The sequence below is a fragment of the Pseudomonas sp. BC42 genome, assembly GCF_021560055.1.
In the GTDB taxonomy this organism is placed as follows: domain Bacteria; phylum Pseudomonadota; class Gammaproteobacteria; order Pseudomonadales; family Pseudomonadaceae; genus Aquipseudomonas.
Genome location: NZ_CP091067.1, coordinates 4688802 through 5145512 on the forward strand (window position 1 = coordinate 4688802; position 456711 = coordinate 5145512).

Genomic DNA, 456711 nt, shown 5'->3' on the forward strand with positions numbered 1-456711 from the left:
AGTCCAGGATACGGCGCCGCTCACTCTCGCTGCCCCGACGGTAATCGGTGAACTCATTGTCCAGTCTCTTCAGGCGCCAGTCGGCGCTACTGTCGAATTCCCTCAAATCATTGCCAAGCATCATGCACTTGCGGGTAATGCTCGCCGCCAGATCGGTCGATACCCCAGAGATACCTTTGCTGACCCGATAGCTGAAGAAACACAGAGCCACAAACACCCAGAACATCCCGCCCATGCCGTCCATCAGCAACGCAGCCGCAAGCGAAGCAAACGCCAACACTAGAAGCGTTATTGACTGCGCATGATCGAACGCCAGGCCGCCGGGGAATACCTCCAGCCGGTCAAGCACCTCAAGCAGGTCCGCCTTGGACTGAGCGTTGATGACTCGCATCTGGCAATCGCCCAGCAGGCGTACCAGCGCCTGGTCACGCAAGAAGAACAACATGCATCTTCCTTGATCAATTGAAGGCGCCGCCCATCAAGCGACGCTCAGGCTCAACACTCGTTCAAGCCATCTCGAAAACGAATGGCCAGGGCCTTGAGGCTCTGCCGCCAGCTCTCCAGTTCTTCCCGAGTCAGTTCCGGCGCCGGCTCCGCCTCGTCCAGATTGACCGCCACAATCAGCGGCTGGGTCACGTCCCCCTTGGGCTTGTGCGGCGCTCGCGGCGGTTGAAACAGCTCGTTGTAAGCGGACAACAGTTGCGCCAGCCAGGCCTGTGGACTCTGCGCCAGCTCCAGCAGTTCCGCCAGTTCGGGAATGGCAATGCTGTCCAGCACCTCACGATTAAGGATCTGCTCGACCCGGGCAGCACTGGCCTGTGGCAGACGGTAGAACCCGGCGATCTCGTGGCATAGCCCCAGCAAGGCACCGTAGAGATGGAACAGCACCGACTCGCGCCCCGCCTGGACCAGCGCCTGGGCATTCATCGCCCGCCCCTCTTCGGCCCGAGCCAGGGCTTCGAGCGCCAGGCCGGCAAAGTAGATTTTCTGATTGGTACGGGTATAGAGCTCGTGGGCCATGTAGGCAGCCTCCACTACAAGAAGAGAACCAGATGCGGATGGCACAGTTTCAAGGATCACTCCCGCGCACCGCAAGGCAAAAGAAAGGCCGCATGACTCCCGGCGGAATCATGCGGCCCTGTACGGCGCCAATGCGAGGAGCAAGCCCCTCGACACAATCAGTGCCTAGCGCTTGTCTTCGACCTTCCAGGTGCCGCCGTCGTAGAACGCGCGCCAGCCGGTAGGCTTGCCATCAACCTCGGTCTGCACGTACTGCTCCTTGGTCTTGCGGCTATAGCGCACCACCGCAGGACGCCCCTCTGGGTCCTTCTTCGGTGCTTCGCAGAGGAAGTGGTACTTCGGATCAATCTCGTCCTTGTGCGGGATCAACTCCAGCACCAACGGCGCCCGGGTTTCACGGTTTTTCGGGAACTGGCTGGCAGCCAGGAACAGGCCCGAAGCACCGTCGCGCAGGATGTAGGTGTCGTTGACCTTCTCGCATTTCAGCTCAGGCATCTTCACCGGATCCATCTTCGGCGGCGCCGCATCACCGCTTTTCAGCAGCTTGCGGGTGTTCTTGCAAGTGGCGTTGGTGCAACCGAAGAACTTGCCGAAACGACCGGTCTTGAGCTGCATCTCGCTGCCGCACTTGTCACATTCCAGGCTCGGGCCCTCGTAGCCCTTGATCCGGTAGCTGCCCTCTTCGATCTCGTAGCCGGCGCAATCCGGGTTGTTGCCGCAGATGTGCAGCTTGCGCTTTTCATCCAGCAGGTAAGCGTCCATCGCCGTGCTGCAGATCGGGCAACGGTGCTTGCCACGCAGTACCAGGGATTCGGATTCGCCCTCGTCGTCCGCGGCGATCTCGTCGCCCGGCACCAGGTTGACGGTGGCCTTGCAACGCTCCTTGGGTGGCAGGCTGTAGCCCGAGCAACCGAGGAACACACCAGTGGAGGCGGTGCGAATCTGCATCGGCCGACCGCAGGTCAGGCATGGAATATCCGTCATGACCGGCTGGTTGGCGCGCATGCCGCTTTCGGCGCCCTCGGCCACTTCGAGTTTCTTCTTGAAGTCGCCGTAGAACTCGTCAAGGACGTTCTTCCAGTCGCGCTCGCCCTGGGCCACGTCATCGAGGTTCTCTTCCATGCCGGCGGTGAAGCCATAGTCCATGAGATTGGAGAAGCTTTCGGAGAGACGTTCGGTGACGATGTCACCCATCTTTTCCGAATAGAACCGACGGTTGTGCAGGGTTACGTAGCCGCGATCCTGAATGGTCGAAATGATCGCCGCATAGGTCGAAGGACGACCGATGCCGCGTTTTTCCATTTCCTTCACCAGGCTGGCTTCGGAATAGCGCGCAGGCGGCTTGGTGAAGTGCTGGCTTGGGTCGAGCTTGATCAATTTCAGCACTTCGCCCTGGGCCATGTCCGGCAGTACATCGTCATCACCTGGCTTGCTGATCTGCGGCATGACCCGGGTGTAGCCGTCGAACTTGAGGATGCGGCCCTTGGCGCGCAGCTCGAAGTCCCCAGCAGCCACGCTGACGGTGGTGGACAGGTATTGCGCCGGCAGCATCTGGCAGGCGACGAACTGGCGCCAGATCAGCTCGTAGAGCCGCTCGGCGTCACGTTCCATGCCCGACAGTTTGCTTGGATGGGTGTTGACGTCGGACGGACGAATCGCTTCGTGCGCCTCCTGGGCCCCTTCCTTGCTGCTGTAGACGTTGGGCGAGGCCGGCAGGTACTTGTTGCCGAACTCGTCTTCGATATAGGTCCGCGCCATCGCCACGGCATCAGCCGAGAGGTTGGTGGAGTCGGTACGCATGTAGGTGATGTAGCCGGCTTCATACAGACGCTGGGCCATCATCATGGTCTTCTTCACCCCGAAGCCCAGGCGGTTGCTCGCGGCCTGCTGCAGGGTGGAGGTGATAAATGGCGCTGACGGCTTGCTGCTGGTGGGTTTGTCTTCACGCTTGGCGACGCTGTAGGCCGAAGCCTTGAGCTTCTCCAGGGCAGCCATGGCCTGGGTTTCGTTGAGCGGCTTGAAGGCTTCACCGTTCTCGCGAGCCACTTCGAAGCGCACCTTCGAGCCCTTGGCGGTGCCCAGGTCGGCGTGGACTTCCCAGTACTCTTCCGGAATGAAGGCGCGAATCTCACGCTCGCGCTCCACCACCAGCTTCACGGCTACCGACTGCACACGACCGGCGGACAGGCCACGGGCAATCTTCGCCCACAGCAGCGGGGAGACCATGTAGCCCACCACACGGTCAAGAAAACGCCGGGCCTGCTGAGCGTTGACCCGATGAATGTCCAGCTCGCCCGGCTGGGAGAAGGCTTCCTGGATCGCCTTCTTGGTGATTTCGTTGAACACCACGCGCTTGTAGCGGCTGTCATCACCGCCGATGGCTTCCCGCAGGTGCCAGGCGATGGCCTCCCCTTCGCGGTCCAAGTCCGTTGCGAGATAGATGGTGTCGGCATCCTTGGCAAGGCGGCGCAGCTCTTCGATGACCTTTTCCTTGCCAGGAAGGATTTCGTACTTGGCCTTCCAGCCGTGCTCGGGGTCGACGCCCATGCGCGACACCAGCTGCTTGCGCGCTTTTTCCTTCGGCGACAGGGCCGCAGTTTCGCCCGCAGCGGCCTTGCCACGCTTGGCGGCCGGCTCTTTGGCGGCACTGGCCGAACCGCTGGTGGGCAGGTCTCGGATATGGCCGATACTCGACTTCACCACGTATTGGTTGCCCAAGTACTTGTTGATGGTCTTGGCCTTAGCCGGGGATTCCACAATGACCAGCGATTTGCCCATGGATCGGAAAATTCCTGAATTCGAGAAGAGAAAGGCGGTTGGCGCCTGACGCGGCCCCGCTATATATAGTGGCAACAAGGTGAGGTCAAGCGCAGGGTACTGCGCGACCGGCACTTATGCCGGTGAAAAAAGACTGGGTTCGGCCTGCACCAAAGCAAAGCGTGGGACCTGCTCGCCGTCAACTTCGACCGACTCCAGGAACATGCTCAAGGGGCGTACCCAAAAACCGTAATCCCCATACAGGGCTTGATAGAACACCACTTCTTCTTCCGTTTCCGAGTGCCGCGCCACGCTGAAAACGCGGTACTGCGGCCCCTTGTAATGCTGATAGAGCCCGGGTTGTAACTGCATGCTCTGGCCCTCGTGCAATTCTTTTCAAAATAAAAACAAATAAATCCGCAGAAAAACAAAAACCGGGGCACAGGGCCCCGGCTTCCATCCACCCAACGCTTAAACGCGTTCGAAGACGGTCGAGATGCCCTGGCCAAGGCCGATGCACATGGTGGACACACCGAAGGTGCCGCCATTCTGCTTCATGACGTTGAGCAGGGTCCCGGAGATACGTGCACCGGAGCAACCGAACGGGTGACCCAGGGCGATCGCGCCGCCGTGCAGGTTAACCTTCTCGTTCATCTTGTCGAGCACTTTCAGATCTTTCAGCACTGGCAGGGCCTGTGCGGCGAAAGCTTCGTTGAGCTCGAAGAAGTCGATGTCGTTGATGCCCAGGCCTGCGCGCTTCAGGGCTTTCTGCGTGGCCGGTACTGGACCATAGCCCATGATCGCCGGATCCACACCCGCCACGGCCATGGAACGGATCACCGCCATCGGCTGAATACCCAGATCCTGAGCCCGCTGGACCGACATCACGATCATGCACGAGGCACCGTCGGTGATCTGCGACGAAGTACCGGCAGTCACGGTACCGCCCTTGGGGTTGAACGCTGGCTTCAAGGCCGCCAGGCTTTCCAGGGTGGTTTCGGGACGAATGGTTTCGTCGTAGTCGAACAGTTTCAGGAAACCGTTCTCGTCATAGCCCTGCATCGGGATGATTTCGTCCTTGAACTTGCCTTCCACGGTCGCCTTGTGGGCGAGCTGGTGGGAACGCAAGCCAAAGGCGTCCTGCTGTTCGCGGGTAATGCCATGCATCTTGCCCAGCATTTCGGCAGTCAGGCCCATCATGCCCGAGGCTTTCGCCGCGTACAGGGACATGTGCGGGTTCGGATCGACACCGTGCATCATGCTCACGTGGCCCATGTGCTCGACGCCGCCCACGACGAATACGTCACCGTTGCCGGTCATGATCGCCTGCGCTGCAGTGTGCAGCGCACTCATGGACGAACCGCACAGACGGCTGACGGTCTGGCCAGCCGAAGTATGGGGGATCTGGGTCATCAGCGACGCCATGCGCGCGATGTTCCAGCCTTGCTCCAGGGTCTGGTTGACGCAACCCCAGATCACGTCCTCGACTTCCGCCGGGTCGACCTTGGTGTTGCGCTCCAGCAGTTTGCTGATCAGGTGCGCCGACATGTCTTCGGCGCGGGTGTTGCGGTGCATGCCGCCCTTGGAGCGGCCCATCGGAGTACGACCGAAGTCGACAATCACGACGTCTCTAGGATTCAAGCTCATATGTTCACTCTCGCTCTAGTGTGGGCGCTTAACCGAAGAAGCTCTGGCCGTTCTTGGCCATTTCACGCAGCTTCGCGGTCGGGTGGTACAGCGCGCCCAGATCGGCGTACTGGTCGGCCAGGGCAACGAACTGGGCAACACCGATGGAATCGATGTAGCGCAGCGCACCGCCACGGAATGGAGGGAAACCAATGCCGTAGACCAGGCCCATGTCCGCTTCGGCAGCGGTTTCGACGATGCCGTCTTCCAGGCAACGAACGGTTTCCAGGCACAGCGGGATCATCATCCAGTTGATGATGTCTTCGTCGGTGACTTCACGCTGCTCGTAGACAATCGGCTTGAGCACTTCCAGTACCGATGGATCGGCGACCTTCTTCTGCTTGCCCTTCTTGTCGGTTTCGTAGGCGTAGAAACCCTTGCCGTTCTTCTGTCCCAGGCGCTTGGCCTCATAAAGCACGTCCACGGCCGAGCGGCGGTCGTCCTTCATGCGATCCGGGAAACCTTCAGCCATGACGTCGCGACCGTGGTGGCCGGTGTCGATGCCAACCACGTCCATCAGGTACGCCGGGCCCATTGGCCAGCCGAATTTTTCCATGATCTTGTCGATGCGTACGAAATCCACACCGGCGCTGACCAGCTTGGCGAAGCCGCCGAAATACGGGAACAGCACGCGGTTGACCAAAAAGCCCGGGCAGTCGTTGACCACGATCGGGTTCTTGCCCATTTTCTTGGCGTAGGCAACGGTGGTGGCAACGGCCAGCTCGCTGGACTTCTCGCCACGGATCACTTCCACCAGCGGCATCATGTGCACCGGGTTGAAGAAGTGCATGCCGACGAAGTTTTCCGGACGCTTGAGGGCCTTGGCCAGCAGGCTGATGGAAATGGTCGAGGTGTTGGACGCCAGGATGGTGTCTTCCTTGACCTGAGCTTCCACTTCGGCCAGCACGATCTGCTTGACCTTGGGGTTCTCGACCACGGCTTCGACCACCAGGTCGACGTTGCCGAAATCGCCGTAGGACAGGGTCGGACGAATGCCGTTGAGCACTTCAGCCATCTTCGCGGCGGTCATGCGACCCTTGTCAACGCGGCCCACCAGCAGTTTCGCGGCTTCCGCCAGACCCTGCTCGATACCGTGCTCGTTGATGTCCTTCATCAGGATCGGCGTGCCTTTGGACGCCGACTGGTAGGCGATGCCGCCCCCCATGATGCCGGCGCCGAGTACGGCGGCCTGCTTCACGTCCTTGGCGATTTCGTCGTAGGCCTTGGCCTTTCTCTTCAATTCCTGGTCGTTGAGGAACAGACCGATCAGGCTTTGTGCGGCCGAAGTCTTGGCCAGTTTGACGAAACCGGCTGCTTCCACTTCCAGGGCTTTGTCGCGACCGAAGTTGGCCGCTTTCTGGATGGTCTTGATCGCTTCGACCGGTGCCGGGTAGTTCGGGCCGGCCTGGCCAGCCACGAAGCCCTTGGCGGTTTCGAACGCCATCATCTGCTCAATGGCGTTGAGCTTGAGTTTTTCCAGCTTCGGCTGACGCTTGGCCTTGTAGTCGAACTCGCCGGAAATGGCGCGCTTGACCAGGGCCAGAGCGGCATCCTTGAGTTTCTCGGGCGCAACCACAGCATCCACGGCACCGACTTTCAGCGCGTCTTCGGCACGGTTTTCCTTGCCGGCGGCGATCCACTCGATGGCGTTGTCGGCACCGATCAGGCGCGGCAGGCGCACAGTACCGCCGAAGCCCGGGTAGATGCCCAGCTTGACTTCCGGCAGACCGATCTTGGCGCTGGCGGCCATGACGCGGTAATCCGCTGCCAGGCACATTTCCAGGCCGCCCCCCAGGGCGATGCCATTGATCGCGGCAACGGTCGGCACATTGAGGTCTTCGAAATCGCTGAAGATCTTGTTGGCTTCGAGGTTGCCAGCCACCAGCTCGGCATCCGGCAGCTTGAAGTTATCGACAAACTCGGTGATGTCGGCGCCGACGATGAACACGTCCTTGCCACTGCTGACGATCACGCCCTTGATCGAAGCATCTGCCTTGATGGTGTCAACAGCCTGACGCAGTTCGTTCAGGGTTAGACGGTTGAACTTGTTGACGGACTCACCCTTGAGGTCGAAATTCAATTCGACGATGCCACTTTCAAGAGCCTTAACCGTGATGGCTTTACCTTCGTAAATCATCAACTGATCTCCACGATATGGAAGCTGAACAGTACACGTCGGACGCTGACTTCTGGCTTGGCACTAACGTCACCGTCGATGCTAACGCCATTCCGCCAGGCACACCCGCCAACGCGATAGTCGGGATTCTGTACAGAGCCGCCTGCGATGCAAACGCTCATTTCATACGCCCGTTTGATTTGGGTACGCCACATTCAGGGAAAATCCGCCAATTGTCAATCGTACAAAACACTGTTTGAAACGCGACTTTGCGGTCACTTCATCGCTCCCCGGACCTTCAACACGGCCCCGCATTCAAGGCCATTCATAGGATCAATATTTAGAAAAATCGCCCTAAATCCCCCGACCTCAAGGAGCAAGTACGACTAAGCTGGGGATATATCTGAAGAAATGACCAGAAAACATTTATCGAATAAAGCCACTGCCCAGATAGCAAAAAGCCACCCGAAGGTGGCTCCAACTCGATTACCGGCCTGCCTGGCCATCCTGCCCGATGTTGAGTCGGGCTTTTTATTGCCCAGCGCCCAGCCCCACCCTGCCCCGGACGCGCTCCTCGAAGGCCTCAGGCCAAGGCCTTGAGCACCGAGGCGATGTTCTCCAGGACACTGACCTCGCCACGCTCGTTCCAGTACAGGGCAATCAGCTGCTTGTCCGCTTCAACCTTGAACACCCCGGACGGCAACGTCTGCAGGTGCTGGAGCAACAGCTCGTCAACACAAGGCTCACGCCATTGATTGACCCAGCAACCGGGAGCTGTCTGCCAGTAACTCCAGCAAGCCGATTGCGCGCTACGCCGCGGGCGGTGGTACTGCGGGCACGGATTGGGGGGCTCCTGCCCCAACCAATGCGGCCACTCCTGAGGCGCCAGCTGCATGGCCAGGCCCATGCGCCGCGCCTCCATGCGCAGGGCGATCAGGCCGCTCTGGCGGCGCGAGGGACGCAACCACGCCAGCGGACTCAGGACCACCGCAAGGATTGACACCACTATCCAGACCGTCATATCAGTACTCTCGATTTTTTGATGAGCGGGGCCTGGGTAAAACCAACCCGCTTGAAAGCAGCCATACTTGAAGCTATTGCAATCCTCAGGAGGAGCGCCTCATGTCCTACCACCATATTCTGGTCGCCGTAGATCTAACCGAAGAGTGCGATCCTGTTATCCACCGCGCTCGCGAGCTGTCGGTGAGCAATGGGGCCAAGCTGTCCCTGGTGCATATCGTCGAACCCATGGCCATGGCCTTCGGCGGCGATGTCCCCATGGACCTTTCGCAACTGCAGCAGCAACAGTTCGACCAGGCTCGGGAGCGCCTGGATCGACTGATCCACAAGTACCCGGAGCTGACCAAGGAATACAGCCACCTGACCTACGGACAGCCGCGCCAGGAGATTCACCACCTGGCCAAGGAGCAGGAATGCGACCTGATCGTGGTCGGCAGCCATGGCCGCCACGGCCTGGCGCTGTTACTGGGCTCCACCGCCAATGACGTTCTCCACGGCGCGCCTTGTGACGTGCTGGCGGTGCACCTGGTCAAGCGCTGAATACCGCCACCGGCACGCCAGTGGCCTCGACAAAAAGCCCGACTCTGAAGTCGGGCTTTTTTTATTGCTCAGCGGTCATTCAGGCATCCAGCTCGGCCCAGCGCTCGACCATCTGCTCCAATTCGGCATTCAACTGCTCCAGCCGGGCGATGACCGCAGCGGTTTCCGCCACCGGGCGCTGATAGAAACCGGCATCGGCCATTTCCGCCTCGACCCCGGCAATCTGCTGCTCCATCGCTTCGATCTGCCCCGGCAACGCCTCAAGCTCACGTTGCAGTTTGTAGCTGAGCTTCTTCTTCGCCGCCGGAGCCTCTTGTGCGGGGGCCGGCGCCGCTGCTTGCACCGGCGCCACCACGGCGGAATTCAGCTCGGCCTTGCCGGACTTGTTCTCGGTCACGCCCAACAACCGCGGCGAACCGCCCTGACGCAGCCAATCCTGATAACCGCCAACGTATTCGCGAACCTTGCCCTCGCCTTCAAAGACCAGGGTGCTGGTCACCACATTGTCGAGGAACGCCCGGTCGTGGCTGACCATCAGTACCGTGCCCTGGAAAGTCAGCAGCACTTCCTCCAAAAGCTCGAGGGTTTCCACATCCAGGTCGTTGGTCGGCTCGTCGAGCACCAGCAGGTTGGCCGGCTTGCTGAACAACTTGGCCAGCAACAGACGGGCACGCTCACCGCCGGACAGCGCCTTGACTGGCGTACGGGCACGTTGCGGGCTGAACAGGAAATCACCCAGGTAGCTGAGCACGTGACGGCTCTGGCCATCGATCTCGATGAAGTCGCGACCTTCGGCGACGTTGTCGATCACGGTCTTTTCCAGGTCCAACTGGTGGCGCAACTGGTCGAAGTAGGCCACGTCGATCCGTGTACCCTCTTCCACCTTGCCGCTGCTGGGAACCAGGCCACCGAGCATCAGCTTGAGCAAGGTAGTCTTGCCGGTGCCGTTGGCGCCCAGAAGGCCGATACGGTCGCCGCGCTGCAGGACCATGGAGAAGTCCTTGACCAGGAACGGACCATCCGGGTGAGCGAAGCTGACGTTCTCCAGCACCATCACCTGCTTGCCGGACTTGTCTGCGGTCTCCAACTGAATATTGGCCTTGCCGGTACGCTCGCGGCGCTCACTGCGCTCCACGCGCAGCGCCTTGAGCGCACGCACGCGGCCTTCGTTACGGGTACGCCGGGCCTTGATGCCCTGGCGAATCCACACTTCTTCCTGGGCCAGGCGCTTGTCGAACAGCGCGTTGGCGGTTTCTTCCGCCGCCAGCATGGCTTCCTTGTGCACCAGGAAGCTGGCGTAGTCGCCGTTCCAGTCGATCAGGCCACCGCGATCCAGTTCGAGAATGCGAGTGGCCAGGTTCTGCAGGAAGGAACGGTCGTGGGTAATAAAGAGGACCGCGCCCTGGAAATCCTTCAGCGCCTCTTCCAGCCAGGCAATGGCGCCGATGTCCAGGTGGTTGGTCGGCTCGTCGAGCAACAGCAGGTCCGGTTCGGACACCAGGGCCTGGGCCAGCAGCACGCGACGACGCCAGCCGCCGGACAACTCGGCGAGGGTCTTGTCGGCGGGCAGTTGCAGACGGCTCAGGGTGCTGTCCACCAGTTGCTGCAGGCGCCAGCCGTCACGGGCTTCGAGGTCGTGCTGGACGTGCATCAGTTTTTCCAGATCGGCGTCGGTGACGATGTTCTGGCTCAGGTGGTGGTACTGGGCCAGCAGCTCGCCGACACCGTCCAGGCCCTGAGCAACCACGTCGAACACGGTCCGCTCGTCGGCCACCGGCAATTCCTGGGGCAACTCGCCGATCTTCAGACCGGGTGCGCGCCATACGGAGCCGTCGTCGGGCTTCTGATCGCCCTTGACCAGCTTCATCATGCTGGATTTGCCAGTACCGTTACGGCCGATGATGCACACCCGCTCACCACGGGCGATCTGCCAGGACACCTTGTCCAACAACGGCATGGCGCCGAAAGCAAGGGACACATCGCTGAATTTGAGCAGGGTCATGTTCTTCTCCAAAAACCGGGCGCGCATTCTACCTGACTTGAGCCCGCAGAAGGCCGGCTATTTCGCCGTCGGCCACCCCTGAGGCACTTTTGTTGCCAACTGATGCCAAGGGTTCGGCAAAGCTTTCACCGGTTGCTGGCAAAAGGCTAAGCTAGTGAGCAATCAGTGTTGGCCTTGTCGGCACTTGTCATGATTTCTCTGCCCGGATGTCTCATGCGCAGTCGCCTTTTCAGTGTTTTATCTTGCCTGCTTCTCACCGCCGCAGCCGTCCAATCCGCCCAGGCGGCAGACCTGACTCTACAACGCCAGTATTACGATGAAGCCAAGCGCGCCCTGGCCAAGGGTGATTCCGGCCCCTACTTCCGTTACGCCGATGCGCTGCGTGACTACCCGCTGGAACCCTACCTGGCCTATGACGAGCTGACTGCCCGGCTGAAATCCGCCAGCAACGCCGAGATCGAGAAATTCCTCGCCGAACATGGCGATCTGCCCCAGGCCAACTGGATGAAACTGCGCTGGTTGCGCTGGCTGGCCGAACGCGGCGATTGGGCGACCTTCACCAAGTACTACGACCCGAAACTCAATTTCACCGAGCTGGATTGCCTCAACGGCCAGTACCAGCTGGGACACAATCTCAAGGCCGAAGGCTACGCTGCCACCGAAAAGCTCTGGCTGACCGGCAAATCCCAACCGGCCACCTGTGACGCCTTGTTCGCGCAATGGGCCGCCGAAGGCCAACTGACCGAACAGAAACGCTGGCAACGGGCCAAACTGGCGGCCGAAGCCCGCAACTATCCTCTGGCCAACAGCCTGGTGAAGAGCATGACCAGCCTGGCGCCTCAAGGTCGCCTGCTGGTCGATGTGGCGCAAAAACCCGAACTGCTGAGCCAGCCCTCGCGCTTCCAGCCGGCCGATGAGGCCATGTCCGATGTGGTCGGCCTCGGCCTGCGCCGACTGGCACGCCAGGACCCTGACAAGGCCATGGCCCTGCTGGACGGCTATGCCAGCAGCATGCACTTCTCCCGCGACGAAAAAGTGGCGATTGCCCGCGAAATCGGCCTGACCCTGGCCCGGCGCTTCGACAGCCGCGCCCTGGACGTGATGACCAAGTACGACCCGGAGCTGCGCGACAACACCGTGTCCGAATGGCGCCTGCGCCTGCTGTTGCGCCTGGCACGCTGGGAGGATGCCTATCAGTTGACCCGCAAGCTGCCTCAGGACCTGGCCAGCACCAACCGCTGGCGCTACTGGCAGGCTCGCAGCCTGGAGCTGGCCCAGCCGCAAAACCCTCAGGCCCAGGCGCTGTTCAAGGGGTTGGCCCGGGAGCGGGACTTCTATGGCTTCCTCGCCGCCGATCACGCCAAGGCCCCCTATCAGCTGAACAACCAACCGCTGATGCTGAGCCAGGCGGTCATCAACAAAGTCCGTAATACCCCGGGCGTGCGTCGCGCCCTGGAGTTTCATGCCCGAGGCCAGATCGTCGACGGGCGCCGCGAGTGGTACCACGTCAGCCGACACTTCAACCGCGACGAAATGGTGGCCCAGGCCAGGCTGGCCTACGACCTGAAGTGGTACTTCCCGGCCATCCGCACCATCAGCCAGGCTCAATACTGGGATGACCTGGACATCCGTTTCCCAATGGCTCACCGCGACACCCTGGTGCGCGAAGCCAAGGTCCGCGGCCTGCATTCCAGCTGGGTGTTCGCCATCACCCGCCAGGAAAGCGCCTTCATGGACGACGCCCGCTCCCACGTCGGCGCCAGCGGCCTGATGCAACTGATGCCCGGCACCGCCAAGGAAACCGCGCGCAAGTTCAGCATCCCCCTGGCCTCGCCCCAGCAAGTGCTGGACCCGGACAAGAACATCCAGCTGGGCGCCGCCTACCTGAGCCAGGTGCACAGCCAGTTCAACGGCAACCGGGTGCTGGCCTCCGCGGCCTACAACGCGGGTCCCGGGCGGGTGCGCCAATGGCTCAAGGGCGCCGATCACCTGAGTTTCGATGTGTGGGTGGAAAGCATCCCCTTCGACGAAACCCGCCAGTACGTACAGAACGTGCTGTCGTACTCGGTGATCTATGGGCAGAAGCTCAATTCACCGCAGCCGCTGGTGGACTGGCACGAGCGCTACTTCGACGACCAGTGACCCCGCCCCTCCACAAGCCCGCAACGATGCGGGCTTTTTATTGGGCCAGCTCCTGGCTCGCCCGCGAAGAAACCGTCGAACTGGGCGCCAGCCTGTTGGACGCTTTCGCCGGCAAGCCGGCTCCTACACCGCTGCCTGAGGGCCGTCGCTGAATTGCAGGGCCGCCAGGCGCGCATAGAGCGGACTGTTGGCGATCAGTTGCTGATGAGTACCCACCGCCACCAGCTTGCCCTGATCCATGACCGCAATGCGGTCGGCATTCTTCACCGTGGCCAGGCGATGGGCGATCACCAAGGTGGTGCGGTCCTTCATCAGGCTGGGCAAAGCCTGCTGAATCAGATGCTCGCTCTGCGCGTCCAGGGCGCTGGTGGCTTCATCCAGCAACAGGATCGGTGCGTCCACCAACAATGCCCGGGCGATTGCCAGGCGTTGCCGCTGGCCGCCGGAGAGCCCCAAGCCGCCATCTCCCAGATGGGTCCGGTAGCCATCGGGCATCTGCTCGATGAACTCGTGGGCATAGGCGATCTTCGCCGCGTCCTGAACCTCGGCCAGGGTCGCGTCAGGCTTGCCGTAGCGGATGTTCTCTTCGATGCTGCCGTAGAACAGCGCCGGGTTCTGCGACACCAGGGCAAAGCAGCGGCGCAGATCCTGCGGGTCGAGCTGGGCCAGGGGGACGCCGTCCAGCAGGATCCGTCCCCGCTGTGGATCGTAGAAACGCAGCAACAGGTCATAGAGAGTGGATTTGCCCGCGCCCGAAGGCCCCACCAGCGCCAGGGTTTCCCCGGCCCGCACCGTCAGAGTCAAACCGTCGACGGCATAGCGATCCGGTCGCGACGGGTAGGCGAACCCCAGGTCCTCCAGTTGCAGCTCACCACGCACCCGCGCCGGCAGGCTCACCAGCCCGCTGTCGGGCGGTTGGATGCGGCTGTCCGCCCGCAGCAATTCGGCAATGCGTTCCGCCGCCCCCGCGGCCCGCTGCAACTCGCCAATCACTTCACTCAAGGTGCCGAAGGCACTGCCGACGATCAGGCTGTAGAAGACGAACGCTGCCAGCTCACCGCCGGAAATGCGCCCGGCAATGACATCCATGCCGCCGACCCAGAGCATCACACCCACCGCTCCCAGGACCAGGACGATCACCAGGGTAATCAGCCAGGCACGCTGGACGATGCGCTTGCGCGCCGTATCGAAGGCTTCCTCCACTGTCACGGCGAAACGCTGCTCGTCCTGGGCCTGGTGGTTATAGGCCTGGACCGTCTTGATCTGGCCGAGGGTTTCCGAGACGTAGCTGCCAACATCGGCGATCCGGTCCTGGCTCAGGCGCGACAGGCTGCGGACCCGGCGACCGAAAATCAGAATCGGCGCCAGCACCAGCGGCAAGGCCACCACCACGATACTGGTGAGCTTGGGGTTGGTGACAAACAGCAAGACAATGCCCCCCAGCACCATCAGCGCATTGCGCAGGAACAACGACAGCGAGGAGCCGATCACCGACTGCAGCAAGGTGGTGTCCGCCGTCAGCCGCGACTGGATCTCCGAACTGCGGTTGTTCTCGTAAAAGCCGGGGTGCAGGTAGATCAGGTGATTGAACACCTGGCGCCTGATGTCCGCCACACAGCGCTCGCCAATCCACGACACCAGGTAGAAACGCACAAAGGTGCCCACCGCCAGGGCCAGGACCAGCAGCAGGAACAAGCCAATGGACTGATTGAGCAAATGCGGCGACTGGGTCATGAAGCCCTGGTCCACCAACAGCCGAATGCCCTGCCCCATGGACAAGGTGATGCCGGCAGTGACAATCAACGCCAGCAAGGCGCCCAGCGCCTGCCAACGGTAAGGAGCAATGAAGCGGCTGGCCAGATGCAGCGCCCGGCGGTGACGAGAAGAGAGCATGCAGTTCATCCATTGACGCGCCGGCGACTGATCCGCTGCAGCGGCGGCAACGAGATGAATTCGCAGGAACTTTGCTAAATCACAATGAGTCAGGTTGATTATGACCGCTGACACTAGAGCCTAGAGATTATCGGTCTAATCTGTGGCTGGCACTCCCTGGACATTTCTGGTGGAGTGAAGTGGCCGGGCCAGTCCTGGTGGCGGTCTGTAACAGCTTGGTCACCCGGCCATTCTAAAGTAAGCACACAACCTGATGAGGAGACAGGCCATGTCCTTGCAACACAGCAGCAATGACAAGATTCAAGTGATCCGTACCCAGCCGAACCAGTCTCTAGGGTGTGCCATCATCGACGCTCAGGGTCGCGAAGTACCTATTACTGAAGACATGATCCAGAACGCCTGCCGCGAACTGGAAAAGCGACTGGTCAAGCCTGCTCGGCAAGATTGACACACAGCCTCACGTCCTCTTGACCCGGCCTTATGGCCGGGTTTTTTATGCCCGCGCCCTGGGCTGCGAACGGGTTCAGACCTGGCTGGCGCCCAGGGCCCTGACGATCCGGCTCAGCACCGGCGACTCCCCTTGAATCCGCACTTGCAGGCCGTCAACTTCGCGGCGCTCCGGGTAATGCTTGCGCAAGCCATCGAAGGCACTGCGTTGCCGGGCGACATCGTCCACCAGGCTGCGGCGCAAATCCGCATCATCACGGCGCGGGTCGTACACCGCCCGACAGATCATCGCCAAGGCCCAGGCCGGGTCGGCATTGGCATTGAGGCTCACCTGCGGCACCCAGGGCGCCGGCAGCAAGCTGGCCAGGCTGACCTGTTCGGCCTGACCGAGGAAGCGGCAATAAGCCTGGTAGATCTGTGCCGTGCCACGCTGCTTGCCGTCCAGGCTGTAACCGGCGATATGGGGCGTGGCCAGCACGCACAGGTCCGCCAGTTCGCGGTCCACGGTCGGCTCCTCTTCCCAGACATCCAGCACCGCCTGCAAATCCTCACGCTCAAGCAGGACTTCACGCAGCGCCCGGTTATCCACCACCGGACCGCGGGCGGCATTGATCAGCCAGGTGCCCTGCTTGAGCCGGTCCAGGCGCTGCCGGTCCAGCAGGTGCCAGGTGGCATGCTCGCCGTGGCGGGTCAGCGGGGTATGCAGGCTGATGACGTCACAACGCTCGATCAACTGCTCCAGGCTGACATAGTCGCCGCCTTCTGCCGCCTGGCGTTGCGGATCACAGACCAGCACCTGCCAACCCAGGCCGCGCAGGACCTTGATCAGGCGCCCGCCAACTTCACCGGCCCCCACCACGCCATAACAGCGTTGCGCCAGGTCCGCCCCTTCGATCTCGGCCAGGGTCAACAGGCTGCCCAGCACATAGTCCACCACGCCCCGGGCATTGCAGCCCGGGGCACTGGACCAACTGATCCCGGCTTGCTGGAAGTAGTCCAGGTCCAGGTGATCGGTGCCAATGGTGCAGGTGCCGACAAAACGTACCGGACTGCCATCCAGCAGTTGACGATCGACCTGGGTCACCGAGCGCACCAGCAGCACATCGGCCTGCTCCACGGCCGCCCGATCGATGGCGCGCCCGGGGAAGCGCCGAATCTCGCCAAAGCCGGCAAAGAACTCGTCAATCAGGGGAATATTTTCGTCGGCAACAATCAACATGGCAGGCTCCTCGTGCGGAGCCGCAGTGTAGGCGCAGATGCCAGGGCGAGCCAGCACCGCTTGAAGTCCAGCGCCCGTTTGCAGCGCAGGCGCCCTTACAAATCCACAACACTGGATTTTTTCCTGACCACCATGTCAACGAGTAGACTGTCGCGTCCTGCGCAACACACCTATGGACGCTCCGCCCCGTGAATTCCGTGACCGACACCCCTTCCAACACCGCCATCAGCCGCCCTGCCCGGGTCGGCCGTGAACTGCGGGACCTGCTGCAACTGGCCCTGCCCATCATGATTGCCCAGGTGGCCACCACTGCCATGGGCTTTGTCGACGCGGTGATGGCCGGCCGGGTCAGCTCGCGGGACCTGGCGGCCGTGGCCCTGGGCAACTCGATCTGGATTCCAGTGTTCCTGCTGATGACCGGCACCCTGCTGGCCACCACGCCCAAGGTGGCCCAGCGCTTTGGCGCCGGCAAGCTGCACGAGATCGGCCCGGTGGTACGCCAGGCCCTGTGGCTGGCCGTGGTGGCCGGGATCTCGGCGACCCTGATGCTGGTCAGCGCCGAACCGATCCTGCACCTGATGAACGTCGATCCCGAACTGATCAAGCCCTGCATGGGCTATCTGCACGGCATCGCCAGCGGCCTGCCGGCGGTGGCGCTGTACTACGTGCTGCGCTGCCTGAGCGACGGCCTGGGGCGCACGGTACCGAGCATGGTCATCGGCCTGTGTGGCCTGGCCCTGAACATCCCCATCAACTACATCTTCATCTATGGCCACTTCGGCGTGCCGGCCATGGGTGGCGTGGGCTGTGGCTGGGCCACGGCCATCGTCATGTGGGCCATGATGCTGGGCATGGCCGGCTGGATTGGCTGGGCGCAGGCCTATCGCAAGATCCAGCTGTTCAGCCAGTTCGATTGGCCGCAAGGGGCAGTGATCGGTCGCCTGCTCAGCGTCGGCCTGCCCATCGGTATCGCGGTATTCGCCGAGTCGAGCATCTTCGCGGTGATCGCCCTGTTGATCGGCAGCCTGGGAGCCACGGTGGTGGCCGGACACCAGATCGCCCTCAACGTCAGCGCCCTGATGTTCATGATCCCCTACTCCCTGGCCATGGCCGTGACCGTGCGGGTCGGCCAGTCCCTGGGACGCCAGCAGCCGCGTGACGCACGCTTCAGCGCCGGGGTCGGCATGGGGGCGGCCCTGGCTTATGCCTGCCTGTCGGCGAGCCTGATGTTTCTGCTGCGCGAACCCATCGCCTCGATCTACACCAACGACCCGCTGGTGATCCAGGTCGCCTCGATGCTCATCGTCTACTCGGCACTGTTCCAGTTCTCCGACGGCATCCAGGTCACCGCCGCCGGCGCACTGCGGGGCTATCAGGACACCCGGGTGACCATGATCCTGACCCTGTTCGCTTATTGGGGGATTGGCTTGCCGGTCGGCTACGCCCTGGGCCTGACCGACTGGTTCGGCCCGGCGCGTGGACCGAGCGGCTTGTGGGAAGGCTTGATTGCCGGCTTGACCTGCGCCGCGCTGATGCTGCTGATCCGCCTGACCCGCAGCGCGCGCAAGCAGATCCGCATCAGCCGTTCGGCCGGTTAGTCGAGCTTCTTGCGAATCCAGTAGAGATAGGTCCCGGCCTCTTCCTGCTGCGCCACCAGTTCGTGATCGAGAAACACACAGAACTTGGGAATGTCACGGCGGGTGGAGGGGTCGGTGGCGATCACTTTCAACAGCCCGCCTGCCGGCAGGTCACGGATGTGCTGGTGCAGCATCATCACCGGCTCGGGGCAATTGAGGCCGGTGGCGTCAAGGGTGCCGTCGACCGGCGTATCGATGATTTGACTCATGGTTCACTCCTGAAACAGGCGGGCATTGTCGCGCAATGGCGCCATAGGGTCATCTGTTGCCGTCGTTCCACGGCCCCGGTCCTGCCGTAGGAACTGGCTTGCCAGCGAAGGCATCCTCACGCCTTGCACAGCTGTGGGCCTTTTTCGCCGGCAAGCCGGCTCCTACCAGGAAGCGGGCGGTGTTGCGGGTACTACGCCGACTTGGGCTTTTTCACATCCAGGCGCCGCAGGTGGCAGGTCACTTCCTCGCGGTCGTGATACAGCTGCTTGCAGCCAATGGCCACGCGAATCCCCCGGGCCTTGAAGCCTTCTTCGATCCGTTCCAGCAGACGCTTCACTTCGGCGTAACGCTGCTTCATCGGCAGCTTCAGGTTGACCACTGCTTCGCGGCAATGGCCCTCCCCGATCCAGGTTTCCAGCAGCGCCGCGTTGCGCGCCGGCTTCTCGACGATGTCGCAGACCATCCAGTCCACCGGCTGCCGTGGCTTGAAGGTAAAGCCGTCCGCCATCAAGTGCTGCACTAGGCCGGTATCCATCAGGCTTTCGGCCATCGGACCATTGTCGACGGCAGTCACCAGCATGCCGCGATTGACCAGTTGCCAGGTCCAGCCTCCCGGCGCCGCCCCCAGGTCAACCCCGGTCATGTCGCTGTGCAGGCGCTCGTCCCATTGATAACGGGGGATGAAGTGATGCCAGGCCTCTTCCAGCTTCAGGGTCGAGCGGCTCGGCGCTTCCCGGGGGAATTTCAGCCGCGGTATGCCCATCGGCCACATGGCCGAGTTACCGGCATCCGCCAGGCCGACAAAGACCTCGCGACCGCTCTTGAAGGTGAGCAACAAGCGTGGCTTGGCGGCATCCTCCACCAGCTTGCCGGCGGCGCTCAGGGCCTTGCGCAGCGGTCCTTCGAACTTCTTGCAGAAGTTAGACAGCTCCTTGCCGTCATTGGTATCCACCACTTCCAGCCACAGGCTGCCACACTGGGGAAAAGCGGCCAGATAGGCCAGGATCACGCTGATGCGGTCGGTTTCCGGCAACTCGATGAAGCCGCCACGGGCCCACTGCCGGGGAAAGATCAGTTCCGAGAAGCGCAACCCCTGCATCAGGCGCTGGGCGCCGTCGTCCTCGGTGCAGATGAACTCGGCGCAGGCGCTGCTGGGTTTGGCCTTGGCGTAGCCGGCGACATTCAAGCGAGCAGCGTGATCGGCGATCTCGGAGCAGACCTCGCCCTCGAAACCGGGCCGGCAGTGGATAAACAGGGTGTTCATTGAATCTCCTGGGCAAATGGCGACGAATCGATGCGCAAACCTGCCCTGTAGCAAAGCCTGTCACGAAAACCGGCGCATCATAACCGAGTTCGGAACCTTGGACTTGCGCCAGCAGTCCAGTGATTAGCCATAAGCCCCAAACAGAGCTAGGTTAACTCTCTGTCCGTATCACAGGCCCGTAGCCGTGCGGGCCACAAGGAGTCATTCAATGCCATCCCTCGATAGCCTGAAAACCCTTAAGACCCTGAAGGTCGATGACAAGACCTATCACTATTTCAGCCTGCCGGACGCCGCCAAAAGCCTGGGCGATATCGATGCCCTGCCCATGTCGCTGAAAGTCCTGCTGGAAAACCTGCTGCGCTGGGAAGACGACAAGACCGTCACCGGCGCCGACCTCAAGGCCCTCGCCGCCTGGCTGAAGGAGCGCCGCTCCGACCGCGAGATCCAATACCGCCCGGCCCGGGTGCTGATGCAGGACTTCACCGGCGTGCCGGCGGTGGTCGACCTGGCCGCCATGCGTGCCGCCATGGCCAAGGCCGGCGGCGACCCGCAGCGGATCAATCCGCTGTCGCCGGTGGACCTGGTGATCGACCACTCGGTGATGGTGGACAAGTTCGCCAGCAGCAGCGCCTTCGAACAGAACGTCGACATCGAGATGCAGCGCAACGGCGAACGCTACGCCTTCCTGCGCTGGGGCCAGAGCGCCTTCGACAACTTCAGCGTGGTGCCGCCGGGCACCGGCATCTGCCATCAGGTCAACCTGGAATACCTGGGGCGCACGGTCTGGACCAAGGACGAGGACGGCCGCACCTACGCCTTCCCCGATACCCTGGTGGGCACCGACTCGCACACCACCATGATCAATGGCCTCGGGGTGCTGGGCTGGGGCGTGGGCGGCATCGAGGCAGAAGCGGCGATGCTCGGCCAGCCGGTGTCGATGCTGATTCCGGAAGTCATCGGCTTCAAGCTCACCGGCAAGCTCAAGGAAGGCATCACCGCCACCGACCTGGTGCTGACGGTGACCCAGATGCTGCGCAAGAAGGGCGTGGTGGGCAAATTCGTCGAGTTCTATGGCGATGGCCTGGCCGACCTGCCCCTGGCGGACCGCGCCACCATCGCCAACATGGCACCGGAATACGGCGCCACCTGCGGTTTCTTCCCGGTGGACGACATCACCCTGGATTACCTGCGCCTGTCCGGGCGCCCTGCCGAGCTGGTGAAGCTGGTGGAGGCCTACAGCAAGGCCCAGGGCCTGTGGCGCCTGCCGGGCAAGGAGCCGGTATTCACCGACAGCCTGGCCCTGGACATGGGCAGCGTCGAAGCCAGCCTCGCCGGACCGAAACGGCCGCAGGACAGGGTGGCACTGCCCAACGTGGCCCAGGCTTTCAGCGACTTCCTCGACCTGCAGTTCAAACCCACCAGCAAGGAAGAAGGCCGCCTGGAAAGCGAGGGCGGCGGCGGTGTCGCAGTGGGCAACGCCGATCTGGTGGGCGAAGCCGATTACCTGGATGCAGGCCAGACCTATCGCCTGAAAAACGGCGCGGTGGTGATCGCCGCCATCACCTCCTGCACCAACACCTCCAACCCCAGCGTGATGATGGCCGCCGGACTGGTGGCAAAGAAAGCCGTGGAAAAGGGCCTGCAACGCAAGCCCTGGGTCAAGAGCTCCCTGGCTCCTGGCTCCAAGGTGGTGACCGACTACTACAAGGCCGCGGGCCTGACGCAATACCTGGACCAGTTGGGCTTCGACCTGGTGGGTTATGGCTGCACCACCTGCATCGGCAACTCCGGACCGCTGCAGGAGCCGATCGAAAAAGCCATTCAGCAGGCCGATCTCACCGTGGCTTCGGTGCTGTCGGGCAACCGCAACTTCGAGGGCCGGGTCCATCCTCTGGTCAAAACCAACTGGCTGGCCTCGCCGCCGCTGGTGGTGGCCTATGCCCTGGCCGGTACGGTGCGCATCGACCTCAGCAGCGAGCCCCTGGGGCACGGCAAGGACGGCCAGCCGGTATACCTGCGGGACATCTGGCCCAGCAGCCGGGAAATCGCCGACGCCGTGGCCCAGGTCAACACCCGGATGTTCCACAAGGAATACGCCGAAGTGTTTGCCGGTGATGCGCAGTGGCAAGCCATCGAAGTGCCGCAAGCGGCCACCTATGTCTGGCAGGACGACTCGACCTATATCCAGCACCCGCCATTCTTCGATGACATTGCCGGCCCGCTGCCGCAGATCACCGATGTCAGCGGCGCCCGGGTCCTGGCCCTGCTGGGGGACTCGGTGACCACCGACCACATCTCCCCCGCCGGCAATATCAAGGCCGACAGCCCGGCTGGCCGCTACCTGCGGGACAAGGGCGTGGAACCGCGGGACTTCAACTCCTACGGCTCACGGCGTGGCAACCACCAGGTGATGATGCGCGGCACCTTCGCCAACATCCGCATCCGCAACGAAATGCTCGGCGGCGAGGAAGGTGGCAACACCTTGTACATCCCCACCGGCGAGAAGCTGGCGATCTATGACGCAGCCATGCGCTACCAGGCCGACGGCACGCCGCTGGTAGTGATCGCCGGCCAGGAGTACGGCACCGGCTCCAGCCGCGACTGGGCGGCCAAGGGCACCAACCTGCTGGGGGTCAAGGCGGTGATCGCCGAAAGTTTCGAACGGATTCACCGCTCCAACCTGGTGGGCATGGGGGTCTTGCCCTTGCAGTTCAAGCTGGATCAGAACCGCAAGAGCCTGAAGCTCACCGGCAAGGAAACCCTGGACATCCTCGGTCTGAGCGATGTGGAACTGACACCGCGGATGAACCTGCCCCTGGTCATCACCCGTGAAGATGGCAGCCAGGAGAAAATCGAGGTGCTGTGCCGCATCGATACCTTGAATGAAGTGGAGTACTTCAAGTCCGGAGGGATCCTGCACTACGTGTTGCGGCAATTGATTGCATCCTGATCCGCCACGAAAACAGACACCGCCTACGGGCGGTGTTTTTCGTCGGGCTGTCGAACAAAACGCAGCTGGTTATACTTGCCGCCCGCCGGAACTGACCCACCGGTCGCAAAAACGACTACAGATCCGGCGCTGTACGACGTCTCTGCAATACCCATTCTTCGCAACAAGGATTCCACATGACCGCTCTGCCATGGATGTATCTGGCACTCCTTTCTATTGGCTACGCACTGGCCCTGAGCTATGGCCAATTGGGACTGCTGGCTGCCCTTTCGATCCTCCTTCTGCTCTGTGCCGGCCTTGCCGTGCGCCAGCAACGCAGCCGGGTCGGCCAGTATCTGGGCCACGGCCTGTTCGTGGTGCTCGCCCTGGCCCTGGCCATGCACTGGCTGCCCGGCTTCTACAACGGCCGGGCCATCGACCCGCAACGTTTTACCGATGATGCCGTGCCGTTTTCCATGTACCTGAACCAGGACAAGCCGCTGATCGGTTTCTGGCTGCTGCTGGTGTGCCCGTGGATCGTTGGCCGACGCTCGTTGCGCCTGTCGCTGTATGCCACCGCCGTGGCCCTGACTCTGTGCGCCGTGGCTGCGCTGGGTGGCGCACTGCTGCTGGGGATCATCAGCTGGACCCCGAAATGGCCGGATCAGGCCTGGCTGTGGGTGCTCAACAACCTGCTGCTGGTGACCCTGGTGGAGGAAGCGCTGTTCCGTGGCTATATCCAGGGCGGTCTTAGCCGACGCTTCAAGGCGCTGCCCTACGGCGAGAACCTGGCGCTGCTGTGTGCAGCCCTGCTGTTCGGCCTGGTCCACCTGGGCGCGGGGTGGCAATGGACCCTACTGGCGGGCATCGCCGGGGTCGGCTACGGTCTGGCCTATCGTTTTGGCGGCCTGAGCGCGGCGATTGCCACTCACTTCGGTCTCAATCTGCTGCATTTCGGCTTGTTCACCTATCCGATGCTGGCCGGATAAGCGGCCGGTTATTTAGCCAAACCAGTACTTCAGAAGTATTGACTGCCAAGGAAGAAGGTCAATGATTAGCCCCTCGCCAACGCCTGCTGAAACCCGCAGGCGTTTTTTGCAAGCGACACATTCTGCCAATAAGACCCAGAGCCGATTATTGAAAAATAATTTCAATAATCGGTTGAAGCGGCCGACAACCCATCAAAGCCTTGCGGATTGAAAAACCATGCGTAATAACCAGCCTGTCACTCAGCGCGAACGTACCTTCCCGGCTCAACAACGGTTGATTTCCACCACCGACGCCAAAGGCGTGATCACCTACTGCAACGACGCCTTTGTCGAGATCAGTGGGTTCTCCCGTGAAGAACTGGTTCGCGCACCGCACAACCTGGTACGTCACCCCGATGTGCCGGCGGCGGTGTTTGCGCACATGTGGGGCACCTTGAAACAAGGCTTGCCATGGATGGGCATCGTCAAGAACCGCTGCAAGACCGGCGACCACTACTGGGTCAACGCCTATGTAACGCCGGTGTTCGAAGGCAACCAGGTGGTGGGCTACGAGTCGGTACGGGTCAAACCCACCGCCGAGCAGGTACGCCGCGCCGAAGCCCTCTACCAACGCATCAACACCGGCAAGTCGGCCATTCCCAAGCGTGACAAGTGGTTACCGGTGCTGCAGGACTGGCTGCCGTTCATTCTGGTCAGCCAACTGAGCTTCATGATCGGCGCCTGGCTCAACTCCCATTGGGGCTTTGCCCTGGCTGCGGCGCTCTCGGTGCCGCTGGGCCTGCTGGGCCTGAGCTGGCAGCAACGCGGCCTCAAGCGCCTGTTGCGCCTGGCCGAGCAGACCACTTCCGACCCGCTGATCGCCCAGATGTACACCGACAGCCGCGGCGCCCAGGCACGCCTGGAAATGTCGATCCTGAGCCAGGAAGCGCGCCTGAAGACCTGCCTGACCCGCCTGCAGGACACCGCCGAGCACCTCAACGAGCAGGCTCGCCAGTCCGATACCCTGGCCCACAACAGCTCCAGCGGCCTGGAACGTCAGCGGGTCGAGACCGAGCAAGTGGCCACCGCAGTCAACCAGATGGCCGCCACCACCCAGGAAGTGGCCAGCCACGTGCAACGCACCGCCGACGCCACCCAGGAAGCCAATCGCCTCACCGGTCGTGGCCGGGACATCGCCGGGGAAACCCGCGAAGCCATCCAGCGCCTGTCGGTGGTGGTGGGCGAAACCGGCCTGACCGTGACCCAGCTGGCCAAGGACAGCGACGAGATCGGCGGCGTGGTGGACGTGATCAAGGGCATCGCCGACCAGACCAACCTGCTGGCATTGAACGCGGCCATCGAAGCGGCACGCGCCGGAGAAATGGGTCGCGGCTTTGCCGTGGTCGCCGATGAAGTGCGCCAGTTGGCCCAGCGTACCAGCGAGTCCACCGGGCAGATCCACACCCTGATCGCCAAGCTGCAGCAAACCGCCGCCACTGCCGTGCAGACCATGGACGCCGGTCATCGCCAGGCCGAAGAAGGCGTGGCCCGAGTCCTGGAAGCCGACCAGGCGCTGGTGGGCATCAGCGAAGCGGTCGCCAATATCACCGACATGACCACCCAGATCGCTGCCGCCACCGAAGAGCAAAGCTCGGTGGCCGAAGAGATCAGCCGCAATATCAGCACCATCGCGCAACTGGCGGACCAGACTTCGGAGCAGGCCCAGCACTCGGCCGCACTCAGCGAAGCCCTGACCCTCACCGCACACACCCAGTACTCGCTGGTGGAGCGTTTCAACCGTTAAGCCCGCCCGGGCTGGCGAGAAAAACCGCAAGCTCCGGCTTGCGGTTTTTTTATGCCCGCGAACCCGCCCAACGACCGTGGGAGCGAGCTTGCTCGCGATAAGTCTTCAGAGGTTCGAGGGCCGGGTGAGCGCTTCGCGAGCAAGCTCGCTCCTACAGGATCAGGCCAGTGTTTGCAGGAACGCCGCGACCTTGGCCGCCGCAGACTCCAGATGCTGCTCATGGGTGAAGCCTGAGGCCTTCAGGGGCTTGAGATCGTGATCAGCGGCCGCCAGCCAGTACAGCTCGATACTGGGCGCCAGCGAGTAGGCTTCGACCGCCTGGCGATTGCCCAGGGCGTCACGCTCGCCCTGCACGATCAGGCTCGGCGTCGCCAGTTCGGCCAGGTGCGCCACCCGCGGCTTCTCCGGCTTGCCCGCGGCATAGAAGGGATAACCCAGGCACACCAGGGCGTCGGCCGCCAGTTCATCGGCCAGCAGGCTGGCCATGCGCCCGCCCATGGACTTGCCGCCCAGCGCCAGGACCCCAGTGACATAAGGTCGCACCAGAGCATGCACCTCACGCCAGCATTCCAGGAGTTTGCTCGCCGGGTTGGGCGGCCGCTTGCCGCCGTCCAGGCGCCGCTGGGCCATGTAGGGAAACTCGAAGCGCAAGACGTTCACCCCATGCCCGGCAAGGCGTGCAGCGATGTCGTTCATGAACCCGCTGTCCATCGGCGCGCCGGCACCGTGGGCCAGGATCAGCGTCGGTGCTTGCAACGGGTCGGCAACAGCGGCGACCTCCCATAACCAGCCGCGCTCCTGCACGCACTGCGCCCATTGATCCCCGTCAATACTGGCCTTGTGCTCATTGCTCATGCTTGCCTCGCTTTTAGTCTGCCTATAACTCCAGACGAAGTGAGCGCGCCTTGCCGTGCGCAGTCGCTTTCACTTCAGCTGAACCGTGGATGGGGAACCATGAACACTTCTATCAGTACCGCCTACAACTACAAGGTGGTCCGCCAATTCGCCATTATGACGGTGGTGTGGGGCATCGTCGGCATGGGGCTCGGGGTTTTTCTCGCTGCCCAGTTGGTCTGGCCTGAACTCAACTTCGACCTACCGTGGACCAGCTTCGGCCGTCTACGTCCGTTGCACACCAACGCCGTGATCTTCGCCTTTGGTGGCTGCGCGCTGTTTGCCAGCTCGTTCTACTCGGTGCAACGCACCTGCCAGACTCAGCTGTTCGCGCCGAAAATCGCCGCGTTCTGCTTCTGGGGCTGGCAACTGGTCATCCTCCTGGCGGCCATCAGCCTGCCATTGGGCTACACCAGCTCCAAGGAATACGCCGAACTGGAATGGCCGATCGATATCCTGATCACCATTGTCTGGGTGGCCTACGCCATCGTGTTCTTCGGCACCCTGATGCAGCGCAAGACCAAGCACATCTATGTGGGTAACTGGTTCTTCGGCGCCTTCATCATCACCGTGGCCATCCTGCACATCGTCAACAACCTGGAACTGCCGGTCAGCTTCACCAAGTCCTACTCGGTGTATGCCGGTGCGACCGATGCGATGGTGCAATGGTGGTACGGCCACAACGCCGTGGGCTTCTTCCTGACCGCGGGCTTCCTGGGGATGATGTACTACTTCGTACCCAAGCAGGCCGAGCGTCCGGTGTACTCCTACCGCCTGTCCATCGTGCACTTCTGGGCATTGATCACCCTGTACATCTGGGCCGGTCCGCACCACCTGCACTACACCGCGCTGCCGGACTGGGCTCAGTCGCTGGGCATGGTGATGTCGCTGGTACTGCTGGCGCCAAGCTGGGGCGGCATGATCAACGGCATGATGACCCTCTCGGGCGCCTGGCATAAGCTGCGCAGCGACCCGATCCTGCGCTTCCTGGTGGTGTCCCTGGCGTTCTACGGCATGTCGACCTTCGAAGGTCCGATGATGGCGATCAAGACCGTCAACGCCCTCTCGCACTACACCGACTGGACCATCGGCCACGTACACGCCGGCGCTCTGGGCTGGGTAGCGATGATCTCCATCGGCGCCCTGTACCACCTGATCCCGAAAGTCTTCGGCCGCGAGCAGATGTACAGCGTCGGCCTGATCAACACCCACTTCTGGCTCGCCACCATCGGCACCGTGCTCTACATCGCCTCGATGTGGGTCAACGGTATCGCCCAGGGCCTGATGTGGCGTGCGGTCAACGAAGACGGCACCCTCACCTACTCCTTCGTCGAAACCCTGGTGGCCAGCCACCCAGGCTTCATCGTGCGACTGGTCGGTGGTGCGATCTTCCTCAGCGGCATGTTCCTGATGGCTTACAACACCTGGCGCACCGTGCGTGCCGCAGTGCCAGCCGAAGTTAACGCCGCTGCGCAGATGGCCTGAGGAGTCCGCAATGAAACACGAAACGATTGAAAAAAACGTCGGCCTGCTGATGCTGCTGATGGTCTTCGCGGTGAGCATCGGCGGTCTGACCCAGATCGTCCCACTGTTCTTCCAGGACGTCACCAACAAGCCGGTGGAAGGCATGAAGCCCTACACCGCGCTGCAACTGGAAGGCCGCGACATCTACATCCGCGAAGGCTGCGTACAGTGCCACTCGCAGATGATCCGTCCGTTCCGCGCCGAAACCGAACGTTATGGCCACTACTCGGTGGCCGGTGAGAGCGTCTGGGACCATCCGTTCCTGTGGGGCTCCAAGCGTACCGGTCCGGACCTGGCCCGGGTGGGCGGCCGCTACTCCGATGACTGGCACCGCGCGCACCTGTACAACCCGCGCAACGTCGTGCCCGAGTCGAAGATGCCGGCTTATCCGTGGCTGGTGAACGCACCGGTGGATAGCAGCCATACCGAAACCAAGCTCAAGGTCATGCGCACCCTGGGTGTGCCGTACACCGACGAAGACATCGCCGGCGCTACCGCCACGCTCAAGGGCAAGACCGAGATGGACGCCCTGGTGTCCTACCTGCAAGTGCTTGGCACTGCGATCAAGAGCAAGAGGTGAGCCATGGGTTTTGAACTCGATAGCGGCATGATCCGCGGGCTCGGGACCCTGGTGGTGATGATCGCCTTCGTCGGCCTGTCGATCTGGGTGTTCAACTCAAAACGCAATCCCGAGTTTGCCCAGGCACGCCTGCTGCCCTTCGCCGACGACCCGATGCCGGGTACGGCACCGGCCGGCAACACAACTGATGACGCTCAACCTCAAGAGCCTGCAACAAGGAGCATTCGGCCATGACCACCTTCTGGAGTACGTGGATCTGCGTACTGACCATCGGCAGCCTGATCGGCCTGACCTGGCTGCTGGTCGGCACCCGCAAGGGTGAAACCAAGGGCAGCGTGGACCAGACCATGGGCCACGCCTTCGATGGCATCGAGGAGTACGACAACCCCCTGCCGCAATGGTGGTTCCTGCTGTTCGCCGGGACCCTGGTGTTTTCCGTGGGCTACCTGATCCTCTACCCGGGTCTGGGTAACTGGAAAGGCATCCTGCCGGGCTATGAAGACGGCTGGACCCAGACCAAGGAATGGGAAAAGGAAATGGCCAAGGCCGACGTGAAATTTGGGCCGATCTTCGCCAAATTCGCGGCCATGCCCGTGGAAGAAGTAGCCAAGGACCCGCAAGCACTGAAGATGGGCGGACGCCTGTTCGCGTCCAACTGCTCGGTGTGCCACGGCTCTGACGCCAAGGGTGCCTTCGGCTTCCCCAACCTGGCGGACGACAACTGGCGCTGGGGCGGCAGTGCCGACACCATCAAGGCCACCATCATGGGCGGCCGCATGGCGGCCATGCCGGCCTGGGGTGACGTGCTCAAGGAAGCAGGCGTGAAGAACGTAGCGGCTTATGTCCGTCACGAACTGGCCGGCCTGCCCCTGCCTGCCGACAGCGATGCCGACCTGGTAGCCGGACAGCAAGCGTTCAGCACCACCTGCGTAGCCTGCCACGGCGCCAACGGCAAGGGCACCCAGATCATGGGCGCGCCCGACCTGACCCAGCCGGCCGGCTTCATCTACGGCACCAGCCTCGCGCAACTGCAACAGACCATCCGTCATGGTCGCCAGGGCCACATGCCAGCGCAGAGCGAATTGCTCGGCAATGACAAGGTGCAACTGCTGGCCGCCTACGTGTACAGCCTGTCCCACAACAGCAGCAACAAGCCACAAGCTGAAAGCGACAAGTAAGGGATCAACGGCAAGCTGCGAGATTTCACTTGCAGCTTGCCGCTTGAAACTTTCCCCCCGCCTCTTTGCGACCAAGTGTCGCACCCTCTCTCCCCCCTTCGTTTGCACTCATCCGATTCAGGTCTAAGCTTGCCCCGATGGGGACTGGCAAGGGCTGGTCACAGGCCAACGGTATCCGTGACGTTCGAAGCTTCTGCTCGATGACAGGCCGCAAAGGCTGGTTTATACCGGCTGTCGACTCGCTTACCGCCTGTCAGCTGATCCATCAGCTTCCACACACCCGGTTACAACCAACCTGACACCCCCCGAATCCTGTCCACTGCGACAGTCTGTCCGAGGGCATTTTTTTGTCCCTACTCGGCATAGGGAAAGGCCGCAGAATCAGGCATGGAACGCATTGACCCAGGTCATGGCGCGTTGCAATGACCCCCTGCTTTCTCCATACTTGCGGCCGATTTTTATCCCTAATAAAACACCCAAACCGTGGAACCTTAGAATGAGCACAGCAATCAGTCCGACTGCTTATAACTATAAGGTAGTCCGCCAGTTCGCCATCATGACGGTGGTCTGGGGGATCCTTGGCATGGGGCTCGGTGTCTTCATCGCGTCGCAACTGGTCTGGCCGGAGTTGAACTTCGGTCTGCCATGGACGACCTTTGGACGCCTGCGCCCGCTGCACACCAACCTGGTGATCTTCGCCTTCGGTGGATGTGCATTGTTTGCCACCTCTTACTATGTCGTGCAGCGAACCTGCCAGACGCGACTGATTTCCGACAGCCTCGCGGCCTTCACCTTCTGGGGCTGGCAAGCGGTGATCGTCGGTGCGATCGTGACCCTGCCCCTGGGTTACACCACCACCAAGGAATACGCCGAACTGGAATGGCCCCTGGCTATCCTGCTGGCGATCGTCTGGGTCACCTACGGCCTGGTGTTCTTTGGCACCATCACCAAGCGCAAGACCAAGCACATCTATGTCGGTAACTGGTTCTACGGTGCCTTCATCGTGGTGACCGCGATGCTGCACATCGTCAACCACGCTTCCCTGCCGGTCAGCTTCTTCAAGTCCTACTCGGCCTACGCCGGTGCGACTGACGCGATGATCCAGTGGTGGTACGGCCACAACGCCGTGGGCTTCTTCCTGACCACCGGTTTCCTGGGGATGATGTACTACTTCGTGCCCAAGCAGGCCGAGCGTCCGATCTACTCGTATCGCCTGTCCATCGTGCACTTCTGGGCGCTGATCACCCTGTACATCTGGGCCGGTCCGCACCACCTGCACTACACCGCGCTGCCGGACTGGGCCCAGTCCCTGGGCATGGCCATGTCGATCATCCTGCTGGCTCCGAGCTGGGGCGGCATGATCAACGGCATGATGACCCTGTCGGGCGCCTGGCATAAGCTGCGCACCGACCCGATCCTGCGGTTCCTGGTGGTGTCCCTGGCGTTCTACGGCATGTCGACCTTCGAAGGTCCGATGATGGCGATCAAGACCGTCAACTCGCTGTCCCACTACACCGACTGGACCATCGGCCACGTACACGCCGGCGCTCTGGGCTGGGTAGCGATGATCTCCATCGGCGCCCTGTACCACCTGATCCCGAAAGTCTTCGGTCGTCAGCAGATGCACAGCATCGGCCTGATCAACACCCACTTCTGGCTGGCTACCATCGGTACCGTGCTGTACATCGCCTCGATGTGGGTCAACGGCATTACCCAGGGCCTGATGTGGCGCGCCATCAACGACGACGGCACCCTCACCTACTCCTTCGTCGAAGCGCTGCAAGCCAGCCACCCGGGCTTCATCGTCCGTGCTCTGGGCGGTGCGTTCTTCGCCACCGGCATGCTGATCATGGCGTACAACGTGTTCCGCACCGTTCGCGCCTCGAACCCGGCTGAAGCTGAAGCCGCCGCTCAGATCGCTGTAGTTGGAGCTCACTGATGAAGCACGAAGTAGTCGAGAAGAACATTGGCCTGCTGGCCTTCTTCATGGTCATCGCCGTCAGCATCGGCGGCCTGACCCAGATCGTCCCGCTGTTCTTCCAGGACGTCACCAACAAGCCGGTGGAAGGCATGAAGCCGCGCACCGCGCTGGAACTGGAAGGCCGCGACGTGTACATCGCCAACGGCTGTGTCGGCTGCCACTCGCAGATGATCCGTCCGTTCCGCGCCGAAACCGAACGTTATGGTCACTACTCGGTGGCCGGTGAAAGCGTCTGGGACCACCCGTTCCTGTGGGGCTCCAAGCGTACCGGTCCGGACCTGGCCCGAGTGGGCGGTCGTTACTCCGATGACTGGCAGCGTGCGCACTTGTACAACCCGCGCAACGTCGTCCCCGAGTCGAAGATGCCGGCTTATCCGTTCCTCGTAGAAAACAAGCTCGACGGCAAAGACACCGCGAAGAAAATGGAAGTCTTGCGCACGCTCGGCGTCCCTTACACCGACGAAGACATCGCCGGCGCCAAGGATGCTGTGAAGGGCAAAACCGAAATGGACGCGCTGGTGGCCTATCTGCAAGGCCTGGGCACCATCATCAAAAGCAAACGGTGATCTAGATGGATATCGGGATGATTCGTGGCCTGGGCACCCTTGTTGTGATGGTGGCCTTCATCGGTTTGGCGCTCTGGGTGTTCAGCCCCAAGCGCAAGTCCGAGTTTGAAGACGCAACCTTGCTGCCGTTCGCGGATGATCCCGACGCCATCAAGCACGTCGAGCAAGCTTCTAGGAGTAACAAAGAATGACTACGTTCTGGAGTCTGTACGTCACAGTCCTCAGTCTGGGTACCATCTTCGCCCTGACCTGGCTGCTGCTGTCGACCCGCAAGGGCCAGCGCGCCGAGCAGACCGACGAGACGGTCGGCCACTCCTTCGACGGGATCGAGGAGTACGACAACCCGCTGCCGAAATGGTGGTTCATGCTGTTCGTCGGCACCATCGTCTTCGCCCTGGGTTACCTGGTGCTGTACCCGGGCCTGGGCAACTGGAAAGGCGTCCTGCCGGGCTATAACTACCTCGATAACGAGAAGCAGACCCCATTCGCCAACGGCCAGTCCGGCTGGACCGGCGTGCACGAGTGGGAAAAGGAAATGGCCAAGTCGGACGCCAAGTTCGGTCCGATCTTCGCCAAGTACGCTGCCATGCCTATCGAGGAAGTCGCCAAGGACCCGCAAGCCCTGAAAATGGGCGGTCGCCTGTTCGCTTCCAACTGCTCGGTGTGCCACGGCTCCGACGCCAAGGGCGCCTACGGCTTCCCCAACCTGACCGACGCCGACTGGCGCTGGGGCGGCGAGCCGGAAACCATCAAGGCCACCATCATGGGCGGTCGCCACGCGGTGATGCCGGCCTGGCTGGACGTGATCAAGGAGCAAGGCGTCAGCGACGTTGCCGCCTATGTCCTGACCAACCTTGATGGCCGCAAGCTGCCGGAAGGCATCAAGGCCGACCCGGTCAATGGGCAGAAGCTGTTCGCCGCCAACTGTGCGGTCTGCCACGGTCCGGAAGGCAAAGGCACCCCAGCGATGGGCGCGCCTAACCTGACCCACCCGGCAGCCTTCATCTACGGTTCGAGCTTTGCGCAACTGCAGCAGACCATTCGTTACGGCCGCCAGGGCGTGATGCCTGCGCAGGAACAACTGCAAGGCAACGACAAGGTTCACCTGCTGGCCGCTTATGTCTACAGCCTGTCCCACGGTGACAAGCAGGCCGACGCCGAGTAAGACCGACGCCTGAAAGCAACACCCGACGGCCCCGCCAATGAGAATTGGCGGGGCCGTTTTGTTTACGCCTTACATCGGCTTGCCTCGGCAGAAGATTGCTCCTGGCAGCAACCAGGTAGTAACGCTCCTACATGGAGTGCTTCAAGCAGGTGCCCGGCATGACCATCACCACCCTTTCCAGCCGCGAGTTCAATCAGGACACAAGCGGTGCCAAAAAAGCCGCGCTTACAGGCCCGGTCATCATCACTGACCGTGGCAGACCGACCCATGTACTGCTAGGCATTGAGGCGTACCAGAAACTTAGCGGCCTGAACCTGAGCATCGTCGAGATGCTGGCGATGCCGGAAGCCAAAGACATCGAGTTCACCACGGAGCGCGCAGTGATCACTCCACGCGAAACAGATCTGTCCTGATGTTCCTGCTCGACACCCACGTCATCTCCGAGCTGCGCAAACCCAAGGCCAATCATGGGGTCAAGGCCTGGGCCCATGGCATCGCGCCCACCAGCCTGTTTCTCTCGGCGATCACGGTGCCAGGGCTGGAAACGGACATTCTGCAGGTGGAGCGGCGCGCCCCGGATCAGGGCAACCTACTGCGCAACTGGCTGGAGCGCCGGGTTCTTCCCGCCTTCGCCGGCCGCATCCTGGCCATCGACAGTGCCGTGGCCTTGCGCTGCGCCCAACTGCATGTCCCGGACCGCAGCAATGAATGCGCTGCACTGATTGCCGCAACCGCCCTGGTCCATGGCTTGACCATGGTTACCCGCAACGTGAAGGACTTCGAGACCTGTGGCGTACGCCTGCTCAACCCATGGAAGAATTGAACGGCGCGACGTGCAAAAGGGTCCATAATCCACAAGTCAATTGATTCAAGTCATTACACCATCAGTTGATTTCCCCCAACGCGACCAAAGGTCGCACCCTTGCGCTAGAGCTACAGGCGTATCATTGCGCCACTGCAACACCTCTTTTGACCGCGGTCGGCACGTACTGACCGAGGCATTTTTCCACTGCCGTGGGATGCAATGATGAGCAACCAGATTCCCGTACAAGACGTTACCCCGCCTGCCAAAAACGCGACCAACAGCGTCGATCTCTACGCCTCCAGGGAAAAAATCTACACCCGCGCCTTCACTGGCCTGTTCCGCAACCTGCGCATGCTCGGCGGCGCCGGATTGTTCCTGCTGTACTTCGGTACCGTCTGGCTCAACTGGGGCGGCCACCAGGCCGTCTGGTGGAACCTGCCAGAGCGCAAGTTCTTCATTTTCGGTGCCACGTTCTGGCCCCAGGACTTCATTCTGCTCTCGGGCCTGCTGATCATTGCCGCCTTCGGCCTGTTCTTCATCACCGTCTATGCGGGACGTATCTGGTGCGGCTACACCTGCCCGCAGAGCGTCTGGACCTGGATCTTCATGTGGTGCGAAAAGGTCACCGAAGGCGACCGCAACCAGCGGATCAAGCTGGACAAGGCGCCCATGAGCGCCAACAAGTTCCTGCGCAAGCTGAGCAAGCACAGCCTCTGGCTGCTGATCGGTTTCGTCACCGGCATGACCTTCGTCGGCTATTTCTCGCCGATCCGCGAACTGGTCATCGACTTCTTCACCGGCCAGGCCGATGGCTGGTCGTATTTCTGGGTCGGTTTCTTCACCCTGGCCACCTACGGCAACGCCGGCTGGCTGCGCGAACAAGTGTGCATCTACATGTGCCCCTACGCGCGCTTCCAGAGCGTGATGTTCGACAAGGACACCCTGATCGTCTCCTACGACCCGCGCCGTGGCGAAAGCCGTGGTCCACGCAAGAAAGGCGCCGACTACAAGGCTCAGGGCCTGGGCGACTGCATCGACTGCACCATGTGCGTCCAGGTCTGCCCGACCGGCATCGACATCCGCGACGGCCTGCAGATCGAATGCATCGGCTGCGCCGCCTGCATCGACGCCTGCGACAGCATCATGGACAAGATGGACTACCCCCGCGGGCTCATCAGCTACACCACCGAGCACAACCTCTCCGGGCAGAAAACCCATAAACTGCGCCCACGCCTGATTGGCTACGCCCTGGTGCTGCTGGCCATGATCAGCCTGCTGATCAGCGCATTCTTCATGCGCTCGCTGGTGGGTTTCGACGTCAGCAAGGACCGCGTGCTGTACCGCGAAAACGCCGAAGGGCGGATCGAGAACGTCTACAGCCTGAAGATCATGAACAAGGACCAGCGCGATCACACTTATGTGCTTGACGCAGCCGGCCTGCCGGATCTGAAACTGCAGGGCAAACGCGAAATCCACGTGGCGGCCGGCGATATCGTCAGCATGCCGGTGGAGCTGTCGATTGCTCCGGATCACCTGCCCTCGACCACCAACGAGGTGAAGTTCATCCTTGAGGATGCCGACGACAGCAGCGTCCACGTTGAAGCCAAGAGCCGATTCATCGGCCCACAAATCCGTTAAGAGCCAAGAGAAGTGATCATGCCCGCAGCTACCGCCACCAGCCCCTGGTACAAACACCTCTGGCCCTGGATCATCATTGGCATTCTCGCCTGCTCGGTGACCCTGACCCTGTCCATGGTGACCATTGCCGTGAACAACCCGGACAACCTGGTCAACGACAACTACTACGAGGCCGGCAAGGGCATCAACCGCTCCCTGGATCGCGAGCTGCTGGCCCAGACCCTGAAGATGCGCGCCAGCGTGCATCTGGACGAGCTGACGGGCGAAGTGGAGCTGCGCCTGAGCGGCGACAGCCAGCCCAAGACCCTGGAGCTGAACCTGATTTCGCCGACCCAGCCGGAGAAAGACCGCAAGATCACCCTGGCCCGCAGCGAAAGCGAACACGGTCGCTACATCGGCCAGTTGAACGACCAGGTCGAAGGCCGACGCTTCGTCGAGTTGCTGGGTGTCGAAGGCGACAAGACCTGGCGCATGTTCGAAGAGGAACAGGTCAGCCACGACAAGGACCTGCTGCTGGGTGACGAGCCGCTGCAAGGCGCGGAAGACCTGAACTGATTCACCCCCGTCATCCATCGCCGGTCCGCCGCCTCCGACCCTTTTTCCAGGACTGGAGTCGAGCGGCCGGCGATGAGTTTTTCCCCGACCACAAAGATCGCCGATGACCACGCCACTGCCCTGCTACCACTGCGCCCTGCCGGTTCCCGCCGGCAGCCGGTTCACCGCCGTCGTGCTCGGCGAATCCCGGGAGTTCTGCTGTCCGGGCTGCCAGGCAGTGGCCGAGGCCATAGTCGCCGGCGGTCTGGAACACTACTACAGCCATCGCAGCGAAGCCTCGGCCAACCCCGAAGCCCTGCCCGTGCAGTTGATTGACGAGCTGGCACTGTACGACCGTGCCGATGTGCAACAGCCTTTCGTCCGTCACCAAGGCGAACTGGCCGAAACCACCCTGCTCATGGAAGGCATCAGTTGCGCCGCTTGCGGCTGGCTGATCGAAAAACACCTGCGCAGCCTGCCGGCCGTGGCCGAGGCCCGTCTCAACCTGTCCAACCACCGCCTGCACGTGCGCTGGGCCGACAGCCAACTCCCGCTGAGCCAGGTGCTCAGCGAACTGCGTCACATCGGCTACGCGGCCCACCCCTACCAGCCGGACCGCGCTTCCGAACAACTGGCCAGCGAGAACCGCCTGGCCCTGCGCCAGCTGGGGGTCGCCGGGCTGCTGTGGTTCCAGGCAATGATGGCAACCATGGCCACCTGGCCGGAATTCAATATCGACCTGAGTCCGGAACTGCACACCATCCTGCGCTGGGTCGCGCTGTTCCTCACCACCCCGATCGTCTTCTACAGCTGCGCGCCCTTCTTCAAAGGCGCCATGCGCGACTTGCGCACCCGTCACCTGACCATGGATGTCTCGGTATCCCTGGCCATAGGCGGGGCCTACCTGGCGGGAATCTGGACCGCCATCAGCGGTGTCGGCGAACTGTACTTCGACGCTGTCGGCATGTTCGCCCTGTTCCTCCTCGCCGGCCGCTACCTGGAACGTCGGGCCCGGGAACGCACCGCAGCGGCCACCGCGCAGCTGGTCAACCTGTTGCCTGCCTCCTGCCTGCGCCTGGGCCAGGACGGCCAGAGTGAACGCATCCTGCTCACCGAACTGCGCCTGGGCGACCGGGTGCTGGTGCACCCCGGTGCGGTGCTGCCGGCCGACGGCAAGATCCTCGATGGCCAGTCGAGCATCGACGAATCCCTGCTCACCGGCGAGTACCTGCCACAGCCACGCAGCCAGGGAGATAGCGTCACTGCCGGCACCCTGAACGTCGAAGGCGCGCTGACGGTGGAGGTTCAGGCCCTGGGCCAGGACACCCGGCTGTCCGCCATCGTCCGCCTGCTGGACCGGGCCCAGGCGGAAAAACCCCGGCTGGCCGAAGTGGCCGACCGTGCGGCCCAGTGGTTCCTGTTGTTCTCGCTGATCGCGGCTGCGGCCATCGGCCTGCTGTGGTGGCAACTGGACGCCTCGCGAGCCTTCTGGATTGTCCTGGCCATGCTGGTCGCCACCTGCCCTTGCGCGCTGTCCCTGGCCACCCCGACCGCCCTGACCGCCGCCACTGGCACCTTGCACAAGCTTGGCCTGCTGCTGACTCGCGGCCACGTGCTGGAAGGCTTGAACCAGATCGACACAGTGATTTTCGACAAGACCGGCACCCTGACCGAAGGACGCCTGGCATTGCGCGCTATCCGCCCCCTGGGGCGTTTGTCCAGCGATGACTGCCTGAGTCTCGCTGCCGCCCTGGAGAACCGCTCCGAACATCCGATCGCCCGAGCCTTCGGCCGCGCCCCGGTGGCCGCGCAAGACGTCACCAGCAGCCCGGGCCTGGGCCTGGAAGGCCTGGTGGGCGAACAGCGCCTGCGCATCGGCCAGCCGACCTTCGTCTGCGAACTCAGCGGCTGCCCGGTGCCGAGCATGCCCGACGAAGCCGGGCAGTGGCTGTTGCTGGGGGACAGCCAGGGCGCCCTCGCCTGGCTGGTGCTCGATGACCGGCTGCGCAGCGACGCCCCCGCGCTCCTGGCCGCCTGCAAGGCTCGCGGCTGGCATACCCTGCTGCTGTCCGGAGACAGCTCGCCGATGGTCGCCAGCGTCGCGGCCGAACTGCAGATCGATGAGGCCCGGGGCGGTCTGCGTCCGGACGACAAACTGCAGGTATTGCAACAACTGCATCAACAGGGCCGCAAAGTGTTGATGCTCGGCGATGGCGTCAACGACGTCCCGGTGCTGGCCGCCGCCGATATCAGCGTCGCCATGGGGTCGGCCACCGACCTGGCCAAGACCAGCGCCGATGCGGTGCTCCTGTCCAATCGCCTGGACGCGCTGGTGCAGGCCTTCAGCCTGGCGCGCCGGACCCGCCGGGTGATTATCGAGAACCTGCTCTGGGCCGGACTGTACAATGGCCTGATGCTGCCGTTCGCCGCCCTCGGCTGGATCACCCCGGTGTGGGCCGCGGTCGGCATGTCCATCAGTTCCCTGACCGTGGTGCTCAATGCCCTGCGCCTGACCCGCATGCCGCGGTCGGCCGCCAGTGCCAGCACCCCCGAACCCCGCCCGTTGCCGGCCTGAGCCGCCGGGCCTGGAGTCCAGATGCCAGCTCTTTACGTGATGATCCCGGCCGCACTGCTGATCGTGGCCATCGCCATCTACATCTTCTTCTGGGCCGTGGACAGCGGTCAGTACGACGACCTCGACGGTCCGGCCCACAGCATCCTGTTCGACGATCAGGACCCCAGCCACACCGCCGCGGTGGACGAAGCCAAGGGCCAGCCCGACGCCCCCACCGAAGCCACCCGCAAAACGGAACCACCCCATGCTTGAACTGGCGCCCCTGCTGGTTTCGGCTGTGATACTCGGCCTGCTGGGCGGCGGTCACTGCCTGGGCATGTGCGGCGGCCTGATGGGCGCCCTGACCCTGGCGATTCCCCGGGAGCAGCGCAGCCGGCGGTTTCGCCTGTTGCTGGCCTACAACCTGGGCCGCGTCCTCAGCTACGCCCTGGCCGGCCTGTTGCTGGGCCTGGCCGGCTGGGCGGTGGCCAACAGCCCGGTCGCGCTGTTCATGCGGATACTGGCCGGGCTGCTGCTGATCGCCATGGGCCTGTACCTCGCCGGGTGGTGGAGCGGCCTGACCCGCATCGAAGGGCTTGGCAAAGGGCTATGGCGGCATATCCAGCCAGTGGCCAGTCGTTTGTTGCCGGTTTCCAGCCTGCCTCGTGCATTGCTCCTGGGGGCGCTCTGGGGCTGGCTGCCTTGCGGCCTGGTGTACAGCACCCTGCTGTGGTCGGCGAGCCAGGGCAATGCCTTCGACAGTGCCCTGTTGATGCTGGCCTTCGGCCTGGGCACCTGGCCGGTCCTGCTGGCCACCGGCCTGGCGGCGGAACGGGTCACGGCCCTGTTGCGTCGACGCAGCGTGCGCCTGACCGGCGGCCTGCTGGTCATCCTCTTCGGCCTCTGGACCTTGCCCGGCCCTCACCAGCACTGGTTGATGGGCCACTGACCCCGGGGCACTGCCCGGCAACCGGGCCCACACGCCCCGCCGGCGCTAGCCCGGCAGCTCCCGAACACCCTTGATACAAGTCAAGATGGCCGCGCCCCTAACCTCCTAGACTCGCGAACACTGCCAGCCTATCCGGGGGAATTCCCGCATGCTCGACGCCATTCGTTGGGACACAGATCTTATCCGCCGCTATGACCTGGCGGGACCGCGCTACACCTCGTACCCGACCGCCGTGCAATTCAACAGCCAGGTGGGTGCCTTTGATCTGCTGCACGCCCTGCGTGACAGCCGCAAGGCCCAGCGCCCGCTGTCGCTGTACGTGCACATCCCGTTCTGCGCCAACATCTGCTACTACTGCGCCTGCAACAAGGTCATCACCAAGGATCGCAGCCGGGCCCTGCCCTACCTGCAACGCCTGGAACAGGAGATGCAACTGATCGCCTGCCACCTGGCGCCCAACCAGCGGGTCGAGCAGCTGCATTTCGGCGGCGGCACCCCGACCTTTCTCAATCACGACGAGTTGCGCCAGCTGATGGCGTTGCTGCGCAAGCATTTCAACCTGCTCGAGGATGACTCCGGCGACTACGGCATCGAGATCGACCCTCGTGAAGCGGACTGGTCGACCATGGGGCTGCTGCGAGAGCTGGGCTTCAACCGGGTGAGCATCGGTCTACAGGACCTGGACCCGGCGGTGCAGCGCGCCGTCAACCGCCTGCAGAGCCTGGAGGAAACCCGAGCGGTGATCGAAGCGGCTCGCACCCTGCAATTTCGCTCCATCAACATCGACCTGATCTACGGCCTGCCCAAGCAGACCGCGGAACACTTTGCCCGCACCGTGGAAGAAGTCATCAGCCTGCAGCCCGACCGGCTCTCGGTGTTCAACTACGCCCATCTGCCCGAGCGCTTCATGCCGCAACGACGGATCAACGGCAGCGAGCTGCCGGCGCCGGCGGAGAAACTGGAAATGCTGCAACGCACCATCGAGCAACTGACCGCCGCCGGTTATCGCTACATCGGCATGGATCATTTCGCCCTTCCCGATGATGAATTGGCGATCGCCCAGGAAGAATCGACCCTGCAGCGCAACTTCCAGGGTTACACCACCCACGGTCATTGCGACCTGATCGGCTTGGGCGTTTCCGCGATCAGCCAGATCGGTGACCTGTATTGCCAGAACAGCAGTGATCTGACGCACTATCAAAATGCTTTGGCAGGTGCACAACTGGCCACTAGTCGCGGCCTGGTCTGTAATACCGACGACCGTCTGCGCCGGGAAGTTATTCAACAACTGATCTGCAACTTTAGTCTTAAATTCGAAGATATAGAGCAAGCCTTCAATATCGACTTTCGCGGCTATTTCAATGAACTATGGCCAGACTTGCAGGAAATGGACGACGATGGACTGATTCAACTAAGCCCCGAGGCCATCACCGTACTTCCGGCGGGACGCCTGTTGGTGCGTTCGGTATGCATGATCTTCGATGCCTACCTGGGGCAGCAGAATCGCCAGCGTTTTTCCCGGGTCATCTAGGATTTCATGAGCAAAGCAGAGGCTTTCACCACCTGCTCGGGACTCAAGCCGGCCTCCCTCATCGCCTTGGCCAATGAGGCGTTGGCGGTCAGCAATCCGCTATTGAGGGCCGCCAGGGCCGATTGCAGGCTACCGATCCTGGCCTTGGCCTCCTCCGGCCCCAGGTGCTTGTCGGCCATGACGGCCTGAAGCTGGGCCAGCTTTTCAGCAATCTGTTGTTGCAATTTTCTGATCATTTTGAGGAGCTGTTGAATATTTTCGGGCAGGCCGCTTTCCTCGATGTCACTGTCATCGCCCGCAGCACTGGAGGATTTCTTCAGTCCGGCCCCCGACAGCGACACTTTGACGCCCTCTCCAACCATAGGTTCTGCAACTAACGGCGAACCCCTTAGTTCATCCGCATCGTTGCTTTTCGAAGATTCAGAAAGTGGCTGCAAGTTATTGCTGCCATTAGTAATACCGCCAACAAAGGACATAGTTGCGGCGCTCCAAGTTGTTTTCGTTAACAGGTTATCGACCCACAAAAGGATTGCTTTACGACTCACAGTTAATACGGCACGGACTGGCCGGAACCTCCTCCCGTGAGTTACCCTTACGGCTTATGTGTGTTTTCCCACAAGGATTCTAGAATGTCCGAGCCAGTTAAACTGCGCGCTCATAACCAGGCCCATTGCAAGGATTGCAGCCTGGCCCCTCTGTGCCTGCCACTTTCCTTGAATTTGGAAGACATGGACGCGCTGGACGAAATCGTCAAACGTGGCCGCCCATTGAAAAAAGGCGAATTTCTGTTCCGTCAGGGTGACGGCTTCGACTCGGTGTATGCCGTGCGTTCGGGCGCCCTGAAAACCTTCAGCCTCAGCGACAGCGGCGAAGAGCAGATCACCGGTTTCCACCTGCCCAGCGAGCTGGTGGGGCTGTCCGGCATGGACACCGAAAGCCATCCGGTTTCGGCCCAGGCCCTGGAAACCACTTCGGTGTGTGAAATCCCCTTCGAACGTCTCGACGAACTGGCCCTGCAACTGCCGCAACTGCGCCGTCAGTTGATGCGCGTCATGAGTCGGGAAATCCGTGACGACCAGCAGATGATGCTGCTGCTGTCGAAAAAGACCGCCGACGAACGCATTGCCACCTTCCTGGTCAACCTGTCGGCCCGGTTCCGCGCTCGCGGCTTCTCGGCCAACCAGTTCCGCCTGAGCATGTCGCGCAATGAAATCGGCAACTACCTGGGCCTGGCGGTGGAAACCGTGTCCCGGGTGTTCACCCGGTTCCAGCAGAACGAACTGATTGCCGCCGAAGGCAAGGAAGTGCACATCCTCGATCCGATCCAGCTGTGCGCCCTGGCCGGGGGCTCGGTGGAAGGCTGATCCACGGTGCTCGCGACTGAGCCAAGCCGCTCGGTCGCGGCTATACTGGCGCGGCCCAAATTGCCCGCCAGGACACCCGCAGATGGCCTTCGACTCCTTTGACATCAAATCCCTGATCCGCCCCGTCATCGACTTCCCGAAACCCGGGGTGATCTTTCGTGACATCACTCCCCTGTTCCAGTCTCCCCGGGCCCTGCGCCTGGTGGCCGACAGTTTCGCCCAGCGTTATGTCGAAGAAGACTTCAGCCACATCGGCGCCATGGATGCCCGAGGCTTCCTGATCGGCTCGATCATCGCCTACCAGTTGAACAAACCCCTGATTCTGTTCCGCAAACAGGGCAAGCTTCCGGCCGATGTACTGGCCGAGGGTTACCAGACCGAGTACGGCGAAGCCTTCCTTGAAGTGCATGCCGACAGCCTGTGCGAAGGCGACTCGGTATTGATGTTCGATGACCTGATCGCCACCGGCGGCACCCTGATCGCCGCTGCCAACCTGGTACGACGCATGGGCGCGAAAATCTACGAGGCCGCCGCCATTATCGACCTGCCGGAACTGGGAGGCTCGCAGAAGCTGGAAGACATGGGCATCCCGACGTTCTGCCTGACCCAGTTCTCCCTGAGCGAACGCTAGAGCCCCATCTGCTTGCTGATGATTTCGTTCATCACTTCGCGGGTGCCGCCGCCAATGGAGAGGATGCGGTTATCCCGGTACAGGCGCTCCACCAGACTGTCGCGCATGTAGCCCATGCCGCCGAGTATCTGCACCGCATCGTGGGTGATGCGGTCGGCGGTGTCGGTGGCGAAGTTCTTGGCCATGGAAATCTCCTTGATCACGCTTTTGCCGGCAGCCATCTGTGCGGCCTGGCGATAGGTGAACTCCCGGGACACCTCCAGGGCCGTGGCCATTTCCGCCAGACGATGCTTGAGCACCTGGAACCTGGCGATGGGCTTGCCGAACGCCTCGCGCTCCCGGGCCCACTTCAGGCTCTCCTCCAGCGCCATTTGCGCGGTCATGTTGGCCATCAGCGCCAGGGCCAGGCGCTCGCTCTGGAAGTTGCCCATGATGCAGGCGAAGCCCATGTTCTGGGCACCGATCAGGTTGCCCACCGGCACCCGACAATCGTCGAAAAACAGCTCGGCGGTGTCCGAGGCCCACCAGCCCATCTTTTTCAACTGCCGGCCCACCGTGAAACCGGGACTGCCCTTCTCGATCAGCAGCAGGCTGATGCCGCCATAGCCCGGTTCTCCGGTACGCACCGCAACGGTGTAGTAATCGGCGCGCACGCCACTGGTGATGAAGGTCTTGCTGCCGCTGACCCGATAATGATCGCCGTCGCGCACGGCGCGGGTCTGCAGGTTGGCCACGTCCGACCCGCCACTGGGCTCGGTCACCGCCAGCGCGCAGATCTTCTCTCCGGACAGCACCTGGGGCACAACCCGCTCGCGCACTTCGGGGCGGGCCCATTTGACGATCGGCGGCAGGCCGATATCCAGCGACCCCAGCCCTGCCACCAGGCCGCCGGAACCGCTGCGCATCAACTCTTCGCTGGCGGCGATCTTGGCGAACAGATCACCTTCGTGACTGCCGCCCAGGGCTTCGGGATAGCCGATGCCGAGAATCCCGGCGGCACCGGCCTTGAGATACAGCTCACGGGGAAAGCTTTCAGCCTCCTCCCACTGTTGGATCTCGGGGAGAATTTCGCGCTCGACGAAGCGTCGCACGCTGTCGCGGACCAACTGGTGGCTGGGGTCGAAGTATTCCTGGCAGGCAGACATCGGCAAGCTCCTCTGAAGGGTCGAGGGAACTTACCAAGCGCTTGCTTGGTTTTCAAGGCGATCCGTATCTCCGCCCCCGCCGGTACGCCGGCGCCGGCCCACCAACGCTACAGGGCTATGGGTTTGCGACCGGCAAAGGAGTGAGCAAGGGTGCCGCCATCCACCAGCTCCAGCTCGCCACCCAGCGGTACGCCATGGGCGATGCGCGAAGTGATCAGGCCTTTGTTGGTCAGCAGCTGGGCAATGTAGTGGGCCGTGGCTTCGCCCTCCACCGTGGGGTTGGTGGCCAGGATGACCTCGGTAAAGCTGCCCTGCTCCTCGATCCGCGCCAGCAACTGCGGAATGCCGATGGCTTCCGGCCCCAGGCCATCCAGAGGCGACAAGTGGCCTTTGAGCACGAAGTAACGACCGCGATAGCCGGTCTGCTCCACCGCATAGACATCCATCGGACCTTCCACCACGCACAGCAGCGTGTCATCACGGCGTGGATCGGCACATTGCGGGCACAGTTCGTCTTCGGTCAGGGTCCGGCATTGACGGCAGTGCCCGACCCCTTCCATGGCCTGGCTCAGGGCCTGGGCCAGGCGCAAGCCGCCACTGCGATCACGCTCGAGCAGTTGCAAGGCCATGCGCTGGGCGGTTTTCTGACCCACGCCCGGCAAAGTGCGCAGGGCGTCGATCAGTTGGCGAATCAGGGGGCTGAAGCTCATGGGCAAATGTCCGACAAAACGACGAGACGCGGTTTATACCCGCGCCTCGGGATAGCGTCAAATGCTCGCGTCCGGCGCAACCTTGACCACCAGCTTGCCGAAGTTGCGCCCCTCCAACAGACCGATGAAGGCTTCAGGGGCCTGCTCCAGGCCCTGCACCACGTCCTCCTTGAACTTGACCTTGCCTTCACGCACCCAGGGCGCCATGGCCTTGATGAATTCCGGGTGGCGGTCGCCGTAGTCGTCGAAAACGATAAAGCCCTGCATCCGCACCCGCTTGGTCAACAAGGTGCGCTGCAACAGCGGCAGGCGATCCGGCCCCGGTGGCAGCTCCTGGGCGTTGTACTGGGCTATCAGCCCGCACAGGGGAATGCGTGCCCGGGGATTGAGCAGGGGGACTACCGCATCGAATACCTGGCCGCCGACGTTCTCGAAATAGATGTCCACCCCCTTGAAGCAAGCCTGGGCCAGTTCGTCGGCAAAATCCGCACGCTTGTGATCGACACAGGCGTCGAAGCCCAGTTCTTCAACCACATACCGGCATTTCTCGGCGCCACCCGCCACACCTACCACCCGCAGCCCCTTGAGCTTGGCCACCTGCCCCACCACCGAGCCCACGGCGCCGGAGGCCGCGGCCACCACCAGCGTTTCCCCGGCCTGGGGCTGGCCGATGTCCATCAACCCCATGTAAGCCGTCATCCCGGGCATGCCCAGCACGCCCAGGGCCATGGAGGGACTGGGCAGGCCGGAAGGCACGGGAATCAGGTTGCGGCCATCACTGATGCAGTGGCTCTGCCAGCCGGTGGCGCCCACCACCAGATCGCCTTCCTGAAACTTCGGATTCAGCGAGCGCTCGACCCGACTCACCGCGCCACCGGTCATGACCTCATCGATTTCCACCGGAGCGGCATAGGACGGCGCGTCGCTCATGCGTCCACGCATGTAGGGGTCCAGGGACAGGTAGAGGGTCTTGAGCAGAACCTGGCCGTCGGCCAGCTCCGGCAAGGCCACCCGTTCCAGGCGGAAGTTCTCCGGGACCGGCGCGCCCTGAGGGCGCGAGACCAGCACCACGCGCTGGTTGAGGGTCAATGTTTGCGGCATCACAGACACTCCTGTTTCGAGGATGGAAGAGGACGGTATAGGGTGCAGACCCCGAAGGGACAATGACGTTCGATCTTTCCAACCAGGGGATGCCTGCACAGCGGGGCTGATCGACGGCACAAAAAAGCCAGGCTCGAGGCCTGGCTTGTGTGCGTCCATCCGAAGCGCCGGGGCGAATCAGAACGGCAGCTTCATGCCTGGAGGCAGTTGCATGCCGGCGGTCATGCCGGACATTTTTTCCTGGCTGTTGGACTCGATCTTGCGCACGGCGTCGTTGACCGCCGCGGCAAACAGGTCTTCCAGCACTTCACGGTCATCTTCGCTGACGCCTTCGAGCAGGCTCGGGTCGATGCTCACGCGCTTGATGTCATGACGGCCGGTCATGACCACAGTGACCATGTCGCCGCCGGCCTTGCCGGTGACTTCAGCGTTGGCCAGTTCTTCCTGCATCTTGGCCATTTTTTCCTGCATCTGCTGTGCCTGCTTCATCAGGCCGGCCATGCCACCTTTCATCATGGGAATTACCTCAAAGTACGGGGATGGAAACAGCGCCCGGCCCGCGGCCCGGCGCCCTTTAAGCAATCAACCCTGCGCGGCCGGGGCCTCGACAGGTTCAATAGTATCGTGGCGCACCAAGGCGCCGAACTCCTGGACCATCTGCTGGATGAACGGATCACCGTGGATCGAATCCTCCGCCTCGCGCTGACGGTCGGCGCGGCGCCGTGAAGCCGCCTGGGCCGGGGTTTCCTGCTCGGGCTTGATCAGCTCGATGGCCAGGTTCAGGGGGCGGCCATGGTACTGGTTCAACGCGTCGTTGAGACGACGCTGCTGAGTGGCGTTGAACAGGGCGCTATGGGCCGGGTCCAGGTGCAGCAGCCAATTGTCGCCATCCACAGCCATCAGGGTGCAGTTGGCGGCGATGCTACCGGTCATGCCGGAAATCGGCAGCTTGGGAAACAGTTCCAGCCACTCCAGGGCCAGGCCGGTGGCCGGCTTGGCGGCGGGCTCCGGCTCGGGTTCCGGGGCCGGTTCGGCGGCGTGCTCGCTGGCCAGTTCGTCGAGGTAGCTGTAGGCCGAATCCATGTCCGGCTCGATGTAGTCCTCGTCCAGGGGCGGTTCGTCGTCCAGGTCGATTCCCGGTGTGGCGGCATCGATCTCGGCCACACTCGGCTCGGGCACCGGCGCACTGACCCACTCCGGCGCGTCCGGCACCACGCTGTCCGGCGCAGGAGTCGGCATCGGCGTCAGTTCGGGCTGTTCGGCAACCACGTCCAGCAGCGGCTCCACAGCGGCCTGCTGCTCGGCCGGCGGCTCTACCGGATCATTCCAAGGCAGGTCGATCACTTCTTCAGCGACCGCCGGCTCAGGTTCAACGACCAGCGCTTGGGCCACCTCCGGCACGACAGGTGCTGGAGCGGCCGCCGGCGCTGGAACGGGCGCGGCAGCCGCAACCGGCGCGCTGGCAATCGGCGCAACGGCAGCCACAGGCACAGCAGGAGCTGGTGCCGCCACGGCTTGGGCGGAATCAACTGTGGCCTGGCTGATCCCCACTGGCTTTAGCGGCTGTCTCGGCGCATCCGCCGTATCCGCCGGGCGGAAGGCCAGCATCCGCAGCAGGACCATCTCGAAGCCCCCCCGCGGATCCGGCGCCAAGGGCAGGTCGCGGCGGCCGATCAGGCCCATCTGGTAATAGAACTGCACGTCTTCGGCCGGCAGCGCCTGGGCCAGGGCCAGCACCCGATCGCGGTCGCCATGACCGTTGTCGACCCCTTCCGGCAGGGCCTGGGCGATCGCTACCCGGTGCAGCACGTTGAGAATTTCCGAGAGTACGCCGTTCCAGTCCGGACCTTGCTCCGCCAGATGACGTACCGCTTCCAGCAGCGCCTTGGCATCGCCATTGATCAAGGCATGCAGCACGTCGTAGACCTGGCCGTGATCGAGGGTGCCGAGCATGGCCCGCACATCGGCGGCCATGACCTTGCCCTCACCGAAGGCGATGGCCTGGTCGGTCAGGCTCATGGCGTCGCGCATCGAGCCGTCGGCGGCGCGGCCCAGCAGCCACAGCGCATCGTCCTCGAACGGCACGTTCTCCACCCCCAGCACATGACTGAGGTGCTCCACCACCCGCTCGGGGGTCATGTTTTTCAGGGAAAACTGCAGGCAGCGCGACAGGATGGTCGCCGGCAGCTTCTGCGGATCGGTGGTCGCCAGGATGAACTTGACGTAGGGCGGCGGCTCTTCGAGGGTCTTGAGCAACGCGTTGAACGAGTGACTGGAGAGCATGTGCACTTCGTCGATCAGGTAGACCTTGAAGCGCCCGCGGCTCGGTGCGTACTGCACGTTGTCCAGCAGTTCACGGGTGTCCTCGACCTTGGTCCGGCTCGCGGCGTCGATCTCGATCAGGTCGACGAAACGCCCCTCATCGATCTCGCAGCACACCGAGCAGGTGCCGCACGGCGTGGAAGTGATGCCTGTTTCACAGTTCAGGCATTTGGCAATGATCCGCGCGATGGTGGTCTTGCCCACCCCGCGGGTGCCGGTAAACAGATAGGCGTGGTGCAGCCGCTGGCTGTCCAAGGCATTGATCAGAGCCTTGAGCACATGGGTCTGGCCGACCATTTCGCGGAACGAGCGCGGACGCCATTTACGTGCAAGAACCTGATAACTCATCGAAAACCGTCGCAACTGGAAAGCGGAAGCCGGTAATGCTAGCGGAGCAAGGGCGAAATTGCATCCGGCGCGCTTGTCTAATCTGTCTAAGCTGCATTTTGCCAAGGATGGCTCGGCCGTTTGAACCGTGGGAGACCGTATGCGTTTGACTTGGGGCGCCCTGCTGCTGTTGAGCGCCAGCCTGGAAGCCGCCGAAGCGCCTTTGCGCTTTGTGATTGCCGACAGCTGGGCCATGCCGACCATCGAGATCGAGGACGAGCAACCCACCGCCGGCATCCTTTACGACACCATGAACAGCCTGGCCCGCCACCTGGGCACCCGCGCCGAGTTCCACGTCCTGGCCCGGGCCCGGGTGCAGAACGCCATGGCCCAGGGCGAGGTGGACGTACGCTGCTTCGCCGCCCAGGCCTGGCTGCCGAACCTGTCCGGGGACTATCTGTGGAGCGTGCCGCTGTTCGTGCAACGCAACCTGCTGGTGAGCGACCGCCCGCATCCGACACCGCTCAATCCCCAGGACTTGCCCACCCAGCACATCGGCACCGTGCTGAGCTACACCTACACCTCCCTGCAAGCGCTGTTCGACAGTGCCCGGCTGATTCGTGACGATGCGCGCAACGAGGAGCAGGTCCTGCAAAAACTCCAGGTCGGGCGCTATCACTACGCAATCGCCAGCCAATGGACCCTGGACTGGTTCAACCAGACCCAGGCCTCCGGCAAACCGCTGTACCGCGTTGCCCTGCTGCAGGAGCAGGCCGTGAGCTGCTACGTGCGTAACGACCCGGCGGTGCCGGCCCGGCGCATCCTGCGCGCCCTGCTGCAGATGAAAATGTCCGGGGAAATCGACGCCATCGTCCAGCGCTACGTCGCACCGCCCTCCAGCGCCAGCACCTACGACACCGCCGCGCCCTGAACTTCGCCCTGGCGCCATGCCTGCGGGGGCTGGAAAGCGCCCACCCACTGCAGCACCGCATCGGCCGGCATGGGCTCGGCGATGAAGTCGCCCTGAGCCACCTCGCACCCCAGATCCATCAAGCGCTCTCCGTGGGCCAGGCTTTCCAGGCCCTCGGCCACCACTTGCCGACCAAAGGCCCGGGCCAGCCCTATCAGGGCCTGGATCAGCGCCTGATCGTCCTGGTCGTGCAGCATGTCGCGGACAAACAGACGATCGATCTTGATGGTCTGGGTGCGCAGGCGCTTGAGGTAACTGAGGGACGAATGCCCGGTGCCGAAGTGCCCCAGGGAGAACTGCACGCCCAGGGCCTGACAGGCATCGAGGCAATCGCTGACCCGCTGGATGTTCTCGATGGCCGCCGACTCGACAATCTCCAGCTCCAGCAACGCCGGCGAAACCTGCGGGTATCGTTCGAGCATCTCCTTGAGCCGCTCGACAAAATCCGGGCGCTGGAAATGCCGGGCCGCGACGTTCAGGCTCACCGACCAGCCATGGCCTGCCGCCTGCCAGTCCTGCAGGCGCGTCATCACCTGATCCATGACCCATTCGCCAATGTCGACGATCAGGTCGGTCTCCTCCACCTGAGGCAGAAACTCGTGGGAGCCGAGCATGCCCCGTTGCGGGTGCTGCCAGCGCAGCATCGCCTCGAAGCCCACCACCGCGCCGCTGCGCATGTTGACCTTGGGCTGGAAGTACAGCTGCAACTCACCGGCGTTCAGCGCCTGGCGCACCTGTTCGACGGTCTGGTAGGTGACCATGACCTCACGATCCCGCAACACATCGAACAGATGGAAACGGTTGCGCCCGCTCTGCTTGGCCACGTACATGGCCTGATCGGCATGGCGCAGCAGGGTGTCGGCGTCGTGGTTATCGTTGGGAAACAGGGTCACGCCGATGCTGGCAAAGACATTGATGTCCTTGCCCTGGATCGAATAGGGCTGGGAGATGGTGGCCAGCACCCGTTGCAACGCCGCACGCAGCTCCAGCATGTCGCGCACATAGCGCAGGATCAGCACGAACTCGTCGCCGGCCAGACGCGCCACCACATCCTCGCCACGAATGATCGAACGCAGACGCGCCGCCACTTCCACCAGCAGCAAGTCGCCACAGGCGTGCCCGTAGCCATCGTTGACGGCCTTGAAGCCATCGAGGTCAAGCATGCACACCGCCAGGGGGATGTCCTCACGGCGGGAGAACTCCAGGGCCTGATGCAGCAGGTCGGAAAGAAAGGCCCGGTTGGGCAGGCCGGTGAGCACGTCATGTCCGACCCGCCATTGCAGCGAATGCAGCAACTGGCGCTTTTCGCTGACATCGAAGCGAATCGACACGTAGCGCATCACCTTGCCGGAACGCTGATCCATCAGGGGCACCATGGTGCTGTCGACCCAGTACAGGCTGCCATCCTTGGCCCGGTTACAGATCTCGCCCTTCCACACCCGGCCCTGCGAGATGGTCTGCCACAGCTCGTTGAAGAACTCCGGCGGGTGCAGCCCCGAGCTGAGCATCCGGTGGTTGGCCCCGATCAGCTCATCCCGGCTGTAGCCCGAGATCTGGCAGAACAGGTCATTGACATAGGTGATGCTGCCGCCGAGATCAGTCTCGGAGAAGATGGCGGCGGCATCGACGGCCCTGCGATATTTCTCATCCATGAGTCGAGATCACTGTCGCTAGCGGTTGAACCGCTCGACCAGGGCACGCAGCCCGGAAGAGATGTTTTCCAGCTCGGTGCCGCGGACCACCCCGGCGCTGGCGTTATTGGCGGTGCGCTGCACCGTGGCGGCGACGCGGTTGATCTGCTCGGACACCGACTCGGCCACATGGGATTGCTCCTGGGAGGCCGCCGCCATCTGCTGGCTCATGTCGGTGATGCGCTCCACCGCAGCGCCGATGCCATGCAGGGCCTGTTGCGCCTGCAACACCTGCTGCACACCCTGCTCCGCCTCTTCGATGCCGAGGTTGGCGATCTGCACCGCCTCGTCGGCACCGGCCCGCAGGCTCTGGATGATGCCCTGGATCTGCTGGGTCGATTGCCGGGTCTTGCCCGCCAGGGCCCGCACTTCATCGGCTACCACGGCAAACCCCCGTCCCTGCTCGCCGGCTCGGGCGGCTTCGATGGCAGCGTTCAGGGCCAGCAGGTTGGTCTGGTCGGCAATCGCCTGGATCATGCTCGCCGCCACCATGATGTCCTGGGTCTGCCCGGCCAGGTCGCCCACCGCCTGGTTGATCTGGGTGACCGTGCGAGCCAGCAACTGGATGGCATCCCGGGAAGAACCCGCCACCTTGCTGCCTTCCCGGGCCAGGAGGTTGGCGGTATGAGCCTCGCTGGCGGTGTGCTGCACGTGCTCGGCAACCTCGGCGATCGAGGCGGCCATCTGGGTCATGGCGGCGGCCGTCATGTCGGTCTCGGCCCTCTGCTCCAGCAGGGCGGTCTCGGTGCGGCTGGACAGCTGGCTGGAGTCGGAGGCAGCCGTGGCCATCTGCCGGGCCAGATCGCTTAGGCGCGTCAGGGCAGTTTTCAGCCGCGCCTCCTCACTGATCAGGATCATCTGTAATTGCCCCGCCGGTCCCAGCGCTTCGCTGTAGGCCAGGGCACAGATCGGATCGGCGAAGGTATTCGGGGTGCTGCTGAGGATGTGCTTGAGCTGCTGTCGCAAACGGCGCTGGGCCGACAGTCCGACGGCGATGAAACCGGCGACGGTCAGGCCCTGGGCCGCCAGCGTTGGCAGCCAGCTGAACGCGCCCAGGCACGCCACTGCCAGGGCCGCCGGCAACAGCAATGGCCGGGCTCCAGCCTCCAGCCGACGCCAAGCGCTGACCGGCGACTTGTTGGCGCGCATGCGGGCATACAAGGCTTCGGCACGACTGACCTGCTCCCGGGTCGGCTTGACCCGGACCGACTCGTAGCCCACCAGTCGCCCTTCCTCCAGAATCGGCGTGACATAGGCGCTGACCCAATAGAAATTGCCGTTCTTGCAGCGGTTCTTCACCACCCCCATCCAGCTCTGACCGGCCTTCAGATACCTCCACATCGACTCGAACACCGCCGCAGGCATGTCCGGGTGGCGCACCAGGTTGTGGGTGCTGCCGATCAGTTCGGCCTGGCTGAAACCGCTCATTGCAGCGAACTCGGCATTGCAATAGGTGATATGGCTGCTGGTATCGGTGGCGGATATGAGCCGCTGCTGGTCGGGAAAGGTCTGCTCAACAGAGTTGACCGGCAAATTGAGACGCACTTTAGAACTCCATAGACAGCCTGCGATCAACAGTACCGGGAGGCCGGCAGCAGGCTGATTCGCGATGTACTTTCCTGGCGGTACGACTCAATCGGAAGGTTCGCCCTGATTGCAGCCGTACAGCGGTTTGCGCGGCAGATGACCGTCGATTCGACGAGGATCAACTAGGATCAGATAAGGCGTCAGGTGGGGACGGCGGACGGAGCGTTGGCGGGATTTACGAGACGTTCGAGCCTCTGCCAAGCCCTCGGTTTAGGTGAACAAGGGAAATGCAATGATTTCTTGTTTCATAAACCTGCCTGCTGAAACTAGATCACCAAATACCTGTCCGAAGCGCCGATTCTACGAAATGCATCACATTTTGCAAAGCAAGGTGATGAACCATGGTGTTGTCTAATGCCAATATTTATCGTTAAGTTCTTGATTCTAAATGGGAATTGAGCGATGCAAATTTCAAGTTTGGGTGCAGCCATCAAGCGTTATCGAAAGGTAGCGGGGCTTACTCAGGCTGAACTAGGTGAAAAAACCGGTTTTGACCCAAAAACCATCAGCCGCTTCGAAACCGGCACCTACACCCCCAGCGTTGAAGCTCTATTTCTGCTAGCCGAAGTACTGGGAGTGAAGCTGAAAGCCTTCTTCGCCGATCTGGGCGATGAAGAGGAACAGCGGGCTTATTTGTTCGGTGTCATTCACAAAGCCACCCCTAAGGATCTGGGAAAGCTGATAGCAGCGGTAGACCAGGCCTTGTCCAAGCCTTGAGCCCCGCAACAAATCAATCGGAAGAGGCCTGCTTATCGAACCCGACAAGCAGGCCTCTTTGTCCATTCACGACTCCTGACAGGATCTGACAGACCCGGCACATAAGCTTGTGCCCACAGCACACAGCCCTTTGGAGTCGTCATGACCAGCAACACCTACTTCCTGCTTTATGTAGACAGCCCGGCCATCAGCGCGCAGTTCTACAGTCGCCTGCTGGACAAGCAACCGGTGGAATCCTCCCCCACCTTCGCGCTGTTCATCCTCGACTCGGGGATCAAACTCGGCCTGTGGTCGCGCCACACAGTCGAGCCCAGCGCCCAGGCGACCGGCGGTGGCGGCGAACTGGGCTGGGCCTTGGACAGCCGCGAAGCCGTGGACGACCTGCACCGCCACTGGCAGAGCCTGGGCCTGACCATCGCCCAGCCACCCACCCAGATGGATTTCGGCTACACCCTGCTGGCCCTCGATCCGGACGGACACCGCCTGCGCGTGCTCTATCTCAGCGTCGACTGAACTTGCCTGCGCCACCACCCCACAGAGAGAGCGGCGCTGCCACCAGCGCCCTCCTCGCTCCTGTTTTGAAATAAATAGAAACGTCTCATTGAGCCTCCAGGCACTCATCGCTATCCTGCCCGCCGACTTGTCACAATTTGTAAGGGAATACGATGAAGTACCTGCGTCTATTACTGGCGATGGCCATCCTCTGTGCCACGCCATTCTTTGCCTGCGCCGCCACACCGAGCCAAGGCAAGGACAGCGAACCCCAGACAGCCGAACAGTTTCTCGCCTCGCTCTCGCCACGCCATGGCCAGGTCAAGCTGCCCGGGGATATCGCCAGCCTCGACCTGAGCCAGGAGTTTTACTACCTCAACCCCAAGGACACCGAGAAGCTGCTCACCGAAGGCTGGGGCAACCCGCCCGGCTTCACCACCCTGGGCATGATCGTGCCCAGCGCCGTCAGCCCGCTGTCTGCCGAAGGCTGGGGCGTGATCATCAGCTACAAGAATGATGGGCACATCTCCGACGACGACGCGGCGAAGATCGACTATCAGGACCTGCTCAAGCAAATGCAGGAAGCCGACGAGCAAGACAACAAGCAGCGCAAGGAACAGGGCTATGGCGCCATCCACCTCCTGGGCTGGGCCGAGCAGCCCAGCTATGACGCCCAGACCCACAAAATGTACTGGGCCCGCGAACTCAAGGCCGAAGGCGCCGAGAGCAACACCCTGAACTACAGCATCCGCGTGCTGGGTCGCGAAGGCGTGCTGGAGCTCAATGCGGTCGCCTCCATGGACGACCTGGCCACCATCAAGCGCGAGATCCCCAAGGTGCTGGCCTTCACCAACTTCACCGACGGCAACCGCTACGCCGACTACAACCCAAGCACCGATAAGCTGGCGTCCTACGGTCTGGCCGCGCTGGTGGCCGGAGGCCTGGCCAGCAAGGCCGGGTTGTTTGCCAAGCTGGGGGTACTGCTCCTGGCCGGCAAGAAATTCATTGTCATCGGCGTCCTCGCCCTGGCCGCATTCGTCGGCCGGCTGTTCAAGAAAAAAGGCTGATCCCCGAGCGCAACGCCCCTGCCTGACGGGGCGTTGCACCTCACGAATCACCCAGCTTCACCCGCCCACCCCGCTCCAGCCCAGGCAGGATCCTCGATCGCCCGAGACGCCATTGCCGCCAGCGCCCCTCCAACTGCATCGCCATCACGCTACCCAGCACCACCGCCGCCCCCAGCAGCACGGCAGACTGCACCACCTCCCCCAGCACCGTCGCCGCCAGCAACATCGCCACTGGCGGTATCAGGTACAGGGCCATCGAAGCCCGACTGACCTCCACCCGCGCCAGCACATAGGCCCAGGCCAGATACGCCAGCGCACTGGGAAACAGCCCCAGCAACAGCACCGCCAGATTCACCCGCCACGGCGCCTGGACGACCTCCCGCGCCAATCCCGGCGCATACACCGACAACAGCAAGGTGCCGCCCCAGACCATGTAGCACACGGTGGTCAGCACCCCGTAACGCCCGGACAGACGCCGCTGCAAGACGAAGTACAGCCCCCAGGAAAAAGCCGCCAGCAACACCAGCAACCCGCGGGGCTCGATCGACCCCAGCCCCTTGTCGGCCACAACCACCAGCACGGCACCAAACAACCCCAGCACCACGCAGCCCCAGCGCCAGGCACTGACCGCCTCCCTGAGCCAGAAGCAGGCGATCAGCGTGCCAAATAACGGCGCCGTCTGTGCCAGCACGCTGGAAGCGCCGGCACTCAAGCCCTGCTGACCATAATTGAGGCTGACGTGATGCAGGGCGATGGCAAAGAACCCCAGCACCAGCAGCCCGGGCAAATCGCGCCAACGTGGCAGGGATATTTTCAGCACCACAGCCATCGCGGCCATCAACAGCGAGGCAACCAGGAAACGCAACAACGCCAGATGCCCGGGACTGTAGCCCTCAAGGCCAATGTGAATGCCCACCGGCGAATAGGCCCAGCACAAAATCACCGCAGCGGTAGCCAGCAACAGTTTGAATCCTGATGAATGTTTCACGGCACAGGCGCCCGGACAGAGAGAGGAAACCCAGTCTCTCGCCCTCCACAACTCACCACAACTGACCGATACTGAGGCCATTCCTCACTGGAAATGAGCAATGGAACTGAGCCAACTGAAAATGGTGAACGCCGTGGCCCGCACCGGCAGCATCGCCCGCGCCGCCGAACAACTGCATTGCGTGCCCTCCAACATCACCAACCGCCTCAAGCAGCTGGAAAGCGAACTGGGCACCCCGCTGTTCACCCGGGTCGGGCGCGGCCTGAAGATCAGCGCCGCTGGAGAAATATTCTTAGGCTACAGCGAACGCATTCTGGCGCTGGTCGATGAGGCCAAGCGCGCGGTGGACGACCAGGCGGAGCCCAGCGGCCTGCTGCGCCTGGGCGCCATCGAGTCTTGCGCTGGCGGGCGCCTGCCACCGCTGCTGGCGCAATATCACCGACGCTACCCCAAGGTGAGCGTGGAGCTGGTGACCGGCACCTGGTCGCAGCTCTTTACAGAGCTGCAACACCAACGCATCGACGGCGCCTTGGTGGCCATCGACACCTTGCCACCCAGGCTCAAGCAGACGGTGCTCTACCACGAGCCCCTGGTACTGATTTCCAGTGCCGGCAGCGCTCCCATCCACAGCGCCAGCGATCTGCAGGGGCAAAACCTGTTCATGTGGCCGCAGGGCTGCCCCTATCGCCGCGCCCTGGAGAACTGGCTGGCCAGGCACGGCCTGAACCTGCCCATTACCGGGTACGCCAGCTGGGGCACCATCATCGGCTGCGTCAGTGTCGGGGCCGGCGTGTCGCTGATTCCGGAGGGCGTATTGGAACGCTATGCACAGTCGGCGACCCTGAACATCCAGCGTTTCAGCGACCTGCTACCGGTGGACAACCGCTTCGTCTGGCATCAGGACGTACAGCGACACAACGCGCGGGATGCGTTTGCCCGGCTGTTGCAGGAGCATCTGGGAGCATGACAGCCGCCTCGTCGAACCAGCGAGCGTTTCGGCACAATCCTCGAGCGCCACGGCACAGCATCCGGGTCTGCCCGCCCATAGACTGGCCCTTCATTCCCACCAGCCAGACCAACCCGCCATGAACAACCGTCTTTTTCTTAGCGCACTGTCCTTGAGCCTGAGCCTTGGCGCCCATGCCGCCGAGTTCAGCATCAGCAGTCACGACATCCGCGATGGCCAGCCCTTGAGTCAACGGGAAGTATTCCGCGGCTTCGGCTGCGAAGGAGACAACACCTCTCCTGAACTGTCCTGGAAAAATGCTCCGCCGGGCACCCGCAGCTTTGCCATCACCGTCTATGATCCGGACGCCCCCACCGGCAGCGGCTGGTGGCACTGGACCCTGGTCAACCTCCCCAGCACCACCCAGGGCCTGCCCAGGGGCGCCGGCAGCCCCAATGGCGAACAGCTGCCCCCGGGAGCCGTCCAGGGACGCACCGATTACGGCCAACCCGGATTTGGTGGCGCTTGCCCGCCAACGGGCGACAAACCTCATCGTTACCAGTTCACCGTCTGGGCGCTGAAGGTGGATAAACTGCCCCTCGACACCCAGGCCAGCGGAGCGATGGTGGGCTACATGCTCAACGCCAACGCACTGGCCAAGACCACACTGACCGCCACCTACGGACGCTGACGATGAACGCACCGGCTGGCCTGCAGCATCACGAAAGCCGTATCGACGCTTGCGTCATCCGTGCCAGGCAAGCCCACGCCCTGCAACGAGTACCGATTTTCGTCAGCGCCCTGTGCCGGGTGCGCCAGGGCGAAAAACGCATGGCCTGGGACGATCGCGAAATGCGTGTGGGCGGCCAGCACCTGATCCTGCTGCCGGCCGGGCGCGAAGTGGGCATCAGCAACTCTCCAGGGGCGCAAGGCCACTACATCGCCGATGTCGTGACCTTCCCCGCCCCGGCCTTGCGCGCGTTCAGCCTGCGCTACCACCCACAGATCGTCGCCCGCCCCGGACGCAGCGGCGCAGACCTGTGCGTCCCCCTGGAGCGACACACGGCCCAGGCCTGGGACAACCTCCTGCAATGCATCGCCAGCGATGCGCCGGATGCCCTGCGCAACCACTACGGCGAGGCGGTGCTGCTGGCCCTGGCCCTTGGCGGCTGGGCCGGCCCTTTATTGCTGGACCGTCACGACCCGCTGTGCGAACGGGTGCAGCAGGTCCTCATGAGCAATCCGGCGCGGGACTGGACCGTCGCCTGCGTCGCCGAGCGCCTGAACCTCGGGGCTTCGACATTGCGCCGCCAGCTGGCGAACGAGAACGACAGCTTCAGCAACATTCTCGAAAACGTCAGGCTGGGCATGGCCCTGCAATGGCTGCAAACCACGCCACGCCCGATCGGCGAAATCGCCGCAGCCAGCGGCTACGCCTCGGCTTCTCGCTTTGCCGTGCGCTTTCGCAAGCATTACGGGCTGTCGCCCCGAGAGTTGCGCGCCGCGATCTAGCCCTGGCGCGCCATCACGGCATCGATGAAGGGAGCCTTCTGCGCGAGATACTCGCCAATCCCCCCGCGATTGTCGGCTTCAAGCGCCAGCTTCAGATCCTGGTATTGCTGGCGCAGATCGCTGTCTTGCCGCAGCAGATCGCGAAAAACCAGCATGCGCCCTATCTGCTCATGACCACAGATGCAGACATGCACTTTATGGGTGCGCACGCCCTCGACATCGCGGCGGTAAAAGTGATGCCCCGGGGATAGATTGCTGCCTCGGACATAGCCCAGGGTCGCCATGAAGGCATTGCGCGCCGCCTCATCCCGATGCTCCACGACCACCAGCAAAAGATCGATTTCCGGCTTGGCCGCCAGCCCCGGAACAGCCGTGCTGCCCACGTGATGAACAGCCATCAGCTCATCGCCGAAGCCCTGGACGATGCGCGCTCGCTCGGTACTAAAGGCCGCAGGCCAGTGATTCTCGTAAGCACAGATTTTACTGGTCAGCGCCATTGGCACTCCGTCCCTGGTAGAAAAAGCGCGAGAGCTTAACCGCGATAGGCATTGGCGTACCACAGCTACGCCGCCGGAGTATTCATGAGGAACGCGAGACGCACGACGATTCGCCCGCTTTAGACCGGCTTGCGGGACAACAACAGATAGAAGAGGAGAAATCGACACGGCTGTCTCACGCCTTGTACCACCACGTGGCAGCTGCTGCCTTCCGGATCTGACCAGATTCACGGGTAATGGTTGCGGGGGGACCGATGGGACCACCATAACTACGCTTGCCTGTCGGCTTCAAGAAGGGCGCCACCGGATTCTTCACCATCACGCGAATGTGAATTAGGGTTCACTGTACGCTGGGTATAAGGATGCTCGGCCGGGTGTTTGCCTGCCTTTTGTACCACCTGAAGGCGCCCTCTCGACGAAATCCCCAGCAAACCCGGTCGTCGCACGGGCAATGTGCTTTGCAGACCGCCCGTTCTCTTTCGATCCCGAAAAAAGGAAGTATTCAGTGATGCGCTGGGCTACTGTTACTTGCGCAAAATACACCGACGCACATTTTCAAGGATTGAAATGAAAGCCACATTGCTTATGTTTTCCGCCTTCTTCCTGCTCTATGGCTGCACCACGCCGCTCACCTCCGACATGTCTAGTCCGTCAATTGCCGACACCAAAACGGTGATGTTCGGCGGCAAGGCGTTTGTCCTGAAATTCCAAAAACCGGGCTTGTGGGAGTATTTCCCTGCCGAGGAAAGCATGGATGCCTGGAATGAAATGGTGGACTTTATCGTCGTGCCTCCCGAGATGAATCACATCAAACCCCTCGACCTCGCCAAACGCGCCATCCAGCTTCATCAACAAGAAAACCCGAATATGCCGGCAGTCCTGCTGACCGACAATAAAACCGGAATCGATTACGCGATGATGTTTCATCCCAATTCATTGCGTAAAGACGGGCAATTCTCGGAGATCAGCTATTTCAAGTATTACAAGGATGGCGCCTCCGGCCAGACCATCATCTTTCACTTCGCCCGGAATATTCCAAAACCGAGCAACCCCTCTGAAAGCGCAGCAGAGATAGGCCAGGAGATACCACCGCTAATGGAAGCATTCCCGCTTTATCGGCCGTAATGCCGCTAACCGGACTTGATTCGAATGGCTGAACAACCGCGGGCACTGCCACGACGGATGCCACAGCAGGAAGCTGAAGAGGACCTACGAACCGTTCTGGCGCTAGTGAAGGCACAGGAATCGCGGCACCTATCAACTGCTGCTGTCGCAGCCACGACGCCCAACTAGCGAGACGCTTTCCGCCCACTTCCCAGGCCCCGCGAATGAACTCAAGCGACGGCCTAATCCCCTGGAACGCTTGCGTAAACAGCCCCTGGACTTGGGCCAGAATATCCCGCCCACGAATCAGTGCCTCCCGTTTGCAACGAGTTTGCAGGGAGCGACGAATTTCTCTTTGGGGAACAACGGGCGAATGACATCCGGCACCACGATTCGGAAGTAATAGACCGAGTGGCGGGACAACAAAAGGTAGGACGGGATGGTCGACACGGATGTATCACTTCTTGTACCACCACGTGGCAAAGGGTGAAAAACCGTTAAGAATCAATCGCTTGAAAGATTGGAGGCAACCCCACCAGCCACACCCCGGCACACAATGTTCCCGCTGTGGCTGCTTCCTTCCGGATCTGACCAGGTTCACGGGTAATCGTTGCGGGGGGACCGATGGGGTCACCATAACGACGCTCGCCTTTCGGCGAGCCGCGCCATTGTACCTATCTGAGTCGAACTTACAACCGCTCGTTGCAGATTAAAAAATCCGATGAGCTTCAAGCACTTGGATGTGTTCCGGGATACAAGCGCCATCCAACCGCCGCTACCGCCGAAGCACGCCGGTTCGCGGGGCAGGCGCCGCGCCGGATCAGGTACATCGCCCTGGCAAGCTCGCTCCTGCAGGACGGGGGATCATCCGTCCAGGGACAGCGCTTCTTCGGCGCGACCGCCTTCCTGCTGGATCACCAGGTGGATGAAGTGCAATTTGCCGATCACCGCCGGCGGCAGGATGAACGGATAGAAATCCGGCTGTCCCATGCTGCGGGACAGTTCATTGAGCATGCCCGCCAGTTCGATCCAGGCATTGACGAAGGCCAGGAACGCCGGACCGCCGGGATGCTGCGGGTCGTAAAGACTGCTCAGGGGAAACGGCTGGTAATCGAGATCGACGTCTCGGGCACTCATGCCAAAGCCCAGGGCCGTATCCACCGCGTCCATCATGTGCAGGTAGTGAGCCCAGGTTTCCGCCCAGTCTTCCCAGGGATGCATGGTGGCGTAGGCGCTGATGTGGCTTTGCTGCCAATCACTCGGTGCGCCTTGCTCATAGTGGCGCTCCAGGGCCTGGGCATAGCTGCCGCGCTCATCGCCGAACAGGCGGCGAAACGGCTGCAGCCAGGGGCTGTCGGCAATCAGCCGATCCCAATAGTAGTGCCCCACTTCATGTCGGAAGTGCCCGAGCAGGGTGCGATAGGGCTCACGCATCTGCGCTCGCACCTGTTCGCGGTGGGCATCGTCGGCCTCCTTGATATCCAGGGTGATCAGGCCACCGGCGTGCCCGGTCATGGGCGCCCTGCCCTGGAGATCGACACCGATAAAATCGAAGGCCAGGCCCCGCTCTTCATCGTCACTCTTGGGCAGCAGTTGCAGCCCCAGAGCAAGCAACTGCGCCACCAGGCGACGCTTGGCGATTTCCACCTTGCGCCAGCGCTCAGGGTTCTCGGGGACGGACAGGTCGGGAATGGTGCGATTCAAGCGGCAGGCTATGCACAGGCTGCCCGTCAGGTGCGCGGGCAGCAGCCAGTTACAGGCCGCCGCCGTATGCAGATTGGCGCAGCGCTTGAACGCGCCGGCCTCGGGTCTGGCATCGAGCACCCAGGTTTGCGCCACAGGTCCCGGCCGCAGGGAAGACAAGCTGCCCAATTGCGGCGCATAACCGAGCACGGCCGCACAGGCCAGGCATTGGCTGTTGCGAAAGAACAGTGACTGCCCGCAGCGACAGGCCCAGAGCTTGCCGCTGCGTGAACGATCACCGACAAAGGGCGCGGCGATGCGGGAACTGAGCTGCTCGAAGAAACGGTACATGGCGCATCCTCCGTGGGGCCTGCCAAGACTAGATCATCCTGGCTGCCCCATCGTTCCCTCGGCCCGGCAGGAGCCCGCCGGCCGGTTTGCCATCACTGGCAGGTCGGCGGCCACGCATCACGCAGGGAGGGGGACGCCATGCTCACTGAGAAAGGCCACGAAGGCAGCTTCGTCCAGAACCTTGAGCCCCAGCTCATTGGCCTTGGCCAGCTTGGAGCCGGCGCCGGGCCCCGCCACCACGCAGTGGGTTTTCGCCGACACGGACCCTGCCACCTTGGCCCCCAGGCTTTCCAGCTTTTCCTTGGCCACATCGCGACTCATCAGCTCCAGCGAGCCGGTGAGCACCCAGGTCTTGCCAGCCAGGGGCAGGCCTTCGACCACTTTCTTCTCACTCAGCCAGTGCATGCCAAACGCCGTGAGCTGGTCTTCAATGGCCCGGGCCAATTGGGCATTGGCCGGGTTGTCGAAGAACTCGCGCACCGCCTTGGCCTGCTTCTCCGGCAGGGCCTGGCGCATGTCCAGCCAGTCCGCGTCGATCACGCCCTGCAGGGAGCCGAACTTGTCCGCCAGCTTCTGCGCGGCTCCTGGGCCCACCGAGGGGATATTGAGCTTGTCGAGCATGCCGCCCAGGGTGGTACTGGCGGCGAACTCGGCCCCGAGCTCGCCCTGATCCTGCAGTTGCAGGCCACATTGGTCCGCGGCCAGCAAGGCACCGATCACCTGGCGGTTATGGCTGTCCTGGAAAAAGCTGTGGATCTCGTGAGCCACCTCCAGCCCCACATCCGGCAGGTAGGTCAGGACCTGCGGCAAGGCCTGCTGGACACGCTCCAGGGTGCCCAGGGAGCGCGCCAGGACCTTGGCCGTTTCCTCGCCGACATCGGGAATGCCCAGGGCATAGATGAACCGTGCCAGGGCCGGACGCTTGCTGTCCTCGATGGCCTTGAGCAGCTTGTTGCTGGAGACTTCGGCGAAGCCTTCCAGGTCGATGATCTGTTCGTACTTGAGCTGGTAAAGATCCGCGGGCGAAGCAATGAGCTGTTCGTCCACCAGTTGCTCGATGGTCTTGTCCCCCAGGCCTTCGATGTCCATGGCGCGACGGGAGACAAAGTGAATGATCGCCTGCTTGAGCTGGGCGCCGCAGGCCAGGCGACCGACACAGCGATACACCGCGCCCTCGCTCACGGTTTCCCGCCCCTTGCTGCGCTTGACCAGTTGGGTGCGCTCGACATGTGAACCACAGACCGGGCAGCTTTCGGGAATCTGCACCGGTCGGGCGTCCTGCGGACGGCGCTCGACGACCACCTGCACCACTTGCGGGATCACATCGCCGGCACGGCGGATGATCACCGTGTCGCCGATCATCAGCCCCAGCCGCGCCACTTCATCCATGTTGTGCAAGGTGGCGTTGGACACCGTCACGCCCGCCACTTTCACCGGCTTCAGACGGGCTACCGGGGTAACCGCACCGGTGCGGCCGACCTGGAACTCCACATCCAGCAGCTCGGTCAGCTCTTCCATGGCCGGAAACTTGTGGGCAATGGCCCAGCGCGGCTCGCGGGCACGGAAGCCCAGCTCGCGCTGGGAGGCGATGCTGTTGACCTTGAACACCACGCCGTCGATTTCATAGGCCAGCGCGTTGCGGCGGTCGCCGATTTCACGGTAGTAATCCAGGCACTCGTCGATGCCCTTGGCCAGACGCAACTCGCGGCTGATGGGCAGCCCCCACTGCTTGAGCTGCTGCAGATTACCGATGTGGGTGTCGGCGATGTCGGCGCTGACCTGGCCCAGACCGTAGCAGCAGAATTCCAGGGGCCGACTGGCGGTGATCTTCGAGTCCAACTGACGCAGGCTGCCCGCAGCGGCGTTGCGCGGGTTGGCGAAGGTCTTGCCGCCCGAAGCCAGTTGCGCCTCGTTCAATCGCTCGAAGCCGGCCTTGGACATGAAGACCTCACCCCGCACTTCCAGGGTCGCCGGCCAACCGCTGCCTTGCAGCTTGAGCGGGATGTTGCGCACGGTACGTACGTTGACACTGATGTCTTCGCCCGTGGTGCCGTCGCCACGGGTGGCACCGCGCACCAGCACGCCGTCCTGGTACAACAGGCTCACCGCCAGGCCATCAAGCTTGGGCTCGCAGCTGTACTCCACTGCGGCGCCAGCACCGAACAGGTCGCCCGCCGGCAGGTCCAGCCCCTCGACGACCCGACGATCGAATTCGCGCATGTCGACTTCTTCGAAGGCGTTGCCCAGGCTGAGCATGGGGATCTCATGGCGTACCTGGGTGAAGGCCGAGAGCGCCGCACTGCCGACCCGCTGGGTTGGAGAGTCGCTGGTGACCAGCTCTGGATGCTCGGCCTCCAAGGCCTTGAGCTCGTGGTACAGGCGGTCGTACTCGGCGTCCGGAATGCTCGGTTCGTCCAGTACGTGGTAGCGGTAGTTGTGTTGATCCAGCTCGGCGCGCAGCTCAAGAATGCGGGTTTCAGCGGCGGTCATGGGGTTCTCTCATAAAGCAAAAGAGCAGCCTAGGCTGCTCGATCTGAAATGGGGGCGTGGGCCTCGCTGGCAAGCCAGCTCCTAAGGAAGGAGCTGGCTGTTGAAGCTTAGCGCTTTTGGGTCAGGGCGCGACGTTCGAACTCGACGATGCGCTGACGGTAGTGCTCGATGGTCTGGGCAGTCAGAACGCTGCGCTGATCATCCTTGAGCTCGCCATTGAGCTCCTGGGACAGCTTGCGCGCCGCGGCCACCATCACATCGAACGCCTGTTTCGGGTGACGCGGGCCTGGCAAGCCGAGGAAGAAGCTCACTGCCGGGGTGCTGAAGTGGTCGATATCGTCCAGGTCGAACACCCCCGGCTTGACGGCGTTGGCCATGGAGAACAGCACTTCACCGTTGCCGGCCATGCTTTCGTGACGGTGGAAAATATCCATCTCGCCAAACCGCAGGCCGCTTTCGAGGATGTTCTGCAGCAACGCCGGGCCCTTGAAACCGGCGGCATCACGGCAGATCACGCTGATCACCAGCACCTCTTCGGCTTGCGGCTGCTCTTTGTCGCCGTGACTGGCCGCCTTGTTGCCTTCCTCAGCCGGGAAGTCATCGTCGCGGCTGCTGAAGCTTGGGCCGTTGTCCAGGTCCAGATCCAGGTTGAGGTCGCCCTGGTGAGGCTCGCCGCCACGCTTGCCGCGCTTGGAAGACGAACTCTCCCGAGGCTCGCGGACCGGCATGCTCACCGACGGCAGGTCATGCTCGTCCAGTTGTGGCTCTTTATGAGTATCCAGCACCCGGGGCGGACCCAGGAGTTCGGCACTGCCTTCGTCATCCGGCAGGTTGGACAGACTTCGATCAAGACGGAACTTCAACTTCCCCTTGCCGCCGCGCATACGCCGCCAGCCATCAAAAAGAATACCGGCGATAACAATAATGCCGATGACGATCAGCCACTCGCGCAGACCGATTTCCATGTAATCCCGTGCCTCTATGAAAAATGCTGAAAAATAAGGGGTTTACAATCTGCAAACCGCTTTAAAACGTGGCGCCAACTCTATGTTCTGAATGGCGTTTTGCCCACGCATAGGAAAAATTGACATTAAACTAGCACGACCAAAGGCAACTTTACACCGTCTGTCGCAACGGTTACGGCCAATATGCCGGCTGGTCAGGTTGGCAAAAGGGAAAATTCCCCGACTTGCCCCCAACTAGCGCCTCAGTCGCACGGACTCAAGCGTCCACCATCGCCATCGCCTCCTCGACATCCACGGCTACCAGGCGCGAACATCCGGGTTCGTGCATCGTCACACCCATTAACTGATCAGCCATTTCCATAGCGATCTTGTTGTGGGTGATATAGATGAACTGCACTGTCTGCGACATTTCTTTAACCAATCTTGCGTAGCGTCCAACGTTAGCGTCATCCAGCGGGGCGTCAACTTCGTCGAGCATGCAGAACGGCGCCGGATTCAACTTGAAGATGGCAAATACCAGGGCCAATGCAGTCAATGCCTTTTCGCCACCCGAGAGCAAATGAATGGTGCTGTTCTTCTTCCCCGGAGGACGAGCCATGATCGTTACCCCTGTATCGAGTAGATCTTCGCCCGTCAGTTCCAAATAAGCGCTGCCACCACCGAAAACTTTTGGAAAGAGTGCCTGCAGACCGCCGTTGATCTGATCAAAGGTATCTTTGAAGCGATTACGGGTTTCCTTGTCGATCTTGCGGATCACGTTTTCCAGGGTTTCCAGGGCCTCCACCAGGTCAGCATCCTGGGCATCCAGATAGCGCTTGCGCTCGGACTGCTGCTGGTATTCGTCGATGGCCGCGAGGTTGATCGCGCCCAGGCGCTGGATCCGCGCGGCAATACGCTCCAGTTCCTCTTCGGCGGCCTGTTCGCTGGCTTCTGCGGTCAGGGTCGCCAGCACGCCGTCGAGGTCATAGCCATCAGCCAGTAGCTGCTCCTGCAAGGTCTTGCGGCGCACGGTCAGGGCTTGCCACTCCATGCGCTGTTGTTCCAGCTGGCCGCGAATCAGCTGCGATTGCTGCTCGGCCTGGTTGCGGCGCTTCTCGGCGTCACGCAGCTCGCGGTCGGCATCTTCCAGGGCGATCTGCGCAGTCTTGAGTTCGACATCCACGGTCATGCGCTTTTCCAGCAGCTCTTCGAGCTTGAGACGCAACTCCTCCAGAGGCGCCTCCCCCTCCTCCAGATTGAGGCTGAGCTGCTCGCGCTTTTCGGTCAGGCGCTCGGATTGCAACTCCAGGCGCTCCAGGGCCTGACGAGTGGAATCGTGCTGGGCCTTGAGGGAGCCCATGCGGACTGCCAGTTGATGAGCGTGATCCTTGTGCTGGCGCGCCTCCTGGCGCACCCGATCAAGGCGCTCGCGCAGGCTGTCGCGCTGGGCCAGCAGCAGCTCACGCTGCTCGGTATCCAGGGCCATGCTGTCGAGGGCTTCCTGCAACTGCAGGCGCGCCTCGCCGACCTGTTCGTGCTCCAGCTCACGCTGCTCACCCAGCTCGACCAGTTCTTCATCAAGACGGGTGCGCCGCAGGTTCAGTTGTTCGGCCTTGGCTTTGCCGGCGGACAGCTTGGCTTTCAGTTCACCCTGCTGGCGGGCTTCGTCCTGCAACAGGCGGCGCAGATGTTCACGACCGTTCTCCTGCTGACGCTGCTGGGCCCGCAGGTTGAGCAACTGGCTTTCCAGGGCCTCGACACTGGCTTCGCGCTCATCGCGCTCCAGAGTCAGTTGCTGGATTTCCTGGCCCCGCGCCAACACGCCACTTTCCGCTTCGCTGGCGCGACGCACCCGCAAAAAATGCCGGCCAACCCAGTAGCCATCACGGCTGATCAGACTCTGTCCGGCACTCAGTTGCCCACGCAAGGCCAGGGCCTGTTCCAGGCTGTCCACCGGCTTGACCTGGCCCAGCCAGGGCGCCAGATCGACCTGGGATTCAACCTTGTCCAGCAGGCTGCCAGGCATGCGCGAAACATCCCCTTGCAGGCTCAGCAGACGCAGATCGCCCTGCTGAAAACCGGCCAGATCGATGCCGGAAAAATCGTCCACCAACACCGCTTGCAGATCGGCGCCTAGCACGGTTTCCACCGCCAGCTCCCAACCCGGCTCCACGTGCATGCCATCGGCCAGGCGCGGACGCTCGGCCAACTGCTGCTCGCGCAACCATTGCGCGGTACCGGTGCCCGGGTCGAGTGCCGCTTGCTGCAAGGCCTCCAGGGAAGCCAGGCGACCATTGAGCCGCTGCAGTTCACCCTGGGCCTGCTGCTGAGCCTGGGTGGCCTGCTGCAATTGCTGACGCAGCTGTTCCAGGCGCTCGACCTGTGACTCTTCGCTGGCCTGCAGGTCTTCCAGGGTCGCTTCGCTGGCGGCCAGTTGCTCGTTGAGTTCGAGAATCGCCGCATCTTCCGGGTCCGCCGAGAGCAGCTCGCGCTCCTCGGCCAGACGCCGCTGACGCTCGGACAGGCGTTCCATGCTGCCTTCGAGCTGCTGGATGCGCGACTGCTGCACTTCGGCCTGGCGTCGCGGCTCGGCGGAACTCAGGTTGAAGGCGTCCCACTGCTCCTGCCAGCCGTGCATGGTGGTTTCGGCTTCTTCGAGGGTCGCGGCCGCTTCCTCGGCCGCGGCGGCGGTGACTTCCTGCTCGGGTTCGAGCATGGCCAGCTCTTCCCCCAGGGTCGCCAGCAAGGTGCGGTCGTGGCCCAGGTGGGACTCGGTCTCCAGGCGCGCGCGCTCGGCCTCCTTGAGGTCGTCCTGCAACTGCCGCAGACGCTGCTGCCCATGCTGGATGCTTTGCTCGACCCGGGCGATATCGCCGCCCACCGAATAGAAGCGCCCCTGCACCAGATTGAAGCGTTCGGACAGTTCGTGATGCCCATCGCGAAAGCGCTCAATGGCGGCATCGGCGTTGCGCTGCTCGGCCACCAGCGCCTCGAAGCTGACTTCCTGGCTGCCGATCACTGACTCACGCTGGCCCACCTGCTCATTCAATGCCTGCCAGCGCAGGGCCGACAGCTGCGCCTTGAGCTGACGCTCCTCGGCCTTGTATTCCTGATACTTCTCGGCGGCCTGGGCCTGGCGATGCAAGCGTTCGAGCTGGCGCTCCAGCTCTTCGCGCAGGTCGGTCAGACGGGCGAGGTTCTCGTGGGTGCGGCGGATGCGGTTTTCCGTTTCGCGCCGACGCTCCTTGTACTTGGAGATACCTGCGGCTTCTTCGATGAAGTTGCGCAGGTCCTCGGGCTTGGCCTCGATCAGCTTGGAGATCATGCCCTGCTCGATGATCGAGTAGCTGCGCGGCCCCAGGCCGGTGCCAAGGAAGATATCGGTGATGTCCCGACGGCGGCACTTGGCGCCGTTGAGGAAATAGCTGTTCTGGCTGTCGCGGGTCACCTTGCGGCGGATGGAGATTTCCGCATAGGCCGCGTACTCCCCCACCAGGGTGCCGTCGGAGTTGTCGAACACCAGTTCGATGCTGGCCTGGCTCACCGGCTTGCGGCTGGTGGAGCCGTTGAAGATGACGTCGGTCATCGACTCGCCGCGCAGGTTCTTCGCCGAACTCTCGCCCATCACCCAGCGCACGGCGTCGATGATGTTCGACTTGCCGCAGCCATTGGGCCCGACCACCGCCGCCATGTTACTGGGGAAGTTCACCGTGGTCGGATCGACGAAGGACTTGAATCCCGCCAGCTTGATGCACTTGAGTCGCACGTTTACGCATCCGCCAACGCAGACACCACCAGATCGCTGCTGCGCTGGGCGTAGGCCGTCAACACCTGGCGGATCTCCGGCAGATCACGAGCCAGTACCGCAGCCAGCAACTGTTCGAACAGCGCCAGGTACTCGCTCATCGAAGCCTTGCGCTGCTCCAGTGCCAGGTAATAGGCCCGGCTCATCGCCGGCTGCAGGTTCTCGACGGTTTCCTGCAGGTACGGGTTGTTGGCAAAGGGATAGGCCGCCCGCATCACGCTGAAGCTGTCTTCGACGAAGGCGCGGATGTCCTGGCGCTCGTAGGCACTCTCCAGACGCTGCTGGATCTGCAGGAACGGCGCCATGTCGCTCTGCTGCACCCAGCCGCTGGCCACGGAATTGCCCAGCAGGATGTACAGCTCGCTCATCAGGGTGCACAGGCTGCGGACCTTGTGCTCGGTGAGCTCGGTCACATGCGCGCCGCGACGCGGCAGGATGGCGATCAGATGGCGACGCTCAAGAATCAGCAAGGCCTCGCGGACCGAACCACGGCTGACATTGAGGGCCAAGGTGACCTTCTGTTCCTGGATACGCTCCCCAGGCTTGAGATCCCCGCGAATGATACGTTCGGCGAGGTGGTGAGCAATCTGCTCGGCGAGGCTGTCCGGCGCCTTGAACGTCATGGTTTTCCTTCAAAATCTTTAAACGGCACAAGCGGCGAAGTGTAGCGCAATTGCTACATCATCGCGGAGTGCCTCGACAGGGGAATTTGGCATGAAACAAGCAGAAGGATGCCAATCAAGGGGTTTCTCGAATGCCGTTCATACTTGGAATGTTGAGCATGGAAAATTCCTGACCTGAAAGTCAGAAAGTCGTTGACCGAAAAGTCAGACATGACTAAATTCGGCTCAGTTCGCTTAACAACAATAAAGAGTCTGCGAGGCCTTCCGTGATCCAGTTTTTATTCAACCAGGAACTCCGTAGCGAGCACGCCCTGGACCCGAACCTCACCGTGCTCAACTACCTGCGCGAGCACCTGGGCAAATCCGGCACCAAGGAAGGCTGCGCCAGCGGCGACTGCGGCGCCTGCACCGTGGTGGTGGGCGAGTTGCAGACGGATGCGCAAGGCCGCGAAAGCATCCGCTATCGCAGCCTCAACTCGTGCCTGACCTTCGTCTCCTCCCTGCACGGCAAGCAACTGATCAGCGTCGAGGGCCTCAAGCACCAGGGGCAACTGCACAGCGTGCAGCAGGCCATGGTCGACTGCCACGGCTCGCAATGCGGCTTCTGCACCCCGGGCTTCGTCATGTCGCTGTTCGCCCTGCAAAAAAACAGCAGCCAGCCCGACACCCACAAGGCCCATGAAGCCCTGGCCGGCAACCTGTGCCGCTGCACCGGCTACCGGCCGATCCTCGCTGCCGCCGAGCAGGCCTGCTGCGGCGGGCAGAGCGACCAGTTCGACGCGCGCCAGGCCGAGACCATCAGCCGCCTCAAGGCCATCGCCCCCAAGGACACCGGCGAGCTCAACAGCGGCGACAAGCGCTGCCTGGTGCCGTTGACCGTAGCCGACCTGGCCGACCTCTACGACGCCTATCCACAAGCGCGGTTGCTGGCCGGCGGCACCGACCTGGCCCTGGAAGTGACCCAGTTCCACCGCACCCTGCCGGTGATGATCTACGTCGGCAACATTGCCGAGATGAAGCGCATCGAACGCTTCGACGATCGTCTGGAAATCGGCGCCGCCACCGCCCTCACCGACTGCTACGACGCCTTGTGTGCCGAATACCCGGACTTCGGCGAATTGCTGCAACGCTTCGCCTCGCTGCAGATCCGCAACCAGGGCACCCTGGGCGGCAACATCGGCAACGCCTCGCCCATCGGCGACTCGCCGCCGCTGCTGATTGCCCTCGGCGCGCAGATCGTTCTGTGCAAGGGCGAAGTGCGGCGCACCCTGGCCCTGGAAGACTATTTCATCGACTACCGGGTCACCGCCCGCCAGGAAAGCGAATTCATCGAGAAGATCATCGTGCCCCGGGCCAGCGCCGAGCGACTGTTCCGCGCCTACAAGGTGTCCAAGCGCCTGGACGATGATATTTCCGCGGTCTGCGCCGCCTTCAACCTGCGCATCGACAACGGCGTGGTCAGCGATGCGCGCATCGCCTTCGGCGGCATGGCGGCCATTCCCAAGCGCGCCCGTAGCTGTGAAGCGGCGCTGCTGGGCGCGCCCTGGAACCAGACCACGGTCGAACGCGCCTGTGCCGCGCTGGCGCAGGATTTCACACCGCTTTCGGACTTTCGAGCAAGCAAGGAATACCGCCTGTTGAGCGCACAGAACCTGCTGCGCAAATACTTCATCGAACTGCAAACACCGCACATCGAAACCCGGGTGACCGCTCATGTCTAATCATCACAAGGTCGAGAAGACTCAAGCCGAACTGACCGCCCTGTTTCAACAGGACCTGAGCACCGGCGTCGGCCGCAGCGTCAAGCACGACAGTGCCGACAAGCACGTGTCCGGTGAGGCCGTGTACATCGATGACCGCCTGGAATTCCCCAATCAGTTGCACGTCTACGCGCGGCTGTCTGACCGGGCTCACGCCAAGGTCATCAGCATCGACACCGGCCCCTGCTACGCCTTCGAGGGCGTGCGCATCGCCATAACCCACGAAGACATTCCCGGCCTCAAGGACATCGGCCCGCTGCTGCCCGGCGACCCGCTGCTGGCCATCGATACCGTGCAGTTCGTCGGTCAGCCGGTGCTGGCGGTTGCCGCCCGTGACCTGGAAACCGCGCGCAAGGCGGCCATGGCCGCGATCATCGAGTACGAGGACCTGGAGCCGGTACTGGATGTGGTGGAAGCCCTGCGCAAGCGCCACTTCGTGCTGGACAGCCACACCCATCAGCGCGGCGACTCGGCCGGCGCCCTGGCCAGCGCCGAACACCGTATCCAGGGCACCCTGCATATCGGCGGCCAGGAGCATTTCTACCTGGAAACCCAGATTTCCTCGGTAATGCCCACCGAGGACGGCGGCATGATCGTCTACTGCTCGACCCAGAACCCCACCGAAGTACAGAAGCTGGTGGCGGAAGTGCTCGACGTGTCGATGAACAAGATCGTGGTCGACATGCGTCGCATGGGCGGCGGTTTCGGTGGCAAGGAAACCCAGGCCGCCAGCCCCGCCTGCCTGTGCGCAGTGATCGCCCGCCTCACCGGCCAGCCGACCAAGATGCGCCTGCCGCGGGTCGAAGACATGCTGATGACCGGCAAGCGCCACCCCTTCTACATCGAATACGACGTGGGCTTCGACAGCCACGGGCGCCTGCACGGCATCCAGCTGGAACTGGCCGGCAACTGCGGCTGCTCGCCGGACCTCTCGGCGTCCATCGTCGACCGGGCGATGTTTCACGCCGACAACGCCTACTACCTGGGCGACGCCACCATCAACGGCCATCGCTGCAAGACCAACACCGCGTCAAACACCGCCTACCGCGGCTTCGGCGGCCCGCAAGGCATGGTCGCCATCGAGGAAGTGATGGACGCCATCGCCCGCCACCTGCACCTGGACCCGCTGGCGGTGCGCAAGGCCAACTACTACGGCAAGACCGAACGCAACGTCACCCACTACTACCAGACCGTCGAGCACAACATGCTCGAGGAAATGACCGCAGAACTGGAAGCCAGCAGCCAGTACGCGGAACGCCGCGAAGCCATCCGCCTGTACAACGCCAATAGCCCGGTCCTGAAAAAGGGCCTGGCGCTGACCCCGGTGAAGTTCGGCATCTCCTTCACCGCCAGCTTCCTCAACCAGGCCGGAGCGCTGATCCACGTCTACACCGACGGCAGCATCCACCTGAACCACGGCGGCACGGAAATGGGCCAGGGCCTGAACACCAAGGTGGCGCAAGTGGTGGCCGAGGTGTTCCAGGTGGACATCGGGCGGGTACAGATCACCGCCACCAACACCGACAAGGTGCCCAACACCTCGCCCACCGCCGCGTCCAGTGGCGCCGACCTCAACGGCAAGGCCGCGCAGAATGCCGCGCAGACCATCAAGAACCGCCTGGTGGAATTCGCCGCGCGCAAGTATCAGGTCAGCGAGGAAGACGTGGAGTTCCACAACGGCCACGTGCGGGTTCGCGAGCAAATCCTGACCTTCGAGGAACTGATCCAGCAGGCCTATTTCGCCCAGGTGTCGCTGTCCAGCACCGGCTTCTACAAGACCCCGAAGATCTACTACGACCGCGCCCAGGCCCGGGGCCGGCCGTTCTACTACTACGCCTTCGGCGCCGCCTGTGCCGAAGTGATCGTCGATACCCTGACCGGCGAGTACAAGATGCTGCGCACCGACATCCTGCATGACGTCGGCGCCTCGCTGAACCCGGCCATCGACATCGGCCAGGTCGAGGGCGGCTACATCCAGGGCATGGGCTGGCTGACCACCGAGGAGCTGGTGTGGAACGCCAAGGGCAAGCTGATGACCTGCGGCCCGGCCAGCTACAAGATCCCGGCGGTGGCGGACATGCCTGCGGACCTGCGGGTCAAGCTGGTGGAAAACCGCAAGAACCCGGAAGACACGGTGTTCCACTCCAAGGCCGTGGGCGAACCGCCGTTCATGCTCGGTATCGCCGCCTGGTGCGCGATCAAGGACGCGGTGGCCAGCCTCGGCGACTACCGTCACCAGCCCCAGATCGATGCACCGGCGACTCCCGAGCGGGTGTTGTGGGGCTGCGAGCAGATGCGCCGCTTGCAGGTGAGCAGGGGCACGGATCAGCACGTCGAGCTGGCACCGCTGTAATGGCCGCCGCGGGCCGGCCCGCTCCTGCAACAGCCGTGGGAGCGGGCCTGCCGGCAAAAGACTCGGACAGACCACCAAGATGTCGAGGTGAACATGTACAACTGGATCAGCGCCCTCGCCGACCTGCAGACCCAGGGAGAGCCCTGCGTGCTGGTGACCATCATCGAAGAACTCGGTTCGACGCCGCGTAACGCCGGCTCGAAGATGGTCGTCAGCGCCACTCGGGCGTTCGACACCATCGGCGGCGGCCACCTGGAATACAAGGCCATGCAGATCGCCCGGGAGATGCTCGCCGCCGGCAAGCAGGCCACCCACCTGGAGCGCTTCAGCCTTGGCGCCAGCCTTGGCCAATGCTGCGGCGGTGCCACGGTGCTGCTGTTCGAGCCCATGGGCCAGGTACAGGCGCAGATCGCCGTATTCGGCGCCGGACACGTCGGCCGCGCCCTGGTGCCGCTACTGGCGAGCCTGCCCTGCCGGGTGCGCTGGATCGATTCCCGGGAACAGGAGTTCCCGGAACAGATTCCCCCGGGCGTGCACAAGATCGTCAGCGAAGAGCCGGTGGAAGAAATCGACAACCTGCCTCCTGGCAGCTACTGCATCGTCATGACCCATAATCACCAACTGGACCTGGAGCTGACCGCCGCCCTGCTCAAGCGCAACGACTTTGCCTATTTCGGCCTGATCGGCTCGAAGACCAAACGGGTCAAGTTCGAGCATCGCCTGCGCGACCGCGGTTTCGACGCCGCCACCCTGCAACGCATGCGCTGCCCGATGGGCCTGGGCGAAGTCAAAGGCAAGTTGCCTGTGGAAATCGCCATCTCCATCGCCGGTGAGATCATCGCCACCTATAACGCCCATTTCGGCCAGCCCAGCGCCAGCGCCGAACCCATTGCCAAACTGCTGCCGGCTTCGCGCCGCAGTCAGGCTTCGAACTGAAACGCCACACACCGAGAATCCCCATGCCTTTAACTCGCAAAGCCTACCGAGCCGCCATCCTGCACAGCATCGCCGACCCGGCCGAAGTCGGCATCGAAGCCTCCTACGAGTATTTCGAAGACGGCCTGCTGGTGGTCGAGGACGGCCGGATCAGCGCCCTCGGCCACGCCAGCGAACTGCTGGCCAACCTGCCCGCCCAGGTGCAGGTCGAGCACTATCCGGATGCCCTGATCACCCCCGGCTTCATCGACACCCATATCCACCTGCCCCAGACCGGCATGGTCGGTGCCTACGGCGAGCAACTGCTGGACTGGCTGAACACCTACACCTTCCCCTGCGAAAGCCAGTTCGCCGACCAGGCCCACGCCGATGAAGTGGCGGACATCTTCATCAAGGAACTGCTGCGCAACGGCACCACCACCGCCCTGGTGTTCGGCAGCGTGCACCCGCAGTCGGTCAACGCGTTCTTCGAAGCCGCCGAGAAACTCGACCTGCGGATGATCGCCGGCAAAGTGATGATGGACCGCAACGCCCCGGACTACCTGACCGACACCGCCGAATCCGGCTACCAGGAAAGCAAGGCGCTGATCGAGCGCTGGCACGGCAAGGGCCGCCTGCACTACGCCGTCACTCCACGCTTCGCGCCGACCAGTACCCCGGAGCAACTGACCCTGGCCGGCCAGTTGCTGACCGAGTACCCCGACCTCTACATGCAGACCCACATCAGTGAAAACCTGCAGGAAATCGAATGGGTCAAGGCACTGTTCCCGGAGCGCAAGGGCTACCTCGACGTCTACGACCACTACCAGTTGCTGGGTGAGCGTTCGGTGTTCGCCCACGGCGTGCACCTGTGCGACGAGGAATGCGCTCGCCTGGCGCAGACCGGCTCGGCCGTGGCCTTCTGCCCGACCTCGAACTTCTTCCTCGGCAGCGGCCTGTTCAACCTGCCGATGGCGGAAAAGCACAAGCTCAACGTCGGCCTGGGCACCGACGTCGGTGGCGGCACCAGCTTCTCGCTGCTGCAGACCCTCAACGAGGCCTACAAGGTCATGCAACTGCAAGGCGCGCGCCTGAGCCCGTTCAAGTCGCTGTACCTGGCAACCCTGGGCGGCGCCCGGGCCCTGCGCCTGGAGGACAAGATCGGCACCCTGCACCCGGGCACCGACGCTGACTTCGTGGTCCTCGATTACCACGCCACACCGCTGCTCAGCTACCGCCTGAAGCAAGCCAAGAGCATCGCCGAAACCCTGTTCGTGCTGATGACCCTGGGGGATGATCGCACCGTGCTGCAGACCTACGCCGCTGGCCGGCAGGTGCACCAGCGCTAACCTTGCGAAAACGAAAATCCCCCGTTCGACAGCGTCGCACGGGGGATTTTTTGTCTGCACCCTGAAGCGGGTTGCACGGAACCTAGAAGGTCACTTCCAGGTTCAGGGTGGGCGCCGAGGTCCGCGTGCCACGTCCGCCGTCCACCCCGAACTTGTTATGCCAGTACTCGTAGCCAACCCCCAGGTACAGGTTGGGCTTGACGTTCTTGCCCGGCAGCACGGCCACCATCAGCGAACTGCGCAGCAGGGTTTCCGGAGCAGTGTCGCGGTAGTTGTAGTCGTGGCCCTTTTCCCCGGTGTAGTTGATGAAACCCTGGAACTTGGCCGCGTGGCTGCCGACTTCGAAAGGTCGCATCCAGGCCAGGTTGAGCAGGTAGGTGTCATCGAAGGTGTGGTCCGGATCCTTGGCCCCGGGGATCCCCGAATGGTTGTTTTCCTTGTAGTACAGCAAGCTCAGGTCAAGGACGCCGACGGTGTTGAACTTGAGGGTCGGACCGAAGACCAGGGCGCGCTTCTTCGCCGATCCCAGGTTGTTGTTGCGGCTGGCGTCAAACCCCAGGGTCAGCGCGTAGTCCTTGATCAGGCCGGTGCCCAGAGGCGTATCCAGGACCCGGGAGGCAAAGAGCTGGTGACGGTAGACACCGTAGACTTCGCTGCTGCCCTTGTCGGTGCCCTTGCGCGGATCGTCGCTATCGGAAAGCAGCACGTCCAGGTGCAGGTAGTTGCTGCCGTACTGGTAGCCGCTGGCGTGGGTGAAGCTGTAGATGCGCTTGCTGATGTAGTGCGGGTTGTTCGGATTGGTGAACTCCTTGCCGTACCGAAAGCCGACGCTGTTGTTCATCCACTCCAGGGCGGCCGCTTCCCCTGCTCCGATCAACGTCATCAGCAGGGTTGCGCCTTGTAATGCCTTTTTCATTTTTATTATGTCCTGTGGCGGTGTGGCGTTAGGCAGCTTCGCTGGCTGCCGACCGCACGCAGTATCGGCACAAGCGCCATAGGGCCCAAAGAACAGAATATCGACCAGGGCGCTGCCAAAACGGCAACAGCGCCTGTAACCATGGACTCAGAGCACCGGCTGGCCAAAGACCCGCTCGGCCCGTTCACGAATGGCGATCTCTTCGCTGAGCAGATGGGCCAGCGCCTCCACCGCGCTGGGCAGTTCGCGCCCGCTGCGGGCGTAGAGTCCCAGGTCGCTGTAGATCCCGCCCTGATCACTCAGGGGGATGTGCACCAGTTCGCCCTTGCTCAGATCGGCCTCCACCCCGACCCGGGTCTGGAACGCCACGCCCATGTTGTGCCGGGCCATCTGCCGCGCCAGTTCCATGGAGTTGCTCTGCAACGGCGGCTTGTCCAGCAGCCCCAGGCGCTTGTGCAACGGCGCCAGCAGGTGATGGATCGACAGCTCGCTCTTGGCCAGGATCAGGCCGTGCTCGGCACAGGTGGCGAAGTTGACGCTGCCCCGCTCGGCCAGGGGATGGTCGGGACTGACCAGGGCCCCCAGGCGAAAATGCCCGACACTCAACGGGCGAATCTCCGGGGCGCGGGGCAAGGCGAAGGCCAAGCCCAGGTCGGCACGACTGTTGATCAAGGCCAGGGGAATCGATTGCGACCCCTGGACCGTGACGCCGATGGTCACCTGCGGATAATGCTCGCGCATGCGCTTGAGCACCGAGGGCAGCAGGTCCACGGTGGCGCCTTCCACGGTGGCGATCTCGACGTGCCCGCTGCGCAAGCCACGCAGGGCGTCGAACTCCAGGCGCACCCGCTCCAGGTCCTGCAACACCAGATTGACGTGGCGACTGAGGATCTCCCCGGCCAGGGTCAGGCGCAGGCCACCGGGCAAGCGCTCGAACAGCGGCGCCCCGATTTCGTCCTCGATCTTCAGAATCTGCCGGTTCACCGCCGAAGACGCGACATTCAGGCGCCGGGCCGCCTCGCGAATCGAATGGCAGCGCCGCACCATGTCGAAGTAATGGATGGCGGAGGAATGAATACGTAGCGTTCTGCCGCTCATGCCGCAGGCTCCTTGCGCAGGACCAGAGGCGCACGGACTCGCCTGCCATGCGCATTGAAGCAGGCACTGTATACAATACTTGCACAAAGTTAAAACAATCTACCGGACGCGCCGGCCAACCTGAGGCCAAACAAAAATCCCCCGCTGCGCGAGCCGCGCGGCGGGGGATTTTCAGAGCGGATCCAGGCTTACAGCTTGGCGCTGGGCCGTCCCGGCTTCTTGGTCTGCAGCAGGTGCGAGAACACCGCGTGCAGGTCGTCCGAGGCGCTTTCCTCGTCGAGATTGAGCTTGCTGTCGATGTGATCCATGTGATGCATCATCAGGTTCACCGCCAGCTCGCCATCCCGGGCTTCGATGGCGTCGATCAGTTGAGTGTGCTCATCGTAGGAACAATGGGAGCGGTTGCCACTTTCATACTGGGCGATGATCAGCGAGGTCTGGGACACCAGGCTGCGCTGGAAGCTGATCAGCGGAGCATTCTTCGCCGCCTCGGCCAGCTTCAGGTGGAACTCCCCGGACAGGCGGATGCCGGCGCCACGATCACCCCGGGAAAAGCTGTCGCGCTCCTCGTTGACCATCTGCCGCAACTCCAGCAGTTGCTCGGCGGTGGCATGCTGCACCGCCAGCTCGGTGATGGCCCGCTCCACCAGGCGCCGGGCGAGGAATACCTGACGGGCTTCCTCGACACTCGGGCTGGCAACCACCGCCCCACGATTGGGCCGCAGCAGCACCACGCCCTCATGGGCCAGGCGCGACAGGGCGCGACGGATGATGGTCCGGCTGACTCCGAATATTTCTCCCAACGCCTCCTCGCTCAACTTGGTGCCGGGCGCCAGGCGCTGCTCGAGGATGGCCTCAAAGATGTGCGCGTAGACAATATCGTCCTGGGTTCCGCTGCGACCGGCTTTGCCTGCTCGCGGTTGTTTCTTGAGAGGTTGCAACTGTTCGTTCATGGGCACTCGGGTCGGGAGGACTGCGGCGATTTCGGCGTGACTGTAATACGTCACGGTGGGTCGCTGGCAAGTATCGCGTTAAAACAGGGGCACATTGTACACAACCACTGGGGATCATTAGTAAAAAGTGTTAATGGCCCCCACACTCTTTCAACGACTGTACGGCTATTTGTAGTCACGGCTGTATTGCAATGCAAAGTTGCTTTTAAGTTTAGGCTTGAACCCTGAACCCCTTCACCGGCCCATTGCTCGCGCATGATTCGAGCGATGTTCGCTGGACGTGGGTTTTGTGTCTTTCAAGAACAAGGAATAGCAGTAATGTCCGACGCCACACCCGCGCAATTACGCCCCCTGGCGGACACTTCGCCCTCAGCCATCGTGGCCGGTTTCATCGCCATGATGACCGGCTACACCAGTTCGCTGGTGCTGATGTTCCAGGCCGGACAAGCCGCCGGCCTGACCAGCGGTCAGATTTCTTCGTGGATCTGGGCCATTTCCATTGGCATGGCGATCTGCAGCATCGGCCTGTCCCTGCGCTATCGCACCCCGATCACCATTGCCTGGTCGACACCGGGCGCCGCCCTGCTGATCACCAGCCTGTCCGGCGTCACCTACGGCGAAGCCATCGGCGCCTACATCACCTGTGCCGTGCTGGTTACCCTGTGCGGGCTCACCGGCAGCTTCGAGCGCCTGGTGAAAAAGATCCCGGCTTCCCTGGCAGCGGCCCTGCTGGCGGGGATCCTGTTCAAGATCGGCAGCGAGATTTTCGTCGCCGCCCAGCACCGCACCGGCCTGGTCCTGGGGATGTTCTTCACCTACCTGGTGGTCAAGCGCCTGTCGCCGCGCTACGCGGTGCTGGCCGCGCTGCTGATCGGCACGGCCCTGTCGGGCGCCATGGGCCTGCTGGACTTCAGCGACTTTCACCTGGAAGTGGCGACACCGGTCTGGACCACGCCACACTTCTCCCTGGCGGCCACCATCAGCATCGGCATTCCCCTGTTCGTGGTGGCCATGACCTCGCAGAACATGCCCGGGATCGCCGTGCTGCGGTCCGACGGCTACAAGGTTCCGGCCTCGCCGCTGATCACCGCCACCGGCTTTGCCTCGCTGCTGCTGGCGCCATTCGGCTCCCATGGCATCAACCTGGCGGCCATCAGCGCCGCCATCTGCACCGGGCCCCACGCCCATGAAGATCACGGCAAGCGCTACACCGCGGCGGTGTGGTGCGGGATTTTCTACGGCATTGCCGGGGTCTTTGGCGCCACCCTGGCCGCGCTGTTCGCGGCCCTGCCCAAGGAGCTGGTGCTGTCCATCGCCGCCCTGGCACTGTTCGGCTCGATCATCAACGGCTTGAGCATCGCCATGAGTGAAGTGAAGGAGCGCGAGGCCGCGTTGATCACCTTCATGGTCACGGCCTCGGGGCTGACGCTGTTTTCCATTGGCTCGGCGTTCTGGGGAATTGTCGCCGGGGTAATCACCTTGATGATTCTGAATTGGCGCAGTGCCTGAAGGGCTTTGCCGGCCAATAGCGCCCACGACGAAACCCGGGGCTGGCCCGTGGCAGTGGCGAGAAACACAAGGGAAAATTCGACAGGCCGCCCAAGCAGGACAGCAACGCATGAGCGGCCCGGACGGGCCGCTCATGCATGACATCACGCGACTGGGTTGATCGCGTTGTCCGGGTACCAGACGTCCAGCAGCGGGCTGACTTCAACGTTGGTCAGCTCGGTGCGTGCCTTGAGCCAGGCTTCAACGGTGGCGCGCTGCTCTTCGCTCACGGAACCGCGCTTGCTCAGGCAAACCAGACCGAAGTCGTCGCCGCCTACATAGCCCAGGCCGTTGGCTTCCATCGCTTCTTTGAGGAATGCGTCGAGGAAAGCGTCAATAGCTTCGTCAGCCAGATCTTCTTTGAAATCCAGGTTCAGCTCAAAACCCAGCTCCTGAAATTCATCTACGCAGAGTTTTTTGCGCAGACGGCGGGAACGGTTAGTGGCCATGGAACAATCCTCATAAGTAATAACGGGCGGCACTTTACCAGTTTAGGCGGGCGATTGCCTGACTCTATGAGGACGCGGTCGTGCCATTGGTAAAAAAAATACCGCCCCGGCGGGCCGTGGCACGGCACAAGCCGCTATACCTTGGGGCATAATGCCGACACTTTCATGACCACTGAGGGATTTTATCTGCATGCCCTCGCCTTTTTTCCCCTCGACTGCAGGGTTCAATTTCATATGATCAAATCGTTGCGTCCTCTTCTGCTGGCCAGTGTTTTCCTCCCCCTGGCCTTCCCCGCCTCCGCGGCCCCGGTCAACACCACCCTGACACCCAAGGTTCAACAAGCCCTCAAGGCCAGCAAACTCCCGGACAACGCCCTGTCGCTGGTGATGATTCCGCTGAACGGCCCGGGCACCCCGACGATTTTCAACGCCGATGTATCCGTCAACCCGGCCTCCACCATGAAGCTGGTCACCACCTACGCGGCCCTGGAAATGCTCGGCCCGACCCACCAGTGGAAGACCGAGTTCTACACCGACGGCACCCTCAGCGGCGGCATTCTCAATGGCAACCTGTACCTCAAGGGCGGCGGCGACCCCAAGCTGAACATGGAAAAGCTCTGGCTTTTGATGCGCGACCTGCGAGCCAATGGCGTGCAGCAAGTCACCGGCGACCTGGTGCTGGATCGCAACTACTTCGTGCAACCGCAACTGCCGGAGTTCAATGACGACGGCAATGACGAGAACAAACCCTTCCTGGTCAAGCCCGATGCGCTGATGGTCAACCTCAAGGCCCTGCGCTTTGTCGCCCGCAACGATTCCGGGCGCGTACTGGTGTCGGTGGAGCCGCCGATCGCCAAGATCCGCATCGACAATCAGGTCAAGGCGGTCAACACCAAGCAATGCACCGGTGACGTGCGCTACAACCCGGTCACCCAGGCCGATGGCAGCGTGATCGTCACCGTCGGTGGCCAGTTGGGCGATGGCTGCAGCTCCCAGACCTACCTGTCGCTGCTGGACCACGCCACCTACACCGCCGGCGCGGTGCGGGCGATCTGGAGCGAACTGGGCGGCAGCATCCAGGGCCAGGACCGCCTGGCGGTGGTGCCCAAGGACGCCAAGGTGCTGGCCCGGGCCTTCTCTCCGGACCTGGCGGAAATCATCCGCGACATCAACAAGTACAGTAACAACACCATGGCCCAGCAGTTGTTCCTGAGCCTGGGAGCCAAGTACCGCAATGAAGCCGATGGCGATGACGCCAAGGCCGCCCAGCGCGTGGTGCGCCAGTGGCTGGCGAAGAAAGGCATCACCGCGCCGCACCTGGTGATGGAGAACGGCTCCGGCCTGTCCCGTGCCGAACGGGTCAGCGCCCGCGAAATGGCCGGCCTGCTGCAAGCGGCGTGGAAGAGTCCCTACGCCGCCGAGTTCATCAGTTCGATGCCGATTGCCGGCATGGACGGCACCATGCGCAAGCGCCTCAAGCGCACCGCCATGTCCGGTGAAGCCCACATCAAGACCGGCACCCTGAACACCGTCCGCGCCATTGCCGGCTACAGCCGCGATGACAACGGCAACACCTGGGCGGTGGTTGCCATCCTCAACGATCCACGGCCGTTCGGCGCCTCTTCGGTGTTGGATCAGGTGCTGCTGGATCTGTATCGCCAGCCCAAACTGGCCACCAGCGCTTCGCCGCTGTAACGCCCCGGGCCGACGGCGGCGGCCCCGCGTCGCCGTCGCCGTTCAGGGAAACTCGGCCTGAACCCGGTCGCGGCCGGCCTGCTTGGCGGCATAGACCCCGGAGTCGGCCCGCAACAGCAAGCCATCGGCCCCCTCGCCCTCACGCCAGCTGGCGATACCGAAACTGGCGGTGACCCTGCCCACCGGCGCGATCGGCGAACTGCGCAAGCCTTGCCACAGCTCCTGGGCCAGGATCAGCGCCTGGCGGGCGCTGGTGTCCGGGCACAGAACCATGAACTCCTCGCCCCCCAGACGGCAGAACACATCGGTGCGTCGCAGCCGCCGGCCAATGCGCTCGCACAGCCCTCGCAGCACCTGGTCCCCCACGCCGTGGCCGTACTGGTCGTTGATCCGCTTGAAGTGGTCGACATCCAGCATGATCACCGCCATTTCGCCGCCACCCCGCTCCAGGCGCTGCATTTCGCTCTGCAACTGCTCCTGGAAATAGCGCCGGTTGTGAATTCCGGTCAGCGAATCGGTGACCGACAAGGCCCGCAGTTCTTCCTCGACCCGCTTGAGATCGGAGATATCCGAGATATAGCCGTGCCATAGAACCCCACCACCACTCAGGCTTTCCGGGGTCGCCGCCCCGCGCATCCAGCGCAACCCCCGTTGCGGCAGGCAGACCCGGTATTCCTCGCGCCATGGACTCAACTGCTGGGCGGAAATCCGGATCGACTCGCGTACCCGTTGCACATCCTCGGGATGGATCCGCCCAAACACCGCCTCGGCATCCTCCTGCAGCAACTGCGGCTCGATCTCGTAGATCTCGCGAATGCCATCGCTGGCGTAGGTAAAGCTGGCATGGCCATCGGCGTCCAGCTTGAACTGATAGATGCCGCCGGGAACATGGGCACTGAGCCTGTTCAGCAACCGGTCCCTGGCCGCCAGGGCTTCATGCACCCGCTTACGCTCGGTGATATCGATGCAGATCGCCAGGTGGCCGATCCACAGCCCCTGATCGTCCAGCACCGGGGTCGCCAGCATGTTCACTTGCAGGTGGCTACCGTCGCGTCGCACCAGGGTCCATTCCCGGGCCTCATGCCCACCGGCCATGCCCTCTTCCACCAGCATCGCCCGGGACACCTCGATGGGCTTGCCATAGCGCTGGCTGAGGCTGTGGGCCCATGCTTCCAGCTCCTGGGGCAGGTGCAGGCTTTCCAGGGTCAGGTGCCCCACCGCCTCGCTGCTGCGGTAACCCAGCATCTGCTCGGCGCCGGCATTGAAGGTGCTGATGACCCCGCGCAAGTCGGTGGCGATGATCGCCACCTGGGTGGCGGCATTGAGCACGCTGCGCAACTGACTGTGGGTCCCGCGCAGCTCCTGCTCGCGACTGCGCAGCTCACCGGTGCGCTGTTCGACCAGGGCCAGGGCCCGTTGCCGCTGACTCACCAGCACGTAGAGCAAGGCGCTGAGCAGCAGGCTGAGCAAGCTGCCGAGGATCACCAGGCTGGTCAATGAAGAATGATTGGCATGCAGGAACGCCGCGCTGGGGCGGATTTCCACTTGATAATCCCGATCCGCCAGCCGCAGCAGACGGCTGGCACTCAGGTGACTGGTGACCGGCAGGTTGTTCGATTCATACAGCACCTCATGCTGGCCCTCGGCGGACAGATCGAGGATCCGCACCGACAGGTTGTCACTGGCCGAGGCCGGCAAGCCGTCCGCCACCAGTTGCCGCAGGCTGATCACCGCCAGCACATAGCCATAGGGCCTGCCCTGGGGCGATGGGTCATCCAGGGCGCGCCTGACCGGCGCCGCCAGCAGCACCCCGCGGGCATAGGCCGGATCCACCGCCACCAGATGCATCGGCGGCGAAACCGCCAGGCCATTGAGCACCCGGGCACGCTCCAGCGTGGCCCGACGCAGCGGCTGGGCCAGCAGGTCATACCCCAGGGGCGAGCCCAAGGGACTCTGGGTCTGGCTGTAGAGCACCGGCGCGTACTCATCCTGGTCACCGGCCGGCTCCATCTGCCCCGCCGCGTTCAGTTGCACGATGGCAAATCCCGGCTGCCCCTCACGGCGCACCGCCTGCTCGAAATCCGCCCGCTGGGCACGACTGATCAGCGGCGCAAAGGCATAGGCCTGAGTACGACGCAGCAAAGGCTTGGCGTACCCCTCGAAGTCCTGGCGAGTCACATGATCGGAATTGACAAAGAAACGCCGCAAACCGTCCAGGCGTTGCTCCTGGTCTTGAAAGCGCTCTTCGATGCGGCTGTAGCGTTCGCTGACCAGCAACTGAAAGCGCTGGCGCAACTGCTGCTTGTTCAGGTTGTAAGTGGACCAGGCCAAGAGTCCGGTGAGAATGCTGCCCGCGAGCAACACCAGCACCGCCACCAGCCAGGCCGAGACCTCTTCACTAATGAAACCCAGGATTTTCGGGCGTACCACATGCAACGGCATAAGTAGAACTCATCACGCCAGCGAGTTTGGGTGTCATCCGGATCAAGTGAGAGTTATAGCCATTAGCCATTAATTTGACCAGCGCTAAACAGCCTCCAAAGCCCGAAAAATCGGGCCTTGGGGGACTTATCCGGCCATCAGCGGGCGGTGATTTTCCAGGCCCGGTGAATCTTGCTGTTGCGGGCAAAATCCGGGTCGATGGTTTTTGCCGTGATCTCTTCGACCTGATAACGCGTCGCGAGGTTCTCATCCAACTGGAACTTGCGGAAGTTGTTGGAGAAGTACAGCACGCCACCTGGGGCCAGGCGCGCCATTGCCAGGTCCAGCAACTGCACCTGGTCGCGCTGCACGTCGAACACCCCTTCCATGCGCTTGGAGTTGGAGAAGGTCGGCGGGTCGATGAAGATCAGGTCGAACTCGTCGCGGCAGCTGTCCAGCCAGGCCATCACGTCGCCCTGCTCCAGGCGGTTCTTGTCGGAGAAACCGTTGAGCGAGAAGTTGCGTCGCGCCCAGTCCAGGTAGGTTTTCGACAGGTCGACACTGGTGGTGCTGCGCGCCCCGCCCTTGGCCGCATGCACGCTGGCCGTGGCGGTGTAGCAGAACAGATTGAGGAAGCGCTTGCCGGCGGCCTCCTGCTGAATCCGCATGCGCATCGGCCGGTGATCGAGGAACAGCCCGGTATCCAGGTAGTCGGTGAGGTTCACCAGCAGCTTGACCCCGCCTTCGCGGACTTCGGTGAACTGGCCCTGGGCACTCTGGCGCTCGTATTGCTTGGTGCCGCTCTGACGCTCGCGACGCTTGATCACCACCCGGCTCTTGTCCACGTTCAGCGCCTGGGGAATCGCCGCCAGGGCATCGAACAGACGGGCCTGGGCCTTCTCCGGGTCCACCGACTTGGGCGCCGCGTATTCCTGCACGTGCACCCAGTCCTGATACAGATCGATGGCCAGGGAGTATTCCGGCATGTCGGCATCGTAGACCCGGTAGCACTCGACGCCTTCGCGCTTGGCCCATTTGCCCAGCAGCTTGAGGTTCTTCTGCAGGCGGTTGGCGAACATCTGCCCGCCTTCGCTCAAGCGTGCCTGTTCGACCACCGGGGCCGGAGCCGGTGCCGGCTTGATCGGATTGCCATTCTTGTTGAACTGGCGCACTGGTGCCTCGTCCGCGGCGGCCTGGGCCTGCTCGCGTTCCACCTGACGCTGTTCGGCGGTGCGCCGCTCGCCGGTGACGAACTGATCCGGCAGGACCTTGATCAGCAACAGCTTGCACGGCAAGGCGCCGTTCCAGAACGAGTACTGCTTGTGGCTGCGGATGCCCATGCGCTTGCCCAGGTCCGGAGCGCCGGTGAACACCGCCGCCTCCCAGTTGAGACAGGCCTGACGCAGGCGTTCACCGAGGTTCTGGTAGAGGTACAGCAGGCTGGCTTCATCACCCAGGCGCTCGCCGTAGGGCGGGTTGCAGATCACCAGGCCTTTCTGGTTCTGGTCCGGACGCGGTTCGAAGGTGCCGACTTCACCCTGATAGATCTTGATCCAATCGCTCAGGCCGGCACGCTCGACGTTGTTGCGACCCGGCTGGATCAGGCGCGGATCGGCCTCATAACCACGGATCCACAACGGCGGCCTGGCCAGGCCGGCCTGGGCCCGGGCCAGCGCTTCGTCATGCAGCTTGCGCCACAGCGCCGGCACGTGGCCGAGCCAGGCGGTGAAGCCCCACTGCTCGCGCTTGAGGTTGGGCGCGATGTCGGCGGCGATCATCGCGGCTTCCACCAGGAAGGTGCCGACACCGCACATCGGGTCGGCCAGGGCGCCGCCCTGGGCGGCAATACGTGGCCAGCCGGCACGGATCAGGATCGCCGCCGCCAGGTTTTCCTTGAGCGGCGCGGCGCCTTGCTGCAGACGATAGCCACGCTGGTGCAGGCTGTGGCCGGACAGGTCCAGGGAGAGAATGGCTTCGCCGCGATCCAGGCGCAGGTGGATGCGCAAATCCGGGTTGAGCTTGTCCACCGAAGGACGCTCGCCGGTCGGGGTGCGCAGTTTGTCGACGATGGCGTCCTTGACCTTCAAGGCGCCGAAGTGGGTGTTGTCGATCCCCGAACCATGGCCGCTGAATTCCACCGCCAGGGTGCCGTCAGCCAGCATGTGGTCCTGCCAGTCGACATCCAGCACGCCGTGGTAGAGGTCCTCGGCATCCTTCATCGGGAAGCGCTTGAGCACCAGCAGCACCCGGTTGGCCAGGCGCGACCACAGGCACAGGCGATAGGCCGTCTCCATGTCGGCCATGCCGCGCACGGCAGAAGTGTGCTCACGCGCTTGCTCAAGGCCAAGCCCGACGGCTTCCTCGATCAGCAGGCCTTCAAGGCCTTTGGGACAGGTGAGGAAGAGTTCGTAACGATCCGACATGGGAGTACCAGGGCCTTTGGCAATAAGTGAACGGGCAACGCATCGCCCGCTCGGTTTTCAATCAAGCGCTTTTCTTCAAGAGCGCTCGTGTGGCACGAAACTGTGCCGTCCCACCCCGGCAGGCAGGCTTTCTTGCAGGGCAAAAGAGCTTTGAGGCCGGGACAGATAAAAAGTCAGGGCAACAAAATGACATAAGTCGACCCTTCGTCGAATAGTAGTTGAGTGCAACCGTTCGACATTCTCACTAAAGCATTAACCTCATCATCTAGTCAGAGGCTGATCACAGCGGGCTTCGCCTGACAAACAGGCGACAAAACCACTCCCGGCTTATGGCCTGGACAGCAATATCGTTACGTCCTTATGACAAAACGATCATTCACTTGCTGTGACCTATTGGTTAGAACTCACCACAGGTTGACGCCGCAATGACGTCAACATCAAAGCTCGCCACGCCGGCAGCGAGCACCAACGGCAGAGACATTCTGCCCGACCTCAGAAGAAGGTCGACGGGACATAAAGCAGTCAACAAGTGAGGGAAACACCCTATGAGAAGACTAAAGCGTGATCCGTTGGAAAGAGCATTTTTACGCGGATATCAGTATGGCGTTAATGGCAAGTCCCGTGAGCTTTGCCCATTTACTCTACCGTCGGTACGCCAAGCCTGGATCAACGGCTGGCGCGAAGGACGCGGCGACAACTGGGACGGTATGACAGGCACTGCGGGCATCCACAGACTCAACGAACTTCGCGCTGTCGGCTGATCAGGGCACATTCCGACACCTACAACTTGAATAGATGACGACTTAACCACGCACGCCCCATCCGGGCGGCGGGCTTCGGCCCAGGGGCTCCTTCGAGGAGCCCTTTTTTATGCCTGCCGTCCTTGCCCTCTCAGCCCATGGCCGCGATAGCGTCCACCGACTCGCGAATCAACGCCGGGCCCTTATAGATGAAGCCCGAATACAGCTGCACCAGGCTGGCACCCGCGGCGATTTTCTCAGCCGCGTGCTTGCCTTCGGTGATGCCGCCCACGGCAATGATCGGCAAACGGCCGGCCAGCTCTGCGGCCAACACCTTGACCGTATGGGTGCTCTTGTCGCGCACCGGCGCGCCAGACAGGCCGCCCGCCTCATCACCATGCTCCAGGCCTTCGACGCCTTCGCGACTCAGGGTGGTGTTGGTGGCGATCACCGCATCCATGCCGGTTTCCAGCAAGGCCCGGGCCACTTCCACGGTTTCTTCATCGCTCATGTCCGGAGCGATCTTGATCGCCAGCGGCACCCGCTTGCCGTGGATAACCGCCAGCTCCTGCTGGCGCCGGCTCAGGGCCGCCAAAAGCTGCTTGAGCGACTCGCCAAATTGCAGGCTGCGCAGCCCCGGCGTGTTGGGCGAGCTGACGTTGACCGTGACATAGCTGGCATGGGCGTAGACCTTGTCCAGGCAGATCAGGTAGTCGTCCACCGCCCGCTCCACCGGGGTATCGAAGTTCTTGCCGATATTGATCCCCAGCACGCCCTTGTATGACGAAGCGGCAACTCGCGACAGCAGGTTATCGACCCCCAGGTTGTTGAAGCCCATGCGATTGATGATGGCTTCGGCCTGGGGCAGGCGGAAGATCCGCGGCTTGGGGTTGCCCGGCTGCGGACGCGGGGTGACGGTGCCGATCTCGACAAAACCGAAACCCAGCTGGGCAAAGCCGTCGATGGCCGCACCGTTCTTGTCCAGGCCAGCGGCCAGACCCACCGGGTTGGCAAACTCCAGGCCCATGACCTTGACCGGCAACTGGGCCGGCGCCTTGCACAGCAGACCGTTAAGCCCCAAACGCCCGCCCGCACCGATCAGGTCCAGGGACAGATCGTGGGAGGTTTCCGGGGAGAGTTTGAACAGCAGCTGGCGGGCCAGGGTATACATGGGCGGGATGAACTCGGTTGGCGGCGAAATTGGCCGCCGATTATAGCCGCGCCCGGGGCTTGCAGGCGAGGCGCACAAGCAAATCCCCGGCAATGGCATATGCCTTGCACCCCTTTTGCGCATCAAACCCGAGCCAATGGCGGCCCGGGCTCAAGGACAACGGCGTCGTCACCTGCGCGGGCTTGGCCCGGCCTGCGGGTACGACGCTTTTTTATGCAAGGTGCCCCGTCATGACTGAACGCCCCAACACCCCGCTGGCCTGGGTCAACGGCAGCGATGCCCCGGAAAAGTCCGCCATCGACCTGGGCTTCATGGCCCTGACCGATTGCGCCTCGGTGGTGGTCGCCGCCACCCAGGGCTTCGCCCAGCCCTACGGACTGACCCTGAACCTCAAGCGCCAGAGCTCCTGGGCCAGCCTGCGGGACAAGCTGGTGAGCGGCGAACTGGATGCCGCCCACAGCCTGTACGGCCTGATCTACGCGGTGCACCTGGGCATCGGCGGGACCAGCCCCTGCGACATGGCGGTGCTCATGGGCCTGAACCAGAACGGCCAGAGCATCAACCTGTCCCGCGAGCTGCAGGCCCTCAAGGTGACCAGCCCTGAAGCACTCGACCGCCACGTGCACCAAAGCCGGGCGCGCCTGACCTTCGCCCAGACCTTCCCCACCGGCACCCACGCCATGTGGCTCTACTACTGGCTGGCCAGCCAGGGCATCCACCCGCTGCAGGATGTCGACAGCGTGGTGGTGCCGCCGCCGCAGATGGTCGCCCACCTGCAGGCCGGGCGCATCGACGGTTTCTGTGTCGGCGAGCCGTGGAGCGCCAGCGCGGTACAGCAGGACCTGGGCTTCACCCTGGCCACCAGCCAGGCGATCTGGCCCGACCACCCGGAAAAGGTCCTCGGCTGCACCCGCGCCTTCGTCGAGCAATACCCCAACACCGCCCGCGCCCTGGTGATGGCGATCCTCGAAGCCAGCCGCTTCATCGAGCAAAGTCCGGAAAACCGCCGCAGCACCGCCCAGCTCCTGAGCGCCGCCGACTACCTGAATGCCCCGCTGGCCTGCATCGAACCGCGACTGCTGGGGGACTACGCCGACGGCCTGGGCAATCGCTGGCAGGACCCTCATGCCCTGCGCTTTCACCAGCACGGCACCGTCAACCTGCCCTACCTGTCCGACGGCATGTGGTTCATGACCCAGTTCCGCCGCTGGGGCCTGCTGCGCGAGGACCCGGACTACCTCGGCGTCGCGCGCCAGGTGCAACAGCTGGAGCTGTACCGCGAAGCCGCCGGCGCGCTGGGCATCGCCGCCTGGGGCCAGGACATGCGCAGCAGCCAACTGATCGACGGCAAGGTCTGGGACGGTTCACAGCCTGCCGCCTATGCCCGCAGCTTCCGCCTGCACGCCCTCAACGACTCACCGTCCCTTGTCGCCCAGCGCTGACCGGAGCCCGCCACCATGCTGCGTATCCTGCTGATCAACGACACCGCGAAGAAAGTCGGCCGGCTCAAGGCTGCTCTGAGCGAGGCCGGCTTCGAGGTGATCGACGAATCCGGCCTGACCATCGATCTGCCCGGACGCGTCGAAACAGTGCGTCCGGACGTGATCCTGATCGATACCGAGTCACCCAGCCGCGACGTCATGGAGCAAGTGGTGCTGGTCAGCCGCGACCAGCCCCGGCCCATCGTGATGTTCACCGACGAACACGACCCGGGGGTGATGCGCCAGGCAATCAAGTCCGGGGTCAGCGCCTATATTGTCGAAGGCATCCAGGTCCAGCGCCTGCAACCCATCCTCGACGTGGCCATGGCGCGCTTTGAAAGCGACCAGGCCCTGCGCGCGCAACTCCAGGCCCGGGACCAGCAACTGGCCGAACGCAAGCGCATCGAGCTGGCCAAGGGCCTGTTGATGAAGATGAAGGATTGCGACGAAGAACAGGCCTACACCCTGATGCGCCGTCAGGCCATGGGCAAGCAGCAGAAGCTGATCCAGGTCGCGGAACAGATCATCGCCATGCAGGAACTGCTGGGCTGACCTGCGCCCCGTAGGAGCCGGCTTGCCGGCGAATAGGCCTCTGAACCTTGTGCCAGTCTTGAGGGCGCCTTCGCTGGCAAGCCAGCTCCTACAGCGAGCCTGCCCATGCCAGCCAACATGGCCGCCGGTTGGCTCGGCTCTTGCTATCAAATCCACAACGGTAACCAACGGCGGTTGCCCACCTACGACAAAGACGTCGCGCGCCCTGCTCGCCCACCGCGAGCCGGACGCCGATGTCTTTGTCGTTCTGGCCCCACTGAACGGGGCCGGTGGCGCGGCTGCACGGCGCTCCACCTGCAAGCTCATGACGGCTCCAACGACCCCTATCAGCTGAGGTGCGCGATGAATTCAAGCTTCTGGAAGTCCGGCCATACCCCGACCCTGTTTGCAGCCTTCCTGTATTTCGACCTGAGCTTCATGGTCTGGTACCTGCTGGGCCCTCTGGCGGTGCAGATCGCCGCCGATCTGCACCTGAGCACCCAGCAACGCGGCCTGATGGTGGCGACGCCAATCCTCGCCGGTGCGGTGCTGCGCTTCATCATGGGCCTGCTGGCCGACCGCCTGTCACCGAAAACCGCCGGCCTGATCGGCCAGGTGATAGTCATCGGCGCCCTGTTCGTGGCCTGGAAACTGGGCATCCACAGCTATGAACAAGCATTGTTGCTGGGGGTGTTCCTCGGCATGGCCGGTGCTTCTTTCGCAGTGGCCCTGCCCCTGGCCTCGCAATGGTATCCGCCGCAACACCAGGGCAAGGCCATGGGCATCGCCGGTGCCGGCAACTCCGGCACCGTGTTCGCCGCCCTGATCGCCCCGCTGCTGGCGGCGGCTTTCGGCTGGAGCAATGTCTTCGGCTTCGCCCTGATCCCGCTGATCCTGACCCTGGCGCTGTTCGCCTGGCTGGCGCGAAACGCTCCCGAGCGCCCTCGCGCCAAGTCCATGGGCGACTACTTCAAGGCCCTGGGCGACCGTGACAGCTGGTGGTTCATGTTTTTCTACAGCGTGACCTTCGGCGGCTTCATCGGCTTGGCCAGCGCCCTGCCCGGCTACTTCAACGACCAGTACGGCCTGAGCCCGGTGACCGCCGGCTACTACACCGCCGCCTGCGTCTTCGGCGGCAGCCTGATGCGACCCCTGGGCGGCGCCCTGGCCGACCGCTTCGGCGGCATCCGCACCTTGCTGGCGATGTACGGCGTGGCCGTGGTGTGCATCGCCGCCGTGGGTTTCAACCTGCCCAGCTCCTACGCCGCACTGGCCTTGTTCGTCTGCACCATGCTGGGCCTGGGCGCGGGCAATGGCGCGGTGTTTCAACTGGTGCCGCAGCGCTTTCGCCGGGAAATCGGGGTCATGACCGGGCTGATCGGCATGGCCGGGGGCATCGGCGGTTTCGCCCTGGCCGCGGGCATGGGCGCCATCAAGCAGAGCAGCGGCAGCTACCAACTGGCCCTGTGGCTGTTCGCCAGCCTCGGAGTCCTGGCCTGGTTCGGCCTGCATGGGGTCAAGCGCCGCTGGAGAACCACCTGGGGCTCCGCCGCCGTCACCGCGGCACGGGTCTGAGCACGTCATGGGCCTGCAACTGAGCCACGCCGAGGCCAGCGCCAGCGGCCCGCGGGCGGAGAACCAGGACGCCCTGCGCCGGGTCACCCCGGCGCCGGAGCTGGCCGCCAGCAAAGGACTGCTGTTCGCCATCGCCGATGGCGTCAGCCAATGTGCCGATGGCGGCCTCGCCGCGCGTTCCAGCCTGCAGGCCCTGGCCCTGGACTACTACGCCACCCCGCAGACCTGGGCCGTGGCCGAAGCCCTGGAACGCCTGCTGAGCGCGCAGAATCGCTGGCTCCAGGCCAATGGCGGCGGCCAGCCCCTGCTCACCACCCTCAGCGCCCTGGTGTTGCGAGGGCAGCGCTTCACCCTGGCCCATGTCGGCGACTGCCGGGTCTATCGCTGGCACCAGCAGCAACTGCAACGCATCAGCCAGGACCATGTCTGGGAGCAACCGGGCATGCAGCATGTGCTCAAGCGCGCCCTGGGCCTGGACCAGCACCTGGTGGTGGATTTTCTCGATGGCGAACTGCGCCAGGGCGAATGCTTCCTGATGCTCAGCGACGGCGTCTGGGCCACCCTGGGCGACAGCGCCATCGCCGCCATCCTGCGCGACCAGCCGGACCTGGACCGCGCGGTGGCCACCCTGGTCAGTGCCGCGCACCTGGCCGGCAGCCAGGACAATGCCAGCGCACTGCTGGTGCGGGTCGACGCACTGGGGGAACGCAGCATTGGCGATGCCCTGCTGCACCTGCGGCAATGGCCCCTGCCACCGCCGCTGAAACCGGGGCAGCAGTTCGAGGGCTGGCAGGTCGAGGCACTGCTCAACCACAGCCGGCAAGCGCTGCTGTATCGGGTGCGTGACGAACAGCAACAGGCCTGGCTGCTGAAAACCCTGCCGGCGGCCCTGCACGACGACCGGGCGGCCTGCCAGGGGTTGCTCTCCGAAGAGTGGCTGCTGCGCCGCGTGGCCGGGCGGCACTTTCCCCAGGTGCACGGCGGCACGGCGCGCCAGCACCTGTATTACCTGATGCGCGAATACCCCGGGCGCACCCTGCAACAGCTGTTTCGCCACAGCGGCCCTTTGCCCCTGGACCAGTGGCAATCCCTGGCCGAGCGCCTGTTGCGGGCCGTTGGCCTGCTGCACCGGCGGCAGATCCTGCATCGCGACATCAAGCCGGACAACCTGCTGCTAGGGGACGACGGCGAACTGCGGATTCTGGATTTCGGCCTGGCCTACTGCCCGGGCTTGTCGGCGGACCCGGCGCACCTGCTGCCCGGCACCCCGGGCTACATCGCCCCGGAAGCCTTCACCGGCGAACCTCCGAGCCCGCAACAGGACCTCTATGCGGTGGGCGTCAGCCTGTATTACCTGCTGACCGGGCACTATCCCCACGGCGAGATCGAAGCCTTCCAGCGCCCGCGCTTCGGCGCCGCGGTGCCTCCCAGCCGCTACCGCCCAGACCTGCCTGAATGGCTGGAGCAAAGCCTGGAACGCGGAGTCTGTGCCGACCCGGCCCAGCGCTATGAAACGGCGGAAGAATGGCTGCTGGCGCTGGAACAGGGTGAACGCCGCAGCCTGAGCCCCCGCCCGCGGCCCTGGCTGGAACGGGAGCCGCTGAAGGTCTGGCGAGGCATCGCCCTGCTCGCCCTGCTGCTGAACCTGATGTTGCTGCTGGCCCTGCTGCATCGCTGACGCCACCAGGTGGCGGGCACAACCTTTCAATCTCCCGATAACCTCCAGCCTCCTCAGCCCCACCTACGCCTCCTGCGGAGCCGTTCGCAGCCTGCGGCAGCGGCTACCCCCCCCTATTGGCAGCTGGTGTAACCGCTGTCGAGCCAAAGCGAGGCTGCGAAACTACCCAAACCCCTTCAGCATTGGCAGCTGGTGTAGCCGCTGTCGAGCCAAAGCGAGGCTGCGAAACTACCCAAACCCCTTCAGCATTGGCAGCTGGTGTAGCCGCTGTCGAGCCAAAGCGAGGCTGCGAAACTACCCAAACCCCTTCAGCATTGGCAGCTGGTGTAGCCGCTGTCGAGCCAAAGCGAGGCTGCGAAACTACCCAAACCCCTTCAGCATTGGCAGCTGGTGTAGCCGCTGTCGAGCCAAAGCGAGGCTGCGAAACTACCCAAACCCCTTCAGCATTGGCAGCTGGTGTAGCCGCTGTCGAGCCAAAGCGAGGCTGCGAAAAGCTCCGCAGGACTTGCCTGGCGATCCCCCACCCAACAGCCGCCGCAAAGAGCCGAAAGAGGGCGTGACGCCTCGATTCGGTGCGCCAGCCGGACTCGGTCGGCACAGAATCGTCACCAGGGCCCGATAAAACCGCGCCCTCGACAACCTGGCACAAGCGCTGCATGACATCAGGCAACAGACATCAAGCCTGGCCTTCAACGACGAAGGCCGGCTTCCCGAGAGAACGGGATCGGACAAAGGCGTCCTCGTCAGGCCACTGACGGGACGCCTTTTTTGTTTGCGCGCAGTTTGTCGAGCCAGGCCCCACTGAACCTGCCTGGCCCCGGAGAAGCCCATGAAAAAACTCAAACTGGTGATGATCGGCAACGGCATGGCCGGGGTCCGCACCCTGGAAGAACTGCTCAAGCTGAGCGACGAGTTGTACGACATCACCGTGTTCGGCGCCGAGCCCCACACCAATTACAACCGCATCCTGCTGTCACCGGTGCTGGCTGGCGAGCAGACGTTCGAGGACATCGTCCTCAACGACCTGGACTGGTACCTGGAGCACAACATCAAGCTGCTGCTCAATCGCAAGGTGGTGGAAATCGACCGGATCAAGCGCCGGGTGATCGCCGACGACGGCAGCCAAGCCGAGTACGATCGCCTGCTGATCGCCACCGGTTCCACGCCCTTTATCCTGCCGATTCCCGGCAAGAACCTGCAGGGCGTGATCGGCTACCGCGATATCGCCGACACCCAGGCCATGATCGACGCCGCCAGGACCCACCAGCACGCGGTGGTGATCGGCGGCGGCCTGCTGGGCCTGGAAGCCGCCAACGGCCTCAAGCTGCGGGGCATGGACGTGACCGTGGTGCACATTGGCCAGTGGCTGCTGGAGCGGCAACTGGACCAGACCAGCGGCCAGTTGCTGCAGAGCGCCCTGGAAAGCCGAGGCCTGAAATTCCGCCTGAGCGAGCAGACCCAGGCGCTGATCGATGCCGGCAACGGCCGGGTCGGGTCGGTGCAGTTCAACAATGGCGACATCATCCCCGCCGACCTGGTGGTGATGGCTGCCGGGATCCGCCCCAACACCGAGCTGGCGGAACGGGCCGGCCTGCCGTGCAACCGCGGGATCCTGGTCAACGACACCCTGCAAACCTTCGACCCGCGCATCTACGCCCTCGGCGAGTGCGCCAGCCACCGCGGCATCGCCTACGGCCTGGTGGCGCCGCTGTTCGAACAGGCCAAGGTCTGCGCCAATCACCTGGCCCAGCTGGGCTTCGCCCGCTACCAGGGCTCGGTGACCTCGACCAAGTTGAAGGTCACCGGCATCGATCTGTTTTCCGCCGGGGATTTCATGGGCGGCGACGGCACCGAAACAATCACCCTCGCCGACCCCATTGGCGGGGTGTACAAGAAGCTGGTGATCAAGGACGACGTGCTGGTGGGCGCCTGCCTGTATGGCGACACCGCGGACGGCGGCTGGTACTTCCGGCAGATCCGCGAGCAGCACGCCATCGGCGAAATCCGCGATCACCTGATGTTCGGCGAGCAGGCGCTGGGCGATGTCGGCCATCAGGGCCAGGACAAGGCCATGAGCATGACCGACAGCGCCGAAGTCTGCGGCTGCAACGGGGTGTGCAAGGGCACCATCGTCAAGGCCATCCAGGAACAGGGGCTGTTCAGCGTCGACGAGGTCAAGAAACACACCAAGGCCGCCAGCTCCTGCGGCTCCTGTGCCGGCCTGGTGGAACAGATCCTGATCAATACCGTGGGTGGCGCGGCGGACGTCAAGCCGAAAAGCGAAAAAGCCATCTGCGCCTGCAGCGACCTGAACCACGGGCAGATCCGCCACGCGATCCGCGAGCAGCACCTGCTGACCATCGCCAGCACCATGAGCTACCTCAACTGGCGCACCGCCAACGGCTGCGCCACTTGCCGCCCGGCGCTGAACTACTACCTGATTTCCACCTGGCCGGGGGAAGCCCGGGACGATCCGCAATCGCGGCTGATCAACGAACGGGCCCACGCCAATATCCAGAAGGACGGCACCTATTCGGTGGTGCCGCGGATGTGGGGCGGGGTGACCAATCCCTCCGAACTGCGGCGCATCGCCGACGTGGCCGACAAGTACCAGGTGCCCATGGTCAAGGTCACCGGCGGCCAGCGCATCGACCTGCTGGGCATTCGCAAGGAGGACTTGCCCGGGGTCTGGAAGGACCTGGACATGCCGTCCGGCCACGCCTACGGCAAGTCCATCCGCACCGTGAAGACCTGCGTCGGCAGCGAGTTCTGCCGCTTCGGCACGCAGAACTCCACCCAGCTGGGCATCGAGCTGGAGCACGACCTGTTCAACATGTGGTCGCCGCACAAGGTCAAGCTGGCGGTGTCCGGCTGCCCGCGCAACTGCTCGGAAGCCGGGATCAAGGACGTCGGGATCATCGGCGTCGATTCCGGCTGGGAGATGTACATCGGCGGCAACGGCGGGATCAAGACCGAGGTGGCGCAGTTTTTCGTCAAGCTCAAGACTGCCGAAGAGGTGCGCGAGTACAACGGTGCCTTTCTCCAGCTGTACCGCGAAGAGGCCTTCTACCTCGAACGCACCGTGCACTACCTGCAACGGGTCGGCATGGAGCACGTGAAAAAGACCGTGCTGGAGGACCCCGAACGGCGAAAGGCATTGAACGAGCGCTTGCAGTTCGCCCTGTCCTTCGAGCAGGACCCATGGCAACAGCGTCTGGCCGAGCCGCAGCTGAAAAAAGAGTACGAGTCGATCCCCGTGAAACAACTGGAGGTGCCGGCATGAACTGGCTGGATATCTGCGCCCTGGAAGAGATCAATGCCCTGGGCTCACGCGTGATCAAGGGGCCCCGGGGCGATATCGCGATTTTTCGTACTGGCGACGATCAGGTCTTCGCCCTGGACGATCGCTGTCCGCACAAGGGCGGCCCGCTGTCCCAGGGGCTGATCTACGGCAAGCGCGTGGCCTGCCCCCTGCACAACTGGCAGATCGACCTGGAGTCCGGCGAGGCCCAGGCACCGGACATCGGTTGTGCCCACCGGCATCAGGCACGGGTGGAAGCTGGCCGGGTGCAACTGATCCTGCGGGATGCCGGGTGATGTCGCGCCAGAGCACGGCCTCGACCTGTTGCTACTGCGGAGTCGGCTGCGGCGTGCTGATCGAGCATGACGGCCGGCAGATCCTCGGGGTCCGTGGCGATCCGACGCACCCGGCCAACTTCGGCAAGCTGTGCAGCAAGGGCGCCAGCCTGCACCTGACCGGCGATCCCGGTGCCCGCGCCCTGTACCCGGAGCTGCGCCTGGGCAAGGATCTGGCCCGCAGCCGCTGCGACTGGGACAGCGCCCTGGAACATGCCGCCGGGGTATTTGCCCAAACCATCGCCGAGCACGGCCCGGACAGCGTGGCGTTCTACATCTCCGGGCAGTTGCTGACCGAGGACTACTACGCCTTCAACAAGCTGGCCCGGGCCCTGGTGGGCACCAACAACATCGACAGCAATTCGCGGCTGTGCATGTCCTCGGCGGTGGTGGGCTACAAGCGCAGCCTGGGGGCCGATGCACCGCCCTGCAGCTATGAGGACCTGGAACTGAGCGATTGCGTGATGATCGTCGGCAGCAACATGGCCTACGCCCATCCGGTGCTGTTCCGACGCCTGGAACAGGCCAAAAGCCGGCGCCCGCAGATGAAAGTGCTGGTGATCGACCCGCGTCGCACCGATACCTGCGACCTGGCCGACCTGCACCTGGCGATCCTGCCCGGCACCGACGTGGCCCTGTTCCACGGCCTCCTCCATTTACTGCTGTGGGAAGACTGGATCGACCGCGACTTCATCCGCGAGCACACCGAGGGCCTGGCCGAGCTCAAGGCCCTGGTCCGCGACTACACCCCGCCGATGGTGGCGCAGCTGTGCGGGATCAGCGTCGAACAATTGCAGCAATGCGCGCAATGGATCGGCAACGCGACGAGTTTTCTGTCCCTGTGGTGCATGGGTTTGAATCAGTCCAGCGCCGGCAGCGCAAAAAACAGCGCGCTGATCAATCTGCACCTGGCCACCGGGCAGATCGGCCGCCCCGGCGCCGGCCCCTTCTCCCTCACCGGTCAGCCCAATGCCATGGGCGGGCGCGAAACCGGCAGCCTGAGCAACCTGCTCCCCGGGCACCGGGAGGCCACCGATCCCGAGCATCGCGCAGAAGTCGCCGCCTACTGGGGCGTGGAGCAGTTGCCCGCACGCCCCGGGTTGAGCGCCATCGAGTTGTTTGAACAATTGCGCAGTGGGCGGATCAAGGCCCTGTGGATCGCCTGCACCAACCCGGCGCAGTCGCTGCCGGACCAGAATACGGTGCGGGCGGCGCTGCAAGCCTGCCCTTTCGTGGTCCTGCAGGAAGCTTTTGCCACCACGGAAACCGCGGCCTTTGCCGACCTGCTGCTGCCCGCTGCCAGCTGGGGGGAGAAAGAAGGCACGGTGACCAACTCGGAACGCCGGGTTTCTCACGTGCGCCAGGCGGTGCCGGCGCCCGGCGAGGCGCGGCCTGACTGGGCCATTACCCTGGACTTCGCCCAACGCCTGGAGCGCCGCCTGCGTCCCGGCCAGCCGAGCCTGTTTGATTTCAATTGCGCGGCCCAGCTGTTCGATGAGTACAAAGGCCTGACTCAGGGCCGCGATCTGGATCTGTCCGGCCTCAGTCACCACCTGATCGACCGCCTCGGCCCGCAGCAATGGCCCTTTCCCGCCGGTGCGACACAGGGCACGCCACGCTTGTATGGCGACGGCGTGTTTCCCACCGCCTCTGGCCGTGCACGCTTTATCGCCGATCCCTATGTGGCCGCCAAGGAACAGCGAGACGCGCGTTTCCCTCTGACCCTGATCACCGGCCGGCTGCGGGACCAGTGGCACGGCATGAGTCGCACCGGCACTGCGGCGCAACTGTTTGGCCACGTCAGCGAGGCGCTGCTGAGCCTGCACCCGGACGAGTTGCGCCGGCAACGCTTGCGCGAGGGCGATCTGGTGAGCCTGAAAAGTCGGCGTGGCGCTGTGATTGTCGCCGTCGCCAGTGATGACGGCGTACGCCCCGGCCAGGCGTTCCTGCCGATGCACTGGGGCGATCGCTTCCTCAAGGGCGGGGTCAACGCCGTGACTCAACCGGCCTTCGATCCCCTGTCAAAACAGCCGGAGCTCAAGCACAGCGGCGTGCGCCTGGAACCGGTGCAGTTGCCCTGGCAGTTGTTCGCCCTGATCGAAGGCGAGGTACAGGCCCACTTCAAGGTTCTGCGCCCCCTGTGCGAAGCCTTTGCCTATGTCAGCTTCAGTCTGAGCGGTCGCGAGCGTCCGGCCCTGGTGATCCGTGCCGCCCACCAGGAGGCGCCGCAGCCGGCATTGCTCAAGCTGATCGACCAGCAGTTGGGGCTGGAAGGTGGGCCGGTCCTGGCCTACGACGATCCGCGCCGAGCCATCGGCAAGCGCGTGCGTATCGAACAAGGACGGATCACCGCGATCCGACTGGCCGGGGAAACCCTGGCCCAGCACTGGTTGCAGCAGTTGTGGCTCGAAGGCCGCGCCGATGAGCAACTGCGCCGCTGGCTGCTGGCGCCGATGAGCGCCCCGCCGGAAGCCGGCGGCCTGGGCGGGACACGGGAACGGACCCTGTGCAACTGCAAGAACGTTGGTTATCGGGCGGTCTGTGCCGGTGTCGCTGAAGGCTTGAACCTTGAACAACTGAAACAGCAATTGGGTTGCGGTAGCCAATGTGGCTCCTGCGTGCCGGAGATCAAGCGCCTGCTGGCGGCGGCAGTGCAACCTGCCAGCGTCCCTGGGTGAGGAGTGAATATGAGTGCAAAAGTCTGGCTGGTTGGCGCAGGACCGGGTGATCCGGAGCTGTTGACCCTCAAGGCGGTGCGTGCCCTTGGCGAGGCCGAGGTGGTACTGATCGATGATCTGGTGAACCACGCCGTACTGGTGCACTGCCCCGGGGCACGGGTCATTGCCGTCGGCAAACGGGGAGGATGCCGCTCTACCCCGCAAGCCTTCATTCATCGCCTGATGCTGCGCTATGCCCGGCAAGGGCGCTGCGTGGTGCGCCTCAAGGGCGGCGATCCGTGCATCTTTGGTCGCGGCGGCGAAGAAGCCCAGTGGCTCAGGGAACGGGGCATCGAGGTGGAACTGGTCAATGGCATCACCGCTGGGCTGGCGGGCGCCACGCGCTGCGAGATTCCCCTGACCCTGCGCGGCGTCGCCCGGGGAGTGACCCTGGTCACCGCGCACACTCAGGATGACAGCCGCCTGAACTGGCAGGCCCTGGCGCAAGGCGGCACGACCTTGGTGATCTACATGGGCGTGGCCAAGCTGGCGGAGATTGCCGGGCAATTGCGTGAAGGCGGCCTGGCGGCCGATACGCCGGTGGCGATGATTGAAAACGCCTCGCTGCCTGAACAGCGGGAATGTCGCAGCGATCTGGCGGGGATGGAACGGGACGCCCAGCGCTTTGCGCTCAAAAGCCCGGCGATCCTGGTGATTGGGGCTGTGGCGGCCACGGCGTCCGCCCTTGAAGTCTGCGTCGGCCAAGCCTGAGTCGAGGCTCTGGCCGGACAAATCGCAGGCAAAGAAAAACCCGGCCTAGGCCGGGTTTTTCCAAGCTACAAGGCTAATTACTTAGCTTGAGCTTCAACCGAGGCTTCTACGCGACGGTTGATAGCGCGACCAGCTTCAGTTGCGTTGTCGGCAACTGGGCGGGACTCACCGTAACCAACGGATTGAACGCGGTTAGCGCCAACGCCGTACTGGTTGACCAGAACTTGTTTAACGGCGTTTGCACGACGCTCAGACAGCTTCTGGTTGTAAGCGTCAGGACCGACGGAGTCAGTGTGACCTTCAACAACGGTGGTGGTCTGTGGGTACTGCTTCATGAAGTCAGCGAGGTTCTTGATGTCAGCGTAGCTGTTAGGCTTGACGACCGACTTGTCGAAGTCGAACTTCACGTCCAGCTCAACACGAACAACTTCAGCAACTGGAGCTTCTGGAGCTGGTTCTGGAGCTGGAGCCGGTGCTGGAGCAGGAGCTGGAGCAACTTTGCCGCCGCTGCCACCGAAGTTCACACCCAGGCCGATAGTAGGAGCGTAGTCCCACTTGCCGTTGTCCAGCTTGTAGTCAGCTTCAACGCCGGCACGAGCGAACAGGTTGTCGGTGAAGTAGTACTTAACACCAGCGCCTGCAGTCAGGAAAGTCGACTGGTCGCGGCCGCTGTGACCGTCAGCGATCACGTTGGTCATGCTCTTGTGAGCAACACCGCCGGAAACGTATGGACGCAGAGCGTCACCCACGGTACCAAAGTGGTACTGAGCGTTCAGGCCGAAGTTGTCGCCTTTGATCTTCTGGTTACCAGTACCGTCGTTAGAACGGGTGTGGTTGGTCTTGTCGTAGGTAGCGTTCAACGACAGGTCGTCGGTCAGGAAGTAACCGATCGATGCGCCTGGGTTGAAGCCGTCTTCAACGTGATTAACGCTGTCGTTGTACTGTTTTTTGTAAAACAGTTCACCCTCGACCGCGCCTTGGCCTTGCGCCAGAACGCCGAACGAAGTCACGGCAACAATAGAACCAATGGCAATGCCCAAGGTGTTTTTCAGTTTCATCCGTTAAATCCCCATCTGGTGATTGTAAAGCAGTCCCACATACCGGGGGACAACTCGGCGGTAAGTCTATCAGAACTCACCTAGACGTAAGAGATATTTGCGCCGAACTAAGTTTCAGCAATGCCTGCAAATTTCTCACGCAATTTATCAAGAGCACGTTTGTAACGCATTTTTGTAGCACTCAACCCCATGTGCATGATGTCTGCGATCTCCTGGAACTCCAGCTCTGCGACAAATCGTAGCACCAGAATTTCCCGGTCAATCGGGTTCACATGCACCAACCAGCGGTCAAGTCCGCCCTTCTCCTCTGGTTTTGGCGCCTTCTCTTCAGAGGCCTCCTCGAGGGGGTCAAGACTTAAAGCGTCCATCAACCGACGCTTGCGCCGCTCCTTGCGATACTGCGTGATGCATTCGTTGTACGTGATGCTATATAGCCATGTCTTGAACTTCGATTTACCCTCAAAGTTCTTAAGGCCATACAGCACCTTCAACATCACTTCCTGACAGACATCATCCGCATCCCGATCGTTCCCCAGATAACGTGCACAAACATTAAATAGGGTCCTCTGATAGCGTCGCATCAACTCTTCATAGGCGCGTGTTACGTGAAACAGCTCCGTATGTGAGCGCGCAACCAACTCCTCATCAGAGAGCTCACGGGGGTCATAGCGCGTGGATAGCGATTGGGTTTTATTCAAAACGAGTCGTGCCGACAGTCAGGTCAATGTCCGCCGCTGCCCGGTGAGGGCATTTTGCGGCGGCATACATTAGCAGGGTTTGCCGGGTTAGCGGCTACTTACATGCTGCTCCAGCAGGATCCGATTGGACAGAGAGACTAGCTCACCCTCCTCGGTCAGCAATGTAGTTTTAACCGTGCCAATCTCTTCGATCTGGCCTTCGACCTCACCAACACGTACTTGTTGCCCAACCTGGTACAACTCACGCACATAGATTCCCGCAAGAATCTGCCCGGCAATTTCCCGGCTTCCCAACCCCATGGCCAGCGCAACGGCCAGACCAACGGTAATCAATACGATGACGATCACATGGTTGAGCAGGTCGGTTTTGACCTCCAACTGACTGATCGCCACGGAAATACTGATGATGATCACCAGCCCCTGGGCAATGCGCCCCAGGCCACTGGCGTAATCCAGACCTACGCCTTCCGCTGCTCCGCGCACCAGGCCGTTGGCCAGTTGCGCCAACAGAACCCCCACCAACAGCACCAACGCAGCACCGAAAACCTTCGGCAAATACAGCGCAAGCATGTCGAGCGTAGCCGAAACTCGCTCAAGGCCCAGGGATTCAGCAGCAGATACCAGAAATATAAGCAGGACGAACCAGTAGACAATCTTGCCGATCAAGGTGGAGATCGGCACTTGCAGGCCCGCGCGGGACAGCAACTTGGTCAAGCCGGTACCGCCCATCAGACGGTCCAGGCCCAGCTTGGCCAGCAATTTCGACAGCAGGGTGTCCAGCAGCTTGGCCACCACGAAGCCCAGCAACAGCACCACCAACGCGCCGAACATGTTCGGAATGAAGTTCGCCACCTTGGTCCACAAGGCAGTCATCGCCGTGACGAGGCTCTGCGTCCAGAGATCAAGTTCCATATTCAATCAGCCTTATCAGCAGTGCGAGCAGAAGGTTTACGACGGGATACCGGCGCGATATGGGCCGATCCATTATTCAAGGCGATCATCAGCGCCGGCAGCCAGCGGCCCAGCAAGCTGAACAGATCCCCCGCCCCCACCTGGCGGTTGGCGGTTTTCAGTACGCGGCCCAGGCAGGCGTCATCATCGCGGCTCGATGGCGAGGCTTTGAGCATGTCACGCAAAGACTGTTCAAACGGATCGTGCATACGCACCTCTGGTGATGTCTGGAAAAGACGCGGTCAGTTTTATTCGGGTCACATGACGCATCATCACACCCAGCGCAAACGGCGGAACAACCACCATTGTCCGAGGGCCACCGCCACCAGCAGCAGGCAGGCGACGATGAATCCATAGGGGCTCGCGGAGAACGGAATCCCGCCGACGTTGATCCCCAGAAGACCGGTGAGAAAACTCATGGGCAGGAAGATCCCGGTGATGATCCCGAAGCGGTACATGGTGCGGTTCATGCGCACGCTCAAGCGCCGGTCTTCGGCCTCCAGCACAAGCCCCACGCGCTCTCGGGTCAGTTCCAGCTCTTCCAGGTAGCGGGTCAGGCTGTTGTGCAACTCATTCCAGTAGTCACCATCGTCGACGGCAAACCAGGGCAGTTTTATCCGACTCAACTGGGCAAAAATATCCCGTTGCGGAGCCAGGAACCGCTTCAGCCCGGCAGCCCGGCGCCGGATCTGCAAAATGCTGCCATGCTCCGGGGTATACCGTTCGTCGGCATCCAGTTTTTCTTCTTCGACATCGACCACTTCAGACAGGTCGCTGACCAGATGCTGCACCTTATGGGTCAGATACTCGGCCATATAAAGGAGCAGTTCGGCAGCGGTTTTCGGCCCCTTGCCTTCGGTCAGTTGCAGCAAAAGCTCGTCAGTGGCGCGCAAAGGCCGCAGACGCAGGGAAATCACCCGCTTGGAAGAGGCGAAGATCCGCACCGACACCATATCCTCAGGCTCGGCCCCCGGATTGAGATTGATGCCGCGCAAGAACAGCAGCAACTCCGAGTCGGGCAAGGACAGCAGGCGCGGCCGGGTATTTTCCTCCAGCAGCAGATCACAGCTGAATTCGCTCAGGCCGCTGGAGCGGCGCAGCCAGGTCTGGGTTTGCGGATGACTGCGATCCCAGTGCAGCCACAGGCTTTCATGGGCCTGCAGCTGCAGATCGTCGAGCTCAGTCCGGGCTATCGAACGCGCACCACCTTCACCATCCAGCACCAGGGCATGCACCAGCCCCCATTGCGCGTTGTCTTCCTCGAACATCCTCATCCCTTGTCAGGCCAATGGTTTATTCAGGCATCTTCAGTGGGCTTGGCGAGACGATCACGCCGTTGTTGTCGGCGTAGACATATTCACCCGGACGGAAAGTCACACCGGCAAAGGTCACTGCCACATTGAGATCGCCGATGCCGCGCTTGTCGGTCTTCATCGGATGACTGGCCAGGGCCTGAACCCCGAGATCGGTCTGGGCGATGACATCCACATCACGGATGCACCCGTAGATCACCAGGCCTTCCCAGCCATTTTTCGCCGCCTTCTCGGCCAGCATGTCTCCCAGCAGCGCACGGCGCAGGGAACCGCCGCCATCGACCACCAGCACCTTGCCGTGTCCCTTGAGCTCCACTTGCTCCTTGACCAGCGAGTTGTCCTCGAAGCACTTGATGGTGACGATTTCACCACCAAAGGAATCGCGACCGCCGAAGTTGCTGAACATGGGTTCAACCACCTGCACCAGGTCCGGATAGGCGTCGCACAGGTCGGGAGTGAGGTAATGATTCATCGAGAAACTCCTGTAGCAGAAAGAACACGATCGAAGGTATCGGCCATTTCAGGGGGCCATTCTGGACATACGAGTCCGGCAAGCCGAGGTTTAACCTGCCCCTCAAAGCAGCAGATCAGCCTGTCGCGCATCTGCAGCCCTGCCACCTGAACGGAAAGTCGACTCAATAACTGAATGTGACCAGAACAGCACAATGCGTCATATCTTAGCCGCAAGCGCTATCCAACGAAATGCCCTTGTCAGAGCCCTCGCTTCAAACCTCAGCCACCTGCTCGCCAGCAGAAGCCAGCAACGGCGTCTGCTGATCCTGGAGCCAGCGCGCCACCAATGGCCAGACCTCGGCCTGCGCCGGCTTGCTCACCAGCATCTCGACATGGCCGAAATTGCTACTGAACCCTAGCTCACGCCCCAGGCAGATAAATTGTTTCTGCTCACTGGCCAACTGATCGAACAACTTGCGACAGGCCCAGGTCGGATCCTGATGATCCCCGGCGGCACTGACCGCCAGTACCGGCACCGTCACCTGCGCCAGCCCGGCCCACCAGTCCTGGTCGGCATCGCCAAAGCGACCGAACAGGCCGTGCCAGCGCATGCTTTCCAGGGCCAGGCCAATAGGCTCGTCTTCCGGCCCGCGCTTGAGCCGAGAACCGGACAATTGGGCAAAGCGCTTGATGAGCAGGCGCCCGCCCCATTCCACCATGGGGATTTTCAACGGCCAGTAGGTCCGACTGATCTGGGTTCCGAAAAACGCCGCCGAAGCCACCCCCGCCTCGCCCAGGTACTGCCCGCCCAGCGCCGCCGCCAGGGTAGTGCCCCCCAGGGAATGACCGATCCAGTGGGGAATCTGGGCGCTTTGCTCACGGACAAAGGCGGCAATCGCTGGCAGATCGTAGCGCGCGTAGTCGGCCACCCGGTTCTTGCGGTAGTCGGCATTGCGGCGCGACAAGCCATGGCCGCGCATCTCGGGAATCCACACATCGAAACCGGCACGGGCCAGGTAGGCGCCAAGGCCCACGCCCTTGGGCGAATACCAGAAGCGCCGGTTGGAAAAGCTGCCGTGGAGCAGAACCACAGGCACGCCCCGGGCTTGCGGCTCATCCGCCAGCCCCAGACGGGTCACGGCCAGTTCGACCGAAGGGTCCGGACTGTTGCCGGGTTTCAAGCGATAGACATCTTCGCTGAGGTCGCCTCGACGCTCGGCACTGATCAAGGCGACGGGAAATAGGTTGCTGCTGCTTTGCATATTCTTCTTGCACAAAAAAGGGCGGCATCCAGAAGAAGCACGCCCTGCTTGAATCTTCAAGAGCCGGTCCGCCCAAGCGCGACCGGCTCTTCGTTCACCGATTACGCCGCGCCCTGACCTTCGGCCAGGAAGAACCAGGTTTCCAGCACCGAGTCCGGGTTCAGCGAGACGCTTTCAATGCCCTGTTCCATCAGCCACTTGGCCAGGTCCGGGTGGTCCGAAGGTCCCTGGCCGCAGATGCCGATGTACTTGCCGGCCTTGTTGCAGGCGGCGATGGCATTGGCCAGCAGCTTCTTGACCGCAGGATTACGCTCGTCGAACAGGTGGGCGATGATCCCCGAGTCACGGTCCAGGCCCAGGGTCAGCTGGGTCAGGTCGTTGGAGCCGATGGAGAAACCATCGAAGTACTCGAGAAATTCCTCAGCCAGGATGGCGTTGGAAGGCAGTTCGCACATCATGATCACGCGCAGACCGTTTTCGCCACGCTTGAGGCCATTTTCAGCCAGCAGATCAACCACTTGGCTGGCTTCGCCCAAGGTGCGCACGAACGGCACCATGATTTCGACGTTGGTCAGGCCCATCTCGTTGCGCACGCGTTTCAGCGCACGGCATTCGAGTTCGAAGCAGTCACGGAAGGATTCGCTGATGTAGCGCGAGGCGCCACGGAAGCCCAGCATCGGGTTCTCTTCTTCCGGCTCGTAGAGCTTGCCGCCGATCAGGTTGGCGTATTCGTTGGACTTGAAGTCCGACAGACGCACGATGACCTTCTTCGGAGTGAACGCCGCAGCCAGGGTGCTGATGCCTTCCACCAGCTTGTCGACGTAGAAATCCACAGGATCGTGGTAGCCGGCAATACGCTTGTCGACGCTGTCCTTGATCTCTTGCGGCAGCCCGGCGTAGTTCAGCAGCGCCTTGGGGTGCACGCCGATCATGCGGTTGATGATGAACTCCAGGCGGGCCAGGCCCACGCCGGCGTTCGGCAACTGGGCGAAGTCAAAGGCGCGGTCCGGGTTGCCGACGTTCATCATGATCTTGAACGGCAGTTCCGGCATGGCGTCTACCGAGTTCTGCTTGATGTCGAAGCCCAGTTCGCCTTCGAAGATCAAGCCGGTGTCGCCTTCGGCGCAGGAAACGGTCACGCCCTGGCCATCCTTGAGCAGCTCGGTGGCGTTGCCACAACCCACTACCGCCGGAATCCCCAGTTCACGAGCGATGATCGCCGCGTGGCAGGTACGACCGCCACGGTTGGTGACGATGGCGCTGGCGCGCTTCATCACTGGCTCCCAGTCCGGGTCGGTCATGTCGGAAACCAGCACGTCGCCGGCCTGGACCTTGTCCATCTCGGAAACGTCCTTGATGATCCGCACCTTGCCGGCGCCGATGCGCTGGCCGATGGCACGGCCTTCCACCAGGACGGTGCCGGTTTCCTTGAGCAGGTAGCGTTCCATGACGTTGGCCTGGGTACGGCTCTTCACGGTTTCCGGACGGGCCTGGACGATGTACAGCTTGCCGTCGTCGCCATCTTTGGCCCACTCGATATCCATCGGGCACTGGTAGTGCTTCTCGATGATCATCGCCTGCTTGGCCAGCTCGCTGACTTCGGCGTCGGTCAGGCAGAAACGTGCGCGATCGGCCGCGTCCACGTCCACGGTCTTCACCGAGCGACCGGCCTTGGCCTCGTCGCCGTAGATCATCTTGATCGCCTTGCTGCCCAGGTTGCGGCGCAGGATGGCCGGACGGCCGGCTTCAAGGGTGTTCTTGTGGACGTAGAACTCGTCCGGGTTGACCGCGCCCTGGACCACGGTTTCACCCAGGCCATAGGCACCGGTGATGAACACCACGTCACGGAAGCCCGATTCGGTGTCGAGGGTGAACATCACGCCGGCAGTGCCGGTTTCCGAACGCACCATGCGCTGCACACCGGCAGACAGGGCCACCAGCTTGTGGTCGAAACCCTGGTGTACGCGGTAGGAAATGGCGCGATCGTTGAACAGGGAGGCAAACACTTCCTTGGCGGCACGGATCACGTTGTCCACGCCACGGATGTTGAGGAAGGTTTCCTGCTGGCCGGCGAAGGAGGCATCCGGCAAGTCTTCGGCGGTGGCCGAGGAACGCACGGCCACGGCCATTTCCGGGTTGCCGGCCGACAGCGCGGCGAAGGCGGTACGAATCTCGGTGTTCAGGCGCTCGGGGAACTCGGCTTCCATGATCCATTGACGGATCTGCGCGCCGGTCTTGGCCAGGGCGTTGACGTCATCGACATCCAGCGCATCGAGGGCGGCATGGATCTGGTCGTTCAGACCGCTCAACTCAAGAAAATCACGATAAGCCTGAGCTGTCGTGGCAAAGCCACCAGGGACCGATACGCCCGCACCTGCGAGGTTGCTGATCATCTCGCCCAGGGATGCGTTCTTGCCCCCCACATGCTCAACATCGTGTTTGCCGAGCTTATCGAGGGAAACTACGTACTCTACCAAGGTGATCTCTCCACTAACTGTGTTGGAAAAGCTCAGAAGCCGGCTGCTCGGGGGAGCGTTTGCCCGCTATATGGCCTGGACCTGGAAAATAAGTGAGAATGCGGGCCATTCCCGGCCGACAAATCGCGCCTATCATATCCAAGAATCGTCACTAGCTTAAGGCCCAAGCCGCAAATGAAACGATCTGCTTTCTTTATTTCCGACGGTACCGGTATCACAGCGGAAACCCTCGGCCAGAGCCTGTTGGCGCAGTTCGAAAACATTACCTTCAGCAAATTCACGCGGCCGTACATCGACAGCATGGAAAAAGCGCGGGCCATGGTACAACAAATCAATATGGCCGCCGAAAAAGACGGCCATCGGCCGATCATTTTCGACACCATCGTCAATCAGGACATTCGTGAGATTCTCGCGACCTCCAATGGTTTCATGATCGACATCTTCTCGACCTTCCTCGCGCCCCTGGAACAGGAGCTCAGCGAGCACTCCTCCTACTCCGTCGGCAAGTCCCATTCCATTGGCCACAACTCCAACTACATGGAGCGGATCGAGGCGGTGAACTTCGCCCTGGACAACGACGACGGCGCCCGCACCCACTACTACGACAAGGCCGACCTGATCCTGGTGGGCGTGTCGCGCTGCGGCAAGACCCCAACCTGCCTGTACATGGCCATGCAATTCGGCATCCGCGCGGCCAACTACCCGCTGACCGAAGAAGACATGGAGCGCCTGCAACTGCCCAATGCCCTGCGCGCCCACAAGCACAAGCTGTTTGGCCTGACCATCGACCCCGACCGCCTCACCGCGATCCGCAACGAGCGCAAGCCCAACAGCCGCTACTCCAGCTACGCCCAGTGCGAGTTCGAAGTCCGCGAAGTGGAGAACCTGTTCCGCCGCGAAAACATTCCCCATATCAACTCCACGCATTTCTCGGTGGAAGAGATCTCGGCCAAGATCCTCGTGGAAAAAGGCGTGGAGCGCCGCTTCAAGTAGGCCGCGCCACGGCTTCAGCCCGCCCGATGTGGCAAGGAATCGTCCCTGCCACAAGGCTTGCCCCCATCACCCCGTCACCACCCCGGCAATCCGCGCTCCTGGTGTAACGCCGTCGCCAGGGCAGCAAAGCCCTCGGTCAGTTTCCGATCATCGGCCGTGGTGTTGCAGACACTGGCACGAATGAACTGCGGCACCGCCGCCTGACCCACGGCAAAGGTCTCGGCAGTGGCCACCAGATAGTGCTGCTGCTTCAGGTGCGCCTCGATCTCCGAGGCCCGCCAGGGCTCGGGAACGCGGATCCAGAAATGCGGGCAGGCCTCTGGACTGCGCCATTGCAACCCCTGTAGCAGCCCCACCACCAACCCCTTGCGCCGGGTGATCTCGAGCATTTGCTGCTGACGCAGGCGTTCGGCAATACCGTTGTCGATCCAACCGGCAGCCAGCTCCAGGGCGAGCGGCGTGGCCATCCAGCAGGTCGCCCGCAGCGCGGCGGCCAATCGTCCCACCAGCGGCGCCGGCCCGCACAGGAAACCGACCCGCAACCCCGCGGCCACGGCCTTGCTCAAGCTGCTGATCAGCACCGTGCGCTCAGGGGCAAAATGCGCCAGCGGCGCCGGCCGCCGGGCCATCAGCACCGCGTGGGTTTCGTCCTCCAGAATCAACAGGTTATGCCGCCGGCAGACGTCGGCGATCGCCTCCCGGCGCGCCGCGGACTGCACCGCGGTGCTGGGGTTCTGCAAGGTCGGCGTGCAATACAGGGCCGCCAGTCGGTGATGCCGGCACGCCTCTTCCAGCGCCTCGGGCAGCAGCCCCTGCTCATCCATGGGCAGGCCCAGCAACTTGATCCCCTGCATCCGTGCGGTACTGATCAGGCCCGGATAGGTCAGGTGCTCGGTGGCCAGGGTATCCCCGGCCTTGAGCAGCGCCAGCAGGGCGATATGCAAGCCGTGCTGGGCGCCGTTGACGCAGATCACCTGCGAGGCATCGACCTGCAACCCTGCCTGGGTCAGCCAGCGCGCGCCGGCCTCGCGATAGCGCGCCAGCCCGACCTCCGGGCTGTAGCGAGCCACCTCCAGCAGCCCTTGGGGATCGTCCGCCAGCGCCCGCAGGCCCTGAGCGAGCAAACGGCTCTCCGCCCCGGGAATATGCGTATTGCGGCTCATGTCGAACAGCGCGGGCGACTCGTCCCCGACGTGACGAAACCCCGCGTCGCGCGAACGCTGCAAGCCGTCCTGACGCACGTAGGTGCCATCACCGACCCGCGCCACCACCTGCCCCATGCGCTCCAGTTCGGCATAGGCGCGACTGATGGTGCCAATGGTCACCCCCAGTTGATCGGCCAGCTGCCGATGGGGAAACAGCTTGCTGCCAGGGGCCAGCAGCCCCTGGTCAATGCCCTGATCCAGTGCGTCGGCCAGGCGCTTGTACTTGGGCCCCGCCCCTTCGTGCAAGGCGGAACGCAACATTGACACCATGTCAATACTTACTTTGACAGCCATCATTTACCCCAATAACGTGCTTTACAGGTTCAATCACCGGAAATGACCCGCTCAATATAGGGGTCAATTACCGATCACGAAAGGAGTGTCAGCGTGACCACAACCACCACGGCAGCACCGACCGCTCAAGTGCCTGCGCGCCACTGGCTCGCCACCCTGGTGACCTGCACCCTGTTCCTGATTGTCTGCCTGAGCTGGGGCACCACCTGGCTGGGGATCAAGGTGGCCGTGGCCAGCACGCCGCCCCTGACCGCGGCCGGGCTGCGCTTCTTGATCGCCTTTCCGCTGTTTGCCTGCTTTGCCTGGCTGCGCCGCGAGCCGCTGATGTTCCCCAAGGGCAGCCGCGGTTTCCTGCTGTTCGTCACCCTGTGCTATTTCAGCCTGCCCTATACCTTGCTCAACTACGGCGAGGTGCACGTGTCCTCGGGACTGACCGCCCTGCTGTTCAGCTGCATGCCGGTGTTCATCCTGATCTTTTCCGCCCTGCTGCTGCGGGAAAAAATCCACCTGGCGCAGGTACTCGGCATCGCCGTCGGCTTTGCCAGCCTGTTCCAGATCATCCGCGGCCAGGGCCTGCTCAACGATCACAACGAACTCTCGGGAGTGCTGGCGATTCTCGGCGCGGCGCTGCTGCATGCCTTGTGCTACGTCGTCACCAAGAAACACGGGAGCGCCATCAGCGTCATCACCTACAACGCCCTGCCCATCGGCATCGCCGGCCTGCTGCTGTGCCTGGCCGGCCTGTGGATGGAAAACCCGGATTACTCGGCCATCAGCCCCCGCTCCTGGGGCGCCCTGCTGTACCTGGGACTGGTCGCCTCGGTGGGCGGGTTTATCGTCTACTTCTTCCTGCTCAAACGCCTGAATCCGGTGATCCTGTCCTTCGTCTTCATCATCTTCCCGGTGTTCGCAGTGATCATCGGCGCCTGGTACGAAGGCCTGAGCCTGTCCAGCGATCTGCTGCTGTATGCCTCGACCCTGCTCGGCGGCTTCGCCATCACCAAATTGCCGCTGGATAAATGGCTGTCCAAAACAGCCGCCCAACCCCAGGAAAATCCGTAAGAGCGTGCTTGCTCGCGATGCTTCTGAGGGCACCCCGTTCGCCCGGCAAGTCCGCGTCATCCTTGACGTGCTTCGCGAGCAGGCTCGCTCCTACAAGAGAGGGAACGGCCTCAGATCACCAGCAGGTCGACGAACCGGTGCACCGGCGTCGCCTGCAGCCGTGCCGGGTCCTTGCACAGCCGGAAAATCTGCGTCGCGCGCTGGGCGGTGAAGCGCGTGGCCAGGTTGGCCTTGAACTTGCCTTCCAGCAGCGGGATGCCTTCGGCGCGGCGGCGCCGGTGGCCGATGGGGTATTCCACCGCCACCTGTTCAGTGCTGGAGCCGTCCTTGAAGAACACCTGGATCGCGTTGGCGATCGAGCGCTTGTCGGCTTCCAGGTATTCCCGGGTGTAACGCGGGTCCTCGACGATCTGCATCTTCTCGCGCAACTGGTCGATGATCGGGTGCGCGGCGTGAAAGTCGTCCTCATAGTGCTCGGCCACCAGGGTGCCGAAGGCCAGGGGCACGGCGGTCATGTATTGCAGGCAGTGATCGCGATCGGCGGCATTGGCCAGCGGCCCGACCTTGGAAATGATGCGGATCGCCGACTCATGGGTGGTGATGACGATGCGGTCGATTTCGTGCAGGCGATTGCGCACTTTCGGATGCAGGATCACCGCCGCCTCACACGCGGTCTGCGCATGAAACTCCGCCGGGAAGCTGATCTTGAACAGCACGTTTTCCATCACGTAGCTGGCGTATTCCTGCGCCAGCTTGAACTGCCGCTGGCCCTCGGGCTTGAGCGCCAGGTCCTTGTTGGTATGGCTGAACAGCACGTCATAGAAACCCCACTGCGGCGCGCTGAGCACCCCGGGAATGCCCATCTCGCCGCGCAGGGCGATATCCGCCAGGCGCACCCCGCGACTGGTTGCATCCCCCGCCGCCCAGGATTTGCGTGAACCGGCATTCGGCGCATGACGGTAGGTGCGCAGCGCCTGGCCATCGACGAAGGCCTGGGACAGCGCCGCCAGCAGTTGCTCGCGATCGGCCCCCATCAGTTGGGCGCAGACGGCGGTGGAGGCGACTTTCACCAGCAGCACATGATCGAGCCCGACGCGGTTGAAGGAGTTTTCCAGGGCCATCACGCCCTGAATCTCATGAGCCATGATCATCGCCTTGAGCACATCGCTCATGGTCAGCGGCGCCTCGCCATTGGCCACGCGCTTTTGCGACAGGTGATCGGCCACTGCCAGAATCCCGCCGAGGTTGTCCGAAGGATGCCCCCACTCGGCCGCCAGCCAGGTGTCGTTGTAGTCCAGCCAGCGCACGATGCAGCCGATGTCCCAGGCCGCCTTTACCGGGTCGAGGCGGTAGCTGGTACCGGGCACCCGCGCACCAAAGGGCACCACGGTGCCTTCGACGAACGGCCCCAGGTGCTTGGTGCATTCGGGAAAACGCAAGGCCAGCAGGCCGCAGCCCAGGGTGTCCATCAGGCAGTTGCGAGCGGTGTCGAGGGCTTCTTGGGAGTCGATGGAATAGGTCAGGACATAGTCGGCGATGTCCTGCAGGACCTGGTCGTACTCGGGACGGTTGTTCAGGTCTACGTTGGCGCTCATGAGGGCTTCACTCCTGTTGCAAGGTTGTGGGTAGCGGTGATTCCTCGGGTACAGGTCAATAACGGCATCGCAGGTCTGCGCCTGCTCAGCGATTCAATAACAACGTCACGCTTGGCGGTGGTGGCGAGGGAGCTTGCTCCCGCTGGGTGGCACAGCCGCCCCAAAGGCGGTCCATGCGTTGCAACAGGTCAATCGCGAACTCAGGGCTTACAACCGCTACGCGGCCGAGCGGGAGCAAGCTCCCGCGCCACCTTAAGCCCCGCCACCACCGACACTACTCTGCTTAGAAACTGTCGCCAGGCACTCGCACCCAGCCTTCCATCAGCACCCGCGCGCTGCGGCTCATGATGGCCTTGACCACGGTCCAGTCATCGCCGTTCCGGGTGGCTTCGGCGCCAACGCGCAAGGTGCCCGAAGGGTGGCCAAAACGCACCGCGCTGCGCGCACCACCACCGGCCGCCAGGTTGACCAGGGTCCCCGGAATCGCCGCCGCGGTGCCGATGGCGACCGCGGCGGTGCCCATCATCGCGTGGTGCAGCTTGCCCATGGACAGGGCCCGCACCAGCAGGTCGACGTCCCCGGCCTTGATCGCCTTGCCGCTGGAGGCCTGGTAATCCGCCGGCGGCGCGACAAAGGCCACCTTCGGCGTGTGCTGGCGCTGAGCGGCTTGGTCCAGGTGCTGAATCAGGCCCATGCGCAGGGCACCGTGGGCGCGGATGGTCTCGAACATCGCCAGGGCCTTGGGGTCGCCATTGATGTCGCCCTGCAGTTCGGTGCCGCGATAACCGATGTCCGCCGCGTTGACGAAGATCGTTGGAATCCCGGCGTTGATCAGGGTCGCCTTGAAGGTGCCGACACCGGGCACTTCCAGGTCGTCCACCAGGTTGCCGGTGGGGAACATCGAACCGCCGGCGCCCTCCTCCTCGGCCGCCGGATCGAGAAACTCCAGTTGCACTTCGGCCGCCGGAAAGGTCACGCCGTCCAGCTCGAAATCACCGGTTTCCTGAACCTCGCCATTGGTGATCGGCACGTGGGCGATGATGCTCTTGCCGATATTGGCCTGCCAGATACGCACCACCGCCACGCCGTTCTGCGGAATGCGCGCCGGGTCCACCAGGCCGCTGCTGATGGCGAACGAACCGACCGCCGCCGAGAGGTTGCCGCAGTTGCCGCTCCAGTCGACGAAGGCCTTGTCGATGGCCACCTGGCCGAACAGGTAGTCGACGTCGTGATCGGCCTTGATGCTCTTGGACAGGATCACCGTCTTGCTGGTGCTGGAGGTGGCGCCGCCCATGCCGTCGATCTGCTTGTCATAGGGATCGGGGCTGCCGATCACCCGCAACAGCAGGGCATCGCGGGCCGCGCCCGGCAGCTGGGCCGCCTCGGGCAGGTCCTTGAGGTTGAAGAACACGCCCTTGCTGGTGCCGCCACGCATGTAGGTGGCGGGAATCTTGATCTGCGCTACAAATGCCATGAATTTCAGGTCCCGATAATGACCGGGGGCGGTGCCTTGCGGCCCGCCCCCGGTACGTTGCTTAGCTGGCTACGGCCGATTCCAGGAAGTCCTGGGCGAAGCGTTGCAGCACCCCACCCGCCTCGTAGATCGACACTTCTTCGGCGGTGTCGAGGCGGCAGGTGACCGGCACCTCCAACCGCTCGCCGTTGCGGCGGTTGATCACCAGGGTCAACTGCGCCCGTGGCGTGCGTTCGCCGATCACGTCGTAGGTTTCAGTGCCGTCGATGCCCAGGGTCTTGCGGTCGGTGCCCGCGAGGAACTCCAGCGGCAGCACGCCCATGCCCACCAGATTGGTGCGGTGGATGCGCTCGAAGCCTTCGGCGACGATGGCTTCCACGCCCGCCAGGCGCACGCCCTTGGCCGCCCAGTCGCGGGACGAACCCTGGCCGTAGTCGGCGCCGGCAATGATGATCAGCGGCTGCTTGCGCTGCATGTAGGTTTCGATGGCTTCCCACATCCGCGTCACTTTGCCTTCCGGCTCGATCCGCGCCAGGGAGCCCTGCTTGACCTTGCCGTTTTCCTGGACCATTTCATTGAACAGTTTCGGGTTGGCGAAGGTCGCACGCTGGGCGGTCAAGTGGTCGCCACGGTGGGTCGCGTAGGAGTTGAAGTCCTCTTCCGGCAGGCCCATTTTCGCCAGGTACTCACCGGCCGCACTGTCGAGCATGATGGCGTTGGACGGCGACAGGTGGTCGGTGGTGATGTTGTCCGGCAGCACTGCCAGCGGGCGCATGCCCTTGAGGCTGCGCTCCCCGGCCAGCGCCCCTTCCCAATAAGGCGGACGGCGGATGTAGGTGCTCTGCGGGCGCCAGTCGTACAGCGGCTCGACTTTCGGGCCGGTGTCTTCGTGGATGGCGAACATCGGGATGTAGACCTTGCGGAACTGCTCCGGCTTGACCGCTGACTTGACCACGGCGTCGATCTCTTCGTCGCTCGGCCAGATGTCCTTGAGGCGGATTTCCCGGCCGTCGGCATCCAGGCCCAGCACATCCTTTTCGATATCGAAGCGGATGGTGCCGGCAATCGCGTAGGCCACCACCAGCGGCGGCGAAGCCAGGAACGCCTGCTTGGCATAAGGGTGGATGCGCCCGTCGAAATTGCGGTTGCCCGACAGCACGGCGGTGGCGTACAGGTCGCGATCGATGATCTCTTTCTGGATCACCGGGTCCAGGGCGCCGGACATGCCGTTGCAGGTGGTGCAGGCAAAGGCCACCACGCCAAAGCCCAGCTGCTCCAGCTCATGGCCCAGGCCGGCTTCTTCCAGGTACATGGCCACGGTTTTCGAACCCGGGGCCAGGGACGACTTGACCCACGGCTTGCGGGTCAACCCCAGCTTGTTGGCGTTGCGCGCCAGCAGGCCGGCGGCGATCACGTTGCGCGGGTTGCTGGTGTTGGTGCAACTGGTGATGGCGGCGATGATCACCGCGCCGTCGGGCATCTGCCCCGGCACTTCGGACCACTGCCCGGCAATGCCCTTGGCCGCCAGGTCGCGGGTGGCGACTCGGGCGTGGGGGTTGCTCGGCCCGGCCATGTTGCGCACCACCGACGACAGGTCGAACTGCAGGCCGCGCTCGTAACGCGCGCTCTTCAGGCTGTCGGCCCACAGGCCGGTGTGCTTGGCGTAGCTCTCTACCAGACGCACTTGTTCGTCTTCACGACCGGTGAGCTTGAGGTAGTCGATGGTCTGCTGGTCGATGTAGAACATCGCCGCGGTGGCGCCGTATTCCGGGGCCATGTTGGAGATGGTGGCGCGGTCGCCCAGGGTCAGGGCCGCGGCGCCTGCGCCAAAGAACTCCAGCCAGGCCCCGACCACTTTCTGCTTGCGCAGGAACTCGGTCAGCGCCAGCACCATGTCGGTGGCGGTGATCCCCGGTTGCAGCTTGCCGGTGAGCTCGACGCCGATGATTTCCGGCAGGCGCATCCACGAAGCGCGACCGAGCATGACGTTCTCGGCTTCCAGGCCGCCGACGCCGATGGCGATCACGCCCAGGGCATCCACGTGGGGGGTATGGCTGTCGGTGCCGACGCAGGTATCAGGGAAGGCCACCCCGTCGCGCACCTGGATCACCGGGGACATTTTCTCCAGGTTGATCTGGTGCATGATGCCGTTGCCCGGCGGGATCACGTCGACGTTCTTGAAGGCCTTCTTGGTCCAGTTGATGAAGTGGAAACGGTCTTCGTTGCGCCGGTCTTCGATGGCGCGATTCTTGTCGAAGGCGTCCGGGTCGAAACCGCCGCATTCCACGGCCAGGGAGTGGTCGACGATCAGCTGGGTCGGCACCACCGGGTTGACCAGGGCCGGGTCACCGCCCTGATCGGCGATGGCGTCGCGCAGGCCGGCCAGGTCCACCAGCGCGGTCTGGCCGAGGATGTCGTGGCACACCACGCGGGCCGGGAACCACGGGAAGTCCAGGTCGTCGCGGCGCTCGATCAGTTGCCCGAGGGAGGCGTTGAGGGTCGCCGGATCACAGCGACGCACCAGGTTTTCCGCCAGTACGCGGGAGGTGTAGGGCAGGCTGTCGTAGGCCCCGGGCTGCAGCGCATCGACCGCCGCACGGGCGTCGAAATAGTCCAGCTGGCTGCCGGGCAGCGTCTTGCGAAATTCAGTGTTCATGGTCAGGGGACTCGATCACGGTAGTTTCAAAGGGAGCGTCCGGCACGGGGCTGAATGGGCATCCATCCGTTGTGGGGGCGAGCTTGCTCGCGATGACTGAATCCGATCCGACATCGCTGTCAGCTGATCCATCGCGATCGCGAGCAAGCTCGCTCCTACAGGTGTGGAGCATTCAAGCCACAGCGCCGGCGCCCTCCCGGTCAGCGGCGTTCGATTGGCACGAACTTGCGCTGTTCAACGCCGATGTACTCGGCGCTTGGACGGATGATGCGGTTGTTGCCCCGCTGCTCGAACACGTGGGCGGCCCAGCCGGTCAGGCGCGAGCAGACGAAGATCGGAGTGAACAGCTTGGTGGGGATGCCCATGAAGTGGTACGCCGAGGCGTGGTAGAAGTCGGCGTTGGGGAACAGCTTCTTCTGCTCCCACATGGTCTTGTCGATGGCTTCGGACACCGGGAACAGCACCTTGTCACCGACTTCGTCAGCCAGCTGCTTCGACCAGCCCTTGATCACCTCGTTGCGCGGGTCGCTGTCTTTGTAGATCGCGTGGCCAAAGCCCATGATCTTGTCCTTGCGCTCCAGCATCCGCAGCAGTTCGGCGGTCGCCTCTTCAGGGCTGTGGAAGCGCTCGATCAGCTCCATGGCCGCTTCGTTGGCGCCACCGTGCAGCGGGCCACGCAGCGAACCGATGGCGGCGGTGATGCACGAGTACAGGTCCGACAGGGTCGAGGCACAGACCCGGGCGGTGAAGGTGGAGGCGTTGAACTCGTGCTCGGCGTAGAGAATCAGCGAGACGTTCATCACCTTGACGTGCAAGTCGCTGGGCTTCTTGCCGTGCAGCAGGTGCAGGAAGTGGCCACCAATGGTCTGCTCGTCGCTGACGCAGTTGATGCGCACGCCTTCATGACTGAAGCGGTACCAGTAGCACATGATCGCCGGGAAGGCCGCCAGCAGGCGGTCGGTGACATCGTGCTGCTGGGAGAAGTCCTTCTCCGGCTCGATGTTGCCGAGGAACGAGCAACCGGTGCGCATCACGTCCATCGGATGGGCCTGGGCCGGAATCCGCTCCAGCACTTCCTTCAGGGCTTGCGGCAGATCCCGCAGCTTGCTCAGCTTGGCGCTGTAGGCGGCCAGCTGTTCCTGGGTCGGCAGGTCGCCGTACAGCAACAGGTAGGCGACTTCCTCGAACTGCGCATCGGCCGCCAGTTCGCGCACGTCATAGCCGCGGTAGGTCAATCCGGCACCGGCCTGGCCCACGGTGGACAGCGCGGTTTGCCCGGCGACCTGGCCGCGCAGACCTGCACCACTCAATACTTTTGCTTCGGCCATTGCTCTCTCCAATCTTGAATTTGTTAGGGACTTGGCAACTTCGTTGGTCGGGACTCACCCCGACACTGTAGGAGCGAGCTTGCTCGCGATCCAGGCCCGCGCGCCCCAGCGAGTCAGGGGCTGCGCGTCAGCGTTGACGGCCATCGCGAGCAAGCATTCATTCAACCTTTCTTCTGTGCGAACAGCGCGTCGAGCTTCTGTTCGAAGCTGTGGTAGTCGATGCGCTCGTAGAGCTCCATGCGGGTCTGCATGGTGTCGATCACGTTCTGCTGGGTGCCGTCGCGACGGATCGCGGTGTAGACGTTTTCCGCCGCCTTGTTCATGGCACGGAACGCCGACAGCGGGTACAGCACCAGGGAAACATCCACGGATTTCAGTTGTTCGGTGGTGTACAGCGGGGTCGCGCCGAATTCGGTGATGTTGGCCAGGATCGGCGCCTTCACCCGGTCGGCGAAGATCTTGTACATCTCAAGCTCGGTGATGGCTTCCGGGAACACCATGTCGGCACCGGCCTCGATGCACGCCGCGGCGCGCTCCAGGGCCGATTCCAGGCCTTCCACCGCCAGGGCGTCGGTGCGCGCCATGATCACGAAACTGTCGTCGGTGCGGGCATCCACCGCGGCCTTGATGCGGTCGACCATTTCCTGCTGGGAGACGATCTCCTTGTTCGGGCGGTGACCGCAGCGCTTGGCGCCGACCTGGTCTTCGATATGAATCGCCGCGGCGCCGAACTTGATCATCGACTTGACGGTGCGCGCCACGTTGAAGGCCGAGGAGCCGAAGCCGGTGTCCACGTCCACCAGCAGCGGCAGGTCGCAGACGTCGGTGATGCGGCGCACGTCGGTGAGGACGTCGTCGAGGCCGGTGATGCCCAGGTCAGGTACGCCGAGGGAGCCTGCGGCGACCCCGCCACCGGACAGGTAGATGGCCTTGAAACCGGCGCGCTTGGCCAGCAGGGCGTGGTTGGCGTTGATCGCGCCGACCACTTGCAACGGCTGTTCGCTGGCGACCGCATCGCGGAAACGCTGGCCTGGAGTGCTCTTGTTGGAACTCATGACTCACCTCGTGGAGTGGCTGTCTGATGGGCGCTGTCCTGGTAGTGACGCGCAATATTGCGTTTCGAGGCGCCGATGTGGCGGCGCATCAACAACTCGGCCAGTTCGCCGTCGCGATCGGCAATGGCATCGAGAATCCGGTGGTGTTCGGCAAAGGCCTGGTGCGGGCGGTTGGGGGTCGCGGAAAACTGGATGCGGTACATGCGCACCAGCTGATACAGCTCGCCACAGAGCATCTGCGTGAGGGTGCGATTGCCCGCGCCCTGGATGATCCGGTAGTGGAAGTCGAAATCCCCTTCCTGCTGGTAGTAGCCGACGCCGGCCTGGAACGCCGCATCGCGCTCGTGGGTATCGAGCACCCGGCGCAGTTCGTCGATCTCCTCGCCGGTCATGCGCTCCGCCGCCAGGCGACAGGCCATGCCTTCCAGGGATTCGCGGATTTCGTAGAGTTCGATCAGTTCGGCGTGGCTCAGGGACACCACCCGGGCGCCGACATGGGGCACCCGCACCAGCAGGCGCTGGCCTTCCAGGCGGTGGATGGCCTCGCGCAACGGGCCACGACTGATGCCGTAGGTTCGGGCCAATTCCGGTTCGGAGATCTTGCTGCCCGGGGCGATCTCGCCCTTGACGATGGCGGCCTGGATACGCCGGAAGACGTTTTCGGACAGGGTTTCAGAATCGTCCTGCGCCGGCAGCGGATGTTCCAGTTGATCCAGCATATTGTCGACACCTTGAAAATCAATGAGGCAAAAACTAGCCAATACCCCGAAAACAGTCAAAGGAAAAATTGAGATTGTCGACAATCGTCTAATAACCCTTTGCACCAAAACGAGACAAAAGGCCCGCCCCCAGCCCTGGCGCGGCAAAACCAGCATGCTAGAATGCCGCCCGCATTGGCCTGTCATCTTTTTATGGCACGCACACGAGGGAGCTTGCGCAGCAATGCCGGTCGCCTTGAATTGAAGAACCCATGCCCATCAGGATCTATGAGACTCAAGGCCCTCCCCCCCCTCCTCTGCCTGCTTGCCCTTCCCGGCATCAGCGCCGCCGCCGGCAAGACTGTCTACGGTTTGAATGAATACGCACGGTTGTCGGACATTGACCTGGAAGTCGCGGCCAAGCTCGACACCGGCGCCAAGACCGCGTCCCTGAGTGCCCGCGACATCAAGCGCTTCAAGCGCAATGGCGAATCCTGGGTGCGTTTCTACCTGGCCATCGACACCGCCCACAGCCACCCCATCGAGCGGCCTCTGGCCCGGGTCAGCAAGATCAAGCGCCGCGCCGGCGACTATGACCCCGATGAAGACAAGAACTACACCGCCCGGCCGGTGATCGCCCTGGATGTGTGCATGGGCAGCGCCTTGCGCAGCATCGAAGTGAACTTGACCGACCGCAGCGCCTTCCAATACCCGCTGCTGATTGGCTCCGAAGCCCTGAAACGCTTCGATGCCCTGGTCGACCCCAGTCTTAAATACGCTGCTGGCAAACCCGCCTGCGCCACCGACGCTCATACCGCAGAGTAATTCCAATGCGCTCTCTTACCCTTCATCTGAAAGTCCTGATCGCCATCCTGGTGGTGCTGGGCATTTCGATCACGGCCTATCAGATCTTCGTGCTGGGCATTCCAGTGACCGAAGACGCCACCGACGATCTGTGGAACATCGATGCCAAGGTCGAGTTCGTCGCCAACGGCAAGGACCCGATCAAGATCCAGATGTTCGTGCCGCCCCTGAGCCGCGACTACGTGAGCCTCAACGAGAGCTTCATCTCCAACAACTATGGGGTGGCGGTGAACCGCGTCGACGGCAACCGCAAGGTCACCTGGTCGGCGCGCCGGGCCAAGGGCAACCAGACCCTGTACTACCGCCTGGTGCTGACCAAGCGCTACAGCGCCGAGAAATCCAAGATCAAGGGCCCGACCTTCCGCGACAGCATGGCCGTGGAAGGCCCGGAAAAGATTGCCGCCGAAGCCTTGCTGGCGCCGATCCGCCAGCACTCGGCGGACGTCGAGACCTTCATCAGCGAAGCCATCAAGCGCGTCAACAACGCCAATGACGACAACGCCAAGCTGCTGCTGGCCGGCGACACGTCCAGCGCCAACAAGGCCAAGATCGTCGAGCTGCTGCTGTCCATTGCCCATGTGCCGATGGAGAAGGTCCACACCATCCGCCTGGTGGCCGACCAGCCGCAGACTCCGGAGCTCTGGCTGCGCAGCTTCAATGGCACCGACTGGCTGTACTTCAACCCGGAAACCGGCGAGCAGGGCATGCCCAGCGACCGCCTGCTGTGGTGGACCGGTGACGACAACCTGATCACCGTCGATGGCGGCAAGAAAGCCAACGTCACCTTCAGCCTCAACAACAGCGAAATGAACGCCATTCGCCTGGCCAAGCTGACCGACGAGAACACTGACGCCAACTTCCTCGAATACTCGCTCTACGGCCTGCCGCTGCAGACCCAGCAGACCTTCATGATCATGGTGATGATCCCCATCGGCGTGCTGGTGATCCTGGTGTTGCGCAACCTGATCGGCCTGCAGACCCTGGGCACCTTCACCCCGGTACTGATCGCCCTGGCGTTCCGCGAAACCCAATTGGGCTTCGGCATCGTGCTGTTCACGGTGATCACCGCGCTCGGGCTGTCCCTGCGCTCCTACCTGGAACACCTGAAACTGCAGATGCTGCCGCGGCTGTCGGTGGTGCTGACCTTCGTCGTGGTGCTGATCGCCGCCATCAGCCTGTTCAGCCACAAGCTGGGCCTGGAGCGCGGCCTGTCGGTGGCGCTGTTCCCGATGGTGATCCTGACCATGACCATCGAACGCCTGTCCATCACCTGGGAAGAGCGCGGCGCCGGCCATGCGATGAAAGTCGCCATCGGCACCCTGTTCGCCGCGTCCCTGGCGCACCTGATCATGAGCGTGCCGGAGCTGACGTACTTCGTCTTCACCTTCCCGGCGATGCTGCTGATCCTGGTGGGCTTCATGCTGGCGATGGGTCGCTATCGCGGCTACCGCCTGACGGAGCTCGTGCGTTTCAAAGCCTTCGCCAAGGCAGACTCCTGATGTTCGGCCTGTGGAAGACCTGGAAAGCCCTGGAAGCGCGGGGAATCATGGGCATCAACCGGCGTAACGCCGACTACGTGCTCAAGTACAACAAGCGCAGCCTGTATCCCATCGTCGATGACAAGATCATCACCAAGGAGCGGGCGATCAAGGCCGGCATCCATGTGCCGGAACTGTACGGGGTGATCTCCACCGAGAAGGAAATCGACAAGCTCGACGCGATCATCGGTGAACGCAACGACTTCGTGATCAAGCCGGCGCAAGGCGCCGGCGGTGACGGCATCATTGTGATCGCCGACCGCTTCGAGGGCCGCTATCGCACGGTGTCGGGCAAGATCATCAGCCACGAGGAAATCGAGCACCATATCTCCAGCATCCTCACCGGCCTGTACTCCCTGGGCGGCCACCGCGACCGCGCGCTGATCGAGTACCGGGTGACCCCGGACCAGATCTTCAAGAGCATCAGCTACGAAGGCGTGCCGGACATCCGCATCATCGTGCTCATGGGCTATCCGGTGATGGCCATGCTGCGCCTGCCGACCCGCCAGTCCGGGGGCAAGGCCAACCTGCACCAGGGCGCCATCGGCGTCGGCGTCGACCTGGCCACCGGCCTGACCCTGCGCGGCACCTGGCTGAACAACATCATCACCAAGCACCCGGACACCACCAACGCCGTGGACGGCGTGCAACTGCCCTACTGGGACGGTTTCATGAAGCTGGCGGCCGGTTGCTATGAGCTCTGCGGCCTGGGCTACATCGGCGTGGACATGGTCCTGGACCAGGACAAGGGCCCGCTGATTCTCGAACTCAACGCCCGTCCCGGGCTGAACATCCAGATCGCCAATGACTGCGGCCTGACCCAGCGTACCCACGCCATCGAAGCCCACCTTGAGCAACTCAAGACCCGCGGCATCGTGGAAAGCGTCGAAGAGCGGGTGCGCTTCGCCCAAGAGCTGTTCGGCCACATTCCGCCGGTGGAAGGCTGATAACGGCTGCCGCGGGGTGCGAAGGCAACTTTCGCCGCCTGCGGCAGCGGCTACAGGTCGGTGAATGCGCCGTGAATCAGGCAATCGCCGACATCCCCTCTAGGAGCAACTCCTGCACAGGCATACAATCGCCAACCGCGCTCCGATGGCTGATTTGCCCCGCATGTTGACCTGTTCCGTACACCCGCTCCCCTATCGCGCCAACCCCGCCGAGTATTTCGCGGCAATCGAACACGCTCCCGGCGCCTTGCTGCTGGACAGCGGCCGGCCCACTGCCGAGCGCGGTCGCTACGACCTGCTCAGCGCCTGGCCGCTGGCCGAGCTGACGGTGGCCGCCGACGAAAGTGGCGGCGACTTCCTCCAGCGCCTGCGGCACAATCTGCAGCAACTGGGTCCGGCCCAGGTCCCGGCGCCCTATGAACTGCCCTTCGCCGGCGGCCTGATCGGCTACCTCAGCTACGACTTCGGCCGCCATCTGGAACGCCTGCCGAGCCAGGCCCGGGATGACCTGCACCTGCCGGACGCACGCTTTGGCCTGTACGCCTGGGCGCTGATCAATGACCACCAGGCAGGCACCAGCCAGTTGCTGTTCCACCCCAGCCTGGAAGAGGCAGAGCGTCGGCGCCTGATCCAGCTGTTCAGCCAACCGCCCGCCACGGCGGCAGGCTCGTTCACACTCAGCCGGCCCATGCAGGCCGACCTGAGTGCCGAGGATTACCGTCAGGCATTCCAGCGCATCCAGCATTACATCCAGGCCGGCGACTGCTACCAGGTGAACTTCGCCCAACGCTTTCGCGGCCAGTACCAGGGCGAGCCGTGGGTCGCCTACTGCGCGTTGCGCGCGGCGTGCCCGACGCCCTTCTCGGGCTTTCAACGCCTGCCGGACGGCGGCGCGGTGCTCAGCCTGTCGCCGGAGCGCTTCGTCCATGTCAGCCAGGGCCGGGTGGAAACCCGGCCGATCAAGGGCACCCGCCCGCGCGGCCGGGATGCGGCCGAAGATGCGGCCAACGCCGCCGAGCTGCTGTCCAGCCCCAAGGACCGCGCGGAAAACCTGATGATCGTCGACCTGCTGCGCAACGACCTGGGGCGCACCTGCCGCACCGGCTCGGTGCGCGTGCCGGAGCTGTTCAGCCTGGAAAGCTACCCCAACGTGCACCACCTGGTGAGCAGCGTCACCGGCGAATTGGCACCCGGCAAGGACGCCCTGGACCTGATTGCCGGCAGCTTCCCCGGCGGCTCGATCACCGGCGCGCCGAAGATCCGCTCGATGCAGATCATCGACGAACTGGAGCCCACACGACGGGCCCTGTACTGCGGCTCGCTGCTGTACCTGGACGTGCGCGGAGAAATGGACAGCTCGATCGCCATCCGCAGCCTGCTGGCCAAGGACGGGCAGATCTGTTGCTGGGGTGGCGGCGGAATCGTCGCGGATTCGGACTGGCAGGCGGAGTACCAGGAATCCATCACCAAGGTGCGGGTGTTGCTGGAAACGCTGCAGGGGCTCTGAACCCCTGTAGCCGCTGCCGCAGGCTGCGATCGACTGCGAAGCAGGGCTCTTGAGGCCTTGAAGCCCCTGCGGGGCTTGTCGCAGCCTGCGGCAGCAGCTACAGGTGCGCTTTACAGACTCAGGGGGCGGTTGGAAGCCTTGATGAATTCCTGCTTCAACTCAGCAAAGCTGTGCACCGCGGGGAACTGCGGGAACTCGCGGATCACGTTGTCCGGGGCATGGAACAGGATGCCGGCATCGGCCTCGCCGAGCATGGTCGTGTCGTTGTAGGAATCCCCCGCGGCGATCACCCGGTAGTACAGGCTCTTGAAGGCCAGCACCGATTGACGCTTGGGGTCCTTCTGGCGCAGCCGGTAACCGGTGACCCGACCGCCGTCATCGGTGATCAGGCGGTGACACAGCAGGGTCGGGAAACCCAGCTGGCGCATCAGCGGCTGGGAAAACTCATAGAAGGTGTCGGAAAGGATCACCACCTGGAAGCGCTCACGCAGCCAGTTGACGAACTCCACCGCGCCCTCCAGGGGCTTGAGGGTGGCGATCACTTCCTGGATGTCCGACAGTTTCAGGCCGTGTTCGTCGAGAATCCGCAGGCGCTGCTTCATCAATACGTCGTAGTCGGGAATATCCCGGGTGGTTGCCTTGAGGGATTCAATCCCGGTTTTTTCGGCAAAGGCGATCCAGATTTCCGGGACCAGTACACCTTCCAGATCGAGACAGGCAATTTCCACAAGACACTCCCATTGGTTCTGATTATTGACGTTGAGCGAGCAAAAGGACTGCCGAACTCTAGCGACTCGCCTGCGCAGGCGCAACGCAGAGGAGCGCGCCAGGGCCGGGTGGATTTTGTTAAGATCGCCCCCCTATAGAGCGCACAGCGCCACCGACCTGTAGGAAACCGCCCTGATGAACCCATCGTTCGACGTCGCTGAACTCGCCGCGACCTATGCCAACAAATCCGCCCAGGACATTCTCAAGCTGGCCTTCGCCCAGTTTGGTGACGACCTGTGGATCTCCTTCAGCGGCGCCGAGGATGTGGTGCTGGTGGACATGGCCTGGAAGCTGAACAAGAACGTCAAGGTGTTCAGCCTCGACACCGGGCGCCTGCACCCGGAAACCTACCGCTTCATCGATCAGGTGCGCGAACACTACAAGATCGACATCGAACTGATCTCGCCGGACCACAGCAAGCTCGAACCCTTCGTCAAGGAAAAGGGCCTGTTCAGCTTCTACAAGGACGGCCACGGCGAATGCTGCGGCATCCGCAAGATCGAGCCACTGCGACGCAAACTGTCCACCGTCAGCGCCTGGGCCACTGGCCAGCGCCGCGACCAGAGCCCGGGCACCCGCAGCCAGGTGGCGGTGCTGGAGATCGACAGCGCCTTCTCCACCCCCGAACGCCCGCTGTACAAGTTCAACCCGCTGGCGCAGATGAGCAGCGAGGAGATCTGGGGTTACATCCGCATGCTCGAACTGCCGTACAACAGCCTGCATGAACGCGGCTTCATCAGCATCGGCTGCGAGCCCTGCACTCGCCCGGTACTGCCCAACCAGCACGAGCGCGAAGGCCGCTGGTGGTGGGAAGAAGCCACTCAGAAGGAATGCGGCCTGCACGCCGGCAACCTCATCAGCAAAGCCTGACCTCCCTTCTTCTGCCGGCGCCAGGCTCCTCACCCCGAGGACGCCTTGACTGACAAAGCGAACGCGCCCAGCCCACGCCAACAACAAAGATGTACACAGAAATGTCACCATCAGTGCCATTTTTGTGTGCACTTTCAGAACCCGCCGCCCCAAAAGGTTACAGGCCTATCTCCCACCGGATTTCGTGGCATGCACTGTCGCGCCCGAGAAAAAATAAATACCTGTTCAATCGGTCAATTTTTAATCCCGCTGTTTCATGCAGTTAGGCGCAACTCATAACAAAACGAAATCAGCAGCCGATTTCATAGCTGCAAAACTGGCACAGAAGTGGCTTTAGTCGACTTATGTTTTGTATACAAAACAAGCAAAACATACATACACTAACCGTCCGCACGCCTGACCCACGACTCAAGCTGCAGATGCCCCGAACCCAGTGATTCCTCCCCTGCGACGAAGATTGTCGAGCCTTGCGCTCAAGCACAGTCATCCAGGGCTGGAGTCAGGAGCATGCCGGAATGCGTACCAGCCCTTCCAACCACATCGCACTGGATCTGCCCTCCTCGCTGCATTCGCCCAACGCCCAGCACCCCGTCGCCGATCCCCACCCGCACCCTATTGTCCTCAGCCCGCGTCTGCACAACCGCGACCTGGCACCGACCAAGGTCGAGGGTCGGCGCTGGGGTGGCTACAGCATCTTTGCCCTGTGGACCAACGACGTGCACAACATCGCCAACTACTCCTTTGCCATCGGCCTCTACGCCCTGGGCCTGGGCGGCTGGCAGATCCTGCTGTCGCTGGGGATAGGCGCGGCGCTGGTGTACTGCTTCATGAACCTGTCCGGCTACATGGGGCAGAAGACCGGCGTGCCGTTCCCGGTGATCAGCCGCATCAGCTTCGGCATCCACGGCGCGCAGATACCGGCGCTGATCCGCGCGGTGATCGCGATCGCCTGGTTCGGCATCCAGACCTACCTGGCTTCGGTCGTGTTTCGCGTGTTGCTGACCGCGATCCATCCCGGTTTCGCCGATTACGACCACGACTCGATCCTCGGCCTGTCGAGCCTGGGCTGGGCCTGTTTCGTGGTGATCTGGCTGGTGCAGCTGGTGATCCTCGCCTACGGCATGGAGATGATCCGCCGCTACGAAGCCTTCGCCGGGCCGATCATTCTGCTGACCGTGGCCTGCCTCGCCGGGTGGATGTACACCCAGGCCGACGGGCAGATTGCCTGGTCGATCCGCGAGCCGTTGAGCGGTGGCGAAATGTGGCGGCAGATCTTCGCCGGCGGCGCGCTGTGGCTGGCGATCTACGGCACGCTGATCCTCAATTTCTGCGACTTCGCGCGCTCCTCGCCGTGCCGCAAGACCATCAAGGTCGGCAACTTCTGGGGCCTGCCGGTGAACATCCTGGTGTTTGCCACCATCACCGTGCTGCTGTGCGGCGCGCAGTTCCAGATCAACGGCCAGGTCATCGAAAGCCCGACCCAGATCATCGCCTCGATCCCCAATACGCTGTTTCTGGTGCTGGGCTGCCTGGCTTTCCTGATCGTCACCGTGGCGGTGAACATCATGGCCAACTTCGTCGCCCCGGCCTTCGTCCTCAGCAACCTGGCGCCCAAGTACCTGACCTTCCGCCGCGCCGGACTGATCAGTGCGGCGCTGGCGGTGCTGATCCTGCCGTGGAACCTGTACAACAGCCCGCTGGTGATCGTGTACTTCCTCTCCGGCCTGGGCGCCCTGCTCGGCCCGCTGTACGGGGTGATCATGGTGGACTACTGGATCCTGCGCAAAGCCCGGATCCACGTGCCGCAGCTGTACAGCGAAGACCCGCAAGGCGCGTACTTCTACAGCCGCGGGGTCAATCTGCGGGCGCTGGCGGCCTTCGTGCCCGCGGCGCTGATCGCCATCGTGCTGGCCCTGGTGCCGGGCTTTGCCAGCGTCTCGCCGTTTTCCTGGCTGATCGGTGCCGGTATCGCCGGCCTGCTGTACCTGATCATCGCCAAGCGCCAACCCGGGTACGCCGATGTCAGCGGCGAATCCATCGCCGTGGACAACGTCAGTCATTGAACCTGAACGGCCCGGTACGCCGGGCCTTGAACTGCCCAACCAGTAAGGAACCCCCATGCGCATTCTCGTGGTCAACGTCAACACCACCGACTCCATCACCCAGGCCATCGCCCGCCAGGCGCAAAGCGTGGCGGCGCCGGGAACGGAAATCGTCGGTTTGACCCCCTACTTCGGCGCCGAATCGGTGGAAGGCAACTTCGAAAGCTACCTGGCGGCCATCGCCGTGATGGATCGGGTGCTGGCCTACGACCAGCCCTATGACGCAGTGATCCAGGCCGGTTACGGCGAGCACGGCCGCGAGGGCCTGCAGGAGTTGCTGAATGTGCCGGTGGTGGACATCACCGACGCCGCTGCCAGCACCGCGATGTTCCTTGGCCATGCCTACTCGGTGGTGACCACCCTGGATCGCACCGTGCCGCTGATCGAGGACCGGCTCAAGCTGTCCGGCCTCTACGAGCGCTGCGCCTCGGTGCGGGCCAGCGGCCTGGCGGTGCTGGAGCTGGAGGAAGACCCGCTGCGGGCGGTGGAAGCCATCGTGCGCCAGGCCGAACTGGCGGTGACCCAGGACAAGGCCGAAGTGATCTGCCTGGGCTGTGGCGGCATGGCCGGGCTGGATGAGCAGATCCGCCAGCGCACCGGGGTGCCGGTGGTGGATGGGGTCACGGCGGCGGTGACCGTCGCCGAGTCCCTGGTGCGTCTGGGGTTATCCACCTCGAAGGTGCGGACCTACGCGACGCCGCGGCCGAAACGGGTGGTTGGCTGGCCGCTGCGTTTGGGGCGCTGAGTTAGCCAGCGCCCGGGGTTGCCAGCCAGGCTGGCGCTTACAGGGCGCTGAAGGTTTGCGCCAGGCCTTGCTCGGCGAATTGCTCGATGACGAAGTCGACGAACGCCCGGGTCTTGCCCGGGAGCATCTTGTGCTCGGCGTAGTAGATCGAGGTGTAGCCATCATCCACGTACCAATCCGGCAGCACCCGTTGCAGCGCGCCGGAACGCAGGTAGTTGACGGCAAACGGCATGCTCACCAGGGCCAACCCCAGGTCCTGGGCGGCCGCCACGCAGGCGGCTTCGGAATCGCTCATGGTCATGCTGGCCTTGAGCTCCAACGGGCGCACGCCACCGCCGCGCCCGCTGAGTTGCCAGGGACGGATGCGGCCGGTCTGCGGAGAACGGATCAGGATCCCCCGGCAATGCTGCAGGTCCTGCGGATCGTGGATCGGCGCGCGCCCTGCGAGGTAGGCCGGGCTGGCCACCAGCACCCGATGGGCCGGGGAAAGGCGCCGGGCGACCACCCCTTGCGGCAACTCGAAACCGCCACCGATGGCGGCATCGAAGCCCTGGCCGATCAGGTCCACCTGGCGATTGTCGAAATGCCAGTCCGGCTGGATATCCGGGTAACGCTGCAGGAAGCTGGCGAGCATCGGCACGATGTAAAAACAGCCAAATACCGTTCCCATGCTGACCTTGAGCGTGCCTGCCGGGCGCCCCTGGACGGTGGACAGGCTGCTCACGGCGCTCTGGATGGTCTGCAGGCTGTCGCTGACTTCCGCCAGGAACAAGCGCCCGGCCTCGGTCAGGGTCAAACGCCGGGTACTGCGCTGGAATAGACGTACACCCACCCGCGCCTCCAGCTTGGCTACGCTTTTTCCCACTGCGGCAGGGGTCAATCCCAGGCGTCGCGCCGCCTCGGCAAAGCTGCCGACTTCAGCGCTGCGGACAAAACATTCGATACTGCCGAAAGCTTCCATCACCGGTCATTCCATACTTTTGGTTTACACAGAGTATAGGAATTACCCGCTACACAGCGGCCAATCGACAGTCGATACTCGACGCCAAGCACAAGGCACCCGGCCTTGAACCTCTGGAGAAGCACATGAGCAAGCACAACCTCAGCGGCAAAGTGGCCTTGATCCAAGGCGGTTCCCGCGGTATCGGCGCCGCCATCGTCGAGCGCCTGGCCGCCGAAGGCGCCAGCGTCGCCTTTACCTATGTCAGCTCGGCGAGCAAGGCCCAGGCCCTGCAGGACAGCATCCTCGCCAAGGGCGGCAAGGCGTTGGCGATCCAGGCCGACAGCGCCGACGCCGAAGCCATTCGGGAAGCCGTGCAACGTACCGTCCAGGCCTTCGGCGGCCTCGACATCCTGGTCAACAATGCCGGGGTACTGGCAATGGCCCCGCTGGACGAGTTCAAGCTGGAAGACTTTGACCAGACCCTGGCCATCAACATCCGCAGCGTGTTCATCGCCACCCAGGAGGCTGCGCGGCACATGGGCGAAGGCGGACGCATCATCAATATCGGCAGCACCAACGCCGAGCGCATGCCCTTCGCCGGTGGCGGCCCCTACGCCATGAGCAAGGCCGCGCTGGTGGGCCTGACCAAAGGCCTGGCGCGGGACCTGGGACCACGGGGCATCACCATCAACAACGTCCAGCCCGGCCCGGTGGACACCGACATGAACCCGGCCGACGGCGCCTTTGCCGAAAGCCTGCTGGATCTCATGGCCGTGCGCCGCTACGGCCGTGCCGAAGAGATCGCCGGTTTCGTGGCCTACCTGGCCGGCCCAGAAGCGGCCTATATCACCGGTGCCAGCTTGAGCATCGACGGCGGCTTCAGCGCCTGAAAACCGCGAGCAGAAAAAAGCCGGGCCACCCATCTGAGGTGGCCCGGCTCCCGAGCTTGCGGCTTGCGGCTGGAAACAGCCTGGCAGTGCCTTATTCCAACAGGCGAACGCCGCTCTCGCCCGCTCAGTCCCAGATCAGATGGGGCAAACCGCAGGTCGCAGGTTCGAAGCCCTTGAGCGAACGCAGAATCCTATCGGCATGGGCAAACTTGGCATCGGCCATGGCCGGATCGGGGACCGCGATCACGCTCATGCCCGCGGCCCGGGCAGCGGTCACGCCGAACGGCGAATCCTCGAAGACCAGGCACTCCTGCGGCGCCACGCCCAGGCGTCGGGCGGCGGTGAGGAAGATGTCCGGCGCCGGCTTGGCCGCCGTCACTTCCGGATCATCGGCGGTGACGATGGTGTCGAACAGAGCGAACCAATCGCCATAGCGGGTGGTTTTCTCACCAAAGGACATCTGTGACGAACTGGTGCCCACCGCAATGGGGATCCGGTGATCCTTCAAGTGGCGCACCAGTTGCTGGGCGCCCGGCATGGCTTCGGCGCGGGGAAAGCGCTCGCGCATCAACGGCTCGCGCATGACCAGGAACTCCTCGGCGCTGATGGGCAGGTCCAGGGCCTGCACCACGTAGCGCGCCAGATCAGCGGCCCCGCGACCGATGATGTTCTGCTTGATGGTCCAGTCGTAGGTGCGGCCATAACGCTCGGCGATCAACTGGGTGATCTCGGTGTAGATGCCCTCGGTGTCGAGCAGCAGGCCATCCATGTCGAAAATCACCGCCTTGATCGGCCCCAAATCATTCAACTGTGCATTCATCGCATCGGATCCGTTAGCAAAAGTACATTCCAGGGAGCGGCTCGGATACGGCCCGTGTTCTTGGCAACGCGTCAATTAAAGGGTTTGGCAGCATAGCGGCGGGGCTGGGTCAGGAGCAACCAAGGGGCATGGCCAGGGTTGCGCGGGACGGCATCAGGCATCGTCCGAGGATTCGTCCTCCTGCGATTCAGGTGCCTCTTGCAACGGCACTTGCGCATCGTCCATCAAGGAGCCCGGATCTTCGTTGCCCGGGTCGTTGATCACCTGCGGTTCGACGGTGGGTGGCTGGGTAGTGCCTGGAGTCTCGCGGGGCATGATCGTCTCCTGGAATATCGGGGCTGACACTGTTGAGTATGGTGAAGCCAGAACCGACGCGCACAAAAAACCCGGCACAGGGCCGGGTTTCTTTGCAAACAACAACGATCAATGACGCTTCTTGTGGCCCATGCTGCTGCCCAGGGCTCCGCCCGCCGCGCCGCCGATACCGGCCCCCACGGTGGAACCGGTGCTGCCGCCCAGACGGTTGCCGATCAGCGACCCACCTGCCGAACCCAGGCCGCCGCCAATCGCCGCTTTGGCCCGGCTGCCCTTGCGCGCACCCGCTGCACTGCCGGCCGCCCCGGCCACACCCGCACCAATGGCTGCCCCGGTGCTGCCACCGAGCTGCTGGCCAACCACGTTGCCCAGCGCACCGCCGAGGCCGCCACCGATGGCTGCGGTGCCATCACCGGCCATGGCGCCTTGAGCCAGCAGAAGTCCCACAACCAGGGCAGGTAAAGTTGAACGCATGACTTGAACCTCAAAAAAAGACTGTGGATCCGACTTGTAAGACCAGCGCCGCGCCGCCCGAGATGCGGCGTCACGGCAACACCGGGTTGCTCTCCGGTGGCTTGGACAGCTGATTTTAAAAGAGTTTTATCACCGCGCAAAAAAAAGCCCGCTGGGGAACGGGCTAGGGGTATTGCGTTTAACGGATGGTTTGAGCGTACTCAGGCAGATGTGAAGATTCTGTGAAAAGACCCTACCGCTGGGAGCAACAGCGGCAGATCCTTCAACTCACAGATCCCAAGGCAACTTCAGCTCACCTGACTGAAGATGTTCAGGCCAGATCGGCAGCCCGCAGCCCCTTGGAAGACTGCCGCCGCACGATCCGGCCTCCACCCAGGACGCTCATGCGCAGCACGAATCAACGAATGCTGCGGATGTTGCCTTTATTGCCTTTGACCGTGACCGAGACTTTCTTGAAGACAAAGTAGTTTTCTTCGTTCACTTCATAACGCGGGGCAACGATCAGGTCGGCGCCCGACGACTTGACGGCCTTGTAGGCTGCAGCGGACTTGACCGAGCTGACCGGGTCCAGGCCCAGGCCACCCAATGCACCGCCACCATCACCGCCGTAAGCCACACCGTCAGCGAACTGGCTATCGCCGCCAAACTGCAGGAAGCCAAACAGGATGTTCACCGACGATTGACCCGAGATCGCCTCGCCCACTGCCACGTCCGCCTTCAGGTCAGCCTTGACCTGACTGTCGATAGGCGCCGATGGCTGGCTGATGTTGTAGCTGGTGCAACCGGTGGCAGCGGCTACAAGCGTGGACAGGGCGAGGAGTTTGAAAATAGCTTTCACGTTTATTTCCTTATCGCTTTTCATATAGAGGCATCATCGCTGGATGCACAGCCCCGCTTTAATCGGGATAAGGAACATATCGTCAGTTATAGCCAATTGAGATAAGAAGATTCCCAAATCACAACAGAACCTTCTTTACTGATCTCTTCGCACTGGCGATAAACAATTAATACGGCTACTCAAAATCAATCAAAAATTTAATACACAAACTGGCTCACCCCTGCCGCATGCTCCTGACCCGCAACACCACTGAACCCCACCTACCAATGGCACTTGCCCACGGCACCACAGCCCCCTGAAAACACCGCCTGACTCCGGGAAATAGCTTATCCGCCCTGTCCTAGGCAACCTCGCGCCCTGAACACACTTGCGCCCCCACCATTGAAACACCGGGCCTTCCTACATCTGTCATCGATAACCTGCGGACAATAAAAAACCCCGCATCTGGCGGGGCTCTTATAACTGAACTTTACTTTCTCTTCGGCAATGCCTTGGGGAAAAACATCGTATTACTGGCTACCGGCAGCGGTGCAGTTTTTTTCCTGTTACTCACGCTGACCCGGGATTGATCTTCCACTTCAAATGCGGCCTGACCGCAACGCACCAAGTTGTTGATTGGGAACTCATCCCCGTTGTCTTCGATATAGGCAAGACTCCTCATCTCCCAGCTCCCTCCAACAACCGATCAGTACCGGCAAGCTCCTGATTGCCTGGAAAATACTGATCGCCACGGCAAATCAGACTAGACAGTCATTTACCGACCTGCCGTTCAAAATCGCCAGACACCGACGAGCGGCCAAGGCACCAGGAGGAAAGCTGATCCAGGACAATCTTTCGCGCACAACCGGAGCGGCGGCAGAACCTGTCGACAAGACTCACAACAATCATCAACGGCCACAGGGCCTGATCAAGCCTGCACGCACCAGCCACAAACGGCACCGCGCAGGGCCAGAATGCAAAAAACCCCTGGCTTCTCGCGGAAACCAGGGGTTTTCTGTACATCGAATGTGGCGGTGAAGGAGAGATTCGAACTCTCGATACAGTTTCCTGTATACACACTTTCCAGGCGTGCTCCTTAAGCCACTCGGACACTTCACCGTATCTCGTCAAACCGATTCAGTCTGTCGAGGCGCGCTAATGTAGTCGATAGCTTTTCAGATGGCAAACTTTTTTTTCAGAATTTTCATGCGCTTAAGATCGATCCGTCGTTGCAGGGGGCTGGGAGCCAGCGGCAACAAGGCAAACCGGCCATTCTTCAGCCTTGTCTCTAGCTATATAGAAGAAAGCAGGCATGGCCGGCGGCGGCGTGCAGGCCGATGCCCGGCCTTGCACCTGACTCATCAGTCAGTCACGGCGCTTTACCAGATCGGTCGTGGTGGGTAACTTCTGCTGCACTTCAATACAAGGAATTGCGTCATGAGTGAGTTGATTTCTTACCACCTCGAAGACGGTATCGCGACCCTGACCTTGAGCAATGGCAAGGTCAATGCCATCTCCCCGGACGTGATTGCCGCTTTCAACGCCGCGCTGGATCAGGCCACCGCCGATCGCGCCGTGGTGATCATCACCGGTCAGCCGGGCATTCTCTCCGGCGGTTACGACCTCAAGGTCATGACAGCCGGTCCCAAAGAAGCCGTGGCGCTGGTAACCCAAGGCTCGACCCTGGCCCGCCGCCTGCTGTCCCACCCGTTCCCGGTGATCGTCGCTTGCCCGGGTCACGCGGTGGCCAAGGGTGCCTTCCTGCTGTTGTCGGCGGATTACCGTATCGGCGTCGACGGTCCCTTCAGCATCGGCCTGAATGAAGTGCAGATCGGCATGACCATGCACCATGCCGGCATCGAGCTGGCCCGCGATCGCCTGCGGCGTTCAGCCTTCCATCGTTCGGTAATCAATGGCGAGATGTTCGACCCGCAAGGCGCGGTGGATGCCGGCTTCCTCGACAAGGTGGTGAGCGCCGAGGAACTGCAAGGCACGGCCCTGGCCGCCGCACGCCAGCTGAAGAAGATCAATATGCTGGCCCACAAGAACACCAAGCTGAAGGTGCGTAAGGCCCTGCTGGACACCCTCGACAACGCCATCATCCTCGACCAGGAACACATGGGCTGAATCGCCCGTGCTGAATGAATCGGCCCGACCTGTGTGTCGGGCTTTTTCTTGCCTGGCCGAAATGAACAGGCAAAGGCCTCTAGACCGCGGCTGGCACCAGCCTGCGGAAACATGTACTTAAACATCGCCCATCTCCCGGCTGAGAGCGGCAATTGCCGAAAACAGTGCACATCCGTACACTGCGCCACCTTTTGTCCCCGGTGGGCCGTTTAGATGCTGTATCTGTTTCGTATGTCGTTGATGGGCCTGCACTTTATCCTTGCCGGAAGCCTGGGCCTGCTGCTTGGACTGTGCCGCCCCTTCAACCCGGACAACAGTCGCCTGTGCGCCCGCCTCTACGCCTGGCCGGCCATGTGCATCCTGCGCCTGCGGGTCAAGGCCGAAGTCGGGCCGCTGATGGACAAGCCTGAGAGCTGCGTGATCATCGCCAACCACCAGTCCAATTACGATTTGTTCGTGTTCGGCAACGTGGTGCCGCGACGCACGGTGTGCATCGGCAAGAAGAGCCTGAAATGGGTGCCGCTGTTCGGGCAACTGTTCTGGTTGGCGGGCAATGTCCTGATCGATCGCGGCAACCCGCACAAGGCGCGGCGCTCCATGCTCACCACCACCCATACGCTGCAACACAAGGACACCTCGATCTGGGTCTTCCCCGAAGGCACCCGCAACCTCGGCGCGGACCTGCTGCCGTTCAAGAAGGGCGCGTTCCAGATGGCCATCGCCGCCGGCGTGCCGATCGTGCCGGTGTGCGTCAGCAGCTACATCAAGCACATGCGCCTGAACCGCTGGAACAGCGGCAAGATCCTGATCCGCTCGCTGCCGGCAATTCCCACCGCCGGGCTGACCATGGACGACATGCCGCGGCTGATCGCTCAGTGTCGTGAGCAGATGCGCGAATGCATCGCCCACATGGATCGCCAGCTGCAAGCCGCCTGAACCGCGAGCCCTCCCTCGATGCCAGCAAGCCCGCCCCGTGCGGGCTTTAATTTGTCTGCGAACTCCAGCTCCGGCAGTGACTCTGATGCTGCATTGCAGGCTAAGCTGCTGATTTGTAACCGCCCCATTGATAAGAAGAAGTGAAGCAGAGCCATGGGTAGAGTTGTTGCTGCCGCCGTGTACAGCGGCGGAAAGAAAGTCACCGATATCAGCCTGGACGAAGGGGCTGCCTGGGCCGCGAAACCCGGCCACTTCGTGTGGATCGGCCTGGAGGAACCCAATGCCCACGAACTGGCCAATCTGCAACGCCAGTTCAACCTGCATGAACTGGCCATCGAAGACGCTCTGGAGAAGCACAGCCGCCCCAAGCTGGAAACCTTTGGCGACGCCTTGTTCATCGTCACGTATTCGCCGGTGCGCACCGAGGGCAAGCTGGAGTTCATCGAAACCCACATCTTTGCCGGCAACGGCTACATCATCACCGCCCGCAACGGCCACTCGGCCTCCTATGGCTATGTACGCCAGCGTTGCGAGGCGCGCCCCCTGCTGCTGGAGCACGGCGAAGACTTCGTCCTTTATGCGCTGCTGGATTTCGTCACCGAGAACTACCAGCCGGTCAGTGAGGCCATCCACGGCGAGATCGACGAACTGGAACGCAACGTCCTGTGCAACTCGCTGAACGAACGGGATATCCAGAACCTCCACGGCCTGCGCCGCGACGTGCTGCGCCTGCGCCGCTATGTCGCGCCGATGGTGGAGATCAGCGAGGAGCTGCAGAAACTCAGCTTTCCGTTCATCGACAAGAACATGCGGCCGTATTTCCGTGACGTGCAGATTCACGTCACCCGGCAGATGGAGGACTTGTCGACCCTACGCGACATTGCCAGCCAGACCATCGAGATTGGTGTGCTGCTGGAGGCTTCACGGCAAAGCATCGTGCAGCGCAAGTTCGCTGCCTGGGCGGCGATCCTGGCGTTTCCCACCGCGGTGGCGGGGATCTACGGGATGAACTTCCAGAACATGCCGGAACTGAGCTGGCACTACGGCTACTTTGGTGTTTTGGGTTTTATCAGTGTCGGCTGTATCAGCCTGTGGGCCAGCTTCAAGCGTTCCGGCTGGCTCTAGGGGACTGGGCCCCGGGCGCGGACGCCAGGGCCCTGCCAGGTCATGCGGCTTCGGGTTTGTGGGCGACGAAACGCATCATCCATTCCGCAACGGTGGTGCCGTGGTGCTCGTGCTCCAGACTGGCCAGGCCCTTCTGGTAGATCTTCTCGCCGAGAAACTCCTGGCGCAGGTCCAGCAGCGCCCGGGAGTAGTCGTGGATGAACTCGGGGTGCCCCTGGAAACACAGCACCTGGTCATTGATGTGATAGGCGGCATAGGGGCAGAAATCGCTGGAGGCGATCACTGTGGCGTTTTCCGGTAGCGCGGTGACCTGGTCCTGGTGACTGATCAGCAGTGTCAGCTCCTCCACCACCGGACTCATCCACGGCGCCTTGGCGGAAAGCTTGTAGCTATGGGTGCCAACGCCCCAGCCCTGAGTCGCCCGCTCGCTCTTGCCCCCCAGCAACAACGCCAGCAACTGATGGCCAAAGCAGATGCCCAGCAGCTTGTCACCGCGCTCGTAGCGGCCCAGCAGGTAGGTCTTGAGGGTTTGAATCCAGGGGTCGGTGCCGAAGGAGTCGGCCTTGCTGCCGGTCACCAGATAAGCGTCGAACTCCAGCTCGTCGCTGGGGTATTCGCCCTGGACCACGTTGTAGACGCTGAACTGGGCGGCAATGGGTTGCTGGGAAAACAGGCGCTGGAACATCTGCCCGTAACCCTGATATTGATCGACCAGTTCGGGACGCAGGATATCGGTTTCAAGAATGCAGATGCGTAGCGACATAAAAAATTCCTGACAAGGTGATGGCAATAATGAACAGCCCAGAGCCTGCCTTGAAATACCACGGCAAGGCAAGCCCCGGGGCCACTCATCGAGCGCCCGTCAACCTCAGAACAACTGCCCCTGGCGAGCCTTCTTCAGGAGCAGGGTCGGCGGGGCGAATCGTTCACCGTATTGCTGCGCCAGGTACTGCGCACGAGCGACGAAATCCTTCACCCCGTACTGGTTGATGAACTGCAGGGCGCCGCCGCTCCAGGCAGCGAAACCGATGCCGAAGATCGAGCCGATATTGGCGTCCGCCGTGGACTGCAGCACCCCCTCCTCCAGGCAACGCACGGTTTCGATGGCCTGGATGAACAGCAGGCGGTCGCGCACGTCCTGGGGCGAGATCTGTCCATCGGCGCGATAGAAGCGCGTGTGCAACTCGGGCCACAAGTGCTTCTGGCCACCGGCCGGGTAATCGTAGAAACCGCCGCCGGCGGCCTTGCCCGCACGCTTGTAGTCGTGGAGCAACTGGTCGATCACGGCAAACGCCGGATGCTTGATAGGCGGCTTGCCTTCAGCCTGCAGGTCCTTGGTGGTCTGCTGACGGATATGGCTCATCAGGCTCAGGGACACTTCATCGGAAATCGCCAGCGGCCCGACCGGCATCCCGGCCTTGCGCGCCTCGGTTTCGATCATCGGCGCCGAAATGCCTTCGCCGAGCATGGCAATCCCTTCATTGGTGAAGGTGCCGAACACCCGGGAGGTGAAGAATCCGCGGCTGTCGTTGACCACGATCGGGGTCTTGTTGATCTGCAGCACGAAGTCGAACCCACGGGCCAGGGTCGCCTCGCTGGTCTGTGCACCCTTGATGATCTCCACCAAGGGCATCTTTTCCACCGGGCTGAAGAAATGCAGGCCGATGAACTTGTCCGGATTCGGCACCGCCGTGGCCAGTCCAGTGATGGGCAGGGTCGAAGTGTTGGAGGCAATCACCGCTTCTGCGCCGACCACCTGCTGCGCAGCCCGGGACACCCTGGCCTTGAGCTCACGGTCCTCGAACACCGCCTCGATGATCAGGTCGCAACCGGCCAGGTCGGCGTCCTCGGCGGTGGTACGGATTCGCGCCAGGGTCGCGTCACGCTGCTCGCGGCTCAGTTGCCCACGCGCCAGCTTTTTCTCCAGCAGCGCCGCCGAGTGGGCCTTGCCCTTCTCTGCCGCCTCGACGCTGATGTCCTTGAGCACCACCTCGATGCCCGCCACCGCGCTGACGTAGGCAATCCCCGCCCCCATCATCCCGGCCCCCAGCACCCCGAGCTTTTTCGTGGTCTGCGGCGCGATACCTTGAGGGCGCGAGCCACCGGCATTGATTTCATTGAGCTGGAACCAGAAGGTGCCAATCATGTTCTTCGCCACCTGGCCGGTGGCCAGCTCGGTGAAGTAGCGAGTCTCGATCAGGTGCGCGGTGGCGAAATCCACCTGGGCGCCTTCGACGGCGGCGCACAGGATCTTCTCCGGCGCGGGAAAGCAGCCCTGGGTCTTGGCTCGCAGAATCGACGGGGCAATGGCCAGCATCTGCGCCACTTTCGGGTTGGCCGGCGTGCCGCCGGGGATCTGATAACCGCGCACGTCCCAGGGCTGCTGGGGCGCCGGGTTGGCGAGGATCCAGGCCCGAGCCTTGGCCAGCAGCTCATCGCGATCCGTCGCCAGGGCATCGATCAGGCCAGCTTGCAGCGCCTGCTGCGGGCGCACTTTCTTGCCTTCCAGCAGATACGGCAGCGCCTTTTCCAGGCCCAGCATGCGCACCATGCGCACCACCCCGCCGCCACCGGGCAACAGGCCCAGGGTGACTTCCGGCAGGCCGATCTGTACCGATTTATCGTCCAGGGCCACCCGGTGATGGCAGGCCAGGCAGATTTCCCAGCCGCCGCCCAGGGCAGCACCATTGATTGCAGCGACCACCGGCTTGCCCAGGGTTTCCAGAGCGCGCAACTGGCCCTTGAGGGCCAGCACCCGGTCATGAAAAGCCTTGGCTTGCGGCCTGTCGACCTTGATCAGCTCATTGAGGTCGCCGCCGGCAAAGAAGGTCTTTTTCGCCGAGGTGATGATCACCCCGGCAATCGATTGCTGCTCGGCCTGCAGGCGCGCCACGACGCCGGCCATGGCGTCGCGGTACACCGCGTTCATGGTGTTGGCGCTCTGGCCCGGCATATCGATGGTCAGGACGACGATCTGGTCCTGGCCCTTTTCGTAACGGATGGCATCGGTCATGAAGTTGATTCCTTGAAGTCGGGGCTCAGAGGCGTTCGATGATGGTGGCGATACCCATGCCGCCGCCGACACAGAGGGTCGCCAGGCCGTAGCGCTGGCGCCGGCTTTCCAGCTCATCGAGCAAGGTGCCGAGGATCGCGCAGCCGGTGGCGCCCAGCGGATGCCCCAGGGCGATGGCGCCCCCGTTGACGTTGACCCGGGCCGGATCGATGGCCATGTCCTTGATGAACTTGAGCACCACCGAGGCAAAGGCTTCGTTGACCTCGAACAGATCGATGTCCTCGACCCGCAACCCGGCCTTGGCCAGGGCCTTGCGGGTGGCCGGCGCCGGGCCGGTGAGCATGATGGTGGGGTCGGTGCTGGTCACCGCCGTGGCCACGATCCGCGCCCGGGGCTTGAGCCCCAGCTCCCGGCCCTTGGCCTCTGAACCGATGAGCATCAGCGCCGAACCGTCGACGATGCCCGAACTGTTGCCCGGGGTGTGCACGTGGTTGATGCGCTCGACATGGCTGTAGACCCGCAGCGCGGTGGCGTCGAAGCCCATCTGCCCCATCATTTCGAAACTCGGCTTGAGGCTGCCCAGGCCTTCCAGGGTCGAGTCGGCGCGAATGAACTCGTCATGCTCCAGCAAGACGATGCCGTTCTGGTCCTGCACCGGCACCAGGGACTTGGCGAAGGCGCCGCTGGCCCGGGCCCGGGCCGCCTTCTGCTGGGATTGCAGGGCAAAGCGGTCGACCTCCTCGCGGGAGAAGCCCTCCAGGGTCGCGATCAGGTCCGCGCCAATGCCCTGGGGGGTGAAATGGCTGTGCATATTGGTTTCCGGGTCCAGCACCCAGGCCCCGCCATCGCTGCCCATGGGCACCCGGGACATGGACTCCACGCCACCGACCACCACCAATTCCTCGAACCCCGAACGCACCTTCATCGCACCGAGATTGACCGCTTCCAGCCCCGAGGCGCAAAAGCGATTGATCTGCACACCGGCCACGCTCACATCCCAATCCGCAGCCTGAACGGCGGTCTTGGCGATATCGGCCCCTTGATCGCCGATGGGCGTCACACAGCCCAGGACCACGTCGTCCACCTGGCTGGTGTCCAGCTCGCAACGCTGTTGCAGAGCCCGCAGCAAGCCGGCCACCAGGTTCACCGGTTTCACGCTGTGCAAGGCGCCATCGGCCTTGCCTTTGCCACGGGGCGTGCGTAACGCATCGAATATCAAAGCTTGGGTCATGACGTCCTCGAACCGCTGAGCAGGGGAAAATGTCGAGCCCTCACCTTAGGCGCGACAGCCGTGGATTCAATGACCGATGCGCTCAGCCGCCTTGACGGTGACGCTCAGACGAACGGTAGGCAGCTAAGCGATCGCCCGATGAAGGGTCGCGAGCTGTCTAGCCAAAGGGCGACCACCCGGTGTGCCAGTGGATTTATAGCGTTTTCAGGGATTGCAGCTATAACTTCATACGAATTGGATCTAAGCCAGAGGATACAAGGCCCCTAAGGTAGAAACTGTAGGAAGTCCCGGACGGATTCTGCATCGGGACAGGTCAAAAAAGGGACACATAACCGGCCCACAATCACATTCAGGACCGGCATGCATTGATGCTCAGGAATAACAACAAAAGGCATTCAGCCATGTTCAAACATTCGAAAGTACGTCAGGCGGGGCTCATCCTCTTCGCAACCACATTGCTGTTGATCTTGCCGAACCTCACCAAAGTGATCGGCTGATACGGGGTTGCTCGACCAACCGACCAGCACCTTGCCCCCCGGTTCTCGCCGGGGGCGGACTGTCGCGTGTCCATCTTGCTGAGCAACGGCAAGCAGGAGGCTTCATGTCGCCACCGCCCCGCCCGCGCAGGAAGGCCAAGACCCGCTAGCCAAGCGCGACTATTTCGGTATCGTGAACCACGCTGACCACAAAGAACGCCGGGATGCCTGGTCGACCCTGTGTCGCAACCGCAAGACCTGCAGCCTGATGACGCCTACCCACTGACGAAGATCCGACGGCCATCCATTGAAAGCTCTCCTCCTTTGCGCTGCCCTCCTGACGAGCAGCCCGCTATACGCCGCCCAACTGCTGATCGACCTGGGCTCCGGCAGCCGCACCTGGCAGACCGAAGAACTGCTCAAGCACCCCGCCGCGCGGACCATCCAGATCAAGGACGACGTGTCCTACCACCGCGACATGCAGTACCGGGCCGTGCCCATGGCGGCCCTGCTCCAGGGACTCAAGGCCGATGACCATCTGCAGGCCGTGGCCCTGGACGGCTTCGCCGCCGAACTGAGCGCCGCGCCTCTGCTCGACACCCAGGGCTCCCAGGCCTGGCTGGCCATTGAAGACCCGGACAAACCCTGGCCTGCCCTGGCCGCGGACAAGCCCGGCGCCGGGCCTTTCTACCTGGTGTGGACGAACCCGCAAGCCGGGCATGTGAGCCCCGAGCAATGGCCATTCCAGGTGGCGCGCATCCAGCGCCTGGCGCCGGTGGCAGAGCGCTTTCCGGCCCTGGCTCCGGATCCAAAGCTGGCCAGCAATGATCCGGTCAACCAGGGTTTCATCCTGTTCCAGAAGAACTGCCTGGCCTGCCACCGCCTCAATGCCGCCGGTGACTCGCAGTTCGGGCCGGACTTGAACATTCCCTACAACCCAACCGAGTATTTCAGTGGCGACTTTCTCAAGCGCTACATCCGCGATCCGCAGAGCCTGAGGCGCTGGCCACAGGCCAAGATGCCCGGGTTCGACAGCACTGTGTTGCCGGATCAAGAGCTGGAGTTGTTGCTGGGCTATCTGCGGCATATGGCGGGGCGCAAGCAACTGCCTTGAGCTGATGCGGGTGTTGTCTATCGCCTGGATAGCCAGAGTTGATTTCACGGTCCGGCCAGGCAGGCGGACAATCGCGCCCATCGAGCAAAGACTTCATCACGCCTGATGAAGTCGCTGCTGCAACCTTGATGACGCCGATGACAACCGGGTCCGGGCTCTCCCGACCGGTTCCCTCTCCTGACCGGTCTTCCCTTTTAGCCACCCTCCCGGGTGGCTTTTTTTTACCTTTGAGCCCCCTGAAAACGCAATTGGCCGACCCGAGGGCCAGCCAATTGTCCATCTTGATGCAATGGCTCCGGGTTATACCAGGCGCCCGCGAATCTCCTGCTTCACCCCCCATCCTTCAATGATGCCGCCCAGAGGCTCGACCACGGCCTCGAAGTCCTGTTCAAAATCCCCGATGCCGCCATAGGTGGCGTACATCACCTTGCTCAGTTCCAGATACCAGGCGCCGTCATCACGCACGCTGACCTGGGCGTTCAAGGATTCACCGCGAAACTGTCCTGCCGCCCTGCGCGCCCGCTCCTCATCCGGGAAAATGGCGTAGAACTCGATGGGATGGAATCGTGAAAAATCAAAACCGCCTTCTTTCATGCGGCGCAGCACACTGCTGCTGAGGTCTTCTTGAACGGCTGTGCTCATGAAACGTCCTCCTCAAACCGATGGATAGACTTTCCGTGCTTCCCGACTCGCCGGCCAAAGCAACCGGCATCACGACCCGGGGCGGGTCGTCAGGAAACAAGCATGGAGCTGACAAGATCAGAGCTAGGCGAAGAATTTGCTGATCTCGTTTGCAGATTAGCGCCAACGCCTGGGCGCCGCCAGAAATAGCTGCGCAAGCGATCTCTGTCGTCTCTAGATCGGCGTGATGCTGAGAATCTGAATGCTGTTCTGCTCTTTCAGGCTTTTGAGAGTGGGGGCTTCGATACGTCCGTCCAGATCATTCAGATCCAGTTCGGCACTGACCGGCAGCAGCTTGGCCCTAACCAGCTGCGCGGCCCGTTCCAGCGTCGGCTCCTGTTCGCAATCGAAGTCTTCGACGGACTGCACACCATGATCGTCCACGAAAGTGACTTGCCACTTTTGCATCAGCGCCTCCTCGATAGCCCTGTCAGTGGGCCTACAACATCTCGACCTTGAGCCAGAGGCAAACGTTCCGCGGCACGGGCGGGCCAGCCAACAAAAAGGCCGCCCGGAGGCGGCCTTGATCGAACCCTTGGACCGTCAGCCGATCACGGCTTTTCGGCACGGGCCTTGAGCGCCTTCAGAGTGTTGAAGGGCGCATCCACCACGAACTTGTTGGCCAGCCAGGACGGCACGCTGCCACCGGGCTCGGTGTGCACCTGATAGGTCACTTCGACCTGATCGGCACCTTTGGGCACGAACTTCCAGTAACCCTCGACCTGGGATACACGCACGAAACCTTTCTCTTCCGGGATGTAGGTCGGCACGCCTTCCAGCTTGCGGGTCAGACTGCCGTCCGCGGCTTCGCTGGTCGTGATGTGCAGCACCGAGTCACGCGCAGTGACCGGCCAAGGCGTGTTGAACTGGGTGTAGGTCCAGGTTTGATCGCCTTCGTGCTTGAGCAGTTTCTGGGTCTTGCACTCGTGGATCCAGGCGCAGGCACCCACCACGTCTTCCTGCAGTGCACGAAGCTTGGCGATGGAGGTCTTCATGGTGGTGACGCCACGGTAGGCCTTGTATTTGGAACCGGCCACTTCACTCAAGGAGATCTTGATGCCGTCTTCATCCTTAGCCGTCTGCCAGTCTTCGGCGTGGGCTGTTGCCGACAACAGCACGGTGAAGCCACAGAGCACAGCCATTCGATACAGCGAACCCATTGTCTTATTCCTTATTGTTGAAGTTCCGTTCATTGAGAACACTCTAAGCCGCTGTCACTTGTTCCCACCATCCGAGCAAGCGGATGGCATCTTCCCGGCTTTCGCCGCAAACCTCGGGATCTGCCTGAAACGCGCCGCACACCGCTGGCCGCTCCGGCCTACCGAACAAGCCACACAGGTGTTCGACAGACAGGTGCAGGCAACGTTCTCCCGCCGGCTTGCCATTGGGCATTCCGGGGATCGGTGAGCTGATGGAAGGGGCAATGCAGCAGGCGCCACAACCTTCACGGCATTTCATGACGAAAGCTCCTCGCGACAAGCATAGTGTTGAATGACGCCGCACAAGAGTAACCGCTAAAACAGCCGTTTAAAATTACTCAAAGAACGGATTTGACGCACAACCGTGCGTGACTGATCAGTCTCCGACAAAGCGTCGCTGCAGCCAGTCACAAACAGGTTGAAGAATTTACTGCTTGAATTCGAAATCCAGGGCCGCGCCTTCGATTTCACGACGCTCCTCATTGCGTAACTGCAACTGCATTTCGTTGCTCAGCAAGCGACCGTTGAGTTGGAACGGACTGCTTTCCTTGGGTTTCTCGCCAAACATCTGCGGCAGCAACGGTTCGCGCTTGGGCAATGGCACACTGCCGACAGGTTGCAGATGCTTGACCATTTCCGGCGGCAGGCTGAGGTCCAGCTTGGGGCTCTTCAGCGGCGTCTTGATGTCTTGATAGGCCCACTTGGATTTGGGCTTGGCTGCAGCCTTCTTGCTTGCCGGCTTGCTCTTGCCAGTGCTGGCCTGGGCCTTGGCCTTGCTCGCCGAGGCCTGCTTGGCGGTAGCAGGCTTGCTCGGATGGGCGCTGCTGGCGGCCGGTTTATCGGCGGCCGAGGCTGCCTGGACAGGCGTGACAGCGACAACTCCCAACAGACAGGCTGATAACCAGATGGCAGGAAAAAAGGCATTCATAAAGGCAGGTAGATCGACAAAAGGTGCCCTATGCTCGCTTGTTGCAAGCCCCATGACAAGCACAGGGCCGCATTGTTTAAAAACCGCCGGCCGCCTCCTGGCACAACTGGCTGGCGAGCATGCCCAGGGTCATCAAGGCCCGCTCGGCCTCACGGTTCCAGGGGGTGCCGCAATTGAGCCGCACGCAGTGGTTGAACTGCTCGGTGTTACTGAAGATCAACCCCGGGGCGATGCTGATGCCCTGCTGCAGGGCCCGCACATGCAATTCCTGGGTGTTGACCCGCCCCGGCAGGCTGACCCAGAGAATGAAGCCGCCGTTGGGCCGGGTGATCTGCGTGCCTTCCGGAAAGTACTGCTGCACCGCCAGTTGAAAGGCGCTGAGGTTCTTGCGGTACTCCTGGCGGATGTAGCGTAAATGCCGGTCGTAGCCGCCGTTCTCCAGGTACGCCGCAACGCCCATCTGCGTCACGCTGCACGCCGAATGAGTACTGAAGGTCTGCAGGCGCTGGATCTCCTGCTGATACTTGCCGGCGATCATCCAGCCGATGCGCACTCCCGGTGACAGGGTCTTGGAGAAACTCGAGCAGTAGATCACCCGGTCCAGGCGGTCATAGGCCTTGAGGGCCTTGGTGCGCCCTACCTCGAACATCAACTCGCCGTAGATATCGTCCTCGACCACCTGGATATCGAAATCCGAAGCCAGACGCAGCAACTGCTTCTGCCGTTCCTCCGGCATGGTGCCGCCCAGGGGATTGCTCAGACGCGTCGTCAGCACCAGAGCCTTGATCGACCACTGGTTGGCCGCCAGTTGCAGCGCTTCGAGGCTCATCCCGGTGGAAGGATCGCTGGGAATCTCGATGACCTTGAGCCCCAGCAGGTCCGCCAGTTGCAGCAATCCGTAATAGGTCGGTGATTCCGCGGCGATCAGATCGCCCGGCCGGGTCAGGACCCGCAGCGACATTTGCAGGGCATCGACGCAACCGTGAGTGATCACCACTTCCGAAGGATCGACCACCACCCCGGCGTCACGCATGCGAATCGCCACCTGGCGTCGCAGTGGCTCGAAGCCCGGACTGAACATGTAGCTGAACGCCCGGGGGCTGTGAAACCGCGTGACCTTGGCCAATTGCTGGTGCAAGGCCCGCACCGGCAGGTAGTCGACGCTGGGCACCGCAGCCCCCAGCGGAAAGACCCCTTCACGACGGGACTCCACCAACACCTGCTGGATAATGCTGCTGCGGGTCACCAGCCCTGGACGCTCGACCCGGGCGATGTCCGGCGTGGGCGCGGTCAGCGCCGGCGTCTGGTGCACGTAGTAACCGGACTGGGGACGCGCGCGGATCAGCCCCTGGTCCTCGAGATTGGCGTAGGCCTGGAGCACCGTGGCGTGGCTGACGTTGAGCTGCGAGCTCATCTTGCGTACCGACGGCACGCGCTCCCCCGGCTGGTAGACACCACGGCGAATATCCTCAGCCAGTTGCTGAGCGATACGTTGATAGAGCAAGAGATTGGTCATGGCACAGCACTCGATTTCACGGCGTTTTATTCTTGTGTGAAACAATACCGGCACAGTTTAGAAGTGTACTGGGACAGTTCCTACAATAGTCGAGGACACCGGGCAGTGAAAAGTAGAACTGTAGGGTTTTTGTGAGCACCTTGGCAGACATAAAAAAACCCGACGCCTAGCGGACGTCGGGTTTTTCGGGGACAACAGGGGTTTCAGCGAGCGGCGCCAAGCTGGCCCTTTTCGTCGGAGAAGACGATTTCCACTCGCCGGTTCTGCGCCCGGCCACGCTCCGACGCATTGGCTTCCACCGGGTAGTCGTCACCGTAGCCTTCGACCTGGATCCGCTTCTCGTCGATCCCCAGATCCACCAGCACGTCCGCCACGGCCTGGGCCCGATCACGCGACAGCTGCAGATTGCTCTGACGCTCACCGGTGTTGTCGGTGTAGCCCTCGATGCGCACGACACGCTTGGGGTTCAGCTGCAGGAACTGCACCACCTTGAGCACTGTGCGATTGGCCGAGTTCTTCAATTCGGCCTCGCCGGTGTCAAACAGCACGTCGCCCAGCGTCATCACCAGGCCCCGGTCGGTCTGGGTGGTCGCCAGGCTGATGATCTGCTCCTCCAGCCACTTGCCCTGCTGCTGCACGCTCAACAGTTTGGCCTCACGCAGGGCCAGTTGCAGGCGCTGTCGTTCCAGTTCGAGCTTGGCGGCGCGCTCCTGGTTCAGCGCCTGATCCGTGTGTTCCCGGGCAATTTCGCTGTAGCGCCGACTCAGGTAGGCATAGTGCTCCACATCGGCGCCGCTGCCCCAGTAGGTCGACAGTCGATCGGCACGGGCCAGGGATTCTCCGGCGCGTATCACGTCCTTGGGCGCGATACGCAACACGTTGGAGTCCTCCTTGACCTTCTGGAAGTCGGCACCGGCTTGCTGCAGGGCTTCCTCGCTGTGCTGGCCGGCACAGCCATAGAGACCGGCGCAGGCCAACAGCAACGCGCCACCAAAGATGCGGGTCGAAAGGCTCATTGGGCATCTCCCAGTTGCTTGCGCAGGCGGGTGATGCGGGTGTTGAGCTCGTTCACCTGTTCCTGGCTCTTCTGGGTCAGGACCTTGGCCTCGGCCAACCGGGCATCCAGTTCTGCCTGTTCGGCACGCATCCGCGCCTTCTTGTAGGACTCATCCTGCATATTGCCCTGAGCCCGGGAGAACTTGTCTTCGGCCAGTTTCAACTCAGGCATCGCCTCGGCCGAGGCCCCCACGGCCTTGGCTTGCTCCAGTGCCTGGGCAGTGAGGCGCATTTGCTCGGTGGGCGCCGGATCGGTTGCACAACCCGCCATGGCCAACAGGGCCAGGGCAGGGAAAAGAGGTCGAATAGTCACACGTGATTCCTACGGTTTTGGGCTGCTGACGGGTTGCTGCAACTGGGCCTTCCAGCGCTCCAGATTGCGCTGCAGCAAGGCCTCCGTCAGACCGGACGCGGGCAATTCTGTCATCTTTTTTGCCAGCTGTCCGCGCAACCATGGGTCATTGCAGGCGGAGTTATGGGACAGCGCGAGAAACAGTCCCGGTTTGTCGATGGCCTGGGGAAACGCCTGCAGGTCCGCCGCCATTCCCAGGGACTGGGCCATGGCCATGCCCGCATAGCGCGGTGCCAGAACATAGTCCACTTCCCCCAGCAGCAAGGTCTGGAAGACCTGGGTCAAGTTCGGCAGGCGCTTGAGCTGCAAGTGCTCCTTGGCCACGACCTGAAAGGGCTGGGTCAACCGGGCCTTTTCCGAAACCGCTCCCGGATGACCGGCAAGGTCCGCCACCTGGGTGTAGCTCAGGGTCGAGTCCTTGCGGGTCCACACCAGATAGTCGTTCTGCACCAGCGCCGGATGGATGTAGTCCAGAGACTCCAGCTCATTGAAGGTCAGTGGCGCATCGGCCAGCAGGTCCATGCGCCCGCTACGAACTTCATCCAGGGCTTCGGAACGTTTGCCGGCGTACAACAGCTCGACCTTGAGTCCCAGCTCCCCCGCCACTTGCTGCAGCAGATCGGCACTGGCTCCCATCAGGTGCTTGGGGTTCTGCGGGTCTTGCCACAGGTACGGTGGCGCGTCCGGGCTGCCGGTCACCACCAGACGCTCGCACTTGCCTGCTGCCAGTGACAGCGCTGGCGACAACGCCAGGCCCAACAGCGCTGCCCAGCCACTGATGCGGTGCAGATCCATGGCGATACCCTCCCCCAACAAAAAACACCCATAAAAAAACCCGGCCAAAAGGCCGGGCTCTTTATAAGTGAAGACGCCGGATTAGACCAGCTTCTCCAACTCGGGTACGGCTTCGAACAAGTCCGCCACCAGGCCGTAATCGGCCACCTGGAAGATCGGCGCCTCTTCGTCCTTGTTGATCGCAACGATCACTTTGGAGTCTTTCATGCCGGCCAGGTGCTGGATCGCGCCGGAGATACCGACAGCGATGTACAGCTGTGGCGCAACGATCTTGCCGGTCTGGCCGACCTGCATGTCGTTGGGCACGAAGCCTGCGTCCACTGCAGCGCGGGAAGCGCCGACAGCGGCACCCAGCTTGTCGGCCAGGGCATACAGGTGCTTGAAGTTGTCGCCGTTCTGCATGCCGCGACCGCCGGAAACGACGATCTTGGCAGCGGTCAGCTCAGGACGATCGGACTTGGCCAGCTCTTCGCCAACGAAGCTCGACTTGCCCGCATCGTGAGCGGCGCCAACCGCTTCAACCGCAGCCGAACCACCTTCAGCGGCAACGGCGTCGAAGCCGGTGGCACGCACGGTGATGACTTTCACCGCAGCCGAGGACTGCACGGTGGCGATGGCGTTACCGGCATAGATCGGACGCTTGAAGGTATCGGCGCTTTCGACCGAGATGATCTCGGAGATCTGGTCAACGTCCAGCTGGGCGGCAACCCGCGGCAGGATGTTTTTGCCGTTGGAAGTCGCGGCAGCCAGGATGTGGCTGTAGCCAGCGCCCAGTTCGGCGACCAGCGGCGCAACGTTTTCCGGCAGTTGGTGAGCGTAGGCGGCGTTGTCGGCCACCAGCACTTTGGCCACGCCAGCGACTTTGGCGGCGGCTTCAGCCACAGCGCCAACGCCCTGACCGGCGACCAGTACATGAATGTCACCACCGATTTTGGCGGCGGCGGCAACGGTGTTCAGGGTGGCCGGAGCCAGCGCCTTGTTATCGTGTTCGGCGATTACCAAGATAGTCATGATCAGATTACCTTCGCTTCGTTTTTCAGTTTCTCGACCAGTTCAGCCACCGACTTGACCTTGATACCCGCGCTGCGTGCAGCCGGCGCTTCGACTTTCAGGGTCTTGTTGGTGGAGGCGGTGGAAACACCCAAAGCATCAGGAGTCAGCGTTTCAAGCGGCTTCTTCTTGGCTTTCATGATGTTTGGCAGAGACGCGTAGCGCGGCTCGTTCAGACGCAGGTCGGTGGTGACGATGGCTGGCAGGTTCAGTGCAACGGTCTGCAGGCCGCCATCGATTTCGCGAGTGACATTGACCTTGTCGCCGGACACTTCGACCTTGGAGGCGAAGGTGCCTTGAGCGTAGCCGCTCAGGGCCGCCAGCATCTGGCCGGTCTGGTTGTTGTCGCTATCGATGGCCTGTTTGCCGAGGATCACCAGCTGTGGCTGCTCCTTGTCGACCACAGCCTTGAGCAGCTTGGCCACGGCCAGGGAGTTCAACTCTTCAGCGGACTCGACGAGGATTGCGCGATCGGCACCCAGTGCCAGGGCGGTACGCAGTTGCTCTTGAGCAGTAGCAGGACCGATGGAGACGACGACGATTTCAGTCGCTACACCTTTCTCTTTCAGGCGTACGGCTTCTTCCACTGCGATTTCGCAGAAAGGGTTCATCGACATCTTGACGTTGGCGAGGTCGACGCCGGAGTTGTCCGCTTTGACGCGAACCTTGACGTTATAGTCGACCACTCGTTTGACAGCTACAAGAACCTTCATGGATTCCTCGTTACTCTCCGGTGAAAAGAAAGTCGCCTAGGCGAGAACCTGGCGGTTGATGCTCATCGGCACAAGGGCACCTCCAAAAACGCTGGCGTACATAAAGGATGACCTTGCTCACGGGAGTGATGACCGTTGGTCAGTGGTGACCGGCGAGTCATTCATTATCGCGGCGTGTAAACTGCGCACGTTCAAGCTGTGCGGCGCATCACCTTTACTGCCTTTGCCCTGTCTTTAGAGGTGCTCTTGAAACCAACAGTCAGCCTACGGCGAGCGCAAAACCGACCGTATCTTGACCGGAACGCCTTTTCTGGTCAATACGGCAAAATAGCCGTTTATAAGCCGCGCTTCTTTGATTTATCTGGGCTGCAGCAATTTCAAACAAACGTTTGTATTGGACGCTGAGAGTGGTGTAGATATAATGCGCCGCCCAGAGAGAAAGGTCGGCCATCCACCCCTCCTCCCCCCATTTGCGATGGGAGAAAGCGCGGATGCAACGCCAAACCTCCAATTAGAAAAAACCGTTGAGCCTTGAGTAGGAGATAGCCTAGTGGAACGCGAATACATGGAATTCGACGTGGTCATCGTCGGTGCCGGCCCCGCAGGCTTGTCCGCCGCTTGCCGCCTTAAGCAGAAGGCCGCTGAAGCCGGTAAGGAAATCAGCGTCTGCGTGGTCGAGAAAGGCTCCGAAGTCGGTGCTCACATCCTTTCCGGTGCCGTGTTCGAACCACGGGCCCTGAACGAACTGTTCCCGGACTGGAAGGAACTGGGCGCCCCGCTCAACACTCCGGTGACCCGCGACGACATCTATGTCCTGCGCAGCGGCGAAACGTCCACCAAGGTTCCGGACTTCTTTGTGCCCAAGACCATGCACAACGAAGGCAACTACATCATCTCCCTGGGCAACCTGTGCCGCTGGCTGGCCCAGCAAGCCGAGAACCTGGGCGTGGAAATCTACCCGGGCTTCGCCGCCCAGGAAGCCCTGATCGACGAAAACGGCGTGGTGCGCGGGATCATCACCGGCGACCTGGGCGTCGACCGTGAAGGCCAGCCAAAAGACGGCCTCTACACCCCCGGCATGGAACTGCGCGGCAAATACACCCTGTTCGCCGAAGGCTGCCGCGGCCATATCGGCAAGCAGCTGATCAAGCGCTTCAACCTGGACAGCGACGCCGACGCCCAGCATTACGGCATCGGCCTCAAGGAAATCTGGGAAATCGATCCGGCCAAGCACCAACCGGGCCTGGTGGTGCACACCGCCGGCTGGCCGCTGGACATCATGGGCAACGAGAACACCGGCGGCTCCTTCCTCTATCACCTGGAAAACAACCAGGTGGTGGTGGGCCTGATCGTCGACCTGTCCTACGCCAACACCTACCTGTCGCCGTTCGACGAGTTCCAGCGCCTCAAGCATCACCCGGTGCTCAAGCAGTACCTGGAAGGCGGCAAGCGCATCAGCTACGGCGCCCGTGCCATCTGCAAGGGCGGCCTGAACTCGCTGCCGAAGATGGTGTTCAAGGGCGGCGCGCTGATCGGTTGCGACCTGGGCACCCTGAACTTCGCCAAGATCAAGGGCAGCCACACGGCCATGAAGTCCGGCATGCTCGCCGCCGACGCGGTGGCCGACTCGCTGTTCGCCGGCTCCGAAGGCGCCGACGAGCTCAAGAGCTACGTCGACTCGTTCAAGTCCAGCTGGCTGTATGAAGAGCTGTTCGCCAGCCGCAACTTCGGCCCGGCCATGCACAAGTTCGGCCCGATCATCGGTGCCGGCTTCAACTGGATGGATCAGAACATCTTCGGTGGCAAGCTGCCCTTCACCCTGCACGACACCAAGCCGGACTATGCCTGCCTGAAGCTGGCCAAGGACTGCACGAAGATCGACTACCCGAAACCCGACGGCAAACTCAGCTTCGACAAACTGAGCTCGGTGTTCATCTCCGGTACCAACCACGAAGAAGAACAGCCGTGCCACCTGAAGCTGACCGACCCGAGCATCCCGCTGAGCCGCAACCTGCCGCTGTACGATGAACCGGCCCAGCGTTACTGCCCGGCCGGCGTGTACGAGGTGATCACCCAGGAAGATGGCGAGAAGCGCTTCCAGATCAACGCGCAGAACTGTGTGCACTGCAAGACCTGCGACATCAAGGACCCGGCCCAGAACATCACCTGGGTCACTCCGGAAGGCGCCGGCGGCCCGACTTACCCGAACATGTAACTCGCCGCGCGACACAAGAGGCCCCCTATATGGGGGCCTTTTTCATGCCCGGCATTCGCCGCCCCGGCAGCCTGTGGAACCGGCCGCCGGCGAAAACGCGCCCTGAAGCCCGGTACCGGCTCAGGGGCATCTTCGCTGGCAAGCCGACGCCTGCAAGGGCATGGCTGCTCAGGCAGCGCGCTCTTCGCCGGGGTTGCGCTCGAAGTAGCGCTTGTACTCGCGACTGAACTGCGAGGTGCTCTGGTAGCCCACCCGATGTGCTACCTGGGCCACGCCCAGCCCCTCCCCCAACAGCAGCTGCTGGGCCTTGAGCAGGCGCAGGCGCTTGAGGTACTGCACCGGCGAGAGCAAGGTGCTGCGCTTGAAATGCTCGTGGAAGGTCGAGGGGCTCATATTGGCGCAGCGGGCCAGGGTCTCGACGCTCAGGGGCTCGGTGTAATGCTCGTGCAGATGATTGAGCGATGCCGCGACCCGGGCGAAATGCCCCTGCTGCTCCACCAGTGCCCGCAGGGCATCGGCCTGGGGCCCACGCAGGGCAGCGAAAAGCAGTTCGCGCACCCTGGAGGCGCCCATGACCTTGCACTCCAGAGGATCGTGCAGACAGCGCAGCAGCCGCTCCACACAACCACGCATGCTGTCATCGAGCACCGCCGAGGTCATGGATTCCAGGGTCTGCGCCGAAGCGGCCCGGCCTTCGGTGATGCCCATGGCCAGCACCAGCTCGCTGAGGACCGCCCGGTCGATGGCGATGGAAATGCCCAGCAGCGGCGCATCGGGCATAGCGAAGGTTTCACATTCGAAGGGCACCGACAGGGCCTGGATCAGGTAGTGCCCGGCCCCATATTCCAGGGTCCGCGTCCCCAGATAGGCCAGTTTGCTGCCCTGGACAATGATCATCAGGCTCGGCTCATAAATCTGCGGGCCGCGCGCCACATCGCAGCTGGCTCGCAGCACCTGGACTCCAGGCAAGGCGGTAGCCACGAAACCATCTCGGCTGGCAAGGGGCCGGATCAGCGAAACCAGGGTGGCGTTGGCGTCCAGATGACGGGTCAGCAGCATGGGAAAAACTTCACGGAAAAAGGGATGAAAACATCATCGCAGGTCTGTCCGCCAATGCCGCGTGAAAACCGCCAATGACGGAGGAATAGGCATGACATGCCGAGGAATCGCCATGGTTGGCCGCAGGCCCGACGCCGAGAATGCCCCGCCTCAATCGTCAGCGTTTTCGCGAGGTCCATCATGTACACCGCCATCGGTTATGCCGCCCAGTCGGCCACCACTCCCCTCGCCCCCATGAGTTTCCAGCGCCGCAGCCCACGCCCGGACGACGTCGCCATCGAGATCCTCTACTGCGGCGTCTGCCACTCCGACATCCACCAGGCCCGCAACGAATGGGGCATCGCCGTGTACCCGCTGATGCCGGGCCACGAGATCGTCGGCAAGGTCACCGCGGTCGGCGCCAACGTCAGCAAGCACAAGGTCGGCGACCTGGTGGGCGTCGGCTGCATGGTGGATTCCTGCCGCCACTGCGAGGCCTGCGCCGCGGACCTGGAACAGTACTGCCTGGAAGGTCCGACCATGACCTACGCCACCCCGGACCGGATCGACGGCAGCAACACCATGGGCGGCTACTCCGACAGCATCGTGGTCAGCGAGCACTTTGTCGTGCGCATCCCGGAGAAACTCGACCTGGCCAGCGCCGCGCCGATTCTCTGCGCCGGCATCACCACCTACTCGCCGCTCAAGCACTACGGGGTCAAGCCCGGCGACAAGGTGGGAATCCTCGGCATGGGCGGCCTGGGCCACATGGGCATCAAGTTCGCCAAGGCCCTGGGCGCCGAAGTGACCCTGTTCACCCGCTCGGCGAGCAAGGCCGAAGAAGCGCGGCGCCAGGGCGCCGATCACGTGATCGTGTCCACCGACGCGGCGCAGATGCAGTCGGTGGCCGGGCATTTCGACTTTCTGCTGGACACCATTCCGGTGCCCCACGACCTCAACCCCTACCTCGATACCCTGCGCTTTGATGGCGTGCACATTCTGGTGGGCCTGATCGAGCCGGTGGACCCGGCGTTGCACGCCGGCAAACTGGTGATGAGCCGTCGGGTGCTGGCCGGCTCACTGATCGGCGGCATCGCCGAAACCCAGGAGGTGCTGGACTTCTGCGCCGAGCACGGCATCACCTGCGACATCGAAATGCTCGACATCCGCCAGATCAATGAAGCCTTTGAGCGCATGATCAAGGGCGATGTGAAATACCGCTTCGTGATCGACATGGCGAGCCTGAAGGGCTGAATCCTCGCGTCATGCAGACCCGGCTTGGCGGTGGCAGGCGCTCCATGGAGCGGCCTTGGCCGGCAAGCCGGCTCCCGCCCAAGCCGGCGTCGGCGAACAGCGGCGGTGATCAGCCGCGGGCAAAGGCGCGCAGCACCTCACCGTCCATGCGGTACTTGACCCACTCTTCCTGAGGCTGGGCGCCCAGGGACTTGTAGAACTGGATCGCCGGTTCGTTCCACTCCAGCACGCTCCATTCGAAGCGTCCGCAATCGTTGTCACAGGCGATCTGCGCCAGGTGCCGCAGCAGTTGCTTGCCCGCCCCGCCGCCCCGCTGTTCCGGAGTGATGTAGAGATCCTCCAGGTACAGGCAGTTGCTGCCCAGCCAGGTGGAATAGCTGAAGAAAAACACCGCGAAACCGATCGGCTGTCCGTTGCGCAGGCAAATCAGGCCGTGGGCCGTGGCGCCCTCGCTGAACAGGCTGCGCTCGATGTCGGCGACACTGGCGATCACCTCATGACGTGCTCGCTCGTAGTCGGCGAGCTCGGTGATAAAGGCAAGAATCTGTGGGGCATCGCTGGGCAGTGCGGGACGGATTTCGACGGACATCGACGGTTCTCATGGCGGAATCAGGCGGCCATATTAGAACGACAGTCGAAAGACTTGCACGGGCATTTATGGGAATCGGCCAATCACCGATCATGCAGCACACCGAACCGCATAACCTGGACCGCCGAATGCACTTTGCCCCCCTGCACGCCCTGGCAGAAACCTTGCTGCCCCACGCCCTCGAACCGACCAAGGACGGCTCCCACGACCTGTCCCACCTGCAACGGGTCTGGCACAACGTGCGACGCATAGTCGACGAAGAAGGTGGCAACCTCCGGGTGCTGCTGGCCGCCACCCTGCTCCACGATTGCGTGAGCGTGGAAAAAAACTCGCCGTTGCGCGCCCAGGCGTCACGTCTGTCGGCGGACAAGGCCCGCGGCATTCTTGCCGGGCTGGGCTGGAGCGACGCCGAGCGCGAAGCGGTAGCCCACGCCATCGCCGCCCACAGTTTTTCCGCCGCCCTCACCCCTGCCACCCTGGAAGCCAGGATCCTTCAGGACGCCGATCGCCTCGATGCCCTGGGCGCCCTGGGCGTGGCGCGGACCTTCTACGTCTCCGGCCGCCTGGGTCTGGCCCTCTACGACCCCGCCGACCCCACGGCCCGGCAGCGCGAACTCGATGACTCACGCTTCACCCTGGATCACTTCCAGACCAAGCTGCTGCATTTGGCCGAAGGTTTCCAGACGTCCTGCGGCACCCGACTGGCGCGGATCCGGCAAGAGCGCCTGCAACGCTTCCGAGAGGAGTTGCTGGAGGAAATCGGCGAGTGAGCCGGCGGGCTTACTCCGCTGGCGGCTAACCCTGAGACCACCAGGAACACAACCAACCGGCGGCGGCGCCATGTTAGAAAGCCCGGCATGACTTCCAGCATGACGAGGCGCTTTCATGTCCACGCAGGCCAAGCCGCAATCCGAGGTGCCAGGCCCCTTGTTCGGGCTGTTGTGCCTGGGCAGCTATCTGCTGTCTCTGTCCTACGGCTCGACCTTTCTTCTGTCCCTGCTGATCAGCAGCCGTGGCGGCAATGAGCACGACGCCGGCCGCGTGATCGCAGCCGCAATGCTCAGCACCTTTGTCGCCGTGATCGGCTCCGGCCACCTCTCGGACTGGCTCGGCGCCGCCCGCTCGGTGGCGCTGTTCGGCTGTCTCCTGGTGGTGGCCAGCCTGGGGTTTGCCCTGACGCCGGGGCTCGGCCACAGCCTGCTGTGGTTCGGCCTGACCCTGGGCCTGGGCTGGGGGGTGTTCTACACCCTTGGGCCGATCATCGTGGCGACGCTGGTGCAGCCCGCACAAAGGGCGCGCTATTTCGCCCTGCTGTCGGGCAGCATGCTGAGCGGCATTGGCTCCGGCCCTCTCCTGGGCCGCTTGGCCAGCGCCCTCGACTACCCGTTGACCAGTGCCTTCTGGCTGGCGGCAGCAGCCGGCCTGATGGGGGTGCTGATCTTCTGGAAACTGGGCGCCAAGCTGCTTCGACAGACCAATCACCTGGGTGCCTCAGCGGCGAAAATCAGCTGCAACGGCGCGGCCCGCGTGCTCTCGTCCAAGGCACTGTTCCCCATTCTCATGGTGGGCCTGGGGGGCTGTGTCTTTGGTGGCCTGTCGAGTTTCCAGACCAGCTACGGCCCCTCCCGAGGCGTGGATTACTCGCTGTTCTTCCTCGGTTTCATGAGTGCGGCCATCGCCAGCCGCCTGCTGCTGGCCGGCATCGTGGTCAGGCACGATCCCTATCGCGCCGCCTGCCTGCTCTCGGGACTGATGGTGATATCGATCCTGCTGTTGCTGTTCGCCGTGAACGGCAGCGCCAGCTACCTGCTGGCCGCCGCCGTCCTGGGTGTCGGCTATGGCCTGACCTATTCGGTGATCAATGGTCTGGCGGCCAACGAAGCGCCAAACGGCAACACGTCACAATCCCTGTTGCTGTTCAACCTGTCCTACTTCATCGGGGTGTTCGGCTTTCCCTGGCTGGCCGGCAGGATCATCGTCGAGGCCGGTATCCAGGCGCTGCTGTTCAGCGTGTTGGCCATTGCCGTGCTGAACTGGCTGATCAGCCTCGCGCGCCTGGGGTGGCGCCGCTTGCAGGCACCCCAGATGGCCCAGGGGCCTGACACCGTTCGTCGGTCGTCAGGCACCAACCGCCAGGCAGCACAGACCAATATCAGGTAACGACTCTGACGAATGGAGGCGACACCATGATCAAGCTTCAACTGGCTGTACTGACCCTGGCCGGACTGCTGTCCACCTGTGCACTGGCCGGCGCCACCGGGCCGGACAATCCCGTGGACGGGCCGACATCCCCCGCGCCCAAAAACACACCCAAGATCAACATCAACCCGGCCCCCATGGACGAAGGTTCGCTGCCACCGGCCACCGGCACCGACCCGCGCACCCAGGGCAACGACAATGGCCGCCAAGGCGGCGCGGGCGCTCAACAGGCCACCCCGGACAACGGCAAGACCGGCACCGCCTCGAAAACCACCAGCGGCGGCTCCGGCTCCGAAGGCAGCAGCCAGTAAGGCTGGGCCGGGGTTCATTGCACCTGGCGCCGTTCGAGGCACCGCGCAAGCCGATGTCCGGCCTGCGCCGGGCACTTAGCGAGATTCCCGGGCCCGCATAAACGCGTCCACTTCAGCACGGCCCGGCGCGGTGGCCGGACCACGGCGGGTCACGGCAATGGCCGCTGCGGCATTGGCTCGACGGGCGGCCACCAGTGGCTCAAGCCCCGCCGCCAGCCCCGCGACAAAGACTCCGGCATGAGCGTCGCCGGCCCCGTTGCTGTCCAGCGCCTGGACCTTGAATCCGTCAACCTGCGCCTGTTGCCCCTGGGCGCCTACCCAACAGCCCCGAGCGCCGTCGCGCAGCACCAGCAAGGCCGTGGATGACAGCCACGCACCAAGCCGCTGCAAGGCCATCTCGATACTCGAACTGGCGGTAAAACCCAAGGCTTCGGCGCGGTTGCTGCTCCAGATATCGATCCGCGGCAACAGGGCCGCCATCAGGGGGGAGTCGGGCGAGTCCACCAGCGGACCCGGATCGAACATCACGGGCACCGAGCGCGGCAATGCCAGCAGCCAGTCGATCAGGGCCTGGGCCTTGCTCGCCTGCAGCAGGCTGTAGCCGCTGACATACAGATAGTCATCCGCCTGGACCCTGACCTGCGCCAGGTCCTGGGCCGAAAGCTCACCCTCGGCGCCGATATGGGAGATGAAGGTGCGCTCGGCCGAGGCATCGGTCAGGGCCACACACACACCGGTATCGGCACCCGGGCTGGACGGCAGACTCAGGCCAATGCCTTCCGCCTGCATCGCCGCTCGGGCCAGGTCGCCAAAGCGCCCCTGGCCGTGGCGCCCCAGGTAGAGCACCGGCAAGCCATTGCGCGCCGCCGCGGCCATGACATTGAAGCCGCCGCCGGCCTCGAAGCTCGCCGACTGGGCCAGAACATCACCACCGGCAGGCGGCAGGCGGTCCACGGCCATCACCAGGTCGACGATCACCTGGCCGCTATGGAGCAACCTAGGCATTGGCATTCTCGACAAAAGCCCCACGCCGATCGCGGGCTCCGCCCAGCAGAGCGTACCCACCGCCAGCCACCAGGAAGGTGACGATCCAGCCCAGGCCGTTATGCCCCAGCCAGGAATCGGCCAGCGGCCCGGTGAACCAGACGTCCTCAGCGGTGGTGCCGATGCTGGTGAAACAGAAGCCCAGAATGATCGCCAGCACCCAGGCGCCGAAAGCCCGCCACTCGATCCCACCCTGATACCAGTAGGCACTGCTGGGCCCGACATTCAACAAATCATCGGCGCTGTAGTAATGGCGATGGATCAGGTCCACCACGAAGATCCCCACCCAGGCAGTGATCGGCACCGCCAGCAGGGAAATGAAGCTGATAAAGGGCCCGTAGAAGCTGTCGGCAATCAGCATGAAGTAGATCGAGCCGAGGAAGATCGCCACGATATCCACCAGCACCGCGTAGACCCGCTTGACCTTGAGGCCCAGGGTCAGCGCGGTGAGACCGGCGGAATACACCGACAGGTTGTTGGACAGCAGCAGGCCACCAAAGGCCGCGATCAGGTAAGGCACGGCCATCCAGGTGGGCAGCATGTCGCGGATCGCGATGATCGGGTCCACCGCCGAAGCCAGGTGATCGTTGCCCACCGACAGCAGGCCGCCCAGGGTGATCAGCAGCACCAGCGGGATACCGGCACCGAACGCCGCCGAGGCCACCAGGCGTCCTGCCGTCACCGAGCGATGCTGGTAGCGCGACATGTCGGCCCCGGAGCTGGCCCAGCCGATCCCGGTGCCGGCCGCCATGGTGCCGACCCCGATGATCATCGCGCTCATGGGGGCCGGTGCCGCATTGAACACCGCCGTCCAGTCGATGGTGGCGCAGAGGAAACCGCCCACCAGTACGTTCAGCGCGCCAAAACCGTAGGTGGCCCACTTCTGGATCACCAGCAAGGTGGCGTGGCCCAGGCCGGAGACGCTCAGGGTCATCAGTACGAAGATGCCAATGAACAGCAGGGTCAGCAGTGGCGCGTCCTTGGCCGAAGCCGGGGTCTGGAACAGGATCGAACTCAGCGACAGCAGGACAAAGGCTGCGGTGGTGGTGTTCACCGTTTCCCAGCCGACCCGCGAAAGCATCGACACCAGGGTCGGACCGATGTTGCCACGCACGCCGAAGATCGCCCGGGACAGGGTCAGGCTGGGGGCCCGACCGCGCCGGCCGGCCACCGAGATCAGGCCGACCACGGCGAACGAACCCACTGAACCGAGGATCGCCACCAGCAGCACCTGCCAGATCGACAGGCCACGAAACGCCACCAGCGTCGCCCCGAGGGGCAAGCCGAGAATACTGATATTGGCCGCGAACCAGACCCAGAACAGCTGCAACGGATGACCGTTGCACTCCGCCTCGGGTACCGGTTCGATGCCGCGGGTTTCCAGTTGCCCGGCGCCTGAGCCGACCGTCGATGAACTCATGAATGAAACTCCTGTTGCCGTTATTGGGGTGTCTGGCAATTTCGGAAGTCACAGAACAGTCCGGCATTCCTGGCCGTGTTCCAGCTTTCCCTAGCGATCGGCAGTACGGCCGAAAGGTGTAGCGAGCCTGGGGCTCGGCACTGGGCGCGACGACTTAACGCAGCGCCAGCAACGCTTCTACCAGAGGCAGCAGGTCCAGTTCATTGACCTGTTGCACCTGATGGATCAACTCCGCGGGCCAGGCCTGCAAGCCCAGGCAGGCGCCCAGCATGGCGCCGAGAATCGCCGCGATGGTGTCGGTGTCGCCGCCAAGACCGGCGGCCATGCACAGTGCCTCGAAGGCCTCAAGGTGCCCCAGGGCGACCTGCCGGGCCAGGGCGAAACTGACCACCACCGACTCTTGGGAGGCCACCGAGGTACCGATCAGTTCATACAGCATTCGAGCAAAGGCCTGCTTGTCGCCTTCAATCCTCAAGGTGCCGGCCCACTCCAGGCGCGCCGCGATAGTGGCCCCGGCCACCCAATGACCATGAGCCTGTGCCTGGCGGGCAATCTGCGCCCCCAGGGGCAGGGCCTCGATCAACGCGGCGCCATTGATGCCGGCGGACACCACCGCCGCCACCGCTGCCGCGCTGGCGATTCCCAGGCTGGTGTTATGCGTGACCTGGCAGGCCTCGACCACCGCCTGGACAAAGCCTTGAGTGCCGGCGACATCGGCGGCGATGCCCACCGGCGTGATGCGCATGGCGGCGCCATTGGTGGTGCCATAGCGTCCGGCCTCCTCCACCGATTCACCGGCGAGGATCATTTCAATGGCGCGCTTGGTGGACGGGCCGAGCAGGTCCTGGGAGCCCTTGGCCTGCATCGCCGCCTCCCACTGGATCAGGCTCCGGGCCAGGGCCTCCGGATCGATCCGGCCTTGGCCCTGAACCAGCAGGCGCCCCACCAGGATCGCCTGTTCGGTGTCGTCGGTGATGGTCCCTGCGGGCAGGTTGGCAGCAATCGGCTGCTCGGGCCCTGCGTCTTCCAGGGTGCGGATCACGCCGAAACGCTGGTGGATCTGTTCATGACTCAAGGATTGGGTGGGCATGCCCAGGGCATCGCCCAGGGCCAGGCCATAGAAGGCGCCAAGTGCCCGCTGAAGCGGGCTCACCGCGACTCTCCGAATTGCAGGTGCATGCGGAAATGCTGTGGATCGAGCAGGCTCTCGACCTGCTCCATGAAACGCCCCTGGCGATCATAGGTGGTGCGCAGGGCCTTGAGAAACACATCTCCCGGCGCCCGCCCGAGCAGCTCGGCGTCTTCGGCGTTCAGGGGCTCGGCGCCGATCCATTGATCGCCGCGCTCGCCGATATAGCCGTAGGCGGCCAGGGTAATGGTCAGGGAATCATCGATCAGGCCGACCCGGGGCAAGCCTTCCAGCTCGCCGGAGGCCGGGATCAGGGAACGTTCGAGGGACAGCACCCTGCCGTCGGTGCTGCGCCGGCGGCGATCCAGGGCTATGAACTGGTCGGTGCCCAGGCGGTGCTTGAGCTCCGGTCGGCGCACGGCCTCCAGGCGCAGTACCTCGGTGTTGACCAGGGCGCCGCTCTCGGCCAGGGCCTGGGCCCAGCCATGATGCTGGTCCAGGGCCACGCCGTCGAAGGTGACGATGGACCCTACCCCGCTCTGCGTGGCGATGTAGTTGCGACGCTTGAGCTCGGCCAGGGCTTCACGCAAGGTGCCACGACTGACACCGAACTCCCCGGCCAACTGGTGCTCTCCCGGCAGTTGGAAGCCGTCTTCCAGTAGACCGCTTTCAATGCGCCGGATCAGCTCGTCGACCACTCTTGTTTTCTTATCGAATCGAACATGTTTAGGCATGTCCGGGTTGATACATGAAACCCGGGATCAAGATCAAGAAATATCTCGAAATCGAAATTGAAATGTCTTTAGGGCTCCAGGCCAATGGGGAAGAACACCCCATCACTCCACACTCCCAGCCAGCGCTGGCCATCCAGAACACGCGTCTGTGCCAGCTCCACCAACTGGTAGAAGACATTGCGATGGATCAGCGCCTCAAGGTTGTTTCGAACCAGAACATAAGGCGCAGGCTCCTGGGTCAGCGGGTCGATCACCACCCGCAGCGGATGCTCGAGGCTGGCAACCACCTGCTCGTCGACATTGCTGGTAAAGCGCAACAGTTGCCCTTCACCCTGCCCTTCGACCTCCAGGGTCACGGCGACGAAGGGAGCATCGTCGACCTTGATGCCCACCTTCTCCACCGGGGTGATGAGGAAGTAATCGTCACCATCGCGGCGGATGATGGTGGAGAACAGCTTGACCATCGGCTTGCGACCGATGGGCGAACCCAGGTAGTACCAGGTGCCGTCGCGGGCGATACGCATGTCGATATCGCCACAGAAATCGGGATTCCACAGGTGGACCGGCGGCAGGCCCTTCTCGGCCTTGGGAATCTGCGCCAACAGGTCGTTGGCCTTGCCTGGACCACTCATGTCGCTCTCCTCGTTCAATCAGTCGCTCAGGCCCAGCAAACCGCGGGCATATTGCTGCAACGGCGGGCCCAGCAGGTCCTGGGGCTTGTTGTCGTGGAACGTCAGTAATCCGCCACGACTGCGAATACGGGTCGTATCGATCAGGTACTGGGTACTGGTTTCGATCAGCATGATCTGGATGGTGCTGGTATCGACGCCCAGGCGATCCACCGCCTCCTGGTCCAGCCACTCATCGGAGTTGCCGATACGGTCGTCGGCCTTGGCGAAACGAGCGTAGAGCAAATAGTGGGCGCCCGCTTCCCGGGCTTCGGCCATGGCTTCGTTCAAGCCTTCGGGAGCTTTGGCCCGGCGCACCATGGGGAAATACTCGACAAAGCCGTTGAAGGCCTCTTCGGCCACTACGTTGGGTCGCGGGTAAGCACCGCCCGGCGGTACAAAGTGCCCTTGGGCGATGAAAATGAACGAATCCGGCTGAATGCGGAATGAACTGGTACGACGGGTATCGCTGTGATCGAGCATCCCCGCATCGCTCAGGTGATAGCGCACCCCCTCGCCCATATCACTGACATTCATGCAGCCGCCGAGTGCCAAAAAGGCCAGCAGCAAAACCAGGCTACGCATCCTACCCTCCAAAAACCGGTGACGGAAAACCGGCGAATGGCCACGGGATGCAGCTTCCGCGCCAGCTAGGCAAATGGAGGACATTCCAGCGTCGGCCAAACTAGCCGCCGATGATTTTCATCACCGTGGCGCCACCGGAAAAGGCCAGGTCCTGCTTGTCGCCCAGGGCCTTGACCAGCAGGCGCTGGAGCGCCGGCAAGGCTTGATGGCGCGGCTTGTCCAGCAGGTCGCCAACATAGTGGCGATTGCTTGACGACAGGCAGCCGTGCAGCCAACCGGTCGAGGACAGGCGCAGGCGCGAGCAGGTCCGGCAGAACGGCACGCTTTCGTTGGCAATCACCCCAAAATGACCGCGCCCGGGAATCTCGTAGCGCACGGCGGTCGCATCCAGCGGCGCGTCGGCCTGGAGGTACTCGTAGTGCTCGCCGATCATCTCCAGCAACTGTTGCAGGCTGACAAACTGCTGCAGGAAGGCATTGCCGTCGCTGGCCAGGTGCCCCATGCGCATCAGCTCGATGAAACGCAGCTCATAGCCTCGCTCCAGGCAGTAGTCGAGCAGGGGCATGACCTGATTCAGGTTCTGCCCGCGCAACGGCACCATGTTGACCTTGATCTTCAGCCCGGCCGCGCGTGCTTGCTGCATGCCATCGAGCACGCTGGCCAGGTCGCCACCCCGGGCGATGCTGCGAAAAGCCGCGGCATCCAGGGTGTCGAGAGAAACATTGATCCGGCGGATCCCCGCGTCCACCAGCAATGGCAGCTTGCGTGCCAGCAACTGGCCGTTGGTGGTCAGGCTGATGTCCTCCAGCCCCATGCGTCCGACCGCGGCCATGAAGGTTTCCAGCTTGGGACTGACCAGCGGCTCACCGCCGGTGATGCGCAGCCGCTCAATGCCGGCCGCTTCAATCAGATACGCCACACCCCGAGCCATTGCCTCGGCCGACAACTCATCCTGGGCAGCCACCAGCCGCTTGCCGTTGGGCACGCAGTAGGTACAGGCGTAATTGCAGGCGGACGTCAGACTGATCCGCAAATTGCGAAAGCGCCTGCCTTGACGATCAACGATCATGGATGACTCCGGCGTAGGAAGGGAGAACCGGCCAAAACCTGACTCAAAAATCAGGTTCTGGCAAGTCCCATGCCTGAGTATATTCCTCGGACACTGCGCCATACAGATGGTCGATGGCGCAATACAGCGGCTGAATGCCTTAGCTGTTCGAGGTGTCGGGGTCGCGCTTGCGCTTGTTGCCCATGCGCACGCCGATGTCCATCAGGAACTGGAAGAAGCCCTCCTGGTCCTCGAGCACATTGCTCCAGAACGGCGAGTGGTACAGCGCCACCGCGCCATGCACCAGCGCCCAAGAGGCGCAGTAGTGGAAGTAAGGCGGTACGTCTTCGAGCTTGCCTTCGCTGATACGGCCCTTGATCAGCAAGGTCAGGCGCTCGAAGTTGGAGGCGCGGATCTTGTGCAGTTCCTCAACCATTTCCGGCACCTGATTGCCCTTGACCACCTTCTCTTCCAGGCGGTCGAACAACCGGTAGCGCTGCGGGTCACGCATGCGAAATTCGAAGTAGGCCCTGGACAGGGCTTCCTTGTCCTTGTCGACATCGGCCGAGTGCAGCAGCTCGTTCAGGTCACGCTCATAGTCGAGCATCAGGCGCAGGTAGATCTCCGCCTTGGACTTGAAATGCTTGTAGATGGTCCCTTTGCCGATACCCACGGCATCCGCAATCATCTCGACGGTGACACTGTCTTCACCTTGTTCGAGGAACAGCTTGAGCGCGGTATCGAGAATTTCTTGCTCGCGGCGACGAAACTCACGGACCTTACGAGGTTCTTTCTGCATAAGAAAAGGTCTGTTCGGGGTCAAAATCGAAGCCGCGTATTATGCCTAACTTGCGCCAAAATGCACGGATCATCCTTCGTTGCAGCTGTTTCTGGCGGAAAAGCCCACCTGACGCCAGCCCCTGAATGGGTCGCCGAAACCAGGAAAAACCCGTGAATACGGGGTCGGCGCGCGGTTCACATAGCAAACATCCTGGGCCTTCGAGCCTCGGATCAGACCGCAAAGTCTAGAGCTTTTCCATAACAGGGTCCCGACACCCGCCCACGCCCCCTACTCGACGAAAATACATTCACGAGTCGCAATGACGTCATTGCTTGTCAGCTTCGTTGCTTAATGGAGATTAGAAAAAACCCTGAAAAGCACCGAAAAAGACATCGAGAACGGACGAACATTCTGAAAATGCCGATGCCATTGATCAGGATCAGGCTGAGTGGAGGACTGAACTGCAACAGCTTGTGTGCAAAAAGCGCGGCAACAATCGTTGTTTTACGCCGCATTGCGCCAAAAACAGTGAAAAAGAGCGGAATTACAGGAAAAAATGCGGCGAACCTCGAAAAAATGAGAACTCAAGCGAAGCGCGCGTATTCCAAATTTGTTTAAAAACCAAGCAGGGGCAACTGGACTGAATGCAATAGTGATCAATACTTCAACTGTCGGCGGGACATCTCCCCCAAGTGAAACGCCGATTTAGGTACCGATGGACCGTGTGCCTTAGTTTTACTCCTAATGGTCTTAACCCGGATTCCCCCCCCAGAACCCGGGTTTTTTTTGCCTGAAATTCAAGCTTTCCACCACCGGATCAAGCCCCGCTCTTGACCCGAGCCAGGGGAAACAGGCGCTTGAAGTTGGCCGTGGTCTGTTCGGCAAAGGCCTCGTAGGCTTCGCCGCGTAGCATCGCCAGGAACTCCGCCACTTCGCGCACGTACTGCGGCAGATTGGGCTTGCCGCGATAAGGGATAGGCGCCAGGTACGGCGAGTCGGTTTCCACCAGCAGCCGATCGGCAGGCACCTGGCGAGCCACATCGCGCAAGGCATCGGCATTGCGGAAAGTGACGATGCCCGACAGAGAGATATAGAACCCCAGGTCCAGAGCCGCCTTGGCCATGTCCCAGTCTTCGGTGAAGCAATGCAGCACGCCGGCATTGGGCAATGCGGCTTCCCGCAGCAGCGCCAGGGTGTCGGCACGGGCACCGCGGGTGTGCACCACCACCGGTTTGCCGGTCTGCTGCGCGGCCTGCAGATGCAGACGGAAAGACTCCTGCTGCAGCTCGGCCGCTTCCGGTTCGTAGTGATAGTCCAGACCGGTTTCGCCAATGGCCACCACCCGCGGGTGGTTCAGCTCCTCCAGCAGCCAGTCCAGGGCCGGCGCCGCGCCGGGCTGCACGTCCAACGGGTGCACCCCTACCGAGCAATCGACATCGTCGTAACGCTCGGCCAGGGCCTTGACGTCCGCGGCGTTGTCGGCACTGACGCCAATGCACAGGAAGTGCCCGACACCGCGCTGGCGGGCAGCGGCCAGTGCCGCATCCAGGGAACCGTCATGGGCGGCAAGGTCGAGACGATCAAGGTGGCAATGGGAATCTACGAGCATGGGAGCCTACAACTACATCCGATCAATGAAAGAGCCGGGCGTTGTCGTCCGACCGGATACCAGCCTGATTCAGGAGCAGGCCGCTCAGTGCCGGGACGGCAACGCCGCCCATTGCACCAACAGTGCCTCCAACAGCAACACGCGGTTGAGGTTGGCCTTGCTCAGGACCTTCTGTCGCTGGGCCAGGATCCAGTCCTGGATCGCCAGCACCTTGTCCTGGCCGGACTTCTGCGCCAGGTACTGCAACACCTTGCGCATGTCGGGCAGGCCCAGGCCGTCCTCGTCCTGGGTCAGCTGGTAACGCAGGACCAGGTTCGACCAGTCACAGAACCAGTCGAACAACAGCAACAGCGGGATGGCGTTCCAGGCCTCGGCCAGCTGGGTCGGCGATTGCTGCTGCTTGAGCAGTTTCTTCACCCCGTCCACTACCAGCGCCCGCTGCTCGCGAACCCCCTGGGCCTGCAAGCCGACAGCGGCCAGCGGTGATCCGGCGGCCAGGGTCAACAGCTCCAGGCGCTCCTCATCGGAACATTCGGGCAGGGCCCCGGCCAGCCATTGCTGGCTCATCGCCGCGCTGGGCAAGGGACACGCCTGCTGGACACAGCGACTCTTGATGGTCGGCAGCAAGCGGCTCGGCTGATGACTCACCAAGAGCAGCACGGTATCCCCGGAAGGCTCCTCAAGGCTTTTCAGCAAGGCGTTGGAGGCATTGATATTCATCGACTCCACCGGCTCGATCAGCACCACCTTGCGCCCCCCCAGCTGCGCGGTCTGCACCACGAAGCTCACCAACTCGCGCACCTGGTCGACCTTGATCGCCTTGTCCGCTTCCTCGGGCTCCAGCACGTAGTTGTCCGGATGACTACCGGCCTGGAGCAGCAGGCAGGACTTGCACTGGCCACAGGCATCCAGCCCGTTCGGACGCTGGCACAGCAGACGCGCCATCAGGCGTTCTGCCAGGGCTCGCTTGCCAATGCCCGCCGGGCCGTGCAGCAGATAGGCGTGGGCATGTTGAGTGCGCCCGGCCAACTGCTGCCAGAGGCCGTCCTGCCAGGGAAAGACTTCAGCCACGGGCGCGCTCCAGCAATTGCGGGAGCAAGGCGTCCAGGGACTGCTGGACCCGGGCCAGGGGCTGCGCCGCATCCACCAGGCAATAACGCTGAGGAGCGGCGGCGGCGCGTGTCAGGTACGCCTGGCGCACCTTCTGGAAAAACGCCTGACCTTCCTGTTCGAAGCGATCCAGCCGACCGCGGGCACTGGCCCGGGCCAGGCCGACATCCACCGGCAAGTCGAAAACCAGGGTCAGGTCCGGGCGCAGCTCGCCCTGGACGAAACGTTCCAGGGCCTCGATGCGCTCAAGGCTAAGGCCACGACCGGCCCCCTGATAGGCGTAGGTCGAATCGGTGAAACGGTCACACAAGACCACCGCGCCGCGAGCCAGTGCCGGGCGAATCACTGTGGCCAGATGCTGGGCACGGGCGGCAAACACCAGCAGCAACTCGGTGTCGGCATTCATGACTTCCTCACCTGGCGTCAGCAGCACTTCGCGAATCCGCTCGGCCAAGGGCGTGCCGCCGGGCTCACGGGTCAGCACCACCTCGATACCCGCGGCGCGCAGGCGCTCGGCGAGGTACTCGCGGTTGGTGCTTTTACCGGCCCCTTCCGGGCCTTCCAGGGTAATAAACAAGCCAGTCACAGGCAGTCCTTAATCAAAGTCATTGCGGGCTTTTCGGCGCGGGCGCAGGTTCCACCGCAGTGGGAGCCTCGGCGGGCGCTGGCGACGCGCTGTCCGGGCTCGGGGTGACGACAGGCACCGGGCTCTCGGCCTCGGGCGTGGCCGGGGCGGCCAGCGGCGCCGGACTGGAGCGGTAGTCGGCGCGACGCTTGAGCTGGAACTCGCGCACCGCACTGTTATGGGCATCCAGGTCATCGGAGAACACATGGCTGCCATCGCCCCGGGCAACAAAATACAGGCTCTTGCCCGGCACCGGATTGAGGGCGGCGTGAATCGCCTCGCGCCCGACCATGGCAATCGGCGTCGGCGGCAGCCCGGCAATCACGTAAGTGTTGTAGGGCGTGGCTTCCTTGAGATGAGCCCGGGTCAGCTTGCCGGTGTAGCGCTCGCCCAGGCCATAGATCACCGTCGGGTCGGTCTGCAGCAGCATGCCGATCTGCATGCGCCGCACAAAAACCCCGGCGATCTGTCCACGTTCCTGGGGCACGCCGGTTTCCTTTTCCACCAGCGACGCCAAGATCAGTGCCTGATAGGGATCGCTGTAAGGCGCGTCATCAGCCCGCTTGCTCCACTCTTTTGCCAGCACATCGTCCAGGCGGTCGTAGGCTTTTTCCAGAAGCTCGGCGTCGGTCATGCCCTTTACAAAACGATAGGTATCGGGGAAGAAACGCCCTTCGGGAAACACCCCGCCGTGGCCGAGCTTTTCCATCACCTGAGTGTCGCTGAGGCCAGCCAGGGTCTGCTGCAGCTTGTCGCTCTTGGCCAAGGCATTGCGCACCTGGCGGAAGTTCCAGCCTTCCACCAGGGTCAGGCTGTACTGCACCACCTCGCCGCGTTGCCAGAGACCGATCAGGCCCTCGGCGGTCATGCCCGGCGTCATGCGGTACTCGCCACTGTGCAGAGGCTGGCCCTGAAGATTGAAGCGCCAGTACAGACGCAACCAGAACCCGTCCCGGATCACGCCATCGGCTTGCAGACGATTGAAGGTGCCGGTGGGCGTCGAACCGGCGGGAACATCCAGCAACTGCTCCTGGGAGAGGTTCAGCGGTTGTTCCAGGGCCGAGTGCAGTTTCCAGGCACTCGCGCCCAGCAGCAGCCCTGCCAGGACCAGTCCGGTTTCCAGCAGGAGCAGTAATTTACGTCTCACGAATCAAGCATCCAGTAGTGCGCGGGTAATGCCCTGCAGTTTACGGGTGAGCGGTCCCGCCGACCAGCGCATCCCGGCACAGGCACGCACCGGCCAGATGCCATAGACGCTATTGCAGACGAAGACTTCGTCCGCCTGCTGCAACTGATCGAGGCTGATGTCCGTGACCTCCACGGAAATTCCCAGTGACGCGGCCTGAAACAGAATTTCCGCGCGCATCACCCCGGCCACCCCGCACCGGCTCAGGTCGGCGGTCAGCAAACGCCCCTGGCTGACCAGGAATAGATTGCTGAACACCGCTTCGATCACTCGCCCGGCGCCATCGAGCATCAAGCCTTCGGCATGCTCGGCATCACGCCATTCGGCGCGAGCCAGCACCTGTTCCAGCCGGTTGAGATGCTTGAGGCCCGCCAGCAACGGCTGCTCGGATAAGCGCGTGGCACAGGGAAACAGCACAATGCCCTGCTCGGCATTGGCCGGGGCATAGGCCGGCAAGGCAGCGCCCTGGAGAATGCGTCGCGCCGTGGCTGCCGGATCGGCGGCATAGCCCCGCAGACTGTCGCCGCGGGTCAGGATCAGCTTGAGCACGCCCTCCCCCAAGGCCGCCGCATAGGCCAGCACTTCGTGGCGAATCAGTGCCTGATCGGCATTCAGCGCCAGACGTCGACAACCTTCGGCCAGGCGCTGCAAGTGCCGCTCCAACAGTTGCGGCTGCCCGGATCTGACAGCGATGGTCTCGAACAGACCATCGCCATAGGCCAGGCCGCGGTCCTTGAGCGACACGGCGTCAGCCGGGCGACCGTCGACCCAGCAGTGCATCACTCGGAGAACCGGCGGAACACCAGGGAGCCGTTGGTGCCACCAAAACCGAAGGAGTTGGACAGCACCACATCAATGTCCATGCTGCGCGCAGTGTGCGGCACGAAATCGAGGTCGCAGCCCTCATCCGGCTCATCCAGGTTGATGGTGGGCGGCGCGACCTGGCTGTTGATGGCCAGCACGCTGAAGATCGCCTCGATCGCCCCGGCGGCACCCAGCAGGTGACCTGTCATGGACTTGGTGGAGCTGACTGCGAGCTTGTAGGCGTGCTCGCCAAACACGGTCTTGATCGCTTCGGCTTCTGCCAGGTCGCCGGCAGGGGTCGAAGTACCATGAGCGTTGATGTACTGCACCTGATCGACATTGAGCTTGGCGTCGCGCAAGGCATTGGCGATGCAGCGAGCGGCACCGGCGCCGTCGGCAGGAGGTGAAGTCATGTGATAGGCGTCGCCACTCATGCCGAAACCGATCAGCTCGGCGTAGATGGTGGCGCCACGAGCCTTGGCGTGCTCCAGCTCCTCCAGCACCAGGGCGCCGGCACCGTCGGACAACACGAAGCCATCACGCCCCTTGTCCCAGGGACGGCTGGCACGGGTCGGTTCGTCGTTACGGGTCGACAGCGCACGGGACGCGCCGAAGCCGCCCATGCCCAGGCCACAGGCGGCCATCTCGGCACCGCCGGCAATCATCACGTCGGCTTCACCGTAGGCAATGTTGCGCGCGGCCATGCCGATGCAGTGGGTGCCGGTGGTGCACGCCGTGGAAATGGCGTAGTTCGGCCCCTGGACACCCAGGTGGATGGACAGGAAACCGGAAATCATGTTGATGATCGAGCCCGGCACGAAGAACGGAGAAATCCGGCGCGGGCCGGAATCGTGCAGGGTGCGGCTGGTTTCCTCGATATTGGTCAAACCGCCAATACCCGAGCCCATGGCCACGCCGATGCGTTCACGGTTGGCATCGGTGACTTCCAGACCGGCGTTGCGCACCGCCTGAAATCCGGCCGCCAGACCGTATTGAATGAACAGGTCGAGTTTGCGAGCCTCTTTGGCCGACAGGTACTCCTCGACATTGAAGCCCTTTACCGAGCCGCCAAAACGGGTGGAATAGGCAGAAAGGTCGGTGTGTTCGATCAGACCAATGCCACTTTGGCCAGCCAGAATGCCCTGCCAACTACTCGGCACATCCGTACCCAGTGGCGACAACATACCCATACCGGTGACTACGACGCGTCTACGCGACACAGCACTCTCCTTTTTCTAATGACGACACTTTGTATCAGGCCTAAAGAAAAAACCGCACGCCGTAACGGCAGTGCGGTTTTTCCATGACAGCAAAAGACGACTAAAAACGATTAAGCCTGGTGGCTGGTAACGTAGTCGATAGCTGCTTGAACGGTAGTGATCTTTTCAGCTTCTTCGTCAGGGATTTCGGTCTCGAATTCCTCTTCCAGAGCCATCACCAGCTCAACGGTGTCAAGGGAGTCGGCACCCAGGTCTTCAACGAAGGAAGCGGTGTTCACAACTTCTTCTTCTTTAACGCCCAGTTGCTCAGCAACGATTTTCTTGACGCGCTCTTCGATGGTGCTCATACCTTGTTTTCACTCCTAATGGACAAATTCAGGCAGCTGGCCAGTGGGTAAGTGTATAGAAAGGCTTTTCAGCTTTTCAACTGAAAGCTTCGTCCCTCAAACCCTTTGGCCATCTGCCTATAAATTGATTGCAGCTTTATAACGGATTTTAGACAGCTCGTATGACATTTTTTTGAAGCAATCCGTCACATTTGACTCACATATACATCCCGCCATTGACCGGGATTGTAGCCCCAGTAACGTATGCCGCACCGTCGGATGCCAGAAAAGCGACCACTTGCGCGATCTCTTGAGCCTGACCCAGACGACCCAGCGGAATTTGCGTCAGCAGAGCTTCACGCTGTGCTTCCGGCAGCTCACGGGTCATATCGGTGTCGATAAAACCTGGAGCAACCGAGTTCACAGTGATCGACCGCGAACCCACTTCACGCGCCAGGGCACGGCTGAAACCTTCCAGACCGGCTTTGGCGGCGGCGTAGTTTACTTGGCCGGCGTTGCCCATGGCACCCACAACCGAGCCAATACTGATAATTCGACCCCAACGAGCCTTGGTCATGCCGCGCAGAACGCCCTTGGACAGGCGGTACAAGCTGTTCAGGTTGGTATCGACCACGTCGTACCACTCGTCATCTTTCATGCGCATCATCAGGTTGTCGCGGGTAATGCCGGCGTTGTTCACCAGAATCGCCGGCGCACCGAACTGCTCGGTGATGCTGGCCAGCACTGCAGCCACGGACTCGTCGCTGGTGACATTGAGTTCAAGACCGGTGCCCTGAATGCCGTTTTCCTTGAGGGTAGCGGCGATGCGCTCGGCACCGGAGGCGGAAGTGGCTGTGCCCACCACGATAGCGCCCATACGACCCAGCTCAAGCGCAATGGCCTGGCCGATACCACGGCTGGCGCCGGTCACCAGTGCAACTTTACCTTGCAGACTCATGCAAGCTTCTCCTAGTTCAGGCCAACGCTGCACGGGCGGCAGCGAAGGCATCTGGGGTATTCAGGTTAGAGGTCGACACGCCTTCGGCGCAGCGCTTGTTGAGACCGGCCAGGACCTTGCCCGGACCGCATTCCACCAGCTGGGTGGCGCCTTGGGCTGCCAGGGTCTGCACCGACTCGACCCAGCGCACAGGCTTGTACAGCTGCTCCAGCAGATCGCGCTTGAGAGTATCGAGATCGGCCGCCACGGCGGCGCTGACATTCTGTACCAGAGGAATCTGCGGCGCCTGCCAGTTGATCGCCGCGATCGACTCGGCAAAACGTTCAGCCGCAGGGCGCATCAGCTCGCAATGGGACGGCACGCTGACCGGCAGCGGCATGGCACGCTTGGCACCGCGGGCCTTGCAGCCCTCGATGGCACGGTCCACCGCCGCCTTGGCACCGGCAATGACCACCTGCCCCGGGGAGTTGTAGTTCACCGCACTGACCACTTCACCTTGAGCCGCTTCTGCGCAGGCCGCCACGACATCGGCGTCATCCAGACCAAGAATCGCCGCCATGCCGCCTTGACCTGCCGGCACAGCTTCCTGCATCAGCTGACCACGACGTTCGACCAGCTTGACCGCTTCAGCCAGAGTCAGGCTGCCAGCCGCCACCAGGGCGCTGTATTCACCCAGGCTGTGACCCGCAACGAAGGCCGGACGCGCGCCACCCTCGGCCAACCAGACGCGCCACAGGGCGATGGAGGCGGTGAGGATGGCCGGTTGAGTCTTGTCGGTTTGATTGAGCAGCTCTTCGGGACCTTGCTGGGTCAGAGCCCAGAGGTCGTAGCCCAGAGCATCGGAGGCTTCCTTGAATGTGTCGAGGATCAGTGGGTACTGCGCGCCCAACTCGGCCAACATGCCGAGGGACTGCGAGCCCTGTCCTGGAAAGACGAATGCGAGGGATGCAGACATGTAACAAGCCCCTAATGATCTTGTCGTCGGAGAATTGACGTCACACCGCAGTGGACGCAAGAAACTGACAGTTGGATGGCCAATTGAACTGAGCGGTCACATTTAAGCACTCCACAGGATAAACGCCTAAAGCAACAGATCTTCAAGGCGCCCGTGCAGGCGTCGCGGCAAGTCTTCCTGGATTTCGATCAGCGCGCGCTGAATTGCACTCTGAAACCCCTGAACACCCGCAGAACCGTGGCTTTTCACCACTATTCCCTGCAATCCGAGAAAGCTCGCCCCATTGTGCCGAGCCGGCGCCAGGTCCGCCTGCAATCGCCGCATGAGCGGCAAGGCCAGCGCACCGACAGCCCGGGACAGCAGATTCCGCCTGAACAATGCCTCGATACGGGCAGCGATCATGGTGGCCAGCCCCTCGCTGGACTTGAGCAGGATGTTGCCGACAAAACCGTCGCACACCACCACATCCGCCTCGCCGCGATACAGTCCGTCACCCTCGACGAAGCCTATGTAGTTCAGACCCCGCGCCTGCTGAAGCAGGCTCGCCGCCAGCTTGACCTGCTGGTTGCCCTTGATGTCTTCGGTGCCGATGTTCAGCAAGGCCACTCTTGGCCGCACTATGCCCAGGCATTGCGCTGCAACCGAACCCATGATTGCGAATTGCAACAGGTGCTCGGCACTGCAATCGACGTTGGCCCCCAGGTCCAGCAACTGGCAATAGCCACGCTGAGTGGGAATAGCCGCCACCATCGCCGGACGGTCGATGCCAGGCAGGGTTTTGAGCACGTAGCGCGACAACGCCATCAGCGCCCCGGTATTGCCGGCACTGACGCAGGCCTGGACCTTTTCATCCCGCAACAGCTCAAGCGCCACCCGCATCGAAGAATCGGGCTTGCCGCGCAGAGCCTGGGCAGGCTTCTCGTCCATGGTGATCACTTCACTGGCAGGAGCGATTGTCAGGCGCGCGCGATCCACAGCCGAATGGCCGGAAAGCAGATCTTCAAGAAGGGAGGGTTGACCCACCAGGGTCAGATGCAGCGAGGGGGTAGCAGACAGGCAAGCAATACTGGCCTGAACAATGCTGCGGGGACCGAAGTCCCCGCCCATTGCGTCAATCGCGATGACTTGAGCGGACAAGGATTACTCGTCAGCGCCCTTGTCGATCACTTTACGACCACGGTATACGCCTTCTGGCGATACGTGGTGACGCAGGTGAACTTCACCGGTGGTCTTTTCTACGGACAGAGTGCTTGCCTCGAGAGCATCGTGGGAGCGACGCATGTCACGGGCAGAGCGGGATTTTTTGTTCTGCTGAACAGCCATAATTGATTAACTCCTAAACGTTTGGGTCACGCTTTAACTGCGCCAATACACTGAACGGGTTGGACCGCGTTACCTCGTCCTCGCTCGGTTCGGGCTCATCGAGCCCCGCCGGCTGCTGGCATTCTTCCGGATGATGAGCAGGCACGATGGGCAAGGCAAGCAAAAGCTCCTCCTCGATCAACGCCTGCAGATCCAAAGGATCTTCGCCCAGTTCCAGCACGTCATAACCTTTCGGCAACGACTGGGTATTCGCACCCTCCTTCACCACGGCGTAACTGCACTCGCTGTGGATCGGCAGGGTGACCAGCTCAAGACAACGCTGGCAAACCATTTTGACTTCGACGTCGATGGAGCTGTGGATAACTACAGCTTTACGCTCGTCACGCTCGAAAACGAATTTAGCCTGCACCGTACCGACATTGTCGGAAAGCGGGTCGCAGAGTCTCTCCAAATCGGCCAGCAGCAGTTCACCTTGAAGGGTGGTGCCACGGTCAGCCAATTTGCGCGGGTCAACGTGAGGTGGAATCGGGTCATTCAACATAGGCGCAGCATTATAGGGATGCCCCCAGCCATGTCAAAGGAAATTCAGCCCTGTCCGTCACTTGCCAGCCCCGCTAGAATTCCCGCCCCATCCCAGGAGATGCGCATGCTGCCTTTATTACTCGCCTCGAGCTCGGTCTATCGCCGGGAATTGCTGTCCCGCCTGCAACTGCCCTTTACCTGCAGCTCTCCCGATATCGACGAAAGCCACCGACCAGGGGAGCCCGCCATGGCACTGGTGAAACGCCTGGCGGAAGAAAAGGCCCGCGCCCTTGCAGCCACCCACCCGGATCACCTGATCATCGGCTCGGATCAGGTAGCGGTACTGGGGGAACGCATCATCGGCAAACCCCACACCTTCGACAAGGCACGCCAGCAACTGCTGGACGCCAGCGGCGCCAGCGTGACCTTCCTCACCGGCCTGGCCCTGCTCAACAGCCGGACAGGCCACTACCAGGTCGACTGCGTCCCCTTCACCGTGCATATGCGCACCCTCGACCAGCAACGCATCGAGCGCTACCTGCACGCCGAGCAACCCTTCGACTGCGCCGGCAGCTTCAAGGCCGAAGGCCTGGGAGTCAGCCTGTTCCAGAGCACCACCGGCAGCGACGCCACCAGCCTGGTAGGCCTGCCATTGATCCGCTTGGTGGACATGCTGCTAGCCGAAGGCGTGGCCATCCCCTGACCAGACACTAAAAAGCCGGCACTCTGGCCGGCTTGGTTTGTTCAGTACCGCACAATCAGCGCAAGGTCGGCCCCTGAAAGCCCATCCACATAGCGATCTGTTCAGCCACGCTGGCGCCCAGCTTCTTCGAGAAGCGATCGAGTGGCGACTCCTGGACAGTGAAGTCCACCAGCTCTTTTTCACCAATCACGTCCCGCGCCACCGAGCTGGTATTACCCAGGCCGTCGATCAAGCCCAGTTGCAACGCCTGCTCACCGGACCAGACCAACCCCGAGAACAGCTCAGGATGCTCTTTATCCTTGAGGCGCTCGCCACGCCCCTGCTTGACGCTGGCTATGAACTGACGGTGAGTGGTGTCCAGCACGCCCTGCCAGAACTGAGTTTCATCAGGTTTCTGCGGCTGGAACGGATCGAGGAACGACTTGTGTTCGCCGGAAGTGTAGGTACGACGCTCGACCCCCAACTTCTCCATGGCGCCGACAAACCCGTACCCGGCCGCCGTAACGCCGATGGAGCCCACCAGGCTCGCCTTGTCGGCATAGATCTCATCGGCAGCACTGGCGATGTAGTAAGCACCAGAAGCCCCCAGGTCAGAGATCACCGCATAGACCTTGGTGTCCTTGTGCAAAGCCCGCAGACGACGAATCTCGTCATAGACGTAGCCAGACTGCACCGGGCTGCCGCCAGGGCTGTTGATGCGCAGCACAATACCCTTGACCTTGGGATCATCGAAGGCGGTACGCAGACTGCCGACGATATTGTCAGCACTGGCCGACTCCTTATCGGCAATCACACCCGTGACATCGATCACCGCGGTGTAGCTGCCGCCACGAGCCGCGTTCTTTTCCATGGTCATCAGCGGCGTGAACAAAGCCAACGCCACAAACAGATACACAAAGGTCAGCAGCTTGAAGAAGATCCCCCAGCGCCGCGAACGACGCTGCTCCTGAACACCGGCCAGGAGCGTCTTTTCCAGCAGCTTCCAGCTCTTGTCATCACTCTCTTCAGCGCCCGCCTTGCTTGGCGCTTTCCATTCGTCGCTCATGCCTGCTACCCCAGCAAAAACTTATTCGGCAGCCTGACTCAGCCAGGCATGCAATTGAGGAAAACGGTCGATGGACAAGCGCGGCTCGAAAGCCTGCAAAGCCTCGATGGACTGGGCACCGTAGCTCACGGCCACCGAATCCATGCCGGCATTGCGCGCCATCAACAGATCAAAGGAGGAATCGCCAACCATCAGAGCCTGCCTTGGCCCGACTCCGCAATGAGCAAGAATTTCCTCCAGCATCAACGGATGAGGCTTGCTGGCGGTTTCGTCGGCCGCCCGGGTGATATCGAAATATTCTTCCCAGCCATGGGCCTTCAGCACCCGATCCAATCCGCGCCGGGCCTTGCCCGTGGCAACTGCCAACCGATAACCCTCGGCCCGGAAAGCCTCCAGAGACTGCACCACGCCAGCAAACAACGGCGAAGGCTCAGCCTCCAGCGCGATGTAGTGATCCGCGTAATGCTGACGAAAGGCCACCAACTGACCCTCGTCGATTTCGGGATACAAGGTACGAATCGCCTCCGGCAAGCCAAGACCGATGATGCCCTTGACGGCAAAATCGTCACGCCGGGGAAAACCGGAGCGATCGGCCGACACATGCATCGACTCGACAATCCGACCAATGGAATCCGCCAGAGTGCCGTCCCAATCGAAGATCAACAGCTGGTAATCAGGGTGCACTCAAGCGCTCCACGGTCTTGGCCCACATTTCATCCACTGGCGCCTGCAGCTTCAGCTCGCCGCCATCAGGCAGCGGCACCGTCAACATATAGGCATGAAGGAACAGGCGCTTGCCGCCCAATTCGCGAATCTCGCGGGTGAAATCATCGTCGCCGTACTTGCTGTCACCGGCAATGCAGTGCCCGGCATGCAGGGTGTGCACGCGAATCTGGTGAGTGCGACCAGTCACCGGCTTGGCCTCGACCATGGTGGCGAACTCGCCGAAGCGGCGCAGCACCTTGAACACCGTCAAGGCCTCCTTCCCTTCTTCATTGACCTCCACCATGCGCTCGCCAGAACGCAGGTTGCTCTTGAGCAAAGGCGCGCGCACCTGCTTCAGGGCCGTTGCCCAGTGGCCACGCACCAGTGCCATGTAGCGCTTGTCCACACCATCACCACGCAGCGCGGCGTGCAGGTGGCGCAACATGCTGCGCTTCTTCGCGATCATCAGCAGACCGGAGGTGTCGCGATCGAGGCGATGCACCAGCTCCAGCTCCTTGGCATCCGGACGCAACTGACGAAAGGCTTCGATCACACCGAAATTAAGGCCGCTTCCGCCGTGCACGGCAATGCCGGCGGGCTTGTTGATCACAATCAGCGCCTTGTCTTCAAAGACAATCGAGGCTTCCAGTCGCTGCAACAAGCCTTGAGCCAGCGGCACCGGTTCGTCACGCTCGGGCACGCGCACCGGCGGCACGCGCACTACATCACCGGCCTGCAGCTTGTACTCGGGCTTGATGCGCCCCTTGTTCACCCGCACTTCGCCTTTACGCAAAATGCGATAAATCAAGGTCTTGGGCACGCCTTTGAGTCGCGCGAGAAGGAAGTTATCAATACGTTGGCCGGCATATTCCGGCGAGACCTCAAGCAATTGAACGCCTGGAGTCGAGGGGGCAGTAGTCGTCATGGCGCGAATGATAACAATTTTTTATGGATTTGAAGCACTTAATGATTGCTGCTATAGTCGCGAACGCCGCCAAAAGCGGCTGGACAGCGGAACAGCGGCAACTAGCCGGCCCTGACCAACGCAATTCATAAGGACGCAAGGCCGTCCTACGCAGCTCTCGCTACATACCGGAAGAGTCTGACGTTGTAACAAGCGCAGGTGACATGAGGCCTGAAACCCGTAAAAAGCAGAGTTATCACTCGCCTTTTATGCAGCGATTAACGGCCAGTTCACAAAGTGCAGTCAGCGCCTGACAACCCCAAGCGAAGGTTGTGGAAACAACGCCTTTAGCCATGATGCGTGACCTCCCCTTTCGGAGTTCACGGTAAATGCCAACCCGCTGCGGATTCTGCGCGCGGCAGCACCCGAATTATCAGGGATACGTGTAGGGTGGAGATGCACAACCGTCGGACTGTGTAGCATTAGGCTTTATTCAAGACGCTTCATCTCGTCCACAGTCGCCGGTTGATTCCTCCTCCTGACAGACTTTTGCTTAAGCGGTGCCTTAGTCACCACAGCAAGCAGGACGCGTGAGTCGCGACTTCGTTCTTAGTTATTCGGACGAACCTCGCTAGACACTCGAGTGGTCAACCACTCCTGACGCACCTGACACCGACCGTGAGAAGTCGTGTGTGCCGAACGCCGTTTCCGGCAGCCCGGAAACCGACGGTACTACATGAAAAGAATGCTGATTAACGCAACTCAACCCGAAGAGTTGCGTGTTGCCCTGGTAGACGGCCAGCGCCTCTACGATCTGGACATCGAGTCCGGTGCACGCGAGCAGAAAAAGGCCAACATCTATAAAGGCCGCATCACTCGCATCGAACCAAGCCTCGAGGCTGCCTTTGTCGACTTCGGCTCTGAGCGCCACGGCTTCCTGCCCCTCAAAGAAATCTCCCGCGAATACTTCAAGAAAGCCCCCGAAGGCCGCGTCAACATCAAGGACGTCCTGAGCGAAGGCCAGGAAGTCATCGTCCAGGTCGAGAAAGAAGAGCGTGGCAACAAGGGCGCTGCCCTGACCACCTTCATCAGCCTCGCCGGTCGTTACCTGGTACTGATGCCGAACAACCCGCGTGCCGGCGGCATCTCCCGCCGCATCGAAGGCGAAGAGCGCAACGAACTGCGTGAAGCGCTGAACGGCCTGGTAGCTCCTGCCGACATGGGCCTGATCGTGCGCACTGCCGGCCTGGGCCGCAGCAGCGAAGAGATGCAGTGGGACCTGGATTACCTGCTGCAACTCTGGACCGCCATCAAGGAAGCCTCCCTGGATCGCTCCGCGCCATTCCTGATCTACCAGGAAAGCAACGTGATCATCCGCGCGATCCGCGACTACCTGCGCCAGGACATCGGCGAAGTGCTGATCGACAGCGTTGAAGCCCAGGACGAAGCCCTGACCTTCATCCGCCAGGTGATGCCGCAGTACGCCAGCAAGATCAAGCTGTACGAAGACAGCGTGCCGCTGTTCAACCGCTTCCAGATCGAAAGCCAGATCGAAACCGCCTTCCAGCGCGTGGTCGAACTGCCTTCCGGCGGCTCCATCGTCATCGACCCGACCGAAGCCCTGGTGTCCATCGACATCAACTCGGCTCGCGCCACCAAAGGCAGCGACATCGAAGAAACCGCCCTGCAGACCAACCTGGAAGCAGCGGAAGAAATCGCTCGCCAACTGCGTCTGCGTGATATCGGCGGCCTGATCGTCATCGACTTCATCGACATGACCCCAGCCAAGAACCAGCGCGCCGTGGAAGAAAAAGTCCGCGAATGCCTGGAAGCCGACCGCGCCCGCGTGCAGATCGGCCGCATCTCGCGCTTCGGCCTGCTGGAAATGTCCCGTCAGCGCCTGCGCCCCTCCCTGGGCGAAAGCAGCGGCATCGTCTGCCCACGCTGCAATGGCACCGGCATCATCCGTGACGTCGAATCGCTGTCCCTGGCGATCCTGCGCCTGATCGAAGAAGAAGCCCTGAAAGACCGCACCGCCGAAGTTCGCGCCCAAGTGCCGATTCCGGTCGCCGCCTTCCTGCTCAACGAAAAACGCAACTCGATCACCAAGATCGAACTGCGCACCCGTGCCCGCATCGTCATCCTGCCGAACGATCACCTCGAAACGCCGCACTTCGAAGTCCAGCGTCTGCGCGATGACAGCCCGGAAGCCAACACCAACCAGTCCAGCTACGAAATCGCCGCGGCCGCAGCCGAAGCCGAAGAAGTGCAGCCAGCCGCCGCCACCCGCACCCTGGTTCGCCAGGAAGCCGCGGTGAAGACCGCACCGGCCCGCGCCAATGCCCCTGTGCCGACCGAAGCCGTCGCTCCGGTTGCCGCTCCAGCCCCGGTTGCTGCCGAGCCAAGCCTGTTCAAAGGCCTGGTCAAGTCCCTGGTCAGCCTGTTCGCCTCCAAGGAAGAGCCGGCCGCTCCGGTCGTGGTCGAGAAGCCGGCAACCGAGCGCCCTGCCCGCAACAACGAAGAGCAGCGTCGCAACGGCCGTCAACAGAGCCGTAACCGCAACGGTCGCCGCGACGAAGAGCGCAAGCCACGTGAAGAACGTGCACCGCGTGAAGAGCGCGCACCACGGGAAGAGCGTCAACCCCGCGAAGTGCGTGAAGCTCGCGAAGAAGTCCAAGGTGTAGCCCGCGAAGAACGCGCACCGCGCGCTCCGCGCGAAGAGCGTCAACCACGCGCCCCACGTGAAGACCGCAAGCCACGTGGCGAGCGTGAAGAGCGTGTTCGCGAACTGCGCGAGCCTCTGGATGCCGCTCCGGCCGCAGCCGCTGCTACCGCCGCCGTTGCCGTTGCCGAAGAACGCCCGGCTCGTCCGCCACGGGAAGAGCGCCAGCCGCGTCCGCCGCGCGAAGAGCGTCAGCCACGCGCCGAACAGGCTCAGGCCGCTGCCGCCAGCGAAGAAGAAGCACTGCCGAACGAAGAGCAACTGCAGGAAGAAGGCCAGGACAACGCCGACGGCGAACGTCCACGCCGTCGCTCCCGCGGCCAGCGTCGTCGCAGCAACCGTCGCGAGCGTCAGCGTGATGCCAACGGCAACGTGATCGAGGGTTCGGAAGAGAACGCCGAAGAGCCAAGCAGCGCCGATCTGGCCGCCGGCCTCGCGGTCACTGCCGCTGTTGCCAGCACCGCCATCAGCGCCAACGCTGAAGCACAAGCGCATCAGCAAGCCGAACGCGCGACCGCCGCTGTTGCAGAGCAGGCTCCGCAAGCACCTGTGGTCGAAGCCACTACTGAAGTGGAAGCGCCGGCTGCTCCAGCTGTTGAACTGGCCCCAGTTGAACAGGCCCCAGCGGCCGAAGTTGCTCCGGTTGTTGCAGAGCAGCCTCAGGTTGAAGTCGCCGCCGAACCCGCCGTGACTGTCGAAGCACAACCTGTGGTAGCCGAGCAGCCTGTTGCAGAACCTGCGGTCCAGGCGCCGGTGGTTGAGGAAACAGCCATCGAGCCTGCCCAGGAAGCTCCGGCCCCGGCCGCTGAACCTGTTGCCATCGAGCAGCCAGTGATTGCCCAGCAGCCTGCCCAGGCTGAAGAGCCTGCACCGGCTGTTGCCTCTGCCGTCACCGAAGCCCCGGCTCCAGTGGTTGAAGCGGCTCCGGTGAGCGCCCTGACCAGCAACGGTCGCGCACCAAACGATCCGCGCGAAGTGCGCCGTCGCAAGCGTGAAGCCGAGCGTCTGCAGAAGGAAGCCGAGCTGGCTGCCGCTGCCGCCCCGGTTGAAGCGGTGGCTGCTGCCGAGCCCGCTCCGGTCGAAGCGCCAGTGGTGGTCGAAGCCGCTCCAGCGCCTGTCGAGGCGGCTGAAGCAGCACCTGCGCCGGTCACCGAACCTGTGGCAGAGCAACCTGCCCCGGTGGTGGAAGAGGCACCGCACAACGTCGAGCACGCCGTTGAGCACGTAGCCCACACCGAGGAAAAGCAGCACGAGCCTAAACCTCTCGCCTGACTCCATCGGCAATGAAAAAGCCCCGCCCGGGTAACCGGGCGGGGCTTTTTCATGCCCGCCATTCAATGCTCGCGAAACACCAGCGCTGCCGGCAGATCCACATCCCACACCACGCCCGGGTCGCTCAAGGGCACTTCGACCACCTTGCCCGCAGCAAACAGACACCTGGCGCCACGATCACCGGACAACCCCTGCAACGCAGCGGCATAAACCCGACCAAACCCCACCGGATGCCCCAGATCGTCCCCCAGCCGCGGCACGCTGATGTTCTCCTCGGTCAACCCCGCGATCACCCGCCTTATGCTGGCCGGCAGGATGAAAGGCATATCCCCCAGCAACACCACCCAGCCATTGGCGTCGGCACTGGCCGCTACCGCGGCTGCCAGGCTGTGCCCCATGCCCGGCGAGTCCAGCAACAACACCTGACAACCATAAGCCCGCCCCAGCTTCGCCACCCGCGGCCGTCCCGGCGTCGTGACCAGCACCCGCCGCCCCACTTCGGCAGGCAGGTTGACCAGCACCTGCTCCAACACCGGCCGCTCTACGCCATCGCGCCCCACACAAGGCGCCAGCAACTTGTCCTGATCGTCTGCGAGCGCCTGCCGATAACGACTGCCCTGCCCCGCCGCCAGGATGATCGCGCAAGGCCAGGGACTCATCCGGCCACCTCGGCCACGCGCGCCACCGGCTGCTGCGACAGGGGCTCGACACCATTTTTCAGCGCCACGATCTGCGCCATCAGCGAAAGGGCAATCTCGGCCGGAGTATGACTGCCAATGTGCAGCCCCACCGGCCCGTGCAAGCGCTCGATGGCCGCGCTCGACAATCCCAGCAGGGCCAGATTGTCCCGGCGCTTCTGGCTATTGACCCGCGAACCCAGGGCGCCGACATAAAACGCCGGGGAATCGAGGGCCGTCAGCAACGCCATATCGTCCAGACGCGGATCATGGGTCAGGGCCACCACCGCCGTGCGCTCATCCGGCTCGATACTCAACACCGCATCGTCGGGCATGCCGGCGACCAGGCGTCCATCCTGCTCCTCCCAGCCATGCACGAACTCCTGGCGCGGATCACAGACCAGCACCTCGAAATCCAAGAGACGCGCCATTTGCGCCACATAACGAGACAGCTGCCCGGCGCCGATCAGCAACAGGCGCCAGCGCGGTCCGTAGATCGCCCGCAGGGTGACACCGTCAAACGCCAGCTCATCCCGCTTGCCCGCTGCCTTGAGCAGCACCTGGCCGGTGCTCAGGTTCAACTCCCGGGCCACGATCTGATGCGCCGCGCAACGTTGCAGCAACTCGGCGACCCAGGACGGATCGCCGACCCGCTCCTCGGTCAAACGCAGGGTGCCGCCACAGGGCAGACCGAAACGCGCCGCCTCCTCCACCGTCACACCGTAAGTCACCAGTTGCACCGGCGGCCCCTGCGGTGCGAGACGCCCGTCCCCGAGGCGGCTGATCAGGTCGTCCTCGATGCAGCCGCCGGACACCGAGCCGATCACCACGCCGTCGTCGCGCAGGGCAAGCATGGCGCCCGGAGGGCGCGGCGCGCTGCCCCAGGTCTGGACCACGCTGTAGAGCAGCACCCCGCGCCCGGCACGGCGCCACTCCAGCACGCTGCGCAGGACATTCAGGTCGACACTGTCCATCAGGCACCCGCCTGCTGCCAGCCTTGCAACTGATAACGCACCGGCAGATTGCGGATGCGCTTGCCGGTAGCGGCGAAGATCGCATTGCACAGGGCCGGGGCAATCGGCGGCACGCCGGGCTCGCCAACACCGCCCAACGGCACCTCCCCCGGCGGCGTTACCAGGTGCACCTGCACCTGCTTGGGCGCCAGGGACATGCGCGCCACCTCGTACATGTGGAAGTTGTCCTGCTGCACCTTGCCGTCCTTGAAGCTGATTTCCCCCAGCACCGCATTGCCCAGGCCCATGACACAGGCGCCCTCGAACTGCGAGCGGATACGCTCGGGGTTGATCTGCGGGCCGCAATCCACGGCGATGTCGGCCTGGTGCACAATCAGCGTGCCATCGTCCTTGACCTCCACCTCGATCACCGCTGCCACATAGGTCACGAAGCTGTAGTGCATCGCCAGCCCCAGGCCACGCCCCTTGGGCAGCGAGCGGCCCCACCCGGCGGCCTTGGCCGCGGTTTCCAGTACCGCACGCATGCGCCCGGTATCGATCGGGTAACGCTCCGGGGACTCGCCGTAATTCCACTCTTCGCTCAGGGTTCGCGGATCGATCTGACGGTCCGGCCCCAGAAGCTTGAGCTGGTACTTCAGTGGGTCCTGGCCCGCCTTGTGGGCCAGTTCGTCGACAAAACTCTGAATGGCGAAGCCGTGGGGAATGTTCGACACCGAGCGATACCAGCCCACCCGGGTATGGGCCGCAGCTTCGGGGTTTTCCAGGCGCACATTGGGAATCGCATAGGCCATGTTGGTGAAGCCCATGCCCAGCTCGAAGGCACCCTCGTGGTTCATCCCCGGGGCGAACAGCGCAGTGATGCTCGGGGCCACGGTGCGATGCAACCATGCGGCGGGCATGCCGTCCTCGTTCAAGCCGGCCTTGAGGTACTCCGCCGACACGGTATGGAAGTAGGAGTGATGGATATCGTCCTCCCGGGTCCACTGCACCCGCACCGCCTTGCCGGGAAAGGCCTTGGCCAGGATGGCCGCCTCCAGAATGAAGTCCGGCTTGGATTTGCGCCCGAAACCGCCGCCCAGCAGGGTGACATTGACCGTGACCTGATCAAAGCCGATGCCCAGGCGCTCGGCGATCCGCTCGCGGGTCACCTGAGGCGCCTGGCTCGGCGCCCAGGCTTCACAGCGCCCGTCGAGAAAGCGCGCCACCGCCACCATCGGCTCCATGGGGGCCTGGGCCAGGTGCGGCAGGTAATAAGTGGCCTCCAGACTGCTCTGGGCGGCGTTCATGGCCTCATCCGGATTACCGGTGCTGCGCACCACCTTGCCCGGCTTCTGTGCAGCCGCCTCCAGTTCCTTGCGGTATTCGACGGAGTTGTAGCCGGCATTGACCCCATCCTCCCACTCGATCTTCAAGGCGTCGCGGCCCTTGATTGCAGCCCAGGTATTGCTCGCCACCACCGCCACGCCCCCCAGGGGCTGGAACTCGGAAGGCAACGGACGACCATCGATGGGCATGACCTTGATCACCCCAGGCACCTTCAGGGCTGCACTGTCATCCACGGACTTGACCTTGCCGCCATAGACCGGGGGCCGCGCCACTGCCGCGAACAGCATGCCTTCAAAGTGCACATCGGCGCCGTACACCGCGCGGCCGTTGACGATGTCCTGGCCGTCGATGGCGCGGGTCGCCTCCTTGCCGATATAGCGAAACTCCGACGGCTGCTTCAGGCGCAGCCCGTCCCGGGCCGGAACCGCCAGAGCCGCCGCTGCTGCGGCCAGAGCGCCATAGCCCAGTTCGCGCCCGCTGGGGGTATGAACCACCTTGTGCAACTGCGCCCGACACTCGCTCGGCGGTACCTGCCACTGCGCGGCAGCCGCCTGCTCCAGCATGGTCCGCGCCGCGGCGCCGCAACGCCGCATGGGTTCGTACCAATGGCGCATGCTGCGCGAGCCATCGGTGTCCTGATTGCCAAAACGCGCTTCGTCTCCGGGCGCCTGCCTGACCTGGACCTGGGCCCAATCGGCCTCCAGCTCATCCGCCACCACCATGCTCAGGCTGGTACGCACCCCCTGGCCCATCTCCGAACGGTTGCAGATCACCGTCACGCTGCCGTCGCCGGCAATGCTCACATAGACCTTGGGATCGTCGACCCAGCCGTGGGGCATGCCATCGGCGCCAAACTTCTGCTCTTCGGCAAACGCCTGCTGCCAGCCCCAACTGGCCGCCAGTACCAGGGCTCCGGTGGCGCCCACCCCCTTGAGAAAACCACGGCGACTGAGGTTGCAGAGGGCAAAATCACTGGGGAGCCGGTTCATGCCTTGGCCTCCTGCAGATGGTTGGCCGCCTGGCGGATCGCGGTCTTGATCCGGTTATAGGTGCCGCAGCGGCAGATATTGCCGAGCATCGCCTCTTCGATCTGTTCGTCACTGGGATTGGGATGGATCTTGAGCAGCGCCGTGGCGGACATGATCTGCCCGCCCTGGCAGTAGCCGCACTGGGCCACCGCCGTATCCAGCCAGGCTTGCTGCACCACCTGCCCCACCGGATCGTTGTGCAGGTAGTCGATGGTGCTGACATTCTTGCCCAGCACCGAGCCGACCGGGGTGATGCAGCTGCGCGCCGGGTCGCCGTCGACATGCACGGTGCAGGCACCGCACAAACCCATGCCGCAACCGAATTTGGTGCCGCTGTAACCCGCCACATCGCGGATGGCCCATAACAGCGGCATGTCCTCGGTGACGTCCAGGGGATGATCTTGACCGTTGAGCTTCAGGGTAATCATGGGCACGCCCGCATTCTATGAGGTGATGGGGTCGAGCCATCTGCCACGGGGCAACGCGGCTGCGGTGCGCGCAGATCGGCTCAGGCTAATCGGGCTCTCTTGTGAAGACGGGGCTTCACCGGGCCTTTGGGGACGACAAATACTTACATTGTTAGCAAGCTAAGTTAAGCCGCCGGACATAAAAAAGCCTTGCAGGGTGTGCACCGTGCAAGGCCTTGGGCTCAAGCGCTGAGCTTAGTTCAAGAGTCGCCTCAATACAGATTCGGCTCCATCTCCAGCTCGACACTGAAACGCTCGGCGATATCGCGCTGGATCCGCCGGGCCAGCTCCAGCAGTTGCAGGCCGGTGGCCGTGCCGTAGTTCACCAGCACCAGGGATTGCAGGCGATGGACCCCGGCATCGGCTTCACGAAAGCCCTTCCAGCCCGCCTGCTCGATCAGCCAGCCGGCCGCCAACTTGACCTGCCCATCGGCCTGGGGATAACCCACCAGCCCCGGATAGGCCTGCTTGATCTGCGCCGCCAGCAACGCCGGGACCACCGGGTTCTTGAAGAAACTGCCGGCATTGCCCAGCACCGCCGGGTCGGGAAGCTTCTCGCTGCGGATACTGCAGATCGCCCGACTGACGTCGCTGGCCGTCGGATGCTCGATGCCCTGCTCGTTCAGGCGCTGACGCACCGGACCGTACTCGAGGTGCAGATGATCGACGCGATTCAGGACAAAACGCACCCGCAGGATCAACCAGCGACCGGCCTCATGCTTGAACAGGCTATCGCGGTAAGCGAACTGGCACTGGGCCAGGTCAAAGTCGCGCAACTCCCCGGTTTGCCGGTCCAGGGCGGTCAGGCCGGCGAACACGTCCTTGATCTCCACGCCATAGGCGCCGATGTTCTGCATCGGCGCCGCGCCCACGGTGCCGGGAATCAGGCTGAGGTTCTCCAGCCCGGACAAGCCCTGCTCCAGGGTCCACTGCACGAAGGGATGCCAGGTTTCCCCGGCCTCGGCTTCCACCACCACCCGTTGCCCATCGTCGCTGAGCAGACGGATGCCGCGGCTGGCCATGCGCAGCACCAGGGCCCGGATATCCGCGGTCAGTAGCAGGTTGCTGCCACCACCGATCACCAGCAGGGGCAACTGCTGCGCGGCGCAATAGGCCAGGGCTTCGCGCACGTCGTCATCGCTGTGGGCCTGGGCAAAGCGCAGGGCCTTGACCTCGACCCCGAAGCTGTTGAACGGCTTGAGCGAGACATCGGACTGAATGTGCAGGGTCATAGCCGCCCCTTCAACTCGATCACCAGCCGGTCGCAGGCCTCTTCGATCAGGTCCAGCACCTGCTCGAAGCCCTGCTCGCCGTCGTAGTAGGGATCCGGCACCTCATCCAGGACCGACTCGTAACGGCGCAGGAACAGGTCCAGCTCGGCCTTGCCCCGGGCCGGCTGCAGGGCCTTGAGGTTGCGCAGGTTGCTCTGGTCCATGGCCAGGATCAGGTCATACACGGCGAAATCGGCACTGCCGACCTGCTGCGCCCGTTGCGCCGAAAGGTCGTAGCCACGGCGCAAGGCCGCCTGCTGGCTGCGTGAATCCGGGGCCTTGCCGATATGCCAGTCGCTGGTGCCAGCCGACGCGACCTGCACCTGATCGCCCAGGCCGGCGGCGCGCAACTTGTGGCGCAGCACACCCTCGGCAGTGGGCGAGCGACAGATATTGCCCAGGCAGACGAACAGAACCCGCATCAGGCCTCCAGCAGGCGCCGAACGCGCTCAAGGTCTTCGGCGGTATCGACGCCAGTGGGTGGGGCCTCCAGAGCATCGGCGACATGAATCCGCACGCCGTGCCACAAGGCACGCAACTGCTCCAGGGATTCGGTGTTTTCCAGCCAGCACGGGCCCCAGCTGACGAAGTCATGGAGGAAACCGGCGCGATAGGCATAGATGCCGATGTGGCGCCGGTAAGGCACGCCTTCCGGCAAGTGCTCATGACTCTTGGCGAAAGCATCCCGCGCCCAGGGCAAGGTGGCACGGCTGAAGGTCAGGGCCAGACCGTTGAGGTCCGTGACCACCTTGACCACGTTGGGATTGAACAGCGTCTTCACATCCTCGATCGGCTCGGCCAGGGTGGCCATGCGCGCCTCGGTGTGGGCCGCCAGGTTGGCCGCCACCTGATCGATCACCGAAGGCGGGATCAGCGGCTCGTCGCCTTGAACGTTGACCACGATGGCATCCGCCGCCAGGCCAAGCTGGCTGGCGACTTCCGCCAGGCGATCGGTCCCCGAGTTGTGGTCTTCCCGGGTCAGCAGCGCTTGCGCGCCAAAGCCCTGGCACGCCTCGACGATACGCGGGTCGTCGGTGGCCACCACCACACGCTCGGCGCCGCTCTTGCAGGCCTGCTCCCAGACCCACTGGATCATCGGCTTGCCGGCAATCAGTTGCAGGGGCTTACCCGGCAGGCGGGTGGAGGCAAAGCGTGCCGGGATGACCACGGTGAAGGCGCAGCTCATTTGTCCAGGCGCTCTTCGGTAGTCAGGGTACGGGCTTCGCTTTCCAGCATCACCGGGATGCCGTCGCGGATCGGATAGGCCAGGCCGGCGCCCTTGCTGATCAGCTCGGTCTTGTCGGCACTGAGTTTGAGCGGGCCCTTGCAGATCGGGCAGGCCAGGATGTCGAGCAGTTTGGTGTCCATGAGGTTTCCCTGGATAAAAGCGATTAAGGCAACAGACGATCAGGCAGCAGGCGCATCAGCTGGGTATCGAACCAGGCGATGAAGGCCGCGGACGGCACCGCATCCACCGCCAGGTACCACCAGTCGGCAGCCGCGAAGTCACGGCACTTGACCGCATCTTTCTCGGTCATGACCAACGGCAATGACGGGGTGAACGCCAGGGCCTGCGCACTGTATTGAGCGTGATCGGCAAATGCATGGGGGACAGGCCGCCAGTGTAGCGTTTCAAGGGTATTGAAGAAACGCTGGGGGTTGCCGATTCCGGCCACCGCGTGCACCGCCTGCCCTGGCGCGAAGTGCTCCACCGGGCGGCGCTCGCCGCTCTGCAGATTGACCAGCGCCGAAGGCTTGAGATGGAAGGCAAAGCCGTCGGCGTGATCATCAAAGGCGCCGTTGTAGAGCAGTGCATCGACGCTCTGCAGGCGCTCCACCGGCTCGCGCAGGGGCCCGGCCGGCAAACAGCGGCGATTGCCCAGGCCGCGGGCCGCGTCGATCAGCACCAGCTCCAGGTCACGGGCCAGGCGGTAATGCTGCAGGCCGTCGTCGGAGAGAATCAGGTCCAGCGGTTCGGCGGCCAGCAAGGCCTGCACCGCGCGGCTGCGATCAGGGTCGATCATCAGCGGTACGCCACAGCGCTGGACGATCAGCAGCGGTTCATCGCCGGCCACCCCGGCGCTGTCATCGGCCGTCACCCGCCAGGGCAGTTGCGGCGGCTTGGCGCCATAGCCGCGACTGACCACCCCGACCCGCAGGCCAAGGCGCTGGCAGTGCGCCACCAGCCACAAGATCAACGGCGTCTTGCCCGTGCCGCCTACGGTAATGTTGCCCACCACGATCAACGGCACCGGCGGCTGATAGATCGCCCCCTCGCCCGCCAGAAAGCGCCGGCGCTTGCCCACCACCACTCGGCGGTACAGGTATTCCAGAGGCTGCAGCAGCTTCAGCGCGGGATGGCCGTTGTACCAGGCGGCGAGCAAACGATCGGAGAGTGCCATCAGGGTGCCGGCGCCGCCTCGACGGTGGTCATGCGCAGGTGGCTGAAACCGAGCTTGCCGGCCGCGTCCATGGCAGTGATCACCGCTTGATGTTGAGTCTTGCCGTCGGCGCTGATGGACAGCGGCAGATGGGTGTCCCCTGCCGACTCCTTCTGCAAGGCGTCCATCAGGGTGGCCAGGTCACTTTTCGGCAGGACCTGATTGTTGACCGAGAACACCCCGTCGGCGCTGATGGCGATATCCAGCTGCTTGACCTCCTGGTCTTCGGCGGGTGAGCCGCTGACCGCTTCCGGCAGGTCGACCCGCAACTGGGTCTCCCGGGTAAAGGTGGTGGTGACGACGAAAAACAGCAGCAGGATGAACACCACGTCAATCAATGACGCAAGGTTGATGTCCACGGTTTCCCGGGGTTTGCGACGGAATTTCACGCTTTGCCCTCGGCCAGGTCGACATCGCGGTCACCCTGGATCACTTCCACCAGCTTGATCGCCTCCTGTTCCATGCCCACCACCAGCTCATCGACCCGACGTTGCAGGAAGCGGTGGAAGAACACCGAAGGAATCCCCACCATCAGGCCCGCGGCAGTGGTGATCAAGGCCTTGGAAATACCGCCGGCCAGCACGTGGGCGTTGGTGGTCATGCCCGAGCCCATGAACGAACTGAAGATGTCGATCATGCCCAGCACAGTGCCCAAGAGGCCCAGCAGCGGGGCCATGGCGGCGATGGTGCCGAGGGCATTGAGGTAGCGCTCCAGCTCGTGGATCACGCGGGCCGCCGCCTCTTCAATGCATTCCTTCATGATCTCGCGACCATGCTTGGAGTTGGCCAGGCCCGCGGCCAGGATCTCCCCCAGGGGCGAATCGGCGCGCAGCTCCTTGAGCTTTTCCTTGTTCAGTTGCTTGTCCTTGATCCAGCGCCAGACCTGACCCAACAGATGGGGCGGGGTGACCCGGCTGGCCCGCAGGGTCCACAAACGCTCGGCAATGATGCCCACAGCCGCGATGGAACTCAGAATGATCGGCAACATCATCCAGCCGCCGGATTTGACCAATTCCCACACAGTGACAGTCCCCTCGAAAAAGTGCGCCACTCTAACATAGGGGCCGGACGCACCGAAGACCGTGATGTCGCATGCTCACAGGCTTTAATAACTCACGGTTATTTAAGGCATTAGTGCTCAATCGCGCCAGAAACGCCGCTGCGCGCGCAGGCTTTGCACGGGCCCGAAAGTCCCCAGGCGCAGTTTCAGCGCTCCTTGATCGGCGCTGTCATGCACAACCACCCCCAGCCGTCGATAGCGCGCCAGTACCTCGGCATGGGGATGACCGAAGGCATTGCCCCGCCCGCGGGAAATCAGCACCGCGGTCGGTCGCAGGCGTTGCAGCAGGGCCATGGACGAAGAAGTGCGACTGCCATGATGGGGGGCCTGCAACCAGTGGGTGTGAACCGCCAGCGGACTGGCGAGCAATGCCCGTTCGGCATGCACGTCGATGTCGCCGGTGAGCAACAGCCGCTCGCCCCGAGCCTCGACCTGCAACACGCAGGAAGCCTGGTTGCCATCGGCCGCCGCCGGCCATTGCCACAGCCGAAAGCGCACCCCATTCCATTGCCAGCCCAGGCCCGACTCGCAAGGCTGTGCTTGCAGGGCGTCGGGCAATGCCCCGGGCTCGCCGCTGCGCACCCGGGCCACATCGATTCCGCGCCAGACCGCCAGGGCGCCACCGGCATGATCGTTGTCGGCATGACTGAGCAGCATCAGGTCCAGCTGCCTGATCCCCAGCTTGCGCAAGCTGGGCAGCACCACCCGCTCGCCGAGATCGAAATCCCCCACCCGGGCGCCGGCATCGTAGAGCATGGCGTGATCGCGGGTGCGCAGGAGCATCGACAGCCCCTGCCCCACGTCCAGTTGCCAGACCTCCACCTCACCCTCGGGCAGCACTTGCTCGGGCGGCCAGATGGCCAATAGCAACAGCGGCCACCCCAGCACCCGCAGCGGTACACCGCTGGGCAGGAGCAACAGCAAGGCCCCCAGGGCACTGAGCCCCCAAAGCCACCAGGGCAGCAACGGCGCCACCCAGGCCGGCCAGGCACCGGCGATCGTCCCCAACAGAAGGAACAGCCCATCCAGCAGCCCCCCGGCCAGCCACAGCAAACCCTCGCCCACATGTGGCACCGGCAGCAACAGACAACCCAGCAGGGCCGGCGGCAGCACCAGCAGACTGATCCACGGCACCGCCAGCAGATTGGCCAGGGGACCGCTGAAACTGATGGGCAGCCCCAGGGCCAGCAGCGGCGGCAGCAAGCCAATGGCGATCAGCCACTGCGCACGGCTCCAGGCCTGCCACCAGCGCCAGCGCCCCAGGCGCCCGCCGAAGGTGAGAAGCAGGATCGCCACCGCGGCAAAGGACAGCCAGAATCCCGGCTGCAGACTGGCCAGGGGCTCGAACAGCAACACCGCATTCAACGCCAGCAGCCAGGGTCGCCAGACGCCCAGATGGCGAAAGCGCAGCCGCCAGAGCAGGACCAGGGCGACCATCACGCAAGCCCGTTGCACCGGCACATCGAACCCGGCCAGCAGGCCGTAGCCCAGAGCCCCGAGAAAGGCCAGGGCACAGGCCCAGGGCAGCCATGGCCGGCGCTCGGGCCAGATGCCCCAGCGGGCGAGCCCGGCCACCCCGAGGTAGATCACCCCGGCCAGCAGGCTGATGTGCTGACCGGAAATCACCATCAGGTGAACCGTGCCGGTGTCCTGCAGCACCTGCCAGTCCTGGCGCGTCAGCCCCGAGCCGTCACCCATCACCAGTGCCGCCAGCCCGGCGCCACGCCCTTGTGCCTCGACACCCAGCAGGTGCTGGCGCAGGCCCTCGCGCCAGGCCAGGCGGGCGGGCCTGAGCAACTGCCCGGCCTTGACCGTGCCGGTGGCCCCGATGCGCCGCGCCAGCAGCCAGGCCTGGTGATCGAACCCCTGGACATTGAGCAGCCCGGCAGGACGCCGCAACGTGACCGCCAGGCGCCAGCGCTCGCCACTGTGCAGCGGCGGGGCGTCGTGCCAGGCCAGGCGTATCCGCCGCGGCAGACGCTCGCGTCGCGCCTGGGCACCCTGCAGCTCAAAGCGCACCACGCCCTGGCCCTGCTCCGGCAAACCACTGACCTGCCCCTCCAGCCAGCGGGTCTGTCCTTCCAGGCCAGGAGCCAGGCGATCATTCAGGGCCCAATGCCCGGAAACGCAAGCCCAGGCGAAACCGAAGAGAAAAAATGCCACGGGATGTGTACGAAACGGCAGCAGCATCAGCCCCACGACCGCCAACGCCAGCAACAGCCAGACCGGCGGCAACACCGGTAGAAAACCCAGCGCCAGCAGCCCCGCGGCCAGTGCCAGCAACCCCGTCCCCATCAGCCAGCCCCTCCTTGGCAGTCCCTACTCTGGGCTTAGCCGAGGATCGGCGGCGCGGCTTTATCATTTGTCACAATGTCTGAATTTGCCCTGACTAGAATCCGTTCATAATCGCGGCCTGATCCAACCGAGAAGCCTTATGCCCCGGCGCTTATTCAAACGTTACATGCCAGATCCGGCCAGCATCCGGGAACACAAGTCCTTACGCTTTCTTGGCACGCTGTTGCATGACGCCAACCTCTGGCACCTCAATCGACACTCCGTAGCCCGCGCCATGGCGGTGGGCTTGTTCGCCGCCTTCATCCCCATTCCGATGCAGATGCTGCTGGCGGCGGTGCTGGCCGTCTGGCTGCGGGCCAACATGCCCATCAGTGTCAGCCTGGTGTGGCTGACCAATCCCATCACCATGCCGCCGGTGTTCTTCTGCACCTATCAACTGGGGGCCTGGCTGATGAACGTGCCGGCCCGCACCCTGCCCGACGAGTTGACCTGGGAGTGGATCAGCGGTCAGCTCAGCACCCTGTGGCAACCCTTTCTCCTGGGGTCGGTGGTGGCCGGCCTGGTGCTGGGAGCTGCGGCCTATTGCCTGACCATGCTCTATTGGCGCTGGTGGGTCGCTCGCCAGTGGCGCAGGCGCAAGCAGCAGCGCCCATGAACAACGCAAACGGCCTCCCGAGGGAGGCCGTTTGCATCAGGCGTGCAAGCCGTTCACTGACGCATGCCGCGCCCGCTGACCAGCAACCGGGCGCAACCGATGTACAGCACCACGGTGGCCACCAGCATGAACGTGATGGCCACGCTGATCCGGATGTCCGACACCCCGAGGATGCCGAAGCGGAAGGCGTTGACCATGTGCAGCACCGGGTTGGCCAGGGACACGGTCTGCCAGAACGGCGGCAGCAGGTTGATCGAATAAAACACCCCGCCCAGGTAGGTCAGGGGGGTCAGCACGAACGTCGGAATGATCGAGATGTCATCGAAGTTGCGCGCGAACACCGCGTTGATGAATCCCAGCAACGAGAAGATGGTCGCCGTCAGCACCACCACCAGCACGGTGACGCCCAGGTGATGCACCTGCAACGTGGTGAAAAACAGCGACAGCAGGGTCACGATGATCCCCACCATCAGGCCCCGCAGGACCCCACCGAGGGTGTAGCCGATCAGGATGGTGTGCGGCGACACCGGCGATACCATCAGTTCCTCGATTGAGCGCTGGAACTTGCTGCCGAAGAAACTCGACACCACGTTGCCGTAGGAGTTGGTGATCACCGACATCATGATCAGCCCCGGCACGATGTACTCCATGTAGGTGAAGCCACCCATATCGCCGATCTGCCGCCCGATCAGGTTACCGAAGATGACGAAGTACAGGACCATGGTGATGGCCGGCGGCAGCAGGGTCTGCGGCCAGATCCGGGTGAAGCGGCGGATCTCGCGATAGACGATGGTGTTGAGTGCCACCAGGTTGGGTTTCAACTCCGAACTCATACCGCCACCTTCGACAGATTCTTCTCCACCAGGGACACGAACAGCTCCTCAAGTCGGTTGGTTTTGTTACGCAGGCTCAAGACCTCGATGTTCTGCAGGGCCAGCTGACCGAACAGCGCGGTGATGCCGACGGCCTTGTCCACCTGGACTTCCAGGGTGTGGCTGTCGACCAGCCGGGTCGGGTAGCCGGCCAACTGCGGAGCCACGCTGAGGTCGTGCTTGAGGTCGAGCAGGAAGGTTTCCACATGCAGCTGACTCAGCAGCTGACGCATGCTGGTGTTCTCGACGATGGTGCCGTGGTCGATGATGCCGATGTTGCGGCACAGCTGTTCAGCCTCTTCCAGGTAATGGGTGGTGAGGATGATGGTGATGCCTTTCTGGTTGAGCTCGGTGAGGAAGGTCCACATCGAGCGACGCAGCTCGATGTCGACCCCGGCAGTGGGTTCGTCGAGGATCAGCAGGCGCGGCTCGTGGACCAGGGCCCGAGCGATCATCAGGCGTCGCTTCATGCCGCCGGACAGGGAGCGTGAAGGCACATCGCGCTTGTCCCACAGGCCGAGCTGGGTCAGGTACTGCTCGGCCCGCTCCTTGGCGATTCTCGCCGGAATGCCGTAGTAGCCGGCCTGGGTCACGACGATGTCGAAGGTCTTCTCGAACTGGTTGAAATTGAATTCCTGCGGCACCACACCGATGCAGCGCTTGAGCGCCGCCGGCTCACGATCAAGGTCGTGGCCGAAGACATTGACGCTGCCGCTGGTCTTGTTCACCAGGGTCGAGAGAATGCCGATGGTGGTGGATTTACCGGCCCCGTTAGGGCCGAGCAGGGCGAAGAAATCACCTTCGGCGACGTCCAGATCGATACCACTCAGGGCCTGGAAACCGTTGCCGTAGGTTTTGGTTAGCTGCCGGATGGACAGAGCGGAACTCATATCGGATTCATGCACCAAGAAGGGGAATTGAATAAGTAAGGGCGGTCCGGTCGGATTGCAACGACGCCGGACGCACGCCATGGTGCGGGTCCAAGCCACGCAAGTACAGTCACGCTTGTTGATAGTGGGTATTAAGTTAAAGCGGTCATGACTGCCTGACGATAGGCCGGGCGCTGCTTCAAACGCTCATACCAGGCTTGCAGATGGGGCATCGACGGCCGCTCGATGGGCATTTCAAACCAGGCATAGATGAAGCTGCCCAGCGGGATATCGCCGACCCCGATCTCTTCTCCCGACAGATAGGGCTGCCCGGCCAGCGTCTGCTCGACCCGGGCCAGCAGCTCGACGCAGGTTGCCTTGGCCGCATTGATCTGTTGCCAGTCCTGCTGCGCCGCCGGAGTGCGCAATATGCCCCAGAACAGATGGCGGAAAGGTTCGGCGAAGGTCGAGGTGGTCCAGTCCATCCACTTCTCGGCACTGGCCCGAGCCTGCACATCGGCCGGATACCAGTGGCTGTTGGCGGCATGCCGAGCAGCCAGGTAACGCACGATGGTGTTGGACTCCCAGAGCACGAAGCTGTCGTCTTCAATCAACGGGATGCGCCCGTTGGGGTTCAGCGCCCGGTAGGCCGGAGTGTCCACCACGCCAAAGGCGCCCCCGGCATCCAGGGACTCATAGGCCAGCCCCAACTCTTGGGCACACCACAACGCCTTCCTGACATTCGACGAGTTCTTGCGACCCCAGATCTTCAGCATGACCATCCCTCAGTTATGAATGCCGGGGCAGTCTACGCCGGATCAGCCGCGACTCAAATCACTGCGGATGTCCCCCTGCAGTACACCTCCCTGCTCGCCGAACAGATGGGGATAGCATGCCTGCAGGTGACTGAAAAACAGCGCCTGCGGTACATCGGCGAAGTGCCCATGGTCCACCAGGTACTCCATCGACTGGTCGCCCTGACGGTTGAAGGGGTGAAAGACACTGTCCTGCACCCCATCAAACTCCAGCGGCGCCACATCGAACAGCTCGCACAGACTCTGGTTGAACGCCGGCGTGGCCTTGACCCAACGCCCCTGCAGGTACAGCTCGGTGTAGCCGTGCATGGCGAACACATCACTGCGCAACAGCTCCAGCAGACGCGGGGTCGACAAGTGATTGCGCACGTCCGCCAGGCCGATGCGCGCGGGGATCCCGCAATGCCGGGCACAAGCGGCCAGCAGAGTGGCCTTGGGCACACAGTAGCTTTCGCCGGCGGCCAGGGCATGACTGCCCCGCAGGGTTTGCGGATCAGGGCTGAAGGAATAGAAGTTGTAACGCACGGCCTCACGCACCGCGTAATAAAGGTTCACCGCCTGCCGCCGCGGGTCGCCGCCGGCACCGCGATGAAATTCGGCGAACTCCACCACCGCAGGGTGGTCACTATCGATGAAGCGGCTGGGACGCAAGTACTGGTTCATGGGCAAAACCTCCAAGCGAAGCCTGGAGTCTATCGAGACGTCCGCCCTGGCGATAACGACGTTTCGGCCAAAGATCAGGGTCGGCCCGAGTACCACCAGCCGTTCGTCAAAGCCCCCGCTGGCCGGCAAAGTCAACCGTTGCACCCGCACCGCCGCGATCACCCGCTTTGTCGGAGGCCGACTAAGCTCTGAGGGTGATTTGGCCCCTGGCTTCATGGAGGATTGAATATGCTGTTGTTGTGGATACTGGTTTTGCTGGTCGGGGTCGCCTACCTGGCGCACCGTCGCACTGCTCCCCTGCCCGCCCTGGGCGCCGTCGCCGTCTACCTGCTGGCCATGGGTGCCTTCAGCCGGGCTCCCGGCTGGCTGCTGCTGGTGTTCTGGATAGTGCTGGCGGCCGTTGCCGCGCCGCTGTTGCTGCCCGACCTGCGCCGCAAGTACTTCAGCGCCCCGTTGTTCGCCTGGTTCCAGAAAGTTCTGCCGCCCATGTCGCAAACCGAGCGCGACGCCATCGATGCCGGCACCGTGTGGTGGGACGGCGAGCTGTTCAGCGGCCGCCCCGACTGGAACACCTTGCTGGCCTATCCCAAGGCCCAACTGACCGCTGAAGAACAGGCGTTCATCGACGGCCCCACCGAAGAACTCTGCGCCATGGTCAGCGACTGGCAGATCGGCCAGCACATGGACCTGCCCGCCGCGGCCTGGGCCCATATCAAGGAGCACGGCTTCTTTGCCCTGATCATTCCCAAGGAGTACGGCGGCAAAGGCTTTTCCGCCTACGCCCACTCCCAGGTGGCGATGAAACTGGCCACCCGCAGCGGCGACCTGGCCTCGACCGTCATGGTCCCCAACTCCTTGGGCCCGGCCGAACTGCTGTTGCATTACGGCACCGATGAACAACGCAATCACTACCTGCCGCGCCTGGCCCGCGGTGACGACATTCCCTGCTTCGCCCTCACCGGCCCGCTGGCAGGCTCCGACGCCGGCGCGATGCCCGACACCGGCATCATCTGCAAGGGTCAATGGCAAGGCGAGGAAACCCTCGGCCTGCGCCTGAACTGGGAAAAGCGCTACATCACCCTGGGCCCGGTGGCCACCCTGCTGGGCCTGGCCTTCAAGGCCCACGACCCGGACCATCTGTTGGGCGAGCAGGAAGACCTGGGCATCAGTCTGGCGTTGATCCCCACCGACACCCCGGGGGTGGAGATCGGCCGCCGCCACCTGCCCCTGGGCGCCGCCTTCATGAACGGCCCGAACTCCGGCAAGGACGTGTTCATTCCCCTGGACTACCTGATCGGCGGCCGGGAGATGCTCGGCAAAGGCTGGATGATGCTGATGAACTGCCTGTCGGTGGGACGCTCGATCTCCCTGCCGGCGGTGGGCACCGGCGCCGCCAAGTTCACCAGCCTGGTGACCGGCCAGTACGCCCAGGTGCGCGAACAGTTCAACGTGCCACTGGCAGCCTTCGAGGGCATCCAGGAAGCCCTGGCCCGCCTCGGCGGCAACGCCTGGCTGATGGACAGCGCGCGCATGCTCACCGCCAATGCCGTGGACCTGGGGGAAAAGCCCTCGGTGCTCTCGGCCATCCTCAAGTACCACCTCACCGAGCGCGGACGCGAGTGCATCAGCCACGCCATGGACGTGCACGGCGGCAAGGGCATCATCATGGGGCCCAACAACTACCTGGGCCGCAGCTGGCAGGGCGCACCAATCTTCATCACCGTGGAAGGCGCCAACATCCTCTCGCGCAACCTGATGATCTTTGGCCAGGGGGCGATCCGCTGCCACCCGTTCGTGCTCAAGGAAATGGCCCTGGCCGGACGCGAGGACCATGACCAGGCGCTGAAGGAGTTCGATGCCCTGCTGCTCCAGCACATTGGTTTTGCCGTGAGCAATGCCGCCAGCACCCTGGTGCTGAATCTGGGCCTGGGCCACTTCGAACAGGCCCCCGGCGACCCGCTCAGCCAGCGCTACTTCCGCGCCCTGAACCGCCAGGCCGCGGCCTTTTCCCTGCTGGCCGACTTTTCCATGATGCTCCTGGGAGGCGAGCTCAAGCGGCGCGAGCGGCTCTCGGCGCGCCTGGGCGATGTGCTCAGCCACCTGTACCTGGCCTCGGCGGCACTCAAGCGCTATCACGATCTGGATTCACCGGAGTACCTGCGGCCCCTGCTGACCTGGGCCTTGGAAGAAAGCCTCGGTCACTCCGAACGCGCCCTGGACGAGTTGCTCAGCAACTTCCCCAGCCGCCTCTTCGGCTGCCTGCTACGGGTCTTGGTGTTTCCCTTCGGCCGTCGCCATACCGGGCCGTCGGACCGCCAGGATGCCGAAGTGGCGCAAATCATTGGCCGCGCCCAGGGCGACCCGGCCCTGGAAGCGGTACTCGCCGGCTGCTATCGCCCGCAATCCACGGACGATCCGGTAGGCGCCCTGCAGCACGCCTGCAACCTGCTGAGCGCGAGCCATCCACTGCAGAAAAAACTCCACGAAGCGCTGAAAAGCGGCCAGGTCAAACCGGCGGCCGGTGAATCGGCCATCGATGCGGCCCTGGAGGCCGGCGTGCTACAAGCGGCCGAAGCCCAGAGCCTGCGGGATGCCGAAGCGGCGCGACGCAAAGTCATCGACGTGGACGACTTCGCCAAGGAGGATCTGACCTTGAGCGAGGGCAAGACCCGCTGAACGGCGGCCCTTGAGGCAGGCCGATTATGAAACCGGGCGCTGGGGCTATATACTCCCGCGCCCGTTTTGCTCTTGAGGACCCTGTCATGTCCAACGTCGTCGCCGATCATCTCGTCCTCCTGGACCACCTGCGCAGCATCCTGGTGGCGGTGGGAGAAGCCGAACAGGTTCCCGAGGAAAGCCATGCGCTGTTCCTGGAGCGCTTCGACGAACTGCGCGCCTCGCTGCCGATCGACCCGATCGAAAGCCAGTACCTGGGCCAGGACCTGCTGTGCCAGATCATGCAGCGCTATCCACAGATCGCTCACCTGGTGCCTCGCGACCTGCTGTGGTTCTTCGCCGGCGACTGCCTGCACTACATGCCCGATGAAGAAATCGACCTGTACCAGGCCCTGGAAGAACGCCGCTTCGAAGCCGAGCAGAACGACGAGCCCTTCGACTGGAACCAGGAAAAACAGCTGCTGGCGCTCTCCGCCCAGGACAGCAAGCACTGATTGCAGCCCCTGGCGCCAGCAAGGCCCGCCCGGTTCGTCCGGCGGGCCTTTTTTGTGCCCGCCTTAGCGCGTCGTCCTCGTAGGAGCCGGCTTGCCGGCGAAGAGGCCCTTGGGTCTTGCATCGCCCTCAGAGACACCTTCGCTGGCAAGCCAGCGCCTACAAGATGCGTTCGCCCTTGCCGGGGCGGTTCAGGGTCGGCTCCCTGGCCAGGCACTCCACCAGATAGTCGATGAACACCCGCAGCTTGGGCGGCAGGTAGCGGGTCGGCGAATGCAGGAGCCAGGCCCCGCCGTGGTAGGAGGCAAGAAAGGTCCACTCCGGCAGCACCTGGACGATCAGTCCCTGCTCCAGGGCATGACGCGCGGTGAAATACGGCAGGCTGCCGATGCCCAGATGCTGCAGCACCGCATCCAGGCGCACACCGGTGTGGTTGGCGGCGTAACGCCCGCGCACACCGACAGTCACCGCCTTGCCGCCCTGGGTGAATTTCCAGCGGGCGTCGCTGGGGGTTTCCCCGAGATAGATGCAACTGTGCTGACGCAGATCCTGTGGGTGCAACGGCGTGCCATGTTCCGCCAGATACTGCGGTGTGGCACACAGCAGATGATCGATGCGCAACAACTGGCGCCCGATCAAGCCCGGCGGCGGGCGATCGGTGATGCGGATCGCCAGGTCGACATTGTCTTCGATCAGGTCGATATCCCTGTCTTCATGCAGCAGTTCGACATCCACCTTGGGGTAGCGCCGCAGAAACTCCGGCATATGGGGATGCACCACGAATCGTCCCACCGCCTTGGGCACGCTGACTCGCACCACGCCTTCGGCCTCATGGGTGAACTGACCACTGATCTCCATGACCGAACGGGCCGCGCTGACCATTTCGCTGCAACGCTTGAACACCTCTTCGCCGCCGTCGCTCAAGCGCAACTTGCGGGTGGTGCGTTGCAGCAGGCGCGTGGCCAGGGCCTTCTCCAGGCGCGAAATGCTGCGACTGACGGCAGACGGCGAGGACCCCAACTGGCGCGCGGCTTCGGAGAAGCTGCCGGTTTCCACCACCCTGACGAAGATGGCCATTTCCGCCAGTAATGGCAGCGGTAGATTTATGCTCATGACGCAATAGTCCATTGAGTTTTGAACGGATTATCACGCAATTACCCAGGCCCCATAATAAAAAATCATTTGGATTCAGGGTTTGAGAAATGACGCTTCGCCTGTACTACGAACATGACCTGCTGACCGCCCAGGTCGAACTGCTGAGCTGCCTCCCCCGGGACGGGCTGTTTGCCGCAACCTTGCATGCCACGCCCTTTCACCCCCAGGGCGGCGGCCAGCCCAGCGACACCGGCTGGATCGGCGCGGCGCAGGTGCTGCGGGTCGCCCAGGAAGATGAGCAGATCGTGCATTACCTGAACCAGCCTCTGACACCGGGAAGCCATGCGGCTCGCGTGGATGAGCCGCAGCGCCTGCTCAACAGCCGCATGCATTCGGCCGGGCACCTGATCGGCCACTTTGTGCAAAGCCAGGGCTGGACGCCGATCAAGGCCCATCACTGGCCGGGAGAGGGCCGGGTCTCATTCAAACCGGGCGAACAACCTGGGGAAATCGACTGCGCCAGGGTGCAGAACGCCCTCGAACAATGGATTGGCGAGGATTTGCCCCGACATATTTCCCTGGCGGCCGGAACCCGCCAGGTCGGGTTTGGCCCGCTGCCCGCCTATGGTTGCGGTGGCACCCATGTCCAGCACCTGCAACAACTGGGACGGGTGAGCATCGACTCGGTCTCGCAGAAGAAAGGCATTCTCTCGGTCAGCTACAGCCTCGACTGAAAACGCCCGCGCCCTCCCCCCTCCAAACTGCTTTGCGGAGTCAGCATGCTGTCCAATTATCTTGGCGAGTTTCTCGCCCTGGCCCTGGTTCACTTCCTCGCCGTGGTCGCCCCGGGGCCGGACTTTGCCGTCACCATCCGCCAGAGCGTGCGCTTCGGCCGGATGACCGGGGTCTGCACCGCCCTGGGGATCGGCGCCGGCATTTCAGTGCACGTGCTCTACACCCTGCTGGGAGTCGGCGCCTTGATGCACGCGACGCCCTGGCTGCTGAGCGCCGCCAAACTGCTGGGCGCCGCCTACATCCTGTACCTGGGTGTCAGCCTGTTGCGCAGCAAGGCCAAGACCGCGATCCCGGGCGAAACCGCGCAGGATGAACCACAGCAGACCTTGCTGCGGGCCTTTACCACCGGATTCCTGACCAACGCCACCAACCCCAAGGCGACCCTGTTTTTCCTGGCGATCTTCACCACCCTGGTCAGCGCCACCACGCCGCTGGGCATTCAGGCGGCGTATGGGGCCTGGATGTGCCTGGTCAACGCTTTGTGGTTCGTGATCGTCGCGCTGTTCTTTTCCAGCGCCCGGGTGCGCCTGCTGTTCATGCGCCTGGGGCACTGGTTCGAGCGCTGCATGGGACTGATCCTGCTGCTGTTCGCCGGACGCCTGTTGCTGTCGCTGTAAGCGCCCCAAGACAAAGGCCCGCACAGTCGTCTGACTGGCGGGCCTTTTTTTGTCCAGGGCAGGACGAAGGGCTGAATCGCGGACAAACAAAAACGCCGCTCGATGAGCGGCGTTTTTGTGAATTTGGAGCGGGAAACGAGACTCGAACTCGCGACCCCGACCTTGGCAAGGTCGTGCTCTACCAACTGAGCTATTCCCGCAAATGGCGTCCCCTAGGGGACTCGAACCCCTGTTACCGCCGTGAAAGGGCGGTGTCCTAGGCCACTAGACGAAGGGGACACGCTACCCGGAACACATGGTGTGTGTTTCGGTGTCCAGACCCTGGTCCTAAGACTTCGGTTCTGGTTTCACTCGGCCCCGCCCGAAAGCAGTGCCGTTTAAAATTGGAGCGGGAAACGAGACTCGAACTCGCGACCCCGACCTTGGCAAGGTCGTGCTCTACCAACTGAGCTATTCCCGCAAATGGCGTCCCCTAGGGGACTCGAACCCCTGTTACCGCCGTGAAAGGGCGGTGTCCTAGGCCACTAGACGAAGGGGACACGCTACCCGGAACACATGGTGTGTGTTTCGGTGTCCAGATCCTGATCCTAAGACTTCGGTTCTGGTTTCACTCGGCCCCGCCCGAAAGCAGTGCCGTTTAAAATTGGAGCGGGAAACGAGACTCGAACTCGCGACCCCGACCTTGGCAAGGTCGTGCTCTACCAACTGAGCTATTCCCGCATTGGCGTCCCCTAGGGGACTCGAACCCCTGTTACCGCCGTGAAAGGGCGGTGTCCTAGGCCACTAGACGAAGGGGACACGCTACAACATTCACTGCCTTCAACGTTTCGCGCTTTGCTTTCCGTTGAAAGTGGCGCGCATTCTATGGATGCTTTGGGAGGCCGTCAACCCCCAGATATAATTTTATTTAAATCAATGACTTCGGGGCAGTTTCAGACCCGCTGCGGGGTTTTCTGTGGTCCAGGCTTTGACGCCTATATTCTGTCACTCGACAAGGCGTTATAGTCCTCCGCAGCCGGTAATGGCAATTTGAACCCGAGGTGCTGCCCGGACCATTGCCACCTATATAAGCAGTACCCGCCATGCCCGGCTCGTCGAGCGGCGCTATGCGCCTAAATGCCAAGCCACTACACTCGCACGCGAATCCTATAACGAGGTTTTAACGGTGACACCACTCATGATCACCCTGCTGGTAATAGCCGGGATCGCACTATTGATCGCCATTGGCTACATGAACCATGTGGTGGAAAACAACAAACTGGAAAAGGCCCGCACCAAGGTCGAACTCAATGACCGCCTGCGCCGCTGCGGCGAGATCACCGAAACCTTCCCCGGCCAGTTCATGACCCCGGCCCTCAAACTGCTGCTGACCCGCCTGGAGCTGAACGTGGTGCAGCGCATGCTCAGTCTCGACAAGACCGACAACGCGCTCAAGGCACGCCAGGCCGAGCTCAACACCCTGATTGGCCAGGGCGAATCGATTCCAGTGAACAACCCGCCGGCCCCCATCCAGACCGAAGCCAAGGCCAAGGATGTGCGCTTCCTGCTGGAGGCGATGCACGGCCAGGTCACCCGTGCCGCCCACGACGGTTTCCTGCAACCCAATGAAGCCAAGCGCTGGATCAAGGAAATCCGCCACATCCTGGTGCTGCTGCACATCGAATTCTTCAACAACCTGGGGCAGTACGCCCTGCAACAGAACCAGCCGGGCCAGGCCCGCCTGGCCTTCGAACGCGGTGTGCAATACCTGCGCAAGCAACCGGATCCGGCGGTCTACAAGGAACAGCTGGAGTACCTGGACAAGCTCCTGGTTCGCGCCAACTCCATGGTGCTGTCGACCCTGGAGCCGGCGGAAGATGAGGTCAACGAGCTGACCCAGGGCCTGAAGACCGTGGAAGCCGACGCCGACTGGAAAAAGAAAGCCATCTACGACTGAAATAAAAAACCCTTGTCCGGCGTACCCGCGCCGGACAAGGGTTCGATAGCGCTACGCCCTCCCCGCCGCTACAAGCGGAAATGCCCCACCATCCCTTTCAATTCCACCCCCAACTGCGCCAGCTCGATGCTCGACGCGGCATTGCCCTGCATGGCCAGTGACGACTGATCGGCACTGGCACGAATGCTGGTCACGCTGCGGTTGATCTCCTCCGCCACCGAACTCTGCTGCTCGGCGGCGGCGGCGATCTGCTGGTTCATCTGCTGGATCAACGACACCGCCGCGGCAATGCTGCCCAGGGCGCTCTCCGTCTGCAGGGCATCACTGACCGCCAGCTTCACCAGCTCGCCACTGCTCTGGATCTGCTGCACCGAAGAATCGGCGGCGGCATGCAACGCCGTCACCAGGCGTGCGATCTCCTCGGTGGATTGCTGGGTCCGCTTGGCCAGGGCCCGCACTTCGTCGGCCACCACGGCAAAGCCCCTGCCCTGCTCCCCCGCCCTGGCTGCCTCGATGGCGGCATTGAGGGCCAGCAGGTTGGTCTGCTCGGCCACGCTCTTGATCACATCCAGCACACTGCCAATGTTGTCGATCTCGGCGCTCAGGCTTTCGATGCCGCTGCTGGCCCGGGTCGCGGAGTCCGCCAATTGCTCGATCCGCTGCATGCTCTGGCGCACCACCTGTTGCCCGCTCTCGACCTTGTCATCCGCAGCCTGGGCCGCCTGGGCCGCTTCCTCGGCGTTACGCGCCACATCGTGCACCGTGGCGGTCATCTGATTCATGGCGGTGGCCACTTGCTCGGTTTCCTCTTTCTGGCTGCTGACCTCCAGGTTGGTCTGCTCGGTCACCGAGGACAGCGACTGGGCCGAACTGGCCAGTTGCTCGATCCCGGCCTGCAGGCCGCTGACGATACCGCTCAGGCCGCTGCCCATCTGCTGCATCGCCTGCATCAACTGGCCGATCTCGTCCCGCCGGGTCACCGCCACGCTGGCCGTCAGGTCCCCGGCAGCGATCTGCTGAGCCACATGCATCACACTGCGCAGCGGCCGCACGATCAGGCGCGTGATGCTCAGGGCCGCCAACAGCCCCACCAGCAGGGCCAGGGCCGAGGAGCCGATGATCAGCAAGGAGTTCTTGTCCAACTCGCCCTGCATCGCCAGGTCCTGGGCGACATAGGCCTGGTCGACCCGCGCCATCACCTGGGCCGCACGCTCATGCAGCGTCTGATAGACCTGTTTTTCCTGAGTCAGCAGACCGGTGTATTCGTTGAGTTTTTCACTGAAGTTGCCGATGTGCCCCGACACCTCGTTGAGCACCGTCTGGTAACCCGCATCCTTGACCGCTGTCTTCAGCTGTTCGGCCTGAGCCAGCGCCTGCTCGGCCTGTTCGATCTTGCCCTGCTCGGCACTGGCCTGCTCATCGCCCTTGCGGTTCTGGTCCAGGCGCAACCGCGCTTCGTTCATGGCCTGCAGCATCAGGCGTGAAACCTGGCTGATCTGGTTGGCCTGCTCGATGAACTCCGCACCCTCCTTGCCCTGGGAATCCTTGAGGGTGTAGGCGCCGTCATCCGCCAGCCCGGCCTGCAGTACGTCAAGGTTGTTGGCCACGCTGGACACCGACCAACTGGCCATTTCCAGGGCCAGGTCCTTGGCCTGGGTCAGCTCGACGAATTCGTCGAAGGCCTTGCGATAGTCCGCCAGCGCCAACTCGACATCGGCCATCGCCGTCTGGTTGGCCGCCGACTGCCCCTTGAGCTGCTGGGCCAGCCGCAACAGCCCCTCCAGGCTCTCGTGCAGGCTGTCCACGGTCTGGCTGTCGCCATGCAGGGCGTAGTCCTGCTCCAGCAGCCGCACCTTGAGCACGCCACTGTTGAGCTGGGACATCTGCTTGAGGCCATCGAAGCGCTGGCTGATGGTCTGCAGCGACCAGACGCCAATGCCGGCCACCAGGGCCGTCAAGAGCAATACCAGGGCAAAACCGATACCCAGTTTCTTTGCCATGCCCAGGTTGGCAAAACGTCCACTCGCGGCCGAAGTCATGGTGCGCAGTCCCCTTCCAATCCCCAATGGCCATAGGGCCATCCGTCTGTGCGAAGGGTCGCAACGGCGTGCACCGACGCACAAGTCTTCACAGCAGGAATAATGGCAAAAAGCTACGCGGAGGTCGTTTTCAGGACACTGGAGGTCGATTCCATCCAGCCCCCGCGGCGACAGGCGCCGGGGGGCCGGCCGAGGGCTCAGATCGCGGTGGCACCACCATCCACCGCCAGCGCATGACCGGTGGTGAAGGCCGCGCCATCGCTGCACAGGTAAAGCACGGCGCTGGCGATTTCCTCGACCTTGCCGATACGCCCCACCGGGTGCATCGCCGCGGCGAACTCGGCCTTCTTCGGATCCGCTTCATAGGCCCGACGGAACATGTCGGTGTCGATGACCGCCGGGCAGACCGCGTTGACCCGGATCTTTTTCTTGGCGTACTCGATGGCCGCCGATTTGGTCAGGCCGATCACCGCATGCTTGGACGCCGCATAGATGCTCATTTTCGGCGCCGCGCCCAGGCCCGCCACCGAGGCGGTATTGACGATGGCCCCGCCGCCCTGGGCCAGCAGCAACGGCAGCTGGTACTTCATGCACAGCCAGACGCCCTTGACGTTGACCCCCATGATGGCGTCGAACTCGTCCAGGCTGCCCTCCGCCAGGCGGCCCTTCTCGATCTCGATCCCGGCGTTGTTGAAGGCATAGTCCAGACGGCCATAAGCCTCGAGGGTACGGGCCATCAGCTGCTGTACATCCGCTTCCTGGGTGACGTTGCAGGGCACGAACACCGCCTCGCCTCCTGCCGAGCGGATCAGCGCCACGGTGCCTTCGCCCCCGGCCACGTCCAGATCCGCCACCACCACCTGCAAGCCTTCAGCGGCAAACGCCAGGGCCGTCGCCCGGCCGATGCCATTGGCCGCGCCGGTCACCAGGGCCACCTGGCCGGAAAACGTCATGCTCATTGCAAAGATCCTCGTTCAGATACGGGTCAGCTGTGGGGCCCATCTAGCCATAGCCGTCCCGGTCGGCGTCAGCATTATCAGAAGGCCGGTTGAGGTCTTATGCATCCCGGTGATGAAAATGCCGGGGCGTTCATCACCACACTGGATCGACACCCATTCGCTGAATCGGCAAACCTTGCGACAACCCACCTGAGGGTCTATCAACTAGGGCTTCATCCACCCCTTGAGTGCCTGCCATGACCAGCCTGACCAATCGCCAGTTCCTGCTCGCCAAACGCCCCGTCGGCCCGGCTACCCGCGACACCTTCACCTACCAGCAGGTAGCCGTGGGCGAGCCCGCCGCCGGGCAGATCCTGGTGAAGAATGAATACCTGTCCCTGGACCCGGCCATGCGCGGCTGGATGAACGAGGGCAAGTCCTATATTGCGCCGGTGGCCATCGGCGAAGTCATGCGCGCCCTGGGCGTGGGCCAGGTGATTGCCTCCAACAACCCCGGATTCGCCGTCGGCGACTACGTCAATGGCGCCCTCGGGGTGCAGGACTACTTCCTCGGCGAGCCCCGTGGCTTCTACAAGGTCGACCCCAAGCTGGCCCCTCTGCCACGCTACCTGTCGGCCCTGGGCATGACCGGCATGACCGCCTACTTCGCCCTGCTGGACGTCGGCGCACCCAAGGCCGGCGACACCGTGGTGCTGTCCGGCGCCGCTGGCGCGGTGGGCAGCATTGCCGGGCAAATCGCCAAGATCAAAGGCTGTCGCGTGGTGGGCATTGCCGGCGGCCAGGACAAATGCAAGTTCCTCATCGACGAACTGGGCTTTGACGGCGCCATCGACTACAAGAGCGAAGACGTCAACGCCGGGCTCAAGCGCGAATGCCCGAAAGGCGTCGATGTGTATTTCGACAACGTCGGCGGCGACATCCTCGATGCCGTGCTCAGCCGCCTGAACGTCAAGGCGCGGGTGGTGATCTGTGGCGCCATCAGCCAGTACAACAACAAGGAAGCGGTCAAGGGACCGGCCAACTACCTGTCGCTGCTGGTCAACCGGGCGCGCATGGAAGGTTTCGTGGTCATGGACTACGCCGCGCAGTTCGCCGCGGCCGGGCAGGAAATGGCCGGTTGGATGGCCAAGGGGCAGCTCAAGAGCAAGGAGGATATTGTCGAAGGCCTGGAGACTTTCCCGGAGACGCTGGGCAAGCTGTTCAGCGGCGAGAACTTCGGCAAGCTGGTGCTGAAAGTCTGAACCTGCAGGAGCCGGCTGGCCGGCTCCTGCAGGCCCGGGTGTTACAGGGCCAGTTCGGCGACCACGTCAGCCAGGGCCTTGGCCGGATCGGCCGCCTGGCTGATGGGACGACCGATCACCAGGTAATCGGAACCGGCATCCAGGGCCTGGCGCGGAGTGAGGATCCGCCGCTGGTCATCCTGGGCACTGCCCGCCGGACGAATCCCCGGCGTCACCAGTTGCAGGGTCGGATGGGCGCTCTTCAGGGCCTGGGCTTCCAGGGCCGAGCACACCAGGCCGTCCATCCCGGCTTTCTGCGCCAGCGCAGCCAGGCGCAGCACCTGCTCCTGGGGCTCGATGTCCAGGCCGATGCCGGCCAGGTCTTCACGCTCCATGCTGGTGAGCACGGTGACGCCGATCAGCAGCGGCTTAGGACCACTGCGCTGGTCCAGAACATCGCGGCAGGCAGCCATCATGCGCAGGCCGCCGGAGCAGTGCACATTGACCATCCACACGCCCATTTCCGCGGCGGCCTTGACCGCCATGGCGGTGGTGTTGGGAATGTCGTGGAACTTCAGGTCCAGGAACACTTCGAAACCCTTGTCGCGCAGGGTCCCGACAATCTCGGCGGCGCAGCTGGTGAACAGCTCCTTGCCGACTTTGACCCGGCACAATTTCGGGTCCAGTTGATCGGCCAGTTTCAGTGCGGCGTCACGGGTGGGAAAATCCAGGGCGACGATGATAGGAGTCTGGCAGGCGGACATGAAGGGGCTCTCAGGCAAGTCGAAATCGGCGCGGATTGTAGCGCAAGCCGGGACGATCCGGGACCCGATCAGAGGTAAATCCTCCTCAACGGTGCCAGGGATCTTCGATCCGCCGGCAAATCCGCGGGCCGCCCCGGCATTTGTATCAACGCAGATACACTGACGACACGCCAGCAACAATACCCGGCGCTACCCTCGCCAGCCGCAACACCCTCGAACAGCACTTCCTGCCCCCGGGCCGGACGCCTATGCTGAAGCCATAACCTCGCCGTCGCCTCCTGATGGCCGGCAGCCTACCTGGCAGATGAACGCACCCATGCATAACACTCCAGCCCCTCTGAACGACGACTCCAAAGCCGTGGCCAATGGCGACGACAAGCGCTGGAACACTCGGGCCCTGATCGTCGATGACGACGTGCCGATCCGCGAACTGCTGATCGACTATCTGGCGCGCTTCAACATCCACGCCAGCGGTGTCACCGACGGTGCAGCAATGCGCCAGGCCTTGCAGGCCGAGCACTTCGACGTGGTGGTGCTCGACCTGATGCTGCCCGGTGAAGACGGCCTGTCCCTGTGCCGCTGGTTGCGTAGCGAATCGGACATTCCGATCCTCATGCTCACCGCCCGCTGCGAGCCCACCGACCGCATCATCGGCCTCGAACTGGGGGCCGACGACTACATGGCCAAGCCCTTCGAACCGCGGGAGCTGGTGGCGCGGATCCAGACCATCCTGCGCCGGGTCCGCGACGATCGCAGCGAACAGCGGGCCAATATCCGCTTCGACAACTGGCGCCTGAACAGCGTCCTGCGCCAGCTGATCTCCGCCGACGGGCTGGTGGTGCCGCTGTCCAACGCCGAGTTCCGCCTGCTCTGGGTATTCATTGAACGCCCGCGCCGAGTGCTGAGTCGCGAACAACTGCTGGACGCGGCCCGGGGCCGCTCCATCGAGGCCTTCGATCGCAGCATCGACCTGCTGGTGTCGCGCCTGCGGCAGAAGCTCGGGGACGACCCGAAATCGCCGCAACTGATCAAGACCGTGCGTGGCGAAGGCTACCTGTTCGACGCACGAGACATCGGCTGATGCGCGGGCGCTTCGATACGCTGTTCGGCCGGCTGTTTGGCCTCCTGCTGATCGCGATCGTGCTCGCCCACCTTCTGGCGTTTTTCTGGTTCCACCATTACGGACATCCGCCGCCCCCTCCACCACCACCGCCGCCGGTGGCCCTCGGCAATAGCCCTCCTGGGCCGCCGCCGTACTTCCCGCAACGTCCGCCACGCCCCTGGTTCGGCGGACCTTTAGTGCCTCTGACCTTCCAGCTGATCTCCCTGGTCATTGCCGCCTGGTACGGCGCCAAGCTGCTCTCGCGGCCGATCCAGCGCCTGAGCGACGCCGCCGAACGCCTGAGCGAAAACCTCGACAGCCCGCCCCTGGAAGAGGTCGGCCCGCGGGAAGCACGACAGGCCGCCAGCGCCTTCAACCAGATGCAGAAACGCATACGGGAACAGGTCCAACAACGCGGGCGCATGCTCGGCGCCGTGTCCCATGATCTGCGCACACCGCTGTCACGCCTGAAGCTGCGCCTGGAACAGATCGAGGACAGCAAGCTGCAGGGGCAGATGCGCCAGGACCTGGACGACATGATCAAGATGCTCGACGCCACCCTCAGCTACCTGCATGAACAGCGCACCAGCGAGGCCGAGCAATGGATGGACGTGCAGGCGCTGGTGGAGTCGCTGTGCGAGAACGCCCAGGACCAGGGCGCCGATGCCCAGGCCCAGGGCCATTGCGCCCCGCTGCTGGTCCAGCCCATGGCCCTGCAGTCGTGCATCAACAACCTGCTGGACAACGCCCTGCGCTACGCCGGCCATGCCACCCTGGCCCTGGAAGACCATCGGGATCAGTTGCTGATCCGGGTCATCGACCATGGTCCCGGCATCGCCGCCGACAAGCGCGAGGCCGTGTTCGAACCCTTCTTCCGCCTCGAAGGCTCACGCAACCGCAACTCCGGCGGCGTCGGCCTGGGCATGACCATCGCCCGCGAAGCGGCAGAGCGCATGGGCGGCCAGTTGCTGCTGGAAGAGACTCCCGGCGGCGGCCTGACCGCGGTGCTGCGCCTGCCCCGCCCCTGAGTCCCTTGTGTAGCCACGGGTACAAAGCGCCCATACCCAGGACAACTCCAGCCTTGAGGCTGCATGAGCCGGTGCCTCCACCGGATCCATTCATCCCAAGGAGCGAGTCCAATGATAGGTAGCGTCAGCAGCAACTATTCGAGCTATTACAGCTCCAGCAGCAGTGCCTCCAGCACCAGCCGCGGCCAACAATTGCAGAAGGACCTGTTCGCCAGGCTCGATAGCAACGGCGACGGCGAGGTGAACCAGGACGAGCTGAACAACGCTCTGTCGAACAAGGGCGACAAGGGTGTCCTGGTCAGCCTGAGCAAGAACTTCAGCGAACTGGACAGCGATGGCAATGCCAGCCTGAGCAGCGATGAAATGGCCGCCATGGCGCCACCGGCGCATCACGGCCAGGCGCCCGGCACCGAACTGGCGGACGCCCTGCTCAGCGCTCTGGACAGTGACGGCGACGGCGTCATCAACAGCGACGAACTGAGCAGCGGCTTGAGCAGTGCCGGTAGCAGCGCCGACAGCAAGCAGCTCTTCTCGGCCCTGGACAAGAATCAGGATGGCAACGTCAGTGCAGACGAACTGGCCGCCAGCCTGACGCCGCCTCCACCGCCCCCGCAACAGCTCTCCGGCGAGCAACTGTTCGGCCAGCTCGACAGCGACGGCAACGGCAGCATCAGTGCCGACGAACTGAGCAGCGCCCTGCAGTCCGGCGACAAGAACTCGGCCAGCAACGACAGCAGTTCGGCATTGCTGAAAATACTCGACAGCGACAGCAGCGGCGGCATCAGCAGCGATGAGCTCAAGGCCGCGCTGCAGGCCGGACGCAACCAGGACAGCGAGACTCAGAACCCGCAGGCCAACCTGACCGAAGCCCTGGGCAAGATGATCGCCAACCTCAGCAAGCAGTATCAGCTGAACCCTGCCAGCAGCGTCGGCAACAGCGTCAACGTCGCCGCCTGATGGGTGCTTGCCGCTCCCCTGTCGAGCGGCAAGCCGCGGCTCAGCGCGGCTCCTGGGTCCGGGCCTGACTGGCGCTCCAGTCCAGCAGCAGGCTGTAGGCCACCGCCAGCAGGGTCGGACCGATAAACAGACCGATAAAGCCGAAGGCGATCAGGCCGCCGAACACCCCGAGCAGCACAATCACCAGGGGCAGGTTGCCGCCGCGACTGATCAGGTAGGGTTTGAGCACGTTGTCGACGCCGCTGATGATGAAGGTGCCCCAGATCCCCAGAAACACCGCCATGCCGTATTCGCCCTTCCAGGCCAGCCAGGCCGTGGCCGGAATCCACACCAGGGGCGGCCCCATGGGAATCAGGCTGAGCAGGAAGGTGACGATCCCCAGCACCAGCGCCCCTGGCACCCCGGCAATCAGAAAGCCGATCAGCGCCAGCAGGCCCTGGGCCGCAGCGGTGCCGATCACCCCGTTGACCACCCGTTGCACGGTGCCAGCGACCAGATCGATGTAGTAGCCGGCCCGATCGCCGATCAACCGTTCCAACAGCTTGTGTACGAACAACGCCAGGCGCGGACCGTCACGGTAGAAGAAAAACACGAAGACGATGCTCAGGGTCAGTTCGAGAATACCGCCGCCGATCTGTGCACTGCGGGCCAGCAGCCAGTTGCCCACCTGCCCCAGATACGGCTTGACGGCCAGCATCAGCGCCGCGCCCTGTTGATCGATGCTGTTCCACAGCCCGACCAGACGCTCCCCCACCAATGGCAGGCTGCCCAGCCAGGCGGGAGCCTCGGGCAGGCCGTCCACCTGCACATCCTTGATAAAGGCCGTGGCATCGCGCACGTGATCCGCCAGGTTGAGCCCGAGCCAGACCAGCGGCGCCGCCACCAAAACCATCCAGCCCAGGGTCAACAGGGCCGCCGCCAGGGACTCGCGGCCATTGAGCCAGCGGGTCAGCAAACGCATCAGCGGCCAGCTGGCAAAGGCCAGCACCGCGCCCCAGAACAGCGCCGACCAGAAAGGCGCCATCACCCAGAAGCTGGCACCGAACAACACCAGGAGCAGAATCTGCACCAGCAGGCGATCGTTATTGGGCATGAAATGTCTCGCACAAGGGTAAACGGAGAAGAGTAGGCGAACCCGCGAGTACAGGCCGCCTGAAACAGCTTAACGCAGCAGTTCGAAGTGCAGCCCGGCCGCTTGGGTGTCGCCGGTTTCCATGCGCGTCGCCAGCACGCCCTGGCCAATCAGGGCCTGGCGCCAGGCCTCGGCCTGCTGGCCGGACAGGCTGACCCGCAGCGTGGTGTCCAGGTTCAGCCCGCGGGAAAGCAGGTTGAGCCAGACGGGCTGGGGATCGGTCAGCTTGGGCAGGTCCAGCTTGCCCGTGTCCTTCAGTTGCCGCAGCAGGGTCGCCGAAGTGGGCAGCAAGTCGCCCAGGGCAGCGCTGGCGTCGAACTGCTCCACGTGCAGGTAGGCCCGGCGGTTACCCCGGGTAATGCTGTACAGGGCCACCAGGGAGTTGTCCTGGGGCGCCGCCAGGCGCAACAGCAAATAGGCTTGCTGCTCGTCGGCGCCAAACAGCTTGGCGTTGCCGAACACCTCATTGGCCCACAGGCTGCTCTCGCCACAATCCCGGGCCTGGCACCAGAACAGCAGCTCTGCCCCCTGTTTCTGCAGGGCTTCGCGAGCCAGGGTGAAGGCTTCGTTGGAAGTGCGTTCGGCGGGCAATTGGTAGGTGATGGCCGTGAGCTTGCCCCGGGCATTGACCTGACCGTCAAAGCGCAGTTGGCCGCTGATTCTGCGGATCGAGCCCAACGGGTAGACACGCTCCTGCTCCACTTGCGGACGGTAGTCGACGATTTGTGCATCGGTCAGACGGGGCACCAGGGGCAGGTCATGGCTGCCGGGCAGATCGGCGGCAAGGGCCAGGGTGCTAAGGAAGGACAAGCCCAGAACACTGAGTGAACGCATGGAAACTCTCATCGGATAAGCATGGCCTGGGCGCCCTTGACGACGCTGGCGTCGTCACTGCGTTGCGGAACCTGCAAGCCACGCTGGACCGCAGGCCGGGCCTCCAGTGCCGCCATCCAGCGTTGCAGGGCCGGCAAGCCCTGTACCGAAACACCGGACCACTCATGACCGCGCACCCAGGGGAAGGTGGCGATGTCGGCAATGCTGTAGTCCCCGGCCAGGTACTCGACCTGTTGCAGGCGGGTGTCGAGGACTTCATACAGGCGTCGGGTTTCATGCTGATAGCGATCGATGGCGCCCTGGAGCTTTTCCGGGAAATAGCGGAGGAACACGTTGGCCTGGCCCTGCATGGGCCCGATGCCGCCCATCTGGAACATCAGCCACTGCATGACGATCGAGCGGCCCTTGGCATCGCTGGGCAGCAGTTGCCCGCTGCGCTCGGCCAGATACACCAGGATCGCGCCGGATTCGAATACGGGAAAATCGCCATTGTCTCGGTCGACGATGGCCGGAATACGCCCATTGGGATTGATCTTCAGAAACGCCGGCGCCTTTTGCTCGCGCTTGTCGAAACTCAGGGCATGCACCGTGTAGGGCAATCCGAGCTCTTCAAGCAGGATGGAAACCTTGTGGCCATTGGGGGTCGCAGCGGTGTACAGATCTATCATGGTTGTCTCCCATTTCAACCCGCCCAGCCTCGACAGTTGACCCCGTCAAGTCAAGGAACGGCGAAAAACCGATTGAAACAGTCTGCGACAGAGGTTGCGCCAGCCTCATCGTTGAGGTGCAGATGATGGCCGCCCGGCAGCTGTTCCCGGCTAAAGGGTAGACGCTGCAGCAGGGACTCGTGCCGAACCAGCATGCCGTCGGCAGCCACCACCAGCTGCGTCGGGCAACTGACCCGCTCGACGAAGGACATGGCCTGCTCCTCGGTCAGGCGCAGCGGCGATGCCAGGGTCAGGCGGCTGTCGCTGCGCCAGGTATAGCCACCGGGCACCGGCATCAGACCACGCAGGGCCAGCAGCTCGGCAGCCTCGCGACTGACCGCCACCAGCCCCTTCATCCGCGCTTCGATGGCTCGCTCCAGCGTGCTGTAGACCGGCTTGCGCTTGTCCTGCAGGTCCAGTTGCGCCTGCAAGGCCATGCCCAGCCGCTCGGCGGCACCTGCAGCGCTGGCGGTCGGAGGAATCACGCCGTCGATCAGGGCCAGATGGCTGACCCGCTCCGGCAGCGCCGCCGCCAGCACCAGCGACACGATCGCTCCCAATGAATGTCCCATCAGGGCAAAGCGCTTCCAGCCCAGCTGTTCAGCCACTTGCAGCACGTCGTGGACGTAATCCCACAGGGCATAACCCGCGCCCAGCGGACGGTGCCCGGAATGCCCGTGACCGGCCATGTCCAGGGCCACGATGCGCAGGCCTTTGAGCTTGGGCGCCAGCCGGGCGAAGCTGTTGGCGTTGTCCAGCCAACCATGCAGGGCGATCACCGGCAAGCCGTCCTCGGGCCCGAACAGATGGGCCGCCAGCTCGATGTGGGGCAGGTTCAGGCGAACTTCCTCGACGACCTGGCTCATGCACAGCTCCGGCGCTGTTCCCAGCGGGTGAAGAGTTCCTTGAGCAGGGTGGCGGTGGCTTCGGGCCGCTCAAGAGGAAACATGTGGCCGCCGGGCATGGTCAGGGACTCGCCCAGGGGCATGCGCCCCACGGCACTGGTGTGATGCCGCATCACCACCCGACTCTGCTGGCCCCGCACCACGGCCAAGGGCACCTTGAGCTGGCGAGCGCTGCCGGGGCTGGTGTGCGGTACGCCGCGATAGATGCTGATCTCGGTCGCCGGATCGAAACGCAGGCGCAAGCGGTCGCCCACCTGCTGCAGGCCATGCTGCAAGTACGCGTCCAGGCAATCGGGGTCGAAGGCTCGGAACAGCGTCTTGCGGGCAAAGTAGCTGCGCGCCGATTCGACATCGGTAAACTCCTCGCGGCGCCCCAGGGTTCGCCCGGCGGGAGTCAGGCGGTCGATGAAACCAAAGCGCTTGGCGGCGCGGATCACCCACTGGTCGGCCCGGGTCAGCACTGGCGAATCGAGCATCACCACCCCCCGATACAGCTCCGGGCAGCGCAGGGCCGCGTGCAGGTGCAGCACGCCCCCCAACGAGTGCCCCACGCCCCACACCGGCTGCGCCTGCTGTTGCAGGTGGTGGATCAGCTCATCCACCAGACTCTGCCAGTTGTCGTCCACCGGAAAGCGCGGGTCGTGGGCATGCTGCTGCAAATGAGCCACCTCGAACTCCGGCGCCAGGGCAGCAAACAGCTTGCCGTACGTGCCGGAGGGAAACCCATTGGCGTGAGCGAAAAACACCTGTTGCGACATACCGACCTATCCATCCACCAAACCAACACCGATTGTCCGCAGGCCCTTGCACCAGGGCAATGACCGTAACGGACAGGAATACTGACACCCAGGCTCAGCCTATGGCGCGCTCACTCATTGCGCCGGCGGCGTTTGCCCCAGAGGCACCACGGCCATGGTCAGGCGCGAAATACAGCTGGCCTTGCCTTCATCGCTGCTCAGGCGGATATCCCAGACATGGGTGGTGCGCCCGATATGAATGGCCCGGGCCACCGCCGTCACCCGGCCGCTGCGCAAGCCACGCAGGTGATTGGCGTTGATCTCCAGGCCCACGCAATAGAACTTGCTGGCATCGATACACAGGTAGCTGGCCATGGAGCCGACGGTTTCCGCCAGCACCACCGAAGCCCCGCCATGCAGCAACCCGTAGGGCTGGTGGGTGCGATGGTCGATGACCATGCTTGCGCTCAGCGATTCCTCATCAAACGACTCGAAGCGAATATCCAGCACTTCGCCGATGGTGTTCTTCTGTGCCGCGTTCAGTTGCTCGATGTTCGGAGTGGTACGCCATAGGCTCATCGCTGCTTCCCTTCTGGGTGGTTATTGTCGATCAATCCTGCCACAGCACGGCTTCGCTGCGCTCGCTCCAGCGTTGAAAACTGCCGCCATAGGTGGCCTCGATCACATTGCGCTTGATCTTCAGGGTCGGGGTCAGAAAGCCGTTCTCCACGGCCCAGTTGTCCTTGACCACCACCAGCCGATGCAGCCGTTCATGCTTGTCCAGGCCGCCATTGACCTGGGCCAGCAGGTTTTCCAGGCTGCTGTGCAGCCCTTCCCGGGCGCTGCCTGCCGCGGCCTGCAAGCCCGCCGCCGAAAGCACGCACAACCCCAGAGGAGCGCTCAGACCGTCCCCCACCACGCACACCTGCTCGATATGGGCATGCACGGCCAGGCGATTCTCGATGGGTGCCGGGGCCACGTACTTGCCCTTGCTGGTCTTGAAGATTTCCTTGAGCCGACCGGTCAGGCGCAGATTGCCGGCTGCGTCCTGTTCGCCCTTGTCGCCGGTGCGCAGAAAACCGTCCTCGGTGATGGTTTCGGCGGTCTTCTGCGGGTCCTTGTAATAGCCCTGCATGGTGGCCCCGCTGCGCACCTGGACCTCGCCCGCGTCATCGATACGCACTTCAACCCCGGGACAGGGCCGACCGATCCAGCCCGGCACCTGCTCCCCGGAACGGCCGATATGGGAATAACCGCAACTCTCGGTCATGCCATAGACCTCCAGTACGTCCAGGCCCAACCGCCGATACCAGTGCAACAGTGCCTGGGGCACCGGCGCCGCCCCGGACAAGGCCACCCGCAAGGCGTCCAGCCCAAGCCCGGCCAGCACCTTGTGACCGACGCGCTTGCCGATCAACGGCAGGCTCAAGAGAACGTCCAGGCGCCTGGCCGGCACCTTGCTGTAGACCCCCATCTGGAACTTGGTCCAGATTCGCGGCACGCCGAACAGGGCTGTGGGCCGGGCCCGCCGCAGGTCCGCCAGGAAGGTATCGAGGCTCTCGGCGAAGAACACGGTCTGCCCGGTATAGATCGCCGCCATCTCGACAAACATGCGCTCGGCCACATGACACAGCGGCAGATAGGACAGCAGTCGATCCCCCGGGCCCAGGCCGAAGAGTTGTGTCCCGTGAGTGGCGGCAAAACCCAGATTGCCGAAGCTGTGCATCACCCCCTTGGGCAGGCCCGTGGTACCGGAGGTGTAGATGATGGTGGCCAGTTGCTCGGCCGGTGGACTTGGATTGTCAGCCAACGGCTGACAGCCTTGCAGATCGTCCCAGGTGCAGTCGAAAGTGCCTTCAGGGGCCAGCGGCAGGCGCACAGTGGGCAGACCGGGCCTGATCCCCGGGGCCATGCCCGGCCAGTCATCGAGCTTGCCGATGAACACCAGGGCCGACTCTGAATGCTCCAGTACCTGGGCCACCGAATCGGCGGTGAGGTTGGGATACAGCGGCACCGACACATGCCCGGCCATCCAGATCGCCAGGTCGCTGATGATCCAGTGCGCGGAATTCTTGCCAATGATTGCGATATGACTGCCGGGGGGCAACTGGCGCTCCCGCAGCCATTGGGCGGCGCGACGGGCCTGCTGGCCGACCTCGAACCAGCTCAGCTCCTGCACCTGACCTCCGGCGCTGGGCTGAACCAGAAAACATTGCTGGGGATGACGAGCCTCGCGCTCGTAGAACACTTGCAGCGGCAAACGAAAAGCAGCAGCCATGACTCGCTCCTTTGTTTTTATTCTGTTCGCGACACCAACCAAGCACTTGCTCGGCCGACTATTCCACGCACAAAGGAGGGCTGCAAGTTAAGAAATGTAGCGCCGCACAACCGGGTGTCGGTCACCCCGACGGACCGGCGGCGGCCAGGAACTGCCTGGCCGCCGTGGCGCTCTAGGGGTGCTTGACGCTATTGAGGGTCATCAGCCCCGCCAGCGGCCAGTCGCCTTCCAGCTCCGCCAGGCTGGCGGTATTCATGGGCTGGGGATCACGCAGATGACCGTGCTGCAACAGGCCGATCAGGTTGCCGACCAAGGGTTGGTGGCTGACCAGCAGCAGGTTGTCCGCACTGTCCAGATGCTCCAGCACCTGCAATGGGTTGGCCTCCGGGGTCAACCAGGGCACGGTGTGGATCTCGCCCTCGAAGCCCAGGGCCTGACGCACCAGTTGCGCCGTTTGCTGGGCCCGCACATAGGGGCTGGCGATGATCGCACTGATGGGCTGGCCAATCAGCTGCGCGGCGCTGCCCAGCACTTCCTGGCGGCCGTGGGCCGTAAGGTTGCGCTGGTCATCGCTGGCCGCATGGGATTCGGCCTGGCCGTGGCGCAGTACCCACAACTTCACAGCTTGGGCTCCTCGTCACGCACCGGGTGGGGCGCCGGCGGCACACTGTGGGGGGCCTCCCCTTCAGGGGCCCGCGGGGTCGGCCAATCGGCAAACGGCCAGGGTTTCTGCTCGGTGTGGAAGCTGCCGAACCGGCCAATCTGCGCCAGGAACTGGCTCAGGCTGTCGCCAAAGTTCATCAGCCCGGCATTCGGCGCGCCGTAGATCAGGCGATAGATCAGTTGCACCAGGACCAAGGCGCCCAGAAGAAACTGCGCCACCTGCCACACCATCACGAACACCAGCATCCACAGCACGCGCAGGAGGATAGATTCGTATTTGGCTTCGGAATTCGTATCGTTCATGTCTGGCTCCTGTGCTACTCAGTTGAATCCGCTGGTGGAGATAAAGTCGACGTCGGTTTTCGGCTCGCCACGCATCAGCAGCTCGATCACCTGATTCAGCGTCCGCCCTTCGAACAGAATCGCATGCAGGCCGGCGACCAGCGGCATGTAGACGCCCAGTTCCTGGGCCTTGGCCTTGAGCACCTTGAGGGTGTTGACGCCCTCCGCCACTTCGCCCAGGCGGGTCACCGCGTCCTCCAGACTCAGGCCCTGCCCCAGGGCAAAGCCCACCTGGTAGTTGCGGCTCTTGGGCGAGGAACAGGTGACGATCAGGTCGCCGACTCCGGCCAGGCCGAGGAAGGTCATGGGATTGGCGCCCTGGCTGACGGCAAAACGGGTCATCTCCGCCAAGGCACGGGTGATCAGCATGCTCTTGGTGTTTTCCCCCATGCCCAGTGCCACCGCCATGCCGGCGATGATCGCGTAGACGTTCTTCAACGCCCCGCCCAGCTCGACGCCAAAGCGGTCGGCACTGGCGTAGACGCGGAAGGTCCGCCCGTGCAATGCCGCCTGGACCCGCTGGCACAGCTCTTCGTCTTCACTGGCGACCACGGTGGCGGTCAGAGCATGCTCGGCTACTTCCCGGGCCAGGTTGGGACCCGACAACACGCCAATGCGCGCCGCCGGGGCTATGTCCTCGAGGATCTCGCTCATCAGCTTGAAGGTCTGGGCCTCGATGCCCTTGGTCAGGCTGACCAGCAGCTTGCCGCTCAGCAACTGCGCGTGGGGCGCCAGTACCGAGCGCAGGGCGCTGGAAGGCAAGGCGACGAAGCACAGGTCACAGTCATTTAGGGTGGCCAGCAGGTCGGTGACCGGCTCCACCGCCGGATGAATCTTGATGCCCTTGAGATAGCGCGGATTCTCGCGATTGACCCGAATGGCCTCGGCCTGCTCGGGATCACGCATCCATTGCCGCACCGGGTGACCGTTTTCGGCCAGCAGATTGGCCACGGCGGTACCAAAACTTCCGCCTCCCAGGACCGCAATAGGGCGCTGTTGTGTCATATGCAATCCGTTTATCCATAGCAGTGGCGATGGCGGCATTATACGGGGCGCTTTTCCCACCACCAGCCCCACCGGCCATTCAGGCAACCTGTCGGGAACACGCGCTGTCATTCGGGGAATGTCGGGCTTATCGACTGGAAAACTCGACTATCTCGGTTAACATGCGCGCCATCTTTCAAGATTCAAGGCTGTGCCGTGCCCGTTGGTCCCTCACCTCTTCGTCTGTCGCTGCTGCTGGGCATGCTCTTCGGCCACCCGGTGCTGGCCGACGATCTGTTTCTCGACGGCAGCGCACTGCCCGAGGTGTTGACTGCCACACGCCTGAAACAATCCCCCGCCGCCGTGCCGGGCAGCATGACCGTGCTCGACAACGAACTGATCAGGGCCAGCGGCGCCCGGGACGTCAGCGAGCTGCTGCGCCTGGTGCCCGGGATGATGGTCGGGGCCATCAGCGGCAACCAGGCCACGGTCAACTACCACGGCACCAACGCCAGCGAAGCGCGGCGCATGCAGGTGCTGATCGACGGGCGCTCGGTGTATCGCGCGGGCCTGGCCACGGTGGACTGGAGCGACATTCCGGTGGCCATGGAAGACATCGAACGCATCGAGGTGTTTCGCGGCCCCAACACCGTCAGCTACGGCGCCAATGCGCTGATGGCAGTGGTCAACATCATTACCCGCGCACCGGCCAACAGCCACGGCACCCGGTTCAAGGTGACCCGGGGCCAGCGCGGCATCAGCGACTGGTACGCCAGCCAGGGTACGGGCTGGGAAACCGGCGACCTGCGCCTGTCGTTGTCCGGACAGGAAGATGACGGCTTCGACCACAATCGCCTGGGCGCCGACTACCGCGACAGCAAGCGCTTGAACCGCTTCAGCCTGTCGGTGAGCCAGATGCTCGACGAGCAGCAGAGCATCGATTGGCAACTAAATGCCAAGGAAGGCACCAACCAGCGGCCTTATACCTATAAACCGGTGTTCTACGGCGTATCCCAGCAGGGCAAAGACTCCGATGTGATCGCCAAGGACTACGCCGGGTCACTGCGCTGGAACCTGGAGCTCAATGCGCAGCACAGCCTTTATATCCAGGGCTCGGCCCAGCACTGGGATCGCCAGCAAACCTGGCGCGCCTGTGACGCAGCCATTTCCTTCAGCCCCGAACTGACGCGCCTGTGGCAAATCAACCCGAATTACGCCGAGCGCCTGGCGCGCCACATGCCCGATTACTTGAGTGGGGCGCCTAGCGGAACCACGACGGAACAGGCGTTGGCCAACCAAGTCATCGATCAATGGAAAAACGGCGGAGGCAAGAATACCGTCTGCGGCAACATCGACCAGAGCACCCGCGAAACCCGTTACGACCTTGAACTGCAGGACACCCTGAGCCTCAGCGATAACCTGCGACTGGTCAGCGGCATGAACTATCGTTACGACCGGGCCGACTCCGAAACCTATTTCAACGGCACCCTCGACGACACCACCTGGCGCCTGTTCGGCCAGCTGGAGTGGCGAGCCAGCGAACACTGGCTGATCCAGGGCGGGGCTATGTACGAAGACACCCAGCTGACCGGCAACTCGCTGACGCCACGGATCGCCGTCAACTACCTGATCAACCCGCGCCACGGGCTGCGGGCGGTGTATTCGGAAGCCATCCGCTCCCCGGACATGTTCGAGAACAACGTCAACTGGAGCTACCGGGTCACCGGCCTGAGCAGCCCGGTCTACGGCCAGAGCAGCGCCCAGTACTTCGTCAAGACCCGGGGCCCGGGCAACCTCGATCAGGAACACATGCGCTCCCGCGAGCTGGGCTACAACGGCTACTTCGTCGACCAGGCCCTGAACCTCGACATCAAGCTGTTCTACGACGAAATCAGCGGCATGATCAGCGAGCCGCTGCGCAACAACCAATACATCGCCAGCAACAGCAATTCCTCACGCTTCTCCGGCACCGAAAGCCAGCTGGACTGGCAATTGAGCCACGCCGACCGCCTGCGCCTGACCTACGCCTATGTCCACGCCCAAGCCAGCAACCCCCTGGACCAGCGCCTGACCGCCAGCAACAGCGGCTCCGCCGGCTGGCTGCGCAATTGGGGCCGGGGCTGGTCCAGCGCGTTGTTCTATTACGGCGACAGCGCCCTCAACGGCTACCGCTTCGAACGCGTCGACACGCGCATCGCCAAGCGCCTGGCCCTGGGCAAGGCCAACCTGGAACTGGCGGGCACACTGCAACAACGACTCGACCACCAGCCCAGCACCTTCGCCGACAACCGCTACGACTCGCGGCACCTGGTCTATTTCAGCGCCGAGCTGGAGTTCTAGCGTGGCCCGGCAGCGGCCCTCGGGGGCCTTGGACTTGCGTCGCCGACTCGGCTGGGGCCTGTTCCTGCTGAGTCTGCTGCTGTGCGCACCGCTGCGCGCCGCCGACGTCTTGCTGACCGCCAGCGAGGACAACCCGGCGGTACGCACCTTCACCGCAGAGCTGGCCGCCCAACGCCCTCAGGACCAGGTGCGCTTCGTACCGCTGGAGCAACTGCCGGCGCCGGGCCAGCTGCCCAGCGCCACGCGCCTGATTCTGCTGGATCCGCAAAGCCTCGACTGGCGCCTGCAAGATCCCCAGGGCCCGGCCACCCTGGTCCTGCGCATCAGCCGCCTGCAAGCCGAACAGCGCCTGCAAGGCCTGCACCACCCCGAGCTCAGCCTGCTCTGGAGCGATCCACCGCCGAGTCGTCAGTTGCACCTGATCCGCCAGGTCTTGCCCCAGGTGCGCCGGGTTGGCGTGCTGTACAGCGAGGACAGCCAGTTCCTGCTCAAGGAGCTGCGCGGCGCCGCGCAATCCCTGGGCCTGGAGATCGTCGCCGAAGCCTGGGACAGCACCCACGACAGCCGGCCATTGCAAAACCTGCTGCGCAACAGCGACGTGCTGCTGGGCCTGGATGACCCCAAGCTGTACAACCCGAAAACCGTGAAGAACCTGCTCCTGAGCAGCTACGCCCAGCAGCGGGCGCTGATCGGCCCCAATGCCGGCTTCGTCAGGGCCGGCAGCCTGGCCAGCACCTACAGCGACCAGCAGGACTGGCTGCAGACCCTGGACAGCCTGCTTGAGCAGGCGCCGAATCGCTGGCCCCGGGCACTGTACCCGACGGCCTTCAAAGTACTGAGCAATCCACAGGTGGCACGCTCACTGGGCATCGAGGAAATCGACCCGCAAGCCGTCGCGCGCCAACTGAGTGAAGGAGAGCAACGCCCATGAAATTGCGTCGCCGATGGGACATCCACACCCGCACGCAGCTCATCAGCCTCGGCCCGGCCTTGCTCCTGACCCTGTTGCTGATCAGCTTCTTCACCTTCGTGCGCATTCAGGACCTGCGCCAGGAGCTCAACCACACCGGCCAACTGATTGCCAACCAGCTGGCGCCAGCCACCGAGTACGGCGTGATCTCCGGCAACAACGAAGGCCTGGAAAGCCTGTTGCAGGCCACCCTGGCCACGCCCCACGTGCACTTTCTGGAGGTCCAGGACAGCGCCAACAACATCCTGGTGTATGTCGAGCAACCGTCTGCCACTCATAAACAGGCGCAACAGATCAAGGTGTTCCAGGCGCCGGTGCGCTTGCAGCGCATCCAGGTGCATAACGACTTCCTGGAAGACGACCCGACCAGCCTCGGGCCCCAGGGCGACGGGTATCTGGGACGGGTCATTGTCGGCATGTCCAACGACGCCTTCAGCCAGCGCCAGCAGGAAATTCTCCTCAAGGCCGCGATCCTCGCCCTGTTCGCCCTGCTCTTCACCTTCCTCCTCGCACGGCGCCTGGCTGCCGGCCTGGCGCAACCCATCAGCGCCATGGGTAACGCGGTCAAGGCGATCCAGGAAGGCGACTTCAAGGCGCCGCTGCCGATTGTCGACGACGGCGAGCTGGGCAATCTGGCACGCCACATCAACAACCTCGCCGCCGGCCTGGAGCTGGCCAGCCGCGAGCAGCAACAGGCCATGTCGCAACTGATCCAGACCCGGGAGGAAGCGGAACGGGCGAACAAGGCGAAATCGGATTTCCTGGCGATGATGAGCCACGAACTACGCACCCCGATGAACGGCGTGCTGGGCATGCTGCAGCTCCTGGAAACCACCGAGATGACCCAGGAGCAGAGCGAATACGCGGCGCTGGCTTCGGAGTCCACCGAACACCTGCTGAAGGTGATCAACGACATCCTCGACTTCTCGCGCATCGAACGCTCGGCCCTGGAGCTGGAACACATCCCGTTCAACCTCGCCGAACTGATCGGCAGCTCGGCCCAGGCCTTCCAGCACAGCGCCCTGCAGCGCGGCCTGGACCTGCAACTGCGCCTGCCACCGGGCATGGAGTCGCTGCAGGTCAAGGGCGACCCGACGCGGATCCGGCAGATTCTGGTCAACCTGATCGGCAACGCCCTGAAGTTCACCGAACAAGGCAGCGTGATCATCGAAGCGCAGTGGCAGGCCCTGGATCATGAGCTCCTGTGGTTCACCTGTGCGGTGCGCGACAGCGGAATCGGTATCAGCCCCGCCAGCCTGGAGCTGATGTTCGATGCATTCCAGCAGGCCGACAGCAGCATTTCCCGGCGGTATGGCGGCACCGGCCTGGGCCTGCCTATTGCCCGCACCCTGGCCGAACGCATGGGCGGCACCCTGCGGGCCCAGAGCGAGGAAGGCCGTGGCTCGGTGTTCACCCTGGAGATCCCCCTGGCGCTGTTCCAGCAAAGCCTGCCGGTGCTGGCACCGCGCGTCAGCACCGCCGCTCACCAGGGCGAGGGCCGCAATGTGCTGCTGGTGGAAGACAACCCGGTGAACCAGACCGTGATCCAGGCCATGCTGCGCAGCCTGGGCTTCACCGTGAGCATCGTCACCGACGGGGCCCAGGCGGTGCGCAGCGCCGAGAGCCTGATTTTCGAGGCGATTCTGATGGATTGCCGACTGCCGCTGGTCGATGGTTATGAAGCCACCCGGCAGATCCGCCAATTGCCCGGCTGCGCCGATCTGCCGATCATCGCCCTGACCGCCAACGCCTTGCAGGGCGACCGCGAAGCCTGCCTGGCAGCGGGCATGAACGACTACCTGGCCAAGCCGTTCAAGCGTGCGGATCTGCAGCAGATTCTCCAACGTTGGGTGCAGTAACAGGCTATTTTCCAACAGGTGCGACTGGCGTGACGGGCGAAAGTGCGGCAGTCTTAGGCACCCGACGGGGCCCTGAAAAGGCCCTCAAAAAAAATTTCAGTGAACAAGTGTACTTTCATACCCTTGGCGCTGTGACTTTCACTACAACGCAATAGTCTATGAGTAGGCTGCCGGCTCGAGGCATGAACGCTTCGATCGGCCGGGAAGATTGCCCAACCCTGCCGCACGGGACTATTGAGGAGCTCGCATGACCAAACAAAACGCCTTTACTCGGGAAGACCTGCTGCGCTGCAGTCGCGGTGAGCTGTTCGGCCCAGGTAACGCGCAACTGCCCGCCCCCAACATGCTGATGGTGGATCGCATCACCCATATCAGCGAAGAGGGTGGCAAGTACGGTAAAGGTGAATTGGTCGCTGAGCTGGATATCACTCCAGACCTGTGGTTCTTCGCTTGCCACTTCGAAGGCGATCCGGTGATGCCGGGCTGCCTGGGCCTGGATGCCATGTGGCAGCTGGTCGGTTTCTTCCTCGGCTGGCAAGGCCTGCCGGGCCGCGGTCGCGCCCTGGGTTCGGGAGAAGTGAAGTTCTTCGGCCAGGTTCTGCCGACGGCGAAAAAGGTCACCTACAACATTCACATCAAGCGCGTGCTCAAGGGCAAGCTGAACATGGCCATCGCCGATGGCTCGGTCAGCGTTGACGGCCGCGAAATCTACACCGCCGAAGGCCTCCGGGTCGGCGTGTTTACCTCCACTGACAACTTCTAAGGGTTATCCGCATGCGCCGCGTCGTTATCACTGGTCTGGGCATTGTTTCGTGCCTGGGCAATGACAAAGAGACCGTCTCCGCTAACCTGCGTGCAAGTCGCCCTGGCATCCGCTTCAACCCGGAATATGCCGAAATGGGTCTGCGTAGCCAGGTTTCCGGCTCCATTGACCTGAACCTCGAAGAACTGATCGATCGCAAGATCTATCGCTTCGTCGGCCACGCGGCGGCTTACGCCTACCTGGCCATGAAAGACGCCATCGCCGACTCCGGCCTGAGCGAAGAACAAGTCTCCAACCCGCGTACCGGCCTGATCGCCGGTTCCGGTGGTGCCTCGACCCTGAACCAGATGGAAGCGCTGGACATCCTGCGCGAGAAAGGCGTCAAGCGCGTTGGCCCATACCGCGTCACGCGGACCATGAGCAGCACCGTTTCCGCCTGCCTGGCCACACCGTTCAAGATCAAGGGCCTGAACTACTCCATCGCTTCTGCCTGCGCCACCAGTGCTCACTGCATTGGCACCGCCATGGAACAGATCCAGATGGGCAAGCAGGACATCGTCTTCGCCGGCGGCGGTGAAGAAGAGCACTGGACCCAGTCGTTCCTGTTCGACGCCATGGGCGCCCTGTCCACCCAGTACAACGAAACCCCGGAAAAAGCCTCCCGCGCCTACGACGCCAAGCGTGACGGTTTCGTCATCGCCGGCGGTGGCGGCATGGTGGTCGTCGAGGAGCTGGAACACGCTCTGGCCCGTGGTGCCAAGATCTACGCGGAAATCGTCGGCTACGGCGCCACTTCCGACGGCTACGACATGGTGGCCCCAAGCGGCGAAGGCGCTATCCGCTGCATGCAGATGGCCATGTCCACTGTCGACACCCCGATCGACTACCTGAACACCCACGGCACCTCGACTCCGGTCGGCGACGTCGCGGAAATGAAAGGCGTGCGTGAAGTGTTCGGCGACAAGGCTCCAGCCATCAGCTCCACCAAGAGCCTGTCGGGTCACTCCCTGGGCGCCGCCGGCGTTCACGAAGCGATCTACTGCATGCTGATGATGGAAGGCAACTTCATGGCCGGTTCGGCCAACATCGACGAGCTGGACCCGGAAGTGGCCGACATGCCGATCCTGACCAAGACTCGCGAAGACGCCACCATCAACACCGTGATGAGCAACAGCTTCGGCTTCGGTGGCACCAACGCCACCCTCGTGCTGAAGCGCTGGCAGGGCAAGTAAGCCTCGCCGCTTCGCGACATGAAAAAGCCCCGACCGGTTCGGGGCTTTTTTTTGCCTGCCATTTTCCGGCGCCAGCGGCTCAGACGGAAAAACGCGCCACCATGCTGTTCAGGTCCACCGCCAGCCGCGACAGTTCCTGGCTGGCCGCGCTGGTCTGATTGGCCCCGGCCGAGGTCTGCAACGCCAGGTTGCGGATGTTCATCAGGTTGCGGTCCACTTCCCGCGCCACCGCCGCCTGTTGCTCCGAGGCACTGGCGATCACGATGTTGCGCTCGTTGATCAGGGTGAAGGCCGAAGCGATTTCCTCCAGCGCCTGCCCCGCCGCCTTGGCCACTTCCAGGGTCGAATGGGCGCGGCTATTGCTCTGCTGCATGGAGCTGACCGCCTGATCGGTGCCCTGCTGGATACCGCCGATCATTTGCTCGATTTCCTGGGTCGACTGCTGGGTCCTATGGGCCAGGGCCCGCACTTCATCGGCCACCACCGCGAAGCCGCGCCCGGCATCCCCGGCCCGCGCCGCCTCGATGGCCGCGTTCAGGGCCAACAGGTTGGTCTGCTCGGCGATGGAGCGAATCACCTCCAACACCTTGCTGATGCCGTAGACCTTCTGCGCCAGCTGTTCGACCTGACTGGCATTGGCTGTCACGTCCTCGGCCAGCGACTCGATGGACAGCACGGTCTGATGCACCTGTTCGCGACCGTGCTGGGCGATCCGATCTGACTCCCGGGACGCTTCGGAAGTGGCCACCGCGTTGCTCGCCACCTCCTCCACCGCGGCGGTCATCTGATTCACTGCCGTGGCGGCCTGTTCGATCTCCTGGCTCTGCTGATGCAGGCCCCGGGTCGCATCCTCGGTGACGCAACTGAGCTCCTCGGAAGCCGAGGCAAGCTGGCTGGAGGAATCGGAAATGCGCCGGATAGTCTCGCGCAAGCTGTGCTGCATGGCCTTGAGCGCCAGCAACAGGCGCGCCGGCTCGTCCTTGCCGATCACCGTGATGTCTCCGGTCAGGTCGCCGCCGGCCACCACCTCGGCGACGCGCAAGGACTGCGCCAGCGGCAGGACGATGCTGCGGGTCAACAACAAGGCCAGGCCAATGGTCACCAGGGCCGCCACCACGATCATCACCACCACCCAGACGCGCGACTGGCTGAACACTGCCTGAGCCAGATCCGTGGCCTGGGTCGCACTTTGCTTGTTCAAGTCGATCAGCTCGTGCAGTGTCGCGGCCATTTCATCGGCCAACTGGTTCATTTCACCGTTGACCACCTTGACCGCCTCCTCCAGCTGATTCTGGCTGGAGAAGGCCATGACCTGGGCCTGCCGCTGCAGGTACTGCTGCTCCACGTCCTTGAAGCGATCGAACAGGACCCGCTCCTGGGGCAGCACGATCAGCGACTCATAGCGCCCCTGGGCAACGCCCAGGCCACTCTTGATGTCCTTGATCTTGGCTTCGTTCTGGGCCAGGGCCTGGGGGTCGCGATTGATCAGCAGGCGCAGGGTCAGGGCGCGAAGACGCAACAGATCCTGGCTCATGTCGCCCACCGACATGACGCTGGGCAACCAGTTGCTTTCCACCTCATCGGACTGCTGGCGCATGTTGGCCATCTGCATCAGGGCAAATGCGCCGAGGACAAACACCATCAGCGCCAGCAAGCCAAAACCCAGGCTGGCGCGGGGGGCGATGTTGAGACTTCTGAGACTCATTCCTTTGGCTCCTTCCTAGAGCGCTGCAAGAGCTTGCAGCAGGGTGCTCTTAGACGGTATCGGGCCGGCGGAAATTTGCGTAAGACAAAAACGTGATATCAAAACGCCCTATGACTTCGATACCTCAGAGTAAAACGATTCAGCTCACAGAAAATCGACATTTTCCGATCAAACAGTACAGCTTCCACCTCGAAACCCGCTGCGACGTCGCTGCTTGCACATTCATCGGCGTGCCACCGGGCCATCGGCTACCGCCAGTAAAAACCTGAACGCCTGCGCCGGCCGATGCTCTATAACTTCAGCACCTTTACCATCCGATCCGACATTCATCACTGCCTGAGGTTTGCCATGACCATTACCGTCAATACCGAGTCCAGCGAAGGTTTCCGCCACAGCATCCAGGTCGACGACCATCAGCTGTTCACCGACCTGCCCCAGTACGCCGGTGGCGAAGGCACCGCGCCCGAGCCCCACGATTATTTCGATGCCGCCCTGGGGGCCTGCAAGGCCCTGACCCTCAAGCTCTACGCACAGAAGAAAAACATCCCGCTCACCGGCGTCACGGTGGAGCTCAAGCACGACAACAGCCAGGAACAGCAAGGCAAGTACGCCCTGCACGTGAAGCTGACCCTCAAGGGCGTGCTCACCGACGCCCAGCGTGAGGAGTTGCACCGGGTGGCCGACCGCTGCCCGATCCACAAGCTGATGACCACCAGTGAAGTCAGCATCGAGACTCACCTGTCCGAAGGCGCCTTCAGCCAGTAGCGGCAAGGCTGGCATCCGGGGGTTATGCTTGCGGGCATACCCCCGGTCAGTCTGGAATCCGCCATGAATTCACCCCTAGTGATCCGCCCCCGCGTCGAGGACGTTGAAGGCCAGCCTATCCTCCGCCCCCTGCCTTCGGCACAGTGCCGCAGCGTCGGCCCTTTCGTATTCTTCGACCACATGCTGAGCACCCCCTACCCCGCCGGCAAAGGCATGAACATCCGCCAGCACCCGCATATCGGCCTGTCCACGCTGACCTACCTGTTCGCAGGACAGATCCGCCACAAGGACAGCCTCGGCTCGGACCAGATCGTCCTCCCCGGGGACGTCAGCTGGATGACCGCAGGCAGTGCCATCGCCCACGTCGAGCGCACGCCCGAGGCCTTGCTGAGCCAGGCTTTCACCCTGCATGGCTTGCAGGTCTGGCTGGCCTCGCCCAAGGAGCATGAGCAGGGACCCGGGCACTACAGCCATCACCCCGCGGCCACACTGCCGGTGAGTGACAACCTCGGGGTCACGATCCGCATGATCGCCGGCAGCGGCTTCTGCCTGGAGTCGCCGGTGCCGGTGCTCTCCCCGACCCTGTATGCCGAACTGCACCTGCAGACCGCCACCAGCCTGCTGATTCCCACCGAGCATCAGCAACGCGCGCTGTATGTGCTGGACGGCGAGGCACAACTGGACGGCGAGCCACTGCCCCCGCACTCGCTGGTGGTGTTGCCGGAGGGAGAAAACGCCACGCTGTTCGCCGAGAGCGACTGCCATGCGGTACTGCTTGGCGGTGCGCCTCTGGACGGGCCGCGACGGATCAACTGGAACTTTGTCGCCAGCGACCCGCTGTTGATCGAGGCCGCACGCGGACGCTGGGCAGCCGGGGACTGGCCGCAAGTGCCGGGAGAAAGCGAGCGCATCGAACTGCCCGCTTCCCGCCACTGATCTGCAGGAGCCGGCTTGTCGGCGAACAGGCCCACAGGCCTTGCATCGCCCACAGGCCCCTCTATCGCCGGCAGGCCGGCTCCTGGCGGATCAGGGGATGCCGTCAGCCCTGGAACACTTCGTCCAGCAGGTAGTACAGGGTGGCGAAGGCCCGGGCCGAGGTCTTGGCGTCATACATCATCTTGCCCGGGACATTGGCCTGGGGATCGGTGAAGGAATGCACCGCGCCGCCGTAGCTGACCAGTTGCCAGTCAACACCTGCGGCATTCATCTCCGCCTCGAAGGCCGGCAGTTGTTCCTTGGCCACCAGCGGATCGGCCGCACCGTGCAGCACCAGCACCGAGCCCTTGATGTTCTGCGCATCTGCAGGATCGGGCGTGTCCAGGGTGCCATGGAAGGAAGCCGCGGCCTTTACTGGCGCCCCGCTGCGGGCCAGCTCCAGCGCGCAGCAGCCGCCAAAGCAGAAACCGAAGGTGGCCAGCCTGGACAGGTCCACCGCGGCCTCGGCCTGGCTCTGCAGGGCGCTGAAGGCCGCCTGCATCCGCCGGCGCAGCAGCGCCCGGTCATTCTTCAGGGGCATCATCGCCGCACCGGCCTGATCGGCGTCGCTGGGGCGTACCGACTGGCCATACAGGTCGGCGATCAGCACCACATACCCCTTGGCCGCCACCGACTCGGCGAGCTGCTGCGCGCCGGCGCTGACACCCATCCAGTTCGGCGCCATCAGCAACCCCGGGAGCGCGCCTTTATGGGCGGCATCAAAGGCCAGCAGGCCTTCATAGGGCTGGCCATCGATCTGATAGACCACGGAACGCACGGTGATTTGACTCATGACTCATCTTCTCCAGTAGGGGGACACCAGAATGAAAAAACCCGCCGAAGCGGGTTTTTCCTGCAACCTGGTTAAACCGACAGTTCAACCAGCAGCTTGTTCAGTCGGCGCACATAGGCCGCCGGGTCTTTCAAGCTGTCGCCGGCCGCCAGGGCCGCTTGATCGAAGAGGATGTGCGACAGGTCGCCAAAGCGCTCTTCGTTCTGCTCGCCGTCGAGTTTCTCGATCAACGGGTGAGTCGGGTTGAATTCGAAGATCGGCTTGGAATCCGGAACCTTCTGCCCGCTGGCTTCGAGGATCTGACGCATTTGCAGCCCCAGGTCCTGCTCGCCGATGGCCAGGATCGCCGGGGAGTCGGTCAGGCGGTGGGAAACCCGCACTTCGCTGACGCTCTCGCCCAGCGCGGTCTTGATCCGCTCAACCAGGCCTTCCTTGGTCTTGGCGACTTCCTCGGCAGCCTTCTTGTCCTCTTCCGAGTCCAGGTTGCCCAGGTCCAGGTCGCCACGAGCCACGTCGACAAAGCTCTTGCCGTCGAACTCGTTGAGGTAGCTCATCAGCCACTCGTCGATGCGGTCGGTGAGCAGCAGCACTTCGATGCCTTTCTTGCGGAAGACTTCCAGGTGCGGGCTGTTCTTGACCTGGGCGTAGGATTCGCCGGTGAGGAAGTAGATCTTGTCCTGACCTTCCTTGGCGCGAGCCAGGTAGTCGGCCAGGGACACGGTCTGCTCGCCGTCGTCGCCCTGAGTGGAAGCGAAGCGCAGCAGGCCGGCGATCTTTTCCTTGTTGGCGAAGTCTTCGGCCGGGCCTTCCTTCATCACCTGGCCAAAGTTCTTCCAGAAGCCCTTGTATTGCTCAGGCTCGTTCTTCGCCAGTTTTTCCAGCATGTCCAGCACGCGCTTGGTCAGCGCCGACTTCATCGAATCGATGATCGGGTCTTTCTGCAGGATTTCCCGCGAGACGTTCAGCGACAGGTCGTTGGAGTCCACCACGCCCTTGATGAAGCGCAGGTACAGCGGCAGGAAGGACTCGGCCTGATCCATGACGAACACGCGCTGTACGTAGAGCTTGAGGCCCTTCGGCGCTTCACGCTGGTACAGGTCGAACGGTGCACGAGCCGGCACGTAGAGCAGCGAGCTGTATTCCAGCTTGCCTTCTACCTTGTTGTGGCTCCAGCTCAGCGGGTTCTCGAAGTCATGGGCGATGTGCTTGTAGAACTCCTGGTATTCCTCGTCCTTGATCTCGGTACGCGGACGGGTCCACAGGGCACTGGCGCGGTTGACGGTTTCCCACTCCAGCGCCGGTTTCTCTTCGCCTTCGGCGGCAGCGGCTTCTTTGGGCAGCTCGATCGGCAAGGCGATGTGGTCGGAATACTTCTTGATGATGTTGCGCAGGCGCCAGCCATCGGCGAATTCGTCTTCACCGGACTTCAGGTGCAGGACGATGCGGGTGCCGCGTTCGGCCTTGTCGATGGTCGCAACCTCGAACTCGCCTTCGCCCTTGGACGACCAGTGCACGCCCTCGCTGGCCGGCAGGCCGGCACGGCGGCTGAACACTTCGACCTGATCGGCAACGATGAATGCGGAGTAGAAGCCCACGCCGAACTGACCGATCAGGTGCGAGTCCTTCTTCTGGTCGCCGGTGAGGTTTTTCATGAAGTCGGCGGTGCCGGACTTGGCGATGGTCCCCAGGTGAGTGATGACATCTTCACGGCTCATGCCGATACCGTTGTCTTCGAGGGTGACGGTCTTGGCGTCCTTGTCGAAGCTCACACGGATTTTCAGTTCGGCGCCACCTTCCAGCAACTCGGGCTTGGACAGGGCTTCGAAACGCAATTTGTCGACGGCGTCAGAGGCGTTCGAGATCAATTCGCGAAGGAAGATTTCCTTATTGGAATACAACGAATGGATCATGAGGTGCAGCAGTTGCTTCACCTCGGTCTGGAAGCCCAGGGTTTCCTTTTGAGTTTCCACACTCATGGTCATCAAACTCCAATCAGATGGCTGTGGTCGCGCTCCGGAAGCGGAGAACGGCGGGATGACATGGAAGTGGGGGTAGCTCGCCGGATTTCAAGGGGCGGGTGCCTCTTCGATCTTGAAATGTGCACGGGCGGTGGCAATCGGCTCGTCGGCGGTGCTCTGCCAGGCGGTGATCGCGACGTTGGCCACGCGCCGCCCCTGGCGCCAGACCTGGCAGCGGGCAAAGGTGTCGCGAAACTGCCCGGCACGCAGGTAATCCAGGGAAAAATCGATGATCTTCGGCACCCCGGGAGCGCCGGTAAAGATCAACAGATGCACAGCCGCCGCCAATTCCATGAAACCGGCGATCACTCCGCCATGCAGCGCCGGCAGCAAGGGATTGCCGATGTTGTCCTTGTTGGCCGGCAAGCGAAACAGCAACTCGTCCCCCAGCCGCGAGCATTCGATGCCGATCAGGGCGGCGTAGGGAATCTTCTGCAGCAAGGGACCGTAGTCGCCCTGTTGGTGAGCCTGCTCCAGCAACACCTTGAGATCTTCGCTCATGGACGCGCTCCCTTGAGGGCCGTGGCAAAACCCGGGGTGCCCTTGAGACCCTTGCCCATGCGCATGAACGTACCGACCACATGGGCTACCGGGCGCTGCGGATCGTCCTGATAGGCAAAACCGCGGGTAAAGATCACATCGGTGGTGACCCGGTAGCACTGGGCAAAACCATGCACGTCGTGATGAGGCACCGCCGGGTGCATGTAGTCGATGCGCAGGTCCAGGGTCGGGCAAACCTCGAACTCCGGCAGCACGCACAACGTGGCCATGCCACAGGCCGTGTCCATGAGGGTGGTCAGGGCGCCACCGTGGATGATTCCAGTGTGGGGATCGCCGACGATCTGCGGGCTGTAGGGCAAGGTCAGGGTCATGCCCTGCGCTGATGCGCTATGCACGCTGATGCCCAGCACCTGGCAGTGTCGCAAGGCGGAAAGAAAGCGCAATGCACGCTCGAAAACAGGATTCTGCGCCATGGGTTATCTCTCTTGTTAGTGTCAGGAATCGATGGTTGGCCAGGGCGATAAAAGTTCCGTAGAACAAATACTTAATATATCTAGGAACCCCAAGGAACTTAAATCACAAGACCATGATCGAAAGGCCAGTAGATATCTTCACTAAGGAGAAACACCCCATGCGTAAGACTTTAGCTATTGCCCTGATGCTGACCGCTTCCCTCGGTCTGGCTGCCTGTGACAAAAAATCCGAGGACAAAGCTCAAGATGCCAACCAACACGCTGAGCAAGCTCAACAAAAAATGAACGAAGCTCAGGATAAAGTGAACGAAGCTGCCAAGGAAAACGCCGAAGCTGCCAAAGACCAGGCTGAATCCAACAAGGCCGCAGCCGAAGAAAGCGCCAAGGAAGCAGCCCCTAAAACCAACTAACTCGGTTTTAGCGCAAGATATAAATAAAGCCCGCCAAGTGCGGGCTTTATTGTGTCCGAAAGAAATGACTAGATAAGCAACCAGCGAAAAGTTGGACTAAGCATCAACAACAAGGAACACAAGATTCCCACCGCCCAGAACAGACTTCGCTGCCAGGTCAGATCCGCAAGATAGCAAGCCAGATAGAAGACCCGGGCAATCACAAAGGTGATGGCCAGGACGTCGATCAACCAGCCTTGAGTCTGGGTGACATGGGCCATCAGCACCCCGACCGCAAACAGCATGAAGGCCTCGAAACTGTTCTGATGCGCCGCCAGGGCCCGCGCGCCCAGCCCGGTCAGTTGGGCCTGTTGCTGACGTGGCAGATGCTTGTTGTAACCGCCCTGCTCTTTCATGGCCTTGGCCACCGGAATGCGCGCAATGAAAATCAGCAACGCACTGATAAACACGCACCAGAACGAAATACTCATCAGCCTAGCTCCTTGTTTGTCTCGGGCAATGGCGCCTCCGTAGGGGTATAGACCATCACATCCAGTACGTCGGAATGAAACTCGCGACGATAAAGCACCAGCACCACCCCCGCGCTCATCACCATGAACAGCCAGGGGCTGACAAACCAGGCCAGCATGCTCATGCCGAAGTAATAGGAGCGCAGGCCGAAGTTGAACTGGTTGGCAGCCATGGAAATGACCCGTGCCGCCCGCGAAGCGAAAGCCTTGCGCTCCTGCTCGGACACCTGGCGCTCACCGATCATTGGTGCCGAGCCCACCAGAATGGCGGCGAAGTTGTACTGGCGCATGCACCAGCTGAAGGTGAAGAAGGCGTAGACGAACACCAGCGCCAGACACAGCAGCTTGATCTCCGACATGCCCTGGGACGCCTGCTGGACCATGGGAATGTCCGCCAGCAGCGACACCGCGCGTTCCGAGGCTCCAAGCACGGTAAGAATGCCCGCCAGGATGATCAGGGTGCTGGAGGCGAAGAACGAAGCGTTGCGTTCCAGGTTGCCGATCACACTGGCGTCGGCGATACGGTTGTCACGCAACAGCATGCGGCGCATCCAGTCTTCGCGATACAGGTGCAGGACACTGGCCAGGCAGGCGGTGTCCCGTCCCTTCCAGGTGGCATAACGGGTATAGCCGCCCCAGCAGATGACGAACCACAAAGCGGCCAGTAAATGAATCAGGTTGGCTTGGACGAACGACATGCAAATTCCTGTAGGGCGTGGCAGAGGACACAGCTTCGACGCCACGCAAAGGAAAAAGGCACTGCACGAGCCCCATAAAAAATGCCCCGTATCGATCGATACGGGGCATTGTTCTGGATGCTCATGAGCCGCTTGTGGCGACCCTGAACCCTTGCCGACAGATCAAGCCAGCGCTTCGGCCGGCTTGCCCAGGATACGGTCGAAGATCACGGCAACCGCCAGGATGATCACCGAAGGCACCAGCCAGGCCAGGCCTTGCTCGCTCAACGGCAGGTGCGCCAGCTGGCTGGGCAGGCCATCGGCCAGGCCGGCGCCCTTGAGCGCATCGATCAGGCCGAAGACAAAGGACACCAGCATCACCGGACCGACGATGCGGCGCTGGTCCTGCCAGAACTCCTTGCAGAAGCTCAGGGCCACCAGGGCAATGCAGGGCGGGTAGATGGCGGTCAGCACCGGAATCGAGAAGGCGATGAGCTTGGTCAGGCCAAGGTTCGATACCAACAGCGAGAAAACCGCGAGGATCACGACCAGCGTCTTGTAGGACAAGGGCGTTACGCGGCTGAAGTACTCGGCACAGGCGCAAGTCAGACCCACGGCGGTCACCAGGCACGCCAGGGAGATCAGCACCGCGAGGAAACCGCTGCCCAGGGAGCCGAAGGTGTGCTGCACGTAGGCATGCAGTACCGCTGCGCCGTTGGTGGCACCGGCTGCCACTTCATGGCTGCCCGAACCGAGGCGGAACAAACTGACGTACACCAGCGCCAGGCCAACCCCGGCGATCAGGCCGGCGATCACCGCATAGCGGGTGATCAGTCGAGGCGACTCGACTCCGCGCGAGCGAATGGCATTGACGATGACGATGCCGAACACCAGGGCGCCCAGGGTATCCATGGTCAGGTAGCCATTGATGAAGCCCTGGGAAAATGGTGCGGCGACATACTCGGGCGTGGCATCGCCAATGCTGCCGGCCGGCAGGGCGAACGCTGCGATCCCCAGCACCGCCAGGGCGATGATCTTCAGCGGCGCCAGGAAACGGCCAACGGTATCCAGCAGACGACCTGGATACAGGGAGATGAAGAACACCAGCAGGAAATACGCCGAACTGTAGAGGAACAGTGCCAGCGGGCTCTCGCCGGTCAGGGGTGCCAGGCCCACTTCAAAGGACACAGTGGCGGTGCGCGGCGTGGCGAACAGCGGGCCAACCGCCAGGTAGCAGACCGCCGCCAACAGACCGCCGGCGACTTTACCGATGGGGCTGCTCAACGCATCCATGGCGCCACCGACCTTGGCCAGGGCAACCACGGTGATCACCGGCAGGCCCACCGCAGTGATCAGAAAGCCCAGCGCCGCCATCCAGACATGAGGTCCGGACTGCAAGCCGACGATGGGTGGGAAAATGATGTTGCCAGCCCCGACGAACAGGGCAAAAGTCATGAAGCCGAGCGCCAGAATGTCCTGGCCTTTCAACACTTTCATTAAGGAAATACCACACTACTGAATCGGAATTTAGAGAGGGATTTCCCTTATGGGTGAGGGAAATGCTGTCAGTCCGTATAAGACTGACCCGTTTAGCGCGCCGATACCTTGTGGGCAGCAGACGCATAAAGAGGCGGCTAGCCTACCGAATCTGTAAGACGAACGCACCGGCGCAATGAGAATTTTCTGATATGCGACATGGGGATGTCGCCTTTTTGAAACTATTTTTCCACCGGAATGAATCCCCCCGCGCAGCCACCGCACGGCTGGCGCCTGCGTTGCCCAGAGCCTGGTTCGCCCTGGGGCCGGCTCGTGTCGGAGCAGGCCCGCCAGCGCCGGTCTCGCCAAGGACAACACCCCCGCGCACAGGCCCCTTCGCCGGCAAACCGGCTTGCGCCAGAAAGCACAAAGGCCACCCGAAGGTGGCCTTTGCTGGAAGAACTACAAGCTAAGCGCGAGGCTTACTTGACAGCCCAACCGGTCAGCTCGGCCAGGGCCTTGCCGATGTCTGCCAGCGAACGCACGGTTTTCACGCCTGCGTCTTGCAGTGCAGCGAATTTCTCGTCTGCAGTGCCTTTGCCGCCAGAGATGATTGCGCCAGCATGGCCCATGCGCTTGCCCGGAGGAGCAGTCACACCAGCGATGTAGGAAACAACCGGCTTGGTCACGTGAGCCTTGATGTAGGCAGCCGCTTCTTCTTCAGCCGAACCGCCGATCTCGCCGATCATCACGATCGCCTCGGTCTTCGGGTCTTCCTGGAACAGCTTCAGGATGTCGATGAAGTTGGAGCCCGGGATCGGGTCACCACCGATGCCGACGCAGGTGGACTGGCCGAAACCGGCATCAGTGGTCTGCTTGACGGCTTCGTAAGTCAGGGTGCCGGAACGGGAAACGATACCGACCTTGCCTGGCAAGTGAATGTGACCTGGCATGATGCCGATCTTGCATTCGCCTGGAGTGATCACGCCTGGGCAGTTAGGGCCGATCAGGGTCACGCCCAGCTCGTCGCACTTAACCTTGGCGTCCAGCATGTCCAGGGTAGGAATGCCTTCGGTGATGCAGACGATCAGCTTGATGCCGCCGAAAGCCGCTTCCAGGATCGAGTCCTTGCAGAAAGGAGCTGGAACGTAGATCACGCTGGCGGTGGCGCCAGTGGCCGCTACAGCGTCTTTCACGGTGTTGAACACTGGCAGGCCCAGGTGCTCGGTGCCGCCTTTGCCTGGAGTTACGCCGCCAACCATCTTGGTGCCGTACTCGATGGCTTGCTGGGTGTGGAAACTACCTTGCGAACCGGTAATGCCCTGGCAGATAACTTTGGTGTCTTTATTGATCAGGACGCTCATTATTTGCCCTCCGCAGCTTTGACAACTTGTTGAGCAGCGTCGGTCAGGCTGGTAGCAGCGATGATGTTCAAGCCGCTTTCTGCCAGTACTTTAGCGCCCAGTTCCGCGTTGTTGCCTTCAAGGCGAACAACAACCGGGATTTTCACGCCGACTTCTTTCACGGCGCCGATGATGCCTTCGGCAATCATGTCGCAGCGAACGATGCCGCCGAAGATGTTGACCAGTACTGCAGCGACGTTGGTGTCGGACAGAATGATCTTGAAGGCTTCGGTCACGCGCTCTTTGGTAGCACCACCGCCCACGTCGAGGAAGTTGGCTGGCTTACCGCCGTGCAGGTTGACGATGTCCATGGTACCCATGGCCAGGCCGGCACCGTTGACCATGCAGCCAATGTTGCCTTCCAGGGCTACGTAGTTCAGTTCGAACTTGGCAGCGTGCGCTTCGCGCGGATCGTCCTGCGACGGATCGTGGAAAGTCTTCAGCTTAGGCTGACGGTACATGGCGTTGGCGTCGATGTTGATCTTGGCGTCCAGGCAGTGCAGATCGCCGTCAGCCTTGATCACCAGCGGGTTCACTTCCAGCAGGGCCAGATCGTGATCCTGGAACAGTTTGGCCAGACCCACGAAGATCTTGGCGAACTGGGCAACTTGCTTGCCTTCCAGACCCAGTTGGAAAGCCAGCTCGCGACCTTGGAATGGCTGAGCGCCAACCAGTGGATCGATAGTGGCTTTCAGAATTTTTTCTGGAGTGTCGTGAGCGATTTTCTCGATGTCCACGCCACCTTCGGTGGAAGCCATGAACACGATGCGACGGCTCGAACGGTCAACGACAGCGCCCAGGTACAGCTCTTTAGCGATATCAGTGCACGATTCAACCAGGATCTTGGTGACAGGCTGGCCATTGGCGTCAGTCTGATAGGTCACCAGACGCTTGCCCAACCACTGCTGAGCGAATGCCTTAGCGTCTTCTTTGCTGCGAACCAGCTTAACGCCGCCCGCTTTACCGCGACCACCGGCGTGAACCTGGGCTTTGACAACCCACTCGGAGCCGCCGATTTTGTCGCAAGCTTCTGCTGCTTCTTCCGGGGTGTCTACCGCGTAGCCTTTGGATACTGGCAGGCCGTATTCAGCGAACAGCTGCTTACCCTGATACTCGTGAAGATTCATGCTTTTTACCGTCTTCGTTAGGTACTGCGCATTCGGCGCTGCGCTCAATATTGAGTGCCGCACCACCTGTGACCGCTCCTCTCAAACCAGCGCCACACCCTGAACCCGGAGCCTGGGCCCCGATCCAGTGTGTGGCGCTACCTCAAGAGGTCGAGTCCAGCGGATATTCCGCGGTGAGTCTTGCGCACAAGGCTCACGACGGGCCAACCGCCGTGGTTTCTTATTATTGCTTAGCGTTTCTTGCGGTTGGCAATGTGGATGGCGCCGCCATTCACAGCCAGAGCTGCTTCGTGCAGGGCTTCGGACAGGGTCGGATGGGAGAAAACCATCATGCCCAGGTCTTCGGCGCTGGTGCCGAATTCCATGCCGATCGCACCTTGCTGAACCAGTTCCGCAGCGCTTGGGCCAATCACGTGGACGCCCAATACGCGGTCAGTCTTGGCATCGGCGATGACTTTGACGAAACCACCGGTGTCGTTGGCTGCCATGGCACGGCCGCTGGCGGCAAACGGGAAGGTGCCGACGTTAACTTCAACGCCTTCAGCTTTCAAGGCCTGCTCGGTTTTACCGACCCATGCAATTTCCGGGTGAGTATAGATAACCGAAGGGATCAGGTCATAGTTCATCTGGGCCTTGTGGCCCTTGATGCGCTCGGCAACCATGACGCCCTCTTCCGAGGCCTTGTGAGCCAGCATCATGCCGCGCACCACGTCACCAATGGCGTAGACGCCCGGTACGGTAGTGGCGCAGTGATCATCAACGTGCACGAAGCCGCGCTCGTCCAGAGTCACGCCGCAATCGGCAGCCAGCAGATCGGTGGTCACCGGACGGCGACCAACGGCAACGATCAGCTTGTCGAAAGTGATGGTTTGCTCGCCGTTGGCGTCGGTGTAGGTCACCACGACTTCTTCGCCGTTGACCTTGGAGCCGGTCACGCGAGCGCCCAGCTTGATGTCCAGGCCCTGTTTGGTCAGGGTTTTCAGCGCTTCCTTGGAAACAGCGGTGTCAGCTGCCATCAGGAAGGTGTCCAGTGCTTCGAGGACAGTCACTTGCGCGCCCAGACGCGACCAGACCGAACCCAGCTCCAGGCCGATGACGCCAGCGCCGATCACGCCCAGACGTTTTGGTACGGATTGGAATTCCAGGGCGCCGGTGGAGTCGACGATGACGTTCTGATCGACCGGAGCCGGTGGAATGTCGATCGGACGCGAACCTGGAGCCAGGATCACGTTTTCGGCTTCGATCACTTCAACCGAACCGTCCGGCTTGGTGACTTCGACCTTCTTGCCAGCCAGCAGCTTGCCGTGGCCCTGGATCGAAGTGACGCCGTTGGCCTTGAACAGGGTGGCAACACCGCTGGTCAGGCCTTTGACGATGTTGGCCTTGCGACCGATCATGGCCGGCACGTCCATGGTCACGCCAGCGTGCTGGATACCGTGGATGGCAAAACCGTCCTGCGCTTCGTGGAATTTCCAGGAGCTGTCCAGCAGCGCCTTGGAAGGAATGCAACCGACGTTCAGGCAAGTACCGCCGAGGGCCAGCTTGCCCTCTTTATCGGTGTACTTCTCGATGCAAGCAGTCGTCAGGCCAAGCTGTGCTGCCTTGATTGCAGCTACATAACCGCCTGGGCCCGCGCCAATCACTACTACGTCGAATTTCTGAGTCATAAAAAGGTTCCTTTTAACGGCAAGCTAGAAGCCGCAAGCCGCAAGCTTGAAGCCCCTCGCCCTGGGGGCTTGGAGCTTGTCGCTTGCAGCTTGCAACTGCTTTTTAGATGTCCAGAAGCAGACGCGCCGGGTCTTCCAGCAGGTTCTTGATGGTTACCAAGAATGTCACAGCTTCTTTACCGTCGATCAGACGGTGATCGTAGGACAGCGCCAGGTACATCATCGGACGGATTACTACCTGACCGTTGATCGCCATAGGACGTTGCAGGATGTTGTGCATGCCCAGGATAGCGGCTTGCGGTGGGTTGACGATCGGGGTCGACATCATCGAGCCGAAAGTACCACCGTTGGTGATGGTGAAAGTACCACCGGTCATTTCTTCCATCGACAGCTTGCCGTCGCGAGCCTTCTTGCCGAAGGTGGCGATGCCGCCTTCGATTTCGGCCAGGCTCATCAGCTCGGCATTACGCAGAACCGGAACCACCAGGCCACGGTCGCTGGAGACCGCAACACCGATGTCGGCGTAGCCGTGGTAAACGATGTCGGAACCGTCGATCGAGGCGTTGACCGCAGGGAAGCGTTTCAGCGCTTCGGTGGCGGCCTTGACGAAGAACGACATGAAGCCCAGGCGCACGCCGTTGTGGGACTTCTCGAACAGGTCCTTGTACTTCGAACGCAGGGCCATGACTTCGGTCATGTCGACTTCGTTGAAGGTGGTCAGCATCGCCATGTTCGACTGGGCTTCAACCAGACGCTCGGCAACCTTGGCACGCAGACGGGTCATTGGTACGCGCTTCTCGACGCGATCACCGGCAGCGAACACCGGAGCAGCGGCAGCCGGGGCCGGAGCCTTGGCAGGCGCGGCAGCCGGAGCGGCTTTCTTGGCGGCAACGGCAGCCACTACGTCTTCCTTGGTCACACGACCACCTTTGCCGGTACCGGCAACGGAAGCGATGTTGATGCCGTTTTCTTCAGCCAGCTTGCGCGCGGCAGGAGCGGCGATTGGATCGTCTTCGCCGTCAGCGGCAGCCGGGGCAGCAGCGGCAGCGGCCGGAGCAGCGGTAGCGGCACCGCCTTCAACGATGGAGCCCAGAACTTCGTCGGACAGAACGGTGTCGCCTTCGTTCTTGACGATAGCGCCCAGCACGCCGTCAGCGGTGGCCAGAACTTCCAGCACAACCTTGTCGGTCTCGATGTCGACGATCAGCTCGTCGCGCTTGACGGCTTCGCCCGGTTGCTTGTGCCAGGTGGCAACGGTGCCATCGGCAACCGATTCCGGGAAAGTGGGGGCTTTGATCTCGATAGCCATTATCTGTGGTTCCTTAAATTCGGTTTCAGGTGCGCGAAGGCGTTAAACAGTGAAAGCATCTTGCAGCAGTTTTTCCTGCTGCTCGGCGTGCATCGACGCGTAGCCACAAGCAGGCGCAGCAGAGGCGTCACGGCCGGCGTACTCGAGTACGAGCGACTTGTCGTGATTGCCTACGATGCGACGCATGTGGTGCTGGCTGCAGTACCAGGCGCCCTGGTTCATCGGCTCTTCCTGACACCAGACCACGTGCTTGAGGTTGGTGTACGGAGCCAGGACTTCGTTCAGGTCGTCCTCAGGGAACGGGTACAGCTGCTCGATACGCACGATGGCGATGTCTTCACGACCTTCGGCACGGCGTTTTTCCAACAGGTCGTAGTAGACCTTGCCGCTACACAGAATCAGGCGCTCGACCTTTTTCGGGTCCAGTGCGTCGATTTCCGGAATAACGGTCTGGAACGAACCTTCGGCCAGATCTTCCAGAGTCGAGATGGCCAGCTTGTGACGCAGCAGCGACTTAGGAGTCAGTACCACCAGCGGCTTGCGCAGAGGACGGATCACCTGGCGACGCAGCAAGTGGTAGATCTGTGCCGGCGTGGTCGGCATGCACACCTGAATGTTGTGCTCGGCGCACAGCTGCAGGTAACGCTCCAGGCGTGCCGAGGAGTGCTCGGGGCCCTGACCTTCGTAACCGTGAGGCAGCAGCATGGTCAGACCGCAGAGACGGCCCCACTTGTGCTCGCCGCTGGTGATGAACTGGTCGATCACCACTTGCGCACCGTTGGCGAAGTCGCCGAACTGGGCCTCCCAGATCACCAGCGCGTTCGGCGTGGTGGTCGAGTAGCCGTATTCGAATGCCAGTACCGCCTCTTCCGACAGGAAGGAGTCGTACAGGTCAAAGCGCGGCTGACCTTCGAACAGATGCTTGAGCGGCACGTAAGTGCTGGCATCTTTCTGGTTGTGCAGAACAGCGTGGCGGTGCGAGAAGGTGCCGCGGCCGATGTCCTGGCCGGTCATGCGGATCGGGTGACCTTCGAACGCCAGGGTCGCGTACGCCATGGTTTCAGCGTAACCCCAGTTGATCGGCAGGCCGCCGGCTTGCATCTTCTGACGGTCTTCGTAGATCTTCGCGACCTGACGCTGAACCACGAAGCCTTCTGGCAATTCCAGCAGCTTGGCGGACAGTTCCTGCAGGGTCTTGAGATCGAAGGTGGTGTCGTGACGCGCGGTCCAGGTGTGGCCCAGGTATGGGCGCCAGTCCACGAACAACTCTTTGTTCGGTTCCTTGACCAGGCTCTTCACTACGTGCAGACCGTTGTCCAGCGCATTGCGGTACTCATCGACTTTCGCCTGAACACGCTCTGCGTCAAGCACACCGCTCTGGATCAGGCGATCGGCATACAGCTCACGGGTGGTGCGCTGCTTGGTGATCTGCTGATACATCAGTGGCTGGGTGCCGCTTGGCTCGTCGGCCTCGTTGTGGCCGCGACGACGGTAGCAGACCAGGTCGATCACCACATCGCGCTTGTACTGCATGCGGTAGTCGATGGCCAGCTGGGTCACGAACAACACGGCTTCCGGATCATCACCATTCACATGGAGGATCGGCGCCTGGATCATCTTCGCAACGTCGGTGGCGTACTCGGTGGAACGCGAGTCCAGCGGGTTGCTGATGGTGAAACCAACCTGGTTGTTGATCACGATGTGAACAGTGCCGCCGGTACGGAAACCGCGGGTCTGGGACATCTGGAAGGTTTCCATCACCACGCCCTGACCGGCGAATGCCGCGTCACCGTGGATCGAGATCGGCAGAACCTTGTCACCGGTCTGGTCGTTGCGACGGTCCTGACGGGCGCGCACCGAACCTTCGACCACCGGAGAAACGATTTCCAGGTGGGACGGGTTGAACGCCATGGCCAGGTGAACTTCGCCACCGGTGGTCATCACGTTGGACGAGAAGCCCTGGTGGTACTTGACGTCACCGGAGCCCAGCTCGACCTTCTTCTTGCCTTCGAACTCGTCGAACAGCTCGCGCGGGTTCTTGCCGAAGGTGTTGACCAGCACGTTGAGGCGGCCACGGTGGGCCATGCCGATCACGACTTCCTTGGTGCCGTAGGAACCGGAACGCTGGATCAACTCGTCGAGCATCGGAATCAGGCTTTCGCCGCCTTCCAGGCCGAAACGCTTGGTGCCCGGGTATTTGGTACCCAGGTATTTTTCCAGGCCTTCGCCGGCGGTGACGCGCTCGAGCAGGTGGCTCTTGATGTCGGCGGAATAGGTCGGACGGCCGCGCACGCTTTCCAGACGCTGCTGGAACCACTGGCGCTGCTCGGAATCGGTGATGTGCGTGAATTCAGCGCCGATGGTGCGGCAATATGTCTGCTGCAACGCTTCGTGAATTTCGCGTAGGCTCGCTTCCTCTTTGCCGATGAACAGGTCGCCGGCACGGAAGGTCGTATCAAGATCGGCATTGGTCAAGCCGTAATGATTGATCGACAGGTCTGCAGGTGCAGGACGCTGCCACAGCCCCAGCGGGTCAAGCTGGGCTGCCTGGTGGCCACGCATCCGATAGGCCTGGATCAATCGCAGCACTTCAACTTGCTTCTTCTCGTGCTCACTGCTCACGCTGCCGGCGGATACCGGTTGGGCGCGGCGCTGGTTCTTTGCCAGCAAGACGAAATGATCGCGGATTGTCGAGTGCGAAACATCGATGGCAGTGCTGCCGTCGGTAGGCAACTTCTGAAAGTAAGTGCGCCACTCTTCTGGCACAGCGTTAGGGTCGTGCAGGTAGAGCTCGTAGAGCTCTTCCACATAGGCAGCGTTACTACCGGATAGGTAGGCGCTGTTCCACATGCGCTGCATCACGCTTTCTTGCATGCTTGGTCACCCTCGGTTAGGGGAACACCACCGGCGAAGACACCGAGCAAGCTTGCAGAAGTCCGAATGCAGCGACCAAAACAAGCCACTTAGGATCACGCTGATAGTCCGGGTACCAGCCCGGATGCCCCTGCTTGTCTCATTTCTTCAAAAATAAGAGCAGCCACTTTGTGAGCTGCTGCTCAGGTTAGAGCCATGACGCGGGTTGAAGCCCGCGCCTTGGCTTTTACGGGTACAGCGGTCCTACGGGTACAACAGCTGAATCACACGCCGCTCTGCAGCAGCATGTTACGAATGTGACCGATGGCCTTAGTCGGGTTCAGGCCTTTGGGACATACGTTGACGCAGTTCATGATCCCCCGGCAGCGGAATACGCTGAACGGGTCGTCCAGGGAAGCCAGACGCTCGGATGTCTTGGTGTCACGGCTGTCTGCCAGGAAGCGGTAGGCTTGCAGCAGGGCAGCTGGACCCAGGAACTTGTCCGGGTTCCACCAGAAGGACGGGCAAGAGGTCGAGCAGCAAGCGCACAGGATGCACTCGTACAGACCGTCGAGCTTCTCGCGCTCTTCCGGGGACTGCAGACGCTCGATGGCCGGAGCCGGCGTATCGTTCTGCAGGAATGGTTTCACCTTCTCGTATTGCTTGTAGAAGATGCTCATATCGACGACCAGGTCACGGATAACCGGCAGACCTGGCAGCGGACGAATAACCAGCTTGTTCTTCTTGACCACGGCAGACAGCGGCGTGATGCACGCCAGGCCGTTCTTGCCGTTGATGTTCATGCCATCGGAACCGCAAACGCCTTCACGGCAGGAACGACGGTAGGAGAAACCCTCGTCCTGCTCTTTGATCAGCGCCAGCACGTCCAGCACCATCAGGTCCTTGCCACCGGTGTCGACCTGGAAAACCTGGGTTTTCGGAGCCGAATCGGTGTCTGGGTTGTAACGATAAACTTCAACTTGCAACATATCGATCACCCTTTAGTAAGTCCGGACTTTTGGTTCAAAAGTCGGAACAGTCTTCGGCGAGAAGTTGACCGCACGCTTGGCAACGCGCTTCTCACCCGGGAAGTACAGGGTGTGGCACAGCCAGTTTTCGTCGTCACGGTCTTCAAAGTCTTCACGGGCGTGAGCGCCGCGGGACTCTTTACGCACTTCGGCAGCGATGGCGGTGGCTTCAGCCACTTCCAGCAGGTTCTGCAGCTCAAGTGCTTCGATACGTGCAGTGTTGAAAGCCTGAGACTTGTCGTTGATCTTGACGTTGGCGATACGCTCGCGCAGATCGGCCAGCTGGGCGATACCCTTCTGCATGTATTCGCCAGTACGGAATACACCGAAGTAGTTCTGCATGCAGCTCTGCAGCTCGCGACGCAGGGTTGCAACGTCTTCACCGGTGGTGCGCTCGTTGAGCTTGGCCAGGCGGTTCAGGGCCACGTCGACGTCGGTGTCGCTGGCGTCGCGGTATTCGATACCGTCGGACAGCGCTTTTTCCAGGTGCAGGCCAGCTGCACGACCGAACACTACCAGGTCCAGCAGCGAGTTGCCGCCCAGACGGTTGGCACCGTGTACCGATACGCAAGCCACTTCACCCACTGCAAACAGGCCAGGGATGATGGTGTCTTCGCCAGCAGCGTTCTGAGTGATCGCCTGACCATGAATGTTGGTGGCAACGCCGCCCATCATGTAGTGGCAGGTTGGAACGACCGGAACCGGAGCAACCACCGGGTCAACGTGGGCGAAGGTCTTCGACAACTCGCAGATGCCAGGCAGGCGGCTGTGCAGCACTTCCTCACCCAGGTGATCGAGCTTGAGCATCACGTGGTCGCCATTCGGGCCACAGCCGTTGCCGGCGATGATTTCCTTGACCATGGAGCGCGCTACAACGTCGCGGCCAGCCAGGTCTTTGGCGTTCGGAGCATAACGCTCCATGAAACGCTCGCCGTGCTTGTTGATCAGGTAGCCACCTTCACCACGGCAACCTTCGGTTACCAGTACACCGGCGCCGGCGATGCCGGTCGGGTGGAACTGCCACATTTCGATGTCTTGCACCGGAACGCCGGCACGCAGCGCCATGCCTACACCGTCACCGGTGTTGATCAGGGCGTTGGTGGTGGAAGCGTAGATACGACCTGCACCGCCGGTAGCCAGAACGGTGGCCTTGGAGCGGATGTAGGTGGTTTCGCCGGTTTCGATGCAGATAGCGATCACGCCGACAAAGGCGCCATCCTGGTTCTTCACCAGATCGACTGCGTACCACTCGTTGAGGAAGGTGGTACCGGCTTTCAGGTTGCCCTGATAAAGGGTGTGCAGCAGCGCGTGACCGGTACGGTCGGAAGCTGCGCAGGTACGAGCCGCCTGGCCGCCCTTGCCGTAGTCCTTGGACTGACCGCCGAAAGGACGCTGGTAGATACGACCGGTTTCGGTACGGGAGAACGGCAGACCCATGTGGTCCAGTTCGAAGACCGCAGCCGGGCCTTCCTGACACATGTATTCGATAGCGTCCTGGTCACCGATGTAGTCGGAACCCTTGACGGTATCGTACATGTGCCAGCGCCAGTCATCGTTCGGGTCCGCCGAGGCGATCGCGCAAGTGATGCCGCCCTGGGCAGACACAGTGTGCGAACGGGTCGGGAACACCTTGGTGATCACGGCAGTCTTGTGGCCACCCTGGGCCAGCTGCAGTGCGGCACGCATGCCGGCGCCGCCGCCGCCAATGATGATGGCGTCGAAAGAAATGGTTGGAATGTTAGCCATGAATCAGATACCCCAGAGAATCTGCACACCCCAGACGAAGTAAGCGAACATCGCGACGCCGCATACTGCCTGGAAAAGGAAACGCACTGCTGTCGCCGACTTGCCCAGCGCCATCGGCGTCAGGTAGTCAGTCGAGATGGTCCACATGCCGACCCAGGCGTGAGCGCCCAGGGCCACCATGGCCAGCAGACTGAAGATACGCATCCAGTTGTTTGCGAACAGGCCATGCCACTGGGTGTAGTCAATGCCCGGATTCGCTACGAGGTATCCGATCAGGAAAATGAAATAAGCCGCGAGAACGACCGCAGACACACGTTGTGCCATCCAGTCATAAAGGCCCGAACGCGACAGGTTCGTAACGCTGGTTACCATATCCAAACTCCCGCCAGAACGATTACCACCACGGATACGGCGATAACGATTTTCGAGCCCAGCTTGCCGCCTTCCAGCGTCTCACCGATGCCCATGTCCATAATCAGATGGCGTACACCGGCCACCAAGTGATACAGCAAGGCGGACAGGAGGCCCCATGCAACGAATTTGGCCAGCGGACTGGTCAAGCACGCCTTCACCTCGGCATAGCCTTCCTCGGAACCCAGGGATTTGCTCAATGCATAAAGCATGATGCCGATGCCCAGGAAGAGGATGATGCCGGAAACACGGTGAAGAAACGACGTAACGCCGGTGATGGGGAGTTTGATGGTCCTTAGGTCTAGGTTTACAGGTCGTTGGCTATTCACGGCTTTTTTTCACACTGAAGAGCCCCTAACAATCAGGGCAAAGTTGTTGGGGAGTGCACTGGTCAGGTAACCACTACCCAGGGAGTGCGACCCCCAATAAAGCGGGCCCAGAAGCCTACGGAGGTCGGTGGCCGAGTATAGACAGTTAGGCTACTAATGACAACGCAAACGCCTTCCCCTAATAGCTGATTGCGTTAGCCATATAAAAGGCGTAAATGGCGGTGAATTTCGCTAAAAAATCCCTCCCAAAGCCTTCTGGGACAAGACTTTAGGCAAATTGACATTCAGATTTATCTCACTATAGTGGTGCGGGCCCTGCGTGGGGGGTCTGTCTGATGATTTCAAGCATAAATAGGAGGCCACATGGCTGACAAAAAAGCGCAGTTGATCATCGAGGGCGCAGCCCCCGTCGAGCTGCCCATTTTAACCGGCACCGTTGGTCCCGATGTAATCGATGTTCGGGGCCTGACGGCCACGGGCCGCTTCACTTTTGACCCGGGTTTCATGTCGACCGCCTCCTGCGAGTCGAAAATCACCTACATCGACGGCGACAACGGCATTCTGCTGCATCGCGGCTACCCGATCGAACAACTGGCTGAAAAGTCGGACTATCTGGAAACCTGCTACCTGCTGCTCAACGGTGAACTGCCCACCGCCGAACAAAAGGCTCAGTTCGTCAGCACCGTAAAGAACCACACCATGGTTCACGAGCAGCTGAAGAGCTTCTTCAACGGCTTCCGCCGCGACGCTCACCCGATGGCGGTGATGTGTGGCGTAGTCGGCGCCCTGTCGGCGTTCTACCACGACTCCCTGGACATCAATAACCCGCAGCACCGCGAAATTTCCGCCGTGCGCCTGGTCGCCAAGATGCCGACCCTGGCTGCGATGGTTTACAAGTACTCCATGGGCCAGCCGATGATGTATCCGCGCAACGACCTGTCGTACGCGGAAAACTTCCTGCACATGATGTTCAACACCCCGTGCGAGATCAAACCGATCAGCCCGGTACTGGCCAAGGCAATGGACCGGATCTTCATCCTCCACGCCGACCACGAACAGAACGCCTCGACCTCCACCGTGCGCCTGGCCGGTTCTTCGGGTGCCAACCCGTTCGCCTGTATCGCAGCCGGTATCGCCGCGCTCTGGGGCCCTGCCCACGGCGGTGCCAACGAAGCCGTACTGACCATGCTCGACGAAATTGGCGATGTCTCGAACATCGACAAGTTCATCGCCAAGGCCAAGGACAAGAACGATCCGTTCAAACTCATGGGCTTCGGTCACCGCGTGTATAAAAACCGCGACCCGCGCGCCACCGTGATGAAGCAGACCTGCGACGAAGTCCTGAAAGAGCTCGGCATCAACAACGATCCTCAGCTCGAACTGGCGATGCGCCTGGAAGAGATCGCCCTGACCGATCCGTACTTCATCGAACGCTCCTTGTACCCGAACGTCGACTTCTACTCGGGGATCATCCTCAAGGCGATCGGCATTCCAACAAGCATGTTCACCGTGATCTTCGCCCTGGCGCGGACCGTCGGCTGGATCTCCCACTGGAAAGAAATGCTCTCCAGCCCTTACAAGATCGGCCGTCCACGTCAGCTGTACACCGGCTACGAGTCGCGCGACATCACCAAGCTGGAAGACCGCAAATAAGACCCGCCTTGCGCACACGTCTTAGCTGCACCGAATACGGCCTCTAACAGAGGTCGTATTTGTTTCTGCCCTCCCCTGCCTACACAGCGCAGTAGCCGGCTTGCCGGTGAAGAGCCCCGCACTCCCTCCCCCCCTCAAATACGCTTTGCCTGGCAAGCCCGCACCTACGACCCTGCGCCTGAACTCGGCGCCAGTAGTACAGGACGAGCGGACACAAAAATGCCCCGATCTCTCGACCGAGGCATTTCGCCATTACGCAGCTTCTATATAGAAGCCGATGCCACCCTCTCGCTTAGTGCGACACCGCCCCACTGGCACCCAGACCGGTCTGCGAACGCACGAACTGCGGGAAGAACAGGGCCCGCTCGTTGACTGCCGAAGCCGACTTGTCAGTGATGGAGAAGAACCAGATACCGATGAAGGCGATGATCATCGAGAACAGCGCCGGGTACTCATACGGGAAGATCGCCTTCTCGTGATGCAGGATCTGCACCCAGATGGTTGGACCGAGGACCATCAGCGCCACCGCACTGACCAGGCCCAGCCAGCCACCAACCATGGCGCCGCGGGTGGTGAGCTTCTTCCAGTACATGGAAAGCAGCAGTACCGGGAAGTTGCAGCTGGCGGCGATGGAGAACGCCAGGCCTACCATGAACGCGATGTTCTGGCTTTCGAAGAGAATGCCCAGACCGATGGCCAGCACACCCAAGGCCACGGTAGTGATCTTGGAAACGCGGATCTCGTCCTTCTCGTTGGCCTTGCCCTTCTTGATCACGCTGGCATACAGGTCGTGGGACACCGCCGAGGCACCCGCCAGGGTCAGACCCGCCACAACCGCCAGGATGGTGGCGAAGGCCACTGCCGAGATGAAGCCGAGGAACACGCTGCCACCCACCGCATTGGCCAGGTGCACCGCCGCCATGTTGTTACCGCCGAGCAAGGCACCCGCCGCATCCTTGAAGGCCGGATTGGTGCTCACCAGCAGGATCGCGCCAAAGCCGATGATGAAGGTCAGGATGTAGAAGTAGCCGATGAAACCAGTGGCGTAGAGCACGCTCTTGCGAGCTTCCTTGGCATCGCTCACGGTGAAGAAGCGCATGAGGATGTGCGGCAGGCCGGCGGTACCGAACATCAGCGCCAGACCCAGGGAGAAGGCCGAGATCGGATCCTTCACCAGGCCGCCCGGGCTCATGATCGCCTCACCTTTGGGGTGAACCTTGATCGCCTCGGAGAACAGGGTATTGAAGTCGAAGTTGACGTGCTTCATCACCATCAGCGCCATGAAGGACGCGCCGGACAACAGCAGCACCGCCTTGATGATCTGCACCCAAGTGGTGGCCAGCATGCCGCCGAACAGCACATACAGGCACATCAGGATCCCCACAAGGATCACCGCCACGTGGTAGTCGAGGCCGAACAGCAGCTGGATCAGCTTGCCGGCACCCACCATCTGCGCGATCAGGTAGAACGCCACCACCACCAGCGAGCCGCAGGCCGACAGGGTACGGATCTGGGTCTGCCCGAGGCGGTAGGACGCCACGTCGGCAAAGGTGTACTTGCCCAGGTTGCGCAGGCGCTCGGCGATCAGGAACAGAATGATCGGCCAGCCCACCAGGAAGCCGATGGAGTAGATCAGGCCGTCATAGCCGGAAGTGAACACCAGGGCGGAAATCCCCAGGAAGGACGCCGCGGACATGTAGTCACCGGCAATCGCCAGGCCGTTCTGGAAGCCGGTGATCTTGCCGCCCGCCGCGTAATAGTCGGCGGCCGACTTGTTGCGCTTGGAGGCCCAGTAGGTGATGCACAACGTAGCCCCGACGAACACCACGAACATGGCAATCGCCGAAACGTTGAGGGGTTGCTTGTGGACTTCGCCTGTCAAAGCGTCTGCGGCCCAGAGGGCGGGAGCGAAAGCGGCAAGACCGAGTGCTGCGAATAGACGTCGGATCATTGCTGAGCCTCCTTCAGGATCGCGTTGTTCAGCTCGTCGAACTCACCGTTGGCGCGTCGCACATAGATGGCCGTCAGGACGAAGGCCGAGACAATCAAGCCGACACCAATGGGAATACCCCAGGTGATGGATGACGTTGGACTGAGTTTGGCGCCCAGTATCTGGGGCCCATAGGCGATCAACAGGATGAAACCCGAGTAAAGCCCAAGCATGATCGCCGAGAGAATCCAGGCGAACCGCTCTCGCTTGCTGACCAGCTCCTTGAAGCGCGGGCTGTTTTGAATCGAGAGGTAAATGCTGTCGTTCATTGTTTTTATCCTCGCAGCACAGATTTTAGGTGGAACCTAGGGTCTGTTGGCGCTTGGTGACGACCGCGACGGTGATCCACTTGGTGCAGGGCAAGGCGCGAGGAGCGCAGTTTGGTTGTTCCAAATAAGCTCCGAGAAACGCAGCCCTGCACCAAGTGGACCCCGTGCCTTCGGTTGCGTGCCAACTTGCGCGAGGCTGCGTTGCGGGATTTGCCAAGGGAATAACCATTGGTAGCATCCCGCGCCTTGCCTCGCACAAGCTGGCCCAGCAACGCGGCTCGCCACCAAGCGTCAACAGACCTTCGTCCACTCTATGCGGCTATGGAGCAGGTTCCAGACGACCTTAGTATTAGAACGACATTAGCCAGCTCGCCAATTTTCCCCGCGAAAAAAACAAGGGCCGCCCGCTGCAAGCAGCGGGCGGCCCTAGGACCCTCTATCTAGACGCCTGGCGGCTATTTAGCCGTCCACTCGGCAACGCGTTCCGGGTGCTTGCCAACCCAGTCCTTGGCCGCTGCCTCCGGTTTTGCGCCGTCTTGAATGGCCAGCATGACCTGGCCGATTTCATCCTTGGACGCCCACTGGAACTTCTTCAGGAACGCCGCCACTTCCGGCGCCTTCTTCTCCAGCCCCTTGCTGCCGATGCTGTTGACGGTTTCAGCAGCGCCGTAGACGCCTTTCGGGTCTTCAAGGAAACGCAGCTTCCACTTGGCGAACATCCAGTGCGGTACCCAGCCCGTCACGGCGATGGACTCCTGCTTTTCCTCGGCACGTGTCAGCTCGGCGATCATCGCCGCACCGGAACTGGCCTGCAGCTTGTAGTCCAGGCCGTAGTCCTTGATCGCCTGATCCGTCTTGAGCATCACCCCGGACCCGGCGTCGATGCCAACGATCTTGTTCTTGAAGCTGGTGTCGGTCTTGAGGTCGTCGATGGTCTTGGCCTTGACGTACTCGGGCACGATCAGACCGATCTTGGCGTCCTTGAAGTTGGGGCCATAGTCCACCACCTTGTCCTTGTTCTTGGCCCAGTACTCACCATGAGTCACCGGCAACCAGGCCGAGAGCATGGCATCGAGCTTGCCGGTAGCCACGCCCTGCCACATGATCCCGGTCGCAACCGCTTGCAGCTTGACGTCATAACCGAGCTTCTGCTTGATCACCTCCGCGGCCACATAGGTGGTCGCCACGCTGTCGGACCAGCCGTCGACGTAGCCGATGCTCAGGGTCTTGCTGTCGGCACTGGCCAGAGTGGAGCTGATGGCAAGTACCAGAGCGGCACCTGCGCCTAAGAGTCGTCGCATCTTCATCGTTACTTCCCCGAATAGTGCAGTGCCAGGCGGCTGCCAGGCACGTCAACGTATGGTTATGGTGCACAGCGCCCCCATCACGCCTCACCGCGAACGCGTTCGATCATCAGCGGAGTACTGATGCTTCGATCATCAACCTGCCTTCGCCCGCGACCTGCTCTGTCTGCGACCTCAAGACAACCAGCAACGACATCAGATAGCCATTAACCGGCCCGCCGCCGATCCCATGCCGCAGGCCCGCCCGAACTTTGCATGGCTACAGCATGCCGACCACCAAGCCCCGGACAAATACGGGTAAGATGCCGGGCTTTGTTCTGCTATGGCCCGACCATGTCCGCCTCCGCCCGCTTCCCCTTCCCTGCTTATCTGTTTGCCTGCCTGATCGGCCTGCTGGCCCTTTGCGGCTACTGGTACGGCCTTGGCCAGCCAGTGCATCTGCCCGACGTCGCCAGCGCCAGCCACAAACTGCAATGCGCGTCCTACACGCCGTTCGACAAGGATCAGTCGCCCTTCGACCAGCCGTTCGCACTGCGCCCCGAGCGCATGGATGCCGACCTGGCGCTGCTGGCCACACGGTTCGAATGCATCCGCACCTACTCCATGACCGGACTCGAAGCCCTGCCCGAGCTGGCGCGCAAGCACGGCCTGAAGCTGATGATCGGCGCCTGGGTCAACAGCAACCCGGTGGACACCGAAAAAGAAGTCGACCTGCTGATCGCCTCGGCCAACGCCAACCCGGACGTGGTCAGCGCGGTGATCGTCGGCAACGAAGCCCTGCTGCGCAAGGAAGTCACCGGCGCCCAACTGGCGCGGCTGATTCTCAAGGTCAAGGCCGGGGTCAAGCAGCCGGTGACCTACGCCGACGTCTGGGAGTTCTGGCTCAAGCACCCGGAAATCGCCCCGGCGGTGGACTTCCTCACCATCCACCTGCTGCCCTATTGGGAAGACGATCCATCGAACATCGACGCCGCCCTCAACCACGTGGCCGAGGTGCGCCAGGTGTTCGGCAACCGTTTCGCCCCCAAGGACGTGCTGATCGGTGAAACCGGCTGGCCCAGCGAAGGCCGCCAGCGCGAAACCGCAGTGCCGAGCCGGGTCAACGAAGCCAAGTTCATTCGCGGCTTCGTGGCCCTGGCAGAGCACAACGGCTGGCACTACAACCTGATCGAAGCCTTCGACCAACCCTGGAAACGCGCCAGCGAAGGTGCAGTGGGCGGCTACTGGGGACTGTTCGACGCCGATCGCCAGGACAAGGGCATCCTCGCCGGCCCGGTTTCCAACCTGCCTTACTGGCCGCTGTGGCTGGGCGTGGGCGGCGTGATCTTCCTCGGCACCCTGGTGCTGGGCGGACCGGTCCGGACCCGGCGCGCGGCACTGCTGCTGCCGCTACTGGGGGCGCTGGCGGCCTGCGCCATCGGCACCTGGGCCGAACTGGCACGGGTCACCAGCCGTTTCACCGGGGAGTGGGTGTGGGCCGCCTTGCTGCTGGGCCTGAACCTGCTGGTTCTGAGCCACGCCGCACTGACACTGAGCCCTCGCCAAGGCTGGCGCCAACGGGCCTTCAACGCCCTGGAACAACGGGCCGGCTGGCTTCTGGCGGCAGCGGGCTTCGCCGCTGCAGTCATGATGCTGGAACTGGTGTTCGACCCACGCTACCGCAGCTTCCCCAGCGCGGCCCTGGTGCTGCCGGCGCTGGTCTACCTGTGCCGCCCGGTCCGCGTCCCGCGCCGCGAGATTGCCCTGCTGACCTTTATCCTGGGTGCCGGCATCGCTCCCCAGCTGTACCAGGAAGGCCTGGCCAACCAACAGGCCTGGGGCTGGGCCCTGGTCAGCCTGCTGATGGTGGCCGCGCTGTGGCGCAGCCTCAGGGCCCGTCTCGCCTGAACCTTGGCCTGTTGGCCGCGGGACGCCTGGATTGCGCCCGCGGCCGCCACTTCAGGATCGCGCAGCCCGCACCAGACGCAATGCGCCAATCACCACCGCGAACACCGCCAAGGTGGTGTTGTACAACGCCAGGGCCGGAATGCCGGCCAGCAACGCCAGCACCGCCAGCCACCAGCCGCTGCGCCCCGGCAGGACAAATGCCAGCAGCGCGGTACCCAGGGCGCTCCAGCCCAGCACCTTGAAGTGGATCATCCAGCCCAGGCTGGAACGCAGCGAGCATTCCCAGCGCGCGGCCTCCTCGACACAGGCGCCCACCCAGCGCGCATCCTCCATAAAGCCGTAGCGCAAGCCATAACTGGCGGCCAGCCACAACGGCAGGACGATGAGCAGCACGATCACGGGCAAGCGGCGAGACATGGAACACTCCGAACAGTCAAAACGGCGCCCAGCATAATCCTCCACCAACGCTTGGCAAGGGCGACGCACAGATAACTGTTCAGCAAATAGTGGCAACGTGTATCGTCCGCCTACCAGCAACCTTCGACACGCCTGCGGCAGGGGAAATTTGTGCCACCCCATGGCACTTCGGCAGCAGCGCGGTGGTCATAGCCTGCAAACCTCATTCGGCACCTTCCTTCTAGGGATACAGTCATGCTTCGTTCCTTGCGCTTCGCTGCCCTGCTTGGCGGCCTTATCCTGAGTGCGTCCGCGCTGGCGGTCGATGTCGACCCGGCCAGCTATGGCTACCCGCTGACCAACCCGTTCGAAGCCACCATCGCCACCACGCCGCCGGAGTTGCGCCCGGAGCTGCCCGCAAACGAGGACATCCGCCAGTCGGACTACAGCCTGACCCTGCGCCCGGAACGCGAGTTCATCCTCCCGGACAACTTCTGGGCGGTGAAGAAACTCACCTACCGCATCGCCACCCAGGATCACGCCGCGCCGCTGATCTTCCTGATCGCCGGCACCGGGGCGCGCTATGACAGCAGCCTCAACGAATACCTGAAGAAGCTCTACTACAAGGCCGGCTACCACGTGGTGCAGCTATCCTCGCCCACCAGTTTCGACTTCATCAGCGCCGCCTCGCGCTTCGCCACCCCCGGGGTGACCCAGGAAGACGCCGAAGACATGTACCGGGTCATGCAGGCCGTGCGCGCCCAGCACCCCAAGCTGCCGATCACCGAGTTCTACCTCACCGGCTACAGCCTCGGCGCCCTGGACGCCGCGTTCGTCAGCAAGCTGGACGAGACCCGGCGCAGCTTCAACTTCAAGAAAGTCCTGCTGCTCAACCCGCCGGTCAACCTCTACACCTCGATCACCAACCTCGACAAGCTGGTGCAAACCGAGGTCAAGGGCATCAACAACAGCACCACCTTCTATGAACTGGTGCTGGGCAAGCTGACCCGCTATTTCCAGCAGAAGGGCTATATCGACCTCAACGATGCCCTGCTCTATGACTTCCAGCAGTCCAAGCAGCACCTGAGCAATGAACAGATGGCGATGCTGATCGGCACCTCCTTCCGCTTCTCGGCGGCGGACATCGCCTTCACCTCGGACCTGATCAACCGTCGTGGCCTGATCACCCCGCCCAAGTACCCGATCCGCGAAGGCACCAGCCTCACGCCGTTTCTCAAGCGCGCCCTGCAGTGCGACTTCGACTGCTACCTGACCGAGCAGGTGATCCCCATGTGGCGCGCCCGCACCGACGGCGGCAGCCTGCTGCAACTGATCGACCAGGTGAGCCTCTACGCCCTGCAGGACTACCTCAAGGCCAGCCCGAAGATTGCCGTGATGCACAACGCCGACGACGTGATCCTCGGCCCTGGCGACCTGGGCTTCCTGCGCAAGACCTTTGGCGACCGCCTGACCGTCTACCCCCATGGCGGCCATTGCGGCAACCTCAACTACCGCGTCAACAGCGACGCCATGCTGGAGTTCTTCCGTGGCTAAACATCTCCTGCTTATCGCTGCGTTGTTCTGCGCAGGCTATGCCCAAGCCGACAACAGCAAGGCCAACACCCCGGTCACGCCCGATCCCGACGGCTTCACCGAGCCGTTGAAGAGGCTCAAGTTCAACCCGGGGCTGGACCAGCGCGAATTCGAGCGCTCAACCCTCAATGCGCTGAATGTCTACGACCCGCTGGAGTCCTGGAACCGTCGGGTCTACCACTTCAACTACCGCTTCGACCAGTGGGTGTTCCTGCCGGTGGTGGACGGCTACCGCTATGTGACACCGGGCTTCCTGCGCAGCGGAGTGAGCAACTTCTTCAACAACCTCGGTGACGTGCCCAACCTGGTCAACAGCCTGTTGCAGTTCAAGGGCCAACGCTCGATGGAAACCACCGCGCGCCTGCTGCTCAACACCACCATCGGTGTCGCCGGCCTGTGGGACCCGGCGACCAAGATGGGCCTGCCGCGCCAAACCGAAGATTTCGGCCAGACCCTGGGCTTCTATGGCGTGCCCGCGGGGGCCTATCTGGTGCTGCCGATCCTCGGTCCGTCGAACCTGCGGGACACCGCGGGGCTGGCGGTGGACTACACCACCGAATCGGCGATCAACTTCCTCAACGTTTCGGAAGTCAGCAGCAATCATCCGGAAATCTGGGTCCTGCGCGGGGTCGACAAGCGTTACCAGACCAGCTTCCGCTATGGCCAGCTGAACTCGCCGTTCGAGTACGAAAAAGTGCGCTACGTGTACACCGAAGCGCGCAAGCTGCAGATCGCCGAGTAATCCCGCCTCGCCCCGCCATCCGGCGGGGCGACACATCCTCACAGCACAACCCACGCAAGTGCAGTTCACCGGGCATCGCGGGCGCCATCAATCGCTCTACGCCAGACCGCCGGCTGTCATAACAGCCACGGGGTGAGTCAGGCCTCAGCCGTGCAGCGCACGCCAGCCCTTGCCAATCAGGCTCACGGCCAGCAGCACCACTGCGCCAGCAATAATCCCGGCCACCGCATTGAGCAGGGTCGGCATGATCACCGAGGCGCCGCCGATGAACCCGGCGCTGCGCTGGGCCAGACCTTCGATCAGATGATGCACGGCAGGCACGCCGTGGGTGAGGATGCCGCCGCCGACCATGAACATCGCCGCTGTACCGATCACCGACAGGCTCTTCATCATCCAGGGCGCTGCCCGCAGAATAGCGCCGCCGATGCCTCTGGCCAGGGCGCCGGGCTTCTGCGCCAGCCACAGTCCCAGGTCGTCCAGCTTGACGATGCCGCCCACCAGGCCATAGACACCAATGGTCATGACGATCGCAATCCCCGACAGCACCACCACCTGCTGGCTCAGGGAAGCACCCGCCACCGTACCCAGGGTGATGGCGATGATTTCTGCGGAAAGGATGAAATCGGTACGGATCGCGCCCTTGATCTTGTCCTTCTCAAAGGCCACCAGATCCACCTGAGGGTCTGCCAGCGCCTGTAAGGTCTGCTCATGTTCGGCCGCATCGTCGCCGTGGGGCAGGTACTTGTGCGCCAGCTTCTCGAAGCCTTCGAAACACAGGTAGGCACCACCGACCATCAGCAACGGCGTGACCAGCCAGGGCGCCAGGGCACTGATGGCCAGGGCCGCCGGCACCAGGATCAACTTGTTGCGAAACGAGCCCTTGGCCACTGCCCAGACCACGGGGAGTTCCCGCTCGGCGCGCACCCCGGAAACCTGCTGAGCGTTAAGTGCCAGATCGTCGCCCAATACGCCGGCGGTCTTCTTCGCCGCCATCTTGGTCATCAAGGCCACGTCATCGAGTACCGCGGCGATGTCGTCGATCAATACCAGCAAACTGCTTCCTGCCATGGGCCAGGCTTCCTGCATGAAAATGAGGCGCGCAGCATACCGCGCCACCGACCATGCAGCGAGCGCGCGCAAGCAGGAAAAGCGGGCCCTACCCGGCATTCTTGAGCCTCTCGCAAAGCCGGTGCTACCATGCGCAACCGCCCGAACAGGCAAGGAATCCCCCGGTTTATGAGCACCATCCGCGAGCGCAATAAAGAACTGATCCTGCGGGCCGCCAGCGAAGAGTTTGCCGACAAGGGCTTTGCCGCGACCAAGACCAGCGACATCGCCGCCAAGGCCGGATTGCCCAAACCCAACGTCTACTACTACTTCAAGTCCAAGGAAAACCTCTATCGCGAGGTGCTGGAAAGCATCATCGAACCGATTCTCCAGGCCTCCACGCCGTTCAATGCCGATGGCGTGCCCAGCGACGTGCTCAGCGGCTACATCCGCTCGAAAATCCGCATCTCCCGCGACCTGCCGTTCGCCTCCAAAGTGTTCGCCAGCGAAATCATGCATGGCGCGCCGCACCTGAGCCCGGAGCAGGTGGAACAGCTCAACGCCCAGGCCAAGCACAACATCGAATGCATCCAGACCTGGATCGATCGCGGCCTGATCGCCCCGCTCGACCCCAACCACCTGATGTTCAGCATCTGGGCCGCGACCCAGACCTACGCCGACTTCGACTGGCAGATCTCGGTGGTCACCGGCAAGGCCAAGCTCACCGAAGAAGACTACGAGGCCGCGGCGCAGACCATCATCCGCCTGGTGCTCAAGGGCTGCGAACCGGATCGCTGATCGCGTTTGTGCCCCTTCCCGTGCATTTCTGTTGTTGCTGCAAACTGCGCGCAGAAATATCAAGACACCAGCAAGGTCCTGCGGACCTTTTCGCAGCCTCGCGGGCTCGGCAGCGGCTACAGGCCGGGGCCGGGCCCGCAAGGTTGAGGACTACGCGCTGACGCCGGCGTCCGCCGCCAGGCCCTGAGCTTCGATCGCGCTGATGGCGCATTGCTCGTCGATGTCCGAGGTATCGCCACTGATGCCGATCGCCCCAATCACCGCCCCCGCCTGATCCCGAATCAGCACCCCGCCCGGTGCCGGCACCACGCTGCCCTGCCCCAGGCCATTCAACGCACCGATGAACGCGGGGCGCTGCTGCGCGTCCAGGGCCAGCAGGCGCGACCCCTTGCCCAGGGCAATCGCGCCCCAGGCCTTGCCGATGGCGATCTGCGGACGCAGCAAGCTGGCGCCATCCTCGCGTTGCAGGGTCACCAGATGGCCGCCGGCGTCCAACACGGCGATGGTCAGGGGCGCCGCGCTGATCTGGCGCCCCGCACTGATGGCCTGATTGGCCAGGTTGACTGCGACTTTCAAGGTTAAAGCGCTCATGGGTGCCGTCCTTATCTTGTTATTGAGAAAGCCCGAGGGAAGCTTCTTGTAGGAGAAGTCCGATACGACAAATAGAACACAATGAATTTGTATTTTGTATACAATAAATCGTAAAAGTCGGTACGTGCGACAAATGGACGCCGGTTTATCGGGGCTTGCGCAAAAGCAACTGTAGTTCAAGAAAATCAATTGACCTGCGTCGCTTGCCGTGAATACACTTTGCGGAAAGCCACTTGTATACAATTACAAAACGTAAGAGGCACAAAACCATGAGCAAAATGAGAGCAATCGAAGCCGCCGTTCTGGTGATGCGCCGCGAAGGGGTCGATACCGCTTTTGGCATCCCGGGTGCCGCCATCAACCCGCTGTATTCCGCGCTGCAGAAGGTCGGCGGCATCGATCACGTCCTCGCCCGCCACGTTGAAGGCGCCTCGCACATGGCCGAGGGCTACACCCGCACCAAGGCCGGCAACATCGGCGTGTGCATCGGCACCTCCGGCCCGGCCGGCACCGACATGGTCACCGGCCTGTACAGCGCCTCGGCCGACTCGATCCCGATTCTCTGCATCACCGGCCAGGCGCCCCGGGCTCGCCTGCACAAGGAAGACTTCCAGGCAGTGGACATCACCAGCATCGTCAAGCCGGTGACCAAGTGGGCCACCACCGTGCTGGAGCCGGGCCAGGTGCCCTACGCCTTCCAGAAAGCCTTCTACGAAATGCGCTCCGGCCGCCCCGGTCCGGTACTGATCGATCTGCCGTTCGACGTGCAGATGGCGGAAATCGAGTTCGACATCGACGCCTACCAGCCCCTGCCCCTGGCCAAGCCAAGCGCGACCCGAGTCCAGGCCGAGAAAGCCCTGGCCCTGCTGGACCAGGCCGAGCGTCCGTTGCTGGTGGCCGGTGGCGGCGTGATCAACGCCGATGCCAGCGAGCTGCTGGTGGAGTTCGCCGAGCTGACCGGCATTCCGGTGATCCCGACCCTGATGGGCTGGGGCAGCATCCCCGACGATCACCCGCAGATGGTGGGCATGGTCGGCCTGCAGACCTCCCATCGCTACGGCAACGCCACCCTGCTCAAGTCCGACGCCGTGCTGGGCATCGGCAACCGCTGGGCCAACCGCCACACCGGCTCGGTGGACGTCTACACCGAAGGCCGCAAGTTCATCCACGTGGACATCGAGCCAACCCAGATCGGCCGGGTATTCACCCCGGACCTGGGCATCGTCTCCGACGCCGGCAGCGCCCTGACCGTGCTCCTGGAAGTGGCCCGCGAGTGGCAGACCGCCGGCAAGCTCAAGGACCGCAGCGCCTGGCTGCATGACTGCCAGCAGCGCAAGGCCAGCCTGCACCGCAAGACCCACTTCGACAACGTGCCGGTCAAGCCGCAGCGCGTGTATGAAGAGATGAACCAGGTGTTCGGCAAGGACACCTGCTACGTCAGCACCATCGGCCTGTCGCAGATTGCCGGCGCCCAGTTCCTCCACGTCTACAAGCCGCGCCACTGGATCAACTGCGGCCAGGCCGGCCCGCTGGGCTGGACCATTCCCGCGGCCCTGGGCGTGGTCAAGGCCGACCCGAATCGCCAGGTGGTGGCGCTGTCCGGCGACTACGACTTCCAGTTCATGATCGAAGAGCTGGCGGTGGGCGCCCAGTTCAACCTGCCCTACATCCATGTGGTGGTGAACAACTCCTACCTGGGGCTGATCCGTCAGGCCCAGCGCGGCTTCGACATGGACTACTGCGTGCAGCTGTCCTTCGACAACCTCAACGCGCCGGAACTCAACGGCTACGGCGTCGACCACGTGGCGGTCGCCGAAGGCCTGGGTTGCAAGGCCCTGCGGGTGTTCGAACCCAAGGACATCCAGCCGGCCCTGCGCCAGGCCCAGGAAATGCTCCAGACCTACAAGGTGCCGGTGGTGGTGGAAATCATCCTGGAGCGGGTGACCAACATTTCCATGGGCACCGAGATCAACGCGGTCAACGAGTTCGAAGACCTGGCGCTGGTGGGCAACGACGCCCCTACCGCGATTTCCCTGCTCGACTAACCCCTGGAGCCGCTGCCACAGGCTGTCATCGGGTTCACCGAACCTGCCGGGATTGCCCCGTGCGCCCTCTTGTCCAGAGAGGTCGCCGGAGCAGCCCGACTGCCACCTTGGCGCCCGCCACAGGCTTCACCGCTTCACAGGAGACCACCATGCCGCGTTTTGCCGCCAACCTGTCCATGCTGTTCACCGAACAGGACTTCCTCGCCCGCTTCAAGGCCGCCGCCGATGCCGGCTTCAGCGGCGTCGAATACCTGTTTCCCTACGAATTCAGCTCCGCCGAGATCAAGGCGCAACTCGATGCCCACGGCCTGACCCAGGTGCTGTTCAACCTGCCGGCCGGTGACTGGGCCAAGGGTGAGCGCGGTATCGCCTGCCTGCCCGATCGGGTCGAGGAGTTCCGTGCCGGCGTCGACCTGGCCATCGCCTACGCCCAGGTCCTGGGCAACACCCAGGTCAACTGCCTGGCGGGCATCCGCCCACAAGGCGCCGATGAAGCCCTGCTGGAAAAGACCTTGGTCGCCAACCTCAAGTACGCCGCCGACAAGCTGCAGGCGGTGGGCATCAAGCTGGTGATGGAGGCCATCAACACCCGCGACATTCCCGGCTTCTACCTCAACAACACCGCCCAGGCGCTGTCGATCCGCGAACAGGTGGGCAGCGCCAACCTGTACCTGCAGTACGACATCTACCACATGCAAATCATGGAGGGCGACCTGGCCCGGACCATGGCCAGCCATCTCAACCAGATCAACCACATCCAGCTGGCAGACAACCCTGGACGCAACGAACCCGGCACCGGCGAGATCAACTATCGCTTCCTTTTCGAGCACCTGGACCGCATCGGCTACCAGGGCTGGGTCGGCTGCGAGTACAAGCCGCTGACCACCACCGAGGCCGGCCTTGGCTGGCTGAAAACCCACAACGCAATCTGAACCTGGACCTGCGTAGGAGCCGGCTTGCCGGCGAACAGGCCCGCAAGCCTTGCAGCGCCCTTGCGGCCACCTGCGCTGGCCAGCCAGCTCCTGCGAGGCCCCGTTGAATAGAGGATTTTTATCATGGCTAAAATCGGATTTATCGGCACCGGCATCATGGGTCACCCCATGGCCGCCAACCTGCAGAAAGCCGGTCACTCGCTGCTGCTCTCGGAACACCACGGCAAGGCCCCGGCCGACCTGATCGCCGCCGGCGCCGTGGCCCTGGCCTCGCCCCGGGAAGTGGCCCAGGAAGCCGAATTCGTCATCATCATGGTGCCCGATACGCCCCAGGTCGAAGACGTGCTGCTGCGTGCCGACGGCGTTGCCGCCGGGATCGGCAAGGGCAAGATCGTCATCGACATGAGCTCCATCTCCCCCACCGCGACCAAGGCCTTCGCCGCCAAGATCAACGAGAAAGGCGCACAGTACCTGGACGCCCCGGTGTCCGGCGGCGAAGTCGGGGCCAAGGCCGCGACCCTGAGCATCATGGTCGGCGGCGACAGCCAGGCCTTCGAACGCGCCCTGCCGCTGTTCCAGAGCATGGGCAAGAACATCACCCTGGTCGGCGGCAACGGTGACGGCCAGACCGCCAAGGTGGCCAACCAGATCATCGTCGCGCTGAATATCCAGGCGGTGGCCGAAGCCCTGCTGTTCGCCGCGAAGAACGGCGCCGACCCGGCCAAGGTGCGCGAAGCACTGATGGGCGGCTTCGCCTCCTCGAAGATCCTCGAAGTGCACGGCGAGCGGATGATCAAGGGCACCTTCGATCCGGGCTTCCGCATCAACCTGCACCAGAAGGACCTGAACCTGGCCCTCAGCGGCGCCCGCGAGCTGGGCATCAACCTGCCCAACACCGCCGGTACCCAGCAAGTGTTCAGCACCTGCAGCGCTATCGGTGGCGCCAACTGGGACCACTCGGCGCTGATCAAGGGCCTGGAACACATGGCCAACTTCTCGATCCGCGAGAAAAAATAACCCCCCTATGTAGCCGCTGCCCCAGGCTGTACCAAGGTTCGCAGGTCACGCCTCACGGCGGGCCAGGGACCGGCCCTGCCGACCTTGTCGCCGCCTGAGGTGGCGGCTACACCCGCTTCAAGCCCCCCATAACAAGAAATCCGGGAGCCCGCCATGTCGGTCGATCCGCAACAATTCCTTCGTGAGCTGTTCGCCACAGCCATCGACGCCGCCCATCCGCAACAGGTACTGCAAGCCCATCTCCCCAGCAACCGCAGCGGTCGAGTGATCGTCATCGGTGCCGGCAAGGCCGCGGCGGCCATGGCCCAGGTGGTGGAGCACAGTTGGCAGGGCGAAGTCAGCGGGCTGGTGGTTACCCGCTACGGCCACGGCGCCCCCTGCACCAGGATCGAAGTGGTCGAGGCCGCCCACCCGGTGCCAGACGCCGCCGGCCTGGCCGTGGCCAAGCGGGTGCTGGAGCTGGTCAGCAACCTGTCGGAACAGGACCGGGTGATCTTCCTGCTGTCCGGTGGCGGTTCGGCCCTGCTGGCCCTGCCCGCCGCCGGCATCACCCTGGCGGACAAGCAAGCCATCAACAAGGCCCTGCTCAAGTCCGGCGCCACCATCGGCGAGATGAACTGCGTGCGCAAGCACCTCTCGGCGATCAAGGGCGGCCGACTGGCCAAGGCCTGCTGGCCGGCCACGGTCTACACCTACGCGATATCCGATGTACCCGGCGATCTGGCGACAGTCATTGCCTCCGGCCCGACAGTGGCCGACCCGAGCACCTCGGCCGAGGCCCTGGCGATTCTCAAGCGCTACGACATCGACGTCCCGGCGGCCGTGCGCAGCTGGTTGCAGAGCCCCGAGTCGGAAACCGTCAAGCCCGGCGACCCGTGCCTGGAGCGCAGCCACTTCCAGCTGATCGCAAGGCCCCAGCAATCCCTGGAAGCCGCCGCGGTGAAAGCCCGCCAGGCCGGCTACAGCCCTCTGATCCTCGGCGACCTGGAGGGCGAATCCCGCGAGGTGGCCAAGGTTCACGCCGGCATCGCCCGCCAGGTGGCCTTGCACGGCCAGCCGCTGGCGGCGCCCTGCGTGATCCTCTCCGGCGGCGAAACCACGGTCACCGTGCGCGGCAATGGCCGTGGCGGACGCAATGCCGAGTTCCTCCTGAGCCTTACCGACAGCCTCAAGGGCTACCCGGGCATCTACGCCCTGGCCGGTGATACCGACGGCATCGACGGCTCCGAAGACAACGCCGGGGCCATCATGACCCCGGACAGCTACGCCCGCGCCGCAGCCCTGGGCCTGAGCGCCAGCGACGAGCTGGACAACAACAATGGCTACGGCTACTTCGCCGCGCTGGGCGACCTGATCGTCACCGAGCCGACCCGCACCAACGTCAACGACTTCCGCGCCATCCTGATTCTCGAGAGCCCCAAACATGACGCCTGACAAGAAGGTCAAAATCCTCGCCACCCTGGGTCCGGCCATCGACGGCATCGAGGACATCCGTGAACTGGTGCAGGCCGGAGTCAACATCTTCCGGCTCAACTTCAGCCACGGCAGCCACGCCGATCATGCGCAGCGCTATGAGTGGATTCGCCAGATCGAACGCGAACTGAACTATCCCCTGGGCATCCTCATGGACCTGCAGGGACCGAAACTGCGGGTCGGCACCTTCGCCGAAGGCAAGGTGCAACTGGTGCGGGGTCAGGCGCTGCGCCTGGACCTCGACCCGACCCCGGGCAACGCCGAGCGGGTCAGCCTGCCGCACCCGGAAATCATCGCCGCGCTGGAGCCGGGCATGGACCTGCTGCTGGACGACGGCAAGCTGCGCCTGCGGGTCATCGCCAAGCACGCCGACGCCATCGAGACCACCGTGCTCAATGGCGGCGAGCTGTCGGACCGCAAGGGCGTCAACGTGCCCCAGGCCGTGCTCGACCTCAGCCCACTGACCGCCAAGGACCGCCGCGACCTGAGCTTCGGCCTGGAGCTGGGGGTGGACTGGGTGGCGCTGTCCTTCGTGCAGCGCCCGGAAGACATCCGTGAAGCCCGCACGCTGATCGGCGACAAGGCCTACCTGATGGCCAAGATCGAAAAGCCTTCAGCGGTGACCCAACTACGGGAAATCGCCGAACTGAGCGACGCGATCATGGTGGCCAGGGGCGACCTGGGGGTGGAGGTGCCGGCGGAAAGCGTGCCGCAGATCCAGAAAACCATCATCGGCACCTGCCGCCAGCTGGGCAAACCCGTGGTGGTGGCCACCCAGATGCTGGAATCGATGCGCTTTTCGCCCGCGCCGACCCGGGCCGAGGTCACCGACGTGGCCAACGCCGTGGCCGAAGGCGCCGATGCGGTGATGCTGTCGGCGGAAACCGCCTCCGGCGAGTACCCGCTGGAAGCGGTGCAGATGATGGGCAAGATCATCCGCCAGGTGGAGAGCGGTCCCGACTACCAGACCCAACTGGATGTCAGCCGGCCCCAGGCCGAGGCGACGGTGTCCGACGCCATCAGCTGCGCGATCCGCCGGGTGTGCAGCATCCTGCCGGTGGCGGTGCTGGTGAACTACAGCGAATCGGGCAGCTCGACCCTGCGTGCCGCCCGGGAACGGCCATCGGTGCCCATCCTCAACCTGACGCCGAACCTGGCCACCGCGCGCCGCCTGACCCTGACCTGGGGCGTGCACTCGGTGGTCAATGACCGCCTGCGCCAGGTCGACGAGGTGTGTGCCACGGCCCTGGAAATCGCCCAGGCCCAGGGCCTGGCCAAGCGCGGCGATACCGTGGTGATCACCACCGGTGTGCCGTTCGGCCAGCCGGGGACCACCAACTCCCTGCGTGTCGAAACCCTTCTCTGACCCGCCGCCACTGCCGCCGCAGCGCACTCGACCTGCAGGAAACCGCCCGAAGAGGCGGCCACTCGGAGCGAACGCTGCACGCGGTAGTCGCCGCATCCATCGATTTCCACCATGCCTGCACAGTCTTTCAACGCCTTCTGCCCCGACTGGGCCACTGCCTTGCTCAACGGTTTCAGTCAGATTTTCCTCCAGCGCCATCCGCTGTGCGGCCTATTGTGCCTGCTGGCGATCCTGATCGGCGCCCCAGCCCAACTCGGGGGCGCCCTGCTTGGCGCCCTGGCCGGACTGCTCACGGCACAACGCCGGGGCTACGCCAAGGCCGACCGGCAAGCCGGGCTCTTCAGCTACAACGGTGTGCTCCTGGGTCTGCTGCTGAGCCTGTACCTGCCCTGGTCGGTGCTGCTGCCGCCGCTGATCATCGCCGCCGCCGGCCTCAGCGCGATCCTCACCCAGCAATGGCTCAAGCGCGCTCGCCAGCCGCGCAGCCTGCCGGCCTATACCGCGCCCTTCGTCGGCCTTGGCTGGCTGTTGCTGAGCCTGATGCAACCCCAGGCACCCCTACCCCCGGCAGTGCCCGAGCTGTCGCTGTCGAGCCTGCTGGGCGGCCTGCTCCAGGGCCTGGGCCAGATCATGTTTCTCGGCCAGCCGCTGGCCGGACTGCTGATACTCCTCGGACTGCTGCTGGCCAACCGCCGAGCGGCGACCTGGGCCCTGGTCGGCTCGGCCTGCGGCCTGGCCCTGGCACTGTGGCAGCAGCAACAGGGCCAGGCCCTGTTGGGCCTGGCCGGCTACAACAGCGCGCTGGCGGCCCTGGCCCTGGGCCAGCAGACCCGTGCTCCGTGGCGCCCCCTGGCGGGGATGTCGCTGGCACTGCTGATCACCCCCGGGATCGTCAGCCTGGGCCTTGCACCCCTCACCGCGCCCTTCGTCATCGCCTGCTGGCTGGTGCATGCCGCCACCCGGGTCCTGGATCGCACACCCCGGGACAACACACCTTGCGCTCCCCCGGCCTCTCCCCCTAGGCTGCGCTGATCTTTGATTCAGGCGACTTCCATGGGTAATAGCGACAACTGGCGCCAGCGCCTCTACGTGATGATCTTCCAGACCGATACGGTGGCTGGAAGGCGCTTCGACACCGCCCTGCTGCTGATCATCCTCGCAAGCCTGGTGATCGTGATCCTCGACAGCATCGACGAGGTACACAGCAACTACGCCAACGTCCTGGCCTGCATCGAATGGGGCTTCACCCTGATCTTCGCCATCGAGTACGGCCTGCGCCTGTACTGCTCGCCCAAGCCGCTGCGCTACGCCTTCAGTTTCTATGGCCTGGTGGACCTGCTGGCGATCGTCCCCGGCATCCTCGCCCTGTACTACAGCGACGCCCAGTACCTGCTGATCATCCGTATCATCCGCATGCTGCGGATCTTCCGGGTGCTCAAGCTGGCGCCCTACCTGAAACAGGCCCATTACCTGCTGGACGCCCTGCGCGGCAGCAAGCAGAAGATCCTGGTGTTCCTGCTCAGCGTCTGCACCCTGGTCACGGTGTTCGGCACCCTGATGTACGTGGTCGAAGGCCCGGAGCATGGCTTCACCAGCATCCCCAAGGGCATCTACTGGGCCATCGTCACCCTGACCACCGTGGGTTATGGCGACATCGTGCCCAAGACCGTGATCGGCCAGATGATCTCGTCCATGGTGATGATCACTGGTTACTCGATCATCGCCGTGCCCACCGGGATCTTCACCGCGGAACTGGCCAGCGCCATGCGTGGCGAACAGCTCAAGCATGACTGTCCGGTGTGCCGCAAGAACAGCCACGAACCGTCCGCGGCCTTCTGCTCGCGCTGCGGTAACGCGCTGTTCAAGAAACTGGAATAAGCAAAGTTCTTTTTAATCTTTAAAGAGATATAGCGCCCCGGCTATAGTCGGCGGCAAATTGCCTTCACTCTCGAACAAAAGGAATGTGCAGTGAAAAAACTCTTCAGCGCTTCGCTTCTGGCGGCCGGCCTGGCCCTGGGCAGCGTCGCCCAGGCCGCACCGACCCTGCTCAACGTGTCCTACGACGTGATGCGCGACTTCTACAAGGACTACAACGCCGCCTTCCAGAAACACTGGAAAGCCGAGCACAACGAGAACATCACCCTGCAGATGTCCTTCGGCGGCTCCAGCAAACAGGCGCGCTCGGTGATCGACGGCCTGCCGGCGGATGTCATCACCATGAACATGGCCACCGACATCAACGCCCTGGCGGACAACGGCAAACTGGTGCCGGACAACTGGGTGACGCGCCTGCCGGACAACAGCGCGCCCTTCACCTCGGCCACCGTGTTCATCGTGCGCAAGGGCAACCCCAAGGCCCTGAAGGACTGGCCGGACCTGCTCAAGGATGGCGTGCAAGTGATTGTGCCCAACCCCAAGACCTCGGGTAACGGCCGCTACACCTACCTCTCGGCCTGGGGTTATGTGCTGAAGAACGGCGGCGACGAGAACAAGGCCAAGGACTTCGTCGGCAAGCTGTTCAAGCAGGCGCCGGTACTGGACACCGGTGGCCGCGCCGCCACCACCACCTTCATGACCAACCAGATCGGCGACGTACTGGTGACCTTCGAGAACGAAGCGGAAATGATCGCCCGCGAATTCGGCCGCGATCAGTTCGAGGTGATCTACCCGAGCGTGTCCGCCGAAGCCGAGCCGCCGGTATCGGTGGTGGACAAGGTGGTGGAGAAGAAAGGCACCCGCGCCGCGGCCGAGGAATACCTGAAGTACCTGTGGTCGCCGGAAGGCCAGGAAATCGCCGCCAACAACTACCTGCGCCCACGGGACCCGAAGGTGCTGGCCAAGTACACCGACCGCTTCCCGAAAGTCGACTTCCTCTCGGTGGAGAAGACCTTCGGCGACTGGCGCAGCGTGCAGAAGACCCACTTCAACGACGGCGGGATCTTCGACCAGATCTACACCAACGCCAAATGACCCCTCGCGGGTGAATGAAAAAAGCGACCCTGGCGGTCGCTTTTTTTATGCCTGCTGGCGAGTTCAGAGCGCCCGTGCCGGATTGAACAACGCCGCCGTGGCCACCTGATGCTGCTCCTCCAGCACCGCCTCGGCCTCGACCTCGATCAGCCACTCGGGCAGGGACAGGCCGCTGACGATGATCCACGAAGACGCCGGCGGCTGGCTGGCAAAGCGCTCCAGCAGCACCGCGCTGATGTGTTCCTGCTGGTCGCGGGCGGCTTCGGCGATGTAGATCCGCAGCATCACCACATCCGCCATCTGGCCGCCCGCCGCGGCCAGGACGCTTGCGATGTTGTCGAAGGCCTGCTCGGTCTGCTCCCGCAGGCCGGGGCCGACCGTCCGCTCCTGCTCATCCACCCCCACCTGGCCGGACAGCAGCAGGCGTCGGCCGCCCCGCACTTCCACCGCCTGGCTGAAACCGTATTGCAGCGAATTGAACACACTGGCTGGGTTGAACGTCGACTTTTCCATAAGGCACTCCCGGCGCATTGAACGACCGGAAACCGTAAACCAAGGCTTTGGCGACTTCCACCGCAACCCGCGTGCTGCAACATTTGGCAATGCAAGCCTGGGCGGCGCAGAACCGGAGCGGGATCCTCCACCCCGCAGGCAACGGCCCTACATGGGCGGAGCCACCCCATCCTTGCCGGCGGAAATCGACTGCGCGGTGAGTTTGCCGTCGGCGCTCTGGGTGACGAACATCACCACCTTGACCCCGGCCTTGAGCAGGCTGCGATCCCCGGGGGTGAGATTGACGATGGGGACATCGTCCGGCACCAGGATCTTCTGCTGCCCGCCCTTGTAATTGACGGTCAGGGTACGGCCGTTGCTCACCACCAGATCCCCGACGCTGCCGTTGGTCATGCTGCTGCCCTTGGCCAGGTCGAAGGGCCGATGACCATCCCCGGTGCCGGCCATCTGCGCGGGAAAGACATGCACTTCCAGGGCCTTGAGAGTGCCGTCGGCCATGGGCAGTGCCGCCGAGCCGATGTAGCTGCCGGGCTTGATGTCCTCGATGTTGGCCAGGGTCACCCCGCGCACCTGGGTCTGTGGGGTCAGCTCGACACTGACGTTTTCACCGCTGTTGACATGCACCCGCACCAGGTCGCCGCTGATCCCGGTGATCTCGCCGCGCACGCCCATGCGCATGCCCGGCGCCTCCTGGGCGCGGGCCGCGACGCCTACCAGGGTGAACGCCAGGACAACGCCCTGAGCGGCGCACAACCAACCACGCAAAGACCGATTCATGGGATGGATTCCTCTGTTGAAAAAGGGGCTCGGGCCACTCCGGGGCGAATGGCGAACATGAGCATGCTATCGAACAAGATGTAAGTAAATGTATCATCAGCCCTCGTCAGCGGCATCCGTCCCGGCCGGCAGCGCAACGCCTTGAATCGGTGATTTATTCCCCGCAGGAATGAATGCTATTGCCCCGCCCTCTCTACTGCGTTAACGCGCTGCCTCTTAACCTTGCCCCATCTTTTCGCCGCCAAGAGAATTCCGATGAGCTCAACGACCCAGGCGCTGCCCCTGCGCAGCGTGACAATGACCCGAGGCATGGTGCTGCTGTTCGCCTTCTGCTGCGGCGCCATCGTCGCCAACATCTACTACGCACAACCCATCATCGAGCTGATCGCCCCGGACCTCGGCCTGTCCAGTTCCCTGGCCAGCCTGATCGTGTCCCTGACCCAGATCGGCTATGCCCTGGGCCTGTTCTTCCTGGTGCCCCTGGGCGACTTGCTGGAAAACCGCCGACTGATGGTGATCACCACCCTGGTGGCCATCGCCAGCCTGCTGGGAGCGGCCTGGACCCAGCAGCCCAATGTCTTTCTCCTGGTGTCGCTGCTGATCGGCTTCAGCTCGGTGTCGGTGCAGATCCTCATTCCCCTGGCAGCGCACCTGGCCCCGGAAGAGTCCCGCGGCCGAGTGGTGGGCGGGATCATGGGCGGCCTGCTGCTGGGGATTCTCCTGGCTCGTCCGGTGTCCAGCGTGGTGGCCGATCTGTTTGGCTGGCGCGCGATGTTCATTGCCGCTGCCGTGCTGATGGCGGCCATCAGCCTGGTCCTGATGCTGACCATGCCCAAGCGTCAACCGGCCCATAGCGCCACTTATGGCCAACTGCTGCGCTCACTGGGGAGCCTGCTGCGCCGGCAACCGGTCTTGCGCCAGCGGGCCTTCTACCAGGGCTGCATGTTCGCCAGCTTCAGCCTGTTCTGGACCGCGGCCCCGCTGGAGCTGGCACGCCAGCACGGCCTGTCGCAGAGCCAGATCGCGATCTTCGCCCTGGTAGGCGCCATCGGGGCCATCGCCGCCCCCATCAGCGGACGCCTGGCGGATGCCGGCCACACCCGCATCGCCTCGCTGCTGGCCATGCTCCTGGCGGCCCTGAGCTTTGTGCCGACACTGATCCATCCCGCCTACAGCGTGATCGGCCTGGCGGTGACCGGGGTGGTCCTGGACTTCTGCGTGCAAATGAACATGGTGCTCGGGCAACGGGCGGTGTATGCCCTGGACGCCCACAGCCGCAGCCGCCTCAACGCGCTGTACATGACCAGCATCTTCATCGGTGGCGCCTTCGGCTCATCGATTGCCAGCGCGGTGTACGAACATGGCGGCTGGCTGGGCGTGGCGCTGGTGGGCAGCGCCTTTCCTCTGCTGGCCCTGCTGCGCTTTCTGCTGGTGGCGGACAACCGCCGAGCCGTGCGCGCCTAGGCGACTCGGGCTGAACCCGGTGATAGTGTCGGCAACCGCTCCCGGGGGCCCTGCTCCCCTCTCCTGCAAGGACAACCGATGGACCGCCTAGCCGCGATGGAAACCTTTGTGCATGTGGTGGAAAGCGGGTCCTTCTCCGCTGCCGCCCGCCGCCTGAACCTGGGCCAGCCCGCCGTATCGAAAACCATTGCCCAGTTGGAGGCCCATCTGCAGGTGCGGCTGTTGTTGCGCTCCACCCGCGGCTTGACCCCCACCGAGGCCGGCCTGGCCTATTTCGAACGGGCCCGGCGCACCCTGGAGGAGGCCTGCGAGGCGGAGAACGCTGCTCGCGGGTCGGCGGCGGCATTGCATGGCACCCTGCGCATCGGCGCCGCGGTGACCTTCGCCCGCATGCACATCGTGCCCCACCTGGGGGCCTTTCTTGATCGTCACCCGGGACTGCAGATCGACGTGGTGCTGGACGATCAGCACATCAATCTGGTGGAAGCCGGGGTGGATGTGGCGCTGCGCATGGGCCGCCTGGCCGACTCGACCCTCACCGCGCGCAAAATCGCCGAATGCCCGCGCCTGCTGCTGGCCACCCCGGAGTACCTGGCCACACATGGCGAACCCCGGCATCCGGCCGATCTGAGCGAACACCAGGCCCTGATCTACAGCCGGGGGCCCGGCTATCTCTGGCACTTTTTCCAGGGCGACCAAGAGCAGCAGGTGAGTGTCAGCGGCAGGATCCGGGTCAATGCCGCGGAGGGCTTGCGGGCGGCGGTCCTGGCACATCAGGGCCTGGCAACCGCCTCGCAATGGATGTTCGCCCCGGAATTGGCCAGCGGCGCGGTCAAGGCACTGCTGACCGACTGGCAGCTGCCACGGCAGCAACTGTGGGCGGTGTTTCCCGGCGGGCGCCTGGTGAGTGCCAAGGCCCGGGCCTTCATCGAGTACGTGGAGCAGTTGCTGGAGCGCCTCTGAGACGCACTTCAGATGCGCTCGCGGACCAGCACCTCGATGTTCAGCGCCTCGCCCCAGCGCCGCAGGCGCTCGATCAGGCCCTGATCGGTTTCACCGACCAGGTACAGGATGTCGATGGTCTGGGTCGCGGCCCATTCGACGAACTGACTGCTGTCGAAGTCGGCCAGGGTCTCGAGCCGGAATTCGTTTTCATAGAACCCCGGGGCCACCGCCACCGGGGTGTCCTGGGGACTGGCCGCGGCGATGAAGTCACAGGACAGGTGCACCACGCCCCAACGGGCCACGCGCCAGTTCCTCAGGGCTTCGTCGAGACGCGCCCGGGCACCGCGGACAAAGCCCAGGCCATCGAGCACCACGCGGCGGTTGACGATCAGCCACAGCCTGCATCGCTGGGGGGCCTTGAGCAGCACCTCGCCCGTCACCTTGGAGGCGCGCAAGGCCAGGGCAATCACCAGCAACAGGGGTGCGCAATAGCCGTAGAGGCGTTCGGCCTGGCTGACCTGGGTCAGCCCATGCAGGCGCTGGACCTCGGCCCGCTGGCGCTCCAACTCCCCGAATGTCTGTCCCAGACGCTGCAACCATTGCTGCACCAGGGGGGCTGAATACTCGCCACGCAGATCATCCAGAGCCTGCTGCACCTTGCTCACCGCCAGGGTCGACGGACGCCCATCGGCGCTGCGTTCCAGCGTGCCAAAGCGCTCGCACAGGCTGCTGACCTGGGCCGCATCCTGGGGCTCATGCAGCTCAAGCGCTGCCTGACAGTGAGCGCTGCCGAGCATGTCGTCGATCTCGGCCAACACCCTGCGCTGCAGGCCGGCCTGCTGGCTTTGCGCCCATTGATAGTCGCTCTGGAACCAGTCCACGCGGACCGCCTGGGTAGCACTGATCAGCGCCAGGGAAGCCAGCAGCAGCCAGCCGTAGTCGACCTTCTTCCAGCCGATCTCGCCCAGGCGGAACACCGAGATCAGGCTCCAGCAGAAGAAGTAATACATGAAGGCGAAGGCCACCGGCAGGTACAGCGGTGCCAGGGACAGATAGATCAGTTCCGGCACGTCTGCCGGCCCCAGGCCATACAGCAACAGCAGGACACAGACCACGGCCAGCCAAAACACCATCGGCGCGACATAGGGTTTGTTCAGGTCTTTCTTCATCGGGCGCTCAACGGCTGATACTCGGGAACACCCCGCTGTATCGGCCAGCCGACCCGAGGCTTAAATAATCCACCCCGGGGCGCGGGCTCTGGCCTGCGCCTCTGCGGTTATCCGGCAGGCGCCGGAATTATTGGAACTGGCGGCCGAGGCCGGCGGGAACACCGTGGATATCGGTGTCTTCCCAAGGCCCGTCGGGGCTGATGGAACGGCTCCAACCGTTGTTCCAGCGGTAATAGGTGCGCTGGCGGTAGAACGTGTTGTTCTGGTCGTCCAGCACATAGACCCCGAGCCGGGCGTCCCAGTGGCTGTGCCCGCCCGGCGGCGGGGCAAAGCTGGCGGAGGTGCGAGGCAGGGGTTTGGTCGTGGGGATCGGCACGCTGGGCTTGCCCGGGGCCGTGGACGGAGCCGGGCGTGTGCTCGGCCCCGCGGGCGGAATGGGTTCAGAGGAGGTGGGCACCGGCCGCTGGACCGTACAAGCGCTCAACCCCAGGACCAGTGACAACAGGGTGATACGAGCGATGGCGGTCATGGCGGCTTCTCTGGTTATTGATCCGGACTGTCGATGGTCAGCTGTTGCGCGACGGTGGTGCTGCTGGGCAATGGCTGGCTACGCCCAACCCACTCGCCGGACGTTGGCTTGCCGGCGCGGGAAATGCGCGCAACCAGTTGGACTTCAGGGAAGTTCGACAGTTTCAACTGCGGCATCATCGCGTCGCTATCGCCCAGCTCGACCGTAGCCGGCAGGTCGGCCACGGTCAGGCGCTTGGCCGCCAACGGGGCGGGCGGCCCCTGGGTGGCACGGGCGAAGATGAACACGCTGTCGCCCGGCTGGACCTTGTCCTTGAGCTGCGCAGCCAGATCGACGCGAACCTTGAGCAAGGCGCCCTTGGCCTGAACCGCCGGCTCGGTCGCAACCTTGCCTCCCGCGGCCACCAGCTTCTCGCTGGCCCGTTCGATCCCGCCCTGCAGCGCTGCGCGGGAATTGTCGTCCGGCGGCAGTTGCGCCTGCAGCCGTTTCCAGTAGTCGATGGCGTCCTGGTAGCGCCCGCCTTCGAAGGCGGCGATCCCCAGCAGCCCGAGGCTGGTGACTTCGTTGGGATCGGCTTTCAGCGCTTCGTCGGTCAGGCCCTGGACCTTGTCCGACCATTGCTTGTTGTCGGCGAAGTACTGGGCCTGGGCCCATTGCCCCAAGAGCTCGGGCTGGCGGCCGGCCACGGCCACGGTGCGTTCGAAGATCTTCGCCGCGTCCGCCGGGCGATCCTGGGCCATGTAGGTGCGCCCGAGGAAATACAGACCTTCGGCAGAGTCCGGCTGGGCCGCCACCGCGCGCTCCAGGCGCCGGGTCATTTCCTCCATGGACTGCGGCGCCTGGGCAAACTCCCGGGTCAGCTCAACCTTGTCGCTGGCGCCAAAATGCAGGTACAGCCCCAGCCCCAGCACCGGCACCAACAGCGCCGCCAGCAACGGCAACGGCTTGCCCAGGCGCGAGCTGCGCAGCGGAGCGCTGCCTTCGGTGTCCGCCAGCAGCTCGCGAGCCGCTTCGGCGCGTCCGGCGTCCATCTGTTCGGCACTGAGCACGCCTTCGGCTTGCTGACTGTTGAGCTCGGCCACTCGTTCTTCATAGAGCGCCACGTTCAGCGCGGTACGATCCTCTTCACGCTGGGCACGACGCTCGCGCAATACCGGGATCAACAGGAAACTCAGGGCGATCAGGAGCAGCAGGCCTGCTGCAAGCCAGAAATCAATCATGGGTGGTTTTTATCCAGCAGTTGGTCGAGGCGCTGACGCTCTTCGACGGAAAGCGTGTTCGGGCTGTCACGAAGCTCGACGCGACGACGCCGGACAATCACGGCAATGATCACCAGACCGCCCAGCAGCAGCCCGGCGGGACCGAACCAGAGCAGCGCGGTCTTGCCGGTCAGGGCCGGCCGGTAGCGCACGAAGTCGCCGTAACGGTCGACCATGAAGTCGATGATCTGCTGATTGTCCTTGCCCTCGCCGAGCATGCGGAAAATCTCTTTGCGCAGGTCGGCGGCAATCGGCGCGTTGGAGTCGGCGATGTCCTGGTTCTGGCACTTGGGGCAGCGCAGTTCCTTGGTCAGTTGGTGGAACCTTTCGCGGTCGGCGTCGCTGGCGAACTGATAGGTATCGATAGCGGCGTGGGCCACGCCGGCGATGCTCAGGCCCAGGATGGCGGCGGCTAACCAGCGCTTCATGGCTTGGCCTCATCGACCAGGGCCTGGTACTTGGCGGCCAGCTGTTCGCGCCACACCACTTCGTCGATCACCCCGACGAACTTGTCGCGGATGATGCCCTTGGCGTCGATGAAGAAGGTTTCCGGAGCGCCGTAGACGCCGAGGTTGAGCCCCAGGGAGCCCTCCTCGTCGCGCACGTCCAGCAGGTAGGGGTTGTGGAACTCGGCCAGCCACTTCAGGGCGTCGGCGTTGACGTCCTTGTAGTTGATGCCGTAGATCACCACGCCCTTCTCGGCCAGCTTGTTCAGCACCGGGTGCTCGACCCGGCAGGAAATGCACCAGGTGCCCCAGACGTTGACCAGCGCCGGCTTGCCCAGCAGGTCGGCACGGGTCAGGGTCTTGTCGCCCTGCACCGACGGCAGGGAGAACTCCGGGAACGACTTGCCGATCATTGCCGATGGCAGCTCAGCCGGGTCCAGGTACAACCCGCGATAGAGAAACACCGCCACCACCAGGAACACCGCCAGGGGCAACATCATCATCCAGCGTCTCATGCCGTAGCTCCTGTCATGCCCAGTGCTTCGCGCACGCGGCTTTTAACCTTGATCCGGTAACGCCGGTCCATGGCCGCCAGCAAGCCACCGAAACCGGTGAGCAGGCCGCCGAACCAGATCCAGCGCACGAACGGCTTGACGTGCACCCGCACCGCCCAGGCGCCTTCACCCAGGGGTTCGCCCAGGGCCACATACAGGTCACGGGTGAAACCGGCATCGATCCCGGCCTCGGTCATCATCGAGCTCTGCACGGTGTACAGGCGTTTTTCCGGGTGCAGCACCGCTACCTCCTTGCCATCGCGCACCACACGCACGGTGCCCTTGTCGGAAGTGAAGTTCGGCCCTTCGAAATGCTTGGCACCCTCGAAGATGAAGTGATAGCCGGCCAGCTCCATGGATTCACCCGGTTCCAGGCGCAAGTCGCGCTCGGCGCTGTTCTGGCTCGACAGCACCACGCCCAGGGCACAGACGGCGATGCCCAGGTGCGCCAGTTGCATGCCCCAGTAACTGCGGGTCAGGCCTGGCAGGCCCTTGACCAGGCCCTTGTGCCGGGTCTTGTCGAAGATGTCGCGTACCCCGGCCAGCAGCACCCAGGCCGCCAGCAGGAAGGTCGCCAGCACCGCCCAGTTGAAATCGCCGTAGGCAATGCCCGCCACCACGGCCAGGGCCACGCTGCCCAGCAACACCGGACCGAGCATGCCCATCAGCCATTTCACCGGGGTGTCTTTCCAGCGCACCAGCACGCCCACCGCCATCACCACCATCAGCAAGGCCATCAGCGGAATGAACAGCGCATTGAAGTACGGCGGGCCCACCGACAGCTTGGCGCCGGTCAGGGCGTCCAGCACCAGTGGGTACAGAGTGCCCAGCAGAATCATCGAGGCCGCCACCACCAGCACCAGGTTGTTGCCCAGCAGCAGGGTTTCCCGGGACCACAGGTTGAAGCCCACATGGCTCTTGACCACCGGCGCGCGCAGGGCGAACAGGGTCAGCGAGCCCCCCACCACGAACAGCAGGAAAATCAGGATGAACACCCCACGCTCGGGATCCGCGGCAAAGGCGTGAACCGAGGTCAGGACCCCGGAGCGCACCAGGAAGGTACCCAGCAGGCTCAGGGAGAAGGCCGCAATCGCCAGCAGCACGGTCCAGCTCTTGAATACACCGCGCTTTTCCGTGACCGCCAGGGAGTGGATCAGCGCCGTGCCCACCAGCCAGGGCATGAACGAAGCGTTTTCCACCGGGTCCCAGAACCACCAGCCGCCCCAGCCGAGTTCGTAGTAGGCCCACCAGGAGCCCAGGGTGATACCGATGCCGAGGAAGGCCCAGGCGACGATGGTCCAGGGCCGCGACCAGCGGGCCCAGGCGGCGTCCAGGCGACCGCCCAGCAAGGCCGCGATGGCAAAGGCGAAGGCCACCGAGAAACCGACGTAGCCCATGTAGAGCATCGGCGGGTGAACGATCAGGCCGATGTCCTGCAGCAGCGGATTGAGGTCACGGCCATCGGCCGGCACCTGCGGCAGGATCCGCGCGAACGGGTTGGAAGTGACGATCAGGAACGACAGGAAGCCGGTGCTGATCAGCCCCATCACCGCCAGCACCCGGGCCAGCATCACCTGGGGCAACTGGCGCGAGAACACCGACACGGCGAAGGTCCAGCCACCGAGGATCAGCGCCCAGAGCAGCAGCGAACCTTCGTGGGCGCCCCAGACGGCACTGAACTTGTAGTACCAGGGCAAGGCGCTGTTGGAGTTGTGGGCCACATAGGCCACCGAGAAGTCGTCGGTCATGAAGGCATGGGTCAGGCAGCCGAAGGCGAATACCAGGAAGGCGAACTGCCCCCAGGCCGCCGGCTGGGCCAGGCTCATCCACAGCCGGTCGCCGCGCCAGGCCCCCAGCAGCGGCAGCACGGCCTGGACCAGGGCAAAGCACAAGGCGAGGATCATCGCCAGTTGGCCGAGTTCAGGAATGAACAGTGCGGAACTCATGGCTTAACCCTCTTTCGCTGGTGTCGGTGCCGACTGGCCGCTGTCTTTCAACGCCTTGGTGACTTCCGGCGGCATGTACTTCTCGTCGTGCTTGGCCAGCACTTCATCGGCCACCACCACACCGTCGGCGTTGAGCTTGCCCAGAGCGACGATGCCCTGCCCTTCGCGGAACAGGTCCGGGAGGATGCCACGGTAGGTGATGGTCACCGACTTGTTGAAGTCGGTGACCACGAACTTGACGTCCAGAGAGTCGGCGGAGCGTTCCAGGGAACCGGCCTGGACCATGCCTCCGGCACGAATCCGCGTGTCCAGCGGCGCTTCGCCGTTGGCGATCTGGGTCGGGGTGTAGAACAGGTTGATGTTTTCCTTCAGCGCGCTGAGGGCCAGGCCAACGGCGATGCCGACGCCCACCAGGATCGCCAGGATGATCAAAAGACGCTTTTTACGCAGCGGATTCACTTACCGTTCTCCCGGCGCAGACGACGCGCCTCTTGTTGCAGATAACGCTTGCGCGCCAGGATCGGCTCCGCCACGTTGATGATCAGGACTGCCAGGCAGATGCCATACGCCGACCAGACATAGAGGCCGTGATGGCCCATGGCGAGAAAGTCGCTGAAGGATGCAAAGCTCATCGAACAGTCTCCAGACAACCTTGGACTTCGGCCTTGACCCAACTGGCCCGGGCTTCGCGCTTGAGCACTTCCAGGCGCATGCGCAGCAACAGCACGGCGCCGAAGAAGCAGTAGAAGCCCAAGGCGGTGAGCAGCAGCGGCAGCCACATTTCCACCGGCATCGCCGGTTTCTCCGTGAGGGTGAAGGTGGCGCCCTGGTGCAGGGTGTTCCACCACTCCACCGAGTACTTGATGATCGGGATGTTCACCACACCGACAATGGCCAGTACCGCGCAGGCCTTGGCGGCGCTGTCACGATTGCTGATGGCGTTGCCCAGGGCAATCAGACCGAAGTACAGAAACAGAAGAATGAGCATCGACGTAAGTCGTGCATCCCAGACCCACCATGAGCCCCAGGTCGGCTTGCCCCAGATGGCCCCGGTCACCAGTGCCACGGCGGTCATCCAGGCACCGATCGGCGCCGCGCATTGCAGCGCCACGTCCGCCAGCTTCATCTTCCACACCAGGCCAACCACGCCGCAGACCGCCAGCATCACGTAGCAGGACTGCGCCAGCATCGCCGCCGGGACATGAATATAGATGATGCGGAAGCTGTTGCCCTGCTGGTAGTCCGGCGGCGCGAAGGCCAGGCCCCAGGCCACGCCGACAGCAATCAGCAAGACCGCCGCGACGCTGAGCCAGGGCAGCATTTTTCCGCTGATGCCATAGAACCATTTAGGCGAGCCGAGCTTGTGAAACCAGGTCCAGTTCATTCGTTGTTTCCATCACGGTTGCTCTTCGCTCTCACGAACAGCCAGGGTCTTTACTGGTCAAAAAACAACCAGACCTCATTATTCGCCGACGCTGATCTTCAGGCCAGCAGCTATTGCAAAGGGTGTAAGGGTCACTGCCAGGGCGGTCAGGCTCCCAAGCCACAGCAGATAACCTGTCGCCGGCATGCCCTGCAGTGCCGCCTGCAGGGCGCCACTGCCGAGAATCAGTACCGGGATGTACAAAGGCAGGATCAGCAACGCCAGCAGCAAGCCACCGCGCTTCAATCCCACCGTCAGTGCTGCGCCCACTGCGCCCAGCAGGCTCAGCACCGGAGTGCCCAGCAGCAGTGACAGCAGCAACACCGGCAGGCAGGCGGTAGGCAAGCCGAGCATCAAGGCCAGCAAGGGTGCAAGCAATACCAGTGCCAGGCCGGAAAAGGCCCAGTGTGCCAGTACCTTGGCCAAAACCAGAAGAGGCAGGGGGTGCGACGAAAGGACCCACTGTTCAAGGGATCCGTCCTCGAAATCACTGCGAAAAAGCCCGTCCAGCGAGAGCAGGACGGACAATAAGGCCGCTACCCAGACCAGCCCCGGTGACAAGGTTTGCAACAGATTTGTCTCAGGTCCCACGGCCAATGGGAACAGTGCAACGACGATGGCGAAGAACACCAGGGGGTTGGCCAACTCCGCCGGGCGTCGGAACAGCAAGCGCGCCTCACGGGCCAGCAATTGGGCAAAGACGCTCATGCCGCCCACCGTCCCAGGTCCAGATCGCGGTAGCCCGACGGCATGCGGGTCAGACTGTGGTGAGTGGTCAGGACCACCATGCCGCCGCGTTCGCAATGATTGGCCAGGTGCTCCTCGAGCTGGGCCACCCCCTGTTTGTCCAGGGCGGTGAAGGGTTCGTCGAGGATCCACAGCGGCGGGCCGTCCAGATACAGCCGGGCCAGGGCCACACGGCGCTGCTGGCCGGCGGACAGGGTGTGACAGGCGACGTCCTCGAAACCGCGCAGGCCGACGGCCGCCAGGGCCTGCCAGATAGCCTCGCGCGTGGCCGGCTGGTGCAGGGCACAGAGCCAGTTGAGGTTTTCCTCGGGAGTCAGGACATCCTTGATTCCGGCGGCGTGGCCAATCCACAACAGGTTGCGCGCCAGTTCGGCACGCTGGCCATGCAAGGGCTGGCCATTGAGTAGTACCTGGCCAGCAGTGGGTTGCATCAGGCCGGCGAGCAAACGCAGCAGGCTGGTCTTGCCACTGCCGTTGGGACCGCTGATCTGCACCATGTCTCCGCCGGTCAGACGCAACTCCAGGTGTTCAAACAGCATCCGCCAGTCGCGCTCACAAGAGAGTGCTACGGCTTCGAGAAGAGGGCTGGTCAAGGGATGGTGGGCCTTCACGGGTTCAAGTCGGCAGTGGCGCGGCCGTTAAAGGGATGCAGAATAAATGCATTGGCGGCCAGTTCTAGAGAGCTGCGTCAAACATTTGCAATGTTTTCCCCACTCCCCCAAAGACGGGCGGCATTATACATGCGAAGCCCTACTCTCAAGAGGGCTAATTTCCACAGGTTGTGTCCGAATGACTGGCGAAATAAACATCCTGCCGCTGCCCCAGGCGCCCGCCCCCGGCCCCTCGCGCCCTCAGCCGATCAGCGGCGAACTGCTCAAGCTGGTGCCGCCCCTGGAAGGCTTGATTGCCGCCGGCCAGAGCGCCAAGGCCGAAGTGCTGTCGCTCAAGCAGACCGACCAGACCTTCCAGCTGCTGCTCAAGGTGACCCTGGACAATGGCCGGCAAACCACCGTGCAGGCCACCAGCAGCCAGCCCTTGCCCCAGGGCACCAGCCTGGCGGTGATCCAGCCTTCGGCCGGCAACCTGGCGATCACCGTGCAGCAGGCCATTGCCTCCAGCGTCGCCGCCCTGACCCGCCTGGACACCAGCCAACTGCCTCCAGGCACCCTGCTCCAGGGCAAGGTCCTGACGAGCCAGCTCCTGCCCCAGGGCAGCAACCAGCCAGCGATCTACCGCTCTCTGGTCAGCCTGCTCAATACCGCTCAAAGCGGCGCCACCTTGAGCATCGACAGCCCGCAGCCGCTGCGTATCGGCAGCCTGCTCAGCGCCCTGGTCTCGGATGCGCAGACCCTGAACTTCGTCCCCCTGGGCAACCGCCAGGAACAACTGGCCATCGCCGCACAACTGGCCAGCCAGCAAAGCCGCCAGGGCTCCCTGAACGGACTGATCAACCTACTGCAGAGCCTGCCCGCCGACAGCGAACTGTCCACTTCATCGGCCGACCTGCGGGCCGCCGTGGAACGCTTGCTGGCCGGCTTGCCGGACCAGCAGCAATTGAGCACCTCGCGCGGAGTGGCCCAGGCCCTGCTGGGCAGCGGTCTGTTTCTGGAAGCCAAGCTGCTGGCCGGAGCCAATCCCGCTCAGACGCCCGACCTGAAGGCCGACCTGCTGCGCCTGATCGCCCAGTTGACCCCGGGATTGCCCTCCTCCAGCAGCTTCAATGCGATCATCGCCGCCAACACCCTGGCGCAATCGCTGCCGAGCTTCGTGCGCAGCGCCCTGGGCACCCTCGGCCAGGTCAGCGCCAAGACACCACCCGGCGGCTTCCCACTGCCGGAACGACTGCTGCAAAGCCTGGAAGGCGAAGGCGATCTGCAACATTTGCTGCGCCTGGCGGCGGCGGCGGTATCACGCCTGCAAAGCCACCAGCTGGCGAGCCTGGAACAGAGCGGCCTGACCGATGATGGCCGAAAACTGACCACCTGGCAGTTGGAGATCCCCATGCGCAACCTGCAGGACATCGTGCCCTTGCAGGTCAAGCTGCAACGGGAAGAAGCGCCGGATCCCGAACCTGAACCCTCGCACAAGCGTGAAGAGCGTCCGTCCAAGCAGGCGCTGTGGCGGGTCGACCTGGCGTTCGATCTCGACCCGCTAGGCCCGCTACAGGTCCAGGCGCAACTGATTCAAGGGCGCCTGTCCAGCCAGCTGTGGGCCGAGCGGCCCTACACGGCAAGCCTGATCGAGAGCCACCTGGGCCACCTACGCGAACGCCTGCTGGCCTCGGGACTGGATGTCGGCGATCTGGACTGCCACCTGGGCATCCCGCCCCGGGGTCCGCAAACCCGATTGGAACAACGCTGGGTCGACGAAACCGCATGAAAGACTCTCCACCACCGCGCCAGGCCATTGCCCTCAAGTACGACGGCCAGCAAGCCCCGACCCTCACCGCCAAGGGCGACGATGAACTGGCGCAAGCCATCCTGAAGATCGCTCGGGACTATGAAGTACCGATCTATGAGAACGCCGAACTGGTGAAACTGCTGGCACGCCTGGAACTGGGCGAGAGCATTCCGCCGGAGCTGTACCGGACCATTGCCGAAATCATCGCCTTCGCCTGGAACCTCAAGGGCAAGTTTCCGGCCGGACATGATCCGCAACAGGTCGAACAGGAGAAGGACATCACGGAGGGCAGCTACAAGCTGTAAGCCGCAAGCTTCAAGCTGGAAACTTGCAGCTGACGGCTTGCAGCTTGCCGCTGAAGCTCAACCTTTGTGCAGCTTGCTGACCAGTTCCGCCTCGGCCTGGGTCAGGCCGCAGGACTGGGTCAGTTCGTCGACGCTGGCACCCATGCCCACCAGGCGCGCGGCCTGGGCGAAGGACAGGCTGGAGGGGTCGCGCTGCTCCAGCTGGGCCAGTTTGTCCGGCAACGGCGCCACCACCGCCCGCAGTTCATGCAGATCCTCGCCCATGCGCACCGTACCGTTCTGGTAATGGTCGACACGCTTGGCCAGCTCCTTGATCCGCTGATCGCGCACGGCATCGCCTTCGGCTTGCTGGGCGGCGATCTGCCGCTGATTGCGGGTGTACGACAGAAACAGCGCCACAGTGGCGACCCAGAGGATCGCCAGGACAATCACCGCTACCTCGAGGATCAATCAGATACTCTCCAGTTCCGACCATTCCTCTTCGCTCATCATCTTGTCCAGCTCGACCAGAATCAGCAGTTCGCCGTTCTTGTTGCAGACGCCTTGAATGAACTTGGCCGACTCTTCGTTACCCACATTCGGTGCGGTTTCGACTTCCGACTGACGCAGGTAAACCACTTCCGCCACGCTGTCGACCATGATCCCGACCACTTGCTTGTCGGCTTCGATGATGACGATCCGGGTGTTGTCATTGACTTCGGTGGGCACCAGGCCGAAACGCTGGCGAGTATCGATCACGGTGACCACATTGCCGCGCAGGTTGATGATCCCCAGCACGTAGCTCGGAGCACCCGGCACCGGAGCGATCTCGGTGTAGCGCAGCACTTCCTGGACGCGCATCACGTTGATGCCGTAGGACTCGTTATCCAGCTTGAAGGTGACCCATTGCAGGATCGGATCTTCGGAACCCTGTGCAGACGACGACTTATTCATACCCTGACCCCTCAAAAAACCGTTGAAAACGGCGTGTGTTCTGTGTGGCTGCGCCCAACGGACGCCGCCTGTGTTTGCTTCACTTCGGCTTGTGGGCCGCTTGACTGATAGCCAGCTGCTTGGCACCACCGGTGGCGATCAACTCCGCCAGTTCGGCCACGTCGAGCAAGGCGCACATGTGTTCGATCACGGTGCCGGCGAGCCACGGGCGTTGGCCACGATGACTGCGCCACTTGATTTCGTTGGGGTCCAGGCGCAACGAACGGCTGACCTGATGCACCGCCAACCCCCACTCATAGCCCTGGACCGAGATCACGTACTGCAGGCCCTGGCGGAAATCATCACGGTAACGATCCGGCATGACCCAACGGGCGGTATCCAGCACTTTCAGGTTACCGGCCTGGCTCGGCAGGATACCGAGGAACCACTCCGGCTGACCGAACAGCGGCGTCAGTTCCTGCCCTGCCAAAGAATAGATCGACCCCAGGCACACCAGCGGCACCGCCAGGGTCAGCCCGGCGACATCGAACAACAGGCATTCGAAAGGCTCTGCCGCCCAGCTGGGACGGTCGCTGCCGGTGACCGGCGGCGGTGTATTGCTGGGTGGCAGGTGCACTTCGACCACCGGCGGAACCAGCGCCTGAAGCATCGGCACCACGGGGGAAATCGAAGTCAGCACCGGCGGCGGTGCTTCCAGAACGGCCGGCGCCGGCATCGACTCCGCCACCCGGGCGACGGGAGCCGCCTGCTGCTGAATCAGCGCATCCCGCGCCTGCTCTTCCAGCACTGCTGCCTGGAACTCGTCCAACACCTCGGTGCCGGCCTCGGGCGTGACCAGCGGAGCTGGCGGCGTGACCTCGACGGCAACCGCAACGGCAGGCTCCGGAGCCAGTTCTTCTTCGGTGGCGTCCTGCAGCAAAGCGTCCAGGTACGACTGCAGCGCCAGTTGGGGCCGGCTCTTGATATCCAGAGGACGGTTCATAAGGATACCCACGCGAAAACCTCGACACAGTGACCTGTGGAGGTTATCGGCCAGGCCGTCGGGCGACTTGAATAAGCCTTCACGTCAAGCCACCTGCGCCACGAGCTGCTGGGCCAGCAAGTGCTTGAGCAAGGCCTTGTAGGCCAGTACGCCGCGACTCTTGCCATCGAACTGGGAAGGAGTGACCCCAGCCCGGCTGGCGTCCCGCAGGCGGGTATCCACCGGGATGTAGCCTTGCCAGATTTCGTCGGGAAACTTGTCCCGCAGGATCCGCAGCGTGCCCAGGGATGCCTGGGTCCGTCGATCGAACAGGGTCGGCACAATGGTGAACGGCAGTGGCTGCTTGCGCGAGCGGTTGACCATCGCCAGGGTGTTGACCATGCGCTCCAGCCCCTTGACCGCCAGGTGTTCGGTCTGCACCGGGATCACCAACTGCTGGCTGGCCGCCAGGGCGTTGACCATCAACACGCCGAGCAACGGCGGGCTGTCGATGACCGCATAGTCGAAATCCTGCCACAGCTGCGCCAGGCTCTTGGCGATCACCAGGCCCAGGCCGCTCTGCCCCGGCGACTGGCGTTCGAGGGTGGCCAGGGCGGTGCTCGACGGCAACAGGGAAATGTGTTCATGGCTGGTGCCCAGCAGCAGCTGGCCCGGCAGGTCCTGGGGCACGTTGCCCTTGTGCAGGAACAGATCGTAGCTGCTGTGCTCCAGGCTGTCCGGGTCGTAGCCGAAGTAGCTGGTCATGGAACCGTGGGGGTCGAGATCGACCACGACCACGCGCTTGCCCGCCTCGGCCAGCAAGCCGGCTAAAGCGATGGAACTGGTGGTTTTACCAACACCACCCTTTTGATTGGCGACTGCCCAGACTCTCATTCGGTTGGTTCCTCCCGCCCGGCCACAGCAGGGCGAGACATAGCGCTAAGTTATAAAGCGGGTGACGGAGAATTGACGGCGCTTCCCTGTACCGGCGTTTTGACCGGGGTTGGTGCAGTTTGTGTGCCAGCACGCTTGAGTGCCGCATCCGGTGTTGCATTGGCGGTGCCGGTGCCGGTCAGGCTGCGCCGCACATCGAGATTGCGCGACACCACCAGCACCACCCGCCGATTGCGTGCCCGGCCTTCGGCAGTGGCGTTGTTGGCCACCGGCTGGAACTCGCCATAGCCCACGGAGGCCATCCGCGCCGGATTGACACCCTGCATCGCCAACATGCGCACGATGCTCGCCGAGCGAGCCGAGGACAGCTCCCAGTTGGTCGGGTATTGCGCGGTCTGGATCGGCTGATTGTCGGTGAAGCCTTCGACATGGATCGGGTTGTCGAAGGGTTTGAGGATCTTCGCCACCTTGTCGATGATGGTGAACGCCTGGTCGCTGGGCATGGCGTCGCCACTGCCGAACAACAGGCTGGAGTTGAGTTCGATCTCCACCCACAACTCGTTGCCGCGCACGGTCATCTGGTTCGAGCTGATCAGATCGCCAAAGGCCGCGCTGATGTCATCGGCGATGCTCTTGAGCGGATCGCTGCCAGCGGAAATCCCGGCGTCGGTCTGCTCGCTGTCCTTGACCAGAGGCTTGGCCGGGGTCACGGTCTTGGGCCGCTCATCACCGATGGGAATCGGCTTGAGGCTGCGATCGGAGTCGGTAAAGACCCCGATCAGCGCCTCGGAAATCACCTTGTACTTGCCCTCGTTGATCGAGGAGATCGAGTACATGACCACGAAAAACGCGAACAGCAGGGTGATGAAGTCGGCGTAGGAAACCAACCAGCGTTCGTGGTTGACGTGTTCTTCTTGCTGGCGACGACGAGCCATAGTCAGTCCATGAAGCCTTGCAGCTTCAACTCGATGGAGCGGGGGTTTTCGCCTTCGGCGATCGACAGGATGCCTTCGAGCAGCATTTCCCGGTAACGGGACTGGCGCAGGGCGATGGACTTCAGCTTGGCGGCGATCGGCAGCAACACCAGGTTGGCGCTGGCCACCCCGTAGATGGTGGCGACGAACGCCACGGCAATGCCGCTGCCCAGTTGCGACGGATCGGCCAGGTTGCCCATGACGTGGATCAGCCCCATGACCGCACCGATGATGCCGATGGTCGGCGCATAGCCGCCCATGCTCTCGAAGACCTTGGCGGCCTCGATATCACGACTTTCCTGGGTGTAGAAATCCACTTCGAGGATGCTGCGGATGGCTTCCGGCTCGGCGCCGTCCACCAACAGCTGCAGGCCCTTGCGCGAATAGGTGTCCGGCTCGGCATCGGCCACGCCTTCCAGGCCCAGCAGGCCCTCCTTGCGCGCGGTCAGGCTCCAGTTGACCACCCGGTCGATGCCGCCGGGCAGATCGACCCGCGGCGGAAACAGGATCCACACCAGGATCTGCATGGCTCGCTTGAAAGCGCTCAACGGCGACTGCAGCAAGGCCGCACCGATGGTGCCACCGAGCACGATCAGTGCGGCCGGGCCGTTGGCCAGTGCCGACAGGTGACCACCTTCCAGGTAGTTGCCGCCGATGATGGCGACAAACGCCATGATGATCCCGATTAGGCTGAGCACATCCATCAGAGACAGGCCTCGACCAGATGCCGGCCGATGTCGTCCAGGCTGTACACCGCGTCCGCCAGGTTGGCTTTGACGATGGCCATGGGCATGCCATAGATCACGCAGCTGGCTTCATCCTGGGCCCAGACCGCGCTGCCGCCCTGCTTGAGCAGGCGGGCGCCTTCGCGACCGTCGGCGCCCATGCCGGTGAGGACCACCGCCAGAACTTTGTCGCTGTAGGACTTGGCCGCAGAACCGAAGGTGATGTCCACGCACGGCTTGTAGTTCAGACGCTCATCGCCAGGAAGAATCTTCACCGCGCCACGACCGTCGATCATCATCTGCTTGCCGCCCGGCGCCAGCAGCGCCAAGCCTGGACGCAGGATGTCGCCATCCTCGGCTTCCTTGACGCTGATGCGGCAGAGCTTGTCCAGACGCTCGGCGAAGGCCTTGGTGAAGGCCGCCGGCATGTGCTGGATCAGCACGATGGGGGCCGGGAAGTTGGCCGGCAGCTGGGTCAGGACCCGCTGCAGGGCCACCGGGCCACCGGTGGACGTACCGATCGCCACCAGCTTGTAGGCCTTGCGCTTGGGCGCCGGCGATGCCGGACCTGGAGCCGCTGCCGGAGCGCGGACCGGAGCCGGTGCTGGCGCCGGGCGCGCACCGCCGAAGCTCGACGGAGTCGGAGCCGGTGCAGCCGGTTGCGGCGCCGGAGCGCTGTAGCTGCTGAAACGACGATTGCTGCGCGAGATGCTGTGGACTTTCTCGCACAGCAGCTGCTTGACCTTCTCGGGATTGCGCGAGATGTCTTCGAAATTCTTCGGCAGGAAATCCACGGCCCCGGCATCCAGCGCATCGAGGGTCACTCGAGCGCCTTCATGGGTCAGGGAAGAGAACATCAGGACCGGCGTCGGGCAGCGCTGCATGATATGCCGTACTGCGGTGATGCCATCCATCATCGGCATCTCGTAGTCCATGGTGATCACGTCCGGCTTGAGCGCCAGGGCCTGATCGATCGCCTCTTTACCGTTGGTCGCCGTACCGACGACCTGGATATTCGAATCCGCTGAAAGAATTTCCGAGACGCGGCGGCGGAAAAAACCCGAATCGTCCACCACCAGGACTTTGACTGCCATAAACACTCCGTTAGGTGGGGCGAGGCCAACCGCCCCTCCCCGCCGAATCAAATACGCCGTGCGGCGTAACGCTTGAGCATGCTCGGAACATCGAGAATCAGAGCGATGCGGCCGTCACCGGTAATGGTGGCGCCGGACATGCCTGGGGTTCCCTGAAGCATTTTGCCCAAGGGCTTGATGACCACTTCTTCCTGGCCCACCAGTTGATCGACGACAAAGCCGATCCGCTGGGTGCCCACCGAAAGGATCACTACGTGGCCTTCACGCTGCTCTTCATGAGCGGCGGAACTGACCAGCCAGCGCTTGAGGTAGAACAGGGGCAATGCCTTGTCACGCACGATCACCACTTCCTGGCCGTCCACCACATTGGTGCGGGACAGGTCGAGGTGGAAGATTTCGTTGACGTTGACCAGCGGGAAGGCGAACGCCTGGTTGCCCAGCATCACCATCAGGGTCGGCATGATCGCCAGGGTCAACGGCACCTTGATGACGATCTTCGAACCCTGGCCCTTGGTCGAGTAGATGTTGATCGAGCCATTGAGCTGGGAAATCTTGGTCTTCACCACGTCCATGCCCACGCCACGGCCGGAGACGTCGGAGATCTCGGTCTTGGTGGAGAAGCCCGGGGCGAAGATCAGGTTGTAGCACTCGGTGTCGCTCAGGCGGTCGGCGGCGTCCTTGTCCATCACGCCGCGCTTGACGGCAATGGCTCGCAGAACGTTGGGGTCCATGCCCTTGCCGTCGTCGGAAATCGACAGGAGGATGTGGTCACCTTCCTGCTCCGCCGCCAGCACCACTTTGCCGCCACGGGCCTTGCCCGAGGCTTCGCGCTCTTCCGGCGATTCGATGCCGTGGTCCACCGCGTTGCGCACCAAGTGCACCAGCGGGTCGGCCAGGGCCTCTACCAGGTTCTTGTCGAGGTCGGTTTCTTCCCCCACCAGTTCCAGGTTGATCTCTTTCTTGAGCTGCCGGGCCAGGTCGCGAACCAGACGCGGGAAGCGCCCGAACACCTTCTTGATCGGCTGCATGCGGGTCTTCATCACCGCGGTCTGCAGGTCGGCGGTCACCACGTCAAGATTGGACACCGCCTTGGACATGGCTTCGTCGCCGCTGTTCAGGCCCAGGCGCACCAGACGGTTACGCACCAGCACCAGCTCGCCGACCATGTTCATGATTTCGTCCAGGCGCGCGGTATCGACCCGCACCGTGGTTTCCGCTTCGCTGGCCGGTTTTTCCGCTGGCGGCGCCGCTGCGGCACGAGCCGGTGCCGGCGCTGCAGCCGCAGCCGGCTTCGGCGCTTCGGCCTTGGCTTCGGCCTTGGCTTCGGGCTTCTTGGCCACGGGTTTGGCGACGGCGGCGCTGGTTGCTGCAGCCGGAGCCGGGGCAACTGCCGCTGCAGGTTTCGCCGCACCCGGGGCTTCAGAGAACTTGCCCTTGCCGTGCAGCTCATCCAGCAGGGATTCGAATTCGTGGTCGGTGATCAGGTCGCTACCGGCTGCTGCGGCGCTGGGCGCCTGCGCGGCAGGCACCGCGGCCACTGCTGACTCCAGTGCGTCCACGGCAAAGTTGCCCTTGCCATGCAACTGGTCCAACAGGGCTTCAAATTCGTCATCGGTGATTTCGTCGCCAGCCGCAGCAGCACCAGCGGCAGCAGCTGGCGCTGCGGGAGCTACGGCATCGGGAGCGAACTGCCCCTTGCCATGCAGCTGGTCCAGCAGGGACTCGAACTCGGCATCGGTGATCTCATCGCTGGCAGGCTCGCCCTCGGCCACCGGTGCGGCAGCAGGCGCAGCCTCGGCGTCGGCCTTGGCGGCATTCAGCGAGTCGAGCAAGAGTTCGAATTCGTTATCGGTGATATCCCCTGATGAGGCCTCAGCCTCGGGTTCAGGCTCGGCAGCGACTTCGGCCACTTCTTCGACCGCCGGCGCTGCAGGTTCGGCACCGGCAGGCTCGGCCAGACGCGCCAACGCGGCCAGCAGTTCCGGTGTCGCAGCAGTGATTTCGGTGCGCTCACGGACCTGGCTGAACATGCCGTTCACCGCGTCCAGCGCCTCGAGCACCACGTCCATCAGCTCCGAATCGACTCGTCGCTCACCCTTGCGCAGGATGTCGAAGACGTTCTCGGCGATGTGGCAGCACTCCACCAGCTCATTGAGCTGGAGGAAGCCGGCGCCCCCTTTAACAGTGTGAAAACCGCGAAAAATTGCATTGAGCAGGTCCGCATCGTCCGGTCGGCTTTCCAGCTCGACCAGTTGTTCGGACAGTTGCTCTAGAATCTCGCCGGCCTCAACCAGGAAATCCTGAAGGATCTCTTCATCGGCGCCGAAGCTCATTAATGGGTGCTCCTAGAATCCAAGGCTGGAAAGCAAATCGTCTACATCGTCCTGACCGGACATAACGTCTTCCCGTTTATCGGCATGAATCTGCGGACCTTCACCCTTGGCGAGATGTTTTTGCGGATCTTTTTCCGCGAGGATCGATTCACGGTCATGTTCGATACCGGCGAAGCGATCGACCTGGCTGGCCATCAAGACAAGTTTGAGCAGATTGCTTTCGACTTCAGTGACCAACTGGGTCACACGCTTGATCACCTGACCGGTCAGGTCCTGGTAATCCTGCGCCAGCAGAATGTCGTTAAGGTGGCCGGAAACGGTGCGGGTTTCCTGCTCGCTGCGCGTCAGGAAACTGTCGACCCGGCGCGCCAGTTCGCGAAACTCTTCAGCACCGACCTCGCGCCGCATGAAGCGCCCCCAATCTGCGCTCAGGGCCTGGGCTTCAGTGCTCAGGCCATTGACCAGCGGGGTGCTGCTCTCTACCAGGTCCATGGTGCGGTTGGCGGCGGCTTCCGTGAGCCGGACCACATAGGACAGGCGCTCAGTGGCATCCGTGATCTGTGAAACTTCCTCGGCTTGCGGCATGTGCGGGTCAATCTGGAAATTGACGATCGCGCTATGCAACTCGCGGGTGAGCTTGCCCACTTCCTGATACAGGCCGCGGTCACGGGTCTGATTGAGCTCATGGATCAATTGCACCGCTTCGCCGAACTTGCCCTTTTCCAGGCTTTCGACCAGTTCCAGCGCATGTTTTTTCAGGGTCGACTCAAAGTCGCCCAGTGAAGATTCGTTATGCTCCATAGCTCCCCCGTGGCGGAATGGCTACGTACATCAACCGATGCGTTCGAAGATCTTTTCGATCTTCTCTTTCAACGCCTGAGCCGTGAATGGTTTGACTACATAGCCGTTAACGCCGGCCTGGGCAGCTTCGATGATCTGCTCGCGCTTGGCTTCCGCAGTCACCATCAACACCGGTAGGTGCTTGAGCTTTTCATCGGCACGCACGTGGCGCAGCAGGTCGATCCCGGTCATGCCCGGCATGTTCCAGTCCGTTACCAGAAAGTCGATGCTCCCGCTGTTGAGTACCGGAATGGCGGTAGTGCCATCGTCGGCCTCGACCGTGTTGGTGAAACCCAGATCACGCAACAGGTTTTTTATGATCCGCCGCATCGTTGAAAAGTCATCAACGATGAGGATTTTCATGTTCTTGTCCAATTCGACCTCCAAGCAGTCTTAAACGCATCCAGCACCTGAACGCGCCATTCAATCAATTCGGCATAACACACAACGACTGCATGGAGCACATACTGCAAGACCGGCGCAGCGCTTGCCTTACCGGTCCCGATCGCAGTGTCCCCACACTGCCTGTCAGCGCGCTCGCCACTCCCCCAAACGCCCCCGCAAACGGGCCGCGCACTGGCTGTGTAACTGGCTGACCCGCGATTCGCTGACCCCCAGGACCTCACCGATTTCCTTGAGATTCAGTTCTTCGTCGTAGTACAGCGCCAACACCAGTCGCTCGCGCTCCGGCAAATTGGCAATCGCATCCGCCAAGGCAGCCTGGAAGCGTTCATCCTCCAGGTCCCGTGACGGCTCGAGATGAGCACTGGCGCCATCCTCATGCAGCCCTTCATGTTCGCCGTCCTGCAACAGGTCGTCGAAACTGAACAGGCGGCTGCCCAAGGTGTCGTTCAAAATCCCGTAATAATCGTCGAGACTCAATTGAAGTTCGGCCGCAACTTCGTGATCTTTAGCGTCACGACCGGTTTTAGCTTCAATTGCACGAATGGCATCGCTGACCATGCGTGTATTACGGTGCACCGAACGCGGTGCCCAGTCGCCTTTGCGAACCTCGTCGAGCATCGCCCCGCGGATACGGATACCCGCATAGGTTTCGAAACTCGCCCCCTTGCTCGCGTCGTACTTGGTCGACACTTCGAGCAAACCGATCATTCCGGCCTGAATCAGGTCTTCCACCTGAACACTGGCCGGCAACCGCGCCAGCAAGTGATAGGCAATGCGCTTGACCAGAGGCGCGTAGCGCTCGATCAATTCATATTGGCTGTCACGTGCCGACTTCTTGTAGAGGTTGTAGCCGCTGGCAGTCATAGCACCGGTCCCGCTGTTTGATGCACTAGGCGCTCGACAAAAAACTCCAGATGCCCGCGTGGGTTCGCCGGCAACGGCCAGGTATCGACTTTTTGCGCGATGGCCTTGAACGCCAATGCACACTTCGAACGAGGAAAGGCTTCATAGACCGCACGCTGCTTTTGCACGGCCTTGCGCACGCTTTCGTCGTAGGGAACTGCGCCGACGTATTGTAAGGCCACGTCCAGAAAGCGATCCGTGACCTTGGTCAATTTTGCAAACAGGTTGCGCCCTTCCTGAGGGCTTTGGGCCATGTTGGCCAGGACCCGGAAACGGTTCATGCCGTAGTCGCGGTTGAGCAACTTGATCAGCGCATAGGCATCGGTGATCGAAGTCGGTTCGTCGCAGACCACCAGCAACACTTCCTGGGCCGCGCGTACAAAACTGACTACCGAGTCACCAATACCCGCAGCGGTATCGATCACCAGCACATCGAGGTTGTCGCCGATGTCGCTGAAGGCCTGGATCAGGCCGGCATGCTGGGCGGGACTCAGGTGCACCATGCTTTGGGTGCCGGAGGCGGCCGGGACGATACGGATACCGCCGGGGCCCTGGAGCAGCACATCGCGCAACTCACAGCGCCCTTCGATGACATCCGCCAGGGTGCGCTTGGGTGTAAGGCCCAGCAGGACATCGACGTTGGCCAGTCCCAAGTCGGCGTCCAGCAGCAAGACCCGCCGGCCGAGCTCAGCCAGAGCCAGGGACAAGTTCACTGACACATTAGTCTTGCCGACGCCACCCTTGCCGCCGGTCACCGCAATCACCTGTACGGGATGCATGCTGCCCATGTTCTTTCTTTACCTTGTCTTACTTAGACGGGGCCACATAACTGGCTGCGCGTTCACCGTTGGAACAATGCATGGCAGACCATCGATGTAGATACACTGCAATCTTTTCATGTCTAACTCAGCCGACCCGCTTGGTCGGGCTGTGGTAGAGGTCAGCGAACATATCGGCCATGGCTTCTTCGCTGGGTTCTTCCTGCATCTGCACGCTCACTGCGCGGCTCACCAACTGATGCCGGCGAGGCAGGTGCAAATCGTCAGGAATCCGCGGGCCGTCGGTCAGATAGGCGACCGGCAATTCATGACTGATGGCCAGGCTCAAGACCTCGCCAAGACTGGCTGTTTCATCCAGTTTAGTCAGGATGCAACCGGCCAGACCGCAGCGCTTGTAGCTGTGGTAGGCGGCGGTCAGCACCTGCTTCTGGCTGGTGGTCGCCAGCACCAGATAGTTCTTCGCGCGGATCCCGCGACCGGCCAGGCTTTCCAGCTGCATGCGCAATGCCGGATCGCTGGCCTGCAGGCCGGCGGTGTCGATCAGCACGACGCGCTTGCGCAGCAGCGGGTCCAGCGCCTGGGCCAGGGATTGGCCAGGATCAACATGGGTCACCGAGACATTGAGGATACGCCCCAACGTCTTGAGCTGCTCCTGGGCGCCGATACGGAAGCTGTCCATGCTGACCAGGGCAATGTTCTGTGCGCCGTACTTGAGTACATAGCGTGCGGCCAGCTTGGCCAGGGTGGTGGTCTTGCCCATGCCGGCGGGGCCGACCATGGCGATTACGCCACCTTCTTCCAGGGGCTCGACTTCCGGCGTCAGGATCATCCGCGCCAGGTGCGCCAGCAGCATGCGCCAGGCCTGGCGCGGCTCGTCGATATCGGTGATCAATGCCAGCAGATCACGGGCCAGCGGACCGGACAGGCCGATGCGCTGCAGACGGCGCCAGAGGTTGGCCTGCTCCGGACGACTGCCCTGCAATTGGCTCCAGGCCAGGGAACCGAGCTGCACTTCCAGCAGCTCGCGCAGGCCGTTGAGCTCGAAACGCATCGAGTCCAGCGCACGGGAATCCGCAGCCGGTGCGACTGGCGCCGGGGCCGGACGCGGACGCTCGGTCAGGGTCGGCTCGATCAGCGGTTCGGCAGCGGTCAGCGGCAGGCCGGCGAACAGCTGGCGATTGGTGATCGAGGCGTTGTCGCCCTCGCCCCGCAGGCTCAGTTCGGCCTGGGCGGTGACGATCCGCGACTGAGTCTTGCGCAGCTCGTCCTCAAGCTCCATGTTCGGAACCCGTGGTGACAGGGCCGACAACTTGTAATCCAGGGCAGCCGTCAGCTCGACCCCGCCGGCAATCCGCCGGTTACCGATGATGGCAGCTTCAGCGCCCAACTCATCACGAACCAGTTTCATGGCCTGACGCATATCGGCGGCGAAAAAACGCTTAACTTGCATAACCCACTACCTCAGCCGTTGGGCCCTACTGTCGCAACGATGGTCACTTGCTTGTTGTCGGGAATTTCCTGGTACGCCAGCACATGCAAACCTGGAACGGCGAGACGCCCGAACCGCGAAAGCATGGCGCGGACCGGACCCGCTACCAACAGAATCACCGGTTGACCTTGCATCTCTTGACGCTGCGCCGCTTCGATCAGCGAACGTTGCAGCTTCTCAGCCATGCTTGGCTCCAGCAGAACGCCTTCTTCCTGGCCTTGTCCTGCCTTCTGCAAACTGCTGAGCAAAATTTGTTCCAACCTTGGCTCCAAGGTGATCACAGGCAGCTCAGACTCAGTGCCTACAATGCTTTGGACGATTGCACGAGACAGTCCGACGCGAACCGCCGCGACCAAAGCGGCAGTATCTTGACTCTTGGCGGCATTGTTGGCGATGGCCTCGGCGATGCTGCGGATGTCCCGCACCGGCACCTGTTCGGCCAGCAGCGCCTGCAACACCTTGAGCAGTTGTGACAGCGACAGCACCCCCGGCACCAGTTCCTCCGCCAGCTTTGGCGAACTCTTGGCCAGCAATTGCATCAGTTGCTGCACTTCCTCGTGACCGATCAGCTCGCTGGAGTGCTTGTAGAGAATCTGGTTCAAGTGGGTGGCAACCACGGTACTGGCGTCCACCACGGTGTAGCCCAGGGACTGCGCCTGGGGCCGCTGGCTGATCTCGATCCACACCGCCTCCAGGCCGAAGGCCGGATCCCGGGCGGAAATGCCGTTGAGGGTGCCGTAGACCTGCCCCGGGTTGATCGCCAGCTCGCGATCCGGGTAGATCTCGGCCTCGGCCAGGATCACCCCCATCAGCGTCAGGCGATAGGCGCTGGGCGCCAGGTCCAGGTTGTCGCGGATATGCACGGTGGGCATGAGGAAACCCAGGTCCTGGGAGAGCTTCTTGCGCACCCCCTTGATCCGCGCCAGCAACTGCCCACCCTGGTTGCGATCCACCAGGGGAATCAGGCGATAACCCACTTCCAGGCCGATCATGTCGATCGGAGTCACGTCGTCCCAGCCCAGCTCCTTGGTTTCCATGGCCCGGGCCGGAGACGGCAGCAGGTCCTGCTGACGCTGGATCTCTTCCTGCGCCTTGACCTTGACCAGATTCTGCTTTCTCCAGACCAGATACGCCGCGCCGCCGGCCACCGCCGCCAGGCTCAGGAAGGAGAAGTGCGGCATGCCCGGCACCAGCCCCATCACCGCCATCAACCCCGCCGCCACCGCCAGCGCCTTGGGCGAAGCGAACATCTGCCGGTTGATCTGCTTGCCCATTTCTTCGGAACCCGAAGCCCGGGTGACCATGATGGCCGCCGCGGTGGACAGCAACAGCGATGGCAATTGCGCCACCAAACCGTCACCGATGGTCAGCAAGGCGTAGACCTTGCCGGCATCGGCAAAGCTCATGTTGTGCTGGAAGATACCGACCGCCATGCCGCCGATCAGGTTGATGAAGAGAATCAGCAGACCGGCGATGGCGTCACCGCGGACGAACTTGCTGGCACCGTCCATGGAGCCGTAGAACTCGGCCTCCTGGGCCACTTCCAGACGGCGCAGCTTGGCCTGGTTCTGGTCGATCAGGCCGGCGTTCAAGTCAGCGTCGATGGCCATCTGCTTACCGGGCATGGCATCCAGGGTGAAACGCGCGCTCACCTCGGAGATCCGTCCGGCACCCTTGGTCACGACCACGAAGTTGATGATCATGAGGATCGCGAAGACCACGATACCGACCACGTAGTTGCCGCCGATCACCACCTCACCGAAGGCCTGGATCACCTTACCGGCGGCGGCATGGCCCTCCTGGCCGTGAAGCATGACCACCCGGGTCGAGGCCACGTTGAGCGCCAGGCGCAACAGCGTGGCCACCAGCAGGATGGTGGGGAACACGGCAAAGTCCAACGGCCGCAGGGCATACACGCAAACCAGCAGGACCACGATCGACAGGGCGATGTTGAAGGTGAAGAACACGTCCAGCAGGAACGCCGGCACCGGCAGCATCATCATGGCCAGCATGACCAACAGCAGCACCGGTACACCCAGGTTGCCTCGACCGAGGTCAGCCAGGTTACTGCGAGCCGTGCTGATTAACTGAGAGCGATCCACCGATTTACCCCGTTCCGTAAAGCAAACTTTTGACGCCTGAAGCGGCACGGGGCTGCTACTGCAAGAAGCCTTCCAACTTTGCCGCAGAGCGTGATCGCGCCCTGAACCTGAAGGAATCCGGGTGTCGACGGACAAGATCGCGAGGCCGCCCTCGTGGGCAAGAGGGACGACGCATGTCGGCTGCAGGAGCCAGGGTTACAAGGCCAGATAATGGCAATTAGCCATTTTTCTGACTGAATCAGGTCCCGTTCGCCGATAAAGCCGCGCCCGGTCGATGCCCGCCCCTGGATACCCGTACCTAGAGAGACTCCACCGGGCCGCCGGGGGATTGCTTGCCGGACGTGTCACGCCGCAAGTCTGGCGGAATCGGCAGGTCCTTGAGCGGATCGGGGCGCTTGCCCTTGCCCGCGCGATGCTGACGGATCTGGTAGACGTAGGCCAGGACCTGAGCCACCGCCAGGTACAGGCCCGCCGGGATCTCTTCCTCAAGTTCGGTGGAGTAGTAGATCGAACGCGCCAGCGCCGGGGATTCCAGCAGCATCACTTCATGGGCCACGGCAATTTCGCGGATCTTCAAGGCCAGAAAATCGCTGCCCTTGGCCAGCAGCACTGGCGCCCCGCCCTTCTCGGCGTCGTACTTGAGAGCCACGGCGTAGTGGGTCGGGTTGGTGATGACCACGTCGGCCTCGGGAATCGCGGCCATCATCCGCCGCTGGGACATCTCGCGCTGAGTCTGGCGAATCCGCTGCTTGACCTCGGGCCGCCCCTCCTGATCCTTGTGCTCGTCACGCACTTCCTGCTTGGTCATCAGCAGTTTCTTGTGGGCCTGATACATCTGCACCGGCACATCCACCGCGGCGATCAGGATCAGCCCGCACGCCATCCACAAGGTACTCCAGCCCACCACCTGGACGCTGTGGATGATCGCCAGCTCGAGGGGTTCGTGGGCGATCCGCAGCAGGTCGTCAATGTCCGACGACAACACCGAAAGCGCCACGAACAGCACCAGACCGAACTTGGCCAGGGCCTTGAGCAATTCGATCACCGCCGAGAAGGCAAACATCCGCTTGAGGCCGGCGGCCGGGTTCATCCGACTGAACTTGGGCGCCAGGCTCTTGCCCGCGAACAGCCAGCCCCCCAGGGAAATCGGACCGATGATGGCCGCCAGCAGCAAGGTCAAAAGCACCGGCTGCACCGCCAGGATGGCGATCTTGCCCGAGTGCAGCAGGTACTGCCCCATGGCTCCCGGGCTGAGCAGCACCTCCCGGGGCAAGGAAAAATTCAGGCGCATGATTTCCAGCAGGTCCTGGGCCAGGCCACCGCCATACACCAGCAGACCGCCCGCCCCCGCCAACATGATCGCCAGGGTATTGAGCTCCTTGGAACGAGCGATCTCGCCCTTTTCCCGGGAGTCCTTCTTGCGCTTCTCCGTGGGGTCTTCTGTCTTGTCCTGACCGCTTTCGCTCTCGGCCATGGCTCAGCGCGCCTTTGCCAGTTCGCGTAAGAACTGCAGGGCCTCGGAGGCCAGCGGTTGATACTGGTTGAGAATGTCGGCCAGGCTGATCCAGACGATGGCCATGCCCAGCACCAGGGTCAGCGGGAAACCGATGGAGAAGATGTTCAACTGCGGCGCCGCCCGGGTCATCACGCCAAAGGCGATGTTGACCACCAGCAGGGCCGTGATCGCCGGCAGCACCAGCAGCAGCGCCGCCCCCAGCACCCAGCCCAGCTTGCCCGCCAGCTCCCAGTAGTGATTGACCATCAGGCCGCCCCCAACAGGCAGCGTGGTAAAGCTCTCGGTGAGTACCTCGAACACCACCAGATGGCCGTTCATGGCCAGGAACAGCAAGCTCACCAGCATGGTGAAGAACTGCCCGATCACCGCCACCGACACGCCGTTGGTGGGGTCGACCATGGAGGCGAAGCCCATGCCCATCTGGATCGCCACGATCTGCCCGGCAACCACGAAGGACTGGAAGAACAACTGCAGCGAGAAGCCCAGCACCGCGCCGATCAGGATCTGCTCGGCAATCAGCAGCAGGCCGCTGAGGTCCAGGGCATGCACCTCGGGCATGGGCGGTAGGCCCGGAGCGATGACCACGGTAATCGCCAGGGCGAAGTACAGACGCACGCGACGCGGCACCAGGGTGGTACCGAAGATCGGCATCACCATCAGCAGCGAAGTGACCCGGAACAGCGGCAGCATGAAGCTCGCCACCCAGGTACTGATCTGGGTGTCGGTCAACGCCAGCAGGGACATCGGCTCAGCCGATCAGCTGAGGAATACTGCCGTACAACTGACGGATGTATTCCATGAAGGTTTGCACCAGCCAGGGGCCGGCGACGATCAGGGTTACCAGCATCACCAGCAGGCGCGGCAGAAAGCTCAGGGTCTGCTCGTTGATCTGGGTGGCCGCCTGGAACATGGCCACCATCAAGCCCACCAGCAGGCTGGGCACCACCAGCACCGCCACCATCATGGTGGTCAGCCAGAGCGCTTCGCGAAACAGGTCTACCGCGACTTCAGGAGTCATTGTCGAGTACCCGCTAACAAGGTTTTAGACACCGCCGAAACTGCCCGCCAAGGTGCCGATGATCAATGCCCAGCCGTCCACCAGAACGAACAGCATGATCTTGAACGGCAGGGAAATGATCAGCGGCGAGAGCATCATCATCCCCATCGCCATCAGCACACTGGCCACCACCAGGTCGATGATCAGGAACGGGATGAAGATCATGAAGCCGATCTGGAACGCGGTCTTGAGCTCGGAGGTGACGAAGGCCGGCACCAGAATGGTCAGCGGCGCCTGGTCGGGACTGGCGATGTCGGTGCGCTTGGACAGGCGCATGAACAGCTCCAGGTCACTGCTGCGGGTCTGCGCCAGCATGAAGTCCTTGATCGGCACCTGCGCCTTGGCCACCGCATCCTGGGCGGTGAGTTTTTCCGCCAGGTAGGGCTGCAAGGCATCCTGATTCACCCGATCGAATACCGGCGCCATGATGAACATGGTGAGGAACAGCGCCATGCCGGTGAGGATCTGGTTCGATGGGGTCTGCTGCAGGCCCAGGGCCTGACGCAGGATCGAGAAGACAATGATGATCCGGGTAAAGCTGGTCATCAGCATGACGAACGCCGGGATGAAGCTCAGCGCGGTCATGATCAGCAGAATCTGCAGGCTGACCGAGTATTCCTGCTGGCCGCTGGCGTTGGTGCCAAGGGTGATCGCCGGGATCGACAACGGGTCGGCGGCCAGCGCCAGTGGCGCCGCCAACATCAGTGCCAACGTCAAGATGATGCGCAACGGCATTACTTCTTATCCTTCTGATCCTTGCCCAACAGCTCCATCAGGCGCTGGGCGAACTCGGGCGTCGCCTGCTCGGCACTGGGCACCTGCACCGGCTCTTTGAGTACATGCAACGCAGTGATGGTGCCCGGGGTCAGGCCCAGCAGAACCTGCTCATTGCCCACCTGCACCAGCACCAGGCGATCCCGCGGCCCCAATGCGCGGGAGCCGATCAGTTCGATCACCTGGCCCTTGCCCGCAGGACCGGCCTGCTGCACCCGGCGCAACAGCCAGGCGAGGAAGAAGATCAGCCCAATCACCAGCAGCAGCCCCAGCACCAGCTGGGTCAGCTGGCCACTGACGCTGCCCACTGCGGGCGCTGCAGCCGCGGCACTCGCCACCGGCTCCGCAGCCAGGGCGCTCAGAGGCAAACCGAGCACAACGCCAGGCAGCTTGTTCACTTAGCGCAGCTTCTTGATGCGTTCGCTGGGGCTGATCACGTCGGTCAGGCGAATGCCGAACTTTTCGTTGACCACCACCACTTCGCCGTGTGCGATCAGGGTGCCGTTGACCAGCACGTCCAGCGGCTCGCCGGCCAGGCGGTCAAGCTCGATCACCGAACCCTGGTTGAGCTGCAACAGGTTGCGGATGTTGATATCGGTGCTGCCCACTTCCATGGAGATCGACACCGGAATGTCGAGAATCACATCCAGGTTGGGGCCATCCAGAGTGACCGGCTCGTGACTCTTGGGCACGCTGCCGAACTCTTCCATCTGCAAACGCCCGGAACTTGACGCCGCCCCAGCATCGGCCGCCAACAGAGCGTCGATATCCGCTTGACCGGCATCACCGGTTTCTTCCAGCGCAGCAGCCCATTCGTCGGCCAGTGCCTGGTCGTCCTGGGAGTTAATTTCGTCAGCCATCATGGGTCCTCGACGGGCAAAAATTCATTGAACAGCAAACAGGTTGGAGCGCCGCTCAACGGCGCTCGATCGGCTCGATCACTTGCAGCGCCAGGTTGCCCTTGTGGGAACCCAGCTTGACCTTGAACGACGGTACGCCGTTGGCGCGCATGATCATGTCTTCCGGCAGCTCCACCGGGATCACATCGCCCGGCTGCATGTGCAGGATGTCCCGCAGGCGCAACTGACGACGAGCCACGGTGGCGCTCAGCGGTACGGCCACATCCAGCACGTCCTCGCGCAGGGCCTTGCTCCAGCGCTCGTCCTGGTCGTCCAGGTCGGACTGGAAGCCGGCGTCGAGCATTTCCCGGATCGGCTCGATCATCGAGTACGGCATGGTCACGTGCAGGTCGCCGCCACCGCCATCGAGTTCGATATGGAAGGTCGACACCACGATGGCCTCGCTGGGACCGACGATGTTGGCCATGGCCGGGTTCACTTCGGAGTTTATGTACTCGAAGTTGACCGGCATGATCGCCTGCCAGGCTTCCTTCAGATCGACGAAGGCCTGCTCCAGCACCATGCGCACCACCCGCAGCTCGGTCGGGGTGAATTCACGCCCTTCGATCTTGGCGTGACGGCCGTCGCCACCGAAGAAGTTGTCCACCAGCTTGAACACCAGCTTGGCGTCGAGAATGAACAGCGCCGTGCCACGCAGCGGCTTGATCTTCACCAGGTTGAGGCTGGTGGGCACGTACAGCGAGTGCACGTACTCACCGAATTTCATGACCTGCACGCCACCTACCGCCACATCGGCGGAACGACGCAGCATGTTGAACATGCTGATCCTTGTATAGCGGGCGAAACGCTCGTTGATCATTTCCAGGGTCGGCATGCGTCCGCGGACGATGCGATCCTGACTGGTCAGGTCGTAGCTTTTGACACTGCCGGGTTCGGCAGCGTGTTCGGTCTGTACCAGACCGTCGTCGACACCATGCAACAGTGCGTCGATCTCATCCTGGGACAGCAGGTCCTGCACGGCCATGTCGTGTTCCTACTGCAGTACGAAGTTAGTAAAGAGCAACTGCTCGACCACCACTTTGCCCACCTCTTTCTGCGCCACTTCCTGGACGCTGGCCGTAGCCTTCTGGCGGAGCATTTCCTGACCAACCGGAGTCGCCAGGGTGTCGAAATTCTGTCCGGAGAAAAGCATTACCAGGTTGTTGCGGATCACCGGCATGTGCACTTTCAGCGCATCCAGATCGGCCTGGTTGCGCGCCAGCAGGGTAATGCTCACCTGCATGTAGCGCTGCCGGCCATTCTGCGTGTAGTTGGCGACAAAGGCCGGAGCCATGGACTCGTAGATCGCCGCCGGCTTGACATTGCTGGCGGTTTCCGCGGCCGGGGCGGGCTTGCTCTGGGAGCTGTGCATGAAGTACCAGGTGGCGCCGACCGACAGGCCGATGGCCAGCAACAACGCCAGGACAATCAAGAGGATAAGCTTGAGTTTGCTTTTCCCTGCGGTGGGTTTCTCTGCTGCTTCGCTCTTCGCCATGCCAATAATCCGTCACTATTCGGGGGTTCACAGTCGCACGGCAAGGCAAGAGCAAGTGTTATGCCAGATTTGTCTGGAATGCGGGGATGAGCTGCGGGGAGGGAGAAGCAAGGGCCATGGCGAGCGGATCGCCACGGCCCCTTTGTCACTCAATCAAGCGTAATAGTCGACCGCGCTGGTACCAATGACCGTCTGCACGGGCGCGGCCACTTCAGCCACGCCATGGGGCAACTCTTCGTCGCCACCGTCCAGGCTTGTGCCATGGGTGCTGGAGCCACTGCGACGGGCCTGTTCCTGCTGGGCCTGCTCCTGCCCCTGCCAGCCGCGGGACTGATCGGATACGTTGACGTCCACCTGCCCCAGCCCCTGCTGGTTGAACATGTCCCGCATGCGGTGCATCTGCCCCTCCAGGGCTTCGCGGACGCCGGCATGGGCACTCATGAAGGTCACCTGGGTCTGCTGGTCGGGGATCATGTGCACGCGAATATCCAGGCGCCCCAGCTCCGCAGGCTGCAACTGGATGTCCGCCGACTTGAGGTTGGCACTGGACAGGTACATCACCCGGTTGACCACTTCATCGGTCCAGCCGCTCTGGTGCATGGCCAGGGGCTGGTTGACCGGCACCGCGTTGGCGGTCTTGGGCGTTGCCGCCTGAGTCAGAGCCGCCAGGCGATTGGCGAAATCATCCACCCGGGTATCGCTGGAAGCCCCCTTGAGGTCTTTCAGGCCATCGGCAATCAGACCGGTGAAGGCCTTTTCACCGCCTTGCTCAGTACCGCCTTTGCCGGCCTGCTGCTCCAACATGCCGACCATGGCATTGGCGAAGTTCTGCACCGACGCCAACTGACCCTCAGTATTGGCGCTCGCCGGTGCGGCCTTGGGCTGAGCCTGACTGGAAGCCGAGACGTGACCGCCCTGCTCCATGGCCAGGCGCACTGCCGGCATGGCATCCAGAGGATCGGCCTCGGGGTCGAACACGGCCTTGGGCGGCTCGGCCGCAGGGGCCACCGCCGGCACTGCCGCGGCCACCACTGCCGGCACCACCACGGGCACTTCAACCTGAGGTTGCGGCGCTGCCACCGGCGGCACTTCGGCAACCTGAGGCTGGGGCTGGATGGCCGGCAACAGACCAGGGTCCAGCGGTGTCGGATTTACCGAAGCATCGGCCTGGGAGTTATCGACCGACTGGCTATCAGCCGACTTGCTGTCGGCCGGCTTACTGTCGTCACTGGCGGCGCTGGCCGTTTTGCTGTCGCTGCTCGTCGACTTGTCGGCAGGCAAGGATTTGCCGCTATCGGCAACCATGGGCTGCGACGCGGCAGACTGATTGCTGGCGACATCTTTCTTTGGACTATTGTCGGCGCCCTTGTCACGCACCGGCCTGGGCGAGTTGTCGGCAAAGGTCGGCGACTTGCTCAGCGGCTGGCTCTGGGCCTCCTTGGCATAGAGCTGGGCGAAGCTGGACGCCTTGTCACCAGGCTCGGCAACGCTTGCCAGGGGGCTGGCAGGAGTCGCTTGAGTCTTGGACTTAGCGCTGGCCTGAGCGGTGGCCTGAAGAAGCGTATTAGGGGTAACAGCCATGGGACAGTCTCCGCTGCACGGGGATCGTAGGTACAGTCGGGAAACTTGATTGCAAAGGTCGAGCCAGTTTCGTCAACCCGCTGAAAAAATATTGCTCAACAGTGAAAGCGCTGCAGTTCCTGCTCGCACAAGCGCCGGACAATGGCGAACTCGCCATCAATCTCCCCTACCAGGCGGGCTATGCCGTCAGTGGCGGACTGCCCGGCCCGCAACTCCAGCTCATGGCAGAGTTCCGCCAGGCGGATGGCCCCCATGTTGCTGCTGCTGCCCTTGAGGCTGTGAGCGGTGGCCACCAGTTGCAGAGCGTCCTCGGACTGGTGCAACAAGCGCACCCGCTCCTCGGAATCGCAGACGAACGTGTCCAGCAGGACGGGGTATTCATCCTCCATGACTTCCTGCAATGCATTGAGCACCGTGTGGTCCAGATGGATCTCAGCCACTTGTTCACTCCTTGATCAAGAAACTTCGGGATTATGCCAGAGCGTCCCAGGAAAACTCCACGCAGACACTGCGCCCATCGTCCGACCACAGAGCCTCGCGGCTCATCTGTCGGATCAGGCTGACGCCACGCCCAGAAAACCGTCCGGCATCGTTGGGACGGGCCAGAACGGCCGCCACATCAAAGCCCTCGCCACTGTCTTCGACCCGCACCACCAGACGCCCTCCCGCCTCCAGCGGCTGTACCTGCAGGTGCACCCGGACAAACCCTTCCTGCAACTGCTCCAGCCGCGTCGCACGCTCGCGGTAGTAGCGGGTAAACCCCTCGGCATCGCGCTTGAGCCGGGAGTCGAGCTTGAGCACTCCATGCTCCAGAGCATTGGAATAGAGCTCGGCCAGGACACTATAAAGAGCCCCGCTCTGGGAGCGCAGGCCATGCACTTCAAGCAGCAGTTGCAACAGGTATGGCAGCGGATTGAAGCGCTTGAGGGTGGCCGCGCGAAACTCGAAGCTCAACGACCAATCCAGTGGGCAAGACTGGCCGCTGTCGGAGTACACCGGGGCTGGCGGCGTCAACCTGGGAAACTCCGGCAACCCGACCTCGACCATGCTCACATCGTCCCGGGCACTGCCGCCAAAGCTCTCCAGGGCCTGCTGGACCTCCTCGAACAGTCGCTCCGGCTGGCGGTTGGCGGCGAACACCCGATGCAGTCGTTCCACGCCAAACAGCTCCTCCTCAGCATTGCAGGTGTCGATCACCCCGTCGGACAGCAGGAACACCCGATCTCCGGGCATCATGGAGAACACCTCGGTACGATCCTCGAACGCCTCGGCACTCAATATGCCAAGGGGCAGATGCCGCGCCACCAGGGGCGTGCGCGCATCACCGGCATGGCGATACAGGTAGCCCTCGGGCATGCCGCCGTTCCACACCTCCACCGACCGTCGCTGGTAGCTCAGGCACAACAGGGTCGCGCAACAGAACATGTCCACCGGCAGGATGCGCTTGAGCTTGGCGTTCATCTCCCGCAGGGTTTCCGGCAAACCGTAGCCCTTGGCGGTCATGCCATAGAACACTTCGGCCAGAGGCATCGCCCCGACGGCCGCAGGCAATCCGTGCCCGGTGAAATCCCCCAGCAGCACATGCATGTCCCCCGCCGGGGTATAGGCCGCCAGCAACAGATCGCCGTTGAACAGCGCGTAAGGCGATTGCAGATAGCGGATGTTCGGCGCGTCCAGGCAGCCGGAGTGGGCCACCTTGTCGAACACCGCCTTGGCCACTCGCTGCTCGTTGAGCAGGTAATCGTGGTGACGGGTGATCTGATCGCGCTGGGCCAGCACGGTTTCCTGCAGGCGGCGCAATCGATCCATGGCGTTGATCTTGGCGCCCAGGATCACCGGGTTGTAAGGCTTGGCCAGAAAGTCGTCGCCGCCCGCCTCCAGACAACGGGCGAGCGCCTCGCTCTCACTCAGGGAGGTCAGAAAGATGATCGGTACCAGGGTCTCGCCCGCCAGGGCCTTGATCCGCCGCGCCGCCTCGAAGCCGTCCATCACCGGCATCAGCGCATCCATCAGCACGATCTGTGGCCGCTGCTGCTCGAACAGCGCCAGGGCCTCGGCGCCATTGCCGGCCACCAGTACCTGATGCCCCTGGCGCCGGATAATGCCGGACAGCAGCAGACGGTCCGCCGCGCCATCTTCGGCAATCAGCACACACAGGGGCTCGGCCATCGAGCGCAGCCCGCTCAACTGATATCGAAAAGCTTGTCGAAATTGGAGATGGCGAGAATCTTGCGCACATCCGAGTTGCTGTTGATCACCCGGACATCGGCATTGTCACCGCCGGCATGGTCACGCAGCAGTAGCAGCATGCCCAGGGCAGAGCTGTCGAGGTAGGTGGCTTCCTTGAGATCCACCACGATGGACTCCGGCGTCCGATTGAGCCGCTCATAGGATTCGCGAAACTCCTGATGACGCCCGAAATCAAAGCGCCCACGGATGGAGATCGTGAGTTTCTGACCGTCCGGGGATATTTCTGTAACGACCGACATGTGACTGCTTCCTTGTCATTGACGACGTTTAAAAGGTTTAGCACCCACCGGGCAGACGAACAACCTGCAGACGAAAAATGAGCGCAATCAGTAGGGATTCTGACGGGGCAGACGCTGGGAAAGTTCATCCAGCAACTTCTGTTCGCGCTTGTCCTCAAGCGCCCGAGCCTCGTCAATGTAGCGCTGCACCAGCTTGCGCAGCCCTTCCACCCGGGCATAAGCCTGCTGCCAGGCCTCCCGCGCGCGATCGAGGTTGTTCTGATGCCAGGCCAGGCTTTGCCGCTGCTGGGCCACCGCCGTGTCCAACTGACTGAGAAAGTACTGGTAGTTCATCAGCCAGTGACCGCTGACGCCAAGCTTGCCGCGCTCGACCCACTGCTCCTGGTAATCGCCGCGAAAGCGCTCCAGATCCCCCAGCTTGCTCTCGGCCACGCGCACCTGGCCATGGAAGTACTCCAGGCGCTGGGCAGCGGTACGCTCGGCGCTTTCAGCCATGTCCACCACCGGCGCCAGGCGCGCCGCACGGCTATCGGCCATGGCCGGTTAACCGCCCGCCGCCGGAGCGAAAAGCATCTCCAGATGGGTTTGGCTGTGGCCCAGGCTGACGTTGTCGTTCAGCCCCTGGCGCAGGTAGGCAACCATGGCCGGCTGCAGGGAAATCGCCGTGTCGGTGTCGCGATCACCGCCTGCCACGTAGGCGCCGACGCTGATCAGATCCCGCGCCTGCTGATAACGCGACCACAACTGCTTGAAGTACTGGGCCCGCGCCATGTTGTCGGGGCTGATCACCGCCGGCATGACCCGGCTGATGGAGGCTTCGATGTCGATGGCGGGATAGTGCCCTTCCTCCGCCAGGCGCCGGGACAGCACGATATGCCCGTCGAGCACGCCTCGGGCCGAGTCGGCGATAGGATCCTGCTGGTCATCGCCCTCGGACAGCACGGTGTAGAAGGCCGTAATCGAACCACCGCCGGCCTCGGCGTTACCGGCCCGCTCCACCAGCTTGGGCAGCTTGGCGAACACCGAAGGCGGATAACCCTTGGTGGCGGGAGGCTCGCCAATGGCCAGGGCGATTTCCCGCTGGGCCTGGGCGAAACGAGTCAGGGAATCCATCAGCAACAGGACATTCTTGCCCTTGTCGCGAAAATATTCGGCGATCCGCGTGCAGTACATTGCCGCTCGTAACCGCATCAGCGGCGCGTCGTCCGCCGGCGAAGCCACCACCACCGAGCGCTTGAGGCCTTCTTCGCCCAGGATGTGTTCGATGAACTCCTTGACCTCACGCCCCCGCTCACCGATCAGCCCGACCACGATAATGTCGGCCTCGGTGAAGCGGGTCATCATCCCCAGCAGCACACTCTTGCCCACACCGGTACCGGCGAACAGGCCAAGACGCTGGCCGCGCCCCACCGTCAATAAACCGTTGATGCTGCGAATCCCCACATCCAGCGGCTGACTGATGGGATCGCGCTTGAGGGGGTTGATGGTCGGACCATCCATCGGCACCCAGTCTTCGGCGCGCATGGAGCCCTTGCCGTCCAGCGCCCGACCGGCGCCATCCAGCACGCGCCCGAGCATGCTCATGCCCATGGGCAGGCGCCCGGTGTCGGCCTGAGGCACCACCCGGGCACCCGGCGCAATCCCGGCGACACTGCCCACCGGCATCAGGAACACCTTGCCTCCGGAGAACCCCATGACTTCGGCCTCGACCTGGACCGGGTGATAGCTGTCATCGTTGATCACCAGACAACGAGTGCCCATGGCGGCACGCAATCCTTCCGCTTCCAGGGTCAGGCCGACCATGCGCAGCAGACGCCCCTCCAGGATGGGCTGACCAGGCAGCTTGACGGCCTCGGCGTAGCTCCCCAGACGCTTGCCGAAACTGGTGCGTTCAAGGCGCATCAGCGGCTTCCGCAGGCTCGGGGTGCTCGGTGACGAAAGATTGCTCGGGATCGATATCCGCCACCGACGGCGTCCGCGGCCCCAGATCCAGGCTCAGGTCCGCAGCGCCCGGGTGCAGCGACTGCTCGTGCATCCGATCGAACAATTGATCCATGGCTTGGGTAATGCGGGTTTCGACGCTGGCATCGATGCGACTGTGCTCGGTTTCGACCCGACAGCCGCCAGGCAGCAGTGCCTCGTCTTCGACGATGCGCCAGCTTTCCTCATGCCGCTCGCGCAGGCTCTTGACCTGCTCGAAGTCCTGCGGATTGACGTAGAGACGCACATTGCCGACACCCAGGGGCAGCAGCTTGAGGGCTTCGCGCATGACGTGCTCGATCTGGCTGGAATCCATCGCCAATTCACGCTGGATCACCTCACGGGTGACATGCTTGACCAGTTCCACCAGGGTTTTCTCGATCTGCATGTCCTGCTCGGCAATCGGCTCGAACAGGTTGACCATCAGTTGCTCGAGGGCCTGCAACCTGGCGACCAGAGCGACTTCAGCCTCCTGCCGGACCTTGAGCGTAGTGCTGTGGAAGCCTTCTTTCTCGCCGGTGGCAAAACCTTCGTTATAGGCTTCCTGACGAATGCTCTCGAGCTCTTCAAGGGTCAGCGGCTGGACTTCCTCCAGCGGCACTTCCTCGATCTCTTCCGGAATCTCTTCAGGCTCCGGCTCCGGCTCGGGCGGCTCGGGATCGAAACTGGGCAGCGCCCAGACGTCAAAACCCTCGACGTCCCGGGCGCGAATCAGTTCGCTGTGGGACTCATCACTGCTGGACGACATAAAGCGACCTTAGATCATTTCTTCGCCGCCCTTCCCGCCGAGAACGATCTCTCCGGCTTCGGCCATACGGCGGGCAATGGTGAGGATTTCCTTCTGCGCCGTTTCCACGTCGCTGACGCGAACCGGCCCCTTGGCTTCCAGATCGTCGCGCAGTAGCTCCGCCGCACGTTTGGACATGTTCTTGAAGATCTTTTCCTTGACCCCTTCGTCCGACCCCTTGAGGGCCAGCACCAGCACGTCGGAAGACACTTCGCGCAACAGCGCCTGAATGCCGCGATCGTCGACATCGGCCAGGTTGTTGAACACGAACATCAGGTCTTCGATCTGGCCGGACAGGTCTTCGTCGACTTCGCGGATCGAATCCATCAACTGGCCTTCGATCGAACTGTCGAGGAAGTTCATGATGTCGGCCGCACGCTTGATACCGCCCAAAGTGGTACGGGAGGCGTTGGAGTTGCCGGAGAACTGCTTCTCGAGAATCTGGTTCAGCTCTTTGAGCGCCGCCGGCTGCACGGTATTGAGCGAGGAAACCCGCAAGATGATATCCAGTCGCGCCTTGTGGTCGAAGTTGCCCAGCACTTCACCGGCTTGATCCGGATCCAGATAGGCGACGACGATCGCCTGGATCTGCGGGTGCTCGTAACGAATCACGTCCGCCACGGCCCGGGGCTCCATCCACTTCAGGCTGTCCAGGCCGCTGGTGTTGCCACCCAGCAGGATGCGGTCGATCAGGCCGTTAGCCTTGTCTTCGCCCAGGGCCTGGGTGAGCATTTTGCGCACGTAGTCATCGGAGCCCACGCCCAGGCTGGTCTGATCGCCGACGATGTCGACGAACTCGCTCATCACCTGCTCGACCTGCTCGCGGTGCACGTTGCCCATCTGCGCCATGGCCACACCCACACGCTGGACCTCTTTGGGCCCCATGTGGCGCAGCACCTGCGCGGCATCGGTGGAACCCAGGGACAGCAGCAAAATCGCGGCTTTGTCGACCCGGGTCAGTTTGGCGGTAGCGGCTCGGTTATCACTCATCTGCGTTAATCCACTCTTTCACGACCTGAGCCACACGACCCGGGTCTTCAGCCACCAGACTCTTGATTGCGTTCAACTGAGCGTCATAGCCCTCGCTCGGGCTCGGCAGCAGGATGCTTTGCGGACCACCGAGGCTGACGCGATCGTTGGCCAACTCGCCATCCAGGCCGCCCATGCCGCCCAGCTCGACATCACTGCCAAGACCTGCCAATTGCTTGTCTTTGCCACCGCCGGTGATGTTGTTGAGCACCGGACGCAGGACACCGAACACCAGCACCAGGATGAACAGCACGCCCAGGACCTGCTTGACGATGTCCCAGAACCAAGGTTGCGAATAGAACGGAATATCGGCGACCGCTTCTCCACGCTCGGCGGAGAATGGCACGTTGATCACACTGACGCTGTCGCCACGGCTGGCGTCGAAACCTACCGCGTCCTGCACCAGTCGGGTGAACCGCGCCAATTCGTCGGCGCTCCAGGGAGCACGGGTGGTTTCGCCATTGGCCGGATTGACCTTGACCTGATCGTCCACCACCACCGCTACCGACAGGCGATTGACCCTACCCTGCTGCTGCTTGGTGTGGCTGATGGAGCGATCGAGCTCGAAGTTCTTGGTGGATTGTTGACGCTTGTCCGCCGGGTAAGGTGCCAGCATCGGCTGACCGGTGGCCGGATCCATGACCTGTTGGCCATTGGCATCCAGCAGCGGCTGGCCGGGTTGCACCATGCCCGCAGAGGCAGTCGCGCCCCCAGTGGTTTGCGGCGCCGACGCCGGTGACGGCGGTTGGTTGCTCAGAGCACCCGGCACGCCTTGCGGGCCATTGCTGCTGGAGCGCTGTTCGTTGACCGATTGCTCGCTGCGCAGGGCCGGCTGATCGGGGTTGAACTGCTCGGAAGTAGACTCCACCGCGCTGAAGTCGACATCTGCCGAGACTTCAGCCTTATAGCGATCGTTGCCCAGCACCGGCTGCAGAATGTTGTGCACCCGCTGGGTCAGCATGCTTTCCAGGCGACGGCTGTAATCGAACTGTTTGCCGGCCATGGTCAATGCGGAGTTTTCCGCCTGATCGGAGAGCAGGTTGCCCTTCTGGTCGACCACGGTGACTTGGGACTTGCTCAGCTCAGGAACGCTGGTGGCCACCAGGTTGACGATGGCCATGACCTGACCCGGCTCCAGAGAGCGACCGGAGTACAGCTCTACCAGTACCGATGCGCTGGGCTTGCGCTCGTCGCGGACGAACACCGAGCTTTTCGGAATCGCCAGGTGCACGCGGGCACCCTTGACGTTGTTCAAGCTGGAGATGGTCCGGGCCAGCTCGCCTTCCAGGCCGCGACGATAGCGGGTCGCTTCCATGAACTGGCTGGTACCCAGGCCCTGGTCCTTATCGAGGATCTCGAAGCCGACGTTACCGTCTCCCGGCGCCACGCCAGCGGCAGCCAGCTTCATGCGAGCTCGGGACAGATCATCGGCCTTGACCAGCAAGGCACCGGAATTGGGCTCGACGGTGTAAGGAATGTCGGCAGAAGCCAGGGTATCCATGACCTGCTTGGCATCCATACCGGCCAGGCTGCCATACAGCGGCCGGTAATCGGGCTGCTGCGACCACAGCACCACGGCAAAGCCGATCGCCACGCTGGCGGCCAGGCCTACCAACAGGCCAACCTGACGCAGCATGGTCATCTGGGACAGGTTTTCCAGGAAGGACAGACCGAACAGCGGCGGTTTACCGTCTATCGGGGTGGCCTTGGCCGGTACGTTATCGGCGACTGCTTCTGCCATGACTCAATCTCGTCCTTAAACCGGCATCTGCATGATGTCTTGATACGCTTGAACCAGCTTGTTGCGCACCTGGGTCAAAGCTTGAAAAGACACGCTGGCCTTTTGCGAGGAAATCATCACGTCAGTCAGGTCGACGCCGCTTTTACCAATTTCAAAAGCGCTGGCCAGCTGATTGGAAGCCTGCTGAGTGTCATTGACCTTGTTCACGGCCTGACCAAGCATGTCAGCGAAGCTACTGCCGCCGACTTCTGCCACTGCGGCGGATTTAGGCTGCGACATCGCGTCCATCTGCATGGCCCGCATATCCAGCATCAACCGATTAAATTCAACACCTTGGCTCATGGTCTACTCTCTCTGACGACCCGCAATTTTTTGACACTCACTGTGCGGTTAGTGAGGTGTTAGCAACAAGGGTGCCAGCTCCATGGCCTTGCGCGACAAAAGCCTGTCCGAGGCTTCGTCCATGAACGATCAAGTGGCAAACAGATAGGCTTCGACATCCATTCCGGCGTCACGCATCTGCGCCAACTTGTAACGTAGGGTGCGCGGACTGATCCCCAATCGCTCCGCCGCCTCCTTGCGCCGCCCACGCTCGGAACGCAAGGTATCGATGATCATCTGGAATTCCCGACGCCGTAGATCGTCGCCCAGACCGCCCGACTCCTGGGGCGCACCCTCCCCGGCATTGACCAGACCGCGCGGCGCCGACTGACCGGCCACCGACAAGGCCGGCAGCGGCGCACAGGCAACCGGCCCGGCCAGACAGAAGTCCTCCGGCTGGATCAGCCCCCCTTGCTGCAGAATCAGGGCTCGCTGCAAGGCGTTGTCCAGTTCGCGAACGTTGCCCGGCCAGGGATAGGCCAGCAGGCAGGCCTGAGCCTCGGCAGAGAGTCTGGCGGCGGCATGCTTCATTTTATTGACGTGCTTGGCCAACAATCGCTCGGCCAGCGGCAGGATATCGGCGGTCCGCTCGCGCAGCGGGCGCCATGCCAGGGGAAAGACCGACAGGCGATAGTACAGATCCTCACGGAAGCGCCCGGCCGCCACCTCCCCCGCCAGATCACGGTTGGTGGTGGCCACCACCCGGATATCCAGGGTGATGGGCTTGCGGGCGCCGACCCGCTCCACCTCGCGCTCCTGCAAGACCCGCAGCAACTTGGCCTGCAGCCCCAGGGGCATTTCGGAGATTTCATCCAGAAGAATGGTGCCGCCATCGGCCTGCTCGAACTTGCCGGGCTGGGCCGCAATGGCACCGGTAAAGGATCCTTTCTCATGCCCGAACAGGGTGGCTTCAAGCATGTTGTCGGGAATCGCTGCGCAGTTGATGGCAATGAACGGCTGGCTGGCCCGATGGGAATGCTGATGGATATAGCGCGCCAGCACTTCCTTGCCAGTGCCGGACTCGCCGGAGATCAGCACCGTGGAATCACTGCGAGCCACGCGCGCGGCCAACTCCAGCAACTGGGCACTGGCCGGCTCGAAAGCCACCGGCCCTTCCCCGTCAGCCGCCCCCAGGCAGCCCAGGGCATGACGAGCCACCAGCTCCAGCAACGCCTTGGGCTCGAAGGGCTTGACCAGATAATCGGCAGCCCCCTGGCGCATGGCCTCCACGGCACGCTCGACGGCGCCGTGGGCGGTCATCAGCAACACCGGCAATTGCGGTTGCCGGGCACGCAACAGCCCCAGCAACTGATGGCCGTCCATACCCGGCATGTTCACATCGCTGACCACCAGGCTGAAGGACTCGACGGCTACCGCTTCCAGCGCCTCTTCCGCGCTGCCAACCGCCTTGTAGTCATGACCGGCCAGCAGCAGGGTATCTGCCAGGGCCTCGCGCAAAGCACGATCGTCTTCAACCAGTAGAACCTTGATTGCCATTGACTTCACTCCACTCCATGAGCACTGGAGAACAGAGGCAGTGTCACCAGCGCACAAGTACCGCGCCCAGGACGCGAACGCAGGGATAATTCTCCCTGATGAGCCCGGGCCACCGCCTTGACCACCGTCAGGCCGAGCCCGGTGCCGTTGGCCTTGGTGGTGAAAAACGGCTCGCCCAAGCGCTCCAGAACCGCAGCGTCAATTCCGCTGCCACTGTCACTGATACACAACCTGAGGGTGTCACCCCGGGTATACAGATGCACCTTGAGTCGCGCCGCGCCAGCACTGGCCTGCACGGCGTTTTCGATCAGATTGAGCAAGGCGCCGACCAGGGTGTCGCGGTTGCACAGCAACTCCCCTTGATGACTGTCGCACTGCCAGCGCACGGCAACGTCCTGGACATGGGTCTGGGCCGCGGCCTGCAACGACTGCAGCAGCGACTTGGGGGACAGGCGATCGGTCAGGGGCAATTCGCCACGGGCGAATACCAGCATGTCGCGCACCTGATGCTCCAGCTCATGCAAGCGCTCTTTGAGCCGCCCAGCGAAACGCTGATGAGTGGCCAGTGGCAACTCCTGTTCGGTGAGGTGGCTGGCATACAGCAAGGCTGCCGAAAGAGGGGTGCGAATCTGGTGTGCCAGGGAGGCGACCATCTTGCCCAGGGAGGACAGGCGCTCGTGACGAGCCAGTTGATCCTGCAGATGACGGGTTTCAGTCAAGTCGTTGAGCAACACCAGTTGCCCGGGCTCGGCATCCAGCGAACGGGTAGCAATCGACAGGCGCCGACCGTCGCGCAGGGAAATTTCATGACCGTCGTCCTCGCGGGGCGCAAAGCTGCGGGCAATGATGTTGCGCCACAACTCCCCTTCCAGAGGCAAACCTAAAAGATCACAGGCCGCCGGGTTGGCTTCACTGACGATACCCTGGCCATCGATGACGATAACGCCGCCCGGCAACAGGTCGAGAAGGTTCTGCAGACGGTTGGCCAGACGCTCTTTTTCCGCCAGCTCCTGCATGCGCTGGGCGCTGACCACGGCCAACTCGCCCTTGAGCTCGGTCACCCTGGCCTCAAGCATGCTGTAGGAGTCAGTAAGTTGGCTCGACATCTGGTTGAACAAGGCGAAGGCCTGCTCAAGACCCTGCCGGCTTGCCTGCTCTACGGACGACGATGGCCCCGGCGCATCGGGGACAGGAGACATCTGGGCGGCTTGGGGCATCGTGCTCTCTCGCTTGGCTGACCGTCAGTTAAACGGAACGTTACAAGAGACTTAGCAATACCCGTGCCTAAAAAAAACCACCCAGTTTTCAACGACTTGAAAAACAGGCGTCAATCATCCGCCTGTTCATCACCTTCACGACGGCTCATGCCGTACTTGCGCATCTTCTCCACCAGCGTCGTGCGACGGATGCGCAGACGCTCGGCGGCACGCGCCACGATGCCATTGGCGTCGTCCAGGGCTTGCTGGATCAACCCCTGCTCCAGGCTACCGAGGTAATCCTTCAGGTCCAGGCCTTCCGGCGGCAACATGGCGGTGGCGGCGAAGTCCGGGGCATGACCATTGATCGCTACCCGCTCTTCCAGATCGCTACGCAAGCTATCCACCAGCTGCTCGTCTTCATCATCGACGTAGCGGAACTTCTTGGGCAGCTCGACCACACCGATCACCCCGTATGGATGCATGATCGCCATACGCTCCACCAGGTTGGCCAGCTCTCGGACGTTGCCCGGCCAGCCATGCCTGCACAGCGACATGATGGCGGCGGAATTGAAACGAATCGAACCGCGCTTCTCGTGCTCCATGCGCGAAATCAATTCATTCATCAGCAGCGGAATATCTTCCACCCGCTCGCGCAGCGGCGCCATCTCGATAGGGAACACGTTGAGGCGGTAGTACAAATCCTCACGGAAGGTCCCGACCTCGATCATGCTTTCCAGGTTTTTGTGGGTGGCGGCAATGATCCGCACATCGACACCCTGGGTCTTGTTGCTCCCCACACGCTCGAAGGTCCGCTCCTGCAGCACCCGCAGCAGCTTGACCTGCATCGGCAATGGCATATCGCCAATTTCATCGAGGAACAGAGTGCCGCCATTGGCCAATTCGAAGCGACCGGCGCGACTGGTAATGGCCCCGGTGAAAGCCCCCTTCTCGTGACCGAACAATTCGCTTTCCAACAGCTCGGCAGGGATGGCTCCGCAATTGACCGGAACGAAAGGCGCATCACGGCGCTTGGAGTGATAGTGCAGATTGCGCGCCACCACTTCCTTGCCGGTTCCCGACTCCCCAAGGATCAACACACTGGCGTCGGTATCCGCGACCTGCTGCATCATCTGCCGCACGTGCTGGATTGCGCGACTGGTGCCTACCAGGCTACGGAACAGGTTGGGCTCGCGATGACGGCCGCGCTCGCGGGCCTGATCGTACATTTCACGATAGACCTGGGCACGGTGCAGGGAATCAAGCAACTTGCTGTAGCTGGGCGGCATTTCCAGGGTGGAAAGCACTCGACGCCGCTGGTCTTCCGGCAAATCAATGGAAGAATTTTCGCCCATTAGCAAAACCGGAAGGAACTCATCCCAGGTTGAGAGTGTCTTTAGCAGACCCAGAAGCGCGCCCGGAGCATTTACGGTCCCAATGAGGACGCAAATTACTTCACGACTTGACGACAAAGAGCCGACAGCCTGCTGCCAGTCATGGCTACCGCAGGGTAAATTTTCTTCGCCGAGAAAATTTAAAATCACCGCCAGGTCGCGGCGGCGCACGCTATCGTCATCGATCAGCAGAATTTTGGTTTCACGCCACATGCAATAGCAACTTCCCTAGTCAACTCAATGCCCAGAATAAGGGGCAAGCTAGACGCGCTTGTAGGCATTTTCTGCCTTATAGACGCCTGAAATCTGAAAACAGCCACTAGTTAAGTCAAAAATGCGTGCACAGTCAAATTTATGGCGCGCAACGTTCGGATTAACTCAACATTAACCGAACAAATGGTAAACCTTTGCCGCGTTCTGCGCTTGAGTGATCTGCGACATCTCGTCGACTATCGCCTGACGCTCGCCGGTCGCCACCTCAAGCAGCTGTCGGTAAACCCCCAACAACTCCTCCAGATTGTCACGCAAAGCGACCTCATCGACCTGAGCTTCGCTGAGCACGTCCTCCATGCACGAACGACAAGCCAGATCCAACTCACCAATGGCTTGCCAATTGCGCTCAGCAAGGGCGTCGACCAATGCCTCGCGGGTTTCTTCGATACGTTGCAGGACAGCGCTCATGGTGTTCCTCCTCAGAACTGCGGACCCGGCGCAGCGATGGCATCCCAGCCCTCTTTGACCGTACGCAGCAGACCAGCAACCTCATCAAGGATCTTCGGATCAGTCTTGATATTGGCTTCAGTCAGACGCTTCATCATGTAGGTATAAAGACTGTCCAGATCCCCCAGAGTATCCATGGAGTTTTCCAGGTCCAGGCCCTCACGCAAGCCACCGATAATGCCAATGGCCTTGCTGATGAACACGCCCTTGTTGGCGATATCCTTGCGCTCCATCGCACCCTTGGCCTGAGCGATACGATCCAGACCGCCTTCCATCAACATCTGCACCAGACGATGTGGACTGGCTTCGGAGGTCTGCGCCTGCGCACCGACCTTCTGATACTGCCGAAGGGCTAACATCGGATTCATGTGATACCTCTTCAAAACTCAAGGGTTCGTATAAGCATTGTATCGACGCAACGTCAAAAAACTTTAGGCCAAATACAAAAGCCCGGAGCGTTGAAAAACGCTGCCGGGCTTTTGGCACAGGCCAGATATTAACCTTTCTTTTGTGCGTTCAACGCTTCGAACATCGACGTGATGTTACTGGCGGTAGCCTTCAACTTGCCCACCAGAGTATCCATATCGTTGTACTTCTTGGTCAGTACTGCCGTCAGTGTTGCCACTCGACGATCCAAAGCATCCTGTTGATCGCTGAGCTTTTTCTTGGTGATATCCAGAGTCTTGGTCCGAGTGGTCAGAATCCCCTCGGTCATGCTGCCTACACCCTGAGTGAACGGCTTGATAGCGGAAGTCATGCGATCGAGCAACCCCGGATTGGTGCCGTCGCCCGAAAACAGCTTCTGCACTTCGCCACCAAGCTTCTTATCGGTCATGGCGACAGTGAATTTTTTATCGTCGAAATCCAGCGCACCAGTCTTCTGGTTGGTGGTAATCCCCAACTGCGCCAGGACGGTGAGCTTGTCGCCCGCCCCAACCTGTGACAACGGCTCACGAATGGCCGCCAGAATCGAACGAGGCAGAGCGTCACCGGTCAACTGAGCCGGGACCGTCAGCTTGCCATTGTCATCCAAAGAGGGCTTAGTCAGGGTCGAAATACCATTGGCCACAGCGTTATAGGCATCGACAAACTTCTGAATTGAAGTCTTCAGACCTTCAGTATTGGTCGCAACGGTGATAGTGATCGGCTTATCGGTCTTGGCCAACAAGTTGAGCTTGAGACCGGAAACAGCCTGAGTGACGGTGTTGGTCTTGCTGGTCAGTTGCATGCCATCGATACTAAAAACCGCATCCCTGGCCACCCCACCAATGTTGCCCGAAGCGGCGGCTCCAGTCCCCATAGACTGGGTGCCATCAACTTCCAACCCAGCGATACCACTGACAGAAATATCAGAGCCCGCACCGGTCTTGTCAGAGCCGATCACCAGACGCGAACCGAACGAGTCAGTCACAATGTTGGCACTGATTCCGGACATGGCCATCTTGGAGTCGGCATTGATCGAGTCACGCACCGACTGCAATGTCGCATTCGCGCCGATTGTCAGCGGATAGTTAATGCCATTTTGAGTGATGTTCAACGTACCACTCGGAATGGCACTGGTATTTCCTCCGGCAAAAGCCTTACTGGCCACTTTTGACGAAGTTGCAAGATCGGTCACCTCAACAGTGTACTTGCCAGCCACCGCATAGTTGTCGGCTGTGGCATCCACGATTTTACTGTCGGTGGAGGTCGCCGCAAAACCGGCAAAGGAAGGATTGACCGAGCTTCCGAGCCCTGTGACCGACAGGGTGCTCTGAAAAGTCGACAACAGCGATTGCAAGGTTCCGATACCGGAGATACTCGCGCTGTTGTTGGTAGTTGCACGGTCGATCTGACCCTGCTTGGCCGCTTTGTCAGCCGCAACCAACGCCTTGACGATAGCACCGGTATCGAGGCCGGAACCCAGACCGGTACCCGGTAGAATTGGACTTGCCATGTGTTTCTCCCTTCAGTGTGCCGCCGATCTTTTGACCACTACAACGTCCAAAAGAACATAGCAACAAATTTCATGCCAGCTATCAGACTTTCGCGCTAAACAGCAGACTGCTGGCGTCATTCAAGCTATTGGCCAATCTCAGCACTTCCTCGTTGGGGATCTGACGAACCACCTCACCCGAATCACTGGCAATGACCTTGACCACAACCTGACCGGAGGGCTCGTCGATCGAGAACTCCAGGTTACGCTTGACCGACTGGACGAATTTCTCGATTTCCTGAACGGCCATCTTCAACTTATCTTGCTCAGCCTGCGCATCTTTCTTGCCGTCATGGCTAGCAGTTTCAACCACAGCAGGCACCACCTCTCGAGGCTTCTCCACGGGCTTGTCAGCAACTGGCGTTACCGGCTTGGCCGTTGGATAAGACAAGTTCAGCTTCACGCTCATATCCATGTCCATCACCTCTTAAAGTAAAAAAGCGAGAGAGCACGACCAGCGCACTCCCCCGCCAAAGCTTAGCCAGCTATTACTGAAGCAGTTTCAGTACAGCGGACGGCAGTTGGTTGGCCTGGGCCAGAACTGCGGTCGAAGCTTGTTGCAGAGTCTGCTGCTTGGTCAGCTGGGCAGTTTCAGCAGCGAAGTCGGTATCTTGTACGCGACCCAGTGCAGCACTGGCGTTTTCGTTGATGTTCTGCAGGTTGGAGATGGTGCTGGTCAGACGGTTCTGGGCAGCACCGAGGTCGGCACGGCTGGAGTTGATGGTCTGCAGCGCCTTGTCGATAGCGTCCATTGCAGCTTTGGTGCTGGCTTCAGCAGTGGTGCTGTCAGTACCGGTGATGGCGATGGTCGCCGAACCCACGCTCAGGGTTGCAGCGTCGAAGCCGCTGGCCAAAGTGATGGTGATCTGGTTGGTAGCGCCAGTGTTGGAACCTACCTGGAAGGTCATGGTGCCAGCAGTACCGTCGATCAGGTTCTTGCCGTTCAGGTTGGTCGACTTGGCGATACGAGTCAGCTCGTCCGACATCTGAGCAAATTCTTTGTTCAGAGCAACACGGTCTTGAGTACCGTTGGAGTCGTTTCGCGACTGAACTGCCAGTTCACGCATACGCTGCAGGATGTTGGTGGACTCTTGCATCGCGCCTTCAGCGGTCTGGGCGATGGAGATACCGTCGTTGGCGTTTTTGATTGCCATGGTCTGACCACGGATCTGCGAGGTCATACGGGTAGCGATCTGCAGGCCGGCGGCGTCGTCTTTTGCACTGTTGATTTTCAGGCCGGAAGACAGGCGAGTCATCGAAGTCGACAGAGCGTCGGAAGCGCGGTTCAGGTTCTTCTGAACGTTCAACGACGTGACGTTAGTGTTTACTGTTAAAGCCATGACGAATTCCTCGTTGGTTGGGTACTGCGGCTTCCGGCCCTGGCAACCGCCGGGTAATGGCCTAGAGAACCTTCGTAATAGTTATCGTCGGTAATGCAAGTTGCTTTAGGGCTTTTTCAAAAATATTTGCCATCACCCTGCCACCCCTTGAAAAACAAGGGGTTAAACCCTTGTCCAACTAAAAAATGACGCCAGAAAAACCCCACCAAAACCCGCCTGATGCGCCTAATCCTCAATCTCCAAATGCCATGGACAGCCACTCCACCAACTCGTACTCCAGGTAGTCGGCCAGGCCCAGCCAATCCTGCGCCTCCTGACACTTGAGCATCAGACTCAGCAACCCGGACCACTCCTGCTGAACCGCCAGAGGGGCAACATCGACCAGGCCTTGCACCGGGTCGAACAGCTCGATCATGTTCACCGCCGCTTCGACCTCCCGTCCCAGGCGGAACAGATCGGCAACCTCCCGGGCACGGGCGATCAGAGACTCAAGCCGGCTCATTGGACAAAATCCTCATGGAAGGTGGTGCCCGCGATCATGGCGCCGCTGCGACTGGTATTGAAAAACCTGACCTCGGGCTGACTCTGGATGTAGCGCTCCAACTCGCACAGGTAGCTGCGGAAATTGAGCTGGGTCTTGACTCGCTGCCCGTTGCCGTCCAGCACCCAATGCTTGGCGGCCTTGAGTTGCGGCCCCAGGTCGCCGTCCTGCCAGCCGGCATGGGTTCGATCCATCGGAAAGGCAAAATCCGCACCGAACAACGTGATCCGCCGCCCTCCCATCTTCACCGCCAGGTCCACCGCGGGATGGATCACGCTGCCTCCGGCATGCAACTGCGCCTTAGGCCATCGCTGACGCAAAGACGCAAAGACCGGGCTGGCCGAGTAAGCGACGTAACGTGGCCCCTGCCAGCCTTCAAGCACCCGCGGATCCGCCAGAGGCATGTACACGAGGGTCGTGCTGGCACTGTCCTGAGCCGGAAGATGCCGGCTGGAAATACGCTGATCGATACTCACCACCACATCCGGCTGAATGCCGTGGCGCTGCAGGGGCTGATACGCGGTGTCGACACAGATCAGCAACGGTCGTTGCGGCCGCTCGCGCAATGCCCGCAAGGCTGCAAAATGCTGCTCCAGGCTCGGACCGGTCGCGATCACAAAAACCTCGCGCCCGCTATCGCGGCCAAACAACTCGGCGACATCGGCATCAGCCCGCACCCAGGGCTCGACGGCAGCCAGGCGCTCGGCGACACCCGCCTCCTCGGTGAACAGGCGGTTGTTGAACGTCACATGAGTCTCACTGACCAATCGGTCGCGAATCTTCGCGCTGTAATCATCGGCCAGCACCAACTCGGACGGCAGGGCAAAGAATGGCAGCTGAATCTCCGACAGGTCGCCGGCGTAGAGCAGCTCGACCCGCGGATCGGCCAACCAGAACTGCTGATCGAGCAACTGCAGCACCAGCTTGAACAGCGCGCCGTTGAGAATATGCACGTAAAGTCGCGTCAGCCCCGGTCGCTCAAGCAACGCCAGTTGCAGATCCCCCAGGCCGCAGCCATACAGATGCAGGACAGGCGCCTCGGGCAGACTGGCCGCCTGAGTACGAGCCTCGCGAGTGCGATCATGACGGCTGGTGAGCTGGATACCGGCGACGCTCAGGGTCGACCCCAGGCCTTCCACCAGATCCGCCTGCAATACGGCACTGTCCTCAGCCAACAGCCGCTCCAGCAGCGCCGGCCAGCGCTCCCTCAGTACCTGGGCATTGTGTTCCAAGCTATCGCTCATGCTGCCTCGCCTATCACTCGCGCAAAAAAATAGCGCTCAAGATTACACCTTGAGCGCTACATGTACCGCCGGGAACGGGAACTCAGGCGCGATAGATGATCGCCGAGCCCCAGGACAGGCCAACGCCAAAGCCACTCAAGGCCACGCGCTTCCAGCTGGAATCGAACATGTGTTTTTCCAGCAACAGCGGAATGCTCGAGGAAACCGTATTACCGGTTTCCACCATGTCCTTGATGAACTTGTCCGGATCGCCCTCAAAGCGCCGGGCCACGGCGTCGACAATGGCCGCACTGCCCTGGTGAATGCAGAACGCATCGATATCGTCCGGCTGCAAGCCCGACTCGGCCAGCAACTCATGCAGATGCGCCGGCACCTTGAGCAACGCGAAGTTGAACACCTGACGACCGTTCATGAAGAACACGCCATCGCTGACCTTCAGGTGCGGAGCGCCGGAACCGTCGGTGCCGAACTTGGCCTTGCCCAACTGCCAGGTCGCGCCCTCGCCCAGCCAGGTGGCAGTGGCGGCATCGCCGAACAGCATGGTGGTGTTGCGATCTTCGGGATCGACGATCTTCGAATAGGGATCGGCGGTGACCAACAGGCCGTTTTTCAGGCCCGCAGCTTCCATGAAGCCCTTGATGGCATAGATACCGTAGACATACCCGGAACAGCCCAGGGAGATATCGAAAGCCGCGACGGTAGTCGGCAGGCCCAATTTGTCCTGCACGATCGCGGCGGTGTGGGGCAACCCTTCCTCGTCACCGTTCTGGGTGACCACGATCAATACGTCGATGGCTTCGCGCTTGAGCTCCGGGTTACTGGCGAACAGGGCATTGACCGCTTCGACACACAGATCGGAAGTCTCTTGCCCGGCGTCTTTGCGCGGCAGAAAAGCAGAACCGATCTTGCCCAGGATGAAGTCTTCATCCTTGGCGAATTTTGCACCTTGTGCGTAATTGTCCACGCCGGCTACAGGCACGTAGCTCGCAATGCTTTTTATGCCAATCATTACGGCTTCCCAATAATAAACAGCTCAATACCCCCGCTCAGTCACTGAGCAGGGGCTGCCGAAAGAAACACAGATACTTGCGCCGAACACAACGGCATCGGGAAGAACAAAGGGCTATCACGGGTCCTGTCACGCAGGGCTGGCGCCATCTTCCCGGGCAATACAATACAGTGAAGATGCACGTTATGACTCACAGGTCACGCCATTTTGCCGAATCAGCCACACAAAGGCCTATTCGACGAATGCCCAGTCCAGTGCGGTGCCGCGCTTGAGTGCCTGCCGCGCGCGGCGGCCGAGCAGCGCGTCGTAGTGCTTGGGAGCCAGCCCCAGCCCGGGACGGATCGCCCGCAGGTTGTCGGCGCTGAACTGCTCTCCGGCCTGCATGTCCCGGGTGACATACAACGACCGGCGGTACATCAGCGACTGTTTTTCCGCCTGGGTAGCGCCATAGCGCACCTGCCCCATGGCTTGCCAGGCACGCTCGGTCTCTACCACCAGACTGGTCAACTCTCCCGGCTCCAGGGAAAAACTGGCGTCGACCCCACCGGCCGAACGGTCCAGGGTGAAGTGCTTTTCGATCACCGTCGCTCCCAGGGCCACCGCCGCCACCGATACGCCAACCCCCATGCTGTGGTCGGACAGCCCCACTTCACAGCCGAACAGCTCCCGCAGGTGGGGAATGGTCAGCAGGTTGCTGTTGGCCGGTGATGCCGGATAGGTGCTGGTGCACTTGAGCAGCACCAGATCCCGGCAACCGGCCTGGCGCGCGGCCCGGACACTTTCGTCCAGCTCGGCGATGCTGGCCATGCCGGTGGAGATGATCAGCGGCTTACCGGTGGCGGCGACCCGACGAATCAAGGGCAGGTCGGTGTTTTCAAAACTGGCGATCTTATAGGCCGGGACGTCGAGGCTCTCGAGAAAATCCACCGCGCTCTCGTCGAACGGGGTGGAAAACGCCAGCATGCCCAGCTCCCACGCCCGGGCGAAGATCGGCGCGTGCCACTCCCAGGGCGTATGGGCGCGCTGATAAAGGTCATACAGGGATGAACCGGCCCAGAGACTGTCCGGGTCCTTGATGAAGAACTCGCCCTGATCCAGATCCAGGGTCATGGTATCGGCGGTGTAGGTCTGCAACTTCAGGGCATGGGCACCGGCCCGGGCCGCGGCCTCGACGATCTGCAGGGCCACCTCCAGCGACTGATTATGGTTGCCGCTCATCTCGGCGATGATCAGCGGCGCCGCACCGGCGCCTACAGAGCGCGAGCCGATCTTGAAACTAGTCATCCAGAGATTCCTTCAATACACGGGTGAATTCGCAGGGTGCCTGGCGGTAGCCGGCGCGGCGAAACAACGCCAGTGAAACCTGGTTTTCTGCCAACACACGGGCCCCCAGGCGTTGCACATCGGGCCAATGGCGCATCAGGCATGCCTCGCCCTGCTCCAGCAACGCAGCCCCCCAGCCCAGGCCCAGGCGCTCGGCAAACAGGTAGATCGACACCTCGGCCTGCACGCCTTGGCGGTCATAGCGCAGCACCCCCACCGGCCCCTCGGGCACTTGCGCAATCAGCAACAAACGCTGCGGATCCTTCAGACAAGCCTCCAGCCAGCGCAGATGGTCCGGCCACTCAAGCGTCCCGGGCTGCTGTGACCAACACCGGACAAGCTCGGCATTGCGCCCGTCGAACAGCAGGCGGGCATCATCCAGGGTCGCCGGACGCAAGCGCAGCGCGGCGGCGAACAAAGCCGCCGCCACGCGCTGCACGCCAAGGCCATCCACCAGTTCGCGAGCGCGCCGGGCCAGGCTCTGACGCAACCATGGATTGTCCAGCAGCAGGCTCACGGCCTGACGCACCTGCTCCACACTGACCTGCTCACAAGGCCCCAGATACAAGTGGGCACCGGTTTCGGCCAGCAAGCGCGCATTGAGCTCCTGGTTGCCGGCCACGGTGATGCACATCGTGGGCACACCCAGCACCGCGCGCTCCCAACTGGTACCGCCCCCGGCGCCCAGGCACAGATCGGCCTCGGCCAGCAGAGCGGCAAAATTCTTCACATAGCTGTGCAGGCGCCAGTGCGGCCGCTCGGCGGCCAGGGCCTGCATGGCCTGCCAGTCCGGGTTGCCGCTGCCGGCGACGAAATCCACTTGCAACTGATGGAAATCCGCCAGCGCCAACATCGCCTTATGGGTCTGACCGGCGGCATCGAAGCCACCGAAGTTCACCAGCATCCGCCGCGGCTGGGGACGAATCGGGACCGCGGGACGTCGGAACTCTTCGCGCAGCAAGGCGAAATGCGGGCCGAACAGGGTCCGGCAGCGCTCGTCATGCAACCCGGCATAGGCCTGGGCGCTGCCGCTGAAATTCTGGTCCAGCAACAGGTCCACGGCATGCCTACGGTTGGCCAGATCGTCGATGGCGGCGATCCTCGGCGCCCACTGCCGAGCCGCACTCTGCCATTGATGATCAAGGCCGTAATGGTCAACCAGCACCCAATCGAAGGCTGCTTGAGTGGCCAGCGCCTGCTGCAATGCGGCGATGTCCGCCTGCCAGGGCAAGGGCGTCTCGATCCCCAGTTCGGGATGCTCGTCGGCATAGCGATCCGGCAATTCAAAGGTCTGGAACCCCTCGGCCTGCAGCGCCTCCAGGCGATGCCCGGGCAGACGCCGACAGGCGAATGCCACGCTGGCGCCCTGGCGGCGCAGCTCCTGGGCCAGGGTCAGGCAGCGAGCCACATGGCCACTGCCGATGGCCGGCGAGGCGTCGGCGCGGATCAGCACCCTCACTCCAACTCTCCCCCGGCCTTGAGCGCGGCATACAGGTATTCAGCGCGGCGCCAGTCCTCTTCGGTATCGATGTCCTGCACCAGATGCCGGGGCAGGATCACCGGCAGGCTGCGAGGCGAGAACAGCACCTCGCCCTGCAGCCAGGCCTGGCTCCGGCCCCAATAGAACTGCGCCGCATCCTGATAGGCCGCGGGCAGATCCTGGGAGCGGCTTTGACGAAACTGCGGATACAGCGCATCGAGCGCCCCTTGCTCATCGAGGATCAACGCCCGCTGCACGGGAAAGCCGAAACCGCACACCGAAAAGGCGAATCCCTTGTCCGGGCGTCGCATCAACATCTCCAGCCCCTGACGCAGATAACGTGCCTGCAGCAAGGGCGCCGTGGCATAGATGCAACAGGCGTACTCGTATTCCCGCCCCTGTTCCCGCAACGCCTGCAAGGCATGGACAATCACCGCCGCAGTGCCAGTGAAGTCATCCGCCAGGGCCGGCGGCCGGATGAAGGGCACCTCGGCCCCACAGGCGAGCGCCAGCTCCGCGATCTCGGGGTCATCGGTACTGACCACCACCTGCCGGAACAACCCGCTGCTCAGCGCCTTGTCGATGGAGCGCGCGAGCATCGGCACGCCATCGAAGGCCTTGAGGTTCTTGCGGGCAATACGCTTGCTGCCGCCTCGGGCAGGAATGATGGCAACCGCACTCACGATCCTGACGACTCCTGCAGCCAGCGTCGTACCTGCTGGACAATGAAATCCTGCTCGCTGTCACTCAACCCGGGATAAATCGGCAGGCTGATGGCTTCTGCGTAATAGCGCTCGGCCTCGGGAAAGTCCCCCCGAGCAAAGCCCAGCGCCTGGTAATACGGCTGCAGGTGCACCGGAATGTAATGCAGATTGACCCCAACTCCCGACTCACGCAGCCCTTCGAAAACCTCTCGATGAGAGCACTTCAGTCCTTCGAGCTGCAATCGCACCACGTACAGATGCCAGGCCGACTGTGCATCGGCCTGAGCCTGGGGCAGCGTCAATGGCAGACCCTGCAATAGGCGCTGATAGCGAGCAGCCAGGTACTGGCGGCGCCGCACAAAGTCATCCAGCCTGTTCAACTGGGACAAACCCAGCGCTGCCTGAAGATCGGTCATCCGATAGTTGAAGCCCAATTCCACCTGCTGGTAGTACCAGGGACCATGACTGGCCTCGCTCATCTGTGCCGGATCACGCGTCATGCCATGGCTGCGCAGGCGTCGCAGGCGTTCCGCCAGTTCCGGACGATTGGTCAGAACCATCCCACCTTCGGCGCTGGTAATGATCTTCACCGGATGAAAGCTGAACACGGTCATCGCGGCAAAGTCACCGCAGCCGACTGGCCGGCCCGCATAGCAGGCGCCCACCGCGTGGGAGGCATCTTCGATCACTGTGAAGGCATAGCGCTCAGCCAACTCCGCCAACCGGCGCATGTCGCAGCTCTGCCCGGAAAAAGCCACCGCCACCACCACCTTGGGCAACCGGCCACTCGCCTGGGCAGCCTGCAGCTTGTCGGCCAGGGCCTCGACATCAAGATTCCAGGTCTGCGGATCGATATCGACAAAGTCCACATCCGCGCCGCAGTAACGCCCACAGTTGGCCGAAGCCAGAAAGGTATTGGGACTGGTCCACAGCCAATCACCAGGCCCCAGACCGGCCGCCAGGCAAGCGATATGCAACGCCGCCGTGGCATTGCAGACGGCCACTCCATGGGCCGCCTCGCAGCGCGCGGCGATGGCCTGCTCAAAGGCTTCGATGGCCGGTCCCTGAGTCAGCCAGTCGGACTGCAGAACGGCCACGACGGCATCGATATCCGCCTGGTCGATACTCTGGCGACCGTAAGGAATCATGCCGAGATTCCGTCATGCAACTCGGCAATCTGCCCCACCGAGAGAAAATGCGGATTGGTATCGGAGCGGTACTCGAAATCCTCGGCGACTGAAACGCCCCGCTCCCCCACGCCATCAACGGCAAAGTCGACATTGACGCTGGTAAACCGAATGGACGGTTGAATCGTGTAGTGATCGGCAAACTCCAGGGTCATGCGCGCATCATCCAGCGGCACCATCAACTCATGGAGCTTCTCTCCGGGACGGATGCCGACCTGTTTCTGTGGCAGATGGGCAGCCATGCCCGACGCCAGATCGACAATACGAATCGAGGGAATCTTGGGCACGAAGATCTCACCGCCGTGCATGCGGGCGAAGCTGTCCAGAACAAACTGCACACCGTGATCCAGCGTGATCCAGAATCGCGTCATGCGCTCATCGGTGATCGGCAGTTCCCTGGCCCCCTCGGCAATCAGCTTGCTGAAGAATGGCACGACCGAACCACGGGAGCCGGCGACGTTGCCGTAGCGCACCACGGCAAAACGGGTTGCCTGCTCACCGGCAATATTGTTCGCCGCCACAAACAGCTTGTCCGACAGCAGTTTGGTGGCGCCGTACAGGTTGATCGGACTGGCCGCCTTGTCGGTGGACAAGGCCACGACCTTCTTCACCCCGTTGTCGATGGCTGCGGCAATGATGTTCTCGGCACCATTGACGTTGGTACGAATGCACTCGGTGGGATTGTATTCGGCGGCCGGCACCTGCTTCAGGGCTGCGGCATGGACCACATAGTCGATACCGCGCATCGCCTGGCGCAGACGCTCGGCATCACGCACATCACCCAGGAAGTAACGCATGCAGGGCGCATTGAAAGTCTGCTGCATCTCATACTGCTTAAGCTCGTCACGGGAAAACACCACCACCCGCTTGGGCTGATACTGCTCCAGCAGACGACGAATGAAATTGCGCCCGAACGAACCGGTGCCGCCGGAAATGAAAATCGATTTGCCGTTAAACATGACTGGCTCCTTATCCGAGCAACTGAGCCCAGTTCACCGCGCCAGCAACTCCCAGGGCAAAGCCCTTGCCGCTCAATGAAAGGTTCTGGTTATAGGCACTATCCTGGGCAAAGCGCGCCGCCCACTTGTCCTGCAGGGCCGCTGCGGCTTGTGAATCCTGCGCCAGGGTGCCCGGGTGCTGAATTTGCGCCTGGGGAGTCACTACGGTGAGGTAACCGGCATCGGCGACTTTCAGGCACAGGTCGACATCGGCGAAGGCTTGGTCGAAATGCTCTTCGTCCAGTCCGCCCACCGCCTCGAACAGCGCCTTGGCGATCATCAGGCAGGCACCGGACACCGCCGAGTAGTTCTTCTCCACCCATAGGCTGTTCATGTAGCCCGCCGCGTCCTTGGCCTCGCCGGCAAAGGCGGCGCCCAGGTGGCCGTCGAAGCCCAGGATCAGGCCGGCCTGAGTGGTCATGCCCCTTTCGTTCACCAGCTTGGCGCCGACAATCCCGACTTCCGGACGCTGGGCCTGGTTGAGCAGGCTCTCGATCCAGTTGGCGTTGACCACTTCACCCTCGGCCGAGAGCAGCACCAGGTACTCGCCCCGTGCTTCCCGGCAAGCCATGTTGAACAAGGCCGAAGCGCTCAGGCGCCGGTCGCTGCGCAACACACGAATACGCTCGCCGCGGCCTTCAAGGCTGGTCAGCCAACTGTCGAGCTCGGCACTCTGACTGTGGTTTTCGGCGATCAGCACTTCATAGCGCTGGTAGCGGGTGCGCTGCAGGACGCTGACCAGGCAGCGTTGCAACTCGGCGAAATTGTCCTGGCTGGGCAGAATGATCGATACCAGCGGTCGCTCGGCGTGCTGATACTCGATCTGGTAAGTGCCCGGCTGCGCTGAGCCAACCTGAGCGCGATAACCTCGTGCGGCCAGGTGCCGGGTCAGTACCTGCCGCTCTTCGGTCTCTGCCTTGTCCCCAGGGGCCTGACAAATCAGCAATGGCTCGGCCAGGTGGGCCAGGCCGGCCAGACCGCCGTCCTGGATCAGGCGCAGCAGCAGGTCCAGCTCCAACGCCTGTTTGAGTTCTCGGGAGAAACCACCGGCCCGCAGCACCGTCTCGCGGTCCAGCAGCCAATGCCGGGCCATCAGCGCCGGCGTGCCTTGCAATTGATCGAGGTTGACCCCGGGGCGGAACACCGAAGTCAAGGTGGCATCGGCACGGCGCTGGATCTCGTCCATGGCCACGGCCCGAATACCTTCGGCGCCGAGCAATTCCAGGCTCGCCCGCAGCAGGCCGCTGGCGGTGAACTGATCACCGGCCTCGGCCAACAACACCCAGTCGGCGCGAGACTGGGCCATGGCCTGATTGATGCGCTCGACGTAGTTGTTTTCCGTGACCTTGATGAAGTGCAAGGTGTCCTGGGCCGTGGTGGTGGCCGGCAGCTCGCCCGTGGTGAACACCACCAGCTTGAACGCCTTGTAATGGCCGGCCAGCAGACTGTCGAGCGTAGCCTGCAACTTGACCAGATCAGCGTCCAGGTCCAGCAACAGGATCTGCACCTGCGGGCCTCCGGCATGACGCGCCAGGTGCGCAGCGATGGCACTCAGTTGTGCCGGCTCCGGAGTACGGGCCTCGAGCCATTTGAGCAAGCGTCCCGACTCGGTCGCGTCGAACAGGGCACGACTGTCTGCCCCTGGCACCGACGCCAGGCGCTCGGCCCAGGCCTGCAGCTTGCGCGCCTCCTCGGGCTCTTCGCTGTCCTGCATCGACTCCGCCAGGCGCTTGACCACCTCGCGGTTGAACAGGTTCAGGGTCAGCGCTTCCCACAACCGGGCGCGCAGGCTTTGCGGCGTGTCGTTGGGATGGACCCGCATCAACTCTTCCTGACGCAGCAACACGCCCTCCAGCTCCTTGAGCTGCAGGCGCCCGGTGGGCATGGCGTGCATGAGGAATTCCAACTCAGTCAGCAGATCGAACATCGGCTGGTTGTAGAACGGCATCTCGACGAACTGCTCGGGACCGAAGGAGCGTACCGGCTCGGCTCCAACCTCGACCCAGGCCGAACGAAAGATCGCCGTCCCCTTGAGGGAGCGTCCGCTGAGCAGGCAGTCGGCCATGGCGGTGAAACTGTCCAGGGCGATTTGCTTCACCTGCTCGGGGTCCCGGTCACTGAAACCGGTGGGCAGCGAGGCGAGGAATTCGGCGAACGCCTCACGCTGGGCCACCGATTGCGCGTCCTTGTAGGTCAGCACCGTCAGCACATTGGTGTTGTGCTCCGAGGCCCCGTAGTTGGCCTCGCGCACGGCAAACGGAATCGGCAGGATCCGCGCCTTGGCACAAGCCAGCAGGAAGAAGGAATGACCGATTTCCTGCCACTCGAAACTCACCCCCGGTGGTAACAGCTCATACCACTGGCGCAGCAGGTCGGTTCGGGTCACCGCATAGAACGGCGGCAGGAAATGCCCCATGAAATTCATCACCCGGTCCTGGGCATCATCGGCGCCATAGTCCTCCATGACCCGGCGATCACGGCGGTAGTAATTGGTTTCCGAAGCCCGGGCCAGGTACATCATCCCGTAGCCGTGGCACAGCCCGTAGTCGGGATGGGCCTCAAGAAACTCCAGGGAGCTGGTCAGCGCATCATGGAGGAGAAAATCGTCATCGGCAGCGAACGCCATGTAGGGCGTAGTCACCAGGCTCATGCCGTAGGTCAGCTTGTCCTGCAAGCCCTTGTAGCCGAACTGCGGCAGATGCCGGTAGTCGACCCGGGGGTAGAGTTGCGACAGCGACTCGTCCGCCTCCAGCGACGAATCCAGTACCAGGATCGAGCACGGATAGGTGCTGTAATACTGCAAGGTGCGCCGCATGAACGCTTTGCGGTTGTGGGACAGCAGCACAAGGGTGAAACGCTCACTCAGGGGTGCTTTGTCATTCATTGCTTTGTCTCCAACCCACATAGGTACTTCCCCACAACCGGCCAAACGCCTTAAACCTGCAACCATTGATAGTTAACGAACCCGACGCAGGTAACCGTCCGGTGCCACGGTGATCAGCAACTTGTTCTGCATCTGGTAGTCGATCTCGAAATCGCGGTTCTCCTCCAGATAGGCCCAGACCGCGGTTTTCGGGTTGTCGCCCGGGCCCCACGGACGGTCCGGGAAGAACTCCGGCGGCATGTCCTCGACCACGGTGTCCATGACCACGCAGTAGCTGTCGACCGACACCAGCGGCGCATACAGGCGCAGCTCTTCGAGCACGTGCTCGTGGGTGTGGTTGGAGTCCAGGACCAGGATCACCTTCTTGCCCGCCGCCGCGGCCCGCACCTGCTCGGCAATGGCCGGATCGATGCTCGAACCTTCGATCATGCGGATGCGCTTGCTCATCGGATGCTGCTCGATGGCTTCGCGGTTGTGCGGGCGGATATCCAGGTCGATGCCCAGCACTTCGCCATGGCCCTGCAGCTCCAGCAGCGAGGCGTAGTAGATGATCGAACCGCCATGGGCGATGCCGCATTCGATCACCAAGTCCGGCTTGACCCGCCAGATGATCTCCTGCATCGCCATCATGTCCTGGGGCAGCTGGATGATCGGCCGGCCCATCCAGGAAAAGTGATAGCTGTACTTGTGCGCCGCGGACTCATTGAAAAAATCGCGGGCCAGGCCCTTGAGCTTTTCATCCTGGCCCTGGGCGCTGATCTGCGCCTGGCATTCTTGTTCAAAGGCTTGAATGACGTTGTGCTCGGTCATATTCGGTTCTCAATGGCAAATTAGCTGAACGAAGCGCTATCGACGGCGTGATAGACGTAACGGCCGTCGGTCATGCGCTTGATTTCTTCGAGGTAGTTGGAATTCATCACGAACAGGTTGGCGCCCGCCGGCAGAGCCTCCATGGCTTCCTGGGGCGAGGACACGCGCATGCCGCTGAGCGGCAGGTAGCGGCCCTGTTTGGCCGGGTTGATATCGACGACCTGATCCACTGCGACACCGGCACGCTGCAGGAACAGCGAATAGATCACGCCCTTGGAAGAGGCGCCCCAGATCCCGGCGGCGGTGTGCGGCGCCGACTGGATGATGCGCTTGGCACACTCGATGCTGGCGGTGAAATCCGCCGGCATCCGCAACGGCTGCAGCGGCGCCGGCAACGCCGACTGCAAGCTGCCCAGGTCCGCCACCACGTACAGGTACTGGCCGCCAAACAGATGCCCGGCTTCATGCACTGTGCCGAACATGCGCTGCAGGTCTTGGAGACGGAAGTAATTGACGTGCTCATAGAACACATCGAACCAGGCGCGATGCTCAAGGATCCAGTCGAAACACGGCACTTCGATGTAGATCTGCCCACCCTGGTTGGCATCGGCAATCTCTGCCAGAAAGGCCAGCGGGTCGGCAATATGCTCCAGCACATGACGCAGCACGATGGCCTCGGCCGCCAGCCCCAGGCCACGGGTGAACGGCGCCTTGATCACCTCGGGATTGGTCCCCTCATAGGCCGGGTCGATGCCGGTGATGGCATAGCCCTCGCTGCGCAGCAGCTCGAGGAAATAGCCCTTGCCGCAACCGACCTCGATCAGCTCACGCCCCTTGAAGTGGCGGGCGATGATGCCCTCCACGTCCATCAGGTGCTGCTGGAACTGCGCCGAGTGAGCCTGCTCGTTCTGATAGTCGCTGTCGTAGCTGAGCTTGTCGGCATCGAAGGCCTGATTGAAGATCAGCCCGCTCTGCAGGTCCTGCACCAGCACGATATCCGCAGACGCCGAGGCACGGGCACTCTGGGCATCGGCGAAGGTGCGGTTCTGCAGCACCGGCAAATCGGCGACCCGATACAACTCATGCGCCATGTTCGGCTCCTGTTATGTGCAGCAGGCGCTGGTTCAAGCCCCAGAACGCCATGGGTTCGTAGTCCGGGTACGGGTAATGCCCCAGGTTCAGGCGGATCGCCGCACCGCGCTGAGCGATACGCTGCTCCACCAGGGAGCGCACGGATACCGGCCGACCACTGGAGCAATTGACCACTCCGGAAAATCCGCGCTGGTCGAGCAGCGCCGCCAGGTGGCCGGCGGCGGCCTCGATGGCCAGGTAGTCCCGCAGTTGTTCGCCGCCGGACATATTGAAAACCTCGTCACCGGCATCGATCGCTCGGTCCAGCGCCGCCAGCAGGCTCTTGGGGTTCTGCCCCGGGCCATGCAGGTAGAACAGCCGTGCCCACTGCAAACTGAAGGGCAGCTGCTGCTGCAGGGCTTTCAGAAACAGGTGCAGGCTGTGCTTGGCCAAACCGTAGGGATTGCTCGGGCGCGCCTCGATCTCTTCACCCAGCGGCCCGCTCTGCATGCCGTACTCGAAGCAGGTGCCGGTGACCAGCACCTGGCTCACCCCGGCCTCGACCACGGCCTTGATAAAGCGGTAGTCGGCCATCAGGTTGTGTTCCAGATGAAACAGTGCCTGATAGTTGGGCAGCCCCGGCCAGGCCAGATGGGCCAAGGCATCGACGCCTTCCACCAAGGCCGCGACATCGAGCTGCGGGGCGTGCACGTCCAGGGCGCGAAACTCCACCGCGTCGAACCAGGGCAACTGCCGCGCCTTGTCCGCATCCCGCGCCAGCGCACGCACGCGGCATCCCCGGGCCAGCAAGGCCGCGACCAGATGCCGACCGACAAAGCCGGTGGCGCCGGTGACCAGCACCGTCATGCCCTTCACAGCAGCTTCAACTCGGGCACCGCGATCACGAAGCGCCCGCCCCATTGCCGTACCTGGGCCAATTGCTCGCTGACTTCGTCCAGCAGGTTCCACGGCAGTACCAGCACATAGTCCGGACGCTCCTGATCGATGCGCTCGGGCGCGACCACCGGGATCCGGCTGCCCGGCAGGTACTTGCCCTGCTTGTGCGGGCTGGCATCGGCAACCCAGGCCAACAGGTCGGGCTTGACCCCGGCGTAATTGAGCAAGGTATTGCCCTTGGCCGCCGCGCCATAACCCACCACGCGCTTGCCTTCGGCCTTGGCCTGGAGCAGGAAGCGCAGCAGCTCGTGCTTGATCCGCTCGGCGGCCGGCGCCAGGGTCTGGTAGTACCCGGGTGTGTTCACCCCGGCCTGCTGTTCCAGCCGCAACTGACGCGCCACGCTGTCCAGTACGGGACGGCGCTGGCCATCGACACGCTGCACGAACACCCGCAGCGAACCGCCATGGGTCGACAGGGTTTCGACATCGAAGATTTCCAGGCCGTTGCGCTGGCACAGACCCTGGACCGCGGTCAGCGACAGGTAGGAATAGTGCTCGTGGTACAGGGTATCGAACTGCTGCCCGGCCATCAGGGTCAGCAGTTGGGGGAACTCGAAAGTCGCCACGCCCGTGGGCTTGAGCAAGGCGGCAAAACCACAGAGGAAGTCGTTGATGTCCGGCACATGGGCCAGCACATTGTTGGCCGCCATCAGGTCGGCGGCCCAACCCTCCGCCAGCAACTGCGCGGCGGTATCGCGGCCGAAGAACGACTCACGGATCAGCAGCCCCTTGTCCCGCGCCGCCTGGGCGGTACTGCGAGTCGGCTCGACCCCAAGGCAAGGGATGTCACGCTGGGCCACGTACTGCAACAAGTAGCCATCATTCGCCGCCACCTCCACTACCCGGCTTTGGGCATCCAGGCCGAAACGCTCGACCATCTGCGCCACGTAGTCCCGGGCATGCTGCAGCCAGGTGCTGGAAAACGAGCTGAAATAGGCGTAGTCGGCGTCGAACAGGTGGTCGGCGCGGGTGTAGTCCTCGGTCTGCACCAGCCAGCATTGCTGGCACACCTGGACCTTGAGCGGCACCCATTGCTCGGCCTGATCCAACTGCCCGGCACGCAGATAGGCGTTGGACGGCGGCGAGGTGCCCAGGTCGATCAGAGGCAGGCTCAGGCATGCGCCACAACCGCGGCAATTCATAGACTCACTCCAGCGAAAGCGGCATCGAGCAAGGGGTGGCTGGCATCCCGGGTCGACAGATTATTGACAGGCAGCGGCCAGTTGATCGCCAGGCGCGGGTCCAGCACCGACAACCCGGCCTCGTGCTCCGGGGCGTAGTCGGCGCTGTGCAGATAGAGCAGTTCGGCATCCTCGCTCAGGGTCTGGAAACCATGGGCGAAGCCTGCCGGCAACAACAGGCTGCGGCCGTCGCCGCCGCGCAGGTGCTCGGCATGCCAATGCAGAAAGGTCAGCGACTCGGGGCGCAGGTCCACTGCCACGTCCCAGACCTCACCGCGCAGGCAAGTGATGAGCTTGGCTTCGGGTCGGGCCGCGGTCTGGTAGTGCAGACCGCGCACGCTGCCGCGCTCGCGGGTGCAGGAATGGTTGATCTGACGGATATGGAAAGGCTGGCCAAAGGCACTCAGGCTGCCCTCGCAGAACAATCGGGAAAAATGTCCGCGCTGATCCTCGAAACGTTTGTGGCGCACCTCAAACAACCCGGCCAAGGGCAGCGCCAGCACCTGGAACTCGCTCACAGCGCCCCCCGATACAGGTTCAACTGCCCGAGGGTCACGGCGCGCATGTCCGCTCCGCTTTTCCAGGCCAGGTGCCAGTCCAGGGTTTGCACCAGGCATTGCTCCAGGGTCCAGCGGGGCATCCAGCCCAACAGCTGTCGCGCACGACTGCTGTCCAGGCGCAACAGACCGGCTTCGTGCAACTCGCTGGGCTCGATCCGCAGCCCCGGGGCTTCGGGCCAGTGCCGGGCCAGCAGCCCCACCACGTCACCGACGCTGCACATGTCTTGCTCGCCGGGACCGAAGTTCCAGGCCCCCGCGTATTGCGGACCTTGCTCATACAAACCAGCCGCCAGCTGCAGGTAGCCGGCCAACGGCTCCAGGGCGTGCTGCCAGGGGCGCACCGCCTGGGGGAAGCGCAGGGTTACAGGTTCATCGGCGGACCAGGCCCTGAGCACATCGGGAATCAGCCGCTCGGGCGCGAAGTCGCCCCCGCCCAGCACATTGCCGGCGCGGGCCGTGGCCAGGGCCAGGCCGTGCTCGGCGTAACGCTCGGCGGCAAAGAACGAGGAGGCATAGGACTGGGCCAGCAGCTCGCAACAGGCCTTGCTGCTGCTGTAGGGATCATGACCGCCCAGGGGTTCGTTTTCCCGGTAGGGCCACAGCCATTCCTGATTGGCGTAGACCTTGTCGGTGGTCACCAGGACGCAGGCGCGCACCCCACCGACCTGACGGATCGCTTCCAACAGGTTGAGGGTGCCCATGACGTTGCTTGAGTAGGTCCCCAGCGGATCACGGTAAGCCTCGCGCACCAGGGGCTGGGCCGCCAGGTGCAGGACGATTTCCGGCTCGACCTGGGCGATCAGCTCCAGCAGGCTGCCCAGGTCCCGCAGGTCGCCACGATGATCGTCAATCCCCTCGGCCACCCGGGCCAGCTCGAACAGGCTCGGCTCGGTCCCCGGATCCAGGGCGAAACCGCTGACCTCTGCGCCCAGGCTTTGCAGCCACAGGCTCAGCCAACTGCCCTTGAAGCCGGTATGGCCGGTCAGCAGGACCCGCTTGCCGCGCCAGAACTCCGGACTCAGTCCCACTGCTTCCACGGGGCCTCCCCGCTTTGCCAGAGCTGTTCCAGATGGTTCTTGTCGCGCAGGGTGTCCATGGACTGCCAGAAACCCGAGTGCTCGTAGGCACTCAGTTGATGATCCTTGGCCAACTGGATCAGCGGCTCGGCTTCCCAGGTGGTGCTGTCGCCATCGATGTAAGACAGCACCTGGGGCGACAACACGAAGAACCCGCCATTGATCCAGCCGCCGTCGCCACGGGGTTTCTCAGTGAACCCCAGGACCTGATCGCCCTTGCGATCCAGGGCGCCATAGCGGCCTGGCGGCTGCACCGCGGTCACGGTGGCCAGCTTGCCGTGGGCCTGGTGAAAATCCACCAGGGCGCTGATGTTCAGGTCTGACACACCATCGCCGTAGGTAAAGCAGAACGCCTCTTCATCCTGCAGGTAGCGCCCGGCACGGCGCAGGCGCCCACCAGTCATGGTTTCCTCGCCGGTGTCGATCAGCGTCACGCTCCAGGGCTCGCTGTAGTTCTGATGCACGTCCATGCGGTTGTTGCGCATGTCGAAGGTCACATCCGAGGTGTGCAGGAAGTAGTTGGCAAAGAAGTCCTTGATCGCGTAGCCCTTGTAGCCCAGGCAAATCACGAAGTCATGAATCCCGTGGGCGGAATACTGCTTCATGATGTGCCAAAGAATTGGCTTGCCACCGATCTCGATCATGGGCTTGGGCTTGAGGTGGGACTCTTCGCTGATTCGCGTTCCCAGTCCACCTGCCAGAATTACGGCCTTCATCGCTGTCCTCTTGCTCTTCGTGGGCCAGGTCAGCCCATTCAGGGCTGGCGCGGCGCCAGATGCAGATCATTCATCGCAACCCAAGGGTCCCTTGCACCGCGCCGCAGTGAAGGATTTATGGCGATTTACTGGGGACTTGCAGGAAGTGCGCCAATTGCGTGCAGGCAACGCAGAAGGCCGCAAGGACAGTCACTCGAGTGATGCTTGCCCAGAGAGGCGGCCGGTGACGGTGGGCATCACCGGCCAAGATTGGATCAGTCCGCCAACCATCCCCACAGCCAATGCCGCAGGTTATCGTCACGCAGCATGAAGTCGCGATGCACCGCTTCTCGCAGCTCATCGCCCATGCGGTAGCTGGCTGCCGGGTCGGAAAGGTGCATGCGGATCGCCTGCAACCATTCCTCGGTGCTGTTGCTGCGGACCTTGGTGCAAGGCAGGAAACCGCGATAGGCCTCAGTGTCGGTGCAGATCACCGGATAACCGCAGGCACCGTACTCCAGGAGCCGCAGGTTGCTCTTGCAATCGTTGAAGATATGAAACTCCAGCGGCGCCAGCGCCAGATCCAGGTTCAGGCTGGCCAGCTTGAACGGATAGCTTTGCAGGCTGGTGAGCGAGTGAAATTCGTGTACGTAAGGACGCAAGTCGTCAGGGCACATGCCAAAGAATACCCACTCGACCTCGTTCGCCAGCTCGCGCACCACCTCGGCGATGATCTCCAGGTCGCCGGTATGGCTGGTGCCACCACCCCAACCCACCCGAGGCTTGCTGGAGGTACCACGACGACTGGTCAAGCTGGCCCAGGGGTCCAGCGCCAGCATGTTGGGCACCACGCGGATGTCGCTGTGCATGCTCGACAGGGCGTCTGCCAGTGGCTGGGTGGTCACCACCACCCGATCGCACAAGCCGATGCCTTCACGCAGCATCTGCTCGGTGTTCACCGGCTTGTTCCGAGCGTGGGTGTTTTTCTTCGGCGCACTGACGATGTAGTCGTCGAGCTCGAAGACCCGCAGGGCGCTGGAATATTTTTTCATCCGCAGAATGTCACTGGCCGCCCCTTCGCTATAGCGGCACTGCAGGATGATGGTATCCGGCGACAGGCGCTCGATATCCACCGTGGACGGCGACTCGTAGGCCACCCGGGCAATCACCCGCCCCGCTTCTTCCAGTGCCGCCAGGGGACCTGTGACCCGGTAATGCCCGACCGCGGAACTGTTGACCGGCAAGCCGAGGATCAAGGGCAACGCGCGACTGCAGAACGGATTCCAGTTGTTGCGCAAGGAAGGTTCCAGACTGAAGCTGGAATAGCCCAGGCTAAGGGCCGGGTTATAGGCCGGATCGCGAGCGATCTTCGCCATCCACTGCTGATAGAAGCGCTCCTGCTCGGCCTCGCGGACCAGCTGGCGCTCGCTGTCGTCAACGGCAGGCGATGCTGATCGCAGCATCAGGGTGGCATGAGGCGTCCAGACCACCAGATAGCCATTGCGATCGACCCGCAGACACAGATCGGTCGCCCCCAATTCGCCGGCGAAGGCCTGCTCATCCAGGCCGCCCAGGCTGGCAAAGACCTCCTTGCGCACCATCAGGCAATCGTCACTGACCGCACTCCAGTTCTGTACCACTTGCAGTCGTTGCATGTAGCCCCTGGCGTCCATGGCTTCGCCGACAAAAGGCGAACTCACAGGCCCAGCCATACCCAGCACCTGACCGGCATGGAGAATGGAACCATCAGTCGCCAGGATCCGTGCCCCCACCACGCCCACCTCCGGACGCTGGGCCTGATTAAGCAGCTCATCCAGCCAGTCGCCACTGCAGATAAGCGCCCTCGGGCTGAGCAGCAAAAGGTAGTCGCCACGCGCCTGGCTCGCCGCACTGTTGATCAGCGCAGCATGGCTGTGCGGACCGACATAAGGCAGAACTCGCAGCATGGCACCACCCAACTGGGCCATGGCTGTCAGCCAGTCGGCCATGGCCGGGTCGCGACTGCCGGCATCCATCAGCACAATTTCATAGTGGTTGTAGGCCGTCTGCTCGATCAGGCTTTCCACACAGCGCTGCAGGGTCGCCAGGGAGTCACCGCACGGCAGGATGATCGACACCAACGGTCGGCTAGCATGCAGGTAATCAATGCGGTTGAGCAGCGGCAGATCATCATGAACAATCCGGTGCTCCACGCCGATGCGCTGCAAATGCGCTGCCACCAGCCCTTCACTGGCCTCGATCACCTGAGGGCGGGACAACCACTGGGCGAAGCTGAACTCGGACTCCAGCTGGATATCGGCAATGTGCTCGATGGTCTGCGGCCCGGCCGCCTCCACCATCCGCCACAGCAGATCCTGGGGCGCCAGCTCGCCACGGACCGGGTCGAAACCGCCCTCGGCCATGAAACGCTCGCGAGAAAAAGCCAGGGCGCGACCGACATAGGGATAGGAGCGCATCAGGTCGAGGTTGAAGTCAGGCTTGAACACCGGCTCCGACGACTCACCCTCTACCAACGCGCCTTCATCGCTGTAGGCACAGAGCATGGCCGGGGTATTGGCGATGCGCTCGGCAAGGATCAACAGTGCCGACTCCTGCAGGCGATCACCGGCCTGCAGCAGATAGAACCAGTCGCAACCTTCCAACTGCGGCAGCAGCTCATTGAGCTGCTGCACCCAGTCACCTCGCAGAGACTGATGCAGGACGCGATCGCGCACCTGCTCTTCGCCCACCGATAACACCAGCACCGCGGCAGGCGCGAACAACTGACCATCAATGCTGTCCAGAGTCCGAGCAAGTGCCTCGCCATCGCCCTCAAAGTCAAGGACCACCGGCACCAGTTGCACCCGCCGCGGCCAGCTGTCGATGCGCTGAGGCATCAGCCGCTGCTCCACCGCCGAAAACTTGCGTACCGACAGCCACTCCCGATAGAAATCCTCGTAACTGATGCTCTCGCCACCGACCCGGCCATCGACCACGGTACTGCGGTTGCCCAGCACCCGGGTCACGCACAGCTCCTGCCAGTTACGCGGCTGCTCGGCCTCCCGAGCCATATCGACATAGCGCACCCAGCCTGCCGCCGGCGCCGACTCGCCACTGCGTGCGGCCAGCATCTGCACCAGCCACTCCCACTCACTACGTGCCTGCTTGAGCATTTCCGGGGTCGCGCTCAGGCGCCCCGGGTACAGGCGCTCGCAACTGAGCACCGTCACCAACGCCGCGAGATTGCCACGGCGCATCAGGCAGATGAACAGAGCGAAATCCAGCAGCGCTACAAAACCGGCACCTTCCTGGATCAATGCCGGCAGCAGCTCCAGCACATCGGCACGACGCATCAGCGCCGAGCTGAAGTTGCCGAGGAAATTGCGCGGCGTGCTCTCGAAGATCGCCAGCATATCCTCGCCCTTGAGCACGGCATCGTTGTAGGTAAAACGGCAGTTGTCGACCCGCGGCGGCAGGATGAAATTCCCGGCGTCACTGAATACCCGTAGTGCGCACACCAGGTTGATATCCGGATTGTCGATCAGCACCGGTGCCTGCAGGGCGATGCTGGGCGCAAACAGCCGATCGTCATCACACAACACCTTGATCAGCTCGCCACGCGCCTCTTCAACACAGCGCAGGACGTTCTTCTGCAGGCCCAGGCGCTGCGGGTTGCGCAGATAGCGCACAGGATGTGCAGGCTCGACAATGGCTTCGACGATACGCTGGATCTGATCGTCGGCACTGTCATCGCAAATGACGATTTCCAGGGGCTGGTAGGTCTGCGCCAGGGCACTGTCCAGAGCCTGACTGAAGAAACGCGGGTTGAAGGCGGGGATGACGATGCTGACTAGAGGGGCTTGGTTCACGGTTGCAAACTCTCGAGCGGCGAGCCCCGGCCAGAAAGACCAGGGCTGCAGGACCGCTTAAAAAAGACGGCTAACGGCTCGACGATCATGGCGTTCGAGACGGGCTCGAACGCCTTGTACTCAGACCTTGTTGAACAGGCCGAGCTGAGTGATCTTGCTGAAGGCCAACTGCGAGGCCTGCAACATGGTCTGCTGCAGGGTCAGACGGGTCATGACTTCGGCCGGATCGGAATCACTGATGGCCGAACGCGTGGTGACGTTGGCTGCCGCCAGACTTTCGTTGATTTCGTTCTGGGTGGCCAACGCCGAGCCACGACCACCGATGGAGCTGATGCCGATGGACAGCTGATCGACACCACTGGCCAGGTTGGCCATGCCCGAGGCGAGGTCGGCCAACTGCTTCTGGGTCGCCAGGACGTTACCGTCGGTGGGTGTGTTCAAGGCGTTTTTCAACTGACTCACGGTGTCCAGGATATTCTGGGTTTCGTGAGTGTTGACCGCCACGCTGAACTGATCGTTGGCGGCCGGCGACGGAGCGCCCGTCAGGGTGAAGCTCACACCTGCCGCAGTGGCAATATTGCCCGGACCGACCACCCCTGAAGACACTGGCTTGCTGTCGGCCGTCAGCGGCGCGGCATACAGGTCGAAGTTGGTGGCGCTGGTGAACTTGAGCACCGCGTTACCGCTCGGGAACGTCGAGTTGTAGGCCACCGGGTCCGTCACGCTGGTGGCTGAAACCTGAGTCATGCTCGGGTTGCCCGGAGAACGCGCAACGTTGAAGGTGTCCGGCTTCGACGCCAGGGTGAAGCTGTGGCCCGGCAGCACCGTGTTGGCGACATCGCCGGACTTGAGATTGACGTTCAGGTTCAGATCGATACCCCGGAAACTCACCGTCTGATTCGGCGAAGTACCGACCACGCCACCCTTGCTGGCCTCGGCGGTCACATCGTTGCCGCTGCCATCGAGGATCTGCAACTGGGTACCGCTGACGAACGACACGGTATAAGGCTCGCCAGCGCGGAACTGGCTGTTGTAGGCGCCACTGTTGCTCATCTGGCCATTGGACAGGGACACCCGTCCATCATCCACCGCCGGCGAGGTCATGGTGACCTGACTACGACTGGTGTTGAGCGCCTGCTGGAACACATCCCAACCGGTGCTGTTGGCGGCCATCATCATGGTGTCGCCCACCGGCAGCTTCAGGCTGCTCTGGTCACCGTTGTAGCTGTAGGTGCCATCGGAGTTGCGACTGAACGGCGGAACGTCGTCCTTGGAACCACCGAACAGGTACTTGCCGTTTTCGTCCTGAGAGTTCATCAGGCTCAGCAGTTGCTCTTCGATCTGCCCCAGCTCGGCAGCATTGGCCTGGCGGTCGGCATCGGTGTAACCGGCGCTGCCCGCGCCGACGGCCAGTTGCTTGGCGCGATCCAGGACGTTGTTGATGCTGGTCATCACCGACTCGGCCTGGCCCAGGGAAGCCTTGATCGAGTTGCTGTTGGCCTTGTACTGATCAAGCAGGGAAGCCTGCTGACCCAATTGCAGCAGACGGGCAGCGCCCACCGGATCGTCGGCGGCGGTCTTGACCCTGACCAGGCTGCTGGCTTCTTCGCCGCTCTTGACCGCGTTGGAGAAGTTCTTCTGATAATTGGCAGCCGAAGTCTCGTAATACTGGGCGGTGGAAATGCGCATGGGCTACGACTCCTTAAAGGCTGTTGATCAGCGTGCTGAAGGTTTCCTGCGCAGCCTTGATGATCTGCGAAGACGCGGTGTAGTACTGCTGAAACTTGACCAGGTTGCCGGTCTCATCATCCAGGTTGACCCCGGACAGCGAGTCCCGGGCACCCTTGGCGTTGGCCAGGATGGAACCGTTGGCCGCGGTGTCGAGCTTGGCCTGGCTGGCCTTGGCGCCGACGTTCTCGATCAGCTTGCCGTAGGCATCCACCAGGGTGATGCCCTTGCTCGCCGAACCGGTGTCCACGGTCTGTTTGGTCTGCAGGCCCGACAACGCCAGGCCGTTGCGGTTATCGGAAGAACCGGCGCCATTCACCGAGATGCTCATGTTGTCACCGGCGTTGGGCGAACCGGCAACGGTCATTTGCACCGTGAAGGTCTTGGTCACGGGTGGCGTGCCGCCGTCGGTGATCGGGTTGCCGCTGGCATCGAGCATATTGACTTGCAGGTTCAGGACGTTGCTCTGCCCCGGCACGATGGAGCCGCTGCCCATCTTGGTGCCCTTGGCGTCAAAGTAATCGTATGTCTGGCTGCCGCCGGACGCCGCGTTGAAAACCACCTTGACCGGGCCGGAGTTCTTGAGAGCGGTCTGCATCTCCAGCTTGCTGGCTACATCGTAGTTGTCGATCGGCACCGCCAGGGACGGCTGCGAAGAAATGCTCAGGGAGCTCTTGACCCCGGCACCCAGCTCGGCCTTCAACGGCGCGGCCAGAGCCAGGCGCTTGGAGTCGGTCATTTCCGTCTGGATGGTGGCTGCGGCATTGCGGGTCGGGATGATCTTGAAGCTGTCACCGGCGGCCACCGTACCAGTGAGGTTCAGCGAGAAGCCGTCGATCACCGGCGCCGGGCTGGTGGTCGTGCTGAAGCTACCCAGGTCGGAGCCATCGGAACGCTTGACGCTGTAATCGGTGGCACTGCTGAAGGTCACCGTGTAGTCACTGGTGCTCAGCTTGCCGGTGTCCTTGATCGTCACATTGAAGTTGCCCGAACCGGCGCTGTTGGTCGCGCTGGCCATGCTGCGCTGACTGATCATCCTGAGGCTGTTGATGTCGTTGAACAGGTTGCCGCCGAATTCACCGTTCTTGTCGATGCCCTGGGCCATCTGGCTGTTCATCTGGTCGGCTACCACCAGGGCCACGCGCCCCAGTTCATTCATGGCCGGGTCCAGCACTTCGCTGCGATAGCGCAACAGGCCGCCGATCTCGCCACCCGTGGTGACGTTGGTGATGTCCGCGGTACTGGTACCCCGGTTGATCTGCAGCATGGAGCGGGTCGGATCATTCTTGCCCTGCACCACTTCCAGGGTGTTGGCAGAGTTGCCCATCACCAGTGGCTGGCCGCTGCCCAGGTACAGATCGAGGCTCGAACCGCGCTCCGATACCTGAACCCCGATGAACGTCGAAAGCTGACGCACGGTTTCATTACGGGCATCCAACAGATCGTTGGGCATGCCGTTGCCGTTGGTCGACAGCTCGGAAATCTTCTGGTTGAGCTGAGCCACGGTGTTGGCCAGCTTGTTGACCTGGTCCGCCATGCTCGCCAGGTTGCCATTGATGTTGCTGTTCTGCTCGTTGAGCTGGCTGGACACCGAATTGAAACGGTTGCTCAAGGCCTGAGTGTCGCTGAGCAGCAACTGCCGGGAGGCCTCGTCGGTGGGCTTGGCGTTGAGGTTCTGCAGCGAGGCGAAGAACTTGGTCAGGGCGCCGTTCATGCCGGTGCCGTTGTCCGACAGCAACTGGTCGATCGGGCTGATCTGGCCCTGGTAGGCAGCCACGTCACTATTGAGGGACGTGGCGGTGCGCAACTGGGCATCGAGGAAGCTGTTGTACACCCGGCGCACGTCGGCCAGGGTGGTACCGGTGCCGATGAAGACATTGCCGAATTGAGCGGAGGCCTTGGTGCCCTGCACGGTCTGCTGGCGCGAGTACCCGGCGGTGTCGGCGTTGGCAATGTTGTTACCCGTGGTCATCAACGACGTTTGGCTGGCGGCCAGCCCCGACATCCCGATATTGAGCAAACTCATGATTCAGACCTTATAAATTCGTGGAAACGCCCGCCGCAGCGTAGTTCTGGTAGTTCTTCATCTGCTTGGCTATCTGCGAAATCTTGCTAGCGTAATCCGGGTCCGTTGCATACCCGGCTTTTTGCAACTCGCGAACAAACTGTTCTGGTTTATCGGCCACCTTCAGCACTTCTTGATAGCGATTGTTGCTCTGCAACAAGGTCACCAGATCGTGGAAGCTGTCCTGATAGGAATCGTAGGAACGGAACGCCGCCGTCTCCTTGACCATCTGCCCATTGCGGAACTCACTGGTGATCGCCCGGGCCTGAGCACCCTGCCAGCTCTTGCCGGCCTTGATGCCGAACAGGTTGTGACTGCTGGTGCCATCCTGCTGGCGCATCACCGATTTGCCCCAACCGGTTTCCAGCGCGGCCTGGGCCACCAGATAGCGAGGATCGACGCCGATCCGCTGAGCCGCCTGCTGCGCCATTGGCAGCATGGTGGCCACGAAGTCGTCGGCAGAGCTGAAGGCGCGCTTGGCCGGCGCCAACGGCGGCTGGGCCATGGCCCGGCCATACACGCGCATCTTGCCCTGGGACGCGGCATAGCCCTGGTTGACCCGCCATTCACCGCGTAGCACCGCATCAGCGGCCGCCGTGGTGCGACTCGGCGCAGCGTTCTGATTGGTGGCATCGGCAACACCGCCGGCCGACGGCACGATCCCGGTCAACAGGCGATCGGTCAGCTTGCTTGGCAGCGACAGGCGACGCTGGTTGAGCAGGACCATGTCGTTATGGGCCACGGAGGTTCGCAACGGGTCATGGGCACGGGAGGCCCACAACGGCCGCTGGCCATTGGACCGGCTCAAGGGACCATCCTGGGCACTGGTGCCCGCGGCAATCGGCGTCGGTGTCGCCACTGGCGCAGCGGCCTGGGCTGGCGGCGTGGCGCCCGGCGTGACCGGCTTGTTCTTCATCATCTGGCGCATCAGCACATTGGCCAGGCCGATACCGCCACCCTCTCGCGACAGGGACACCGCGAGCTGCTGATCGTACATGTCCTGGTATTGCTTGGCGGCCGGGGTATTGAGCGGGTTGTCCTGGGCAATGACATCCGTGGCCTTGCGCATGGACTTGAGCATTTCGTTGAGAAACAGCGATTCGAACTCCTGCGCCACCTTGCGCACGTTGGCTTCGCCGTTCTTGTCTCCGACCTTGAGTTGCTGCAGACGATTGAGGTCGGAATAGGACCCGGAATCGCCGCTGCCAATCAATCCGCTCTTACGTATATCCATGGCCGCCACCTCAAATCACGATCAAGTCGGCTTGCAGCGCGCCGGCCTGTTTCAAGGCTTCGAGAATCGCCATCAGGTCGCCTGGGGCCGCGCCCACCTGGTTCACCGCGCGAACGATCTCATCCAGGGTGGTGCCCGGGCCGAACTTGAACATCGGCTTGGCTTCCTGCTGCGCATTGACCCGTGAACGCGGCACCACCGCGGTCTGGCCATTGGACAGGGGACCGGGCTGGCTGACGATCGGGTCTTCGGTAATGGTCACGGTCAGGCTGCCGTGGGTCACCGCCGCCGGCGACACCTTGACGTTCTGCCCGATGACGATGGTGCCGGTCCGGGAGTTGATGATGACCTTGGCCACCGCCTGCCCCGGATCGACTTCCAGGTTCTCCAGGATCGACAGGTAATCCACGCGCTGGCTTGGGTCCAGTGGCGCGGTGACGCGGATCGAACCACCATCGATGGCCTGGGCCACGCCCGGGCCGAGCATGTCGTTGATCTTGTCGACGATGCGCTTGGCGGTGGTGAAGTCCGAACGGTTGAGGTTCAGGGTCAGGCTGTTGCCCTGGTTGAAACCGCTGGGCACGGCTCGCTCCACCGAAGCGCCGCCGGGAATCCGCCCGGCCGACGGCACGTTGACGGTGATCTTCGAACCGTCGCGCCCTTCGGCGTCGAAACCGCCCACCACCAGGTTGCCCTGGGCGATGGCATAGACGTTGCCGTCGATCCCCTTGAGGGGTGTCAGCAACAGGGTGCCGCCACGCAGGCTCTTGGAGTTACCGATGGACGAAACCGTGATATCCACCTGCTGGCCCGGCTTGGCGAAAGCCGGCAGATCGGCACTCACCGACACTGCCGCAACGTTCTTCAACTGCACGTTGCCGGAACCGGCCGGCACCTTGATGCCGAACTGCGACAGCATGTTGTTGAAGGTCTGCAGGGTGAACGGCGTCTGGGTGGTCTGGTCGCCGGTGCCGTTAAGCCCGACCACCAGGCCGTAGCCGATCAACTGGTTGGAACGCACGCCGGAAATACTGGCGATGTCCTTCAGCCGCTCGGCCTGAACGCCGAGGGAAGTGGACAGCAACAAGGCCGCCGCCATCAGGTGCTTGAAGTTGAACATGAGGCTTCTCATCACCTAGAAAGGGAACAGCGGGCTGAGGAAGAAACGGTCAAACCAGCCAGGCTGGTTGGCATCGGCAAAGGAGCCGGTGCCCGAATAGGTGATGCGCGCATCCGCCACTCGGGTCGAGGAAACGGTGTTGTCAGTGGCAATATCGTCGGCCCGGACCAGGCCGGCGATCCGCACCAGCTCGTCGCCGGTGTTGAGGGTCATCCACTTCTCGCCGCGTACCGCGATGATGCCGTTGGGCAGCACATCGGCCACGGTGACGGTGATCGAACCGGTCAGGCTGTTGCTCTGCGCCGCCTTGCTGTCGCCCTTGGTCGCACGGTTGCCGCTGTAGCCGGCATTGAGGGTCAGGTCGCCATCGCCCAACGGGTTGTTGGTGTTGGGTACGGCACCGAACAGCGAGGTCAGGCCAACGCTGTTGGAACTGGTCTTGGTCAGGGCCGAGTTGGCGCCCTTGCTGGCGTTGGTCCGCTCGTTCAGGGTGATGGTGATAATGTCACCGACCCGGAACGCCTTGCGGTCGCTGTACAGATTCTGCTCGAAGCCGGCCTGGTAAATCGAGCCATTGTTGGACGCGGAAGGCAGCGGTGTACGCGGCAATACTGGCGCGTAGTAAGGGTCATTGGGCTTGGGCGGCGGGGCAACACAGCCCGCAAGCACGGCACTCCCACTCAGCGCTAGAACACAAATAAACCGATTCATGACCCTTCCTCACGATGTTGCCGGCACGCCACATCAGACCTGTGGCGACCTCAAGACTTGATTACAGCTTCTGCGTTATGAACGAGAGCATCTGGTCGGCGGTGGAGATCACCTTGGAGTTCATCTCGTAGGCACGCTGGGTGGTGATCATGTTGACCATCTCCTCGACCGTACTGACGTTGGACGCTTCCAGAGTGTTCTGCAGGGTGGTGCCGAAACCGTTGAGACCCGGGGTGCCGATCTGCGGCGCGCCGCTGGCGGCGGTTTCCAGGAACAGGTTGTTGCCCTGGGCCTGCAGGCCGGCCGGGTTGATGAAGTCGGCGGTTTGCAGGTTGCCGATCACCTGGGACGCCGGGTTGCCGGCGATGGTGATGGATACGGTGCCGTCCTGACCCACGGTGAAGGTCTGCGCGTCGTTGGGCACGACAATCGCCGGTTCCAGGGCAAAACCACTGGCGGTGACGATCTGGCCATTGGAGTTGAGGTGGAAGGTGCCGTCACGGGTGTAGGCCGTGGTGCCGTCGGGTTGCAGGATCTGGAAGAAACCGCGGCCGTTGATCGCCAGGTCCAGCGGCTGCTCGGTGGTTTGCAGGCTGCCGGCGGTGAAGTTCTTCTGGGTGCCGACAATGCGCACACCGGTACCGACCTGCAGGCCGCTTGGCAGTTCGCTGTCCTGGGTCGACTGGGCACCCGGTTGACGCTTGATCTGGTACAGCAGGTCCTGGAATTCCGCGCGATCACGCTTGAAACCCGTGGTCGAGACGTTCGCCAGGTTGTTGGAAATCACACTCAGGTTGGTGTCCTGGGCGGACAGACCGGTTTTGGCAACCCATAGAGCCGGAAGCATTCGATTCTCCTCTCGCGCCTGTTTTACGGCGCTAGGTACTGGTAATTAGCTGATCTGCAAGACCCGAGCCATGGCCTGGTCGTCTTCTTTGGCGCTGTTCATCATCTTGATGTGCAATTCGAACTGCCTGGACAAGGCCAGTACTGCGGTCATCTCTTCCACGGCATTGACGTTGCTCGACTCCAGGAATCCCGACACCAGCTGGACATTGGCATCGGCCGGCGCCGGCTGGCCGTCCTTGGTCTTGATCGAGCCATCGAGCCCTTTGGTCAGGTTCTTGATGTCCGGATTGACCAGCTTGATGCGATCGACCTCGGCCATGACCCGCGGCCCCTCACCCATGGCACGGATGCTGATGGTGCCGTCCTGGCCCACTTCGATCTTCTGCTCAGGCGGCACGGCGATCGGACCGCCGTTGCCCATGACCGGCATGCCGTTGCCGGCACGCAGCACACCCAGGGCATCGACGTTCAAGCTGCCGGTGCGCACATAGCTTTCGCTGCCATCGGGGCTTTGCACGGCGATCCAGCCCTTGCCGCTGACGGCTACGTCCAGGTCACGACCGGTTTCCACCATCGAGCCGGGAGTAAAGTCCGTGGCTGGCCGCTCGCCCATGGCAAAGGCCCGCGCCGGAAAACTGTCACCAAACACCGGCATCGCGCGCGCCTGTTCCAGGTCGCGCTGAAAGCCGTTGGTGGAGATGTTCGCCAGATTGTTGGCATGAGCCTTTTGCGCCAGTGCGTTCTGGCTGGCGCCGGTCATTGCCACATAAAGGTACTTGTCCACAATCGTTCCTCATCTGCCGGACGTTTGCCGCCCCACGCTGTAGTAGGCATGGCGCAAGCAATTTCTACACCAACTTCCACACCAAGCAACGCACACCATGCAGGCCGGGGCTTTAACGCAAGCAACGTGGTTTTCAAGACGAGCCAAGAGACGAAAAAACGGCGGACTTATGCCGCTGACGGCAAGTATCGGTCGCACTCCCGGGGACTTTCGACCACCAAGCCGGCACTTTGTGAACAGTTCTTGCTAGACACAGTCGCTGGCGCTTGCGACTTCAGTTTGCAGGGGGGTGGCCGACACCTAAGCCAGTGACTGCCAAGGAGAACCACTTTGAACCTGTACCTCAATCAGCTGCGCAAGACAGCCGACTTCAAGGAAGCCATCTATTCCGGGGATATCTTCCTGGATACTGACCTGGCCACCGCAAAAGAACTCTGCGGGTACGCCAAGGAAAGCATCACCGCAGCATTCGATGGCGAAACCAACCACCAGGCTCTGCACACGATGATGCCGGTAGAAGAGTTCGTCAGCCGGGTTACCCGACTCAAGGGCCAGTTCACCAACAGCCAGCGCGTCAAGGATCTGATCCTTGCCTTCATACACGAGATCGGCATCGATCCTCGGGACTACATTTTCGACGTACCGCGCCTGCGGGTCGTGCCCAACTACGACTACCTCCACGCCGGCGTCAGCTACGCCTACAAGCCTCATCGCGACAGCTGGTATGGCAGCGTGGACTGCCAGATCAACACCTGGATGCCGGTCTACAGCATCACCCCGGACCAGACCATGATGATCAACCCCGGCTACTTCGAGAAGCCGGTGGCCAACACCTCGAAAGACTGGAGCCTGAAGGACTGGATCAGTAACCAGCGCCACAAGGCCAAGGACAACCTGACCGAAGAAGTGCGGGTCCATCCAGTTCCCCTGGAAGAGATCGACAACGCCTCGGAGATCCGCATTGCCGGCAATTGCGGCGAGATGCTGGTGTTCTCCGGCTCGCACCTGCACGGCACGGTGCCCAACCACACCGATCGCACCCGCTTCAGCGTGGACTTCCGCCTGATGCACCTCGAAGACCTGAAACACCACCGCGGAGCCCCCAACGTCGACAGCGCCTGCCCCGACGTCGGCTCCGGCTTCAAAGACTACTTCCACGCCCACGACTTCTCGAATTTCCAAGGATTCAAGCCATGACCAAACGTCGCCTTACCCCCGCCGAAGCCGAATACAACGAAACCCGCGCCGGCGTACTCAAGCGGGTCGACGCCGAGTACGTTGCCGACGCACCCTTCGTCTTCGCCAACCGCATCAACGTCACCGCCGCGCTGTCGCGCATGGAGCTGTTCAAGAAGGTCATGGATGTACCCGGCGCGATCATCGAATGCGGCGTGTACAAGGGCAACTCACTGATGCTCTACATGCACCTGTCGATGATCCTCGAGCCTTACGCCATCAACCGCTCCATTGTGGGCTTCGACACGTTCGAAGGCTTCACCAGCATCAACAAGGACGAAGACCCGGCCGATATCAACGAAAGCATGTTCTCCGACACCGACCAGTCGCTGATCCAGGACATGATCGATGCCAACGACCTGCTGCGTCCGGTGAACCGCATCCCGCGCTGCGAGCTGGTCAAGGGCGACATCTGCAAGACCGTGCCGGAATTCGTCAAATCGCGTCCGGACCTGGTAGTGGCCATGCTGATCCTCGACACCGACCTGTACGAACCCACCAAGGTCGCGTTGGAAACCTTCCTGCCGTACATGCCCAAGGGCGCCATCGTGGTTCTCGACGAAGTCGCCTACCGCAACTTCCCGGGTGAAACCAAGGCCCTGCGCGAAGTGTTCGACATGAACAAGATCGAACTCAAGCGCCTGCCTTTTGACTCCTGTGTCGGCTACTTCCATATCTGAAGACAGCCAGCCCCGAGCCAAACGAAAAGCCCCGCTTCATAAGCGGGGCTTTTTTATTCCGGAGATTCCTTGCCGACCTCGTACTGGCGCAACTTGTTGGCAATGGTGGTATGGGACACCCCCAGACGCTTGCCCAACTGCCGACTGCTGGGATGCTCGGCATACAGGCTTTCCAGCACAGCCTTCTCAAAGCGCCCGACGATCTGTTCCAGGCCGCCCTCCAGGGAGAAATCCCCCAGGGGCTGACGGGCACCGTAGTCCGGCAAGCGGATGTGCTCGGCCTTGACCATGCCGCCATCACACAACGAGACCGCCTGGAACAACACGTTCTCCAACTGCCGGACGTTGCCCGGCCAGTGGTAGTGACTCAGGCGGTCCATGGCCGCCGGTGCCAGTCGCGGCAGCGGGCAGCCAATCTGCCGGCTGGCCTGATCGAGAAAATGCTCCACCAGCGGGGTCAGGCCATCGAGGCATTCGCGCAGGGGCGGTATGTGCAGCGACAGCACATTCAGCCGGTGATAGAGGTCCTGGCGAAACTCGCCCCGGGCACAGAGCTCCGACAGGTCGACCTGGGTCGCGCAAATTACCCGCACATCCAGATACACCTCTTCATCACTGCCCACCCGCCGGAAGCAGCCATCCTGCAGAAAACGCAGCAACTTGACCTGCAGACGCGGGCTCATCTCCCCCACGCCATCGAGAAACAGGGTGCCTCCGGCGGTCAATTCCAACAGTCCCAGCTTGCCCTCGGCCCGAGCCCCTTCGAAGGCCCCGGGGCCATAGCCGAACAGCTCGGTTTCAGCCATGGATTCCGGCAACCCGGCGCAGTTCAGGGCCATCAGTGGCGATTGCCCCCGCGGGCTGGCCAGGTGGCAGGCGCGGGCCAGCAGCTCCTTGCCGGTGCCGGTTTCGCCCTCGATCAACAGCGGCGCATCCAGCGGCGCCATGCGCCGAGCCTCACGCACCACCGCCGCCATGACTTTCGAACTCTGGAAAATACTGTCAAAACCGCGCAACTCCTGCTTGCGCACGTTGTAGATGCGCTCACCGACCCGATCCGCCCGATGCAAGGTCAATACCGCGCCGGCCATGGCCTCGCTGTCGTCGTGCTCGGATTGCAGCGGGGCGATGTCCGCCAGGAACACATCGCCCTTGACCTTGACCCGCAGCCCGTTGATCCGCGACTGGTTGGCCCGTACCAGTTCCGGCAAGTCGAAGTCCTCGGCATAGCGCGACAGGGGAATGCCCGGCACCTCATCCACCCGCACCCCCAGCAACTGCGCCGCCGCCCGGTTGGCGGCAACGATGGAGCCGCCCATATCGATGGACAACACCGGGAACTCCAGCGCCCCCAGCAGCGCATTGAGCTCCATATGCCGACGCTCGCTGGGCATCAGCCCGACACGCTTGACACCGAAGACCCCGGCGATGGATTCGAACTTGGGGCGCAGCGCCTGGAACTGCAGATTGATCAGGTTCGGGCAGTGCAGGTAGATGGCGTTGCCATGCTCGCCCCCCACTTCGCCACGGGCCACGTTGATCCCGTACTCCACCAGCAGATTGAGAATGTCGCGCAGGATGCCGATGCGGTTCTGGCAGTGAACTTTGATACGCATAAAAGGAGGCCCGGAGCTGATGATAAAGGGCATAAACGCCAAAAACCGACGTTTTTGACACCGACCTTGGCAAACTTTCTGCAGGGTGACGCAGATAATCGTCAAGATTATGTGACAGCAGAGGGCTTTTTCAAAGCTGAAAACCCACAACACGGCGGCCACCCAGGCAAATTCGTAACGATTACTTTACAAATAGGCACCCAATAGCCCCTCACGCCCACCGAACGCCTGCTGCAAAGCGTCGCACCCTCGGGTAAGACTGGGGTCACACATAACAAGAACGCATCCCCTGGCAGGAGAGCAGCATGAAGCAGACGCAGTACGTGGCCCGCGAGCCCGACGCGCAAGGTTTTATCGACTATCCACCCGAAGAACACGCGGTGTGGAACACCCTGATCACGCGTCAGCTAAAAGTCATCGAGGGTCGTGCGTGCCAGGAGTATCTGGATGGCATCGAGAAACTCGGACTGCCCCACGATCGCATCCCGCAGTTGAGCGAAATCAACAAGGTCCTCGGCGAAACCACCGGCTGGCAAGTGGCCCGGGTGCCGGCGCTGATTCCCTTTCAGACCTTTTTCGAACTGCTGGCCAGCAAGCGTTTCCCGGTGGCGACCTTCATTCGCACCCCAGAAGAGCTGGACTACCTGCAGGAGCCGGACATCTTCCACGAGATCTTCGGCCACTGCCCGCTGTTGACCAACCCCTGGTTCGCCGAATTCACCCACACCTACGGCAAGCTCGGCCTGCAAGCCACCAAGGAAGAGCGGGTATACCTGGCGCGCCTGTACTGGATGACCATCGAGTTCGGCCTGGTAGAAACCCCGGCCGGGCGACGCATCTATGGCGGTGGCATCCTCTCCTCGCCCAAGGAAACCGTATACAGCCTCTCCGAAGCCCCGGAACACCAGGCCTTCGACCCGCTGGAAGCCATGCGCACGCCGTATCGCATCGACATCCTGCAACCGATCTATTTCGTCCTGCCCAACCTCAAGCGCCTGTTCGACCTGGCCCATGAAGACATCATGGCCCTGGTCCACCAAGGCATGCAGCTGGGCCTGCACGCGCCCAAGTTCCCGCCAAAACCCAAGGCGGCCTGAGCGGTTCGCACTCGCGAGCCGCTGCGAAAGATAGTAACTTCCAACAAGAATCGAACTCAGGAACACACCATGACCGCTCTGAACCAAGCCCATTGCGAAGCCTGCCGCGCCGATGCTCCACAAGTCAGCGACGAAGAACTGCCGGTACTGATCAAGCAGATCCCTGACTGGAACATCGAAGTTCGCGACGGCGTGATGCAGCTGGAAAAAGTCTTCCTGTTCAAGAACTTCAAGTTCGCCCTGGCCTTCACCAACGCCATGGGCGAGATCTCCGAAGCCGAAGGTCATCACCCGGGCCTGCTCACCGAGTGGGGCAAGGTCACCGTGACCTGGTGGAGCCACTCGATCAAGGGCCTGCACCGCAACGACTTCATCATGGCCGCCCGCACCGACGAAGTGGCCAAGACCGCAGAAGGACGCAAGTAATGCATTTCGACGCCATCGGCCGGGTACCCGGCGACCCGATTCTCGGCCTGATGGGGGCCTACGCCAGCGATCCCAATCCGAACAAGTTCGACCTCGGCGTGGGGGTCTACAAAGACGCCCAGGGCCTGACTCCGATTCCGCGTTCGGTGAAGCTGGCCGAGCAGCGCCTGGTGGATCGCCAGGACACCAAGATCTACATCGGCGGCCACGGCGACGCGGCCTTCGGCAAGGTGATCAATGAACTGGTGCTGGGCAGCGACTCTGCGCTGATCGCCAGCCAGCGCGTCGGTGCCACCCAGACCCCGGGCGGCACTGGCGCCCTGCGCCTGAGCGCCGACTTCATCGCCCACTGCCTGCCGGACCGTGGCGTGTGGCTGAGCGATCCGACCTGGCCGATCCACGAAACCATCTTCGCCGCCGCCGGAGTCAAGGTCAGTCACTACCCTTACGTGGGCAGCGACAACCGCCTGGACGTCGAGGCCATGCTGGCGACCCTGAACCGGGTGCCCGAGGGCGATGTGGTGCTGCTGCACGCCTGCTGCCACAACCCGACCGGCTTCGACCTCAGCCACGCCGACTGGCAACGGGTACTGGAGGTGGTGCGCAGCCGCAAGCTGCTGCCACTGATCGACTTCGCCTACCAGGGCTTTGGCGATGGCCTGGAGCAGGATGCCTGGGCGGTGCGGCTGTTCGCCGCCGAACTGCCGGAAGTGCTGATCACCAGCTCCTGCTCGAAGAACTTCGGCCTGTACCGCGACCGCACCGGCGCCCTGATCGTTTGCGCTCAGGACGGCGAAAAACTGCTGGACGTGCGCAGCCAACTGGCCCACATCGCCCGCAACCTGTGGTCCACACCACCGGATCACGGCGCTGCAGTGGTCGCCACCATCCTTGGCGATGCCGAACTCAAGCGCCTCTGGATCGACGAAGTGGAAGCCATGCGCCAGCGCATCGCGCAACTGCGCGCCGGCCTGGTGGAGGCCTTGCAACCCCATGGCCTGGCCGAGCGCTTCGCCCATATCGGTGTGCAACGCGGGATGTTCTCCTACACCGGCCTGAGCCCGGCTCAGGTGCAGGCGCTGCGTGAGCAGCACAGCGTGTACATGGTCAGCTCCGGCCGTGCCAACGTGGCCGGGATCGACGCCACCCGCCTGGACCTGCTGGCCGAGGCCATCGCCCGGGTCGTCTGAAACATGTGTTTGCCGAGGCGGGCGTCTAAAGGACGCCCACCTCGGCAAGGCACTTGCGGCGCGGCCCTGATCCTTTCATCCCAAAAAATCGCGATAAAAATCTTTTTGTCATTTCCAGTGCTGTATCCTGCCCAGGCTTTTTAAAAGCGCGGACCTACCCAGCGATTTAAAAAACAGACTTTGCGAGGAGCAACGACATGCATGAGATCCCGAATCTCCCCTTCCCAAGCCTGCACGAAACTGAGCAGACCACCCCGCCCCAAGCCAGTGCTGAAAAGCCTGTAGTGCAAGAAGCCGCCGACCGCCGCAAGGCCGACAGCGAAGACTGAAAAGTGCTGTAACCAGACCGTGTGGAAAGCGCTACTCAAGCGCTTTCCACACCGCCTGAAACCTCCCTCCGAGCCTCACCCGACCATGACCGACTCCTTCAGCGAAACCCAGGCCAGCGTACTGATCGGCACCGCGGAAAAAATGATCGAGGTGTGGAACCGCCTCAGCGCGCAGAAACAGGCCGCCCTGCTGGCCCGCTTCGGCACCCAGGAAAACGCCATCGCCGCCCTGGTCACCACTCACCTGCTGCAAGACCAAGACGCCTGAGTCAACACCCTGACCCGAAAGATCTGAACAACGCGTCGAATTCTCCCCCTGCATCAGCGTCCACATCGGTATCATAAGCAGCCTATCTATTTAGCTGTCGCCGTGGACCCATCCCCATGCCAGATTCCCAGCGCCCCTTGGCGGTCACGCTGCAAGTCGTCTCCATCGTCCTGTTCACCTTTATCGGCTACCTGAACATCGGCATTCCCTTGGCGGTGCTGCCGGGCTATGTGCACAGCGACCTGGGTTTTGGCGCGGTGATCGCCGGCCTGGTGATCAGCGTGCAGTACCTGGCCACCCTGCTCAGCCGCCCCTACGCAGGACGCATCATCGACAACCTGGGTAGCAAGCGCGCGGTGATGTACGGTCTGGCCGGCTGCGGACTGAGCGGTGTGTTCATGCTGCTTTCGGCCTGGCTGCAACATCTGCCGACCCTGAGCCTGATCAGCCTGCTGACCGGCCGCCTGGTGCTGGGCAGCGCGGAAAGCCTGGTGGGCTCGGGTTCGATTGGCTGGGGCATCGGGCGAGTCGGCGCGGCCAACACCGCCAAGGTGATCTCCTGGAACGGCATCGCCAGCTACGGTGCCCTGGCCATTGGCGCGCCCCTGGGCGCGTGGCTGGTCGATCATCTCGGCTTGTGGAGCATGGGCTCGAGCATCATCCTGCTGGCCGTGCTCGGCCTGCTGCTGGCCTGGCCGAAAGTCGCCGCCCCCATCGTCGCCGGCGAACGCCTGCCATTCATCCATGTGCTGGGCAAGGTCTTCCCCCACGGCTGCGGCCTGGCCCTGGGCTCCATCGGCTTTGGCACCATCGCCACGTTCATCACCCTGTATTACGCCACTCAGCATTGGGCCAACGCGGTGCTGTGCCTGAGCCTGTTCGGCGCCAGCTTCATCGGTGCCCGCTTGCTGTTCGGCAACCTGATCAACCGCCTGGGCGGCTTTCGCGTGGCGATCGCCTGCCTGTCGGTGGAAACCCTCGGCCTGTTGCTGCTGTGGCAGGCTCCGGACGCCAACTGGGCCCTGGCCGGCGCGGCCTTGAGCGGCTTCGGCTTCTCCCTGGTGTTCCCGGCCCTGGGGGTAGAGGCGGTGAACCTGGTGCCGGCCTCCAGCCGAGGTGCCGCGGTGGGCGCCTATTCGCTGTTCATCGACCTGTCGCTGGGCATCACCGGCCCCCTGGCCGGGGCGATTGCCGCGGGTTTCGGCTTTGCCTCGATCTTCCTGTTCGCCGCCATCGCCGCTTGCTGCGGCCTGGTACTCAGCCTGTGCCTGTACCGTCAGGCACCCCGGCAGCGCAAGGAACGCGCACTCGGCTAGAAGTCCACCTTGCCGCGACCGGCCTTGATGTTGCCGCGCTTGGCCTTGCTCTCCAGACGGCGTTTCTTCGAACCCAGGGTCGGTTTGGTGGGACGGCGTTTCTTTTCCACCTTGACGGCACTGAGGATCAGCTCGGTGAGGCGCTCAAGGGCATCGGCACGATTCTGCTCCTGAGTGCGGTACTGCTGGGCCTTGAGAACGATCACGCCGTCACTGGTGATGCGACTGTCGCGCAGCGCCAGCAGGCGCTCCTTGTAGAAGGGCGGCAAGGACGAGGCCGGAATGTCGAAGCGCAAATGCACCGCGCTGGACACTTTATTGACGTTCTGCCCTCCCGCGCCCTGGGCGCGGATGGCGGTCAGCTCGATCTCGGCATCCGGCAGATGCACATTGTTGGAAATCACCAGCATGGAACAGGAATCCGTTTTCAGGGCCCACAGGATACCCCCATTACCCGGGCTCCGGCGGGCCTCTTCGCCGCCCAGCACACACTTGCAGGCGGCCTGCCGGCGCAAGCAATCCAAGCCCGCACAAGAATCACAGGCATGAAAAACCCGGCCGGAGCCGGGTTAGTCCTTGCCGGGGCCACGCTTACTTCAGCGAAGCACTGGCCGCCTGCAGCGGTTGCTGGGCACTGCGCTTGTTCTTGATCAGGTAGCAGACCCACATGAACACCACCCACACCGGGATCGCGTACACCGAGATCTGGATGCCCGGGATCATCAGCATGATGCCGAGGATGAACACCACGAATGCCAGGCAGACGTAGTTGCCATAGGGGTACCACAGGGCCTTGAACAGCGAGGTCTGGCCGGTGCGGTTCATGTGCTGGCGGAACTTGAAGTGCGAGTAGCTGATCATCGCCCAGTTGATCACCAGGGTCGCCACCACCAGGGACATCAGCAGTTCCAGTGCATGCTGCGGGATCAGGTAGTTGAGCACCACGGCAACGAAGGTCACCACCGCCGAGGCGAGGATCGACATCACCGGCACACCGCGCTTGTCGATCTTGGCCAGGACTTTCGGCGCATCCCCCTGCTCCGCCATGCCCAGCAGCATGCGGCTGTTGCAATAGGTGCCGCTGTTGTACACCGACAGCGCCGCGGTCAGGACCACGAAGTTGAGGATGTGCGCCGCAGTGTTGCTGCCCAGCATCGAGAACACCTGGACGAACGGGCTGCCGCTGTAGGCATCGCCGGAAGCGTTCAAGGTCACCAGCAGGGTGTCCCATGGGGTCAGCGACAGCAGCACCACCAGGGCGCCGATGTAGAAAATCAGGATGCGGTAGATCACCTGATTGATTGCCTTGGGGATCACGGTCTTCGGCTTGTCGGCTTCAGCTGCGGTGAAACCGAGCATTTCCAGGCCGCCGAAGGAGAACATGATGATCGCCATGGCCATCACCAGGCCGCTGACGCCATTGGGGAAGAAGCCGCCGTGGGACCAGAGGTTGCTCACCGAGGCCTGCGGGCCGCCATGGCCGCTGACCAAAAGGTAGCTGCCCAGGGCGATCATGCCGACGATGGCCACCACCTTGATGATGGCGAACCAGAACTCGGCCTCGCCGAAGACCTTGACGTTCGCCAGGTTGATGGCGTTGATCATCACGAAGAACACCGCCGCCGAGGCCCAGGTCGGGACGTCCGGCCACCAGTAGTGCACATACTTGCCTACCGCGGTCAGCTCCGACATGCCCACCAGGATGTAGAGAATCCAGCAGTTCCAGCCGGAGAGGAAACCGGCGAAGCCGCCCCAGTACTTGTGGGCGAAGTGGCTGAAGGAACCGGCCACCGGCTCTTCGACGATCATCTCGCCCAGCTGGCGCATGATCATGAAGGCGATGAAACCGCAGATGGCGTAGCCGAGGATCATCGATGGGCCAGCGGATTTGAGTACCCCGGCCGAGCCCAGGAACAAACCGGTGCCGATCGCGCCGCCCAGGGCGATCAGTTGAATATGGCGATTTTTCAGGCCGCGTTTCAGCTCGCCCGAATGCGAGTTTTGTCCACTCATGAAAAGGTTCTCACGCAAGGTTTGATGATGTTTGCAAGACGTTGCCGCCCGATGAGGCTTAAGCGGCGCGGAGCAAACCCCAGCGCAGGCACCCGAAATTCAGCGTTTTTCTAACGGTCATGCGTCACCTGTTTGTTTTTATCTGTGACGAAATCGAACCCACCACGCTCGTGACGCGGCGGAGTGAACAAGGTGGATAACCTTGAGTTTATTGGCCCGGCAGCGCGGCTCCCAGCGCCCTCGGGGCAGGCTGAAACGCGCGACGCAGACGCAAAATGCGCGGGTACGCAGTTGGGTCACAGTTAAAACGCCGCGCATTGTACACCCCTGACCCCCTGCCGCCAGACACCGCTGTATCAGCGTGCCGGTAACCGGGATCTTGCGGGGCCTGCTCGATGCTCGACATCGGCGGCGGAACATTGGACGGACCGCGTGGGGTCGTCGATGAAGGTGCGATGACCATCGCCCTTCGAAGGGTGTCGGTGAAAGTCGGTTACGGCGTTCATTGCGCCTCCTTCTTGTTATGCACCTGTACGCAGGCAGGTGTGCATCTCACCCGCCTTGGCGCTCCGGAACAAGCGGGCCAGAGCCTCGGCAAGCAGATGGCTCACGGTCCGCCGGCAGCTTTTCCTTACAGCGCCACGACCCGTGCCGTTTCAGGGCGCAACACGCAACATTTCGTCATTTTTTCTTTACAGCGCGTAACGTTAACTTGCCAAGACAGATCATCCGTCCCGGCGACTGCAAATTGACGCGCCGACCGCGGCGCCGCCGGGAGTGCTTTAGCTTTTTGTTTTCAGGCGATAAATAGCTCGCACAAAAATAGAAAATGAAGTTCAGTAGAAAATAATCTAAATATTTTTTTGCACTTCAAAATGCCCTGAACTAGGTTTCCAGCCACTTGCCGGATGCCTCGTCCGACAGGTACGAGGAGCGGCTGCGCAGCCTGTGCAAGCATCTCGTTCACCGCTGTTGATCCGCTCTGCCAATGGACTGCTATGCGCTATGTCATCTAGGAGAGTCACCATGCAAACACTGGAACAAGACCTGGAAACCGAACTGCAACTGGACGAGTGGTTCGAAGCGGCCACTCATGATGCAGCCGTGGAAATGATGCAGGCCGACGCCGTGGTGCCGTTCGGCACGGCGATGTGGCCAATGTAAGGCGCCCGGACCGGAGCAGGCCTTGCGCCTGCCCCGGTCACCTTTGTCCTCCAGGGAGGTTTTATGGACCAGACCCGCGCCATCCGCCATTTCCTGTACTACCTCGAACGCCACCCGGCCCTGAGCAACGCCCGACCGCAGAAAGTGGTGCTCGGCCACACCGCCGACTACCAGGCCATGGTCAGTGCCATCCTCGAACAGGCGCGCCAGGCCACGCCGCTGACGCTCAGCGCCCTGTGCCTGGACCTGGAGCCGGCCGAACGCCTGGCCCGGGCGATCATCGACTGCGACCTGTACATTTTTTTCTACGACTCCTCGACCCTGGCCCAGCCCCGCCCCGATGGTCCGGAGTTCCTCCGCCCGCTGCACGGACTGATGGCCGAGCACTGGAAGAAGTCGCTGCTGTTCAAGGATTACGGCGAGTACTTCTACGACACCTTCAGCGTCGAGCCGCAGCGTATCGCCGACCTCAATGCCACCTTGATCCGCCGCCTGTCCCAGGCTTCGACCCTGAGCTTCAGCGACCCCCAGGGCTCATATTTCGAGACACCCCTGAGCAACGTGAAGAAATGGACCGACATCAACGGCGTCGGCAACTACGACCTGGCACCCGGGGAAATCGCCACCCACAGCGAGGCCATCAACGGTCATGTGAAGTTTCTCGGCACCTTCCTCGGCACCATCCCCTTCGCCCGTAAATACGGGGTACTGCAAGCACCGCTGGAGCTGTGGATCGAGAACTCCAGCATCACCAGGGTCGCCACCGAGGTACCCGGGCTGGCCAACGACTTCAACAAATACCTGGATGCCAACCCGTCCAACCGGCGCATCGAGGAGCTGGGCATCGGCACCAACGAAGGCATCAGGTCCCTCTACGGGCGCAATTCCGGCTTCGAGGAGCGCCACTGCGGCCTGCACCTGGGGCTGGGAGGCGGCGCCAAGGGCAGCCACCACCTGGATCTGATCTTCAGCTCAGGGGTGCTGGCGGTGGACAACAAGCCGGTGTTCGACGGCCAGTTCGCCTTCTAGCGCAGCCGCAGGCTGGTGGGTAGACGCTGGCTTTTCAGCGAAGACGATCATGCCCCAGGCCCAGGACTTGAGAGCCTGTTCGCCGGCAAGCCGGCGCCCACCAAGCACCGGGCAAAAAAAACGCCAACCCGAGGGTTGGCGTTGTTGTCGGCTGGCCGACGCTTACTCCGGCTTGCGACGACCGAAGCCGGGACGCTGGCCGGCACCGGCCGGGGCGCCACGACGCTTGCCGGACGGCGCGTCCTTGTCCAGCACCGGGCTTGGACGCTTGGACTTCGGTGCCGGTTTGGCCGGACGCTTGGTGTCCGCCGGACGCTCGGCTACCGGCGTGCCCCGACCGCTGGCCGGACGTGGCGCGCGCTCACCATCCTGACGGGCCGCCGGCTTGCGCCCTGGGCGCTCGCCTTCGATCTGCGGCTCGCGGGAAGCACGCGGGCTGGCCGGTGCGCCGGTGGCCGGACGCAGGGTGCGCACGCGCTCGCTCTTGCCCACCGGACGCGAGGATTTGCGCTGCATGCGCTCCAGCTTGTCCTTGGACTTGGCGTTGAGCTGCGGCAGGGCCACCGGGGTCAGGCCGACTTCGGCACTGAGCACGTCGACTTCGTACTGGCTCATTTCGCGCCAGCGGCCCATGGGCAGGTCGGAGTTGAGGAACACCGGACCGAAGCGCACGCGCTTCAGGCGGCTGACCACCAGGCCCTGGGATTCCCACAGGCGGCGCACTTCACGGTTGCGACCTTCCATCACCACGCAGTGGTACCAGTGGTTGAAACCTTCGCCACCGGGCGCCTGCTGGATGTCGGTGAACTTGGCCGGGCCGTCTTCGAGCATGACCCCGGCCTTGAGGCGCTCGATCATCTCGTCGTCGACTTCACCACGCACGCGCACCGCGTACTCGCGGTCCATCTCGTAGGACGGGTGCATCAGGCGGTTGGCCAGCTCACCGTCGGTGGTGAACATCAGCAAGCCGGTGGTGTTGATGTCCAGGCGGCCGATGTTGATCCAGCGGCCTTCCCGCGGACGCGGCAGCTTGTCGAACACGGTCGGACGGCCTTCCGGGTCGTCACGGGTGCAGATTTCGCCGTCGGGCTTGTTGTACATGATCACGCGGCGCACCGATTCGGCGGCCTCTTCGCGCTTGATCACCTTGCCATCGATGGAAATGGCGTCATGCAGGTCGACGCGCAGGCCCAGGGTGGCCTCTTTGCCGTTGACCTTGATCCGGCCCTGGCTGATCCAGGCCTCGACGTCGCGGCGCGAGCCGACGCCGATGCGGGCGAGGACTTTCTGCAGTTTCTCGCCGGCTGGACGGATTTCCTGGTCGTTCTGATCGGTATCGCTCATCTGGGCACCTCCCGGTGTAGCGCTTCAGGCTAGAGCGGCCTGAAGACGTGAAAACAGGTTCTGTGGCGAAGGGATCGCCAAAGGGTCGCGAATCATACGCTCATGGCGGCGATTGCGCATCACAGACTAGTTGATAAGTCGCCGCCCGGGCTTTTTTCCGCCAACCGGTGACCGGCATCGCCGTGGGAGCCGGCTGGCCGGCACGTCATGCGCCGCACCGACTGATGCCTTCGCCGGCAAGGTCAGTCGTCCAGCAGACGGCGTTCGTTCTCGATGGCTTCGGCCAGGGCCAGGGCTTCGGCTTCTTCTTCGCTCAATTGCGGTGGCGAAGGCTCCAGCGCGGCCACGGCGGCCAGCAATTTGGCCCGGGCCTCGGCGACACCCAGCACATCGTCCTCGGCTGCACCCTGCGGCTCTGCTTCGGGCTCGACCGCAAACTCATGGGAGTCATCCAAGTCGTCACCAGGGATGTCAGGCTCGGCTTGCACCTCCGGGTGATCGAACAGCGGCTCCGAGTTCCCAGGCTCAACCGCGCCATCGCGATGCAGGTCGTCGAAGTCGGTCTTGATCCCCTCCTCCATGGAGTCCAGCTCCAGCAACAGGGTATGGAAGCTGGTTTCTTCCTTGGGCTCCTCCTGCTCCGCGCTGGCGTCGGCCAGTTGCTGCAAGTGCTCGGGCACGGGGGCGTCATCGAACTCCAGCACTGGCTCGGCTTCAATCTCCCGCAGTTCGGCCAACGGCGGCAGGTCGTCGAGGTTCTTCAGGTTGAAATGGTCGAGAAAGGCCTTGGTGGTGGCGAACATCGCCGGTTTGCCCGGCACATCACGGTAGCCCACCACCCGAATCCACTCGCGCTCCAGCAGGGTCTTGACGATGTTGCTGTTGACCGCCACGCCGCGCACATCTTCGATCTCGCCCCGGGTAATCGGCTGGCGGTAAGCGATCAGGGCCATGGTCTCCAGCAGGGCACGGGAGTAGCGCTGCGGGCGCTCCTCCCACAGGCGGCCGACCCAGGGCGCGAACTTTTCGCGGATCTGCAAGCGATAGCCAGAAGCCACTTCCTTGAGCTCGAACGCCCGCCCCTCGCAGGATTTGCCCAGCAGGGCCAGGGCCTTCTTGAAGACGGCCGGGTCCGGCCGCTCGGCTTCTTCGAAGAGCTCGAACAGGCGTTCCAGGGACTGGGGTTTTCCCGAGGCCAACAGAAAGGCTTCGAGCAGGGAGGCCAGCTCGCGGGGTTCATTCAGGTTCATGATTTAAGCTCGTTATTCGGCTCGCGCCCGTACGTGGATGGCCGCAAAGGGCTCATTCTGCACCAGCTCGACCAGGGATTCCTTGACCAGTTCGAGGATCGCCATGAAGGTCACCACCACCCCCAGGCGCCCTTCCTCGGCGGTGAACAGCTCGACAAAGGGCACGAAACCGCCGCCCTTGAGCCGCTCCAGCACATCGCTCATGCGCTCGCGGGTAGACAGGGCCTCGCGGCTGACCTGGTGGCTTTCGAACATGTCGCCACGGCGCAGCACCTCGGCCATGGACATCAGCAACTCTTCCAGGGCCACATCCGGCAGCAGCTTGCGCACCCGAGCCTCGGGCGCATCAAGCTTGGGCACCACCACGTCGCGGCCAACCCGGCTCAGGCCGTCGATGCCTTCAGCGGCGGCCTTGAAGCGCTCGTATTCCTGCAGGCGGCGGATCAGCTCGGCCCGCGGGTCGTCCTCTTCTTCCTCGACCTCGGCGGAACGCGGCAAAAGCATTCGCGATTTGATCTCGGCCAGCATCGCCGCCATCACCAGGTACTCGGCGGCCAGCTCCAGGCGCACCGACTGCATCAGTTCCACATAGCCCATGTACTGGCGGGTGATTTCCGCCACCGGGATGTCGAGGATATTGATGTTCTGCTTGCGGATCAGGTACAGCAGCAAGTCCAGCGGGCCTTCGAAGGCTTCGAGGAAGACCTCCAGGGCATCCGGGGGGATGTACAGGTCCAGGGGCATTTCCATGACCGCCTGGCCATAGACCATGGCGAATGGCAGCTCCTGTTGGGCACCGGCCTGCTCGTCGACGGTTTCTACTGCGGACATCTAGGCCTCGGCCATGAACGGCGCAGGGTCGCCACAACCGACGCGGATCACTTCCGGCTCGCCATCGGCCAGGCTGATCACTGTGGACGACTCGGTGCTGCCGAAGCCGCCGTCGATGATCAGGTCCACCTGATGCTCCAGCAACTGGCGCATCTCATAGGGATCGCTCAGGGCCTCGGTGTCGCCGGGCATGATCAGGCTGACACTCATCAGCGGTTCGCCCAGCTCGGCCAGCAGCGCCAGGGCAATCGGGTTGCTCGGCACCCGCAGGCCGATGGTGCGGCGCTTGGGGTGCAGCAGCAGGCGCGGCACCTCCCGGGTGGCATTGAGGATAAAGGTATAGGGCCCCGGCACATGGGCCTTGAGCAGGCGGAAGGTGCCAGTGTCGATCTTGGCGAACAGGCCCAACTGCGAAAGGTCGCTGCAGATCAGCGCGAAGTTGTGCTTGTCGTCCAGTTGCCGCAAGCGGCGCACCCGCTCGATCGCCGCCTTGTCGCCCATCTGGCAGGCGATCGCATAGGACGAATCGGTGGGATAGATCACCACGCCACCGCCACGGATGATCTCGACGGCCTGTTTGATCAGGCGCGGCTGGGGGTTTTCCGGGTGGATCTGGAAAAATTGACTCACTGTCTCTACCTGTTCAGGCGGCAATAATTGGCTCATGTTTGAAGCGACACCATAGCGGTGGCAGATCCTCGGGTACCGGGCGGTATTCGCCGATCTCGGACCAGCCTCCTGGACCATGAAAGTCACTGCCGGCGCTGACCAGCAGTCCGAATTCACGAGCAAGAATAGCCAAACTGCCCACTTGCTCCGCAGGTTGATGGCCATTGACCACTTCGATTGCATGACCACCGGCTTGAATATAGTCGGCAATCAGACGGCGACGCTTGCTGCGGGTGAAATCGTAGTGCCAAGGATGGGCCAGGCTGACCCAGGCACCGGCCTCGCGCAGGGTGCCGACCGTTTCCTCCAGGGTGGGCCAGTGCAGCTTGACGTCACCCAGCTTTCCCGCCCCCAGCCACTTGCGGAAGGCTTCGGCGCGGTCCTTGACGAAGCCGGCACGCACCAGGTAGTCGGCAAAGTGCGGCCGCGCCGGGGCGTTGCCGCTGTCTCCCAGCTCCTGCTGGATGGCCCGGGCGCCTTCCAAAGCGCCCGGCATGCCCTTGAGAGCCAGCTTGCGGCTGATTTCCTCGGAACGCAGCCAGCGCCCTGCGTGAAGTTTCTCGATGGCTGTCACCAGGGCCGGGGCCCGGGTATCGAATCCGTAGCCCAGCACATGAATAGTGGCGCCGCCCCAGGTGCAGGACAGTTCGACGCCATTGACCAGTTGCATGCCCAGTTGCGCCGCTGCCTGACGGGCCTCGTCCAGCCCTTCGAGGGTGTCGTGATCGGTCAGGGACAGGATTCGCACGCCTCTCTCGTACGCACGCGCAACCAGAACCGCAGGCGCCAGGGCGCCGTCGGAGGCCGTGCTATGGCAGTGCAAATCGACATTCACAGGATGTTAAAACCTCAAGTCAGCTGGCGCTTTCGCGACCAAGGATGTTTGTTATTATGCCGCCACATCCTGCTTCTGGCTGCCACTGTGAAACAATTCATCGACTTCATCCCGCTGTTCCTGTTTTTCATCGTCTATAAAATCGATCCCCGGGTCGTCGACCTGGCCGGGCACGAAGTCACCGTGGGCGGCATCTACAGCGCCACGGCGGTGCTGATCATCAGTTCCCTGGTGGTGTACGGCGCACTGTTCATTTCCCAGCGCAAACTGGAAAAGAGCCAATGGCTGACCCTGGTCGCCTGCCTGGTCTTCGGCAGCCTGACCCTGGCCTTCCACAGCGAAACCTTCCTCAAGTGGAAAGCCCCGGTGGTCAACTGGCTGTTCGCCCTGGCCTTCATCGGCAGCCATTTCGTCGGCGACCGCCTGCTGATCAAGCGCATCATGGGCCACGCCTTGACCCTGCCTGATCCGGTGTGGACCCGCCTGAACATCGCCTGGATCGCGTTCTTCCTGTTCTGCGGCGCCGCCAACCTGTTCGTCGCCTTCACTTTCCAGAGCATCTGGGTCGACTTCAAAGTCTTCGGCAGCCTGGGCATGACCGTACTATTCCTGGTGGGCCAGGGCATCTACCTGTCGCGCCACCTGCATGACGCCGATCCCACTACCCCGAAAACCGAGGACTGACATGCTTTACGCAATCATTGCCACAGACGTCGCCAACTCCCTGGAAAAACGCCTGGCCGCACGCCCGGCGCACCTGGAGCGACTGCAAGTACTCAATGAGCAAGGGCGTGTGGTGCTGGCCGGCCCGCACCCGGCGATCGACAGCAACGACCCCGGCGCTGCCGGCTTCACCGGCAGCCTGATCGTGGCCGAGTTCGAGTCCCTGGAAGCCGCCCAGGCCTGGGCCGAGGCCGACCCCTTCGTCACTGCCGGCGTCTACGCCAACGTGCTGGTCAAGCCGTTCAGGCAATCGATGCCGTAAATCCTCCCCGACGCGATGAACCTTCAGGGTCCATCGCGTTCTCAATCGCTCATTATTCTCGTTTGACGGCCGACAACCTGCCCAACACTCGATTGGAATCAGGAGTTTCGATGCGCCAAGGTCCGCTGTGTCTGCTGTTGGTCATGTTGTCGATCGGGGCTCCGGCCCTTGCCGAGGAAACCCAGGAAACCGGCCATTCGACGCCGCTGTCCCTGAGCGCCGGCAGTCAGATCACCGAGTTGCAGCAACGCTTGAAAGAAAGCGAGCGCCTGCGAGAAGAGCTGAGCAAACAATTGCAAAGCGCCGACGCCGAACGGGAAAGCCCACAACTGGCCCGCTTGCGCCAGGAGAACCAGCGCCTCAAGCTGCAGCTCAAAGAGGCCCAGGCCAACCCGGTGCCGCGACTGCTGACCGATCAGCAGCAATGGTTCGTCACTGGCGGCGGCGTGGCCCTCATCGCCCTGCTCTGCGGTATCTTCGCCAGTGGCGGGCATCGCAAGCGTCGACAATGGCTAAATTGAGTGATTCATGAGCGACCTGTTACTGATTGATGATGACCAGGAGCTGTGCGAGCTCCTGAGCAGTTGGCTCGGCCAGGAAGGCTTTCAAGTACGTGCCTGCCACGATGGCTTGAGCGCACGCCGGGCCCTGGCCGAAGCGGCCCCGGCAGCCGTGGTGCTGGACGTCATGCTGCCCGACGGCAGCGGCCTGGAACTGCTCAAGCAACTGCGCAACGACCACCCCGACCTGCCGGTGCTGATGCTTTCGGCCCGCGGCGAGCCCCTGGACCGCATCCTCGGCCTGGAACTGGGCGCCGACGACTACCTGGCCAAGCCTTGCGACCCTCGCGAACTCACTGCCCGCCTGCGCGCCGTCCTGCGCCGCAGCCACCCGGTGGCGGCTTCCAGCCAGCTGGAGCTGGGCGACTTATGCTTCAGCCCGATTCGCGGCGTGGCCACCATTGACGAGCAGGACATCAGTCTCACGGTTTCCGAAAGTCGCCTGCTGGAGGCCCTGCTCAAGCAACCTGGCGAGCCGCTGGACAAGCAGGAACTGGCGCAGATCGCGCTGGGCCGCAAGCTGACCCTGTACGACCGCAGCCTGGACATGCACGTCAGCAATCTGCGCAAGAAGATCGGCCCCCACCCAGATGGTCGCCCGCGCATCGTTGCCCTGCGCAGCCGCGGCTACTACTACAGCCTGTAACCGCGTCCCGACGCCATTGTCAGGACGCCGACCCGGCGTCTTTACCCAAGCTTTACCCTCCACTGACCGCCGCTGACCTTGATCTGGGTAACCTGAACTCATCCGGAACTTACCGGGAATGAGACAAGGAGACACACCATGCGCAAGACCCTGATCGCTCTGTTGTTCGCCGCCGCCCTGCCAACCGTGGCCATGGCCATGCCTGAGGGCAACGGCCCGATGGGGCCGATGGACGGTCCACGGCACAGCGAGCACATGCGCGGCAAAGGCCCCTTCGGTCAACTGGACCTGAGCCGTGAGCAACGCCAACAGATCGGCAAGCTGATGGGCGAGCAAATGCACGACCGCAAGGCCGTCGTGGAAAAATACCTGGAGAAACTCTCGCCGGCCGACCAGAAAGCCATGAAAGACGAACTGGCCGCCAAACAGCAGAAAACCCAGGCTGACATCCGCGCCCTGCTCAAGCCCGAGCAGCAGAAAGAATTCGACGCCATCGTGAAGAAACAAGAGGAACGTCGCGCCGAATGGACCGAGTTCAAGGCCTGGAAAGCGCAACAACCGCAAAAAGCGCAATAATGCGTTAGCGTCCATCCCCCAGCCCAGTGGCCTGCGCCACTGGGCTTTCGCGTTCGAGGAGTCTCTGTGCGTTCATTGTTCTGGCGCATCCTGGCCAGTTTCTGGCTGGCCATCACCCTGGTTGCCGGGTTGTCGATCCTGCTCGGGCACATGCTCAACCAGGACGCCTGGATCCTCAGTCGCCATCCGGGGCTCAACAGCCTCACCGCGGAGTGGACGCAAACCTACGAAACCCAGGGCGAAGACGCCGCCCAGGACATCCTCCAGCAGCGCAAGCGCCAGTACCACATCGATGTCCAGGTCCTCAATGAGAGCGGCGACCCGGTGGTACGCGGGACTTTCCCGCGCCGCGCCGCCGCCTTCGAGGCCCGGCAGAACAACGACGACCGCCACCTGCCCTGGCGCCGCCTGACCGCGGAATACACCAGCCCGACCACCGGCGATACCTATCTGTTCATCTACCGCATCCCCCATCCGGAGCTGGATGCCTGGCACCGCGACAGCCTGACCTGGCCCCTCAGCGCCCTGGCCATTGCCCTGGTGGTGCTGACCCTGTTCAGCCTGCTGGTAACCCTGTCCATCACCCGTCCGCTGAGCCGCCTGCGCGGCGCCGTACACGATCTGGGCCAGGCCAGCTATCAGCAGAACAGCCTGGCGCGCCTGGCCAATCGGCGCGACGAGTTCGGCGTGCTGGCCCGGGACTTCAACCGCATGGGCTCGCGTCTGCAAAGCCTGATTGGCAGCCAGCGTCAGTTGCTGCGGGATGTGTCCCACGAACTGCGCTCCCCCCTGGCACGGCTGCGCATTGCCCTGGCCCTGGCCGAGCGTGCCGCCCCCGAAGAGCGGGAGCGGCTGTGGCCCCGACTGACTCGGGAATGCGATCGCCTGGAGGCGCTGATCAGCGAGATCCTGGTGCTGGCCCGGGTCGACGCGGACAACGCCAGCGCCGAGGACGTGGACCTCAATGCCTTGCTGCTGGCCCTGCAAAAAGACGCGCAACTGGCCTGCCCGGAGCAACAGGTGCAGATCGACGCCCAACCGCAGCTGAGCCTGCGAGGCTGGCCGACCATGCTGGAGCGGGCGGTGGACAACCTGCTGCGCAATGCCCAGCGCTTCAACCCCGCCGGGCAACCGATCGAGGTCCAGGCCCTGCGCCAGGGCGACAGGATCCTGATCAGCGTGCGCGACCACGGGCCCGGGGTGGGCGCCGAACACCTGAAACAGTTGGGTGAGCCGTTCTTCCGCGCACCAGGGCAAAGCGCACCCGGCCATGGCCTGGGCCTGGCCATTGCTCGCCGGGCGGCGGAGCGTCACGGCGGCAGTCTGTTACTGGACAATCACTCCCAGGGCGGCTTCATCGCCACCCTGGAGTTGCCCCTGATGCCCGGCGCGCCAGCCCCCGCCTGAAACCAGCGCGGGCAAGCCGCTACCGCCAGGTCCGGCGGTAACAGGCTTGCCCGCGATGCAACACAGCGACCGCTGGTGTCGATCAGGCCTTGGCGCTCCAGGCGCTGACAAACTCGCTGGTATCGACTTTTGGTGCGACCCGAGGCTCGTTCAGCGGCGTCCCCAGGTACAGGAAGGCAATGATCTCTTCCCCCTCCGTCAGGCCCAGCCCCTTGGCCACGTGCGGCGAATAGGACAACTCGCCGGTGCGCCACACGGCGCCAATGCCCTGGGCATAGGCCGCCAGCAGGATACCGTGGGCTGCACAGCCCGCCGCCAGCAATTGCTCGGACTTGGGCACCTTGAAATGCTCCTGCAGCCGCGCCACGACCACTACCACCAGCGGTGCACGCAGCGGCATGGCCCGGGCCTTGTCCAGCGCGGCCTGAGTCACTTCGCCGCCTTGCAGCTGTACGGCTTCAACCAGCAGTTCGCCCAACTGATCACGGGCTTGGCCTTCGACGGTGAGGAACCGCCAGGGGCGCAATTGCCCGTGGTCCGGCGCGCGCAAGGCGGCGGCGAACAGTGCTTCGCGCTGCGCGGCGCTGGGCGCAGGCTCCACCAGGCGCGGCACGGAAACACGGTTGAGCAAAGCGTCGAGAGCCTCCATCGGCCACCTCCTGAAAAAAATGTCCGGCCATTCTAACGGCATCCGCCGCCGGGGTGCCGGTTTACATGCCCTGCCCCGCAGGTAGAATGAGCGCCCTTCACCTACCAGCCCGAGCGCAATACATGGCGTTGCCGACTTTAAGAATCATTGGCTTCATCATCGGCATCTTCCTCATCACCCTGGCCATCGCCATGGTGGTACCGATGGCGACACTGGTGATCTTCGAACGCACCGGCGACCTGCCGTCCTTCCTCTGGGCCAGCATGATCACCTTTATCGCCGGGCTGGCCCTGGTGATTCCCGGTCGCCCCGAGCACATCCACCTGCGCCCGCGAGACATGTACCTGCTGACGGTTTCCAGCTGGGTGGTGGTGTGTATCTTTGCCGCCCTGCCGTTCCTGCTGACCCAGCACATCAGCTACACCGATTCGTTCTTCGAAAGCATGTCCGGCATCACCGCCACTGGCGCCACGGTGCTCAGCGGCCTGGACAGCATGTCCCCGGGCATCCTGATCTGGCGCTCGATGCTGCACTGGCTGGGGGGCATCGGCTTTATCGGCATGGCGGTGGCGATCCTGCCGCTGCTGCGCATTGGCGGCATGCGCCTGTTCCAGACCGAGTCCTCGGACCGCTCGGAAAAGGTCATGCCGCGCTCGCACATGGTGGCGCGCCTGATCGTCGCCACCTATGTCGGTATCACCATCTTCGGCAGCCTGGCGTTCTGGTGGGCCGGCATGAACGTGTTCGACGCCATCAACCACGCCATGTCGGCAATCTCCACCGGCGGTTTCTCCACCTCCGACGACTCCCTGGCCCACTGGCAGCAACCGGCAGTGCACTGGGTGGCGGTGGTGGTGATGATCCTCGGCAGCCTGCCCTTCGCCCTCTATGTGGCGACCCTGCGCGGCAACCGCAAGGCGTTGATCAAGGATCAGCAGGTCCAGGGCCTGCTCGGCATGCTCCTGGTGACCTGGCTGGTGCTGGGCACCTGGTACTGGTGGACCACCGACCTGCACTGGCTGGACGCCCTGCGTCACGTGGCGCTGAACGTGACCTCAGTGGTCACCACCACCGGGTTCGCCTTGGGCGACTACAGCCTGTGGGGCAATTTCTCACTGATGCTGTTCTTTTATCTGGGGTTCGTCGGCGGCTGTTCAGGCTCCACGGCCGGAGGGATCAAGATCTTCCGCTTCCAGGTGGCCTACATCCTGCTCAAGGCCAACCTCAATCAGTTGATCCACCCCCGGGCGGTGATCAAGCAGAAGTACAACGGCCACCGCCTGGACGAGGAAATCGTCCGTTCGATCCTGACCTTCTCGTTCTTCTTCGCCATCACCATCTGCATGATTGCCCTGGCCCTGTCGCTCCTGGGCCTGGACTGGATGACCGCCCTGACCGGCGCCGCCAGCACCGTGTCCGGCGTGGGCCCGGGCCTGGGCGAAACCATCGGCCCGGCGGGCAACTTCTCGACCCTGCCGGATGCCGCCAAGTGGATCCTGTCCCTGGGCATGCTCCTGGGCCGACTGGAGATCATCACGGTGTTCGTGTTGTGTATTCCGGCGTTCTGGCGTCATTGACCGACGCCGGCAGCGCCAGCAAGCGTGCCCGATACTCACCCGGCGTGGTATCGAACCAGCGGCGAAACGCCCGGAAGAAATTGCTCGGATCGGCGAACCCCAACAGGTAGGCAATCTCCAGCAAGGTCATGCGCGGCTGCGCCAGATACTGCTCGGCCAACTCTCGCCGGGTGTCGTCCAGCAGGGTCTGGAAGCTGGTGCCCTCCTCCTGCAGACGACGCTGCAACGTGCGCTGCGACAGGTGCAGGGTCTGCGCCACCACCTCGCGCTTGGGCTCGCCCTGGGGCAACAGGCGGCACAGCACCTGCCGCGCCTTGTGGGTCACCCGGCTTTCAGAAAAGCGCGCCAGGTACTCGCCGGCAAAACGATCGTGCAGCAAGGCCATCGCCTCGTTGGCCGTGGGCAGTGGCGCCTCCATGTCGGCGCGTTCGAAGATCAGTGCATCAAAGGGCGCGGAGAACGCCAGCGGGGCATGGAACATCTCCTTGTAAGGCTGCAGGTCCTCGGGCTGCTCGCCTTGCAGCAGTACCTTGCGTGGCTGCAGGGCCCGTCCGGTCAACCAGCTGCACAGGGCCAGTGCGCAGGCCAGCGAGGCCTCGGCACTTTGCCGGGTGGGCGGCAGATGGTCGCCATGTACCGTCAGGATCAGCGCATAACCCTCGGGTAAAAGACGAAAGCTCAGGTCGGCGCTTTCGGCAATGATGCGCTGATAGCGCACCAGACGCTGAAAGCCTTCGACCAGGGTACGACTCGACATCAAGGCGTAACCGGCCACATGAAAGGATGCCGGACGCACCACCTTGCCCATGTTCAGGCCGATCGCCGGGTTGCCGGACAACTCGACGGCACGCTGCCAGAGCCGGGTCATCGAATCCTGGGGGAAGCGCGCGTCGGGGTCTTCGAGAGCGCCGTAGTCGAGCCCCAACTGCTCGAACAAAGCGCGGCAGTCCAGGCCATCCATCTCCAGAGCCTTGACTATTCCCAAGGCCCAGCTTGCAGAAGTCGTTCGTTCGCTCATGAGGGCTTCTTACATGACAAGCCGCATGCTACGGCCAATTGCCCAAGGATACTAAAGTGGCGCCTATTGTCACTGGCCAGCGCAACCAGGGACTCTAGACTCACATAAGCTCCCGCAGAACATCCGCCCGCACAACAACAAACAACCGAGATCGCGGCCATGGAAAACATCCGACAGTTCAGCAGCTTCGCCGAGTTCTACCCCTATTACCTGAGCGAGCACAGCGACAGCACCTGCCGTCGCCTGCACTTTATCGGCACCAGCCTGGTGATCTTCCTCCTGGCCTTGGCCATCGGCAAAGGGGCCTGGCTGCTGTTGCTGGCGCTACCGCTGGCCGGCTACGGCTTTGCCTGGGTCGGGCATTTCTTCTTCGAAAAAAATCGTCCGGCCACCTTTCAGCACCCGCTGTACAGCCTGCTGGGCGACTTCGTCATGTACCGCGACATGATCCTCGGCAAGGTGCCGTTCTAGCGCCGACCGGCCATCCGTCCTCGCCACCCCGCGACCATGGCTATGACCATGGCCGGGCTCGGGCCCGACTTCCCCTGACAACAAGAGGCCGAACGATGAAGGCTCACGCACGCTTCACCCACATGCAGGATGGCACCCAAGAGGACTGGGCGATCATCGCTGCGGATTTCAGCACCTACGCCAGGCAACTGCCCGCCCGCATCCTGACCCACTTGCGACTGCTGGAAGGCGACTTCGGCGGTTTCCCGGTGGACCGTCTGACTCATTCACTGCAGACCGCCAGCCGCGCCTGGCATGACGGGCGCGACGAGGAGTACGTGGTCTGCGCCCTGCTGCATGACATCGGCGACACCCTGGGTTCCTACAATCATCCGGATATCGCCGCCGCCATCCTCAAGCCCTTCGTCAGCCCGGAGAACCTGTGGATGGTGGAAAAGCACGGAATCTTCCAGGGCTACTACTTCTTCCACCACCTGGGCATGGACCGCCATCTGCGCGAGCAATTTCGCGAGCATCCGCTGTACCAGCGCACTGCCGAATTCTGCGCCAAGTACGATGCCGCGGCGTTCGACCCCACCTACGCCAGCCTGCCCCTGAGCTTCTTCGAACCCATGCTGCAACGGCTGTTCGCCCAGCCACGGCAGTCGCTGTACCAGGCGGCCATGGAACAGCCCCGCGCCGACTGAAGCCCGATGGTTCTCCGGCTCAGGCTGGCTCCGCCATTTTCGTGAGCGAGGCCTTGAGCTGGGCTTCCCGGGCTTGGGCGTCGGCCAGGCGATAGAGTTCGATGCTGCCGTCCCAATGCTCGATCAGGGCGGTGCAGGACTCGACCCAATCACCGCAATTGAGGTAGTCCACCTCGCCGACCTTGCGGATCTCGGCATGGTGGATGTGGCCACAGACCACCCCGTGCAGCTCGCGCTTGACGCACTCGTGGGCAATGGCCTCCTCGAAGTCACTGATAAAGCTCACCGCGGTCTTGACCTTGTGCTTGAGGTAGGCCGACAGCGACCAGTAACCGTAGCCATAACGCGCCCGCCAGTGATTGAGCCAGCGGTTGAGGGTCAGGGTGAACTCGTAGGCCGAGTCGCCGAGAAAGGCCAGCCAACGGTGATAGCGGGTGATGACGTCGAACTGGTCGCCGTGAATCACCAGCAGATGGCGACCGTCCGCCGTGACATGCACGGCTTCGTCCACCAGTTGGATGTTGCCCAGAATCAGCTTGGAGTAACGGCGCAGGAACTCATCGTGATTGCCGGTGACGTAGATCACCTCGGTGCCGCGCTTGCTCATGGTCAGCAAGCGGCGGATCACATTGGTATGGGCCTGGGGCCAGTACATGCCACCGCGCAGCTTCCAGCCGTCGATAATGTCCCCCACCAGGTAGATGCGATCGGCCTGGTAGCCCTTGAGAAACTGCGCCAGGTGCTCCGCCTGGCAATCCCGGGTCCCCAGGTGCACATCGGAAATCCATAAGGTCCGTACCCGTTGCTTGCGACTGGGCTTGGCGAGTTCGACATGGGTCATGGACGCTCTCCGGGATTTTTTGCGAGCTTGCGCCCCAGCGATTAATAGCCCATGACAAAAATGCGGCAATGCGATGACAGCCCGAACCGCCCGACTGGCGGTGTAGACTGCGCCTCTGCCAAGGAGACCGTGATGGGATCTATCCTCACTCTGCGCCATTACACTCACGACCTGATCGCCCACAGCCACGAGCATGCGCAACTGGTGTTCGGGCTGCGTGGCCAGCTCGATTTCGAAGTCGAAGGCCGGGGCAGTCAGGTGCAGCAACAGAGCTTCGTGGTGGTACCGGCCGGCGCCCGGCATGTATGCGGCAGCCCCAGTGGAAGCCATTGCCTGGTGCTGGACATACCCGGTGAACACTGGGTGCAACAATCTTTGGGCGAACACGCCGAGGCCAGCCGGCGCTTGCTCGACGCGCCCCGACATCGGGTCCTGGAGCCAAGCCAGAGCCGCCTGGTCAACTGGCTGGCGCAGAGCCCGGTGGACGACCCCCTGATTGCCCAGCAAGGCGCAGTCCTACTGCTGGCCAGCCTCAACCACTCGACGCCGCTTCCTCCTGGCGAGCGACGGCTGCCCTACGCCGCCATGCAGGCCCACATAGAGCGCCACGCCGCCCATCCGCTGCAGGTGGCCGATCTGGCACGAATTGCCGGTCTTTCCAGCGCCCACTTGCACACACGGTTCATCGCCGAATGTGGCGAGACGCCCATGGAATACGTGCGACGACGGCGCCTGCACATGGCCCTGGAACTGCTGCGCGGCTCGACCCTGCCGGTCGGCGAGATCGCCAGCCGGGTCGGCTACAACTCACAGAGCGCCTTCGCCGCCGCCATGCTGCGCGAATTCGGTCACTCCCCGCGTCGGCTCCGGCAGGGAGCCCAGGCTAATCCCTCGACAAAAAAACCCAGGATCGCGACAGACGCCGGCACCGACCCTTCTTAAACTGAGCCGCAGCCCTTCAAGGCCATCACCATCTTTTGCTCAAGGATCAAGATGACTCCGCGTACCGCCCTTGGCGCCCTGCATATCGGCGCCCTGATGTTCGGCCTGACCGGCGTGTTCGGCAAACTGGCCGTCGCCTCGCCTGCTGTTATCGTGTTCGGCCGTGCGGCCTTTGCCGTGCTGGCCCTGGCTGGCTTCGCGCGCCTGGCCAGCGCCACGCCCTGGCAGAAACTGGCCGCCACCGATTGGCGGCGCCTGCTGCTCAGCGGCCTGTTGCTGGCCGGACATTGGGTCAGCTTCTTCGTCGCGGTGAAGGTCGCCGGGGTGGCCATCGCGACCCTGGGCTTTGCCAGCTTCCCGGCCTTCACGGTCATTCTCGAGGGGCTGATCTTCCGCGAGCGGATCCGCCTCAACGAGATGCTGCTGGTGAGCCTGGTGAGCATCGGTTTGGTGCTGGTAACCCCGGACTTCGACCTCGCCAGCCAGGCCACCACCGGCCTGCTCTGGGCCGCGGGTTCGGGCCTGCTGTTTGCCCTGCTGTCCTTGAACAACCGCGCCAGCTCCGGACGCATTCCCGCGGTGCAGGCGGCCCTCTGCCAGAACGTGGTGGTCGCCCTGTGCCTGTTGCCGGTGGCGGCCCCCGAGCTTGGCCAGGTGCGGGCCATGGACTGGCTATGGATCAGTCTGCTGGGAATCTTCTGCACCGGTCTTGCCCACAGCCTGTTTGTCGCCAGCCTGGCGGTGATCAAGGCTCGCACCGCGGCGGTGGTTTTCGCCCTGGAACCGATCTACGGGATTACCGTGGCCTGGCTGCTGTTCGGCGAGAATCCGACGTTGCGCATGCTGATGGGAGGCGCCTTGATCATCGTGGCGATCGTGGTGTCGAGCCGACTCTCGACCCGTTCAGACAAGCCAGCCACAACGGCGTCGGCCGGCTCTCACTGAGCCCGATCGTTGTGTCCCAGGTCGCGCTCGGGGTCGATGCAGTCGCGAACCCTTTGCTTGAGCACCTTGGCTTCGGGAAAGCCGCCGTCGGCCTTGCGCTCCCAGATCTGCACGCCATCGCAGCTGATATGAAAGGTTCCCCCGGTAGCGGGCACCAGGGACACCTTGCCCAGGTCGTCGCTGAAGGTGCTCAGCAGCTCCTGGGCCAGCCAGGCCGCCCGCAGCAGCCACTGGCATTGGGTGCAATAGGTGATGATCACTTCGGGTTTACGTTCAGTCATGGTACGGCGGACTCCTGGGTGCAAGGGCGTCGCTATAATAGCCGGCTTTATCGCCCGTCCCGAGATCCACGATGCGCCGCCTGCTGTCCTGCCTGTTGCTCTGCCTGCTGCCCCTGATCGCTCAATCCAGTGAAGCACCGCGACCGAAAATCGGCCTGGTGCTTTCGGGGGGCGCGGCCCGCGGCCTGGCCCATGTTGGCGTGCTCAAGGCCCTGGAAGAGCAAGGCATCCGCATCGACGCGATCGCCGGCACCAGCATGGGCGCAGTGATCGGTGGCCTCTACGCTTCGGGCTACAAGATCGACGAGCTGGAGAAACTGGCCCTGAACATTGACTGGAAACAGGCCCTGTCCGATGCCCCGCCCCGGGAAGACGTGCCCTTTCGGCGCAAGCAGGACGATCGGGACTTTCTGGTCAAGCAGAAGCTCAGCTTCCGTGACGACGGCAGCCTCGGCCTGCCCCTGGGGGTGATCCAGGGCCAGAACCTGGCGTTGTTGCTGGAAAGCAAACTGGCCCACGCCAGTGACACCCGGGACTTCGACAAGCTGCCGATCCCCTTCCGGGCCGTGGCCACTGACATCGCCAGCGGCGAAAAGGTGGTGTTCCGCAAAGGCCACCTGCCCCAGGTAATCCGCGCCAGCATGTCGATTCCGGCGGTATTCGCCCCGGTGGAACTGGACGGGCGGCTTTTGGTGGACGGCGGCATGACCGACAACATTCCCCTGGATGTGGCCCGGGACATGGGGGTCGACATTGCCATTGTGGTGGACATCGGCACGCCGCTGCGCTCGCGCAAGCAACTCAATACCGTGGTGGATGTGCTCAACCAGTCCATCACCCTGATGACCCGACGCAACTCCGAAGAACAACTGGCGACCCTGCACAAGGACGACGTGCTGATCCAACCTTCGCTGTCGAGCTTCGGCGTCACCGACTTCGGCCGCGCCCAGGAAGTGATCGACGCCGGCTATCGCGCCACCCGCATCCTCGACGCACGCCTGGCTCGCCTGCGCCCCGCCGAGCCGCAGGACGCGCAGTTGACGGCCGCGCGCCAGCCCAGCCAGCGCACGCCCATCATCAGCGCGATCAAGGTGGAGAACGACTCCAAGGTCAGCGATGAAGTCATTCGCTACTACATCCGCCAGCGGATCGGCGAGCCCCTGGACCTGGGCCGCCTGGAGACCGACATGGGCACCTTGTACGGCCTGGATTTCTTCGAGCAGGTGCAGTATCGCGTGACCCACAAGGGCCCGGACAACACCCTGGTGATCAGTGCCCGCGGCAAGCGCAGCGGCACCGACTACCTGCGCCTGGGCCTGAACCTGTCCGATGACATGCGTGGCGACAGCGCCTTCAATATCGGCGCCAGCTACCGCATGAACGGAATCAACAGCCTCGGTGCGGAGTGGCTGACCCGAGTGCAGGTCGGCGACCAGCAGGAAATCTACAGCGAGTTCTACCAGCCACTGGACGCCGGCTCGCGCTACTTCATTGCGCCCTTCATCGCCGCTGAAGCACAGAACGTCGAAGCGGTACTGGACAACGATCCGATCGCCGAATATCGCGTGGAACGCTACGGCCTCGGCCTCAACCTGGGACGACAGATCGGCAACAGCGGCGAAGTCCGCTTCGGTGTCGGCGAAGCCTGGGGCAAGGCCGATGTACGCATCGGCGATCACGACTTGCCCAGCGAGCACTTCAACGAAGGCTACTACCAGTTGCAGTACTCCTTCGATTCGCTGGACAACGTCTACTTCCCTCACTCCGGTGAGGACATCGGACTGACCCTGCGCCAGTTCGAACCAAGCCTGGGCTCGGACAACCGCTACCGTCAGTGGGAGTTCAAGCTGGACAAGGCCTTGAGCAGCGGCCCCAACACCTTCGTCCTGGGCGGACGCTACGGTCGGACCCTGGACAACGCCGAAGTGGTGACTTCCAGCTTCCTCCTCGGTGGCGCCCGGCAGCTGTCGGGCTTCCGCCAGGACGCGTTGTCCGGGCAGAACATCACCCTGGCCAGGGCGGTGTACTTGCGTCGACTGACGCCACGCACCTACTTGCCGCTGGATTTCCCGCTGTACCTGGGAGCTTCGCTGGAGCGTGGCCGGGCGTGGAACAACGACAACGCCTTTGACAGCGGCTATATCAATGCCGCTAGCATCTTCCTCGGGTTCGATACGCCGCTGGGGCCATTGAATTTCAGCTACGGCTTCAACGACGACAACCAGAAGGCCCTGTCGCTGAACCTCGGCCAGACCTTCTGACAGACGCGCAAGTGCCGCACCGGATGGCGCAACCAGCAATATTCAGGGATAGGCGAAAACAGGACAAACCGGGGTCAGGCAACCCCGGCGGAAGGCGTCAGGATTTTTCCAGATTGGCCAGGATGCGCCCATGAACGCGCATGCAGACCCGCAGGTCTTCATCGTCCACGCCAATGAACAATTCATGGCGCAAGGCGGTAGCAATGGTTTCGATCTGTTCGATCAGGGGCCGGGCGGAAGGACAGAGCACGATCTTCTTCGCCCGACGATCTTCCATTACCGCCTGGCGTTGGACCAGGCCCTGGGTTTCCAGGCTGTCCAGCAGACGGGCCAGGGTTGGACCTTCCACGCCAACGCTTTGTGCCAGCTCACGCTGGGTTGGCGCGTCTTCGAAACGGGCCAGGTGCAACAGCACCAGCCAACGGGCCTGGGACAGGCCGAGCCCGGCCAGGCGGCGATCCAGTTCGGCACGCCAGCCGCGAGACATATGCGCCAGCTGCATACCAAAACGGTGTTCATCGGTTAACGGCATAAAACACTCATGATCAGACTGAAAATAAAGAAAACCTAATTATTAGTCAGCTAAGCATGCCCCTTGCCCGGAGGCAAGGCCTGTAAGGGACTGAATCGTTACAACATTGACGCACCCCCTCAAATTTCAAACTCCGACTGCAAGGCCGCACGCACGCAATACAAAACCCCTTCAGGCACGCGTCCGGCAAACAACTCGCTGATCTCGGCCACCGGCGGCAATTCGCCCTCACCGTCGAGGAAAGCATCCTGGATTTCTCCCAGCAGGTCTTCCGGCAGGTCCAGAGCCTGTTCCAGCGACAACTGCTGCTTGCCTATGGCTTCGGCCAGCAAGGTGTAGACATTCTTCTCCGTGCATTGCAGTTGCCCGGCGATCTGCACCGGGGTCATCCCGGCACGGGCCAGGGTGATCAACTCGTGACGGATATCGGCGACCACCTTCGGCGCCTCGACACCGCCGCCCAGCACTTCGAGGAAGGCCGCGCCATAACGCTCCAGCTTGCGCGCGCCGACGCCGCTGACCTCGGCCATCTCCGCCATGGAGCCGGGCTGGCTGCGCAGCATCTCCAGCAAGGTCGAGTCGGGGAAAATCACATAAGGCGGCACCCCATGCTCTTCCGCCAGCTTGCGGCGCAGGGCTCGCAGCGCTTCCCACTGCTCGCGCTCCTCGCCCCGTACCAGCTGGCTGGCCTGACTGGTACTGCTTTTCGGACTGCTCTGCGGCTTGAGATCGCGGCGCAGCTCCAGGGTCACCTCCCCCTTGAGCAAGGGACGACAACTGTCGCTCAGACGCAGGCCGCCGTAACCTTCCAGGTCGATATCCGCCAGCCCGCGCGCCACCAACTGGCGAAACAGGGAGCGCCACTCGCCTTCGCTGCGAGCCTTGCCGACGCCAAACACCGACAGGTGCTGATGACCGAAACTGCGCACTTTTTCCGTGTCCTTGCCCAGCAGCACATCCACCAGGTGACCGACGCCATACCGCTGGCCGGTGCGATAGATCGCCGACAGTGCCTGGCGTGCCGGCTCGGTGGCGTCCCAGGTCTGCACCCCGTCGACACAGTTGTCGCAATGGCCACAAGGCTGGGGCATGTCCTCATCGAAATAGGCCAGCAATGTCTGGCGCCGGCAGCGGGTTTCCTCGCACAGGGCCAACATCGCATCGAGTTTGTGCTGCTCGAGACGCTTGTGGCGCTCGTCGCCCTCGGAGTTCTGCAGCATCTGCTTGAGCATCAGCACGTCCTGCAGCCCGTAGGCCATCCAGGCATCCGCCGGCAGGCCGTCACGGCCGGCGCGACCGGTTTCCTGATAGTAGGCTTCCAGGGACTTGGGCAGATCCATATGAGCGACAAAACGCACGTTGGGCTTGTCGATGCCCATGCCGAAAGCGATGGTGGCCACCATGATCAGGCCCTCCTCGTTGAGGAAGCGCTTCTGGTGATAGGCCCGCAGCTCGTTGGGCAGGCCGGCGTGATACGGCAGCGCGGTAAAGCCCTGCTCACAGAGGAAGGCCGCCACTTCGTCGACCTTCTTGCGCGACAGGCAATAGACGATACCGGCATCGCTGCGCCGCTCGTTGAGGAACGCCTGCAACTGCTTGCGCGGCTGCTCCTTGGGCACGATGCGGTAGAAGATGTTCGGCCGGTCGAAGCTGGAGAGAAAGCGCTCGGCGTTCTGCAGGTGCAGGCGATTGACGATCTCTTCCCGGGTGCGCTTGTCGGCGGTCGCGGTCAGGGCAATGCGCGGCACGTTGGGGAACATTTCCGCCAGTTGCCCCAACTGCAGGTATTCGGGACGGAAGTCGTGGCCCCACTGGGACACGCAGTGGGCTTCGTCGATGGCGAACAGGGCGATGTCGAGGTTCTGCAGGAACGCCAGCATCCGCGGCTGAACCAGGCGCTCAGGAGCCAGGTAGAGCATCTTCACCTCGCCGCGACGAATACGCGCCGCCAGGTCACGCTGCTGCTCGGCACTCAGGGTCGAGTTCAAGGCGGCAGCCGCGACACCGAGTTCCTCAAGGGTGGCCACCTGATCGTCCATCAGCGCGATCAGTGGCGATACCACCACCGCCAATCCTTCGCGAAGCAGGGCCGGGACCTGGAAACACAAGGACTTGCCACCACCGGTGGGCATCAGCACCAAGGCATCGCCGCCACTGGCCACGCGCTCAATGATCGCACCTTGGCGACCACGGAAACTGTCGTAGCCGAAGATGTCCTTGAGGACGCGTTGAGCCTGTTCGAGCATGAAAAACTCCAAAAATCACCGAATTCCCTGGGCGCAGACTGGCCGAAAAACCGGCACGCTTCACCGACAAATGCGTTAGCGGACTTGTCCGCAACTGCGTTCGGGCCTGCAGGGCATCACAAAACGCGGGAGTATACCCGAGCCCCACCTGACAGAGGGCGCGGACAAGGGACCGCTGGTAACCTTTAGAACCGCTCAAATCTGCCCCGTGGCTGGCTTGAGCGCGCAAGAAAGCCTAGAATTCAACATCGTTTATTCCCCAAGGTAGCCCGTCAATGTCCTTCGCTGAGCAACTAACCCGCCTGCAAGTCTTCCTCGACGCAGATGATCTGCACGACGAGGCGCTGGACTACGTGGCCGCTCACGGCTACCTGACCGCGCTGTCGATCTGTTCGGAAAGCGTTCCCGACCGTGAGTGGATCGACGCTCTCTTCGCCGAGGAGCCGCATTACCGCGACGACGCCGAACGCGAAGCCATCGAATCCACGCTGCTGGCCCTCAAGGCGCACATCGCTCGCCAACTGGCCTCCGACGAGGAGTTCGAACTGCCCTGCGAACTCGATCTGGGCGACGACCCGGATGACTCCGACCTGCGCGGCTGGTGCATCGGGTTCATGGAAGGCGTATTCCTGCGTGAAGCGGCCTGGTTCGAAACCGCAGAGGAAGAAGTCAGCGAGATGCTGCTGCCGATCATGGTCGGCTCCGGCCTGTTCGACGAGCAGCCGGAGTTCTCGGACATCGCCACCGATGCCAACCTGATGGACGACATGATCGTGCAGATCCCCGAAGCCCTGACTGCGTTGTACCTGCTGTGCAACGCCCCCGACGAAAAACCCGCGCTGCTCAAGCCTCGTCACCACTGAGTCGGCGCCTATGGCCAAGCCCATAGGCCAACGCCCCCGGGTATTGCGTTACGTTCTGCTGGCCATCGGCTGGCTGAGCGTAGCGCTCGGGGTCATCGGCATCTTCCTTCCGGTACTGCCCACCACCCCTTTCCTGCTGCTGGCGGCGGCCTGTTTCGCCCGCAGTTCGCCACGCTTCTACCAGTGGCTGGTGCAACACCCGCGCCTGGGTCCATGGATATGCAACTACCTGGACGGCAACGGCATACCGCTCAAGGGCAAGGTGTATGCGATCGGCCTGATGTGGCTGAGCATCGGTCTCTCCTGCTACCTGGTGCCGTCAATCTGGGCACGCAGCTTCATGCTGACCAGCGCGGTGCTGGTCAGCATTTACATCCTGCGGCAGAAAACCTTGCGAACCTGAGACGCTAGACGCCCCCTTGAAGTAGCCCGTTTACCGGGGAAAAGCACTGCAGCTTTGTCCCGTTTTCGCCCCTCTTACAGGGAGGAATTGGCGCCATGGTTGCGTTGGTAGGTGTCCTCGCCCATCGCGGCGATCTGCCCTTCGATCAAGGCCTCGAAGGGGCGCAGCAAGGGCTCGAAGGAGGTCGGAGCCTCCAGCACCTGCAACGCCTGGACAATCGCTTCCAGGGTCGACAGCGCACCCGGCCCCGGGGCCTTGCGCAGGCGATAGCGCGAAGGCGTGGCAGCGGCCAGGGTCACTCGCGGCAGGGCCGCCAGCAGCGGATTGAGGTGCAACAGCTTGCGCGCCTTGCGCCAGGTGCCGTCGGGCACCACCAGCAGCAACGGTTCATCCGTCTCGGCGTAGGCCTGCAATGGCTGGGCATCATCCGCCGGGAACAGCAGGCAGGCCCTGTATCCGGGCTGAGCGAGCAGCGCCGGCAAATCCTCGAACACCTCGCCCACCACCAACTCGGCGCTACTCAACCCCAGCGCGGCCAGTCGCGCCGTGTTCAGGGCATGGTTGACCTCGCTGGGGTGCTGCAACAGCAACACCCGGGTGCGACTGGACAACCGCGGGATCAGCGGGCACAGACAGTGGCCCGTAGGGCGCAGGCAACGCTCGCAGCGTGCTCGGGACATGGGAATACCTTATGACTGGTTGAGCTGGGCCTTGAGCAGGTCGCGGAAGGTCTGGATCAGCGGCTCACGGCCCCGGCCACGGCGCATGATCATGGAGAACGGCGCCTGATAACCGAAGGTCGCCGGCAGCAGCACCCGCAGGTCCCCCTTGTCGGCCCAGGCCTGGGCGTAGTGTTCCGGCAGGTAGCCGATGTAGGCACCGGACAGCACCAGGATCAACTGCGCCTCCATGCTCTCCACGGTCGCCGCACTGTGCTTGAAGCCGTGACGGGCCAGCTCGGCCTGGCTCCAGTAGCCGCGGCCCACCATGCGCTGCTGGGTGATGACCTGCTCGGGGATGCGCCGCTCGCTGTACAGCGGATGCCGGTTGCTGCAGTACAGCCAGTGCTGCTCGCGGTACAGCGGCATGTACACCAGGCCGCTCATGCGTGTGGAGAAGGCGCCGATGGCCAGGTCCAGGCGGTTGTCCTGCACCCCCAGTTGCAACTCATGAGGACTCAGCACCGACAGGTGCAGATGCACCGCCGGATGCTCCTGACTGTAGGCGCCGATGGCCTCGGCGAACGGCAGGGCCTTGTCGCTGACGGTGGAGTCGATCACTCCCAGGTTCAGGGTGCCGCGCAACTCGCCCTTGAGGGCCGCCGCGTATTGCTCGAAGCCCTCCAGTTCCCCCAGCAAGCGCAGGGTTTCCTGGTGGAACAGCTCGCCCTTGCTGGTCAGGCTGAAACCGCCCCGGCCGCGGTGACAGAGCACCAGTCCCAGGGAGGCTTCCAGCTGGCTCATGTAGGTGCTGATGGCCGAAGTCGAGAGATTGAGCTCGTGCTGGGCATTGGCGAACCCCTGATGGCGCACCACGCTGACGAAGATGCGCAATAGTTTCAGATCAGGTAAAGCGTTGGCCATGACAGGCTCCGATAACAGGCAAAACGACCACTTCCCTGTAACAAGTGCGCGTGCTCGTGCCGCGCGATGAAGCAGGCCCGATGCCATCCATGCCCACGTTCAATCGCCCCCCGTCACCCGGATAACGCTGCCTGCACCAGCGGACAGGGGCAGGCAGCCACGCTTCGCAGGGCGTTGGCAGCAGCGCGAGAGTCTAGCGCGGCCCTGGCCATTAGTTTAGAAAAATCTGAACTAAGTATTTGTCCGTAGCGATTCTTTCCCCGAACTACATTTCGCAGAATCGGCCCACTCGGTTGATCGGGCGGCACCTGCTGCGCCCTCAACCTCATAAATATAAAACAACGATGAGGCCTATCCCGTGGACAAGATTCTCCACCAACCACTGGGCGGCAACGAAATGCCGCGCTTCGGCGGCATCGCCACCATGATGCGTCTTCCCCATCTGCAAACCGCTGCCGGCCTGGACGCGGCCTTCGTCGGCGTGCCCCTGGACATCGGCACCTCGCTGCGTGCCGGCACCCGGTTCGGCCCGCGGGAAATCCGCGCCGAATCGGTGATGATCCGCCCCTACAACATGGCCACCGGTGCCGCCCCGTTCGACTCCCTGTCGGTGGCCGACATCGGCGATGTGGCGATCAACACCTTCAACCTGCTGGACGCGGTACGCATCATCGAAGAGGCCTACGACGGCATCCTCGAACACAACGTGATTCCCCTGACCCTGGGCGGCGACCACACCATCACCCTGCCGATCCTGCGGGCCATCCACAAGAAACACGGCAAGGTCGGGCTGGTGCACATCGATGCCCATGCCGACGTCAACGACCACATGTTCGGCGAGAAGATCGCCCACGGCACCACCTTCCGCCGCGCCGTGGAAGAAGGCCTGCTGGACTGCGACCGGGTGGTGCAGATCGGTCTGCGTGCCCAGGGCTATACCGCCGAAGACTTCAACTGGAGCCGCAAACAGGGTTTCCGTGTGGTCCAGGCCGAAGAGTGCTGGCACAAATCCCTGGAACCTCTGATGGCCGAGGTCCGTGAAAAGGTCGGCAACGGCCCGGTGTACCTGAGCTTCGACATCGACGGCATCGACCCGGCCTGGGCACCGGGCACCGGGACTCCGGAAATCGGCGGCCTGACCACCATCCAGGCCATCGAGATCGTCCGTGGCTGCCAGGGCCTGGACCTGGTGGGCTGCGACCTGGTGGAGGTTTCGCCGCCTTACGACACCACCGGCAACACCTCGCTCCTGGGCGCCAACCTGCTGTACGAAATGCTCTGCGTACTGCCCGGCGTGGCCCACCGCTGAATCCCGGCCCTGGGAGGGCTGGTGCCGCGCTCAAGCACGAGCGCGGCCATGGATCCGTCATGCAAAGGAGCGCAACACCTTAGCCAACGTGATCGGAGCAGATCATGAATAACAATAAAGAAAACAGCCTTAACCACATGAACAACGGGGACGCGCAGATCCCCGCCCCGCGATGCAGCACCCTGTACGACCTCTCTCGAAACAGGCCGCCCTTGGCCTGAACTGCCCAGCAACCGCAATTCTTGCGATAGACCGGTCGCCACCGGTCGAACGGTTGGCCGTGCGCATCCGCAGGTGGCGACAACAATAACAATTTGCTTTTGAGGACCCGAACATGGGCTTGGATATTCTCGTAGTACTGATTTATGCCGCAGGCATGATCACCCTGGGCTGGTACGGCATGCGCCGGGCCAAGACCCGTGACGACTATCTGGTAGCCGGCCGCAACCTCGGGCCGGGCTTCTACCTGGGGACCATGGCGGCCACCGTACTGGGCGGCGCCTCGACCATCGGCACCGTGCGCCTGGGCTACGTCCACGGCATTTCCGGCTTCTGGCTCTGTGGCGCCATCGGCCTGGGCATCGTCGGGCTCAGCCTGTTCCTGGCCAAACCCTTGCTGAAACTGAAGATCTATACCGTCACCCAAGTGCTGGAGCGCCGCTACAACCCCGCGGCACGCCATGCCAGCGGACTGATCATGCTGGTCTACGCCCTGATGATCGGGGCCACCTCGACCATTGCCATAGGCACCGTGATGCAAGTGCTGTTCGGCTTGCCGTTCTGGGTCTCGATCCTGGTGGGCGGTGGCGTGGTGGTGCTCTATTCGACCATCGGCGGCATGTGGTCGCTGACCCTGACCGACATCGTGCAGTTCCTGATCATGACCATCGGCCTGGTGTTCCTGCTGATGCCGCTGTCCATCGTCGACGCCGGCGGCTGGGACAGCCTGGTGGCCAAGTTGCCGGCCAGCTATTTCGACTTCACCGCCATCGGCTGGGACACCATCCTCACCTACTTCCTGATCTACTTCTTCGGCATCTTCATCGGCCAGGACATCTGGCAACGGGTATTCACCGCCCGCAGTGAAGGCGTCGCGAAAATCGCCGGAACCGCGGCCGGCCTCTACTGCGTGCTCTACGGACTGGCCGGCGCCTTGATCGGCATGGCCGCCAAGGTGCTGCTGCCGGACCTGGACAACGTCAACAACGCCTTCGCCAGCATCGTCCAGACCAGCCTGCCCAACGGCATCCGCGGCCTGGTCATAGCCGCCGCACTGGCTGCGCTGATGTCCACCGCCAGCGCCGGCCTGCTGGCCGCTTCCACCACCGTGACCCAGGATCTGCTGCCACGCCTGCGCGGTGGTCGCCAGAGTGGCAACGGCGACGTCCACGAGAACCGTATCGCGACCCTGCTGCTGGGCATCGTGGTGCTGGGCATCGCCCTGGTGGTCAGTGACGTGATCAGCGCCCTGACCCTGGCCTACAACCTGCTGGTGGGCGGCATGCTGATTCCGCTGATCGGGGCCATCTACTGGAAACGCGCCACCACCGCCGGAGCCATTACCAGCATGTCCCTGGGGTTCATCACGGCCCTGTTCTTCATGTTCAAGGACGGCCTGGACGCCAACACCCCGATCTACTACAGCCTGGCCGTGGGCCTGGTGAGCTTCGTGGTGGTGAGCCTGCTCTCTCGGCGCCCGGCGCCGCTGGCCAACGCGATCTGACCTGACGTCGGACGCCTGAAGCTTTTCTTCGACGGGTGCGGCGTCGGTGGCCGCACCCGTTTTTTTTCGCCCACAAAAAAGTGCCCGGGCGCCGGGCGGGCAACGCGGTTTAATGCTGCAGGAGCCAGGCAGAAGAGCGGGACTATAAAGGGTTGCACGAACACCCCGGGATCAGGCCCAGCGTCTCGTGGTGGGAAAAACCAGGCGCGAGACGGAGTCTGCACTCCGCACTCGCGGCAAGCTCAACGGCGACGTTGCTGACGGCGCCGCAGCTCTTCGTCGGTAGGAATCGGCACCGGTTGCAGCGGTGGCTCGATCAGGCCCAAAGCGACGCCAAGGTCGTGAAGCCAGCTTTGCAGTTTGTCTTTCATAGTGCCCCCTCAGGGTCGTGCCGAGCGGCGGTACTGCGCCGCCTCAAGCAGATAATAGTCCTAACTTTTCCTGCGCGCTGCCTTGCAATCGCAATGAACTGTTACTGGATTGAGACGAATCGGCCAAGGCTATTCAGCCATTGGCCTGCAGCACCGGCACCTGATGCCCGAAGGCACCCTGCTGCAGTTCGATCCAGGCATTGAGGTTGGCCCCGAGCATGCCCTTGCGCCACATCAGCCAGGTGGTGGTGTGGGCGAACGGCTCGGCCAGAGCATGCACCGCGACACTTTCCCGCCCCGGCAGGCTGTCGAGCATCGACTGGGCCATCAGCGCCACCCCGGAACCGGCAATCACGCAGGCCAGCATGCCCTGATAGGACTCGATCTCCATGGCCCGGCCCATGGCTGCGTGATAGTGGGCAAACCAGGACTCCAGGCGCATGCGATAGGAACAGCCCTGACGAAAGGTGAACACCGCCCGGCCCTCCACATCCCGGGCAGTGCGCACCGGAGGGTGATCGGCCTCACTGATCAGTACCAGGGTTTCGTCGCACAACGGCACGCCATCCAGCCCCGCCAGTTCCAGGGGACCATCCACCAGGGCGGCGTCCAGGCGTCCGGTGAGCAAGCCTTCCAGCAACTCGCCGCTGGGCCCGGACTGCACCTGCAGATTCACCGCCGGGTAGGTGCGGTGGTAGTGCGCCAGCAGCGCCGGCAGATGAATGGCCGCGGTGCTGTACATGGTGCCGAGGACGAAATCCCCGGCCGGCTGACCGCCTTGCACCGCGGCATGAGCTTCGTCGTGCAGGGCGAACAACCGCGCGGCGTAATCGAGCAGGACCTTGCCCGCCGGTGACAGTTGCAAGCGCTGGCGCTCACGCAGAAACAGCTCGACGCCCAGTTGTTCCTCCAGTTGCCGGAGCCGGGTCGAGAGATTCGACGGCACCCGGTGCAGGCGCTCGGCGGCCCGGGTGATGGAGCCTTCCTCGGCCACAGCCTGGAAGATACGCAGCTGGCTGAACTCCATGACCTTCTCCAAAACTGAACAGGTTTCTCACTATTATTCATTTTTAATGAAAGTCAATCCGCCCTAGCCTGACGGTCATTGTCCTTGCCGATGGAAGACCACCATGTCCCCCCTGCTGCGCCTGCTTGCCAGTTTCATTGCCCTGATGATGGCCATGGGCATTGGCCGCTTCGCCCTGACGCCACAGTTGCCGCACCTGATCAGCGAAGGCCAGGTCGACCTGACCGCCGCCGGACTGATCGCCGCCGCCAACTACCTGGGCTATTTCATCGGCGCTCTGGACGCCATGTTCGCCCGGCAGCCGGGCCAGATGCGGGCCCGCCTGCTGGGTGGGCTGTGGTTATGTGTGTTGCTGACCCTGGCTTCGTTCTGGGCTCGGGGTTTCTGGCCGCACCTGGCGCTGCGCTTCGGCACCGGCCTGGCCAGTGCCTGGGTGCTGGTGATGATCACGGCCCTGAGCCAGCCCCTGGCCCTGGCGGCAGGCCGGCCCCGCCTGGGAGCCCTGGTGTTCGCCGGCCCGGGGCTGGGGATCATGCTCACCGGCCTGCTGGCCCTGGGCGCCAATCGGCTGGGACAAAGCTCCGCCAACCTGTGGCTGCTGTATGGCGCCGTGGCCTTGCTAATGCTGCTGGTGATCCTGCCGATCCTACCCCGGACCTCCAGCAGCCAGCGGCTCACCCCCCAGCCGACCGCGGAAAATGAGCAAAGCGTGGGCCGCCTGGGGCTGGTCTATGGCCTGTACGGCGTGGGCTACATCATTCCCGCGACCTTTCTCTCGCAGATGGCCAGCGCGCGCTTTCACGGCCAGTGGCAAGCCGATCTGTTCTGGCCCGGCTTCGGCCTGGCCGCCGCCCTGGGAGTCGCCCTGGTGAGCCTGCGCCGACAACGCCCGGACAACACTCGGCACTGGCTGATGGCGACCCTGTGGCTGCAGGCGGCGGGAGTCTTTGCTTGCCTGCTGGGCAGTGGCCTGGGCCTGGTGCTGGGAGTGCTGCTGTGTGGCACGCCGTTCCTGGCCTGCATGCAACTGGTCATGCAGCGCTCACGGGAACTGGCACCACAGTCGGCCCAGCGCAATGCCGGATTGCTCACCGCCTGCTTCGCCATGGGTCAGTTGAGCGGTCCATTGCTGGCGGCCCTGAGCAGTCATTTCAGCGGCAATCTGCAGCCGGCGCTGATGGTCGCAGGCTGCGGCTTGCTGCTCGGCGCCAGCCTGCTCTGGCAACCGCGGTCCGCGACACAGCGCTGCCCGCTGGCGTCCTAGGCAGCGGCTTACAGAAAGCGCTTGATCCGCCGACGCAACCATTGCTCGGCGCTGACAAAAGTGATGCCCAGCAGCACCAGCATGGCGCCGAGCACAAAGTTGAGACTCAATGGCTCACCCAGCAACAGCACGCCGAAGGTCACGCCGAACATCGGCGTCATGAAGGAAAACACCGCCAGGTTTGCCGCCAGATAGCGACGCAACAGCCAGAACCAGGTCAGGTAGCTGAAAAACGACACCACCAGCCCCTGGAACAGCACGCTGGCCACCGCCACCGGGGTCAGACTGACGTGGGTCACCTGACCGCTGAGCACGGCAATCAACAACAGGCCGACAAATCCGACGATCAACTGATAGAACAGGGTCAGGGTGGCAGGCGCTTCCGACAGCCGTGAAGCCCGCACCACCACCGTGGTCGCCCCCCAGGCCAGCCCCGCCAGCAATCCCAGCAGGTCGCCCAGGAGCATGCGCCGGTCCAGGTTGTCGAGGGAGATGCCACCGGCAAAGGCAATGCTGATGCCAATGAACGCGAGAACGATCCCCAGCCACTGCAAGGGCCGCAAACGCTCACTGGGCAGCAGCCAATTGACCCCCAGGGCGGTGAAGATCGGCGCGGTATAAAGAAACACCGACATGTGCGCGGCGCTGGTGAGCTTCAGGCCCTCGGCAATGAACAAAAACTCCAGGCCGAACAGGGCGCCGGCCAATAGACCGGCGCGCCAGGTGCCGGGAATCTGCGACCAGCCGCCCTTCCAGCACATCAACAGGGCCACCAGCAGCGCCGAAATCCCGGAACGGGCGGCCGCCTGCATCACCGGAGCAATGTCCGCCGCCGCCCACTTGATCATGACCTGCTGCACGCCCCAGATCAGGCACAACCCCAGCATCACTTGCAGGGCAAAGCCATCAGCGTTGCGCCGTTCGATGCTCACCACAGTGCCTCACAGTGTTTGAATGACATGACACCTACCCAAGATAAAAAGTTACACCCCAGCGGGCTGAACAGCGGCGCAAAATCCAGTGGCAAACCCGCTCAGACTTGCGGCCCGCGTCCAGCATCAGGTGCCCAACGGCAGGCACAGAAGACGCCGAAACCACTGGCCAGGGCACTGACCAGCATGCCCCAGGCCATATCCAGCAGCGCCAGGGCGGCCGGCCAGGCCTGCAAGGTCGCCCAGTTGCTCAGATCATAAGTGCCGTAGGACACCAGCCCGAGCAGTGCCCCCAGGCGCGCAGCCCGACGCCAGCCACCCTGTTGCAGGGCGGGGCGTACCGCGAACAGCAGGCAACCAGTCACGTAGAGGAGGTAGAACAGAGCCGCCGGCAAGAGCCGTGGTTGTTCCAACAGCAGCGAGCCCAGCTGGGCGCGGTAGGTGGGGCCCATCATCAGCCCCAGCCAAAGCGCGTCGAGCAGCAGGAACGCCAGCAGGGTGGCGAGCCAGGCGACCAGAGTGGTTTTCATGAGACTCGCCTGCAGCGTGAAGTGAGTGTCAGCTTAGCTCGATGCGATCTGCGTGGATGACAATCTGGCCCTGCTTATAAAGTGCACCGATGGCCTTCTTGAAGTTGCCCTTGCTGACCCCGAACAAACTGCTGATCAATGCCGGATCGCTCTTGTCGCTGACCGCCAGGGAACCATTGTTCTCCCGCAACTTGGCAAGGATCTTCGAGTTCAGACTGGTGGCCGCCTCTTCACCCACAGGTTGCAGGCTCAGGCTGATCTTGCCGTCGGCGCGGACTTCCTTGATGAAGCCTTTCTCTTGCATGCCAGAGCGCAGGAACTTGAACACCTCGTTCTTGTGAATCAGGCCCCAGTGCTTGTTATTGATGATGGCCTTGAAGCCCATGTCGGTGGACTCGGCCACCAGCAAGTCGACTTCCTGGCCCACCTTGTAGTTGGCGGGCGTCTTGTCCAGATAGCGGTCCAGGCGGGCCGTGGCGGTGATACGACGGGTGTGCTTGTCCAGGTAGACATGCACCACGCAGTATTCGCCGGCATTCATCTGGCGCTTTTCCTCGGAGTACGGCAGCAGCAGATCCTTGGGCAATCCCCAATCCAGAAATACCCCGATGCTGTTAACTTCGACAACTTTAAGACTGGCGAACTCGCCGACTTGAACTTTCGGCTTTTCAGTAGTTGCGATTAACTTGTCGGCACTGTCCAGATAAACAAAAACATTCAACCAGTCTTCATCTTCACTGGGAATATCCTTGGGAATATAACGATTGGGCAGCAAGATCTCGCCGTCCGCACCGCCATCCAGATACAAACCAAAGTTAGTGTGTTTTACCACTTGCAAACTGTTGTAGCGCCCGACTAAAGCCATTTCCAATACCCTCGTTACGTGGGCGGCATTCTACCTGTTTTCCACAGTGGCGTTGATGCTCCTGAGTCGCCCAGGGAAAAATCCATGAACAGCCTTGATTTTTCTGGCCTTGGCGCCGATCAAGCGGCCACTCGTCAGGCAAAGGCGCACCTGCCCGAGCGGAATCCGCAGCGCCAAGACCGCCTTGCCCGCCAGTAGTCCTTATTTAAAACAGCCACTTAGGTAGATATCAGCGAGATCAACTTAGAAAAAAACACAAAAAGCCGCGGGTTATTCCAGAGGATATTTACCAAGCAATTGTCAAGTATTTCTGATAAGATGCCTGGCCAAATTAATTTTCCCGAAAGGTTAAATGGCCGCCATGCGAGTAAAAGCCTCCAACAGCAAAGCAAAACCAGCTCCCGCCGTTGAAACCAGCGAATCGATCAACGAACAAATCGCAGCCTTCCTCAAGTCCGGCGGCGAAATCCAGCAAATTGCCAAAGGCGTCAGCGGCCAGACTTTCGGCCCGTCCAAGCAGATCAGCCTCGGTAAAAAGTAATTCCCCACGCTCTATCCTGGTCCCTTAGCGCTTTGCCCTCAAAGCGCTAGGACTGGCACCCCGCTCCCCGCCCAACGCCAGTAAAAATCGACGAACGGCCCTCATCCCCAGGCATTCGCCGGTATTCTTGCCGCCTTCCGGATAAATCGTTTCAGCCGACTTTCAGGTTGTCACTCCCCGCCGTTCAAGGAGTGCTGCATGCTCAAATCCGCCACACTGGCCCTCAGCCTGCTACTGGCCTGCCCCATCGCCCTGGGCCACACAGTCCAGCGAGAACTGGGCGCCTTCGACCTCAAGCTGGGCACCAGCCCCAGCCGCAGCATGGCCCAGGGCCTGGTCAAACCTGCCTCCAGCGACTCCCTGCACGGCGGCCTCGACCTGAGCCACGACAGCGGCTGGTACTTCGGCCAATGGTCCCCCAGCATGGGCCTGAACCCCGCCAGCCCGCTTGAAGTGGACGCCTACCTGGGCTTCAAGCGCCCCTTCGACCAGACCCTGGGCTACGAACTGGGGATCATTCACTACAACTACCCGCAGCGGCGCACCCAGAACAGTCAGGAGTTCTACGGCGGCCTGAGCCTGCTGGGCAGCCGGTTTGGCGCCGCCCTCAGCAACGACCCGGCCATGCGCAACAGCACCCTGTTCGCCGACCTGGGCGGCAACTCGCCGTTCGGCATAGGCATCAGCGTCAAATACACCGCGTACCAGTTGACCAACGCTGTCGCCGTGGCCAACGGCAGTGAAGTGGCAGGCTTCAATGACTGGTCGATCAAATTCTCGCGGCCCTGGCGGGGGATCGATCTAAAGCTGATCTACAGTGATTCAAGCCTGCGCGGTAGCGATTGCAGTGCCTACACCGGGCACAACCCACAGTGCGACGGCCTGCTCACCTTCAAGGCCGAACGGACGTTTTACTAGGCACAGGCCTCTGAACTGTCAGCGGCCCGGCGGGTTCAGATACAGCAACCCGCACTCGCAAGGACTCGCCCATGGCCCGCCGCTGGCACCTGCTCATCCCGCTTCTGATCTGCAGCCTGCTGCTCGGCGCCTGCAGCCGGGTCGGCCTGGCCTATCGCAACCTGGATGTGATCATCCCCTGGACCCTCAACGACTACCTGGACATGAACCGCGAGCAGAAGAGCTGGTTCAACCAGCGTCTGCAGCAGCACCTGAGCTGGCATTGCACCACCCAACTGCCAGGCTACCTGGACTGGCTTGATCGCCTGCAAGCCATGGTGCAGAGCAATCAGGTCAGTGACCAAGCCCTGCAACAGCGAACCCTGGAAGCCAAGCAAGCCATCGCCGAAACCGCGCGGCAGATCGTGCCCTCCGCGGTAGAGCTGCTCCAGGGCCTGGACGACGGACAAGTCGCCGAGATGAACAACGCCTTTGCCAAGGACCAGCAGGAACATCGCGAGCAATACCTCAAGCCCTCCCTGGCGCAGCAGATCGAACAGCGCAGCCAGCGCATGAGCAAACGCCTGAAATCCTGGATCGGCCCCTTGAGTCCCAACCAGCAACGACGCATCGAGCAATGGTCGGCGTCCCTGGGCGAACAGAACCAGCAGTGGATCGCCAACCGCATCCACTGGCAGGCACAGTTCAGCGCCGCCGTGGCGCAACGGCAAAACAGCGATTTCCCACAACGCATCGAGCAACTGCTGGTGAACCGCGAGCAGTTATGGACAGAGGATTACCGCCAGGCCTATGCCCGCACCGAACAGGCCGCCCGCCACCTGCTGGTGGACCTGATGGCCACCAGCAGCCTTGAGCAGCGCCAGCGCCTGCTGAAGAAGATCGACGGCGTACGCCAGGATTTCGCGGAACTCAAATGCCTGCAGAACGCCCGCCAGGACCCGCCCTGAGCTAGGCGATCTGAGCCTTGGAGGCCAACTCGTCGAAAGTTTCCGGCGCCAGGGCATCGGCCTGCTCATCCAGCACCTGACGGGGATGCTCATGACCCGGAATACTGCTGTCGAGCAGGCACAGCAGGCTGGAGCCCCGGGGTGTCAGGATGAAATTCTCACCATTGCCACCCTCTTCCTCAGGCCGAGTTTCGATAAACCCCCGGTCCAGAAGCAGCTTTTCGTACTCGGTAGCAGTGACTTTCAGATCATCCAGGTTACCGGTGGGCTCACCTTCCGCCGCCTTGGCCGCCGCATGCTGCTCGGCGTAAGGACGGGGAGTGAAACTGTGGCCGGCGCCGTTCTGCACTTCGTGCAACAGCCGTTCGATCAGATCCCAGTTGTAAGTGCTCATCCTGATTCAACCTCCAGACACAAGAATGAAATGCCGTTCATAGGTTGTGACCGACAGGCTTTTCAGCCGTTCAGGAAATCCACCCAGGCCAGCGCCCCCCAAGCGGAAAACCGCTGGGCGGTTTGTCGATCTGCCCCGGAGTCAAACGACTAGCGTGTGTAAGACGCTTCGCCCACTGCCAGAGGAGAAATGTCATGCCCGTTACCGATCATCCCGTGGTCTCCCGGGAACAATGGCTACGAGCCCGCAAACAGCATCTGATCCACGAAAAGGCCTTTACCCGCCAGCGCGACCAGCTCAGCGCCGAACGCCGGGCGCTGCCCTGGGTAAAAATCGACAAGCCCTATCAGTTTCAAGGCCCGAATGGCCCGCTAAGCCTCGCGGACCTGTTTGGCGACCACAGCCAACTGCTGGTCTACCACTTCATGTTCGGCGCTGGCTGGAAAGAGGGCTGCAAGGGCTGTTCGTTCCTGGCGGACCACTTCGATGGCGCCAACCTGCATCTGGCCCACCACGATGTGGCGCTGGTGGTGGTGTCCCACGCGCCCTACGACCAATTCCAAGCCTTTCGCCAACGCATGGGCTGGCATTTCGACTGGTACTCCAGCGCCGGCGGCGACTTCAACCAAGACTTTGGCGTGAGCCTCAGCGACGAGCAACTGGCCCAGGGAACCGCCAGCTACAACTACGAACAGGTCAGTGGCGACGAGCGGGAGCTACCCGGCCTGAGCGTGTTCTATCGCAACCCGCAAGGTGAAATTTTCCACACATATTCCACCTATGCCCGCGGGCTGGACCTGTTGCTGGGGGCCTACAACTTCCTCGACCTGACGCCCAAGGGGCGCAACGAAGAACAGATCATGGACTGGGTTCGGCACCACGACCGTTACCAGAAAACACCCCGGAGCAAGGGCAGCAGTTGCTGCTGTGACAACTGACAGCCTGTTCGCCGACAGAAACCTCCCGTAGGAGCCGGCTTGCCGGCGAATCGCACACACAAATGGCACAAATCTGCGGCAGACTACGACGACCCTCACAGCCAACTAATCTGAAGACATGAGCGCCGCCTACCACAGCCTCCACGAATACACCCTGCGCATGAACCGGGTGCTGGAGTACATCGACCAACACCTGGACCAGCCCCTGGATCTGACGGACCTGGCGCGGGTGGCACATTTTTCGCCCTACCACTTCCACCGCCTGTTCAGCGCCTGGGTCGGCGAGCCCCTGGGCGCCTACCTGCGTCGCCGGCGCCTGGCCTGCGGCGCCTACCTCATGGCCAGTCGCCCCGCAGCCTCGATCCTGGAAATCGCGCTGGAAGTCGGCTTCGGCTCCGGCGAAGCCTTCTCCCGAGCCTTCAAGCAACACTTCTCGGTCTCCCCCAGCACCTGGCGCGACACCGAACCGAAACGCTGGCACCGCCGCCTCGACGACATCCGAGAACGGCGCCTGCGTGAATTGAGCAATCCTGATCAGACCCACATTCCCGCCTTCGACGATCCTGACGCCTTCATTCACCTGAAGGAAACAGCGATGAACGTCACCCTGCAGCAGCTGCCCGCCACTCGCGTGGCTTACCTGCGCTACATCGGCGCCTACGGCCCGGGCATTGGGGTTTTCTGGCGCGAAACCGCCATGCCATGGATGCTCGAACACCGATTGTTCAACCGCGTGCGCTACGGCATCGGCCACGACGACCCGGACCTCACCCCCGCCGAAAAATGCCGCTACGACGCCTGCGTCGAAGTGCCCGAAGACTTCAAGGCCAACGCCCCGGCCGTCATTACCACCCTACCCGGAGGCCTCTACGCCGTGGCCCACTACCGCGGCCTGGGCCCAGCCATCGCCGACGCCTGGATCGAACTGTGCCGTGACTGGCTGCCCAAGAGCGGCATGCAGTTCGACCCGCGCCCGGCGTTCGAACGCTATCCGGCGGATGCTTACTACGACGTCAAGACCGGGGAGCTGGAGTGTGAGATTTGTATTCCGGTGAGGGCGCTATAAGCCAAAAGGCCGACTGATACATCCACACCCCATGTAGGAGCGAGCTTGCTCGCGATGAACGTCAACGACAACGCGCCGCAACTGAAAGAACGCAGCGCCCTCGGCTCATCGCGAGCAAGCTCGCTCCTACCATCCAGCCACACACCTACTCAGCGCGAAGGAATGGCCTTGATATCACTGACAATGAACTTCGGCAGAGCGCGAATGTAGAAGTTCTCCACATCCGAATTACCGCTGTTGGTGATCACCCCCAGCATGCTCTTCATATTACGCAACTGGCCCATGGCTCCGGCAGGCTGCAAACCGTTGCGCTCCTGAGCGAAATGCAACACCTCGGCGCCGTCGCGCTTGACCTGGACCTTGTAGCCGAAATCGACACTGGCCAGGATCGTATTGTCATCGACGACCATCGACACCAGCCCACCCTTGGAATCACTCAGGCGGCGCTTGTACACCGCATCCACATCCAGCAGGTAGTCGGCGCTGTCCTTGCTGGCGGCGTAGCGATTGGCATTGCCCAATTGGCGGATCAACTCCATGCCCAGTTGCTGACGCAGCTTGTCCTCGGGCAGAAAGCGCTCGCTCTCGCCGACCAGTTGCAGGTTGAAGGTATCGATCCAGTACGTGGCGGTGGCGGGAATCTGCACCGATTTGGGCGAGATGTAATAGTCCGGGGTGGAAGCACAACCGGCGAGCAGAACGAGAGTGAACAGCAACGACAAAAGACGCATGACGGATCTTCCTTGAGAGTTTTTTCAACAACGCGCCGCCACCTGAAAAGCATCACTGGTATGGCGATGAGCAGCGGCATTGTAAGCCAGGAAAATCGCGGTGGACCGGCTCGAAAAGATCCTCTCGGCAAATTAGGAATTGCCTTACGGCAGAAGCAGACGATCCGGTAGGAATGGGGCTTTAAGGACAGGGGAAGCGCTGGATATAGTCGAGGGGTCGTTGAATGGACGACCGGGTTTGGCGACCTGATTTACAGAGGGAATGCAAAAGATCCAGCTTGCAGGTATTTTGCGTCCGCACACGCAGTTTTATGACGGCTGTGCGCGGGAGATCTCAGGATCTGCCGACTTTACCTCTGTAGTCGGTTCGCCAACCTGCGTACAGCCGTCACCCACTTGTTTGGCGACAACGGGTGAAGGCATTCAGCCAGTCAAACAGAGGTCTACACATGAACAGATACATGCCGATTACCGGCCACGACTGCAACATTTCCTCGCTGCTGATCGATACCCAGGCCCCCATTGACGTCCTGCACGATGCAGCGGCGTATCGCATTCGCGCCGTGACTCAATTGCTGGAGAACTTCGCGATTTCTGATGAAGCGCCCAAAGGTGCAATGGTGCTTCAGGAACTGTCGCTGGTGTGCAGCATTTTGCTGCGAGATGGGTGTGATTTGATGGATGTGGCAGGGCGACGGATGCAAGGTCAGCTAGCAGCATAAGAAAAAAAGGGGCGGTATTAGAGCCGCCCCTTTAGTCTTGGTGCATAGTAGGGAAATATTCATTTATACGTTCGTTATCCAGCAACCGATCAACTGTAAAGTCCAAGTGATCCGAAACAGCGATGCCTCTTCGCAATGGTTCAGGAAAGTCCTCGATTGATGCGAAAACTGTCGGAACTAAATATCTAAAGTAGTCCCCCATCCTAGTGGCACCATCGTACCCTACTGGATAGTCCTCACCCTCATAGCTGCCTTCAATGGCGTGATAGACAAAAAAGCCCTTGTTAACAGGTAAATTGGCCTCGCTGTAGTTACCCATTTCAGCCAAATCACTTTCAAACTCATCTAAAATGGAACCTTTGCACAAATTCCTTCGATGGCGACAAGCGGAATACAGGTCCACATCAAAGCCGCCACCTTTCACTATCGGACAATCATAAAACTCTTTTGATTCCTCCCACATATACTCATTCATTCGATGGAGCAGTAACTCAGCCTCGGCGATCCTGAGCAACTCCTTGGGTAAATCACCGAAACAGTTATTCACCATCACGGCAACCCGTCCAAATTTATCGATTGCAAACCAAGTAAATATCGAACCAAACTCAGGTTGCCAATCGGCATCTAGAACCGTCACGTTTACTCTACCTAGATAATTTTAAAAATCGATACATACGCCCACCAACATCTATTGCGAGAGGATAAACTTCTTCCACGCCCACAACACGCCTTCAAAATATTCAAGAGCCACATCTAAAAAACAAGCCTCATCATATAATGAGTATATTTTTGCCACCTTACCAGCAAGAACTACGCCCCAAGCATCACGACTCCAGTCAACCACTTCAATCTTACCACTAGCTATCTGACGAATCTTGTTCAGTCCTTCATCAAGCCATTGCGCAGTTTCTAAATAAGTTTGACCACCGTCATCCATTAACAAACAGGCGAGTAGATCAACTCCATCTCCATTCAAGACACCTGAGCGACAGCCCGGCCAACGTCTACCATCACTTTCATCCCAATAAAAATCCACCCCTACACCCAACAAGCCTATAAATATTTTCCTGACAGACACACAATTAACGACCCTCCTTAAAACGCTCTGGCAAGTACTCCTGACGGACCATACCCTTCAGCAGTTCCTTAATCTCATCAAAATAGAAAGAGAGCTCCTCCTTCGACTCACACACTGTATTTTCCGCAATAGCTGTATCGCTAAAACTTTTCATAACTATGTCTATGCAATCTGCAAACACCATCAACTCACCCTCTGAAACCCTAAGATCATAAAGAGTGACACTTGCTACACACTCTTTCTTTAACATCTCCACAATGCATCTCCTCAAACGAAATTAGAACAGTCTAAACTCAAACTTACATTCAAACTCAACTCACTCGCAATCTGCGCCCCCCAAAAAAATGCCCTCGTCCAAACAGAGCACCCATAGACTAAATCACCCCTAACAGCCTGAGATCAGAACTGAACTCCACTGCTTCTTCTTGTGGCAACCCTTCTAAAATACTAGGAAGGTCATTATCTCTTAATACTTCCTCAATAACAGCCCGATGATAATCATGAACCTTTTCTGAAGATCGCCCCCCCCTAAGCACCAGAGCAACAACTTCCAACATCAAAATTTCAACAGGCTTATCAAAACCCCCTTCAAGTTCTGCATATGCGTAACCAGCTTCGCTCTCTCCTTCTACCCACAAACTATTATGACGAAGCTTCACCCTACAATAATTATAATAGAGACCTAAAAAACAAGCCCTAATCTCACTATAAGCTACTCGATCTTCCATTATGGAATTCTCCTTGGAGGTCGGAGCATGCCCCCCTGATTATCTATAAAATTAACAGTGACATTAGAATATCTTTCATTAAATTGCTCTCCTGCCCCCAGGCAACTCACACATGCTGGCTTTTCTGTAAATATATTTACAACCCCACTTACCGCCCTGTTACCACCTAACTGATCGGCGATACTATCAAGAATTTTATATTCAGAGTCTGTCCCTCGACAAACCGGATCCCCTGCTTTATTGGGGACAATTTGAGCTACAAAATCCCCACTTCCCTCACCAATAAATCCTCTACCTGCGACAGAAATCCCACTATGTGCAGCCATCTGCCTCGATATTCCTGGGATATCTATATCAGCAACGGCAACGTTACCACCGCGTCTCAAGTCAGAGGGTAATCCAGCTCGAACATCCATAACTCTTTATGCAAGGATGGCACTATCAATGATAGTTGCATCACCTTTTCCTGCCCCACCCTCACTATACATCACCCCCGGATTCAGCTTGTGCTCCACAACCACATCTGATCAAAACTTAATGCCGCATAAAAACCCAATTAATTCGCCACAAAAACTTATTAAAATAACCATCACATGAGCAAACCCAAGCCCAAACAAACCAACCATGAAGACTATATTACATATAAAAAACAACACTAAATCCGAAAACCCCAGACTATCTACCCTCCAAAAAATTAGAGCCCCGCAAAAAAACCAACTGGATCCACACAAAAAGCAAAAGCGTTAGACTCTTTTATCTTTTCCACAACTAATGGCAATTTTGACTCAACAACCTCACCACTACCAAACAGAACCAAACTACAATCAAACTCAGCGGCAAGAACTAAAATCCCCTCTAGCAGAGATAAAGACAACCTCCTCAAATCCAGATAACATAAAACATCATCCTCCCAAAACTCTACTCGATCACCATCCTCATAACCAAACACTCTTGCCTCACTAGTCCACGACTCAATTTCCGGAAGCAAACGAGAAATCCCAGCCAACAACAACTCAATATTTCCTATTTCTAACCAATAGTTAGGAAAACCGCCTAAAATCTCTTCAGCGCCCCCCCTTCCCACTATATTCAGGCAAGCGCGCCACCATTTCCCCACATACACTTACTATTCCCTCATCAGAAACCAAAGCAAATTTAAAGTACCAAACAGCCATCACACCCCTCATCTCTATTTAGGCTACAGATATTTCCTATTGTATTCAGCACGTCACTTCCCATAGACCTTTACGCAGCAGCCATAACAAAATAGTTATTTTAGAAAAACCCACCAATCAAGTTCCCCCCTCCAAAAAGTCGTCCCCTTCAACATAGTCATACAACTGGATCTGCGAAAAGTCGTCATCATTAACGAATAGTAAATCATGCCCTTCATGCTGCTGAAAAAAGGCCTGAATAATATCCCATGCACGCTTATCATTGAGCCAGGCCCTTTCCTTGTCAGAGTAAACCCCCTGAACAACTAATCGCCCCCCTTCCTTCGCCAGCTTCTTTCCTAAGTTCAATGAAATTCGGCAAGTTTTGCAGCACAAATAATAATACGTACCCATTTACTTCCCCCTCACAATCGGCATTTGAATAACTCCATGCTGTGTAATTGCAAAAACCTGCTCCAACTCAGGACGTTTTGGCACCACATTATTTAAAGCTCTATCTATATAACCAGCAACCTGTTCAGATGACAAACTCAATGCGCGCGCATCAATTACTACCGCACTTGGAAAACCATTGAGTTGCGAGCTGCCGGTACTAATATTTCGCTCAAATATTCTCTTTATACGATTATCTGTCAGCTCTGACACCGGAGCATCTGGAGTTTCAAAAGTTTTAAACTCCGCACGAAGCCTTGTGCCATCTGGCAAACGAATAGTAGCGTCACCACTTGGTGTGTTTGAGCCTCTCAACAGAACACTCACCCCTCGCTCTTCGGCAAGAATATTAGCAATATCAATTTCTTTTTGCAGAGGCAATCTACTATCAGGGAGGTTCTGTGCAATGGTCACAGTTCCTTTTTCCGATACCTTTTCACTATACACAATACCCGGACTTAGCTTGTGCTCCGGAGTCACATAGGCGCCATCCCTCTGCCCCCCATCCAGTTGAGTACCGCCGGTATGCGGCGTTGTAATAACTCCGCCGCCCTCAGCGTAGCCTCCACTGGCAGGATTCCCTCCTGACGTATCAACAATCGGATTGACCAGCTTTCGGTTTTCGTCATCAAGCAGGTGAATTGGAAACGCAGTGAGGGTTATAAACTCCCAAAGGCCGATCGAAATTTTTAGCTGCTTCTGCACCTCTTCCTTTGCAGCACCACCTGCTTTTTTAGCGCTCTCAACAACCGAGTTGGCTGTGTTACGCATATTTTCTTGAGTCTCGGGCGACGCTACCGAGCCGACTGCGTCACGCATATTTTCTTGAACCTGAGGCGTCGCTACTGAGTAAACCAGCGCAAACGCTAAGGCTCCCATCACTCCTGCGGCAGGAGCAGCAGCGAGATTTAGCGATCCATTTGAAGGGTTCTTCAAATTGGCCAACATTTCTGCCAGCTCAAGTGACTTTTCCGGGCTCTCGCGGGCGATATCCTTCATTCGAGCGATAAGAAGTCTGCCCCCCTCCCCATTCGCTTCGCCGACTTTCGCCCGGATCAGATAATCCATACCCTCCGCGCGCTTGTTCGCATCCTTGCTGACGAGTTTTCGAGCGTTTTCACGGAGCACCAGCACGTTATTCACATGCTTGGATGCAAACTCGATATCACTTCCAGCTGTCAGCAGCACGACCATACTGGCCATAAGCTCGTCAAGCTTTAAGATCGCGTCTCGACTGTTCTCCCCATACAACTCAACATTCTTCTTCCACTGCTCATACGTCTTCTTCGGGCTCGCCACAGCCCCAAGGGAAGAACTGCTCGCATACAAATCCGTACGCGACTCCTCATCCTTGGTGATCTCATACGCCTTGCTAACATCCCGGTTCAGCCCGGCCGTTGAATCGGCTCCGGTTTCGGCATCCTTGCGCACCACGATCTCGCCCGCCCCAACGGTGGCGCGCACGATCTGCTCGCGGTCCTTCTGGTAATCCCAGCCGCTGACGCTCCAGCCGGTTTCACCCTCCTTGCCTTTACCCACCTGGCTGCTGTCTTGTGTGGTGCCACTACCGGAGCTGTAGGTGCCGCCCACGTTCAGGTAATAGCCGTGCTCCTTGTCCTTACCGGCGATATCGCTGAAGCCCAGCGTGCCGGTGTCCAGCTTGAGGTTGCCGTTGTCAGCGGCGATCAGCGCACCGTCGATCTGGGTGTGGTTTTCGGTGCGGATATCGACCTTGTTCTTGCCAGTGATGCGGGTTTGCTCTTCAACCCAGTCGGTCTTGCCAGTGGTCTGGCCGTAACCGACTGAGCCACTGAGCCCCGGGGCAGGACCAAAGGTGGCGGTGACGCTAATGTCGAATTCCTTGCCCTTGACCTTGCCGGTATCGGCGACCGAAGCGACGTTCAGGTCCCCCCCGACACGTCCGATCACTTCATCACCACGCAGGTTGGCACCAGAAATGTTGGTGTCCTTGCCACTGGTGAAGCCCAGACGGTCCCCGGCATAGAGATAGGCCTCTTGCTGGCGCTCGCCTTCACGCTCCAGATTGCCTTTGCCCATGCTGACGCTGACGTAGACGCCCACGCCTTCCGAGCCGAAGGTGAAGCCCATCTCCCCACCACCACTGTTGCGGTTGTTCTCGCTGCTGTGGTCGTTCTGCGCGGCGCGGATGTTCAGGTCGTTGCCAGCATCCAGGTCGATGTTGCGTCCGGCCTGGGCCTGGGTGCCGATCAGGTTCAGGTCGTTGCTGGCCTTGAGGTTGATGTCGCGCCCGGCATCCAGTTGGGTGGCGGTGGAGGAACCTTGGCTGCTCTCGGTATTGGCGGTGCCGAAGCTGCCGCCAACGCCGATCTTGAAGCCGCCACTGGTGCCGCCGTGGATGCCGCCCCACATCTCGGTGTTGCGGGTTTCCTCGCTGATGCTGCCTTTGGCCACATCCAGAGTGACGTTGCGCCCTTTGACGTTGATGTCGCGCCCGGCACCCAGCTGGCTACCCTTGACGGTCACGTCGTTGTTGGCCGTGAGGTTCAGGTCGTTGCCGGCCTGCAGGGTTGAAGAGCGGTTGCTCTGCTCGATGATCTCCTGGCTGCTGCTTTGCTTGCTGTTGCCAAGCTTGACGTCAGCGGTCGGCCCGGCGAGGAACTGGCTGACCGAGTCGACGGCCTTGAGGGTGCTGGAGGCTTTGCTGGTGTTGTTTTCACCGTCGCCGGCGCCGTTGACCGCATCCTTGGTCTTGCCGTAGTTGTGGTTGAGGGTGACACCCAGGCCATTGCGCTCGCTTTCACGCTGCTGCTCGGTCACCCGCACTTCCCGGGCCGCGTCGATCTTGATGTCGCGGCCGGCCACCAGGTTGATGTCGTGATCGGCCCGAAGGTCGGAACCGATCTGATTGATGTCGCGCTTGGCGTTGACCGACAGGTCTGCACCAGCGCTGATCTGGCTGGCGGCGGCGGTCTGGGTTTCGACGCGATTCTTTTCCTTGTTGCGCTCGGCCCCGGCGAAGAGGCTGACACCGTTGTCGTCACTGCTGACGCCTACGCCGACTTGCTTGCTCTTTTTCCAGTCCTGCTCCGCTGAGCTGTTCTGTGCCGCCACCACGTTGACGTCACGTCCGGCGTCGAGGCTGACATTGCGCCCGGCGCTGATGCCGCTGCCCACCACGTTGATGTCGCGCTCGGCCTTCAGGCTCGCATCGCGCTCGGCCAACACCTGGCTGCCCACGCTGGTGCTGCTTTGCGCCTGGCGCCCGGATTCCTTGGCCGAGGCAAAAGAGACGCTGGCCCCGGAGGAGGACAGCCCGACCTTTTTCTTGTACTGCTCGCTGCGGCTGTAGGCGGTGTCGTTGGCCGAAACCAGGTTGATGTCACCCGTGTCCTTGACCAGCCCGGCACGCAGTTCCACATCGTTGCCGGCCGTGGCTTCACTGGCCCGCAAGCGGATATCGTTGCCCGCGGCCACCACCACATCGTTGCCGGCATTCAGCTCGCTGCCGACCTGGGTCGCGGTGGTTTGCAACTGGCTCTTGCCGCTTTTCGACAGGCCGAGGAAGCCGGACTTGGTCTTCTTGCTGTAGGAGCCGTGTTCCTCGACGCCGGAGAGGATCGCCACATCGCCGGTGGCACCGACCATCAGGTCTGCACCGGCCTTGAGCTGGCTACCGATCACCGTGACATCGCGGCCGCCGTTGATGCTCATGCCGCCATCGGCTTTCTTGCTGGTGTTGAGGGTCAGGTCTTTCCCGGCCTCGACCACGGAGGCGACGTTGGTGCTGTCATAGCTCTCCTGCTGTTTGCTGCTGCTACGCCCGAAGGAACCTTTGCTCTTCTTCGAGTAGAAAGAGGCGCTCTCGTCCTTGGCGGACAGCAGGCTAAGGTCGCGAGTGGCATCCAGCGCGACGTTTTGCTCGCCCTTCACCTGGCTGGCCACCAAGGTCAGGTCCTGACCCGCCTTGATCGACAGATCGCCGCCAGCGGTCACCGAGGATGCCTGCTGACGTACCTGATCGTTACTGCTGGTGACCTTCTTGCTCTTCGTCGCGCGGTGGCTCTCATTGGCCGCAGCCTCGATGGAGACATCACGCGCCGCTGCCAGTGCCAGGCTGCCCTGGGCCGCGACCTTGCTGGCCACCATCTGCAGATCCTGGCCGGCCGTGGCGGAAAGATTGCCACCGACCTGCACTTCACTGCCGTGCTGGGTGGTCTGGCTCTGGCTCCAGCTGGTCTTCTTGTGGCGCCCGCTGCTGCTGTTCACTTGCTCAGTGGCCACCAACGCCAGATCACGTCCCGCCTTGAGACTCGCATCCCCCCCGGCCTGGAGCACGCTGCCGCTGTTACGGATATCCCGTCCGGCGTCGATATTCAGGCTGTTGCCCGCCTCGACCCGAGCCGCGCTGTTGAGGTAGTCGTTGTGCTGGATACCGCCGCCATAACGGGTGTCCTGGCTGACTTTCGAACGCTCGTTGACGACGTCGCCCTGGGTCGCGACCAGGCTGACGTCCCGGCCTTTGAGAATCCCGCCCTGGGCGTTGCGGATGCTTTGGGTGGCCAGCAGCGACAGGCGTTCGTTGGCTTCCATCAGGCCGCTGTTGTCGATGTTCTGGGCACTGGCTTGCAGTTGTGCACTGGCGCGCAGAGTGCCCTGGTTGGCCAGGGTGCCGCCGGAGATCAGGTTCACATCGCGCCCCTGGATCAGCGCGCCATTGGGCGCCAGGCGGTTGTTGGCCTGGGCCATGTACAGCACCGGTACCAGGACCTTCTCGCCGTTGACCTCCTGTTCCTGCATCCAGACGATGTCGTGGGTCAGGGCCGCAACCTGGGCGGAGGTCAGGGCGACACCCGGTGACAGGTCAAGGGCGGTCTTGCTGGCGATCGCGTTGTCCATCAGGTGGCGGAACATCGCTTCGTCGCTGTCCAGCCCGGCAATGAAGCGCTGGCCGGTACGGGCGATCACCGCTTCGCGGATCAGTCGTTGTTCGTAGAGACCGTCGCCCAGGCGGCGCTGGGTCTGGTCGCTGTTGAAACCGATGCGGCTGAGCAGGTAGTCGGAACTGATGAACTGCTTGAGGTTGGCGAACGCCGGGTTGGTTTCGATCAGGTATTTGTGTTGCGGGTTGCGGCTGACCTTGAACAGGCCGCTGTCACCTTGCGGCAAGCTGAAACCGGGCAAGGCCAGAGGGTTGACCGCTTGTTGCTGCAGGTCCGGAGCGGCTTGCAGGTTCAGCTGTGGCAGGGCCTGGGTGCTGCTGTCCACGGCTGTCAGGCCGACCCGGCTGGCACTGGCGGCCACGGTTTCACCCGGACGAATCACGCTGTTTTCCAGCAGTTGGGTGCCGGTGATGTCCACCTTGCCGGCGCCCTGGATGACTGCCGCGGCGACTTCGCCACTGCCGGAGGTCTCAACCTTGCTGAAGCCGTTCAGGCTACCAAGGGCGATCGCTCCCAATGGCATCGCCGCAGGGTTGTAACTGGCAGAGTTGGGGTCGTTGTAGGCGTTGTAGCGCCCCATGTTGTTGATGAAGGTGTAGTAGGCGCCGTCGTCCTTGGTGTAGATCGAGTAAGCGTAATTGCGGATCTCGCCGCCACCGGCACCGATGTTCTTCAGGCTGTTGCTCTGCAAGCTGATGTCGCCGGCGGCAGAAACGGTACTGAACTGGTTTTCGAAGCTGTCGCCCTTGAAGGTCAGCTCGGCGCCGGAAATCAGGTTACCGCGCTGGGAGTCCTCGGTGATTTTCGTGCCGTAGACCTCGGTCACCGAGTAGGAGGCTGCACAGTGCTTGCCCTTGCAGTTGTCGGTGAAGTGCAAGGTGATACGCCCGGAGGTCAGGGCCGGAATAAAGGCGAACTTCTCCTTGCGGTTCACCAGGCGATTGGCCAGCAACTGCATGCCATGGGCGCTTTCGATGGTGCCGGAAATGTTTTCGATTAGTCTGGCCGGTTGTTGTCCCGGGGCATTCACGTCCAGGCGCCCAAGGCTGTAGATGTCACCCTTGTCGTTGGTCAGGCTGCTGGTTTCCAGCTGCATGTCGGCGCCGCTGAAGATCAGCCCGCCCTGGTTGACCAGGGTCGGGGTTTCGATGTGCAGGGCATTGCCCGCCCCAAGGGTGCCCTGGTTGGTCAGGCTGTCGACCTTGAGTTGCAGGTCGCCGGCGGCCGTGAGCGTGCCGAGGTTCTGCAGGTGACTGCCGAGGGTGAAATCGGCGGCAGCACCGCTGCGCACCTCGGCCTCTTGGCCAAGGTCGGCGCGGGCGGCTGCAAGGGTCATGCGCCCCTGGCTCTTGAGAATACCGCTGCCTTGGTAGGAGCCACTGAGGATCAGCTTCAGGTCGCCGTCGGTTTCCAGGCCGCCATCGTTGATCCAATGATCACCACTAGCCTCGACCCCCTCGACCGAGACCAGCTTGCCAGTGCGGGTCTGGGTGAAGGTCCCGACCTTCAAGCCGATCTTTTGTGCCTGGATCCGGCTGGTGTTGCTCCAATCCGCCAGGTCCAGATCCAGCCGACTGTTGGTGATGAAACTACCGCCAGCATTGCCAGCGTCCGCCAGGGACAACACGAAGCCTTGTTGCCCCAGGTGGCGCACCAGCCCTTGCTGATTGCTCAAGCCCCCACTGCTCAGAATCAAGCGCTGATTGCCGATCTCCACCAGGCCCTGGTCGTTATCGAAACGACCACCGATGCTGAAGCGGCTCTCGCCCTGCTCGCCCAAGGCCCGCAAACGACCCTTGTCGTTGCTCACTGAACCGGCGTCCACCGCGAGGCTTTCCCGGGCCTCGATCAGCCCCGCGTCGTTGTCCAGCTTGCCGGAAAGCGCCAGCCCGATGGTTTCGGCGCTGAGGCTGCCCTTCTGATTCTGCAAGCTGTCGACGGAGAGTTGCAGGTGCTTCTGGCTGGCGATCTCGCCCTCGTTGTTGCGGAGCTCGCCGCCCTTGAGCTGCAAGTCGCCTGCGGTGGACAGCACATGCCCCTGATCATTGAGCAGACGGGAACTGCTGCTGATCTCGACTGCCGCCCCGCGGGCCTGCCCCTGAGTGTTGTCGAAGGTCGCGCTTTTGACCTCAAGCTTGCCGGTCTGGGCGTTCAGTCGTCCTTGCTGGTTGCGCAGTTCATCGGCTTCCAGGCTCAGTTTTCCGGCCCCCGTGAGGATCTTGCCGCCGCCGTTGTCGAGGACCTGTTTGACCCTGGCCTTGAGCTCGCCCTGGTTGGCTTGCAGGGTGCCCTGGCGGTTATCCAGACTGTCGGTGTTCAGGGTCAAGTCTGCGCTTTTGCTGAGCAGCAGGCCCTGATCGCGGTTGTCCAGAGTGTCGAGTACCACCTTGACAGACTGCTCGGCGGCCAGGGTCCCGCCACGATTATCCAGACTGCTGCCCTCAACCTTGAGGGCTTGCTGGCCAATCAACTGACCACCACGGTTATCAACACGACCGGCCTTGAGGTGCAGATCACCCGCAGCCACCAGTTCCGCGTCCCGGTTATCCAGGCGCTCCAGATCAGTCGTGAGGCTGCCCCGGGCGTTGATAGTGCCGGTATTGGTCAGACTGCCGCCCTGAAGCTGCAGATGGCTGCTGGGATTGATGGTCTCGATAGCCTCTTGCCGCTGGAGCCCCGCATTAAGCTGACCACGACTGACCACCTGCCGGCCTTCGAGGTGCACGTTGCCGCCCGCTGTCAGGTTTTTGTCCACCGCCAGTTTTTCAGCAGCAACCACTTTGGCGTTCCGGTCCGCGTACACCGACTCGGTCAGTTGCACCTCTTGCGCCTTGAGTTGCACATCGCCCAGGGCCTGAGCACGAGCCAGGGTCAATTTGCCATTGGCATCGATTTGCAGGTCGCCGCCGCTGGTGGCCATGTCCCCCGCCAACTTCACCCCCACCCCGGCTTCAGTGCCCACCAGCTTGATCGCCCCGGCGTACATGCCACCCAGCGCCGAGGAGTCGATCGCCAGTTGCGGCGCATCCGCCGGGTTGGCGGTGCGTGCCGTGGCGTTCAAGGTCTGGGCGTCGACATCGTTGGCCCCGGCGATCACCGCCAGGTGCTTGGCCTGGATCTCGGCGTTGATCTTGGCGCTGCGGGTGATGATTTCGAACTGGTCGATATTGCTCGCGTTGAGCCCCGCGCCTTCGATGGCGACGCTGCCCTGGTCCACCTGGTAACGCTGGAGCTGGCCGTTCTCGATCACCGGTTTGCCGGTGGTCAGGGTGGCCTTGGGGGTGTTGATAAAGCCGCAGCCGTTGCAGGTCACGCCATAAGGGTTGGCGACGATCACATGGGCCGATTGCCCGGCCACTTCGGTGTAGCCCTTGAGCTGACTGGGGCTGCCGCCGTTGACTTCGTTGAGGATTACATTGGCCGCGCGACCACCCAGGTTGCTGTTGCCGATGATGTAGCCACCCAACTGGGTGTTCTGCAGGTTTTGCGTGGCGTTGTTGAGAATTACGCCCTGCTGGCCGACGTTGTAATCACTGAACTTGTTGTGGGACAGCCCGCCGCCATTGGGCGCAGCAATGTTGACGATAGGCACGCCATTAGCCGCTTGCCCGAGGCTGGTGCCGCTGCCGTTGACCACGATGCCGTCGGCCATCGCCACCACCGGCTGCCAGAACATCATGTTGGCGAGGATGAAAGCCAACCCGCGTTTCGACAGGCCCCAGAAGGTGTCGCGCGGTTGCAGGGCAGCCGAAGGCTGGCGGGCCAGGAAGACAAACTGACGAACGTCCATGTCGAGAATCTCAGGCAAAAAGCGGAATTAGAGGAACAGGTCCAAACGGAAGTAGATCGGTGCTTCCCGCTCACTCAGGGCATCTGGCCGCTCGAGGGAGTGGGCGAAGGTCAGGCTGGCGGCGAGGTGCTTGCCGCGGGCGAAGAACTCGATGGAGTCGCTGGAGACCCGGCCATGCTGCTCGGCGTTGTAGCGGTCGTTGCGGATCGCGCCGACGTCATAGCCCAGCCCGGTGCCGTACTCGGCGAACGCCGGGCGCAGCCAGTTCCAGGTCACCGGGCGACTCCAGCGCAGGTCGTTGCGCCAGTAGTAGCCGCTGTCGCCATTGAGGCTCTGGTCCTTGTAGCCACGGATCGAGGACTGGCTGCCCAGGCTCATGCGTTGCGAGCTGAACAGCACATCCTCGCTGCGCTGGCCGGTGACCAGGCTGCTGAACACCAGGGACTCGTCCCACAGCTTGAACGGCTGCAGGTAGCTGGCGGTGGCGGTGTATTTGCGATAGCGCGCGTTGGCCTGGCGATTGCCGTATCGGTCACGCTGGTTTTCGCGCTGGGCATCGAAGGCGCCGATGCCGTCCTGCAGCCCCAGGTCGAAGTTGACAAAAGCGCCGCCGATGCGCCGGCCATGGTTGATGCCGAACTGGGCTTCGCTGAGGCGGTTGCTGCTGTTGGCGAGCTTGCTGTCTTCGATGTAGTTGTTGGTGCGCAGGTAGCTCAGGCCGCTGTTCAGCGAGGTCTTGCTCACGGCGTCGCGGTGGATCACTCGCTCCACCCGCAGTTGATGGTTCTGGCTGTCGCCGGTCTGTTTGAAGTTGAAGCCCTGACCCTGGGCCAGGGAGCGGTACTCGCTCTGGCTGTAGCTGTAGCTGAGGTTCCACCAGCCAAACGGCAGGTTGTAGTAGAGCATGGCGTTGCGCGAGGTTTTCTGGTGGTCGCTGATGGCGTCGTGGCCACCGCGCAGCACCAGTTGGTCGGCCAGGCCCAGGGGGCTGTCCCATTCGAAAGAGCTGCCCCACTGCTGCTCGCCAGTGCTCTTCTGGCCCTCATTGCTGCGCGACAGGCCGACGCGCCAGGGCTTTTGCGGGTTGTTCTTGACCAGGACTTCACTGCCGCCCACGGCCTGCCCCGGGGCCAGTTCCATCTGCGCCTGGTTCGACGGCAGGCGGTTGAGTTGGTCGACCATCTGCTCGATCTGCCGCAGGTTGAGCAACTCACCGCTGCTGCCGGGAAAGGCCATGTTCAGTTCGCGGGCGCTGAGCTTGCTGCCTTCGGCGGCCTTGAGGCCTTCGAGCTTGCCTTCCACCACCAGCACCTGCAGGTGGCCGCTGGACAGGTCCTGTTGCGGCAGGTAGGCGCGGCTGGTGACCAGGCCCTTTTCGATGTAGCGGTTGGTGATGACCTTGAGCAGCTCGTTGAGCTGAGGCACTCCCAGGCACTGGCCGATGTAGGGCTTAAGCAGGCTCTCGCGCTCGCTGGCGGACAGCGAGTCGGCGCCCTTGAGCTGGATGTCCTTGATCGGGAAGCAGCGGCTGTCGGCGGGCGCGCTGGGTGCCACCGGCGTGGCGCTCTTGCCGGGCAGGTCCTTGAGTTCTTCGAGACGCCGCTGCTGTTCTTCCAGCAGGCGGTTCTGCCGGTCGCGGATCAGGTCCTGGTCGCCGGGGCTGAAGGTCGGTGCAGGTAAGGGGGCGGCAAGGGCCGTGTGCAAGGGGCCAGTCAGCAGCAGGCAAGACAGCGCGCAGCACAACCTCATCCCGAGGGTGGAGAGAGACATATTCGATCCTTCGAAAGGGCAGCAAGGCCAAGACAGGGCGCGGATGCTAATGTGCCATCATCTTGACGTCAAATGAGCGCTGAGCAGGCTGAAAGACTGTGTCTTTCCCAAATAATCCGGGCCCTTCAGCGGATGCCGATACTAGATTTGCTCCAGTCACCGACACATCAGACATTTCTTAATCTTTAGGCCACAGTTCTTGGTGGCGGCCTGCAGGCCCAGCCCGGCCTGGGAGAAAACCCGCAAGCCAGGCAAAAAAAAGCCCGGACCAGGTCCGGGCTTTTCATCGACAGCAGGCGGCGGGCTTACTCAGCCGCCGGCGCCTGTGGCTTGCGGCGCTTGAGCGGCGCCAGGCCGTCCTGGCTGACCAGGCTGTCGCTTTTCGGGCGGTTGGCGGTCTTGCGCTTGGTCGGCGACTTGGCCACGGACTTTTTCTTGTCGCCCTTGGCGTCAGTCTTTTTCTTCTTCACGCCAACGGCCTTGCCGGACGCCTTGACCTTTTTCGGGCCGCTGTAGGTGCCTTTGACTTCCTTGATGGTGCGGCGCTCGAAGCTCTGCTTGAGGTAGCGCTCGATGCTCGACATCAGGTTCCAGTCGCCGTGGCAGATCAGCGAGATGGCCAGGCCATCGTTGCCGGCGCGGCCGGTACGACCGATGCGGTGCACGTATTCGTCGCCGCTGCGGGGCATGTCGAAGTTGATCACCAGGTCCAGGCCGTCGACGTCCAGGCCGCGGGCGGCGACGTCGGTGGCCACCAGGATCTTGACCCCGCCCTGCTTCAGGCGATCGATGGCCAGCTTGCGGTCCTTCTGGTCCTTTTCGCCGTGCAGGACGAACGCCTTGTAATCCTGGGCCACCAGGCGACCGTAGATGCGGTCGGCCATGGCCCGGGTGTTGGTGAAGACAATGGCCTTCTGGTAGGTCTCGTTGGCCAGCAGCCAGTTGACGATCTGTTCTTTGTGCTGGTTGTGGTCGGCGGTGATGATCTGCTGACGGGTGGTTTCGTTGAGCTGGCTGACGCTGTTGAGTTGCAGGTGCTCAGGGTTGTTGAGGACCTTGGCAACCATTTCCCGCAGGCCGGAACCGCCGGTGGTGGCGGAGAACAACATGGTCTGCTGGCGGTTCGGGCATTCGTCCACCAGGCGCTGCACGTCTTCGGCAAAGCCCATGTCGAGCATGCGGTCGGCTTCGTCGAGCACCAGCACTTCGACTTCTTTGAGGTCCAGGTTGCCGGCGTTGAGCTGCTCCAGCATGCGCCCCGGGGTGCCGATGAGGATGTCCGGCACCTTGCGCAGCATGGCGGCCTGGACCTTGAAGTCTTCACCGCCGGTGATCAGGCCGGACTTGATGAAGGTGAACTGGGAGAAACGCTCGACTTCCTTGAGGGTCTGCTGGGCCAGTTCCCGGGTCGGCAGCAGGATCAGGGTCTTGATGCTGACGCGGATCTTCGCCGGGCCGATCAGGCGATTGAGGATCGGCAGGACAAAGGCCGCGGTCTTGCCGCTGCCGGTCTGTGCCGTCACCCGCAGGTCACGCCCTTGCAGCGCGAGCGGAATAGCCGCTGCTTGCACCGGCGTCGGCTCGACAAATTTAAGCTCGGCCACGGCTTTGAGCAGGCGTTCGTGCAGGGCGAATTGGGAAAACACGGGTGCTACCTCGAAGATATGCAAAAAAACAGCTGCATAGGGTAACGGTTTCGAGCGCGAAGGCCGAGTTTCTTTGTGCAAACGGTGGCAAAGAGTTGGTTTTTTGTTAGCCGATTTGTCCTTAACCGTAACTTTGTCAGGGTTAAATGCTCTAATCCTCCCCTCGTGTCCCATAGAAGAATCGTTTTAGCCCATGGATTTCAAACAGCTCTGGCTCAATACCCAGGACCTCTGGGGAGCCCTCGATCAACACCCGCTCCTGCATGCCGGCATCGGCCTGGCCCTGTTGCTGGTGGTCGCCCTGGTGCTCGGACGGGTGGCCCGCTACCTGGTGCTGCACGCCATCAGGTTGCTGGGGCGCCAGCCGGCCCTGCACTGGCTCAATGACCTGCGCCACAACAAGGTGTTCCACCGCCTGGCGCAGATGACCCCGTCCCTGGTGATCCAGTTCGGCCTGCACCTGGTGCCGGAGCTGAGCAAGACCAGCCTGCTGTTCCTCGGCAACCTGGCCATGGCCTTCACCATCCTGTTCCAGTTGCTGGCCCTGAGCGCCCTGCTCAATGCCCTGCTGGACATCTACGCCCGCACCGAACACGCCCGCACCCGATCGATCAAGGGCTATGTGCAACTGGCGAAGATGGTGCTGTATGTGTTTGGCGCGATCATCATCGTCGCCACCCTGATCGACCGCTCGCCGCTGTTGCTGCTCTCGGGCCTGGGTGCCATGTCGGCGGTGATCCTGTTGGTCTACAAGGACACCCTGCTGTCCTTCGTCGCCAGCGTGCAGTTGACCAGCAACGACATGCTGCGGGTCGGCGATTGGATCGAGATGCCCCAGGTCGGCGCCGACGGCGATGTGGTGGACATCACCCTGCACACGGTCAAGGTGCAGAACTTCGACAAGACCATCGTCTCCATCCCCACCTGGCGCCTGATGAGCGAGTCGTTCAAGAACTGGCGCGGCATGCAGCAGTCCGGCGGCCGGCGGATCAAGCGCAGCCTGTACATCGATGCCAGCGGCGTGCGTTTTCTGCATGACGACGAAGAGCAGCGGCTGAGCAAGGTGCGCCTGCTCACCGACTACATCGGGCGCAAGCAGGCCGAGCTCAAGAGTTGGAACGAAGCCCAGGGCAATGTCGCCGCGCTGTCGGCCAACCGCCGGCGCATGACCAACATCGGCACCTTCCGCGCCTACGCCCTGGCGTACCTCAAGAGCCACCCGGAGATCCAGCCGAACATGACCTGCATGGTGCGTCAGATGCAGACCACGGCCCAGGGCATTCCGCTGGAGATCTACTGCTTTACCCGCACCACCGCCTGGGTCGATTACGAGCGCATCCAGGGGGATATATTCGATTACCTGCTGGCGGTGATGCCGGAGTTCGGCCTGAACCTCTACCAGCAGCCCAGCGGCACCGATCTGCGGGCCGGGTTGCTACCAGCGGTCCTCGGGGCCAGCCATGTGCCCCAGCTCGAAAAACAGGCGCTGTAACTTCGTAGGAGCTGGCTTGCCAGCGAAAGCGTCGGCCCGTCAGACGCCAGGCTGCGGCCCCTTACCCCGACAAGCCGACTCTGCCCCACCGTAGGAGCTGGCTTGCCAGCGAAAGCGTCGGCCCGTCAGGCGCAAGGCTTGCGGACCCTTACCCCAGCAAGCCGACTCTGCCCTACCGTAGGAGCTGGCTTGCCAGCGAAAGCGTCGGCCAGTCAGACGCCAGGCTTGCGGCCCCTTACCCCAGCAAGCCGACTCTGCCCCACCGTAGGAGCTGGCTTGCCAGCGAAAGCGTCGGCCCGTCAGGCGCAAGGCTTGCGGGCCCTTTCGCCGGCAAGCCGGCTCCTACAGATCAGCGAAGGCGTCGGCCGTTCAGGCGCAGGGCTTGCGGGCCTCTTCGCCGGCAAGCCGGCTCCTACAGATCAGCAAAGGCGTCGGACCGTCAGGCGCAAGACTTGCGGCCCCTTTCGCCGGCAAGCCGGCTCCTACCGATCAGCGAAGGCGTTGACCGGTCAGACGCAGGGCTTGCGGGGCTCTTAGCCGGCAAGCCGGCTCCGGCAGATCAGCGGCTCCTGCGGGTTATGGGATCAGGCGGGGCCGGGCACCGCGGCGGCTGATCCATACCGCTGCGAGGATCACCAGTCCTCCCAGCATCAGCCGCCCCAGGTCTTCGTGCTGGTTCCAGATCAGCAGGTTGATCAACAGCCCCACCGGCACATGCAGGTTGTTCATCACCGCCAGGGTGGCGCCGGTCACCAGACACGCGCCCTTGTTCCACCAGTACATGCCCAGGGCTGTGGACACCAGGCCGAGAAACAGCAGCACCGCCCATTGCAGCGGCGCATCAGGCAGGTAATGGGCCTTGCCGAACAGCAGGAACGCCGGCAGCACCACCAGCAAGGCGCCCAGGTAGAAGTAGCCGAAGCGCCGGTAGTGCGGCAGGTCGCTGGGATGGCGCGCCACCAGGTGCTTGTACAGCACTTGCCCGGCGGCATAGGTGAAGTTGGCCAGTTGCAGCAGCAAGAAGCCGATGAAGAAATCCGGATTGACGCTGTCGTAGCGAATCACCACCGCGCCCGCCACCGCCACCAGCGCCGCCAGCAGGCCCCAGGGGTTGAAACGCCGGTTCAGGGCGTCTTCGATCAGGGTCACGTGCAACGGCGTGAGGATGGTGAACAGCAGCACCTCCGGCACCGTCAACACGCGAAAGCTCAGGTACAGGCACACGTAGGTGATGCCGAACTGCAGCGCTCCGATCAGCAGCATGCCGCGCATGAAGGCCGGCTCCACCCGGCGCCAGCGGGTCAGCGGAAGAAACACCAGCCCCGCCAGCAGCACCCGCACCAGCACCGCGAAGTAACTGTCGACATGCCCGGCCAGGTATTCGCCGATCAGGCTGAAGGAAAACGCCTGGATCAGGGTGACAAAAAGTAGATAGCCCATGTTCGCCTCATCTTGAATGGCGGCGACGATAGCGGTTTTGCCCGCGCAGATGAAATCCCGGGCAAAAAAAAGCCCGATCTCGCTAAGCGTGCAATCGGGCGTCGGCACTGAAGGAGCAACCAGTGCAAAGGGAGGTTCGATGCGCGAACCGGCTTGAAGGGGATCCGCAGGCGCTACTTCAACACCGGGGGATTATCTGCGGATTAACGGCGCCGCCGAGCCCCTGGCTAAGGGGCGCCTCGGCCCCAGCATCCTGGCTCAGGCCACCTGGGCCAGCTTGGCATTGGCCTGGTTCAGGCCCTTTTCATGGAAGTCACCCCCCAGGTTCAGGCCTTCGGCGTGGATGAACTCGACGTCGTGGATACCGATAAAGCCCATCACCTGACGCAGGTAGGGTTCCTGGTGATCGGCGCTGCTGCCGGCGTAGATGCCGCCACGGGCAGTGAGCACGTAGGCGCGCTTGCCGGTGAGCAGGCCCTGGGGCCCGGTGTCGGTGTACTTGAAGGTCACCCCGGCGCGCAGCACATGGTCCAGCCAGGCCTTCAGGGTGCTGGGAATGGCGAAGTTGTACATCGGCGCGGCCAGCACCAGCACGTCAGCGGCCAGCAACTCTTCGGTCAATTCGTTGGAACGCTGCAGGGAGTCCTGCTCGGCGGCGCTGCGCTGCTCGGCGGGCTTCATCCAGCCCCCCAGCAGGTTGGCGTCCAGGTGCGGCACCGGGTGGCGGGCCAGGTCGCGGACCGTGATCGAGTCGCCGGGGTGAGCGGCCTGCCATTGCTGGATAAAGGTCTGGGTCAGTTGCCGGGATACGGAATCCTGCTGGCGGGCGCTGCTTTCAATGATCAGGACGCGGGACATGGCTGAAGCCTCCATCGGGGTATGCGTAAGTCGATGGAGCGCAGATTAAACAGAGTGATATCGATGAAAAAGCGCAAATAACTGCTATAACCAATCAATAAATTCGTTTATAAGCACAGCCGGCCTCTGTGCAATCCCCTGGACCGGCCTGCTTCGATCACTTGGCCTGGCAGTTCAGTTCCAGGCGCAGCTTGATGATCTTGCGGTTGAACTTGGCGGTCACGTTCTTGCTCTGCCCCGCGGCGACTTCCACCTTGCGGGTACGCGGCGACTCGGGGCCATTGCGAAACACCACCGAGCACAGGGCATCGCGCTTGCCGAAGTTGTTCAACTGGATGGAGCCGATGTCTTCATCGGTGTCATAGGCGGTGTAATCGATGCTCAGGCCATTGAGCTGCTTCTCGACATCGATGGGATAGGCCCAGGCGCAGAGAGGCAACAACGCCAGCAACACACAACAGAATTTTCTCATTCGGCAGTCTCCAATAAGGAGCGCCAGCTTAGGACAAGAGGAGTCCCTCATGAAAGCGCCCCGCGTGACCCTGGATCAATGGCGCACCCTGCAGGCGGTGGTCGACCACGGCGGCTTCGCCCAGGCCGCCGAAGCCCTGCACCGCTCGCAATCCTCGGTCAGCTACACCGTGGCGCGCATGCAGGACCAGCTCGGTGTGCCGCTGCTGCGCATCGACGGGCGCAAGGCCGTGCTCACCGAAGCTGGGGGCGTGCTGCTGCGCCGCTCGCGGCAACTGGTCAAGCAGGCCAGCCAGCTGGAAGACCTGGCCCACCATATGGAGCAGGGCTGGGAAGCCGAAGTGCGGCTGGTGGTGGACGCCGCCTACCCCAACGCGCGGCTGGTGCGCGCCCTGACCGCCTTCATGCCGCAAAGCCGCGGCTGCCGCGTGCGCCTGCGCGAGGAAGTGCTGTCCGGGGTCGAGGAAGTGCTGCTCGAAGGCGTGGCCGACCTGGCCATCAGCAGTTTCAACATTCCCGGTTACCTGGGCACCGAGATGAGTTCGGTGGAGTTCGTCGCCGTGGCCCACCCGGAACACGCCCTGCACCGCCTGCAACGGGAGCTGCATTTCCAGGACCTGGAAAGCCAGCTGCAAGTGGTGATCCGCGACTCCGGCCGCCAGCAACCGCGGGATGTGGGCTGGCTCGGCGCCGAACAACGCTGGACCGTGGGCAGCCTGGCCACCGCCGCGACCTTCGTCGGCAGCGGCCTGGGTTTTGCCTGGCTGCCCCGGCACCTGATCGAACGGGAACTGCGCGAAGGCCTGCTCAAGGTCCTGCCCCTGGACCAGGGCGGCAGTCGCCACCCGACCTTCTTCCTCTATTCCAACAAGGACAAACCCCTGGGCCCGGCCACGCAGATCCTCGTGGAACTGCTGCGCACGTTCGACACCGCGCCCCTGGACGCGCCCTTTGCCGCCCCCGAACAAGCCTGACGTCCACTCACCAGAACAGGAGTTCTGCCATGGCCTATTTCGAGCATGAAGGTTGCACCCTGCACTACGAGGAATACGGCCGGGGGGATCCCCTGCTGCTGGTTCACGGCCTGGGCTCCAGCGCCCAGGACTGGGAAAAGCAGATCCCCGAGCTCTCGAACCGCTACCGCCTGATCGTCCCCGACCTGCGTGGTCACGGACGCTCCGACAAACCCCGGGAGCGCTACAGCATCCCGGGCTTCACCGCCGATATCGTGGCGCTGATCGAACACCTGAACCTGGGCCCCGCGCACTATGTCGGGCTATCAATGGGCGGCATGATCGGCTTCCAGCTGGGCGTGGATCAGCCGCAGTTGCTCAAAAGCCTGTGCATCGTCAACAGCGCCCCCGAGGTCAAGGTGCGCAGCGCCAACGACTACTGGCAGTGGTTCAAGCGCTGGAGCCTGGCCCGGGTGCTGAGCCTGGCCACCATCGGCCAGGCCCTGGGCCAGCGGCTGTTTCCCAAGCCCGAGCAAGGCGAGTTGCGGCGGAAAATGGCCGAGCGCTGGGCAAAAAACGACAAACGTGCTTATCTCGCCAGCTTCGACGCCATCGTCGGCTGGGGGGTGCAGGAACGTCTGGGCCGTATCACCTGTCCAACCCTGGTCGTCAGCGCCGACCACGACTACACCCCGGTGGCGGTCAAGGAGGCTTATGTCAAACTGCTGCCGGATGCACGGCTGGTGGTGATCGAGGATTCCCGTCACGCCACCCCGCTGGACCAGCCGCAGCGCTTCAACCAAACCCTGCTGGACTTCACAACCACAGTCGACACCACCACCCAGGATCACTGAACCATGCTGAAAAAAATCGCCCTCGTCGCCGGCTCCGTGCTGTTCGCTGCCAACCTGATGGCCGCCCAACCGGCCAAGGCGCCCCACGTCCTGCTGGACACCAGCTTCGGCAAGATCGAAGTCGAACTGGACCCGGTCAAGGCCCCGATCTCCAGCAAGAACTTCCTCGACTACGTCGACAGCGGCTTCTACACCAACACCATCTTCCACCGGGTGATCCCGGGCTTCATGGTTCAGGGCGGCGGTTTCACCGCGCAGATGGTGCAGAAAGACACCCGCGACCCGATCAAGAACGAAGCCTCCAACGGCCTGCATAACGTACGCGGCACCCTGTCCATGGCCCGCACCTCCAACCCCAACTCGGCCACCAGCCAGTTCTTCATCAACGTCGCCGATAACGCCTTCCTCGACCCGGGCCGCGATGCCGGCTACGCCGTATTCGCCAAGGTGGTGAGCGGCATGGACGTGGTGGACCAGATCGTCAATTCCCAGACCACCACCAAGCAAGGCATGCAAAACGTGCCTGTGGACCCGGTGCTGATCAAGTCGGCCAAGCGCATCGACTGAATCCGCCAGCCTGTCCCGACGGCGGCGCCCCACCCGGCGCCCCGTCCGCTTTCAGAACAGGAGAGCCCGTACCCCGGGCTTCAAGACCCCCATGCTCTTTCGTCGTTTTGAACAACTGATCGATATCTTCCGCGACGCCCCCAGCGCCACCCCGCCCAATCGGGTCCTGCCCTTCTACTTCCACTACATCAAGCAAGTCTGGCCGAGCTTCGTCGCCCTGCTGGTGGTGGGCCTGTTCGTGGCCCTGATCGAGGTGTCGCTGTTCAGCTACCTGAGCACCATCATCGACCTGGCCCAGGGTACGCCCAGCGCCCGGGTATTCACCGACCACGGCCTGGAACTGGCCTGGATGGCGGTGGTGGCCCTGCTGTTCCGCCCCTTGATGGTCGGCCTGCACGACTTGCTGATGCACCAGACCATCAACCCCGGCATGACCAGCCTGATCCGCTGGCAGAACCACAGCTACGTGCTGCGCCAGAGCCTGAACTTTTTCCAGAACGATTTCGCCGGGCGCATTGCCCAGCGCATCATGCAGACCGGCTATTCGCTGCAGGACTCCTCGGTGCAGGTGATCGACGCCCTGTGGCACGTGACCATCTACGCCATCGGCTCCCTGGTGCTGTTCGCCGACGCCGACTGGCGCCTGATGATCCCGCTGCTGCTGTGGATCGCCGGCTTCATCGGCGCCATGCGCTACTTCGTGCCGCGCATCCAGCAGCGCTCGGTGGACGCCTCCGACGCCCGCTCCAAACTCATGGGGCGGATCGTTGATGGCTACACCAACATCACCACCCTCAAGCTCTTCGCCCACACCCATTTCGAGCAGAGCTACGCCCGCGAGGCCATCGCCGAGCAGACCGAGAAAAGCCAGCTGGCCGGGCGCGTGGTCACCGCCATGGACGTGACCATCACCAGCCTCAACGGCCTGCTGATCGTCAGTACCACGGGCCTGGCCCTGTGGCTGTGGAGCCAGTCGCTGATCAGCGCCGGGGCCATCGCCCTGGCCACCGGCCTGGTGATCCGCATCGTCAACATGTCCGGCTGGATCATGTGGGTGATCAACGGCATCTTCGAAAACATCGGCATGGTCGAGGACGGTCTGCAGACCATCGCCCAGCCGCTGCAGCTCACCGACCGCGAGCAGGCGCCCAAGCTGGCCGTGGCCAACGGCGGCGTGCGCTTCGAGCATGTGGAGTTCCATTACGGCAAGGCCAACAAGGTGATCAGCGACCTCAACCTGGACATCCGTCCCGGGGAGAAGATCGGCCTGATCGGTCCGTCCGGGGCCGGCAAGTCGACCCTGGTCAACCTGCTGCTGCGCCTGTACGACCTGCAGGGCGGGCAAATCCTCATCGACGGCCAGAACATCGCCGAAGTGACCCAGGAAAGCCTGCGCGAACGCATCGGCATGATCACCCAGGACACCTCGCTGCTGCACCGCTCGATCCGCGACAACCTGCTCTACGGCCGCCCCGACGCCACCGACGAGGAACTCTGGGAAGCGGTGCGCAAGGCCCGCGCCGATGAGTTCATCCCGCTGCTGTCCGACGCCCAGGGCCGGACCGGTTTCGATGCGCATGTCGGTGAGCGCGGGGTCAAGCTGTCCGGCGGCCAGCGCCAGCGCATCGCCATCGCCCGGGTACTGCTCAAGGACGCGCCGATCCTGATCATGGACGAGGCCACCTCGGCCCTGGACTCGGAAGTAGAAGCGGCGATCCAGGAAAGCCTGGAAACCCTGATGCAGGGCAAGACCGTGATCGCCATCGCCCACCGCCTCTCCACCATCGCCCGCATGGACCGCCTGGTGGTCCTGGAACAGGGGCGCATCGCCGAGACCGGCACCCACGCCGAACTGCTGGCCCGTGGCGGTCTGTATGCACGCCTCTGGCAGCACCAGACCGGAGGATTCGTCGGCATCGACTGACCGGCGGCGACTGATCTGTAGCCGTTGCCGCAGGCTGCGATCGGCACCGCAGGGGCCGCAGAACCTGCATCCGCGGTTTGCCTGGTCAATCGCCCTGCGAGTCCTGCGGACTCGGTCGCAGCCTGCGGCAGCGGCTACAGGTTGCAATCAGTTGCAGAAGGTTGTGCCTCGCGACGCCAGGGCCCCGTTTCCAGGGGCCCTGGCGTTTTTTTGCGGACTGGAATTGCGCCGAAAGCCTGCTGTACTGACCCTAGGTTCCGGAGCGGAACCTGTAGTTAACCTGCGGGATGCATAACAGTTGTATCGCGTTGATAGGTTGACCTATCAAGGACTCACTCATGTCTTTGTTCAAACGTTCCGTTACCGAAATGCTCGGTACTTTCTGGCTGGTCCTGGGCGGGTGCGGCAGCGCCGTTCTCGCCGCGGCCTTTCCCAATGTCGGCATCGGCCTGCTGGGCGTCGCCCTGGCCTTCGGCCTGACGGTGCTGACCATGGCCTTCGCCATCGGCCATATCTCCGGTTGTCACTTGAATCCCGCCGTGTCCGTAGGGCTGGTGGTGGGCGGGCGCTTTCCGGCCAGGGAACTGCCGGCCTATATCGTCGCCCAGGTGCTCGGCGGGGTGATCGCCGCGGCGTTGCTGTACTTCATCGCCAGCGGCAAGCCCGGTTTCGAGCTGGCCTCGGGGCTGGCTTCCAACGGCTATGGCGCCCACTCCCCCGGCGGCTATTCGATGGCGGCGGGGTTTGTCTGCGAGCTGGTGATGACCTTGATGTTCGTGGTGATCATCCTTGGCGCCACCGACAAGCGCGCCCCAGCGGGGCTGGCGCCGATCGCCATCGGCCTGGCCCTGACCCTGATCCACCTGATCTCGATCCCGGTCACCAACACCTCGGTCAACCCGGCCCGCAGCACCGGCCCGGCGCTCATCGTCGGCGGCTGGGCGTTGCAGCAGCTGTGGCTGTTCTGGCTGGCGCCGATCCTCGGCGCGGTGATCGGTGGCGTGGTCTACCGCTGGCTGGGCAAGGAAGACAGCTGACACAAAGGGGCGAGGGTCACGCCTGCCGATAGGGCAAGGCGTCCCTCGCCTCCTCGGCGTAGGCACGAATACCGCTGCGCTCCTGCTGCAGGAAATCCTTCACCGCGGCATTCAGGCCGGGGTGGCGCAGGTAGTGCCAGGAACGGGTCAGCACCGGTTCAAAGCCGCGGATCAGCTTGTGCTCGCCCTGGGCTCCCGCGTCGAAGCGTTGCAGCCCCTGGGCAATCGCGTACTCCATGCCCTGGTAGAAACAGGTCTCGAAATGCAGGCGGTCGAACTCCGCCAGGCAGCCCCAATAGCGGCCGTAGAAGCTGTCGCCGCCCACCAGGCTGAAAGCCATGGCCACCGGGCGCCCGCCCTGTTTGGCCAGGACCACGCGGATCGCCTCGGGCATGCGCTCGGCCAGCAGGCTGAAGAAGGTCCGGGTCAGGTAGGGCGACTGGCGCCGCACCGCATAGGTGTTGGCGTAGCAGGCGTAGACGAAGTCCCAGTGCGCCTCGTCCAGTTCATGGCCTTCGAACCACTGGAAATCAAAGCCCTGCCCCGCCACCTGCTCACGCTCCTTGCGCATCTGCTTGCGCTTGCGCGAGCTCAGGGCGTCGAGAAAATCCTGAAAGTCCCGATAGCCGCGATTCTGCCAATGGAACTGACAGCCCAGGCGCTGCAACCAGCCCGGTTGCTGTTCCAGGGCGGCGTCGCTGAAGTCGTCGGTGAAGTTGATATGGGCGCTAGAAAGCCCTTCGATCTCCAGGTAGCCGGGCAGGCTTTTCAGCAGCTCGAAGGCATCCGCCTGGGTCGCCGCCAACACCCGCGCGCCACTGACCGGGCTGAAAGGCACCGCCGTCAGCAGCTTGGGGTAATAGTCGATACCGGCCCGCGCGCAGGCATCGGCCCAGCCGTGATCGAACACGTATTCGCCGTAGGAGTGCCATTTGCGATAGCTGGGCAGGGCCGCCAGCAGGCGGCCGTCCTCCACATGCAACAGGTGCTCGGCCTGCCAGCCCGAGCGCGGACCGAGGCTGCCGCTGTCTTCCAGGGCACTGAGAAAGGCATGGCGCACAAAGGGTTGCCCATCCTTGAGCAGGCCATCCCATTGCACAGGATCGACGGCAGACAGACTGTTCAAGGATTGCAGCGGCATGGGGGTCCCCGGAATTCAGATCGAACGACCCGGCGAGTATCCTCCATCCCCGGACTCACCGAAACCGCCAGTACCCTGCCCCCCTCAATGCCCCAGGTGTTCGGCAAGAAAATCGATGAACACCCGGGATTTGCGCGGCAGGTGCGCGCTGTTGGGAAACAGCACATGCACTGGCTGCGGGGCCAGGCCGTACTGCGGCAATACCCGCACCAGGCGGCCGCTGCCCAGGTCGTCGAGGACCATCCACTCCGGCAGCACCGCCAGCCCCAGGCCCGCCAAGGCCAGGGCACGAATCGCCGTCGCCGAGTTGGATTCGTGCCCCGGACTGACCTTTACCTCCACCTCGCCGCGGCGCGGATGGCTGAAGGTCCAACCCGGCGGCCCGGCCAGGTTGCTGTTGCCGATCCACGGCAGCGCGCTCAGGTCCTCGATCCGCTGCAACTCCCGGCCCTGAAGCAGCGCCGGGCTGGCCACCAGGGCAATGGCGTAGTCCGCCAGCTTGCGTCCCTTGAACCCCGAATCCGCCAGGTGGCCGAGGCGAATCACCAGGTCGAGCTTTTCCGCCACCAGATCATTCAGCGATGAGTTGAAGTGATAGCTCAGGCGCACCTCGGGGTAGCGCGCGGTGAACAGCGGCAGGATCGGCAGCACGAACGTCTCGGCGTACTCCGCCGTGGAACTGATGCGCAGCTTGCCGCTGACCCGGTTGCGCCCATGCAGCACGTTGTCGAAGGCTGTGTCGATATTGGCGACAATCCCCTTGAACTCGTGGTAAAGGTCCTCGCCGGTTTCGGTCAGGGTCACCTGCCGCGTGGTGCGCACCAGCAAGGTGCTCGCCAGTGCCTGCTCAAGGGTCTTTACATGCAGGCTGGCCATGGCCTTGCTGATGCCCAGGTATTGCGCGGCGCGGGTGTAGGAGCCGAAGTCGACCACCGCGAGGAAGGTCTGCACCCGGTGCAGCTGGCCGTGAAAATGATCGTTCACTGTCAAATCCTGTTAAACAATGCGTCAAGTATAGGCGCCTCGACACGCCGCCCCCAAGCTCCCTAAGCTGCGCGCAAATAGGGAGACGGCATGACTTACAGATACAAAGTGGCGGTGGTATTTCTCCTCGGGTTCTTTATCGACTGCGTCAACATCTTCATGTCGGCGGTGGCCCTGCCCAGCATTGCCGGCCACTTGCAGGTGTCCAGTGCCGCCGTGGCCTGGGTCGCCAATGCCTACATCCTTGGCCTGACCCTGGTGATCGCCATCAGCACCTGGCTGGCCGGGCGCTTCGGCAACCGCCAGGTGCTCTGCGCCTCGATGCTGCTGTTCAGCGGCGCGGGGCTGATGTGCGGGCTGGCCGACAGCTTCATGTCGCTGGTGTTCTGGCGGCTGGTCCAGGGCATGGCCGGCGGCCTGCTGATTCCCCTGGGGCAGGCGCTGACCTTCAACCTGTTCCAAGGCGCGCAACGCTCGCGGATCTCCACCCTGGTGATGGCCGTGGCCCTGCTGGCGCCGGCACTGTCGCCGACGCTGGGCGGCGCGATTGTCGATCACAGTTCCTGGCGCTGGGTGTTCTTCGCCAGCGTGCCGCTGTCGCTGCTGGCGGCGCTGCTGTCCTGGTGCTGGATCGCCCCTGGCCCCTCGGCGCCCGCGGATCGCCCGGACCTGCGCGGCCTGCTGCTGGTGAGCGCGAGCCTCGGCGGCCTGCTGCTGGGCATGTCGCTGTACGGCAGCGGCTACCCGGCGTATCAGGCGGCACCGAGCCTGATCGCCGGGCTGCTGTTGGCCGAGTGCTATCGCCGCCACTGCCGGGCCTGCGCCCGTCCGATCGTCGAACTGCGGCTGCTGAAAAACCCGCGCCTGGGCCTGTCGGTGGCGATCTATCACGCCATTCCGGGGATCTTCACCGGGGTCAACCTGCTGAGCCTGTTCTTCCTCCAGGAGCACCTGCACCTGAGTGCCCGGCACAGCGGCATGTTCATGCTGCTGTACGCCGCCGGCGCGCTGCTGGCGATGCTGGTGGGCGGACGCTGCTACAACCGCCTGGGCGCCGCGCGGCTGTTCGCCATGGCCCTGGTGCTGCACAGCGCCGGCATCGCCAGCCTGTGCTGGGTCGACTCGGCCGCCGACCTGCCGCTGCTGGTGATGGCCTACCTGCTGATGGGCCTGGGCGGCGGTGCCGGCGCCAACACCGCGCAGACCACTGCCCTGCTCGACTTCAACGGCGCCGATACACACCGGGCCAGTGTGATCTGGAACATCAACCGGCAGGTGGCGTTCAGCCTCGGCGCCGCCTGGTTGCTGATGCTCTACAACCTGCTGCTGGGGTACGCCGATGCCACCGGCGCCTACCACCTGAGCCTGTTGCTGGCCGCTGCGGCCGGTCTGCTGCCGCTGCTGACCCTGAACCAACTCCCCACCATGAAGGCCCCCCATGCCCAACTCGATCATTGAACAAGCGCAACACAGCGTGCAGCGTATTCACCAACTGATTCACAGCGTCTTCAGCAACCGGCAGGGGGACGGCGCGGCCTGCCTCGAACCCTTGATGGCCTTGCTGGCCGAGGACTTCCAGATGGTCACCACCGGCGGCGCCCTGGTCGGCCGCGAGCAGGTGCAACAGCTGTTTCACGCGGGCCTGGGCAAGCGCCCGGGGCTGGAAATCTGCCTCAGCGACCTGCATTGCGTGTGGCAGGAAGGCCCGTGTGCGGCGATCCGCTACAAGGAAGTCCACCGCCTGGACTCGCTCGAAACCGCGCGCCTGTCCCTGGCGATCATCCGTGTCCGGGACAACTCGGCGCAGTGGCTGTACCTGCACGAAACCACCTGCCCCTGACCCCGCCAGGCCCGAGCCCCAAGCTCGGGCCAAGCCGCCCGCCCCGCTTCTCTGACCTCTTGCGGCGCGACACCCGCCCACTGAACGGCGGCCGGTCGCCCCCGGCATCCCCCTGCCCCGGCACCAACAACGCTCCTCGCCCAGGGGGCATTGCCGTCAGCAATCGTCATCTACACGCCATTACTTTGCCACCCCGCTGTCATAAACCATCGTGATACTGGCGCCTGTTTTTAGAGCGCCGGGTTCTACCCGACCACTGTTTTCCGATCTGCACAGGTCGGTTGTGTCCTGGATGGTTGAGCCATCCACTCTTACCTTCGGAGATTGCTATGCGTCTTGCTTCCACGAAAACCGCGGCGGCCCTGTGTGGCGGCCTGTTACTGGCCATGAGCGTTCCCGCCAGTGCTGCGGTCGACGCCAAACTGCTCGACATGCTCAAGGCCAACGGCTCGATTTCCCAGGCGCAGTACGTTGAACTGCAAGCCGAGCTGGCCAAGGATCAGAAGGCCCAGCAAATCGCTCAGCAAGCGCAGCAAGAAACCAACGAACAAGTGGCGGCGGCCGCCAAGAAAGCCAACGAGCTGAGCGCCTTCGACCAGAAGCTGGCCTGGGCGGCCAAGACTCAGTTCAAAGGCGACGTTCGGGTCCGCCAGGAAACCGTCAAGATCGATGGCGAATCCAACAACGGCGGCCGCGACAAGGATCGTCAGCGCATCCGTGCCCGCCTGGGCGCCTACAGCGAGATCAACCCGCAGGTGGACACCGGCATCCGCATCGCCACCGGCGGCGGCGACGATGCCCGCTCCACCAACCAGGACATGGACAACTACTTCGACAAGAAACAGATCTGGCTGGACCTGGGCTACATCGACTATCACCCGGACGCCGTCAAGAACCTGCACGTGATCGGCGGCAAGATGCTGCAACCCTGGGTCAGCATGGGCGATGTGATCTGGGACAGCGACATCAACCCTGAAGGCCTGGCCGTCACCTACAAGTACCCGCTGGGCGGCAGCGCCGAACTGTTCGGCAGCCTGGGCAACTACAGCCTCAAGGACAACGTCGACGGCGAAGGCGTGCAGTTCCGTCACGACCTGCGCCTGACCGCCGGCCAACTGGGTAGCCGCTTCGCCATCACCGACAATCTGAAGCTGACCGTCGGCGGCAGCGTCTATGCCTACCAGAACGACAAGGACAGCCGTTGCACCGGCACCTCCACGCCTTGTGCCCTGGCGGTCAACGGCAACTCGGCCGACAACCAGTTCCGCCTGTACGAAGGCTTCAGCCAGATCGACATCGGCGGCCTGCCGATGCCGCTGTCGTTCTACGGCCAGTACGTGAAGAACAACGATGCGGTGAACGATCAGGACACCGCCTGGCTGCTGGGCGCCAAGTCGAAAGTGTTCGGTTTCAACCTCGACTACAACTACCGCGACGTGCAGCGCAATGCCGTGGTCGGCGCCTTTACCGACTCCGACTTCGCCAACGGCACCACCGGTTCCCGTGGCCACAAGTTCAAGGTCGGTTACGACATCGACAAGAACTTCGCCCTGGGCGCGACCTACTTCCTGACCAAGGCCGACTACTCCAGCCGCACCCAGCGCGACGCCAATACCAACACCCTGCAGCTGGACGCCGAAGCCAAGTTCTAAGCGACCTGCTCGTACACTGCAGAGGCTGCCCGCGCCAACCGCGAGCAGCCTCTGTCGGGTTTCAACAGTCCGGCACGGGGCGACGCTCCCCCATCATCCGTTCGTCGTCGCCGCGCCGGCCTGTGTTTTTCCCTCTCAAACGTCCTTGTTGCGTTGCGTCGCCAGACGCTCGGCCAAGGCATCCAAGCCCTCCAGGGGCGGCTCCGGCAACACCCGCAAGGTGGCCTGGAGCAGGCGCATCTGCCGAATGAATCGCCGGCAATTGGGGCAGAACAGCAGGTGATGGCGCACCATCAGGCGCTCGCGAAAGCTCAACTGACCATCGAGATAATCGCTGGAGCGTGCCACTTGTTCCTTACAGGTCAGCATTGGCCGGTTTCCTCAAAATGCTCCACGGTGGCGAAGACCTTAAGACGTGCCCGATGCAACAGCACCCGGACATTGGAGAGCGTGAGCCCCAAAAGATTACAGATTTCTTCCAGCTCCAGGCCCTGGCGCTCACGCAGCAGCAGGACGCTGCTTTGCAGCTCCGAGAGGCTGAGCAGGGTGTGTTCCAGGCAGTCGCGCAGCTCGGATTCGGTGAGCAAGGCTTCGGGGGTGTCTTCGTGCCAGGCGAAAGGCGCCACCAGCCAGTGGCCATCCGTGGAGGAAAAACGCTCATCGCCAACCGTGCCATGGGGCGCGGGCAGGTCATCGAGCAACACTTCCCGGCGATTTTGCTTGTAGCGGCCCTTGGCCGCGTTGGCGGTGATGGTCAGCAGCCAGGTCTTGAGGCTGGAGCGCCCCTGAAAGCCCGCCAGATTGCGCACCACCGACAGCCAGGCATCCTGCACCACTTCGTCGGCATGGCGATTGCCGACAATGGCGTAAGCCACCGCGCGCATGGCGCTCTGGTAGGTACTGACCAGTTCCTTGTAAGCCTTTTGCTCACCCGCCAAAAGGCGCTCTAGCAGTTGCGCGTCATCTGCAGCAGCCATTCGTGCCTCGTTCAATCATGCAGGTTTGAGAGGGTGTGACGCGCCAATGCCGCCCGGCGCCACACCCGCATCAGCCTAGATCAACGCTTGCGCAGCAACACGCTGCCGATCGAATAACCGGCGCCGAAGGAGCTGAGTACCGCCAGGGAACCGCTGGCCAGGTCGTCCTGGTACTTGTGGAAGGCAATCACCGAGCCGGCCGAGCTGGTGTTGGCGTAGGTATCGAGAATCACCGGCGCCTCTTCCACCGACGCTTCGCGGCCCAGGAGTTTCTTGACGATCAGGTGGTTCATGCTGAGGTTGGCCTGGTGCAACCAGAAGCGCTTCACGTCGCCGACATTGAGCTGGTTCTCTTCCAGGTGCGCGGCAATCAGCTCGGCCACCATCGGGCACACGTCGCGGAACACCTTGCGGCCTTCCTGGACGAACAGCTTGTCGCGGCCACCGATGCCTTCTTGCGCAGCGCGGTTGAGGAAGCCGAAGTTGTTGCGGATGTTGTTGGAGAACTGGGTCAGCAGCTTGGTGCTGACGATCTCGAACTGGTGCTTGGAGGTGGCCAGGTCGGCGCGTTCGATGATCACCGCGGTGGCGGCGTCGCCGAAGATGAAGTGGCTGTCGCGGTCACGGAAGTTCAGGTGCCCGGTGCAGACTTCCGGGTTGACCATCAGGATCGCCCGGGCCTGGCCCAGCTGCACGCTGTTGCAGGCGGCCTGGATGCCGAAGGTCGCCGAGGAGCAGGCCACGTTCATGTCGAAACCGAAGCCCTGGATACCCAGGGCCGCCTGGACTTCGATGGCGATGGCCGGGTAGGCGCGCTGCAGGTTGGAGCAGGCGACGATCACCCCGTCGATATCAGCGGCGGTCTTGCCGGCCCGTTGCAGGGCTTGCTCGGCGGCGGCCACGGCCATCTGGCAGAGCACCGACCACTCGTCGTTGGAGCGCTCCGGCAGGTTCGGAACCATGCGTTGCGGATCGAGGATGCCTGCCTTGTCCATGACAAAGCGGCTCTTGATCCCGGAGGCTTTCTCGATGAAGGCGGCGTTGGATTCGGTCAGGGCCTGCACTTCGCCCCGTTCGATGGCCGCCGCGTTGTCGCGGTTGAACTGCTGGACGTAGGTGTTGAAAGACTCCACCAGCTCTTCGTTGGAAATGCTATTGGCCGGGGTAAACAGGCCGGTGCCGCTGATGACGACGTTATGCACGGTCGTTCCTCTAGTGTGATGAGGCAGAAGGTATTGGCACCGCCGTGCCAAACCACAAACGGACTGCCCCGCTGGTGGGAGCCTTCCTGGCATCGCTTTATTCCGATCCGCCCGCTTGCCTGGGGGGCCAGACCAGCGTGCCGGTATTTATGACGGCGGAGTTTGCCATAACCACCGGCATTTCGCCGCAATTGCCGCGCGCCCGGCAGGCACCGGCTTGCCAACGAGCCGGGTTGAGCCTTGCCGCGCCCTTGATCACGCCTTCGCTGGCACGCCAGCGCCTGAGGGGGCGTCGGCTCAGGCGTCGACCTGGCTCCATTGCTTGTTCAGGCGCTTGTCGGAAATCGGCACCTTGGTCCCCAACTGCTGGGCAAACAGCGACACCCGGTACTCCTCCAGCCACCAGCGGTACAGCTCCAGTTGCGGATCGCGCTTGCCTTCCTGGGCATGCTTCTGCGCCCGGGTCTGGTACTGGTTCCACAGGCCCGCAAGCTCGGTGCTCCAGACCCGATCCTTCTGCACCTGACTGCCGAGTTTCTCGAAACGCAGCTCCACCGCCTTGAGGTAGCGCGGCAGTTCCTTGAGCCACAGGGCCGGAGTTTCCCGGACAAACCCCGGGTACACCAGATTCGCCAGCTGGGCCTTGATGTCGTTGAGGGCCACCGCCTGGGCCAGGTCGATCTTGCCCTTGAAGCGTTTTTGCAGGCCGTGCCAGAGCTTGAGGATCTCCAGGGTCAGGCGTGCCAGACGCTCGGCGTGCTCGGTCCAGGCGCCGCGCTTGCGCTCGGCCAGGGACGCCAGCCCCGCGCCATCCCGGGGCAAGCTGGCTTCGCCTTCAAGGATGCAGCTGTCGAGGCTGGCCAGCAGAATGTCTTCCACCAGCGCATCGACCCGGCCCAATTCGCGGTACAGCAGGCCCAGCTCGGTCAGCCCCGGCAACTTGCCACGCAGGAACTTGGCCGGCTCGGCCAGTTGCTGCAACAGCAGGCGCTGCAAGGCCCGGCGGTGCTGGAATTCGGCTTCGGCGGCAGTGGAGAAACGCCCTTCCTTGACCGTCCCGGCCTCTTCCACCAGGGCCGGATACACAGTCATCGACAGCCCGGCGATCTTCTGCTGGGTCTTTTCCGCGACCGCGGCAAACACACGGGCCTCCACCGGCTGCTGGCTCTTGGCGGTTTGCGGCACCGCCAGGGCAGCCTGGCTGGCTTCGGCGAAACGCGCGGTCAGTTCGGCCAGGTCACGGCCTTCGCCGAGGAACTTGCCCTGGGCGTCGACGATTTCCAGGTTCATCCGCAGGTGGCTTTCCACCTGTTGTTCGGCTTCGCTCCAGGCCTCGTCGCTGACCCGCGCGCCGGTCATGCGCAACAGCTCGCGGCCCAGGGCCTGGGGCAAGGAACCTTCGGCGAAGACCATGCGCTGCAAGGCCGCCTTGACGAAGTCCGGCACTGGCACGAAGTTCTTGCGCAGGGCCTTGGGCAGGTTGCGTACCAGGGCGATGCACTTGGCCTCGATCAGCCCCGGCACCAGCCATTCCAGGCGCTCGGCGGGCAGCGCCGGCAACAGGGGCGCCGGCACCCGCAAGGTCACGCCGTCGCGGGGATGGTTGGGTTCGAAGTGATAACTCAGGGCCAGTTCCAGGTCGCCGATATGCAGGGTGTCCGGGTACTGCTTGGCGGTGACTTCGCTGGCCTCGCGGGCCAGCACGTCTTCCTCGCGCATGATCAACAACTGCGGGTTCTTCTGGCTGTGCACCCGGTACCAGCTGTCGAAGGTCGCGGTCTGATGGATCTCGGCCGGCAAGCGAGCGTCGTAGAAGGCGAACAGGGTTTCCTCGTCCGCCAGGATGTCGCGGCGCCGGGCCTTGGCTTCCAGGGCGTCGAGCTGTTCCAGCAACTGGGTGTTGGCGCTCAGGCACTTGGCCTTGGACTGGATCTCGCCGCGCACCAGGGCCTCGCGGATAAACAGCTCGCGGGACACCACCGGGTCCACCGGGCCGTAATGCACCGGCCGGCGGCCGACCACGATCAGCCCGAACAGGGTGATCTGCTCGTAGGCCACCACCTGGCCGCGCTTCTTCTCCCAGTGGGGCTCGAAGTGGTTCTTCTTCACCAGATGGCCGGCCAGGGGCTCGATCCAGTCCGGCTCGATCTTGGCCACCATGCGCGCGTAGAGCTTGGTGGTTTCCACCAGTTCGGCGGTCATCAGCCATTGCGGGCGCTTCTTGCCCAGGCCCGAGGACGGGTGAACCCAGAAGCGCCGCTGACGGGCACCGAGGTAGTCGCCGTCCTCGGTCTTCTGGCCGATCTGGCTCAGCAGCCCCACCAGCACCGCCTTGTGCAGTTTCGGGTAGTCCGCCGGTTCCTTGTTCAGGCTCAGCTGCAGGTCGCGACAGATCAGGCTCAGTTGCCGGTGCGAGTCGCGCCATTCCCGCAGGCGCAGGTAATTCAGGAAGTTCTTGCGGCACCAGTTGCGCAACGGGCTGGCGGTCAGGGCCTGGCGCTGTTCTTCGAAGCCGCGCCACAGGTTGACCAGCCCGGCGAAATCCGAGTCCACGTCTTTCCACTGTGCGTGGGCCTGATCAGCCGCCTGCTGGCGCTCCGGCGGACGCTCGCGAGGGTCCTGGATCGACATCGCGCTGGCGACGATCAGCACTTCCTGCAGGCTGCCGAGCTTGGCCGCTTCCAGCAGCATGCGACCCATGCGCGGGTCCACCGGCAGGCGCGCCAGTTGCCGGCCCAGAGGCGTCAGCTGGCTGTTGCGGTCCACTGCCGAGAGTTCCTGCAGCAGGTTGAAACCGTCGCTGATGGCCTTGCCATCCGGCGGCTCGATAAACGGGAACGCGGTGATTTCACCCAGGCGCAGATGGAGCATCTGCAGGATCACCGCCGCCAGGTTGGTGCGCAGGATCTCCGGGTCGGTGAATTCCGGCCGGCCGAGGAAATCCTCCTCGCTGTACAGGCGCACGCAGATCCCCGGCTCGACCCGGCCGCAACGGCCCTTGCGCTGGTTGGCGCTGGCCTGGGAAATCGCCTCGATGGGCAGGCGCTGGACCTTGGCCCGGTAGCTGTAGCGGCTGATGCGCGCGGTGCCGCTGTCGATCACATAGCGGATGCCCGGCACGGTCAGCGAGGTTTCCGCGACGTTGGTCGCCAGCACCACGCGCCGGCCCGGATGGGACTGGAAGATCCGCTGCTGTTCCGCCGGCGACAGGCGCGCGTACAGCGGCAGGATCTCGGTGTGCTTGAGCTGGGCCTTGCGCAGCATTTCTGCGGCGTCGCGGATCTCCCGCTCGCCGGGCAGGAACACCAATACGTCTCCGGGGCTGCGCCGTTCGCTGCGCTCGTAGGCGGCAATTTCATCCAGGGTGGCAAGGATCGCCTGGTCCACCGTGAGGTCGTCCTCGACCCGGTTGCCCTCCTCGTCCTGCTCCAGGGTCAGGGGGCGATACCAGGTTTCCACCGGAAAGGTACGCCCGGAGACTTCCACGATCGGCGCGTTATCGAAGTGCTTGGAGAAGCGCTCCAGGTCGATGGTCGCCGAGGTGATGATGACCTTCAGGTCCGGGCGCCGTGGCAGCAGGGTCTTGAGGTAGCCGAGGAGGAAGTCGATGTTCAGGCTGCGCTCGTGGGCCTCGTCGACGATGATCGTGTCGTAGCGTTCCAGGTAACGGTCGTTCTGGGTTTCCGCCAGCAGGATGCCGTCGGTCATCAGCTTGATCAGGGTGCTGGCATCGCTCTGATCCTCGAAGCGCACCTGATAGCCCACCAGCGAACCCAGGGGCGTTGCCAGTTCTTCGGCGACCCGGCTGGCAACGCTGCGGGCGGCGATCCGCCGGGGCTGGGTATGGCCGATCAGGCCGTGCTGGCCGCGACCGATTTCCAGGCAGATCTTCGGCAGCTGGGTGGTTTTCCCCGAGCCGGTCTCACCGGCGATGATCAGCACCTGATGCTTGAGCAGCGCCTCTTTGATCTCGTCGCGCTTGGCGGCGATCGGCAGGCTGTCGTCATAGCGGATCGACGGCACACTCGCGCGCCGCGCCGTCACCAGGTTGCACGATGCCTGCATCCGCTCCAGCCACTGGGCGAGCTTGGCCTCATCGGGCTTCTTGCGCAGCTCAAGCAACTGCCGACGCAAGCGGTGGCGGTCGGCGAGCATGGCGTGATCGAGGTTTTTCAGCAGTTGGTCAGTCATAAAAGCAGCGGCAAGCTTCAAGCGAAAAGCCGCAAGATTAACGCAGCTTCCGCTTTTTAGCTTGCAGCTTGTGAGGGGGCGCTAGCCGCTGCGGCTATTCGTCTTCCAGGCCTTTGCGCCGGTAAGGGAAGACATCGATGATCTTGCCGGCGCGGATGGCGTCCTGCAGGCCCTTCCAGTAGTCGGCGTTGTACAGCTCGCCGTGCAACTGGTCGAACAGCTTGCGCTGGCCGGCATCGGCGAACAGGAACGGCGGGAACTCCTCGGGGAACACGTCGTGGGGGCCGATGGAGTACCAGGGTTCGGACGCCATCTCGTCTTCCGGGGTACGGGGTGCCGGGATGTGGCGGAAGTTGGCTTCGGTGAGAAAGCAGATTTCGTCGTAGTCGTAGAACACCACCCGGCCATGACGGGTCACGCCGAAGTTCTTCAGCAGCATGTCGCCGGGGAAGATGTTGGCCGCCGCCAGTTGCTTGATCGCCAGGCCGTAATCCTCCAGCGCTTCGCGCACCTGGTCCGGGTTGGCGTGCTCCAGGTAGAGGTTGAGCGGGGTCATGCGGCGCTCGGTCCAGCAGTGGCGGATCAGCACCGTCTGGTCTTCCACGGCCACGGTGGACGGCGCCACTTCCAGCAGTTCCTCAAGGCAGGCCGGATCGAACTTGCTCAGGGGGAAGCGGAAATCGGCGAACTCCTGGGTGTCGGCCATGCGCCCGACCCGGTCGACGCTCTTCACCAGCCGGTACTTCTCGATCACCGTGGCCCGGTCGACGTTCTTCGACGGCGAGAAGCGGTCCTTGATGATCTTGAACACGGTGTTGAAGCCCGGCAGGGTGAACACGCTCATGACCATGCCGCGCACACCGGGAGCCATGATGAAACGGTCGTCGGTGCTGGCCAGGTGGTTGATCAGGGCGCGGTAGAACTCCGACTTGCCGTGCTTGTAGAAGCCGATGGAGGTGTACAGCTCGGCGATGTGCTTGCCCGGCAGGATGCGTTTGAGGAAGCCGATGAATTCCGCCGGCACCGGCACATCCACCATGAAGTACGAACGGGTGAAGGAGAAGATGATCGAGACATCGGCCTCGTCGGTGATCAGCGCATCGATCTGGATGCCCCGGCCTTCGCGGTGCAGCAGCGGGATCACCAGCGGCCACTGCTCTTCATGGGTGAAGATGCGCCCCACCAGGTAGGCGCCCTTGTTGCGATAGAGCACCGAGGAAAACAGCTCCAGGGTCAGCTCCGGGTCCTTGCACACCCAGTCCGGCAGGTTCTCCCGCAATTGCGCCTCCAGGCGCCGCAGGTCGCCCGCCAGATCGGCATAGTCCTCGCTGAAACGGTAGTCGGCAAACACCTGTTCGAGCATCGCCGACAGGTTGCCCCGGGGCTGGTAGCTGCGGGTCTGCGCGGCTCGGGCCCGGCGCAGGCTGGGCCGGGTGGTGTGGATGAACATGCAGCCGTCGCTGATCAGGTCGTGGCTGAACAGGCCGCAGAAGATCGAGTTGTACCAGGTCTCGGACAGCTCATCGTCAAAGCGCAGGTCGATCAGGCTGATGTAGGCGCTTTTCACCAGCGGCCACTGCGCCACATCCATCAACGCGTCGTCACTGAAGGCCTGATGCAGGCCGGTCACGGTTTGCCCGACCTTCTCCTCGTAGAGATTGATGCGCGCCGCCGAGGCCTTCTGCGCTTCCTGCCACTGCGCCTGCTCGAAGCGTTGCCGGGCACCGTCGGTGATCTGGCGGAAGTGCTCGCGGTAGTCGTCGAAGCCATCGAGGATCATTCGAGCGATATCGGCGGCGGGCCATGACTGCGGCATAAGTAGACCTCTGCGGGAATTTGCGATGCCAGAGCTTAGCCAGTGAAACGACCCGAGGAGAAGCGCATTTTTTCGCCCGATCCGCCGAGCCGGGAAATCTTTGCTGACGATTGCCGGCAATTTTTTTAAATCGACCGTTCGGTCAATAAAAAACCCTCTAGTCGGCAAAGCCCGGGCTTTATCGATTCACCCGCAGGCCTTCCAGTACGCGGCGTGAAGGCCTCATGAGCTGGGCAAGCTGGTCGCGAAAAAAGGGCTCCCGTTGCCGAAAAAACCCCATGACTATCGGGGAAAAGCCTCTATTCAGTGCCTTTCAATATGATGGCACTTTGCCATATAAAGCGCCCACCCTCCCCTAACAACAGCGCTAAATCAGCGAGGGCCGAATGTTTTTTTAATGTATTCAAGGAGCACATGATGTCGATCAGGAATATTCGAATCGGCTTGCGAGCCAGCCTCAGTTTTGCGGTTCTGGCCGCCTTGCTGGTGACAGTCGGGCTGTTCTGCCTGGGGCAGATGGCAACCCTGCGCGAAAGTGCAAAAGTCATCGAGGCCTCGTGGATGCCCAGCATCGAGAACATCCATGACAGCGCCGCCAATATCGCCACCATCCGCCTGGAAGCGCTGCGACTGCTGGTCAATGACCAGCCTCTGAGCCGGGAAAAAAGCAAGCGCATGATCGCCGACGAACGCCTGGAGCTGGCCCAACGCCTGGAACAGCACAAGGCCCTGCTGACCAGCGAGCAGGAAGCGGCGCTGCTGGAACGGCTGAAAAACACCATTGCCCAGTACACGACCCTTCTGCAGGAAATCATCCAGCAGATCGATGGCGGCCTTAAGGAGCAGGCCTACACCCGACTCAACGTCGAATTGGCGCCCCTGGGCAGCCAGTTGGACAGCACCCTGGAAGAGCTGATCCAGTTCAACCAGAACGGCGCCGATACCGCCGCCGAGGAGGCCGCCAGGCTCTATGAGCGCTCACAGTGGATCGTCGGCATCATCATTGCTATCGCCCTGGCCAGCACCCTGTTCCTGGCCTGGCTACTGACCCGCAGCATCACCGCGCCCCTGGCCCAGGCCCTGGCGATCGCCCGGACCATCGCTGCCGGCGACCTGACCCAGGACGTCAATGGCCAGGGCCGGGACGAGCCAGCGCAACTGCTGACGGCCCTGGCCGGCATGCAGGACAACCTGCGCTCGACCATCCGTGGCATCGCCGAGTCGTCGCAGCAACTGGCCTCGGCCGCCGAGGAAATGAGTGCGGTGATGGAACAGAGCACCCGCGGCCTGCAGTTGCAGAACGATGAAATCGAGCAGGCCGCCACCGCGGTCACGCAAATGAGCGCGGCGGTGGATGAAGTGGCCGGCAACGCCGTCTCCAGCGCCGAAGCCTCCCAAGCCTCGGACCAGGACAGCCGCCACGGCCATCATCAGGTCAGCCAGACCATCGAGTCGATCCAGCAACTGGTCAGCGAAGTGCTGGGGGCGTCGGAACAGGCCCAGGGGCTGGCGTCCCAGGCCCAGGACATCAGCAAAGTGCTGGAGGTGATTCGGGCCATTGCCGGACAGACCAACCTGCTGGCGCTGAATGCCGCGATCGAGGCGGCCCGGGCTGGCGAGGCCGGCCGTGGCTTTGCCGTGGTGGCCGACGAAGTGCGTTCACTGGCGCAACGCACCCAGGATTCCACCGAAGAAATCGAACAGATGATCAACCGTATCCAGCACGGCACCGATGCCACCGTCAGCGCCCTGCAGACCAGCGCCGAACAGGCCGGGCAAACCCTGCAGCAGGCCAACGGCGCCGGCAGCGCGCTGGAGAAGATCACCGGGGCGATCTCACAGATCAGCCAGCGCAACCTGGTGATCGCCAGTGCCGCCGAGCAGCAGGCGCTGGTGGCCCGGGATGTGGACCGCAGCCTGGTGAACATCCGCGACCTGTCGACCCAGACGGCTGCGGGCGCCACCCAGACCTCCGCCGCCAGCCAGGAATTGTCGCGCCTGGCGGTGGACCTCAACGGGCTGGTCACACGATTTATCCTGTAGCAAGTGCGATAGGGTTTGCCATGGACCCAGGCTCTGGGCAACATCGCCGCCCTTCAATCAAGGAAATTGCCGTGAGACTTGTCGATCTCTTGCGCCTGTTGTCGCTGGCCGCCATCTGGGGCGCGAGCTTCTTGTTCATGCGCATCATCGCCCCGGTGCTGGGCAGCGTGCCCACTGCATTCTTCCGGGTGTCGATCGCCGCCCTCGGGCTGCTGGTGATGCTGGCGCTGATGCGGGTCGACTGGAACTTTCGCGGCAAGCTCAAGACCGTGCTGCTGCTCGGCGTGATCAACTCCGGCATACCGGCCACCCTGTATTCGGTGGCAGCCCAGGTGCTGCCCGCCGGCTACTCGGCGATCTTCAATGCCACCACGCCCTTGATGGGGGTGCTGATCGGCGGACTGTTCTTTCATGAGCGGCTGAGCCTGAGCAAGATCGCCGGCGTCTGCCTGGGCCTGTTCGGCGTCGGCATCCTGACCCGCGCCGGCCCCGTGGCCTTCGACCATGACCTGCTGCTGGGCGCCCTGTCCTGCCTGATGGCCACCACCTGCTACGGCTTTGCCGGGTTCCTCGCCCGGCGCTGGCTGGATCAGGCCGGCGGCCTGGACAGTCGCCTGTCGGCCCTGGGCAGCATGCTCGGAGCCTGCCTGCTGCTGTTGCCGCTGTTCGCCTACAACGCCATCAGCCAGCCGCCGGCCAGTTGGGGTGGCTGGAGCGTGTGGCTGTCGTTGCTGGGGTTGGGGCTAGGCTGCACGGCCTTCGCCTACGTGCTGTATTTCCGCCTGCTCAGCGCCATCGGTCCGGTGCGCTCGATGACCGTGACCTTCATGATTCCGCCGTTCGGCGTGTTGTGGGGGGCCTTGCTGCTGGATGAGCCGCTGTCCATGGCGCACCTGTATGGCGGTGCGCTGATTGGCGTGGCGCTGTGGCTGGTGCTGCGGCCCGGGGCAAAATCGGCGGCCTGAAGCACTGCCTGATTCTGATCAGCCTGCGACTCGGGAGGCCGCAGCTCCGAGTCGCAACGCTGGCGGTGGCCCTATGGAACGCTGAGGGTAATCAGGTAGGTGCCGGAGGTCACCGCCTTGCCGGACTGATCGACGAAGGCGTACTGCTGGTCGTAATAGCGGCCCTGGGAACCACTGTCGGCCAGGAGCTTGAGCTTGACCGCAGAACGCTCCACCGCGCTGACACGGGTCCCGACTCGGGTCACGTCAATCGCCCCACCCCGTGAACCCTGAGGGCACTGGCGCAGGCTCAAGCCGGTGCTGGCAGCGCTGGACGCGCAATTGGACTCGACAATACTGCCGGTAAAACGGATGACGCCTTGCGCCACGGGAGCAGCGGCGAAGCAGCTGCTGGACAGTCCCAAAAGCAAACCGAAAGCGGTTGAAGCGAACGTTGCGTTCATACTGACTCTCCTTTGTTTAAGGACTATGTCGTCAGTCTAGGTACCGGCTTTAGTTTTTCAGGTTTGTCTGATGGACGAATTTGGAATACCAACAAAAAAGTCCAAGCATCTGGTTATCAAAAGAACCTTGAGGGTTCGCTTCAGTCGCTCATTAGGTGCACATGCAAGGTTTGAAATCAGACCTTTATTGACCGGCAAAGAACTACACGACGATAGTGGCATCTAGCCACTATTCTTACTTATAGTCGATCATTAATTGAATCAATGATGGGCAAAAGCGACCGAGCATTGCGCTCGGCCGCACGCCTGGCGACCACCCTGAAGATCGTCGCCCGCAACGGTCAGGCGCTCTTACGGAACACGAAGACCAGGCCGACAATGATCAACCCCATGCCCATCAGGCTCAGCCAGGCCAGACGATTGCCGAAAAACACGAAGTCCATCAATGCGGTCACCGCCGGCACCAGATAGAACAGACTGGTGACGTTCACCAGGTTGCCCTGAGCGATCAATCGGTACAGCAACAGGGTGGCCAGCACCGACACCACCAGAGCCATCCACAGCAGCGGAATCACGAAGCCGGCGCTGTACTCGACGTGAAATGGCTGGAACGGCACGAACAGCGCGCACAGCAGCAGGCCTGCCAGGTACTGCACCGGCAGGGTGCCCAAGGGGTTGTCGGTGATGCGTTTCTGCATGATCGAACCGGCCGTCATGCTGACCAGGGCCAGCAGGCCGCAGAGCATGCCGGAGACGGATATCCCCGCCATCCCGATCCCCTGGTACACCACCATGATCAGCCCGGCGAGCCCCAGGCCGAGGCCGAACAGGCGGCTCCAGGAGCGCTGGCGCTCCATCAGCACCACGGTGAGGATCGGTTGCACCCCCATGATGGTGGCCATCACGCCGGGGGTGACCTTCAGGTCCAGGGCCAGGATGTAGAAGATCTGGTAGGCCCCTAGCAGCACCAGGCCGGTGGCCATGGCAACGCCCATGGCCCGGCGCCCCCGAGGCAGCCGCAGCTTGAGCAGGGGCATGAGCAGCACTAGGCCGATCAAGGCGAGGGCAAAACGCAACAGCAAGAAGGCAAAGGGCGAAGCATGGGCCAGCCCCCATTTGGAGAAGATCGCGCCACTGCTCCAG

The 456711-nt window shown here is 62.6% G+C and carries 421 protein-coding genes, 7 tRNA genes and 1 other RNA gene (2 of these 429 running past the window's edge); 149 read left to right on the forward strand and 280 right to left on the reverse strand.

Features of this window, described 5'->3' with window-relative positions; translation table 11 throughout:
• The 7 genes from L1O02_RS21030 to L1O02_RS21060 form a co-directional block, all read right to left on the reverse strand.
• Positions 1–445: the start of a hypothetical protein gene (locus L1O02_RS21030; RefSeq protein WP_060842977.1), read on the reverse strand. Its footprint begins 599 nt before the window's first position; 445 of the gene's 1044 nt are visible here — the first part of the coding sequence; it begins with the start codon at positions 443–445; its stop codon lies beyond the left edge, outside the window.
• 50 nt (positions 446–495) lie between these two features.
• Complete coding sequence (locus L1O02_RS21035; RefSeq protein ID WP_108544858.1) at positions 496–1020, reverse strand: DUF6586 family protein; 525 nt, start codon at positions 1018–1020, stop codon at positions 496–498.
• A 165-nt stretch (positions 1021–1185) separates the two neighbouring features.
• A complete protein-coding gene (topA, locus tag L1O02_RS21040) occupies positions 1186–3798 on the reverse strand; it encodes a type I DNA topoisomerase (RefSeq protein ID WP_060838351.1) in 2613 nt (870 codons plus the stop codon).
• A gap of 114 nt (positions 3799–3912) precedes the next feature.
• The gene (locus L1O02_RS21045) at positions 3913–4149 is read right to left on the reverse strand and encodes a DUF1653 domain-containing protein (protein WP_019093731.1); all 237 of its coding nucleotides are present in this window, start codon (positions 4147–4149) and stop codon (positions 3913–3915) included.
• A 99-nt stretch (positions 4150–4248) separates the two neighbouring features.
• Complete coding sequence (gene fadA, locus L1O02_RS21050; protein WP_108544857.1) at positions 4249–5424, reverse strand: acetyl-CoA C-acyltransferase FadA; 1176 nt, start codon at positions 5422–5424, stop codon at positions 4249–4251.
• Positions 5425–5452: 28 nt separating this feature from the next.
• Entirely contained in the window at positions 5453–7600 is a 2148-nt protein-coding gene (fadB, locus tag L1O02_RS21055; protein WP_060838350.1) for a fatty acid oxidation complex subunit alpha FadB, read from the reverse strand.
• A 562-nt stretch (positions 7601–8162) separates the two neighbouring features.
• On the reverse strand, positions 8163–8600 hold the full coding sequence (locus L1O02_RS21060; RefSeq protein ID WP_108544856.1) for a hypothetical protein: 438 nt from the start codon (positions 8598–8600) through the stop codon (positions 8163–8165).
• Positions 8601–8701: 101 nt separating this feature from the next.
• On the opposite strand from L1O02_RS21060, the gene L1O02_RS21065 reads away from it, so the two are divergent.
• Positions 8702–9139, forward strand: a complete 438-nt coding sequence (locus L1O02_RS21065) for a universal stress protein (protein WP_016964862.1) — start codon at positions 8702–8704, stop codon at positions 9137–9139.
• A 79-nt stretch (positions 9140–9218) separates the two neighbouring features.
• Here the strand turns inward: L1O02_RS21065 and L1O02_RS21070 are convergent, their stop codons facing one another.
• Positions 9219–11141 (reverse strand): ATP-binding cassette domain-containing protein, encoded by a 1923-nt coding sequence (locus tag L1O02_RS21070; protein ID WP_060838348.1) that lies wholly within the window; start codon positions 11139–11141, stop codon positions 9219–9221.
• A gap of 213 nt (positions 11142–11354) precedes the next feature.
• On the opposite strand from L1O02_RS21070, the gene L1O02_RS21075 reads away from it, so the two are divergent.
• The gene (locus L1O02_RS21075) at positions 11355–13283 is read left to right on the forward strand and encodes a transglycosylase SLT domain-containing protein (protein ID WP_108544855.1); all 1929 of its coding nucleotides are present in this window, start codon (positions 11355–11357) and stop codon (positions 13281–13283) included.
• Between the two features lie 123 nt (positions 13284–13406).
• On the opposite strand, the gene L1O02_RS21080 is transcribed toward L1O02_RS21075, so the two are convergent.
• A complete protein-coding gene (locus tag L1O02_RS21080; protein WP_181321580.1) occupies positions 13407–15185 on the reverse strand; it encodes an ABC transporter transmembrane domain-containing protein in 1779 nt (592 codons plus the stop codon).
• 259 nt (positions 15186–15444) lie between these two features.
• Between L1O02_RS21080 and L1O02_RS21085 the strand changes: the two genes are divergently transcribed.
• Entirely contained in the window at positions 15445–15624 is a 180-nt protein-coding gene (locus L1O02_RS21085) for a PA1571 family protein (protein WP_011060254.1), read from the forward strand.
• A gap of 75 nt (positions 15625–15699) precedes the next feature.
• Here the strand turns inward: L1O02_RS21085 and pdxB are convergent, their stop codons facing one another.
• On the reverse strand, positions 15700–16842 hold the full coding sequence (pdxB, locus tag L1O02_RS21090) for a 4-phosphoerythronate dehydrogenase PdxB (RefSeq protein ID WP_108544853.1): 1143 nt from the start codon (positions 16840–16842) through the stop codon (positions 15700–15702).
• 188 nt (positions 16843–17030) lie between these two features.
• On the opposite strand from pdxB, the gene L1O02_RS21095 reads away from it, so the two are divergent.
• Positions 17031–18440, forward strand: a complete 1410-nt coding sequence (locus L1O02_RS21095) for an MATE family efflux transporter (protein WP_060842974.1) — start codon at positions 17031–17033, stop codon at positions 18438–18440.
• On the opposite strand, the gene tusA is transcribed toward L1O02_RS21095, so the two are convergent.
• Positions 18437–18688, reverse strand: coding sequence for a sulfurtransferase TusA (gene tusA / locus L1O02_RS21100; protein WP_047302965.1), 252 nt, complete (start codon positions 18686–18688; stop codon positions 18437–18439). The two genes, L1O02_RS21095 and tusA, sit on opposite strands and share 4 nt — an antisense overlap.
• Positions 18689–18879: 191 nt before the next feature.
• Positions 18880–19953 (reverse strand): 23S rRNA (cytidine(2498)-2'-O)-methyltransferase RlmM, encoded by a 1074-nt coding sequence (rlmM, locus tag L1O02_RS21105; RefSeq protein WP_108544852.1) that lies wholly within the window; start codon positions 19951–19953, stop codon positions 18880–18882.
• A 208-nt stretch (positions 19954–20161) separates the two neighbouring features.
• On the opposite strand from rlmM, the gene acnA reads away from it, so the two are divergent.
• From acnA to L1O02_RS21120, 3 genes are all read left to right on the forward strand, one after another.
• On the forward strand, positions 20162–22903 hold the full coding sequence (gene acnA / locus L1O02_RS21110; protein WP_060842973.1) for an aconitate hydratase AcnA: 2742 nt from the start codon (positions 20162–20164) through the stop codon (positions 22901–22903).
• Between the two features lie 176 nt (positions 22904–23079).
• Positions 23080–23871, forward strand: a complete 792-nt coding sequence (locus tag L1O02_RS21115) for a CPBP family intramembrane glutamic endopeptidase (protein ID WP_108544851.1) — start codon at positions 23080–23082, stop codon at positions 23869–23871.
• 217 nt (positions 23872–24088) lie between these two features.
• Positions 24089–25654 carry a PAS domain-containing methyl-accepting chemotaxis protein gene (locus L1O02_RS21120; protein ID WP_060838340.1) on the forward strand — a complete coding sequence of 522 codons (1566 nt, stop codon included), beginning with the start codon at positions 24089–24091 and terminating at the stop codon, positions 25652–25654.
• A 159-nt stretch (positions 25655–25813) separates the two neighbouring features.
• Here L1O02_RS21120 and L1O02_RS21125 read toward each other — a convergent pair whose 3' ends face one another.
• On the reverse strand, positions 25814–26509 hold the full coding sequence (locus L1O02_RS21125; RefSeq protein ID WP_108544850.1) for an alpha/beta family hydrolase: 696 nt from the start codon (positions 26507–26509) through the stop codon (positions 25814–25816).
• Positions 26510–26608: 99 nt separating this feature from the next.
• On the opposite strand from L1O02_RS21125, the gene ccoN (L1O02_RS21130) reads away from it, so the two are divergent.
• From ccoN (L1O02_RS21130) to hemN, 16 genes are all read left to right on the forward strand, one after another.
• Entirely contained in the window at positions 26609–28033 is a 1425-nt protein-coding gene (gene ccoN, locus L1O02_RS21130) for a cytochrome-c oxidase, cbb3-type subunit I (RefSeq protein WP_047302957.1), read from the forward strand.
• Positions 28034–28043: 10 nt separating this feature from the next.
• Positions 28044–28652 (forward strand): cytochrome-c oxidase, cbb3-type subunit II, encoded by a 609-nt coding sequence (gene ccoO, locus L1O02_RS21135; protein ID WP_016967270.1) that lies wholly within the window; start codon positions 28044–28046, stop codon positions 28650–28652.
• Between the two features lie 3 nt (positions 28653–28655).
• Positions 28656–28886 carry a cbb3-type cytochrome c oxidase subunit 3 gene (locus tag L1O02_RS21140; protein ID WP_047336150.1) on the forward strand — a complete coding sequence of 77 codons (231 nt, stop codon included), beginning with the start codon at positions 28656–28658 and terminating at the stop codon, positions 28884–28886.
• Positions 28883–29830, forward strand: a complete 948-nt coding sequence (gene ccoP, locus L1O02_RS21145) for a cytochrome-c oxidase, cbb3-type subunit III (protein ID WP_060842970.1) — start codon at positions 28883–28885, stop codon at positions 29828–29830. The genes L1O02_RS21140 and ccoP (L1O02_RS21145) overlap by 4 nt, the downstream gene beginning before the upstream one ends.
• Positions 29831–30326: 496 nt before the next feature.
• Positions 30327–31769 carry a cytochrome-c oxidase, cbb3-type subunit I gene (gene ccoN / locus L1O02_RS21150; RefSeq protein WP_011060241.1) on the forward strand — a complete coding sequence of 481 codons (1443 nt, stop codon included), beginning with the start codon at positions 30327–30329 and terminating at the stop codon, positions 31767–31769.
• Entirely contained in the window at positions 31769–32377 is a 609-nt protein-coding gene (gene ccoO, locus L1O02_RS21155; RefSeq protein ID WP_011060240.1) for a cytochrome-c oxidase, cbb3-type subunit II, read from the forward strand. Before ccoN (L1O02_RS21150) ends, ccoO (L1O02_RS21155) begins: the two co-directional genes overlap by 1 nt.
• A gap of 5 nt (positions 32378–32382) precedes the next feature.
• Positions 32383–32568 (forward strand): CcoQ/FixQ family Cbb3-type cytochrome c oxidase assembly chaperone, encoded by a 186-nt coding sequence (locus L1O02_RS21160; RefSeq protein ID WP_011060239.1) that lies wholly within the window; start codon positions 32383–32385, stop codon positions 32566–32568.
• Entirely contained in the window at positions 32565–33542 is a 978-nt protein-coding gene (ccoP, locus tag L1O02_RS21165) for a cytochrome-c oxidase, cbb3-type subunit III (RefSeq protein WP_016966607.1), read from the forward strand. The genes L1O02_RS21160 and ccoP (L1O02_RS21165) overlap by 4 nt, the downstream gene beginning before the upstream one ends.
• Positions 33543–33700: 158 nt before the next feature.
• Positions 33701–33955, forward strand: a complete 255-nt coding sequence (locus L1O02_RS21170) for a type II toxin-antitoxin system Phd/YefM family antitoxin (protein WP_108544911.1) — start codon at positions 33701–33703, stop codon at positions 33953–33955.
• The gene (locus tag L1O02_RS21175) at positions 33955–34365 is read left to right on the forward strand and encodes a type II toxin-antitoxin system VapC family toxin (RefSeq protein WP_108544849.1); all 411 of its coding nucleotides are present in this window, start codon (positions 33955–33957) and stop codon (positions 34363–34365) included. Before L1O02_RS21170 ends, L1O02_RS21175 begins: the two co-directional genes overlap by 1 nt.
• Positions 34366–34569: 204 nt before the next feature.
• Positions 34570–35985 carry a cytochrome c oxidase accessory protein CcoG gene (gene ccoG, locus L1O02_RS21180; RefSeq protein WP_060838335.1) on the forward strand — a complete coding sequence of 472 codons (1416 nt, stop codon included), beginning with the start codon at positions 34570–34572 and terminating at the stop codon, positions 35983–35985.
• An 18-nt stretch (positions 35986–36003) separates the two neighbouring features.
• The gene (locus L1O02_RS21185; protein WP_060838334.1) at positions 36004–36540 is read left to right on the forward strand and encodes a FixH family protein; all 537 of its coding nucleotides are present in this window, start codon (positions 36004–36006) and stop codon (positions 36538–36540) included.
• A 103-nt stretch (positions 36541–36643) separates the two neighbouring features.
• Positions 36644–39094, forward strand: a complete 2451-nt coding sequence (locus tag L1O02_RS21190; protein ID WP_108544848.1) for a heavy metal translocating P-type ATPase — start codon at positions 36644–36646, stop codon at positions 39092–39094.
• Positions 39095–39115: 21 nt separating this feature from the next.
• Entirely contained in the window at positions 39116–39346 is a 231-nt protein-coding gene (gene ccoS, locus L1O02_RS21195) for a cbb3-type cytochrome oxidase assembly protein CcoS (protein ID WP_060838332.1), read from the forward strand.
• The gene (locus tag L1O02_RS21200) at positions 39339–40022 is read left to right on the forward strand and encodes a sulfite exporter TauE/SafE family protein (protein WP_060838331.1); all 684 of its coding nucleotides are present in this window, start codon (positions 39339–39341) and stop codon (positions 40020–40022) included. The genes ccoS and L1O02_RS21200 overlap by 8 nt, the downstream gene beginning before the upstream one ends.
• A gap of 148 nt (positions 40023–40170) precedes the next feature.
• Entirely contained in the window at positions 40171–41553 is a 1383-nt protein-coding gene (gene hemN, locus L1O02_RS21205; protein WP_108544847.1) for an oxygen-independent coproporphyrinogen III oxidase, read from the forward strand.
• Here the strand turns inward: hemN and L1O02_RS21210 are convergent.
• On the reverse strand, positions 41550–42029 hold the full coding sequence (locus L1O02_RS21210; RefSeq protein ID WP_060838329.1) for a hypothetical protein: 480 nt from the start codon (positions 42027–42029) through the stop codon (positions 41550–41552). The two genes, hemN and L1O02_RS21210, sit on opposite strands and share 4 nt — an antisense overlap.
• 153 nt (positions 42030–42182) lie before the next feature.
• Here L1O02_RS21210 and fnrA point away from each other — a divergent pair, with 153 nt between their 5' ends.
• Both fnrA and L1O02_RS21220 read left to right on the forward strand, forming a co-directional pair.
• On the forward strand, positions 42183–42917 hold the full coding sequence (gene fnrA / locus L1O02_RS21215) for a Crp/Fnr family transcriptional regulator FnrA (RefSeq protein ID WP_011060230.1): 735 nt from the start codon (positions 42183–42185) through the stop codon (positions 42915–42917).
• An 82-nt stretch (positions 42918–42999) separates the two neighbouring features.
• Positions 43000–43548 (forward strand): adenine phosphoribosyltransferase, encoded by a 549-nt coding sequence (locus L1O02_RS21220; RefSeq protein WP_016966592.1) that lies wholly within the window; start codon positions 43000–43002, stop codon positions 43546–43548.
• On the opposite strand, the gene L1O02_RS21225 is transcribed toward L1O02_RS21220, so the two are convergent.
• The 5 genes from L1O02_RS21225 to dnaX all read right to left on the reverse strand — a co-directional run bounded on the left by L1O02_RS21225 (position 43545) and on the right by dnaX (position 49174).
• Positions 43545–44693 (reverse strand): acyl-CoA dehydrogenase family protein, encoded by a 1149-nt coding sequence (locus tag L1O02_RS21225; protein ID WP_060838328.1) that lies wholly within the window; start codon positions 44691–44693, stop codon positions 43545–43547. The genes L1O02_RS21220 and L1O02_RS21225 overlap by 4 nt on opposite strands.
• A gap of 107 nt (positions 44694–44800) precedes the next feature.
• Positions 44801–45403, reverse strand: coding sequence for a recombination mediator RecR (gene recR, locus L1O02_RS21230; protein ID WP_016966588.1), 603 nt, complete (start codon positions 45401–45403; stop codon positions 44801–44803).
• A gap of 57 nt (positions 45404–45460) precedes the next feature.
• The gene (locus L1O02_RS21235) at positions 45461–46504 is read right to left on the reverse strand and encodes an NADP-dependent oxidoreductase (RefSeq protein ID WP_060838327.1); all 1044 of its coding nucleotides are present in this window, start codon (positions 46502–46504) and stop codon (positions 45461–45463) included.
• Positions 46505–46681: 177 nt separating this feature from the next.
• Positions 46682–47020, reverse strand: a complete 339-nt coding sequence (locus tag L1O02_RS21240) for a YbaB/EbfC family nucleoid-associated protein (protein ID WP_015634779.1) — start codon at positions 47018–47020, stop codon at positions 46682–46684.
• Between the two features lie 66 nt (positions 47021–47086).
• Complete coding sequence (gene dnaX / locus L1O02_RS21245; protein WP_235758645.1) at positions 47087–49174, reverse strand: DNA polymerase III subunit gamma/tau; 2088 nt, start codon at positions 49172–49174, stop codon at positions 47087–47089.
• A gap of 139 nt (positions 49175–49313) precedes the next feature.
• Here dnaX and L1O02_RS21250 point away from each other — a divergent pair, with 139 nt between their 5' ends.
• A complete protein-coding gene (locus L1O02_RS21250) occupies positions 49314–50084 on the forward strand; it encodes a transporter substrate-binding domain-containing protein (protein WP_235758647.1) in 771 nt (256 codons plus the stop codon).
• Here the strand turns inward: L1O02_RS21250 and L1O02_RS21255 are convergent.
• On the reverse strand, positions 50063–51775 hold the full coding sequence (locus tag L1O02_RS21255) for an EAL domain-containing protein (RefSeq protein ID WP_235758649.1): 1713 nt from the start codon (positions 51773–51775) through the stop codon (positions 50063–50065). The two genes, L1O02_RS21250 and L1O02_RS21255, sit on opposite strands and share 22 nt — an antisense overlap.
• Before the next feature lie 18 nt (positions 51776–51793).
• On the reverse strand, positions 51794–53359 hold the full coding sequence (locus tag L1O02_RS21260; RefSeq protein WP_235758651.1) for a PAS domain-containing methyl-accepting chemotaxis protein: 1566 nt from the start codon (positions 53357–53359) through the stop codon (positions 51794–51796).
• A gap of 444 nt (positions 53360–53803) precedes the next feature.
• Here L1O02_RS21260 and L1O02_RS21265 point away from each other — a divergent pair, with 444 nt between their 5' ends.
• From L1O02_RS21265 to L1O02_RS21275, 3 genes are all read left to right on the forward strand, one after another.
• A complete protein-coding gene (locus tag L1O02_RS21265; RefSeq protein WP_011060220.1) occupies positions 53804–54118 on the forward strand; it encodes a helix-turn-helix transcriptional regulator in 315 nt (104 codons plus the stop codon).
• 141 nt (positions 54119–54259) lie between these two features.
• The gene (locus L1O02_RS21270; RefSeq protein ID WP_060842959.1) at positions 54260–54631 is read left to right on the forward strand and encodes a VOC family protein; all 372 of its coding nucleotides are present in this window, start codon (positions 54260–54262) and stop codon (positions 54629–54631) included.
• 152 nt (positions 54632–54783) lie between these two features.
• Entirely contained in the window at positions 54784–55677 is an 894-nt protein-coding gene (locus L1O02_RS21275; protein WP_060838320.1) for a DUF2167 domain-containing protein, read from the forward strand.
• A 40-nt stretch (positions 55678–55717) separates the two neighbouring features.
• On the opposite strand, the gene L1O02_RS21280 is transcribed toward L1O02_RS21275, so the two are convergent.
• A complete protein-coding gene (locus L1O02_RS21280) occupies positions 55718–56638 on the reverse strand; it encodes a DMT family transporter (protein WP_231979016.1) in 921 nt (306 codons plus the stop codon).
• A 127-nt stretch (positions 56639–56765) separates the two neighbouring features.
• Here L1O02_RS21280 and L1O02_RS21285 point away from each other — a divergent pair, with 127 nt between their 5' ends.
• The 3 genes from L1O02_RS21285 to L1O02_RS21295 all read left to right on the forward strand — a co-directional run bounded on the left by L1O02_RS21285 (position 56766) and on the right by L1O02_RS21295 (position 59123).
• On the forward strand, positions 56766–57632 hold the full coding sequence (locus L1O02_RS21285; RefSeq protein ID WP_235758653.1) for a LysR substrate-binding domain-containing protein: 867 nt from the start codon (positions 56766–56768) through the stop codon (positions 57630–57632).
• Positions 57633–57750: 118 nt separating this feature from the next.
• The gene (locus L1O02_RS21290; protein ID WP_060842957.1) at positions 57751–58302 is read left to right on the forward strand and encodes a kinase inhibitor; all 552 of its coding nucleotides are present in this window, start codon (positions 57751–57753) and stop codon (positions 58300–58302) included.
• Positions 58303–58304: 2 nt separating this feature from the next.
• On the forward strand, positions 58305–59123 hold the full coding sequence (locus L1O02_RS21295) for a helix-turn-helix transcriptional regulator (protein WP_060842956.1): 819 nt from the start codon (positions 58305–58307) through the stop codon (positions 59121–59123).
• Here the strand turns inward: L1O02_RS21295 and L1O02_RS21300 are convergent.
• A complete protein-coding gene (locus tag L1O02_RS21300) occupies positions 59120–59620 on the reverse strand; it encodes a GrpB family protein (protein WP_235758655.1) in 501 nt (166 codons plus the stop codon). The two genes, L1O02_RS21295 and L1O02_RS21300, sit on opposite strands and share 4 nt — an antisense overlap.
• Positions 59621–60187: 567 nt before the next feature.
• Between L1O02_RS21300 and L1O02_RS21305 the strand changes: the two genes are divergently transcribed.
• Positions 60188–60745: a hypothetical protein gene (locus L1O02_RS21305; protein ID WP_235758657.1), complete on the forward strand. Its 558-nt coding sequence runs from the start codon at positions 60188–60190 to the stop codon at positions 60743–60745.
• Positions 60746–61254: 509 nt separating this feature from the next.
• Here the strand turns inward: L1O02_RS21305 and ffs are convergent.
• The 6 genes from ffs to L1O02_RS21335 form a co-directional block, all read right to left on the reverse strand.
• An RNA gene (gene ffs / locus L1O02_RS21310) (signal recognition particle sRNA small type) lies at positions 61255–61351 on the reverse strand.
• 237 nt (positions 61352–61588) lie between these two features.
• Positions 61589–62758 (reverse strand): putative zinc-binding metallopeptidase, encoded by a 1170-nt coding sequence (locus L1O02_RS21315; RefSeq protein ID WP_108544838.1) that lies wholly within the window; start codon positions 62756–62758, stop codon positions 61589–61591.
• Between the two features lie 117 nt (positions 62759–62875).
• On the reverse strand, positions 62876–65248 hold the full coding sequence (ligA, locus tag L1O02_RS21320) for an NAD-dependent DNA ligase LigA (RefSeq protein WP_060838313.1): 2373 nt from the start codon (positions 65246–65248) through the stop codon (positions 62876–62878).
• Between the two features lie 107 nt (positions 65249–65355).
• Positions 65356–66213, reverse strand: a complete 858-nt coding sequence (gene zipA, locus L1O02_RS21325; protein WP_235758659.1) for a cell division protein ZipA — start codon at positions 66211–66213, stop codon at positions 65356–65358.
• A 256-nt stretch (positions 66214–66469) separates the two neighbouring features.
• Entirely contained in the window at positions 66470–69958 is a 3489-nt protein-coding gene (gene smc, locus L1O02_RS21330; protein WP_060838311.1) for a chromosome segregation protein SMC, read from the reverse strand.
• Positions 69959–69960: 2 nt separating this feature from the next.
• Positions 69961–70620, reverse strand: a complete 660-nt coding sequence (locus L1O02_RS21335; protein WP_060838310.1) for a GntR family transcriptional regulator — start codon at positions 70618–70620, stop codon at positions 69961–69963.
• Between the two features lie 266 nt (positions 70621–70886).
• Between L1O02_RS21335 and xdhA the strand changes: the two genes are divergently transcribed.
• The 4 genes from xdhA to guaD all read left to right on the forward strand — a co-directional run bounded on the left by xdhA (position 70887) and on the right by guaD (position 76997).
• Positions 70887–72341 (forward strand): xanthine dehydrogenase small subunit, encoded by a 1455-nt coding sequence (xdhA, locus tag L1O02_RS21340; protein WP_235758661.1) that lies wholly within the window; start codon positions 70887–70889, stop codon positions 72339–72341.
• The gene (gene xdhB / locus L1O02_RS21345) at positions 72334–74733 is read left to right on the forward strand and encodes a xanthine dehydrogenase molybdopterin binding subunit (protein WP_235758663.1); all 2400 of its coding nucleotides are present in this window, start codon (positions 72334–72336) and stop codon (positions 74731–74733) included. Before xdhA ends, xdhB begins: the two co-directional genes overlap by 8 nt.
• A 93-nt stretch (positions 74734–74826) precedes the next feature.
• A complete protein-coding gene (xdhC, locus tag L1O02_RS21350; protein ID WP_060838307.1) occupies positions 74827–75669 on the forward strand; it encodes a xanthine dehydrogenase accessory protein XdhC in 843 nt (280 codons plus the stop codon).
• Between the two features lie 23 nt (positions 75670–75692).
• Positions 75693–76997, forward strand: coding sequence for a guanine deaminase (guaD, locus tag L1O02_RS21355; RefSeq protein WP_060842935.1), 1305 nt, complete (start codon positions 75693–75695; stop codon positions 76995–76997).
• Positions 76998–77079: 82 nt separating this feature from the next.
• On the opposite strand, the gene L1O02_RS21360 is transcribed toward guaD, so the two are convergent.
• The 3 genes from L1O02_RS21360 to L1O02_RS21370 all read right to left on the reverse strand — a co-directional run bounded on the left by L1O02_RS21360 (position 77080) and on the right by L1O02_RS21370 (position 79964).
• Positions 77080–77913 carry a hypothetical protein gene (locus L1O02_RS21360; RefSeq protein WP_060838305.1) on the reverse strand — a complete coding sequence of 278 codons (834 nt, stop codon included), beginning with the start codon at positions 77911–77913 and terminating at the stop codon, positions 77080–77082.
• 147 nt (positions 77914–78060) lie between these two features.
• The gene (locus tag L1O02_RS21365; RefSeq protein ID WP_060838304.1) at positions 78061–79011 is read right to left on the reverse strand and encodes a LysR family transcriptional regulator; all 951 of its coding nucleotides are present in this window, start codon (positions 79009–79011) and stop codon (positions 78061–78063) included.
• Positions 79012–79199: 188 nt separating this feature from the next.
• Positions 79200–79964, reverse strand: coding sequence for a GntR family transcriptional regulator (locus tag L1O02_RS21370; protein ID WP_011060203.1), 765 nt, complete (start codon positions 79962–79964; stop codon positions 79200–79202).
• Between the two features lie 318 nt (positions 79965–80282).
• Here L1O02_RS21370 and L1O02_RS21375 point away from each other — a divergent pair, with 318 nt between their 5' ends.
• A complete protein-coding gene (locus L1O02_RS21375; RefSeq protein WP_108544833.1) occupies positions 80283–81473 on the forward strand; it encodes a benzoate/H(+) symporter BenE family transporter in 1191 nt (396 codons plus the stop codon).
• A gap of 143 nt (positions 81474–81616) precedes the next feature.
• Here the strand turns inward: L1O02_RS21375 and L1O02_RS21380 are convergent, their stop codons facing one another.
• The gene (locus tag L1O02_RS21380; RefSeq protein WP_047284881.1) at positions 81617–81961 is read right to left on the reverse strand and encodes a YggL family protein; all 345 of its coding nucleotides are present in this window, start codon (positions 81959–81961) and stop codon (positions 81617–81619) included.
• Between the two features lie 234 nt (positions 81962–82195).
• Here L1O02_RS21380 and dacB point away from each other — a divergent pair, with 234 nt between their 5' ends.
• The gene (gene dacB / locus L1O02_RS21385) at positions 82196–83656 is read left to right on the forward strand and encodes a D-alanyl-D-alanine carboxypeptidase/D-alanyl-D-alanine-endopeptidase (protein WP_060838302.1); all 1461 of its coding nucleotides are present in this window, start codon (positions 82196–82198) and stop codon (positions 83654–83656) included.
• Positions 83657–83698: 42 nt separating this feature from the next.
• Here the strand turns inward: dacB and L1O02_RS21390 are convergent, their stop codons facing one another.
• Together L1O02_RS21390 and rlmKL are read right to left on the reverse strand one after the other, a co-directional pair.
• Positions 83699–86098 (reverse strand): diguanylate cyclase, encoded by a 2400-nt coding sequence (locus tag L1O02_RS21390; RefSeq protein WP_060838301.1) that lies wholly within the window; start codon positions 86096–86098, stop codon positions 83699–83701.
• A 137-nt stretch (positions 86099–86235) separates the two neighbouring features.
• The gene (gene rlmKL / locus L1O02_RS21395; RefSeq protein WP_108544831.1) at positions 86236–88500 is read right to left on the reverse strand and encodes a bifunctional 23S rRNA (guanine(2069)-N(7))-methyltransferase RlmK/23S rRNA (guanine(2445)-N(2))-methyltransferase RlmL; all 2265 of its coding nucleotides are present in this window, start codon (positions 88498–88500) and stop codon (positions 86236–86238) included.
• A 545-nt stretch (positions 88501–89045) separates the two neighbouring features.
• On the opposite strand from rlmKL, the gene L1O02_RS21400 reads away from it, so the two are divergent.
• Positions 89046–89261 carry a ribosome modulation factor gene (locus L1O02_RS21400; RefSeq protein ID WP_016965693.1) on the forward strand — a complete coding sequence of 72 codons (216 nt, stop codon included), beginning with the start codon at positions 89046–89048 and terminating at the stop codon, positions 89259–89261.
• A gap of 130 nt (positions 89262–89391) precedes the next feature.
• On the opposite strand, the gene L1O02_RS21405 is transcribed toward L1O02_RS21400, so the two are convergent.
• Positions 89392–90411: a quinone-dependent dihydroorotate dehydrogenase gene (locus tag L1O02_RS21405; protein WP_060838299.1), complete on the reverse strand. Its 1020-nt coding sequence runs from the start codon at positions 90409–90411 to the stop codon at positions 89392–89394.
• Between the two features lie 230 nt (positions 90412–90641).
• Between L1O02_RS21405 and L1O02_RS21410 the strand changes: the two genes are divergently transcribed.
• The 8 genes from L1O02_RS21410 (at position 90642) to cobA (ending at position 102740) form a co-directional block, all read left to right on the forward strand.
• Positions 90642–91853, forward strand: a complete 1212-nt coding sequence (locus L1O02_RS21410; RefSeq protein WP_060842931.1) for a CmpA/NrtA family ABC transporter substrate-binding protein — start codon at positions 90642–90644, stop codon at positions 91851–91853.
• Between the two features lie 15 nt (positions 91854–91868).
• Positions 91869–92444, forward strand: coding sequence for an ANTAR domain-containing protein (locus L1O02_RS21415; RefSeq protein ID WP_102863840.1), 576 nt, complete (start codon positions 91869–91871; stop codon positions 92442–92444).
• 342 nt (positions 92445–92786) lie between these two features.
• Positions 92787–93998 carry a nitrate/nitrite transporter gene (locus tag L1O02_RS21420; RefSeq protein ID WP_060838296.1) on the forward strand — a complete coding sequence of 404 codons (1212 nt, stop codon included), beginning with the start codon at positions 92787–92789 and terminating at the stop codon, positions 93996–93998.
• 7 nt (positions 93999–94005) lie between these two features.
• Positions 94006–95676: a bifunctional protein-serine/threonine kinase/phosphatase gene (locus tag L1O02_RS21425; RefSeq protein WP_108544830.1), complete on the forward strand. Its 1671-nt coding sequence runs from the start codon at positions 94006–94008 to the stop codon at positions 95674–95676.
• 829 nt (positions 95677–96505) lie between these two features.
• Complete coding sequence (gene nirB / locus L1O02_RS21430) at positions 96506–98959, forward strand: nitrite reductase large subunit NirB (RefSeq protein ID WP_235758665.1); 2454 nt, start codon at positions 96506–96508, stop codon at positions 98957–98959.
• The gene (gene nirD / locus L1O02_RS21435; protein WP_060838293.1) at positions 98956–99273 is read left to right on the forward strand and encodes a nitrite reductase small subunit NirD; all 318 of its coding nucleotides are present in this window, start codon (positions 98956–98958) and stop codon (positions 99271–99273) included. The genes nirB and nirD overlap by 4 nt, the downstream gene beginning before the upstream one ends.
• Positions 99273–101990, forward strand: a complete 2718-nt coding sequence (locus L1O02_RS21440) for a nitrate reductase (RefSeq protein ID WP_235758667.1) — start codon at positions 99273–99275, stop codon at positions 101988–101990. The genes nirD and L1O02_RS21440 overlap by 1 nt, the downstream gene beginning before the upstream one ends.
• A gap of 9 nt (positions 101991–101999) precedes the next feature.
• The gene (cobA, locus tag L1O02_RS21445; RefSeq protein WP_060842926.1) at positions 102000–102740 is read left to right on the forward strand and encodes a uroporphyrinogen-III C-methyltransferase; all 741 of its coding nucleotides are present in this window, start codon (positions 102000–102002) and stop codon (positions 102738–102740) included.
• 77 nt (positions 102741–102817) lie between these two features.
• Here cobA and L1O02_RS21450 read toward each other — a convergent pair whose 3' ends face one another.
• From L1O02_RS21450 to ppsA, 8 genes are all read right to left on the reverse strand, one after another.
• The gene (locus L1O02_RS21450) at positions 102818–103798 is read right to left on the reverse strand and encodes an OmpA family protein (protein ID WP_060838290.1); all 981 of its coding nucleotides are present in this window, start codon (positions 103796–103798) and stop codon (positions 102818–102820) included.
• 107 nt (positions 103799–103905) lie between these two features.
• A complete protein-coding gene (gene sigX, locus L1O02_RS21455) occupies positions 103906–104496 on the reverse strand; it encodes an RNA polymerase sigma factor SigX (RefSeq protein WP_011060195.1) in 591 nt (196 codons plus the stop codon).
• 87 nt (positions 104497–104583) lie between these two features.
• Positions 104584–105408: a mechanosensitive ion channel domain-containing protein gene (locus L1O02_RS21460; protein ID WP_235758669.1), complete on the reverse strand. Its 825-nt coding sequence runs from the start codon at positions 105406–105408 to the stop codon at positions 104584–104586.
• Positions 105409–105410: 2 nt separating this feature from the next.
• Positions 105411–105656 (reverse strand): hypothetical protein, encoded by a 246-nt coding sequence (locus L1O02_RS21465; RefSeq protein WP_060838289.1) that lies wholly within the window; start codon positions 105654–105656, stop codon positions 105411–105413.
• A gap of 63 nt (positions 105657–105719) precedes the next feature.
• Positions 105720–106715, reverse strand: a complete 996-nt coding sequence (locus L1O02_RS21470) for a zinc transporter ZntB (protein WP_235758671.1) — start codon at positions 106713–106715, stop codon at positions 105720–105722.
• A gap of 25 nt (positions 106716–106740) precedes the next feature.
• Positions 106741–107232 carry a ribonuclease E activity regulator RraA gene (gene rraA / locus L1O02_RS21475; protein ID WP_009042919.1) on the reverse strand — a complete coding sequence of 164 codons (492 nt, stop codon included), beginning with the start codon at positions 107230–107232 and terminating at the stop codon, positions 106741–106743.
• Between the two features lie 253 nt (positions 107233–107485).
• Positions 107486–108475 carry an alpha/beta fold hydrolase gene (locus L1O02_RS21480; RefSeq protein ID WP_060842925.1) on the reverse strand — a complete coding sequence of 330 codons (990 nt, stop codon included), beginning with the start codon at positions 108473–108475 and terminating at the stop codon, positions 107486–107488.
• Positions 108476–108576: 101 nt separating this feature from the next.
• On the reverse strand, positions 108577–110952 hold the full coding sequence (gene ppsA / locus L1O02_RS21485; RefSeq protein ID WP_060838285.1) for a phosphoenolpyruvate synthase: 2376 nt from the start codon (positions 110950–110952) through the stop codon (positions 108577–108579).
• Positions 110953–111126: 174 nt separating this feature from the next.
• On the opposite strand from ppsA, the gene L1O02_RS21490 reads away from it, so the two are divergent.
• Complete coding sequence (locus L1O02_RS21490) at positions 111127–111945, forward strand: pyruvate, water dikinase regulatory protein (protein ID WP_016964354.1); 819 nt, start codon at positions 111127–111129, stop codon at positions 111943–111945.
• 74 nt (positions 111946–112019) lie between these two features.
• Here the strand turns inward: L1O02_RS21490 and L1O02_RS21495 are convergent, their stop codons facing one another.
• On the reverse strand, positions 112020–113444 hold the full coding sequence (locus tag L1O02_RS21495) for a PLP-dependent aminotransferase family protein (protein WP_235758673.1): 1425 nt from the start codon (positions 113442–113444) through the stop codon (positions 112020–112022).
• A gap of 93 nt (positions 113445–113537) precedes the next feature.
• Between L1O02_RS21495 and L1O02_RS21500 the strand changes: the two genes are divergently transcribed.
• On the forward strand, positions 113538–114506 hold the full coding sequence (locus tag L1O02_RS21500; RefSeq protein WP_060838284.1) for a DMT family transporter: 969 nt from the start codon (positions 113538–113540) through the stop codon (positions 114504–114506).
• A 110-nt stretch (positions 114507–114616) separates the two neighbouring features.
• Here L1O02_RS21500 and prpD read toward each other — a convergent pair whose 3' ends face one another.
• The 6 genes from prpD to L1O02_RS21530 form a co-directional block, all read right to left on the reverse strand.
• Positions 114617–116101, reverse strand: a complete 1485-nt coding sequence (prpD, locus tag L1O02_RS21505; RefSeq protein ID WP_235758675.1) for a 2-methylcitrate dehydratase — start codon at positions 116099–116101, stop codon at positions 114617–114619.
• Between the two features lie 283 nt (positions 116102–116384).
• Positions 116385–117575 (reverse strand): 2-methylaconitate cis-trans isomerase PrpF, encoded by a 1191-nt coding sequence (prpF, locus tag L1O02_RS21510; protein WP_060838282.1) that lies wholly within the window; start codon positions 117573–117575, stop codon positions 116385–116387.
• Between the two features lie 61 nt (positions 117576–117636).
• On the reverse strand, positions 117637–120231 hold the full coding sequence (gene acnD / locus L1O02_RS21515) for a Fe/S-dependent 2-methylisocitrate dehydratase AcnD (protein ID WP_060838281.1): 2595 nt from the start codon (positions 120229–120231) through the stop codon (positions 117637–117639).
• Between the two features lie 200 nt (positions 120232–120431).
• On the reverse strand, positions 120432–121559 hold the full coding sequence (gene prpC / locus L1O02_RS21520) for a 2-methylcitrate synthase (RefSeq protein ID WP_235758677.1): 1128 nt from the start codon (positions 121557–121559) through the stop codon (positions 120432–120434).
• A gap of 161 nt (positions 121560–121720) precedes the next feature.
• Positions 121721–122614, reverse strand: a complete 894-nt coding sequence (prpB, locus tag L1O02_RS21525) for a methylisocitrate lyase (protein ID WP_011060181.1) — start codon at positions 122612–122614, stop codon at positions 121721–121723.
• Positions 122611–123333 carry a GntR family transcriptional regulator gene (locus L1O02_RS21530; RefSeq protein ID WP_060838279.1) on the reverse strand — a complete coding sequence of 241 codons (723 nt, stop codon included), beginning with the start codon at positions 123331–123333 and terminating at the stop codon, positions 122611–122613. The genes prpB and L1O02_RS21530 overlap by 4 nt, the downstream gene beginning before the upstream one ends.
• A 267-nt stretch (positions 123334–123600) precedes the next feature.
• On the opposite strand from L1O02_RS21530, the gene L1O02_RS21535 reads away from it, so the two are divergent.
• The 4 genes from L1O02_RS21535 (at position 123601) to pabB (ending at position 128168) form a co-directional block, all read left to right on the forward strand.
• Positions 123601–124137: an ATP-dependent zinc protease gene (locus L1O02_RS21535; protein ID WP_060838278.1), complete on the forward strand. Its 537-nt coding sequence runs from the start codon at positions 123601–123603 to the stop codon at positions 124135–124137.
• A gap of 5 nt (positions 124138–124142) precedes the next feature.
• Positions 124143–125675 carry an inactive transglutaminase family protein gene (locus L1O02_RS21540; protein WP_235758678.1) on the forward strand — a complete coding sequence of 511 codons (1533 nt, stop codon included), beginning with the start codon at positions 124143–124145 and terminating at the stop codon, positions 125673–125675.
• Positions 125675–126661, forward strand: coding sequence for an alpha-L-glutamate ligase-like protein (locus L1O02_RS21545; protein ID WP_060838276.1), 987 nt, complete (start codon positions 125675–125677; stop codon positions 126659–126661). Before L1O02_RS21540 ends, L1O02_RS21545 begins: the two co-directional genes overlap by 1 nt.
• A 163-nt stretch (positions 126662–126824) precedes the next feature.
• Positions 126825–128168 (forward strand): aminodeoxychorismate synthase component I, encoded by a 1344-nt coding sequence (gene pabB, locus L1O02_RS21550; protein ID WP_235758680.1) that lies wholly within the window; start codon positions 126825–126827, stop codon positions 128166–128168.
• A 110-nt stretch (positions 128169–128278) separates the two neighbouring features.
• On the opposite strand, the gene thrH is transcribed toward pabB, so the two are convergent.
• Complete coding sequence (gene thrH / locus L1O02_RS21555; protein ID WP_235758681.1) at positions 128279–128896, reverse strand: bifunctional phosphoserine phosphatase/homoserine phosphotransferase ThrH; 618 nt, start codon at positions 128894–128896, stop codon at positions 128279–128281.
• 175 nt (positions 128897–129071) lie between these two features.
• Between thrH and L1O02_RS21560 the strand changes: the two genes are divergently transcribed.
• The 3 genes from L1O02_RS21560 (at position 129072) to L1O02_RS21570 (ending at position 132653) form a co-directional block, all read left to right on the forward strand.
• Positions 129072–129806, forward strand: coding sequence for a phosphoadenylyl-sulfate reductase (locus L1O02_RS21560; protein WP_016964342.1), 735 nt, complete (start codon positions 129072–129074; stop codon positions 129804–129806).
• A 515-nt stretch (positions 129807–130321) separates the two neighbouring features.
• Complete coding sequence (locus L1O02_RS21565) at positions 130322–131869, forward strand: NCS1 family nucleobase:cation symporter-1 (protein WP_060842920.1); 1548 nt, start codon at positions 130322–130324, stop codon at positions 131867–131869.
• A 55-nt stretch (positions 131870–131924) separates the two neighbouring features.
• A complete protein-coding gene (locus L1O02_RS21570; protein ID WP_108544824.1) occupies positions 131925–132653 on the forward strand; it encodes an aspartate/glutamate racemase family protein in 729 nt (242 codons plus the stop codon).
• 37 nt (positions 132654–132690) lie between these two features.
• Here the strand turns inward: L1O02_RS21570 and L1O02_RS21575 are convergent, their stop codons facing one another.
• Positions 132691–133614 carry a LysR family transcriptional regulator gene (locus L1O02_RS21575; RefSeq protein WP_108544823.1) on the reverse strand — a complete coding sequence of 308 codons (924 nt, stop codon included), beginning with the start codon at positions 133612–133614 and terminating at the stop codon, positions 132691–132693.
• A gap of 125 nt (positions 133615–133739) precedes the next feature.
• Here L1O02_RS21575 and L1O02_RS21580 point away from each other — a divergent pair, with 125 nt between their 5' ends.
• On the forward strand, positions 133740–134486 hold the full coding sequence (locus L1O02_RS21580; protein ID WP_060838271.1) for a 3-oxoacyl-ACP reductase family protein: 747 nt from the start codon (positions 133740–133742) through the stop codon (positions 134484–134486).
• A 124-nt stretch (positions 134487–134610) separates the two neighbouring features.
• Here the strand turns inward: L1O02_RS21580 and L1O02_RS21585 are convergent, their stop codons facing one another.
• From L1O02_RS21585 to L1O02_RS21610, 6 genes are all read right to left on the reverse strand, one after another.
• Positions 134611–135306 carry an HAD-IA family hydrolase gene (locus L1O02_RS21585; RefSeq protein WP_235758683.1) on the reverse strand — a complete coding sequence of 232 codons (696 nt, stop codon included), beginning with the start codon at positions 135304–135306 and terminating at the stop codon, positions 134611–134613.
• A 153-nt stretch (positions 135307–135459) separates the two neighbouring features.
• On the reverse strand, positions 135460–135621 hold the full coding sequence (locus L1O02_RS21590) for a hypothetical protein (RefSeq protein ID WP_181321579.1): 162 nt from the start codon (positions 135619–135621) through the stop codon (positions 135460–135462).
• Positions 135622–135729: 108 nt separating this feature from the next.
• Entirely contained in the window at positions 135730–136095 is a 366-nt protein-coding gene (locus L1O02_RS21595; protein WP_047302868.1) for a glycine zipper domain-containing protein, read from the reverse strand.
• Between the two features lie 397 nt (positions 136096–136492).
• Positions 136493–136933 carry a hypothetical protein gene (locus L1O02_RS21600; protein ID WP_060838270.1) on the reverse strand — a complete coding sequence of 147 codons (441 nt, stop codon included), beginning with the start codon at positions 136931–136933 and terminating at the stop codon, positions 136493–136495.
• 469 nt (positions 136934–137402) lie between these two features.
• Complete coding sequence (locus tag L1O02_RS21605) at positions 137403–137594, reverse strand: hypothetical protein (RefSeq protein ID WP_016964335.1); 192 nt, start codon at positions 137592–137594, stop codon at positions 137403–137405.
• Between the two features lie 347 nt (positions 137595–137941).
• A tRNA-Ser gene (locus tag L1O02_RS21610) sits at positions 137942–138031 on the reverse strand.
• A gap of 318 nt (positions 138032–138349) precedes the next feature.
• On the opposite strand from L1O02_RS21610, the gene L1O02_RS21615 reads away from it, so the two are divergent.
• From L1O02_RS21615 to L1O02_RS21625, 3 genes are all read left to right on the forward strand, one after another.
• The gene (locus L1O02_RS21615; protein WP_060838269.1) at positions 138350–139039 is read left to right on the forward strand and encodes a crotonase/enoyl-CoA hydratase family protein; all 690 of its coding nucleotides are present in this window, start codon (positions 138350–138352) and stop codon (positions 139037–139039) included.
• Between the two features lie 213 nt (positions 139040–139252).
• Positions 139253–139975, forward strand: a complete 723-nt coding sequence (locus L1O02_RS21620; RefSeq protein WP_108544822.1) for a 1-acylglycerol-3-phosphate O-acyltransferase — start codon at positions 139253–139255, stop codon at positions 139973–139975.
• Between the two features lie 153 nt (positions 139976–140128).
• Positions 140129–141100, forward strand: a complete 972-nt coding sequence (locus L1O02_RS21625) for a magnesium and cobalt transport protein CorA (RefSeq protein ID WP_060838267.1) — start codon at positions 140129–140131, stop codon at positions 141098–141100.
• Between the two features lie 40 nt (positions 141101–141140).
• Here the strand turns inward: L1O02_RS21625 and L1O02_RS21630 are convergent, their stop codons facing one another.
• The 3 genes from L1O02_RS21630 to L1O02_RS21640 all read right to left on the reverse strand — a co-directional run bounded on the left by L1O02_RS21630 (position 141141) and on the right by L1O02_RS21640 (position 145344).
• Complete coding sequence (locus tag L1O02_RS21630) at positions 141141–141863, reverse strand: amidotransferase (RefSeq protein ID WP_060838266.1); 723 nt, start codon at positions 141861–141863, stop codon at positions 141141–141143.
• Positions 141864–141968: 105 nt separating this feature from the next.
• Positions 141969–144113 (reverse strand): 3-hydroxyacyl-CoA dehydrogenase NAD-binding domain-containing protein, encoded by a 2145-nt coding sequence (locus L1O02_RS21635; RefSeq protein ID WP_235758685.1) that lies wholly within the window; start codon positions 144111–144113, stop codon positions 141969–141971.
• Between the two features lie 25 nt (positions 144114–144138).
• Complete coding sequence (locus L1O02_RS21640; RefSeq protein WP_060838264.1) at positions 144139–145344, reverse strand: acetyl-CoA C-acetyltransferase; 1206 nt, start codon at positions 145342–145344, stop codon at positions 144139–144141.
• A 783-nt stretch (positions 145345–146127) separates the two neighbouring features.
• Here L1O02_RS21640 and L1O02_RS21645 point away from each other — a divergent pair.
• Positions 146128–146934, forward strand: a complete 807-nt coding sequence (locus L1O02_RS21645) for a cytochrome c (protein ID WP_108544820.1) — start codon at positions 146128–146130, stop codon at positions 146932–146934.
• Positions 146935–147234: 300 nt separating this feature from the next.
• On the opposite strand, the gene L1O02_RS21650 is transcribed toward L1O02_RS21645, so the two are convergent.
• From L1O02_RS21650 to L1O02_RS21705, 12 genes are all read right to left on the reverse strand, one after another.
• Positions 147235–147576 carry a ribonuclease E inhibitor RraB gene (locus L1O02_RS21650; RefSeq protein ID WP_060842873.1) on the reverse strand — a complete coding sequence of 114 codons (342 nt, stop codon included), beginning with the start codon at positions 147574–147576 and terminating at the stop codon, positions 147235–147237.
• Positions 147577–147789: 213 nt separating this feature from the next.
• On the reverse strand, positions 147790–148023 hold the full coding sequence (locus L1O02_RS21655) for a hypothetical protein (RefSeq protein ID WP_016964988.1): 234 nt from the start codon (positions 148021–148023) through the stop codon (positions 147790–147792).
• Positions 148024–148166: 143 nt separating this feature from the next.
• Positions 148167–148775: an START domain-containing protein gene (locus L1O02_RS21660; protein ID WP_060838261.1), complete on the reverse strand. Its 609-nt coding sequence runs from the start codon at positions 148773–148775 to the stop codon at positions 148167–148169.
• Between the two features lie 43 nt (positions 148776–148818).
• Positions 148819–149073 carry a YkgJ family cysteine cluster protein gene (locus tag L1O02_RS21665; protein WP_082729197.1) on the reverse strand — a complete coding sequence of 85 codons (255 nt, stop codon included), beginning with the start codon at positions 149071–149073 and terminating at the stop codon, positions 148819–148821.
• Between the two features lie 168 nt (positions 149074–149241).
• Positions 149242–149742 carry a hypothetical protein gene (locus L1O02_RS21670; RefSeq protein WP_060838260.1) on the reverse strand — a complete coding sequence of 167 codons (501 nt, stop codon included), beginning with the start codon at positions 149740–149742 and terminating at the stop codon, positions 149242–149244.
• Positions 149743–149818: 76 nt separating this feature from the next.
• A complete protein-coding gene (locus tag L1O02_RS21675) occupies positions 149819–151258 on the reverse strand; it encodes a PLP-dependent aminotransferase family protein (RefSeq protein WP_011060145.1) in 1440 nt (479 codons plus the stop codon).
• 203 nt (positions 151259–151461) lie between these two features.
• Positions 151462–152274: an OmpA family protein gene (locus tag L1O02_RS21680; RefSeq protein ID WP_060838259.1), complete on the reverse strand. Its 813-nt coding sequence runs from the start codon at positions 152272–152274 to the stop codon at positions 151462–151464.
• Positions 152271–152627: a DUF4398 domain-containing protein gene (locus tag L1O02_RS21685; protein ID WP_016964456.1), complete on the reverse strand. Its 357-nt coding sequence runs from the start codon at positions 152625–152627 to the stop codon at positions 152271–152273. Before L1O02_RS21685 ends, L1O02_RS21680 begins: the two co-directional genes overlap by 4 nt.
• Before the next feature lie 9 nt (positions 152628–152636).
• Positions 152637–153461 (reverse strand): transporter substrate-binding domain-containing protein, encoded by an 825-nt coding sequence (locus tag L1O02_RS21690; RefSeq protein WP_060842871.1) that lies wholly within the window; start codon positions 153459–153461, stop codon positions 152637–152639.
• Between the two features lie 81 nt (positions 153462–153542).
• Complete coding sequence (locus tag L1O02_RS21695) at positions 153543–154472, reverse strand: FAD-binding protein (protein ID WP_047302861.1); 930 nt, start codon at positions 154470–154472, stop codon at positions 153543–153545.
• A gap of 2 nt (positions 154473–154474) precedes the next feature.
• A complete protein-coding gene (locus tag L1O02_RS21700; protein ID WP_015634720.1) occupies positions 154475–155224 on the reverse strand; it encodes an electron transfer flavoprotein subunit beta/FixA family protein in 750 nt (249 codons plus the stop codon).
• A gap of 259 nt (positions 155225–155483) precedes the next feature.
• Positions 155484–155675: a hypothetical protein gene (locus tag L1O02_RS21705; protein ID WP_016964459.1), complete on the reverse strand. Its 192-nt coding sequence runs from the start codon at positions 155673–155675 to the stop codon at positions 155484–155486.
• A gap of 99 nt (positions 155676–155774) precedes the next feature.
• Here L1O02_RS21705 and L1O02_RS21710 point away from each other — a divergent pair, with 99 nt between their 5' ends.
• A complete protein-coding gene (locus L1O02_RS21710) occupies positions 155775–157439 on the forward strand; it encodes an electron transfer flavoprotein-ubiquinone oxidoreductase (protein WP_060842870.1) in 1665 nt (554 codons plus the stop codon).
• Positions 157440–157607: 168 nt separating this feature from the next.
• Here L1O02_RS21710 and L1O02_RS21715 read toward each other — a convergent pair whose 3' ends face one another.
• Positions 157608–158498, reverse strand: coding sequence for an AraC family transcriptional regulator (locus L1O02_RS21715; protein ID WP_060838256.1), 891 nt, complete (start codon positions 158496–158498; stop codon positions 157608–157610).
• Positions 158499–158678: 180 nt separating this feature from the next.
• Here L1O02_RS21715 and L1O02_RS21720 point away from each other — a divergent pair, with 180 nt between their 5' ends.
• Entirely contained in the window at positions 158679–159731 is a 1053-nt protein-coding gene (locus tag L1O02_RS21720; RefSeq protein ID WP_235758687.1) for an NAD(P)-dependent alcohol dehydrogenase, read from the forward strand.
• A 109-nt stretch (positions 159732–159840) separates the two neighbouring features.
• Here L1O02_RS21720 and L1O02_RS21725 read toward each other — a convergent pair whose 3' ends face one another.
• Positions 159841–160320 (reverse strand): GNAT family N-acetyltransferase, encoded by a 480-nt coding sequence (locus tag L1O02_RS21725; RefSeq protein WP_108544818.1) that lies wholly within the window; start codon positions 160318–160320, stop codon positions 159841–159843.
• A gap of 128 nt (positions 160321–160448) precedes the next feature.
• Here L1O02_RS21725 and L1O02_RS21730 point away from each other — a divergent pair, with 128 nt between their 5' ends.
• The 3 genes from L1O02_RS21730 to L1O02_RS21740 all read left to right on the forward strand — a co-directional run bounded on the left by L1O02_RS21730 (position 160449) and on the right by L1O02_RS21740 (position 162830).
• A complete protein-coding gene (locus L1O02_RS21730; protein WP_108544908.1) occupies positions 160449–161090 on the forward strand; it encodes an HD domain-containing protein in 642 nt (213 codons plus the stop codon).
• Between the two features lie 115 nt (positions 161091–161205).
• Positions 161206–162480, forward strand: a complete 1275-nt coding sequence (locus L1O02_RS21735) for an MFS transporter (RefSeq protein ID WP_235758689.1) — start codon at positions 161206–161208, stop codon at positions 162478–162480.
• Positions 162481–162506: 26 nt separating this feature from the next.
• Positions 162507–162830: a hypothetical protein gene (locus tag L1O02_RS21740; protein WP_060838252.1), complete on the forward strand. Its 324-nt coding sequence runs from the start codon at positions 162507–162509 to the stop codon at positions 162828–162830.
• Between the two features lie 75 nt (positions 162831–162905).
• On the opposite strand, the gene L1O02_RS21745 is transcribed toward L1O02_RS21740, so the two are convergent.
• The 20 genes from L1O02_RS21745 to L1O02_RS21840 form a co-directional block, all read right to left on the reverse strand.
• A complete protein-coding gene (locus tag L1O02_RS21745) occupies positions 162906–163835 on the reverse strand; it encodes a PfkB family carbohydrate kinase (RefSeq protein ID WP_235758690.1) in 930 nt (309 codons plus the stop codon).
• Entirely contained in the window at positions 163828–165294 is a 1467-nt protein-coding gene (locus L1O02_RS21750) for a cytosine permease (protein ID WP_060838250.1), read from the reverse strand. Before L1O02_RS21750 ends, L1O02_RS21745 begins: the two co-directional genes overlap by 8 nt.
• 154 nt (positions 165295–165448) lie before the next feature.
• Positions 165449–166447, reverse strand: a complete 999-nt coding sequence (locus L1O02_RS21755; RefSeq protein WP_108544815.1) for an ADP-ribosylglycohydrolase family protein — start codon at positions 166445–166447, stop codon at positions 165449–165451.
• Complete coding sequence (locus L1O02_RS21760) at positions 166444–167157, reverse strand: GntR family transcriptional regulator (RefSeq protein ID WP_047302846.1); 714 nt, start codon at positions 167155–167157, stop codon at positions 166444–166446. Before L1O02_RS21760 ends, L1O02_RS21755 begins: the two co-directional genes overlap by 4 nt.
• Before the next feature lie 68 nt (positions 167158–167225).
• Positions 167226–167789, reverse strand: a complete 564-nt coding sequence (locus tag L1O02_RS21765) for a DUF1285 domain-containing protein (protein ID WP_060838248.1) — start codon at positions 167787–167789, stop codon at positions 167226–167228.
• An 18-nt stretch (positions 167790–167807) separates the two neighbouring features.
• Positions 167808–168410, reverse strand: a complete 603-nt coding sequence (locus tag L1O02_RS21770; RefSeq protein WP_060838247.1) for a DUF4823 domain-containing protein — start codon at positions 168408–168410, stop codon at positions 167808–167810.
• Between the two features lie 100 nt (positions 168411–168510).
• The gene (locus L1O02_RS21775) at positions 168511–169479 is read right to left on the reverse strand and encodes a radical SAM protein (RefSeq protein ID WP_060838246.1); all 969 of its coding nucleotides are present in this window, start codon (positions 169477–169479) and stop codon (positions 168511–168513) included.
• Positions 169480–169618: 139 nt separating this feature from the next.
• Positions 169619–170257, reverse strand: coding sequence for a TetR/AcrR family transcriptional regulator (locus L1O02_RS21780; RefSeq protein ID WP_011060125.1), 639 nt, complete (start codon positions 170255–170257; stop codon positions 169619–169621).
• 799 nt (positions 170258–171056) lie between these two features.
• Positions 171057–171848, reverse strand: a complete 792-nt coding sequence (locus tag L1O02_RS21785; protein ID WP_060838245.1) for a TatD family hydrolase — start codon at positions 171846–171848, stop codon at positions 171057–171059.
• Positions 171849–171932: 84 nt separating this feature from the next.
• Positions 171933–172919 (reverse strand): DNA polymerase III subunit delta', encoded by a 987-nt coding sequence (locus tag L1O02_RS21790; RefSeq protein ID WP_060838244.1) that lies wholly within the window; start codon positions 172917–172919, stop codon positions 171933–171935.
• Positions 172912–173544, reverse strand: a complete 633-nt coding sequence (gene tmk / locus L1O02_RS21795) for a dTMP kinase (protein WP_016968275.1) — start codon at positions 173542–173544, stop codon at positions 172912–172914. The genes L1O02_RS21790 and tmk overlap by 8 nt, the downstream gene beginning before the upstream one ends.
• A gap of 19 nt (positions 173545–173563) precedes the next feature.
• Positions 173564–174730, reverse strand: coding sequence for an endolytic transglycosylase MltG (gene mltG / locus L1O02_RS21800; RefSeq protein WP_235758692.1), 1167 nt, complete (start codon positions 174728–174730; stop codon positions 173564–173566).
• Positions 174731–174733: 3 nt separating this feature from the next.
• Complete coding sequence (gene pabC / locus L1O02_RS21805; protein ID WP_108544813.1) at positions 174734–175549, reverse strand: aminodeoxychorismate lyase; 816 nt, start codon at positions 175547–175549, stop codon at positions 174734–174736.
• Entirely contained in the window at positions 175549–176793 is a 1245-nt protein-coding gene (gene fabF / locus L1O02_RS21810) for a beta-ketoacyl-ACP synthase II (RefSeq protein WP_060838241.1), read from the reverse strand. Before fabF ends, pabC begins: the two co-directional genes overlap by 1 nt.
• A gap of 110 nt (positions 176794–176903) precedes the next feature.
• The gene (gene acpP / locus L1O02_RS21815) at positions 176904–177140 is read right to left on the reverse strand and encodes an acyl carrier protein (protein ID WP_003175607.1); all 237 of its coding nucleotides are present in this window, start codon (positions 177138–177140) and stop codon (positions 176904–176906) included.
• Between the two features lie 196 nt (positions 177141–177336).
• Positions 177337–178077 carry a 3-oxoacyl-ACP reductase FabG gene (fabG, locus tag L1O02_RS21820; RefSeq protein WP_047284730.1) on the reverse strand — a complete coding sequence of 247 codons (741 nt, stop codon included), beginning with the start codon at positions 178075–178077 and terminating at the stop codon, positions 177337–177339.
• Between the two features lie 16 nt (positions 178078–178093).
• On the reverse strand, positions 178094–179032 hold the full coding sequence (gene fabD / locus L1O02_RS21825; RefSeq protein WP_016968270.1) for an ACP S-malonyltransferase: 939 nt from the start codon (positions 179030–179032) through the stop codon (positions 178094–178096).
• A gap of 126 nt (positions 179033–179158) precedes the next feature.
• Positions 179159–180169 (reverse strand): phosphate acyltransferase PlsX, encoded by a 1011-nt coding sequence (gene plsX, locus L1O02_RS21830; protein ID WP_082729196.1) that lies wholly within the window; start codon positions 180167–180169, stop codon positions 179159–179161.
• Between the two features lie 3 nt (positions 180170–180172).
• On the reverse strand, positions 180173–180355 hold the full coding sequence (gene rpmF / locus L1O02_RS21835; protein WP_003179396.1) for a 50S ribosomal protein L32: 183 nt from the start codon (positions 180353–180355) through the stop codon (positions 180173–180175).
• A 13-nt stretch (positions 180356–180368) separates the two neighbouring features.
• Positions 180369–180896, reverse strand: coding sequence for a YceD family protein (locus L1O02_RS21840; protein WP_009047832.1), 528 nt, complete (start codon positions 180894–180896; stop codon positions 180369–180371).
• Between the two features lie 105 nt (positions 180897–181001).
• On the opposite strand from L1O02_RS21840, the gene L1O02_RS21845 reads away from it, so the two are divergent.
• Positions 181002–181580 carry a nucleoside triphosphate pyrophosphatase gene (locus L1O02_RS21845; protein ID WP_108544812.1) on the forward strand — a complete coding sequence of 193 codons (579 nt, stop codon included), beginning with the start codon at positions 181002–181004 and terminating at the stop codon, positions 181578–181580.
• A 55-nt stretch (positions 181581–181635) separates the two neighbouring features.
• Here L1O02_RS21845 and sppA read toward each other — a convergent pair whose 3' ends face one another.
• Genes sppA through rluC form a run of 3 tightly spaced genes read right to left on the reverse strand, consistent with a single transcriptional unit; the run spans position 181636 to position 184255 of the window.
• Entirely contained in the window at positions 181636–182625 is a 990-nt protein-coding gene (sppA, locus tag L1O02_RS21850) for a signal peptide peptidase SppA (RefSeq protein ID WP_108544811.1), read from the reverse strand.
• A 21-nt stretch (positions 182626–182646) separates the two neighbouring features.
• Positions 182647–183309, reverse strand: a complete 663-nt coding sequence (locus L1O02_RS21855) for an HAD-IA family hydrolase (protein ID WP_060842860.1) — start codon at positions 183307–183309, stop codon at positions 182647–182649.
• Positions 183299–184255 (reverse strand): 23S rRNA pseudouridine(955/2504/2580) synthase RluC, encoded by a 957-nt coding sequence (rluC, locus tag L1O02_RS21860; RefSeq protein WP_016965316.1) that lies wholly within the window; start codon positions 184253–184255, stop codon positions 183299–183301. The genes L1O02_RS21855 and rluC overlap by 11 nt, the downstream gene beginning before the upstream one ends.
• Before the next feature lie 715 nt (positions 184256–184970).
• Here rluC and rne point away from each other — a divergent pair.
• Positions 184971–188228, forward strand: a complete 3258-nt coding sequence (gene rne / locus L1O02_RS21865; RefSeq protein ID WP_235758694.1) for a ribonuclease E — start codon at positions 184971–184973, stop codon at positions 188226–188228.
• Positions 188229–188290: 62 nt separating this feature from the next.
• Here the strand turns inward: rne and L1O02_RS21870 are convergent, their stop codons facing one another.
• From L1O02_RS21870 to L1O02_RS21925, 12 genes are all read right to left on the reverse strand, one after another.
• Positions 188291–188887, reverse strand: coding sequence for a nucleotidyltransferase family protein (locus L1O02_RS21870; RefSeq protein ID WP_235758696.1), 597 nt, complete (start codon positions 188885–188887; stop codon positions 188291–188293).
• Entirely contained in the window at positions 188884–189879 is a 996-nt protein-coding gene (locus L1O02_RS21875) for an XdhC family protein (RefSeq protein ID WP_060838233.1), read from the reverse strand. Before L1O02_RS21875 ends, L1O02_RS21870 begins: the two co-directional genes overlap by 4 nt.
• Positions 189879–192194 (reverse strand): xanthine dehydrogenase family protein molybdopterin-binding subunit, encoded by a 2316-nt coding sequence (locus L1O02_RS21880; RefSeq protein ID WP_235758698.1) that lies wholly within the window; start codon positions 192192–192194, stop codon positions 189879–189881. The genes L1O02_RS21875 and L1O02_RS21880 overlap by 1 nt, the downstream gene beginning before the upstream one ends.
• Positions 192191–192661, reverse strand: a complete 471-nt coding sequence (locus tag L1O02_RS21885; protein ID WP_016968267.1) for a (2Fe-2S)-binding protein — start codon at positions 192659–192661, stop codon at positions 192191–192193. The genes L1O02_RS21880 and L1O02_RS21885 overlap by 4 nt, the downstream gene beginning before the upstream one ends.
• A 251-nt stretch (positions 192662–192912) precedes the next feature.
• Positions 192913–193932 (reverse strand): UDP-N-acetylmuramate dehydrogenase, encoded by a 1020-nt coding sequence (murB, locus tag L1O02_RS21890; protein ID WP_060838231.1) that lies wholly within the window; start codon positions 193930–193932, stop codon positions 192913–192915.
• The gene (locus L1O02_RS21895) at positions 193929–194393 is read right to left on the reverse strand and encodes a low molecular weight protein-tyrosine-phosphatase (RefSeq protein ID WP_060842854.1); all 465 of its coding nucleotides are present in this window, start codon (positions 194391–194393) and stop codon (positions 193929–193931) included. Before L1O02_RS21895 ends, murB begins: the two co-directional genes overlap by 4 nt.
• Positions 194393–195157, reverse strand: a complete 765-nt coding sequence (gene kdsB, locus L1O02_RS21900) for a 3-deoxy-manno-octulosonate cytidylyltransferase (protein ID WP_235758700.1) — start codon at positions 195155–195157, stop codon at positions 194393–194395. Before kdsB ends, L1O02_RS21895 begins: the two co-directional genes overlap by 1 nt.
• Positions 195154–195339, reverse strand: a complete 186-nt coding sequence (locus L1O02_RS21905; protein ID WP_011060103.1) for a Trm112 family protein — start codon at positions 195337–195339, stop codon at positions 195154–195156. The genes kdsB and L1O02_RS21905 overlap by 4 nt, the downstream gene beginning before the upstream one ends.
• A gap of 23 nt (positions 195340–195362) precedes the next feature.
• Positions 195363–196373 carry a tetraacyldisaccharide 4'-kinase gene (lpxK, locus tag L1O02_RS21910; protein ID WP_235758702.1) on the reverse strand — a complete coding sequence of 337 codons (1011 nt, stop codon included), beginning with the start codon at positions 196371–196373 and terminating at the stop codon, positions 195363–195365.
• The gene (locus tag L1O02_RS21915; protein WP_060838227.1) at positions 196373–196801 is read right to left on the reverse strand and encodes a biopolymer transporter ExbD; all 429 of its coding nucleotides are present in this window, start codon (positions 196799–196801) and stop codon (positions 196373–196375) included. The genes lpxK and L1O02_RS21915 overlap by 1 nt, the downstream gene beginning before the upstream one ends.
• Positions 196798–197433, reverse strand: coding sequence for a MotA/TolQ/ExbB proton channel family protein (locus L1O02_RS21920; protein ID WP_016968261.1), 636 nt, complete (start codon positions 197431–197433; stop codon positions 196798–196800). The genes L1O02_RS21915 and L1O02_RS21920 overlap by 4 nt, the downstream gene beginning before the upstream one ends.
• A gap of 117 nt (positions 197434–197550) precedes the next feature.
• Positions 197551–199767, reverse strand: a complete 2217-nt coding sequence (locus L1O02_RS21925; RefSeq protein WP_235758704.1) for a DNA internalization-related competence protein ComEC/Rec2 — start codon at positions 199765–199767, stop codon at positions 197551–197553.
• A 139-nt stretch (positions 199768–199906) separates the two neighbouring features.
• On the opposite strand from L1O02_RS21925, the gene L1O02_RS21930 reads away from it, so the two are divergent.
• A complete protein-coding gene (locus L1O02_RS21930; RefSeq protein ID WP_235758706.1) occupies positions 199907–200422 on the forward strand; it encodes a DUF2062 domain-containing protein in 516 nt (171 codons plus the stop codon).
• A gap of 53 nt (positions 200423–200475) precedes the next feature.
• Here L1O02_RS21930 and L1O02_RS21935 read toward each other — a convergent pair whose 3' ends face one another.
• The 4 genes from L1O02_RS21935 to L1O02_RS21950 all read right to left on the reverse strand — a co-directional run bounded on the left by L1O02_RS21935 (position 200476) and on the right by L1O02_RS21950 (position 203641).
• Positions 200476–201255 carry an ABC transporter permease gene (locus tag L1O02_RS21935; RefSeq protein ID WP_060838224.1) on the reverse strand — a complete coding sequence of 260 codons (780 nt, stop codon included), beginning with the start codon at positions 201253–201255 and terminating at the stop codon, positions 200476–200478.
• On the reverse strand, positions 201252–202184 hold the full coding sequence (locus tag L1O02_RS21940; RefSeq protein WP_060838223.1) for an ABC transporter ATP-binding protein: 933 nt from the start codon (positions 202182–202184) through the stop codon (positions 201252–201254). The genes L1O02_RS21935 and L1O02_RS21940 overlap by 4 nt, the downstream gene beginning before the upstream one ends.
• Before the next feature lie 131 nt (positions 202185–202315).
• Positions 202316–202939, reverse strand: a complete 624-nt coding sequence (locus L1O02_RS21945; RefSeq protein ID WP_235758708.1) for a glutathione S-transferase — start codon at positions 202937–202939, stop codon at positions 202316–202318.
• A gap of 42 nt (positions 202940–202981) precedes the next feature.
• Positions 202982–203641: a transglutaminase family protein gene (locus L1O02_RS21950; RefSeq protein WP_235758710.1), complete on the reverse strand. Its 660-nt coding sequence runs from the start codon at positions 203639–203641 to the stop codon at positions 202982–202984.
• Positions 203642–203869: 228 nt separating this feature from the next.
• Here L1O02_RS21950 and L1O02_RS21955 point away from each other — a divergent pair, with 228 nt between their 5' ends.
• A complete protein-coding gene (locus L1O02_RS21955) occupies positions 203870–206317 on the forward strand; it encodes an acyl-CoA dehydrogenase (protein ID WP_235758712.1) in 2448 nt (815 codons plus the stop codon).
• An 86-nt stretch (positions 206318–206403) separates the two neighbouring features.
• The gene (locus tag L1O02_RS21960) at positions 206404–206811 is read left to right on the forward strand and encodes a PA2817 family protein (RefSeq protein ID WP_016968255.1); all 408 of its coding nucleotides are present in this window, start codon (positions 206404–206406) and stop codon (positions 206809–206811) included.
• 157 nt (positions 206812–206968) lie between these two features.
• On the opposite strand, the gene L1O02_RS21965 is transcribed toward L1O02_RS21960, so the two are convergent.
• Positions 206969–207922: a LysR family transcriptional regulator gene (locus tag L1O02_RS21965; RefSeq protein ID WP_060842846.1), complete on the reverse strand. Its 954-nt coding sequence runs from the start codon at positions 207920–207922 to the stop codon at positions 206969–206971.
• 89 nt (positions 207923–208011) lie between these two features.
• On the opposite strand from L1O02_RS21965, the gene L1O02_RS21970 reads away from it, so the two are divergent.
• A complete protein-coding gene (locus tag L1O02_RS21970) occupies positions 208012–208638 on the forward strand; it encodes an alanyl-tRNA editing protein (RefSeq protein ID WP_235758714.1) in 627 nt (208 codons plus the stop codon).
• Positions 208639–208683: 45 nt separating this feature from the next.
• Positions 208684–209316 carry a LysE family transporter gene (locus L1O02_RS21975; protein ID WP_060838216.1) on the forward strand — a complete coding sequence of 211 codons (633 nt, stop codon included), beginning with the start codon at positions 208684–208686 and terminating at the stop codon, positions 209314–209316.
• A 124-nt stretch (positions 209317–209440) separates the two neighbouring features.
• Here the strand turns inward: L1O02_RS21975 and L1O02_RS21980 are convergent.
• The 6 genes from L1O02_RS21980 to L1O02_RS22005 form a co-directional block, all read right to left on the reverse strand.
• Positions 209441–209516: transfer RNA gene (locus L1O02_RS21980), tRNA-Gly, on the reverse strand.
• A gap of 3 nt (positions 209517–209519) precedes the next feature.
• Positions 209520–209595, reverse strand: a tRNA-Glu gene (locus tag L1O02_RS21985).
• A gap of 105 nt (positions 209596–209700) precedes the next feature.
• A tRNA-Gly gene (locus L1O02_RS21990) sits at positions 209701–209776 on the reverse strand.
• A 3-nt stretch (positions 209777–209779) separates the two neighbouring features.
• Positions 209780–209855: transfer RNA gene (locus L1O02_RS21995), tRNA-Glu, on the reverse strand.
• 105 nt (positions 209856–209960) lie between these two features.
• Positions 209961–210036: transfer RNA gene (locus L1O02_RS22000), tRNA-Gly, on the reverse strand.
• Positions 210037–210038: 2 nt separating this feature from the next.
• Positions 210039–210114, reverse strand: a tRNA-Glu gene (locus tag L1O02_RS22005).
• Between the two features lie 367 nt (positions 210115–210481).
• Here L1O02_RS22005 and L1O02_RS22010 point away from each other — a divergent pair.
• Positions 210482–211252 (forward strand): hypothetical protein, encoded by a 771-nt coding sequence (locus L1O02_RS22010; protein ID WP_016968251.1) that lies wholly within the window; start codon positions 210482–210484, stop codon positions 211250–211252.
• Between the two features lie 68 nt (positions 211253–211320).
• Here L1O02_RS22010 and L1O02_RS22015 read toward each other — a convergent pair whose 3' ends face one another.
• Together L1O02_RS22015 and L1O02_RS22020 are read right to left on the reverse strand one after the other, a co-directional pair.
• Positions 211321–213291, reverse strand: a complete 1971-nt coding sequence (locus L1O02_RS22015; protein WP_060838215.1) for a methyl-accepting chemotaxis protein — start codon at positions 213289–213291, stop codon at positions 211321–211323.
• A 197-nt stretch (positions 213292–213488) separates the two neighbouring features.
• A complete protein-coding gene (locus L1O02_RS22020) occupies positions 213489–214250 on the reverse strand; it encodes an SDR family oxidoreductase (RefSeq protein ID WP_235758716.1) in 762 nt (253 codons plus the stop codon).
• Between the two features lie 236 nt (positions 214251–214486).
• On the opposite strand from L1O02_RS22020, the gene L1O02_RS22025 reads away from it, so the two are divergent.
• Entirely contained in the window at positions 214487–215491 is a 1005-nt protein-coding gene (locus tag L1O02_RS22025) for an NADP-dependent oxidoreductase (protein WP_060838213.1), read from the forward strand.
• Positions 215492–215532: 41 nt separating this feature from the next.
• Here the strand turns inward: L1O02_RS22025 and pyrF are convergent, their stop codons facing one another.
• A complete protein-coding gene (gene pyrF, locus L1O02_RS22030; RefSeq protein WP_060838212.1) occupies positions 215533–216234 on the reverse strand; it encodes an orotidine-5'-phosphate decarboxylase in 702 nt (233 codons plus the stop codon).
• A 316-nt stretch (positions 216235–216550) separates the two neighbouring features.
• Between pyrF and L1O02_RS22035 the strand changes: the two genes are divergently transcribed.
• From L1O02_RS22035 to xopAW, 3 genes are all read left to right on the forward strand, one after another.
• On the forward strand, positions 216551–217315 hold the full coding sequence (locus tag L1O02_RS22035) for a response regulator (RefSeq protein ID WP_047302778.1): 765 nt from the start codon (positions 216551–216553) through the stop codon (positions 217313–217315).
• On the forward strand, positions 217315–218364 hold the full coding sequence (locus L1O02_RS22040) for a HAMP domain-containing sensor histidine kinase (RefSeq protein ID WP_235758718.1): 1050 nt from the start codon (positions 217315–217317) through the stop codon (positions 218362–218364). Before L1O02_RS22035 ends, L1O02_RS22040 begins: the two co-directional genes overlap by 1 nt.
• Positions 218365–218475: 111 nt before the next feature.
• A complete protein-coding gene (gene xopAW / locus L1O02_RS22045; protein ID WP_060838210.1) occupies positions 218476–219321 on the forward strand; it encodes a XopAW family type III secretion system calcium-binding effector in 846 nt (281 codons plus the stop codon).
• Positions 219322–219361: 40 nt separating this feature from the next.
• Here xopAW and L1O02_RS22050 read toward each other — a convergent pair whose 3' ends face one another.
• The 10 genes from L1O02_RS22050 to L1O02_RS22095 all read right to left on the reverse strand — a co-directional run bounded on the left by L1O02_RS22050 (position 219362) and on the right by L1O02_RS22095 (position 227924).
• The gene (locus tag L1O02_RS22050) at positions 219362–220414 is read right to left on the reverse strand and encodes an AI-2E family transporter (protein ID WP_060838209.1); all 1053 of its coding nucleotides are present in this window, start codon (positions 220412–220414) and stop codon (positions 219362–219364) included.
• Between the two features lie 69 nt (positions 220415–220483).
• Positions 220484–221287: a DUF4892 domain-containing protein gene (locus L1O02_RS22055; RefSeq protein ID WP_181321578.1), complete on the reverse strand. Its 804-nt coding sequence runs from the start codon at positions 221285–221287 to the stop codon at positions 220484–220486.
• Between the two features lie 8 nt (positions 221288–221295).
• On the reverse strand, positions 221296–221955 hold the full coding sequence (locus L1O02_RS22060) for a glutathione S-transferase N-terminal domain-containing protein (RefSeq protein WP_235758720.1): 660 nt from the start codon (positions 221953–221955) through the stop codon (positions 221296–221298).
• Between the two features lie 50 nt (positions 221956–222005).
• Positions 222006–222860 carry an alpha/beta hydrolase gene (locus L1O02_RS22065; RefSeq protein WP_235758722.1) on the reverse strand — a complete coding sequence of 285 codons (855 nt, stop codon included), beginning with the start codon at positions 222858–222860 and terminating at the stop codon, positions 222006–222008.
• Entirely contained in the window at positions 222857–223657 is an 801-nt protein-coding gene (locus L1O02_RS22070; protein ID WP_060842842.1) for an alpha/beta hydrolase, read from the reverse strand. The genes L1O02_RS22065 and L1O02_RS22070 overlap by 4 nt, the downstream gene beginning before the upstream one ends.
• Positions 223658–223771: 114 nt before the next feature.
• A complete protein-coding gene (locus L1O02_RS22075; protein ID WP_060838204.1) occupies positions 223772–224215 on the reverse strand; it encodes a hotdog fold thioesterase in 444 nt (147 codons plus the stop codon).
• 31 nt (positions 224216–224246) lie between these two features.
• A complete protein-coding gene (locus tag L1O02_RS22080; RefSeq protein WP_060838203.1) occupies positions 224247–225914 on the reverse strand; it encodes an AMP-binding protein in 1668 nt (555 codons plus the stop codon).
• A gap of 172 nt (positions 225915–226086) precedes the next feature.
• Positions 226087–226536 (reverse strand): phosphohistidine phosphatase SixA, encoded by a 450-nt coding sequence (sixA, locus tag L1O02_RS22085; protein WP_108544797.1) that lies wholly within the window; start codon positions 226534–226536, stop codon positions 226087–226089.
• Positions 226533–226880 carry a DUF4389 domain-containing protein gene (locus L1O02_RS22090; protein WP_060838201.1) on the reverse strand — a complete coding sequence of 116 codons (348 nt, stop codon included), beginning with the start codon at positions 226878–226880 and terminating at the stop codon, positions 226533–226535. Before L1O02_RS22090 ends, sixA begins: the two co-directional genes overlap by 4 nt.
• Positions 226881–226898: 18 nt before the next feature.
• A complete protein-coding gene (locus tag L1O02_RS22095; protein WP_016965784.1) occupies positions 226899–227924 on the reverse strand; it encodes an NAD(P)H-dependent glycerol-3-phosphate dehydrogenase in 1026 nt (341 codons plus the stop codon).
• Between the two features lie 195 nt (positions 227925–228119).
• Between L1O02_RS22095 and L1O02_RS22100 the strand changes: the two genes are divergently transcribed.
• The 5 genes from L1O02_RS22100 to fabB all read left to right on the forward strand — a co-directional run bounded on the left by L1O02_RS22100 (position 228120) and on the right by fabB (position 235067).
• Positions 228120–230243 (forward strand): TonB-dependent receptor, encoded by a 2124-nt coding sequence (locus L1O02_RS22100; protein WP_235758724.1) that lies wholly within the window; start codon positions 228120–228122, stop codon positions 230241–230243.
• 1 nt (position 230244) lies between these two features.
• On the forward strand, positions 230245–231174 hold the full coding sequence (locus L1O02_RS22105) for an ABC transporter substrate-binding protein (RefSeq protein WP_108544796.1): 930 nt from the start codon (positions 230245–230247) through the stop codon (positions 231172–231174).
• Complete coding sequence (locus L1O02_RS22110; protein WP_060838199.1) at positions 231171–233072, forward strand: ATP-binding protein; 1902 nt, start codon at positions 231171–231173, stop codon at positions 233070–233072. The genes L1O02_RS22105 and L1O02_RS22110 overlap by 4 nt, the downstream gene beginning before the upstream one ends.
• A gap of 247 nt (positions 233073–233319) precedes the next feature.
• Positions 233320–233835, forward strand: a complete 516-nt coding sequence (gene fabA / locus L1O02_RS22115; RefSeq protein ID WP_011060067.1) for a 3-hydroxyacyl-[acyl-carrier-protein] dehydratase FabA — start codon at positions 233320–233322, stop codon at positions 233833–233835.
• 11 nt (positions 233836–233846) lie between these two features.
• Positions 233847–235067, forward strand: coding sequence for a beta-ketoacyl-ACP synthase I (fabB, locus tag L1O02_RS22120; protein ID WP_016963486.1), 1221 nt, complete (start codon positions 233847–233849; stop codon positions 235065–235067).
• A 79-nt stretch (positions 235068–235146) separates the two neighbouring features.
• On the opposite strand, the gene L1O02_RS22125 is transcribed toward fabB, so the two are convergent.
• Positions 235147–236772 carry a methyl-accepting chemotaxis protein gene (locus L1O02_RS22125; protein ID WP_235758726.1) on the reverse strand — a complete coding sequence of 542 codons (1626 nt, stop codon included), beginning with the start codon at positions 236770–236772 and terminating at the stop codon, positions 235147–235149.
• A gap of 348 nt (positions 236773–237120) precedes the next feature.
• On the opposite strand from L1O02_RS22125, the gene L1O02_RS22130 reads away from it, so the two are divergent.
• Both L1O02_RS22130 and L1O02_RS22135 read left to right on the forward strand, forming a co-directional pair.
• Positions 237121–237537, forward strand: coding sequence for an OsmC family protein (locus L1O02_RS22130; protein ID WP_042942143.1), 417 nt, complete (start codon positions 237121–237123; stop codon positions 237535–237537).
• 63 nt (positions 237538–237600) lie between these two features.
• Positions 237601–238473, forward strand: coding sequence for a pirin family protein (locus L1O02_RS22135; RefSeq protein ID WP_235758728.1), 873 nt, complete (start codon positions 237601–237603; stop codon positions 238471–238473).
• A 103-nt stretch (positions 238474–238576) separates the two neighbouring features.
• Here the strand turns inward: L1O02_RS22135 and L1O02_RS22140 are convergent, their stop codons facing one another.
• The 4 genes from L1O02_RS22140 to L1O02_RS22155 all read right to left on the reverse strand — a co-directional run bounded on the left by L1O02_RS22140 (position 238577) and on the right by L1O02_RS22155 (position 242297).
• Positions 238577–239305: a dienelactone hydrolase family protein gene (locus L1O02_RS22140; RefSeq protein WP_060838196.1), complete on the reverse strand. Its 729-nt coding sequence runs from the start codon at positions 239303–239305 to the stop codon at positions 238577–238579.
• A gap of 71 nt (positions 239306–239376) precedes the next feature.
• Positions 239377–241281: a molecular chaperone HtpG gene (gene htpG, locus L1O02_RS22145; RefSeq protein ID WP_060841901.1), complete on the reverse strand. Its 1905-nt coding sequence runs from the start codon at positions 241279–241281 to the stop codon at positions 239377–239379.
• Positions 241282–241371: 90 nt separating this feature from the next.
• Positions 241372–241824 (reverse strand): PaaI family thioesterase, encoded by a 453-nt coding sequence (locus L1O02_RS22150; RefSeq protein WP_060838195.1) that lies wholly within the window; start codon positions 241822–241824, stop codon positions 241372–241374.
• Entirely contained in the window at positions 241821–242297 is a 477-nt protein-coding gene (locus L1O02_RS22155) for a PaaI family thioesterase (RefSeq protein WP_060838194.1), read from the reverse strand. Before L1O02_RS22155 ends, L1O02_RS22150 begins: the two co-directional genes overlap by 4 nt.
• 158 nt (positions 242298–242455) lie before the next feature.
• On the opposite strand from L1O02_RS22155, the gene L1O02_RS22160 reads away from it, so the two are divergent.
• Positions 242456–242707 carry a hypothetical protein gene (locus L1O02_RS22160; RefSeq protein WP_016968094.1) on the forward strand — a complete coding sequence of 84 codons (252 nt, stop codon included), beginning with the start codon at positions 242456–242458 and terminating at the stop codon, positions 242705–242707.
• Positions 242708–242775: 68 nt separating this feature from the next.
• Here the strand turns inward: L1O02_RS22160 and L1O02_RS22165 are convergent, their stop codons facing one another.
• The 12 genes from L1O02_RS22165 to sdhC all read right to left on the reverse strand — a co-directional run bounded on the left by L1O02_RS22165 (position 242776) and on the right by sdhC (position 257242).
• On the reverse strand, positions 242776–243177 hold the full coding sequence (locus L1O02_RS22165; protein WP_108544793.1) for an MAPEG family protein: 402 nt from the start codon (positions 243175–243177) through the stop codon (positions 242776–242778).
• On the reverse strand, positions 243177–243914 hold the full coding sequence (locus L1O02_RS22170) for a DUF599 family protein (RefSeq protein WP_060838192.1): 738 nt from the start codon (positions 243912–243914) through the stop codon (positions 243177–243179). The genes L1O02_RS22165 and L1O02_RS22170 overlap by 1 nt, the downstream gene beginning before the upstream one ends.
• A gap of 162 nt (positions 243915–244076) precedes the next feature.
• Positions 244077–245390 (reverse strand): branched-chain amino acid transport system II carrier protein, encoded by a 1314-nt coding sequence (brnQ, locus tag L1O02_RS22175; protein ID WP_060838191.1) that lies wholly within the window; start codon positions 245388–245390, stop codon positions 244077–244079.
• A 461-nt stretch (positions 245391–245851) separates the two neighbouring features.
• On the reverse strand, positions 245852–246733 hold the full coding sequence (gene sucD / locus L1O02_RS22180; RefSeq protein WP_003223019.1) for a succinate--CoA ligase subunit alpha: 882 nt from the start codon (positions 246731–246733) through the stop codon (positions 245852–245854).
• Positions 246733–247899: an ADP-forming succinate--CoA ligase subunit beta gene (sucC, locus tag L1O02_RS22185; protein WP_009047768.1), complete on the reverse strand. Its 1167-nt coding sequence runs from the start codon at positions 247897–247899 to the stop codon at positions 246733–246735. The genes sucD and sucC overlap by 1 nt, the downstream gene beginning before the upstream one ends.
• Before the next feature lie 230 nt (positions 247900–248129).
• Positions 248130–249566 (reverse strand): dihydrolipoyl dehydrogenase, encoded by a 1437-nt coding sequence (gene lpdA, locus L1O02_RS22190; protein ID WP_060838190.1) that lies wholly within the window; start codon positions 249564–249566, stop codon positions 248130–248132.
• Between the two features lie 103 nt (positions 249567–249669).
• Positions 249670–250875, reverse strand: a complete 1206-nt coding sequence (gene odhB, locus L1O02_RS22195) for a 2-oxoglutarate dehydrogenase complex dihydrolipoyllysine-residue succinyltransferase (RefSeq protein WP_235758730.1) — start codon at positions 250873–250875, stop codon at positions 249670–249672.
• A 42-nt stretch (positions 250876–250917) separates the two neighbouring features.
• Positions 250918–253749 carry a 2-oxoglutarate dehydrogenase E1 component gene (locus L1O02_RS22200; RefSeq protein WP_016968088.1) on the reverse strand — a complete coding sequence of 944 codons (2832 nt, stop codon included), beginning with the start codon at positions 253747–253749 and terminating at the stop codon, positions 250918–250920.
• Positions 253750–254012: 263 nt separating this feature from the next.
• On the reverse strand, positions 254013–254717 hold the full coding sequence (locus L1O02_RS22205; protein WP_022643104.1) for a succinate dehydrogenase iron-sulfur subunit: 705 nt from the start codon (positions 254715–254717) through the stop codon (positions 254013–254015).
• 12 nt (positions 254718–254729) lie between these two features.
• Positions 254730–256502 (reverse strand): succinate dehydrogenase flavoprotein subunit, encoded by a 1773-nt coding sequence (sdhA, locus tag L1O02_RS22210; RefSeq protein ID WP_060838188.1) that lies wholly within the window; start codon positions 256500–256502, stop codon positions 254730–254732.
• A 3-nt stretch (positions 256503–256505) separates the two neighbouring features.
• A complete protein-coding gene (gene sdhD, locus L1O02_RS22215; RefSeq protein ID WP_011060049.1) occupies positions 256506–256874 on the reverse strand; it encodes a succinate dehydrogenase, hydrophobic membrane anchor protein in 369 nt (122 codons plus the stop codon).
• Positions 256868–257242: a succinate dehydrogenase, cytochrome b556 subunit gene (gene sdhC / locus L1O02_RS22220; RefSeq protein ID WP_011060048.1), complete on the reverse strand. Its 375-nt coding sequence runs from the start codon at positions 257240–257242 to the stop codon at positions 256868–256870. The genes sdhD and sdhC overlap by 7 nt, the downstream gene beginning before the upstream one ends.
• A 363-nt stretch (positions 257243–257605) precedes the next feature.
• On the opposite strand from sdhC, the gene gltA reads away from it, so the two are divergent.
• Positions 257606–258895 (forward strand): citrate synthase, encoded by a 1290-nt coding sequence (gene gltA / locus L1O02_RS22225; RefSeq protein ID WP_011060047.1) that lies wholly within the window; start codon positions 257606–257608, stop codon positions 258893–258895.
• Positions 258896–259187: 292 nt separating this feature from the next.
• On the opposite strand, the gene L1O02_RS22230 is transcribed toward gltA, so the two are convergent.
• From L1O02_RS22230 to L1O02_RS22240, 3 genes are all read right to left on the reverse strand, one after another.
• Positions 259188–260846: a cation acetate symporter gene (locus L1O02_RS22230; protein WP_060838187.1), complete on the reverse strand. Its 1659-nt coding sequence runs from the start codon at positions 260844–260846 to the stop codon at positions 259188–259190.
• The gene (locus L1O02_RS22235) at positions 260843–261154 is read right to left on the reverse strand and encodes a DUF485 domain-containing protein (RefSeq protein WP_016968084.1); all 312 of its coding nucleotides are present in this window, start codon (positions 261152–261154) and stop codon (positions 260843–260845) included. Before L1O02_RS22235 ends, L1O02_RS22230 begins: the two co-directional genes overlap by 4 nt.
• 455 nt (positions 261155–261609) lie before the next feature.
• Positions 261610–262461 (reverse strand): glycine betaine ABC transporter substrate-binding protein, encoded by an 852-nt coding sequence (locus L1O02_RS22240; RefSeq protein WP_060838186.1) that lies wholly within the window; start codon positions 262459–262461, stop codon positions 261610–261612.
• 330 nt (positions 262462–262791) lie between these two features.
• Between L1O02_RS22240 and L1O02_RS22245 the strand changes: the two genes are divergently transcribed.
• Entirely contained in the window at positions 262792–264345 is a 1554-nt protein-coding gene (locus L1O02_RS22245; protein ID WP_060841900.1) for a hypothetical protein, read from the forward strand.
• 51 nt (positions 264346–264396) lie between these two features.
• Here the strand turns inward: L1O02_RS22245 and L1O02_RS22250 are convergent, their stop codons facing one another.
• On the reverse strand, positions 264397–264762 hold the full coding sequence (locus tag L1O02_RS22250; RefSeq protein WP_060842833.1) for a hypothetical protein: 366 nt from the start codon (positions 264760–264762) through the stop codon (positions 264397–264399).
• A gap of 234 nt (positions 264763–264996) precedes the next feature.
• Between L1O02_RS22250 and L1O02_RS22255 the strand changes: the two genes are divergently transcribed.
• Positions 264997–266295, forward strand: coding sequence for a serine/threonine protein kinase (locus tag L1O02_RS22255; RefSeq protein WP_060838184.1), 1299 nt, complete (start codon positions 264997–264999; stop codon positions 266293–266295).
• Positions 266288–267076 (forward strand): VacJ family lipoprotein, encoded by a 789-nt coding sequence (locus L1O02_RS22260; RefSeq protein WP_060838183.1) that lies wholly within the window; start codon positions 266288–266290, stop codon positions 267074–267076. Before L1O02_RS22255 ends, L1O02_RS22260 begins: the two co-directional genes overlap by 8 nt.
• A 144-nt stretch (positions 267077–267220) precedes the next feature.
• Here L1O02_RS22260 and L1O02_RS22265 read toward each other — a convergent pair whose 3' ends face one another.
• Positions 267221–268144: a DUF808 domain-containing protein gene (locus tag L1O02_RS22265; protein ID WP_108544791.1), complete on the reverse strand. Its 924-nt coding sequence runs from the start codon at positions 268142–268144 to the stop codon at positions 267221–267223.
• 168 nt (positions 268145–268312) lie between these two features.
• On the opposite strand from L1O02_RS22265, the gene L1O02_RS22270 reads away from it, so the two are divergent.
• On the forward strand, positions 268313–268921 hold the full coding sequence (locus L1O02_RS22270) for a TetR/AcrR family transcriptional regulator (protein ID WP_108544790.1): 609 nt from the start codon (positions 268313–268315) through the stop codon (positions 268919–268921).
• A gap of 150 nt (positions 268922–269071) precedes the next feature.
• On the opposite strand, the gene L1O02_RS22275 is transcribed toward L1O02_RS22270, so the two are convergent.
• A complete protein-coding gene (locus L1O02_RS22275; protein WP_016968076.1) occupies positions 269072–269512 on the reverse strand; it encodes a heme-binding protein in 441 nt (146 codons plus the stop codon).
• Positions 269513–269781: 269 nt separating this feature from the next.
• On the opposite strand from L1O02_RS22275, the gene gcl reads away from it, so the two are divergent.
• From gcl to L1O02_RS22315, 8 genes are all read left to right on the forward strand, one after another.
• Entirely contained in the window at positions 269782–271557 is a 1776-nt protein-coding gene (gene gcl, locus L1O02_RS22280; protein ID WP_060838180.1) for a glyoxylate carboligase, read from the forward strand.
• 149 nt (positions 271558–271706) lie between these two features.
• On the forward strand, positions 271707–272489 hold the full coding sequence (gene hyi, locus L1O02_RS22285) for a hydroxypyruvate isomerase (RefSeq protein WP_235758732.1): 783 nt from the start codon (positions 271707–271709) through the stop codon (positions 272487–272489).
• Between the two features lie 123 nt (positions 272490–272612).
• Positions 272613–273506, forward strand: a complete 894-nt coding sequence (locus L1O02_RS22290) for a 2-hydroxy-3-oxopropionate reductase (protein WP_060838178.1) — start codon at positions 272613–272615, stop codon at positions 273504–273506.
• Between the two features lie 153 nt (positions 273507–273659).
• Positions 273660–274940: a glycerate kinase gene (locus tag L1O02_RS22295; RefSeq protein WP_108544788.1), complete on the forward strand. Its 1281-nt coding sequence runs from the start codon at positions 273660–273662 to the stop codon at positions 274938–274940.
• Positions 274930–276345: a pyruvate kinase gene (gene pyk / locus L1O02_RS22300; RefSeq protein WP_060838176.1), complete on the forward strand. Its 1416-nt coding sequence runs from the start codon at positions 274930–274932 to the stop codon at positions 276343–276345. Before L1O02_RS22295 ends, pyk begins: the two co-directional genes overlap by 11 nt.
• Before the next feature lie 111 nt (positions 276346–276456).
• On the forward strand, positions 276457–277377 hold the full coding sequence (locus L1O02_RS22305; RefSeq protein ID WP_108544786.1) for an urea transporter: 921 nt from the start codon (positions 276457–276459) through the stop codon (positions 277375–277377).
• Between the two features lie 21 nt (positions 277378–277398).
• Positions 277399–278223: an ion transporter gene (locus L1O02_RS22310; protein ID WP_060838174.1), complete on the forward strand. Its 825-nt coding sequence runs from the start codon at positions 277399–277401 to the stop codon at positions 278221–278223.
• A gap of 90 nt (positions 278224–278313) precedes the next feature.
• A complete protein-coding gene (locus L1O02_RS22315) occupies positions 278314–279315 on the forward strand; it encodes a sulfate ABC transporter substrate-binding protein (protein ID WP_060838173.1) in 1002 nt (333 codons plus the stop codon).
• A 63-nt stretch (positions 279316–279378) separates the two neighbouring features.
• Here L1O02_RS22315 and L1O02_RS22320 read toward each other — a convergent pair whose 3' ends face one another.
• Positions 279379–279828 carry a Rid family hydrolase gene (locus L1O02_RS22320; protein WP_060842830.1) on the reverse strand — a complete coding sequence of 150 codons (450 nt, stop codon included), beginning with the start codon at positions 279826–279828 and terminating at the stop codon, positions 279379–279381.
• 147 nt (positions 279829–279975) lie between these two features.
• Positions 279976–280605 carry a DUF5666 domain-containing protein gene (locus tag L1O02_RS22325; RefSeq protein WP_060838171.1) on the reverse strand — a complete coding sequence of 210 codons (630 nt, stop codon included), beginning with the start codon at positions 280603–280605 and terminating at the stop codon, positions 279976–279978.
• A 255-nt stretch (positions 280606–280860) separates the two neighbouring features.
• On the opposite strand from L1O02_RS22325, the gene L1O02_RS22330 reads away from it, so the two are divergent.
• Together L1O02_RS22330 and L1O02_RS22335 are read left to right on the forward strand one after the other, a co-directional pair.
• Positions 280861–282069, forward strand: coding sequence for an MFS transporter (locus L1O02_RS22330; protein ID WP_060838170.1), 1209 nt, complete (start codon positions 280861–280863; stop codon positions 282067–282069).
• Positions 282070–282147: 78 nt separating this feature from the next.
• Entirely contained in the window at positions 282148–283032 is an 885-nt protein-coding gene (locus L1O02_RS22335) for a LysR family transcriptional regulator (RefSeq protein ID WP_235758734.1), read from the forward strand.
• Between the two features lie 8 nt (positions 283033–283040).
• On the opposite strand, the gene L1O02_RS22340 is transcribed toward L1O02_RS22335, so the two are convergent.
• The 11 genes from L1O02_RS22340 to ccmA form a co-directional block, all read right to left on the reverse strand.
• Positions 283041–284183 (reverse strand): hypothetical protein, encoded by a 1143-nt coding sequence (locus tag L1O02_RS22340; protein ID WP_235758736.1) that lies wholly within the window; start codon positions 284181–284183, stop codon positions 283041–283043.
• 127 nt (positions 284184–284310) lie between these two features.
• On the reverse strand, positions 284311–284712 hold the full coding sequence (locus tag L1O02_RS22345; protein ID WP_108544783.1) for a hypothetical protein: 402 nt from the start codon (positions 284710–284712) through the stop codon (positions 284311–284313).
• Positions 284713–284726: 14 nt separating this feature from the next.
• The gene (gene ccmI, locus L1O02_RS22350) at positions 284727–285932 is read right to left on the reverse strand and encodes a c-type cytochrome biogenesis protein CcmI (RefSeq protein ID WP_235758738.1); all 1206 of its coding nucleotides are present in this window, start codon (positions 285930–285932) and stop codon (positions 284727–284729) included.
• Entirely contained in the window at positions 285929–286399 is a 471-nt protein-coding gene (locus L1O02_RS22355) for a cytochrome c-type biogenesis protein (protein ID WP_060838165.1), read from the reverse strand. Before L1O02_RS22355 ends, ccmI begins: the two co-directional genes overlap by 4 nt.
• On the reverse strand, positions 286396–286932 hold the full coding sequence (locus tag L1O02_RS22360; RefSeq protein WP_108544781.1) for a DsbE family thiol:disulfide interchange protein: 537 nt from the start codon (positions 286930–286932) through the stop codon (positions 286396–286398). The genes L1O02_RS22355 and L1O02_RS22360 overlap by 4 nt, the downstream gene beginning before the upstream one ends.
• Positions 286929–288917, reverse strand: a complete 1989-nt coding sequence (locus L1O02_RS22365) for a heme lyase CcmF/NrfE family subunit (RefSeq protein WP_108544780.1) — start codon at positions 288915–288917, stop codon at positions 286929–286931. The genes L1O02_RS22360 and L1O02_RS22365 overlap by 4 nt, the downstream gene beginning before the upstream one ends.
• Before the next feature lie 3 nt (positions 288918–288920).
• Positions 288921–289376: a cytochrome c maturation protein CcmE gene (ccmE, locus tag L1O02_RS22370; protein WP_016965417.1), complete on the reverse strand. Its 456-nt coding sequence runs from the start codon at positions 289374–289376 to the stop codon at positions 288921–288923.
• Positions 289373–289549 (reverse strand): heme exporter protein CcmD, encoded by a 177-nt coding sequence (gene ccmD, locus L1O02_RS22375; protein ID WP_060838162.1) that lies wholly within the window; start codon positions 289547–289549, stop codon positions 289373–289375. The genes ccmE and ccmD overlap by 4 nt, the downstream gene beginning before the upstream one ends.
• Positions 289546–290301, reverse strand: a complete 756-nt coding sequence (locus L1O02_RS22380) for a heme ABC transporter permease (RefSeq protein WP_060838161.1) — start codon at positions 290299–290301, stop codon at positions 289546–289548. The genes ccmD and L1O02_RS22380 overlap by 4 nt, the downstream gene beginning before the upstream one ends.
• Positions 290302–290379: 78 nt before the next feature.
• Positions 290380–291048, reverse strand: a complete 669-nt coding sequence (ccmB, locus tag L1O02_RS22385) for a heme exporter protein CcmB (protein WP_060841898.1) — start codon at positions 291046–291048, stop codon at positions 290380–290382.
• Positions 291045–291626 carry a cytochrome c biogenesis heme-transporting ATPase CcmA gene (ccmA, locus tag L1O02_RS22390; protein WP_233789185.1) on the reverse strand — a complete coding sequence of 194 codons (582 nt, stop codon included), beginning with the start codon at positions 291624–291626 and terminating at the stop codon, positions 291045–291047. Before ccmA ends, ccmB begins: the two co-directional genes overlap by 4 nt.
• Positions 291627–291876: 250 nt before the next feature.
• Here ccmA and L1O02_RS22395 point away from each other — a divergent pair, with 250 nt between their 5' ends.
• Positions 291877–293466, forward strand: coding sequence for a flagellar hook-length control protein FliK (locus tag L1O02_RS22395; RefSeq protein ID WP_108544779.1), 1590 nt, complete (start codon positions 291877–291879; stop codon positions 293464–293466).
• Positions 293463–293792 (forward strand): EscU/YscU/HrcU family type III secretion system export apparatus switch protein, encoded by a 330-nt coding sequence (locus L1O02_RS22400; RefSeq protein WP_060838159.1) that lies wholly within the window; start codon positions 293463–293465, stop codon positions 293790–293792. The genes L1O02_RS22395 and L1O02_RS22400 overlap by 4 nt, the downstream gene beginning before the upstream one ends.
• Before the next feature lie 57 nt (positions 293793–293849).
• On the opposite strand, the gene L1O02_RS22405 is transcribed toward L1O02_RS22400, so the two are convergent.
• The 64 genes from L1O02_RS22405 to L1O02_RS22720 all read right to left on the reverse strand — a co-directional run bounded on the left by L1O02_RS22405 (position 293850) and on the right by L1O02_RS22720 (position 362134).
• Positions 293850–294242 (reverse strand): DUF2802 domain-containing protein, encoded by a 393-nt coding sequence (locus L1O02_RS22405; protein WP_016965424.1) that lies wholly within the window; start codon positions 294240–294242, stop codon positions 293850–293852.
• Entirely contained in the window at positions 294243–294725 is a 483-nt protein-coding gene (locus L1O02_RS22410; protein WP_011060011.1) for a chemotaxis protein CheW, read from the reverse strand.
• A gap of 79 nt (positions 294726–294804) precedes the next feature.
• Positions 294805–295707: a CheW domain-containing protein gene (locus tag L1O02_RS22415; RefSeq protein ID WP_060842824.1), complete on the reverse strand. Its 903-nt coding sequence runs from the start codon at positions 295705–295707 to the stop codon at positions 294805–294807.
• 84 nt (positions 295708–295791) lie between these two features.
• Complete coding sequence (locus L1O02_RS22420; RefSeq protein ID WP_047302706.1) at positions 295792–296580, reverse strand: ParA family protein; 789 nt, start codon at positions 296578–296580, stop codon at positions 295792–295794.
• A 50-nt stretch (positions 296581–296630) separates the two neighbouring features.
• Positions 296631–297515 carry a flagellar motor protein MotD gene (gene motD / locus L1O02_RS22425; RefSeq protein ID WP_060842822.1) on the reverse strand — a complete coding sequence of 295 codons (885 nt, stop codon included), beginning with the start codon at positions 297513–297515 and terminating at the stop codon, positions 296631–296633.
• A gap of 2 nt (positions 297516–297517) precedes the next feature.
• A complete protein-coding gene (locus L1O02_RS22430; protein ID WP_016963185.1) occupies positions 297518–298258 on the reverse strand; it encodes a flagellar motor protein in 741 nt (246 codons plus the stop codon).
• Positions 298258–299373, reverse strand: coding sequence for a chemotaxis response regulator protein-glutamate methylesterase (locus tag L1O02_RS22435; protein ID WP_060838156.1), 1116 nt, complete (start codon positions 299371–299373; stop codon positions 298258–298260). Before L1O02_RS22435 ends, L1O02_RS22430 begins: the two co-directional genes overlap by 1 nt.
• A gap of 47 nt (positions 299374–299420) precedes the next feature.
• Positions 299421–301706 carry a chemotaxis protein CheA gene (locus L1O02_RS22440; RefSeq protein WP_108544778.1) on the reverse strand — a complete coding sequence of 762 codons (2286 nt, stop codon included), beginning with the start codon at positions 301704–301706 and terminating at the stop codon, positions 299421–299423.
• Between the two features lie 12 nt (positions 301707–301718).
• The gene (locus tag L1O02_RS22445) at positions 301719–302507 is read right to left on the reverse strand and encodes a protein phosphatase CheZ (RefSeq protein WP_047284566.1); all 789 of its coding nucleotides are present in this window, start codon (positions 302505–302507) and stop codon (positions 301719–301721) included.
• Between the two features lie 30 nt (positions 302508–302537).
• Positions 302538–302909 carry a chemotaxis response regulator CheY gene (locus tag L1O02_RS22450; protein WP_003183998.1) on the reverse strand — a complete coding sequence of 124 codons (372 nt, stop codon included), beginning with the start codon at positions 302907–302909 and terminating at the stop codon, positions 302538–302540.
• A gap of 165 nt (positions 302910–303074) precedes the next feature.
• The gene (fliA, locus tag L1O02_RS22455; RefSeq protein WP_011060003.1) at positions 303075–303815 is read right to left on the reverse strand and encodes an RNA polymerase sigma factor FliA; all 741 of its coding nucleotides are present in this window, start codon (positions 303813–303815) and stop codon (positions 303075–303077) included.
• Complete coding sequence (gene fleN / locus L1O02_RS22460) at positions 303812–304642, reverse strand: flagellar synthesis regulator FleN (protein WP_016963180.1); 831 nt, start codon at positions 304640–304642, stop codon at positions 303812–303814. Before fleN ends, fliA begins: the two co-directional genes overlap by 4 nt.
• Before the next feature lie 118 nt (positions 304643–304760).
• Positions 304761–306083: a flagellar biosynthesis protein FlhF gene (gene flhF, locus L1O02_RS22465; protein WP_060838154.1), complete on the reverse strand. Its 1323-nt coding sequence runs from the start codon at positions 306081–306083 to the stop codon at positions 304761–304763.
• 11 nt (positions 306084–306094) lie between these two features.
• Complete coding sequence (gene flhA / locus L1O02_RS22470) at positions 306095–308224, reverse strand: flagellar biosynthesis protein FlhA (protein ID WP_060842820.1); 2130 nt, start codon at positions 308222–308224, stop codon at positions 306095–306097.
• A 298-nt stretch (positions 308225–308522) separates the two neighbouring features.
• On the reverse strand, positions 308523–309698 hold the full coding sequence (flhB, locus tag L1O02_RS22475; RefSeq protein ID WP_235758741.1) for a flagellar biosynthesis protein FlhB: 1176 nt from the start codon (positions 309696–309698) through the stop codon (positions 308523–308525).
• 3 nt (positions 309699–309701) lie between these two features.
• A complete protein-coding gene (fliR, locus tag L1O02_RS22480; protein ID WP_060838151.1) occupies positions 309702–310484 on the reverse strand; it encodes a flagellar biosynthetic protein FliR in 783 nt (260 codons plus the stop codon).
• Between the two features lie 4 nt (positions 310485–310488).
• Entirely contained in the window at positions 310489–310758 is a 270-nt protein-coding gene (gene fliQ / locus L1O02_RS22485) for a flagellar biosynthesis protein FliQ (protein WP_011059988.1), read from the reverse strand.
• Between the two features lie 24 nt (positions 310759–310782).
• Positions 310783–311532, reverse strand: coding sequence for a flagellar type III secretion system pore protein FliP (fliP, locus tag L1O02_RS22490; RefSeq protein ID WP_011059987.1), 750 nt, complete (start codon positions 311530–311532; stop codon positions 310783–310785).
• Positions 311532–311969 carry a flagellar biosynthetic protein FliO gene (gene fliO, locus L1O02_RS22495; RefSeq protein ID WP_060838150.1) on the reverse strand — a complete coding sequence of 146 codons (438 nt, stop codon included), beginning with the start codon at positions 311967–311969 and terminating at the stop codon, positions 311532–311534. The genes fliP and fliO overlap by 1 nt, the downstream gene beginning before the upstream one ends.
• Complete coding sequence (gene fliN / locus L1O02_RS22500; RefSeq protein WP_042940599.1) at positions 311970–312431, reverse strand: flagellar motor switch protein FliN; 462 nt, start codon at positions 312429–312431, stop codon at positions 311970–311972. It lies immediately after the preceding gene.
• A 55-nt stretch (positions 312432–312486) separates the two neighbouring features.
• Complete coding sequence (gene fliM, locus L1O02_RS22505; RefSeq protein WP_011059984.1) at positions 312487–313455, reverse strand: flagellar motor switch protein FliM; 969 nt, start codon at positions 313453–313455, stop codon at positions 312487–312489.
• A gap of 9 nt (positions 313456–313464) precedes the next feature.
• On the reverse strand, positions 313465–313965 hold the full coding sequence (fliL, locus tag L1O02_RS22510; RefSeq protein WP_108544777.1) for a flagellar basal body-associated protein FliL: 501 nt from the start codon (positions 313963–313965) through the stop codon (positions 313465–313467).
• Positions 313966–314118: 153 nt separating this feature from the next.
• Complete coding sequence (locus L1O02_RS22515; RefSeq protein ID WP_108544776.1) at positions 314119–315546, reverse strand: flagellar hook-length control protein FliK; 1428 nt, start codon at positions 315544–315546, stop codon at positions 314119–314121.
• A 95-nt stretch (positions 315547–315641) separates the two neighbouring features.
• Positions 315642–315986 carry an Hpt domain-containing protein gene (locus L1O02_RS22520; RefSeq protein WP_060838147.1) on the reverse strand — a complete coding sequence of 115 codons (345 nt, stop codon included), beginning with the start codon at positions 315984–315986 and terminating at the stop codon, positions 315642–315644.
• 31 nt (positions 315987–316017) lie between these two features.
• On the reverse strand, positions 316018–317724 hold the full coding sequence (locus L1O02_RS22525; RefSeq protein ID WP_060841897.1) for a fused response regulator/phosphatase: 1707 nt from the start codon (positions 317722–317724) through the stop codon (positions 316018–316020).
• A 5-nt stretch (positions 317725–317729) separates the two neighbouring features.
• Positions 317730–318035 carry an STAS domain-containing protein gene (locus L1O02_RS22530; RefSeq protein WP_011059979.1) on the reverse strand — a complete coding sequence of 102 codons (306 nt, stop codon included), beginning with the start codon at positions 318033–318035 and terminating at the stop codon, positions 317730–317732.
• Between the two features lie 87 nt (positions 318036–318122).
• Positions 318123–318572, reverse strand: a complete 450-nt coding sequence (gene fliJ, locus L1O02_RS22535) for a flagellar export protein FliJ (RefSeq protein WP_016963162.1) — start codon at positions 318570–318572, stop codon at positions 318123–318125.
• A 6-nt stretch (positions 318573–318578) separates the two neighbouring features.
• Positions 318579–319937 carry a flagellar protein export ATPase FliI gene (gene fliI, locus L1O02_RS22540; protein WP_060838146.1) on the reverse strand — a complete coding sequence of 453 codons (1359 nt, stop codon included), beginning with the start codon at positions 319935–319937 and terminating at the stop codon, positions 318579–318581.
• Positions 319927–320763, reverse strand: coding sequence for a flagellar assembly protein FliH (gene fliH, locus L1O02_RS22545; protein ID WP_108544775.1), 837 nt, complete (start codon positions 320761–320763; stop codon positions 319927–319929). The genes fliI and fliH overlap by 11 nt, the downstream gene beginning before the upstream one ends.
• 9 nt (positions 320764–320772) lie before the next feature.
• Positions 320773–321792 carry a flagellar motor switch protein FliG gene (fliG, locus tag L1O02_RS22550; protein ID WP_011059975.1) on the reverse strand — a complete coding sequence of 340 codons (1020 nt, stop codon included), beginning with the start codon at positions 321790–321792 and terminating at the stop codon, positions 320773–320775.
• A complete protein-coding gene (gene fliF, locus L1O02_RS22555) occupies positions 321785–323572 on the reverse strand; it encodes a flagellar basal-body MS-ring/collar protein FliF (RefSeq protein WP_060838144.1) in 1788 nt (595 codons plus the stop codon). Before fliF ends, fliG begins: the two co-directional genes overlap by 8 nt.
• 15 nt (positions 323573–323587) lie before the next feature.
• Entirely contained in the window at positions 323588–323914 is a 327-nt protein-coding gene (gene fliE, locus L1O02_RS22560; RefSeq protein ID WP_016963157.1) for a flagellar hook-basal body complex protein FliE, read from the reverse strand.
• 129 nt (positions 323915–324043) lie between these two features.
• Positions 324044–325450, reverse strand: coding sequence for a sigma-54 dependent transcriptional regulator (locus L1O02_RS22565; protein WP_108544774.1), 1407 nt, complete (start codon positions 325448–325450; stop codon positions 324044–324046).
• Positions 325451–325455: 5 nt separating this feature from the next.
• Positions 325456–326649 (reverse strand): ATP-binding protein, encoded by a 1194-nt coding sequence (locus L1O02_RS22570; RefSeq protein WP_162492868.1) that lies wholly within the window; start codon positions 326647–326649, stop codon positions 325456–325458.
• A gap of 128 nt (positions 326650–326777) precedes the next feature.
• Positions 326778–328253 (reverse strand): sigma-54 dependent transcriptional regulator, encoded by a 1476-nt coding sequence (locus L1O02_RS22575; RefSeq protein ID WP_016963152.1) that lies wholly within the window; start codon positions 328251–328253, stop codon positions 326778–326780.
• Positions 328254–328424: 171 nt separating this feature from the next.
• Positions 328425–328721: a hypothetical protein gene (locus L1O02_RS22580; protein WP_016963150.1), complete on the reverse strand. Its 297-nt coding sequence runs from the start codon at positions 328719–328721 to the stop codon at positions 328425–328427.
• An 11-nt stretch (positions 328722–328732) separates the two neighbouring features.
• A complete protein-coding gene (fliS, locus tag L1O02_RS22585) occupies positions 328733–329128 on the reverse strand; it encodes a flagellar export chaperone FliS (RefSeq protein WP_060838140.1) in 396 nt (131 codons plus the stop codon).
• A gap of 128 nt (positions 329129–329256) precedes the next feature.
• On the reverse strand, positions 329257–330696 hold the full coding sequence (fliD, locus tag L1O02_RS22590) for a flagellar filament capping protein FliD (protein WP_060838139.1): 1440 nt from the start codon (positions 330694–330696) through the stop codon (positions 329257–329259).
• An 82-nt stretch (positions 330697–330778) separates the two neighbouring features.
• Positions 330779–331150 (reverse strand): flagellar protein FlaG, encoded by a 372-nt coding sequence (locus L1O02_RS22595; RefSeq protein WP_060841896.1) that lies wholly within the window; start codon positions 331148–331150, stop codon positions 330779–330781.
• A gap of 73 nt (positions 331151–331223) precedes the next feature.
• Complete coding sequence (locus L1O02_RS22600; protein ID WP_060838138.1) at positions 331224–332075, reverse strand: flagellin domain-containing protein; 852 nt, start codon at positions 332073–332075, stop codon at positions 331224–331226.
• 232 nt (positions 332076–332307) lie between these two features.
• Entirely contained in the window at positions 332308–332577 is a 270-nt protein-coding gene (locus L1O02_RS22605; protein WP_060838137.1) for a hypothetical protein, read from the reverse strand.
• On the reverse strand, positions 332574–333860 hold the full coding sequence (locus tag L1O02_RS22610; RefSeq protein ID WP_060838136.1) for a 6-hydroxymethylpterin diphosphokinase MptE-like protein: 1287 nt from the start codon (positions 333858–333860) through the stop codon (positions 332574–332576). Before L1O02_RS22610 ends, L1O02_RS22605 begins: the two co-directional genes overlap by 4 nt.
• A gap of 82 nt (positions 333861–333942) precedes the next feature.
• Complete coding sequence (locus tag L1O02_RS22615) at positions 333943–334869, reverse strand: ketoacyl-ACP synthase III (RefSeq protein WP_060838135.1); 927 nt, start codon at positions 334867–334869, stop codon at positions 333943–333945.
• Between the two features lie 231 nt (positions 334870–335100).
• Positions 335101–336153, reverse strand: coding sequence for a pseudaminic acid synthase (gene pseI, locus L1O02_RS22620; protein ID WP_108544772.1), 1053 nt, complete (start codon positions 336151–336153; stop codon positions 335101–335103).
• The gene (gene pseG, locus L1O02_RS22625; RefSeq protein ID WP_108544771.1) at positions 336146–337651 is read right to left on the reverse strand and encodes a UDP-2,4-diacetamido-2,4,6-trideoxy-beta-L-altropyranose hydrolase; all 1506 of its coding nucleotides are present in this window, start codon (positions 337649–337651) and stop codon (positions 336146–336148) included. The genes pseI and pseG overlap by 8 nt, the downstream gene beginning before the upstream one ends.
• Positions 337648–338355: a pseudaminic acid cytidylyltransferase gene (pseF, locus tag L1O02_RS22630; RefSeq protein WP_108544770.1), complete on the reverse strand. Its 708-nt coding sequence runs from the start codon at positions 338353–338355 to the stop codon at positions 337648–337650. The genes pseG and pseF overlap by 4 nt, the downstream gene beginning before the upstream one ends.
• Complete coding sequence (pseC, locus tag L1O02_RS22635; RefSeq protein WP_108544769.1) at positions 338352–339524, reverse strand: UDP-4-amino-4,6-dideoxy-N-acetyl-beta-L-altrosamine transaminase; 1173 nt, start codon at positions 339522–339524, stop codon at positions 338352–338354. The genes pseF and pseC overlap by 4 nt, the downstream gene beginning before the upstream one ends.
• A complete protein-coding gene (pseB, locus tag L1O02_RS22640) occupies positions 339521–340522 on the reverse strand; it encodes a UDP-N-acetylglucosamine 4,6-dehydratase (inverting) (RefSeq protein WP_060842805.1) in 1002 nt (333 codons plus the stop codon). Before pseB ends, pseC begins: the two co-directional genes overlap by 4 nt.
• A gap of 10 nt (positions 340523–340532) precedes the next feature.
• On the reverse strand, positions 340533–343466 hold the full coding sequence (locus L1O02_RS22645) for a TIGR00180 family glycosyltransferase (protein ID WP_108544768.1): 2934 nt from the start codon (positions 343464–343466) through the stop codon (positions 340533–340535).
• Positions 343467–343517: 51 nt separating this feature from the next.
• Complete coding sequence (locus tag L1O02_RS22650; protein WP_060838129.1) at positions 343518–344255, reverse strand: cephalosporin hydroxylase family protein; 738 nt, start codon at positions 344253–344255, stop codon at positions 343518–343520.
• 20 nt (positions 344256–344275) lie between these two features.
• On the reverse strand, positions 344276–345346 hold the full coding sequence (locus L1O02_RS22655) for a class I SAM-dependent methyltransferase (RefSeq protein WP_060838128.1): 1071 nt from the start codon (positions 345344–345346) through the stop codon (positions 344276–344278).
• The gene (locus L1O02_RS22660; RefSeq protein WP_108544905.1) at positions 345336–346193 is read right to left on the reverse strand and encodes an NAD(P)-dependent oxidoreductase; all 858 of its coding nucleotides are present in this window, start codon (positions 346191–346193) and stop codon (positions 345336–345338) included. Before L1O02_RS22660 ends, L1O02_RS22655 begins: the two co-directional genes overlap by 11 nt.
• A 5-nt stretch (positions 346194–346198) precedes the next feature.
• Complete coding sequence (locus L1O02_RS22665) at positions 346199–347425, reverse strand: class I SAM-dependent methyltransferase (RefSeq protein ID WP_060838127.1); 1227 nt, start codon at positions 347423–347425, stop codon at positions 346199–346201.
• Positions 347422–347982 (reverse strand): dTDP-4-dehydrorhamnose 3,5-epimerase, encoded by a 561-nt coding sequence (gene rfbC / locus L1O02_RS22670; protein ID WP_108544767.1) that lies wholly within the window; start codon positions 347980–347982, stop codon positions 347422–347424. Before rfbC ends, L1O02_RS22665 begins: the two co-directional genes overlap by 4 nt.
• Positions 347979–349061, reverse strand: coding sequence for a CDP-glucose 4,6-dehydratase (rfbG, locus tag L1O02_RS22675; RefSeq protein WP_060838125.1), 1083 nt, complete (start codon positions 349059–349061; stop codon positions 347979–347981). Before rfbG ends, rfbC begins: the two co-directional genes overlap by 4 nt.
• On the reverse strand, positions 349043–349816 hold the full coding sequence (gene rfbF / locus L1O02_RS22680) for a glucose-1-phosphate cytidylyltransferase (protein ID WP_108544766.1): 774 nt from the start codon (positions 349814–349816) through the stop codon (positions 349043–349045). Before rfbF ends, rfbG begins: the two co-directional genes overlap by 19 nt.
• A gap of 254 nt (positions 349817–350070) precedes the next feature.
• Positions 350071–353643, reverse strand: coding sequence for a glycosyltransferase (locus L1O02_RS22685; RefSeq protein ID WP_235758743.1), 3573 nt, complete (start codon positions 353641–353643; stop codon positions 350071–350073).
• Between the two features lie 120 nt (positions 353644–353763).
• Entirely contained in the window at positions 353764–355332 is a 1569-nt protein-coding gene (locus tag L1O02_RS22690) for a flagellar hook-associated protein 3 (RefSeq protein ID WP_108544764.1), read from the reverse strand.
• 13 nt (positions 355333–355345) lie between these two features.
• Complete coding sequence (gene flgK, locus L1O02_RS22695; protein ID WP_060838121.1) at positions 355346–357397, reverse strand: flagellar hook-associated protein FlgK; 2052 nt, start codon at positions 357395–357397, stop codon at positions 355346–355348.
• Positions 357398–357407: 10 nt separating this feature from the next.
• Positions 357408–358670, reverse strand: coding sequence for a flagellar assembly peptidoglycan hydrolase FlgJ (gene flgJ / locus L1O02_RS22700; RefSeq protein WP_108544763.1), 1263 nt, complete (start codon positions 358668–358670; stop codon positions 357408–357410).
• A 10-nt stretch (positions 358671–358680) separates the two neighbouring features.
• The gene (locus tag L1O02_RS22705; RefSeq protein ID WP_016963126.1) at positions 358681–359790 is read right to left on the reverse strand and encodes a flagellar basal body P-ring protein FlgI; all 1110 of its coding nucleotides are present in this window, start codon (positions 359788–359790) and stop codon (positions 358681–358683) included.
• A gap of 15 nt (positions 359791–359805) precedes the next feature.
• Positions 359806–360501, reverse strand: coding sequence for a flagellar basal body L-ring protein FlgH (flgH, locus tag L1O02_RS22710; protein WP_060838119.1), 696 nt, complete (start codon positions 360499–360501; stop codon positions 359806–359808).
• Between the two features lie 61 nt (positions 360502–360562).
• Positions 360563–361348: a flagellar basal-body rod protein FlgG gene (gene flgG, locus L1O02_RS22715; protein WP_060838118.1), complete on the reverse strand. Its 786-nt coding sequence runs from the start codon at positions 361346–361348 to the stop codon at positions 360563–360565.
• Positions 361349–361393: 45 nt separating this feature from the next.
• Complete coding sequence (locus tag L1O02_RS22720) at positions 361394–362134, reverse strand: flagellar basal body rod protein FlgF (RefSeq protein ID WP_016965788.1); 741 nt, start codon at positions 362132–362134, stop codon at positions 361394–361396.
• Positions 362135–362464: 330 nt separating this feature from the next.
• Between L1O02_RS22720 and L1O02_RS22725 the strand changes: the two genes are divergently transcribed.
• Positions 362465–363331, forward strand: coding sequence for a hypothetical protein (locus L1O02_RS22725; protein WP_060838117.1), 867 nt, complete (start codon positions 362465–362467; stop codon positions 363329–363331).
• On the forward strand, positions 363328–364050 hold the full coding sequence (locus tag L1O02_RS22730; protein ID WP_060838116.1) for a TylF/MycF/NovP-related O-methyltransferase: 723 nt from the start codon (positions 363328–363330) through the stop codon (positions 364048–364050). Before L1O02_RS22725 ends, L1O02_RS22730 begins: the two co-directional genes overlap by 4 nt.
• 53 nt (positions 364051–364103) lie before the next feature.
• Here L1O02_RS22730 and L1O02_RS22735 read toward each other — a convergent pair whose 3' ends face one another.
• Positions 364104–365666 carry a sigma-54-dependent transcriptional regulator gene (locus tag L1O02_RS22735; RefSeq protein WP_108544762.1) on the reverse strand — a complete coding sequence of 521 codons (1563 nt, stop codon included), beginning with the start codon at positions 365664–365666 and terminating at the stop codon, positions 364104–364106.
• A gap of 305 nt (positions 365667–365971) precedes the next feature.
• Here L1O02_RS22735 and phhA point away from each other — a divergent pair, with 305 nt between their 5' ends.
• The 6 genes from phhA to L1O02_RS22760 all read left to right on the forward strand — a co-directional run bounded on the left by phhA (position 365972) and on the right by L1O02_RS22760 (position 370292).
• On the forward strand, positions 365972–366763 hold the full coding sequence (gene phhA / locus L1O02_RS22740; RefSeq protein WP_060838114.1) for a phenylalanine 4-monooxygenase: 792 nt from the start codon (positions 365972–365974) through the stop codon (positions 366761–366763).
• A 69-nt stretch (positions 366764–366832) separates the two neighbouring features.
• Positions 366833–367189 (forward strand): 4a-hydroxytetrahydrobiopterin dehydratase, encoded by a 357-nt coding sequence (locus L1O02_RS22745; RefSeq protein ID WP_007930096.1) that lies wholly within the window; start codon positions 366833–366835, stop codon positions 367187–367189.
• Positions 367189–368379, forward strand: coding sequence for an amino acid aminotransferase (locus L1O02_RS22750; protein ID WP_108544761.1), 1191 nt, complete (start codon positions 367189–367191; stop codon positions 368377–368379). Before L1O02_RS22745 ends, L1O02_RS22750 begins: the two co-directional genes overlap by 1 nt.
• Before the next feature lie 197 nt (positions 368380–368576).
• Positions 368577–368708, forward strand: a complete 132-nt coding sequence (locus L1O02_RS31135) for a hypothetical protein (protein WP_256596728.1) — start codon at positions 368577–368579, stop codon at positions 368706–368708.
• An 85-nt stretch (positions 368709–368793) separates the two neighbouring features.
• A complete protein-coding gene (locus L1O02_RS22755) occupies positions 368794–368976 on the forward strand; it encodes a hypothetical protein (RefSeq protein ID WP_060838112.1) in 183 nt (60 codons plus the stop codon).
• A 116-nt stretch (positions 368977–369092) separates the two neighbouring features.
• Positions 369093–370292: an MFS transporter gene (locus L1O02_RS22760; RefSeq protein ID WP_060838111.1), complete on the forward strand. Its 1200-nt coding sequence runs from the start codon at positions 369093–369095 to the stop codon at positions 370290–370292.
• On the opposite strand, the gene arfB is transcribed toward L1O02_RS22760, so the two are convergent.
• On the reverse strand, positions 370289–370702 hold the full coding sequence (gene arfB / locus L1O02_RS22765; RefSeq protein ID WP_060838110.1) for an alternative ribosome rescue aminoacyl-tRNA hydrolase ArfB: 414 nt from the start codon (positions 370700–370702) through the stop codon (positions 370289–370291). The two genes, L1O02_RS22760 and arfB, sit on opposite strands and share 4 nt — an antisense overlap.
• Before the next feature lie 181 nt (positions 370703–370883).
• On the reverse strand, positions 370884–372305 hold the full coding sequence (locus L1O02_RS22770) for an amino acid permease (protein ID WP_060838109.1): 1422 nt from the start codon (positions 372303–372305) through the stop codon (positions 370884–370886).
• A gap of 395 nt (positions 372306–372700) precedes the next feature.
• Between L1O02_RS22770 and L1O02_RS22775 the strand changes: the two genes are divergently transcribed.
• From L1O02_RS22775 to L1O02_RS22785, 3 genes are all read left to right on the forward strand, one after another.
• Positions 372701–373057 (forward strand): hypothetical protein, encoded by a 357-nt coding sequence (locus L1O02_RS22775; RefSeq protein WP_235758745.1) that lies wholly within the window; start codon positions 372701–372703, stop codon positions 373055–373057.
• Positions 373058–373331: 274 nt separating this feature from the next.
• Positions 373332–373469: a hypothetical protein gene (locus L1O02_RS22780; RefSeq protein WP_016964425.1), complete on the forward strand. Its 138-nt coding sequence runs from the start codon at positions 373332–373334 to the stop codon at positions 373467–373469.
• Positions 373470–373532: 63 nt separating this feature from the next.
• Positions 373533–374498, forward strand: coding sequence for a leucyl aminopeptidase (locus tag L1O02_RS22785; RefSeq protein WP_235758747.1), 966 nt, complete (start codon positions 373533–373535; stop codon positions 374496–374498).
• A gap of 162 nt (positions 374499–374660) precedes the next feature.
• On the opposite strand, the gene rluB is transcribed toward L1O02_RS22785, so the two are convergent.
• From rluB to L1O02_RS22810, 5 genes are all read right to left on the reverse strand, one after another.
• Positions 374661–375842, reverse strand: coding sequence for a 23S rRNA pseudouridine(2605) synthase RluB (rluB, locus tag L1O02_RS22790; protein ID WP_235758749.1), 1182 nt, complete (start codon positions 375840–375842; stop codon positions 374661–374663).
• A 242-nt stretch (positions 375843–376084) separates the two neighbouring features.
• Positions 376085–377092, reverse strand: coding sequence for an SMC-Scp complex subunit ScpB (scpB, locus tag L1O02_RS22795; protein WP_060838106.1), 1008 nt, complete (start codon positions 377090–377092; stop codon positions 376085–376087).
• A gap of 12 nt (positions 377093–377104) precedes the next feature.
• Positions 377105–377803 (reverse strand): ScpA family protein, encoded by a 699-nt coding sequence (locus tag L1O02_RS22800; protein ID WP_173655933.1) that lies wholly within the window; start codon positions 377801–377803, stop codon positions 377105–377107.
• 120 nt (positions 377804–377923) lie between these two features.
• A complete protein-coding gene (locus L1O02_RS22805; protein ID WP_060841894.1) occupies positions 377924–378553 on the reverse strand; it encodes an L-threonylcarbamoyladenylate synthase in 630 nt (209 codons plus the stop codon).
• 13 nt (positions 378554–378566) lie between these two features.
• On the reverse strand, positions 378567–379427 hold the full coding sequence (locus L1O02_RS22810) for a PHP domain-containing protein (protein WP_016965852.1): 861 nt from the start codon (positions 379425–379427) through the stop codon (positions 378567–378569).
• Positions 379428–379514: 87 nt separating this feature from the next.
• Between L1O02_RS22810 and L1O02_RS22815 the strand changes: the two genes are divergently transcribed.
• The 6 genes from L1O02_RS22815 to L1O02_RS22840 all read left to right on the forward strand — a co-directional run bounded on the left by L1O02_RS22815 (position 379515) and on the right by L1O02_RS22840 (position 383601).
• On the forward strand, positions 379515–380111 hold the full coding sequence (locus L1O02_RS22815; RefSeq protein WP_108544757.1) for a septation protein A: 597 nt from the start codon (positions 379515–379517) through the stop codon (positions 380109–380111).
• Position 380112: 1 nt separating this feature from the next.
• Positions 380113–380412: a YciI family protein gene (locus L1O02_RS22820; RefSeq protein WP_060838104.1), complete on the forward strand. Its 300-nt coding sequence runs from the start codon at positions 380113–380115 to the stop codon at positions 380410–380412.
• A 110-nt stretch (positions 380413–380522) separates the two neighbouring features.
• The gene (locus tag L1O02_RS22825; protein WP_016965849.1) at positions 380523–380933 is read left to right on the forward strand and encodes a translation initiation factor 2; all 411 of its coding nucleotides are present in this window, start codon (positions 380523–380525) and stop codon (positions 380931–380933) included.
• Between the two features lie 7 nt (positions 380934–380940).
• Positions 380941–381618 carry a response regulator transcription factor gene (locus L1O02_RS22830; RefSeq protein WP_016965848.1) on the forward strand — a complete coding sequence of 226 codons (678 nt, stop codon included), beginning with the start codon at positions 380941–380943 and terminating at the stop codon, positions 381616–381618.
• Between the two features lie 138 nt (positions 381619–381756).
• Positions 381757–382194: an LTXXQ domain protein gene (locus tag L1O02_RS22835; protein WP_235758751.1), complete on the forward strand. Its 438-nt coding sequence runs from the start codon at positions 381757–381759 to the stop codon at positions 382192–382194.
• Between the two features lie 66 nt (positions 382195–382260).
• Positions 382261–383601 carry a HAMP domain-containing sensor histidine kinase gene (locus L1O02_RS22840; protein ID WP_060842793.1) on the forward strand — a complete coding sequence of 447 codons (1341 nt, stop codon included), beginning with the start codon at positions 382261–382263 and terminating at the stop codon, positions 383599–383601.
• An 82-nt stretch (positions 383602–383683) separates the two neighbouring features.
• Here L1O02_RS22840 and L1O02_RS22845 read toward each other — a convergent pair whose 3' ends face one another.
• A complete protein-coding gene (locus tag L1O02_RS22845; RefSeq protein WP_060838102.1) occupies positions 383684–384250 on the reverse strand; it encodes a nitroreductase family protein in 567 nt (188 codons plus the stop codon).
• A 122-nt stretch (positions 384251–384372) separates the two neighbouring features.
• Here L1O02_RS22845 and L1O02_RS22850 point away from each other — a divergent pair, with 122 nt between their 5' ends.
• On the forward strand, positions 384373–385827 hold the full coding sequence (locus tag L1O02_RS22850; RefSeq protein WP_016962638.1) for a TrkH family potassium uptake protein: 1455 nt from the start codon (positions 384373–384375) through the stop codon (positions 385825–385827).
• On the opposite strand, the gene L1O02_RS22855 is transcribed toward L1O02_RS22850, so the two are convergent.
• Complete coding sequence (locus L1O02_RS22855; RefSeq protein ID WP_060838101.1) at positions 385784–386845, reverse strand: AraC family transcriptional regulator; 1062 nt, start codon at positions 386843–386845, stop codon at positions 385784–385786. The genes L1O02_RS22850 and L1O02_RS22855 overlap by 44 nt on opposite strands.
• 159 nt (positions 386846–387004) lie before the next feature.
• On the opposite strand from L1O02_RS22855, the gene L1O02_RS22860 reads away from it, so the two are divergent.
• On the forward strand, positions 387005–387316 hold the full coding sequence (locus L1O02_RS22860) for a DUF962 domain-containing protein (RefSeq protein ID WP_060838100.1): 312 nt from the start codon (positions 387005–387007) through the stop codon (positions 387314–387316).
• A 95-nt stretch (positions 387317–387411) separates the two neighbouring features.
• The gene (locus L1O02_RS22865; RefSeq protein WP_060838099.1) at positions 387412–388002 is read left to right on the forward strand and encodes an HD domain-containing protein; all 591 of its coding nucleotides are present in this window, start codon (positions 387412–387414) and stop codon (positions 388000–388002) included.
• Between the two features lie 19 nt (positions 388003–388021).
• Here the strand turns inward: L1O02_RS22865 and L1O02_RS22870 are convergent, their stop codons facing one another.
• Positions 388022–388843 carry a UDP-2,3-diacylglucosamine diphosphatase gene (locus L1O02_RS22870; protein WP_060838098.1) on the reverse strand — a complete coding sequence of 274 codons (822 nt, stop codon included), beginning with the start codon at positions 388841–388843 and terminating at the stop codon, positions 388022–388024.
• A 132-nt stretch (positions 388844–388975) separates the two neighbouring features.
• On the opposite strand from L1O02_RS22870, the gene L1O02_RS22875 reads away from it, so the two are divergent.
• Both L1O02_RS22875 and L1O02_RS22880 read left to right on the forward strand, forming a co-directional pair.
• A complete protein-coding gene (locus L1O02_RS22875) occupies positions 388976–389785 on the forward strand; it encodes an AraC family transcriptional regulator (RefSeq protein WP_060842789.1) in 810 nt (269 codons plus the stop codon).
• A 51-nt stretch (positions 389786–389836) separates the two neighbouring features.
• On the forward strand, positions 389837–390730 hold the full coding sequence (locus L1O02_RS22880; RefSeq protein ID WP_108544755.1) for a DMT family transporter: 894 nt from the start codon (positions 389837–389839) through the stop codon (positions 390728–390730).
• Here the strand turns inward: L1O02_RS22880 and L1O02_RS22885 are convergent.
• Entirely contained in the window at positions 390724–391011 is a 288-nt protein-coding gene (locus tag L1O02_RS22885) for a SelT/SelW/SelH family protein (RefSeq protein ID WP_060838095.1), read from the reverse strand. The genes L1O02_RS22880 and L1O02_RS22885 overlap by 7 nt on opposite strands.
• Positions 391012–391082: 71 nt before the next feature.
• On the opposite strand from L1O02_RS22885, the gene L1O02_RS22890 reads away from it, so the two are divergent.
• Complete coding sequence (locus L1O02_RS22890) at positions 391083–393272, forward strand: patatin-like phospholipase family protein (protein ID WP_108544754.1); 2190 nt, start codon at positions 391083–391085, stop codon at positions 393270–393272.
• Between the two features lie 97 nt (positions 393273–393369).
• On the opposite strand, the gene L1O02_RS22895 is transcribed toward L1O02_RS22890, so the two are convergent.
• Both L1O02_RS22895 and recQ read right to left on the reverse strand, forming a co-directional pair.
• Complete coding sequence (locus L1O02_RS22895; protein ID WP_016962630.1) at positions 393370–393804, reverse strand: MarR family transcriptional regulator; 435 nt, start codon at positions 393802–393804, stop codon at positions 393370–393372.
• Positions 393805–393923: 119 nt separating this feature from the next.
• Positions 393924–396050, reverse strand: coding sequence for a DNA helicase RecQ (gene recQ / locus L1O02_RS22900; protein WP_060838093.1), 2127 nt, complete (start codon positions 396048–396050; stop codon positions 393924–393926).
• Positions 396051–396325: 275 nt separating this feature from the next.
• On the opposite strand from recQ, the gene L1O02_RS22905 reads away from it, so the two are divergent.
• Positions 396326–396913, forward strand: a complete 588-nt coding sequence (locus L1O02_RS22905) for a YecA family protein (protein ID WP_016962628.1) — start codon at positions 396326–396328, stop codon at positions 396911–396913.
• Positions 396914–396923: 10 nt separating this feature from the next.
• Complete coding sequence (locus L1O02_RS22910; protein WP_108544753.1) at positions 396924–397316, forward strand: YbaN family protein; 393 nt, start codon at positions 396924–396926, stop codon at positions 397314–397316.
• Positions 397317–397390: 74 nt separating this feature from the next.
• Here L1O02_RS22910 and L1O02_RS22915 read toward each other — a convergent pair whose 3' ends face one another.
• Both L1O02_RS22915 and L1O02_RS22920 read right to left on the reverse strand, forming a co-directional pair.
• Entirely contained in the window at positions 397391–397996 is a 606-nt protein-coding gene (locus L1O02_RS22915) for a DTW domain-containing protein (RefSeq protein ID WP_108544752.1), read from the reverse strand.
• A gap of 9 nt (positions 397997–398005) precedes the next feature.
• Positions 398006–398899, reverse strand: a complete 894-nt coding sequence (locus L1O02_RS22920; RefSeq protein ID WP_060838090.1) for a LysR family transcriptional regulator — start codon at positions 398897–398899, stop codon at positions 398006–398008.
• A gap of 358 nt (positions 398900–399257) precedes the next feature.
• On the opposite strand from L1O02_RS22920, the gene speB reads away from it, so the two are divergent.
• The gene (gene speB, locus L1O02_RS22925; RefSeq protein ID WP_060838089.1) at positions 399258–400208 is read left to right on the forward strand and encodes an agmatinase; all 951 of its coding nucleotides are present in this window, start codon (positions 399258–399260) and stop codon (positions 400206–400208) included.
• A gap of 334 nt (positions 400209–400542) precedes the next feature.
• Complete coding sequence (locus L1O02_RS22930) at positions 400543–401931, forward strand: sodium:solute symporter (RefSeq protein WP_060838088.1); 1389 nt, start codon at positions 400543–400545, stop codon at positions 401929–401931.
• 242 nt (positions 401932–402173) lie between these two features.
• Here L1O02_RS22930 and L1O02_RS31140 read toward each other — a convergent pair whose 3' ends face one another.
• Positions 402174–402302 (reverse strand): PA1414 family protein, encoded by a 129-nt coding sequence (locus L1O02_RS31140; protein ID WP_011059908.1) that lies wholly within the window; start codon positions 402300–402302, stop codon positions 402174–402176.
• Positions 402303–402435: 133 nt separating this feature from the next.
• Entirely contained in the window at positions 402436–403329 is an 894-nt protein-coding gene (locus L1O02_RS22935) for a LysR family transcriptional regulator (protein WP_235758753.1), read from the reverse strand.
• 103 nt (positions 403330–403432) lie between these two features.
• On the opposite strand from L1O02_RS22935, the gene L1O02_RS22940 reads away from it, so the two are divergent.
• Positions 403433–404593, forward strand: coding sequence for an MFS transporter (locus tag L1O02_RS22940; protein ID WP_108544750.1), 1161 nt, complete (start codon positions 403433–403435; stop codon positions 404591–404593).
• 8 nt (positions 404594–404601) lie between these two features.
• On the opposite strand, the gene L1O02_RS22945 is transcribed toward L1O02_RS22940, so the two are convergent.
• The 3 genes from L1O02_RS22945 to L1O02_RS22955 all read right to left on the reverse strand — a co-directional run bounded on the left by L1O02_RS22945 (position 404602) and on the right by L1O02_RS22955 (position 406920).
• Entirely contained in the window at positions 404602–405525 is a 924-nt protein-coding gene (locus tag L1O02_RS22945) for a DMT family transporter (protein WP_060838085.1), read from the reverse strand.
• Positions 405526–405626: 101 nt separating this feature from the next.
• Entirely contained in the window at positions 405627–406055 is a 429-nt protein-coding gene (locus L1O02_RS22950; protein WP_108544749.1) for a DUF2177 family protein, read from the reverse strand.
• 28 nt (positions 406056–406083) lie between these two features.
• Entirely contained in the window at positions 406084–406920 is an 837-nt protein-coding gene (locus L1O02_RS22955; protein ID WP_060838083.1) for a S1-like domain-containing RNA-binding protein, read from the reverse strand.
• Positions 406921–407272: 352 nt separating this feature from the next.
• Between L1O02_RS22955 and L1O02_RS22960 the strand changes: the two genes are divergently transcribed.
• The 3 genes from L1O02_RS22960 (at position 407273) to L1O02_RS22970 (ending at position 409326) form a co-directional block, all read left to right on the forward strand.
• On the forward strand, positions 407273–407461 hold the full coding sequence (locus L1O02_RS22960; RefSeq protein ID WP_016962619.1) for a hypothetical protein: 189 nt from the start codon (positions 407273–407275) through the stop codon (positions 407459–407461).
• 198 nt (positions 407462–407659) lie between these two features.
• Positions 407660–408379: a TorF family putative porin gene (locus tag L1O02_RS22965; RefSeq protein ID WP_108544748.1), complete on the forward strand. Its 720-nt coding sequence runs from the start codon at positions 407660–407662 to the stop codon at positions 408377–408379.
• A 71-nt stretch (positions 408380–408450) separates the two neighbouring features.
• Positions 408451–409326, forward strand: a complete 876-nt coding sequence (locus tag L1O02_RS22970) for a DUF6279 family lipoprotein (protein WP_060838081.1) — start codon at positions 408451–408453, stop codon at positions 409324–409326.
• 1 nt (position 409327) lies between these two features.
• Here the strand turns inward: L1O02_RS22970 and L1O02_RS22975 are convergent, their stop codons facing one another.
• Positions 409328–409720 carry a hypothetical protein gene (locus L1O02_RS22975; protein ID WP_060838080.1) on the reverse strand — a complete coding sequence of 131 codons (393 nt, stop codon included), beginning with the start codon at positions 409718–409720 and terminating at the stop codon, positions 409328–409330.
• A gap of 194 nt (positions 409721–409914) precedes the next feature.
• On the opposite strand from L1O02_RS22975, the gene L1O02_RS22980 reads away from it, so the two are divergent.
• Together L1O02_RS22980 and L1O02_RS22985 are read left to right on the forward strand one after the other, a co-directional pair.
• Complete coding sequence (locus L1O02_RS22980; RefSeq protein ID WP_108544746.1) at positions 409915–410658, forward strand: thioredoxin family protein; 744 nt, start codon at positions 409915–409917, stop codon at positions 410656–410658.
• A 118-nt stretch (positions 410659–410776) separates the two neighbouring features.
• A complete protein-coding gene (locus tag L1O02_RS22985) occupies positions 410777–411724 on the forward strand; it encodes a GyrI-like domain-containing protein (RefSeq protein WP_108544745.1) in 948 nt (315 codons plus the stop codon).
• A 149-nt stretch (positions 411725–411873) separates the two neighbouring features.
• Here the strand turns inward: L1O02_RS22985 and L1O02_RS22990 are convergent, their stop codons facing one another.
• Entirely contained in the window at positions 411874–412455 is a 582-nt protein-coding gene (locus L1O02_RS22990) for a hypothetical protein (protein ID WP_235758755.1), read from the reverse strand.
• Between the two features lie 449 nt (positions 412456–412904).
• Here L1O02_RS22990 and L1O02_RS22995 point away from each other — a divergent pair, with 449 nt between their 5' ends.
• A complete protein-coding gene (locus tag L1O02_RS22995; RefSeq protein ID WP_108544743.1) occupies positions 412905–413177 on the forward strand; it encodes a hypothetical protein in 273 nt (90 codons plus the stop codon).
• A 31-nt stretch (positions 413178–413208) separates the two neighbouring features.
• On the opposite strand, the gene L1O02_RS23000 is transcribed toward L1O02_RS22995, so the two are convergent.
• From L1O02_RS23000 to L1O02_RS23045, 10 genes are all read right to left on the reverse strand, one after another.
• Positions 413209–413814 (reverse strand): hypothetical protein, encoded by a 606-nt coding sequence (locus L1O02_RS23000; protein ID WP_108544742.1) that lies wholly within the window; start codon positions 413812–413814, stop codon positions 413209–413211.
• Between the two features lie 51 nt (positions 413815–413865).
• Positions 413866–414255 carry a hypothetical protein gene (locus L1O02_RS23005; protein WP_235758756.1) on the reverse strand — a complete coding sequence of 130 codons (390 nt, stop codon included), beginning with the start codon at positions 414253–414255 and terminating at the stop codon, positions 413866–413868.
• Positions 414256–414259: 4 nt separating this feature from the next.
• On the reverse strand, positions 414260–414511 hold the full coding sequence (locus L1O02_RS23010; protein WP_108544740.1) for a hypothetical protein: 252 nt from the start codon (positions 414509–414511) through the stop codon (positions 414260–414262).
• A gap of 118 nt (positions 414512–414629) precedes the next feature.
• The gene (gene imm2 / locus L1O02_RS23015; protein WP_108544739.1) at positions 414630–414983 is read right to left on the reverse strand and encodes an Imm2 family immunity protein; all 354 of its coding nucleotides are present in this window, start codon (positions 414981–414983) and stop codon (positions 414630–414632) included.
• Complete coding sequence (locus L1O02_RS23020; protein WP_108544738.1) at positions 414983–415399, reverse strand: deaminase domain-containing protein; 417 nt, start codon at positions 415397–415399, stop codon at positions 414983–414985. The genes imm2 and L1O02_RS23020 overlap by 1 nt, the downstream gene beginning before the upstream one ends.
• Before the next feature lie 278 nt (positions 415400–415677).
• The gene (locus L1O02_RS23025) at positions 415678–416106 is read right to left on the reverse strand and encodes a hypothetical protein (protein ID WP_146189186.1); all 429 of its coding nucleotides are present in this window, start codon (positions 416104–416106) and stop codon (positions 415678–415680) included.
• A gap of 169 nt (positions 416107–416275) precedes the next feature.
• Positions 416276–416551, reverse strand: coding sequence for a hypothetical protein (locus L1O02_RS23030; protein ID WP_108544737.1), 276 nt, complete (start codon positions 416549–416551; stop codon positions 416276–416278).
• Positions 416552–425302: a hemagglutinin repeat-containing protein gene (locus L1O02_RS23035; protein WP_235758758.1), complete on the reverse strand. Its 8751-nt coding sequence runs from the start codon at positions 425300–425302 to the stop codon at positions 416552–416554.
• Positions 425303–425329: 27 nt separating this feature from the next.
• Positions 425330–427072 carry a ShlB/FhaC/HecB family hemolysin secretion/activation protein gene (locus tag L1O02_RS23040; protein ID WP_235758760.1) on the reverse strand — a complete coding sequence of 581 codons (1743 nt, stop codon included), beginning with the start codon at positions 427070–427072 and terminating at the stop codon, positions 425330–425332.
• 305 nt (positions 427073–427377) lie between these two features.
• Complete coding sequence (locus L1O02_RS23045) at positions 427378–428718, reverse strand: DEAD/DEAH box helicase (RefSeq protein ID WP_060842770.1); 1341 nt, start codon at positions 428716–428718, stop codon at positions 427378–427380.
• Between the two features lie 193 nt (positions 428719–428911).
• Between L1O02_RS23045 and L1O02_RS23050 the strand changes: the two genes are divergently transcribed.
• The gene (locus tag L1O02_RS23050; RefSeq protein WP_060838066.1) at positions 428912–430210 is read left to right on the forward strand and encodes a mechanosensitive ion channel family protein; all 1299 of its coding nucleotides are present in this window, start codon (positions 428912–428914) and stop codon (positions 430208–430210) included.
• Positions 430211–430786: 576 nt separating this feature from the next.
• On the opposite strand, the gene L1O02_RS23055 is transcribed toward L1O02_RS23050, so the two are convergent.
• The 3 genes from L1O02_RS23055 to L1O02_RS23065 all read right to left on the reverse strand — a co-directional run bounded on the left by L1O02_RS23055 (position 430787) and on the right by L1O02_RS23065 (position 432980).
• Positions 430787–431650, reverse strand: a complete 864-nt coding sequence (locus L1O02_RS23055) for a carboxylate/amino acid/amine transporter (RefSeq protein WP_108544734.1) — start codon at positions 431648–431650, stop codon at positions 430787–430789.
• 258 nt (positions 431651–431908) lie between these two features.
• A complete protein-coding gene (locus L1O02_RS23060) occupies positions 431909–432508 on the reverse strand; it encodes an FMN-dependent NADH-azoreductase (RefSeq protein WP_060838064.1) in 600 nt (199 codons plus the stop codon).
• 157 nt (positions 432509–432665) lie between these two features.
• Positions 432666–432980, reverse strand: coding sequence for a hypothetical protein (locus L1O02_RS23065; RefSeq protein WP_060838063.1), 315 nt, complete (start codon positions 432978–432980; stop codon positions 432666–432668).
• 49 nt (positions 432981–433029) lie between these two features.
• Here L1O02_RS23065 and L1O02_RS23070 point away from each other — a divergent pair, with 49 nt between their 5' ends.
• From L1O02_RS23070 to aqpZ, 5 genes are all read left to right on the forward strand, one after another.
• Positions 433030–433953: a LysR family transcriptional regulator gene (locus L1O02_RS23070; RefSeq protein WP_060838062.1), complete on the forward strand. Its 924-nt coding sequence runs from the start codon at positions 433030–433032 to the stop codon at positions 433951–433953.
• Between the two features lie 29 nt (positions 433954–433982).
• Positions 433983–434786: an alpha/beta hydrolase gene (locus tag L1O02_RS23075; RefSeq protein WP_060838061.1), complete on the forward strand. Its 804-nt coding sequence runs from the start codon at positions 433983–433985 to the stop codon at positions 434784–434786.
• Positions 434787–434789: 3 nt separating this feature from the next.
• Complete coding sequence (locus L1O02_RS23080) at positions 434790–435353, forward strand: peptidylprolyl isomerase (RefSeq protein WP_016967472.1); 564 nt, start codon at positions 434790–434792, stop codon at positions 435351–435353.
• Positions 435354–435444: 91 nt separating this feature from the next.
• Positions 435445–437277, forward strand: coding sequence for an ABC transporter ATP-binding protein (locus tag L1O02_RS23085; RefSeq protein WP_060842767.1), 1833 nt, complete (start codon positions 435445–435447; stop codon positions 437275–437277).
• A 338-nt stretch (positions 437278–437615) separates the two neighbouring features.
• Positions 437616–438314, forward strand: coding sequence for an aquaporin Z (aqpZ, locus tag L1O02_RS23090; RefSeq protein WP_060838059.1), 699 nt, complete (start codon positions 437616–437618; stop codon positions 438312–438314).
• A gap of 16 nt (positions 438315–438330) precedes the next feature.
• On the opposite strand, the gene L1O02_RS23095 is transcribed toward aqpZ, so the two are convergent.
• Together L1O02_RS23095 and L1O02_RS23100 are read right to left on the reverse strand one after the other, a co-directional pair.
• Positions 438331–439455, reverse strand: a complete 1125-nt coding sequence (locus L1O02_RS23095; protein WP_235758762.1) for a GNAT family N-acetyltransferase — start codon at positions 439453–439455, stop codon at positions 438331–438333.
• 84 nt (positions 439456–439539) lie between these two features.
• Positions 439540–440445: a LysR family transcriptional regulator gene (locus L1O02_RS23100; protein WP_235758764.1), complete on the reverse strand. Its 906-nt coding sequence runs from the start codon at positions 440443–440445 to the stop codon at positions 439540–439542.
• Between the two features lie 84 nt (positions 440446–440529).
• Between L1O02_RS23100 and L1O02_RS23105 the strand changes: the two genes are divergently transcribed.
• The 3 genes from L1O02_RS23105 to L1O02_RS23115 all read left to right on the forward strand — a co-directional run bounded on the left by L1O02_RS23105 (position 440530) and on the right by L1O02_RS23115 (position 443931).
• The gene (locus L1O02_RS23105; protein ID WP_235758766.1) at positions 440530–441897 is read left to right on the forward strand and encodes an MFS transporter; all 1368 of its coding nucleotides are present in this window, start codon (positions 440530–440532) and stop codon (positions 441895–441897) included.
• Positions 441878–442279, forward strand: coding sequence for a DUF4440 domain-containing protein (locus L1O02_RS23110; protein WP_235758768.1), 402 nt, complete (start codon positions 441878–441880; stop codon positions 442277–442279). The genes L1O02_RS23105 and L1O02_RS23110 overlap by 20 nt, the downstream gene beginning before the upstream one ends.
• 329 nt (positions 442280–442608) lie before the next feature.
• Positions 442609–443931, forward strand: a complete 1323-nt coding sequence (locus tag L1O02_RS23115) for a putative porin (protein WP_060838054.1) — start codon at positions 442609–442611, stop codon at positions 443929–443931.
• 135 nt (positions 443932–444066) lie between these two features.
• Here the strand turns inward: L1O02_RS23115 and L1O02_RS23120 are convergent, their stop codons facing one another.
• The 5 genes from L1O02_RS23120 to aceK form a co-directional block, all read right to left on the reverse strand.
• Positions 444067–444300 carry a zf-HC2 domain-containing protein gene (locus tag L1O02_RS23120; protein WP_108544724.1) on the reverse strand — a complete coding sequence of 78 codons (234 nt, stop codon included), beginning with the start codon at positions 444298–444300 and terminating at the stop codon, positions 444067–444069.
• Complete coding sequence (locus tag L1O02_RS23125) at positions 444294–444908, reverse strand: RNA polymerase sigma factor (protein ID WP_060838052.1); 615 nt, start codon at positions 444906–444908, stop codon at positions 444294–444296. Before L1O02_RS23125 ends, L1O02_RS23120 begins: the two co-directional genes overlap by 7 nt.
• An 80-nt stretch (positions 444909–444988) precedes the next feature.
• Positions 444989–446110: a beta-ketoacyl-ACP synthase III gene (locus L1O02_RS23130; RefSeq protein WP_060838051.1), complete on the reverse strand. Its 1122-nt coding sequence runs from the start codon at positions 446108–446110 to the stop codon at positions 444989–444991.
• Positions 446111–446407: 297 nt separating this feature from the next.
• Complete coding sequence (gene hrpA, locus L1O02_RS23135; protein ID WP_235758770.1) at positions 446408–450301, reverse strand: ATP-dependent RNA helicase HrpA; 3894 nt, start codon at positions 450299–450301, stop codon at positions 446408–446410.
• Positions 450302–450395: 94 nt separating this feature from the next.
• On the reverse strand, positions 450396–452117 hold the full coding sequence (aceK, locus tag L1O02_RS23140; protein WP_235758772.1) for a bifunctional isocitrate dehydrogenase kinase/phosphatase: 1722 nt from the start codon (positions 452115–452117) through the stop codon (positions 450396–450398).
• 417 nt (positions 452118–452534) lie between these two features.
• On the opposite strand from aceK, the gene L1O02_RS23145 reads away from it, so the two are divergent.
• Positions 452535–454160 (forward strand): methyl-accepting chemotaxis protein, encoded by a 1626-nt coding sequence (locus L1O02_RS23145; protein WP_108544720.1) that lies wholly within the window; start codon positions 452535–452537, stop codon positions 454158–454160.
• A gap of 71 nt (positions 454161–454231) precedes the next feature.
• A complete protein-coding gene (locus L1O02_RS23150; RefSeq protein ID WP_235758775.1) occupies positions 454232–455125 on the forward strand; it encodes an EamA family transporter in 894 nt (297 codons plus the stop codon).
• Between the two features lie 71 nt (positions 455126–455196).
• Here L1O02_RS23150 and L1O02_RS23155 read toward each other — a convergent pair whose 3' ends face one another.
• The gene (locus tag L1O02_RS23155) at positions 455197–455568 is read right to left on the reverse strand and encodes a hypothetical protein (RefSeq protein ID WP_060838046.1); all 372 of its coding nucleotides are present in this window, start codon (positions 455566–455568) and stop codon (positions 455197–455199) included.
• Between the two features lie 341 nt (positions 455569–455909).
• Positions 455910–456711: the 3' portion of a DMT family transporter gene (locus L1O02_RS23160; RefSeq protein ID WP_235758777.1), read on the reverse strand. It continues 62 nt past the right edge of the window; only the last 802 of its 864 coding nucleotides appear in the window; its start codon lies off the right edge, out of view — the gene reads right to left on this strand; the stop codon is at positions 455910–455912.

Excerpts from the sequence above, each read along its gene's own strand:
- L1O02_RS21035 (WP_108544858.1), bottom strand. The coding sequence starts at position 1,020 with ATGGCCCACGAGCTCTATACCCGTACCAATCAGAAAATCTACTTTGCC.
- topA (WP_060838351.1), bottom strand. The coding sequence starts at position 3,798 with ATGGGCAAATCGCTGGTCATTGTGGAATCCCCGGCTAAGGCCAAGACC.
- L1O02_RS21045 (WP_019093731.1), bottom strand. The coding sequence starts at position 4,149 with ATGCAGTTACAACCCGGGCTCTATCAGCATTACAAGGGGCCGCAGTAC.
- fadA (WP_108544857.1), bottom strand. The coding sequence starts at position 5,424 with ATGAGCTTGAATCCTAGAGACGTCGTGATTGTCGACTTCGGTCGTACT.
- fadB (WP_060838350.1), bottom strand. The coding sequence starts at position 7,600 with ATGATTTACGAAGGTAAAGCCATCACGGTTAAGGCTCTTGAAAGTGGC.
- L1O02_RS21060 (WP_108544856.1), bottom strand. The coding sequence starts at position 8,600 with ATGACGGTCTGGATAGTGGTGTCAATCCTTGCGGTGGTCCTGAGTCCG.
- L1O02_RS21065 (WP_016964862.1), top strand. The coding sequence starts at position 8,702 with ATGTCCTACCACCATATTCTGGTCGCCGTAGATCTAACCGAAGAGTGC.
- L1O02_RS21070 (WP_060838348.1), bottom strand. The coding sequence starts at position 11,141 with ATGACCCTGCTCAAATTCAGCGATGTGTCCCTTGCTTTCGGCGCCATG.
- L1O02_RS21075 (WP_108544855.1), top strand. The coding sequence starts at position 11,355 with ATGCGCAGTCGCCTTTTCAGTGTTTTATCTTGCCTGCTTCTCACCGCC.
- L1O02_RS21080 (WP_181321580.1), bottom strand. The coding sequence starts at position 15,185 with ATGAACTGCATGCTCTCTTCTCGTCACCGCCGGGCGCTGCATCTGGCC.
- L1O02_RS21085 (WP_011060254.1), top strand. The coding sequence starts at position 15,445 with ATGTCCTTGCAACACAGCAGCAATGACAAGATTCAAGTGATCCGTACC.
- pdxB (WP_108544853.1), bottom strand. The coding sequence starts at position 16,842 with ATGTTGATTGTTGCCGACGAAAATATTCCCCTGATTGACGAGTTCTTT.
- tusA (WP_047302965.1), bottom strand. The coding sequence starts at position 18,688 with ATGAGTCAAATCATCGATACGCCGGTCGACGGCACCCTTGACGCCACC.
- rlmM (WP_108544852.1), bottom strand. The coding sequence starts at position 19,953 with ATGAACACCCTGTTTATCCACTGCCGGCCCGGTTTCGAGGGCGAGGTC.
- acnA (WP_060842973.1), top strand. The coding sequence starts at position 20,162 with ATGCCATCCCTCGATAGCCTGAAAACCCTTAAGACCCTGAAGGTCGAT.
- L1O02_RS21115 (WP_108544851.1), top strand. The coding sequence starts at position 23,080 with ATGACCGCTCTGCCATGGATGTATCTGGCACTCCTTTCTATTGGCTAC.
- L1O02_RS21120 (WP_060838340.1), top strand. The coding sequence starts at position 24,089 with ATGCGTAATAACCAGCCTGTCACTCAGCGCGAACGTACCTTCCCGGCT.
- L1O02_RS21125 (WP_108544850.1), bottom strand. The coding sequence starts at position 26,509 with ATGAGCAATGAGCACAAGGCCAGTATTGACGGGGATCAATGGGCGCAG.
- ccoN (WP_047302957.1), top strand. The coding sequence starts at position 26,609 with ATGAACACTTCTATCAGTACCGCCTACAACTACAAGGTGGTCCGCCAA.
- ccoO (WP_016967270.1), top strand. The coding sequence starts at position 28,044 with ATGAAACACGAAACGATTGAAAAAAACGTCGGCCTGCTGATGCTGCTG.
- L1O02_RS21140 (WP_047336150.1), top strand. The coding sequence starts at position 28,656 with ATGGGTTTTGAACTCGATAGCGGCATGATCCGCGGGCTCGGGACCCTG.
- ccoP (WP_060842970.1), top strand. The coding sequence starts at position 28,883 with ATGACCACCTTCTGGAGTACGTGGATCTGCGTACTGACCATCGGCAGC.
- ccoN (WP_011060241.1), top strand. The coding sequence starts at position 30,327 with ATGAGCACAGCAATCAGTCCGACTGCTTATAACTATAAGGTAGTCCGC.
- ccoO (WP_011060240.1), top strand. The coding sequence starts at position 31,769 with ATGAAGCACGAAGTAGTCGAGAAGAACATTGGCCTGCTGGCCTTCTTC.
- L1O02_RS21160 (WP_011060239.1), top strand. The coding sequence starts at position 32,383 with ATGGATATCGGGATGATTCGTGGCCTGGGCACCCTTGTTGTGATGGTG.
- ccoP (WP_016966607.1), top strand. The coding sequence starts at position 32,565 with ATGACTACGTTCTGGAGTCTGTACGTCACAGTCCTCAGTCTGGGTACC.
- L1O02_RS21170 (WP_108544911.1), top strand. The coding sequence starts at position 33,701 with ATGACCATCACCACCCTTTCCAGCCGCGAGTTCAATCAGGACACAAGC.
- L1O02_RS21175 (WP_108544849.1), top strand. The coding sequence starts at position 33,955 with ATGTTCCTGCTCGACACCCACGTCATCTCCGAGCTGCGCAAACCCAAG.
- ccoG (WP_060838335.1), top strand. The coding sequence starts at position 34,570 with ATGAGCAACCAGATTCCCGTACAAGACGTTACCCCGCCTGCCAAAAAC.
- L1O02_RS21185 (WP_060838334.1), top strand. The coding sequence starts at position 36,004 with ATGCCCGCAGCTACCGCCACCAGCCCCTGGTACAAACACCTCTGGCCC.
- L1O02_RS21190 (WP_108544848.1), top strand. The coding sequence starts at position 36,644 with ATGACCACGCCACTGCCCTGCTACCACTGCGCCCTGCCGGTTCCCGCC.
- ccoS (WP_060838332.1), top strand. The coding sequence starts at position 39,116 with ATGCCAGCTCTTTACGTGATGATCCCGGCCGCACTGCTGATCGTGGCC.
- L1O02_RS21200 (WP_060838331.1), top strand. The coding sequence starts at position 39,339 with ATGCTTGAACTGGCGCCCCTGCTGGTTTCGGCTGTGATACTCGGCCTG.
- hemN (WP_108544847.1), top strand. The coding sequence starts at position 40,171 with ATGCTCGACGCCATTCGTTGGGACACAGATCTTATCCGCCGCTATGAC.
- L1O02_RS21210 (WP_060838329.1), bottom strand. The coding sequence starts at position 42,029 with ATGTCCTTTGTTGGCGGTATTACTAATGGCAGCAATAACTTGCAGCCA.
- fnrA (WP_011060230.1), top strand. The coding sequence starts at position 42,183 with ATGTCCGAGCCAGTTAAACTGCGCGCTCATAACCAGGCCCATTGCAAG.
- L1O02_RS21220 (WP_016966592.1), top strand. The coding sequence starts at position 43,000 with ATGGCCTTCGACTCCTTTGACATCAAATCCCTGATCCGCCCCGTCATC.
- L1O02_RS21225 (WP_060838328.1), bottom strand. The coding sequence starts at position 44,693 with ATGTCTGCCTGCCAGGAATACTTCGACCCCAGCCACCAGTTGGTCCGC.
- recR (WP_016966588.1), bottom strand. The coding sequence starts at position 45,403 with ATGAGCTTCAGCCCCCTGATTCGCCAACTGATCGACGCCCTGCGCACT.
- L1O02_RS21235 (WP_060838327.1), bottom strand. The coding sequence starts at position 46,504 with ATGCCGCAAACATTGACCCTCAACCAGCGCGTGGTGCTGGTCTCGCGC.
- L1O02_RS21240 (WP_015634779.1), bottom strand. The coding sequence starts at position 47,020 with ATGATGAAAGGTGGCATGGCCGGCCTGATGAAGCAGGCACAGCAGATG.
- dnaX (WP_235758645.1), bottom strand. The coding sequence starts at position 49,174 with ATGAGTTATCAGGTTCTTGCACGTAAATGGCGTCCGCGCTCGTTCCGC.
- L1O02_RS21250 (WP_235758647.1), top strand. The coding sequence starts at position 49,314 with ATGCGTTTGACTTGGGGCGCCCTGCTGCTGTTGAGCGCCAGCCTGGAA.
- L1O02_RS21255 (WP_235758649.1), bottom strand. The coding sequence starts at position 51,775 with ATGGATGAGAAATATCGCAGGGCCGTCGATGCCGCCGCCATCTTCTCC.
- L1O02_RS21265 (WP_011060220.1), top strand. The coding sequence starts at position 53,804 with ATGCAAATTTCAAGTTTGGGTGCAGCCATCAAGCGTTATCGAAAGGTA.
- L1O02_RS21270 (WP_060842959.1), top strand. The coding sequence starts at position 54,260 with ATGACCAGCAACACCTACTTCCTGCTTTATGTAGACAGCCCGGCCATC.
- L1O02_RS21275 (WP_060838320.1), top strand. The coding sequence starts at position 54,784 with ATGAAGTACCTGCGTCTATTACTGGCGATGGCCATCCTCTGTGCCACG.
- L1O02_RS21285 (WP_235758653.1), top strand. The coding sequence starts at position 56,766 with ATGGAACTGAGCCAACTGAAAATGGTGAACGCCGTGGCCCGCACCGGC.
- L1O02_RS21290 (WP_060842957.1), top strand. The coding sequence starts at position 57,751 with ATGAACAACCGTCTTTTTCTTAGCGCACTGTCCTTGAGCCTGAGCCTT.
- L1O02_RS21295 (WP_060842956.1), top strand. The coding sequence starts at position 58,305 with ATGAACGCACCGGCTGGCCTGCAGCATCACGAAAGCCGTATCGACGCT.
- L1O02_RS21300 (WP_235758655.1), bottom strand. The coding sequence starts at position 59,620 with ATGGCGCTGACCAGTAAAATCTGTGCTTACGAGAATCACTGGCCTGCG.
- L1O02_RS21305 (WP_235758657.1), top strand. The coding sequence starts at position 60,188 with ATGAAAGCCACATTGCTTATGTTTTCCGCCTTCTTCCTGCTCTATGGC.
- L1O02_RS21315 (WP_108544838.1), bottom strand. The coding sequence starts at position 62,758 with ATGTACCGTTTCTTCGAGCAGCTCAGTTCCCGCATCGCCGCGCCCTTT.
- ligA (WP_060838313.1), bottom strand. The coding sequence starts at position 65,248 with ATGACCGCCGCTGAAACCCGCATTCTTGAGCTGCGCGCCGAGCTGGAT.
- zipA (WP_235758659.1), bottom strand. The coding sequence starts at position 66,213 with ATGGAAATCGGTCTGCGCGAGTGGCTGATCGTCATCGGCATTATTGTT.
- L1O02_RS21335 (WP_060838310.1), bottom strand. The coding sequence starts at position 70,620 with ATGACGTTCAAGGCGCCGGACAGCCTCGCCGAGCAGATTGCTCACCAC.
- xdhB (WP_235758663.1), top strand. The coding sequence starts at position 72,334 with ATGTCTAATCATCACAAGGTCGAGAAGACTCAAGCCGAACTGACCGCC.
- xdhC (WP_060838307.1), top strand. The coding sequence starts at position 74,827 with ATGTACAACTGGATCAGCGCCCTCGCCGACCTGCAGACCCAGGGAGAG.
- guaD (WP_060842935.1), top strand. The coding sequence starts at position 75,693 with ATGCCTTTAACTCGCAAAGCCTACCGAGCCGCCATCCTGCACAGCATC.
- L1O02_RS21360 (WP_060838305.1), bottom strand. The coding sequence starts at position 77,913 with ATGAAAAAGGCATTACAAGGCGCAACCCTGCTGATGACGTTGATCGGA.
- L1O02_RS21365 (WP_060838304.1), bottom strand. The coding sequence starts at position 79,011 with ATGAGCGGCAGAACGCTACGTATTCATTCCTCCGCCATCCATTACTTC.
- L1O02_RS21370 (WP_011060203.1), bottom strand. The coding sequence starts at position 79,964 with ATGAACGAACAGTTGCAACCTCTCAAGAAACAACCGCGAGCAGGCAAA.
- L1O02_RS21375 (WP_108544833.1), top strand. The coding sequence starts at position 80,283 with ATGTCCGACGCCACACCCGCGCAATTACGCCCCCTGGCGGACACTTCG.
- L1O02_RS21380 (WP_047284881.1), bottom strand. The coding sequence starts at position 81,961 with ATGGCCACTAACCGTTCCCGCCGTCTGCGCAAAAAACTCTGCGTAGAT.
- dacB (WP_060838302.1), top strand. The coding sequence starts at position 82,196 with ATGATCAAATCGTTGCGTCCTCTTCTGCTGGCCAGTGTTTTCCTCCCC.
- L1O02_RS21390 (WP_060838301.1), bottom strand. The coding sequence starts at position 86,098 with ATGCCGTTGCATGTGGTACGCCCGAAAATCCTGGGTTTCATTAGTGAA.
- rlmKL (WP_108544831.1), bottom strand. The coding sequence starts at position 88,500 with ATGTCGGATCGTTACGAACTCTTCCTCACCTGTCCCAAAGGCCTTGAA.
- L1O02_RS21400 (WP_016965693.1), top strand. The coding sequence starts at position 89,046 with ATGAGAAGACTAAAGCGTGATCCGTTGGAAAGAGCATTTTTACGCGGA.
- L1O02_RS21405 (WP_060838299.1), bottom strand. The coding sequence starts at position 90,411 with ATGTATACCCTGGCCCGCCAGCTGCTGTTCAAACTCTCCCCGGAAACC.
- L1O02_RS21410 (WP_060842931.1), top strand. The coding sequence starts at position 90,642 with ATGACTGAACGCCCCAACACCCCGCTGGCCTGGGTCAACGGCAGCGAT.
- L1O02_RS21415 (WP_102863840.1), top strand. The coding sequence starts at position 91,869 with ATGCTGCGTATCCTGCTGATCAACGACACCGCGAAGAAAGTCGGCCGG.
- L1O02_RS21420 (WP_060838296.1), top strand. The coding sequence starts at position 92,787 with ATGAATTCAAGCTTCTGGAAGTCCGGCCATACCCCGACCCTGTTTGCA.
- L1O02_RS21425 (WP_108544830.1), top strand. The coding sequence starts at position 94,006 with ATGGGCCTGCAACTGAGCCACGCCGAGGCCAGCGCCAGCGGCCCGCGG.
- nirB (WP_235758665.1), top strand. The coding sequence starts at position 96,506 with ATGAAAAAACTCAAACTGGTGATGATCGGCAACGGCATGGCCGGGGTC.
- nirD (WP_060838293.1), top strand. The coding sequence starts at position 98,956 with ATGAACTGGCTGGATATCTGCGCCCTGGAAGAGATCAATGCCCTGGGC.
- L1O02_RS21440 (WP_235758667.1), top strand. The coding sequence starts at position 99,273 with ATGTCGCGCCAGAGCACGGCCTCGACCTGTTGCTACTGCGGAGTCGGC.
- cobA (WP_060842926.1), top strand. The coding sequence starts at position 102,000 with ATGAGTGCAAAAGTCTGGCTGGTTGGCGCAGGACCGGGTGATCCGGAG.
- L1O02_RS21450 (WP_060838290.1), bottom strand. The coding sequence starts at position 103,798 with ATGAAACTGAAAAACACCTTGGGCATTGCCATTGGTTCTATTGTTGCC.
- L1O02_RS21460 (WP_235758669.1), bottom strand. The coding sequence starts at position 105,408 with ATGGAACTTGATCTCTGGACGCAGAGCCTCGTCACGGCGATGACTGCC.
- L1O02_RS21465 (WP_060838289.1), bottom strand. The coding sequence starts at position 105,656 with ATGCACGATCCGTTTGAACAGTCTTTGCGTGACATGCTCAAAGCCTCG.
- L1O02_RS21470 (WP_235758671.1), bottom strand. The coding sequence starts at position 106,715 with ATGTTCGAGGAAGACAACGCGCAATGGGGGCTGGTGCATGCCCTGGTG.
- rraA (WP_009042919.1), bottom strand. The coding sequence starts at position 107,232 with ATGAATCATTACCTCACTCCCGACCTGTGCGACGCCTATCCGGACCTG.
- L1O02_RS21480 (WP_060842925.1), bottom strand. The coding sequence starts at position 108,475 with ATGCAAAGCAGCAGCAACCTATTTCCCGTCGCCTTGATCAGTGCCGAG.
- L1O02_RS21490 (WP_016964354.1), top strand. The coding sequence starts at position 111,127 with ATGAAACGATCTGCTTTCTTTATTTCCGACGGTACCGGTATCACAGCG.
- L1O02_RS21495 (WP_235758673.1), bottom strand. The coding sequence starts at position 113,444 with ATGGCTGTCAAAGTAAGTATTGACATGGTGTCAATGTTGCGTTCCGCC.
- prpD (WP_235758675.1), bottom strand. The coding sequence starts at position 116,101 with ATGAGCGCCAACGTAGACCTGAACAACCGTCCCGAGTACGACCAGGTC.
- prpF (WP_060838282.1), bottom strand. The coding sequence starts at position 117,575 with ATGGCATTTGTAGCGCAGATCAAGATTCCCGCCACCTACATGCGTGGC.
- acnD (WP_060838281.1), bottom strand. The coding sequence starts at position 120,231 with ATGAACACTGAATTTCGCAAGACGCTGCCCGGCAGCCAGCTGGACTAT.
- prpC (WP_235758677.1), bottom strand. The coding sequence starts at position 121,559 with ATGGCCGAAGCAAAAGTATTGAGTGGTGCAGGTCTGCGCGGCCAGGTC.
- prpB (WP_011060181.1), bottom strand. The coding sequence starts at position 122,614 with ATGAGTTCCAACAAGAGCACTCCAGGCCAGCGTTTCCGCGATGCGGTC.
- L1O02_RS21530 (WP_060838279.1), bottom strand. The coding sequence starts at position 123,333 with ATGCTGGATCAACTGGAACATCCGCTGCCGGCGCAGGACGATTCTGAA.
- L1O02_RS21535 (WP_060838278.1), top strand. The coding sequence starts at position 123,601 with ATGAGACTCAAGGCCCTCCCCCCCCTCCTCTGCCTGCTTGCCCTTCCC.
- L1O02_RS21540 (WP_235758678.1), top strand. The coding sequence starts at position 124,143 with ATGCGCTCTCTTACCCTTCATCTGAAAGTCCTGATCGCCATCCTGGTG.
- L1O02_RS21545 (WP_060838276.1), top strand. The coding sequence starts at position 125,675 with ATGTTCGGCCTGTGGAAGACCTGGAAAGCCCTGGAAGCGCGGGGAATC.
- pabB (WP_235758680.1), top strand. The coding sequence starts at position 126,825 with ATGTTGACCTGTTCCGTACACCCGCTCCCCTATCGCGCCAACCCCGCC.
- L1O02_RS21560 (WP_016964342.1), top strand. The coding sequence starts at position 129,072 with ATGAACCCATCGTTCGACGTCGCTGAACTCGCCGCGACCTATGCCAAC.
- L1O02_RS21565 (WP_060842920.1), top strand. The coding sequence starts at position 130,322 with ATGCGTACCAGCCCTTCCAACCACATCGCACTGGATCTGCCCTCCTCG.
- L1O02_RS21570 (WP_108544824.1), top strand. The coding sequence starts at position 131,925 with ATGCGCATTCTCGTGGTCAACGTCAACACCACCGACTCCATCACCCAG.
- L1O02_RS21575 (WP_108544823.1), bottom strand. The coding sequence starts at position 133,614 with ATGGAAGCTTTCGGCAGTATCGAATGTTTTGTCCGCAGCGCTGAAGTC.
- L1O02_RS21580 (WP_060838271.1), top strand. The coding sequence starts at position 133,740 with ATGAGCAAGCACAACCTCAGCGGCAAAGTGGCCTTGATCCAAGGCGGT.
- L1O02_RS21585 (WP_235758683.1), bottom strand. The coding sequence starts at position 135,306 with ATGAATGCACAGTTGAATGATTTGGGGCCGATCAAGGCGGTGATTTTC.
- L1O02_RS21590 (WP_181321579.1), bottom strand. The coding sequence starts at position 135,621 with ATGCCCCGCGAGACTCCAGGCACTACCCAGCCACCCACCGTCGAACCG.
- L1O02_RS21595 (WP_047302868.1), bottom strand. The coding sequence starts at position 136,095 with ATGCGTTCAACTTTACCTGCCCTGGTTGTGGGACTTCTGCTGGCTCAA.
- L1O02_RS21605 (WP_016964335.1), bottom strand. The coding sequence starts at position 137,594 with ATGAGGAGTCTTGCCTATATCGAAGACAACGGGGATGAGTTCCCAATC.
- L1O02_RS21615 (WP_060838269.1), top strand. The coding sequence starts at position 138,350 with ATGAGTGAGTTGATTTCTTACCACCTCGAAGACGGTATCGCGACCCTG.
- L1O02_RS21620 (WP_108544822.1), top strand. The coding sequence starts at position 139,253 with ATGCTGTATCTGTTTCGTATGTCGTTGATGGGCCTGCACTTTATCCTT.
- L1O02_RS21625 (WP_060838267.1), top strand. The coding sequence starts at position 140,129 with ATGGGTAGAGTTGTTGCTGCCGCCGTGTACAGCGGCGGAAAGAAAGTC.
- L1O02_RS21630 (WP_060838266.1), bottom strand. The coding sequence starts at position 141,863 with ATGTCGCTACGCATCTGCATTCTTGAAACCGATATCCTGCGTCCCGAA.
- L1O02_RS21635 (WP_235758685.1), bottom strand. The coding sequence starts at position 144,113 with ATGACCGATGCCATCCGTTACGAAAAGGGCCAGGACCAGATCGTCGTC.
- L1O02_RS21640 (WP_060838264.1), bottom strand. The coding sequence starts at position 145,344 with ATGACCCAAGCTTTGATATTCGATGCGTTACGCACGCCCCGTGGCAAA.
- L1O02_RS21650 (WP_060842873.1), bottom strand. The coding sequence starts at position 147,576 with ATGAGCACAGCCGTTCAAGAAGACCTCAGCAGCAGTGTGCTGCGCCGC.
- L1O02_RS21655 (WP_016964988.1), bottom strand. The coding sequence starts at position 148,023 with ATGCAAAAGTGGCAAGTCACTTTCGTGGACGATCATGGTGTGCAGTCC.
- L1O02_RS21660 (WP_060838261.1), bottom strand. The coding sequence starts at position 148,775 with ATGGGTTCGCTGTATCGAATGGCTGTGCTCTGTGGCTTCACCGTGCTG.
- L1O02_RS21665 (WP_082729197.1), bottom strand. The coding sequence starts at position 149,073 with ATGAAATGCCGTGAAGGTTGTGGCGCCTGCTGCATTGCCCCTTCCATC.
- L1O02_RS21670 (WP_060838260.1), bottom strand. The coding sequence starts at position 149,742 with ATGAATGCCTTTTTTCCTGCCATCTGGTTATCAGCCTGTCTGTTGGGA.
- L1O02_RS21675 (WP_011060145.1), bottom strand. The coding sequence starts at position 151,258 with ATGACCAATCTCTTGCTCTATCAACGTATCGCTCAGCAACTGGCTGAG.
- L1O02_RS21680 (WP_060838259.1), bottom strand. The coding sequence starts at position 152,274 with ATGAGCCTTTCGACCCGCATCTTTGGTGGCGCGTTGCTGTTGGCCTGC.
- L1O02_RS21690 (WP_060842871.1), bottom strand. The coding sequence starts at position 153,461 with ATGGATCTGCACCGCATCAGTGGCTGGGCAGCGCTGTTGGGCCTGGCG.
- L1O02_RS21695 (WP_047302861.1), bottom strand. The coding sequence starts at position 154,472 with ATGACTATCTTGGTAATCGCCGAACACGATAACAAGGCGCTGGCTCCG.
- L1O02_RS21700 (WP_015634720.1), bottom strand. The coding sequence starts at position 155,224 with ATGAAGGTTCTTGTAGCTGTCAAACGAGTGGTCGACTATAACGTCAAG.
- L1O02_RS21705 (WP_016964459.1), bottom strand. The coding sequence starts at position 155,675 with ATGGCCGACCTTTCTCTCTGGGCGGCGCATTATATCTACACCACTCTC.
- L1O02_RS21715 (WP_060838256.1), bottom strand. The coding sequence starts at position 158,498 with ATGCTGCTGACCCGTCATCTGGACGCCAACGCCACCCTGGTTTCGCTG.
- L1O02_RS21720 (WP_235758687.1), top strand. The coding sequence starts at position 158,679 with ATGTACACCGCCATCGGTTATGCCGCCCAGTCGGCCACCACTCCCCTC.
- L1O02_RS21725 (WP_108544818.1), bottom strand. The coding sequence starts at position 160,320 with ATGTCCGTCGAAATCCGTCCCGCACTGCCCAGCGATGCCCCACAGATT.
- L1O02_RS21730 (WP_108544908.1), top strand. The coding sequence starts at position 160,449 with ATGCACTTTGCCCCCCTGCACGCCCTGGCAGAAACCTTGCTGCCCCAC.
- L1O02_RS21735 (WP_235758689.1), top strand. The coding sequence starts at position 161,206 with ATGTCCACGCAGGCCAAGCCGCAATCCGAGGTGCCAGGCCCCTTGTTC.
- L1O02_RS21740 (WP_060838252.1), top strand. The coding sequence starts at position 162,507 with ATGATCAAGCTTCAACTGGCTGTACTGACCCTGGCCGGACTGCTGTCC.
- L1O02_RS21745 (WP_235758690.1), bottom strand. The coding sequence starts at position 163,835 with ATGCCTAGGTTGCTCCATAGCGGCCAGGTGATCGTCGACCTGGTGATG.
- L1O02_RS21750 (WP_060838250.1), bottom strand. The coding sequence starts at position 165,294 with ATGAGTTCATCGACGGTCGGCTCAGGCGCCGGGCAACTGGAAACCCGC.
- L1O02_RS21760 (WP_047302846.1), bottom strand. The coding sequence starts at position 167,157 with ATGCCTAAACATGTTCGATTCGATAAGAAAACAAGAGTGGTCGACGAG.
- L1O02_RS21765 (WP_060838248.1), bottom strand. The coding sequence starts at position 167,789 with ATGAGTGGTCCAGGCAAGGCCAACGACCTGTTGGCGCAGATTCCCAAG.
- L1O02_RS21770 (WP_060838247.1), bottom strand. The coding sequence starts at position 168,410 with ATGCGTAGCCTGGTTTTGCTGCTGGCCTTTTTGGCACTCGGCGGCTGC.
- L1O02_RS21775 (WP_060838246.1), bottom strand. The coding sequence starts at position 169,479 with ATGATCGTTGATCGTCAAGGCAGGCGCTTTCGCAATTTGCGGATCAGT.
- L1O02_RS21780 (WP_011060125.1), bottom strand. The coding sequence starts at position 170,257 with ATGCAGAAAGAACCTCGTAAGGTCCGTGAGTTTCGTCGCCGCGAGCAA.
- L1O02_RS21785 (WP_060838245.1), bottom strand. The coding sequence starts at position 171,848 with ATGCTCGTAGATTCCCATTGCCACCTTGATCGTCTCGACCTTGCCGCC.
- pabC (WP_108544813.1), bottom strand. The coding sequence starts at position 175,549 with ATGCACTGCTGGGTCGACGGTCGCCCGGCTGACGCCGTGTCGCTCAAG.
- acpP (WP_003175607.1), bottom strand. The coding sequence starts at position 177,140 with ATGAGCACCATCGAAGAGCGCGTCAAGAAAATCGTTGCTGAGCAACTG.
- fabG (WP_047284730.1), bottom strand. The coding sequence starts at position 178,077 with ATGAGTCTGCAAGGTAAAGTTGCACTGGTGACCGGCGCCAGCCGTGGT.
- fabD (WP_016968270.1), bottom strand. The coding sequence starts at position 179,032 with ATGTCTGCATCCCTCGCATTCGTCTTTCCAGGACAGGGCTCGCAGTCC.
- rpmF (WP_003179396.1), bottom strand. The coding sequence starts at position 180,355 with ATGGCTGTTCAGCAGAACAAAAAATCCCGCTCTGCCCGTGACATGCGT.
- L1O02_RS21840 (WP_009047832.1), bottom strand. The coding sequence starts at position 180,896 with ATGTTGAATGACCCGATTCCACCTCACGTTGACCCGCGCAAATTGGCT.
- L1O02_RS21845 (WP_108544812.1), top strand. The coding sequence starts at position 181,002 with ATGCTGCCTTTATTACTCGCCTCGAGCTCGGTCTATCGCCGGGAATTG.
- sppA (WP_108544811.1), bottom strand. The coding sequence starts at position 182,625 with ATGAGCGACGAATGGAAAGCGCCAAGCAAGGCGGGCGCTGAAGAGAGT.
- rluC (WP_016965316.1), bottom strand. The coding sequence starts at position 184,255 with ATGACGACTACTGCCCCCTCGACTCCAGGCGTTCAATTGCTTGAGGTC.
- rne (WP_235758694.1), top strand. The coding sequence starts at position 184,971 with ATGAAAAGAATGCTGATTAACGCAACTCAACCCGAAGAGTTGCGTGTT.
- L1O02_RS21870 (WP_235758696.1), bottom strand. The coding sequence starts at position 188,887 with ATGAGTCCCTGGCCTTGCGCGATCATCCTGGCGGCGGGGCAGGGCAGT.
- L1O02_RS21875 (WP_060838233.1), bottom strand. The coding sequence starts at position 189,879 with ATGGACAGTGTCGACCTGAATGTCCTGCGCAGCGTGCTGGAGTGGCGC.
- L1O02_RS21880 (WP_235758698.1), bottom strand. The coding sequence starts at position 192,194 with ATGAACCGGCTCCCCAGTGATTTTGCCCTCTGCAACCTCAGTCGCCGT.
- L1O02_RS21885 (WP_016968267.1), bottom strand. The coding sequence starts at position 192,661 with ATGATTACCCTGAAGCTCAACGGTCAAGATCATCCCCTGGACGTCACC.
- murB (WP_060838231.1), bottom strand. The coding sequence starts at position 193,932 with ATGACCCTGCACATTCAGTCCGATGTCTCGCTCAAGCCGTTCAACAGC.
- L1O02_RS21895 (WP_060842854.1), bottom strand. The coding sequence starts at position 194,393 with ATGCGGGTTCTGTTCGTCTGCCTGGGCAATATCTGTCGCTCGCCCACT.
- kdsB (WP_235758700.1), bottom strand. The coding sequence starts at position 195,157 with ATGAGCTGCGCCTTCACCGTGGTCATCCCGGCACGCTTTGCCTCCACC.
- L1O02_RS21905 (WP_011060103.1), bottom strand. The coding sequence starts at position 195,339 with ATGGACACCAAACTGCTCGACATCCTGGCCTGCCCGATCTGCAAGGGC.
- lpxK (WP_235758702.1), bottom strand. The coding sequence starts at position 196,373 with ATGGCACTCTCCGATCGTTTGCTCGCCGCCTGGTACAACGGCCATCCC.
- L1O02_RS21925 (WP_235758704.1), bottom strand. The coding sequence starts at position 199,767 with ATGGGGACGGGGTTGCTGGCACTGGCCGCGGGGCTGCTGGCGCTGGGT.
- L1O02_RS21930 (WP_235758706.1), top strand. The coding sequence starts at position 199,907 with ATGCCCCGGCGCTTATTCAAACGTTACATGCCAGATCCGGCCAGCATC.
- L1O02_RS21935 (WP_060838224.1), bottom strand. The coding sequence starts at position 201,255 with ATGAGTTCGGAGTTGAAACCCAACCTGGTGGCACTCAACACCATCGTC.
- L1O02_RS21940 (WP_060838223.1), bottom strand. The coding sequence starts at position 202,184 with ATGAGTTCCGCTCTGTCCATCCGGCAGCTAACCAAAACCTACGGCAAC.
- L1O02_RS21945 (WP_235758708.1), bottom strand. The coding sequence starts at position 202,939 with ATGCTGAAGATCTGGGGTCGCAAGAACTCGTCGAATGTCAGGAAGGCG.
- L1O02_RS21950 (WP_235758710.1), bottom strand. The coding sequence starts at position 203,641 with ATGAACCAGTACTTGCGTCCCAGCCGCTTCATCGATAGTGACCACCCT.
- L1O02_RS21955 (WP_235758712.1), top strand. The coding sequence starts at position 203,870 with ATGCTGTTGTTGTGGATACTGGTTTTGCTGGTCGGGGTCGCCTACCTG.
- L1O02_RS21960 (WP_016968255.1), top strand. The coding sequence starts at position 206,404 with ATGTCCAACGTCGTCGCCGATCATCTCGTCCTCCTGGACCACCTGCGC.
- L1O02_RS21965 (WP_060842846.1), bottom strand. The coding sequence starts at position 207,922 with ATGAGCATAAATCTACCGCTGCCATTACTGGCGGAAATGGCCATCTTC.
- L1O02_RS21970 (WP_235758714.1), top strand. The coding sequence starts at position 208,012 with ATGACGCTTCGCCTGTACTACGAACATGACCTGCTGACCGCCCAGGTC.
- L1O02_RS21975 (WP_060838216.1), top strand. The coding sequence starts at position 208,684 with ATGCTGTCCAATTATCTTGGCGAGTTTCTCGCCCTGGCCCTGGTTCAC.
- L1O02_RS22015 (WP_060838215.1), bottom strand. The coding sequence starts at position 213,291 with ATGACTTCGGCCGCGAGTGGACGTTTTGCCAACCTGGGCATGGCAAAG.
- L1O02_RS22020 (WP_235758716.1), bottom strand. The coding sequence starts at position 214,250 with ATGAGCATGACGTTTTCCGGCCAGGTGGCCCTGGTGACCGGCGCGGCC.
- L1O02_RS22025 (WP_060838213.1), top strand. The coding sequence starts at position 214,487 with ATGACCAGCCTGACCAATCGCCAGTTCCTGCTCGCCAAACGCCCCGTC.
- pyrF (WP_060838212.1), bottom strand. The coding sequence starts at position 216,234 with ATGTCCGCCTGCCAGACTCCTATCATCGTCGCCCTGGATTTTCCCACC.
- L1O02_RS22035 (WP_047302778.1), top strand. The coding sequence starts at position 216,551 with ATGCATAACACTCCAGCCCCTCTGAACGACGACTCCAAAGCCGTGGCC.
- L1O02_RS22040 (WP_235758718.1), top strand. The coding sequence starts at position 217,315 with ATGCGCGGGCGCTTCGATACGCTGTTCGGCCGGCTGTTTGGCCTCCTG.
- xopAW (WP_060838210.1), top strand. The coding sequence starts at position 218,476 with ATGATAGGTAGCGTCAGCAGCAACTATTCGAGCTATTACAGCTCCAGC.
- L1O02_RS22050 (WP_060838209.1), bottom strand. The coding sequence starts at position 220,414 with ATGCCCAATAACGATCGCCTGCTGGTGCAGATTCTGCTCCTGGTGTTG.
- L1O02_RS22055 (WP_181321578.1), bottom strand. The coding sequence starts at position 221,287 with ATGCGTTCACTCAGTGTTCTGGGCTTGTCCTTCCTTAGCACCCTGGCC.
- L1O02_RS22060 (WP_235758720.1), bottom strand. The coding sequence starts at position 221,955 with ATGATAGATCTGTACACCGCTGCGACCCCCAATGGCCACAAGGTTTCC.
- L1O02_RS22065 (WP_235758722.1), bottom strand. The coding sequence starts at position 222,860 with ATGAGCCAGGTCGTCGAGGAAGTTCGCCTGAACCTGCCCCACATCGAG.
- L1O02_RS22070 (WP_060842842.1), bottom strand. The coding sequence starts at position 223,657 with ATGTCGCAACAGGTGTTTTTCGCTCACGCCAATGGGTTTCCCTCCGGC.
- L1O02_RS22075 (WP_060838204.1), bottom strand. The coding sequence starts at position 224,215 with ATGAGCCTATGGCGTACCACTCCGAACATCGAGCAACTGAACGCGGCA.
- L1O02_RS22080 (WP_060838203.1), bottom strand. The coding sequence starts at position 225,914 with ATGGCTGCTGCTTTTCGTTTGCCGCTGCAAGTGTTCTACGAGCGCGAG.
- L1O02_RS22090 (WP_060838201.1), bottom strand. The coding sequence starts at position 226,880 with ATGAACGATACGAATTCCGAAGCCAAATACGAATCTATCCTCCTGCGC.
- L1O02_RS22095 (WP_016965784.1), bottom strand. The coding sequence starts at position 227,924 with ATGACACAACAGCGCCCTATTGCGGTCCTGGGAGGCGGAAGTTTTGGT.
- L1O02_RS22110 (WP_060838199.1), top strand. The coding sequence starts at position 231,171 with ATGAAATTGCGTCGCCGATGGGACATCCACACCCGCACGCAGCTCATC.
- fabA (WP_011060067.1), top strand. The coding sequence starts at position 233,320 with ATGACCAAACAAAACGCCTTTACTCGGGAAGACCTGCTGCGCTGCAGT.
- fabB (WP_016963486.1), top strand. The coding sequence starts at position 233,847 with ATGCGCCGCGTCGTTATCACTGGTCTGGGCATTGTTTCGTGCCTGGGC.
- L1O02_RS22125 (WP_235758726.1), bottom strand. The coding sequence starts at position 236,772 with ATGAGTCTCAGAAGTCTCAACATCGCCCCCCGCGCCAGCCTGGGTTTT.
- L1O02_RS22130 (WP_042942143.1), top strand. The coding sequence starts at position 237,121 with ATGACCATTACCGTCAATACCGAGTCCAGCGAAGGTTTCCGCCACAGC.
- L1O02_RS22135 (WP_235758728.1), top strand. The coding sequence starts at position 237,601 with ATGAATTCACCCCTAGTGATCCGCCCCCGCGTCGAGGACGTTGAAGGC.
- L1O02_RS22140 (WP_060838196.1), bottom strand. The coding sequence starts at position 239,305 with ATGAGTCAAATCACCGTGCGTTCCGTGGTCTATCAGATCGATGGCCAG.
- htpG (WP_060841901.1), bottom strand. The coding sequence starts at position 241,281 with ATGAGTGTGGAAACTCAAAAGGAAACCCTGGGCTTCCAGACCGAGGTG.
- L1O02_RS22150 (WP_060838195.1), bottom strand. The coding sequence starts at position 241,824 with ATGAGCGAAGATCTCAAGGTGTTGCTGGAGCAGGCTCACCAACAGGGC.
- L1O02_RS22155 (WP_060838194.1), bottom strand. The coding sequence starts at position 242,297 with ATGGCGCAGAATCCTGTTTTCGAGCGTGCATTGCGCTTTCTTTCCGCC.
- L1O02_RS22160 (WP_016968094.1), top strand. The coding sequence starts at position 242,456 with ATGCGTAAGACTTTAGCTATTGCCCTGATGCTGACCGCTTCCCTCGGT.
- L1O02_RS22165 (WP_108544793.1), bottom strand. The coding sequence starts at position 243,177 with ATGAGTATTTCGTTCTGGTGCGTGTTTATCAGTGCGTTGCTGATTTTC.
- L1O02_RS22170 (WP_060838192.1), bottom strand. The coding sequence starts at position 243,914 with ATGTCGTTCGTCCAAGCCAACCTGATTCATTTACTGGCCGCTTTGTGG.
- brnQ (WP_060838191.1), bottom strand. The coding sequence starts at position 245,390 with ATGAAAGTGTTGAAAGGCCAGGACATTCTGGCGCTCGGCTTCATGACT.
- sucD (WP_003223019.1), bottom strand. The coding sequence starts at position 246,733 with ATGAGCGTCCTGATCAATAAAGACACCAAAGTTATCTGCCAGGGCATT.
- sucC (WP_009047768.1), bottom strand. The coding sequence starts at position 247,899 with ATGAATCTTCACGAGTATCAGGGTAAGCAGCTGTTCGCTGAATACGGC.
- lpdA (WP_060838190.1), bottom strand. The coding sequence starts at position 249,566 with ATGACTCAGAAATTCGACGTAGTAGTGATTGGCGCGGGCCCAGGCGGT.
- odhB (WP_235758730.1), bottom strand. The coding sequence starts at position 250,875 with ATGGCTATCGAGATCAAAGCCCCCACTTTCCCGGAATCGGTTGCCGAT.
- L1O02_RS22200 (WP_016968088.1), bottom strand. The coding sequence starts at position 253,749 with ATGCAAGAAAGCGTGATGCAGCGCATGTGGAACAGCGCCTACCTATCC.
- L1O02_RS22205 (WP_022643104.1), bottom strand. The coding sequence starts at position 254,717 with ATGTTGCAAGTTGAAGTTTATCGTTACAACCCAGACACCGATTCGGCT.
- sdhA (WP_060838188.1), bottom strand. The coding sequence starts at position 256,502 with ATGGCTAACATTCCAACCATTTCTTTCGACGCCATCATCATTGGCGGC.
- sdhD (WP_011060049.1), bottom strand. The coding sequence starts at position 256,874 with ATGGTAACCAGCGTTACGAACCTGTCGCGTTCGGGCCTTTATGACTGG.
- gltA (WP_011060047.1), top strand. The coding sequence starts at position 257,606 with ATGGCTGACAAAAAAGCGCAGTTGATCATCGAGGGCGCAGCCCCCGTC.
- L1O02_RS22230 (WP_060838187.1), bottom strand. The coding sequence starts at position 260,846 with ATGATCCGACGTCTATTCGCAGCACTCGGTCTTGCCGCTTTCGCTCCC.
- L1O02_RS22235 (WP_016968084.1), bottom strand. The coding sequence starts at position 261,154 with ATGAACGACAGCATTTACCTCTCGATTCAAAACAGCCCGCGCTTCAAG.
- L1O02_RS22240 (WP_060838186.1), bottom strand. The coding sequence starts at position 262,461 with ATGAAGATGCGACGACTCTTAGGCGCAGGTGCCGCTCTGGTACTTGCC.
- L1O02_RS22245 (WP_060841900.1), top strand. The coding sequence starts at position 262,792 with ATGTCCGCCTCCGCCCGCTTCCCCTTCCCTGCTTATCTGTTTGCCTGC.
- L1O02_RS22250 (WP_060842833.1), bottom strand. The coding sequence starts at position 264,762 with ATGTCTCGCCGCTTGCCCGTGATCGTGCTGCTCATCGTCCTGCCGTTG.
- L1O02_RS22255 (WP_060838184.1), top strand. The coding sequence starts at position 264,997 with ATGCTTCGTTCCTTGCGCTTCGCTGCCCTGCTTGGCGGCCTTATCCTG.
- L1O02_RS22265 (WP_108544791.1), bottom strand. The coding sequence starts at position 268,144 with ATGGCAGGAAGCAGTTTGCTGGTATTGATCGACGACATCGCCGCGGTA.
- L1O02_RS22270 (WP_108544790.1), top strand. The coding sequence starts at position 268,313 with ATGAGCACCATCCGCGAGCGCAATAAAGAACTGATCCTGCGGGCCGCC.
- L1O02_RS22275 (WP_016968076.1), bottom strand. The coding sequence starts at position 269,512 with ATGAGCGCTTTAACCTTGAAAGTCGCAGTCAACCTGGCCAATCAGGCC.
- gcl (WP_060838180.1), top strand. The coding sequence starts at position 269,782 with ATGAGCAAAATGAGAGCAATCGAAGCCGCCGTTCTGGTGATGCGCCGC.
- hyi (WP_235758732.1), top strand. The coding sequence starts at position 271,707 with ATGCCGCGTTTTGCCGCCAACCTGTCCATGCTGTTCACCGAACAGGAC.
- L1O02_RS22290 (WP_060838178.1), top strand. The coding sequence starts at position 272,613 with ATGGCTAAAATCGGATTTATCGGCACCGGCATCATGGGTCACCCCATG.
- L1O02_RS22295 (WP_108544788.1), top strand. The coding sequence starts at position 273,660 with ATGTCGGTCGATCCGCAACAATTCCTTCGTGAGCTGTTCGCCACAGCC.
- pyk (WP_060838176.1), top strand. The coding sequence starts at position 274,930 with ATGACGCCTGACAAGAAGGTCAAAATCCTCGCCACCCTGGGTCCGGCC.
- L1O02_RS22305 (WP_108544786.1), top strand. The coding sequence starts at position 276,457 with ATGCCTGCACAGTCTTTCAACGCCTTCTGCCCCGACTGGGCCACTGCC.
- L1O02_RS22310 (WP_060838174.1), top strand. The coding sequence starts at position 277,399 with ATGGGTAATAGCGACAACTGGCGCCAGCGCCTCTACGTGATGATCTTC.
- L1O02_RS22320 (WP_060842830.1), bottom strand. The coding sequence starts at position 279,828 with ATGGAAAAGTCGACGTTCAACCCAGCCAGTGTGTTCAATTCGCTGCAA.
- L1O02_RS22325 (WP_060838171.1), bottom strand. The coding sequence starts at position 280,605 with ATGAATCGGTCTTTGCGTGGTTGGTTGTGCGCCGCTCAGGGCGTTGTC.
- L1O02_RS22330 (WP_060838170.1), top strand. The coding sequence starts at position 280,861 with ATGAGCTCAACGACCCAGGCGCTGCCCCTGCGCAGCGTGACAATGACC.
- L1O02_RS22335 (WP_235758734.1), top strand. The coding sequence starts at position 282,148 with ATGGACCGCCTAGCCGCGATGGAAACCTTTGTGCATGTGGTGGAAAGC.
- L1O02_RS22340 (WP_235758736.1), bottom strand. The coding sequence starts at position 284,183 with ATGAAGAAAGACCTGAACAAACCCTATGTCGCGCCGATGGTGTTTTGG.
- L1O02_RS22345 (WP_108544783.1), bottom strand. The coding sequence starts at position 284,712 with ATGACCGCCATCGCTCGTATCACCCTGTTGTCACTGGTCCTGGGGTTG.
- ccmI (WP_235758738.1), bottom strand. The coding sequence starts at position 285,932 with ATGATTGATTTCTGGCTTGCAGCAGGCCTGCTGCTCCTGATCGCCCTG.
- L1O02_RS22355 (WP_060838165.1), bottom strand. The coding sequence starts at position 286,399 with ATGAAGCGCTGGTTAGCCGCCGCCATCCTGGGCCTGAGCATCGCCGGC.
- L1O02_RS22360 (WP_108544781.1), bottom strand. The coding sequence starts at position 286,932 with ATGAGACGCTGGATGATGATGTTGCCCCTGGCGGTGTTCCTGGTGGTG.
- L1O02_RS22365 (WP_108544780.1), bottom strand. The coding sequence starts at position 288,917 with ATGAGTTCCGCACTGTTCATTCCTGAACTCGGCCAACTGGCGATGATC.
- ccmD (WP_060838162.1), bottom strand. The coding sequence starts at position 289,549 with ATGAGCTTTGCATCCTTCAGCGACTTTCTCGCCATGGGCCATCACGGC.
- L1O02_RS22380 (WP_060838161.1), bottom strand. The coding sequence starts at position 290,301 with ATGAACTGGACCTGGTTTCACAAGCTCGGCTCGCCTAAATGGTTCTAT.
- ccmB (WP_060841898.1), bottom strand. The coding sequence starts at position 291,048 with ATGAGCGTCTTTGCCCAATTGCTGGCCCGTGAGGCGCGCTTGCTGTTC.
- ccmA (WP_233789185.1), bottom strand. The coding sequence starts at position 291,626 with ATGCTGTTTGAACACCTGGAGTTGCGTCTGACCGGCGGAGACATGGTG.
- L1O02_RS22395 (WP_108544779.1), top strand. The coding sequence starts at position 291,877 with ATGACTGGCGAAATAAACATCCTGCCGCTGCCCCAGGCGCCCGCCCCC.
- L1O02_RS22400 (WP_060838159.1), top strand. The coding sequence starts at position 293,463 with ATGAAAGACTCTCCACCACCGCGCCAGGCCATTGCCCTCAAGTACGAC.
- L1O02_RS22410 (WP_011060011.1), bottom strand. The coding sequence starts at position 294,725 with ATGAATAAGTCGTCGTCTGCACAGGGTTCCGAAGATCCGATCCTGCAA.
- L1O02_RS22415 (WP_060842824.1), bottom strand. The coding sequence starts at position 295,707 with ATGAACCGTCCTCTGGATATCAAGAGCCGGCCCCAACTGGCGCTGCAG.
- L1O02_RS22420 (WP_047302706.1), bottom strand. The coding sequence starts at position 296,580 with ATGAGAGTCTGGGCAGTCGCCAATCAAAAGGGTGGTGTTGGTAAAACC.
- motD (WP_060842822.1), bottom strand. The coding sequence starts at position 297,515 with ATGGCTCGTCGTCGCCAGCAAGAAGAACACGTCAACCACGAACGCTGG.
- L1O02_RS22430 (WP_016963185.1), bottom strand. The coding sequence starts at position 298,258 with ATGGATGTGCTCAGCCTAATCGGGATCATCATGGCGTTTGTCGCCATC.
- L1O02_RS22435 (WP_060838156.1), bottom strand. The coding sequence starts at position 299,373 with ATGGCAGTCAAAGTCCTGGTGGTGGACGATTCGGGTTTTTTCCGCCGC.
- L1O02_RS22440 (WP_108544778.1), bottom strand. The coding sequence starts at position 301,706 with ATGAGCTTCGGCGCCGATGAAGAGATCCTTCAGGATTTCCTGGTTGAG.
- L1O02_RS22445 (WP_047284566.1), bottom strand. The coding sequence starts at position 302,507 with ATGGAGCATAACGAATCTTCACTGGGCGACTTTGAGTCGACCCTGAAA.
- L1O02_RS22450 (WP_003183998.1), bottom strand. The coding sequence starts at position 302,909 with ATGAAAATCCTCATCGTTGATGACTTTTCAACGATGCGGCGGATCATA.
- fliA (WP_011060003.1), bottom strand. The coding sequence starts at position 303,815 with ATGACTGCCAGCGGCTACAACCTCTACAAGAAGTCGGCACGTGACAGC.
- fleN (WP_016963180.1), bottom strand. The coding sequence starts at position 304,642 with ATGGGCAGCATGCATCCCGTACAGGTGATTGCGGTGACCGGCGGCAAG.
- flhF (WP_060838154.1), bottom strand. The coding sequence starts at position 306,083 with ATGCAAGTTAAGCGTTTTTTCGCCGCCGATATGCGTCAGGCCATGAAA.
- flhB (WP_235758741.1), bottom strand. The coding sequence starts at position 309,698 with ATGGCCGAGAGCGAAAGCGGTCAGGACAAGACAGAAGACCCCACGGAG.
- fliR (WP_060838151.1), bottom strand. The coding sequence starts at position 310,484 with ATGTCCCTGCTGGCGTTGACCGACACCCAGATCAGTACCTGGGTGGCG.
- fliQ (WP_011059988.1), bottom strand. The coding sequence starts at position 310,758 with ATGACTCCTGAAGTCGCGGTAGACCTGTTTCGCGAAGCGCTCTGGCTG.
- fliP (WP_011059987.1), bottom strand. The coding sequence starts at position 311,532 with ATGCCGTTGCGCATCATCTTGACGTTGGCACTGATGTTGGCGGCGCCA.
- fliN (WP_042940599.1), bottom strand. The coding sequence starts at position 312,431 with ATGGCTGACGAAATTAACTCCCAGGACGACCAGGCACTGGCCGACGAA.
- fliM (WP_011059984.1), bottom strand. The coding sequence starts at position 313,455 with ATGGCCGTGCAGGACCTGCTGTCCCAGGATGAGATCGACGCACTGTTG.
- fliL (WP_108544777.1), bottom strand. The coding sequence starts at position 313,965 with ATGGCGAAGAGCGAAGCAGCAGAGAAACCCACCGCAGGGAAAAGCAAA.
- L1O02_RS22515 (WP_108544776.1), bottom strand. The coding sequence starts at position 315,546 with ATGGCTGTTACCCCTAATACGCTTCTTCAGGCCACCGCTCAGGCCAGC.
- L1O02_RS22530 (WP_011059979.1), bottom strand. The coding sequence starts at position 318,035 with ATGTCGGTCGTTACAGAAATATCCCCGGACGGTCAGAAACTCACGATC.
- fliJ (WP_016963162.1), bottom strand. The coding sequence starts at position 318,572 with ATGGCCGATAGCCGTGCGGCGCGCCTGGCGCCGGTGGTGGACATGGCT.
- fliI (WP_060838146.1), bottom strand. The coding sequence starts at position 319,937 with ATGCGCCTTGAACGCACCAGTTTCGGCAAGCGTCTGGGGAGCTACGCC.
- fliH (WP_108544775.1), bottom strand. The coding sequence starts at position 320,763 with ATGTCGTCCAGCAGTGATGAGTCCCACAGCGAACTGATTCGCGCCCGG.
- fliG (WP_011059975.1), bottom strand. The coding sequence starts at position 321,792 with ATGAGTGATAACCGAGCCGCTACCGCCAAACTGACCCGGGTCGACAAA.
- fliF (WP_060838144.1), bottom strand. The coding sequence starts at position 323,572 with ATGGCAGAAGCAGTCGCCGATAACGTACCGGCCAAGGCCACCCCGATA.
- fliE (WP_016963157.1), bottom strand. The coding sequence starts at position 323,914 with ATGAGCCAAGGTGTTGAATTTAATCGGTTGATGCTGGATATGCGGGCC.
- L1O02_RS22565 (WP_108544774.1), bottom strand. The coding sequence starts at position 325,450 with ATGGCAATCAAGGTTCTACTGGTTGAAGACGATCGTGCTTTGCGCGAG.
- L1O02_RS22570 (WP_162492868.1), bottom strand. The coding sequence starts at position 326,649 with ATGTCTCCTGTCCCCGATGCGCCGGGGCCATCGTCGTCCGTAGAGCAG.
- L1O02_RS22575 (WP_016963152.1), bottom strand. The coding sequence starts at position 328,253 with ATGTGGCGTGAAACCAAAATTCTGCTGATCGATGACGATAGCGTGCGC.
- L1O02_RS22580 (WP_016963150.1), bottom strand. The coding sequence starts at position 328,721 with ATGAGCGCTGTCCTGCAACGTATCGAAGAAACCCGCGAGGCATTGGTC.
- fliS (WP_060838140.1), bottom strand. The coding sequence starts at position 329,128 with ATGAATCCGATGTTAGCCCTTCGGCAGTATCAGAAGGTCGGTGCGCAG.
- fliD (WP_060838139.1), bottom strand. The coding sequence starts at position 330,696 with ATGGCAAGTCCAATTCTACCGGGTACCGGTCTGGGTTCCGGCCTCGAT.
- L1O02_RS22595 (WP_060841896.1), bottom strand. The coding sequence starts at position 331,150 with ATGGATATGAGCGTGAAGCTGAACTTGTCTTATCCAACGGCCAAGCCG.
- L1O02_RS22600 (WP_060838138.1), bottom strand. The coding sequence starts at position 332,075 with ATGGCTTTAACAGTAAACACTAACGTCACGTCGTTGAACGTTCAGAAG.
- L1O02_RS22605 (WP_060838137.1), bottom strand. The coding sequence starts at position 332,577 with ATGAGCCGGCTTGAGTCTCTGATCGCCCGTGCCCGGGAGGTTGCCGAT.
- L1O02_RS22610 (WP_060838136.1), bottom strand. The coding sequence starts at position 333,860 with ATGAGCGATAGCTTGGAACACAATGCCCAGGTACTGAGGGAGCGCTGG.
- L1O02_RS22615 (WP_060838135.1), bottom strand. The coding sequence starts at position 334,869 with ATGATTGGCATAAAAAGCATTGCGAGCTACGTGCCTGTAGCCGGCGTG.
- pseI (WP_108544772.1), bottom strand. The coding sequence starts at position 336,153 with ATGACTAGTTTCAAGATCGGCTCGCGCTCTGTAGGCGCCGGTGCGGCG.
- pseC (WP_108544769.1), bottom strand. The coding sequence starts at position 339,524 with ATGATTCCTTACGGTCGCCAGAGTATCGACCAGGCGGATATCGATGCC.
- pseB (WP_060842805.1), bottom strand. The coding sequence starts at position 340,522 with ATGTTTAACGGCAAATCGATTTTCATTTCCGGCGGCACCGGTTCGTTC.
- L1O02_RS22645 (WP_108544768.1), bottom strand. The coding sequence starts at position 343,466 with ATGTGGGTTGGAGACAAAGCAATGAATGACAAAGCACCCCTGAGTGAG.
- L1O02_RS22650 (WP_060838129.1), bottom strand. The coding sequence starts at position 344,255 with ATGACCGAGCACAACGTCATTCAAGCCTTTGAACAAGAATGCCAGGCG.
- L1O02_RS22655 (WP_060838128.1), bottom strand. The coding sequence starts at position 345,346 with ATGGCGCATGAGTTGTATCGGGTCGCCGATTTGCCGGTGCTGCAGAAC.
- L1O02_RS22660 (WP_108544905.1), bottom strand. The coding sequence starts at position 346,193 with ATGACGGTGCTGGTCACCGGCGCCACCGGCTTTGTCGGTCGGCATCTG.
- L1O02_RS22665 (WP_060838127.1), bottom strand. The coding sequence starts at position 347,425 with ATGAATTGCCGCGGTTGTGGCGCATGCCTGAGCCTGCCTCTGATCGAC.
- rfbF (WP_108544766.1), bottom strand. The coding sequence starts at position 349,816 with ATGAAGGCCGTAATTCTGGCAGGTGGACTGGGAACGCGAATCAGCGAA.
- L1O02_RS22690 (WP_108544764.1), bottom strand. The coding sequence starts at position 355,332 with ATGCGCATTTCCACCGCCCAGTATTACGAGACTTCGGCTGCCAATTAT.
- flgK (WP_060838121.1), bottom strand. The coding sequence starts at position 357,397 with ATGAGTTTGCTCAATATCGGGATGTCGGGGCTGGCCGCCAGCCAAACG.
- flgJ (WP_108544763.1), bottom strand. The coding sequence starts at position 358,670 with ATGGATATACGTAAGAGCGGATTGATTGGCAGCGGCGATTCCGGGTCC.
- L1O02_RS22705 (WP_016963126.1), bottom strand. The coding sequence starts at position 359,790 with ATGTTCAACTTCAAGCACCTGATGGCGGCGGCCTTGTTGCTGTCCACT.
- flgH (WP_060838119.1), bottom strand. The coding sequence starts at position 360,501 with ATGAATCGGTTTATTTGTGTTCTAGCGCTGAGTGGGAGTGCCGTGCTT.
- flgG (WP_060838118.1), bottom strand. The coding sequence starts at position 361,348 with ATGCTTCCGGCTCTATGGGTTGCCAAAACCGGTCTGTCCGCCCAGGAC.
- L1O02_RS22730 (WP_060838116.1), top strand. The coding sequence starts at position 363,328 with ATGACCAAACGTCGCCTTACCCCCGCCGAAGCCGAATACAACGAAACC.
- L1O02_RS22735 (WP_108544762.1), bottom strand. The coding sequence starts at position 365,666 with ATGCGTATCAAAGTTCACTGCCAGAACCGCATCGGCATCCTGCGCGAC.
- phhA (WP_060838114.1), top strand. The coding sequence starts at position 365,972 with ATGAAGCAGACGCAGTACGTGGCCCGCGAGCCCGACGCGCAAGGTTTT.
- L1O02_RS22745 (WP_007930096.1), top strand. The coding sequence starts at position 366,833 with ATGACCGCTCTGAACCAAGCCCATTGCGAAGCCTGCCGCGCCGATGCT.
- L1O02_RS22750 (WP_108544761.1), top strand. The coding sequence starts at position 367,189 with ATGCATTTCGACGCCATCGGCCGGGTACCCGGCGACCCGATTCTCGGC.
- L1O02_RS31135 (WP_256596728.1), top strand. The coding sequence starts at position 368,577 with ATGCATGAGATCCCGAATCTCCCCTTCCCAAGCCTGCACGAAACTGAG.
- L1O02_RS22755 (WP_060838112.1), top strand. The coding sequence starts at position 368,794 with ATGACCGACTCCTTCAGCGAAACCCAGGCCAGCGTACTGATCGGCACC.
- L1O02_RS22760 (WP_060838111.1), top strand. The coding sequence starts at position 369,093 with ATGCCAGATTCCCAGCGCCCCTTGGCGGTCACGCTGCAAGTCGTCTCC.
- arfB (WP_060838110.1), bottom strand. The coding sequence starts at position 370,702 with ATGCTGGTGATTTCCAACAATGTGCATCTGCCGGATGCCGAGATCGAG.
- L1O02_RS22770 (WP_060838109.1), bottom strand. The coding sequence starts at position 372,305 with ATGAGTGGACAAAACTCGCATTCGGGCGAGCTGAAACGCGGCCTGAAA.
- L1O02_RS22775 (WP_235758745.1), top strand. The coding sequence starts at position 372,701 with ATGCTCGACATCGGCGGCGGAACATTGGACGGACCGCGTGGGGTCGTC.
- L1O02_RS22780 (WP_016964425.1), top strand. The coding sequence starts at position 373,332 with ATGCAAACACTGGAACAAGACCTGGAAACCGAACTGCAACTGGACGAG.
- L1O02_RS22785 (WP_235758747.1), top strand. The coding sequence starts at position 373,533 with ATGGACCAGACCCGCGCCATCCGCCATTTCCTGTACTACCTCGAACGC.
- rluB (WP_235758749.1), bottom strand. The coding sequence starts at position 375,842 with ATGAGCGATACCGATCAGAACGACCAGGAAATCCGTCCAGCCGGCGAG.
- scpB (WP_060838106.1), bottom strand. The coding sequence starts at position 377,092 with ATGAACCTGAATGAACCCCGCGAGCTGGCCTCCCTGCTCGAAGCCTTT.
- L1O02_RS22820 (WP_060838104.1), top strand. The coding sequence starts at position 380,113 with ATGCTTTACGCAATCATTGCCACAGACGTCGCCAACTCCCTGGAAAAA.
- L1O02_RS22825 (WP_016965849.1), top strand. The coding sequence starts at position 380,523 with ATGCGCCAAGGTCCGCTGTGTCTGCTGTTGGTCATGTTGTCGATCGGG.
- L1O02_RS22830 (WP_016965848.1), top strand. The coding sequence starts at position 380,941 with ATGAGCGACCTGTTACTGATTGATGATGACCAGGAGCTGTGCGAGCTC.
- L1O02_RS22835 (WP_235758751.1), top strand. The coding sequence starts at position 381,757 with ATGCGCAAGACCCTGATCGCTCTGTTGTTCGCCGCCGCCCTGCCAACC.
- L1O02_RS22845 (WP_060838102.1), bottom strand. The coding sequence starts at position 384,250 with ATGGAGGCTCTCGACGCTTTGCTCAACCGTGTTTCCGTGCCGCGCCTG.
- L1O02_RS22850 (WP_016962638.1), top strand. The coding sequence starts at position 384,373 with ATGGCGTTGCCGACTTTAAGAATCATTGGCTTCATCATCGGCATCTTC.
- L1O02_RS22855 (WP_060838101.1), bottom strand. The coding sequence starts at position 386,845 with ATGAGCGAACGAACGACTTCTGCAAGCTGGGCCTTGGGAATAGTCAAG.
- L1O02_RS22860 (WP_060838100.1), top strand. The coding sequence starts at position 387,005 with ATGGAAAACATCCGACAGTTCAGCAGCTTCGCCGAGTTCTACCCCTAT.
- L1O02_RS22865 (WP_060838099.1), top strand. The coding sequence starts at position 387,412 with ATGAAGGCTCACGCACGCTTCACCCACATGCAGGATGGCACCCAAGAG.
- L1O02_RS22870 (WP_060838098.1), bottom strand. The coding sequence starts at position 388,843 with ATGACCCATGTCGAACTCGCCAAGCCCAGTCGCAAGCAACGGGTACGG.
- L1O02_RS22875 (WP_060842789.1), top strand. The coding sequence starts at position 388,976 with ATGGGATCTATCCTCACTCTGCGCCATTACACTCACGACCTGATCGCC.
- L1O02_RS22880 (WP_108544755.1), top strand. The coding sequence starts at position 389,837 with ATGACTCCGCGTACCGCCCTTGGCGCCCTGCATATCGGCGCCCTGATG.
- L1O02_RS22885 (WP_060838095.1), bottom strand. The coding sequence starts at position 391,011 with ATGACTGAACGTAAACCCGAAGTGATCATCACCTATTGCACCCAATGC.
- L1O02_RS22890 (WP_108544754.1), top strand. The coding sequence starts at position 391,083 with ATGCGCCGCCTGCTGTCCTGCCTGTTGCTCTGCCTGCTGCCCCTGATC.
- L1O02_RS22895 (WP_016962630.1), bottom strand. The coding sequence starts at position 393,804 with ATGCCGTTAACCGATGAACACCGTTTTGGTATGCAGCTGGCGCATATG.
- recQ (WP_060838093.1), bottom strand. The coding sequence starts at position 396,050 with ATGCTCGAACAGGCTCAACGCGTCCTCAAGGACATCTTCGGCTACGAC.
- L1O02_RS22905 (WP_016962628.1), top strand. The coding sequence starts at position 396,326 with ATGTCCTTCGCTGAGCAACTAACCCGCCTGCAAGTCTTCCTCGACGCA.
- L1O02_RS22910 (WP_108544753.1), top strand. The coding sequence starts at position 396,924 with ATGGCCAAGCCCATAGGCCAACGCCCCCGGGTATTGCGTTACGTTCTG.
- L1O02_RS22915 (WP_108544752.1), bottom strand. The coding sequence starts at position 397,996 with ATGTCCCGAGCACGCTGCGAGCGTTGCCTGCGCCCTACGGGCCACTGT.
- L1O02_RS22920 (WP_060838090.1), bottom strand. The coding sequence starts at position 398,899 with ATGGCCAACGCTTTACCTGATCTGAAACTATTGCGCATCTTCGTCAGC.
- L1O02_RS22930 (WP_060838088.1), top strand. The coding sequence starts at position 400,543 with ATGGGCTTGGATATTCTCGTAGTACTGATTTATGCCGCAGGCATGATC.
- L1O02_RS31140 (WP_011059908.1), bottom strand. The coding sequence starts at position 402,302 with ATGAAAGACAAACTGCAAAGCTGGCTTCACGACCTTGGCGTCGCTTTG.
- L1O02_RS22935 (WP_235758753.1), bottom strand. The coding sequence starts at position 403,329 with ATGGAGTTCAGCCAGCTGCGTATCTTCCAGGCTGTGGCCGAGGAAGGC.
- L1O02_RS22940 (WP_108544750.1), top strand. The coding sequence starts at position 403,433 with ATGTCCCCCCTGCTGCGCCTGCTTGCCAGTTTCATTGCCCTGATGATG.
- L1O02_RS22950 (WP_108544749.1), bottom strand. The coding sequence starts at position 406,055 with ATGAAAACCACTCTGGTCGCCTGGCTCGCCACCCTGCTGGCGTTCCTG.
- L1O02_RS22955 (WP_060838083.1), bottom strand. The coding sequence starts at position 406,920 with ATGGCTTTAGTCGGGCGCTACAACAGTTTGCAAGTGGTAAAACACACT.
- L1O02_RS22960 (WP_016962619.1), top strand. The coding sequence starts at position 407,273 with ATGGCCGCCATGCGAGTAAAAGCCTCCAACAGCAAAGCAAAACCAGCT.
- L1O02_RS22965 (WP_108544748.1), top strand. The coding sequence starts at position 407,660 with ATGCTCAAATCCGCCACACTGGCCCTCAGCCTGCTACTGGCCTGCCCC.
- L1O02_RS22970 (WP_060838081.1), top strand. The coding sequence starts at position 408,451 with ATGGCCCGCCGCTGGCACCTGCTCATCCCGCTTCTGATCTGCAGCCTG.
- L1O02_RS22975 (WP_060838080.1), bottom strand. The coding sequence starts at position 409,720 with ATGAGCACTTACAACTGGGATCTGATCGAACGGCTGTTGCACGAAGTG.
- L1O02_RS22980 (WP_108544746.1), top strand. The coding sequence starts at position 409,915 with ATGCCCGTTACCGATCATCCCGTGGTCTCCCGGGAACAATGGCTACGA.
- L1O02_RS22985 (WP_108544745.1), top strand. The coding sequence starts at position 410,777 with ATGAGCGCCGCCTACCACAGCCTCCACGAATACACCCTGCGCATGAAC.
- L1O02_RS22990 (WP_235758755.1), bottom strand. The coding sequence starts at position 412,455 with ATGCGTCTTTTGTCGTTGCTGTTCACTCTCGTTCTGCTCGCCGGTTGT.
- L1O02_RS22995 (WP_108544743.1), top strand. The coding sequence starts at position 412,905 with ATGAACAGATACATGCCGATTACCGGCCACGACTGCAACATTTCCTCG.
- imm2 (WP_108544739.1), bottom strand. The coding sequence starts at position 414,983 with ATGGAAGATCGAGTAGCTTATAGTGAGATTAGGGCTTGTTTTTTAGGT.
- L1O02_RS23020 (WP_108544738.1), bottom strand. The coding sequence starts at position 415,399 with ATGGATGTTCGAGCTGGATTACCCTCTGACTTGAGACGCGGTGGTAAC.
- L1O02_RS23030 (WP_108544737.1), bottom strand. The coding sequence starts at position 416,551 with ATGGGTACGTATTATTATTTGTGCTGCAAAACTTGCCGAATTTCATTG.
- L1O02_RS23035 (WP_235758758.1), bottom strand. The coding sequence starts at position 425,302 with ATGGACGTTCGTCAGTTTGTCTTCCTGGCCCGCCAGCCTTCGGCTGCC.
- L1O02_RS23040 (WP_235758760.1), bottom strand. The coding sequence starts at position 427,072 with ATGTCTCTCTCCACCCTCGGGATGAGGTTGTGCTGCGCGCTGTCTTGC.
- L1O02_RS23050 (WP_060838066.1), top strand. The coding sequence starts at position 428,912 with ATGGATTTCAAACAGCTCTGGCTCAATACCCAGGACCTCTGGGGAGCC.
- L1O02_RS23055 (WP_108544734.1), bottom strand. The coding sequence starts at position 431,650 with ATGGGCTATCTACTTTTTGTCACCCTGATCCAGGCGTTTTCCTTCAGC.
- L1O02_RS23060 (WP_060838064.1), bottom strand. The coding sequence starts at position 432,508 with ATGTCCCGCGTCCTGATCATTGAAAGCAGCGCCCGCCAGCAGGATTCC.
- L1O02_RS23065 (WP_060838063.1), bottom strand. The coding sequence starts at position 432,980 with ATGAGAAAATTCTGTTGTGTGTTGCTGGCGTTGTTGCCTCTCTGCGCC.
- L1O02_RS23070 (WP_060838062.1), top strand. The coding sequence starts at position 433,030 with ATGAAAGCGCCCCGCGTGACCCTGGATCAATGGCGCACCCTGCAGGCG.
- L1O02_RS23075 (WP_060838061.1), top strand. The coding sequence starts at position 433,983 with ATGGCCTATTTCGAGCATGAAGGTTGCACCCTGCACTACGAGGAATAC.
- L1O02_RS23080 (WP_016967472.1), top strand. The coding sequence starts at position 434,790 with ATGCTGAAAAAAATCGCCCTCGTCGCCGGCTCCGTGCTGTTCGCTGCC.
- L1O02_RS23085 (WP_060842767.1), top strand. The coding sequence starts at position 435,445 with ATGCTCTTTCGTCGTTTTGAACAACTGATCGATATCTTCCGCGACGCC.
- aqpZ (WP_060838059.1), top strand. The coding sequence starts at position 437,616 with ATGTCTTTGTTCAAACGTTCCGTTACCGAAATGCTCGGTACTTTCTGG.
- L1O02_RS23095 (WP_235758762.1), bottom strand. The coding sequence starts at position 439,455 with ATGCCGCTGCAATCCTTGAACAGTCTGTCTGCCGTCGATCCTGTGCAA.
- L1O02_RS23105 (WP_235758766.1), top strand. The coding sequence starts at position 440,530 with ATGACTTACAGATACAAAGTGGCGGTGGTATTTCTCCTCGGGTTCTTT.
- L1O02_RS23110 (WP_235758768.1), top strand. The coding sequence starts at position 441,878 with ATGCCCAACTCGATCATTGAACAAGCGCAACACAGCGTGCAGCGTATT.
- L1O02_RS23115 (WP_060838054.1), top strand. The coding sequence starts at position 442,609 with ATGCGTCTTGCTTCCACGAAAACCGCGGCGGCCCTGTGTGGCGGCCTG.
- L1O02_RS23120 (WP_108544724.1), bottom strand. The coding sequence starts at position 444,300 with ATGCTGACCTGTAAGGAACAAGTGGCACGCTCCAGCGATTATCTCGAT.
- L1O02_RS23125 (WP_060838052.1), bottom strand. The coding sequence starts at position 444,908 with ATGGCTGCTGCAGATGACGCGCAACTGCTAGAGCGCCTTTTGGCGGGT.
- hrpA (WP_235758770.1), bottom strand. The coding sequence starts at position 450,301 with ATGACTGACCAACTGCTGAAAAACCTCGATCACGCCATGCTCGCCGAC.
- aceK (WP_235758772.1), bottom strand. The coding sequence starts at position 452,117 with ATGCCGCAGTCATGGCCCGCCGCCGATATCGCTCGAATGATCCTCGAT.
- L1O02_RS23145 (WP_108544720.1), top strand. The coding sequence starts at position 452,535 with ATGTCGATCAGGAATATTCGAATCGGCTTGCGAGCCAGCCTCAGTTTT.
- L1O02_RS23155 (WP_060838046.1), bottom strand. The coding sequence starts at position 455,568 with ATGAACGCAACGTTCGCTTCAACCGCTTTCGGTTTGCTTTTGGGACTG.